The following is a 461373-nucleotide window of genomic DNA, read 5'->3' on the forward strand; positions in this document are numbered from 1 at the left end:
AGCCGAGGAGGTCGGCGGAGGCGGGGTGGTCGTGCTGGAGGAGGGCGGGGTGCTGCTGGTCGACGGCGAGGGAGTCACGCTGGAGACCGGGGGAGCCTGCAAGGCGAGCGCGGCACTGGCCGCTTCGACCTCAGGGGAACCCGCAGTGGTCAGCCACATCGACGCCGGGAGCGCCGTGGCGACCGCCGCCGCGATACCCGCGGGGAGCTTCCACTGCGGAACCTTGTTCTTGCGATGTCTGCCGGCCATTTCGCTGATCACTCACCACTTCGGGGACGGGAACTCGCGTCGGGGGCCGCGAGCTCCGGCAACATTACGAAAAGGACACGGCAATGTCACGTCCGAGTGTGCTCGCCCACAGTTACCTTGATCGGTGAACCAACAAGGGCTCACAGCCGTACCGCCCTGAAAGTGCTTTTCTGTGACCACCGTGAGTGACGAAGTCAGTCCGCCTTACAAAACGGGAAGTACCCCTTCCCGTCCACGGAGGTCACGTTCACTCCCGGGGTGATCGGCGCCCGGGTGGTCGCCGTCGAGGCCGCGATCGTGGTGCAGACCAGCTGGCTGATGGCCTGATCGGACAGTTTTCGCATCCCGACCGGCACCACGATGGTGGTCGGGTCGCCCGGGTGCACGTCGACCCGGTCCAACTCCGTCGGGACGAACGTGGTGAGCCCCTGCGCGGCTTCCCGCTCCGTCGGTCCCTTCAACAGCAACGTGAGCGCGCCTTCGGGGGAGATGAACCCTTCGGTGGGCCGTGTCACCGGGACGACCCGGCCGTCGGAAACGAAGTACAGCGTCAGACCGCCGGCGACGTTGGATCCCGCGGTGGCGCGAATCGACGGACCCGGCCCGGCCAGGACGACGCCGGTCGGCTGGACGCCGCAGGCCGTCACCAGCGCCGCGGCCGCGAGAACGGGCAGCACCCGGATCGTCCTCATCGCGTCCTTCCTTCGAACCGGTGCGGCAGGCGCAGGACGAACCGGGCGCCGCGCCCGGTGTTGGCGGCGGTCAGGTCACCGCCGTGCAGGCGGGCGTTCTCCAGCGCGATCGCCAGTCCCAGCCCGCTGCCCTCGGAGCGCGCACGGGCGGTGTCGGCCTTGGTGAACCGGTCGAACACATGCGGCAGGAGCTCGGGATCGATTCCCGGCCCGTGGTCGTCGACCTCCAGGGTGACGGCGTCGTCACCGGCGCGCAGGCGGACTTCGACCGGTACCGCGCCGTGCCGGAACGCGTTGCCGACGAGGTTGGCCACGATCAGGTCGAGCCGCCGCCGGTCGACGCGGGCGAGAACGCCTTCCGGCAGGTCGGTGTCGAGATCCTCGCCGTCGCGCCAGCCGCGGGCGTCGAGGCTGTCCCGGATCGCCGTCGCGAGATCCCATTCGTCGAGTACGAGTTCGGCCCGGCCCGCGTCGAACCGGGAAATCTCCACCAGGTCCTGGACGAGCCGGGTCAGCCTGCGGGTCTCGCCCGAGACCAGCCGCGCCGCGACGGCGGTGTCCGGCGGCAGCGTTTCCGCGTCCTCGTCCAGTACGTCGGTGACCGCGTTCATCGCCGCGAGCGGCGTGCGGAGTTCGTGCGAGACGTCGGCCACGAACCGGCGGGCGTCGGCCTCCATGGCTTTCAGCTCGCCGACCGTGCGTTCCAGTTCGGCGGCGGTGTGGTTGAAGGTGGTGACCAGTTCGGCCAGTTCGTCGGACCCCTTGGCGGGCAGCCGGACATCGAGTCTGCCTTCGCCGAGCTGGGCGGCGGCGGTGTTGAGCGCCCGGACCGGCCGCAGCACCTGTCTCGCCGCGAGCAGGGCGAGCGCGGCGGCCAGCGGCAGCGCGAGCGCGGCCATCTGCCAGGCGGATCTCGCGAGTTCTTCGATGGCCTGTTGCTGCTGGACGAGTGAGGTCAGCGAGTACACCTCGACGCCGCTGGGCCTGAGCACCCCGTCCGGCGCTCGCACCAGCACCGGCAGGCCGACCAGGAGTTTGGGGAGGGGGTCGCGGTCCACCCGCTGGAACTGGATCCGGGTGTCGTTCGCGATGCTCTGCCGCAGCTCGGGGGAGAAGGTGGCCAGATCAGGGCCGTTGACCGACCGCAGATGCCGGTAGACCGCGACCGCGTTGAGCCGCAGGCTTCCCGCGAAGTCGTTGAGCTGCTCCTGGGTCGGCGGCGTGGACAGCGGGCGGCTGTAGGCGCTGACCCGGTCCCTCAGCTGGTCCATCGCCGCGTCCTGGACGGATTTGAGGATCGCGTTCCTGGCCGAGACGTAACTGGCCCCCGCCGCAGCCGCCGCCCCGATGATCGTCATCGCCGCGAAGGCCAGGATGAGCCGCGGCCGCAGCCCGGAGAGCAGCCTCATGAACGGCCGAATCGGTACCCGAAGCCACGGACGGTCTGGACGTGTTCGGGTTTCGCGGGCACGTCTTCGATCTTCGCGCGCAGCCGCTGGACGCAGGCGTCGACCAGCCGCGAGTCACCGAGATAGTCGTGATCCCAGACGGCGGAGAGGATCTGCTGACGGCTGTAGACCTGTCCGGGCGTGCGCGAGAGCTGCAGCAGCAGTTTCAGCTCGGTCGGGGTCAGCGAGACCGGCTCACCGTCCTTCATGACCACCAGCCCGGCCCGGTCGATGACCAGACGGCCGTGCCGTTCCCCACCGGGTTCGTCCTCGTTCGCGTGTTTCTCGCTCACCGCCCGCCGCAGCACCGCCCGGATCCGGGCGTCGAGCACACGGGGTTCGATCGGCTTGGTCACGTAGTCGTCGGCGCCCGCCTCCAGACCGGCCACGATGTCGAAGTCGTCGCTGCGGGCGGTGAGCATGATGATCGGCACCTCGCCCGCCGAGCGGATGCGGCGGCAGGTCTCGAACCCGTCGATTCCGGGCAGCATCAGGTCCAGCACGACGATGTCGGGCTGGAACACCCGCAGCTTCTCCAGCCCGAGCTCACCGCTCCCGGCGGTGTGGACGGTATGCGCCTGCCGGCGCAGCGCGAGTTCCAGTCCCTCCCGCACGGACGCGTCGTCTTCGATCACAAGGACACTTGCCACGCCGCCATTATTCGGATGTCGTCGCGCGTGTGCGACTCGGCTCGATCTTGTAGCAGAACCATGACATTGTCCGGACCTCCCGGCTAAACGGCGTCGGGACAGTGAGACGTATGGCCCTACTCACCCACGAAGCGAAGCCGACCTCCGCCCACCGCCCGCTGCCGGGACGGCACGCCGAGAGCGGGCGCACCCTGTCCAGGGCCGTGTTCCAGCTCACCACCGGACTGGGCCTGGCCGCGGCGTTCGTCGTGACCTACGTGCTCTTCGTGCACACGTCGGCCGGGCAGCTCGCGGAGAACGGCGTCGTCCGCAGCGCACAGTCCGGTCGATGGTCCACAATGGACTGGGCCGGACCGCTGCGCGACCAGGACATGGTGCTCGTCGTCGGTGCCGCCGGGATCGTGCTCGTCGTACTGGCGCTGCTCCGGCGCAAACCCGGCCTCCTGATCCCCGCGCTGAGCGTGCTCGTGGTCCCGCTCGTCGCCGCGCAGGTGCTCAAGCTCTACGTCCTCGTCCGTCCCGAACTGCCCGACGGCGGCCGCGGGCCGGGGCACAACAGCTTCCCGAGCGGACACGTCAGCGCCGCCACGGCCATCCTGATGGCCCTCGCCTTCGTGCTGCCCCCACGGTTCCGCCCGGTGATCGTCGGGATCGGCGGGGTCGCCGTCGCCTGGGTCGCGTCGTCGACCATCGCCCTGGGCTGGCACCGGCTCAGTGACACGGCGGGTGCCTGCCTGCTGGGCGCGTCGTTCGCCTGCCTCCTCGCCGCTTGTATGACCGCCCGGCGCCGGGACCTGCGCCGTACCCCCGCCGCGCTGGTGGCGCTGGCCACGGTGCTGCCCACCGGGATCGTCCTGATCGGCTTCGCGGTGCTCGACACGGCGACCGACGGCGCCGCCCAGTTCGTCGCCGCGCTGGTGCTGGCCGCCCTCGCCGCGGTGGGTGTCGTGCTGGTCGCGCTGTGGCCGTTGCACGGATCCGCGTTCGAACGGCGGACCGGCGTGCAGACCCGCGTGGTCGACGACCTGCTCGAGACTCGCCTCGTGACCCGCCGCTGACGCGGCTCCCCGGGGCGCTCCCGAATGTCACGTATGGGGCCGGAGTCGGTCCCATACGTGGCATCGGCGCGGGACTCGCGTGCCGGAAAGGCGAACACGCGTGCTCCGTCAGTCCCCGCGCGAGTCTCCGGCCCGGCTCAAGGGTGACGTCGGCGCCCGCGGCGCGGGAGGGAGCACGGAGGGCGCCAGGACCACGCGGTTCCGCCCGTTCCGTTTCGCCTGGTACATCGCCGAGTCGGCCGCGCGGAAGAGCTCGCCGTAGTCCGTCGAGTGCTCGGGCGAGAGCCCGACACCGATCGACACGGTGCAGCCGAGGATCGGTCCCACCGCGCGGGGTTCGTTGGTGGCGTGCCCGCTGGCGAGTTCGGTCAGGCCGGTGATGGCGGTCTTCGCGACGGCTTCCCGGATCCGCTCGGCGATCCGCATCGCCTCCTCGCGGGTGGTGTCCGGCAGCAGGACCGCGAACTCCTCGCCGCCCCAGCGCCCGACGAGGTCGGTGGCACGGGTGCTCTGCCGCAACACGGCGCTGACGCAGCCGAGCACGATGTCGCCGCCGGAATGCCCGTACTTGTCGTTCCACTGCTTGAAGTGGTCGAGGTCCAGCATCAGGAACGCGGTCGGCCGCCGTTCCGTCTGGTCTTCGAGCAGCCGCAGGGCGGCCGGGGCGTGGAAGGAGTCCTCGGTCAGCAGGCCGGTCTTCCGGTCACGCTGGCTGCGCGCGATCGTGTCCGCCAGCGCCTGCGAGAGCCGGGTCGAGCGCAGTGCGACCCCGATCATCACCAGCGGCACCAGTGCGATGTTGACCGCACCGAGGATCGTGGTGCACGCGGCGAGTTGCAGCGCGTAGACGAAGTCCGCGTTGTCGGCCCAGCTGCCGATCAGCTTCTGCCGCCGCCAGCCGCCCCACGCCAGGCCGCGCGCGATGCTGATCAGGAGGGTTTGCGACGCGAAGTACCAGAGCGCGGCGCACACCAGCGAGACGGCGGCCATCGCGATGTCCTCGGTCCGCTGGGGGAGCGTGCCCGACTCGAGCCAGGCGTGCGGGGACGTCAGTTCGGTGATCGTGCGCACGCCGAGGATGGACACGGCGTGCGCGGCGGTGGTGAAGAGGAACGTCGTCATCGCCTTGTGCGCGATGGAGTAGCGCTGCACGCGCACCATCAGCAGCAACAAAAGCGACAGCGTGGGCGGCAGCAGGACGGCCGCGCTGCCCAGCCAGACGGCGGTCTGGTCGATGTGCTCGCCGCGCCGGTCGTCGGCGCGGCGCTGTTCCTCGGGATGCTGCGTCTGGACGAGATACCAGATCGTGCAGCCCGCGATCACGCCGAAACGGACGAGGTCCGTGGTGGTGACGGAGTCCTTGAACCCGCTGTACAGGGCCCAGACGGCGACCGCGACCTCGGTGCCAAGCATCCAGAAGACCGCCGCGGGCGGCAGACGCCACAGTTCCCACCCGGCCGGATGCCGCAAGGTGTTCGAGGCGCGACCGCGCAGCCGCCAGACGCGGGCGGCGGCGAGGCCGACGGTGTCGGCGCACCCCCGCAGCGAACCGCGTGGGCGCTCCGGGACCGGGTCACGGTCGTACTCGGCGAACTCGCTGACGAGGGTCACCTCCATCCGTCACACACCGCACCCGCTCGATCTTGCTGGGTCACCACGACGGGGTGACAGGGGGACCGCGTTGACGATCGCGTGAGACAGGCCGATACCCGCGTTCGCCGGACGCGTCACCGCCGCAAGCTGGCATGGTGACTCGTATGCCTGACGCCGCATACGACGACGCCGCGGTCCCCGTGCTGTTCGGCCCGGAATTCGACAGGGACCCCTCGCCCGCCTACGAATGGCTCCGGGCGAACGCCCCGGCGTTCCGGCTGCCGCTTCCCGGCGACACCTGGACCTGGCTGCTGACCCGGCACGCGGACGTCGTTTCCGCGATGGCCGATCCCCGGTTGTCCAAATGCCCGTCCGTCGCGGCGGACCACTGGCGCCAGGCGAATCTGGGCCTGCCCGCCGACCATCGGCCGTCGCTCGTCCGGCATATGAACAACTTCGAGGGCGAGGAGCACGCCCGGCTGCGCAAGGCCTGCGCCGGCGCGTTCGGCCCGCGGCGGCTCCAGCACCTGCGTGACCGCACGCATCAGCTCGCGAACGAACTGCTGGACCCGATCCTGGAGCGGGGCGAGGGCGACCTCGTCGAGGATTTCGCGTACCCGTTGGGGATCCGGTCGATCTGCGAACTGATCGGCATCCCGGACACCCTGCTGGACGAGGTCCGCCCGCCGGCGCTGGTGGTCGCCGCCGGGGACGTCACCGACATGGCGTCGATGCTCAAGGCGACCGACGAGCTGGACGCGTTGCTCGCCGACGTCGTCGCCCGCAAACGCGCCGAACCCGGGGCGGACCTGATCAGCGACCTGCTCACCCAGGAAGCCGCCGGGAAGCTGACCGAGGAAGAGGTCGCCGCGACGGCGTTCCTCTCCTTGATCGCCGGGCACGAGACGACGATCAGCCTCATCGCGTCCACCGCGCTGACCCTCATCACCCATCCGGAGGAGGCGACCCGCGCCCGCGCGGACGGCTCGTATCTGACGCTCGTCATCGAGGAGGTCCTGCGCCGCGACACCCCGCTGCAGAACACCAGCTGGCGTTTCGTCACCGAGCCGATGGACCTCGCCGGACAGCGGATGGAAGCGGGCGACCCGATCCTGTTGTCGTTGCTGGCGGCCAACCGCGATCCGGAGGTCCACCCCGAACCGCTCGCCTTCCGCCCTGGCGAGCGGCCGGTGCGGCACGTGGCCTTCGGCGTCGGCCCGCACATCTGCATCGGCGCCGCGCTCGCACGCATGCAGGCGTCCGCGGCGTTGGAGACGTTGTTCGGCCGCGCGCCCTCGATGACGCTGACCGTGCCGGAAGACCGGCTCGTGTGGTGGCCGAGCGCCATCACCCGCGGCCTGCACCACCTGCCGGTGGAGCTCTGAACCGGGTAAGGGTTTTCGCCGGCTTCGAGAGGGGGAGACCTTCGTGGCGGTGTTCTGGAGCCGCTACGGCTTGGGTGTCCACAAAGGACCGGTAAGTCGTGAGGGGTACTGACTCCTGTGCCCGCTAGGCCGCCGCCGTGGTTCTCTCGTGGGGCCTTGAGGCACCAGGCGGCGAAACCCGACCCTCACCCTGTCGAAGTAGGTGGAGGGTTCCTTCCCTGCCTTCAGACGGCCCCTTCGAGGCGGCCTCGTAGCACGTTCGCCTTCCGGTCGTCGAGATCCATGACGAGCTGGAGCGCGTCGCGCCAGGCGGCCACGGCCTCGTCGGTCCGCCCCCGCGCGGCCAGCGCGCAGCCGCGTTCGTCCAGCGCGTCGGCCTGCCCCCAGACGTCACCGCAGTTCCGGTAGGCGGCCAGCGCCCGCTCGCAGTACGCGAGTGCCTGGTCGAGCTCGCCGAACCGGCGGCTGGTCCTGGCGAGCGGTACCAGCGCGAAACCCATGCCGTGCTGGTCCGCGTCTTTCGCGTACGCCTCGAAGGCGCGGAGGCCGTGTTCGAGGGCCGGTTCCCGCTCGCCGAGATCGCGGTACGCACGGCCGAGGTGGACGCGCGCGGTCGCTTCGCCGAGCCGGTAGCCGATCCGCGCGTTCACCGCCACGCTCTGTTCGGCCAGCCGCACGGCTTCGGCGTAGTCCTCCCGCTCGTGCGCGATGTTCCCGAGCCCGACCAGCGCCCAGCCCAGGCTCGGGTTCTCGCCGATCTCAGCGGAGATCTCGACGGCCTGGCCGAACAATTCGTGCGCGCGGTCGAGGTCGCCGCGACGCCGGTGCGCCTCGGCGAGGTTGATCGCCGACCACGCCAGCCCGCCGAGGTCGTCGCCCGCCTTCGCGGCCTCGATCGCCACCTCGTGGCTGGAGATCCACGTCTGCCACGGCCTGCCGAGCAGGTGGTAGTCGAACAGTTCCACCGGCAGCCGCCAGCCGATCTCGTACAACCCGTGGTCCAGCGCCAGCCGGGCGACGCCGGTGATGCTCGGCATCTCCGACGCGCACCAGATGTAGGCCTCGTCGAACGAGGCGAACCGGAGCGGCTCGACACCTTCGGGCGCGGGACCCAGGTCGATGTGGTGGTCACGGGCCGGGGTCAGCGTCCAGCTCGCCGCGTTGGCCGCGTGGAGATACCAGTGGGTCAGCCGGGAGACCGCGGCCTGCCGCTCGTCCCGCCACCGCGCGGCGGCGGCCTCTTCGGCGGCGTAGACGCGGAGCAGGTCATGGAACCGGTAGTACCGCGCGCCGATCTGCTGGATGAGATGGGCCTGCGTGAGTTTGTCGAGAAGCCTTCGCGCGTCGTGTTCGGGCAGCCCGACGAGGGCGGCCGCCGCACCCGCGGTGAACCGCGGGCCGGGATGGAGGCCGAGCAACCGGAACATGCGGGCGGTGTCGGCCTCCAGCGCGCGGTAGGACCAGCTGAACGCGGCCCGGACGCCGACCGCGTCGTCGTCGACCGCGAGCAGTTCCAGTCGCCGCCCTTCGGCGACGAGTTCGCGGGCGAGATCGCCGACACTCTGATGCGGATGGGTGGCGACCCGTTCGGCGGCGATGTTCACCGCGAGCGGCAGCGCCGCGCACAACCGGACGAGCCTGCCGACACCTTCGGGATCGCCCGCCGCGCGTTCGTCGCCGATGAGGTCGGCCATGAGCCGCGTCGCTTCGACTTCTTCCAGTGGCTCCAAGGAAACCTGAACCGCGCCGCTGCCGACGACCAGTCCGGACAGCCGCCGTCTGCTGGTGATCAGCACGGTGGTGTCCGGCGTGCCGGGCAATACCAGCCGCACCTGGTGCGAATCGAGGGCGTTGTCCAGGACGACGAGCGTGCGCTGGCCGCGCAACAGGCCGCGCAGCAGCGCGAGCCGCATGTGCTCCTCGGCGGGGATGCGGTCGGGGCGGACACCGAGACAGCGCAGGAGGTCGTCGAGGATGTCCGCGGGTTGCGCGGGGGAGCCCGCCGCGTAACCGCGCAGATCCGACCAGAGGACGCTGTCGAACTCCTCCTGGCGCCGATTCGCCCAATGCAGGACGAGCGCGGTCTTCCCGACGCCCGGCGGCCCGGCCACGAAGACCACTTTGGCGGCTTCGGTGAACACTTTCTGGTCGAGCAGGGTGAAATGTTCTTCGCGGCCGACGAAATGACCAGGCGGCGGGGGGAGGTGCACATACGGTTCCGCGCGGGCGGCTTCGGCGAGCACGATCAGCGTTCCGCCCGCCCCCAGCGCGCGATCGCAAGCCTCGGCGAATTCCGCGCTCGGCGGGGTGAGACCGCGTTCGACCCGGCTGATCAGGCTTTTGTCGACATAGGCGAGTTTCTGGAGATCGCGCAACGCCAGGCCACCGGCCTGCCTCCGCTCCCGCAACGCGCGGCCGAACGTCAGCGCGGCCGTCGAGACCGGCCTCGGTTCCGCGCGTGCTTTCCCGGTCTCACCGGATCTGGCGGAGCCGGAACTTTCGGTCACCAGAAGCACCTTTCTCCCCGCTTCGCGGCAGATCGTGCCACAACCTTCCCACTGCCTGGGTCACAACACGGACACCGGGTGCGCGGAGAGGGGAAGACAGCCCGCAAACTGAGCGAGAACGCGCCCGTCCCCACCGGTGCGCCAGGCGAAAGGGAGGTGGATCATGCGCGACCGTGAAATGTGAGCAGGCCCTGTTCCGCCCTGCGAACAACCGGGCGAGTACTGATCTCCTCGGAAACCGGGCGTGGCCGCCTTTCCCGGCGGCCACGACCGGGACCCCTCGAAACATGCAGGAACGCTTAATGGCGGTATAGATCTTTTCACTTGTCCTGACGAGTCGCCCGAGGCAGCTTGGAGAGGTGTCCAGCGGCCCGGCGAAAGGAACCAAGTGAGCATCGGCGCGCCGGGAACCCTGATCCGGATGGGCGTTCTCGCCTTGTTGTGGGGATCGGGCTTCCTGGGGATCAAACTCGCGCTGACCGGGTTCACGCCCGTTCAGATCACCGTCATCCGCTGCGCCCTGGGCGCGGCCGTCCTTCTCGTGCTGAGCCGCTGGGCCGGGCAACGCCTCCCGCGTGGCCGCCGGATCTGGGGCAGGCTCCTCGTCGCCGCCTTCTTCTGCAACGTCCTGCCGTTCGCGTTGTTCGGCATCGGTGAACTGACCGTCGACTCCGGTGTCGCGGGGGTGATGAACGCGACGACCCCGTTGTGGTCGTTGCTGATCGGCATCGGGATCGGCACCGAACGCCGGATCAGTGTGCCCCGGGTGGGCGGGCTGATCCTCGGCTTCGGCGGCATCCTGCTGATCTTCGCGCCCTGGCAGAGAAGCGGCCCGCTCGGCTGGGGGACACCGGCCCTGCTCGGAGCCGGCATCAGCTACGCCATCGCTTTCGCCTACATGGGAAGGAAACTCGTCGGCGAAGGCGGCCCGATCGCGATCTCCGCCGCGCAAGTGCTGACCGCCACCGGGTTGAGCGCGCTCGCCCTGCCGTTCGACGCGGCACCGGCCGGATCGCTGAACCCGACCGCGTTGATCGCCGTCGTCGTCCTCGGGATCTTCGGCACCGGCGTCACCTTCTACCTCAACTACCGGCTCATCGCCGACGAAGGCGCGACGTCCGCGGCGACCGTCGGCTACCTCCTGCCGGTCGTCTCGGTCGTGCTCGGCGCGCTCGTGCTCGGCGAAGACCTCGGCCCGCGGGTGCTCGCCGGGATGGCGGTGGTGCTGCTCGGAGTCGCCCTGACGCGCTACCTGAGGTCTTCGGCGAGCAAATCCATCAGCAGCCCGTCATGCCAGCCGTCGCCGTCGGTGTCGCGCTCGTAACCGCGCATCACCCCCACCTCACGGAAGCCGACGGCCTTGTAGCAGCGGATGGCGGCGTCGTTGTCCACGGCGGGATCGATCACCAGCCGGTGGTGCCCGCGGTCGTGCAGGAGGTGGCGGGCCATCGTACGGACGGTGTCCGTGCCCAGCCCGCGGCCGTGCGCGGCCGGATCCAGGAAGAGGTCGACCGAGGCGTGCCGGTACATCGGGTCGTCCTCCTCGCCGTACTGGGCGAAACCGCGGACGACGCCGTCCTCCAGCACGGTGAAGCGGGCCGTGGTGGGGTCGTCGAACGGCCAGGTGGGAGAGTCGTCGACCGAACCCCAGCGAGCCCTGACCTCGGCCGTGCCGCGGATCCGCCGCAACGCGGCGACATGGGCTTCGGTGACCGGGGTCAGCGTCACGATCTCCCCGCGCAACTCGGTTCTCAGTTCCCGCTCCGTCCGCTCGTACGAGTGGCGCCAGTCTAGGGAGAAATCGGTGGAGTCGCCGCCGGGACAGCACGGAGTGAGGGTGTCTTCCCGGTCAGGATCAGGTATCAACGAAAGGGAAGGTGGAGGTGGGTCATGGGGAACCCGATCGAGGGACTTCGTCCGGTGGAAGAACTGGTCGACGGCGGCCCGACGGCCGTGCGGGCCGCGGTACTGCGCAAGGCGACCGAAGCGGTCGTCAGGAACGCCCGCGACGCGACGGATTGCCGGATGCTGCTGGAGATGCTGGGGCTGCATTCCGAGCCGTCGGCCCGGGCGGGCGAACAGGCCGCTTGAGCCTGCGGGCTCGTGGGTGGTGACGACGGGTCGGCCGTCCCGGTTTCCGGCGAAGGGAGATCGGCGATGGACGATTCGAGACGTCGAGTGTCCGCGGCCGACGAGCGGAGTGGGAAAGATTCAGGACGTTCGACGGCTTGAATCTTCCCCCTTCGCGCGCACCAGCACTCAGCCGAGGCTTCGGGACTCCTGCGCCGTGGCGCTGCTCAACGCCGCGGCAGCACACAGAATTCGTTGTCCTCCGGGTCGGCCATGACCACCCAGGGATCCGATTCGGGGTCCTCGACGATCCTGGCACCGAGTGACACGAGCCGCGCGACCTCGTCGCGTTGGTCGAGTTCGGTGGGGGCGAGGTCGAGGTGCAGCCGGTTCTTGCCCGACTTTCCCTCAGGGACCGGCTGGAAGAGCAGGCTCGGCACGTCCGGACTCTTCAGTTCGACGTAGGTCACGCCGTGACCGTCGGTCCACCGTGCGGTTTCGGGATAGCCGAGTGCTTCCTTCCAGAACGCGGCCAGTGCTTCGGCCTCACGACAGTCGACGGCGACGGCGAGTATCCGGGTTCGCATGATGCCCACGGTGGCACGGAAGGGTGAGGTTTGCCGGATGCGCGGACGGGCACCCCGCGGGGAACAGATCCACTCGCCGAAGGGAGCACCATGAAGGCCGTCACCTGGCATGGGAAACGCGATGTCCGGGTGGACACCGTCCCGGATCCGAAGCTGATCGAGCCGACCGACGCGATCGTGCGTATCACCTCGACCGGTATCTGCGGCTCTGACCTGCACCTTTACGAGGTCCTCGGCGCTTTCATCGACGAAGGCGACATTCTCGGGCACGAGCCGATGGGCATCGTCGAAGAGGTCGGCTCCGGGGTGACGAACCTGAAACCCGGCGACCGGGTCGTTGTCCCCTTCAACATCTCCTGCGGGCACTGCTTCATGTGCGACCGCGGCCTGCAGTCGCAGTGCGAGACCACGCAGGTCACCGACCGCGGCAAGGGCGCGGCACTGCTCGGCTACACCAAGCTCTACGGCCAGGTCCCCGGTGGCCAGGCCGAATACCTGCGAGTGCCGCAGGCTCACTACGGCCCGATCAAGGTGCCGGACGGCCCGCCGGACGAGCGGTTCGTGTACCTCTCCGACGTCGTGCCCACCGCTTGGCAGGCCGTCGACTACGCGAACGTCCCCGAAGGCGGCACCGTCGTGGTCTTCGGGCTGGGCCCGATCGGCCAGTTCTGCTGCCGGATCGCGAAACACCGGGGTGCGGGCAAGGTGATCGGCATCGATCTGGTGCCCGAACGGCTCGCGAAGGCCGCCGCGTCCGGCATCGTCACCTACGACACGCGCGAGCACAAGCATCTCGGCGACCTCATCCGGGAGGTCACCGGCGGCCGGGGCGCGGATTCGGTGATCGACGCCGTCGGGATGGAGGCGCACGGTGCCCCGATCGGGCGGCTGGCGCAGAATCTCGTCGGTCTCTTGCCCGATCCGATCGGCGCGAAGCTCACCGAGAAGGCCGCGATCGACCGGCTCAGCGTGGTGTACGCGGCCATCGACTGTGTCCGGCGCGGTGGCACGATCTCGCTGAGCGGGGTCTACGGCGGCATGGTCGACCCGCTGCCGATGATGGAACTGTTCGACAAGCAGATCACCTTGCGGATGGGGCAGGCCAACGTCCGGCGCTGGCTCGACGACATCATGCCGCTGATCACCGACTCCGCCGACCCGCTCGGTGTCGAAGGCTTCGCGACGCACAAGCTGCCGCTGGCGCAGGCGCCGCACGCCTACGAGATCTTCCAGAAGAAGCAGGAGGGCGCGGTCAAGATCCTCCTCGAACCGTCGGCGGCCTGAGGTGTCGGCTCTCGGATGGCGGGTATTCGAAGTACGAATCCAGACGAAAGGAGCGAAGGAATGACCACGGCACGAGACATCATGACCGCCGGTGTGACCTGTGTGTCCGCGTCCGACACCGTGCTCGACGCGGCGAAGAAGATGGCCGCCGAGTCGGTCGGCGCGATGCCGATCTGCGGTGAGGACGGCAAGCTCGAAGGCATGCTGACCGACCGCGACATCGTGGTGAAGGTGCTCGCCGAAGGCAAGGACCCCAGGGCGTTGCACGCCTCGGAACTCGCCCAGGGCGAGGCGGTGACGATCGGCGCGGACGACGACGCCGAGAAGATCATGCGCACCATGGCGAACCACCGGGTGCGGCGCCTGCCGGTGATCGACGGCCACCAGCTCGTCGGCATCGTGGCACAGGCTGACGTGGCGAGGGCGCTGCCCAATCCGGCCAGCGGTGAACTACTGGAAGCGCTGTCCTACGACTGACTTGCCATACTCCTTCGGTGGCGTTCTTCGGCATCGAAGGCTATTCCCCCGTGTGGCTCTCCGGACTCGAGACGATCCGGAGAGCGCACGGGGATCGTTTGCGCGCGTTGGTGGGCGGACGACTCCAGCGCGTCCACCTCACTTGGTTCGTCGAGTACGCCGAGTGGCTTTCGGACGCGCCCGTGATAGTGGACTTCGGTGCCGAACGGCTCGAGATCACGCACTGGAAATTCGACGAGCTTTCCCTGACCTGGAACACGATCGACCCGTACGGCAAGCCGGCCTGGGACTGGGGTGACCCGGCCGAGCCCAGCCCGCTCCGGTGGCGGCAGGACGTCTGCCCGGAACTGTCCGCTTTGGAGGGGCAGGTGCTCCAGGACGTCGAACTCCTGCGATCCGTGAGCCCGGACATGGCCGAGGGCATGGTGGCGCTCGGTTTCGTCTTCCCGCGGGGCCGCTTCACCGTCTTCAACGCGCTCGACGAGAACGGCATCGAGTTCGTCGAGCCGGACTCCTCCTGGCGAAGGCACTCCTGACGGGGGCATTCCCGCCGCACAGTGGCGTTCCCGACACCCCGCACGCGGTCGAAGCATGGGCGGACCTGATCGACTCTGTGCCAAGGTGAAAACCGGAACAACCCAAGAGCCCAGGTGGTGACCCCGGATGGCACTGAAGATCGGTTACAAGGCGTCGGCCGAGCAATTCGGCCCGCGCGACCTCGTCGAGTACTCCGTACTCGCCGAGCAGGTCGGGCTGGACAGCGTGATGGTCAGCGACCATTTCCAGCCCTGGCGGCACCAGGGCGGGCACGCGCCGTTCTCGTTCGCGTGGATGGCGGCGGTCGGCGAGCGCACCGAGCGGGTCGTGCTCGGCACCAGTGTGCTGACGGCGACCTTCCGCTACAACCCGGCCGTGGTGGCGCAGGCGTTCGGCACCCTCGGCAGCCTGTATCCGGGCCGCGTCCTGCTGGGAGTCGGCAGCGGCGAGGCCCTCAACGAGGTCGCGGTCGCCCGCATCGAGTGGCCCGCCTTCAAGGAGCGGTTCGCGCGGCTGCGCGAGGCGATCGAGCTGATGCGCAAACTGTGGACGGAGGAGCGCGTCACGTTCGAGGGCGAGTACTTCCAGACCACCGACGCCACCGTCTACGACCGTCCCGACGGCGGCGTGCCGATCTACATCGCGGCCGGCGGCCCGGTCATGGCGAAGTACGTCGGCAAGCAGGGTGACGGCTTCATCTGCACCAGCGGCAAGGGGATGGAGCTGTACACCGAGAAGCTGCTGCCCGCGGTCGCGGAAGGCGCGGAGCAGGTCGGCCGCGGCACCGGCGACATCGACAAGATGATCGAGATCAAGCTGTCCTATGACCCGGATCCGGCGCAGGCGCTGGAGAACACCCGGTTCTGGGCGCCGCTCTCGCTGACACCCGAGCAGAAGGCGGGCATCGAAGACCCGGCCGAGATGGAGAAGGCCGCGGACGCGCTGCCGATCGAGCAGGTCGCCCGCCGCTGGATCGTCGCCTCCGAACCCGCCGACGCCGTCGAGCAGATCAAGCCCTACGTCGAGGCGGGCTTCGACCACCTCGTCTTCCACGGCCCCGGCCACGATCAGGAGCGGTTCCTGCGCTCGTTCTCCGAGCAGGTCGTCCCGGGTCTCCGCGAACTCGGCTGACCCGGCGCGGGTGGTGGCACCGCGCGACGGTGCCACCACCCGGCTCCAGGGTGGCGGGACCTTGGCGGCCGCTCCCGCCCCCCGCCGGTTTTCCTTGGCCTTTTCCTCGGCGACGTCCTCGGGATTGGCCGCGGTCACGAAGCACTTCGGGGTCACCTAGGAGCTGTGAACATCCTTTGCGGCGGCGCGGGCCGGTGTGGGACGACTACGAGGGCGAGACCTTGCGGGAAGGCATCTGCGAACCAGGCCAGGTGTGGCTGCGCGACGACCACCCTGGCGCTGCGTGCCGCCGCGTTCGCGGGCGGCACGCCGGTGATCAGGACTCGGTGACGAGTTTGCCGATCTCCTGGTCGAAGTCGAACCATTCCGGCTCGGAGCCCGCGGGCACGGCGTCGTAGGTGCGGTCGAGGAACTCGGCCAGTTCCTGTGCCTGAGCTTCGAGGACCGCACAGCCGTCAGGCGCGCTGAGGGCGAAAATCACGATCGAGGTGTCGTCGGCCGGGCTGATGATCACGTCGCCTTCGCCCGATGGGGTGAGGAGCCCGTCCGCGAGCAGGTCACGGCCGAACATCCACCGGACCGTCCCTCCGCCCGAGTGGTAGGCCACCACGACGGCGTAGGGATCCTCCGGGTCGTATTCGAGATCGGCCTGGACCGGCAGCGGGTCCGCACCGAAAGTGCGCAGGCCGAAGACGATCGTCCCCCGGATGAGGTCATTTTCCTTGTCCAACGCTTCAGCCCCTTACGTTCGGTTGCTGTTGATCTTCAGCTATTGATAACCCAATGTGAAGCCTTTTCGTGACCCGAGTTGACAAGGTTCACACGTTCGGCTGAGAGCTGCGTCTCAAGTGCTCACGGACGGTTCCTGCCGGGCACTCGGGGTGAGCGAGTGTGGAATGGCGATCATTCGTGCACAAGAAAGAGATCCGCACGTGCATATTCCGGTGAAGGAAAATAGCCAACCGTTCGGCGGAGTGCATCGTTATTTGTTCTGGCTAACCTCATTGTACGTCGTTCGCGTATTCCAGGAGATCGGCGTGACTCCGTCCTGGACCTCGACGAGCTTGGTCGTTGTGGATCGGGAGGAAGCGACAATGGGCGCACGAGTGACCATCGCCATTCCGGTACGCGAGCCAGGAGCGTCGCCGTGACCGACCGGCTGCCGCTGCGCGTCGGGCAATCCGACATCGACCGGCTGGAGGGCGTCATCGCCGCGCTCCGGGCGCGCGACTATCGGGAAGGCGGCGGGTCCTGCCGGGACCTGCTGCGGGTGCTCGAGCCCTACGGCGCGGCGCTGCGCCGGGGAATGATGTCCGAAGCGCTGGCCCGGCGCCTGGCCGGAGTGGTGGCGGATCTGCACAATCTGCGGGGGTGGACGGAATTCGACTCCGGCCGCCCTGTCCGGGCGGAACGGCACTTCCGGCGCGCGCTCGAACTCGCGGCGGAGGCGGGCAACGACGACCTCGTCGCCAACGTCCGATACCGGATCGGCCGGATGTACCTGCATCACCGCACTCCGGTGGAGGCGCTCGAGCAGTTCGGGCAGGGGCAGGTGGCGGCGCGCCGGGCGGGAAGGACGCTGTCGCAGGCGATCCTGTCGGCGAATGAGGCTTGGGCCTACGCGCTGCTCGGTGATGTGCGCGCGGCGCTGGACAAGCTTTCCCTTGCCCCGGAACAGTTCGCGGATTCCGTCGGTGACGTGAGCCCGTCGTGGTCCGCCTTCTTCACGGCCAACGACCTCGCCGCGATGATCGGCACCGTGCGCACCGAACTCGCCAGGCTCGTCGACGTCCGGCACAGCCGGGAGGCCATTCCCGCGCTCACCGAGGCCATCGACGGCTACGGCCCGGACATGGTGCGCAGCCGGTCGCTGACGATGATCTGGCTCGCGGTCGATCACGCGCTGGAAGGCGACCTCGACCGGGCGGCGGCGGTCGGCCTCGCCGCGATGGAGATCGCGGGCCGAATCCGTTCCGCTCGTACGCGGGACCGTTTGCGGCCGCTGTCGGAAAGTGTGCGCAGACGGGTGGGCGATATCAATGCGCGAGATCTTCTTGACCGGATCGCCACATTTCGGGCCGGCGCCTGAGCACCGCAGAATGGGTGGAGGAATGACCGGATCAATTTCGCCGGGCGTAGGCTCGCGGACATGAAACGGACTTCGTTCGCGCAGTGGCCGTGTTCGATCGCGCGCACCATGGACCTGCTCGGCGACTGGTGGACGCCGCTGGTCCTGCGGGAGGCGTTTTACGGGATCCGCCGGTTCGACGAGTTCCAGCAGGAACTCGGTATCGCGCGGAACACCCTCGCCGACCGCCTGCGCCGCCTGGTCGGGGAGGGGCTGCTGGAGAAGCGCGCGTACCAGGCCGACCCGGTCCGTTACGACTACGTGCTCACCGAGAAGGGCGCGGATTTCTACGGTGTGCTCGCCGCCATGTCGCGCTGGGGCGACCGCTGGCTCGCCGAGGGGGCCGGGCCGCCCGTCGTCCTCCACCACGAGACCTGTGGGCGCGATACGCACGCCGAGGTCGTCTGCGCGCACTGCGCCGCGCCGCTCACCGCCGAGAACACGCGGGCGCGGCTCGGGCCCGGCTACCCGCCGAGGCTCGCGAACCGGCCTGACGCGGTGCGCCGCTTCGCCACGCAGGAAGGTTTGACAACGTAAGTCCATTTACGCAACTATCGAGGTCGCGAGCAGGGGAGGCGACCACGATGGAGTGGACCGGCGCCAAGTACGCCGACAAGCCGACGGTCGGGGCAGGGGTCTGGGTCGACGCCGAGCCGGAGCGGGTCTGGTCGATCGTCTCGAACGTGCGGCTGATGCCGGAGATGAGCCAGGAGGTCCGCTCGGTCGAATGGTGCGACGGCGCGGCCGGTGAAGCCGCGATCGGCAGGCGGTTCGTCGGCCGCAGCGAGCACGCCTCGTTCGGCGAATGGGAGACGACCTCGTACGTCGTCGAATGCGAAGCGCCGCGTGTCTTCGCCTGGGCGGTGCAGGACCCCGAGACGCCGACCGCCGTGTGGCGCTTCACGCTGGAACCCGAGAACGGGGGCACCCGGCTCCGGCAGTGGATGCAGATGGGACCGGGGCGGTCGGGTCTCTCGCTGGCCATCGACCAGATGCCGGACAAAGAGCAGAAAATTGTCTTCGTGCGGCTGCGCGAATTCGAGACCGCGATGACCGGGACCCTCGCCGCGATCAAGGAGCGGGCAGAGGCCGGCGGCGCCTGATGCGCACGGCGACCACGGTCGAGGCCTCGCGCGGCTGGCGGGAAACGCTGGAGTTCGTGCTGGAGGCGGAAAAGCTCGGTCTCGACGACTGCTGGGTCGCCGAGGCGTGGGGTTCGGACGCGCCGTCCGTACTCGGTTACCTCGCCGCGCGGACCGAGCGGATCCGGCTCGGCTCGGGGATCATCCAGCTCGGCACGCGGACCCCGGTGGCGATCGCGCAGGCCGCGCTGACGCTCTCGGACCTGTCCGATGGCCGGTTCGCCCTCGGGCTCGGCGCTTCGGGACCGCAGGTGATCGAGGGGCTCCACGGCATTTCGTTCGCCCGGCCGCTGACGCGGATGCGGGAAACGGTCGCGATCATCCGCCAGGCGTTCGCGGGGGAGAAGATCTCGTTTTCCGGCAAGGAGTTCGAGATCCCGCTGCCGGGGGAGAGCAGGCCGATGCGGCTGTCGTCGGCGCCGAATCCACACATTCCGGTCCACCTGGCCACGCTCTCGCCGAAATTGCTGGAACTGACCGGCGAGATCGCGGACGGCTGGCTGGGCACCAGTTTCGTCCCGGAAGGGGCGGAGGCCTACTTCTCCCATCTCGACGCCGGACTCGCGAAGTCGGGCCGGACGCGGCCGGACCTCGAGGTCTGCCAAGGTGCCGAGGTCGCCTTCGCCGCGGACGAGGACGAGTTGCGCGGAATGGTCGCCGGCCGCAAGGCCGAACTCGCGTTCAGTCTCGGTGGGATGGGCTCGGCGAAGACGAACTTCTACCACAACGCCTACAGCAGGCAGGGCTGGGCCGAGGTCGCCTCGGCGGTGCGGGAGCGGTGGCAGTCGGGAGACCGGGAAGGCGCGGCCGCGCTGGTGACCGACGAGATGGTGCTCGGCACGACGCTCATCGGTACCGAACCGATGGTGACGCGCCGGTTGCGCGTCTGGCGTGACGCCGGGGTCGATACGGTCCGGCTGTACCCGGCGGGGGACACGGTCGCCGACCGGCTCACCACCCTCGGCCGCGCGCTGGACCTGGTCCGCGCATTGGCTTGAGGAATTCGCCCGAATGTCCGCGCCGGTCGAGGTGACCGGCCGAGCGCAGCCGCTCCCGGCTGCGCCAAGCGAGTAGAACTTGTTTCATTTTTCCTCCGGTGGAGAACATGACCTCGCTCGATCCCCGCGTGACATGAAGTCGCTCGGTAGCGCAATCGGTGGTGACCTTCGGCTACGTCGCGGCGAACGACCTCGCCGATCGGCCCGGGGGTCGAGCCGGACCGCGGTGAGGGCGCCGAACACCGTTCGAGGACGGTGACGACACTCTCGCCGAAAGCGTGCCGCGGCTCTGTGGTGCGCACGGCCGGCCCCCCGACCGGTTAAGGTGGCGCCGTTCGCGTGGCATCAAGGGCTGGGGGGTCCGCCATGACCATCAAACGTGCCTATATCACCACGGGGATCTCCGTCGCGCGCTCGTCCTCGCCGCACGGGAACTCCTCGTCGAGCGAGGTCCCGAGGGGGTGAGCCTGCGCGGCGCGGTCGCGAAAGCGGGCGCGTCCACCGCGGCACCGTACCGGCATTTCCGCGACAAGGACGCGCTGCTGGCGGCGGTCGTACTGGAGGGGCACGCCGAATCGCGGGGCCGCCTGCGGGGCGGTGGCGCCGGGACGGTGACCGTGCTCGGGCATTCCTACCTCGGCTTCGCGCTGGAGAATCCGGCGTTGTACCGCCTGATGGCCGGCGCCGGAATCGGCGACCGCGCCGCATATCCGGCATTGGCCGAGGCGCACCGGACGACCCGTGCGGTGCTGGCCGAACGGGTGGGGGAACGGCGCCACCCGGGCGGGATCGCGGTCACGCTGTGGTGCCTGCTCCACGGGCTGGCCACGCTCGTGATCGACGGGCACGTCGAGCGGGGCACCGCCGTCGCGGAAGCCGAGCGCAGTCTGGCGCTTTTGAACCGCTGAGACCTTCGTGAGTTGTGACGCTGCTTTGTCTTCCCGAAAGAGCATGAAACGAGCGACGCCTCACTGACCGGCGCTGAACGAGCGTGCGGCGCCCGCCGGTCCGGGGACCGCGGGAACCGGGTCGCGGCGGGCGGTAAGGACGGCGGCGAGGGCCGCGCCGACCCGGCCGTCCGGAGTCCGGTTCGGTGAGCGCGGCGTGGTGCGCGGCGAGGAGCCGTCCGGCGGCGTCCCGGGCGGCAGCGGGCTGCCCGGCCGCACGGGTACCTCGTCGGCGGGATGCGAACGCGTCTTCGAGCACGCCGCGACCGCCGATGGTCTCCCGCATCGCCGCCCTTCCCCGAAAACAGGCCACACCGGAGAAGTGAAGTGGCCCCGCGGCGGGACGGGATACGCACTTCCGGGCAGCCGATGGGGCGGGGTCGCGCCGAACGGCCCAGCAGGCGGCGTGACCGACACCGCCCCGGAAAACCACCCTGCCGGGTCCTGCGTCCCGGTGCGTTCCTGGCATGCTGGCAAGGTTCGCGCGAACACCACAGCTCCAGGGGGACGTCGACAATGGAGGAGATCCGCCGCCTCGCCGACCGGTTCGATCTCATCGAGCCCGTCGGCGGTGGCTCCATGGGCACGGTATGGCGGGCACGCGACGACGACCTGGAACGCATGGTCGCGATCAAGGAACTCCTCCTGCCGCACGGCGCCGGTGAGCAGAAGGCCGACGAAGCCAAGAACCGGGCGCTGCGCGAGGCCAGGATCGCCGCGCGGCTGGTGCATCCGCACGCCATCACCGTCTTCGGCGTGATCGACGAGCAGGATCGCCCGTGGATCATCATGGAGTACCTGCCCTCGAGGAGTCTCGCGGACAAACTGCGCGACGGGCCGATGGAGGTCGAAGACGTCATCCGCCTCGGGATCCAGTTGTGCTCGGCGCTGGCCGCCGCGCACCGGGCGGGCATCGTCCACCGCGACATCAAGCCCGGCAACGTCCTGCTCGGTGAGGACGACACCGTCAAGATCACCGACTTCGGGATTTCGCGGGCGATGGGCGACGTCCAGCTCACCGCGACCGGCGAGATCTCCGGCACGCCGGCGTTCCTCGCGCCCGAGGTGGCCCGCGGCGAAGACGCCACGTCCGCTTCCGACGTGTTCTCGCTCGGCGCGACGCTGTACACCGCGCTCGAAGGCGGGACGCCCTACGGCACGGCGGAGAACCCGATCGCGTTGCTGTACCGCGCGTCGAGCGGCGAGATCACTCCGCCGGTCAGGTCGGGGATCCTGACGCCGCTGCTGAACCGGCTCCTCGACGTCCGGCCGGACAGCAGGCCGACGATGACCGAGACCGAGCGGGAACTGCGGGCGCTGGCGGCGGGGGAGCCGACGACACTCGCCGCCGAAGAGCCGCCACCGAAAGCACGCAAGGGGATGCTGATCGGCGTGATCGCCGTGTTCCTCGTGCTCGCCGCGGTGGCCGCCGCGGCCGTGGTCGTGGTGCTCAACCGCGAGGAAGACACTCCTTCGGCCCAGGTTCCGCCGTCGGCTTCTCAGTCGCAGCCGGTCATGCCGCCCACTTCGGAACCGGTCGCGCCACCGCCTTCGCCATCCTCCGTGCCTTCGTCGACGCCGACCCCTCCTCCGTCCTCGTCGTCCTCGGCCGCGCCGCCTCCCGCGCAGACGCCGGGGCAGGCGCTCGCGGCCTACTACGCCCTCATCCCGGGAAATCTCCAGGCGGGGTTCGCGACGCTGAGCGACAACTTCAAGCGCAGCAGGAACCAGAGCTTCGAGCGGTATTCGAACTACTGGAAGGACTACCGGTCGGTGACCGTGTCGAACGTGACCGAATCCGGGAACAAGGTGACGGCGACGCTCACCTACGTCAGGGCTTCCGGCGGCACCACGACCGGGCGGGAGACCTTCGTCCTGGTCCAGCAGGACGGCCGGTACCTCATCGACTCGCAGCAGGCAGGCTGAGTTTCCCGGCGAGGCGATGAAGCCAGGCTTCGACCTCGTCGGGGGAGCGGTCCGGGAGGCCGAAGACGGTCTCGGTGACCCCGGCCGCTTCCGGCTCGGCCAGGTTCCCCGGATCGGGCCGGACGCCGAGCGCCGAGATCTCCGGTTCGCCGGCGCGACCCGCTTCGTGCCAGATCTCGCGCAGCCGCCGCGCTTTGTCCTCGATGTCCGTGTCGCCGGGAGTGGTGAGCCAGCCGTCGGCCGACTTCGCGATCCAGCGGAACGTCTTGTCCGTCCCGCCCGCGCCGACCATCACCGGGATGCGTGCTTGAGCCGGTTTCGGCCACGCCCAGCTCGCGCCGAACGAGACGAACTCGCCCGCGTACGAAGCTTCGTCCTGCGTCCAGAGCGCGCGCATCGCTTCCGGGTGGTCGCGCAGGGCCGTCCGCCGTTCGCCGGCTGGGACGCCGGTGATCGGCCAGTTCGTCGACGTTCCAGCCGAAGCCGACGCCGAGGGTGACCCGTCCGCCCGAGAGGTGATCGAGACTGGCGATCGTCTTGGCCGGCGTGATCGGATCGCTCTCGACCGGAAGGGCCACCGCCGTCGCGAGCCGGATCCGGGTGGTCACCGAGGCCGCCGTGGCCGGCGCGACCCACGGGTGCACTGTGGGCGGGTAGCGGTCGTCGGGGAGCGACGAATCGCCGGTGCGCGGGTGGGGGCGCCTCCCGTTCGACCGGGATGTGCGTGTGTTCGGGTACGTGGAAGGCGTCGAAGCCCGGCGGCTTCCGCTGCCCGTGCGGCGGCCGCCGGGGTGATGCCCCGGTCGCTGGTGAACAGCACTGTCCCGTGGCGCACAGCCGCTCACGCTATTAGAACTCGTTTCAGTTCACCGCCGTCGCGTGCAGCTTGACCGGCAGGGCGTTCAGCCGCCAGGTGCCCGGGTCCGGGATCCGCAGCACGCCGTCGGCAAGCGCGAGGTCGGGGAACCGGCGCAACAGGGCGGTGAGCGCGACTTCGGTTTGCACTCGGGCCAGTGAAGCGCCGAGACAGAAATGCGGCCCGTGGGCGAACGCCAGATGCCAGGCCGGTCCGGCCGTACGGCGGATGTCGAAGACGTCCGGATCGGGGAACGCCCGCGGGTCCCGGTTCGCCGCGGCGACCGCGACGGTAACCGGTTCTCCCTCTGGGATCAGGATGTCGCCGATCCGGACCTCCGTGGTGGTGAACCGGGGGATCGTCAGCAACTGCGGGCTCTGCCAGCGCATCACTTCCTCGACGGCACCGGGCATGAGTGCCGGGTCTTCACGGAGCTCGGCCAGCCGATCGGGGCGGGAGAGCAGGATCTCGACGGCGTTGGCGATGACGTTGCCGGGCACCTGGCCCCCCAGGACGAGCTGCCAGACCAGGGCGACCAGCTCGGTTTCGCTGAGCCTGTCGCCGTCTTCGGCCTGGATGTGGAGCAGTTGGGAGATGACGTCCTCGGCGGGGTGGAGCTTCCGGTCTTCGATGGCGGCGAGCGCCCCCTTGACGATCCCGGGGACCGCCTTCGCGAGTCCGGCGCCGTCGCCGGCCGAGATCAAGGCGCCGTACTCGCGCCAGCGGGGACGGTCTTCGGCGGGGATGCCGACCAGCGCGCAGATCACGTCGACCGGCAGCGGGCGCGCGAAGGCCGTGACCAGGTCGATCTCGGTTTCACCGTCGAGGTCGTCGAGGAGGTCGTTCGCGAGCCGCTCGATTCCCGGCCGGAGCGCGGTGGCCTTGCGCGGGGTGAACGCGGGGGCGACCAGCCGTCGAAGCCGGAGGTGTTCCGGCCCTTCGGCCTCCTGCATCGTCCGCATGTAGGGGCGGCAGTGATCGGGGATGTCCATGCGCTGGTAGCTGTTCGGGCTCAGAGCGAAACGGGGGTCGCTCAGCATCTTCCGCGCCTCTTCGTGGCGCAGGACCGCCCACATCGCGAAGCCCGGTGCGACCAGTTTGGCGACCGGGGAGCGCTCACGGACCGGTCCGTAGGTGGTGAACGGGTCTCGCAGGACCTCGGGGTCGGTCAAGGCGATTTCGGGAACGTCGGGCATGGAAAGTCTCCCAGTTCGAATGTTAACGGCATCTGGATGCTGACGGTATCCGAATTCGAGGATGAGAGCAATCATGCCGAAGGTCGTGGGGGTGATGGCCCGACCGGGCCGTGCTTGTCCTGGTGAACGCCAGTCGATCAGGGCGCGGGCCGCTTCGGAGGCGTATCGATCCGTGGCCGGACGGAGGGCGCGCGTGACTCAGCGGACGACACGCGTGACTGGACGGACGACACACTTGATCAGTTGGACGACACGGCGCAATTCCGGCGGCGGAGTGTGTCGTCTGTTCGATCACGCGTGTCGTCCGACTGATCGCGTCTGTCGTCCTTCTGGTCACGGAAAGTCCTGATCGCTTGCTGGAAAAGGGTTTCTAGTGGAGGCTTTCTTGACCGATCGGTCCAGATGTGACTAAGCTTGCCTCGTGTCCCGGGTGAAGGAATTCGACGTCGACGCGGCCTGCGATGCCGCACTGGAGTTGTTCTGGCGACAGGGGTACGAGGCCACCTCGGTCAGTGACCTCGTCGCCGAACTCGGCATCGGCAAGGCGAGTCTCTATGCGACGTTCGGCACCAAGCACGAGCTGTACCTGACCGCCCTGAACCGCTACATCGCGAGGGGTAACGAACGGTTCGTCGAGGACTTCGCGGGGCCGGGGCCCGCGCTCGCGGGGGTGCGACGGCTCATTGAGCGCTACCTTGCCGAAATCCTCGGCGAAGCGGGACGCAAAGGCTGTTTCGTGGTCAACGCCGCCATGGAGATGATGCCGAGGGATCCCGAGGTCGCGAGAGTGGTGGAACGCAGCTGGTACGCGCTCGAACTCGCCTTGCGGATGGCGTTGAGCCGGGCCAAGGCTCAAGGCGAGCTCGACGCCGCCGCCGATCCCGAAGCTTTGGCCGGCTTCCTGCTCACCGTCCTGCAGGGCATGCGGGTGCTGGGCAAGGGGCCGGATCCCGCGGCGCGGGCACGTGCCACGGCGAAGCAGGCCATCGCGGTTCTCGAAACCGCTCGCCGACACTGATAATAGAACGATCGGACCAGAAAGTGGTTAATGTGTCTACTGCGGGGGAACGTTTCAACGGCAAGGTCGTCCTGGTCACCGGGGGAGGTTCCGGGATCGGCCGCGCCACGGCGGCCGCGTTCGCGCGTGAAGGCGCTCAAGTCGTCGTTTCGGGCCGGGACGGCGAGAAACTGCGACAGACCGTGAAGGAGATCAAGGGAGAGGGCGGCGCCGCCGACAGGGTGATCGCGGATGTGAGCGTCAGCGCCGACGTCGAGCGTCTCGTCGCCGAAACCGTGCGGCGGCACGGCAAACTCGACATAGCGTTCAACAACGCCGGTGTCCTCGGCAGTCCCGCGCCGACGGCGGATCTCGACGAGGACGGCTTCGACGCCGTCGTGCGGACGAACCTCACGGGCACCTGGCTGTCCATGAAGCACGAGATCGCCCAGATGCGGGCGAACGGCGGGGGCGCCATCGTCAACATGTCGTCCAACATCGGCTCGCACCACCGCCTGCCGGGAATGGCCGCCTATGCCGCTTCGAAGGCCGCCGTGGACGTGCTGACCCGCACCGCCGCCCGCGACCACATCGCCGAGGGCATCCGGATCAACGCGGTCAGCCCCGGCGCCACCGACACCGGCATGTCGTTCCGGCCCGGCGAGACCGAGACCGGCCGCGCCGAACGGCTCGGCGCGGTCATCCCGCTCGGCCGGATCGGCGCGGTCGAAGAGATCGCCGCGGCGGTCCTGTGGCTGGCCTCCGACGAGTCCGCGTACGTCGTGGGACACGACATCGTCCTGGACGGCGGCGCGAGCGCCTGAGGTTCAGCGGCGCGAAGGCAGCAGTTCCTGCATCTTCGTCTTGATTCCCTGGGTCACCAAGTGCCAGGCGTCGGGTTCGCCCTTGAGGACCGCTTCGGTCATCGACTTCATCTGCTCGAGGGTGGCGTGGGGCGGGATCGGCGGTACTTCGGGATCGCAGCGGACGTCGAGCACGGTCGGCACGTCGGCCGACAGCGCGACGTCCCACGCTTCGCCGAGCATGGCGGGATCGTCGACGGCGATCCCGCCAAGGCCGACTTGCAGGGCGAAGTCCGAATAGGACACTTCCGGCAGGCTCTGCGAGGGTTCGAACCTCGGCGAGCCGCCCATGGCACGCAGTTCCCAGGTGACCTGGTTCAGATCACCGTTGTGGAACACGCAGATGACACATCGCTGATCGGACCACGATTCGCGGTACCGGGCGATCGTCAGCAGTTCCGCCATCCCGTTCATCTGCATCGCGTCGTCGCCGACCAAGGCGATCACCGGCCGGTCGGGATGGGCGAACTTCGCACCGATCGCGTAGGGAACCCCGGATCCCATCGTCGCCAGCGTCCCGGAGAGCGTGCCCCGCATCCGGCCGCGCAGGCGGAGATTCCTGGCATACCAGTTGGTGGCCGAGCCGGAGTCGGCGGTGACGATGGCGTCTTCGGGGATCCGCTCGGACAGTTCGTGCACGATCCGCATCGGGTTCACCGGTTTCGCGTCCAGCATCGCCTGCCGGGTCACCGTCTCGTGCCAGCCGTCGACGTTCTTCTCGATCTTTTCCCGCCAGCTACGGTCGGGTTTGCGTTCCAGTAAGGGAATCAACCGGCGCAACGTGCTTTTCGCGTCGCCGAGCAGGTTGACCTCGGCCGGATAGCGCAGACCGAGGAACCGGGCATCGATGTCGATCTGGACGGCGCGTGCCTGGCCGAATTCCGGCAGGAACTGGGCGTACGGCATGTTCGAGCCGACGATCAGCAACGTGTCGCAGTCCCGCATCATCTCGTACGTCGGCCGCGTGCCGAGCAGACCGATCGAGCCGGTGACGTACGGCAGGTCGTCGGACAGGACATCCTTGCCCAGCAACGCTTTCGCCACACCGGCGCCGGTGAGTTCGGCGACCTCGCGCAATTCGGTGACGGCACCGCGCCCGCCCTGTCCGACCAGGATCGCGACCTTCTCACCCGCGTTCAGCACCTCCGCGGCGCGAGTGACCTCCTCCGAAGGCGGGACGACACTGGCCCTCGGGTGGTCGGGCGGGGAGGACGGCACGTGTTTGAACTCGTGCCGCGGCGGATGGTAGGTCTCCTCCTGCACATCCGCCGGGATGATCAGCGCCGTGGGCGCGCGCTGCGCGATGGCCGTGCGAAAGGCGCGGTCGAGCGCGTTCGGCAACTGTTCGGGGACGTTCACCTCGACGAGGTACTCACTCGCGACGTCCTTGAACAGTGCCTGGAGATCCACCTCCTGCTGGTAACTGCCGCCCATCGCGCTGCGCGCCGTCTGCCCGACGATCGCCACCACCGGCACGTGGTCGAGTTTGGCGTCGTAAAGACCGTTGAGCAGGTGGATCGCCCCCGGACCGGACGTCGCCATGCAGACACCGGGTCGTCCGCTGAGTTTCGCGTATCCGACGGCCGCGAACGCCGCCATCTCTTCGTGCCGCGTCTGCACGAAGCGGGGTTCGTTCTCCGCCGCGCCGAACGCGCTCACCAGCCCGTTGATCCCGTCCCCGGGATAGGCGAAGACCTGCTCCACGTTCCATTCGCGCAGCCTGGCCAGCACATGGTCCGCAACGGTTTCGCTCATGGCCGCCGGATACCGCCACCTTTCGGCGGCTAAACGTCCTCGAGGATCTTGGTGATCCCCGCGACCACGTCCGGGTGCCCGAGGGGCAGCGGTGGCGGGATCCGGTTGTACGGCTCGCCGGTACTGTGGGGGAGGACGTCCACCGCGGTCCCGCCGGATCGCACCCGCCCGGCCAGTTCGGAGGACTCGTCCGGCACCGGGTCGACCAACAGGACGTGGGACGCGACGCCCGGGTGTCGTTCGGCGAGCCTCAACGCGTCTCCGGCCGACTCGCCGGCGGCCACCACGTCGATCGGCGGGCCGCCGGGTTCCGCGTCGCCGAGCACGTCTTCGGCCTGGCTGAGGGCACCGTCGACCGGCAGCCTGCACCAGATCACCTGACGCTGGGCGGTGAGCGGCCGCCAGGTCGCCGGGAGTTCGCCGTGTTTGCCCTCGCCCGCGGGGTCGAGTACCAGCAGCTTCGCCCCGCTGTCACCGTCGGTGACCACCGCGGGGCCTTCGGCGCGGACGGGATCGGGTTCGGCGGTCATGGGTGTCTCTCCTCTAGCAGTTCGTGCGGGGGAGTTCGGGGGAATCGGTGTCCAGCGGCACCGATCTCGAGCGGACGAGTCCTAATTGGACCGTCTGCCGCTTCGTCACCGTTTCGAGTGCCCAGTCGGTGGCGGTACGCAGCCGGTTGCCCGGCATGGCCAGCAGATGGTAGCCGCGGGTGACCGCCTTGGCGGCGAAGCCGGAAAGCGGGATGTGCAAGGGATTCGCCGCGGCCTGGCGGGCGCCGAGATCCACGACGAAGCCGAGATCGTGGTGCCGGTAGGTGCCGTGCGAACCGTGCCCGAGCGACGCGGCCACGTTCCGCCCGGCGAGTTTGCCCTGCCGCTCGGCGTGCTGGGCCGTCATCGGTGTGTATTCGCCCGGCCTGGTCAGATCGGGGACGGCGGCCGCGTCCCCGCACGCGTAGACGTCACGCCGTCCGGGGACGTTCAGCTGCGCTGTCACGACGAGCCTGCCCTTGGCCGTCTTCATCCCCAGGGCTTCGATCAACGGGTCCGGCCGGACACCGACGCACCACACGAGGGTGTGCGTGGGCACGGATTCGCCGGAGGTCAGCGTGACCCCTTTCGCGTCGGCGTTGTCGATCGACGTCTTCATCAGCACCTCGACGTCGCGCTTCCGCAACACCTCGTCGGCGGTGTCGCCGAGCCGCCGGTCGAGTTCCGGCAGGACGCGTTCGGCCAGGTCCAGCAGCAGCCAGCGGATCTTCTGATCCTTCAGCTCGGGATGCCGGGCGGCGAGCGCGGTGGTGAACGCCGGCCCCTGCGCGGCGACCTCCGTACCGGTGTAGCCGGCACCGACCACGACGAACGTGCAACGCGCGTCGCGTTCCGCCTGATCCTCCGCGGAGGCGGCCAGTTCTATCTGGCGGGTGACGTGGTCCCGCAGATAGAGGGCCTCGGGCAGGCCGCGGAAGCCGTGGGCGTACTCGGGCACGCCGGGGATCGGCAGCAGCTTGTTGACGCTGCCCGCGGCGAGCACGAGGCGGTCGTAACCGAGGGAACGTTCGCGGTCCTCGGGATCGACGTAGCTCACGCTGCGGGCGTCGAAGTCGACGGATCTGGCGGTGCCGAGCACCAGCCGCACCCCACGCAACGTGCCGGGGATGGACACCGAAATCCGCCGTGGCTCGAGGATCCCGGCGGCGACTTCGGGCAGCAGGGGGAGGTAGAGAAAATAGTCGGTCGGGTTCAGCACGACGATCTCCGTGTCGTCGCCGACCGACTTGAGGAGGGTCTTGGCCGCGTTGTAGCCGGCGAACCCGCCTCCGACGATCACCACGCGCATGGGATCAGTCCTCGGTGGGCCAGTCGCCGGTCGCCTTGCGGTAGCCGACCGCACCCGCCCGTGCCGTGGCGGCCTTGACCGCGCCGAAGATCGCGCCCTGTGCGGCGGCGGCGACGATCACCTGTGTCCAGGTGAAGTCGCGGTCCGTGGCGTCCGGCGCGTCCTCTTCGCCGCTCACTCGTTTCCAGATCTGCTTGAACGCCATCCCGGCGAGTATCCCGCCCGCGGCACTGACGACCATGTTCAGCGGCTTGTAGAGAACCTTGTTCACGAGGAAGACCTCTTTCGCATGATCAGCCGGATCACCACGAGCAGGGCGAGAACACCGGCGAAGAACGGCAGGGGATTGGCGCGGACGACTTCGGTGCCCTGGCGGAACTTCTCCGCCGCGGGCTCGGAAACCTTCTCGGAGATCTTGGCGCTCGCCTCGTCGACCTTGGCGTCGAGGTTGTCGTTCACCCTCGACTTGACGTCCAGCTTCCGGCCGAGCGCGTCGAGCGTCTCGGTGAGCTCCTCGCGGGTCACGTCGCGATCCGCGCGGGCTTCTTCCGCGTTCTTGGGGAAATCGTTCATGAGCGCACTCCTTGCTTGACGGTCTCGACGTCCTTGCGGACACCCGCGATGGCCTCTTCCGGCACCGGCGGGGTCCCGCTAGAGACCTCCTTCTTGCCGACGAGGGCGGCAAGGCCGCCGATCAGGAGCAGCGCCGCGCCGGTCACCACGGCCGCCAGCCAGGCGGGCATGACCAGGGCGAGCGCGAGGACCACCGCGGTGATCAGGGTGGCGAGGCCGAAGAGCGCGAAAACGCCCGCGGCACCGAACAATCCGGCGCCGACGCCCAGCTTCTTCCCCTTGTCCTGCAACTCGGCCACGGCGAGCCGCATTTCGTCGCGGACCAGGTGTTTGACCTCGTCGCTGAGGTCGGAGACCAGTTCGCCGACCGACTTTTCCGCGGACGGCTTCCGGTGGGCTTCTTCGATCATGGGGCACCTCCTCGGAGCGTTCTGTCCGCCGGGTACCCGGCCTATCGGCCGGTCAATCACGGCGTGTTTCACCCGGCTGAGCGTCGGGTAGCCGAGAAGTGCCGGCTCGAAAAGACCGAACCGACAGGAAGATGTATGAGCACGATCACCGAAATGGTGGACGTCGAAGTCCCGGTGAAGACCGCGTACGACCAGTGGACCCAGTTCGAGAGCTTCCCCCAGTTCATGGAAGGTGTCGAAGAGATCCGCCAGATCGACGCGACCCGCACGCACTGGGTGACCAAGTTCGGTGGAGTGAGCCGGGAATTCGACGCGACGATCACCGGACAACATCCCGATGAGCGCGTCGCGTGGACGTCCGAGTCCGGTCCCGACCACGCGGGCGTGATCACGTTCCATCGCCTCGACGACAACAAGACCCGGATCACGGCGCAGATGGACATCGACCCGGAGGGTTTCGCCGAGAACGTCGCCGATAAACTCGGTGTGCTCGATCGCCGGATCAAGGGCGACATGAAGCGGTTCAAGGAGTTCATCGAGAGCCGTGGCCGCGGGTCCGGCGCGTGGCGCGGCGACGTGGACCGTCCCGGCAGCTGACCATGACCCGGAATCTTCCCTGGAAGACGGCGTTTTCCTGGGGGAGGTTCCGGGTATCTCCGGGAGTGAGGTCCACTACGAAGGGAGCGTTCCGGCATGACTACCAACGCATATGTGGCCTTCCTCGTCATCGGGGTGGCGCTGGTCATGCTCGACGGTCTGATCATCTACCAGAGCGGTAAGCGCTACCTGCAGGGTTCCCAGGGCGACCCGGCCGCGGGCGCGTCGATGACGTGGCTCGTGACGGTGTTGTTCCATCTCGCGACGCTGGGTGTCCTGGCGCTGCTGTCGACCGTCGACATCGGGGGCAGCGACCTTCCGGGTGTGGTGGGCAGGCTGGGCGTTCTGCTGCTGGTCCTGGCCGTCGCGCACGCGATCACCCTGAGCGTGCTTTCGCGCATCCGTGGTGAGCAGGAGGCCGAAGCGGTGATCAACCGGCCCAGGCGTGTCGAGCCCGAGCAGCAGGGCACGACGGTGACGCCGGTGCCCGGTCAGGACGGTCGGTACCCGGCCGCGAGCCCGTCCATCGAACAGCGGGCTCCGTACACGACGTAGGAAGGCGAGTGCCGGCAGGAGATTCCGCCGTGCACGAGAGCGAAGACCGACGGTGGGACGGGCGAGCGCCGTGACGATCCGGAACCGGTCGCGGGTGAGGCGCACGGGCGGCACGAGCCGATGTCCAGGGGACACGATCCACTCGAACCCGCTCGACCGTTGAGTACGGGAAGACCCCTTTCATGGCGTTAAGCGCGGTGAAAGGGGCCTTCGCGTGTCAACGGCGTACCCGATAGCTCAGGTGAAGCACCCGGTCGCCTGGGATCACCACGGCAGGATCCTCCAGGAGGCGCCGCGCGTCGACCGGCCCGAAGTAGCGTTTGCCGGATCCGAACACCACGGGTACGACGTCCATGCGCACCTCGTCGACCAGGCCCGCGGCAAGGATCTGGCCACCGACGTCGCCGGCCGCGACCTCGACCACCCGGTCACCCGCGAGCTCCTGCGCCTTGGCCACGGCCGCTTCGACGCCGTCAACGAAGTGAAACGGCGCTTCCGGGTCCCAGCTTTCGGGCGCGGGCCGATGTGTCACGACGACCACGTGGTCGATCCCGCTCGGAGGCTTGCCGTCCCAGCCGTCCGTGAGGTCGAAAACGTGCCGGCCGGCGATGGTCACCCCGATTTCGTCCCAGTACGGCCGGGTGTGGTCGTAGGACCGCTGCGACACCTTCAGCATGCCGCTCTCGTCCAAGGGGACGTCACCGGCGGACAACCAGTCGAACAGTGGTCCGGGCTGGTCGTTCTCGTCCGCGACGAAGCCGTCCACCGACACCGAGCCGTACATGACCACCTTGCCCACGGGCGCTCCTCTGCTGGGGGAGCCCTCAAATTAGCGTGTCGTGAGCTGTCGCTCTTGTAAGAAATCAATCGGCGGGCAGTGGCCAGCCGTCCAGCGCGTGTCCGGGGTGTTCGCGCAGGAACCGCCGCCGGACTTCGAGGTACCGGGTCGGGGTGAGCCCGGTGAACGCCCGGAACTCGTGGCCGAAGTGGGCCTGGTCGAAGTAACCCGCGCCACCGGCGAGGTCGCCCCAGTCGACCGGTCCGGTGGGGTCGATGGCGAACACGGTGGCGGTGAACCGGTAGGTGCGGGCCAGCCGCTTCGGCGTGACACCGATGAACTCCTTGAATCGCTGTGCCAGATGAGTGGTGCTGACACCGGCCGCCGCGCTCAGGTCACCGATCGCCACCGTCCCGCCGGTCGCCGCGATGAGGCCGCTCATGTGGCGAACCAGCCCCAGTCCGTCGGCTTCGCGCAGCCGTCGCATCAGCTCTTCCTCGAGCAGCGTCAGCATCTCCCGCGGTTCGTCCGCCGTGGCCAGGCGGTCTCGCAGCCCGGCGATGGCGGACCTGCCCCAAACCTGCTCCAGCGTCACCGGGCGGTCACACAGTTCGGCCGCGGGCATCGGCAGGAACGGGGCCGGCCCCCACGGCTTGAAGTGCACTCCGACGGACCGGGTTCCGGGCGGGTACCCGAACTCCCACGCGCGCGTGGGAGTGGTGATCACGCAGCCGTCGGCGTACTCGGCCGTGCCGACATCGGTGCCGGCACGGATGCGGAACGGCGGTCCGAGGTTGACGATGAGCAACGCGGACGGCGACGGCGGCAACGTCAGCCGGGCGTACGGCGGCGCACCCTCCAGGTAGTAGAGGTCGTCGATCAGCCCGTCCAGCGGCGGTCGCGGCACTTTGGACACGTACTGCACGCCTACAGCATCGCCGACGCCTCACGCGAGTGTCGTGAAGGGCCCCTTGAGACGTCAAAGGGGCCCTTCACGACACGAGAGTTCTCAGGGGAAGAAGCCTTACTCCGAAAGCTTGCCCCGCAACTGGTCCAGCGTCTGCGAGAGAAGCCGCGAAACGTGCATCTGCGAGATGCCGATCCGTTCCGCGATCTGCGTCTGCGTGTAGCCGCCGAAGAAGCGCATCACGAGGATGGCGCGTTCGCGTTTCGGGAGCTCCCGCAGCAACGGTTGCAGCGCCTCGTGGTTCTCCACCAGAGTCATCTCGTGGTCCTCTTCGCCGATCGTGTCGGCGAGCGAAAGGGCCTCGGTGGCGTTGTCATGGACCGGCTTGTCGACCGACAAGGTCTGGTACGCCTGGCCGGCAAGCAGCCCTTCGCGCACCTCGTCGACTTCGAGCCCGAGGTATTCGGCGAGTTCGGTCGGAGTCGGCGCGCGGCCGAGCCGCTGCGCCAACGCGGCAGTGCCCTGGCTGAGGGAGACGTGGAGTTCCTTGAGCCGCCGCGGCACCCGGACCGACCAGCCGGTGTCCCGGAAATGCCGCCGGACTTCGCCCATGATGGTCGGGACGGCGAAGGAGAGGAAATCGTGCCCGCGACCGGGATCGAACCGGTCGACCGCGTTGATCAGGCCGATCCGCGCCACCTGCACCAGATCCTCACGGGGCTCACCCCGGCCGGAGAACCTGGTGGCGATGTGCTCGGCGAGCGGCAGCAGTTCGGTGACGAGGCGGGCACGCAGATCCTGGCGACGGCGGGAGTCCTCCGGCAACGAGGACATCTCGTCGAAGAGGGCTTCGCAGTGAGCGTAGTCGTCCGCCTGCCGCGTGAGGGTCTTGCGCTCGCCGCTCACCCGTCGCTCGTTCCCGGGGCCAGGACGAGGTCGATCGTCGTCGTACCCCCCATTTCGCCGGGAATCGGCTCGCATCGTGCGGCCACCGAACCGGCCAAGGTCGTCAAGACGTGCCAGCCGAACGTCGTCTCGCTCGGCAGGAAGGGCGTGGTCGTCCGTGTCGAGATCGAAACGGCGATTCCTTCCGGTACCTCGTGGAACACACAAAGAAGAACGGCTCCCAGTGCAGCGGGCTGAACAAGTTGGGAACAGGCTTCGTCGACTGCCATCTTCGCGTCCGAAATGGCGTCCAAGCCGAATTCCGCACGGGACACCACACCATGGGTGAGCGTGCGGACCAAGGGAATTTGCTCCGCTTCGGCAGGAAGGCGGAGTTCGACCCGATCGGACAATCCGTCCGACTGGGGCCGGGTTTGGGGAGTCAGGCCGCCCCGTCCGTGTGCATCCATTACGAAACCCATCCGTCCGTGGCCTTGGGGTGATCGCGGCGGGGACCCGCCGCGTGACGCGTGATCAACGGCCCAAGGCGCGCTGAAGCTCCTTTTTGGACATCTTCGACCTGCCCTCGACGTTGCGTCGCTTCGCTTCGTTGTAGAGCTGATCCTTCGTCGGGCCGTTCGGGCCCAAGCGGTTCCCGGACCGTTTGCCGCCCCGCCGCTGGGGTGACATGTCCTGGAGGGATGTCCGGCTCGCTTCGCGCGATTCACCCGCCTGCGCGCGATTCTTGTTGACCGTGCGCGCGGCGATCTCCTCGGCCCGGTCGGTGCTCGCGCCCCGGTCCTTCGCCGAATCCTTGATGTGTTCGTACTGACGTTCTCGTTTGTCACTCCAGGCCTGCTGCGGCATCTGGCCTCCTCTCTTCCCCCGGTCGGGTACCCCGTTCGATTCACCGGATAAACGTCCGGTTGACCCCGGCGGCGGGTGGGTACGCGGAGGTCGGACGCGAAGGAGGCTTCGATGCGCATCGGCTACACACTCATGACCGAACAGGCGGGCCCGAAGGATCTGGTGGCATATGCCGCCGGGGCCGAGAAGGCGGGCTTCGACTTCGAGGTGATGAGCGACCACTATTCGCCTTGGCTGGACGAGCAGGGACATTCGCCGTACGCGTGGAGCGTGCTGGGAGCGGTCACCCAGAGCACCGAACGGGTCGAACTCATGACCTTCGTGACGTGCCCGACCATGCGCTATCACCCGGCGGTGGTGGCGCAGAAGGCGGCGACCGTGCAGGCGTTGTCGGACGGCCGGTTCACCCTCGGGCTCGGCGCGGGGGAGAACCTCAACGAGCACGTCGTCGGACGCGGCTGGCCACCGGCGAACGTCCGCCACGAGATGCTCGCCGAGGCGATCCAGATCATCGGCGGGCTGTTCGACGGCGGGTACTTCAACTACGCGGGTGACCACTTCCGGGTGGACTCGGCGAAGCTCTGGGACCTTCCGGAACAACGCGTCCCGATCGCCGTCGCGGTGTCCGGATCGCAGTCCGTGACGCGGTTCGCGCCGATCGCCGACGCGATGATCGCGGTGGAGCCGGACGAAGCGCTGAGCCGGGAATGGGACGCCACCAGACCCGGCCCGCCCACCAGGAAGATCGCCCAGCTCCCGGTGTCCTGGGGGGAGGACCGCGACGCCGCCATCCAGCGGGCGCACGAGCAGTTCCGCTGGTTCGCCGGCGGCTGGAAGGTCAACGCCGAACTGCCGGGACCCGCGGGATTCGCCGGGGCCACCCAGTTCGTCACCCCGGAGGACGTCGCCGCGGCCATCCCGTGCGGCTCCGACGTCGACCGGATCGTGAAGCAGGTGGGCGAATTCGAAGCGGCCGGGTTCACCGATCTCGCCTTGATCCAGATCGGTGGCGATCAGCAGGAAGGCTTCCTGCGGTTCGCCGAGGACACCCTGCTCCCGGCATTGCGGGGGTGATCACCTGGAACGAGTAAGGCGCCGGTGTTTCCGCGCATCCGAAGGGGAACACCGGTGTGCAAGCCCGCGGACGCGGGTACCAGTGCGACACGGCGTCCTTCACCCAAGGGGGGAACTGATGAACAACGAACTCGGATTGCATTCGGTGCCGGACCTGTTGCCGGAAGGCCGGGTCACCCCGGAGCAGCAGGCGATCCGCCGCAAGGCGGCCCTCGCCGTGGCTTCACGGGCGAGGAGTGCCGAAGACTGCGCGGCCTTGCTGGACATGCTCGGCCTGCACAATGGCGGCCGCAGGAGCTCCGAAGTGGCTTGATTCAGCGACCGCGCGCCGTGACGAGGTCCGCGACGAAGGCCCGATAGGCCTCGTCGCGGTCCGGCGCGCGCAGCACCGCGGACGGGTGCACGGTGGCGAAGGCGGTCGTGTCGAACTCCGCCAGTTCGATGCGTTCCCCGCGGCTTCGGGTGATGCGGAAGTCGTCGCCCAGTAGTGCCTTCGCCGCCGTCGCGCCGAGGAAGATCAGCAGCTTCGGCCGGACCGCCGCCAGTTCGGCGTGCAGCCACGGACGGCACGCGACGACCTCGGTCTTCGACGGTGTCTTGTGGATACGCCGCTTGCCGCGTTCGTCGCGCTGGAACTTGAAGTGCTTGACCGCGTTCGTGACGTAGATCTTTTGGCGGTCGAAGCCCGCTTCCTCCAGCGCACGATCGAGCAGCCGCCCGGCGGGGCCGACGAACGGGGCGCCCGCCCGGTCCTCCTGGTCGCCGGGTTGTTCGCCGACCACCATGATCTCCGCTGTGCGCGGGCCTTCGCCGAAGACGGTCTGGGTCGCGTCGCGGTAGAGGTCGCACCCGCGGCAATCGGACGCCGCCGAACGGAGCTTGCCGAGATCGGCGGTCTCGGGCGGGTTCGCCCCGGGTGCCTTGGTCGCCATGGGGCCCGGATTCCCCGCCCGGCCGTGGGACAAACGGGTTACCCGAACGCCGCGATGGGTAGCCCGCCGATATGTCGATCAAGATCGAACCCGCCGTCGCCTCCCTCCAGGACACCGTGCGTGTCGCGCTGCGGGTCGTGCTGCCCATGCTCGCGGGCGGCGTGATCAAACGACGGCCGCGGGTGATGGCCGCGGCCCAACGACTCCAGCTGGACCGCTCCGCCGTGCACTTGTTGTCCGAGCTTCGCTCCCGGTACGGTCCGGGGCCGCTGCGCCTGCGGGTACCCGGCCGTACGTTCGATCTGGCGTTGTCCGGAGAGGACGTCGGTGAGGTGCTCGCCGCCGCTCCGGTGCCGTTCAATCCGTCGACCAAGGAGAAGCGGGCGGCGCTGGGACATTTCCAGCCACACGGCGTGCTGATCTCGGGCGCGGTGGACCGGCCGCCGCGCCGCGAGTTCACCGAGGAAGTCCTCGAACCGGGCAGGCCCTTGCACCACCTCGCCTTTCCCTTCGCCACGGCGATCGCCGAGGAAGCGGCATCGCTCCGGGACGGCGGCACCCTCGATTGGGACACCTTCACCGTGGCCTGGTGGCGGATGGTCCGCCGGGTCACCCTCGGCGACTCGGCGGCGGACGACGACGCCCTCACCGACGCGCTCGCCCGCCTGCGGAAGGACGCGAACTGGGCGTACGCGCACCCGCGGCGCGACCGGCTCCACGACCGGTTCCGTACCCGGCTCATCGGCCACCTGGAGCGCGCGGAGACGGGAAGTCTCGCCGAAGCCGTCGCCTCGGCGGGCCCGGCAGGCGAGCGGACGATGGAGGTCGTCGCCGACCAGGTCGCCCACTGGCTCTTCGCGTACGACGCCGCCGGGATCGTCACCTTCCGCGCACTCGCGTTGCTGGCCACCCACCCTGCCGCGCTGGAACGCGCCGGTGAAGAGGTCGCCGCCGCCGACCTGACCGTGCCGAACCAGTTCACCTACCTGCGCGCGTGCGCGCTCGAATCGGTGCGGTTGTGGCCGACCACCCCGGCCCTGTTGCGCGAGAGCACGGCCGAAACCCCGTGGGGACCCGCGGGGACGACGATCCTGATCTTCACCCCGTTCTTCCACCGTGACCCCGGATCCCTGCCCTACGCCGACCGGTTCGAACCCGGGATCTGGCTCGACGGCAGCGCGGCGGCCAACCCCGCGCTGGTCCCGTTCAGCGCCGGACCGGCCATCTGCCCCGGCCGGGATCTGGTGTTGTTCTGCGCGAGCACGATGCTGGCGCACCTGATCCGGGACCGCCGCTTCGAGCTGACCTCGGGCGCCGTGCTCGGGCCGGAGCGGCCACTGCCCGCGACACTGGACAATTTCCACCTGAAGTTCTCGACGTTCTCGGACTAGGACTCGTCCTCGACCCATTCGAGCAGATCACCGGGCTGACAGTCGAGCACCCGGCACATCGCTTCGAGAGTGCTGAACCGGACGGCCTTGGCGCGGCCGTTCTTCAGCACCGCCACGTTCGCCGGGGTGAGCCCGACGAGTTCGGCGAACTCGCCGACGCTCAGCTTGCGCTTGGCCAGTTCGACGTCGATGCGGACGACGATCGGCATCAGATCACCTGTTCCAGATCGGACCGCAGGGTGGTGGCCTGGCGCAGCAGCGTGCGCAGCACGGCCATCAGGAGACCCAGCACGGCGACGCCGACCAAGGCCAGGAACAACAGCAGTGGCAGACCAGGGTCTTGGGCGTTGAAGCCGATGTAGAGGAACACGCCCGCCAGCACCACCCAACCGGCGAGGATCGCCCCCACGATGGCGTCCACCCAGCGCAAGGACGCCTCGGTGAAGATCCGGTCCTTCTTGACCAGGGTGAGCAGCTGCCACGTGGCGACGACCACGACCTGCACACACAGCACCCAGAAAACGGAGACCGCCGTCGCCGGCCAGCGCAGATACGCCATCTCCGGGTCCTGCCGCGCCATATGCGCGAACTGCCCCGGCAGGGACATGGTCTGGAAGAGGACCAGGATCCCGAACAGCAACACGAGGAACACTCGGAGAGGCGCGACGGCACGTTGACCTGTGATCATGCATCGAGTTTCGCGTTTTATCTATCGAAAGTCAATCGGTAGTTATCGAGGTTCGGTGTTGGGGGCTGTCACGTCGGTCGAATCCGGGGGATCGACGGTGGGGGCGAGCTCGACGGATCGACGGTGGGGGCGGGCTCGGTGGGTCCGGCGGATCGACGGTGGGGGATTGGGGACACTCGACGTCCCGAACCCTCCATCGTCGCGAGGTCGTGCCGCACCGTGCGGCTGAGCAGGGGAGATTTCGAGGCATGCAACATCCTCTTCTTCCCCGCACCGCCCTGTCGGTCAGCCTCAGCGGAGATGACGGGAAGGAATTGCACGGATACTGGGAGAAACTGTCCGCCGGCGGTACGGTTTCCGTCCCGTTCGAGAAGCAGATGTGGAGTGACGAGTTCGGCATTTCGTGGATGGTGAACGTCATCCGGGCCTAGGGCTTTTCGGCCCGGTCCGATCCTGCCGAAGCTCCCGCTTCGCGGGGACTTACGGCCTCGATCACGCGATTCTTGTCCTATCCCCGGGGAAATCACCGTTCTCCTCTGGAGAGGATTCAGCGGTTCCATCGGGAGGCGAGGATATGAACAGAATGATCGCGGTAGTGCTGGTTTCGGCGGGTGCCGCCGTTTCCGTCGCGGGACTGGGCGGTTGCGGAACACCGACCGTCGGTACACCGGTCACCGTGGTGCGCGAGCTCGTGCCTCCGTCGACGACCACTGCCGTCGTCGTCGCGCCGCCCCCGCCCACTTCGGTGGTCGTGGTGGAGCCGCCGACGACGGTCACGCGGGCACCTGTGGCCCAGCGCCTCACTTCGTGCCAGCGGCTTTTCGCCGAGGGTTACTCCTTCGAGTACGCGTTCGGCGCCTGGGTGACCGCGGGCCGTCCGCTGGGCTGGGACGCCGACCGTGACGGATACCCGTGCGAGCAGTCCTACGGGAACCGGAACTAGAACGTCGATCGAGCAAGTCGTAATCGCTGATAACGGTACCCCCACCCACGTCACCGCCTCGATCACCGCAAGTCCGTGAAGGCCTCCTTGAGGGACTTGCGGATCGGGCGTCCACGAGTTCAGTCAGCGTCAAAGGATTTCGCGATGTGCGGGCTGTGACAGGTCGATCGCGGACCGCGTTTCGCCAGGAGTCGCCATGAGGGGTAGGCATTCGTGCGGCCGTTGCGCACTTCGGTGGCCCGCCCGAGTCCGGCGAGCGTCGGCGGAGCGTCAAACACGGGCGAACGCCGGTCGGTCCCGCCAAGGGGGTGAATTTTCCGCGTCCATCTATCGGACTTTGTACATTGAGTCACCTATTTGTATCTGCTGTACGGCTAATTGGTCCTTTAGGGTTGTGACCAGGAAGGCCACGGGGGTGTCGGTCACGCAGCGCGATTGCGTTACCCCATCCAGGGGAGGAGAGGGCATGGGCAGACCCGAGCGACCGTTGGACGGCACAACCGGTCCGATCGCCGCATTCGCTCACGATCTGCGCGTTTTGCGGAACCGAGCGGGAAACCCGAGCTACCGGGAACTCGCGAGGACGGCACTGTTCGCGCCTTCCGTGCTGTCCAGTGCGGCCAGCGGCCACCGTCTGCCCACGCTCGCCGTGACCTTGGCGTTCGTCTCCGCCTGCGGTGGGGATCGTGCGGCGTGGGAACGACGTTGGCGGAGTGTGGCCGGGAGCGGCGTCGAGCTCAAGGAGGACCGTGCGCCCACGCCACCGCAGGCGGAAGCCCGGCCGGATGGCACGCACGCGTCGGCATCCGGCGTCATCCGCCTCGCCCGTCCGGCCCAGCTGCCCATGGGATCGAGGACTTTCGTCGGCAGGGAGAAGGATCTCGCCGACGCCACGGCAATGATCGGGGCGACCGGCCCGGTCAAGGTGCCGTTGCTCGTCAGCGGGCCGATCGGGGTGGGGAAGATGGCTTTCGCCCTGCGGCTGGCCGAAGAGGTGGCGGCGGACTTCCCGGACGGACAGCTCTACGCCGATCTGGGAGCCAGTGGCACCGGTGGCCCGTCGGCGAACGGGATCGTGCGCGGTTTCCTGCGGGCGCTCGGCGTTCCGGCGCATCTCGTGCCCGACGACCCGATGCAGCGGATCGGGCTGTACCGATCCTTGCTCGCGGAACGCAGATTGTTCGTGCTCCTCGCGGGCGTCAGCGACGAAGGTCAGGTGCGGCCGCTGCTGGGCCGGGCCCCGCACAGCCAGGTCGTGGTGACCAGCCGCGCCCGGCTGCTCGGCCTGGAGGACACGAACCGGATCGAGCTGGACACGTTCTCCCGCGAGGAATCGCTGGCCTTGATCGACAGGATCGCCGGCCAGGGGCGGGTGCGCGCGGAACGCGGCGCCACCGACACGATCGCCGAGTTGTGCGGCGATCTGCCGTTGGCGGTCAACATCGTCGGCCGCAAGATCGCCGCGCGCCCGGAATGGGCGATCGCGTACACGGCGGGCCAGCTCGCCGATCGCGAGCGGCTCATGGACGGTCTCGCCGTGGGAGACGTCAGGGTCCGGGACCGGTTCACCGCCGCGTATGAACGGCTGTCGGCCGCCGAGCGGGAGGCCATCCACCATTTCGGGCAGAGCGGAGCGGGCTGGACGACGTCGATCGGCATCGCCGCGGCGATGGGCATCATGATCGAAACCGCCGACGAACTCCTCGAATCCGTGGTGGACGCCGGACTTCTCCAGCGTGCCCACGTCGCCGGCCGTTACGCGGTCTCCCGGTTGGTCAGCGCGTTCGCCGCCGAGCGGCAACGGGAACCGAGCCCGTTCGCCGCCGCCGTCCCGATGGTGGGCCGCAGGTCGAGAAAGACCGTGTTCGCATCGTCGCGCCGCGAGGCCGTGCGTACCCTGCCGGGTCGTTCGTCCGAGGGGTGATTCGTTCTCCCCGTGTGGCATTTCCGTCAAGGGAACGGGTGAGTCGGCGAAGGCAGCCGAGCGAAACGCGGTCACCAGGCAAGTCGCTGTTCGAGATCGCGGCCCTTCGGGTAAACGCCGGGGAAAGCGGCGACTCCGGGATCGGCCGCGCGGTCGCCATCGCCTTCGCGAAGAAAGGGGCCGACGTGGCGATCGCGTACCTCAACGAGCACGGGGACGCGAAGTACACCGAGGAAGGTGTACGAGCCGAAGGGCGCGAGTGCCTCCTTCGGTCTTCAGGTACCGTTCGAGCGCGCCGCTCACCCCGACGACCTCGCGCCGTCATACGTCTTCTTGGCGTCCAACCGGCTTTCGTCGTACTACAGCGGTGAGGTCATCGCCGCGCCGGGCGGTGAGACGACCGCCGGCTGAGGCGCGCGACCGCGTCGACGACGGCTTCGGGCGCGATACCGTCCAAGCACGGATGGCCGGGCACGGGGCAGAGCCGGGCCCGGCTGTCCTTGCAGGCCGCGTGCTGGTCGCCGAGCAGCGCGGAAGGCACTCCATAGGGCGCCCAGCGCGAGGACGGCACGACAGGGGCGAACAGGGAGACCACCGGCGTACCGACCGCGGCCGCGAGATGGGCGGGGCCGGTGTTGGGCGCCACCACGACGTCGGCCCCGGCGAGCACGGCCGCCAATTCGGACAGTCCGGTGCGGCCGCCCAGATCGAGCGCGTCTCCGGCGACTTCCTTGGTCAGCGTGCTTTCCGACGGGGATCCGGTCACGACGACGTGGTGCCCGGCGTCCAGCAGCGCCCGCACGATCGCGGCCGACCGCTCGGCCGACGGTTGCCTGGCCGGGACCGACGCCGCCGGATGGACGACCACGTAGCGCTCGTCGCCGACGAGCCCGGCCACCGGGGGCAGCGGTTCGCGGATCGCGAGACCTCCGTCGTCGCCTGGGGGCAACGAGAATCCCGCTTCTTCGGCCAGGGAAAGCATCCGGACCGGCTCCGGTGGGTCACCGGCGACACGATGGCGCAGATCCAGCAGTGATCCGGGGTAGTCCTCGCTGATCGCGCCGATCCACGGCACGCCCGCCAGCCGCAGCAGCAGCGCGAGCGGTAACGGGGACTGATGGAACGACGTCAGGATCAGGGCCGAGTCGAGGGAGAGCCCGCGCAGTTGCCGGACGAGCGCGTCGGTGTCCTCCGGGGTGACGGGCGGCGGTTCGGGGTCGATCCACGGCGCGCACCACGTGATGACCTCGTCCACGCCGGGCAGGAGTTCGCCCGCGGCACGGCCCCGCGGCCCGGCCAGCAGGACCACTCGTTCCGCGCCGGCCGCGACCGCGCGGACGCACGGGCCCGCGAGCAGGACGTCGCCGAGGTTGTCCATCCTCGCGACCAGGACGTTTCCCCTCATCGAGAACCCGCGACGGCCAGATGGACGGCTTCGGCCAGATCGCGGGCGACGGTCGCGCGGCGGCGGGCGCGATCGACCTCTTCCGGCAGGGTCCGCGCGGTCGGGATGAGGATTCCCCTGGCCCCGGCCGCCAGGGCGGCGTCGACGTCGGCACCGGTGTCGCCGATGACCACGCAGCGGCGGACGTCCACACCGAGCGCCTCCGCGGCCTGCCGCACGAGCCCGGGCGCGGGTTTGCGGCAGCCGCAGCCGTCGCCGTCGTCGTGCACGCAGACCTGCCACGTGCCGAACGGGCCGAGGATCTTCTCGACGCGGGCGTTCACCGCGGCCAGCCGCTCCGGGGTGATCAGGCCCTTCGCCACCCCGGACTGGTTGCTGACCACACCGATCCTGATCCCCGCCGCCCGCAAACCGTGCAGGAGTTCCTTGGCGCCGGGAACGGGACGGACACCGTCGGGATCGTCGAGGTAGGGCACGTCGATGATGAGGGTGTCGTCCCGGTCGAACAGCAGCGCCTGCGGCCGCCGGGACAGCCGGTGCCGCAGTTCCCCGCGCAGCCGGTGGTAGCAGGCCGCGGGCGGGATGAGCACGCTGGTCAGGAGCATCCGTGACACTTCGCCCGGGGTGAGCGGCCCCGAAGCGATCCGGCGCGCGGCGAACTCGGCGGTCAGCCCCGCCCACACCCCGGCCGCCGCGGTCGCGGCCTTTCGCCTGCCCAGCGCGAACAGCGCCACCGCGCCCGCCGCGCTCACGGTGGCCAGCGCGTGCCGGTCGAGCCGTCCGTGACCGGCTCCGGTCTGCTGCCGCCAGAGCACACCGTGCTTGTGCCGCATGAGCGCGTCGTCGGCGTTGCCCCGCTGGGCACGCAGGCTGGCGAGCGGACCCGACCGTTTGGGCGGATGGACGGTGACGCGTTCGCCCCGTGCGATGAGATAGCCCGCCTTGGCGACCTGCAGGGCAAGATCCGAGTCTTCCCGGTAGGCACGGGGAAAGCGCTCGTCGAAGCCACCGACCTCGGCGAGCACCTCCCGCCGGTAGGCCATGTCGGCGGTGATCCACCGGGCCGTCTCCAGCCCGGCGGTCCCGCGTTCGTCGTCGGTCGGACGGCGGTCCGGTGGCAGCGGTACGACCAGCCGTGCCTGCGACGCCGCCGTCTCCGGACCGAGGGAGAGGAGGTCGGCGGCGAGTTTCCGCGGCCAGTCCGAGCCGATCACCACGTCGTCGTCGAGGAAGGCGATCCACTCGGTCTCGGCACGCCGCCAGCCGGCGTTGCGGGCCGCGGCCGGACCGCGTCCGCCGGCGCGGACCACTTCGATTTCCGTGCTGGACGGGGGAAGCCGCAGTGCGTCGCCGCCGGGCCGGTCGTCGACGACGACGATCCGCGCGGGCCGGGGTTCGGCGGCGGCTTCGATCGCGGCCAAGAGGGTATGGAGGTTCTCCCGGCCGGTCGTCGGAATCACGATCGTGTAGTCGAGGTCGCTCACCCCCTTCCGGTACCCGGGAGCCACGGCCGCAAACGCCGGTCAGGCCGGGATCGCGTCGGTCTTCCGCTGCCACGCGCGATGTTCGCCCAATTGCGCGAGGAACGCGGCGAGGAAGCCGTCGGGCAGGGTCGCCTCGGCCGCGGTGGTGGTCACCACGCCCTCGTCGATGAGGGTCTCGGTGTCGTCGGCCAGCTTCGACGGCACCCCGGCCCGGCGCAGCAGATCCAGACCGGAGCCGAAGGCGGCCACCGGCTTGCCGTGCTTGTAGGCCTCGGCGACGAAATGCACCGCGTAACCGTCACGTTCGAGGAGATTGATCGCTCCCGGGCCACACGGGACGACAACGGCGTCGTAGAGCACCGAAGCCATCGTGTTGAGCTGCCTGTCGGGCCGCAGGGGATCTCCTTCGCCACCCGGCCGGAGTTCGGCCTCGGTCGGGGCGAGGACCTCGACGATCGCGCCCTGGCCGGTCAACGCCTCGACCACGCGGCCGACGCCGATCGTGTCCACGCCGTCCGCGGCGAGCACGGCGATCTTGCGGCCGGTCGGGGGCGCGGGGGGCTGGTTGAGCTGGGAAAGCGCGGGGGAGGAGCGGTCGTGGTGGGGCGTGGCCGGAGCGGCGGGCACGCTCATCCCGATCCCTTCGGCCACCTGCGCCGCCAGGCCGTGGTCGACGTTGGTGAGTTCGGCGATCGTCCGCGCCCGGACCTCCCGGTCCTCGACCTTGCCGAGTTCGAACCGGAACGCGGCGACGATGTGCTCGCGTTCGACCGGGGACATGCTGTTCCAGAACAACGTCGCCTGACTGTAGAAGTCCTTGAAGCTTTCGCTGCGCTCCCGGATCTTGTGGCCCGCCACGGCTTCGGTGTAGTGGCGGAAGACACCGGAATCGGCGATCGCCGGGCAGCCGCCGCCCAGCGAGTTCGGGAAGTAGCTCGTCCGTCCCTTGTGGACGTTCTGCTGCCCGTACCCGTCACGCTGGTTCGTGTGCACCTTCGCGATCGGCCGGTTCACCGGGAGCTGGGAGAAGTTCGGGCCACCGAGCCGGATCAACTGCGTGTCGAGGTATGAGAAGTTCCGCGCCTGCAACAGCGGGTCGTTGGTGAAGTCGATGCCGGGGACGATGTTCGCGGTGTGAAAGGCGATCTGCTCGGTCTCGGCGAAGAAGTCGTCGGGGTTGCGGTCCAGGACCATCCGCCCGACCGGCCGCACGGGCACCTGTTCCTCGGGGCTGATCTTCGTGGCGTCCAGCAGGTCGAAGTCGAAGTCGTGCTCGGATTCCTCGTCCACCAGCTGGACGCCCAGTTCCCACTCCGGGTACTGCCCGGAGTCGATCGCGTCCCACAGATCACGCCGGTTGAAGTCGGGATCCTTGCCCGCGATCTTCTGGCATTCGTCCCACACCAGGGAATGCGTGCCGAGCACGGGCTTCCAGTGGAACTTCACGAAGGTGCCCTTGCCGTCGGCGTTGACCAGCCGGAACGTGTGGACGCCGAAACCCTGCATCATCCGGTAGCTGCGCGGCAACGCGCGGTCGGACATCAGCCAGAGCACCATGTGCAGGCTCTCCGGTTGCAGGGACACGAAATCCCAGAACGTGTCGTGGGCGGACTGCGCCTGCGGGATCTCGTTGTGCGGTTCCGGTTTCACCGCGTGGACGAAGTCGGGGAACTTGATGCCGTCCTGGATGAAGAACACCGGCATGTTGTTGCCCACCAGGTCGTAATTGCCCTGCCGGGTGTAGAACTTGGTCGCGAAGCCGCGGACGTCGCGCACGGTGTCGGCCGAGCCGCGTGAACCCGCGACGGTGGAGAACCGCACGAACACGGGGATCTTCTCACCGCTGGTGAGGAATTCGGCGACCGTGTAGTCGGACAACGCGTCGTCGTAGGCCTCGAAGAAGCCGTAGGCGCCCGCGCCGCGCGCGTGTACGACCCGTTCGGGAATGCGCTCGTGGTCGAAATGCGTGATCTTCTCGCGGGCGTGGAAATCCTCGAGGAGCGTCGGGCCGCGAACACCCGCCGTCAGTGAATCGTTCGTGTGATCGACTCGAACACCCTGCTGCGTCGTCAGCGCGGAACCTTCCGGATCGACACGGTTGCCGTCCAGTTGGTCGTCCTTCGCGTCCTCTCGATGCTGTGCCACAGATCTCGCCCTTCGTGGTGGTGGATTCACTCGCGGCTACCCCCGCGCGGTTTCCGCGAAACGGCGACGTGTGCGAGGCGGCGGCACCGGGTAACCGGCGGGCGGGGACTTCGAGGAGGTGCGAATGACGACGGTGGACCGGCTTGCCGTACTGGAAATCCGCGACCCCGCCGACGACAGTGTCGTCGGCAGCGTCAAGACAGCTACACCCGATGGTGTGATGACGGCGATCGCCGCGGCGAAACGGCTGGCCCCGGGCTGGGCCGCCACCCCGGCCGCCGAACGCGGGGTCGCGCTGAAGGACGCGGCGAGGTCGCTGCGGGCACGGGCGGGTGAGCTGGCCGTCCTCATCGAGAGCGAGACGGGGAAACCCCGCGACGAGGCCGAAGAAGGGGTCCTGGCCGGAGCCGGGACCTTGGAGCAGTACGCCGAGCTCGGGCCGGTGCACCGGGGACGCTCACTGCTGGGTGCTCACTCGGCCACCGACCTGATGGTGCCCGAACCCCGGGGCGTGGTCGTCGCGTTGACACCGTGGAACGACCCCGTCGCCGTGGCCTGCGGGCTGCTCGGCGCCGCCCTGGTCACCGGCAACACGGTCGTGCACAAGCCGAGTGAACGCTGTCCGCACACCGGCGCCTGGCTGGGCAATGTGCTTGCGGAGGCGTTCCCCGAGAACGTGCTGCAAACCGTGCAAGGCGACGGGAGTGTCGGCGCCGAACTCGCGGCCCACCCGGACGTCGACGTCGTCGCGCACGTCGGCAGCACCGCCGCCGGCCGCTCGATCGCCGCGAGCGCGGCACGGACGGGGGCGAAGGTACTGCTGGAGAACGGCGGCAACGACCCGCTCGTCGTCGACGCGGGCGTGGATCCCGTCTGGGCGGCCCGGCAGGCGGCCACCGGGGCCTTCGCCAACTCCGGGCAGATCTGCGTCTCGGTCGAACGGATCCATGTGCACCAGGACGTCGCGGACGCCTTCCTCGCCGCACTGGTCGCCGAGGCGGGCAATCGCGACCTGGCCCCGCTGGTCGACCGGCGCCACCGCCAGGGCGTGCACGCCCAGGTCACGGAGGCGATCGCCCAGGGCGCCGATCCGCTGGTGGGCGGGGTTCTGCCGGACGGTCCCGGCGCCTTCTACCCGGCGACCGTCCTCACCGGATGCACCACGGGCATGCGCGTCCTCACCGAGGAGACCTTCGGCCCGGTCGCGCCGGTGACGGTGGCCGCGGACTTCGAGCAGGCACTCGAACAGGCCGCCGCCGGCGAGTACGGTCTCGCGGCCACGGTGCTCACCCCCTCGATGGCGCACGCGCAGCGGGCCTGGCGTGAACTCCCGGTCGGCACGGTGAAGATCAACAACGTCTTCGGTGGCGCTCCCGGCGGGGCCGCCCAGCCGCGCGGAGCCAGCGGCAGCGGCTACGGCTACGGGCCGGAACTGCTGGACGAGATGACCCAGACCAAGGTCGTCCACCTGGCGCCGCCGGGGGCGTGATGGACCACCGGAGTCGATGGGCGGCGCCGTTCGCCTGGGTCGCCCGTGCGTTCCGGGTGCCGGGAGAGGAACGCCGAAGTCTCGTCCAGACCGCCAAAGCCGCCGCCGCGGCGATGATCGCGTGGATCATCGCGACGTCGGTGCTGCGGCTGCCCCAGCCCTTCCTGGCGCCGTACGCGGCGGTGTTCCTGGTGCAGGCCACCGTTTACCGCTCGTTGCGCGGCTGGGCGGAGCAGGTCGGCGCGGTCGGCGTGGGAGTACTGCTCGCGGCGGGCGCCGGTCAGCTCATCCCCTCGGTGACGGTGGCGCTCGGGCTGGTCGTCTTCATCGGGTTGCTGATCGGCGCCTGGCGGGGTTTCGGCGACTCGGGGGTCTGGGTCGGGATCACCGGCATGCTGCTGATCTCCTACGGCAACGCGACCGAACCGATCCTGCTCGCCGACCGGCTGCTGGAGACCGCCCTCGGCGCGGGGATCGGCGCGGTGCTGAACGCGGTGATCCTTCCCCCGCTGCACGGTGAGCGCCTGCGGGCGGCGACTTCTCGGCTGGCTTCGGCGATCGCCGATCTCCTCGACGAGACCGCGGCACTGGTCCGTGACGGTGAGCCGCCCGAGGCGACCGAAGCACTGTACGACCGGGTGGACGACGTCCGCAGCCTGGTCGCGGAGGCGGAGGACGCGATCGGCTGGACCAGGGAAGGCCGCTACCTGAACCTCCGCGGGCGGCGTGAGCAGGGGGAGGGGTCCTTGCCGAACCTCATCTCCCTGTGGCAGCCCCTCGCCCAGCTGATCGACGCGGTGAGCGAAGCCGCCCGGAGCGAGGAGCCGTTCCGGCATCCCGGCGAACACGCGCGCGGGGTGGTCGGCGATCTGCTCGAAGCACTCGCCGAGGTGGCCCGGTCCGGTGACGCGGACGAGCTCGACCGATGCCGCGAGCTGGTCGACGAGATCGACCAGCTACTCCTCACGCCGACGGACGAAGTCACCACGTCCCTCGGGCTGGGGACGATGGCGCTGCCCGCCCGCCGTCTCGTTCAGCGCCTCCGCGCCGATTAAGCCGGGGCGTCGGCGGGTAACCGTACCCATGACCAGCAGTGGTAAGCGGATCGTGGTCACCGGCGCCACCGGTAACGTCGGGACGGCGGTGGTACGCGCACTGGGCTCGGATCCCGAAGTCGGATCGATCGTCGGCGTGGCGAGGCGCCCCAGTCGCTGGGAGAGCCCGAAAACCGAGTTCGTCACCGCCGACGTCGCGCGTGACGACCTGCGCGCCGTGTTCGACGGGGCCGACGTGGTGATCCACCTGGCCTGGCTCTTCCAGCCCACGCACCGGCCCGAGATCACCTGGCGCTCCAACGTGCTCGGCTCGATCCGGGTCTTCGAAGCCGTCCAGGCGATGCGGGTGCCGGCGCTGGTGTACGCGTCGTCCATCGGGGCGTATTCGCCGAGGGACGACGACCACCCGGTGGCCGAGGACTGGCCGACCCACGGTTCGCCGAACGCGGCGTACACCCGTGAAAAGGCTTATGTGGAAAGGGTTCTGGAGGCATTCGATCGGAGCCATCCGCGGCTGCGGGTGGTGCGGCTTCGACCGGGATTCCTCTTCCAGAAGGCCGCCGCACCCGAACAGCGCCGTCTCTTCGGTGGGCCGTTGGTGCCGGGCAAGCTCGTGCGGCCGTCGTTGATCCCGGTGCTCCCGGACATCCCGCAGCTGAGGATTCAGACCGCGCACACCGACGACGTGGCCGACGCGTACCGGCGCTGTGCGCTCCAGGACGTCAAAGGCGCCTTCAACATCGCAGCCGATCCGGTGCTGGACACCCGTGCGCTCGCGCGGATCTTCGGCGCCAAGCCGGTGAAGGTCCCGGCGGTCTTCGTCCGGCGCGCGCTCGCCGCGGCCTGGTCACTGCATCTGATCCCGGCCACGCCAGGGCTTTTCGACGCCGTCCTGCACCTTCCGGTGATGGACTGCACACGTGCCAGGGAAGAACTGGGCTGGACGCCGCGATACTCCTCCGAGGACGCGATCGCGGCTTTCCTCGAGGGACTGCGGGAAGGTGAGGGATTCCCGACCGAACCGCTGAAAGCTGACGTCGGAAGAGGCCACGAACTGGCCACCGGAGTGGGGGAGCGGCCATGAACGAAAAGGAACTGCTGCACACGCTGACCAAGGTAGTGTCCATTTTGGACAAGACGTCGGTGCGGTTCGCCGTCGCGGGCGGTCTCGCCGTGTACGCCCGCGGCGGGCCGCCGTCCGACCACGACGTCGACCTCTTCCTCAAGCAGGAGGACATCCCCGAAGCGACGGAAGCCCTCGAAGCCGCGGGGCTGAGACGGGTGCGTCCGCCCGAGGACTGGCTCACCAAGGTCTACGACGGGGACTGCCTCGTCGACCTGATCTTCCAGCCCAACCATCGCCCGGTCACCGACGAGATGCTCGACCGCGCTTCGCTGATGCGGGTCGGGCCGACCGCCGCGCCCGTGCTCAACGGGACCGATCTGCTCGTCGACAAGGTGCTCGTCCTCAGTCCGCACCGGTGCGATTTCGGGCCGCTGCTGCGGATCGCCCGCGACCTCCGCGAGCAGGTCGACTGGCACCGGGTGGCGGAGGAGACCGCCGGATCCCCGTACGCGTGGTCGTTCCTGACCCTGCTCGCGGCACTGTCCATCATCGACGGAAAGGAGCTCCCGATGCCCGCGGAAGCACCCCAGTACCTGGTCGCCAGGCTGAGCAAGGCGCTGGCCGAAGACCCGAGGACCGCCGAACTCGGCGTGCACGTCACCGTGCGCGGCGACCAGGTCCGGCTCGGTGGCGAGGTGGCATGCGCCAACCGCAAGGCCGACATCGAGGCGGTCGTCTGCGAACACATCGCGGCCGAACTGGTGCACAACGACGTCCGGCTGGCCGACGTCCGCGAGCCGGCGCGTGCCGAGGAGATCCGGTGATCCGGGTCGCCGCGGTCGGGGACGTCCACCTCGGGGAGGACAACCGAGGCCTGCTGCGGCCGGCACTGGACAACATCGCCGAACACGCCGACGTGCTCCTGCTGGCGGGTGACCTGACCCGGCACGGCAGCATCGAGGAAGCCAGGGTGGTGGCCGACGAGTTCGCCGGGCTCGACGTTCCCGTGGTGTCGGTACTGGGCAACCACGACTACCACTCGGACGCGGCCGAGACGGTCAGCGGATTGCTGGAGGAAAGCGGGATCACTGTCCTCGAAGGCTCGGCCACCACGGTGGAGCTGGAAGGCGGGAAGCTCGGTATCGCCGGGGTGAAGGGTTTCGGCGGCGGGTTCGCGGGCAAATGCGCGAGCCGGTTCGGCGAGCGCGAGATGAAGGACTTCGTCGAACACACCATGGCGGCCGCCAACCGGCTGCGCACCGCGCTGGAAGGGCTCGAACAAGAGCGACCCGACGTGATCGTCGCGTTGACGCACTACTCGCCGATCCCCGGCACACTGCACGGCGAACCGCCGGAGATCCACCCGTTCCTGGGTTCGTATCTGCTGTGCGAGCCGATCGACGACGCCCAGGTGGCGCTCGCGGTGCACGGGCACGCGCACTACGGCAGCGAACAGGGGGTCAGCCCCGGCGGGGTCCCGGTGCGCAACGTCGCTCAACCGGTGATTCGCGCCGCGTATGCGACGTACGTGCTCGAACCCGCGAAGGTACCGGCGTGAGAGAGCGTTCCACGGTCAAGTGAGCGGCCTCGGCGATCGCCTGTCGAGTATGTGCGGCATGGTGTGGGAAGAACTGCCGCCGGCCGACGGGTCTTCCTTGACCGGGACGCCGAGGCCGCCGTCGAACTGGCGACGGCCCGAATTGAGCACCTTGCGTAGCCGGTGCCGGGGTCGTGCTCGGCGGCGACGGGTTTTCGTCGGCTGCGCCGGTGCGCCTGGGGTGACCGTGGGATACATGAAGGCCCCCTTCCTTACGCCAGGCGCAAGGAAGGGGGCCTTCATGTACGAACTATGGCGGCGGCCTAGCGGGTACAGGTGTCGTGGGTGGTAAGTGTCGTCGAGGCGATCATTACCACTTACGACCCCAGGCGAAGCCTCAAAGCGAGCGCACGAGGAAGCTTGATGTCCCTTGTGGACAGTGGAGGCCGGGATCGGCCGGTGTCCGGCTCGCGTCCCGCGAACCCTTCCAGGGGGTCATGGAGACAACCGGTGCGGCAGGGCTCGCGACACGACACGTTTGCCCCACCCTTCGATAAACCGTGTGCCCCGGCTCGGACCTGCGGTCAGGAGGCCGGGTACTGGCTCTCCCGCAACAGGTTCGCCAGGTGGGCGGCGTTGCGCGCCAGGGTCGCGTTGGTCGATTCGACCGCCTCCGGTGTCTCGTCGAGGTCGTTGTAGTCGCCGCCCTTCATCGCCTCGCCGTTCCAGTACGTCCCGCCCTGGGCGGGCACGGTGAAGCCGACGTCGTTGAGGGCCTGGAACAGATCGGCGGTGATCTTGTGCGCGCCGTCCTCGTTGCCGACGACGGCGGTGACCCCGACCTTGCCGAACATCGCGGGCCTGCCCTCGTCGTCCGTTTCGGACAGTGCGGCGTCGAGCCGTTCCAGCACCCGCTGGGCCACACTGGACATGTGGCCGACCCAGGTCGGCGTGGAGATCAGCAAAATGTCGGCGGCCTCGATCTTGCGGCGGATCTCCGGCCAGGCGTCGCCGTCGCCCATGTCGGCCTCCACGCCCGGTTTGACGTCGTGGTCGACCACGCGCACGAGTTCACCGGTGGCACCGTGTTCGGCCAGCTTGTCGAGAAGCTGCTGGGCGATCAGTGCGCTGCTCGACGGCGCGGGCGACGGCTTGAGCGAGCACACCAGTGCGAGGGCCTTCAACGGCTGGGTCATCCTGTTCTCCTGTTCGGGTCGGTTCCGAGCCCCGTATGGGTGAAGCCCGCTTCGGCCAGGGTCGCCGGGTCCAGGAGGTTCCTGGCGTCGACGACGACGGCGCGTTCGGTGGCAGCGGCGAGCCGCTCCCAATCGAGCTCGCGGAACTCGGGCCACTCGGTGAGCACGACCAGCGCCGCCGCGTCCTTCGCCACCAGGTACGGGTCGTCGACGACCTGCACGGTGTCCTGGTCCACGGTTTCGACTCCGGGGTCGTACGCGGTCAGCACCGCGCCGCTCCTGGCGAGTTCGTGGGCGACGGCGAGTGCGGGCGAATCCCGCAGGTCCCCGGTCCCCGCCTTGAACGCCAGCCCGAGCAACCCGATCCGGATGCCCGAGAGCGAACCGTCCGAAACACCCGTGATCGCGCGGCGGATCTTCCGCACCACGGCCGCTCTCTGGCGCGCGTTGGCCTTCATGGCGTCACGAAGGATGCCGAAGTCGACGCCCGCGTGTTCGGCGGTCCGCAGCAGCGCGGCGGTGTCCTTGGGCAGGCACGAGCCGCCCCAGCCGGGGCCGGGGACGAGGAAGGCGGGACCGATCCGGGAGTCGAGTCCCATGAGCCGTCCGACGTCGCGGATGTCGGCGCCGTAGTGCTCGCAGAGTTCCGCGAGAATGTTCACATAGGACACTTTCAGTGCCAGGAAGGCGTTGCTGGCGTACTTCGCGAGTTCGGCGCTCGCCGGATCGGTGAACCACACCGGCGCGTTCGTCTCCCCGTACAAGTCCGCCACCCGTTCGGCCGCCGCCCGGCTCTCCGGCACCGAGCCGATCACGATCCGGTCGGGCTTCAGGAAGTCTTCGACGGCGTGACCCTCCCGGAGGAACTCGGGATTGCTCACCACGGGCAGATCCGGCCGCCCGAGCAACTCCGCGAGCCGGGTCCCGGTGCCGACCGGGACGGTGGACTTGGTGACGACGACGCAGCCGGGAGCCAGCAGGCCGGGCAGAGTGGTCACGACCTCCTCCAGCACCCGGACGTCGGCGTCGCCGTCCTTCCCTTTCGGGGTGGGCAGGCAGAGCAGCACGACGTCCACGCCGGACAGCTCCCGTGTGTCGGTGGTGAACCGGAGCCGTCCACAGCCCAGCCCGTCTTGGACGAGTTCCGTGAGCCCCGGCTCGGCAATGGTGACCTCGCCCCGGTCCAGCTCGTCCACTTTGGACTGGTCGTTGTCGACGCAGACCACTTGATGCCCGAGATGGGTGAAGCACGCGGCGCTCGTGAGCCCGACGTAGCCGGCACCGATCACGCCCACCCGCTCAGTCACGGGAAACCCCCGTCCGAAGCAGGTCTTCGGCCGCCGTGAGGACGCGTTCCTCGTGTAACAGCAGCAGTCCCGGATCGGGGTCGTCACCGTGCGGGTCGCCGACGTCGCCCACCCAGAGGACCGTGTGCTGCCGGGCTTCGGGAGGCGGTCCCCAAAGCCGCGGCGGGGTCGGGCCGAACAGCAGGACGGACGGTGTGCCGTAGGCGGTGGCGAGATGCCCGACCCCGGTGTCACCGCAGATCACCAGCCGCGCCTCCGCCACCGTCGCGGCCAGTTCGGCGAGACCGGCGTCACCGGCGAGCATCGCCTCGTCGGGCAGGCCCGCCGCCTCGGCGACTTCGCGGGCGATCGGCACTTCCGCCGCATTGCCCGTGACGACCACCCGATGCCGTCCGGCGAGGGCGCGCGCCACCCGCGCGTACCGGTCCGGCGGCCAGCGCCGGGCGCCGGACGCGGCACCGGGATGGATCACCACCGCGTCCGTCGCCGGGCTGGGGCCGGGCGGCGGCGGCAGCGCGAGGTCGGTGCGGTCGGCCGGGATGCGGGCAGCCTCGAGCAGGCGGCACCAGCGGTCGACCTCGTGTACCTCGGCAGGCCAGTCCGGACCTTCGACGCCGGGGACGTCCGGATGCCGGTGAGTGATCAGTTCGAGCGGGTCCTGGGCGAGCAGATCGTGGATGCTCTCCGGGCCGCGGCCGTGCAGGTTCACCGCCAGCCGCGGCGGCTCGCCGGGCCAGGACAGGTCACCGAGTCCGGCAATCGGGAGCAGTTCGTCCACCGCGTCGATCAATTCGACGATGTCGCGCAGGTTTTCGCGGGTGGCGAGCACCAGTCGCTCGCCGTCGAAGGCCCGCCGCAACGCCCGCAGCGCGGGAACCGTGGTGAGCAGGTCCCCCAGGCCGAGGGCGCGCAGCACGAGAATGCCGCCGGTCACGGCCAGGACCCTTCTTCCGAAGCGCACACCACGAGTTCGCGGACCTCACAGCCGGGCGGCTGGGAGAGGGCGAACACCACCGACGCCGCGACGTGCTCGGGCTGGTTGAGCTTCGCGTCCGGCGGCGGCTTGTACTGCTCGGCCCGGTCGTCGAAGAACGCCGTGTGCATGCCGCCGGGGACGAGCAGCGTCACCCCGACGCGGCCCGCGAGTTCCATGGCGAGTGCCCTGGTGAAACCGACGACACCGAATTTCGAGGCGCAGTAGGCGCTCGCGTCCCCGGCCACGCGCAGCCCGAGTGTCGACGCGCAGGTCACCACCGTGCCGTGGCTGAGCCGCAGGTGGGGCAGGGCCGCGCGGACGACCGCGGCGGTGCCGAACAGATTGACCCGGACCACCCGCTCCCAGTCCTCTGTGGACACTTCGTCGAGCGCGCCGCACGCGTCCGTCCCCGCCGCGGTGAAGACGCCGTCGATACCACCCGCTCGTTCGGCGAGCTCGTCCACGGCGCTCGCGGCCTCGGCGGAATCGGCCAGATCGGCCCGGACGAAGGCGACGTCGCCTGCCGGTTCGGCGCGGTCGATGACCAGGGGGGTGCCGCCCGCCTCGCGGACGGCCTCGACGGTCGCGGCGCCGAGTCCGGAGGCGCCGCCGGTGATCAGAATGTTGCCGAGAGGACGCATCATGCTCCTTCCGCCGCGGCCACCAGCCGAGAGGTGGAATAACCGCGGATGGTCGGGATCAGGACGATCTCGCCGCCGTGCCTGCGCACCACGGCGCTTTCGGGAAGTTCCGTGTCCGCGTAGTCGCCGCCCTTGACCCAGACGTCGGGGCGCAGGCGGTCCAGCACGGCGGCGGGATCGGGTTCGTCGAACACCACGACGGCGTCGACGGAGGTCAGTTCGGTGAGCAGCCTGGCGCGGTCGCGGGCGGTCACGATCGGCCGGCCCGGTCCCTTCAGGCCGCGCACCGACGCGTCGGAATTGAGACAGACGACCAGTGCGTCACCCAGGGCACGTGCCTGCCGGAGCAGGCTGGCGTGACCGGGGTGCAGCAGGTCGAAACAGCCACCGGTGGCGACCAGCCTGCCGCCTCGCGCGCGGACCCGTGCCGCCACGTCGAACGCGGAAACACCGTGGTGGCCGCTGTCCGGCACCGGTGCGTTGTCCACCGTGGACAAGGTGGCGGCACCGCCGGTCGCCACGAACCGGGCCGCCGTCTCGACCCCGGTGGCCACCGCGTCGGCGGTGGACGCCCCGTCGAGTAGCGCGGCGGCGACCGCGGAGGCGAAGCGATCACCCGCGCCGCAGGTGTCCTTGGCGACGATGCCCGACGGGGGCCGGAACGTCGTGCACGCCCCGCCCTCGGTCAGGACCGCGCCGCGCGAACCGGTGGTGACGCTGACCGCGTCGGCCTTCCAGAGCGCGTGCACCTGCTTCGCCAGGTCTTCGGCGTCGGCGCGGGATTCGGTGAACTGTTCGGCTTCGGCGAGATTCGGGGTGGCCACCCGGACCCCCGCCACGGGCTCCGTTCCGCGCGGGTGCGGATCCCAGACGATCGGGACGGTGGCCGCCAGTTCGGCGAGCAGCGCACGGATCTCCGGATGACCGGTCACCCCCCGGCCGTAGTCGGCGACGAGGATCGCGCCCGCCGAACGCAGCGTCTCGCGGACCTCCGACGTGAGCGCAGAGAGTTCCGCTCTGCCGTCGCCGCTGTCGAGCCGCACCAGCGATTGCCCACCCGCGCGCACCCGCGTCTTGGTGACCGTGGTGCCGCACAAGGGCATCGGCACCACCCGGAGTTCACGTTCCAGCAGCCCGGCCAGGGTCCGGCCCGCCGGATCGCCGCCCAGCGGGGCGACGAGGATCACCTCGGCGGTGGACCGGGCGGCGAGCAACGCGGCCAGCCCGGCGCCGCCCGGCCGCCGCCATTCGCGGGCGAGATCGACCACGGGGACCGGCGCGTCCGGGCAGAGCCGGTCCGAGGTGCCGTCGACGTCGACGTCCAGCAGGGCGTCGCCCAGAACGACCAGCGGCCTCACGTCGGCACCCCGAGCGCGTCGTCCAGCGCCGTGCACAGGGCATGCACCAGCGCGAGGTGGACCTCCTGCACGGTGGCCGTCGACGGTGCCTCCACCGGGATCGCGTCGGCACACAACGCGGCGAGCGGGTTGGGGGAGGGGCCGGTGATCGCCCAGGTGGTGATGCCGAGTTCGTGGGCGGCCTTCGCGGCCGCGACCACGTTCTGGCTTCCCCCGCTGGTCGAAAGGCAGACGAGGATGTCGCCCGGACGGCCGTGCGCGCGCACCTGCCGGGCGAACACCTCGTGCTCGCCGTAGTCGTTGACGATGGCCGTCACGGCGGAGGTGTCCGCGTGCAGGGCGATCGCCGAGAACGGCCGCCGGTCGTTGCGGAACCGGCCCACCAGTTCTCCGGTGAGGTGCTGCGCTTCGGCGGCGCTGCCGCCGTTGCCGCAAGCGAGCAGCCGTCCGCCGGAGGACAGCATGGTGGCCAGATGGTCTCCCCAGTCACGGATCTTCGGCGCCCAGGAAACGGACTTCCCGGCTGCCTCGCTCAACGCTGTGAAGTGTTCTTCGATCACGACACACCTCCAAAAGGTCAAGGGCGGCGGACCACGAAAGGTCCGATGGCGAGCAGGTCGATGGGGGCCGAGCCGAAGCACTCCAGCGCGTCCCGCGGGGAGTCGACCATCGGCCTCCCCGCGGTGTTGAGGCTGGTGTTGACCACGGTGGGCAGTCCGGTGCGGCGTTCGAACGCGCCGAGCATGCGGGCGACGAGCGGTGCCTCGCCCGCCTCGACCGTCTGCACGCGGGCGGTGCCGTCGACGTGGGTGACGGCCGGGATGCGGTCCCGCCACTCCGGCGCGACGTCGTGCACGAAGAGCATGTACGGACTGGGAAGCGGGCCGCGGGAGAACATCTCGCCCGCGCGTTCGGCGAGCACCATCGGGGCGACCGGGCGGAACTGTTCGCGCCCCTTGACGTCGTTCAGCCGCTCCAGGTTGGCCTCGTGCCCGGGATGCGCCAGCAGCGATCGGTGGCCGAGCGCGCGCGGGCCGAACTCCGACCGGCCCTGGAACCAGGCCACGATCTTGTTCTCCGCCAGCGCTTCGGCGACGGCTTCGGCGACGTCGTCCGGCCGCTCGTGACGTACGTTCGCGGTCCGGAGCGTGCTTTCGATCTGCTCGTCGGTCCAGCCGCGGCTGAGGTCGGCGCCGGTCATCGGGGCACCGCGCTCACCGAAGTCGGCAGCGAGTTGCAGAGCCGCGCCCAGCGCGGTGCCGGCGTCACCGGCGGCGGGCTGGACCCAGATCCGGTCGAACGGACCCTCGGCGTGGAGCCGGGTGTTGGCGACGCAGTTGAGCGCGATGCCGCCCGCCATCGCCAGGTCGGTGTGCCCGGTGTGCTCGTGGAGCCCGGCCGCCAGTTCGAGCAGCACGTCCTCCAGGCATCGCTGCACGCTCGCGGTCAAATCGGCGTGGACCCGTCCCGGTTCCTGCCCCGGCTCGACCGCGGGCGCGAACGACGCCCAGTCGATCTCGTCGGTGCGGAACCCCGTCCCGTGGGTGTGCACGCTTTCGGCGATCTGGTCGAGGAACCGCGGCTTCCCGTACGACGCCAGCGCCATGACCTTGTACTCGTCGCTCGACCGGGCGAAACCGAGATGTTCGGTCAGATCTTCGTACATCAGCCCGAGTGAATGGGGGAGCCGTTGCTGGGCGAATTCCTCGAACTTCCCGTCGCGGTACTCGCCCGCCAGGTAGGACGTGCTCTCCCCGCGGCCGTCGGCGACCAGCACCGCGCAGTCCCCGAAGGGTGCGGCGAGCGCGGCCGAGGCGGCGTGGGCGACGTGGTGCCGGACGAACCGGACGATCTCGGGATCGAGCCCGGGCAAGGCCGCTTTCAGGAGCGCGGGAGCGCGGCGGGCGAAATCGGTGCGGAGATCCTCGTTCTTCCCGTCGTGCCCCGCCAGCCCCGGCTCGACGAGCGCCGGGTCGTAGGAATACCCGACCGCGTCGAGGTCCCGGGCGGTGATCCCGGCCTCGGCCAGGCACCACGCGGCCGCCTCGGCGGGCTGCTCCCAAGCGGAGAACGGCACCGGCCGTTTGCCGTGTTTACGCCGGCTGAACCGTTCTTCCTCCGCCGCCGCCACGATTTCGCCGTCGACGACCAGGGCCGCGGCCGGGTCGTGGAAGACGGCGTTGACACCGAGTATGCGCACCGGGCCACCTCTCCGGTCGGGGGGTGCGGGCCGTGACCCGCGCTTACTCCCATAGCGCTACCCGGTGCAGTCGTGGATAAACGACACGACGGGAAAGCCCAGGACGTCGCTACTCAGCGAAGCGTCTCTCCGGGGATCCGGCGCCTCGGCGGCATTCGCGTGTCCGGAGACGGAACTCGCGTGATCGGGGACGTGACTCGCGTGATGGGCGGCGTAACACGACGGGAACCGGGCCGCGCCGTGTCTTCCGGCCGGAGACACGCGTGATCCGGCTTCGGGCACGCGTCTTGCGGCCGGACGCAGGTGAATCGCGGGTTCAGAAACCGGCGGCCGGGTACCGTCCGGACCGCTGCCGCGAGAACCACGCGATCGTGCGCGGGAGGCCTTCGGCCATCGGGACCTCCGGAGCCCAGCCGAGTTCACGGCGGGCACGGGAGATGTCCGGGCAGCGGCGGGCCGGGTCGTCGACGGCGGCCTCGACGTACTCGATCCGGGACGAGCTGCCGGTGACGGCCAAGACCTCTTCCGCGATCCGCAGCACGGTGAGCTCGTGCGGATTACCGAGGTTCACCGGGCCGGGCACGTCGGAGCCGGCCAGCGCGATCAGACCGCGGACGGTGTCGTCGACGTAGCAGAGCGAGCGGGTCTGGCTGCCGGTGCCGGTCACGGTGAGCGGTTCACCCGCCAGCGCCTGGCCGATGAACGTCGGGATCATGCGGCCGTCGTCCGGGCGCATGCGCGGGCCGTAGGTGTTGAAGATCCGCGCGATGCCGGTGTTCACGTCCCGTTCCCGGCGCATCGCGAAGGTGAGCGCTTCGGCGTACCGCTTGGCCTCGTCGTAGACGCTGCGCGGGCCGATCGGGTTCACATGTCCCCAGTATTCCTCGCGCTGCGGGTGCTCCCGAGGATCGCCGTAGACCTCGCTCGTCGACGCGAGGACGAACCGGGCACCGTCGCGTTCGGCGATGTCCAGCGCCTGTTCGGTGCCGTACGAACCCGCGCGCAGCGTCTCGAGCGGGAGACGGAAGTAGTCACGGGGCGAGGCGGCCGACGCCAGGTGGAAGACGGCGTCGAAGGGGCCCGGCGCGTTCATCGGCACGGTGACGTCACGGGACAGGAGGCGGAATCCCGGGCGGTCGAGGAGGGGCGCAACGTTGGCCGGGCCGGCGGTGGCGAAGTTGTCGGCCGCGACGACCTCCGTGCCCGCCTCCAGCAGTCGTTCGCACAGATGCGAGCCGACGAAACCCGCACCTCCGGTCACCAGCGCTCTGTTCATGGCGACGGACTACCCGGTGCGGGCGCCGGAAAAACAGTGTGAACCTGGAGATGCCGGGTAAGCCTTCGGTATGCGTGCATTGGTGATCGGCTGGGCGAGCTTCCGCCACGGCGAGGCGACCGCGGGGGACGTTCTCAGTATGCGAAGGGTCGACGAGGCGTTGTCCACCATGGGATTGCCGCATGATGTGGCCTGGAGTCCGGTCTACCGGCCGGACGACGTGGATTACGAGAAGGTGGATCCGGCGCGGTACAGCCATGTGGTGTTCGTCTGCGGGCCCGCGCACGGATGGCAGGTACGGGAGGTGCATCGCAGGTTCGCGCATTGCCACCGGATCGCGGTGGGGGTCTCGGTGATCGACCCCGAGGACGACACGGTCACGGGCTTCGACCAGGTGTTCGCGAGGGATCACGACGGGCTCGGAACGCCGGATCTCTCCCTCGGCATGCCGACCGGCGAAGTGCTGGTGACCGGGGTGATCCTGGCGCCACCGCAACCGGAGTACGGCGACTCCGGCCACCATGCGGAAGTGCACACCGCGGTGCAGAAGTGGATCGCCGGGGTCGACTGCGCCAGGGTGCCCCTCGACACCCGGCTGGCCTCTTCGGACTGGGAGCGTTGTGAAACGCCGGATCAGTTCATGTCGATCCTGTCGCATCTGGACGTCGTGATCACGACGCGGCTGCACGGGCTGGTGCTGAGTCTCCAGGCGGGTGTACCCGCGTTGGCGATCGACCCGGTCGAGGGCGGCGGCAAGGTCACCGCCCAGGCCGACGCGCTCGGCTGGCCCGCCCTCGTCCGGGCCGAAGAGGCGGGGGACCGAGAGGTGCTCGACTCCTGGTGGCGCTGGTGTTCTTCGGTGCAGGGGCGGGCGGTGGCCGCGCTCCGCGCGCTGCCCGCCGACGACGGGCTGATGCGGGACATGGTGAAGGCGCTCAAATCCCGGCCGGTGCGATGAGCGAGGCCAGGACGACGGTGGTGATCGCGACGCGCGACCGGGCCCCGGAACTGGAACGTACCCTGCGGCAACTCACGGCGCTGCGGCCGCCGCCGCCGATCGTGGTGGTGGACAACGGCTCTTCCGACGGCACGGCCGAGCGGGCGACCGCGTACCCCGGTGTCCACGTGGTCCGGTTGCCGCGCAACATCGGGATGGCGGCCCGCAACCTCGGCGTCGCGGTGGCGCGGACACCGTACGTCGCCTTCAGCGACGACGACTCGTGGTGGGCCGACGACGCGCTCGCCGAGGCCGAGCGCATCCTCGACACCCACGACGACATCGGTCTCGTGGCGGCGAAAACCCTGGTGGGCAAGGAAGAACGCGAGGATCCGGTCGTCGCGCTGATGGCCGACAGCCCGCTGGGCAGGCCCGACGGGTTTCCCGGACCGGCGGTGCTCGGCTTCCTCGCGTGCTCCGCAGTCGTCCGCCGGGCGGCGTATCTCCAGGCCGCGGGGTTCCATCCCCTGTTGCATTTCGGTGCCGAGGAGAAATTGCTGTCCTACGACCTGGCGGCACGCGGGTGGTGGCTCTGTTACGCGGAGGAGGTGCGGGCTCACCATCATCCTTCGCCGGTGCGGCCATCGCCGTCCTGGCGTGAGCGTGCCGAACTCCGCAACCGGATGCTGATCACGGTGATGAGACGGCCGCTGCGCCGTTGCCTCGCCGAAGGGTTCCGGGCGATGGCGAGAGTTCCGCGGGAACCCCACGTCCTCGGCGCGATCGCCGGCGTGTTCCGGCGGTTGCCCCGGGCGCTCGCCGACAGACAGCGGCTGCCCGCCTCGGTGGAGCGCCGGATCCGTGTCCTGGAACACGCACATGGAGGCTGAAGTGCAAGACCGGATCACGGTCGTGGTGATCACGTACAACCGGCGTGCGCAGCTGCTGGAGACACTCGCCTCGATGACGGCACTGCCCGACGCGGCGCCGATCGTGCTGGTGGACAACGCTTCCACCGACGGCACCGCGGACGCCGTCGAAGAACGGTTTCCCGCGATCCGGGTGATCCGGTCACCGCGGAACCTGGGCGCCGTCGCGCGCAATTTGGCCGTCCGCGAGATCGACACCCCTTATGTCGCTTTCTGTGACGACGACACCCGATGGCAGCCGGGCTCCCTGCGGCGCGCCGCCGACCAGCTCGACGCCCATCCCGGGCTGGGGGTGGTGACCGGACGGTGCCTGGTGGAGCCGGCGCTGACCGAGGACCCGCTCACCCCGGAACTGCGGTATTCCCCGGTCCCCGGCCCGGACTGGCTCCCCGGCCCGGCCCTGCTGGGCGTGATGGCGGGCCTGTCGGCCGTCCGGGTCCGCGCGTTCCACGACGTCGGCGGCTTCTCCGAGCGGATGTGGCTCGGGGGAGAGGAGGAGCTGTTCGCCCTCGACCTCGCGGCCAAGGGCTGGTGGATGTGCTGGGACGAGGAGATGGTGATCCACCATGCCCCCTCGACCGTCCGGGATCCGCGGCGGCGCCGCCAGCTCGGCATCCGCAATACCCTGTGGACGTTGTGGCTGCGACGTCCGCCCAGCAGCGTCCTGCGCCGGATGATCGCGGTACTGCGTTCGGCGCCCTTCGACCGGGCGACGGTCGCGGCGGTGGCCGAAGCGGTGCGGGGGATCCCGTGGGTGTGGCGCGAACGCGAGGTGGTCCCGGCGGGCGTCGAACGCGGCCTGGTGCTGCTGGAAGAGTCACAGCGGAACTCGGTCGCCCGGCGCTACGTCGGGTGAGCCCGGTCCAGCGGGGCAAGTAGGTGTCATTCGCGTGTCTGGAGGCGTAACTCACGAGTTACGCCTCCAGACACGTGAGTTACGTTCTCAGGCACGCGAGTTACGCCTCCAGACACGTGAGTTACGTCCTCAGGCACGCGAGTTACGCCTTCAAGCACGCGAGTGCCGACGAAGTGAAGGCCTCCTTGAGGGACCCAGAGTCCCTCAAGGAGGCCTTCACGGACCTATCGCCCGACGCGAACGTCAGGAAGGCGAGGCGGCTGTCGCCACTTTCGTGTCCTCGGTCAGAACGCGGCCGTAGGCGCGCGAGGTGTCCGCTGCCACCCGATCCCACGAGTACCGCGCTCGCACTCTGTCGGCGCCGGCGATCCCGAACGATTCACACGCCGAAGGGTCGCTGAGGAGCCGCCGCAGCGCTGTCGCCAGTTCCTTCGGATTTCGCGGCGGGACCAGCAATCCCGTCACACCGTCGACGACGGTGTCGGTCAGCCCGCCGACGGCGGTCGCCACGACCGGCGCTCCGCACGCCATCGCTTCCAGTGGCACGATGCCGAACGGTTCGTACCAGGGCGTGCAGACCACCACGTCGGCGGAGCGCAGGAGCGCGGGCATCTGCTCCCGCGACACCAGTCCCGGCAGGCGTACCCGGTCGGTGACACCCAGCCGGTCGGCGATCCCGAGCAACCGTCGTACCTCCGGGGCCTCGGTGAGCGGGCCCGAATCCGGACCGCCCGCGATGACCAGTTCCGTGTCCGGTAGCGAGGCCAGCGCGGCGATGGCGAGGTCGAAACCCTTACGCGGAACCAGCCTGCCGACAGTCACGATCCGGTGCGCGGCCGTGCGGGGGGCACGCTCGCCGTCCGGGGTGAACCGGGCCGGGTCGACTCCACAAGGGACGACGGAGGCGCGTGAGCGCGGCAGGCCCATCCGCACGAGTTCGAACACCTCGTCCGAGCATGTCGCGATCACCCGGTCGACCTGTTTGGCGATCATGCGTTCGAGCCGGATCCGCTCGGGCGGGCTCGTGTCGTTCTTGCCCTGATAGCGCTGTTTCACCACGCCCAGCGCGTGAAAGGTCTGGGTCACCGGGATGCCCAGATCCTTCGCCGCGAGGACCGAAGCCAGGCCGGACATCCAGAAATGCGCGTGGACGACGTCCGGCCGGTCCTTGGTCCAGCGAGACCGCAACACGCGGCCGAACTCGCCCATATGCGGCAGCAGTTCGTCCTTCGGCAGTTTCCGCGCAGGCCCCGCCGCAACGTGGACGACGCGGTAGCCGTCGGGCGTTTCGACCGTCGCCGGGACACGCCGGTTCTCGCGGCGCGTGTAGACGGTGACGTCGTGTCCCTGTTTACTCAACGCGGCGGAAAGCTCGGCCACGTGGACGTTCTGTCCGCCCGCGTCGGCTCCGCCGAGGGCGGCGAGAGGGCTGGCGTGCTCGGAAACCATCGCGATCCTCATCGGACTCCTTCCCGCCGCGGTCGGCGAAGTCAAGCGGTCACCTCTGCCAGCAGGGCGTCCCAGCGCTCGAGGAACGCGTCGAGCCCGTAGTGGCTCAAGGCGAACTCGCGCGCGGATTTTCCCGCCAGCACGGCGAAATCGGGTTCGTGGATCAGCTCGCGGTAGGCCTTCACCAATACTTCGACGTCCGTCGAAACGGCGCCGGCGTCGGCCGGGACCGCGAGTACCGCTTCGGTGGTCGCCAGTGCGACGACCGGCATGCCGAGGTGCATCGCCTCGAGCAACGACAGGCCCAGCGACGTCCATCGCGCGGTGTGCAGGTAGACGCGCCGCCGGGCGACCTCGGCGTGCAGTTCCCGGCTGCGCAGGTCGCCACCGGGACGCAGTGCGGGATGACGGCCGTCGAAGTCCTCGCTGCCGATCCCGTACAGGTCGACCGGCGCGATGTCCGCGAAAGTGGTCAGGAGATCGCTCCCGGTGATCCGTCCTCGCCGCGCCGGTTCGTTGATCAGCGCCACGCCGTGGGGCAGCTCTCCGGTGTACCGTTCACCCGGATCGGGGATCCCGTGCGGGACGACCAACGTGGGGGCAAGGCCGGAGTCCCACATCAGGTCGTTGAAGTGGGTCACGTGGACCAGCCGGATGTCGTCACGGTCGGCGAGCGGATGCCGGGTGGTGGCCGCGTGCTCCCGGGGCGTGTTGTGCTCGACGTAGACGGCGGGTACTTCCTTGCCGGGGCGGCGGCGCAGCCATCGCGCGGCCAGCTGGACCTCCTCAGGCCGCTGAAGGATCACGACGTCGATGTCGAGATCCTTCAGTTCGTCGACCGGCACCTCTTCGGCGGAGGGCCATTCGCGGCCGCTGAGCCCCCGTCCCCACGGTCCGCCTTCGGCGAGCAGCGGGAGGTAGCAGCGATGGCCACCGCGCACGAAGGATTCGGTCCAGGAACCGTGGACGTGCCACAGAAGGATCCGGAGCGGGGCCACTTTCGTCATACCCGCAAGTTGCCCGTAGCGGGCGGGCTAAACGTTCTCCGCAGTCTTACTTTGCTTACGGCCGGAAGATCGGGTGGCCGCGATACCGACTCCGAGCGCCACGAGCGCGGTCAGGGCGTGCAGGATGTTGTCGGCCCAGCCGACGTTGACCGCGTCACCGGACAGGTCGGTACCCGCCGAGAGAATGCCGAACGCGGTCAACCCCGTGAACGCCACGAAAGCCAGCCAGCTGTAGGCCAGCATCGTGGACGGCCTGAGCACCGCCGCCAAACCGAGGACGCCGAGCATGGCGCGGATGACATTGAGCATTCCGGTCGCGCTGAAGATCCACAAGGTGTTCTCGCCGGCCTGGTTCGCCTCGGGAAGGAAGAAGAAGCCGAGGACACCCAGTACCAGGTGGACCAGTGCGATGACCAGGACCACCGCTCGCAGCGGGGAGCCTGCCGTACGTCGGTTCATCGGGAACGCCTCCATTTTCGCGCCAGTCCGTGGGATACCCCGGGAAGACGTCGTGAAACGCCCCCGGCCGGTGGAAGCCGGAGGCGATTTCACCCGGTTGGTCAGCCCGATTGCGGGTCGGTGTCGTCGTGGGGGTCACCGGACGACGTGCCTTGTTCTCCTCGGACCTCTTCGCGGTCTTCTTCGTCCTGTTTGTCTTCGCCGCCGGGCTTGTGCTGGTCGTCCATGGCGTTTCTCCTTCGATCGCTTTCCTTGCGGCTACCCGTTTCACGTCGTTTCAACCAGGGCTCGATCAAACGAGCGTGCCCTGGATGTCACTGGCGCGCCAGACCTTTGTGGACGTTTGGCACCACACGATCGGGGTAGTCCTGGGCAACGATGGTGAACCGGAGGGGACATGACCGCGATCTCCAGCGCAGCGATTCCACCTGTCCGAACGCGGCCGTGGCTGCTGCGGCCACCGGGCGTTTATCGCCCGCAAGACGACACCTGGCTACTGGCGAACGCGTTGAGCGCGTCCGGGATGCCCACCGGAGCGAGCGTTCTCGATCTCTGTACCGGCACCGGGGCGCTCGCGCTGACGGCCGCGGCGCACGGCGCGGGGTCCGTGACCGCCGTCGACATCTCCCGGCGGGCGCTGGCCGCGGTCTGGGTCAACTCGCGGCTGCGCCGCCTGCCGGTCCGGCCCCTGCGCGGTGGCCTGGCCGAAGCGGCTAACGGTGGCCCGTTCGACGTCGTGCTGACGAATCCGCCCTATGTGCCTTCCCCGGTCCCGGCGGTCGGGCCCGCGCGGGCGTGGGACGCCGGGCCGGACGGCCGGATCGTGCTCGACCAGGTCTGCGCCCAGGCGCCGTCGTTGGTGGCCCCCGGCGGATACCTGCTGATGGTCCACTCCGCGGTCGCGGGACCGGACAAGTCACTGGAGCAGCTACGGGCGGCGGGATTGACACCGGCGGTGGTCGCCACCCGGGCGATCCCGTTCGGTCCGGTGATGCGGCAGCGCGCGGCCTTCCTCGAAGCGGCGGGCCTGATCGTCGCCGAGCAGCGGCACGAAGAACTGGTGGTGATCCGTGCCGACCGCCCGTAGAACCCGCGTCCGGCTCGACCCCGGCGGGCCCCTCCTGGTGGAGGGGCCGGTCGAGATCGTCATGGACGATGGCGAGACGGTGACCTCGGATCGCTTCCTGGTCGCGCTCTGCGCCTGCCGCCGCAGCAAGCGTTACCCGTTCTGTGACACCAGCCACCGCCGCCGCTCACGGCAAGGGGTGCAGCGGCCTGAGGAGTGAGGTCTTCCCGGCTGACCAGGCGCCGAGCAGATGCTCGGTCAGCCGGTTCTCCAGCAGGTCGGTGGCCTGGATGCCCAGCGCGATGTCCGCCGCCAGTTCCGGTTCCCGGTCGAGCAGGTCCCCGACGACGTCGTGCCGCAGGACTTGTTCGTGCACCGCGTCGGCCTCGATGTGCTCGGTATAGAAGTACCGGCATTCGCCGGGCGCGCCGAGGCGCTCCAGCGCCTGGTCCATTCGCCGGGCGGCGGGCGCGGTGGTGATCTCGGCGGCGGCGAAGTGTCCGACGAGCGCGCCGCGCAGACTCCGGTGCAGACCGAACAGCGACATCATGTTCACCGTCGCGAGCGTCTGGGCCGGGGCGTGGTCGAGGTAGGCGAGATAGTCGCCGGACAGGCCCGCCGCGGTCAGCAGATCCGCGAACAGGCGGGAATGCGCCTGGTCGGCCCGGCCGCCCCCGAACTCGTCGAACTCCACGGCGACCAGCGCCGCCTTGGCCCTGCCCCGCAGGCGCGGGATCACCCAAGCATGGGGGTCGGCCTCTTTGAGGTGGTAGATCGACCGATGCGCGAAGTACTCCTCGACGTGCCACAACTCGCCCTGGTCGCGCAGGAAGTGCGAAACCCCGGCACCGTCGACCGGCTCGACCAGCAGCTCGTCCAACAGGCCCTGGACGTCGTCCCCGCCGGGAACGGCGGCGCGGAGGCCGCCGAGGAAGGCGTGTTCCAGAACGGACCGGAAGCCGAGCAGGCGGGCATCCCATTCCCATTCGGCGTCGACGCCGTCGAACCCTTGGTAGTGCAGCTCGTAGCAGACGTACAGCGCCAGCTGCAGGTCCTCGCCGAACGGATCGGCGTCGGTCGCCGCCTCGAGGTCGAAGTCGTCTCGGCGCCCGCCTGCCAGGGTGTCCACCACTGCGGCCGAGAGCGGGCCGCGGATTTCGGGCAGCCTCGCGGCCACCTCACGGTCGATCGTCGTCATGCCCGGGGAGTACCCGATCTAGCCGTGCGGAACCGTCTCTTCGGTCAGCATCCGCAACACCGCGACCTCCCCGTCGGCGGCGGCCCGGCGCTGCCGTTCGGCACCGGTGCCTTCCTGCTCCAGGCGGCCGAGGAGAGCGCGCACGAGTTCGCGGTCGCCGGTGTCCTCCAGCGCGTGCTCGACATGAGTGAGCAGCGCGGCGACCCGGTCGCCCGCCGGAACCGGCTTTCCGGCCACCGGGTCCACGGCCGGCCCGGAGAGGCCGTGACGCGCGGACGACCACACCGCGGCGGCGGCGATCTGCGGATCCAGCGGCGCGGCCTCCCGCCCGTGATCCAGGTCGGCGAGTGCGGTGCGCACCAGCGCGCGGGTCAGCAGTCCCTGGAGGACGGCCTCGTCCACCGTCGAAGCGGTGTCGGCGACGCGGACCTCGACGGTCGGCCAGCGCGTGGACGGCCTCGCGAGCCAGAAGGTCTGGTTCTCGTCCACCAGGACCCCGCAGTCCACCAGCTTCCCGACCTGTTCCTCGTATCCTGCGGCGTCGGCGAAGTACGGGGCGATGCCGGAGCCGGGGAAACGGCTCTGCTCCACCATCCGCCAGCTCTCGTACCCGGTGTCGCGGCCGCCTTCGAACGGCGAATTGCCCGACAACGCCAGCAGGGTGGGCAGCCATTCGCCCAGGTGGTTCACGACGGCGACCGCGGTCTCGCGGTCCGGCACACCGACGTGCACGTGGCACCCGCACGCCTCGTACGCCTTGACCACGCCGGCGTAGAGCGCGTCGACCTTGCCGAACCGGTCGTCGGAGCCGTAGCCGCGGTCGGGTGAGGGACGCAGGGGAGTGCCGGAGGCGATGATGGCGCAGTCTTCGCCTGCCGCCGCTTCGGCGAGCGAGCGGCGCCCGGCGGTCAAGTGTTCGTACAGCTCGTCGGCGGTTTCGCAGATGCCGGTGGCGGCCTCGATCTGCGTCGGCCGCAGTTCCCGGTGGACCGCCGCGCCGTCCGGTAGCGGACAGCAGATTCGGTGCCGTTCGAGCACGGCCTCGGCCCGGGGGCAGCTCACCCCGGTCCTGGGGTCGACCAGGAGGAATTCTTCTTCGACGCCGATGCCGGTCATCCCCGCTCCCGCTTTCTGGGCAGCGCCCGCACGGCGGGTCCCTGGATCACCGACCCGTCCAGGTCGAACCGCGAACCGTGGCAGGGGCAGTCCCAGGTCTTCTCCGCGTTGTTGAACGCGACGAGGCAGCCCAGATGGGTGCAGTGGGCGCCGACGGCGTGCAGTTCACCGCCCGGGTCGCGGTAGGCCGCGACGAGTTCCCCACCGTCACGGGTCACCTTGGCCTCACCGAGGGCGAGTTCGTCCAGGGAGGCGGGTTTGCGCAACGCGCTGAGGTGGTCGCCGACCAGGAACTTCGCCACCGTGGCGTTGTTCTCCACGGTCGAGATCGCGGACCGGAGGTCGAAACGGTTCGGGTCGTACAGGCTCGCCGACGGGTTGTCGCGTCCGGTCAGCAGATCCGCGAGCAGCAGCCCGGCCGCGGTGCCGCCCGTCATTCCCCATTGGCCGAAGCCGGTGGCGACCCACAGGTGACGACTCGCCGGATGGTAGCGCCCGACGTAGGGGACGGAGTCCAAAGTGGACAAATCGTGGGCCGACCACCGGTGGGTGACCCGGTGCACGGCCGCGTGCTCGCCCGCCCAGCTCGCCAGCCGCTCGTAGCGGCTCTCGACGTCGACGGAGTCGCCGACGCGGTAGTGCTCGCCGCCCACGATCGCGTACGGGACGCCGTCTTCGCGGTAGCTTCGCACGGAGTGGTGCGTGTCGGCGTCCAGGTACATCCCTTCCGGCGGGTCGCCTTCGACCGGCCCGGCGACCACGAGGTCGCGGACCGGGTCGAGCCGGGCGAAGAACAGGCCGCGGTCGAAGACGGGGTAGTGGGTCGTCACCACGACCTCGCTCGCCTTCACCTCGCCGGAACTGGTGCGCACCTTCACGCCCCCGAGTTCGTCGACGCCTTCCGCCCGAACGCCTTCGACGATGGTCCCGCCCGCGCGTTCGATCTCGTCGGCGAGGGCGAGCAGCCACCGGCGCGGGTGGAAGTGCGCCTGTGCCGCGAACTTCACCGCGCCGAGGGCGGGCACGTCGAGATCGACATCGGGGACATAGGAAGCGGGAAGTCCGGCCGTGGCCGCGGCTTCCGCTTCGCGCTCCAGGCTTTCGACCGTGCCGGGATGGGTCGTGTAGACGAAACTGTCGGCGCGGGTGAATCCGCAGTCGATGCCGAGTTCGGCGGTGGCGGCGGCGATCCAGTCCAGCGCGGCCGCCTGGGTGTGGGCGTAGGTCGCGGCGGCCTCCGCGCCTTTGGTCTTGGCCAGCGTGGCGTACTTCAGCCCATGCTGGGTACTGACCTTCGCTGTGGTGTGGCCGGACACCCCCGCCGCGAGGCGGTCGGCCTCCAGGACCAGCACCGAGCGCCCGGCCCTCGCCAGCTCGTAGGCGGTGGTGAGCCCCGCGATCCCGCCCCCGAGCACGGCGACCTCGACCTCGGCGGGCAACGGCGTCCCGGTGCGGTCGGGAGCGGGAGCGGTGTCGAGCCACAGTGAACGCGTTCCGGGCAACTCCGTCATGGCGCCCGGATTCCCGCGTGACGACGCGGGCAAACCAGGGTTTTCCGGAACGCCGGAGCGGGTAGGACTGCCCCATGACCACCTCCTCCAGTCCCCTAGAGGAAAAGAACGTTTTTGTCATCGGTCTCGACGACAGCAACGAGGAGGTACTGAGCCGGATTCCCGGCGCCGATCGGTATCGCTTCCACGGCTTGCTGTCGCCGGAAGAGCTCCAGCACGGGGATATCCCGATCGACGACCTCATGGCGAAGGCGCAGGCGCGGTTGGACGCCTTCGACGGGTCCATCGACGCGATCGTCAGCTATTGGGACTTCCCGTCTTCGACGATGGTGGCCATGCTGTGCGAGAAGTACGGCCTTCCCGGCAACGCGCTGAAGGCGGTGCTCAAGTGCGAAGACAAGTACTGGAGCCGCATCGAACAGGCGAAGGTGATCGACGAGGTGCCGTCGTTCGGCATCGTCGACCTGGAGAAGGACACCCCTCGCCCGCCCGAGGGTGTCGACTACCCCATGTGGCTCAAACCGGTGAAGTCGTTCTCCTCGGAGCTCGCCTTCCACGTGACCGACGAAGCCGAATTCGACAAGGCCGTCGCCGAGATCCGTGCGGGTGTCGACAGGGTCGGCCGGCCCTTCGACCGCATCCTCGGCATGGTCGACCTCCCCGCGGAGGTGGCCGAAGTCGGTGGAGCGGCATGCCTGGCGGAGGGCGAACTCAGCGGTGTGCAGGCGGCGGCCGAAGGCTATGTCTACAAAGGACAGGTCACGGTCTACGGTGTCCTGGACTCGATCAACTACCCCGGCACCACTTCTTTCCTGCGGCATCAGTACCCCTCGCAGCTGCCCGAGGACACCGTCGAACGGATGAAGGAGATCTCCGTCCGGGTGATGGAGCAGATCGGCTTCGACAACGCCACGTTCAGCATCGAGTTCTTCTGTCACCCCGAATCCGGTCAGGCCTGCTTGCTGGAGATCAACCCGCGGCACTCGCAGTCCCACGCGGAACTGTTCGAGTACGTCGACGGGGTGGCCAACCACCAGATCATGGTCGAGCTGGGCCTCGGCCAGGATCCCGGCCGACGCCGGAACCAGGGCGACTACCGGATCGCGGGCAAGTGGTACCACCGCCGCTTCCGTGACGCGCTGGTCACCAGGGTACCCACCCGCGGCGAGATCGCGGACCTGCAGGCGGAGATCCCCGGGGTGAAGATCGAATTGGTGGCCGAGAAGGGGATCCGGCTCTCGGAACTGCCCGAACAGGACAGCTACAGCTACGAACTCGCGCATGTCTTCGTCGCGGCGCAGACCGAACGGGAGATGGAGAGCAAGTACCGCCGGTGCATCGAAGCGCTGCGGTTCGACTTCGAGGAGGGATAGCCCATGCGGACGGTGGCCTCGCTGCCGTACGAGATCACGGAGGAGGACCACGTCTGGATCCCGGTCTCCGACGGCGTCCGGCTGTCGGCGCGGATCTGGCGGCCGATCGCTTCGGACGGCGAACCGGTCCCGGCCATCCTGGAGTACATCCCGTACCGGCACCGTGACCTGACCTCGGTGCGGGACTCGGTGCACCACCCGTACCTCGCGAGGCACGGTTACGCCTGTGTCCGCGTGGACATCCGCGGTTCGGGGGAGTCGGAGGGCGTGCTCGCCGACGAGTACCTCGAACGGGAGCAACTCGACGCCGAGGACGTCCTGGAGTGGATCGCCGCGCAGCCCTGGTGCTCGGGCCGGACGGGGATGATGGGGATCTCCTGGGGCGGGTTCGCCGCCCTCCAGGTGGCGGCGCGCAAACCGCCGAGCCTGACCGCGATCGCGATCTCGTCGTTCACCGACGACCGATACTCCGACGACATGCACTACATGGGCGGCTGCCTGCTTTCGGACAACGTCGCCGAGGCCTCCACGATGTTCGCCTACGCGACGTTGCCACCCGATCCCGCGCTGGCGGGTGAGCGGTGGCGGGACCGGTGGCACGAACGCCTGGAGAACTGCGGCCTCTGGGCCGGCGAATGGCTGAGCCACCAGCGCCGGGACGACTATTGGCGGCACGCGTCGGTCTGCGAGAACTACAGCGACGTCCAGGTGCCCGTCCTCGCCTCCAGCGGCTGGGCGGACGGGTACTCGAACGCGGTCTCCCGGCTGCTGGCCAATCTCGACGTGCCGCGGCGCGGCCTGATCGGGCCGTGGTCGCACAAGTATCCGCATCTCGGCAGGCCAGGGCCCGCCATCGGCTACCTCCAGGAGCTGGTCCGCTGGTGGGATCACTGGCTCAAGGACGTGGAGAACGGCGTCATGGACGGGCCGATGCTCCAGACCTGGATGCAGGACAGCGTGCCGCCGTCGACCTCGTACGAGGACCGCCCCGGCCGCTGGGTGGGGGAGCCGTCCTGGCCTTCGCCGCATGTGCACCCCTCCGAGCACCGGCTTGCCCGGCACCGGATCGCCCGCCCGGGCGAGGAGGTGCCGGAGGAGAACCTGTCGGTGGAGTCGCCGCTTTCGGTCGGTCAGTTCGCCGGCAAGTGGGCCTCTTACAGTGCTCCGCCCGACCTGCCGTACGACCAGCGGGAGGAGGACGGCGGTTCGCTCGTCTTCGACACCGACGAACTCACCGAGCCGTGTGAAATCCTCGGTTCACCGGTGGTGGAGCTGGAGGTCTCGGCGGACAAGCCGGTCGCGCAGGTCGCCGTCCGGCTGTCCGACGTCTCACCGGACGGCAGGGCCACGCGCGTGACCTACGGGCTGCTGAACCTGACCCACCGGGACGGGCACGAGCACCCGGAGCCGCTGGAACCGGGCAAGCGGTACCGGGTGCGCGTCGAGCTCAACGCCGTCGCGCAGGCCTTCCCCGCCGGGCACCGGATCCGGTTGTCCCTCTCGTCGTCGTACTGGCCGCTGGCGTGGCCGCCGCCGGAGCCGGCGATGGTGACCATCCACACCGGACAGAGCACCCTCACGCTGCCGGTACGGCCGATGGCGGAAGCGGACGAGGTCCCGGCGCGGCCGTTCGGCGAACCGGAAGGCACGGAACCGCTGCCCGCGACCCAGGTCGAACCCGGTGAACAGCGCTGGACCGTCTCCCGTGACCTGATCGACTACCGGTCCACGCTCGACATCGTGAAGAACGAGGGCAAGGTCCGCTTCGAAGACATCGATCTCGACGTCACCAGGAACGTGTTCGAGCGTTATTCGTGGCTGGCCGACGACTTCTGTTCCCCGGTGGCGGAGACGTCCTGGTCGATGACGTTCGCCCGCGGCGACTGGGAAGCCCGGTCCGAGACCCGCACCCGGGTGTCCTGCACTCCCACCGAGTTCGTGATCGACGCACAACTCGACGCCTACGAAGGGGAGCGAAGGACGTTCTCCCGCAACTGGCATCGGACGGTTCCCCGTGATCAGGTCTAGGAGGAATCTTTCCGCGAAGTCGCTGCTCGCGTGGATGCGTCTCACCAACCGGAAGCGCGTCTATGCCGAGCTCGACCGCTTCCGCCGGAGCATGCGAAAGCAGCCGGGCGAAGGGTGAGCAGGAGCTGTACTTCCACGGCGGCGCCTACGTGCACCGGATCCGGCACGACCACTGGCACTTCTTCGGGCGGCTGATCGGCCGCACCGGCTGCTCGGTGAGCCTGCCGAGTACCTCGCGCTCGCCGGACTGAACGAGGCGGCCGGACTCGGGGCGCTGACTGTCTACAGAGGAGATCGCACAGCTCGTGAATCATCGCCGGTGAAAACGGTGTAGCTCTCTCGGGAGTGGGTAACCGGAAAAGCAACGGCCGGCGTAGCGAGGTTGTACGTCCGCCGGCCGTGAGGTGGACCGGCGTGGGCAGCCCCGGCGGAGCAGGAGCGCCGGCGCGCCGGTCACCGTGTCCATTTTTCGCACAGGAGCGCTCGATGCAACAGTTGGAGTCCTTGGCGGAACTCGCCGCGCTGGTCCGGCGACGCAAAGGCCTGTACGTCCGCTGGGCCCCGTCTCCCGAACATCGCCCCGGTACGAGCCGGGACGAACTCACCGGCATGGAACTGCCGGGGCTTTCGGTGAACTCCCTCGACCCCGAACCTTGGTGGCGGGGCCAGTCGCTCGAACTCTGGCTGGCCCGGCGGCTTTACGACTACTGCCACCTCAGGCACGACCGGCGCCGGGACACCAAACCCTGGGTGCTGGCGGGCCGGGTGATCGGTTCGGGGCCGGACAACGAGCCGTTGCTGACCGACCCCGAACCCGTGGGGCGAATCTCCACCGCGGTCCTCGACGAGGCTCACGGCCTGTTGCGTGAACATGCGCGGCACGACGCGGACTGGGGTCCGCTGCGCCGGCCCTCGCAACTCGGCCGGAACTGACCGCCTCGCCGGATCACGCGAGTTCACCGTCCCAGCACGGGAAGGACGCCGAACCCACCCGTTATCCCGGCCGGACGGCCAACAGGTCCACGACGTCCTCCGCGCGCTGACGCTTCTCGAACCGTGCGCGCTGCCGGTCGGCCCCGCCGCCTTCGGTGACCAGCCTGGCCAGACCGTCGCGGACGAAGTCGAGGTCTCCGGTCTCCTCGAGCGCACCGGCGGCGAAGGTGACGACGTCGTCGAGCACCTCGTTCGCCGGGGCGAGGTCGCCGGTCCGGAAATGTGGGCAGCGACCCGAAAGTCCTTCTCGCGACGCACGCCAGATCTGGCCACGCAGGACTTCGTTGGACAGGTTCACGGGACGGTCCTCCGTGCCGAGGACCGTGCCGACCAGCCCGCGGATCAGCACCCCGAGCAACGCCGCTTCGCCGGGGGTGGCCGCGACGTCGGCAAACCGGAATTCCAGCGTCGGCTGCTTCTCGGAAAGCCTTACGTCCCAATAGACCATCGCGCGATCGAGGATGGCGCCCGCGCGGAGCCAGGCGTCGACGATGCTTTCGTAGTGGTCCAGCGAGGCGAACAGCGGCGGCGAACCGGCCGAAGGCCAGCGATTCCACTGCTGGTAACGCCAGCTGGCGTACCCGGTGTCGTATCCGTCGCAGATCGCGGAATTGGCGGTCACGGTCAGCAGCACGGGCAGGAAGGGCCGGACGAGGTTGATCACCCGGATCCCGGTTTCCCGGTCGGGGATGGCGATGTGGACGTGACAGCCGCAGGTGTGCGACGTCCGCGCGGTCGCCCCGAAATGTTCGGATATCCGCTCGTAGCGCGGGTTCGGGGTGATGGCGGGCAAGGTCGTTTCCGCCAGCGGCGCGCTGCCGCTGGGCAGCAGGCGGCAGTGCCGCCGGGCGGCCCCCTCGGCCAGCTCCGTCCGTAACGCTGTCAGTTGCCGTTCGGCTTCTTCGTGTGTCGTGCAGATACCGGTGGCCGATTCGGCCTGGGAGCGGGTGAGTTCCTGCTGGAGCTCGCCTTGTTCTTCGTTCGCGGCGTCCACGACGGCGTCACCCGCCGGGGAAAGGCGGCCGTCCCGGCCGACCACGAAGAACTCTTCCTCAACGCCGAAGGTCAGTACGTTGTCGTTCACAACCGCTGATACCCCTGGCCGTCTCGGGACAAACTTTGTTTTCCCAGGTCGAGCTCGGGGTATGTCAGGGCAATGAATCCCGAGTCGGCGGAGCCGCCATATCTGCTGGCCGCACAGGCCGGCACCGTCGTGCGTCACCTCTACGGCCGGTTGCAGACCGGAGAACAGGCCTCGCCCGCCGATCTCTGCCGCACCATCGGGGCGTTGCAGCGGCTCGCCGACGACCTCGCCAACGTCTTGCCGGGCTTGCAGGCCCAACTCGAAGAAAGCCTCCTGTCCGGTCAGATCGGCTCGACCGACACGGCGGCGGAGGCCTGGAACAAGGTCGCCGACGTCGGCTACGCGCTCGCCCAGGCTCGTACGGGCGGTCTGCTGTTGGCCGCGGAACTGCGTGCTTCGCAGCGGACGCTCGGCGAACTCGCTTCCTCGTGACGAGGCGCGCTCAGCCCGCCGGCTGAGCGCGGACCACCGCCACCGGGCAGTGGGCGTGGCGCAACGCCTCGTCGCTGACCGACCCCAGCAGCAACCGCCGGAGATCGCCGTGCTCGCTCCGGCCGAGTACCAGCAGCGCGGCCTCGCTGGACTGCACGGTCAACGCCTGCGCGGCGGGTCCCACCCCGTGCACGAGCTCCACGGAGACATCCGGATAGCGCTCGCGCCACGGCTCGAGCTGCCGGGCGACGAGTTCGTCGGCCACCTCCGGCGGGATGCCGGGTGCCGGATCCAGTACCGGTCCGCCGAGCAGCGGCTCGCTCGCGGGACCTCGAAGCGGCATCCGCGTGACGTGGACCGCGTGCACGGTGAGCCCGTGGCGGGCCGCGAAGTCGAACGCGAAGCCCGCGGCCTGCGCGCTCTGCTCCGAGCCGTCGGTCCCGAGGACGACCGGCCCGCCCGGAGGCGGCTCGTCCCCGCGCACGACCACGACAGGCCGTTCGGCGCTCTTGGTCACGTGGGATTCCGTCGAGCCGAGGACGGCCCTGGTGAACAGCCCGGTGTGGGATTCGCCCAGCACGATCATCGCCGCGTCCGTTTCGTCGGCGACCGAGATCAGGACCTGCTCCGGAGTACCACCGTGCGGACGTCGAGATCGGACTCGGAGCGCTCCAGGGCTTCCGCCATCGAAGCGAGCTGCCGTCGAGCAGGCTCGACGTCGGCTTCGTCGGCGGCTTGAGGGACCGCTTCGTTCAGCGGTGTCGCGACAGGGTTCGAGCCGGGTGGGGGGAGGCGGTCGTGGGTGCAGTACACGAGGACGAGGCCGCGCGTTTTCGCCTCGGCGGCCGCCCAGCGGACGGCGCGGCGCGCCTCCGGCGAGCCGTCGAAACCGGTCACCACCGGCCCCGTACCGGTTTGTCGAGCGGACATGGGACATCACCTCCGACGTGGGCGGTGGTACCCGATTTCGGCGGTTCTCAAGCGGCCGGACGGTCCCGGTCGGTTTCACCGGGCCCGGTGCCCGGGTACTTCCACACATGACCTCTCTGTCGACGCGCCGCGTGCTTGACAAGAAGCACGCCGTCTCGACGCCTTCCGAGCCGCGAGCACGCGGCGGACCGCGAGGACGCCTTCGCCTGCACGTGAGCAGACCGGCCAAAGGGACCGCCGTCGTCCAGGCGAACGGCGAGGTCGATCTCGGCACCGCGCCGCGCCTTTGGGAGATGCTGAGCCAACGGCTCCACGGCAGCGGCACCAAGCTGATCCTGGACCTGTCCGAACTGGAGTTCTTCGGCGTACCGGGTGTCCGGGTGCTCGAACGAGCGCAGTTGCTCGCGCAGGAGACGGGCACACTGCTCTTCGTCTTTCCCGGGGAATGCCGGTCCGCTCGCCGCCTGCTCGATCTTCGTGAAGGTCTTCACGTCCTGTGAGCGCCGCTCGTGAGACGTCACAGGGGCTTGGCGGCCGCACGGGCCGTGAGGGCCGCGTGCAGCAGGGCCACGTGCTCCAGCCGGGTGGGATCCAGCCCGGTGAGTTCGGCGATCCGGCGCAGCCGGTAGTCGACGGTGTTGGGATGGACGTGCAGTGCGGCGGCGGTCTGCCGTCGTCCTCCGCGGCGGAGAAAGGTCTCCAACGTCTGCAGGAGCTCCTCGTTGCCGTCCAGCGGTGCCAGCCGGGTGGCCAGGCGGTCGAGCGCCGGGCCGGGGCGCGAAAGCTGATATTCGAGGAGGACGTCGTCGAGCCGGTACAGCCCGGGCGGCCGCCCGGATCCGGTGGCGACCGCGAGCACGTCTTGCGCGAGCCGCACCGCCGCGGGCACTCCGGACGGTTCGGCCGCGGCGGTGCCGGCGATGACTTCGGCTCCCGCCGTGCGGGCGACGTCGGCGAGGACCCGCTCCAGCCGCGTCCAGTCGCGTGTGGACAGTTCCCCGGCAGCTTTCTCTTGTGGCACCAAAGCGATTCCGCCTTCGGGGGTGAGCGAGGTGAGCACCGTGCCCCGGACCTGCCGCTCCAGTTCGACCCGCAGCCGCCGGAGTTTGCGGCGTCCGGCGACCAGCGGGTCGACCCCGGTGGTGGCCTCGTCCGGATGTGCGCCGACCGACGCGGCGAGCACGATGTAGCACGGCGGCAGGCGCAGCCCGGCCTGTCCCGCCGCGACCTCCGCGGGTGCACCGTCGAGCAGGGTGGAAAGCACGGCGTACCGCGCCGAACGCTCGTCGTCGAACATGGTCCGGCGTTCGTCGAGATACCCCGCGCCGACCGCGGGAGTGACCACTTCCAGATAACGCAGGGTGAGCGCGTTGACCGCGAGGACGTCGGTGACCTCGTCCGGCCGCGCGTCCGGCGTCAGCGACGCCCAAACCACCTGGATTCCGATGTGGTACGCGGTGAGCACGATGTCGACGGGGATGCCCTCCTCCGCGCGCCGGGCCGCCGATTCGCGGAGGAAATCGAGCTCCTCCCGGGTCGGCGTGGACCCGGTGCGCAGAGTGTCGATGAACGAACGCAGGTTCTGCTCGATCACATGCGTGATGTCGCCACTGAGTTCTTCGGCGGGCAACAGGCCGTACTGCGGGATCCGGGAGACGATCTCGGCGAGGACCGTCTTCGCGAGCGACGGCAGGACCTCGGTCAGCCGCTCCGTCAGCGGACGTCCGCCGATGCGGAACCCTGCATCCTGCTCACCCGTCACAACCGCCCATCATGACACCTGGTCAGCGAACGAGCGCGTCCCGTGCCGAATCGAGAGTGGGGTGCACGGTGAAGACGGCGTCGAGGCCGAGCAGCGACATCGGTCGCAGCAGGGCTCGCTCCCGGGTGACGATGATGAACGGGACGCCCGCTTCCTCGGCCTTCGCTCGAATCTGGACAAGGGCGGTGAAACCGGACGAATCGCAGAAGGTCACCGCGGACAGGTCCGCGATCAGCGCCGCCGGGGAGAACAGGAGCTCCTCTTCCATCGCACGGCGCAGGCCGGCGGAGACGGCAAGATCGATTTCGCCCGACACGGTGACGACCGTGTCGGTGCCGGACGTGGTGACCGAGATGTCGAGAGGAGACACGAATCTCCGTGCCGACCGTGGGGGATCGGAAGCGGTAGCGCGATAGTCGGTCAAGTTGACTCCTTGCCGGTACGGGGGGACCGGCGATTGCCCGATGGGCATGCCGGACCCAGAGGAAAGGACCCGGCGGCTGGTGTCTGAACCGCGACTGGCCAACCGTAGCAGCCTTGTGGGCCGACCCGCCGGATGAGCGGTGTCCGGCTCCTCACCCGGGACGCCTCGTAGGCTGAATGCCACAAGCGGCGGATGGGAGGTCGGGGTGACCGGGACGACAACGGCCGAGGTGTCGGCCGAACTGGCCGCGCTCGACGACCCGCGCGCACGTCAGGTGAACGAGAAGCACGGTGACGACCACGGGGTCAACCTCGGCAAGCTGCGCGCGCTCGCGAAGCGGCTGAAGATTCGACAGGAGCTCGCGCTGGAGCTCTGGGAAACGGACGACACCGCGGCGAGACTCCTCGCGCTGCTGATCTGCCGCCCGAAAGCATTCGAGCGTGACGACCTGGATCGCATGGTGCGTGAAGCACGAACCCCGAAGGTGCACGACTGGCTCGTGAACCACGTGGTCAAGAAGAACCCGCACGCCGAGGAGCTGCGCCTGGCCTGGTCCGCCGATCCCGATCCCGTGGTCGCGAGCGCCGGTTGGGCGTTGACCACCGAACGGGTGGCGAAGACGCCCGAGGGCCTCGACCTCGCCCGGCTGCTCGACGTCATCGAGGCGGAGCTGAAGACCGCGCCGGATCGCCTGCAGTGGGCGATGAACCACTGCCTGGCACAGATCGGGATCGACCACACGGAGCACCGTGCCCGGGCGATCGGCATCGGGGAGCGCCTGGAGGTGCTCAAGGACTATCCGACCCCGCCGAACTGCACGTCACCGTTCGCGCCGGTCTGGATCGCCGAGATCGTACGGCGGCGGGAGGAGCGGGTTCAGCCGATCAGGCAAGCGTCGTCGAACAGCGACGGCGTCCGAACAAACGGCTCTTCTCCCTGACCGACGCCGGCGCGGGTCGAGGCGGGTCACGCGCCTCGTGTCGGCCCTTGTCTGACCCTTGCTCACGGTATGACGTTCGAACAGGGAGAGCATTCGCTGGTGTGCCGGGTTCTCGCCGTTCTCGATCGGCGTGCGACCACGAACGACGAAGGAGATCGGCTTGACCGAGCGGAAAACGGGTCCGAAATTCCGTCAGGTGGTGCTGGACTGCACCGACGTCCGCGCGCTGGCGGAGTTCTACCGGCGTCTGCTGGTGTGGGACTACCGCCCCGGGGACGAACCGCCCGCACCCGGCACCGACGACAAGGACTGGCTGGTGCTGAGAAACCCGGACGGCGGCGCGCAACTCGCCTTCCAGCAGGTCGACCGGCTGCCGGAGGCGAGCTGGCCGGACGCCGGACCGGTACCCCAGCAACTGCACCTGGATCTGACCGTGGACTCGGTCGAGGAGCTGCAGGAGCAGCACGCCCGCGTCCTCGAACTCGGCGGGCGGCTCCGGAGCGACCGGAGCGAAGATCCGGAAGAACCGCTGCGCGTCTACGTGGATCCGGCGGGGCATCCGTTCTGCGTCTTCGTCGGCTGAAGGAGCGCGCCGGGTCGGTGTCCGGTAGGCGATCTCGACGGCGTGGTGGAGTGCCGGAGCACGCCCGCTGGAGGCCGACCAGTCGTCTGAAGACATTCAGGTCGCTGTTGATAGCTTCCCGGCATGACGACCGCGCTGATCATCGGTGATCTCCAACGAGGCATCACGGGCGACTACCCGTTCGCCGAGCAAGTCCTGCCGCCGGTCGCGGCCCTGCTGCCTCGTGCCCGCGCGGCCGGCGCGCTGGTCGTGTTCGTACGCTTCGCGCTCCGGGGCAACGGCGCTGATCTGCCCGCGGGGAACGCGATGTTCAAGGCGTTCCACGAGGCGGGGGACACCTTTCACGAGGGTTCGGCCGGGACCGGGCTCGCCCTGCCGGTCGCCGACGAGGACGTGGTCGTGCTGAAACGCCGTGCCAGCGCGTTCGCGGGCACGGATCTCGATCTGGTGCTTCGCGCCCGCGGCGTCGACACCGTCGTGCTCGCCGGAGTCGCGACCAGCGCGATGGTGGCCGCGACCTCCTACGACGCGGCCGATCGCGGCTACCGTGTGACCGTGCTGCGCGACGGTTGCGCCGACGGCGACCCGGCGATGCACGACTTCTTCGTGGACGCGGTCTTCCCGAGCCGGGGGTTCGAGGTCGTGACGTGCGCGGACTGGCTCGTCGACGGCGAATAATCAGGAGACCGGGTCGCCCGGGTATGGCACCGTGGTCGCCGAACCGATCAAGGGGGACGGGATGGACACGAGACGACTCGGGCGCACCGAGGTCGAGGTGACGCGGCTCGGGTTCGGTGGCGGCCCGCTGGGTGGGCTGTTCGCGCCGCTGGACGACGACACCGGGGCGGGAGCGCTGGCCGCGGCCTGGGACGCCGGGATCCGGTACTACGACACGTCTCCGCACTACGGGATCGGGCATTCCGAGCGCCGGATCGGCGAGTTCCTGCGCTCGCGGCCGCGTGATTCCTTCGTGCTGTCCACGAAGGTCGGCCGCCTGCTGGTCCCGCGGGAGCCGGACGGGCGAAGGGATCCCGCGGGCTTCCACGTCCCCGCGACGCACGATCGCGTACGCGACTTCACCCGCGACGGGATCCGGCGCAGCGTCGAAGAGTCCCTGGAGCGGATGGGCCTGGACCGGATCGACGTGCTGTACCTGCACGACGCCGAGGAGTTCTTCGACGACGCGCTGCGCGAGGGCTATCCGGCCCTGGCGGAACTGCGATCGGAAGGGATCGTCGGCGCGATCGGCGCCGGCATGTACGACACGGACATGCTGACCACCTTGGTCGAGGAGACCGATGCCGACGTGGTCATGCAGTCCGGCCGCCACACCCTGCTCGATCACCGCGCGCTCGACACGTTCCTGCCCGCGTGCGAGGAACGCGGTGTCTCGGTGATCGCCGCGTCGGTCTTCAACTCCGGGTTGCTCGCCGTGCCGAGGCCCGTCGCCGGAGCGCACTTCGACTACGAGGTCGCCACGCCGGAGGTCGTGAAGCGGGCGAACGACATCGCCGACGTGTGCGAGGCGCACGGCGTGACGCTTCCGCAGGCGGCCATGGCGTTCCCCCTCCAGCATCCGGCCGTCGCCGGTATCGCGGTGGGAATGCGGTCCGCCGAAGAGGCACAACGCAACGTGGAAGCGTTCGCCGCGGAGGTTCCCGCGCAGGTCTGGACCGAACTGTGTGCCGCGGGCTTGATCCGTCCGGCAGCGATCAGGGTGCTCTGATGGCGTCGGTGAAACAGGTCCAGGTCACCTTCGACTGCGCGGAACCCGAGCGCCTCGCCCGCTTCTGGTGCGAGGTACTGGGGTATGCCGTGCCCTCGCCACCGGACGGGTTCGCCACCTGGGACGACTACAACCGCACGCTGGCGCCCGAGAAACAGGACGCGAGCTTCGCCTGCGGGGACCCGACCGGAGTGGGGCCGCGGCTCTACTTCCAGCGCGTTCCCGAAGGCAAGGTCGTCAAGAACCGGGTGCATCTCTGTGTGCGGGCAGGCCTCGGGCTCGTGGGCGAAGAGCGCCTCGCCGCGCTCCAGGCCGAACGCGCCCGCCTGACAGCGCTCGGCGCGGTCTGCGAGCGGGTCATGCTCGCCGACGGGGAGAACGAGTCCTGCATCGTCATGCAGGACATCGAGGGCAACGAGTTCTGCCTCGACTGAGGTCGGGTTTCGTCGGCTGCGCCGGTGCGCCTGGGGTGGCCCACGAGAGAGAACCACGGCGGCGGCCTAGGGGACCGGTGAAGCCACACCGGCTCCTTTCAGGGATTCCGCGCCTGCCTTCGACTTCAGTACGCCAAGTGTGCCTCACCCCTCAAAATGAGAGACCGGAAATGGTCGGCGGCAAAGGTCGCGGGAACCGTGGTGGCCTGGCCACAGGACGGCGGACATCGGGTGGGGTATCGGTACGGAAGGAATTCCGGGTAGGAGGTGTCGGATCGGCCCGGATGCCGGAGAAAGGCGGTTTCCGGCTACTGTCCGCAAAGGACGGTACGCAGGCGCGGCTCGTCCTCGACGAATGCTCCGCCGAGCGACCGTGTCCCGGCCGCGAAAAGCGACCGGGACACGGAAGACGACGGGTCAGCAGGGCTGCAACAGCCAGCAGAGCCGGTAGTTCGCCCGGTACGTCGCGGCCGTGCCCGGCGCGACGATGTTCTGTGTCCGCGCGCCGCCGTGCGCCCAGCTGGTGAAGGCGTACTTCAGGTTGGCCGGGGGCAGATTCTGCGGGCTGTCCGCGCTGATCGAGTTGGTGGATCCGGCGATCACCGTCCGGGAGAACGGCGTGCGCTGCTGTGTGCCGCCGACGGTGAGCGTCGCTTGGCTGGGATTGGAAGTGAAGCTCAAGGAGACCGTTTTCGGCTGCAGGTCGATGGTCTTGGTACCGGTGCGGCCACCCGAGTCGGTCGCCGTGAGGGTCAGCTGCAGATAGGACGGGTAGTCGTGGTCCGGTGCGACGAACGAGCCGGACGCGACGCCGGGGAAGTCCTGGACGTTGTGCGTATGGCAGGTGCCGTTGGTCGCGCAGTGCCGGATCGCGAGCCGCCAGGTCAGCGCCGACGCCGGAAGCTGGCCGTCCTGGGCGTCGACAGCGCGGCCGGAGAACGAGACGGTCTGCCCGACCGACCAGGTCAGCGAGGTCGCCGGGCTGTCGATGACCGGTACCGGATCGAGGCCTTGCGGGTTCCCGACGGTGACCCGCACGGTCGTGGTCGCGGCGGCGCCGTGAGAGTCCGTCACCCGCAGTGCCGCGTCGACGGCGGTGGCCGAGGTGTAGGTCCAGGTGGGGCTGGTGGCCGACGAGTCGTCGTACGCGCCGTCGGCGTCGAGGTCCCAGGCGTGGGTCAGCGTGTCCCCGGTGTCCGGGTCGGTGGAAGCCGTGCCGTCGAACTGGACCGTCAGCGGCGCGGGCCCGCTCGCCGGGGTCGCTGTGGCCACCGCGGAGGGCGGCCGGTTGGTGCCGCCGGGATGGCTCACGCGGCGGAGTTCGCCGCTGCCCAGCGCGACGTAGAACAGGTCGCCGCCCGGTCCGGTGAGTACCTGCACCGGCGTGTTGACACCGGTCACGAACGGTACGAGCCGACTCGCGTTCGGCTGGCCGTCGACGGCCTGCATGGCCCAGATGCAGCCACGGGAAGAGTCGGAGAAGAACAACGCGCCGGAGTATTCGGCGGGGTAGTTGCTCCCGGACTCGAAGGCGATGCCGCTGATCGAAGAGCCGCCGGTGGGACACGGATCGCTCGCCACCACCTTGGCACGGTGGTTGTAGGCGTAGTACGGCGTGGAGTGCCCGCCGGAGGTGTAGAGGGACTCGCACCGGTCGAGGTTGGCGCCGTCGTATCCGGCCTGTCTGGCGCCGCCCTCGAAACAGGGCCAGCCGAAGTTCTCCGCCACACCGTCGCCGACATCGGCGACGCGGTTGATCTCCTCCCAGGTGTCCCAGCCGACGTCACCCGCCCAGAGCTCACGGGTCCCCGGCCGGAACCCGAACCGGAACTGGTTCCGCGCACCGTAGGCGATCACCCGCCGGGCGTTGGCGTCGGCGCTGTTCGCGAAGGGGTTTCCGGGCACGCCTTCGCCGGTGTCGGGATCGATGCGCAGCACCGTGCCGTTGAGCAGGACCGGCTGCCCGGCAGGGCGTCGCGGCGACTGCGAACGCAGCGCGCCGCCTTCGGCCGCCGGTGGCGTCAGGTTCGTCCCGGCGGGCGAGGGCGGATCGGCACAGGGGTTCCCGACCTGGCCGTAGTCGGTGAAGGTGAAGCTGGCACCGTCGCCGCCGCCCGCGTACAGGGCGCCGTCCGGTCCGAAGGCGAGCGCCCCGACGGAGTGGCTGGGGAATTGCTGGCACCATCCGGTGACCAGCGGCTTCTCGCTGACGGCCGTACCTGCCGAACCCATGGTCAGCTGGGAGACGCGGCCGGTGACGACGCACCCTTTGTCGGTCGCGCCCGGTGGAGTCGGGCAGGTGTCACCCCACCTCGGCGCGGTACCGCCGGGCTCGGCGTCGAGGGTGTAGGAGACATAGACGTACGGCCTGGCGGGAAAAGCGGGGTCGACGGCCAGTCCGAGCAGGCCGCGATCCCAGAAATCCTGGGTCTGCGGACGGAGATCGGCGAAAACCGTCGCCGTCGTGTCGGCGAGCGAAGCGAAGACCTTGACCAGGCCGCTCTTCTCCGCGACGAACACCCGGCCGTCCGGCGCGAACGCGGTGGCGGTCGGTGAGCTGAGCCCGCCGATCGCCACCGTGTCGGTGAAACCGGCGGGCACGGCGGCTCCGGCGGGCGCCACGGTGACGAGCCCGGCGGCGAGCGCGCCGATCAGCGGGCCGACCACACCCACCGCCAACGCACGTCGTGATCTTCGAGTGAACAAGGAACGATGAGAACTCATCACAAGAACTCCTCCTGCGCAGGGACCGAACAGAACGAGGCAGCTGTCGGGTATGGCGTGCCGGCACCGAAAGTTGTTACGTGCCGGAGAAAAATGCGCACAAGTCGCTAAAAGACGGCCGAGCCGGACAGGTACCACCGAAGAAGCCAGGTGGAGAGGTTGGAAACTGAATCACCACGACGACGGAGTGTTCGTCATTCGACAGTTCTTTCGAAGACGATTCCGCTTGCGCGTTTCTCGACGCAGGACATCGCTTCTTGCGGAGAAAGGGGAATCGTGGCTGCCGGCTCTACGATCCCGTGCATGACAAGCCGGTCAACCGGGTGAGCGCGTCGAAGCCGTCGTCGGAGCCGGGCCAGTGCGCGCGGACGGCCTGGAGCCCGGCGCGACGGACGACACCGCGCAGGACGAGGATGACGATGATGGCGTCGTCGGCATAGCCGAGTACGGGAACGAAATCCGGGACGAGATCGAGGGGGAGGACGAGGTAGGCCAGCAGCAGGCCGAGCCTGATCCGGACGCCGCGGGGCAGGGTCTTGTCCGCGGCCAGCCGCCGGATGAGCCGCAGCACGTCGGGCAGCAACCGCAGCGCTTCGCGGAGCAGCCCGCCGCGCGGCCGGGCGAGGACCAGCGCCACGACGAGCGCGAGCCAGGCCACCAGCAGCGCACCGGCGAGGCCGAGCAGCAGATCCCACCAGAACGACCCGGTCGTCACGGTTTCACCGCGCGGAGCCGGGATGTGGTGTGGCCGGGTGCTCCGGCGCGCAGCGCGGCTTCCTCGACGACGTCGCGGGCCTCCCGGCCATCGGGTGCGGCGGAGTAGTCGCGGACGGCGATCTTGTCCAGGCCACTACGGAACCGGGGATTTCCCGCGATACTGTCACGACGGGGAGTGCCTCGGCAGTCGCGGCTCCGCCTCAGCTTCCGTCCACTGTGGATCATCGGTAGGCGCGCAGGAAGACGTCCACCCCGTCGGTGAGGAGCGCGCGGATCTCCGACTCGCCCACCGTGCCCGCCAGGTCGTCGTTGCTCACGTCGAGGGCCAGGCGCATCGTCAGTGCGACGAAGTGCTGCATGGCGCGTCTCGGGTCGGTCAGCCGGAGTCTGCCGTCCGCCGCCAACTTCGCGAACCGTGCCTCCATCATCCGTTCGGGCTGATCGCGCGCCGCTTCCGGCAGCCGCGGCGCCACCGGCGCCTGCGCGCTCAGCCGCCGGAAGGTCGCGTAGTCCGAGGTGGGGAACATCCCTGTCGTCACCCGCTGCGCGAAGCCGAGCAGGGCGTCACGGAGGTCCCTGTCGTCGGTGAGTTCTTCGTCGATCGCCTTGCGCACGGTCGCGACCACGGCGTCGTTGGCGCGGCCGAGGACGCTGCGGAAGAGGGTCTGCTTGTCACCGAAGTGGTCGTAGACGGTGCGTTTGGACACCCCGGCCCGTGCCGAAATCGCGTCGACGCTGGTGAGCTCGTATCCCTCCGACACGAACAACGCCACGGCCGCGTCGAGGATGGCCGCCTGCTTGGCCTGGGCCTGTAACCGCCTGCCCGGTGTCCGCGCGGTCGCTCTCGGAGTCGCCATGTTCTCATCGTATTCTCGGTCGGAGAAAACTGCACCGTGTAGTGCAGTTCCAAGGCGGGTTCGCCGCTTTTCCCTCGTGTACCCCACGAGAGAGAATCAGAGTGGCGGCATAACGCGCGCTGGGGTCGTGGTGTCCCTTGACTTGTTGAAGCCACGCCCGGCTCTTCAGCGATTCGCGCCTGTGCCGACTTCGGTACGCCAAGTTCGCTCGAAACGGGTGTCGAGATCCGTTCCGGAGTCCCTGGTGGACGATCAGGCGCGCCGGACCCCGGCGATCGGGCCATGCACGGCTTTGGCGTCCTGACACCTTTGCTCCATCTCTCAACAGAACCGAGCAGATAGTGGATGTCCGTGACCGGATGGACACCACGCGTGACGGGAGACGTCTCGCGGCGTAACTCTGGCCACACCCGTGTCGTCCGTCCGGCCACGGGAAACGCCGGTGCCGGACCTCGCGCGTGCCAAGGGCGGCGGGTGGTCGAGATCGCAGGCCCGTGTAAGTGGTGAGACAGCCGGAACGACCCGGATCACTCGGCGGGTCAACAAGGTGGCGAGGCCCCAGTCTCGCCGCCCTGGGGTTGTCCGCGCGCCGCATGACAGTGACTTTCCCCCGGCCCGTGAGTAGCGCCGACGCCGACGGTGGACGCGGGGTATCCCGTCGGTGAGCACGGGGAGTCATACGCGTGAATTCACGCCACGCAGTCGATTCCTCGTGAAAACACTTCATGTACGCCGTGCTGCGGTGAGAGACCGACTTCCCGTGCGGTAGAATCCGGGCCCTGGGTGATGATCATCGATTCGGCCTTGTGCCGGCGAATCATCCAGTGGGAAACATGGGGTTTCTCGAGCAATCCGTGTGCTGAGATGAGCTGGACGCTGCGGGTCCGTGGCTCCGTTGTCGGATTCTCGGACCAAGCGTGGGGAGTGACACGTGGGTAGCGTTCAACTGACCGATCCGCCGTCGGTGGCGGATCCGGACCGCGCCGGGGAAAGGCCGACGAGTGAGGGCCGGGTGTCCTCGCGCTGGGGGCTTCTGGGAGGCTCCCTCTCGGTCCTCGTCGGCACCGCGCTGATTGCCGTCCACGCGAGCTTCTACGGCAACTGGATGATCGACGACGCGGCCATCACGTTCGCGTACTCCCGGAACCTCGCCGATGGTTTCGGGCCGGTGCTCCAGCCGGGAGTGGAGCCCGTCGAGGGCTTCTCGAACCCGGTGTGGATGGTGCTGCTGGCCCTCGGCAAGCTGGTCGGCCTGTTCGACCACGGCACGATCTTCGGCGTCCCCGATTACGTCCTGTTCCCCAAGGGACTGGCGCTGCTCTGCTGCATGGCCATCCTGGTACTGGCGTACGCCGGGGCGAAGCGCCTGACGCCTCGTCCGGCCTTGGTCACCCTGATCGCCGGGGCGGCGCTCGCGGCCAACCCCTCGTTCGTCATCTGGTGCTTCTCCGGTCTGGAGAACTCGGTCTACGCCCTCACGGTCACCGCTCTCGCCGTGGTCACCCTGTGCGGCGTCAACTCCGGAACACTCCTGTCGACGAAAATCGCCATGTCGACAGGAGTGTTCGCCGCTCTCGCCGGGCTGAGCCGTCCGGACGGCGTCATCTACGCGGCCGCGTTCCCGATCGTGGTCGCGCTGTTCACCCGCCGCGGCGGCGTGCCCCAGGCCATCCGGGCGGTGCTGCTGTCCGCGGCCGGGTTCGTCGTCCCCTTCGGCGGCTACCTGCTGTTCCGCTGGATCGAGTACGGGCGGCTGCTGCCCAACACCGCGGTCGCCAAGGCGCAACCGCTCCCGACCATCACGGACGTCGCCAAGGCCGGGACGGTCCTCCAGTACGCGGGCTGGCTGCTGGTCGCGGTCGCGATCGTCTGCCTCGCACTGGTCATGCAGAAACCGTCCAAGCTCCGCGCGGGCGTCGTCGCGCTCCTGGTCCCCTTCGCGTTGTCGGTGATCGCCTTTTGCATCCTCCAGGCCGACTGGATGGGGCAGTTCCGGTTCGCGACCCCGATCTGGGCGCTGGGCGCGCTCGGCGGTGCGATCGTGGTCGTCGAGACACTGCGGAACGCGCGTATCCGAGGCCGGATCCTGCTGACGGTCACGCTCGTCGTCGCGACGACCGCGTCGATCAGCGGGTTCTACACCCAGGGCGAAAGCTATCGGGCCGTCCCGAAAACGCCCTTCTGCAGCGTGGTCGAGCGCGACGCCAGGGTCACCAACGGCGTGGCGGACCTGCTCAAACTGCCCGACTCCGCGAAGATCGGCGTGATCGACCTCGGCGGAATGGCGCTGGTCAGCAGGCTCCAGGTGGTCGACCTCGCCGGTCTCGCCGACCGCGTCATCGCCGACTACCTCAGCACCGCCGATTTCGCCGGAGAGCGTCGCTACGTCTTCGACGACCTCCGGCCGGAGCTGATCTCGTTCATCGGCACCTGGGACACCACGCTCGGCTTCGCCCAGGACGAACGGTTCGGGCAGGAGTACGAGGTGCTCTACCGCAGCCCTCGTAACCCGGCCGCGTTCGGCGACGTCGGGGTGTGGGTGCGCAAGGATCTCGTGCGCGACCCCGCCCTTCTCGCCGCGGCACAGCGCTACGTCACCACCGAGACCCAGAAGGTCGTCGCGGCCAATGCGGTCGCGCATCTGCGGTCGTGCGGGGACACCCTCCGCCCCGGCCAGACACCCCGGCCCTGACGCTCACTCGGGCGCGCACCGGTCGACGGCGACCGGTGCGCGCCCGTGCTGTTCGCGTCGAAGCCGATCGACACCGACGCGCTCGGCTCTGGTTCCGGGACCACTACGCGGCGGTCCCCGGCTCGCCGTCGTTCCCGCTGCCGGCCACACCGAAGGGCGCGATGGTGTCGGTTGTCAGGCGAGTCTCGTCCTCTTCGCCGCGCGCTGGGGGAGTTCACGACCTGAGGCTTCACCGCCCTGGCCGCCATCTGATCACGTGTGGTCGGAGTTGGTGTACTGCTCGTAGTGGAGCACGGCGCTGAGCGGGAGACGTTCCCGCCAGCCGTGCCGTTCCAGATCGGGGATCGGCGGCAGGTCGCGCACCGGGCCGACGCACAACCACGCCACCGGGCGGACGTTTTCCGGCAGGCCGACCAGGTCGCGCAGGAACTCTTCCCGGTAGAAGCTGACCCAGCCGAGCCCGAGCCCCTCGGCGGTCGCGGCCAGCCAGAGGTTTTGGATGGCCAGGCACACCGAGTACAGGCCGGCGTCGGCGATGGCGTGCCTGCCCAGCACCGCGGGCGCCCCGCGTGACGGATCGTAGCCGACCACGATGCCGGCGGAAGCCTCCACGATGCCCTCGATCTTGATCCGCGCGAAGGTACGGGCACGCTCGGCGTCCAGTTGACCCGCGAACACCTCGCGTTCGGTTCGCACGTGCTCCCGGAACTTCTCCCTGGCGTCCACATTGGACACGACAATGAAGTCCCAGGGCTGCGACAGACCGACACTCGGTGCCGCGTGAGCCGCGCTCAAGACGCGATGCAGCACGTCGTCCGGAATCGGGGCCCCGGTGAACTCGGCCCTGGTGTCCCGCCGTCGAAAGATCGTCTCGTACAGCGAGCGCGCGTCCGTGTCCTGCCTCATGGGCTAGATCGTGCCTGTTCGGATCGGACCCGCTTCGGCCAGGGCGGTCCGCGACGGCAACGCAGAGCAGGGCAAGGCCTCTGGGGCACACTGATCGCTTCAGCGCCGGCTCGCGGGGTGTCAGTCAGAGAGACGAGCCCAGGCGCGATGTCCGTGTCCGCCGCGATTGTCAGGGATAGCCGGGCGTCGAAGTGGGTAGTCCCTTGGTGACGGTTCACTCGTGGACATGGGGGAAATGAGGTCATGGGGCATCAGTGGTGGTGGGGCGCGTTGGGCGCCGCGATAGCTGTCGGCTGTTCAATGGTGCGGTCGCCGGCGGACCGGAAGTGGCAAGCGTACGTTCTCGAGATCGTCGGCACGGCGGGCTGGATGCTGGTCGTGATGTTCTTGATCAAGCCGTTGGTACCGGCGAACGTTTTCGGAATGGTGATTCTGGTCCTGGCCGTTTCGGGCATACTGGCGGTTCCGCTGGTCACTCGATACAAGGCCAGGCGTAACGACGCTCACGAGAGATCGACGGGAAATTAGGCGAACGGGCAATTCGGGTTTGCTGCGGTCGGTGTCCGGGTCACTGGGGTCGATATTGCCTCATCTGGAAATCGCGGGCTGTGGGCATACTTCAGGGGCGTGTGACGCCGGCGCCGGGTCTCGAAGTCCGTGAAAGCCTCCATGATGGACTCTGGTTCCCTCAAGGAGGCCTTCACGGACTTGTTGCCCACACGCCACACTTGCCTTACCCATTGACGAAGCACCCAGGGAAGGGCTCGCTCAGTCGCGCCGCCCAGGACGCGTCAGCAACGCTAGGAAAGTAAGAGTTCAAGATCAACTCCGGCTAAGTGGCATAGCGTTTTGACGCTCTTTGCAACTTGTGGCACCCCGCGGAACCGTCCTCAAGCCACGCCACATTTCCCTCTCTTCGCACTACGACCGCTCGATCGCGAAGTGGTCCGCCCTGTGCGGCGCCGTCGACGCGATGAACGCTGCTGTCAACCGATCCGGTATCCGGCCTTGGGGACCGTGGTGATCAGGGGAGGGGTCAGCAGCTTCCGTCGCAGACCGGTCAGCAGGACGTCGAGGACGTTCGAGGTGGGATCCGCGTTGATGTCCCAGCCCGCTTTCATGAGCTCTTTCCTGGCTACCGGCCGCCCCGCGTTTTCCAGGAGACAGCGCACCACGGCGAATTCGGTGCGCGTCAGGCTCAGGAGTACTCCGCCGCGCCGGACCTCGTGTCGTCCGGTGTCGAGTTCGAGGTCGCCCGCTCGGAGTACCGGTGGTGGCGCTATCCGGCCACGGCGGCAGAGACTCCGGACTCGCGCCACCATCTCGGCGATGACGAAGGGCTTTTCGAGATAGTCGTCGCCACCGCGCCGCAGGCCGGCGACCCGCTGGTCGGGATCGCCGAGCGCGGTGAGGAAGAGGACGGGGACCGCCCAGCCTTCGGCACGCTTCCGTTCGACGTAGTCCAGCGCGTCGCCACCCGGCAGCAGACGGTCGAAGACGGCGCAGTCGTAGCCGTTGACGAACAGGGCCTCGTCGGCCGGGGCGAGATCGCCGACGGAGTCGACGGCGAATCCGGCGGTGCGCAGAGTGGAATGCACCGCCGTTCTCAGGGTTTCGTCGTCTTCGATGACCAGGATCCGCACTCGACCACGGTAGCCAATTCGGTGGCGCGTGTCCTGTTCCTGCCGATTCGCGCGATCGTCCGCCCCATCCTGGCGCGGACGCTAACCTCCATGGAATGAACGCGAGGGTGCTTCTCGTCGAGGACGACGCGGACATCCGGCTGGCCGTGTCCGCCGAGCTGCGGACCGCGGCGTTCACGGTGGAGGCCGTGGGATCGATCGCCGCGGCGGCCGATGTGCTCGCTTCGGCCGCGGAGCCGCACGCCTGCGCGGTGTTCGACCGGATGCTGCCCGACGGTGACGCCGTCCGGTTCGTCGACGCGCGCAGGCGAGCGGGCTGGACCGTGCCGGTCCTGTTCCTGACCGCGCTGGATTCGGGCAGTGCCCGGGTCGAGGGCTTCGAGCACGGCGGGGACGACTATCTGGTCAAGCCGTTCGTGATGGCGGAACTGCTCGCGCGGGTCGGGAACCTGTGCCGTCGCGGTGAGGGCAGGCCGCCGGTGCTGCGCCACGCCGACCTCGAGGTCGATTTCGCGCGCTGCGAGGTGCGGCGCGACGGCGTCCTGCTTTCGCTGAGCAATCGGGAGTTCGCCATTCTCGAATATCTCGCGACCCGGCCGGGAATGGTGATCTCGCGCGCGGACCTCGTCGAACACTGCTGGGACCTGGAGAGTGAGCCGGTGGCGAACGTCGTCGACGCCGTGGTCAAACGATTGCGCCGCAAGCTGGGGGAGCCGGACCCGGTGGAGACGGTGCGCGGGATCGGGTACCGGCTCTCGTGACCGAGTCCTCGACCGGCCGGTTGCGCCGGCTCCGCCGCCTGCTGACGGTGCTGTTCACCGCGATGAACGCGCTGGGGCTGGTGGTGCTGGCGTGGCTGGTGATCGAGGCGGACGCCGATCAGGGCAGGCAACGGCTCGACAGCGAGGTGCGTCAGGTCGCCGCGACGCTGGCCAGGATCGTCGCCGTGGACGGCGGTGCGATCGTCTTCGCCTACGTCGGCACCGACACCGTCGACGAGCAGTGCCCGCAGTTCGCCGTCCTCCCGGGCGGCGCGCCGGGATTCGTCCCCTATCGCAGCAAACGCGAATGCGTGACCGTGGACGACGCCTTGCTGAACCGGCTGGCGGCCGAGGCGACCGGTGCGAACGAGTCCAAGACCGGCTACGAGACCACGGCCGAAGGACGGCCGGTGTACGTCTCGGCCGACCCGGTCCAGGACCGGGGCGGGCAAGTCGCGGGCGCGTTCGTGGTGGTGGCCGACGCCGAGGGGGTGCAACGGGAGCACGACCGATGGGTGCTGCTGGTGGTCGGCGGGTGTGCGCTCCTCGTGCTCGGGCTCGGCGCGGCAGGTTACGTCATCGCCGGACGGGCCATCCGGCCGGCGGCCGCCGCACTCGAACAGCAGAAGTCCTTGCTGGACGGGGTTTCCCAATTGCTGGACGGGGTCGTACACGATCTCAAGACCCCGGTCGCGGGGTTGCGCGCGCTGGCGGAGACGGCGATGCGGAATCCCGCCGAACAGGCCGAGATGCTGCCCAGGACGATCCGCCTGGCCTCCATGATGGGTGACATCATCGATCTGTGGCCGAAGCGAGCACGGGTCACCGCGGGGGTCGACGAATTGTCGATCGGGCCACTGATGCTCGATCAGCTGGTCGAGATGGTCGTCGAGGACCTGCCTGCCGGTGGTGCGCGGATCTCGGTCACCTCGGTGCCGACTCGGGTCGACGGTGACGCGACATTGCTGAGGCGCGCGGTCGCGAACCTCGTCGGGAACGCGCTCAGCCACGGGCGCGCGCCGGACGAGGAGGCCGAAATCCAGATCACCGTGCTCGACGGCAGGGTGATCATCGCCGACCGTGGACCGGGAATCGATCCGGACGAGGCCGCGGAATTGTTCGAACGATTCGTCAGTGGTGGCGGATCCACCGGGATCGGTCTGGCCGTCGTCAAATGGGTGGCCGACGTCCACGGCGGAACGCTGCGGGTCTACAACCGGGACGAGGGCGGAGCGATCTTCGAACTCGCGTTGCCCGCGGGGAAGGGGGTCGGGACGCGATGAAGAACGCCGAGATCGCCCGTTCGGAGCAACCGGACGCCTGTGGTGGACGCGCTACTCTGCGTCGAACCCACCGAATCACAGCACGATCGGGAAACGACCGTTACGGGACCGGTCCCTGGCGGCATGCGGGACGATCCTGACCGCGACACAGGTGCGAGGGGACACGATGAACCAACCGATGGCGACCGGGGTCTATCGGGCGATCGCCGAGAACGTGCAGCGGGTGCTGCGCGGGAAGCCGGACGTCGTGCGGCTCGCGACCGCCGCGCTGTTGTCCGAGGGGCATCTGCTGATCGAGGACGTTCCCGGGCTGGGGAAGACGACACTGGCCCGTTGCCTGGCCCGCAGCATCGGCGGAAGCTGGCACCGGATCCAGTTCACGCCCGATCTGCTGCCGGGCGACGTGACCGGCGTGATGGTCTACCACCAGAACAACGAGAAGTTCGAGTTCCACCCCGGCGGCATCTTCGCCAACATCGTGCTCGCCGACGAGATCAACCGCGGGACCCCGAAGACGCAGTCGGCGCTGCTCGAGGTGATGTCCGAGCGGCGTGCCACGGTCGATTCGGTACCGCACGACGTCCCGCATCCGTTCCTGGTGGTCGCCACCCAGAACCCGATCGAGATGGAGGGGACCTACCGGTTGCCCGAGGCCCAGCTCGACCGGTTCATGATGCGGATTTCCGTCGGTTACCCCGATCACGACGCCGAGGTGCGGGTGATCATGAGCGACTGCGCGCGGGTCAGCCCGGACGAACTTTCCGCCGTGGTGGACCTGGAGACCCTGCGCCGTGCCATCGACCAGGTGCGCGAGGCCTATCTGGACCCGGCCATCTGTTCCTACGCGGTCCGTTTGGCCGCGGCGACCAGGGAACACGCGGCGGTCCGCTACGGGGCCAGCCCGCGCGGCAGCATCGCGCTGGTCCGCGCCGCGCAGGGGATCGCGGCCACCGACGGCCGCAACTACGTCACCCCGGACGACATCAAGACCATCGCCGGACCGGTGCTCGCCCACCGCCTGGTGCTCACCGCCGACGCCGAACTGAACCAGCGATCGGCCTCCGACATCGTCGGCGAGGCGCTGGCGGCGACGCCTGCTCCCGCCATCAACGCGGTCTGAGCCGTGAGCCGGTCGGGAGGGTTGCGCGCACGGGCACCGATCGCCGCGATCGTGGCCGGTTGCGTGGCACTGGTGGGCGTCGCGATCACCGGCGGGGCGAAACCGATGCCCGGTCTCGATCTGGCGCAGACCGGGCATTGGATCTACAGCTCCGTGCTGGGCTCCGCGTTCCACATCGACGGCTCCGGCAAGCAGGCCGACGCCCAGGTGCCGGTGCCGGGCCTCGAACCCGGCAGCCGGGTCGCGCAGGGCCCCACACACGGCTACGTGCTTCCGCCGTCGAGCGTCGTGGAATTCGGGAAGTCGACGCTCTCGGTGGAGAAGACCACGCCGTCGCCCGCGAACGAATGGCCGGTGGCGGTGGAGACCAAGGGCGGGCCCTACGGCGTGTACCGCCAGGCGGGTGTCGTGATCCGGCTCGGGGACGCCGCCGCGAGGATCGTGGTCGGGGGCAGGCTCGGCGACCCGGTCGCGACCGCCGACGGGCGGTTGTGGCTGCATCGGGTCGACGACGGGCTGCTGTGCGAACTCGTGCCCGGCGCCGTCCGCGTCTCGTGTCCGATCGCGATCCCTGGCAGGCACAAGGGTTCCCTGGCGCTCACCGCGGACGGGCCGGTCTTCGTCGACAGCGACGACGACACGGTGCGGAAGGTTTCGGACGCCGGGCTCGGCGATCCGGTCCGGCTCGGCGTGGACCTGCCGGACACCGCCATCGTGGCGGCCAACGACGTCGAAGGGAAACTGGCGGTCCTGGACCGTCCCGGCGCGAAGCTGCATCTCGTCGGGCCGGCCGTGGCGCCGGTGAGTGTTCCGCTGCCACCCGGTGACTACGTGGGGCTCGCCTCCTCCGGCTCCGTGGTCGCCTTGGTGGACAAGGGGAACCGGGCGCTGACCACCTACGACGGCTCCGGCCGCAAGCGGGACACCAGGCCGATTCCCGGCGGCGCGGAGCAGCCGCCGGTCCGGGGCCAGGATTCCCGGGTGTACGTCGACGGTGCGGACGGTGCGCACGTCCTCGTGGTCGATCCCGGCGGGCAGGTGAACGACGTCGCGGTGACCGGGGACCGGAAACCGGTCGAGACTCCCGTACCGGTGAATCCTCCGTCGCAGGACAAGCCGGCCGACCGCCCGGAAACCGGTACGCTCCCGCCGGTTCCGGCGCAGAACGAGCCTGCCGGCAGGCCGGTCGCACCGGTCAAGCCGAAACCTCAGCCGCAGCCGCCGGTACCCGTTCCCGCGAGTCCGCCGGGTGCGCCGCGTTCGGTCAGCGCGACGCCGGGCGACGCCTCGGTGTCGGTGAAGTGGGGTGCGGCCGCGGCCAACGGCGCCGCGCTCACCGGATACCGGATCACATGGGCCGGTGGGGAAAAGACGGTCGGCGGAACGGTGCTGGCCACGTCGATCACCGGTCTGACCAACGGGACGGCCTACACGTTCACCGTGTCGGCGCTCAACCGCGCGGGGCGGGGCCCCGCCGCCACCTCGAGCCCGGTGACCCCGCAGGCGAGCATCAAGGTCCCCGGCGCGCCGGTGGGCCTCCACATCAGGATCAAGACCGGCGACACCGACGCCAACGTCACCTGGCGGGCCGCGGCGGCGAACGGCTCACCGGTCACCGCCTACCACGTGTCGTGGCGGCGGGCCGATGGATCGGGTGCCGGCTCCCAGCGTCTCGCGGGATCGGCCAGGGCCCACCTCATCGAAGACATCGGGATCGAGCAGCCGCTCACCGTCACCGTGGTCGCCGAGAACTCCGCGGGCCGGGGCAGGGCCGCGACGGTCACGAAACCGCGAGGCGACGAATCCTCGGACCGGAGCATCACCATTTCCCGAGGCGCCGACACGACAGCCACCGGCTGCGCTCCACCCGCTTGTGCCTTCGTGCACATCGTGATGTCCGGCTTCACCCCCGGCAAGACGCTGACCATCTCCTGCCACACCGACGAAGGCGTCCACGGCAGCGAGACGAGGCAGGTCGGCCCGGACGGGAAACTGTCGTTCGACGAATTCCCGCAGGGCACCATCGGGCGCACGATCTGGGTCAGCGCCGAGAGTGTCCAATCGAAGAAGCTGGTCTGGAAGTAGCGGATGCGACTCACAGGACGCGGCACCGGACTGGCGGCCGCCGCGGTGCTGCTGTACGGCGTGGGCGAGCTCGCCGGGTACCCGCTGCTGCGCGCCGTGGCCGGGGCCGCGGTGGGCGCGTTGCTCGCCGGGGTGGCGCTGGCCGTTCGGCGACCGCGGGTCGAGGTACGGCGCGAGGTGTTCCCGGACCGGGTGGAGCGGGGGCGGCCGGCGCTGGCCCGGCTGCTGGTCGGTAATCCGGGGACACGGCGACAGCCGGGGTTCACCGCGCGGGAACACGGTGAGCACGGAGCCGAACTGGCCGTGTCGGTGCGGCCGCTGGCACCGGGCGGCGAGGCGACCTACCACTACGAACTGCCGACGCGGCGGCGCGGCCGGTTCGTCGTGGGGCCGCTGGTCCTCGAACGCGCGGACCCGCTCGGCCTCGTGCGGCGGCCACTTCCGGCCGGGGACACCGCGACCCTGTGGGTCCATCCGAAACTGCATCCGATGCGGGCGCCCGCCACCGGGCACCCCCGCCATCATCACGAAGGGCCGACCACCGACGATTCGCTGCACGGTTCGGCGGATCTGCGTGACGTGCGCGAATACGTCGTCGGCGACGAGGTCCGGCACCTGCATTGGAAAGCGACCGCCAGGACCGGGCAACTGATGGTGCGGGACTACGTCGATCCCGATCACCCGCGGTTCACGCTGCTGCTGGACACCCGGTCGAAGGTGTTGTCCGGGGACGCTTTCGAAGAAGCCGCCGAGCTGGCGGCCTCGCTGGTGAACGCCGCCGCGGCGGCGGGCCATCGGTGCCGCCTGATCACCTCGACGGGCGAGGATCTGACCACCTTCGGCGGAGCGCAGGCCGCGCGGCGCTTGCTGGACGTGTTGTCCGGAGTCCGTCAGGACCCGGCCGCTGACCGGCCGATGATCCCCGTGGCGTTGTCCCGCAAGGGAGTGCGGGGTGGTTGCCTGGTGGTCGTGACCGGCAGGGCCGGTCCGGAACTGCGCGGGCTCGCGGTCGTACGGCCGCATTTCTCGTCGATGTTCGTACTCGGCGTGGGCACCCACGGGCTGGGCATGGACGGTCTCGGCGTGCACGGTGTCGAGGGGGTGCCGCGAGCGCGCCGGATCAGTGCGGCGGACGCGGCCGAGGCGGTGAGCCGGTGGAACGACCTGGTGTGGTGACCCCGCGCAGCGGCGACGTCGCCGTGCTCGGCGCGGCGGCGCTCGGCGGGCTGCTGTTCGGGCCGGTCTTCGGTCTTCTCCCGTTGCTGGTGCCGATCGGGGCGGTGGTCCTGGTGACCTTCGGGGTCACCGAGCTCGGCAGGCGGAGACCGGGCCTCATCCCGTGGCGGCCGGTGTTCGCCGTGGTGGCCGGCCTGCTCGCGGTCGTCGAGACGGTGCTGCCCGCGACGACGGCGGCCGGAATCCCGACGGGGGAGTCGGTGGCGGTGCTCGCCGAGGGGGCGGTCCACGGCTGGCAGCTGACACTGCAGTCGACCTGGCCCGCCCGGCCGGAACCCCGGCTGCTCGCGTTCGTTCCGCTGGCCGTCCTGCTCGCCGCCGTGCTCGGGATCGAGGTACTGCACCGGCTCCGGCGTCCACTGCTCGCACTGGTGCCGGGGCTGCTCGTTCTGGTGCTGAGTCAGGCCTATGTCGCGGTGACCGGCGTCGCCGCGGTCGCGACCGGTCTCGGCTACGCGGCGATCGCCGGTCTGGCGCTGGCGGGCGGCGGAGGCGCCGGGTGGCCGCGCCTGCTCAAGCTGAGCTTGCCCGCCGTCGTGCTCGGTGTCGCCGGCGCGCTCGCGCTCACCGTCGCCGATCCACTGGCGAAACCGGCGTACTCGTTGAAGGACGACGAATCCGTGCCGCTGACGGAGGACGCGGTCGTGAGCCCGCTCTCCGAAGTGGCGTACCGGAGCAAGAACCCGGCGCCGCAGGTCTTTCGCCACACCGGGGACACTCCGGCGTCGAACCGCTGGCCGCTGGCCGTGCTGGACGGCTTCGACGGCTCGAACTGGTTCCCGGGCGGGGGTTTCCGGCGGATGGGCGCGGAGATCGCGCCGGGTTCGGACATCGAGGTCCCGGTGACGCGGCGTCAGGCGGCCATCGAGGTGACCGGTTCGCCCGGCCCGTGGCTGCCCGGACAGGCGTCGCCCGCGTCCGTCACCGGGATCGACGTGCTCGTGGACGAGGCGAGAGGGACCCTCGTCGCCGGTCGGCCGGTGCCGTCGATCCGCTACACCCTCGCCTGGTGGGAGCCCGAAGTCGGTGCGGCCGCGTTGCTGGGCGCGGGGATGGCACGTGGACCGCACGGTGGGCTGGGCGGCCTCGGGACCGTGCCCCCGGCCATCGACGAACTCGCCGACCGGGTCCTGCCGACGTTGCGGCCGTCGTTCCAGACCGCCGTCGCGCTGGAACGCCACCTCGCCGAGAACTACCGGTTGGCCACCGGCGACGACCTGCCGACCGGGCACGGCTGGCCGCAGCTGAGCCGTTTCCTGCTGGAGGACAAACGAGGCACGAGTGAGCAGTTCGCCGCCGCGTACGTGGTTCTCGCGAGGCTCAAGGGAATTCCCGCCCGGCTCGTCGTCGGCTATCGCGTGCCGGAACGCGCCGAGGCGGAGGGCGTGCGCGTGGTCCGCAACGCCGACATCCTCGCGTGGCCGGAGGTCGCGGTGGACAAGGTCGGCTGGATACCGCTGGACCCGGCCGGTGCCGCGAAGCAGAGCGGGACCGGCTCCGCGAGCGGAATCGCCGCCGCCGTGGCGGAGGTCCGGACGCAGCTTCCGCCGGAGCAGAAGTTGCAGAACCCAGAGCTTCCGCCGGGTGAGTCCGAAGAGGACGAACCGGAGGCCGGGGCCGAATGGGGGACGGCCGCCATCGTAGTGGCGATCGGGCTCGCCGGTCTCGTGGTGCTCTGGGGTGCGGGTGTGCCCGCCGTGACCGGGGTTCGTGCTTGGCGACGGCGGCGCCGGCTCGGCCGGGCCGGGGTGATCGCCGCTTGGGCGGAAGCGAGGGACCGGTTGCGGGCACACGGTGTTCCGGTGACCGCCGGTATGACGGTGCGCGATCTGGCCACGTCCGCCGCCGTCTTCGGTCAGCAGTCCACAGTGGACGGCCTGGGGGCACTGGCGCGATCGGTGGACGCCGCTCTGTGGTCCGGGGCCGCGCCGGACGTCGCCGGCGAGGCATGGGCGTCGGTCGCCGAGGTCCGCACCGGACTCAAGCGACGGCCGTGGCGCGCGCGCCTGCGTGCCGCGGTCGACGGCAGGGTCCTGTTCCCGCCGCGTGGCGGCTGAGTCACGGAGTACAGACGGCGCCGCGAATCGGTTGAGGACGGCTTTCGTAGGTGCCTTGGGGATTCATGCCCTGGATCAGGAAGCAGTAGCGCAGCCCTGGCCGCACCTCGACCCGCCGCTGCTCGCTCCGGTGCACCATGATCACCAGCGGTTCCCGACGGCCTTCTTCGGCGAGCACGACCGCGTAGTCCAGCACGGCGTTCGATGTCCACGACAGCTCGACGAAGGTTTCGTGGTCGACGGGTGGGGAAAGGGTGATCTCGACCGGCGCCGCCGGGGGAAGCCGAGAGCCTGGCACCACGGCGTCGTTGTCCGCGGTGGTGAGCGACCAAGGCACGGCGACGGCCGCACAGATCCCGGCGATGACGCCTGTCGCCACGCCGTATTTCCGTTTCCCGCTCGCGGTCTCCGGTGGTGGCTGCTCCGGCCGGGGCGGCTCCAGCACGAGGATCGGCTCGGCGGGCAGATCGAGCGGGATGGCGGGCGGAGCCGCGTCGAGGAGACGGCTCAGCTGAACGTCGGCGTCGGCCGGGCGTCGTTCCGGATCCTTGGCCAGCAGGCCGGCGACGAGCGCCGCGAGTTCGCCGGGGACATCGGGCCGCGTGATCGGCGGAACCGGTTCGGTGAGCACCCGGTGGATCCGCACGGCGGGCTGTTCGCCGACGACCGCGTGGTGCGGAGGCTCGCCGGTCAAGGTCAGGTGGAGAACGGCGCCGAGTCCGTAGCGGTCGGTGCGCTCGTCCATCGTCTGGTCCCGCACGGTCTCCGGAGCGGCGAACTCCAGGTCGTGGAGCGGGTCGTGAGGGAACCTTCTCCGCAGTGTCACCCCGAAGTCGGCCACGACCGGCTCACCCGTGTACCGGAGCAGGACGTTGCCGGGCGTCACCGAGCCGTGCACGACGCCCGCCGCGTGCGCGGCGGCGAGGGCTCGTGCGACGGCTTCGCCGACGAGGAGCGCGTCACGGATGGGCAGGGGTTCGGCCAAGCCCGCGAGGGATCGGTCGCAGCGCGGCATCCGCAAGGCGATCCGGCCCTCGGCCGGCGTGCAGATCTCGTCCACCCGCAGGATCGCCGGGACGTGTGCGGCGGCGGAGAGAGCGGCCTGTTCACGGTCCAGTGCCGCCCTGGTCCGGCGGTCCAGCGAACCCGGGTACACCTTGAGGACCGTGTCGCCGGGGCCCGCCACGATGGTGGCGACCGGGCCGGGCCTGGAGGCGCTGCTCATGGGGCGGCCCCACCCTCTCTTCACCGCGCGGCCGAGACGGCGTTCACGCTACAACAGGCGGCGGGTCACTTCCGGCAGACAGCGCCTCGGATGGGGTAGGCGGCGCTTTCCGCGATCCCGCGTCCGTCGGTCACCTGAACCACGAAACAGTACTTCCGGCCAGGTTCGACGGGAACGTTCGCCGTCCGCAGGCGCCGGACCAGCGTGGTCCGCGCCTCGCCGGTCTCGCTCGTGACGACCACGGCGGAGTCCATCCCGTGCGGCGCGCGCCAGGACAGCTCCACGACGGAGCCGCGATCGATCGGCGGGACCAGCTCCACCCGGGACGCGGGCTCGCTGACCGCCCGCGGAGGTACGGAGTGCGGGGCGGGTCGAGCGAGTGCCGGGGGTGTCTGGTCGGTCAAACCCGGCAGGAGGAGCCACCCGGCGACGGCGAGCACGGACGCGGTGCCGATGGCGAGTACCGGCCGGACGGACTTCCGCGGACGCGCGTTCGCCACGATCATCGGCGGCACGGCCACGGGCGGCCGCTCCGCTGCGCTGTGCTCGTCCACCAGCCCGGCCAGAACCTCCGCCACCAAGGCCGCGCCGGGCGGCCGCGCGGCCGGATCGTCCGCGAGCAGGTTCTCGATGAGGGCGAGGAGGTCGATCGGCGCGTCCTCCCGGTGCAGCGGCGGGCGGTCCGGCCGCGGCAGCACCCCGGTCAACGCCAGGTACAGCACGACGCCGAGCCCGTGCAGATCCGCGCTTTCCGTTGCCGCTCGTTCCGGTGCGAGCAGGTGACTTCCGTGCTGCGGATCTCGGATGAACACCGGGCGCAGGGTGTGTTCGAAGTCGTTGACCACGGGCTCGCCCGACGCGCGGAACAGTACGTTGGCCGGGGTCAGCCTGCCGTGGACGACCCCCGATTCGTGTGCCGTGGCCAGTGTCGAAGCGAGCGCGGAACCGAGCACGAGCGTGTCCGATACCGGCAAGCGCCCGGCGGAACCGACGAGCTGCAGCAGCGATCCCGTGCAGAGTTCGCTCCGCAGCGCGCAACGGCCGCCGGGCAGGTCTTCGATGGCATCCGGGACGAGAAATTGCCCGTCCAGCGACGAAAGCCGCTCGAGTTCTCGTTCGACGAGCAACCGGGTGCGATCGTCCAGCCTGCCGGGGAACACCTTGAGCGCGACGGGCCCGAGCGCGAACACGTCCCCGGCCGAACCCCCGCCGAGCGCTTCCCCGTCCTCCGGTCGCATCGGTTCAGGATAGGCACGGCGACCGCGCGGGCGGGGCGTTGGCAGCTTCCTGCCACGAATGAATCGCCGATGTACCGCCACTGAACCGGGGCGTCCCACGCTGCCTTTCAGCAGCGCACCGGATCAACGAGGTGGGACGGATGAAACAGAAGAACAATCTCCGCCGGGCCGCCGTGTACGGCATCGCCGGACTCGCCACCGCGGCCATCGGCGCTTCCACCGCGAGCGCGCTGGTGGACGACGGTTCCGAGGACAAGGCGGCACAGGACACCGCTCAGGCCGCGAAACCGCAGCAGGCGCAAGTCCCGCCGCCACCGGAGAAGAAGGCGCCCCCGGCGCCGCAAACCCGGGCGGCCACACCGTGGACGGCACCTGCCGCGCCGGTCGCGCCGAAACACGTGGCTCCGCAGGCGGTCGTGAAACCGGTGCTGCCTGCCAGGGCACCGGTCGCGCCCGCCGGCGAACGGACGGCACCGGTGAAGCGGCCGGTGAAGGTCACCCCGGCGGTCAAGAAGCCGTCCACTTCGGTGCCGGTGGTCAAGAAGGCCGCGGCGATCAAACCACGCTTGACGAAGACGGTCACGTCGAAAGCGCTCGCGCCCAGCCCGTTCCTGCGCACCGTCCTTGTCGTTCCGTCACCCGCACCCGCACCGGTGCCGAATCGGATCCAGCAGCAGGTGCGCGACGCGGCCAAGGCGGTCGAGCGGGCGGAAAAGGCACTGGAGAAGACCAAGGCCGACCTGAAGAAGGCCAAGGGGGAACTCGAGAAGCTGCGCAAGAGCGCCGAGAAGCGAGACCACGACAAGAAACGCGAAGACCACGACAAGCCGATCAAGATCATGAACGGCGACCGGGATCGAGCGCGATGACCATCACTCTCGCTGAACGCCCGAAGCTGTCGGCCCGCATCGCCTTCCGCAAGTTCATCACACCGCGGCGCCCGGCCATCCCGCAGCCCCGCTATCTCGTCATCCCGGAAGGGGCGTGGCTCGGCCAAGCTCCGTCCTTTCCGGACAGTGACCCCGTCGAACAGGTCGAGTACGACTACTACCTGCGGCACGAAGACAAACCGCTCGCGAAGAGCGCGGTCACGGGACTCGGGGGCGGAGCCGCGTCGCTCGTCTTCGGGGTGACGACCGGGATGGTGATCGCGAGTCCGCTCGGAATCGCCGTCGGCGTGGCCGCGGGAATTTTCGGTGGCCTGATGGGGCGTTCACTGGCCGAAGAGTTCTGCGAACGCCGCCACGAAGAAGAAACGCAGCCGTGACGGTCACGGCGCCAACACGAAACCGAGGTAATTCCATGAACATCAAGCGAGCAGGTGTGCTCGGCGTGGCCGGCCTGACGACCGCGGCCGTCGGCGCGTGGACCTTCGGTGCCTTCGACGGCACCGAGCAACCGGCCGCCGCCGCGCCCGCCGGGCAGGTCGCGGCCGCCGCACAGAAGCCCACCGCGGTCCCGAAGACGCTGGTCGCGCCGACGACACCGCTCGTCCAGAACGTGGCGCCACCCGCCAAGGTCCCTGTCGTTCCCGCGGCGCGAGTGGTCCCTGTCAAGAAGGTCGCCAAGGTCGCCAAGGTCGCGTCCACCGCCCCGCCGAAGAAGAAGGTGTCTCGTCCGGCGGTACGGACGCCCGTGGTGAAGACCGCCGTCGTCGAACCGGCCGTCACCACGGACAGCCGCGAACTCCGGCTCCTTCCGCTCCCGCCGCGCGTCGGTGTCGTCGGCGGACCCGCCGCGGCGGTACCGGAGAACCTGAAGAAGATCACCGAGTCCGTCGACAAGGCCACCGGCTCACTCGACAAGGCCAAGAAACTCGTCGACCAGGCGAACGCCGAGGTGAAGAAGGCCAAGGGAGAAGTCGACAAGGTCAAGGGCGAGCTGAAGAAGCTCAAATCCGGCAAGCACAAGCACCACCCGGAGAAGGCTGGGAAGAAGGACGGTGGGAAGCGGTCCGAGGCCGGGCACGTATCGGTGAACAGCAAAGGGATGAAGCCCGGTCAGACCCGCACCGTTACGACGTCGAGCCCGGACGGCTCCTCCTGGTCGAGTGCCACGGTCACGGTGAAATGACAGAATGGCCGCCCGGCGAGTACGCCGGGCGGCCACCGGTCTCAGCAGAACTGCGGAACGCCGCTGAAGGCCGGCTCGCCCTGAAGAACAGCACGGTGGGCGCCGGAGAGGACCACGCCCGGTTCGACACCGAGTTCGCCGACGATGATCTCCCGCGCCCTGCGATAGGCGGCCAAGGCTTCGCCTCGCCGGCCGGTTTCGTTCAGTACCAGCATCAGGCGAGCCCAGATGTGTTCGCGTAGGGGGTCTTCGTCGAGCAGGCTGTGCAGTTGGACGAGCGCGTCGAGATCTCTGCCGAGCACACGCCAGCTCTCGGCCAGATCTTCCCGCATCCGCGTCCGGAGACGTTCCAAACGAGTGACCTCGGTGACGGCCGCGGAGCAAGGCATCCCCTCGAAAGGGGTGCCGCGCCACAGGTTCAGCGCGCGCGTCAGCAACTCGGACGCACGTTCCGCCTCCCCGCGGCGCAGGGCCGAGCGAGCTTGGACGGCATCGTGCTCGACCACGTCGACATCCACCTCACCTCGGTCGACGACGATCCGGTAGGCCCCTTGCCTGCTTTCGATCCGTACGCGGTTCGCCACCGGCGACAGGGCGGTACGCAAACCGCAGATGTAGGACTTCAGGTTCCCCCAAGCCGAGGCCGGGGGAGGCCGTCCCTCCCAGGTCACGTCGATCAGCCTGTCCACGCTCACCCACTTCCCGCGATCGAGCAGCAGGGCGGTCATCACGGTGGTCGGTTTGCCCGGTCTGATCGCGAGGTCGGAGCCTGCCGGTGTCCTGGCTTCGAGTGGTCCGAGGACCTGGAACAACATCGGTCGCCCCCTTGCTGGCTTCTTCCGTGACGTGCGGAACCAGGATGCCGGGAGCGCTATGAGGATCCGATGACAGTCACGGACGCAGCGTCGTCGTCGGTAACCCGAGACAAGGCGTCGATATCCCCTGTGTGGCCGGTCGGAGGGACCGGCGGAAGCGGAAGGCCGCGCCCTACGGGAGCGCGCTGATCACGGCCGTCAGGGCGGCGCTTCGCCGTTCCGGGGACGCTCAGTCGTCTAGGCGCCGTCACGGTCCTTCAGTCCGACTTCTTGCCACGTTGCCCGCGCCGGCGGCGTCGAAGCGCGTAGAACACCACGCCCAGCAGGCAGGCGATCCCCGCCGCGGCGAAGACCACGCCGTTTCCCGGGCCCGTTCCGAAGAAACCGATAACGGTCCAAATCGTCCCCGGAACCGTCCAGAACGCCAGCTGTGGATAGGTGGGCGTGGTGTCGTCTTCCACCGCACTCTTCCGTCCGTCAGCCGCTTTCTTCGTCTCCATGACCTGGTTCGGGGGGATCTTACAGTCTTCGTGAAGGCCGTTTACGGCTGTCATCGACCCGCTCCCTTCCCCACATTCGACCTTTCTCCGGGCCTGTCCCGTGATCGGTGTTTCCGGCGTTGTCGATCAGTAGGTCTCGGCTCCCGGCCAGCGGTCACCGAATGTGATGGCGAAAGCGTTGATCACTGGCTTCCAACGCATCGTCCATCGAGCGCGGCCTGTCCCGGTCGGGTCCAGGCTGCGGGTCACAAGGTACAGGCACTTCATCGCGGCCTGCTCGGTCGGGAAATGTCCACGTGCACGGATCGCCCGCCGATAACGGGCGTTCAGCGACTCGATCGCGTTCGTGGAGCAGATCATCGTCCGGATCTCGACGTCGTAGTCGAGGAACGGCGTGAACTCATCCCAAGCGTTGCGCCATAAACGAATCACCGCTGCATGCTTCGCGCCCCATTTCTCTTCGAATTCGTCCAGAGCGGCCGCCGCAGCGTGCGGGCTGGGTGCGGTGTAGATGGGTTTGATGTCGCGTTTCACCGCGTCCCAGCCCCGGCGGGACACGAGCCGGAAGGTGTTGCGGATCAGGTGGACGATACAGGTTTGCACAATGGCCTGCGGCCAGACGTTCGCCACGACGTCGGGCAGGCCTTTGAGTCCGTCGCAGACGAGGAAGAACACATCCCGGATGCCGCGGTTCTTCAGGTCGATCAGCACGCTCATCCAGAACTTCGCGCCCTCGCCGCCGACGCCCATCCACAGGCCCAGGACGTCCTTGCGGCCGTCCACGGTGACGCCGATGGCGGCGTAGACGGGCCGGTTGGCGACCTGCCCGTCGCGGACCTTGACGTGGATCGCGTCGATGAACACAGCGACGTACACCGGGTCGAGCGGGCGGCTGGCCCAGTCGTTCATTTCGGCGACGACCTTGTCGGTGATCCGCGAGATCGTTTCCTTGCTGACCGAGGACCCGTAGATTTCGGCGAAATGCGCCGAGATATCCCCCGTCGTCATTCCCTTCGCATATAGCGACAGCACAATCTCGTCCACCTCGGTCAGCCGACGCTGCCGCTTCTTCACGATCTGCGGTTCGAACGTGCTCTCCCGGTCCCGCGGAACGTTGATCCCGACCTCGCCCGCCGCATCCGAGACCACCGTTTTCGGCCGGGAGCCGTTGCGCACGTTCGTCGACTCACGATCCGGGTCGGCCTGGTTCTTCTCATGCCCCAGATGCTCGGTCATTTCCTCGTTCAGTGCCGTTTCCAGCACGTTCTTGGTGAACAGCTTCAGCAACCCGTCCGGGCCGGTCAGCGCCAGCCCGCGAGCCTTCGCCTCAGCCACCATCGCCGCCGCGGCGGCCTGCTCCGGCGACAGCTCCCGCGCCGGCTTGGACTCACGCTTACGTGGACTCACAAGCTCCGATGTCATCACTCACAGTGCCCATCCCGCCGGACCTCAGCCCGGCGTGTCGGGCCGAAAACACCGATCTTGGAACAGTCCCCCTTCTCCTCGCGATCTGGCTCTGGACTGGTGACCGCGTGGGTCGCAAGGCGCGAAGTTGCGCTGTTCGCCGGTCCCGCCGGCACGGTGATTCCCGTTTACTGCTCGGTAGCCGCACCGTGCGGATCTTGACGGGGGAGGAAGCGAACGTGGTCGTTGAGCGGCGGATCACCCGGCTGGGCCTGGGGTGGACGACGGTCGTGGTGGTGTTGCTCGCTTCGGTGGCCGGTTGTGCGCTTCCCCGCGCCACCACGGGGCCTCCGAGCGGCAGTTCGGTCGCCGGTACGTCGCCCGCGGTTCCGGTGTCCGAGGCACGGAAACTGCTGGGGGAGTTGCAGGTCGCGGTCCGCGGGGTGCTGGACGGGTACGACCGGGACAAGTTCCCGCACTGGAAGACCGTCTCCGGCGGCTGCAACGTCCGGGAGGAAGTGCTGAAGCGCGACGGCGTGCAGGTCGAGGTCGACGAGCAGTGTGCCCCGGTGGCCGGATCCTGGCGTAGTCCCTACGACGGTGAGATGTGGCGGAAACCTTCCGAAGTGGACGTGGATCATGTGGTGCCGCTGGCGCACGCGTGGGTCAGCGGCGCGAAATCGTGGGACCGGGCCCGGCGGGAGCAGTTCGCCAACGATCTGACCCGGCCGCAGCTGCGGGTGGTGACCGACAACGTCAACCAGGAGAAGAGTGACAAGGCGCCGGAGGAGTGGAAGCCCCCGCTGGTGTCGTTCTGGTGCACCTACGCGACCGACTGGATCGTGGTCAAAGCCGGGTACGGCCTGACGATCACCGTCCCGGAACGGTCGGCGTTGTCGAGCATGCTCGACCGTTGCGGATGACACGGTCCTGGTGGCCCGGCGGAACCGCCGTGCTCTGGGGGACCCCTTGCCGGTGGTGAGTGTCCTCGACACCGGCTTCGGCGGCAGGCCCCGCCAGCCCGCTGCTGGACTGGCAGGGCGTGGCCGCTCACCCCAGGCGAACGTCCGACCGACGAGTACCTCCGGAGAGCCAACCTAAACATGCTGATAGTGACAAAGTCGGCTCCGCGACGTTTCGGCGCCGTCCGGCCTGCTGAGGACGAGCAAATCCCGGCGCCGGGGCAGGAGTGTCGGATGCGGCCTTCGAACCCGCGGCGGGTGCTGACGCGCAGATCCGTCCAGGTCGGCCGCTCTCGTGCCGGATTGCGGTATCCGCTCTACGACCGCATCACCGGTATGCGGATGACCAGCCACTGCGTGGACGTCCGGGCGAACGCGGTGCGGCCGACCACGTGCGCCCGGTGCCGTGATGCGAAGGGGGCCAGGAGCGCGACTCGGGGCCCGTCCGAGCCACAGTCGTTTCGACACGCTCCATCAGCAGCGCGAACGACATGACCAGCAACGGGATCACCAGCACCATCCACATGCTTCCTTGGATACCCGGATCTGTCACCGGGCAATCGGTCCCCTCGGTGGTTCCGCCCGGAAGGCCGGCGAAGAGAACACGCCTGAGGGGTGGTTCGGCGCCCTCACCGCAGCGCCTCCCGCCCGGGGGACGGCACGCTAGTCGACCGCGGGCGGCGTTGCTTCATCCGGCCGGTGGTCGTCCCGCGTCTTCTTGCCGAGAGATTTGCCGACGTAGATCAATCCGCCGGCCAGCACCAGGATGTCGTCGACGTAGACCGGGTCGGGCAGCAGATCGAGCGGGAACACCGTGTAGACCAGGGAGAGCCAGTAGGCGACCTTGGTCGGCACCGGCGTGTCCGGCCGATGGACCTGACGGTGTTTCCGAACCAGTTTGACCACGAGGAACAGCGCGAACAGCACGAAGACGATGGCCAGTACCACGGCCACGACACCGAGCGTCGTCCACAGGGACTCCACGCGATCTCCTCTCACCACGACGACAATCGGAGCACGGCACCACCGCCACGGTAGCCCACCGGCTCACCCGGCCGCAGACCGCCGCGATAGTGCGGCGGCAACCGATGACGACCGTCTTGGGAGCCCCGCGGGAGCCGGTCGCGGACGGTGTAGCGGGTCACGCCGTACGACCGGCGCGGTGCTCGGCAAGCGACCGTGGAGGCCGAGGCGCTACGGGCTCCACGGTCGCGGCGAGGGCGTGCTCCCGTGAGCACGCCCTCGCCGGTTCGGATCTCAGCGGACGGTGAGGGTGTAGTCCGTTGTTCCGGTGTTGCCGGTGCTGTCCGTCGCGGTGATGGTGACCTTGTAGGTGCCGCGCTGGTACGGCCCCATGACGGTCATCCGCGCAGTGCCGCCGGGGTTGACGGTCGGCGGGGAGAAGGTCGGCGGATGGGGGAGACCGGTGCCACTGAGCCGGATGGGACCCGTGCCACCGGTGACCGTGATCGTCGCGTTGGCGTAGCCCCCGGGCGGGACGATGCCGGAATTCGACGAGAGGGACGGTTTCGGACCGGTGGTGTTGCCGTTGCCGACCGTGAGCGTGAACTCGGCGGTCTTGGCTCCGGAGGTGCCCTTGGCCGTGATGGCGATCTTGTACGTGCCCGCCGGGGTGCTCGTCGACGGCTGCAAGGTCAGCTTGGCCACGTCACCGGAGTCGATGCTCGCCGAGGGCTGGAAAGTGGCGGTCGTGCCGGCGGGCAGGGCCGACGCGCTCAGGTCCAGTTTTTCCGGTCCTTGGTCGCCTGCCTTGGTGGTGACGCTGGTGGAGACGTGGCTGCCCGGTGCGGCCTTGCCGGAGGCCGGAGACAGCGCCATCGTGAACTTGCCGTCGCCGGGCTGGGTCCCGCCGATCTCGGCGCGGGCCCAGTCACCCATCGCGTTGGTCAGGCGGGCCATGATGCTGTAGCGGTCGCAAGCGCTGGAGCCCCACGACGAGACGCCGACGACCACACCGTCGACGATGAACGGTCCGCCGCTGTCACCCGAGCAGTTGGCGGTGCGCCCGTCGTTGTAGCCGGTGCACACCATCAGGTCGCCGTTGACCCGGATGTCGAAGACCTGGCAGCCGGAGGGATCGTTGACCGGCATGGTGGTCTTGCGGAGTTCGCCGGAGCCGCCGCCCGACGACGTCTTGCCGTAGCCGAGGGAGGTGCCTGACTTGCCCGGCTGGGTGAGCGCGCCGTCGCCGGAGCCCGCCACCTTGGCCCACTGGCTCTCGGGCACCGGGATGTCGTCGACGGTGGTGACCACCGCGACGTCGTAGCCGGTTCGCCAGCCGCCGGAGCCGGTGTAGCCGGGGTGGGTCTTGAACGAGGCGACGGCCGTGCGGAACGTCTCGTCACCCGGGGTGTTCAGGTCGTCGTCGCCGTAGAAGTAGCTCTTGGCCCCGGTGGCGTCGACCATGCAGTGCGCCGCGGTGAGTATCTTGCGCTTGCCGACGACGGAGGCGGTGCAGGACTGTCCCTGCGGGCCACCGCCCCCGACCCGCATGCCCGCGATGACGAACGGGTATTCCTTGACGGTGGTGCGTTCCCCGTTGACGATCCGGGTTCCCCAGTCTCCCGTCCGGAGCTGGTCGGTCGGGGTCGCGGCGACACTGACCTCGTCGGGCGGCGCGGCGGCGGCGGTGGTGGTGGTGTTCACGGCCGGCAGGGCCACCGTGGCCAGTGCCGCGGCAAGTGCTACGGCCAAGCGTGATGTTCTCATCATTCTCCTTCGAAGGAAAGGGAACGGGGATGTCCGTCCACTTCGGTCAGAACGTGATGGACCAGCCCGTGAGCGTGCCGGCATCGAAGCGGTAGGTGTCGCGCACCGAAAGCCGCCACGTGCCGTTCGCGTCCTCGCGTGACGCATCCACCGTGAAGCTCTGGTGCACACCGCCGGATTCACCGACGCCACCCGCGCGCTTGAGCGGGTAGGACGCCCCACTCGGCCCGATCAGGTCGATGTCGAGGTCCGCGGTGTAGGCGTGGTCGATGTCGACCCGGACCGCCAACGATGCCGAAGCCTTGCCCGGGCAGGAGTCCTGGCTCACGGAGGTGTCCACTGCCGTACCCGCGTCGGGGATGGCCACGTCCTGGTCGTTGCTCTTCACCCCGCATTCGGACGGCGTGCCACCGCCGATGTCGCCGACGTAGAGCACCTTGTTGGGCGAATCCGTCCCGGGGTTGGTGATCAGGTCCGGGCTGGCGCTTCGCACCAGCGCGTCGCCGACCTGCTGCGGGGTCGCCCCCGGGTTCGCCGCCAGATACAGCGCCGCCGCGCCCGCGACATGCGGGGAGGCCATGGACGTACCGCTCCCGGTGCGGAACTTCCCGGTGTGATCACTGGAATAGATGTTGCCGCCCGGAGCGAAGAGATCGACACAGCGACCGTAGTTCCCGCCGCGGGTGCGGTCTTTGTTGAACCAGCCGACGGTGAGCGCCTCGGGAACACGCGCGGGGCTGACGCCGCACGCGTCCTGGCCGTTGTTCCCGGCGGAGACCGCCACCACGATCCCCTTGGCCACCAAGGCTTTGACCTGCTCGTCACCGACGCCGAGGACGTCCATGCCCAGGCTCATGTTCACCACCGCGGGCCCCACGGCGTTCTTGGCCACCCACTCCATGGCGCCGACCGTGGCGGAATCCGGACCGGATCCCTTGCAGTCCAGCGAACGCACGGCCACGATCTTGGCCTTCTTCGCCACCCCGACCGTCGCACCGGCGATCGTTCCCGCCACATGCGAGCCGTGCCAGTAACAATCGCTCGCGTCGGTGTCGTTGTCGAGCACGTCGTAGCCGTGGCTCGCCCTGCCCCCGAATTCGGGGTGCTGGGCGTTGACCCCGGAATCGATGACGTAGGCGGTCACCCCCTCACCCGAGTTCGGGAAGGTGTACTTCTTGTCCAGGGTGGCGGTCCGCTGGTCGATCTGGTCCAGGCCCCACGAAGGCGGGTTCGGCTGCTCGCCCGCAGCCCTGGTCGTGCCGTCCTGGTGGACCGATTCGACCGACGGATCGGCGGCGAGACGCCGCGCTTGCCGCTCGGTCAGGTTGCGGACCGCGAAGCCGTTCAGGGTGACCGAGTAGGTGTCGGTCACCTCGCCGCCGTAGCGCCGGGCGAGGGTCGCGGCCTGGCCCTCGGCCGCGGCGCGGGCGCCGTTTTCGAGGAGCACGATGTACTGTCCGGGGTAAGGGTGGCCGGCCTGCGCGACGGCCGCTTCCGCTTGCTGCGCCACGGCTTCGCCCGCGGTGGCCGCCACCGCGGCGGCGGCGACCGCCGCGGCGAACAAGCCCGGGAACGATCGTTTCCTGCGCTCTTGCATCGCTTCCTCCATCATGCGTTCGAGCGGTCATCGGCAGGGGCTGGGACATCAGGCCGCTCGGGAAGCCACTTTTCGGCGTGGGCGACGGGGAAACAAGCGTGGTCGAGACCCGTATGAGTACGGAATCGTGCGTGCGCGCCGAATGCGCGTACTCACGGGGTTACGCCGCCCCGGTGGCCGACTTACCCTGTAGGACAGTCCATTTCGCACGATCACCGGCAGGAGCGAGCATGGGTCATGGTGGCGCGAGACCGCTTCCCCTCCGGTCCGGTTCGGTGCCGATGGTGGGCCGGGACGCGGAACTGGCCGCCCTGCTCGGCGCGGTGGAACACGCGCCGTCGGTCGTGTTCGTGGAGGGACAGGCCGGGGTGGGCAAGACCAGATTGGTCGCCGAGTTCGCCGCGACCGTCCGGGCCAGGGGAGTGCGCGTGGTCGTGGGCGTGTGCCAGCCCTTGCCCGAGCCGTTCCCGTACGGAGTGCTCTTCGACTGTCTCAGCCAGTGCGGTGACCGCCTGGACGACCCCGGCCCGGTGACCGGCGCCCTGCGCGACCACCTGCCCGAACTCGCCGGGCTCCTGCCGCCCGCTCCGCGTGCTCTCGGCGACCCCGGGGCCGAGCGGCATCGGATCTTCCGCGCCGTGCGCGAACTGCTCCGCTCCCTGGGAACCACCGTGCTCGTGCTCGAAGACCTGCACTGGGCGGACGAGGAGACCCGCTGGGTACTGCGGTTCGTGCTGGCGAGCCCACCGCCGGGGTTGTCGATCGTGGGGACCTACCGCCGCGAAGACCTGCCCACCGTGGCCCCGCTCGGCCGTCCCTCACCCGCCCCGCACGGGGTCACCGGCGTCAACCTGGTCTTGCGGCCCCTCGGCGCGGCCGAGGTGCGCGCGATGATCGACGCACTCGTGGCGAAGGAGGTGACCTCGGACCGGTTCGCCGAGGCTGTGCTGCGTGAGACGGCCGGGATCCCGTTCGTGATCGAGGAAACCGTCCGGGCACTACGCGACCCGCTGGTGGACGTACGCGCGGAAGGCGACCTCGCTCAGCGGGCTCTGGACGGGATCGACGTGCCGGTCCTGGTGTCGGACGCGATCAGGGAGCGGATGGGGAGCCTGCCCGACGCCGCGCGGTCCGTCGCCGAGGCCGCCGCGGTGCTGGGCGTACCGGAGACGACCGATGTCCTGAGCGCCGTGGCGGACGAACCGGAGGTGGCGCACCTCGTCGCGCTGACGAAGTCCGGTGTGCTCGTGGAGGAGACGGCGAACAGGTTCGGTTTCCGGGACAACGTCGCCCGGCGGGCGGTCTGTGCTTCGCTGCCCGGCCCCCGGCGACGTGAGTTGCACGAACGTGCCCTGGCGGTTCTGTCGGCCCTTGGCCGGGTACCTGCCGGGCGCCTGTCCGTGCACGCCAAAGCGGCAGGCAGGAAGAGCGAATGGCTGCGGTACAGCGAACTGGCCGCCGAGGCCGCGGAGGAGGTCAAGGACGTGACCGCCGCGGTCGACCTGCTGTCCGAGGTGCTGACCGATCCGGAGATCGGCGTCGAGGACACCAACCGGCTGGCCGCCAAGCTGTGCGGCTACGCCCTGATGGGGCTGCCCGGCGGGGCGGTGACGGCACGGGTCGAGAGGCTGCTGTCGGATCCGAGGCTGGCCCCGGACGTCCGGGGCGAGGTGCACCTGTGGTTCGGGCTGCTGCTGCAGCGCGAGACCGGGGAGGTGGACCGCGGCGCCGACCAGCTCGCCCGCGCCCTCGACCTGCTCGCCGACCAGCCGGAACGCACCGTGCGCGGACTGGCGGCCATGGCGGGCCCGTACCTGGGGAGCGCCTCCATCGCCGAGCACCAGAGCGCGCTCGGCCGGGTGGAGACGATCATCGACCACCTGCCCACCCAAGCCCTGCGGACGGTCCTGCTGGCCACGACGCTCGGCGGGCGGCTCATCGTCGGCGACTCCAGCACCTGGGAGGGCGTCGCCCAGCTGCCGTCCCCTTCCGACGTGCGCGAACCCGACGAGATCCACCACCTGGCCCGGGCGCACTGCAACCTGGCGGACGCGTGCTCGTGGATCGGGCACTACGCGCGAGCTCGGGAGTTCTTGCGCAGCGGCATCACCTTGGCCGAGCGGGCCGCTGCCTTTTACGTCGTCGGTACCGCCGAAGCCACGGCCGTCCGGCTCGACTGGCTCGACGGGCGGTGGGCGGGCCTCGAAGAGCGGATCGACCGCTTGATCGAAACCTACGCGAACCTGTTGCTGACCACCGACCTGAACCTCACGCGAGGCTGGCTGGCGGCCGCACGCGGTGAATGGGTGCGGGCCGAGCAGGCTTTCGCGGCGGCGGGTTCGTACCCACTCGCTCAGGTGTTCCCGGTGGGCGTGTCGGCGGCCGGGGGGATGGCGGGCATGCTGCTCAGCCAGGGCAAGGTCGCCGCGGCGGAGGAACATGTGGAACGCGGCGTGGCGATGCTGCGGAACAAGGGCGCGTGGGTGTGGTCGGGCGACTTGTTGCCGCAGGCCGTGGACTTCTACCTGGCCGTGGACCGCGTCGACGCCGCGCGTCAGCTCGTCGCCGAGACCATGGTCGGCTTGAGGGGTGTCGACGCCCCGCTGGCCAGCGCGGCGCTGATCGGCTGCCGCGCCAGGCTGGCCGCGGTGACGGGCGACCGCGAGGAGGCGGACAGGCGCTACCGGGAGGCGATCGGCCTGCATCACGACCTGGGCCTGCCCTACCGGGCCATCCAGCTCGCGGAGCAAGCCGAAGGGGGCGCCCTCGCCGACGTCACAGTGCTCGAGGTGCTCGCGCGGTCCTACGAATCACTCGGGGCGACGGTCGACGCCGCCACCGCATCCGCAGCACCGGGGTGGCCACGCCTTCGCGACGCGGGAGGCGCGGCTACGGCGACGAACTGTCCCCGCGTGAGCAGGATGTCGCCCGTCTCCTCGCCGGCGGCCACACCAACCGGGAGATCGCCCAAGCCCTGTTCCTGTCCCGCCGCACCGTCGAGGACTACGTCGTCAAGGTTCGCCGTAAATTGAACGCGCCTTCCCGCCACGACGTCCGGCTCTGAACGGCATCGCGAATTCAGGACCGGCTTACTTCGCTGATGCGCCGCGCCGCCTCAACGAATACATCGATGACGCCGAGAAACGACGGCGGTGCGATCCGTGGTGTCGGCGAGGAACTCAGCGTGAACCCGGCCATCGGCACCGGCTCGCTGACCGTCCCGCTGGAGCCGAGCCCCCGGCTGGAACGAGTTAGGCTCCAGCGCTCGAATTATCGAGAGGTAAAGCAAAATTGGCGTACTGAAGTCGGAGGCTGACGCGAACTCGCCGAAGGGCCCTGGCGTGGCTTCACCAGTCCACAAGTGATCCCAGTGCCCGCTATGCCGCCGCCGTGGTTCTCTCTCGTGGGGTACATGAAGGCCCCTTCCTTGCATCTAGCGCAAGGAAGGGGCCTTCATGTACCTCATGGTCACCCCGGGCGCATCGAGTACGTGGTCGTCCGTACCCGGTTCTTCTGCAGTGCCTTCCGGTCGCATGTGCCCCTTTGGCAGCTCTTTGTTCCCTCTTGCCCGTCGCCCCGAACGTTCCGCGGGCGGCGGCGCTGCGACAAGGTCGTGGGGCAGCATCCAGCTCAGGTCGTTCTCGGGGGCATCGATGGTGGTGGGTACCGGCCGCCTTGCTTCACCGCGTGACGGCAGGGAAACGCCGGGTTCGTCGCCACCTGCCGCGGGCGGACGGCGGATCGCCTCCGTGGTCCGAAGAGTCCGCGCGATGGCCAGGTGCTGACGGCGAAGACGGCCGGCCGAGACGTTCGACCCCGCCGGCCCACGCACCGGGCGCGGTCGCTCGAGCCCGCCGAATCTCGATCCCATCGAACTGAGGAGACTTCATGGCCTGGTGTCCCTTCGCGGTGCACAAGCCGCTTTCGGAGAAACCACACCCAAGGGGCCATCACGCCACGCGCGGTCATCCTGCACACCGCCGTCAGCGCCTCGGACTCGCTGTTCGACTTCTTCCAGAACCACTCCGACCTCGAAAGCCACTTCTATGACCGAGAACGGGGGGATCGAACAGTACATGGACACCCGGATCCGGGCTGACGCGAACAAGAACGCCAACAGCTTCGCGGTGTCCATCGAGACCGAGGACGGCCGCGAAATCCGGCCGTGGTCCCAGGCCCAGCTCGCCGCGCTCGTGCGGCTGGTCGCTCGGATCTGCGACACGCACGGCATTCCGAAGGTACAGATCCCGCGTGCCGATGGTGCGGGGATCGGTTGGCACAGTCCGGTTCGGCGCCCCCGGTCCGTGGACGCCGGTGGCCAAGTCCTGTCCCGGTATGCCGCGGATCGGGCAGACCCGCGACGTGCTCATTCCCGCTGTAGCCAGGAACATCCCGATCGAGGAGGAAGAAATGGCGTTCGGTGCCAACGATTTCAAGTACCTGATGTACCAGGAGAAGATCCAGGACAAGGGCAACCTGTCCCAACTCTTCGCCGAGATCAAGGACAACATCCGCGGCCTGATCGCCACGGTCGACGCGCTCACGAAGATGGTGGTCGACAACGAGGCCGACGACATCACCGACGAAGGTCTCGCGGCCGCGCTGAAGGGTCTGCTTCAGGCGGAAATCGGCCCGGTCGTCCGCGAAGAGGTCGCCGAAGCACTCGGTAAGGACAACGCGCAGCAGGCGGAGGAGATCGCCACGCTGGTACTGGCGAAGGTCGCCGAAAAGCTGAAGGTGAACGCGGCTGCCTGACCCAGCGGCTCGGTGGCGTGACCGGCGCCTTGAGTGTGGGAGGTCTGCCGCCTCCCGGCGATACCGACTCGAACTATCTATCGCGCCCGGTAGGCAAAGCCGATGAGGCTTTCGCCTGGCCTGGGAACTCACGCGAGCGGAGTGTGGTCCAGGTTTTTCGTGAGGTCGGCGGGGGTGTCGTAGAGGGCGACGGCGCCGGCTTCGAGGAGTTCGTCGTCACCGAAGCCCCCGGACCGGACGACGATCGCCGGCATCCCGGCTTTGCGCGCGGCTTTGACGTCCCAGACCGAGTCGCCGATCATGACGGCGGGCGCGTCGCGTGGTGCGCCGATTTTCTGTAGCGCGGTGTGCAGCAGGTCGGGCGCGGGTTTCGAGGCATCGACGTCGGCGCTGGTGGTCCAGTCGTCGACGATGTCGCGGGCGTCGAGTTTGTCGAGGTAGACGTCGACGTGGCGCTGCCGGCCGGAGCTGGCCAGGACGAGCCGATGACCGCGCTCTTTGATCGTGCGCAGCAGGTCGCGGGCGCCGGGCAGGAGTGCCATCTCTTCGAGGAGCTTGTCGGTTTCCTCGCCTTGCAGTTCCCGTGCGCGGTCACCGACCCGGCGCTCCAGGTCCTCACCGCCGAGGGCCGTGACGAGTTGATCACCGCCCATGCCGATCAGCCGGTGCAGCCGCCATATCGGGTAGGTCTCTCCGACTCGGCGCAGGGCCCGGTACCAGGCGAGCGCGTGCTGATAGTTGGAGTCGACGAGCGTTCCGTCGATGTCGACAACGGCGATAGGAGAGTCAGCCACAGGCGATGGCTACCCGTGGTCACCGTGCTCTAATCGCGGTTCGTCGGTGGATTCACCCGGTGTGACGGCACTCTCCGCCTGCACGATCACCTCGCGATCTTCGCCATCACCCCTCCCGGCGGACCTTGATCGCCGTATGTCCCCGGCCAGCACGGTGACCGGTCGCACCCGGACGGGTGGACTCGACAGACTGCGCCGTGTGGCGGTGACACGGCAGTTTCGCCCGTATCCCGGCGTCGGCGGACTACCTGGATCCGGCCTACCGGGATCATCCGGACACGATCTTCGAACACCCCGTCACCGCTCTGGAGCTCGATCAGGTCGCCGAGGTCACGGAGGCCTTTCGTGCTCTCATTCCTGGGAACGTGCACGCCGTCGTGCCCGTGGGACGAGACGACGCGGTGGCCGCGTCAGGTGCCCTCGTGCGAGAGGTGACCGGTGATTTCGCCACGTTGCTCTCCGAGCGACACGCCATCCTGCGTGACTTCTACGATGAAGCCGCATGCCGCCGACTCGCCGTGGTCATGTGGTGGGACTGAGCCGACACGACCTCGATACCACCATGATCGGCGGAAACGACTCCGCGACCGGGGGTGGAGGGCTCGTCCGCTGGAGTCGTCGACGGTCTCGGCGTCGAAGGAAGCAAATTCCGGCACTCACTCCTGTCCTGGTCCCGACCCGGCAGCTCGAGATCTCCGAACGGCCGATCCGAGCGCAAGCCCGGACGTGACTTCACCGGCTCCTGCGCGGCACTGGCCAGCCGTACGGAGCCAGCTCCCGTGGGGCGTGGTACGAGACCACCACCCGCGCCGAGGCGTCGACAGGCGAGGACTCACGGCGGGGGCAAGCGGTCGGCGACGGACCTCGCCAAGCCGATGGCCAGGTCGCAGCGCCTTTCCGCAGGGATTTGCGCTTTGGTCTCCACGGTCACGTCGGCCGCTTCGATCCAGTCACCGTCGTCGGGATCAGGGGCGCGATATCGCCGATGGGTGATCGTGATCTCGCAGCCGATGTCGTCGTCGCCGGCGATTTGGCCCGGTTCGACGTAGGCCTCGCGAGAACCCACTGTGATCTTCGTGCCGTCAGGCCCCTCGATCTGTGGCCGTTTGCGGTGGAAGTCGACGATCACTTGGAGCGGGGCCTGTTCCCAATAGCAGGTCCACTGCCCGAAGTCCGGTTCCGGTTTCACCCCGGCGACCCCGAGTACGGCCGTGACGTCCGCCGGCTCGAGCAGTTCACAGGCGTTCAGATTGCGTAGCGAGTTGCCCGGCGCCGCGGCCCTCCGCGGGACTTCACCGGCGGCGAGGACCGTGATCGCACCGCTCGCCACGGCCTCGGCCATCCCACACAGGTCAGCAGGCCGGTTTCCTTCGTGCCGGGCGAACACGCCGATCTCGTGGCCGTCGGGCATCCAGATGTACCGCGGACACTCGCCTTTCCGCGCGGCCGGCCGCTGGATGGGCCCGAGGCGGCCTCGACGGTAGTCCGGCGGCGGCGGATCCAGCACACCCCGGAGCTCCACCCGGACTACGGCGACGTCGGCCTCGTCCTGGCTGAGTCTCACCCGGACGAAGCAGTTGTAGAACGGGCCGAAGTCGGCGTCCGGTTCGACGTCCCCGAACCGGGCGAGGGACGCCACTTCGATCAGGGAACAGGGATCCGCGGTGCGCTCGTCGCCCATGACCCCGATCGCGGAGGGTTCTTGAACCGTGCGCACTTCGGTGACCGGAGAACGCCAGGCGAACCCGGTCACGAACCCCGCCACCAACGCCGCCGCGACGCCGAGAGAGACCGGCACCGATCGATTCCGGATCCACCTGCGGCCGGGGGCGGGTGCGGGCAGTGGGGTGAGTGGTGTGGCCTCGCCGGTGATGTCCTCGAGCATGCGGTTGACCATGCGAGCGGTGGGACGCCGCGCGGGCACGGTCTCCAGCAGTGCTGTCAGCACCGGAGTCAAAGCGCCGACGTCGGGTAAGGAACTCAACTCTCCGGACACGGCGCGGCGCAACTGTGTCCTCGGACCCTGGTCGTTCGCACCCCACGGCGAGCAGCCCACCAGCGCGGCGAACAGCGTGGCGCCGAGGGCGAACATGTCGGCGGGCGGCCGGACTTCCCGGCCTTCGGCGACTTCCGGAGCGAGATAGCCCGGCGTTCCCGCGAACTGAGCACCGCCGGTCTGAGTCAGCTCGGCCCACCGAGCGATGCCGAAGTCTGTCAGCTTCGCGGTGCCGTCTTCGGCGATCAGCACGTTCCCCGGCTTGATGTCGCCGTGCACCATGCCCCGGTCGTGGATGGCGGCCAGGGCGTTGGCCAGTTGGGCGCCGATCCGGGCCGCCGCGGCCGCGGACAAGGGGCCGTCCGCCTCGACGGTCTCCGACAAGCTGCGCGACGGCAGATACTCCATGACGAGCCAGCGGACGTCGGCGTCGAGCACCACGTCGAACACGGAGACGACGTTCGGATGGTGCAGGCCGGCACCTATCCGGGCTTCCCGGCGGAGCTGCCCGTCGTCACCGGCCTGGGACTGCTTCAGCGCCACCACCCGGCGGAGTTCGAGATCCGTGGCGCGCCATACGACGCCCATGCCTCCGCTGCCGATCCGCTTGTCCAGCCGGTAACGTCCAGCGATGACCTGATCACGCACGTGGTCGAGCCTGACAGCATGATTCCGGGAAACGACCGGTCGAAATGACCGCATCCGCACCCTCGCTGTGAGACGACTCCACGAGGCCGCGGACTCGGCGGCCCCTTGGCCGACGGCCTTCGGCGACCCGGGCTTGAGGTGGAATCGGCCGCGTCCGCATCGATGAAGCCGGGATCGCCGATAATGGGGTGATCCCGGTTGGAGGCCTCATGGGAGACGGGCCTTTCCGCGAAGATGTTGTCGCGGAGAATGCCGGTGCCCTCGAAGTCGCCGCCGTGAAAGGCGAGGGAGCCTTCGATCCTGAGCGCCTCGTGATCCGCGGGCGTTCGTTCGCTGGATTACACAGTGGCCCACCACGACATCTGCCATGTCCGGCAAGACCAGCCCGCCGTCCTGCGAGCTGTTGATTCCGAAGTCTTGGAAGACCAGGTCGTGCGCTTCGTCGGCGTAGGCGCCGAATCCCCGGGACCCGGAGGAAGTCAGGCTGCTGAACCGAAGCCAAGAATGGCCACCCATCGCGAACAGGCTTTCGGGCCCTCCACCGCTTCGGGTCGGGGGAGACGTGGAACGAGGGAGGGTGTGCTGCCCCGGCTCTGGGGCGGCACACCCTCCCTCGCAGTTGCCGATACGGGTGCTCAGCGCACGCTCTTGGTCGCGGCGATGTACTCGTTGGACGGGGTGGTGAACGACAGCACCACCCCGACGACGGCGGCGAGGACGCTGAGGTAGCCGACAAGGGAGTTGGTGCTGAAGATGATGGAGAACAATTGAAGTGCGGTGAGGACGGTGAGGACGATCCGCGCCCAGTTCCGGCCGGCGCGGAGCTTGACCGCGAACAACAGGTACAGCAGGGCGAACGCGGCCGAGATCACCAGTCCGACGACGATGACCAAGGTGGCGGCCTGATCGAGCTGGGCTTCGGAGAGCTGGGCTCCGCCCTGTCTGTTCGTTTCTCTGGCGGCTTCGATCAAGGCGTCCTTGTTCGCGAACGCCAGAACAGCACCGAGCAGTCCGATGACCGCGGAGGCCAGGAACGCCCAGAAGGCACCGTTGATCGTGCCGGGGCGCTCCCGGCCGACCGCGGTGGAGGTCTCGGTAGAAGCGGGATGGCTTGGATAATCGCTCATGGTCCAAACCTGGCACGACGGCGTGGCTGTCGCGCGCTGAGCGCCCGTTTTCGTTCCGACAAGAGTGTTCCGGGACGGCGTGGGGCCGGAAGTCCTTTGCTGCCTTGACCATCGGGAGCGGTGATGTCCGAGACGCGCCGTTCGCGGCGACCGTCCAAGCCCGACCGTGAGCCGGCCGTCGCTCCCGCTTGCGGAAGACGTGGACATGACGGACGTCACAAGCGCCGTGGCGACTGGAGTCGGGCTGCGGGCCGACACGGGCTCCCGGGGTCACGTCCGCGGCAAAGCCCTGCGAGATCGGTGAACCCGGCGTGCGCCAGGATGATCCGTGCGCCGGGGACCCGGTGGAATATGCCGAGCAGGGTCTCGCCGGACGGGTCGATCTCCGGACCCGCGTGCACCACGACCGGCGGTGGAGTTCAACGGCGAGGGCGAAAACGCCGGTGAGCCGGTCGTCGCCGAGTCCGAATCGTCACTGGCGGGATGAAGCTCCATCCCTGCCGCGCCGGCCATGACACATCGACGCGCTTCGCCCACCGGGTCGTCCGCCGGGTCGACCCGGCAGAACGCGACGAGCACCGCGTCGTCGGCGGCCGGGTAACCGTCCGGTTCGGTGAGTGGGAAGACCACCGCTCGCGTCCACCGAGGACAGTGCCGGCCGCAGATCGTCCACCGTGGCCGGGAACCCGCTGAGATCCCTGTGTCTCACGGGTGTGGACAGCGAACAACGGGCCTTCGGCGCGAAGCGCGTCCGGCCGGTCGTACCAGATCGTCCGCGTACATCGGGCACGCCGCCACCCGCTCTTCGGTCCAGGGCAGGTGCCCGGCGAGTTCGTGATGAACCCTCGGTTACCTTTGTGGAGTGTCCGCGGTGTGAACCCGGTTTCGTCGTACGACGGCCGTCGCTCGGCGAAGTGAGAGTTCGTACAGGAGACTGAGGCAATGACCGAACGGTTGGCTCGTGCGGTGACGACCCCCTTGCTCTACCTGTTCATCGTGGGTGACGTGCTCGGCGCCGGGATCTACGTGCTCATCGGACAGATCGCCGGTGTGTCCGGGAGCGCGGTGTGGGTGCCGCTGGTGGTCGCGCTGGTGCTGGCCATGCTCACCGCGGCGTCCTACGCCGAGCTGGCGACGAAGTATCCCCGTGCCGGTGGCGCCGCGCACTACACCCAGCGTGCGTTCGGGCCGTTCGCCGGATTCGTGGTCGGCTTCTGCATGCTGGCCGCGGGGGTGGTGTCGGTGGCCGCGCTCGCTCGCGGTTTCGGGGGCGACTACCTGGGGGAGTTCGTCGACTTGCCGCCCGTGCTGGTGATCGCCGTGTTCCTGGTGATGCTGGCCGCGCTGAACGCTCGCGGCATCAAGGATTCACTGCGGGCCAACGTGGTCGCGACCTTGATCGAGGCCGGTGGGCTGGTGCTGGTGATCGGGCTGGGTTTCTGGGTCATCGGACGCGGGGACGCCGAACCCGCCCGGCTGGTCGAACTCGGTACCGCGGAAAAGGGGCCGATCGCCGGGGTGCTGGCCGGTGTCGTGCTGGCGTACTACTCGTTCGTCGGCTTCGAGACGTCGGTGAACGTCGCGGAGGAGACGAAAGACCCGCGCCGGTCCTATCCGCGGGCGTTGTTCGGCGCGATGGCCACCGCCGGCCTGTTGTACCTGCTGGTGGGGGTGGTCGCCAGTGCGGTCGTGCCCGCGTCCCGGTTGGCCGGGTCGAGCGGGCCGCTGCTGGAAGTGGTGCGCGTGGCCGGTGGGGTGCCGACGTGGGTGTTCGGGGTGATCGCGCTGGTGGCGGTGGCCAACGGCGCGCTGCTCACGGGCATCATGTCTTCCCGGTTGGCATATGGCATGGCTCGTGACCGGCTCCTGCCGGCGGTGCTGACGAAAGTACTGCCGCGCCGGCGCACGCCGTGGGTGGCCATCGTCGTGACCACCGGCATTTCCTTGGGGTTGGCGCTCACCGGGGACATCGCCGTTCTCGCCTCCACGCTCGTCCTGTTGCTGCTCATCGTCTTCGCGGCGGTGAACACCGCGGTGCTGGTGCTGCGCAAGGACAAGTCGGCGCCTTCGCATTTCCGTGCGCCTTCGGCGATTCCCGTTCTGGGCCTGGTTTCGTGTGTCTTGCTGGCGACTCAGGTCGAGCCCGCGGTCTGGCTGCGTGGCGGCGCGCTGGTCGCGATCGCCGTGCTGTTCGCGGTGGTGCACGCCGTGGCGACCCGTCGACGTGCCGGCCACCACGACGAAGCACCAGCCCGTGCGCAGGAAGGCCTCGATCGGTTCGAGACCTCCCTGGGAAGCCGGGACGGCGACGAAACCGGGGCGTAGCCGACAAGCGACGCGACGTCGCTTCTGTTTCGGCTCGACGCCACGCTCGGTACACGCACTCAGGGCACGGGAACGACTTCGATGGCGATGACGCAGGTGTCGTCGTCGGTGTCCGCGGTACTGAAGGTGAGAAGCGCGTCGAGCTGTTGTTCCAGGGTGCCGTTGTGCCCCTCGACGAGGCCGACCAGGTGCGAGATGGAGTCCTGGACGGGACGGTCGCGGCGTTCGATGAGTCCGTCGGTGTAGAGAAGCAGGACGTCGCCGTCGTCGAGCCGGAGCCGCTCCTCGTGGTACGTCGCGTCGGGGAGCGCGCCGAGGAGTGTTCCCTGGATGAGCGGAAGGGTGGTGGTACGGCCCTGTTTCCGCAGGATGGGTGGCAGGTGCCCGGCGCGTGCCCAGCGCAAGGTCCGGCTGGACGGGTGATAGAGCGCGGCGACCGCGGTGGCGGTCACCTGGTTGGTGAGGTTGTAGGCGACCACATTGAGCCAGGTGAGCAGTTGGGCGGGCCCGGCGCCGGTGGCGGCGAGGCCGCGCAGTGCGTTGCGGAGGTTGACCATGCCGGTGGCCGCCTCGATGCCGTGCCCTGCGATGTCGCCGACGCACAGAAGGATCTCGCCACTGGGCAGGGCGACGGCGTCGTACCAGTCGCCCCCTACGAGATTCTCCTTCTCCGCAGGCCGGTAACGGACAGCGGCACGCAGCCCGGGCACGTCGAGGGGCGCCCGCGCGGGCGGCATGATCGCGTGCTGCAGTTGCAGGGTGAGCCGGTTGTGTTCGATCGCCTGCTGTTCGGTCGCGGCCAGCCGGTCGTGAGTGGCCGCGAGCGCGACTTCGGCCCAGTGCTGGGCGGAGACGTCCTGGTAGGCGCCGCGAATGGTGATGAGCTTGTTCCGGCTGTCGACGACCGGCTCGGCGACGACCCGGATGTATCGGGAGACGCCGTCGGATCGCTGTAGCCGGAACGCGGTCGACGCCGAACGCCGATGGTGCAGCAGGGCGCGGAGAAAGCGGCCGATCGAGTGGGAATCGTCGGGGTGCGCGTAGTCGGCGAGGCGGGCGAGGGGAGGCGGCGCCGCGGTGGGCGGGAGTCCGTAGAGGGCGAACAGTTCCGAGTTCCACAGCACCACACCCGAAACGACGTTCTCCTCGAAACCGCCGATCCGGCCGAGCCGTTGGGCGTGCTGCAGCAACATGGTCAGCTTCTCGGCGTCGTCCTGCAGGCGGAGGCCGACCAGGATGGTGTCGGCGATCCGGCTGATGGTGATGTCGGCGAGTACGGGCAAGGGAACCTGGTCCACCGAAGTGGCGAGCGTCATGTTCCGGTCCCTGAACGGCTCACCCGTGGCGTAGACCCGGTGGATCGTGTCCAACAGACCGTTTTCCTCTGCCGCCAGCGGATAGACCTCGAGCAGTCGGGAACCGGCGATCCGGTTGCCCGGACGTCCTGCCGGGTCGACGAAGCGAGAATTGACGTGGTGGATCCGGAAGTCGTCGAGCCGGTCGGCCTCGTCGACGCACGGGCACAGGAGAAGGGCGGGATCGGGTAACCGGTCCACGAGATCGACCAGCTCGCCGAGCATCTGCGCGGCCGGGCGGATGGGGGAGCCGGGCACGCCGTCCGTCGCGTTGTCGAGGGTGTGCGCGCACAGTTCCGCCAGTGCCTCCAACTGCCGCCGCAGCCGGTCGGGCTCGAGGTCCGACTTGCCGGGCCAGCAGATCTCGACGACGCCGACCATGCGTCCGCCGGTACCGGTCGGGATGGTGGCTCGGCCCCCCTCGGCCAGGGTGTGCTGCCCGATCGAGGGGAGGCCGGAGTCGCGCAAGGTCGGGAACCACACCAGGTCGCGTTCGACCAGCGCGGAATGCGCGGGTGTCGGCACCCCTGGGGGGACGTAGCACCAGCGGGCCGCTTCCTCGGCGGAGAACCCCGCTGAGCCGGCCAGGGTGAGCGAGCCGTCCGGTCCCGCGAGCCAGACCGCGACCGCCGTCGCCCCGATGGGATGCAGCGCGTGCTCGAGAATCGCTTCGGCGACACGCTGGGTGTCATCCGTTGCCAGGACACCACTTTCCGCGGTCCGCAACCGTACGGCGACCGAACTTCCGTCTTCGTGGTCGTCCGCGTGAGCCAGGAATTCCGCTGCCACGTCGCTGAGCCGGTCTTTCGCGGCCTTGCCGACGACGTCGGCGGCGAACGCCAAGCGCGTCGTTCCGGCGCGTTCGGCAAGCGTCGCGAGCTGCCGTGCGGCGTCTCCAGGACCGCACCGCAGCCGTTCCATCAGCACGCCCTTGGCGAGCTCGATCAGAGCGCGGCCGTCGGCGACGGCGTGCGCGTGGTCGACCTCGCTGCGCAGCCGGGCGACCGTGGCGGCCAGGCGTGCCACGTTGGGCGCGAGGTCGGCGGAATGCTCCTGTGCGGTGTCATCGACGGGCATGTGTCGTTCCCGTCAGGCCGTCAGGTGCCGTTTGAGGCAGGCGATCAGCTCGTCCGTGTCGACCGGTTTGGTGACGTAGTCGTTCGCGCCCGAGGCGATGCTCTTCTCCCGGTCGCCGGGCATCGCCTTCGCCGTGACGGCGACGATGGGCAGATCCGCGTGTTCGGGCATGGCCCGGATCGTCGCGGTGGCCGTGTATCCGTCCATCTCGGGCATCATGATGTCCATCAGGACCAGATCGATGCCCGGCTGGGTGGCCACACGTTCGACACCTTTGCGCCCGTCTTCGGCGTGGAGCACGTGCAGTCCGTGCAACTCGAGGATCCCGGTGAGGGCGTAGACGTTGCGGGGGTCGTCGTCGACGATCAGCACGGTGCGGCCGTGCAGGGTGTTGTCGATGTTCCGGGGGTGGACGGCCGACGCTTCGTCGCCGGGCTGGACCAGTGGCAGGACGGCTCCCGGCTTCTCCGCCGACAAGTGCAGCGCGAGCCGTTCCCGGAGTTCGTCCAGGCCGGAAAGCACCTCCAGCGACAAGGTCTCGACCCGCGCCTGCAGCAACTGTTCCTGGTCGTGGTCCAGCCGCCTGGTGTTGTGCACCAGGATGGGGACGGTTCTCAGGGCATGGTCGCCCTGCACGGCGTCGAGGAAGGTGAACGCGGTCCCGTCCGGGAGATCGAGGTCCAGCACGACGCAGTGGTAGGCGTCGGTGGCGAGGGCGGCGGCCGCCTGTTGTGTCCCGGCCGCGGTGACCACTTCGACGTCGGCGGTCACGACACCGAAGTCCCGGCTGTCGGCCAGGTCTTCGGCCGCGCTCTCGGCGACGAGGGTCAGCAAACCACGCTGGCGTCCTTCGATGACGAGCAACCGCCGGTGGGCCGGAGCGGCGGGTTCCGACGCCGGCTCGGTGTCCGGCTTGTGCGCCGGTTCCCGCCCGATCGCGGGCCGTGCCGCGAAGTCCGGCCGTGCGATCGGCAGGTAGAAGGTGAAGGTGCTGCCCTCGCCGAGGGTGCTCTCCGCGGTGAGGTGCCCTCCGAGCAACTGCGCGATTTCCCGGCTGATCGACAGGCCGAGACCGGTGCCCCCGTATTTGCGGCTGGTCGTGCCGTCGGCCTGCTGGAACGCGCCGAAGATCGATTCGAGCTGGTGTTCGGCGATCCCGATACCCGTGTCGACGACCCGGAAGGCGACCGCCGGGCCGTTCGCGTGGAGGGCGGGAGGCAGCTCTTCGGTCCCGGCCGGGGTGATGTGCAGTTCGATTCCGCCCGTGCTGGTGAACTTCACGGCGTTGGAGAGAAGATTCCGCAAGACCTGGCGCAGCCGGGCATCGTCGGTCAGCAGCTGCGCGGGGGAGTCCTGGCCGACGACGATCCGGAAGTCGAGATGCCGTTGGGAGGTCATCGGGCGGAAGGTCGCTTCGACGTAGTCCAGCAGCTGCCGCAGCGGCACCTGCTCCGGGGTGACGTCCATCTTCCCGGCCTCGACCTTGGACAGGTCCAGGATGTCGTTGATCAGCTGCAGGAGATCCGAACCGGCCGAATGGATGATGCTCGCGTACTCCACCTGCTTGGAGGTGAGGTTTCGGGTCGGGTTCTGGGCGAGCAGCTGCGCGAGGATCAACAGGCTGTTGAGCGGGGTTCGCAGTTCGTGGCTCATGTTGGCCAGGAACTCCGACTTGTACTTCGACGCCAGGGTCAGCTGGTGGGCGCGGGTCTCGAGTTCTTGCCGCGCTTGCTCGATTTCGAGGTTCTTCGTCTCGATGTCGTGGTTCTGGGTCGCCAGTAGCGCGGCCTTCTCCTCCAGCTCGGCGTTGGAACGCTGCAGTTCTTCTTGCTGTGACTGCAATTCCTGCGAACGTGTCTGGAGTTCGGCGGTCAGCCGCTGCGACTCGCCGAGTAGCTCGTCGGTGCGCGCGTTGGCGACGATGCTGTTGACGTTGACGCCGATCTGTTCCATCAGCAGTTCGAGGAAGGCACGGTGCACCGCGGTGAACCCGTGGACCGAAGCGAGTTCGATGACGCCGAGGACCTGGTCCTCCACCACGATCGGGAGCACGATCAGGTTCGCCGGTCTCGTCCTTCCCAGACCGGACGAGATCGCCACGTAGTCTTCCGGGACGTCGTCGACGTTGATCGGGCGCCGGCTGCGCGCTGCCTGCCCGACCAGCGACTGGCCGATCCGGAAGCGCACCACCGGGCCTTCTTCGCCTTCGGGATGCCCGTAGGCGCCGACGAGGCGCAGTTCCGGCATCTCCGTCGTGTCGTCGGCGAGGTAGAACGCGCCGTACTGTGCGGCGACCAGCGGAACCAGCTCGTCCATCACCGCGGCCGCGACGACGGCGAGATCACGGCGGCCCTGCATCAGGCCGGTGATGGTGGCCAGGTTGGACTTCAGCCAGTCCTGTTCCTGGTTCGCCCGGGTGGTCTCGCGCAGCGATTCCACCATCGAGTTGATGTTGTCCTTGAGTTCGGCGACCTCGCCGGAGGCGTCCACGGTGATCGAGCGGGTGAGGTCGCCTTCCGCGACCGCGCTGGTGACCTTGGCGATCGCGCGCACCTGGCGGGTGAGGTTTCCGGCGAGTTCGTTGACGTTCTCGGTGAGCCGTTTCCAGGTGCCGGACACGCCTTCGACCTCGGCCTGGCCGCCGAGCCGTCCTTCACTGCCGACTTCGCGGGCGACGCGGGTGACCTCCGCGGCGAACGCGGAGAGCTGGTCGACCATCGTGTTGATGGTGGTCTTGAGTTCCAGGATCTCGCCGCGCGCGTCGACGTCGATCTTGCGGGTGAGGTCGCCGCGGGCGACGGCGGTGGTGACCTGGGCGATGTTGCGGACCTGGCCGGTGAGGTTGTTCGCCATCGAGTTGACGTTGTCGGTGAGGTCCTTCCACGTCCCGGCGACGTTCGGCACCCTGGCCTGCCCGCCGAGGATGCCCTCGGTGCCGACCTCCCGCGCCACGCGGGTGACCTCGTCGGCGAACGCGGACAGCGTGTCGACCATCGTGTTGATGACGTCGGCCAGGGCGGCGACCTCGCCCTTGGCCTCGACGGTGATCTTGCGGGACAGGTCACCGCGGGCGACCGCGGTGGCGACCTGGGCGATCGAGCGAACCTGACCGGTCAGGTTGGACGCCATCACGTTGACGTTGTCGGTCAGGTCCTTCCAGGTGCCCGAGACACCCCGCACCGTCGCTTGCCCGCCGAGGTTGCCTTCCGTGCCGACTTCGCGCGCGACGCGGGTGACCTCGTCGGCGAAGGCGGAGAGCTGGTCGACCATCGTGTTGATGGTGTCCTTGAGTTCCAGGATCTCGCCGCGCGCGTCGACCCTGATCTTCTGGGAGAGGTCACCGCGGGCGACCGCGGTGGTGACCTGGGCGATGGACCGGACTTGCGCGGTGAGGTTGTCCGCCATGAAGTTCACGGAGTCGGTGAGGTCGCGCCAGGTGCCGGAGACGCCCTTGACGTCGGCTTGGCCGCCGAGGCGGCCTTCGGTGCCGACTTCGCGCGCGACGCGGGTGACTTCGTCGGCGAAGGCGGACAGCTGTCCCACCATGGTGTTCAGCGTGTCCTTCAGCTCCAGGACCTCGCCGCGGGCCGTCACGTTGATCTTCTGCGACAGGTCTCCCTTGGCGACCGCGGTGGCGACCTGGGCGATGTTGCGGACCTGGTCGGTGAGGTTGCCCGCCATGAAGTTCACCGAGTCGGTGAGGTCACGCCAGGTGCCGGAGACGCCCTTGACGTCGGCTTGGCCGCCGAGGCGGCCTTCGGTGCCGACTTCGCGCGCGACACGGGTGACCTCGTCGGCGAACGAGGACAGCTGATCGACCATCGTGTTGATGGTGTTCTTCAGTTCGAGGATCTCGCCGCGCGCGTCCACCGTGATCTTCTGCGACAGGTCTCCCTTGGCGACCGCCGTCGTCACCTGCGCGACATTCCGGACCTGATCGGTCAGGTTGCCCGCCATGAAGTTCACCGAGTCGGTGAGGTCACGCCAGACACCGCCGACGCCCGGCACCTCCGCCTGTCCGCCCAGCCGTCCTTCGCTGCCGACCTCACGGGCGACGCGGGTGACTTCGTCGGCGAACGAGGACAACTGGTCCACCATCGTGTTGACGGTGTCCTTGAGTTCGAGGATCTCGCCGCGGGCATCGACGTCGATCTTCTGCGACAGGTCTCCCTTGGCGACGGCGGTGGCGACCTGGGCGATGTCACGCACCTGGGTGGTGAGGTTGCCCGCCATCGCGTTCACCGAGTCGGTGAGGTCCTTCCAGGTGCCGGAGACACCCGGGACCTTCGCCTGGCCGCCGAGCTGTCCTTCGCTGCCGACTTCACGGGCGACACGGGTGACCTCGGAAGTGAACAGGGACAGCTGGTCCGCCATCCCGTTGAACACCGTCGCGATGTCACCCAGCAGACCGCCGTCCCCGTCCGGCAGCCGAATGCCGAAGTCGCCGTCCCGCACCGCCGTGAGGCCGGCGAGAAGCTGCCGCAGCTCCTCTTCCCCAGTGCGACTCATCGTCGAAACCGACGACCCACTCATCCGCCACCACGTCTCTTCATTCATAGCGTCGAGGAAAGAACCGACTGCCGGTCGAGGAAGTGTTCGGGCGAGAAGGAACGGCCCGCACGGTTACCGATCATAGCGAAGCCGTACTACTCTCCGTCGTGACGGTTGAGACACCAGCCGAGGCCCGCCCGGCGGCGTACCGTACTCGACCTTCTTCGAATCGCTTCGATATGAACGTATTCCGGTGGAACGCCGTGCGGAACTCGTCCATGTCGCCTAGCGCCGTGGACTATTTCGGTGTACCCGTTTCCGGGCCGTACTTCGCTCATTGATTTCGAACTGTGCGAAGAAAGAGTTACATGGTGACATCGGATCGGTGGCAGGCGCCGCGTGCCGGCTCACAGCCGTGGTGCCGTCCACGCCAGGAATCCCCGCGTTCCGCCGGCTCCGAGCCGACGGCCCGCTTTCACTCCGGATCGGGGGACGAAGTGATCCGGCGTGACCGTGTACCCGCACCGTCTTCGGACCTCAGTCCCGATCAGCCTCGAGAGCGGCGGTCTGGTCGGGGTACACGGTGAACAGCTCCAGCATCCCGATCAGCTCCAGCGTTCGCCGCAGAGCCCCGGCGTCGTCGAGTACCAGCCTCAGCGGGACGCCGGCGTCGGCGGCGCGGGTGCGGATCTTGACCAGTTCGCTCAGCCCGGTGCTGGAGCAGAAGGTCACCGTCGACAGGTTCAGCACGACGGCGACGGTGCCCGGAGCGGGTTCACCGTCCAGGACGTCCCCGAGGATCCCGGCGGTGGCCAGGTCGATTTCTCCGGCGGCGCCGATGACGACTTGGCCGTCGTCGTGCCGGGACACCGTGACTTTCAGCGGGCGATCGCCCGTGTCGGCGCCGTCGGGGTGCTGGATGGTCACCGTCGTGCTCCTCGGCAGGTGGGCGGCCCCGCTCACCGATGTCCGGCCGAGCGAGCCATCGGCTTAGGCTGTCAGAGAATAGACCCGCTCGCCCGGCAGGCGCTCCCGCGGAGGGCGCCGAAGGCGCGAGAAGGCCGTGACCGGTTTAGGGTTCTTCACGTGTACGGTTTTCGCTTTCCGGCGGGCGGCCGGTGGTCGTAGCTGGAGGTTTGTGCTCATGGAAACGCAAGACTCACCGTCGGGCTCCGGCGACGGTGGCCCGGGCCTCCTTGACGTCGTGGGTGGGGTGCCGGTCGTCGTGTGGCAGGCCGATGCCCGGAGCGGTGCTTATTCCTTCGTGTCCGAGGAATGCCGGCGCCTGCTCGGGCATCCTGCCGCCGCCTGGCTGGCAGATCCGGCCTTCGCGGTGTCCTTGGTGCATCCGCAGGATCGCGAGCGCTACCTCCGGACGCGCGCCGAAGGCTGGAGCCGCCACGACTACGACCTCACCTACCGTGCGATCGCGGCGGACGGGCGGGTCGTCCGGCTCCAGGAGCTGGGGCGGGTACTGCCCGAAGGCGTCGTCAGCGGTGTCCTGCTCGACGTGTCCGGGCGGCGGCCGGAGACCGAGCGGCAACAGTTCCTCGCCGAGTTCGAGCGAGGGCTCCAGGAACTGGAAGACGCCGAGCAGGTCATGGCGTACGCGGCCCGGCGTCTCGGCGAGTATCTGGGCGCCGATCGCTGTGCCTACGCGGAGGCCGAAGACGACGAAGACCACTTCCTGATGAGCGGCGACCATGCCACGGGTCTTCCGCCGTTGCCCGGCCGGTTCGCGATGTCGGCGTTCGGGAACGGGTGCATGCGCGCGATGCGGGCCGGTACCCCGTGGGTCGTCGCCGACAGTTCGGCGGACGACCGCCTCGAAGCCTCGGACCTGAACGCGTATCAGGTCACCGGCATCCGGGCCGTCATCTGCGTGCCGCTGCTGCGCAGCGGCCGGTTCGTCGCCGCGATGGCCGTCCACCAGGCGACCGTCCGGCACTGGACGGATGCCGAGGTCGACCTGGTGGAGATGATCGTGAACCGCTGCTGGGAATCCATCCAGCGCACCCACGCCGGCCGGGCGCTGCGGGACAGCGAGCAGCGTCACCGGCTGCTCGTGGAACGGGCCACCGACGCGATCTGGATACTCGACCGCGACCTCAGGTTCGACGAGATCAATCCGGCGGCCTGCGAATTGCTCGGCTACTCCCGCGACGAGCTCATCGGCACCCCGATCACCGGCTTGCTCGAGAACGACGGGAGCGACCGCTGGCGAGAGTTCGTCGCGGATCTGGGGAAGGTCTGGGAGACCAGCGACGTCCACCACTTCCGCCGGGCCGACGGGACCGGCGTCGCCCTCGAACTGAACATCCAGGCCACCCCGTCGGGAGTGCAGGCGATCGGCCGTGACGTCACCGAACGACGTCGCCGTGAAGCCGAGCGCGACCTGATGCTGCAACGGGAACGCGACATCGCGGAGACCCTGCAGCGGAGCCTGCTGCCCCGTGAACTCCCCGCACTGCCTCGCATCGCCGCCGCGGCCCGGTATCTGCCCGTCGCCGCCCACGCGCAGACGGGTGGAGACTGGTACGAGTTGATCGCGCTGCGTGGCTCCGTCGTGGCGCTCTCGGTCGGCGACGTCGTCGGCAAGGGACCGCAGGCCGCGGCGGTCATGGGCCAGCTGCGCAGCGCACTGGCCGCCGGCCTCCTGGACGGTCATGGGCCCGCCGCGGCGTTGCACCGTCTCGACGAGTTCGCCGCCCGCATCGAGGGAGCGTCGGGCACCACGTGCGCGTGCTTGACCCTCGACTGGGAGACCGGCGAACTGCGGTGGGCCCTCGCCGGGCATCCGCCGCCAGTGGTCGTCGACGGCTCCACCGCGACACTCCTTCCCGGCGGAGGCAGCGTGCTGGGTGGGCCGCGACGCTCGCACTACCGAGAGGAAACCGCGACCCTGAAGCCCGGAGCTTCGGTGCTGCTGTACACCGACGGCTTGATCGAACGGCGCGACGAGCACATCGACGACGGTCTGCGGCGGCTGTGCAAGGCCGTGGCGGACAACCAGTCCCTGCCTCCGGAACCGCTGGTCGCGACGATCATCGACAGCCTGCTCCACACCGGGCAGGACGACGACGTGGCCTTGCTCGGGCTCAGGCTGACCCCACCGCCGTTGCGACGGAGCCGGCCCGCGGAACCCGGCATCCTCCGGGAGCTGCGCGCGGAGGTCGTTCGCTGGTCACAGCTCGCCGGTATCCCCGCCGAGCTGTACCAAGACCTGAACCTCGCCCTCGTCGAAGCCGTCGCGAACTCCATCGAGCACGCCTACCCGCAGACCGCCGGCGAGGTCGCCTATTCCGTGACCAGGACCGCGGCGGGCAAGATCGAGGTCGACGTGCGCGATCGCGGCACCTGGCGGCCCGAACCGGCCGACAACGGACACCGCGGTCGTGGTATCCAGCTCATCAAGGCGCTGGCCGAAGAAGCGACCATCGAGCAGGACGAGCACGGCACCACGGTCCGGTTCCAGATCGCCCCGCGGACGACCTCGGCCACCGGTACGGTGCCCTCCGTCCTGGCCGCCGGAACATCCGGGAACGTCGCGGTGGACGACACGCCCGACGAACCCGTCGTGCGCTTGGCGGGCGATCTCGACCTGACGACCATCACCGACGCGAGACAGGTTCTGCTCCACCGGATCGAAGCCACCGACGTGCCGGAACTGACGATCGATCTGACCGGAGTGCGGTACCTCAGCAGCTGCGGCATCGCGCTCTTGCTCGACGCCGCGGCACTGGCATCAGGACTGGACACGGCGCTGACGGTGCTGGCGACGGCGGGTTCCATGCCACTGCGGATCCTGGAGCTCGCCGGGTTGACCGGGTCCGACAGCGACCCGCTCACCATCGAGACCGTGCCGGCTCCTTCGGCGAACTGACTCAGGGCCCCGTGCCGGAGTCAGCGCGGGAGGCATGGGCTCCCCGCTCCGGCACGAGGTCACCCAGCGGTGTCCCGGCTCAGGCGATCCGGGGGACCAGGTCGGTCCAGGAGCGTTTCCGGGTGGTGCGGCGCACCCTCGGTGGTGAAGAGCGGGGCGCCCCAGGCGGTCCCATTCCGTCCATGAACGGGATGTCGTCGCTGCCGGGATGAGTCGCCGGACGGCTAAGACCGTCGGGGGATCATCGCGGCACCCATCTGCATCTCGGGGTCGCGCACCTTCCAGCGCCCGTCGGTCCGGACCGCCAAGACCGTCGTCCGCCCGGCGGGGCCGCCGTCGCCGGTTCCCGACACATCGACCACCGCCCTGCCGTCCTCGGCCGCGCCGCGCACCGACTCGATCTTCAGCCGTACCCGCTGGGCCATGCCGTCCTGCAAGGTCCGGGCGAAGTAGTCGTGGCCGGCGGGGCACACGTACTCGTCGAGCGGAAGCCCCGAAGGGTCTGCGGCCTCGACCGCGCTGTTGTATGCCTGAACGAACGCTTCGGCGGCCGCGGAGGGGGTGACGCCACCGTGGTCGTCCTCGTCCCGGCTCAGGACGAGTGCGGTGATACCGCCGCCCATGAGGCCGAGCATGCCGACGAGCAGGCCGACATCGGTCTTCTTCGGTGATGGTCGCTGCTGCCACAGTGGTTCGGTCACCGTCCGAACGGTAGAAGTCTCCGATGAAATTCCGATGACACCGGGTCAGCGTGAGGCAGACCCCCGCGCCCGCCACCGGCCCGAACGAGGTCCGGCTCGAAGCGCTCACGCGATGCTTCGGTGAAACCGCCCGAGGAGAACTTCTTGCTCGCCCGGCCGCCTGGTTGTAGTTGTAAAGGCGTCGTGCTCGCGGTTGCCCGTGGGCTGACGGCTCGCGGTGCGACACCGACCGCATCGATTCGGGGAGGCTGCAATTCCGACCGACACGAACCATCGCCGGCGACCGTGCCCGGAAAACGTGCCTGGGACCGGGCTCTGGTCCGCTCCGGTGAGCAGGCGGACGGGAGTGTCGTGGTGACCCGCGGTTCGGTGACGATGACGCTCCCCGTCCTTCCCGCGCTCGTCTTCGACGTGGTGTGGGAACGGCTTGGCCTCGGGCCTATGCCGTCCCCTCTCGGGGTGCGCCGCCACGGCCGTGATGACGCGGAGCGAGAAGAGCGTCGTGCTCGCGCCAACCGATGGCTGACGTCCAACGGTCTCGGGGACGCGGGCACCCTCGACGACGATCTGCGGGATGCCTTCCGGGCGATGGACGACCGCGGTCTCTCGCTGTCCCTGCGCTACAGCGACTCCGCCGGGGAGGTGGCGATCGGCTGTTTTCCGCAGCTCACCGGCCGTGCGCTGCGTGTGATAGTGCGGGACGAAACCGTCGAACTGGGATGGTTGAACGCGAAGAGGATGGCGGAAGGCATGCTCGAGGCACTGCCCGATGGCAGGCCGGGCAGCGGACGACCCGTCCGGGTAGGCGAACTCGCCGTTGTCCGGTCGGGCCGGGCGTGGCGGCGATCGGGGCTGCTCAGCGCTGGGAAGCGATCTTTGATCGAGCACGGAGTGGACCCTGAGGGCGCCGAGTGGTTCCTGCGGGTTCTGTCGAGGGCGAGGGCGATCGGTCAGGCGAGTGCGGAACGCCTTGGAACTGCGGGAAAAGTACTGAGCTGCGCCCGCCCGCTGTCCTTTGTGGACAGTGTCGATGGCCGGTATGTCGTGCTGCGGAGCTATGGATCGGTCACACTCATGCCTGCCGGTGGTGCTTCGTTGGCGGCCCGGATCAAAGGCCTCGCACACGACGACTTCCTCGAAAGCCGTCCCCTACGCGATAGAGGTGCCTTCAGCCACCTCTGGTGATCCGCGCGGCGTGACTTCCCTCAGCGGCCGGGGCGGGCGTGGGCGACGTGTCTCCTGGACCTCCGCCGGGGCTGGTGGAAGTCCGGAGCCCCACTGCCTTCACGTCAGACCAGGGGCAGTTCCGCCACGGCGTCCGCCAACTGCCCGGCAGTGTCCCCGGCGGCCCATACGTGCCCGTCCGGGCGCACCAGCACGGCGGACGTGGGCCAGGGCAGCTCGGTCTCGTACAGCCGGAGGTCCGCGTTCGTGGCCAGGTCCTTCAACGCCGGGCCGGTTTCGTGGGCCAGCAGCACCGGGCGGCCCGCACGCAACAGGTGCAACTGCTCGCGGGTGGCCGGGAGGCGCCGGCCGGCCAGGGGATGACTGCCCGGATAACGTACGTCCAGCGCCGTCAGCGTGGTGGCCAGCGCGGTGGCCACGTCGGGATGGGTGCGCAGCAGGTCGGCCATGAACCGACGCAGGGACTGTCCCTCCTCGGTGGTGGCGGTGATCAGGGCGGTCTGGGCCTTGGTGTGTTCACCCAGGGCCACGCCGACAGGATGGCGTTCCCGGTGATAGGTGTCCAGCAGGGCCGCGCTCGCCCGGCCTCGCTGGACCGCGGCCAGCTTCCAGCCCAGGTTCATCGCGTCCTGCAGGCCCACGTTCAGCCCGACGCCGCCTGCCGGGAAGTGCATGTGCGCGGCGTCGCCTGCCAGGAACACCCGCCCTTTCCGGTACTCGGCCGCGAGCCGGGTGGCGTTGCCGAAGCGGGACAGCCACACCGGGGAGTGCAGGCCGAAGTCCGTGCCCGCGATCCGGTTCGCCGTCTCCCGCAGGAATTCCAGGGTCGGGGCGGGGGCCGACGGGGCGTACCCGGTGACGCGGTAGCGCCCGCCAGGGATCGGGACCACGATCAGCGCGCCGTGTTCGTTGTGCCAGAAGCCCAGCCGCTCCGGCGGATCGACCAACTCGACGTCCCCGAGGAAACCGAAGACGGTCGAGTCGGTGCCGGGGAAGTCGATGCCCGCCGCCCGGCGCACGGTGCTGCCCGCCCCGTCCGCGCCGACCACGTGGCCGGCGGTGATCTCGTACTCGCCATCCGGCCCGCTGACCCGCAGGGTCACGCCCTGTTCGTCCTGGTGCAGCCCGGACACCTGATGACCGCGCCGGATCACCACCCCGAGGGCCAGGGCGTACCGTTCGAGCAGTTCCTCGGTGCGCAGCTGCGGATGCGCGAGCATGAAGGGGAACGGCGTGGTCAGCCCGCGGAAGTCCAGACGGGCGGGAAGCATGCCGAAGTGCCCGTCCGGCACCGGCAGCCCGCCGTCGAGGAAGGCTTGTTCCTGCCCGCGCATCGCCAGTACCTCGATCGTGCGCGGGTGAATGGCCAGCGCCTTCGAGTGCGGGCTGCGCTGCTCGGCCCGTTCCAGGACCAGCGGCCGCCCGCCGCCCAAGGCCAGCTCCGCCGCCATCCACAGCCCGACCGGGCCCGCTCCGGCCACGATGGTGTCATGTGCCTGCAAAGTGATCACTCTCCCTGGGATCGAGGTGTGCCGCGTGCGGTGAGAGCGCGGTGGACGACCTTGCCGTTCCCGGCCTTCGCGCTCCGGTGAGCCGAGCGCGGGTCGAAGTCGTGGTTCGGTGCGTGGCCCGCCACGCGGGCGTTACATACTGGTGGTGCGGTCGCACCCTGACGAGAGGTGATCGAGATGGCCTCAGCGCGACAGACCAGTGGGCCGTGCCAGGCATGGCCGGAGGACAGCGCCTTCATCCGTGAGGTGCTCGACCGCATCGGCGACAAGTGGACGGTGCTGACCATCGGCACCCTGCGCACCGGCTCGCTGCGCTACTCCGCCTTGCGGGCGAGCATCCCGGGGATCTCCCAGCGGATGCTGACCCAGACGCTCAAACATCTCGAGCGCGACGGCCTGATCACCCGGACCGCATACGCCGAGGTCCCTCCGCGCGTGGAGTACGACCTGACCGACCTGGGCCGATCGCTGATCGACGCGGTGACGGCGATGGCCGAGTGGGCCGCCACCCACCACCGAGAGATCGCCGGCCACCGGGCCACCAGTGAACTGACCGGAGTCGGCCGAGCCAAAGCCGTGGTCCGCGCGTCGGCGGGCTGAGGCGCCGGTGGGGCTCGTCGGTCCGTGGCGTCGGGCACGTCGCCCTCGGCATCCTCGGTGTTCGACTCAGCGCTCGCCGCCTCGTCGATGTCGAAGTGGCACCCGGCGTCGGGATCACCCGCCGCGGGAGCCGCGCTCCGAAGTCCGTCCTTCGCCCTGCTCCTGACACACGTTCATTCGGCTTCCCCACCTCACCGGTAGTGCGTGACACCATCATGAGCGAGTGGGAGGAGGTCTGCAAAAGGCACTTTCAAGTGCGTGGGCAACGACGAGGCCGTCCGGCCGGCCAAATCCACTTCGTGGTCACCGGTCACTACACCTGGCTCGAACCGGGTGACGGCGGGTCGCGACCGGAGCCCCGATCGGGATTCCGGTGCTGCCGACGGATGGACCCGGTGCCCCGAGCACGAAGACCGAGAGTGGTTCCAGTACCTGCCAGGGTGTGGGCGCTGCATAACGGCGACGCCGAAACAACATGCTTTCGGGCGTTCTGACGCGTTCGACAGAGAACCACACTTTACGGTGACGGCCGCGTTCTTCCTGTATTTCCTTGGCGTCGCCGCTGGCATAGTCACGATCGAGCAATTCGCCGTTACCCCTTTTTCGATCCGAGTAAAGGACGGTTCCTTGATGCAGACGGATGCCCTCGAGCGGGTCAGGCTCATCTTCACTTTGTTCGACCGCAACGGAAACGGGCACCTCGAAGCCGAAGACTTCGAAATCATGGCCGCCGACGTCGTCGAGGCGGCTCCCGAATCCGGTGCGGCGGCCAAAGACGCGATGAGGTCGGCGTTCCGGCAATACTGGCGGACCCTGGTCGAAGAATTGGACGTCGATCGCGACGGCGAGATCACCTTCGACGAGTACACCGCCGTCGTCCTGTCACCGGAACGCTTCGACGCCACCATCGGCGCTTTCGCCGAGGCGCTGGCGACGCTGGGCGACCCGGACGGGGATGGTCTCATCGAGCGACACGTCTTCCATGCGCTCATGGCGGCGATCGGTTTCGAACGGGCGAACATCGATGCGCTCTTCGACGCTTTCGGCCCGTCCGTCGCGGACCAGATCACCGTCTCGACCTGGGTGGCCGGGATCAAGGACTACTACAACCCGAAGAAGACGGACATCGCCGGCGATCACCTGGTCACCGGCGCGCCCACGGCCTGAATCCGATATCCGAGCAGCGAAAGGAGCACGGTGGTCCCGACCATCGGGTTGGCCGTCGGCCGCGGTACCGGGCCGGAACTCGCGAACGTCTTCGAACGTGTCCTGACCACCCTCGGGACGGCTGCTTCGACGACCATGCGCATCGTGCGTTCACCCAGGCTGTACCACTCGTACTTCTCCCTCAAGGCCGAAGGAAGCGGATTCGAAGACATCGGCGGACTGACCCGGCAGGACGCCGACCACTACGAACGGTTCTGCCGCGCCCAAGCGAGTGCGGGCGTCACCGCCGTCTTCCGCACTGCGATCAACGCCCAGTCGTTGTACCTGGTCCGCGAGCGGTTGCAGGCGGTGAAGATCGACCTCATCGAGAACGAGGACTCGTCACTGCTGATGGTGCGCGACGAAGCCCAGGGCTTTTACACCGGCGAGAACAGTCACAGCCCCGGTGTCGTCCACCGCACCCTGATGTTCAGCAAGGAGATCACCGAGAAGGTGGTCGCCGCCGCACTGGCGCAGGCGCGGCGGCAGTGGCCCGACGAGCCGGTGGAACGGGTGGTGATGGCCTACAAGTTCCACCTCCTCGACGGCGCTCTCGGTGCCTGGGTGGCGGAGATCGCCGCGCGGCACGGCGTCGAGATCGCCCTCGCCCAGCCGGACACGGTCAACCGCAACCTCATCGAGCACGGTCTGCCGCGGCGCACCGTCGTCATCGGGGCCAACGAATGGGCCGACATCATGCACGTGGTCCTGCTGGACAGGCTGGGTTCCGAAAAGCAGGAAAACCGCTACACCGAGAACATCCACCTGCATCCCGACGTCGCCGGCCTGGTCGAGTACCAGACCGTGCATGGTTCCGCCGACGACCTGGCCGGTCTGGACATCGTCAATCCCGTGGCGACCATCCGGGCCGCGGCGGCGATCGCGGAACGGCATGCCGGCTGCGCGGGCGCGATCAAGAGGACCGAGGACGCTCTCGAGTCCGCAGGGAGCCGGGGAATCACCACACCGGATCTGGGCGGGCACCACTCCACCACGGAGGTGACGGAAGCCGTACTGGACCTGCTGAAACAGCCCGGTCGGCCCGCAGACGCCCTGTCGGCAGTGGAAGGGTGACCGGCACCGCGCTGATCGTCATGGACCTGCAGAACGACTTCTGCACCGGACCGGTCGTGGCGGCCAGGTACGCGGGCAGTCTGTCCACACTGGACGCCGCAGCGGCCGGTGCCGCGCGGGCGGTGGACGTGGCGAGGGCTCGCGGTACCGAGGTCGTCTTCGTCCGTTTCCACGGCGACGTCGAGCATCAGGGTCCGAGCTGGCGACACCGGGACCTGTTGCTCGGCAAGCGGCCCAAATGCCGGGCAGGCACCTGGGGAGCGGAGCTCCACCGGGTCGAGCCGGTACCGGGCGAACGTGTCTTCACCAAGAACGCGCGCTTCGACGCCTTCCTCACCGACGGTTTCGAAGAACACCTCACCCGCAACGGTGTCGGACACCTGGTGTTCGCGGGTCTCTACACCGACGTCTGCGTGGACTCCACCGCACGGACGGCGTTCCAGCTGGGTTTCCACGTGACCGTCCTCACCGACTGCACGACGAGTCTCCACCTGCCCGACGACACGATCCTGCGGTTCATGAGCACCGTCTACGGCGCCTGCCTGACGACCCTCGACGATCCGGAAGCGTGGGCACCGCCCGAAAGGCAGGAATCTTGGCCGGTACGAAGCACGACAGCGGCACCATAGAACACGGTGTCGGCCGGACCGCGCTCATGGTCGCCGCCGCCCGAGCGATCGAAACCCACCGTCCGGACTCGCTCGTCCAAGACGGCTATGCGGAGTATTTCGTGCGTGCCACCCGGGTCTGCGAAGACTGGCCGCTGCGCAACGAACAGGTGCCCGGAGGCGATGCCGACCCGTTGTGGGGCAGGCTCGGGCGCTACTTCGGCCTGCGAACCCGGGTCTTGGACGACTTCGTCCTCCGGGCGACGAGGGCCGGAGGACGTCAGGTCGTGCTTCTCGGCGCGGGCCTGGACTCACGGGCCTTCCGCCTCGACCTGCCCGAGGACTGTGTGCTGTTCGAGATCGACCGCGAGCCGGTGCTGCATTTCAAACAGGACGTCCTCGACACCCTCGGCGCCACAACGAAAACCCGGCGCGTACCGATCGCGGGCGACCTGCGCGGCGACTGGGCGGCCACCCTGATCGACGCCGGATTCGATCCGGCGGAGCCGTGTGTCTGGCTGGCCGAAGGCCTGTTGCTCTACCTGTCCGCTGACGCTGAGCGGAGCCTCATCCACACCGTGGACAGCCTGAGCGCCGAAGGCAGTTCACTGGCGTTCGAAGTCAAACTCGGCGTCGAACGGCCCGAAATCCGCGCGAACGCCGTCTACACCGCGGCGAAACAACGAATCGGGGTCGACCTGCTCACCTTGTTCGACCGGGGATCACGCCCGGACTCCATCGGGGACCTCGAGCGCAAAGGATGGACCGCCGACGTCAAGACGCCCTTCGACTTCACCCGCGAGTTCGGGCGAGGCCCCCGGCCCGAGCCGGACGACGCGCTGGCGAGCAATAGGTGGGTCTTCGCGGGCAAGCCTCGACAATGACGGTGCAAGGCCCTGGTCACATGTCGCGCCTGCCGCAGCAGGGGAGCCGCGTCCGTGTTCCGATGAGAACCGGGGCGGTTCCTCCGGTGGCGGGCATATCGCGGCCTGGCGGCCGAAGACCGAGCGCGATGTCCTGCTACGCCCCGATGTCGTCGTACAGCCGGATGAAAAGCCGGCGGGATGGTCCTTCCGATCGCCGACACCGCTACACCGTCCGTCCACAGTGTCGCGATCGATGGTTCGTGCAGCGGTGTGCGTGGCAGCGCACCAAGGTCCGACGGCGGCTCATGCCCATCCTCATTTCCGGGAAAACCTGCACGCCTGGGATACCTCCTTTGCTGAGGCTCTCCGCGATAGCCGCGGCGGGTAAGGCGCCCGCTCCAGACCAAGTCCGCCGGTCAGGAGCGGGCATCCCGGTCAGGAGCGGTCGAATGCTTCGGCGACCGTGAGACTGTCTTCGTACATGTGGTGCCGGGTGATCAGACCGTCCTCGACGGTGAGGTGCAGCGCGAACGTCATGACGAAACGTTCGCCGGTCGAGGCGACCACCTGCGAGCTCGTGCCCGTCACTGCGGCGTCGATCCCGTCGACCATGATGTGGTCGATGGACACGTGACTCTCGGCGGGTGGGCAGTGCTCGCCGAAGGTCTGGAAGTGGTCGGCGACGTCGGCTCGGGTGGACCGGGGCCGGATCCAGGGCACGGCAGGATGGTTCTCGACCGGCCAGCCGACTCGCCAGTCGATGTTCTGTGCGTACAGTTCCGCGATGTGCCCGGGGTTTCCCTGTCCGCTTCGGCGCAGAAGTTCTTCCACGACCGCCCTGGTTCCTGGCGGATTCCCTTTGGCCACTCCGGCGGCCGGTGCGTCGCCGAACTGATATTCCTGCCGGATCCGCCCGTCTTCGTCCAGCCGGACGAAGATGAATCCGGTCCAGGCGATCTCCCCGCCGCTGGCGGGCACCATGTACGTGGTGAAGCGGATCGCGTCGTGGTGGCCGACGGTGTCCCCCGCGGCCCGGAAGACGAACCCGCCCTGCTCGACCAGTTGCCGGTGGGCCTCGGTGACCCGCGCCTGCAGGGCCGAGTGGCTTCGATACTCGCCGGCGTCGGTGAACTGCACGCCGTCCTCCGCCCACAGCCCGGCAATGGCCGAGCGGCGCCGCTCGGAGTCGGCCTCGTTCCACACGGCGACGTAGCGTCCGACGAATTCATCGACATCGATTCTCATGGGCGGGACCTTAAAACCGGTCCACTGACATCGAATGTCAGTGGAGTTTGGAAGAATCCCCGGTGTGCGCGCGAGCCGTCTGATGTCGCTTCTCCTGCTGCTGCAGAGTCGGGAACGGGCGACCGCTCGCGACCTGGCCGCCCATCTCGACGTCTCCGAGCGCACCGTCTATCGCGATATCCAGGCGTTGAGCGCGGCGGGTGTACCGGTGTACGGCGAGGCGGGCCACGAGGGCGGATACCGGCTGGTCGACGGCTACCGGACCCGGTTGACCGGACTGACCCCCGCCGAGGCCGATTCGCTGTTCCTCACCGGGTTGCCCGTCGTCGCCGCCGACCTCGGTCTCGGCCGGGCCGCCGAGGACGCACGACTCAAGCTGACAGCGGCGCTTCCCCTTGAGCTGAGCGAACGCGCCGCCCGCCTACGGGACCGGTTTCACCTCGATGCCCTGGCCTGGTACCAGGCAGCCGACCACATCCCTCACCTGACCGAGGTGGCCGCCGCGGTGTGGCACCAGCGACGGGTGCACATGCGGTACTCGAGGTGGGAGAGCCCTCATGAGGTGTCGCGGACGATCGAACCGCACGGTCTGGTGTCCAAGGGCGGTCAATGGTATCTCGTGGCCCGCCGGGACGAGCGGTTCCGCACCTACCGGATCTCTCGCCTTCGTGACGTACACGTCCTGGACGAGAGCTTCGACCGCGCCACCGGTTTCGAGCTGGCCGCATACTGGCAGACGTATCTCGATGACTTCGACGCTCGCCGCCACCAGACCCGAGCCGTGCTGCGCCTGTCGCCCACGGGAATGCACCGACTGCCGTACCTGGCCGAGCCCGCGGTCATCCACGCCGCCCACGAAAGCGCCACGACCGAGTCGGACGGCTGGACACGCGTCACGGTCCCGGTCGAAACCGAAGACCAAGCCGTGCGGGACATCCTGCGCCTGGGGCCCGACGCCGAGGTGCTGGCCCCGGCGTCTTTGCGCACCCGCGTCGCCCACACCCTGGCTGCGATGGCTCGCCATTACGAAGGAGAAGGTTCTCCGGCTTCCGGACCTTTCTTCGAATCGAGGAGCAGCGAACCCCAGGATTAGGTTCCTTCGCCAGTGATCATGCAAGCAGAAACGCCGCCGCCCGATGCAAGGCTGAAGCGGCCCACGGTGCGCCGGCGCAAGCGGGAACGTGCGAAGACGGTGCGGCTTTCCCCGTGCAGAGTGACCGAAGGTCTCTTCCGGAGTGATTTCGTCCGGAAGAGACCTTCGGTCGGTCATGACTCTTTGAAGAGACTCGGCGCCTGGTTCTTCACTTTCTTGGCCTTGTTCTCAGCGGTCCTACCGCAGTTCGAATCGGAGCGCAGGTGCCGAAAAGTGAGAGAGGACGCCGATGACCCGGACCGGTCAGATGTTGAGGTACCAGCGCTGGTTGACCCGGTCCCAGTCGCAGGTGTGCAGGCTCAGCTGGTCGTCGTGGCCCTCGTAGGTGGCGCACAGCCCGGTCTCGTCGTTCTTGAGCTGCTTCTGGTTGTGGTCGCCGCGGATCCTCCACCGCTGTGCCGGGTCGTCACCGTTGCAGTCCGAGCCGATGACGCGGCCGTGGTGGGCGGTGGCGCACAGGTCGGTTCCGGTGTTCTGGATGGTGCGGTTGCTCCAGAAGATCCAGTGCTGGTTGTCGCCACCGTGGAAGTCCCCGGTGATGGTGGGCTCGCCGTCCCACCACGTCTGCTGCCACACCCGCTCCGTGCCGTTCGCGGACTCGATCACGTAATCGGCCGGGTCGGCCTCGGCAGCGGCGGCGGCCGGCGCGATCAGCGCTCCGGCGGCCGTGGCGGCGAACAAGGCGGTCAACGCGGTACGCATCAGCATGGTGCTCTCCTCGTTTGCTGGTTTCGGGACCTCCAGTACAGCCCGACCGGCCACGCGTGCGTACTCGATGCACACCATCGGGACGACGGACCACTCACCCTCCGGGCGAACATCGATGGCCATCACTCTCTGTGATCATCGTGGCCGTCCACTCTGGACTCATCAGCACAACGACCGTTCCGAAACCGGGGTGACCCGCGCCCTTCGGGCTGCCCGATAACTCCTCCGTGCCCGGATTTGGCTGCGGTCTATTCGACCGCGAGGAGGGAGATCTCCGCATCGGGTCCGTTCTCTCACCCACAGTTCGGTTCGGGGGGAACCTCGTGTCGAGCACGATGGCCGACCGCGGTACGGCACCGCCGCCGATGGGCTGGCAGCCGATGGACTCCGATCGGCCAGGAGCGGAAGTCGGGTGGCTCGCGGCGGAAGTCCCGAGCAGTTCACAAAGGACGGTGATCGGCGAAACGCTTCGGGCCGGCCCAGTTCGCTGTCTCCGGGGCGTCACTCGCCCCGGAGACAGTCGCTGGTCGACGACGACGTGGAACGGGTCGCCGTCGATCCCGGGAACCTTCACTTCAGGATTGTCGACAACCACCGCGTTCTGGTGATGGCCCATCCGGCGCAGGTGTCGGCGTAGCCGTGTCGCGGCGCGCCGGTAACGCGCCTCGCACGGCTCGGGATCTCGTTCGGCGAAGTAAGCCTCGGCTGAATCGCGTGGGCTGGCCGGGGAGTGCCCGGTGACGGTCACCGCCTCCGGCGTCCGCCCATTCGTTGTGGTGGATCAGCTCGTCAGCCGCGATCGTGAGCCAGAGCCGGCGAGTCGATGGCGCCGAGCGCGGAGCGCAGGGGTGACCGTTCCGATTCCCATCGATCGAAGATGTACCGGGCAAGCGCGTAATCGAGTCCGGTGCCGGCGGAGGCGCCGAAAAGTATGTCGTCGACGAGTTCGGGTTCCTGTGCGGCAAGGCCACCGGCCATGTCGTTGAGCGCGATGACGTCGTGCACGGAGTCGGCGATGACGTGTTCGTCGAAGAAGCGGGTGGCGATCGGATCGAACCCGAGGCGGCGAAGACCGTCGGCCTGGCGTTTGTTCGACAGGGCCGAGGTCATTTCGGCGATGGCGAGGTGTCCGACCGCTGCCGCGCGGAACCGCCGGTGCAGCCCGAACAACGACATGACGTTGACGGTCGCGAGCGCGATGCCCGGTACCAGGTCGAGGTAGGCGCCGTAGCGCGCGTCCAGTCCCATGGCGTTCATGCTGTCCCGGTAGAGGACCGCGTGAATCTGGTCCGCTCGGCCGGAACCGAACTCGTCGTACTCGATCTCGACCAGTGCGGCCTTGGCTTTGTTCTCCAGTCGCGGGATGGCGAACGAGTGCGGATCGGACTCCTTCAACCGGTAGGCCGAGCGGAGCACGATCACCTCGAGGAACTGTTCCTTCGTCGCCTTGTCACGCAGGTACGGGGACAGCGCCGGTCCCGGGAGATCGGCGATCCGGAGCAGCCCGGCCCGGACGTCTTCTCCACCGCGAAGGGAGTCGACGGGGTAGGCCGCGCGAAGTGCGGACTCGAAGGGCGCCTCGAGTTGTCCGCGGACGGCGAGCAGCGCCGGATTCCACTCCCAGCGCGGGTCGACACCCGCGAAACCGCGGTAATGGAGCTCGTAACAGCTGTACAGCGCCAAATGCAGATCGTCATCCGAGAGGGGATCGCCGGTGGGCGCAGGGATGGCGGCCAGGTCACCCGGGTCACGGGACAGGGCGGTGAGCACGACCTCGCTGATCGGTCCTCGGGGTTGTGGCAGCGGCGGCTCCCAGCGCTCCGGGGACAGCGGTGTCGACGAGTCGGCCGTGATGGACATGACTGCGCTCTCAATCGGTCGAGGTGCTCGGGGAAGCCGTCCTGCGGGACTGCCGGACGAGTTTGTGCGAGCTGTCGCACCACGGTTTCTGCCCGGACCGGCCGCAGCGGCAGAGTGCCACGGTCCGGCGAGTGGTGGGAATCTCCTGGCCGTCGGCATCGAGCAACCGGAAGTCGCCCCGGACGAGCAGTGGCCCGTTCCGGTACTCGGTGATCACCACCGGCGAGTCGGGTTTGCGCATGGCCGCGCTCCTTTCGTCACGGTGCGGCGGTCTGCCGCACGAGAAGGTCGGTGACGTCGGCGAAGGTGCCGCCCGCGGCGAGCACCGCGCGCTGCCGATCGGCCGAGGTGCCGTCGATCTTCTTGCGCGCGAGGAGTTTAGCCACCTCGTCGTGGTCACCAGCGTGTTCGAGAGCCGGTCCGACCATGCGCAGCAGGCGGTCGATCAGCTCCCCGGCGGGTACCAGTTCACCGGAGACGGGATCGAGGAGATCGGCGGAAAGCCCGTACCGTGCCGCCCGCCATTTGGCCGCACGAAGCAGCTCGGGCCACGGATCGGGGCCGTCGGAATTCCGCTGGAGCTCGTCGAGCGCGTGCTTCACCAGGGCGCGGCAGAGACCTGCCTGCAGGACGGTGTCGTCGACCGTCGTACAGGAGTCGGCCGGCCGGAACTCGACGGTGCGGTAGTTCGTGCCCGGCCGGACGTCCCAGTAGAGCTGCCCGACGTCGTTGATGGTGTCGTTGCGCGTCAGGGCGGCCATCCGTTCGACGTACTCCTCGTAGGAGGAGAAGACCGGCGGTATGCCGCCCATCGGCCAGCTCTCCCAGACGGTGCCGCGGTAGCTGGCGAAACCGGTGTCCTCGCCCATCCAGAACGGAGAGCTGGCCGACAGCGCGTTGAGCAGGGGCAGCCACGGCCGGACGCGGTTGACCACCTGGATCGCGGTGTCTCGGTCGGGGACACCGACGTGCACCTGACAGGCGCACATCACGTGGGTACGCGCCATCCACGCATAGCGGTCGACGATGAAGTGGGTCCGCGACTGGTCGAGGAACTCCTGCGTCCGCCAGTCCGTCAGGGCCAGCGTGCCGGCCGCGACGATCCGGCCACCCGTCTCCTGCGCGGCGTGGCCGAGCCCGGCGCGCAGTTCGCGGAGCTCGGCACGGACCTGGTCGAGGGTCCGGCAGATTCCGGTCTTGCTCTCGAGCATGCAGGTCCGCAGCTCGGCGCTGTAGCTTTCACGGCCACCGGGAAGCCGATGGGCGAACTCCAGCAGCGCCGTGGTGTCGTTCAGCGGGCGTCGCTCCTGCGGGTCGACCGCGAAGAACTCTTCTTCGACCCCGACGGTAAGCGGCTCTGGCACAGGTGGGATGCCCTTCTGCTGGTGGGTTCAGGGATGGTGGCGAGCGATGTCGTCGCCGAGTACCACCACGCGCAACGGAAGCGTGGTGGCGGCGGCGGAATCGTCGAGCGCTTCCAACCGGTTCGTCGTGGACGCACAGGCGCGCTGGAGGAGCGCCAGTACTTCGTCCGGGGTGACGACGTACTCGGCCGGGCCTCGGATCCGGCGGCAGGACAGGCCGAGGACCAGGTAGTGAGTGACACCGGCCACCTCGATCAACGGTCCGTCCCCGCGGTCAGCCAGTTGCCGGACCAGTCGCCGGTTGGCCACCGTGTGGTCGCCGAGCGGCAGTACCCCGAGTGTCAGCCGGGCTATGCGGTAGCCGGAGTCGTGCAACAACGCGGTCATCGCGCGCGGCGAGGTGTAGCTGCCGATCGTGATCGCCAGTTCGGCGCCCAAGGCGGAGGCGTGGCGAACGACGTGACGGACGAGGCGCAGCCCGTCGCGTCCACCGTCGATCGAAACCTTGCCGGTGCCGTCGGGAGGTACGGGAAGGGGAACGTAGGGCGGGTTGCTGGTGACGATGGTGGGCGCGGATCGGAACGGGCAGCCGGCGAGCAGGTCACTTGTGGTCGCGACGCTGTAATCCGCGACGGAGAAGGTGACGCGTGGGTCGCCCTCCCGCGCGTAGTGCTCGGACGCCCAGGAGACGCTGCCGGCGGCGATGTCCACGCCGTGGACGTGACCGGCGCCCGCGCGCGCGACGGCCAGTGCCGCCGCACCGCTCCCGGAACCGAGATCGAGAACGGCGCAACCGGGTTCGAGGAGGTCGGTGGTGGCCCAGATCCCGATCTCGGTGTCGATCGGGTCGAAGAACACGTCGCGCCGCCGCGGTGGTCGCAGATCGGCCGGGGTGAGGTGGTGGAACCGGGTGACCCGGGGAACGATTTCCGCGGTCTTGCTCATCCTGGACCTCCATTCGTCACCGAAAGTCCGGCTCGGCCGCCGGTCGCGCAGAACTCCAGCACCGCCATCGCGCTGCTGAGCTTCATGGCTGCCTGGCTCCAGGCGATCGATCGGGGTCCGTCGAGCACGGCACCCGACACTTCGTCGCCGCGACACGCAGGCAGATCGTGCATGAACAGCGCGGACGGAAATCGATCCATGAACGCCTGGTCGATGTGGAAGGGGCGGAACGCTTCCCGCCAGTCGGGATCGCTCTTGGCTGTGCCGGTCGTCTGCCAGCGGGTGGTGTAGACGACGTCGACGTCGGTGGGGAGGTCGGCCATCGAGGTGGTCGTCACCACGGTGGCGCCGACAGACGCGCCTGCCGTTCGCGCCGCGGTCAGTTCCTCGCCGGGAATTCCGTAACCCTCGGGCGTTGCGATGATCAATGTGCTGGACGGGACCTTCGCCAGGCCGTGTGCCAGCGCTGTCGTGGTGTTGTTGCCCTCGCCGACGTAAAGGACCGTCACGCCGCTGAGGTCTCCGCGATGCAGCCGGATCGTGGCCAGGTCGCAGATTCCCTGGGTCGGGTGTTCCTCGGTGGCCATGGCGTTCACCACCGGAATTCCGCTTTCCCGGGAGATGGCCCGCAGATCGCGAAGCGGCCCGGCGGTTCTGGCCACCAGTCCGTCGAGCATGGCCCCCAGGACGCGGGCGGTGTCGGTGAGTGACTCGCCGGTGTTGACCTGCAGGTCAGCCGGACCATAGGCCAGGACGTGGGCACCCAGCCGATGGGCTCCGACGGAAAAGGCGGTCCGCGTCCGCGTGGATGTTTTCGTGAACAGCACCCCGATCGCTTTCCCGGCCAGCGGACGGTCGTGCGCCAGCGGGTTCTCGTACAGGTCGACAGCCCTCACGGCAATGCGGTCGAGTTCGTTCTCGTCGAGATCACGCAACGACAGCAAGCCGGACTCGGGACAAACCTGCGGAGCACCTTGGACCGGTCTCATGGGCAGTGCGCCTCACCGTAGTCGGAACGTCACCGGCCTCCAGCTTTCCAGTTCAGTCGTCCGAGCGCATCCGCGAGACGGGCTACTAGGACACGCCGCGCACCCGGACGAAGCCTCGTCGAACGTGCCCGGCATGGACGACTTGATCATGAGCCCTCGCCGGAAGATCGGAAGAGAACCGGTGGCGACGACCTCACGCGGCAGACGGGTTGCCCGCAACCGCGGCGAACCCCGCCCTCGCGCGGCCGACAAGCGGGACGAGCCACTCTCGGCGCGCGAGCTGCATCGGTATCGCGACCGGGGCGGGTCGAGTGCCGACGCGGTGTTTCTCCGATCAGTCCCCTTTCCGGGGGATTTGCTGCTGTGCGCAGGACCGCCTGGTCGAGTACGCAGTTTCGCGGTGAGCCGGGCGATGGCGTCAGCCTCGGCTGTCCGGCGGCCGACCCGGGCCACCACGGCGTCGCCCTCGCGGGAAAAGGTGTGCCGGTGTGTGCACGTGCCACCACCACCTGGCTGTCCACCACCACCGGATAGCGGTATTCATCAGCCTGTCCATAGCGCGCTCCCTGTCGACTCGCACTTCACCGATTTCCCGGAAGCCGGCCTCGTTCGTGTCGTCCCGACTCGGCTGCCGAGCACTTGTGGCCCGTGGCAGGGCAAGCCGCGAACATGTCGATCACCGCCGCGCCGAGACATCGGCCGGACCGCGGCGGCTGGGCGGGTTCGGTCTGCACAACGCATCCGGCTCCGCTGATCAGTGGTGTGCATCGATCAGTCGTTCCGCCCGTTTCAACGTCTGCCGCACGACGATGTTGCCGCGATGGGGATGCAGTCGTCGCTTGATCGAGTGCAGCGCGGAGTGCACGCGTCCGGAGCGGACCCACGAGCACTCGTCCAGGAACCACTGCCAAGTCGCACACGCCCGTTCGGCATCACCCTGGCGTAGCTGCAATGTGGCCAGCTGATGCGTGGTCAGCAGGCGCGCACGTCGCTCGCCGTCCGGCCGGTGTCTCAGCGATTCCCGCAGTGCGTGCTCGGCGCGCCCGTGGTCGCGCAGCAAGATCAGCGCCAGGCCCACGAGGTGCTCGATGTCGGCCCGGTCGGTGCACCCCTTCGGCTCCTGTGGGTCGTCAGCCCCGTCTAGGTACTTCTCGGCCGCCGCCAATCGGCTCAGCGCGGTCTTGCGGTCGTCCAGGGCGGCGTGGGAGACGGCGGCCTGGCCCAGGAGCGCCGCGCGGGTGCCGGGACGCTGGACCAGGCCGATCCGATCCACGGCGGCGTCCGCCAGTCGCGCCGCGCGGCGGTTGTGGCCGAGAAAGCATGCCTGCGTACTCATCCCTCGGAGAACCAGGGCATGGCCGGCGCTGTCGCCCGCCTCGTCGGCCAAGCGGAGCGCTACCCGGTAGTAGCGCTGAGCCAGATGGTGCTGGAGATCGTCGAAACACATGAAGCCGACCAGATCGGTGAGCCCGGCCATGCTGCTGACCAGCTGTCCGCCGGTACGTTCGGCTGTGGCCGAGCGCGCCAATCCCATGATGTCGGTCTCCAGATAAGCGACGAGCGCCAAGCGCGCGTGGCCACCACCGAACGCCCGGTCGGCGGCGGCGAAGGCGGCGGTCATCGCCGTGACCGCGGCCAGAAGTCCGGACTGGTGGTCACCGTCGAGGACCGAACGAGCATGAGGTTTCTCCGGGCGTCCGTACCGCCGGGGCGCCGATGCCCAGTCGACCCGGAACGGCTGCTCGCGCAAGGCGGTCCGCCGGCGTGATTCCAAATCCGATCGCAGCAGCCGGTGCAGTGCCGTGAAACCGGATTCTCGTATCGCGAAGGCGGGATCGACCTCATCCGCCGTGGGGTCCGCCATACCCGTTTCCGTCGCGGAGACCGGGCGGCCGAGCCGGCGGGACAGTGCTTCGGCGGCGAACGAAGGTACCGGCGGGCGCGGACGTGTGCCGGACAGCCAATGCGAGACGCTGGTGCGGTCGTAATGCAGGGTGATGCCGGCCTCCGCGGCCACGCGATTCACCGCGAAGGCGAAATTGTGATTGGTCCACCGCGCTTCGGTCAGCAGGCCGCGGAGTAGGTCGTTGTAGGTGCGCTTTCGCGGTGTCACGGCTCTCCTGGTCGGATGCATGTCACCGGCGCGGCAGGGACACCGCCGCGCCGGTGAGGTGATCGGGGCAGGTGGGCGGGATCGCTCGGTTTCCCGCTCGTGACTTCGGTTTCAGTCAACTGGCAGTGCCGGACGGTTGGCCATCGGACGGTGGGGTGAGCCCGGTTGTGAGCACTCGCCGTCAGGGTGAGTGACCTCGGCCGACCGAGAGGCACACAACGTGCGGATCACCTTCGTGTCGTGCACCGGATGGGGTGGGGTGCCTCGCGGTCGTCGGCACACCTGGTTCCGGGTTCGCACAGCGTGTGCGGCTCATATGGCGTTTGTTCTGCTCCTTTTGGCGGCGGTGAATCCGGTCGCGACGGTATGGACTTGCCGACGAAGCGGGCCACGGAAACGAATTCCGAAAAAGCCCCGGCGCGGTGCCACGATTTCAGGACGGAGCTTTCCCGGCCGGAAATGACGCCGTCGAGGCGGATCGACCGCGTTGGGCCCGGTGAACTCCGCATGAACACAACGCCACGTAGCTTGAGTTGATCATGAGAATTTGCTTTCTGGCGTTGCTGACGCGGCCTGGCGGCGTGACTGAGCGCGAGCCTTCCCTGGGTGCTTCGAGGCGACGCGGGCGGCCGGAGGTGACCGGTGTGACCGGCGTGGCGTCGGTGCGGGGGTCGTGAGTGGCGGTCAAACGTGTCGTGTTTTCGGGACGCGAGCCGATCTCGGCTTACCTGTCTGCAAAGGACATAACGACCCTTGTGCCCGCTGGGCCGCCACGGTGATTCTCTCTCGTGGGGTACATGAAGGCCCCCTTCCTTGCGTCTAGCGCAAGGAAGGGGGCCTTCATGTACCACGTCCGCCCTGCGGTGGGTATCCAAGATGCTCTTGGCTCCACGCTCATGACTCTGCGAGGCGAAGTGCTCAGATCGGGCGCTGAAGCCCGTTTCGAAGCCCGTGGGCGCCGGATCCCCGTGGCGATCACGCCATTCAAGGCTTCGGCGCCCGGACACGTTCGCCTCACCCTCAATGGAACGCGAATCGCCACTCGCGACCCCCTGTATCGACATCCCGCGTATCCCTGGCGCCACACCGGTAACAGTCCGTAATGGACAGAATCAGCCAAGGTGCGCGAACTGTCGTCACCGACGATAAACGAGGTAGACCAACTCGGGATACGTGGCATCGCGCATGAACGGGAATGAACGCACTCGACAATTCCGTCACTCTGGAAGTCGAATGGGCGTAATGTCGAGTCGACCGTGGGTGTCCGCGATTTCGCACCGCGAGCGGCCGCGCGGCCGGACCGTCAGCCGCTCGCCGCTTTGTGCCCGTCCTCAGATGGTGGTGCCGATGTCGTGGGTGGTGATGTGGTCGAGGCAGCGCTCGGCGAGGGCGGTGATGGTCCAGGACGGATTGCAGCAGGCGGTGGAGCCGGGAATGAGGGCGCCGTCGGTGACGTAGAGGCCGGGGTTGTCGTGAACGCGGCCGTGGGGGTCGCAGACGGGACCGATGACGGCGCCGCCGAGGGGATGGAAAGTGGTGGGGTCGGCGGCGTTGCCAGGGGCGAACACTCCGCCACTGGTGAGGGTCATGCGGAGGGTGGCGGCGGCGAGGGCGGCTTCGACGTTGAGGTCGGCGGTGGGTGGCCAGATCAGCTGGGCGTTGTCGGTGACCGGGTCGTAGACGAACTTGCCGTGTCCCTCCGGGATACCCATGCCCACGACGTAGGCCGAGAACGTCTCGGTCTCGAACGGGGCGGGCGTGTGGAACAAGGTGACCGGTCCGGTGGCGGCGTCCCAATCCAGCATCGCGACGGGGGACGGTCCGCCTTGGCGGGGGAGGGTGGGGCGAAGCGGGTTGGTGCGCAGGTAGAGGCGGTCGCCGTTGTTGCCCCAGTACTGGCCGACGTCGGGTGGGAGATCCGGCAGGGCTCCCGTGCCGCGGGCGCGGACCAGGAGTTTCGAGGTGTTGGCGGAGCCGGCGTTGAGGAACAGGGCGTCGGTTTCGACGATGACGTTCTCCCGGACCGCGCCATCGGTGTCGATGTGCCGGCAGTGCAGGACGTAGCGGCGATCGGTGCCGGTGGTGATGTCGCTGACCACATGGAGAGGGGCGATGGTGACCAGCCCGGTGGCCAGGGCCTGGGAGAGGTAGGTCCTGTCGGTGGAGTGGCGGGCACCGTTGTTGACACCGTAGAGCACGTCGCCGTGTGCCGACCACGGCGGAAGCTCGCCGCGCAGTTCGGCGCGCACCACGTCCCAGTCCATCGGTTGGCCCACCCTGACCGGCTGTCCTCCGGCGAGGGCGGCGTCGGCCAGGAACTGCCTGCTGGAGGTGTACCGGGTGTGGTTGAGCACGTCGTCCGGGATCGGCGAGTAGCCCAGCATGGCGGCGACCCGCGGGTAATAGACCGCGGCCATCTCGTCGTAGTCCACGCTCGAGGGCATCACCCTGGTGAACAACTCTTCCGACGGCTGCAACGAGATACCCTCGTAGTGCAAGGAACCGCCGCCGACACCGGTGCCGCACAGCACGCTGAGGCCGACCCCGCGGACCCGCTCGACCAGACCGGTGTAGGGCTGGAACACCGCCGGCGGCGACGTGGGCATCACCGGCGTCGGCTCCAGCCAGCTCACCCTGCGGTCGGGGTGGAAGAACCGCGGGAACGTGTTGTCGTGAGGCTGGCTGTTCCACCACCGGCCGCGCTCCAGCACCAACGTCCGTACCCCGGCCTGCGCCAGGCGCAACGCCGCCACCGAACCACCGAAGCCACTGCCCACCACCACCGCCCGGTACGTTTCTTCCCGCGACGGCAAGGCGGCCGGCGCGGCCGAGGCCGTGGACACGGGCAGCACGGCCGCGGTGGCCGCGGCACCGACACCGGCCAGCAGAGTACGCCGGGACAGGCCACTCGCCTCGTTCATACCGATTCCTTTCACCCGCCTTGTCGTGTACTCAACATCACGGGCCCGCCGTGGTGGCGGCAATGGTGCGCTCGGCCCCGGCCACACGATCCGGATCATGTGGTGGCGACGCTCCCACCACGTCCCTTCGCTCCGATGTGCGGCGGTCCACGTGCGTCGCGGTGGTTCATCACGCTTCCGGGCCAGCACGATGAGGCGGCTTATGCGTTCCATCGCGGGGAAGCAGACTCGGTCAGGTGGCTCCGCACCGATGTGCGGTGGGGACGCGGAAGGGGGATGGTGGATGTCAGCCGGTTCCGGAATGCGTTCCCAGGTGTGGAGCGAACAGCTCCGAGACGCGGTGTCGGAACGGGTGGTTTTCGACGCGACAGGACTGGCCGCGGCGGCGGCACGTGTCCGTGAGCCGACCCATGTGATGATGGCCGGTGGTCACTCCGGGGTGGCGTTCGGTCCGACGACCGGTGCGGTGGCGACGCCCTTCGGGGATGCTCACCATGTCGGCACGCTGCCCCCGCTCTACCCCGAGTGGTTGGGCGACCTCACGTTCTGCCGCGACCACGGGACACGCTTTCCGTACGTGGTGGGGGAGATGGCCAACGGAATCGCCACGGTCGGCATGGTGGTCGCCGCGGCGCGGAGCGGCCTGCTCGCCTTCTTCGGAGCGGCAGGTCTGCCTGTGTCCACGGTGGACATCGCGGTGAGCGAGCTGGCCTCCGCTCTGTCCGGACGGGACAACTGGGGGGTGAACCTCATCCACTCGCCCAGCGAGCCGTCGGTGGAGCGCCACTTGGCCGATCTGTTGCTGCGCCGGGGTGTCCGCCGGATCTCCGTGTCCGCGTTCACCGAGCCCACCGCTGCCGTCGTGCGTTGTGCGGCCACTGGGCTCCGGCGTGGACCGCATGGTGTGCGCCGTTCCGTTCACCTGTTCGCGAAGGTTTCGCATCCGGGGGTCGCCGAGCGTTTCATGTCCCCCGCTCCGGCGAATCTGTTGCGGGCGCTGGTCGAGGAGGGCGCATTGACACCGGAGGAGGCCCAGCTCGCCGCTGAGGTCCCCTTGGCCGAGGACATCACGGTGGAGGGGGACAGTGGTGGGCACACGGACAACCGGCCCCTCACGGCTCTGCTGCCCGCGGTCATGTCCGTGCGCGACGAAGTGGTGCGGCGCCACGGTTACCGCGGTTCCCTCCGCGTCGGCGCGGCAGGCGGGCTGGGCACACCGGCCGCCGTGGCGGCGGCGTTCTCGCTGGGTGCCTCGTACGTGTTGACCGGCTCGGTCAATCAATCCGCGGTGGAGTCCGGCTTGTCCGACGAAGCCAAGGCGATGCTGGCCCAAGCGGACATCGCGGACGTCGCGATGGCGCCGTCCGCCGATCTGTTCGAGTTCGGCGGCAAAGTCCAGGTTCTGCGGCGCGGCACGCTGTACGCCTCACGAGCGGCGAAGCTTTACGAGGTTTACCTGGACCACCCTTCGCTGGAAGCGATACCCGAGTCGTTGCGCGTGAAGCTGGAACGCGAAGTCCTGCACGCCACGTTCGCCGAGGTGTGGGCGGAGACCCGCCAATTCTGGCGGGCGACCGACCCCGGTGAGGTCCGCCGCGCCGAGACCGAACCCAAACACCGCATGGCCTTGGTGTTCCGCTGGTACCTGGGCAAGGCCAGCCGATGGGCCATCGCGGGTGATTCCGGCCGCCGCACCGATTACCAGGTCTGGTGCGGTCCGGCGATGGGTGCGTTCAACCGGTGGACCGCCGGCAGCCACCTCGCCGAGCCTGCCAACCGGTCGGTCGCGCAGATCGCGTTGAACCTGCTCGAAGGGGCCGCCTCGGTGACGAGGGCGCAGCAACTGCGCGGCCACGGTGTCCCCGTTCCCCCTACCGCGTTCACCCCCGCCCCGCGCCGATTGGCCTGACCTACCCGGAGTCGCATGTGGACACGATGACCGATCCGTCCAACCCGCGCCAGGTCCCGATCGCCGTCGTCGGAGTCAGTGCGCTGCTGCCCGGCTGCGACACGATCGAGGATTTCTGGCGGGCGGTCCTCACCGGACGGGACCTGATCACCGAGATTCCTCCGACGCATTGGCTGGCGGAGGACTACTACGACCCCGATCCGTCCGCTGTGGACAAGACCTACAGCCGACGTGGTGCCTTCCTGGGGCCGACCGATTTCGACACCCTGTCGTTCGGGATCCCGCCCAAGGCGCTGGCCGCCACCGACACCACCCAGCTTCTCACGCTGGTCGCGGTCGAGAAGGTGCTCGCCGACGCTTTCGGCGGCCGGACACCGCCCGACGGGGAGAACGTCGGTGTCGTGCTCGGCACGGCCGCGGTGGAACTGCTGTACACCATGGCCGCGCGGATGCAGCGTCCCGTGTGGCTCAAGGCGCTGCGCGAGTCGGGCGTCGCCGAACCCGAGGCACAGCGGATCTGCGACCGCATCGCCGCTCACTATCCCGAGTGGCAGGAGGAGACCTTCCCCGGGCTGCTCGACAACGTCGTCGCCGGCCGCGTCGCCAACCGGTTCGACTTCCACGGCACCAACTTCACCACCGACGCCGCCTGCGCGAGCTCGTTGGCCGCCCTGTCGGCGGCCGTGGACCAATTGTCGCTCGGCCGGGCCGACGTGATGATCACCGGCGGGTCGGACACCGCCAACGACATCCTCATGTACATGTGCTTTTCCAAGACACCCGCCATGTCGCCGTCGGGCGATTGCCGTCCGTTCTCCGACCGCGCCGACGGTACCGTGCTGGGAGAGGGCCTGGTGGTGTACGCGCTCAAGCGCCTCGCCGACGCCGAACGCGACGGCGACCGCGTCTACGGCGTGCTCAAAGGGCTGGGCAGCTCGTCGGACGGACGAGGCTCCGCCGTCTACACCCCCGTGCCGCAGGGGCAGGCCCGTGCCCTGCGCCGGGCGTACCGGGCGGCCGGGTATGGCCCGGAGACCGTGGAGCTGATCGAGGCCCACGGCACGGGCACCAAGGCGGGGGACGCCGCCGAGGCCGCCGGGCTGCTCGAGGTCTTCGGCTCCGGTGACGGCAGGCCCCGATGCGCGGTCGGCTCCGTCAAGTCGCAGTTGGGGCACCTGAAGTCGGCGGCGGGCGCGGTCGGCCTGCTCAAGGCACTGTTGGCGGTGAACCACGGCGTGCTCCCCGCGACCGCGAAGGTGGACCGGCCCAACCCGGACCTCCACTGGGACGAGAGCGCCCTCTACCTCAACACCGCGCCCCGTCCGTGGGTTCGCGACGGTTCTCACCCGCGCCGTGCCGCGGTGTCGAGCTTCGGGTTCGGTGGCAGCAACTTCCACGTGACGGTCGAGGAATACCGGCCGGGGGAAGGCTCGACCGCGCGCCGCGCGCCCCGTTTCCGCGCCTTGCCCGCCGAACTGGTCCCGCTCAGCGCGTCTTCTCCGGCAGAGTTGCTCGAGCGGCTGGACGGGCTCGCCGAGAGCGGCCCGTCGACGACGACGGCTCGTACGGCACAACGCGCCTTCCGGTGCGAAGACGCCCACCGTGTCGCCTTCGTGGCGGGCGACCGGGACGAGTTGCTGCGTGAAGTGGACCGGGTGCGGCGACAGATCGAGGCACGGCCGGAGGAACCGTTCTCGACCCCGGCCGGCTCCCACTACGCGGCCGGGGAGACCGAGTCCGGCGGGCTGTGCCTGCTGTTCCCCGGCCAGGGCAGCCAGTACCCCGGTATGGGCGGGGACGTGGCGATGCATCTGCCGAAGGCACTGGCGGCGTGGGATCTGGCCGCTTCGGTCGACATGGGCGAGCACGCCCTGCACGAGGTGGCGCATCCGGTGCCCGTCTTCACCGACGCCGAGCGCGAAGCCCAGCGGGAAACGCTGACCAGCACGGAATGGGCCCAACCCGCCCTCGCCGTGCACAGCCTGGCGCTGCTGGAGGTGCTGCGGTCGCTGGGCATCCGTCCGGACTTCACCGGCGGGCACAGCCTCGGCGAGCTGGTCGCCCTGCACGCCGCCGACGTCATGGACGCGCCGACTCTGGTGCGCCTCGCGCGTGAGCGCGGCGAGCTGATGGTGAAGGTGAACGCGGAGCCGGGGACGATGCTCGCGGTCAGCGCTCCGGCGGCACGGATCCGGGAACTGCTCCAGACCCTCGGTGACGACGGGCTGTGGGTGGCGAACCACAACGGTCCGGACCAGGTGGTCGTCTCGGGCCGGGTCGGCGAGGTCGAGCGTCTGGAGCGCCTCCTGGACGGCGAAGGCATCCGATCGCGACGCCTGGCCGTGTCACACGCCTTCCACAGTCCGCTGGTCGCCGAGGCAGGCGAGCCGCTGCTCGACTTCCTCTCTTCCGTGCCGGTGCACCGGCCGAGCGTGCCGGTGCTGGGCAACCAGGACGCGGCCCCGTATCCGGACGACCCGGACGACATCCGGCGCGTGCTGGCAGGCCAGCTCAGCGCGCCGGTCCGGTTCCTCGAGCAGGTCGAGGCCCTGTACCGCAACGGTGCCCGCACCTTCGTCGAGGTGGGGGCGGGTTCGGTGTTGACCGGCCTGGTGAACGCGGTGCTCGGTGACCGGCCCCACCGGGCGATCAGCACCGACTCCCGGCGCGGCAACGGGGTCGCGAGCCTGTTCGACGCGCTGGGACAGTTGGCCGTCGCCGGGGTGCGGATGGACTTCGACGCCCTGTGGGAGTCCTACGATCGTCCCGAGCCGGAACCGAAGCCGGCGGTGGGCCGGGCGACCGTGCCCATCTTGGGCGCCAACTACGGCAAGCACTACCCACCGGAGGGCGGTGCTGCGGTACTCCCGCCACCGGTGCCCGCGCACCCCGCGTCCCCGACGAACGGCACGGCCACCCGGCCTTCCGTTCCCGCGGCACCGAGTCGGCCCGCACCGGACCCGGCCTGGCTCGCCGCGATGACGGACACACAGCGGGAGACGGCCGCGGCGCACACCGCGTACCAGAAGGCCATGGGAGACAGCCATACCGCGTTCCTGAAGCTGGCCGAGGTTTCGCTCGCCGGCATGGCGGCGGTGATCGGCGACGGCACGGTACCGACAGCGGACACCCCCCGTGCGCCCGAGGTTCCGCCTGCACCCGCGCCCCCGCCGGAGGCGGTTCTTCCCGCCGCACCCGTGCAGTTGCCCGAAGCCCCGGCGAATTTGCCACCGCCGCCCGGGGCCACACCGGACACCGTGCCCGCACCCCTGCCCGCACCCCCGCCCGCTCCGTCCGCCGGGCCGGAACAGGATCTGGAGTCCGTGCTGCTGGCCGTAGTGGCGGACAAGACGGGTTACCCGGTCGAGATGCTCAACGGGGAGATGGATCTGGAGGCCGACCTCGGCATCGACTCCATCAAGCGGGTGGAGGTGCTTTCCGCACTGCGGCAGCAGGTCGACGGATTGCCGGAAGTGAACGCGGCGCGGCTCGGCGCCCTGCGTTCGCTACGCGAGATCACCGACGTGTTCGGCGAGGTGCTGGCGGGAGGAGAAGCAGCCGCCATGACGGCACCCGCACCGGGGCCGTCGGTGGGACTCGACGCGCCGCCGGGCGAGACGTCGAACGGGGCGGGCCGAGCCGCGGTCCCGCCGGAGCGACCCGATCGCCTTCCCCTCGTCCGGCTGGTCAGGCGCGCGGTCCCCGCGCCGCTGCCCGGTCTGCGCGCGACCGGTCTGTCCGCGGGCCCGGTCACCATCACCGCGGACGGGGGCGGGGTCGCCGAAGCCCTGGCCGCCGAACTCGCCGGCCGGGGGATACCGGCGGAGGTGGTGACCGACATTCCCGCCGACACCCCGTCCCTCGTGCACCTCGGGGGACTGCGGCAGGTGGGATCGGGGGGCGACGCGCTCGTGGTCGAGCGTGCGGTGTTCCGCGACCTGCGCCGGGTGGCTCCGCGCTTCCGACGCGAAGGTGGCCTGCTGGTCACCGTGCAGGACACGGGTGGCGACTTCGGTGCGAGCGGCAGGCAGCCGGAACGCGCGTGGCTGGGCGGTGTCGCGGCGGCCGCGCGCACCGCCGCCACCGAGTGGCCGGACGCCACGGTGAAGGCCCTCGACTGCGAACGCGGCGACCGTGGACCCCAGGAGATCGCCCGCGTCCTGGCGGCGGAACTGCTGGAGGGTGGACCGGCATCCGACATCGGGTTGCCGGCCGATGGCTCGCGCACGGCACTCGTCCGGTGCCCCGCCGCACCCGTCGAGCGGGACGACCGAATCGGTCCCGGAACCGTCCTGGTCGTCAGCGGCGGAGCCCGCGGTATCACCGCACAGGCCTTGCGCGGGCTGGCCGAGCACGCCCGCCCGCGGCTCGTGCTGCTGGGGCGCACCCCGCTCGCGGACGAACCGATCGACCTGCGCGACTGTCCCGACGAGCAATCCCTCGTCCGCGTGCTGGTCGAACGCGAACGCGAGCACACCGGAGAAGTGCTCACGCCGGTGGAAGCGGGCGCCCGGGCACGGGACGTCTTGGCGGGTCGTGAGCTGCGGCGTGCCGTGGCCGAGCTGCGCGCCGCCGGCAGCGAGGTCCGCTACCTCGAAGTCGACGTGCGCGACGCGGCGGCCGTGGCCGCCGCGCTCACGTCCGTGCGGACCGAGTGGGGCCCGGTCAGCGGGATCGTGCACGCGGCAGGCGTGCTGGCCGACCAAGCACTCGCCGACAAGACCGACGAGCACTTCGACCGCGTTTTCGGCACCAAGGTCGACGGCCTGCGGTCGCTGCTGGACGCCACCGCCACCGACCCGCTCGAGCTGATCTGCGTTTTCTCGTCGGTGGCCGCCGAGTTCGGCAACGCCGGGCAGGTCGACTACGCGATGGGCAATGAGGTGCTCACTCAGGTCGCGCTGGCCGAACAGGCCGGACGTCCCGGTTGCCGGGTCCGGTCGATCGCGTGGGGGCCATGGCGGGGCGGGATGGTGACCAGGGCGCTGGCCGAGCGATTCGACGAGCGCGGCGTACCGCTGGTCGCCCCCGGCGCGGGGGTCGCGGCGTTCGTCGCCGAGGTGACCGGCGCTCATCCGGACGTCCACGTCGTCGTCGCCGCGGAGGGCACGAGGACCCTGCACGGCGAGCGCCATCTGAAGGCCGACGTGGTGGTCAGCGAGGCCACTCACGGGTACCTGGCCGACCACAGCGTGGCGGGCACACCGGTGCTGCCCGTGGCCTTGACGCTCGAATGGTTCCTGGCGCTGGCCGCGGTGTGGCGCCCCGATGGTCCGGTCACGGTGGGCGACGTGCGGGTGCTGCGCAAAGCCGTGCTGCCCGACCTGGCCAGGGGCGGGCACCGGTTCACCGTCCGGGGCCGCGAGCGGGTGATCGCGGGGGAGGTCGTGCTGGAGGTGGAACTGCTCGGCGAGTCCGGCGCGGCGCACTACCACGCGACCATCTCCGCGAGCGCGGGAGCACCACGGACCTGGTCTCCGCCGTCGAGCGGTGAACCGTTCGACGATGCCCGGGTCTACGACGGCGTCGTGCTGTTCCACGGCCCGCGATTCCAGGTCCTGGACGGCCCGCCCGTGCGCACGGCCGACGGCGCCACCGGTGTCGTGCTCGGCCTGCGGGCGGTCGGCTGGCCGGACGGTCCGTGGCACACCGACCCGGCCGCGGTGGACGGAGCGCTCCAGTTGGCGGGGCTGTGGGCCGCCAAGCGGTCGGGTGGCGCGTGGCTGCCGATGTCGGTGGGGCGGTTACTGCTCGGGCGGGAGGGACCGGTGTCCGCCCCGGTGCGGTGCGTCGTCCGCGTCGGGGACACCGAGCGGGATGTCGTCACCTGCGACGCCAAGCTCGTGGACCAGGCGGGTGAGCTGGTGGTGGAGCTGGCTGACGTGGTGTTCGTGCGGCGGCCCGACGTGCCGGTCGAGGAGCAGGCGGGGGAGAGGGCTGCCCGGTGGGCTCTGAACAGGTAGCGGTCGTGGCGGTGACCGTCCGGACCACGGACGGTCGGACGGTGGACGACCTGCGCCACTGCCTGCTCGACGGTGTGCCGTGGCAGCCCGGTCCGGGGAACGGGACGGACCTGGTGCCGGACGTCGCTCGGGAGGCCGCGCGAGCCGCCGGCTCGTCCTGGGCAGGAGACATCGTCGAGGATCTGCACGAGGCGGTCCGGGCGGTGGCCGAACGCCGGCTCGACACCGCCGTGGTCGCGTCCGCAGGGACCGGCTGCGCGGTCGCGATCGTGCTCAAACGGCACACCGCCGCGCTGCGGGAGGGGAACCGGTCGTTGGCGCTGGTCGAGGACGGCAGTGCCGACCCGGCCGTCGAAGGGCCGCGACTCGACGGGTCGTCGCAGTCCGGCGGGGACCTGCTGCGCGTGGCGTGCGCCGTGCTGGCGATCGCCCATCGGGCCATGCCGAGGCCGAACGCGCCCGCCCGGTTGCTGATCGGCACGCGGGACACCGAGGTGGCCACCTCGGCCGGACCGGTCCGGGTGCGGGTCGGCGACGCGGTGCCGTGGGTGGTGGGGGCCCCGGTGTCGTGGCGCGTCTACTCCGGTGCCGACCGCGGTGAGGTGCTCGAAGCCTTGAGAACCGGACGACCGGGGGACGGCGGACCCGCGAGGCTGGTCGTGTGGTCGGCCGGTGGTGAGCCGCCGCTCGGTGCCGAGTCCGCCGCCGAACAGTGGCTGCGCAGCGGCGGTCCGCGCCCCGACGGGGTGGCGTACCGGGACCGGCCGTTACCGGGGCAGGTCGCCTTTCTCTTCGGCAACGGCGCGGCCTCCTACCCCGGCATGGGCACGCAGTTGCTGCTGGCGTTCCCGGACTTGGTGGCGGGCCTCGAACAGCGCTACGGACCGATCGATGACCTCCTCGGCGCCACCGACGGCTCCGCGTTGCCGAGGGCGTTGCGGCAGATCTGGGGTTCGGGAGTACTGGCGGGGGTGCACCACGGGGTGATGGCGGACCTGCTCGGCATCCGGCCGGACGCCGTGGTCGGCTACTCCTCGGGTGAGATGACCGCACTGGTCGCCACCGGTGCGTGGCGCGACCCGGACGAGGTGGTCCGGCGGGTTCGGGACTCCTGGCTCTACACCGACGGGGTGGTCGGCCGGTTCGACGTGTGGCGCCAGGCGCGCCGTCGCGACGGCGCGGCCGGTGGCGAGTGGTCCTGCCACCTGGTCGGCGCCCCGGCCGACCGGGTGAGACGGGCGATCGAGGGGGAGGCAACCGCGTACCTGATGCTCGTCAACTCGCCGGAGTCGTGCGTGGTGGGCGGTGATCCGGCCGCGTGCGCCCGCGTGGTGAGCCGGCTCGGCGGGCCCTCGTGGGAGGTCGACTACCCGATCGTCGCGCACGTGCCGGAACTGGCCGAGGTGCGGGACCAGCTGTGGCGGCTGTACCACCACCCCACGGTCGACGTCGGGACCACGAGGTACTACTCGTGCGCCACCACCGGCTGGTACTCGCCGACACCGGACGCCGTGGCGGATGCGCTCGCCGCCCAGCTGGTCGGGACGGCCGATTTCGCCGGCACCGTGAGGCGTGCGTGGGAGGACGGGGTCCGGGTGTTCGTGGAACTCGGCCCCAAGGGGTTGTGCGCCAACTGGACGCGTCAGGTGCTCGGTGCACGAGAGCACCTGGCCGTGGCACTCGACGTGCCGGGGGCGGGGGGTGTCCGCCAGCTGCTGCGGGCCGTGGCCGAAGTGACGGCGGCGGGCGTGCGGATGGACGTGCCGGCGCTACTGGGCCGGCTCGTGCGGCCCCCGCTGCACCCCGTACGGCCGGTGCCGCTGGTCGCCCACCACCGGCGTGTGGCCCGGCTGCACCGGGAGTTCGTCGAGCGGGAGGCGGTGGTGCACGACAGGTTTCTCGGCCTGCGCGCCGAGATGGCCGCCCTGTTGCGCGCTGCGGGCGCCACCGTGGGGACCGCTTCGCCTGCGGCCGTCTTGGCTGCCACCGCTTCACCTGTCACTGTCCCGCCTGCCACCCCGCCGGTCACCCGCCCGGCTCCGCTGTTCGGGCGTGCCGAGCTGGAGCGCCATGCCGAAGGCCGGGTCGCGGAGGTCTTCGGGCCACGGTTCGCCGGGTCGCACGGTTCCCGCCGGCGAACCCGGCTGCCCAAGCCGCCGGTGCTGCTCGTGGACCGGGTCGTCGCACTGGACGCGGAGCCCGCGTCCATGACCGGCGGGGTGATCCGCACGCAGACCGACGTCCGTGCAGGTGACTGGTACCTCGACCCGACCGGACGCGTGGCGCCTGCCCTGCTCGCGGAGTTCGGCCAGGGCAACATCCTGCTGCTGAGCTGGCTCGGCGTGGATTCACACACCAGCAAGGAACAGGTCTACCGAATGCTCGACTGCGAGGTCACCCACCACGGCAGTCCGCCGGGTGCCGGCGACACGGTGGACTTCGAGACCACCGTCGAGGGGGTCGCCGAACACGGCGGCGTGCTGCTGGCGTCCTTCCGCGCCGACTGCCACGTGAACGGTGAGCCCCGCTTGACCGTGCGTCACGCCCGCGCGGGCTTCTTCGACCAGCACGAACTCGACGGTGGGACAGGGATCAGGTGGCGGCCGGAGGGCGAACCCTTACCGCAGGGACCGCTGGACCTGCCTCCGCGTCGTGCCACGCGGTCGGCATTCGGCCCGCCCCAGCTGCGAGCGCTGCTCGAAGGCCGACCGGCCGACTGCTTCGGCGACGAGTGGGGACCGACCAGGTCGCATGTGCGCACCCCCCGCATCGCGGGCGGCCGGCTGCGGGCACTGGACGAGGTCACCGCGCTCGACTGGACCGGTGGACCGTGGGGGCGCGGCCATCTGCGTGCGGAGAGCGCCATCGCGCCCGACGAGTGGTATTTCGCGGCTCACTTCGAAAACGACCCGTGCATGCCGGGGTCACTGATGCTCCAGGGCTGCCACCAGGCGATGGCGTTCTACCTCAGCGCCACCGGCTGCACCGTCGAGCGGGACGGGTGGCGCTTCGAGCCGGTGCCCGACCGTCCCGTCCGGCTGACCTGCCGGGCTCAGGCGACTCCTCGCACCCGGCGGATCGTCTACGAGGTGTTCGTCCGGGAGCTGTCGACCGGGACTCGGCCGACGTTGGTCGCCGACGTGCTGTGCTCGGTCGACGGGGTGGGCGCACTGCACGCACGGGAGCTGGCGGTGCGCCTCGTACCGGACTGGCCGCTGGACCAGTGGCGTTCGGGCCCGGTGGTACCGCGCGGGACCGCACCCGCGCTGCCGTCCGCCGAACTGGGCGGGCTGGGTGGTCACCGGGAACCGCGGATGGTCGCGGAAGCCGACGGATTCCGCTTCGACTACGCCTCGTTGCTGGCGTGCGCGTGGGGGCGGCCCAGCGAGGGATTCGGTCCGGCCGCGGCCTCGCTGGACGACGCGAAGCACATCGCGCCGCGCTGCCCCGGGCCGCCGTACCACTTCATGAGCCGGATCGCGGAGGTGACCGGCCCGATGGGCGGCATGCGCGCGGGCACGGTGGCCGAGGTCGAGTACGACGTTCCGGAGCGGGCGTGGTTCTTCGAGCACGAAGATCGCCCGGTGATGCCGTTCGCCGTGCTGCTGGAGGCGGCCCTGCAACCGTGCGGCTGGCTCGCCGCGTACAGCCACGGGTTCGACCAGAACCGCAAATTCCGCAACCTGGACGGCGTCGTGACGGTGCTGGCGGAGGTCGGGCCGGGCGCGGGCGTCCTGTGCACCCGCGCCCTGCTGCGGGAGTCCGCCACCAGCGGGGGCACCACGATCCTGCGATTCGTCGTCGAGTGCCGCCTCGGGGACACCCCGGTGCTGACCCTTTCGACCACCTTCGGCTTCTTCCCGCCCGAGGCGTTCGTCGGGCAGGGCGGCCTGCTCGCCGACCCGGCGCATCGCGCGGCTTTGACGGAGCCGTCGGAGTGGCGCGAGCAGTCGGGCGGCGACCGGCGCCCGGGTACCGGCCTGCCATCGGGTGACATGCTGCGGGTGCTCGACCGGATCACCGGGTACTGGCCTGACGGTGGACGGGCGGGACTGGGACGGGTGCGGGGCGAGAAGGAGGTCGACGGAAGCGAGTGGTTCTTCCGCGCGCACTTCTTCCAGGATCCGGTGCAACCGGGTTCCCTTGGCCTGGAGGCGATGTGCCTGCTCCTGCGGTGGTACGCCTGGCAAGAGGGGCTCGGCCGTGGCGTGGCAGGCGCGCGCTTCGAGCCGGTGGCACTCGGGCGGCCGGTCACGTGGAAGTACCGCGGGCAAGTGTTGCCGGCGAATCGGATGGTGATCGTCACCGCGGACGTCCTCGAGGTGGTCGAGGAAGAGCACGGGTACCTGGTCGTCGCCCTAGCGGAACTGTGGGTCGACGGGAAGTGGATCCACCAGGCGGATTTCGGTCTCCGCGTGGTGGCGGACTGAGAATGGGGCCGGAGCGTGACACGGCGTCGGCCGCATCCGCAATGGGAATTTCCCCAGCGTTAATTGAAGGCCTCCCCGTGCGGATGGGCTGGGCCGAACGTGCCTTCGAATGCGCAATCCGACGGCGGGCAAGCCGCCTGAATGGCCGCTATTGTCTCTCGTGAATGATCGCTACTTTGAGCACTGTCATGGCAGCACCCGTACTTGTCAGCGAAGTGCAGAGGAGTCGTCGGTGTGCCGAGGGACATCCGAGGGTCAAACCGGCGAAGACCTTGCGCTGGAAGAGTTGATCCGACTCGCGCGCACGCACCAGGACATCGCGCATACGTTTTTGAGCCGGGCGGAGAAGATGTGTCGCGAGTCCTCCGCCATCGGTCCGGTCGAAGGCAGTTCCTATTCGCGATGGAATTTCACGGGACGCGAGGACGAAGTTGCGAAACTCCTCGTCGAGGGGCTCTCCAACCGCAGAATAGCCCGCGCGTTGGGTATCTCGGAACGCACGGTGAAGAACCACTTGCACTCCATCTTCTACAAGCTCCGGGTGAGTGACCGCACCCAGGCGGTGATCAGGCTGATGCGCCGCACCTGACAAACGGGCGGTCAGCGCTTCAGCCGTTGCCACAGCCAGGCCCCGCCCACCCCCGTCAGCGTGCCGTAGAAGATCTTGCTCGCCGTCAGTTCCTGGTTCGAGGCGCTCTTCGAGTTCACCGGGATCTGCAGGTCACGATTGGACACGTCCCGCAGGATCCCGCGCGCGTGGTTGTAGCTGCCGTTCGCCGCCAACAGCAGCTCCACGACGCCGCGGGCCAGGTGGGACTCCGAAAAGGTCTCGCAGGCCAGGTCGAGCACGATGTCGGCCAGCTCCGCTTGCAGTACTTCGGCGGCCGACAGCTCGGGCGCCAGGCAGCGAATCGACCCCTCCATGTTGGCGAAGGACTTGCCCAGCATGGGGATCACCGGGCCGATCTTGATGCCCCGGTTGGTCGAGTGGCGCAGAACCCTGGTCAGGGTCATGCCGAAGTCGAGCTCCTCCAGCGACGCCGTCGCGGCCTTGGGTACCAGGGCGGCGACGTCGCCGGTGAACCCGCCGATGTCCGCCCACTGCGTCGGCTTGCCCATCTCCACCCAGGCCCTCGCCGCACCGTCCCCGTCGTTCTGCACGATGTTGATCAGCGTGAGGGCGAGTTTGAGGCTCATCGGGCGGTCCAGTCTGCCGACCATGCCCCAGTCGATCAGGGACGCGCCCCGTCCTGGCTCGACGAAGATGTTGCCGGGGTGGGGATCGGCGTGGAAGAGACGGCCGACGAAGTAGCTGCGGTACATGAACGCCAGCAGGTCGTGAGCGATGGCCATGCGCTCGTCCTCGGCCAGTTCCCCGCGGGCGATCTCGCGGATGGACCGCCCTCCGGCGAGGTCCTGCACCAGCACCCGAGGCGTCACCAGCAGGACCTCGGGCACGGTGAGGAGGTCGAATTCCTCCGCCTGCGCGCGACCCAGGTCCATGTGCCCGGCCTCGGTGGTGAAGTCCAGTTCGTTGTCCACCGATTCGAAGATCAGGTCCACCATGGCGTCGACGTCGACCACGGCGTTGAACTTCGGCCGGGTGGTGGCCAGCAGCTTGCCGGCGCTGCGCAGCACCGCCATGTCCGTGTGCACGATCGAGCGGATACCGGGGCGCTGGACCTTCAGCGCCCCGGTCCTGCCGTCGGCCAGCCGCACCCGGTACACCTGGGCCAGCGACGCCGACCCGAGCGGGTGTTCGGTGTCGATGTGCCGGAAGGTGCGCCGCCACCCGGAGCCCAGTTCCGCCTCCAGGACCGGCTCGAACTCCGAGAACGGTGCGGCAGGCACTCGGTCGTGCAGCTTGCCGAGTTCGTCGATGGTGGCCGCGGAGACGAAGTCCGGCCGGGTGGACAGCATCTGCCCGACCTTGATGTACAACGGCCCCAGCCGCTCGAACGCGGCCCGGATCGCCTGTGCCCGTTCGCGACGGCGATGTTCGGGTTCACCCCCGCTCGAGCTCGTCACCTCGCGCACGGCCAGGCGGGCGAGCGTGGCCGCGAGCAGGCGCACCCTGTGCTCAGCCACAGCCGGCCGTCCCGGTCGGCCCCTCCACGGGGTGCAGTGGCACCACGGTGTCACCGGGTCGCGCGACCGGGGCGGGCCTCGCCGGTGGTCGTGGGGCCAGCAGCGCGAGCAGTCCCGGAGCGGGCAAGCCGGCGTGCTGCCCCGTCAAGGCGTCATCGAACATTTGGACCAGTACCTCCACGGTGCAGTCGGCGCCGTTGCGGCGGTGTGCGCGGAAGCGGCGGCCCGCTTTGACCTCGTCCAGCAACTCGACGAGGTCGACCACACGGTTCGTCTCGATGTCGAAGAGCGTGCCGTCCGGTTCGCGTAGCAGCGCCCGCCGCTTCCGTGTCCGGGCGCCGGCGGCCCGATCCCGAGTCATGACGGCCCTGGTGTGCGTGCCGTCCGGCGCCGGCCCGTCACCTGCTCTTCGACGGCTGGCTGTGGCTGGAGTCGGCGGAGCTCAGCTTCCGTACGGTCTTGGACAGTTCTTCCAGCTGTTCGCGCAGATCCGCGAGGTCTTCGGGGCTGTCCTTCTCCTCGTCCGGGCGCAGCACCCGGCGGGCGGTCCGGCGGTTGTCGTCGTCGACCTCACGGCCGCGGTCGAGCACGTCGTCCACGAACTCCTTGGTGTCGTCGACGATGTTGCCCACGTAGTCGAACAATCCGGTGCGCTTCCGGCTGGTCCTGCTCGTCGTCATGGTCGCTCTCCTCGCGTGATGGTGTCCGGGCCGATTCGGTGAGGTCCGGTTTTTCGACGGACTCGTCCGTGCACGCCGGGCGACGTGGGACCGTCCGGGCCTCTATCGGCACCGGTCGAAAGGCTCTAAGCAGCCACGCCCAGTCTCCGGGCAAGGGGAGAGCGGGCCAATGGTCTTCTCGAACTAGTACCAATGTCACGGGTGAACGGTCTCCCTTTTCAACACGTTCAACAATATGCGTGAGAATGACCGTTGTGCGGCCAATTCTTCCGAGTAGCGTGAGCTGTCAGAGGAATCGACCGAAATGGGCGGCGGTGACGTCGAGTCGAATCCGATGTGGATTTTCGTCAATGTCCATTATCGACGGCGAAAGCGGGTACGACATGAACTCGAGTCCGTTCCGGCACCTCTCGAACTCGGTGTCCTGGGGTGCGGTGCGGGAGATGAACGCGGTGGAGACCATGTTCTGGCGGGTCGACAGCAGCGCGGGGGTGGAGGCCAATCTGCTCGGTCTTCTGCTGCTGGACCGTGCTCCCGATTGGGAGCGTCTCGTGGACCGGCACCAGTGGGTCGTCCGGGCCGCGCCGCTGCTGCGCAAGCGGCTCGTGGAACCGCCCCTGCACTGGGGAAGGCCTTTCTGGGCCGACGATCCGGCGTTCGACGTGACCCACCACCTGCGCCGGGTCCGGCTGCCTTCACCCGGTTCGCGCAGACAATTGCTCGACTTCGCCCAAACGCTGAGCATGTCGCCCTTCAGTCCCGCTCGACCACTGTGGGAAGCCGTTCTGGTCGAGGGGGTCGACGGGCACGGCGCGGCGTATCTGCTCAAGATCCACCACAGCCTCACGGACGGGACGGGTGCCTCCCAACTGGTGTACCTGCTCGTCGATGCCGAGGCCGAACCGGCCGAGGAGAAACTCCTGCCGCCGATGCCGCCGAACCGGCGAGCGGACAACCGCACCCTGCTCGTCGCCGGACGATTCGCGAGGATGCTGGGTCGTCTGCGTCCGCCGCGGGCTCCGTGGAAGGTCCGGCACCGTGCCGCGCCCGCGGTGACCGTCTTGAGCAGTGCCCGGCGCAACGGCGCCGCCCCACGGAGCAGGCGTCCGCCGGATGTGGCGGCGTTGCTCGGGATGGCGAAGTCGTTCGCCCACGCCACCGTGCTCCCGTCGGCACCACCGGCACCCTTGCTGGCGGGACGCAGCCGGTACGCCCACTTCGAAATGGTGGACGTGCCGTTCGCCGCGCTGAGGGCCGCCGGCAAAGCCTGCGGCGGAACCTTCAACGACGCCTACCTCGCCGGGTTGGCGGGTGCGTTCGACCGCTACCACCGGCGCTTCGGCCTGGCACTGGACATCCTGCCCGCCCTGTTGCCGATCAGCGTGCGCCGTCCCGGCGCGGTCGCGGGCGGAAACCATCTGGCCAGTACCCGCCTGGTGCTCCCGGTCGGTGGTCGCACGCCCGCCGAGCGGGTGGGGCTGATCCACGACGCCGTCACCGCCGTGCGGGAGGGGCCCACCCTGCACGCGCTCGGCCTCCTTTCCCGCCCGATCACCCCGCTGCCGCCGTCGGTGGTGGGCCGGATCACCAAGGAGATGTTCCGCGACAACGACCTGCTGGCCAGCAACTTCGCGGGTATCCCGCAGCCGGTGTACCTGGCGGGGGTCAAGGTGGTCGCGATCCAGCCGTACGCACCGCTGCTCCGCGGTGCGGTGAGCGTCGCGCTGGTCTCCTATGTGGACCAGGCGCAGATGGGCGTCAACCTGGACACGGGTGCGATCACCGAACCCGAGGTCTTCGTTCGCTGCCTGCGCGAAAGCTTCGAGGAGGTCATCGGGCTCGCCTCCCGCCAGGAGCCGGCGCGCGGCGAACCCACGGCACAACGCGGTCGCTGAACACCCTTCCGCCGACCACTTCGAGGAGACCTCAGTGACGACAACCGGTGCACACGTGCTCACCATGCCGACGAGAGGCCAAGGACGGAACCAGGACGACGACACCACCGAACTGGTCGAGCACGCCCTTCTCTGCGTCCGGCAAGCCGTCGACTCGTTGGCGCTGGCCACCCGGTTGCTGTCCGATCGGGACGGTTCCGGCACCGATACCGGCGGACCGCGAGTGCCGGCGGAGCCGTCCCGCGGTGACAGATCCGGCGACCTGCGGCTGAGCAACCAGGAGAATCGGGTGCTCACGCTGGTGACGGCGGGATTGTCCAACCGGAAGATCGCGGAGCTGCTCGACATCTCCGACAAGACCGCCAAGAACTACGTGCACACCGTTCTGCTCAAACTCGGCGCCGCCACCAGGACGGAGGCCGCGTTCACCGCTCTGTGCGAGCGCCTCGTCGACCCGGAGGAATGCCGTCGCGCCAGGACGCTCGCCTCGGGTGGGGCGGCCCCTCCACACCTGCTCGTCCCACCGACGCACTGATCGCCGGCAGGACCCGGAATGCCTTCGGCGTCGGAACAGGGCGCGTTCCCGCCGACTGCCCAGGTGCCCGGAACCTCACCCGGAAGCCGCCCCGAATCCCCCAGAGGACATCGATGACAGCACGCAACGCCTTTCTCTTTCCCGGCCAAGGCAGCTACCTGCCCGGGGTGTTCCGCGACCTGGTCGACCGTCACCCGCTGGTCGACGCGACCCTGGCCACCATCGACGACGTAGCAGCCGAGCTGGGACGCGAGCCGGTCTCACCGATGCTCCTCGACGCGGACTCGCCGACGTTGCATGATCTCGTGGACCACGACCCACCCGCCTTGCATCTGGCGATCTTCGCCGCTTCCGTGACCGCCTTCCGGCTGTTGGTCGAGGACTGCGGTGTGCGTCCGGACATCCTGCTGGGACACAGTTTCGGCGAACTGGTGGCGCTGACCGCCGCCGGGGCCCTCTCCCTGGAGGACGGCGCGCACCTGGTGGGCAGGCGGGACGAGTCGCTGCGGCGGTCCAGCGCGCCACCCGGTGGCCTCGTGGCCTTGAACTGCGGCGCGCGCCGCGCACGGCACTTGCTGGACGCGTTGGACGAGTGGAACCTGGCGGTCGCCGCGGACAACAGCCCCGACCAGGTCGCCGTATCCGGACCGGACACCGACCTCCAGCGGCTGGAGGAGGTCGCCGAAGTTCTCGGCATCAACGCGACACGCCTGCGCATCCCTTATCCGTTCCACAACCGTCTCATGGCGGACGCGGCGGAGGACTTCGGCGCACGGGTGGCCGACGTGCCCAAGCGGGCACCGCGGCTGCGCGTCTACTCGTCCCTGCTGGGCCGGTACGTCGAGGACATCGCGGACGTGGAGCGGGTGATCAGCGGTCACCTGGTCCTGCGTGTGCGGTTCCTCGACGCGGTGCGCGCGGTCCACGCGGACGGTGCACGGCGGTTCGTGGAAGCCGGCCCGAAGGGCGTCCTGGCCGACCTCGTGGCAGGCATCGTCCCTGGCGTGACGACCGTGGCGCCGTTCCGCAAGCGCACGGACACCCGGTCGCTGCGGTCCGATGTGGAGGAACTGGCGTCGCAGCAGGAGACTGGCAGGCAGGCGCCCCGTCCGGCGGACGCCCCCGTCGCACCGGTGCGGGTGTCGCGGCGAACCACCGCGCGGGATGACGTCGCACCCACTCCGCCGCGGATTCCCGCGTCCCGCCAACGCCCGGAACCCCGGACTCCCCCCGTGGTGAACGGCGACGGCGACCGCGAGGCCGTGCTCGAGGTGGTACGGGAGCTGTACGCCGATTTGCTGGGGTACCCCCCGGACGCCCTCGAATCGGATGCCGACCTGGAAGGGGACCTCGGCATCGACTCGATCAAACAGACCGAGGCGTTCGCGCGGGCCTCGGAGCACTTCGACCTGCCCGTCGCGGAATCGAAGGTGCGCCTGACCAATTACACGACCCTCGACGCCATCGTCGACCTCCTTCTGAAGCTGCGTGAAGGACGGCGGCCAGTGGGGGCGCGCACGTGAGCCGGTCACCGGGAAAGGCGAAGACGATGCCGAACGAGTTCGCGGGCAAGGTGGTGCTCGTCACCGGCGGCGGCAAGGGGGTGGGACGGGCGATCGTGCGAGAGTTCGCCTCGCTCGGCGCTCACGTCGTCGTCAACTACTTCCACTCCGAGCAGGCCGCTCGGCGCGTCGCGGCGGAGATCGCCGAAGCGGGCGGGTCGAGCGAGCTGATCCGGGCCAGTGTCGCCAAGGCAGCCGATGTCACGGCGATGTTCGAGACCGTGCGCGAGCGCTCCGGCCGCTTGGACGTGCTGGTGAACAACGCGGCGCGCGGCGTGCTGGCGGCCGCCGACACCCTCACCGACGCGGAGTGGCTGAAGGTCTTCGACGTCAACGTGCACGGTGCGCGACGGTGCGCGCGGGCCGCCCTGCCGCTGCTGGCCGAGACCGGCGGGTCGGTGGTCAACGTGTCGTCCATCGGGGCGGGGATGGTGGTGGACAACTACGCCGCGATCGGGGTCGGAAAGGCGGCACTGGAAGCGCTGAGCCGTTATCTCGCCGTCGAGTTCGCGGCATCCGGCGTGCGGGTGAACGTCGCGTCGGCCGGTCTGCTGGACAATCCGACCGCCGAACTGTTCCCTGGCAACGCCGCCATGCGCGAGACCTCCGTCGCGAGTGCCCCCCTGGGCCGGCTGGGGACGGAAGAGGAACTGGCCCGGCTGGTCACCGCGCTGGCTTCCCCGCGCATGTCCTGGGTCACCGGGCAGAGTGTGCTGGCCGACGGCGGATTGTCCCTGGGGCACGCCATGTTGCGGCCGAACTCCCCGGCGGCGGGTGTGGCGTCCGCCCCGCCGGTCACCTCGGCCCCCGACCCGGAACCGGCACCGCCGGCGGAATCGCCACGAGCGCGTACCCCCGAAGGGCCCGCGAGTTCCGGGCCGGAGCCCGGAACGGCTGCGCGCCCGCCTTCTCCGGTGGCAGCGCGCGCCGATGCGCCGCGGACGCGGCTCCCCGCTCGTCCGGCGCCGCGCGCCGCGAACCCCGGCGACGACTCGAACGTGGTGGCGGTGGTCGGCATGGGCCTGGTCCTGCCCGGCGCGAACGGCCCCGAGGAATTCTGGGAACTGCTGCGTGGCGGTGAGCCGGTGTTCGACGAGCCGGGGGAGCGCTTCCGCCGGGATGCCTTCCTGTCGGACGAGCCGGGCGCGGAAGACCGCGCGTACACCTTCCGCGGCGGTTACCTGCACGAGCCGCGCCTGCACAAAGAGGCCAAGGCGCGATCCTGCGCCCAGGACGTTTCGGCGCAGTGGCTGCGGCACAGCATCGCCCAGGCGTACGAGAACGTCACCCGGAGGCCCGAAGACCGCGTCGAGTGCTTCGTCGGTACCACGGTGGAGGGCAACCAGCACCTGGAGGAGTCGCTGTTGGTCGAGCTCTCCGCGCGGCGTCTGCCCGCCCACTGGCCGGACCCGCGAGCCGACCGTGACGCGTTGCCCGAACGCCTGCGCGCGCTGCTGCGCCGGCACTACCCGTTCGCCACCGGCCACGGGCCCGACCACCTGCCCGACCGCGTCGTCGATGCCGCGATCGCCGAACTGCTGCCGCCGGGTTCGCCGTACACCACGGTGGACACCGCCTGTTCGTCCAGCCTCTACGCCGTGGACCTCGGCACGAAGATCCTGATGGCCGAAGGGTGCGACGTCGCCGTGTGCGCGGGCGTGTTCACCAACACCCCGCGGTTCTCGATCATGTTCAGCGCACTGCGTGGGCTGAGCGGCAGCGGTGGCGTGCACGCGTTCGACCGGGCCGCGGACGGCACCCTGTTCTCCGACGGCGCCGGTGCCGTCGTGCTGAAGACCTTGCGCCGGGCACGCGAGGACGGCGACGAGGTGCTGGCCTTGCTCGGCGGGCTCGGCGCGGCGTCGGACGGCCGGGGCAAGGCCGTCTACGCCCCCAACCGCAGCGGACAGGAACGAGCGGTCCGGCGCGCCAGGCAGGTCAACGACCTGGCCGCCGAGGACGTCGACTGGATCGTCGCCCACGGCACCGGCACGTCGGTGGGGGATCGGGTCGAGCTGGACACCCTGGAGGCTCTCGCGCCACCGGCCGGTTACCCGTGCACGTCGAACAAGTCCCTCGTCGGGCACACGGGGTGGCCCGCCGGCGTGGTGTCGCTGATCCACGCCGTCCTCGGGCTGCGTCACGGGCTGATCCCGGCGCAGCGTCCGCTGACCGACCTCTCGGAGGATCTGCGGGAGAAGCGGGTGCGCGTCCCCGCCGCGGACGTGCCGCTGCCCCGGCGGGACGACCGGGCGCGAACCGTGGGGGTGTCCGCGTTCGGGTTCGGCGGCACCGACGCCCACCTGCTCGTGCAGGACGTGCCGCCGGCCGGTCACCCGTTGCCCCGCTCGGTCCCGTGCCCGGACCTCGACGACGTGGTGCTGGTCGGGTGGAGCGCTCACCTGCCCGGCGACCCCTCGCCGGAACAGGTGCGCGCGAGGTTGGCCGCCGGCGAGCCACCGGCGCCGCTCGCCGCGTTCCCGAAGCCTTACCCCGCGCCGTCTGCCCGTGAGCTGCGGATGGCCCCGCGCACGGTACGGACGGTCGACCACACCCAGCTCATGGCCCTCGCCGTCGCCGCGCGGTTCGCCGAGGAACACGGGACGCTCTGGGAAGGGGTGGAGGAGCGCACCGGCGTGCTGGCCGCCCACACCGGTCCGCTCACCGCCGCGATCGCCACCGCGGTGCGCTGCTACGCCGACGATCTGGGAGATCTCCGCGCGCGTCCCGAGGACGGGGTATCCGCGGCCGCTCTGGAGTCGGCCCTGCGCGACTGCCTGGACGAGGTTCGCCGGGAACGCGAGGTCACCAACGAGGACACCCTCCCCGGGATCGGGCCCAACATCATCCCGGCGCGGTTGGCCAACCGCCTGGACCTGCACGGCCCCGCGCTCACGCTCGACACGGGCGCCTCGTCGGCCCTCACCGCCGTGCGGACCGCCTCCCACTACCTGACCGCCGGCGAGATCGACCTGGCACTGGTACTGGCGGTGAACGGCAACAGCACCCCCGAGTTGGCGGCGCTGCTGGACGAGCCGGCGGACCGCTTGGCCGAGGGCGCCTTCCTGCTGGCGCTGGCGAAGAGGTCCGACGCCGAGGCGAAAGGCTGGCCGGTGCTGTGCGCGCTGACCACCGACCCCCGGCCCGACCGGTGCTCAGCGCCCGATGGCACGGCCCGCGCCCGCACCTACCTCGCCGCGGACGGAGCCATCGACCTGCTCGCCGCACTGGCGGGCCATCCGGAGCGGCCGGTGACGGTCACCGGCGCCTTCCCCGGCCCGGCGGTCACCGTCCACCCGGCCATCGAGATCGATGACGCGTCGCGACGCGCGAGTCACGTCGTGCCCGTGCCACCGCGAGATACCGTCACCACGAGACACGTCCCCCGGCTGGAACCGCTGCCACCGCTGCCCGACGCCGGTGGCGCCATACCGGCGGGCTGTCTGGTACTGACCGACGAGGCGAGCGCACCGGCCGTCACGGCCCCGGCCCGCGCGGCGTCCGCGACCGTCGTCGTGGTGCGCCCCGGTGACGATCCCGAGGCTGCGGTGGAGCCGGTGCTCGGAACCTCCGACCGGCGATACCGGCACCTGCGTGTCTACGCGTCTTGTCAGGACGAGCCCGGTCCGGCGGTTCTCCCTCTCGCCCTGCACGAGGCCCTGTTCCTCGCGGCACAGCGCTGCGCCGACGACCTGGAGGAGGGATCGCTCGGTGTACTCCTGGCCGACCCGATGCGGCAGGGGGTGCCAGGGGCGGTCACCGGGATGTTCACCGGCTTCGTCAAGAGCCTGAGCTGGGAACTGCCGGGATGCGCGTGCCGTGTGCTGATCTGCGACGAACCGGTCGAGATGGCCTGGCGGGGGCTGGAAGCAGAGCTGCGCCACGGTGGCGGACTGCCACTGACTTTCCGGCGGTCGGGTACCCGGTACCGGCAGCGACTGCGGCCGGTACCGCCGAGGACGGGACCGCTCCCGCTGCGACCCGGTGACGTCGTGGTGGCCACCGGGGGCGCGCGCGGTATCACCGCCGCCACGGTGGAAGGCCTGCTCGACCACGTGCCGGTGAAAGTGTGGCTGCTCGGGTCGTCGGCGCTGCCGGACGTCCCGGCGGACCTGCTGGCCGCCGCGCAGCAGGATCTGCCACGCCACCGCGCCCGGTTCATCGCCGAGGGCAGGAACTCCGGCGACGGTGCCTCGGTCGCCGAACTCAACCGCGGGTTCGAGCGGCTACTGCGCGCCAGGGAGAGTCTGCTGACGCTGCAACGCCTGCGGCGGCGTCACGGACAGGACTCGGTGCACTACCTGACTTGCGACGTGACCGATCCCGCCGCGGTGCGTGCGGCCGTCGGCACGGTGCTGGCGCAGGACGGCAGGGTCGACCTGCTGATCAACGGGGCCGGTGTCCACCACGCCGGCGACCTGGCCCGCAAGACCCTACGGGAATTCCGCCGCGTCAGGGACGTCAAGCTCGACGGATACCGGAACCTCAAGGACGCGTTCACCGCTTCGCCGCCGCGGTTGTGGTGCAACTTCGGCTCGGTCACCGGGTTGGTGGGCCTGCCCGGCGAGGTCGAGTACTCCTCGGGCAACGACTTCCTCGCCGCCGCCGCACGCCACGAGCGGGTGGTGGGGCAACGCGACGAATACACCATCGCTTGGACGGTGTGGGACGAGGTCGGCCTCGGTGGCAACGCGGTCACCCAGTCTCTGCTGACACGCGTCCAGCGGCTCACCTCGATGAGCAAGGCCGAGGGCGTCGCGCACTTCGTCACCGAGCTGGCCCAGCCCGGTCCCCGCGACTCCGTGGTCTCGTTCATCGGGGCCGCTGAGCGCGAATCGTTCGAACGGCAATTCCCCGGTTACCTCGCCATCCCGCCGTCCGCCGCGCCGACGAGCGGATTCCTCGGCGTGGCGGACAGCCACGACGAGCGGTCGGCCACCTGGCGGCTGGTGCTCGACGAGCACCGGGCCGGCTACCTCGGCGGACACCTCGTCGACGGCAAACCGACCCTGCCCGGCACGATGCTGATGGGCATCGCGGTCGAGGCGGCCCGGGCCCTCCTGCCCGGTGAGCCCATCCACGCGCTGCGCGACCTGTCCTTCTCCCAGTGGGTCCGGGCCACGGCCCGGACCGCGGAGTACCGGATCACCGCGGTGGTCAATCACGGCCGGTCGACGGCCCGGCCCTCGGTGCTGGTGCGCGTCACTTCGGACGTCACCACACCCGGCGGGCGGGTGCTCCGGCGAGACCGCGAGCACTTCCGCGCGACGGTGCTGATCGGCCCGCCGAGGCGGGTGACGACCCCCGTGCCGGGGGAGGACATCGACCAGCCGGTCGGGTCGCCCTACTACGACCCGCGGTCCCCGGTCTTGTTGTCCGGTGGCTTCCGCACCACCAGCGAGTGGCGAGCCGGGCGCTCGGGGGCATCGGCGCTGTGGCGGCCGGACCCCGGCTCGCTGCCGGAGGTGTGCGCGGTGCTGGCGTTGCCGACTCTGCTGCTGGACGGCCTGGCCCGCACCCGTCCGTTGTGCCCGGTGGCCGAGGGCGTGCAGGAGCTGCAGGTGCCCCGCTACGTCCGCCGCGTCGAGTGGTTCACCAACGACACCGACGTCGACCTGGCCGGGCGCCACCCGGCGGGCATCCGCCTGCACTGGGACACCGCGACCGGCGTGTTCTCCGCCGTCGCTCCGGACGGGAAACCGCTCACCGTGATGGAGGGAGTCCAGACCACTCCCAAAGGGCGGGTCGGGATCACCGGTGCCGCGGTGTCGGTCTGAACGCAGCACCCGAGCGAGGAGGAGACGAAGTGGAACTGGACGGCAAGGTCGCCGTGGTCACCGGCGGCACCCGGGGAATCGGCAGGCGGATCGTGGAGCGCTACCTCGAAGAGGGGGCGTCGGTGGTTTTCAGCGGGCGTGACGAGGCCAAGGGGGCGCAAGCGCTCAAAGAGCTCGAAGTGGGCGATCGGGCGACGTTCGTCCAAGGCGACGTCACGCGCAGAAAGGACGCCGAGCGCATGGTCGACGCCGGGGTCGAGCGCTACGGCCGGTTGGACGTGCTGGTCAACAACGCGGGTGGGATGCCGGGCTTCGCGGTGGTCGGCGAGACGGACGACGCCCTTTGGCACGACACCCTCGCGGTCAATCTGCACGCGGTCTTCTACGCCACCCGACGTGCGCTGGCACACCTGGTGCCCCAGGGGTCCGGCCGGATCATCACCCTGTCGTCCATCGAGGGCAAGCAGGCCGATCCGGGGCTCGGGGCCTACGCCACGGCCAAGCACGCGGTGATCGGGCTGATGCGGGCGGTGGCACGTGAAGTCGGCCCGCTGGGTGTCACGGCCAACTGCATCTGCCCCGGCATCGTGCTGACCGACATGATCCGCGAGCAGGGCCCGCTCGCCGCCCGGACTCTCGGTACGACCTACGACCAGCTCGTCGGCTCGTTCACCGGCAAGGCCGCGACCGGTCGCGCGACGACCGTCGACGAGGTCGCCGCGGTCGCCGTCCTGCTCGCGGCCGAGGCGGGCGCCGGGATCACCGGCGCCGCTCTGCCCGTCGACGGCGGCGCGACCTGCTCCTGAGCGCCGGTGTTCGGGCCAGGGGATCGATCGGGATCCCCTGGCCCGAACACTGTCGGCACGGATCAGCGGACCACGGCCGCCGTGATCGCTTCGACCAGGTCCAAGCCGTAGTCGCCGGCCTGGAAGGCCGGGTGCGCCAGCACCCGCTGATGGACCCCGGTGTTGGTCGACACGCCCGCGCAGTCGAACTCGGCCAGCGCCCGGCCCAACCGGCGCAGGCTCTCCGGCCGGTCGTCCCCTCGCACGATCACCTTCGCCAGCAGGGAGTCGTAGAACGGCGGGACCCGGTAGCCGGGATGGGCATGGGTGTCCACCCGCACCCCCACACCGCCCGGCAGGACCAGGTCGGTGATCCGGCCCGTCGACGGCAGCCATCCCTTATCCGGGTCCTCGGCATTGATCCGCGCCTCGAACGCGTGCCCTCGGCTCACCACGCCGTCCTGGTCGAAGGCCAGCCGCTCTCCCGCGGCGACGCGCAACATCCACTCGACCAGGTCGATGCCCGTGATCGCTTCGGTGACCGGGTGCTCCACCTGCAACCTGGGGTTGGCCTCGATGAAGAAGAACTCCTCCGGTCCGGTGACCAGGAATTCGAACGTGGCGACACTCGTGAGACCGATCGCCTCGGCGCCGCGCACGGCCGCGCGATGCAGCTCCCTGCGCAACCGGCTTGGCAGGCCGGGGGCGGGCGCCTCCTCCAGAAGTTTCTGGTAACGGCGCTGCACCGAACAGCAGCGGTCACCGAGGTGGACGATGTTGCCGTGCTGATCGGCGAGCAACTGCACCTCGATGTGGCGAGCTGACGGCACGTACCGCTCCAGGAAGAGCCGCCCGTCGGTGAACAGCCGATCCGCGTTGCGCGTCATCCGCGGGAACGCCGCGATCAGCTCGTCCGGCCCCGGCACCGGGTGCACGCCGGTGCCACCGCCGCCCGCCGCCGCCTTGAGTACGACCGGGTAGCCGATGCGCCCGGCCTGGTCCAGGGCGTCGTCGATGCCGCACAGCGGACCGGTCGAGCCCGGCAGCACCGGTATGCCGGTGCCGGCGAACGCCTGGCGCGTGGCGATCTTGTCGCCCAACAGCGCCAGATGTTCGGCGGACGGGCCGACGAAGACCACACCGGCGTCCGCGCACGCGCGTGCCAGCAACGGGTCTTCGGACAGGAAGCCGTAACCGGGGTGCACGGAGTCGGCGCCGGTCTTGGCACAGCCGTACAGCACGGCGGGGATGTTGAGATAGCTGTGGGTGGCCTGCGCGGGACCGAGGCAGAAGCTGTCGTCAGCCAGCCGTACGGGCAGGCTGTCGGCGTCCTCGGCAGAGTGTCCGACGACCGACCGCAGGCCGAGGTCACGGCAGGCGCGGACGATGCGCAGCGCGACCTCACCCCGATTGGGGACGAAGACCGTCTCAAAGCGCGTCATCGGACACTTCCCCGGCGGGTTCCAGCCGCAGCAGCGGTTGCCGGAATTCCACCACGTCGCAGTCGCGGACGCACACCTCACGGATGATCCCCGCGTGGCCCGCCCGCACGGGTGTGGTCATCTTCATGGCCTCGATCTGCGCGACCTGGTCGTCGGGACCGACGACGGCGCCCACCGCCGGCTCGGCCGAGCCGTTGTCGCCCCGGCCGAGCCGGACCACGCCCACCGCGGGCGCCAAGACCTCCACCAGCCCCGCTTCGCGCGCCGGTTCATCGCCTGGTGGCGACTGTCGCGGCGAGGTGGACGCCGGTTGCGGCTCGACCTCGATTTCGATCTCGACGTCCGGGGTGCGCACGAGCAGGTGGCGCACCGAGTTCTGGTTTGCCGCCGCCATGAGCTGCCGCACCACGTCGACCGGGACACCCGGAGAACCCGTCGGTGGTGCGGGGGCATGGTTGCGCTTTTCGGAGGGCACCGGGGACACGTGCGTCGACACGTAACTACCGCCTCACTGTTCTGCTCGGACCGCGTCCGCGGAGGCTCCCCGGGTACGCAGTCGGTGGTCTCGCCGGGTCAACAGGGCCTCGGGCCGCAGGGTGCCGAACTCCGCCAGGCAAGCGCGCAGTGCCGCCTTGACCAGCCGCACCGCGGCCGGTGGGTCGGTCTGCGCGCCGCCTGCGGGTTCAGGGACCAGCCGGTCGACCAGACCTGCCGCGTGCAGGTCCGTCGCGCGCAACCGCAGCGCTTCCGCGGCTTCGGGGGCACGGCTCGCGTCACCGTGGAGGATGGCGGCGCAGCCCTCGGGACTGATGACGGAGAAGTAGGAGTTGTTCATGGCCAGCAGTGCGTCCCCGGCGGCCAGGGCGAGCGCGCCGCCGCTACCGCCCTCGCCGATGACGACCGACACCAGCGGAACCGGGACGCCGGAAGCGGTCAGCAGAGTCTCGGCGATGGCGCCGCTCTGGTTGCCTTCCTCGGCACGGCGGCCCGCGTAGGCACCGGGTGTGTCCACGAAGGTGACCACGGGCAGGCCCAAGCGCCCGGCCAGCCGGAGCAGCCGGGTGGCCTTGCGGAAGCCGGAGGGATGAGGCATGCCGAAGTTCCGCTCGCCTGCTCTGACCGGGTCGTGCTCCTTCGCGTGTCCGAGGACCACGAACCCGACCTCACCCCACCGTGCCAGCCCTCCGGCCACCGCGGGGTCGTCCCCGGTGTGCCGGTCGCCGTGCAGTTCCACGAAGTCGTCGAAGATCCCGGCTACGTGGTCGAACACGTTGGGCCTCGCCGGATGCCTCGCCAGCCGCACGGCGTCCCACGCGCTGCCGCCTTGCCGGTCCGGCGTCGCGACGGCAGGCGCTTCGGGGAGACCGGTGACCTCCGGCAGGGGCATCGAGCCCGGCACCGGCCGCCCGGTCAGGCAGGTGAGCACCCGGTTGAGCACCCCCGGCAACGCCGGGCGCGGCACGACCAGGTCCACGTGCCCGTGAGTGTGCAGGAACTCGGCGGTCTGGAAGTCGGCGGGCAGCCGCTCGCCCAGCGCCTGGGCGATCACGCGCGGACCGGCGAACCCGGATCTGGTGGCCGCCTCGGCGAGGATGACGTCACCCAAGGAGGCGAAGGACGCGGCGACACCGCCGTAGACCGGGTCGGTGAGGACGCTGACGTAAGGCACGTTCGCGTCGTTCAGTCGCCGGATGGCGTCGCACGCGCGGGTGACCTGGAGCAGGGAGTACATGCCCTCCTGCATCCGCGCGCCACCCGAGCAGGACACCGCCACCAAGGGTTCGCCCCGCTCCACGGCGAGGTCGGCCGCCGCCACCACCTTCTCCCCGACGACGACCCCCATGCTGCCGCCCAGGAAGCCGAAATCCATCACCAGGAGCACCACCGGCCTGCCACCGACGCGCGCGGTGCCGATGACCACGGCCTCCGAGGCGTCCGTGGCGGTGCGGGCCTTGCGTAGCCGTGCCTTGTACGGCACCGAGTCGGTGAACTCCAGCGGGTCGGTGGACCGCAGCCCCGCCAAGTGCTCGGTGAAGCTGTCCGCGTCGGCGAGCTGGGCGATGCGCTCGGCGGCGCTCAGCCGACGGGTCTTTTCGCAAGCCGGGCAGACGCCGTGCGACCGCGCCCAGGTGGTGCGGTGGAGCACGCACTGACAGGACGAGCACCGCTGCCAGTCGCCGGCGGGCCAGTCGCGGAGTCGGTCGAGCACAGCGCGGTCGCTGTCGGGCCGCTCGGCCGGCTGCGGTTCGCCAGTGCCGTCCCCGTTCGTGTCGGCCAGGTCGTGCAGGCCCATTCGTCGCTCCCCGGTGGTCGTCAACTGGTGCGCCTTCACCGACAAGTCTGGAGCGGCAGGGGAATGTCGGCCATGGTCCGTCGGTGCGGGGGATTACGATCCCGGCCGATCAGCCCGTCCACAAAGGACCTGGCTCGAGAACGATCACGCCATCACGACGAGTCGGTCTCTTCTTCGGCGAAGCGGCGTTTCGGCACATGCGGTTCGGCGGCGCTGTCGATGACGTACCGCGTCACCACCTGAAGTCTGATCCCGAATCCCCGGTGCCGGCAATGGGTCGCACGCACAGGGGATTCGGACTCCGGTGGTGCGGTCCCTCCGTTCCGGACGCTCGGTACCCGCGAGTGGAGGAGACGCCGGTGGAGCGCGCATGGTCCGCCGCCGGTGGTGGTCCGCGTGGAGCCGGTCGGGCTGTGAACATCGGGCAACACCCTTGTCCACACGGAGGTCACGGGGTGAACCTCATGGTCATGTCCACCGACGGAAGAGGACGACATGCCGCAGTCGCGGGTACGCGGGAGAACGCGCCGGAAGCTGTTCGCCGGTGTGTTGGTCGCGGGGTTGACGGGGATGGCGGTCCTGGTGACCGGTCTGTCGCAGGGTGCCCTGGCGGCATCGTTCGCCGTCTCGGGAACGAGTTTCAAGATCTCGGCGGATAGATTGCAGGGAACGGGATTCGTCCAGTTCGGAGGGGTGGACAGCGGGGGCGGCGCGGCTCATCCGGTGGCCACCAGCGCTTTCCGTACCGTCGTCCTCGACAACTTCTGCCAGTCGGTCTCACTGCGCTCACTCCCGCTGGTGGGGGACGTGACCCTGCGGATCGCCTCCACCGGCGAAGAGGGCATGGCCGCGACGAACATCGTGCTCGGCGTGGCCGCACTCAGCGGTGACCTCACCCTGGAGAACCCGCAGATCGGTGTGGACGCCGGGCAGGTGTCGAAAGGGCCGGCGGGCGTGGTCGGCCGACCGGGTGGGTTCGCCCAGCAGGCCGACCGTGCCGCCATCGCCATGCCGCGGATGGCGGCTTGGAGTGCCGCCGCCTACACCCTGCGCCTGAAGAACTCCAAGCTGACCCTGCACACCGATTCCGGCGAATGCTACTGACGTCGGTGACGCGGGGGAGGCGCTGATGGGTACGGCACCGGAGCGGGCACGTCAGGCCTGGCGCGACTTCGGACACTGGCGCCGCAGCAGGCCGTTCACCGCGGGCCTGTTCCTGGTGCTGTCCAGCGTCGCGATGATGCTCCCGCCATACGCCACTTTCCGTTGGGGAGACGTGCTCGTTTCGATCACGACGATCGGAGGGGTGTCGGCGCTGCTGATCGGCACGCTGCTCGCGATCTGCGGCCTGTCGCTGTGGTTTCGACCGCAGTTCCGGTTCGCCGCGGCCTTGACGGCGATGCTCTTGTCGCTCGTGGCCCTTGGCGTGACCAATCTGGGCGGCTTCCTGGTCGGCACCCTGACCGGAGTGATCGGCGCGGCGTTGGCACTGGCCTGGACCGACCAGCCACCGGCACCCCGCGGCAAACGCCGATCGGTGCTCCGCTGCCTGATGGTGATCGGCCTCGTCGCGGTCGCGCTCGAGGTGCTGCCGGTAGCGGCGCGCGACGAGGTCACGCCCGCGCGGAGCTGGACCCTCTCGGCGAGCACTCTCCGCCTCTACGGCGTCGTCTACCACGGCATCGAACGGATTCTGGTCGACGGCTCGCCGACCATGACGATGAAGTTCACCGTCAAGCGGATCGAGGCGATCGATCCGGTCCAGGTCGGCGAACTGGGTAACGGCCACGAGGTCGTCACGGCCGCACGGCGCGGCTTCTCCACGGCATCCAGCACGATCGAGCTGTTCACACTGAGGGTGACCGGGGTCGTGAGCCTGCTGGGCCTGGTGGGAATTCCGGTCGACTTCACTCCCGATCGCCCACCGCCCTTGGTACCGCCGTCCGTGGTCCTGACCGAGGTGACCACGATCAACGCCCAGGTGCGTGGCGGAACGATCGTGATACCGAATGCACGACTGACGATCCGGTGAACACGGTGGCGCCCGGTGTTCTGAGAACAGCGACCGCGCGTACGGCGCTTCACGACCAGAGCCCATCGGCTGGTCGAGGTGCAGCTGAAACAGTCAGGGGGAGGACCGATCCCGGCCGCATCGCCAGCGTCGAGAAACCCGCTCCCTCCGGACCTGGTTCAGATGGGTCGGCTGGATCGATGCCGCAGGTGATTTTTTGCTGTCGTTGCGTAGCCGCTGATGACACCGCAGCCTCCGAAGTGGCCCCCGGCCGCCGCTGCAAAGATCCTATCCCGGCCCGTGTTCGGCAGCGATCATGAGGAATCTGGCGATCGACGGCGACCGGCTCCCCGGTCGCCAGAGTGCCAGGGTCCGGTACGGCGTCACGTCGCCGACCGGCCGGTAGACGACGTCGGGGCGGATGTTCACGGCGGCCAGCGAGGCGGGCACCAGAGCCACGGCCTGTCCGAAGGAGACCACGTCCAGTAGCTGGGCGGTGTCACGCACGAGCGGGCCGTCGGCCCGGCGATCGGGGTGGCCCAGCCAGTGGCCGCGGCCGGCGACGCGCGAGTCCTCCCAGCGCGGAGCGGGCTCGGTGAGCAGATCGGCGGCGGTGAGCACTTCGCGTCCAGCGAGCTCGTGATCGGCGGCGAGCGCGGCGACGCGCGGTTCGGTCGTCAGGAGTTCGGTTTCGAGGCCTTCGCCGTTCACACAGGCAGCGATCGCCAGGTCCGCGCGTCCGTCGCGAACCAACTCGGCCTGCGCACCGAAATCGCTCACCACCATGCGGATCTCCGGCGCGGCCGGGTCCGCCCGGAAGCGTTCACGGACACGGTGCAGCAACCGAATGGCCACACCGGGTTTGGCGGTCACCACGAGCGCGTGCCCGACCCGCCGCGTCCGGCGCACGGCGGCGTCCAGGGAAGCGAGCACCCTGGCCGACTCGGCGAAAAGGGTCTCCCCGGCAGGTGTCAGCGCCAGCCGGTGCCCGGTGCGATCGAAGAGTTCCGCGCCGATCCGGCGTTCGAGCCCGCGAATGGCCCGTGACAGCGGCGGTTGCGCGATACCGAGACGCCGGGCCGCGCGGGTGATGTTCAGATCCTCGGCGACGGCGCGGAAATAGCGCAGTTCGCGGATCTCCGGCTCCGGCATACCGCCAGGGTAGGGCAATACACCGAATCGGTATTTCTGTTCGAGCGGGATGTCGGCTGGGGTGGTGGCATGCACCTTCACGAAGTCGCTCTCGTCACCGGCGGCAACAAAGGCATCGGCAAGGAGATCGTTCGGCGGTTGGCCGTGCGAGGACTCACCGTCTACCTCGGCGCGCGGAATCCGGAACGGGGTGGCGCGGCCGGATCGGACATCCGGCCCCTGCGGCTCGACGTCACCGACGAAGCGTCCGTGGCGGCGGCGCTGGAGACGATCGAGGCCGAGACCGGCAGGCTCGACGTCCTGGTCAACAACGCCGGCATCACCAGCGACTGGGGGCTCCGCACCTCCGACTTCACCGCGGCGCACCTGCGCGAAGTGTACGAGGTCAACGTTTTCGGTGTCGTCACGATGATGTCAGCCTGTGTGCCCCTGCTCCGCCGCTCGCCCAACCCGCGCGTCGTCAACCTGTCCAGCGGGCTCGCCTCCCTCACCATGCTGAGCGATCCGGGGATTCCCCTGCCCACCGAAGGACTGCTCGCATACAGCTCGTCCAAAGCCGCGCTCAACGCCTTGACCTTGCTCTACGCCGAAACCCTTCGCGCCGACGGCATCAAGGTCAACGCCGTCAGCCCCGGCATGGTGCCGACCGACCAGAACGCCGGGGCTCCTTTTCCGCGCGGGCACCGCACCGTCGCCGAGGGTGCGGCCGTTCCGGTCCTGCTCGCGACGCTTCCCGCGGACGGCCCGTCTGGTGTCTTCCGCGGCCCGGATTCCCTCGAGGACGTCATTCCCTGGTGAGCCACGTCTTGATCACCGGCCGTGTCGTGCTCACCCCGGTGGCCGATCAGCCAGGAGAGGGCGCGGTTGCCAGAGCGGACAAGGGTGACGTATCCTTTGTATACATTGCATACAAGGAGGTCGATTGGACAAGGTTTACGACGACATCCACGGCCTGATCGTGCTCGGGACGTATGCGGCCGGGCAGCCGATCAGCGAGCAGGAGCTGTGCTCTCGGCTCGGTGTCAGCCGCACACCGGTGCGGGAAGCGTTGCGGCGGCTGCAAAGCGACGGCCTGGTTCGCGCCGCCCGCCGGGGGGTGACCGTCGTCGAACTCGACGCCAAGGCATTGCGTGACGCCTACCTGGTGCGCGCCTCGCTCGAGGCGCTGACCGCGGAACAGGCCGCGCGCCGCCAGCAGGCGGGCGAGCTGTCCCCGGCATCACTGCGCCGCCTCACCGAGTATGCCGACCTGGCCGACGAGGCCACCCGCCTGGGTGATCTGCTCAACGGCGTGGCCCGCAACCGGGCATTTCACCGGTGCGTCGCCGAGCTCGCCGACCTCCCGATGGCGCTGGACGTCCTGGACCGGATCTGGGACCAGATCATCGTTTCGACGCGCGCTTCGTTGACCGCGTCCGCCCGGCCGGCCCGCGTGGACGACGAGCATCGCCGTCTCATCTCGGCCATTGCCGAGGGCGAACCGGACGAAACCGCCGCCCGTGCCCGCGAACACGTCATGGCCACCATGTCCACAGTAGACGAAACGACGAAAGGAAGGCCCACATGAGCAGGGAACACGACTACCGGGTCACGGTGCGCTGGACCGGGAACAGCGGCTCCGGCACCTCCGGCTACCGCGACTACGCGCGCGACCACGACGTCGTCGCCGAGGGCAAGGAACCGCTCAAGGGCACGGCGGATCCGGCGTTCCGCGGTACGGCGGACCGCTGGAACCCCGAAGAACTGCTGGTCGCCGCCCTGTCGCAATGCCACATGCTCAGCTACTTCGCGCTATGCGCCCGCGCCGGGGTGATCGTGACCGAGTATGTCGACTCCGCGAGCGGCGTCATGCGGGAGGAGCCCGGCACAGGTGGCCGGTTCACCGAGGTCGTGCTGCATCCCGAGGTGACCGTCGCCGAACCTGGCATGCGCGACAAGGCGTTGGCCCTGCACGAGCAGGCGCACGAGATCTGCTTCATCGCCAACTCGGTCAACTTCCCGGTACGGCACGAACCCGTGGTGCGGTGACGGACATGCTGCGCGGGTGGCGATCGACCCGCGCGGTCCGCTCCATGCGGTCACCGCGTCCTCGTCGGGGACGGGCAGCCTGTCGTTCTACACCGCTGACCGGCGGTAGGGGATTCGCAGCCGAACGTCGTGGCTGCTGACCCTGTCCGATGTGGATCGACGACCTCCGCCGATCCGACCGAGGCCGGGGCCGCCGATGAAAGGATCGACATCCCCTGCCCCGGTCAGGTCGCCAGGAGCTTGCCCTTGACCTTCGGTACTGTCCGACCGTCGTGCCTCACTCGGCGCAGAGGCGATCACGGTGTCGCGATCGAATCGCGTCCTGACACCCGAATGCTGTCGAGGGTTCAACTCGGGAGAAGTTTCCCGACCCTATGAGGGCAGTTCGTATTTGAAGACGTAGCTGTGCTCACCATTCGGTGCACGAGTGATCTCCATCGTGGCCCGGAGTCCTGTCAGGCCGTCGCTGGCCGAATCCGTGACGACTTCGATGCTGGCGGATCCGCCCTCAGCGTTTCCCTGGGCAGAATGACGCAATACGAAATCGCCTTCTCGGCCATCGATCCGGGCGTGTACCCGCTCCATGCCGACATACGATGCCGAGTCATTGTGGGCCAACACCTGGAGCAGGTTCGCTTCGCTGGTACCCTGGATGCCTCCTTCGAAGGTCTTGGTATTGCGAACGCGGAGAAGGCGAACGCCGCCTCGCTCGTCGTACACGTCTTCATTCCAGCTGTCCAGGGTGAATCGGCCGGTCACTTCGTTCATGAACTCTCATCGATTCCGTGAGTGTGGACACCATTGAGGTGGTGCGTTGTCCACCAGTGGGAGATGGCACTACTTTGCAGTCAAGACTTCTCAGTGGACAAGATACAGGTCATGCAATTCCGGTCGTGATCCATATCCCCGTGGTTATCCGCGGAGCATCGCGCTACCGGCCGCTATGGATCAGACACGCAAATGTTCGAGCTGTGACCCTGAGTCGTGACCCGTGAGCGGGCGGGCACCGTCACCTGGCGTGGCTCCGACAGTCCACAGGGGACATCACGACCCCTGTGCCCGCTCTTGTCGCCGCCGTGATTCTCTCTCGCGGGGGTACGTGAAGGCCCCTTTCTTGCGCTAGGCGCAAGGAAGGGGCCTTCACGTACCCCAAGGCCGCCCCAGGCGCACCGGCACGGCCGACGAACCCCGACCCATACTCTGCCGAAGTGCTCACCGACCTGCGATCGGCCGAAGCCGGAAGGCAGCAGGAACTCAAGACGTTCTGCTCACCACGGCACGGTCTGTTCGACCGAGCCAGTGGGCCCACCGCGAAACTCTCCTGTGGGTCCGGTGTCATCGAGGAGTGCGAGTTCGACGGGGACGGCGGCTGCCTCTGCGACGGTCTGGTGTCCACGACTGAAGGGGGATTCGACATTGAGGTCGGTGGCGACGAGGCCGGGGTTGGCGGCGTTGACGTGGATTCCTTTCGCGCGCAGGGCGTTGGCGTAGAGCACGGTGATCGAATTCAGCGCGGCTTTGGAGGAGCTGTAAGCGAGCAGGCCGCGGGTGGAGATGGGGTGGTGAGGGTCGCTCAGCAGGGCCATCGATCCCAGCGGGCTGGACAGGTTCACCACTCGGGCCCGGGAAGAGCGCTGCAGCAGCGGAAGGCAGGCGTGGATCAGGGCTATCGGGCCGAACACGTTGACTTCGTACGCTTGCCGGACTTGTGCCGCGGTGATCTGCTCGACAGGCGTTCCCCACTCGGTCACGATGCCCGCGTTGTTGACCAGGACATCGAGTTTCCCGCATTCGTTCTCGATCCGGGCGATCGCGGCGTCGACCTGTTCCGCTGCGGTGACGTCCAACTGGAGGAAGCGTACGTCGGTGTCGGCGCCGCCGAGCTCGAGCTCGGCGCTCTTGCCGCGTTCCGGGTCGCGAGCGCCCAGGTACACAGTCATCCCTTCGGCTGCGAGTCGCCGGGTGATTTCCCGTCCGATGCCCTTGTTCGCCCCGGTCACCAGCGCTATCTCGCCCTGGTGTCGGCTCCTCGTCATCGCGGATCCGCCTCTCGGCCGGGCTGCGTGTCGACGAGCGCTATCCAGTTTCCGTCGGGGTCGGCGACATATGAGCGTCGGTGTCCGCCGAGGTGGCGATAGGGCTCGATGAGTATCCGGGTGCCGCCGTCCCGGAGCCGTGCGGTCTCGCGGTCGACGTCCTCGCAGGAGACGACCAGTTCGAAGGTGGAACCACTGGCGGGTTTCAGCCCGGTCGACTTCACCGCGGCCGGGTGGGAGACAGCGAGCAACGAGGTGCCGAGTCGAAGCACGACGTGCTCGGGAGTGTCCTGGTTCGGCCAGCAGGACGACACCGCGAACCCGAGGCGGTCACGGTAGAACTCGAGCGCGGCGAGGGGGTTCTCGGTGAAGATGTTGAGCATGCTGGACGTGGTCGCGGCACTCGGCCGCGGTCCGTCGGAGGAGGTGGCACCGCCACCGGCGAATTCGTCGGCCGCGAAGGTGGCGACAGAGCGGGCGGGGCGGCCGGTGACGACCTCGACGTCGCCACTGACCTCGTCGTAGTCGCCGGCGGCGATGACCTCGTACTGTGTGGTCAGGTCTCGGGCGAGCCACCGGGGGAGCCCGGCGCCGGCCATCGCCTCGACGAGTGCCGCAGGGGGCACCCGGACATGGGTGATCGTCCGTCCGGCGGCTGCGCTCAGGATCGCGGCGGCCTCGTCGTAGGTGTGGGCCTGCGGCCCTGTCAGGGTGTAGGTCCTGCCCTCGTGCCCGTCCTCGGTCAGCGCGACGGCCGCGACAGCGGCGATGTCGTTCGCGTCCACGAGCGCGGTCCGGCCGTCCTGGGCACAGGTATAGATCGCGTCATCGGTTCCGATGCGGTGGAAGTTCTGCAAGTAACCCCCCGGCCGCAAAATCGTGTAGGCGAGTCCGGAAGCCTTCAGTTCACGCTCAGACTCCCAATGCTCTCGCACGAACCCGATCGGCGACCGCTCGTGGGCACCGTGGGCGGATAGCTTGACCACGTGGCGCACCCCGACCGTACGTGCCGCTGTGATGACGTTGTGTTCCTGTGCACGCTGACCGTCGGGTACCGCGGCGGCGGTGGTCAGCAGGAAGAGGCGGTCTGCCCCGGACAACGCGGGTGCGAGCGAGCCCGGATCGGCCAGGTCGACCGGGAAGGTTTCGACCCGGTCCCCGAAGAGGGTCTGCGCCCGGCGCCTGTCCCGGCATAACACCCGAACCTGCTCACCGCGCTCCACGAGGAGACGCACCAGCCGACTGCCGACCGTTCCGGTCCCGCCGGTCACGACGATCATGAGTACTCATTTCTCGAGATGTATTATGGTGGTAAACCACCATAATACATCTTCGTTAGCATCGTCCAGTGACCCCTTCGATGCCCGTCGAGCCGCCCACTCCGTTGTCCTATGAGGTCATCCAGCTGCTGGTCGAGATGAGTGCACGACTGAGCCGGAATTTCGCCGCGCGAGCGGCGGAGCTGAACCTCACGGCCGCCGAGGGGAAGGTCCTGCTCGCCCTGGAGCCGAAGGCCACCTTGTCCATGCGTGGACTGGCTCGAAAACTCGGTTACGACGCGTCGAACCTCACGGGCATCATCGACAAGCTCGAGGACCACGGCCTGGTCGGGAGGCATACGGACCGTGCCGACCGGCGGATCAAGAACATCATGGCCACCGACGAGGGGGCGCGCGTCCGAGACGGTCTCGCACAGCGGCTCCGGGAGGACGCGGGCCCGGTCAGTGCGCTCACTGAACCCGAACTACACGAGCTCCGTGCCTTGCTTGTGCGCGCGATGGACAGCAACGCACCCTGAGGTGGCGAGCGGCAGTACCGGCGGCAGGAGAGCATCCGACGGCCGCGTGGACGCTTTCGAGCGAACTTCCCACTCGCCGCAGGGACCTCGCCGACAGTCACGGTGTCAGCATTTCGCACCGCTGTCGAAGAGAGTGCGGCACCCGCGCCGGCACGGCTGATCCGCCGTCTTCCGGACTGGACGTCGGCACGCTTGCCCGGTGGTGAACCTTCTCAGGTTGTCGGCGACCGGAGCGATTCGCCGAGTTGGTGACCTCCTGTGCGGCAGGACCGGCCTCACGGCCGTGCACGCCGGATAGGGGTTCCCGGATTCATGAGCGCCGCTTGGTCGGCCTCGCCGCCAAGACCCCATCGGCGGTACCGCCAGGTGCCGACCGTCTCGCTCATCGTTCAATATCGATTGCTGTCTCACTCCCTCCGGCTCGTGGTGGCTCGTTGAGGCCTCAAGTAGGCCCATTGCCACAGGAGTTCGACCGGCCCTCGAGAGAACCACTTCAGCCACAGCGTGCTCAAGGCCATGATCAGCGCACTCACGCCCAGGTAGAGAACGATGACCCCCCACGGTCGCGTGCCGGCGAAAGTGCTCGACAATCCGAATCCCCATTCGTAGCAGAGTATTCCGGCGATCAGGTTCTGCAGGATGTAACTGGACAGGGCCACACGCCCGACCGATATGAGCCCCCGTCGTAGTGGGCCTGGCTCGCCCCGCAGCCGGTGCACCAGTGTCGTTACGAGGCCAAGCAGGCCGATCGAAACGAATCCCGCGGTCACATATCGGTCAGCGAAGAACCACGACGCGCCCGAGAACGTCGTGATCAGATTGAGCGGAACACCCACGCCGAGTCCGACCTGCATCAACCTGTCACGCAGCCGCTGACCCTGCCGGGAGTCCGCCAGTACCCCCCGGCGCATCAAGCGCGAACCGAGCAAGAACAGGAACATGCCCAGGGGGATGACGAGCACGGCCTCCGCGCGATAGGTACCCGCCATGACGATCCGATCCGCGACCGCGGCCGGCCAGCTGGTGGTACTCGGCCCGGTGCCGTCGATGGTCAGCGGGACGTGGCGGTAGTGCTGCGCGAGGGTGAGCAATCCGATCACGGTGACGAAAAGCAAACCTTGGAACCAAAGCCAAATGCTGATCACGCGTTCGGAGCGGCCGATCACGAACGCGACCAACGCGGACACGACGGCGTAGTACATCAGCACGTCGAATTCGAAAATCAGCGTGTAATGAACAACTCCTTCAAGGAACAGAAGGGCGGCACGCCACAGGTACCAACCCGGCCAGCGGGCACCACGTTTCTTTGCCGAGCGGTACTGCAGCTCCATGCCGATGCCGAACATCAGTGAAAGCAGGGCAAGAAACTTGCCATTGCTGAGAAAGCGTAACAGCAGCTCGGTCACTCCGGTCACCGAATCCGGCGTCGGCAGATCGAGAAAACCGGCCGCGCCACGCTGATCGGCGAAAATCCAAATGTTCGTGCCCAGTGTGCCGAGAATCGCGACGCCGCGTAAGACATCCAACGCTTCTATCCGGTCGGTTCCCACCTTGCTCCCTTCGTGCTTTCATCAGGTTACGAGTGGAATGCGGGGGCGTCTTCGTGTGCCAGTGGCAGATGTGCGTGGCGGCCCGGGCGCGGACAGGGTGGAAGCCATGCACAAAATCCGGGACGGGTAGCCGAAATCGTTCCGCATGACGCAGCCGGGCGTGGCATCCATCATGGCACACGAGCACGAACAGCGTCGATCGACGCGCTGGCGCCGGACGCTGAAACGGCTGAAGCGCCGCTCGACGTAGTTGAGCTTCAGCCATCTCGATCCGGGTTGGGCCCGGCGCATCTACTACGCACGAAGCGATCCAGCAGTCCGAACCGACGGGCGCGCTCGCCACACTCGTGGTCGACCGCTGCTTCGAGGCATGGGGAGGGCGGACCGGCCTTCGCTCAAGAGGGGGTGTGTCCCCACTGCTCGGGCGGCTCGATCTCGATCACGGTCTGCAAAATGTCGAAATCAGCAGAAACCGGCCACCCGGACTTCTATACTCAGTGATCATCCGGTCAGGCGAGTTCGTGCGAGCACGCACCAAACCGTGTACCGGACCGCTCAGAAGGGAGTCCGGACCATTTCAGACAGTAGAGGCCGTCAGGGCCGTAGGCGGATGAAAAGCAGGAGAGCTGCAGCGGTACTGATCGCGGCGGTGCTCGGGACGTCGGTCGCGGGTACGGCGCACGCCGCCGAACTGGGGCCGTGGGAGCTCAGCGGTCCGTTCCCGAACGAACCGTCGTGCGCCGCGGGAATCACGTCGCTCGCCGTGGCGGGTTACCAGGTGGTGCCGCACTCGCCGCGCCCACCCGCCCACCGGACCGTGACCAAGTCCTGCTTCCCCACCACGTGGGGTCACTACGGATTCCACTTCTACCGGTAAGCAGTGTGCGGGCCCGGTCTCCCGGCCGGTTGCCCGGTCGACTCGTGGCCGGGCGGGCCGTGGGGACGGTTCCCGTTGCCTGGTCGGATGGTCACGACCGTGCGCCGTCGATCATCCGACCAGGCAAACCGGACGAAAACGGAGGGGTCGTCGTGCTCGCGGACGATGGCGATCCTGGCGGGAAGGGCGCCACGTCGGCACAGTGTGGGACGTCTGCCGCGATCGCGGCACTGCCACACGCGGAAAGTCCAGAATCCCGGAACACCGACGACGTCACCTTCCACCGGCATCGCGATGCCGCGGCTTCCCGGTCACATCGTGCAGGAAGGGAAGCAGCGCATCGGGACGCTGCCCCAACGGAAAATCCCGCCGCAACGTCCACACCGTACTGTTGGCCGTCCGCAGCTTCTTCCTGGACCTGCTGCCGCAGACTCTGGAGGATCTGTCTCGGCCGGCACGCCGTCCGCGGGATCGCGCCGGCCGTTGTGAGGTGCGCTGAACTGTTCCGGGGTGTCGCCTTTTCCTCGACGTGATCCAGCCCGCGGACGGTCCCGCTCAGCTCTGACCACGGTAACGTTCGTACTCGGCAGCGGCCTCCGCGATATCACCGTCCAAGATCATGGTCAGCGCGTAAGAGATGGCCTGGACCCACTCTTCCAGTCGAGTCACCTCCGCGTCCGCGATCAAGTCATTCCGGCGAAGCATCCCTTCGGGCGCTACACCCCAGACTCGGCCGAAGTGGCAGATTCCGACCACAGTGGAAACCACCTCACGCGACACCAGGTCAGCCTGCAGTGGTTCGGCAAGAGTCAGCAACGCCGACATGACCTCGTGGAAGTTCTCCTCGCGCAATCCGGTGAACGGCCGCAGAGACCCCAGGAAACCCTGTTGCCAGCGCGGATTCTCGACATCTGGATGCGTGCACGAGTGGAACAGCAGGGCTTCACGGGCATCAGCCGGGGTCACGCGAATACAGTAGCGCCAACCCTTCGCGGCCGAAGACGGCAGTCCACACCGGCCACGATGGTGCGTTGCCCTCGACCGACGGCTGTCGTCGGAGTTGCGTCTGACAGTTCTGCTCAGCGTGGCCGGTCACCTCGTCGGCGATCGTCGAGGCTGGTGGCGAGGTGGCGATGGACGACCTGGCTGATCCGACACGGCGGCGGCTCGGTACTCCCGGCTCCGGCACACTGCGCCGGCGGATCCGTCGGCGTACCGCGAGGACGACCATGACCGCGACGGGCATCCGGTCGATCCGAGGTGGCCGTGCCTGAACATGCGGGTGAACAGCATGCCGTAGGGGTGATGCAATCTCGTCACCGACCAATGTTGTTTCATGTATTGTTCCAGCCGCTTGATCACTTGAGTGCGCGATCAGAAGAGACCGGATTCACGCCTGGCTGGGGCAAGATATGCCCTGGTCAGGCCCTGTCTTGAGGCCTTCGGCCTGATCCAGGCCCGCTTCCATGCAGAGCGTGGGGATCTCACTCGGCCGTGTGGCAGGCGCTACCGCGCCGTTCGGAGGATCGACGTGCTGTGAGAGAACTGGTCAAGTTCCGTCCTGGCAGTCGGATTTCCTTTATCTTGTTGCTGTGCGGTTTCTGGTGGTTGGCCCGTCGGCTGTCTCCCGTGCTGGATCGATCACAACGAAGCTTCACGTCATGCCGTCACATCGCTGCACCGTTCTCTCGCGAGCTCCAGGAGTGATACATGTCCACGATGCTTGTAACGCTTGCCGACCGCATGGTGACGCTTGTCGTCCCGAAGGTTCGCGCGGGAGCGGATTCTCCTTCTCGTCTCGACCTTGCTTCTGCTCCCGCGTAAGAACTTCGTCATAGTGACCGTCGGGGGCGACAGCATGCGGTCGACCGATGCTCCAGTCGCCTTCCCCTGGTGCGGTGGTGCCGAACCGCGGCGAGGGCCGGGTGTCCTGAAGGTGTACCCGACCGTCGACGCCGAAGTGCCTCCGCGTCGACTGCTCTTACTCGGGGCCGATACCGCGCACAGTTTCGACTCACGCCGTACTGGCTGCTTTCCGGCGACGGATCGACACTCAGATTCATAGGCAAAAGGTTATGGGTGCCGCGATAAGTACATGAACGCACTCTTGCTTCGAAGGTTTACCGATGCCAGTCTGGGATGACTGGGTATCGTGATCGCACTTCCAGATGTGCTCACGACAACTGGGGAATTCATATGGAGGTTTCTTCTCGAATGTTCACATTCCGATCGATCGGGCGAGCCAGAGGGTTTGCCGCAGTCGGAACGCTGGTAGCCGGAATAGGCCTGGTGTCAGTCCCGATGGCGGACGCGGCCACACCTGCGTCAATCGACACCACCGGTGGCGCGTACTTCGCCGTACTCGTTCCGAAAGCAGCGCCGCTCGACCCGGCGGAGATGGCGGTGATCGCCAATGAGGGTTCCATCGTTCAGAAATGGCCGCAGATCGGTGTGGTGATCGCCCGCTCCAGGCAAGCCGATTTCGCCGCGCGGGTGCGCCGGCAGGGCGGTATCGCCGGTGTGGGTGCCACGAGGAACCTGGCCGAACTGGGGACGAGGAGCCGAGAGGCGTCGCCTGTACTTCGGGCAGCGACTGCCGAAGACCGTGGTGACATCGGATCGCGGGCATCGGCATCCGGTGAGCCGTTGGCTGCCAATCAGTGGAACATGAAGCTGATCGGTGCCGATCAAGCCAACGACATCAATCCGGGCAGCAGGAACGTACTCGTCGGAGTCATGGACAGCGGTATCGACTCGACGCATCCTGACCTCCGTGCCAACATCGATCACGCCGCTTCGGTCAATTGCGGGACCGACGGGGTCCCGGACAGGACAGAAGCCTCCTGGCAGGACCGGAACGGACACGGCACGCACGTCGCCGGTATCGTGGCGGCGGCCAGGAACGGAATCGGTGTCGCAGGCGTCGCGCCTGACGTGCGCATCGCCTCGATCAAGGTCGGCGCCGCCGACGACTACATCTACCCCGAATCGGCCGTCTGCGGATACATTTGGGCCGCCGAACACGGCGTTGACATCGTCAACAGCTCATTTTCCGTCGACCCCTGGTATCTGTGGTGCAAATCCGATCCGGACCAGGCCGCGGTCGCCGAGGCCGTCCGCCGGTCCATCGCCTACGCCACATCGAGGCAGGTCACGACGGTCAGTTCGCTGGGTAACAACAACTGGGACCTCGCGCACGACATCGTCGACACGTTGAGCCCGAACAATGGAACGCTCTTGACTCGGAACACCGACTCGTCGTGCGTGACCCTTCCGGCCGAGATTCCAGGAGTCGTCGGTGTATCCGCGGTAGGCGCGGCGAAGAGCCGCTATTACGCATCGAATTACGGTACCGGTGTCGCAGATCTCACGGCGCCGGGAGGTGACTGGAGGTTCCAGACCCCGTCGACGCCGGATGCGAACGGGCGAGTGCTGTCCACGGTCCCGGGTGGCCAGTACGGCTACCTGCAGGGAACTTCCATGGCAGCACCCCATGTCACCGGTGTGCTGGCACTTCTGAAGAGCCGCTACCCGATGCTGTCCGGGGATTCGCTCAAAGCCGCTGCCGAAGCCGGCGCGGAGGTTCTGCCGTGCCCCGCCGGTGGCGTCCACGATCCAGGAGGCACTGGCCAGTTCCGCGCCGTCTGTGAAGGAGGCGTGAGTGGAGCGGGCTTCTACGGGAAGGGTTTGGTGAACGCGCTCCGAGCGGTCAGCTGATCGGCTCGAACCACCATAACGTCAGCTGACAACAGAAAAACACTGTTCTGAAAGTACAGGCCGGCCGATGGCGCTCCTCGCGAGTGGCGCCATCGGCCGGCCTGCGTTCGCGCACATTTCGTAATCGCGCCGAGAGTGCCGGCCGCGGTCCTCGGGGCCGACCGCGAGCGCTGCGGTCAAAAGGCCGACGGTGATGCGACGTGAACTTCGCCGTTGTCGAAGTCGGAGTCGCAAATGCAGGACTGGCGGTAGTAGTGTCTGCTGTGAAGTTGTGCACTGGGGGTTCGATGGAAATCAGAATACTGGGTCCTGTATCAGTCTTGACGGATGAGGGACCGCTTGCACTGGGTGGTCCGAAACCACGCACACTGCTGGCTCGGCTGGCGGTGTCGGCTGGCGCTGTCGTGTCAGTGGAACAGCTTATCGACGCGGTATGGGGTGCGGACGCGCTGAAACGCTCCAGAGCGTCGGTGCACACCTATGTGTCCACTCTGCGAAAGGTCATTGTCCAAGGCGGCGGCCAAGATGTGATCACGCGTGGGCCTGGTGGTTATCGGCTCGCGCCCGACGTCGCGTCGATCGACCTCGACGGCTTCTTGCTTTCCGTACGGGACGGGAGGCGAGCGCTACGTGAGCATCGGTTCGCAGCCGCCGCGAAGTCACTCGGCGAGGGGCTCGACCAGTGGCATGGTACCGCATTGGACGGTGCGGACGGTGACTGGACGAGCGCCGAACGGGACCGGCTTTCGGAAATGCGGCTGGCGGCCGTGGAAGACTGGTCAGCGGCCAGGTTGTTCCTCGACGACGGACCGGACGTGCTCGAGAAGCTCGCCGTCCTGGTGCGACAGCATCCTTTGCGCGAAAGAATGCGAGCTCAGCTGATGACCGCGCTGTTCCTCGCCGGCCGGCAGGATGATGCGCTCAGGTGCTTCCAGCAAGGCAGGCAGGCGCTCGCCGAGGAACTGGGCGTCGAGCCCGGGCCCGAACTGCGACAAGTGCACGCGCAGCTCCTGCGTGGTGAGATCAGCTTGCCGAGCGGGCCGACTCTGTCCAGGAGAATCATTCCCCGTCAATTGCCACCGGACATCGCCGACTTCACCGGTCGGGAAACCGAACTGCGCCAGATCAAAGACTTCTGTATGGCGAGCAGCGAGCAAAACGTGATGCGCCTGACGGTGTTGTCGGGCAAACCCGGCGCAGGGAAGACAACGCTCGCCACCCACGCCGCGCACCGGTTCCTGGCACACTTCGACGGCGGCCAACTCTATGCCAACCTCCGCGGGGCCCAAGCGGCACCGGTCGACCCCGCCGACATCCTGGCTCGTTTCTTGCGTGCGCTCGGAACCCCTGACCTGGCCATGCCAACCGACATCGAGGGCCGAACGGCGCTGTACCGAACCCTGATAGCAGACCGCCGGGTACTTGTCGTACTCGACGATGCCGCCGACGAGCAGCAGGTCCGGCCTTTGTTACCCGGTGGAGGTGGCTGTGCTGTGCTGGTGACCAGTCGAAACCGGATGTCGACGTTGGAGGGAGCAGCCTACGTCCATGTCGGCGTGCTCGCCGAGCAGGAAGCTCTCGCGATGCTGGGCAGACTGATCGGCCGGCGCCGTCTGGCCGCACAACAGGCGCCGGCCTTGGACATCGTACGGCTCTGCGGGGCACTGCCGTTGGCCGTTCGCATCGCGGGAGCGCGATTGGCCGCACGCTCCGGGTGGTCCTTGGACGATCTCGCTCGACGGCTGCGGAACCAACATCGGATTCTGCATGAACTCACCGCAGGAGACCTCGAGGTCCGCGGAAGCCTCGTCCTCAGCTACGCCGGGCTTGACGACACCGGTCGTCGCGCACTACGCAGGATGGGCTGGCTTCGTACCGACGTACCCGAATGGCTTGTCGCGGCCTTGCTCGGTTTGCCGGGGCCCGAGACCGCGAAGGTTCTCGAGCGCCTGCTAGACGTGCAGCTGCTCGACGGTGCGGAAGACGATCGCTACCGACTTCACGACCTGGTCCGCGCGTTCGCGATGGAACGTGCGACCGAGGAGGAGACAGCGGGGGACATGCTGGAGGTGGCCAGGCAAGTGGCCGAGCGTTCCCTGCAGCTGGCCGAATACGCCGTCGCGCGACTTCCCGGTGGTGGATCCGCCCGTCGAGTGGTGCCGGCCGACATCGATACCGCCGCGATCGAGGAACAGCCGACAGTTTGGCTGAGGAGGGAACTGCCGGCTCTGATCGATGTGATCGAGTGGTGTTCGCGTCTCGGCGAGGTCGCGCTGTCCGCACGGCTGACGACCGCGCTGACCCCCGCGTTCGCCATGCAGAATTGGTTCGACGAGTGGTGGCACACGCATTCGGTCGTGCTGTCGGCTTCGCGTCGGTCGGATGATCGAGAGCACGAAGCTCACTTGTCGGCGGGCCTTGGCTGGCTCCGTTCGGAACAGGACCGCTACAGCGAATCCGCGGACTTCTATCGTGCCGCGCTCACCATCTACAGCGCGTTGGACGATCGAGTGGGTCAGGGCAAGGTTCTGCTGGAGCTCAGCCTGGTGCGGCGCGACCAAGCCTTCCTGGCGGAGGCCCGGGCTCACCTCGACACCGCGGTCCCGCTACTCGAGGAAGCCGCGGACCGCCGCGGTCTGGCCCGCGCGGAGCACACCCGCGGCGCAATCCTCACGGAGCTGGGCGAACTACCTGCGGCATTGCAAGCCTGCGAACGAGCGGTACGGGCCTATCGGGAACTCGGTGATCAGCGTGCGGTGGCGCTCGCCCTCAGAACCTCGAGTATCGCGCATCGCGCTGCCGGGAATCTCCGGGAGGCTGCCGCGCAAGCCGAGGAAGCACTGGCCTCACTCCGCGTCGAGGACGATCCCACCATGGTCGCCTATGCGGTTCAGTCCCTGGCGAAAGTCAGAATTCGGCAAGGGCTCGGCACCACGGTACGCGACTCGTTACAGGACTGTCTGGCCGACAGACAACTGATGCGAGATGGTTTCGGGGAAGCCTTGCTGTTGAGAACTTTAGGAGAACTCGAACTCGCTGAAGGTGATGCCGTTCAGGCAAAGACTCTGTTGACCCGTGCCCTGGATTCATGGCGCACGCTGGCCGTGCCGCTGTGGGAGGCGAGGACGCTGCGCGACCTCGCGATGGCGCTGCGGGCTCTCGGCGATACTGCTGAAGCGGAGCGGGTGGCGGGACAGGCCCTGGAGATCTTCGTGTGTTACGGCAGCAGAGAAAGCCGCGAACTCCAGATTCATGCGGGTACATAGCGCCTCCTGAAATTCGGCACACCGCGCATGAAATGTGAAGCGCGGCCCCCGGAAAGCCCGGAGGCCGCGCTTCACGGAGAAGCTAGCCGATCTGGATCATGCGGTCGTGGTTTTGGATGTGCTGGACGTCGCCGCTTCCGGTCATGGTGATCCAGGGTGCGTCGAGGCCGTTTTTGACCAGGAAGTTGCCGTTGACGAGTGCGCCGATGTTCGTGCCTTCCAGTTGCCATTCGGTGGCGCGGTTTCCGGAGTTGAGTGTGTGCCATGCGCCGTTTGTGTCGTCTTTGGCGTAGATGATTCCGGCGCTGTTGCTGAAGGCGATCCGGTTGCCGTTCAGTTGGATTTGCCGGACGTCGCCGCCGCCGGCCATGGTCAGCCATGGTGCGTGGATGTTGTCCTTGAAGAGGAAGTCTCCGTTGACGAGTGCGCCGATCCGGTTGCCTTCGAGGGTCCACTGTGCGGCGTGGCCGCCGGGGTTCATGGTGTGCCAGCCGCCATCACGGTCGTCCTTGGCGTAGATGATCCCGGCACCGTTGCTGAACGCGATCCGGCTGCCCTTCAGTTGAATTCGCCGGACGTCACCACCGCCCGCCATCAGCAGCCACGGCTCATCCAAGTTCTCCTTGATGTGGAAGTTGCCGTCGAGGATGGCGCCGATCCGGTTGCCCTCCAACAGCCACTGCCCTGTTCGGCCGTCCGGGTTGAGCACATGCCACGGTCCGTCGAGCTGGTCCTTGGCGTGGATGATCCCGGCACCGTTGCTGAACGCGATCCTGCCGTTGTGCAGACCGATGGTCTTGACGTCGCCGCCGCCTGCCATCACGCGCCATCCGCCGAACAGCCCGTCCTTCAGCAGGAAGTCGCCGCCGATGATCGCGCCGATCCGATCACCGTCGAACACCCAGTGCGACGCCCCGCCACCGTTCAGCGTCTGCCAGGACCCGTCCCGCTCGTCCTTCGCGAAAATGACCCCCGCGGTGTTGCTGAACCCATACCGCGTCACCATCTTGTACTGCGGTGGTACCGAGCCTGCCACCTCACTGAGTAACGACGTAGCCTTGACCTGCGCGTCGTTGTATCGGCCGCGGAGATCGGCACGTGGTCGTTGGACATCCGCCGCGATGTCACCGGCTCGATACGCTGGATGTGTCCGCTCGACATTCATGGCAGCTTGGAAATACCGCACAGCGGCATGATTCACGTTCATGATCTCAGCAGGCGTACCCCACCCTTGGCTGGGGCGCTGCTGGAAGACGCCAAGAGAATCGGCGTCACCACAGCCGAGATTGTTCATATGGGATTCGACCCAACCGGCTTCGAATCCGGACAGCAGCACCCGCTGTGACACTCCGAGCCCGACACCGACCTGATACACGGCGCGGCTGACGTTCAGATCCCGGGTTGCCGGAACCGCGCAAGCGCTGGCCGTGGGGACGGCGCCCGCAACCGGTGTGGCAGTAAGAACCCCGCCCATGATCAGCGCGGCGAGCGCGAATGCCTTTTTAGATATGGACAACACAGAATTCTCCTTACGGCACAAAGCTTCGTCAGCCGATCTGGATCATGCGGTCGTGGTTTTGGATGTGCTGGACGTCGCCGCTTCCGGTCATGGTGATCCAGGGTGCGTCGAGGCCGTTTTTGACCAGGAAGTTGCCGTTGACGAGTGCGCCGATGTTCGTGCCTTCCAGTTGCCATTCGGTGGCGCGGTTTCCGGAGTTGAGTGTGTGCCATGCGCCGTTTGTGTCGTCTTTGGCGTAGATGATTCCGGCGCTGTTGCTGAAGGCGATCCGGTTGCCGTTCAGTTGGATTTGCCGGACGTCGCCGCCGCCGGCCATGGTCAGCCATGGTGCGTGGATGTTGTCCTTGAAGAGGAAGTCTCCGTTGACGAGTGCGCCGATCCGGTTGCCTTCGAGGGTCCACTGTGCGGCGTGGCCGCCGGGGTTCATGGTGTGCCAGCCGCCATCACGGTCGTCCTTGGCGTAGATGATCCCGGCACCGTTGCTGAACGCGATCCGGCCGTTGTGCAAGCCGATCATCTTCACGTCGCCGCCGCCGGCCATGGCGAGCCACGGGTCGTCCAGGCCCTCCTTCATGAGGAAGTTGCCGTCGAGGATGGCGCCGATCCGGTCGTGGTCCAGGATCCATTGCCCTGCTCGGCCGTCCGGGTTGAGCACGTGCCATTGTCCGTCGAGCTGGTCCTTGGCGTGGATGATCCCGGCACCGTTGCTGAACGCGACACGTCCGCCACTCAAGGCGATCTTCTTGACGTCGCCGCCGCCTGCCATCACGCGCCATCCGCCGAACAGCCCGTCCTTCAGCAGGAAGTCGCCGCCGATGATCGCGCCGATCCGATCACCGTCGAACACCCAGTGCGACGCTCCGCCACCGTTCAGCGTCTGCCAGGACCCGTCCCGCTCGTCCTTCGCGAGAATGACCCCCGCGGTGTTGCTGAACCCATACCGCGTCACCTTCATGGAATTCGGCGGAGTGGGGCCGTCTTCCACGATTTTGTTGTATCGCACGGGGCTGAACGTGTTCGTGTAGCTTGCCGACCACGCCCGCTCGACGGCGTTGTGGCCGTAGTCGTATTCCTCACGTACTACGGGGCTCGTCCGTGCGGCATCGTTCCAGCGCACGAACAGGGCGATATGACCTTGGCGCCACAGCGCGTCACCGGGCCGTAGGTCGGCTTTCGCGATGGAGTGCATGACGGCGGGAAGGGTCGCGGTGGAGCGGCTGAACCCCAGATGCCATGCCATCGACACATAGCCCGAGCAGTCCTGTCGGTAGGTCCCGTACTGGTTGGTCCAGGAAACCGACTGGCTGTAGGGGACCCGCTGATCGATCCAGGATTGCGACCGGACGAGTACTTCGCTGCGGGAGATCTGGCCATCGACCACGGAGTTCGCCGCAGGCGCGGCGATCGCCGGGTCCGCGGCCATCACCGGCCCTGCGACTGCGAGACCACCGAGCGCGACCGCGAGAGTGAATGCCGTCAATACAGAGCGACGGCGGTGTGAGCGGGATGGAGACGGATGCATGTCCGCACCCTTTCGACTGGGAGAGTGTCACGTACCAACCTGGCCGACACACCTTCAAAGGAACTCAAACCGCAGGTCGGATGAGCCGCGGGGGGTCGGCGAGGGCGCGGCCCAGGGAGTGCGGCAAGCTTCGGTCATCACCGTGGCGTCCAGGCCGTGGCTGGTGCCGGTGACGGCAGTTCTTCGTCGCCTGCCGAACCGGTCGGACTGATCGGCCCGGCTGAAGTTGTCTTCGGGCAAGATGGTCCCGTCCCTGAGTTCACCTCATCGACGTGCTTGGCCGTGCGCCGTCGCGTCCAGGGATCGCCGGTGGCGAACGCGCATCGCCGGCAGTCGGCGGATCAGATCCTCGGATACGGCAGCTCGGCCGCGGATTACCGGCCCATCGTCGGTTCACCCACGCTGCGGTCAGGCCGAAGGGAGACTTCCGGGTGGCGGGACGAAGTAGCGAAGGGCGGTGATCTCGGCATCTACATACATGCTGTACGTATGTTACGGTGAGGCTCACGCGCCGTTGCACCGCCGCGATCCGGTGGTTGCACCGCCGCGATCCGGTGGGGGAACCCGAGAGCGGCACGCTGAGATGTGCTCTCGTGACCGAGGACTCGGTCACGAGAAGCTTCTGATCCATCGATCGTCCTCTTCGTGACCCTTTGCCGCAGGCGACCTGAAAGGTCTTCGTGTTGCTCGATAAAGTGCCGACCGCTGCGGCGGGTGCTTCTCCAGACGGCCTCGCGGCGGCTTTCGTCGATGCTTTCGCGCAGGGGTGGAGAGCGCCTGCCGATGCCGATGAGCTGGCCGACCACTTCGACCCCTGGCTCCATGCCGACTACCGGTTCACGCAACCGCTGATCCGGGCTCCCGGCTCCGGGCGCAGCGCGTTCCGGGAGAGGTTCGCGCGTCCGATCTTTTCGCTGTGCTCCGATATACGTGGATCGGTGGAGTCCTGGGCGCACCGAGATGGGATGCTTTTCATCGCGTTTCGTCTCGACGTCACCGTCGGCCGCCGCAGGGTACGGTTGCGTGTCTGTGACGAAGTGCTCCTTGACGATGGCCTCGTCGCCGAACGACACACCCATTTGGATGTGGTGCCGTTGCTGGGTGCCATCCTGCGCAGTCCACGTCTATGGTGGCGTGTGGCGAGGTGGCAGTGTGACGACATGATCGCCAAGCGGAGGAAACCGAGAACACGGCGAGCTGGTGGGCGGCTGTTCTCCGGATATCCGGGCTGGAAATGATCGGTGAGAGGAGCGGTCGTGTGCACAGTATCGATCCTGGTCGAGTTGTTTCGAAACCAAGCTGAGTACGAGTCATGAATGCCGGAATCGGTTTACGGTCACATGGCCATTCGAAATTCGGCGACCTGCAGCAGGGCTCCGGGCTCGCGCGCTTTGCCCGGGCTCTGACTGCCTCATCGTCCGAAGAGCCGGATCCGGCAAGGTCGTGTACGGTCTCGTCTCGGGAGGACCAGCTCAAGCCGATATAACGCGGCCCCGGAACTCCTGGGGAGAGCTGCCGGGGCCGCCGCATGAAACGGTCGTCTTCTGGGGGAGAGGTTGGCGACCGTTCCGAAATCAACGCAGTCAGCATTCCCTCAACTGCTGGTTGGCCACTTTAGTGGGACAGGATGGCTAAGATCAAGTCTGCTTGCTCGCGCGGGTAAGCGAGGAGTTCGCAATATCGCGTTACCGGTGCTCAGAACCCTGGGGAACGAATCATGCAAAAATCTGTCGGTCGATATCTTCTTGTCTATATCCGCAGCGTACGTCGGCTTCTGTGGTTTCGTTCGTCGCGGGAATGGCGGGGGATTCGGCACCGTGGCAAGCCGACCGCTTGTGGGCACGAAGCAGTGAGACCACTTCAACGGGTAGATCGGCCACTCGCGCCGTAGGTGCCGACCGGCACTCAGGCTGGAGACCCGCGCGTCGTGCGATTCGTGGCGTATCGTCGGCTATCGTGACCGATCGCGCAGCTCGCCTCGACGGTCGTGCTGTGCCAAGGGGAAGCCGTTGCTCACGACGTCGTCCGGGGCGCGGTCCCGGCTCGTCCGCCGGTCGATCGGGCACCTCCATGTGATCGGGCCGGTCAGGGTCTGCTCGTCTCCGGTTCCTGGACGGCTGCCCGCATGGCTCGGGCCGGCTTCGAGTCCGGCGTCCAAGGCGGGGTCGTACCGCGGTGAACCAGGTGAACGGTCGGTTCAAGCCTGCCGGAATCGATCCGCTGAGCGAGCGACCACCGGCGCGTGAAGAACGGGTCCACGCTGTATCGATTCGGCACGGGCCCATCGAGGCCTCCATCTGCTGCACATGGTCTCCAGGCGGGTGTTACCGCTGGACAAGTAGTATGCGAACGCTTACAGTAAACAGGTGCATATGGAAATGTCTCACGCCGAGACGCGATCAGTGTCCATCAAGGCGTCCCCGGAAATCGTCCTCGACCTGGTGTCCGATCCGCATAACCTCCCTCTGTGGGCCCCGGGAGCGGCATCCGCGGTGCGTCCTGCTGGTGACGCGTGGTTGGTCGAGAGTGGCGGAACCGAAACCCGTATGTTCGTGCGCGTTTCGCGGGAGCACGGGACCGTCGACCTCTTGGTTGCCGAGGATCCTCCTCAGGGAGTGTTCACGCGTGTCCTGCCCAGCGGTGAGGGTGCCGAGTACCAGTTCACCCTTCTGTTCCCCGAGGGGACGCCCGAACAGGCCGTCGCGCAGCAGATGACCATTGTCGAAGAAGAACTGCGGGCGGTGCGTAGACTGTCCGAAGAGCGTCAAAGCAGTAAGTAGCAGTTCGGGCTTGGCCCGACTTTCTCTCGCGCCGAAAATCGTACGGAGTTCATTCCATGTCTGGCCCCGACGCTGAGACAGAGCCCTCGAGCGTGGTACAGCTGCTACGTGGCAGCCGGCCTTTGCGAGCGCTCTTCTCGGCACGAGTGATCTCCTATACTGGGGATTCGCTCAGCCTTGTCACGTTGATGCTTCATGTGGCCAATTCCACCGGCCAGGGTCTGGCGGTGGCCTTGCTGCTTCTGGTCGGCGACTTCGTGCCCTCACTGCTCGGCCCGCTCGCCGGAGCCATCAGTGATCGGTTCGATCTGCGTAAAGTAATGATCACCTGCGAGATCGTGCAGGGCGTGCTGATGCTGCTCATCGCACTCACGCTGCCGCCGCTTCCCATCCTGCTCGCTTTGGTCGGTGTTCGCGCCGTCGCCTCGCAGGTGTTTCAGCCCGCCTCCCGGTCGGCCGTTCCGGCCATGGTCGGCGGCCGGGATCTGGAGGTCGCGAACTCGGCTGTCGGCTTCGGCTCGAACTGCGCCGAAGCGTTCGGTCCTCTTCTGGCCGCCGCCATGCTGCCGTTCCTGGGTATCCGCGGCGTTCTGCTGATCGATGCCGCGTCGTTCTTGCTGTCCGCTGCGATTCTGACGGCCACCAAGCCGATGTCACCCGAGCCGGATCCGGACAATCTGGCGTTGTCGGCCCAGGCACGGGCCGGTCTCGGCTACATTCTGCGCACGCCCGCTGTTCGGATCCTGTCCCTGGGCTTCTGTGCGGTGGTGGCCTTCAACGGGATCGATGATGTGGCATTGGTGCTGCTGGCCAAAGAAGAACTGAAGTCAGGCGACAGCTCCGTGGGCCTTCTGCTTGGAGCAGTCGGTATAGGCCTCCTTATCGGCTACGCACTATTGAGCCGGTTCAGTGCCAGGGCCTCGATGCCTGCGCTGCTGATCGCCGGGTTCTTCGTGAGCAGTGCGGGGAACTTCCTCACGGGTCTTGCCTGGTCCGTCGTCGCCGCGTTCACCGTGCAAGCCACGAGAGGACTCGGTCTTGCCGGCATGGACGTGGCTTCCTCGACCATCCTGCAACGAATCGTGCCGCCGAAGCTGCTGGGCAGGGTGTTCGGCAATCTTTACGGTGCGATCGGGGTGGCGGCCGCACTGTCCTATCTCGGCGGCGGCCTGTTGCTCGACCTCGCCGGCGCTCGGGTCACGTTTCTCGTTGCGGGAGTCAGTGGAACTGTGTGCACCCTGTTGGTGGCACTGGTGCTGCCACGGGCCATACGCAAGCATCGCTGAGTCTGCAGTTCGATGACGCGTACTGAAAGAACACTATGGCGACTCCCGAAGGAGGAAGGTGCGGCGCATACATCATCGAGTGAAGATCTGCTGCGGAAAGCGCCGGCATCACGTGCGGGTCATCGAAGGAGTCAAGCCGGACGGTTGATCGACGCCGAAGACTCGAAATCAGTTGTTCGACGTGTAAAGCCTGGCAGTGCGATCGCTGCCAGGCGCTTGACCGTTCCGACCCGTGAGGCGAGAAGCCGGTGGGTCAACTGCTGCCCGCGCTGTATTCAGCTTCACCTTGAGCCGCGGAATCACGGTGCGGGTGGTATGTTGGTGAACGATTCCCGACAGTGAATCAACGGGTGGGAAGTTCCAGCACCTTCTCCACCAGGGCAGAGTTGCAGTATTCGACGACTTCGATGATTCGATCGTCCGCCAGGCGAAAGATGAAACAGTATGTTTGCTCGTAAGTATCCCCATGTTTCGTCGTGGCATGGCCGCGTGCTTGTACGACCACGCGATCCTCGGCTGCGAGGATCATGTCCGCCTCGCTGCGATAGTCGTCGGAAAACTGCGCCATCAGGGGGCGAAGTAACTTGTGCACCACTTCCGTCTTCGGCTCCCAGACGCCGCCCCATGACCAATCTCCCGGAAAAATCCATCGGCACTCGTCGGCCATGACATCGGTCAGGGCACGAGCGTTTCCCGCTGCCAACTGATCGAACACCGTCGCGAGGAGTTTTCTGTTGTTTTCCGTACTCATGATCCTGACGCTACGCTGGCGCGAGTAATGCGACAAGTGACATCTGCGCATGACTGCTATGCTTGTTCGGCATGAGCGGCTTCACGATTTTGGGTTTACGCGTGGTCCGGGCGGCGGTACGCTATGGCTCGTTTTCCACGGCGGCGGAGAACCTGGGGTATACGCAATCCGCTGTTTCCCGGCAGATAGCCTTGATGGAGAAAGCCGCCGGCGTCGCGCTGTTCGATCGGCAGGCTCGCGGCGTTCAGCCCACGGAAGCGGGACGAATTGTCGCGCAACACGCAGAAACGGTTCTCAATGAATTGAACACGACTGAACAGTCGCTTCGTGAACTGGGCTCCCCGTCCTCTCGTCGGTTACGTGTCGGCGCCTACTCGACGGCGATGGCGGCTCTGGTGCCGGTCGCCATCGCGGAGTATGCGACCCGCGAACCGTCGACCCGCATCAAACTGCGAGAAGGGCTCTCGGCAGCGCTGTTGGCGTCAGTGGTTTCCGGACGGCTCGACATGGCGATAGTCACAGAACCCCAACGTGAACCGGCGGGAATCGACCTCACTCCTCTGCTTGAAGACGAGTTGTATCTGGCCATGCCCGTCAACCACCGGCTTGCCGGCAGGCGTAGCGTCACCGGCGAGGAGTTGCGCGGGGAACGCTGGATTTCAGGAGCCGCCAACCCGGCCGATGGGCTGCTGGGTATCTGGAATCAGTCGACCGAACAGCTCAACATAGACTTCATCGTCCGTGACTGGGTCTCGAAGATCGGCCTGGTGATGGCGGGGCTGGGGCTGGCCGTCGTTCCTGGGCTGATGGTTCCATCATTACCCGAAGGGGTAGCAGTGGCTCAGATCGGAGAAACAAGCGCGAAGCGAGTCACGCTCGCGGCCACGCCGGCAACTGCCGAAGGAGAAGAGCGTTGCCGTGAATTCCTGATCACGTTGCGCGAGTCGGCGATCGAAGTCGGACTCGGAGCGGCTCGACGACTGCGAAACACTCGTTATTCTAGGAGGATGTAGATGAACCGTTGGAATGCGCCGACAATACATCAGTTGAGAGCTTTTCTCGTTTTGGCTGAGGAACTGCATTTCGGTCGCGCTGCTGCACGGCTCTTCATGAGCCAGCCGGCGTTGAGCCGGCAGTTCAACGTCTTGGAACAACGTCTTGGAATCCAGCTCCTTGATCGAAACCAGCGGTCCGTCAAGCTGACGCAGGCAGGTGAGGTCATCCTCCCCAAAGTGGCGGCGGTTCTCGCGGCGACGGACGAGCTCCACCGGGTTTCGATCGAATACTCCGAAACGGTGACCGCGAACTTGATCGTGGGAACGGTCGGCGCCGAGGCGGCTATGGAGCACACACGCCTGGTGATGGCCGAAGTAGTACGCCGGTATCCGAACCTGCACATCGACGTCCGGTTGCTCAACGCCACAGAACAGTTTCGCAGTCTCTACACCGGAGACGTGGACGTCGTCTTCTGTCGCCCCCCTGTTCCGGAGCAGATTCAGACCCATCATCTCGCGACCGAACCCCGGGTGGTCTGCGTGCCGGCCGACGACACGCTCGCGTCGAGAAAGGAAGTGTCCCTTGCGGAACTCGACGGGCGCGTGATGATCGATTACCCGCCCGAGTGCCCGCGGGTTTGGAGGGACTTCTGGGCGGTGGACCCACGCCCAGACGGTTCCCCGGTCAAGTACGGACCGATTGTGAGAGACGTCGAATCGCTGCTGGCCACTGTGGCGCAAGGCAGGGCAATCGCGTTCCAGCCCGCGGCGGCAAAGTACTTCTTTCCGCGTCCGGGCATCGCGTTTCTCGATGTCACCGGTATCGATCCATGCACCTCGGCGCTGGCTTGGCACGCCGAGAGCGCACAACGGCCCGTGGTCAAGGCCATCAGGCTGGCAGCCGAGGAATTGTTCCCTTCTCACAGCTGAGAACCGCGACCTCGCAGCTTCGGCCGGCTACGCGAACAGGGCGGAATGCCTGTGTGGTAGGTCGCGGTAGTGATGGACGTAGAGATGGGCCTGACAAGTCATCCCGCGTACCGAAACCAGCGCAGAGAGAAGCGACGGATCTGCGGCTGGTCGAAGAATGCGAACACTGGGGCGATGATCTTATCGCGGGAGAGCTGAAGCGCAGGCAATTCGGGTATGCATTCTAGTGAGATAAAAATAGCATGTTGTACATGAGACGTGCTCAGGGCTCCTTCAACTGCATCTTCAAGGCTGCCTGATGAAGTTGTCCGCAGGAAATCTTCACTTTTGCTTTTGGCTTTCCCTCATTTCCAATTTATAGCGCATAGGAGAGCTTGCGGCAAGCCCCGGTCGGTTCGGCAGAACCATCGGGGTAACCCAGACGTCAAGGAAGTCGGAATGGAATCATGAGCCTGCCCCCACCGTCCGCTCCACGGCCGGCCAGGATGTGCGGTCCGAAGTCGATGTCGTCATCGTGGGCACCGGCCCGGCCGGGCTGATGCTGGCCTGTGAACTGCGGCTCGCCGGCGTTCGATCCATGGTTCTCGAGCGGCAGCCACAGTTGCGCGAAATTCCGAAGGCCAACGGGCTCGGCGGGCAGGTCCTGGAACTACTTCGTTACCGGGGCTTGCTCGAAAGGTTCGAGGCGGCCTGTGACGCGCCGAGTCATCCCGCTCCTCGCTACCCGTTTTGCGAAGTACATGTCGACTTCTCGCCGCTGTCCGAACCGCCGCTCCGGGGCCTCACCCTTGCCCAACCGATCCTCGAACGTCTCCTGGACGAACGGGCACGCGAAGTGGGTGCGGTCGTGCGCCGCGGACACGAGGTGGTCGGGATCGTCGACGACGGTTCCACAGTGACTGCCGAAGTAGAGGGACGTGACGGACGCTACCTGGTGACCTCTCGATACCTGGTCGGGTGCGACGGCGGACACAGCAGGATTCGCGATCTGGCCGGCATTGAATTCCCGGTAACCGCGTATCCCGAGGTTCATCGGCTCGGACAGGTCACGTGGCCCGATTTGATGGCCAGACCCGAAACCGGCGAAGTCCTCGACTTGCCCGGTGGGGGCAGGGTGAAAGCCGGCTTCACGCGCACAGAACGAGGCGTATTCGGATACGGGGCATTGACTCCGGAGGTGCTGCTCGTCTCCACCACGGAGAAGGAGGCGGTCGACACCGACGACAACGCACCGATGAGCCTGGCGGAGTTCCAGGACAGTGTCCGCCGCGTCCTCGGTGTAGAGATACCTGTCAAGGAGGTGATCCGGCTTTCGCTTTGTCAGTTGCACGCCCGGCAGGCCGATCGATACCGCAGCGGACGAATTCTGCTGGCGGCGACGCGGCACACCTCCTTCCCGCCACGGGCGTGGGCTTGAACACCGGCATGCTCGATGCGGTCGACCTTGCCTGGAAGCTGGGCGGCGGACATCGACGGCTGGGCGCCGACGGGACTGCTGGACACCTATCACGACGAACTTCGGATGGCCGGTATGAGGACCATGCTCCACACGCGGGCCCAGGTGGCTCTACGACGCGGTCAGGACTCCGCCGCCGACGCGCTGCGGACGATTTTCCTGGAGCTGTTCCCTGATGAGCAACCGCTACGCCGTATCGGAGGTATGCTCGCCGGTACAGACGTCCGTTCCCCGCTGCACGCCTATGACTCTCACGTCCTGACCGGAACTTTCGTTCCCGATCTCGTGCTTCATACCGGAAATGACACTACGACGAACATCGCGGCTCTGATGCGGGGCGCGACCGATCTTGCTCGATCTGGCCGATCGAGCGGATCTACGCGACACTGCTCGCCAATGGGAAACTCGCGTCGTCATTCAGGTCGCGAAGACCAGTGACCGGCCGGCCGATGCCCTTCCGATCCTGCCGGATGCCCACGTTGCGTGGACCGCAGGCATCGACGAATCGACGGACACAGCCGTGCTCGCGCTGCGGCAAGCCCTTACCGCATGGTTCGGCACACCTTCGGATACGCGGCCGGAAACCGCTCCCGGTGGAGTGCCGCGGACTCAGGAAGCGGAGACGGCACGAGAGTGAACTAGGTCGAGGCCGGCAGTGCTGAAGGCTGCGCGTCGAGTTCATTGAGAGATAAGGAAACCTCGGCGTAGCGAAGTCGGAGGCAGGCGCGGATCGCTGAAGGGTCTGGCGTGGCTTCGACAGTCCACAAGGAACATCACGACCCCTGTGTGCGCTATGCCCGCTGCTGTGGTTCTCTCTTGTGGGTACATGAAGGCCCCCCTTCCTTGCGTCTAGCGCAAGGAAGGGGGGCCTTCATGTACCCGCGCCCGCCCCAGGCGCACTGGCGCAACCGACGAAACCCGACTTCGCCTCTGCCGAAGTGCGTAAAGGCATCTTTCCGTGCATCAGTGCAGGAGGGAGGCTTCACGGACCTGCGATCAGTCGAAGCCGGAATGCGGTAGGTATTTAAGAAACTCTTGGTGCTGACTGTCGTCATTCAAGACCCGGCGCGAGGCTGCACAAAGTGCAAATCGGGCACTTAAGGGGAGGCGGGATGTCCCTCGTGGACGGTCGAGGCCGAGATCGGCCTGTGTTCGGCTCGCGTCCCGCATACCCTTTTCATGGAGTCAACGCGGGCAACCGGTGCGGCAGGACTCGCAACATGACACGTTTGTCCTACCCTCAATAGTTCGGCGTAGCGGTAGCATCAAGGCGCGATGTTGTTGAAGGGTGGCGAGGTCCAGAAGCCGGTAGGATCCGCAAGGCTCGCCGCCGTCGGACGTTCGCAGCGGTGACGGAGCGGCTGCATCGAAGCGGACGCTCGAACCTGTGGCCGAGGTGCGCAAGAGAAGGAGTGGACACCATTTGCGAATAGTCATCATCGGCGGCAGCGGACACGTCGGCACCTTCCTCGTCCCGCGGCTGATACGCGCCGGCCACGATGTGGTCAACATCAGCCGCGGGACACGAGCTGCCTATGCCGAGGCTTCGGAGTGGCAGCAGGTACGTCGAGTCACCGCCGACCGGCATCGCGAGGACGAGCAGGGAACCTTCGGCGAACGAGTGGCCGGGCTGGCGCCGGATGTCGTGATCGATATGGTGTGCTTCACCCTGGAGTCGGCGAGCGCGCTGGTCGCGGCTCTGCGCGGAAGAACCGGTCATCTGCTGCATTGCGGTTCGATGTGGCGCTACGGGCCCAGTCACAAACTGCCGATCTCGGAGGCCACCGGCTCGGCACCGATCGGTGAGTACGGCATCCAAAAGGACAAGATCGCGCGGATGCTGAAAGCGGAGACTGCCGCCGGAGGGCTGGAAACGACCTCTCTGCATCCCGGGCACCTCGTGGGTCCGGGCTGGCATCCGGTGAACCCGGTGGGCAACTTCGATCCGGTCACCTGGTTCACGCTCTCCTCTGGCGCACCTCTGCAAGTTCCGGGAAGTGGCGCCGAACTGATGCATCACGTGCATGCCGACGACGTCGCACACGCCTTCGAGCAGGCGATCGAACACCGCACCGCCGCGGCGGGAGAGGATTTCAACGTCGTCGCGCCCACCGCCTTGACCGTCCGCGGCTATGCGGCGGCGGCGGCCGGTTGGTTCGGTCAGACCATCGCGCTTGAGCCCGTCACCTGGGAGCAGTTCCGGCGGGCCACACCCCCCGACCAAGCCCAGCACAGCTGGAACCACCTGCACCGGAGCCAGTGCTTGACCATCGAGAAGGCCCGAACGCTTCTCGGCTACGCCCCCCGATACGAACCCGAAGAGGCGGTACTCGAGGCCGTTCGCCGGCTGGTCGAGCACGACGAACTCAAGGTCGCCGCCCCTCTCGTCGTCTGACCACGGGGTGCGACACAGGGGGCCCTTCGCTATGAGGTCCGCCGGGCACGCGAAGAAGCGGGGATGCCGGGACCCTGTGTCTTACCGAACACAGCCGGGCCTCGAGTGTGTGCCTTGCGTCACGCCGTCGAGACGATCGCGTCGGCCGTCGTCGGCCTGACCACCCCCAGCACGTTCATGCAGCGATGCCGCGCCGGGCGACCTGGTCGCTGATCTTCGGACACTGGCAGCGCCGGGCGCCGCTGTGAGAGCGTGACGCGCGCGGTGATGTCTGATAGTGCATCGTGAGTCGAGCAGATCGCATCGCGGGGTCATTGCTTTTCCTGCGGTGCAGGACAAGGCTGAATTCCGCGGACGTCCTCGGATCGAGCGATCGCCCCTGCGGTGATCTGGGTGGCCACGGGCGTCAGATCGAGGGTTTCCTCGCCGGTGCCTCGGCACCACACCTGAATGAAGCGCTCTGCGCGATCGGTGTCGTCGCGTCGGGGGAGTGGGTGGCTTCACCGACGTACTCGGTACTTCTGGAGGCGCTTGCTTTTGCCATGCTCGCATCGCTACCGCCAGGCGAGAATGGCGCAACGATCTTCGCCTGGACGTGAACCGCAGAGGTCTCCGCGCTGGATCAAGTGAAAGGAAAACAGATGTCGTTCTTCAAGAGAGGTCTTGGCATCGTGGTGGTCGCTTTGGCCGGTTTGCTGGTCACCGTGCCTTCGGCGGACGCCGCGACGGGATATGACCGCTGTACGGCGGGGTATATGTGCCTGTTCGCGGGAGATGACGGACAAGGTGCCATGGCACTCTTCCAGATTGGTTCACCGGACTTGTCCCTGCAGAATTTCGATGATCGTACGAGGAGTTGGAACAACAGGAGTTCCAGCTCGTTCTGCATGTATGTCAACAAGAACTACGACAACAGTGCGGGGGCCGGTACCTTTCATGCGGGTACCAGGGGGAACGTTGCCGAATTCAATCGGTATAGCTCACTTCGCCGTTGCTGACGAAGTCCCGTCTCTGCGTGGGCTGAACTTCGTCCCTGGTGTTGCACTTTCTCCCCAGGAACCGCGGAGCTGATCGTGTGGCCGGCCGTGTCTCCGGCCGAGATTCGTGCTGGTTCGCCGGCGTTGATCGAGGACCGGAGAATGGCAGCTTCGATGTGCTTGTGGCCCAGGGTCGGCTGTGCCCGCGTCGTGGCTGAGGGCGGTTGCGTGGTCGCAGATCGCCGAAGATGCTGGTGCGCCGGTCACGCAAGGACGAGTGACGGGATGGACTGCAGAACAGGTCGTGGTCACGGGTCGGCCAACGCAGAGTGCGGGCCTCGGCCGGTTCGTGCGGTAATGCCGCCCACGCCGGCGGGAATCGGTCGTCGTGTCCGATATCGCCAGCGACCCGTTCTGGAAGGCTTTCCAGGCCGGCTTGGCAAGCCAAGCCGGCCTGGACGCCTGCTGGCCGACGCCGATCCTGGCTCATGACAGGGCTTGTCAGGAACCATCGCGACCCGCAGGACTCCGCCCTCGCCCGACTCTTGGCCGGCACCGCGACCCTGGTTGTCGAACGCCACTACAACGAGCTGGCAGGACAAACGCGGAGGGCGAGCCGTCCGGTACTCCAGCTCGGCCGTTCTCGAAGGACCGAGACCGTTTCCGGGGTAGTCATGTGTCAGTGCCATGTGCGTGAGTAACGTCGACCTGTTGGTTCGCACCGATGGCAAGCCCAAAGCCAAGGTGACAGACAGGAGCGCGGGTGTCTCTGGGATTCAGCCAGCTGACATGTCGCCTGGGCGAGAAGTGAAAGGATGGCACCCGTGAAAGGTCAGCCAGAAGCTGTCGGGACTCCGCTGATTCGCACGGATTTCTCCGATCCGGCCGGCTGGGAGGCCTTGCGAACGGCGGTGGAGACACCGAACGAGGACGACTTCCTGGCGCACGTGCACGTCGTGGACGACCAAGCCTATCGTGACATGACCGCCGAGCAGCTCCTGCCGTCGATCGGTCCACATTCGCTCTTCATCGTCGCCGACAGGCGGGCGATGTCTCGATCCGGCTGGCCGTTACTGTGCATCTACCGAGGTGGACAGCGAACTGAACAGCTAAGAGTCATCGCTGGAGAGTTGTGGTCAATCGAGAACAATATTTCCCTGGGGAACATGGACTGGGACGAGTTCACCCGCGCGGCAGACGACGACGGCGTCTTTCGAGGGTTCTGAGCTGTAAATCTCACCGGAATAGATGTGGTGCTTCGCGGTAAGCCTGCTTCCGTTGGGCAGCGACGTCGACACGAACACGATCGCGGGGAACGCCACACGGTCGTCTACCGGCCGGGCTCCGCTGACGTGGCTCAATTCTGGGATCAACGCCTACAGCTCATCCGGATCCAAGCGCGGCGATAAAGCTCTGCCCCGCCCTCAGCACGATCTGTGAAGCCGGAGAAAGCGTGTGGTCACCGGCCAAGGCTGCCTTGACCGACATCCGGTCCCGCATCGGACCGATGAGCCTTGACTTGACTGATACGACGCAGGAGTCAGCACTGCTCCGGCCGAGCTCAGCTCCTGGTAAGCCCGAGGTGCTCAGTCAGGAACTCAGCCCGGTCGGCATACGCGGCCACGTCGTTGATCACGTGCCCCGAGTCGTACCATCGCTGCTGCTTGGGCTGCGGCGCCATTGCGTAGAATTCCTCGGATTCCGCCGCGGTGACACCGATGTCGAACCGCGCGAACTGGTAAAGCACCGGGACCCGCACGTCACCGATGAAATGTTCCGCGTCGTACGGCGCCATCTCGGCCAGAGTCCGCTCGAACAGTTCCGGTGGCAACGACGCCCGCATCCGTGCGACCTCGGGATGGTGGGTGTTGCGCCAGTGATGCGTCAGGCCCGCCATCGGCACCTCCAGTACGAAGCACGCGAACCGCTGGTCGAGCCCGGCAACCACCGCCATCATCATCGCGCCACCGCTGTGCCCGACACCTGCGATCCGATCTGTCCGGCCCAGCAGCAGATCCGCGCCCCGGCGCAGGGCCAGCACCGACCGGCGGATTGCTGCCACCTGGTCGTCATCGACGTACTGGAACTGCAAGCACAATCCGATCCCGCCCGATTTGGCCAGCGCGATCGCCTCCGGCAGGAACCCCTCCGTTCCACTGGTGGTGTGCATGTACAGCACGCCCGCCCTGGGCGTGCCGTTCGGCTCGACCAAATATCCGGTGACGCGGCCACCCTCGGCGTTCTCGAACGAGCAACGGGAAATCGTCACGCCGGGACGGACGGCGAGTCGTTCGGAAGTTTCGTGCAGCGGGGCAGTCGGATCACAGTGCAAGTCGGTCATGGATTCAGTCTATACACGTTCGGCAGCAACCGACCCGCTGTTTTCCGTCTTTCAAAAGCTGGACCTGCTGTTTGCCGAACAGGTGGCGCCTTGCCGCCGGCGTTTCCAGCGGACGCTTCGATTTCATCGTTGCACGGCGTTGCCTGCAGTTCGGGATGAACAACCGGATCGCGCTGAGTTCCTTCGGACCAGTGAACACTCAGTCCATTTCCTGGCGGTGTTCGTGGCGATGATGACGATTTCGTCGTCTGCGGCCGGCTTCAGCCCTGCTCGACAGTTCCCGGACAGCTCCATTCACATCTGGAGGCCTTCACCTGTCAACACGGCAGGCCGAACCACTCCAACCCCGAATTACACCTCAAGTGTTCATTGATGCGAAATATGGCACTTCGATGCTTGTCTGGTCATCGATGCGTGAACAGTGAGGTGGCAGGTATCGGCGTCGAGGCTGGGCTGCCTATACGCGTGAATCTCGGGGCAGCAACCCTGTAGGACCGTGCGGTGTTGACACAGCGAAGACTGTCCCCTCGTCGTACTACTGTGGTTGGGCAGACGGCATCACCGTGAGCTGGGAGAGGCAGGTCCCCACCGGACGGCTCACCGCGTAAGCGATCGCGTCGGCGACGGTAGCCGGATCGAGCAGTTTCCCGCTACGGACCGCCGAGGCGAGCCGATCGCGGATACCGGGATGAGTGGTGTGTGCGAACAGTTCGGTGGCAACGCCGCCGGGTTTGACGTCGGTGACTCTGAGCCCGGTGGCGGCGAGTTCCACGCGCAGGGCTCGGGACAGATAGGACAGTGCGGCCTTCGTCGCGCCGTAGACGGCAAATGCGGAGACGGGGACGTCAGCGCCGGTACTGGAGACGTTGACGACGTCCGCGGCCCTCCCGGCGCTGGCGGCGGCTTGGAGACTGGGGAGCAGTGTGCGAGTCGTGTGGAGCACCGCGCTCACGTTCAGGTCGAGCATCCGCCGCCATTCTTCGTCGCGACCTTCGGTCAGTGGATTGGGGAGCATGACGGCGGCGTTGTTGACCAGGAGATCGACGGTCTTGAGGTCGACACGGTCGGCGAGTGCTTCGACAGCGTGCCGATCGGTGAGATCCGCCGGTATCGCTACGGCCTGGTCGCCGATCTCGTCGGCGAGGGCCTTCAAGCGGTCGGCGCGACGCGCGACGAGAATGACACGAGCACCGTCTTCGGCGAGACGACGGGCGGTGGCGGCACCGATTCCGGACGCGGCGCCGGTGATCAGTGCTCGCCGCCCGGCAAGTGGTGCGGTAGGGGTTGTCGACATGGTCGGAAGTCTGGCCCGCCTCGGATGAGGTATCCAGGGCTGATTTCGACTAGGTCGAATCGACCCATGTTACGGTCTGATCGATCATGGATGATGGAAGCATGGGTTCGGAACTAGGCGGCTTTCTCCGGTCCCGGCGCGCTCGCATCCAGCCGGCCGACGTAGGGCTCAGCCCACAGGGCCGGCGTCGGGTGCCCGGATTGCGTCGCGATGAGGTGGCGGTAGCGGCCGGGGTGAGCACCGACTACTACACCCGCGTCGAACAGGGGAGAGCGACACCGTCGTGGCAGGTGCTGGACGCGGTGGCCGCCGTGCTGCGGCTGGACGACGTCGAGCGTGAACATCTGCTTCGCCTGACCGGTCCGCGGTCGTGGCCACGGCGAGGTGAACAGCACGCGGCGGAGGGTGTGCAAGCCGGAATGCGGGAGATCCTGGTTCGGCTAGTGGATCTACCCGCCGTCGTTCTGGGTGGGACTCTGGACCTGCTTGCGTGGACGCCTCTCGCGGCCGAGCTTCTCGGTCTGCGCCCCGGCGGTGAGCGCAATATGGCGCGCAGGCTTTTCCTGCAGCCGGAGAGCCGCCTTCTTTATCCCGAGTGGAACACCGTGGCCGCGGAAACAGTGAGTCACCTGCGCCGGATTTCGGTAGAACGGCCGTCAGATGCCGAGCTCGTGCACCTCGTGCGGGAACTCTCTGTCACATCCGCCGAATTCGCCCGGTTATGGCGCAAGCACGATGTGGCAGCCGGAACCAGCCGTCGTAAGGTCTTCCACCATCCTCAGGCAGGCTGCTTCGAGCTCGAACCCGAAGTACTGGCCTCTGCCCGTGACCGGCAAACACTGTGCATCTATCGGGCGGAGCCGGGAACCGTCGGCGCGGATGCGCTGGTATCGCTCAAGACGCTGGGTCTCGCAGGCTCGGACGACCGGCTTCGGGAGGGTGTCCTCGCCTCAAGCGGAGCCACTGCTCGCGCCGTCGGCTTGTCCGAACTCGGTGCCCACGAGGTGAGGTTCGGGCCTGAGGCGTCGATCGGTGAGTCAAGCTCATCGTCGACACCGTGGGCGGGCTGTAGCTAGCAGCAGACGGCGGTGTGCGGAACGTCGCCCGGGTGCGCGACGAGCCCGCCGCGTTGGGGCCGTCCTCGTTGTCCTTCTCTGGTCAGACCAAGAAGAGTGCTACCCGCGAGGTGGATCGGACTTCGCTCCCTTGCTGGACTTCGCGGCGGCTGGAAGGTGCGCCCGCGGTCAACCCAGGCACTTTTGGATCGTCGCATCATCGGTAAGGGTGTGCTGTACGCGGATCTTGTGACCGATGGACAGTGTTACGGCGCGAGGCGTCGTCGCACTCGACCAGGCACGGGTGCCGATGGGTTGGGTACAAGAAAGGTACTGGGCGTGACCATCGCCGACCCGCCGGTCAGATATCGACCCGCTGGCCACCCGGTGTGTCGAGGTTGTCTCTGTCTTGTGCCAGCAGGCCAGAGGTAGGCGCCGACGTGATGGTGTGGACGGCTGTCGTTTCTACAGAGTCCACCGTACGGCTCTGGAATTGCCTTGCTGCGTCAGGGCACTTCCCGCGGCGAAGGTTTTTGCGGCGATGGAAACCGCGTGGCTGCTGGTTCCGCCGGGGAGTGTTCCGAGAGGGGTGACGTTGCCGTCGGCGTCCCAGGTGACGGCGTGCGCCTGGTTTCCGCTGAACGAGGCGCCTGAGCTGGTGTCACTGGCGTCTATGCCCCACGCGTAGCTCGCCGAATCGCCGGGGAGGACGCCAAGGTCGGTGACGGCCCCGGTGGCGCTCCAGCGGACGGCATGATTCTGACCGTTCACGGTGGTGGAGTTTCCGACCACGACGCCGTTGTCGTTGATACCCCAGGCCACGGTTATCGACCCGCCGAGGCCGGGAAGTTCGGTAGCGGTTCCGTCCACAGCCCATCGGACAGCTCTGCTCTGGGCCGGCTGTGTCGATACGCCGACGACCACACCGTGATTGTTGACTCGGCGTGCTTCGCTGGCACTATCGCCGGGGAGCGTCCCCAGGTCGGTCACGCCACCGGCGGCGCCCCAGCGCACAGCGTGCCGCTGGCCGGCGCTGGTCGTCGCGTAACCGCTGGCAATACCGCTGTCGTTGATTCCGTAGGCGTAGCTGCTGGTTCCACCGATGCCGGACAGGGCGGTGACGGCACCGGACGCAGACCAGCGGACGGCACGCGGATTGGTTTGTGAGCTGAGCGACGCGCCGGCGGCCGTTCCCGCGGTGTTGACCGCCCAGCTGTAACTGCTCGGATCACCGGGCAGTGCGCTGAGGGCGGTCGCTGTGCCGTCGGCCGCCCATCGGACGGCACGAACGCGGCCGTTGGTATGCGAAGCGCCGACGACCACCCCCTGAGCGTTCACACTCTGGCCCTCGCTCCACAAGTCTCCTGGCAACGTGCCCAGGTCCGTGATCGCGGCGAGTGCCGGAGATGCCGGATCCGGCGTGGCGGAGGCGGTTCCGCCCCCCAACGCGAGCGCGGCTGTCGTCAAAGCCACGACACCGACTCTTCCCCAGAACTTCGACATGGTTTCCTTTCGACGAGGGAGGTCTGTTCCCTTGCTGATCATCGACACGATCCGATCAAAGCGCGTTCTCCGGGCGGAACTGTTGTCGACCGGCAGCATCAAGGCGTGACACGGCCGGCGACTGTTTCTCCTGGGAGTGCAGACAGACGACGCAGGTGCATTTCCACCCGGCTCCCGCATACCCGCAAGCGTCGACCACGCCGCTGACCTCTGGCGTGTTGGCGAAGCTCGCTCCTGACGGCACATAGGTCACATAACAGTTGACCGGTTCTCCGGGACAACCACTTCCGGTGAGCATCAGTTGGTCCGGCCATTTCGCGTTGGTGATTTCCCCGTGGAACCTGCCGTTCTCGGTATTGCGCCAGAGTTTGACGTGGCGGCCTTGCGTCTCGATCTCTTGCACGAGGGTGTACCCGGCGAAGGATGCCGAGTGCGCTCCCGGAGCGAACAAGATCGACGCCAGAGTCATGATTCCCATTACCATACTGATGACAAGCCGTTGGTTTTTTGTCGAACGGTGCATGGAGTACGTCCTTCTTCGAAGGAGTCTCAGGGCGCAGACCCGGCGCCCCGAGTGAATGAGCCGGCGATGAAGCCGGAAAGTTCACTGTAACCACGTGAACTGGGCGGGACCAGGTGCTCGGTAATGCGAAAAAACCGTGACTCGATACCCGCTTGGTTGTCGCCACAGGCCATCGTCCTCAGCTGAACATTCCCGCAAAGGAGACCGCGTCCCGTATGCACATTGATCGCCGCCTTCGTGCGTTCGTCATAGTTTTCAGCAAAGCATGGTGGAAAATACGAAAAAAGCTGAATTACGATGCAGGCGATGCTGAATCAATGCTTTTGCCCGCGCGGTGTGACGAGATGCGATCCGCGCCGGGTAGCGGGCGCACTGGACGGGCCGGCCCCGTGGCGGGCTTGGTCTCAACCGAGGAACTCAAGGTGAAAAAGCAAACGCTTCCCGCCCGACAGGTGAGACGAACAAGGCTATCCGGACCCGATCCCACAGCAAGACACGGCACTACGGTCGCACTGGCGGCCATCGCTACGAAGGCCGTGGTCAACCTTGGTCAGCAGGACACTGAGCGCTCCGACGGCACCGCGGAGGGCCAAATCCGGCCTCGATCACTCCGTCCACGCGGGAGGACTCCGTCGGATCGCCCGTCGTGAAAGTGTCGTGAACGTGCTTGGCTCCATTCGGGTGGCGAGTTGTGGCGGATGGCAACGCGGCCGGGGGTGTGAGGCGTGGTGGGAGTGGCGGGCTCGGGTTACCCGACCGCGGACCACGAGGAGGACGAATGAGGATCACTCGACGAACGACCTTGGCCGGAGGATGTGCAGCCGGTTCTGCTTCCGGGAAGAGTGTCGTGCCTGTGCTGAATCGGCATGGTCGGGGCGGCGCGATGGTGACGACGCTCGCGGTGCTGGGGCTGCTGGCGGGTCCGGTGACCACGGCCTCGGCCGCCGGCCGCGTGGTCGAATGCCCTGGCCGTAACCAGATCTGTGTGAACAGCTTCTACCACGGCGTGACCGGCACGGTCTCTGTCGATGCCGACGTCTACGGGTCCAGCAGCACCAAGTACCGCTGGGAACTGATCCGCCCGAACGGCACCGCGCAATGCTACGGCGAGATGACCGGCGTCGACCCGCCCCGAAGCTGGATCTGCACCGGGGTCGGTGTCGGGCAGTACCAATTGCGGATGTACACCGGCACCAACGGCGGGAAACTCGGCTTCCGCTTCTGACACCGCTCCGCCTCGACACCGTGCGTCGCCGGGCACGGGTGCGGTCCGGCGACCGCGGCATGAGTCGGCTCAGCACCCTCAGCACCCTCCGCACCCTGCCGTGAACGCATGCAGGCATCCGGGGCGTTGCCCTGGATGCCTGCATCGTGCGGTACTCGAGAAGGTGACCTTCCTCGCCCGGCGAACGTCAGCCGGCCAGGATGGCGGCGATGTTCCCGACCGTGCAGATCAGGGAGAGCGCGATCAGCAGTCCCCGCGGGGTCCGGAGTTGCCGGGCGAAGCGGACGGGATCCGGTCGTTGCCGTCGACGGCACCGCAGGACCGGCCCAGAGTCGCTGGAGCGACCGGATCGATCCGCTGCGCGAAGGGAGTTCACCGGCTGGTGACGCGCCGATACCGATTGACGGACAGGGCCATGAACAGCGAGATGAGCCCCAACGACCAAAATGCCGTATAGAGCGCGGCGTGCTGGGCGGGCCAGGCGTCGGGCTGGGGGAGCGCGGCCGGGATCGGATTCGCGAACAGGGTTCGGGCCGCGTTGGCCAGCGCGGTGATGGGGTTCCATTCCGCGATCGTGGCCAGCGGTTCGGGCATGGCTGCCACTGAAACGAAGCCGGAGGAGATGAAGGTGGCGGGGAAGAGCCAGATCAGCCCGAGGCTCTGGGCGACCTCGACGCTGCGGGCGACCAGGCCGATGAAGGCGCCGACCCAGGACATCGCGAAGGCGAACAGCAGGATCAGCAGATAGGCCAGGACGGCGTCGAGGACACTGCCGCGGATGCGCCAGCCGATGGCGAGTCCGCAAAGGCTGGTGACGAGCAGGCTGACGACACTGGTGGTGAGGTCGGAGGTGGTCCGGCCGAGCATCACCGCGACGCGGGACATCGGCAGGGAGCGGAACCGGTCGACGATGCCCTTCTGCAGGTCGTTGGCGAGGCCGATGGTGGTGAACGAGGCGTTGAAGGTGACGGTCTGAGCGAAGATGCCACCCATGATGAACTCGCGATAGGCGTCGCCGCCGAGGCTGCCGCCGAAGACGTAGCCCAGCAGCAGCACGAACATGATCGGCTGCAGGATGCCGGCGAAGATCGAGCCGGGTGTGCGCCGGATGGTGAGCAGGTTGCGCCAAGCGAGGGAGCCGCTGTCGCGGGCGACCCTGGTCAGGACGGTCACGCGCGTACCTCTTTCCGGTCGAGGTCGCCCGAATTCGGCGGCCAGTCGGTGACCCGCGGCAGCACGGCGGTGTCACCGTCCGTCGCCTGCCGGGTCAGCGCCAGGAAGACATCGTCGAGCGTGGCGCGGCGCAGACCGAGGTCGAGCACGTGGATTCCTTCGCCGGTGAGTCCGGCGGCCACGGTGGCGAGGGCGTGCTGGCCGTTCTGCCCGGAGCCGACGGTGACTTCGAGTCTCCGGGCCCGGCGGTCCAGGGCCGGTGGAGTACCGCTGACGGCGGCGAGGACACGGTGTGCCGCGGCGAGATCGCGAGCGTCGGCGGTGATCAGTTCGATCCGCTCCCCGCCCGTGGCGCTCTTGAGTTCGTCGCTGGTGCCTTCGGCGACCACCCTGCCTTCGGCGATGACCGCGATCCGGTCGGCCAGCTGATCGGCCTCTTCGAGGTATTGCGTGGTGAGCAGGACGGTGGTGCCTTCCCGGACGAGATCGCCCACGATGTCCCAGGTGTCGAGGCGGCTTTGCGGGTCCAGGCCGGTTGTGGGTTCGTCGAGCACCACGACCGGGGGAGCGGCGACGAGCGCGCCCGCCAGGTCGAGGCGTCGGCGCATCCCCCCGGAGTAGGTGGCGGCGGGGCGGTCGGCGGCGTCGTCGAGGTGAAAACGGCTCAGCAGGTCGCGTGCGGTCGCGGTGGCCGTGCGCCGTCGCATGCCGTAGAGCTTCGCCACGAGGTAGAGGTTTTCGAAGCCGGTGAGCTTGTCGTCGACGGCGGCGTACTGCCCGGACACCCCGATGGACCGCCGTACCCGGTCCGGTTCACGGACGACGTCGGCCCCGGCCACGAGGGCGCGGCCGCTGTCCGGGCGCAGCAGGGTGGTGATGATCCGGACCGCGGTGGTCTTCCCGGCACCGTTGGGGCCCAGGAGGCCGAACACCGCGCCGGCCGGCATGTCCAGGTCGATTCCGTCGAGTGCGGTCTTGGGTCCGAAGGTCTTCCTCAGTTCTTCGAGCCGGATCGCGGGCTCCGCGGCCATCAGGGTTTCTCCTCGCGCAGCAGGCTTCGCGGGGTGATGTCGGTCCAGTTCCGTTCGACGAAGTCGAGGCACGCCTGGCGGCCGTCGGGACCGAAGGCCGTCGTCCAACCGGGCGGGACGTCGGCGAAACCGGGCCACAGCGAATGCTGGTTCTCGTGGTTGGTCAACACGAGGTACTGCTCATCGGTGGCGTCGAAGGGGTTGGTCATCGTTCATTTCCCTGTCTTGGCTCGTGGCTGGTCGGGGCGGGGTTGCCGGTCGGCGAGGCGCTCGGCGAGGATCGGCCCGATCCGGGCCAGTGCCTCCGGCTGGGTGAGCTGGGCGTGGACGACGTCGACGTCGTGGTTCTCGACGTCGCCGCTGAGATAAGGCATCCAGTCCGCGAGGACCGGGCCGTGCGGGTCACGATCGCGGGTGGCGGTGAAGAACAGCACGTCCGCGTCCACCGGGTGCGGCACGAAATCGCCCATCAGCCGGGCTTGGCTGACGAAGGCGCCGATCATGCCGCCGAGGGCGTCTTCGGTCAGGCTGCCCAGCGGGTTGCCGATCTGACGGTAGTGTTCGAGCACGCTCGCCCGGTCGAGCCGCACCCCGGCGGGCACCGGATGACCTTGGTTGTGCAAGAGCGCCGCGAACATCTCCGCTTCGTCCGCCGTGTCCAGGCCGTCTTGCGGCGCCTGTGGGTAGGCGTCCAGCACGGTCAGCAGTCCGATTTCCTCACCGGCGGCCTCCAACTGCGCGACGACTTCGTGGGCGAGATTGCCGCCGAAGGACCAGCCGAGGACGTGATACGGCCCGTGGGGCTGGATCGAGCGGATGTGCTCGACGTAGCCGGCCGCGATCTCGGAGATGCTCGCCGGGGCGTACCCGGGATCGGTGAGCTTGCGGGATTGCAGCCCGTACAACGGCTGTTCGGGGTCGAGGTGGTTGAGCAGCCCTGAGTAGCTCCAGGACAGTCCACTGGCCGGGTGCACGCAGAACAACGGCGGACGGTTTCCGGTGGTACGCAACGGCAGCAGGACGTCGAGGTCACCGCCGTCGGCGCCCGCGTCCAGCCGAGCCGCGAGACCGGCCACGGTCGGATGTTCGAACAGCCGCCGGATCGGCAGGTCGACCCCGAAGGCCGCGCGGACGCGGGTGATCAGCCCGCTGGCCAGCAGCGAGTGTCCGCCGAGTTCGAAGAAGCCGTCGTCGATGCCGACCCGCGGCAGGCCGAGAGCCTCCGCGAAGAGCTTGCAGAGCAAGTCTTCACGGGGTGACCGCGGCCCGCGTGAGCCGGTGCCGGGGTCCACCGGCTCGGGCAGGGCCCGCTGATCCAGCTTCCCGTTCGAGGTGAGCGGGAGCCGGTCGATCCGGACGAACGCCGAGGGCACCATGTACTCCGGTACCTGTCCGGCCAGGCGGTCACGCAGCCGGTCCGGGCTCGGCACCGTGGCGGCCGGAACGATGTAGGCGACCAGTCGCCGGGTCGCCGGTTCGGCGCCCTTGAGCACGACGGCCGCCTCGGCGACCGCCGGATCCGCTTCCAGCAGCGCGGCGATCTCGCCCGGCTCGATCCGGAACCCGCGGAGTTTGACCTGGTCGTCGGCGCGGCCCAGGAATTCCAGGGTCGCGTCGTCGCTCCAGCGAGCGAGGTCGCCGGTGCGGTACATCCGGGCACCGGTGCCGCCGTAGGGGTCGGCGACGAACCGTTCCGCGGTCAGCCGGGTCTGGTTCAGGTAACCGCGGGCGACACCGGTTCCGGAGAGGTACAGTTCGCCCGGCACCCCGGCGGGTACCGGCCGGAGCCGGGTGTCGAGGACGTAGGCGCGGGTGTTGTGCACCGGCTTGCCGATCCCCGGCCGGTCCCGCTCGCCCATCGCCGCGACGATGGAATCCACAGTGGACTCGGTGGGACCGTAGAAGTTGTAGGCGGTCAGACCGGGTTCGGCGCGTAGCCGGGTCCACAGCCCGTCGTCGACCGCTTCCCCACCGAGGGCCACCACCGCCGGCCGGTGACCGCCTTCGAACAGCCCGGCGGCCATCAGTTGCCGGAGGTAGGACGGTGTCGTCTCGATGGCGTCGATCCGCTCGTCACGCAGGTACTCGACAAGGGCCCCGGCGTCACGGCGGATGTCGTCGTCGACGATGTGGAGTTCATGGCCGGCGATCATCCACAGCACCGGATCCCAGGACGCGTCGAAGGCGACCGCCGCGGTCAGCGCGACCCGCAATCGCCGGTCCCCGAGTCGGTTCGCGGCGGGGGCGAAAACCATCTCTTCGTGGTGGCGCAGAAGGTTGGTCAGCGACCGGTGTTCGACGACGACGCCCTTCGGCCGTCCGGTCGAGCCCGAAGTGTAGATGACGTAGGCCGGTTGCCGGGCGGAGAGCGGGCGAAGGCGTTCGGCGTCGGAGAGATCCTCATCCCGGAATCCGGTCAGCGCCGCCCGGGTCCGGGGCGCGTCGAGCACCAGTCGTTCGCCGACGGACGGCAGACCGTCCACATCGGACATGGTGAGCACCACGGTGGGGGCGGAGTCGGCGAGCATGTACGCGATCCGGTCCGCCGGATAGGTCAGGTCGATCGGCAGGTACGCGGCGCCGGACTTGAGGACCCCCAGCAACGCGACCATGGTGGCGACCGAGCGCGGCACCGCGACGGCCACGGTGTGCCCGGCGCCGATGCCGCGCTGCCGCAGTAACCTCGCGAGCCGGTTCGCGTCGGCGCTGAGCTCGGACGTCGTCAAGGTGCCGTCGGCCGCGACCACCGCGGTGGACTCTCCGGCTCGGCGTTCGAAGGCCGTGGTGATGGTCTCCGGTGGAAGTGCGCGCCGGGTGTCGTTCCACGTTTCAAGGACGGCTTCGACCTCGCCCGTGCTCAGCAGGTCCAGTTCGGCGACCGGCCGGGCCGGATCGTCGAGGGCGGCTTCGAGCAGTTTCCGCAGCCACCCGCCGATGCGGACGGCTGTCTCACGGTCGAACAGATCGGCGCTGTACTCGATCGTCCCCGAGAGCCCGGCCGGATTCCCGGCGTCGTCTCGCCGCTCGGCCAGTGACAACGAGAGATCGAACTTCGCCGCCGCGACTTCGGCGTGCTCGGCGACCGACACTTCGAGACCCGGTAGTTCGAGCCGCACCGGCGCGGTGTTCTGCAGCGTGAACATCACCTGGAACAGCGGGTGCCGGTTGAGGGTGCGGGCGGGCGCGACCTCCTCGACGACTCGCTCGAACGGGACGTCCTGGTGGTCGAACACGGCGAGGTCCGCCGTGCGGACCCGGCGCACCAACTCGGTGAAGCCGGGTGTGCCGGACAAGTCGGTCCGCAACACCAGGGTGTTGACGAAGAAGCCGACGAGGTCGTCCAGTTGTTCGTCCGTCCGGCCCGCGACCGGAGTGCCGATCGGGACATCGGTTCCGCCGCCCAGCCTCGACAGCAGCGTCGCCAGGCCCGCGTGCAGCACCATGAACAGGCTCGCGCCCTCGGTGGCGGCGAAGTCGGCCAGCCGGGCGTGGATCTCGGCGGGTACGTCGAGCCGGACGATGCCGCCGGTATAGCTCGACTCGGCCGGACGAGGCCGGTCGTGGGGCAGCGTCAGTTCTTCGGGCAACCCGGACAACGTGTCGCGCCAGTATGCGAGCTGCCGCCGCAACGGGCTCTCGGTGTCCTCCTCGGACCCGAGCGATTCCTGTTGCCACAACGCGTAATCCGCATACTGGACCGGCAACGGCGACAGGTCCGCGCGGAGACCGTCCAGCCGCGCGGTGTAGGCGGCGGCCAGATCCGCGGCCAGCGGAGCGGTCGACCAGCCGTCGCTGGCGATGTGGTGCGCGACGAGCACGAGCAGGTGCTCGTCCTCCGCGACCGGCATCAGCGCCGCGCGGAGCGGCAGGTCGGTTTCCAGCGTGAACGGCGTAGCGGCGTATGCGGCGATCGTTTCGGTGAGTCCGGTGGTCCCGGGCCGAAGCAGGGGCAGATCCGCGGGAATCTCCGCCATCGGCACGAGCCGCTGGTGCGGGACACCGTCCGCCACGGGGAAGACGGTCCGCAGGCTCTCGTGCCGCTCGACGACGTCACGCAGCGCGGCGGCCAGCGCCGCTCGGTCGAGTGTGCCGCGCAAGCGCAGCACCATGGGGATGTGGTAGCCGGCGCCGGTGCCTTCGAAGCTGTCGAGGAACCACATTCGCCGCTGTGCGAACGACAGCGGGACACGGTCCGGGCGTTCCCGGCGCCGAAGCCTGGCGCGAGGAGCGGGGCCGTCGCCGATCCGGGAGGCGAGGGTGGCGGGAGTGGCGGCTTCGAACACCGTCCGGATGGCCACCTCCCGGCCGAACCGCGACCGCAACCGGCTGACCAGCCGGGTCACCAGCAGCGAATGCCCGCCCAGCGCGAAGAAATCGTCGTCGGGGCCGACCTCGGCCACTCCGAGCACGTTGGCGAACACCTCGCACAGTTCGGCTTCGAGCCCAGTGCTCGTGCGCCGCGCGGGGACGCCGATGCCGAGTCCGGGGTCGGGAAGCTTCGCTTTGGCGAGTTTTCCGTTGGGAGTCAACGGAAGCTCGGGCAGCGCGACGATCACCTGCGGAACCATGTAGCCGGGCAGTGCGTCGGCCGCCAGACGGCGCAACTCGGCGACGTCGGCGGTACCGGGTGTCACATAGCCGACCAGGCGTTCGGCGCCCGCCGGAGTCCGGTCGACGATCACCGCGGCGGCCGATGCCGCGCCGGTCCCGGTCAGGAAGGCCTCGATCTCGCCGGGTTCGACCCGGAAACCGCGGATCTTGACCTGGTCGTCGGCGCGGCCGGCGAATTCCAGGTCGCCGTCGGCGGTCCACCGCACGCGATCACCCGTCCGGTACATCCGGGCGCCGTCACCGGAGAACGGGTTGGCGACGAACCGTTCCGCGGTGAGCGCGGGACGGCCTCGGTAGCCGCGGGCCAGGCCCGTGCCGTCGAGATACAGCTCGCCGGTGACTCCGGCCGGAACCGGCCGGAGTGCGGCGTCGAGCACGTAGGTACCGACGTTGGCGATGCCGGTCCCGATCACCGGCGCCCGGCTGCCGGTGATCCTGGTGACCACCGAGTCCACAGTGGACTCGGTGGGGCCGTAGAAGTTGAAGGCCAATACTCCCGGGTGGCCGGCGAGGTCCCGCCACAGTGCCGCGTCGACGGCCTCACCACCGAGGGCCAGCACGGTCGGCCGGTGTACCGCGGTCAGCAGCCCCATCGCCAGCAACTGCCGCGCGTAGGACGGCGTGGTCTCCATCGCGTCGATCCGCTCCCGGTCGAAATAGCCGAGAAGGGCTTCGGGGTCGCGGCGGGTGTCGTCGTCGAGCACGTGGAGCTCATGCCCGTCGGCGAGCCAGAGGATGGGATCCCAGGAAGCGTCGAAGGCCACCCCGGCGGTGTGTGCCACTCGCAGGACGCCGCGGCCCGCCGCGGCGGTGGCCGGGCCGAACACCCCCGTGCGGTGGCTCTCCAGCAGGTTGACCAGGCTGCGGTGCGCCACCTCGACGCCCTTGGGAAGCCCGGTGGATCCCGAGGTGTAGAGCAGGTAGGCGGCGTCCTCCGGCATCGGCGCGACCGGCGGCCGCTTCTCGCCGTTCAGCATGTCCTCGTCATCGAGAAGCACGGTGGCCCCGGCACCGGGAACCCTGGCCGTCGTGTCGGAGGTGCCGATCAGGAGGGCGGGCTGGGCGTCCGCGAGCAGGTAGGCGATCCGGTCGGCCGGGTATTCGATGTCGATCGGGAGATAGACGGCGCCGGCGCGCAGCACGGCCAGCAGCGCCACGACGGTGTCGGCCGAGCGGGGAAGGGCCACCGCGACGACCTGACCGGGGCCCGCGCCGCGGGCGGTCAGTACCCCGGCGAGCCGGGTCGCGCGCTCGTCGAGGTCGGCGAAGGTCAGTCGCCGGTCGGTGCCGACCACCGCGATCCGCTCCGGATGCCGTGTGGCGGCGGCCCCGAGCAGTTCGGGCAGCGTGCCGGCGGGTACCGGACGCCGGTGTCCGGCCGATCGGGCGAGCAACCGGGCTTGCTCGTCGTCGGCGAGCACCGGTGCGGTGCGCAGCGAGGCGTCCGGCCGGGTCACCATGTTCTCCAGCAAGGTCACCAGTCCGCGCGTCAGGCGTTCGGCGGTCGCCCGGTCGAACAGATCGGTGCCGAACTCGAGTTCACCGCTGATCCCCGCCGGGGCGCCGTCGGTGTCGTGGTGCTCGGTGAGGGTCAGCGACAGGTCGAACTTCGCGGTCGTCGTGGTCGCCGCCTGCCCCGCCTCGATCCGGAGTCCGGCCAACTCGACCACCGGGGCCGGATTGTTCTGGAGCGTGAACAGGACTTGGAACAGCGGGTTCCGGCCAGGGATCCGCTCGGGTGCCAGTTCCTCCACGACGCGGTCGAAGGGCAGGTCCTGGTGCTCGAAGGCGGCCAGATCGGCGTCGCGCGCCCGCCGGATCAGCTCGGTGAAGGTGGGGTCGCCGGAGAGGTCGGTCCGCAGCACGAGAGTGTTGACGAAGAACCCGATCAAGTCTTCGAGAGCGGGTTCGGTGCGGCCCGCGACCGGGGTTCCGATGACGATGTCGTCGCCGGCGCCGAACTTCGCCAGCGTCGCGGCGAAACCGGCGTGCAGGGCCATGAACAGGCTCGCGTTCTGCTGTACCGCGATGTCGGTGAGCGCGGTGTGCACGCGCCGGGGCAGCCGGACCGGCACGGTCGCGCCGGTGCCGGTCGGCGCGGTGGGACGCGGCCGGTCAGCGGGCAAAGGCAGCTCCGCGGGCAGGTCACTCAGTGTGGTGGTCCAGTGGGCCAGCTGTTCGGACACCAGCTTCTCGTCACCGAGCAGTGCTCGCTGCCAGCGGGCGTAGTCGGCGTATTGCACGGCGAGCGGCGGCAGCCCCGTGCCTTCGCCCGCAGACCTTCGCTGGTAGGAGACGGCGAGGTCATGAGCCAGCGGCCCGAAGGACCAGCCGTCACCGGCGATGTGGTGCACCACCAGCAGCAGTACGTGCTCGATCGCCGACTGGCGCAGCAACGTCGCACGCAGCGACGTTTCGATGGCGAGGTCGAATCCTCGGACAGCTTCTTCGGCGAGCCTGTCGTCGAGCGACCCGGCCGTGACGTTCTCGGTGTCCAGGGTGATTCCGGCCGCCTCGGGAGGCAGGATGCGTTGGTAGGGCTCACCATCGTGCTCGCCGAAGATCGTCCGCAGGCTTTCGTGCCGGGTGACGACGTCGCTCAGTGCGAGTCGGAGCGCGGTGACGTCGACGGTGCCGGTGAGCCGCAGGGCGATGGGCATGAGGTAGTCGGCCGCGCCAGGGTTCAGCCGGTCGAGGAACCAAAGTCGTTGCTGGGCATAGGAAAGCGGTTCGCGTGCGACGCGTGCCCCGGAGGCGAGAACGGGTCGGTGCGCGACGTCCCGCGCGCTCAACCGATCGGCCAACCGCGCCGGCGTGCTCGCCTCGAACAGGTCTCGGATCGCCACCTCGACGCCGAGTTCGGCGCGAATCCGGCCGACCGCGCGGGTGGCGAGCAGCGAGTGTCCGCCGAGGTCGAAGAAATCGTCGTCGACGCCGACTTCGATGACATCCAGGCTGCCGGCGAAGATCGCGCAGAGTTGTTTCTCGGCGTCGGTGGCCGGTGCGCGGCCGGAGGTCACCGCCGACGGCTCGGGGAGCTGTGCCTTGTCGAGTTTTCCGTTGGGCGTCAACGGCAGCGTCGGGACCGGGACGACGGTCTGGGGGACAAGGTGGCTCGGTAACCGTTCGGCCAGCCGGAACCGCAAGCTCGCGGGATCGGTGTCCGAGACGACGTAGGCGGTCAACCGGGTGGTGTCCCCGCAACCGTGGACGACCACGGCCGCCTGCGTGACGTCCGGGTATCCGGTGAGCGCGGCCTGGACTTCGCCGGGCTCGATTCGGAAACCGCGGATCTTGACCTGGTCGTCGGTGCGGCCGAGGAACTCCAGCGCACCCTGACGGGACCAGCGCACCAGGTCACCGGTTCGGTACAGCCGCTCGCCGGAACCGCCGAAGGGGTCGGCCACGAAACGTTCGGCGGTGAGCGCGGTCCGCTCGTGGTAGCCGCGTGCGAGCCCGGCTCCGGCGAGGTACAACTCGCCGGGCACGCCGGGTGCCACGGGTCGCAGGGCCGAGTCGAGAACGTAGGCGCGCACGTTGTCCACCGGGGTTCCGATCACCGGTTCCCGATGGGCTTGAACAGCCGCCATCACACTGTCCACAGTGGCTTCCGTCGGTCCGTACAGGTTGACGGCCAGCAACCTGGTCCCCGCGGACAGTTCCGCCCACAGCGCCGGGTCGACGGGTTCCCCGCCGAGGGCGAGCAGTCTGGGATGACGGCCGGACCGGGCCAGCAGGCCGGAAGCGAGCAATTGCCGCACATAGGACGGCGTCGTTTCGATGGCGTCGATGGCTTCGTCGGCCAGGTAGCGGGCGCACGCTTCGGGGTCGAGGCGGACGGAATCGGGCACCATCCGCAGTTCGTGACCATCGAGCAGCCAGAGCACGGGATCCCAGGCGGCGTCGAAGGCCACTCCGGACAGATGAGCCACGCGCAGCACGTCCTTGCCGGCGGCGGCGCGGCCCGCCGGGAACAGTCGGCGCCGGTGACTCCCGAAGAGGTTGACCAGCGCCCGATGCTCGACGGCGACCGCCTTCGGCTTGCCGGTCGAACCGGAGGTGTGGATCAGGTAGGCGAGATCGGCAGGCCGGAGAGCCTGCGGATCGGCGCCGGTTTCACTTGCCAGGTCAAGGCGATCGAGGACCAGATCGGCCCGGGGGAGCAGGGCTTCGGTCTCACTGTGGGCGATGACGAGAGCCGGGTTCGCGTCCACCAGCAGTGCGGCGAGCCGCTCGGGCGGATGGGTCACGTCCAACGGCAGATAAACCCCACCGGCCCGAGTGACTGCCAGCAGCGCGGTGATCGTGTCCGCGGACCGGGGCAGGGCCACGGCGACGATCCGGCCCGCTTCGGTGCCGAGGTGAGCGAGGACGCGGGCGAGTTGCCCGACCCGGGCATCGAGTTCGGCGAAGGTGTAGGTGTTCGTGCCGTCGCTCACGGCGACCTGGCCGGAGGACCGTGTCACCTGCTGGGCGAACAACTCGGGCAGGGTCGTCGGTGCTGTTCCCGTCGAGGTGGCGTTCCACCGGTTCAGCACGAGGTCGCGTTCGTCGTCGGTGAGCAGTTCGATCCGCGCCAGCGGCGTTGCGGGGTCCGCGATGGCCGCTCGCAGCAGGCGGAGGAATCGCTCATGGTGACCGGCGAGGGTGGCCTGGTCGTAGCGGCGAGGGTTCGCGTCGAAGGTGACCTGGAGACCGTGCTCGGGGGAGATGCCTTGGCACACGATCGACAGGTCGTCGACCGGGCCGACCGAGAGGTTGTGCAGCGCCGCACCGTGCGAGCCGAATTCGATTCGCGGATCGAACGGGAGGATGTTGACCGTCGGACCGTGCAGCCGTTGGTCTCGAGGCAAGCCGAGGTTACGACGCAGGTCTTCGGAGCGATGGCGCTGGTGCTTGAGCGCGTTTCTCACTTCGCGTGAAGTCTGCTTGACCAGGTCGGCCATCGTGGTCGACGGGGTCACGCGCAGGCGCAGCGGAACCACGTTCGACACCATCGCCGGAGTCGTGCGCAGCAACGGTGTACGGCGGGCGGTCACCGGCAGGCCCAGCACCACATCGCGCTCGCCGGTCGTCCGGTGCAGGAACGCGGCGGCGGCCGCGATGACGAAGGGTGCCCAGTCGGTGCGGGACTCTCGCGCGGCGGCGCGCAGATTCTCCGCCTCCGCGACGTCGAGCCGGCCGCGATGCTGGAGGAAACCACTGTCCATCGGGGCGGTCGAGTCGGTGAGCACAGTGGCTTCCGGGCGATCGGCGAACCGTTCCTGCCAGTACCGCGCGTCCGCACGGTTTCGTTCGGACGTCGAGTAGGCGCTGTCTTCGGCCAGCAGATCTTCCAGAGAACCGAAACCGGCCGGCTCCAGGCGATCGCCACGCTGGTGCGCGCGGTAGCCGTCGGCGATCCGGGTGAGCACCAGCGCCGCTCCGTAGCCGTCCACCAAGAGATGGTGGACCCGCTGGTACAGGAAACAACGTGCGGGACCGAGGCGCAGCAACGTCGCGGCGAAAAGGTGCTCCCCGAACACCTCCGGCGATACCGCGAGGTCCGTGCGCAACCACTCCTGAGCGGCGCCCTCAGGATCCGCCTCGGCGCTCAGATCGACGACGGGAAGCGACCATTCGCCCAGTGGCGCGAGGAACTGCCGAGGCTCTCCGTCCACTTCGGTGAATCTCAGCCGCAGGGCCTCGGTTTCTCGTAGTACGTGGCGGATCGCCGCGGTCAGGGCGGGGTGGACGACCGCACCGTCGATATCGAGATATTGCGCGATGGTGAACATCGGGTTACCCGGGGAGAGTCGTTGAGCGAACCAGATTCCCCGCTGTGCGGCGGACAATTCCAGTGTGTTTTCGCGCCTGACTGCCACGAGACCCCGCTTCCGATAGAAGATGACCCCATCCGGCACTTGACGCCGGTGAACATCTCTCTGAGTGCACGGGAAATTCGTCGCCACTCGACCGGGTGGACTGGTCCGGGTGACATGTAGCACCAATGGATGACCGAAGATCGATCTTCCTGTACGGCGTGTATCACCTTGTCGCCAGACAGGAAAGCCGTGACCTGCCCGAAGGGCGGGTCACGGCTCGGAGCTGTCGGCGCGCGGCTTCGCGTCGACCGATCAGAAGATGCTGATGTTTCCGACCGAGATGATCAGGTTCACGATCGACTGCATGAAGTTCATGAGGATTCCATTCCTTGGTCGGGATGTGGCGATCTCCGTCGGACCGTCACCGATCCGGCGTCGGTCGAGCTGTTTTCGTCACGCGCACATCGATGGCTTGCCCGGCGTGAGATGTCCCACGTGGCACCGAGCTGAGCGCATTTCGACGAATCCACCGCGCGCACCGGGTCTGGTGGAAACGAAGAGCGCCGGTGCGAACCGCGTTGTCGGCTCCGCCCCACAAGTGCGCGTTCCGGCCCAGAGCGCCGGCCGCGCTCGACGAGAAGGTCGACGGTGTGGCGGACGTGTTCGCCGTGGTCCTCGGTGTGTCCGGTGGTACGGGCCGGTCACACGCGACCCGTACCACCGGAAGGCCGACGGACTCAGCCGTTGGGATCGCTGGTGTTGACGTCTCCGTTGACGCCCTTGGGGAAGAATCCGCCGGAGGTGACGGCCTTCGGGTTGAGGTAGACGATGTTGAGGACCTGGCCCGGTGTGCGGCTGTAGGCGATGCCGTTGCTGTCGGCCGGCACGATGTTCGCCCGGCCGTTCTTGTCGACGACGCCCTGGTCGAGGTCGGTGGTGCCGTCGAGGCTGTCGCGGGCGTTGGAGAGTTTGACGCTGGCTTCCCGGAGGTCGCGTCCGAGCAGGCCGAGCCCGAGGATGCCGCCGCTGTGCTGGTAGAGCGCGGTGCGGATGTTGGCGGCGTGGTAGGCCTCGACCGCGAGGATCCCGGCTGCGGCTTCGAGGTAGGCCTTGTTGGTGATCAGTGGTGCGGCGCCCTTGTAGGCCGTGACACCGACGTCTTCGAAGAGGTAGGCGGCGAGGAGGAAGTTCTCCTCGCAGGCGAACGCGTCGAAGCTCTGGCCTTTGCGGACCAGTCCTGCCGCCTGTGCGGCGGCGGTGAAGCTGGCCTGGAGGTCGATCGCCGGGCGGCTGACCGCGGCTGAGCCCAGCGCGGTGCGCAGGAACTCCACGTGCGCTTTTTCGTCGCCGGCGATCTCTTGGGCGTACTGCTTCGCCGCCTTGGTCTTGAACCGGACGGCGCGGCCACCGGCGACGCCGCCGTGGGTGCCGGTCCCGGTGGTGAGCGAGTCGGGGAGTCCCCGGCCGGTGACGGCGTGCAGGTAGAACTCGGCTTCGAGGTATTCGAGGTTGAGGGCGAAGTTGAGCACCGCGCCGTCACTGACTCCTTCGGCGGCTGCCGCTTCCCCGGCGGCCTGCCGGACGGTTCCGGCCGACGCGACGGGCCCGGCCAGGCCGCCGAAGGCCCCCGCTCCGACCACCCCCAGGCCCGTTACCCCGGCCGCACGCAGAAAGCGACGGCGGTCTTGCTCGTTCTCCGCACTCCGGTTGATCATCGACGCGGCATAGCGCTTGCCAAACACGAGTGATCTCCTTCCCATCCGCCCGTCATACGACGTATCGGATGTGTCCCGCGTGTCATGACGGCTCGTCCCGGCACGCGGGCGTGGGTCTACGTTGACCTTCACTTTCGAGGCCGTCGAGCTATCGGATTGGTCGATATCGTCCAAGGGGGTGAACACGACTTCCCAGCACACCGAGAACGCGCGAACACCGGCCACGCCGCGGGCAGGCTCCGGACCGGCTGCTGACGGCGACGACCGAGCACTTCGCCATGACCTGGAACATCCAGTTCCTCGCCCCGGGTGGCTGGGAGACGGACCGGGTGCTGCTGGGGCGCCGCCCGGCTCGCCGTCCGCGCCACCGACCGCGCGGCCAGGTACTTCCCGCTCGGCAGTCCATCGAGCGCGGATCAGCGGCCGCCGCCACCGACTGGGGCGCCCTCGCTGCCCCTGTGAGAAACCGACATCGGCCGCTTCGTCGTCGACGGGCACACCTGCGGCGAAAGCCCGGCTGACTCCCGCCTGCCGAGGGCCGGCCGCCGCCGAGGCCATGGAGTGAACCAGCGACGACGGCGACCGGCGGAACGCCGCCGCTACAGCGTTCCCCGCCGGCGGGTGGTCCGAGTCCCGCCGCGCGGCTGAAACCACAGTGTCCTTGTCGGGCACTGTGGACGTGGAAGCGGCCGCCGCGGCTCCGGAGGTCATGGAAGCCGCGACGGCCGCTGAATCCGGGTCACCCGCAAGGGGGTGTCCGTGGTGGCCCGGACGGTACCTAGTTCTTGTTGGTGCCGGGGGTGAGGACCTTGTCGATGACGAAGACGGTGGCGTTCTTGGTGGGGATGTTGCCGCACAGGATCTTGGCGCCGTTGACGGTCATGTTGTCGCCGGAGCCCTCGATCTTGACCGGGCCGCCCGCGGTGTTGAGGCTTTCCAGGGACTTGGCCGACTCCAGGCCCTTGGCGTCGTAGCGCTTGCCCACGACGTGGTACTGCAGGATCGGGGCCAGCTGGTCGGGCTTGCCCGCCAGCTCGGCGAACTTGGCGTCACCGAGGGCGGCGAAGGCCGGGTCCGCCGGGGCGAACACGGTGATGGCCTGCTGGCTGTTGAGGGTGTCCACCAGGTTGGTGGCCTTGACCGCGGCGACCAGCTTGGTCAGCAGCGGGTTGGTCGAGGCGGCGCTGGCCACGGGCTGCGGGCCCATGGAGTCCAGCGAACCCGGGGCACTGCCCTGCGGCAGCTGCGAACAGGCCGGGCCGAACACGTCGGCGTTGGTGGTGACGCCCTCACCCGAGGCGGCACTGGACATCGGGGCCGACATCGAGGAGGACGGGGCAGGCGCCGGGGCACTGCTCGAACCGCCGGACGAGGCGCTGTCGCTGCCATTGCACGCGGTCAGGGCCAGTGCGGCCACCGCGGTGAAACCGATTCCTGCGACGCGAAGCTTGCTCATGTGATTCCACTCCAGTGAAAGGCGGCTGGCTTGTCCTTTGTGGACGAACCGGTTGTTGTTTCTTGTAGGGGATTCGGTACTGCCGGGGTCTCGGATTGGTCGTCCGGGAAAATTTCTCAGGCGGCGGTGAAAGTGACGTTGTGCCAGCCGGTCGCGCCGTCGGGCACGGTTCCCGCGCGCTGGCCGGTCTGGGGGTAGCCGGACTTGTCGGTGGCACGGCAGAACACCTGACGGACACCGGCGGGCAGGCCGACCTCGGCCCACCACCTGCGCCAGGTGTTCAGGTTGACCTCGGTGGAGAGGTCGGCCACCTGCCAGGGGCCCTGCTCGACCCGGACTTCGACCTCGTCGATTCCCGTGTGCTGGGCCCCGGCCACCCTCGGCGACGCGGGCCGTTCCTTTTCGGACGTTCGCGAGGCCGCGGTGCGAATCGATGCGGGACTCGGTCTTGATCGGCGCTTCTCGAGCCCAGCTTCGTTCCGGGGGTGACCAGCCGGGCCGGGAACCCGTGCTCCAGCGGCAGGGGTTCGCCGTTCAGCAGGACCAGCTTGTCGTAGCCGCCGAAGGTGTGGACCGCGAAGTTCTTCGGTGCGACCGGTGTGAGGTCGATGGCACCGTTGCCGACAGCCAGATAGGGCGAGGACATCGGTGAACGCCGCCGCGAAGAACCGCAGCCGAGGTCGCCGCGGAGGCGCGGTGCTCTCGGCCGGGGGCAGTTCGGATGCGGACATGTCCCTGGTTCGGCGCGCGCACCGTGAAGGTTTGGCCTGCCGGCCGGATCGACGCCGGATACCACCCGATCGTGGTCGCGGCGGAGCGTCCGGAGATCCATGCCATACGGACGGCTCCTGCTCCCACGAGCGCGGCACGGGGTCAGCGGCGTACCCGCGTTAGCCCCCAAGGTCGTCGGGGACCTCCAATACGGCCTGGATCGCCTGCTCGTGCGTCGCCACGTCATGCTTGGTCACTTCGCGTGCCCCCATCGGCCAGGCGGTACCCCCGAATTCCTCCGGCGACACGTCGGCTCCCTGTGGGATGACCCGCCACCGCGTACAGGATGAAACGGGTTTCCGCGTCAGTGAAAACGGTTATGTCCCTTATACCGGCCGTGACCGCGGCCGACAGTTCGTCGAGGAGGTTTGTGATGGGCGCTGTTGCGCATTACGTGGAGGTCGATGCCCCAGCTCAGGCCTGTTATGACTGGTGGCGATCGTTGACCCGGCTGCCGCAGGTGTTCTCCGACGTCAAGTCCGTCGAGGCCGTGGACGGCGACGCGACCCGGACCCGATGGAAGGTCGACGGCCCGCTGGGCTCGACGGTGGAGTGGGAAGCACGGATCGTCGAGGATGCCGCACCCCACAAGATCGCCTGGACCACCGCCGAGGACGCTGACCCGGATGTGAAGAACTCCGGTGTCGTACGGTTCGACGACAAGGGAAACGGCCGCACCGGCGTCGAGATCTCCCTTGAGTACGAGCCCCCGGCGGGAAAGCTCGGCGAAGCGGTCGCCTCGCTGCTGGCCGACCCGCAGAACAAGGTCGAGCGCGCCGCGGCGGAATTCAAGACTGTCATCGAGGCCCGCTAGTTCTTTCCCCGGGTGACGGGAAGCACCTCAGCACCTCAGCAACGATTTCGAGAACTCTGGTCCACGGCAGCTCCCTCGCCCTTGCTGCCGTGGACCAGCTCGTCGTCGTTGACCTGGTCAATGGGGTGTCTCGCAGGCCGCGGGCACCGGGCGTACGGGATTCCGCGACGAACTGCAGGCGAAAATGTCGCGGATTCTCGGGATCGCCCGGCGTCCGGGATGCCGTGAGGGCATCCGCCGCTCCTGCTCAAGGGAAAGCGGCGATTCACGGGGTGAGGGCGTCGCTCAACCGTGTGCGCGCGGCGTCGATCATCGCCCGCGAACGCGGGAAGTCGTGCAGTTCGGCGCGCAGGAGGTCCAGCGCGGACAACAGGGAAACGGCCGGAACCTGGCGGGCCGACAGGATCTCCGCGGTCCAGGAGAGGAACGCGGTGAACAGTTCCTCGTCCCCCACGTACAGCGAGACCGTCAGGTATTCGACGATGTGGGCGAGGTCCTCCGCGGTGTGCTGCCGCTGGCGGCTCGTGTACTCGCGCATCGCCGGGACACGGTCCTCGAGACCGGCCAGGATCGCCTTCACCAACGCGCCCGAGGTGCGGGACACGAGGGTGTACTCCTGATCGGCCAGATGCGGCAGGTCGTCGAAGGGCTGATGCCCGGCACGGGGCCGGGGCAGGGGAGAGGCCAGCAGATCGGCCGCCGCCCGCGCTTCCGGCGCCCAGGCGTCCGCGCCGAGCAGCCGCGCGTACCTGCCGTCGGAGCCGAACGCCGCCCCGCCCGCGATGACCGGGGTCGCGGCGGCCTGACAGGCGGTGATCGTCGCGTGCGCGGCGGGCAGGCGGGTGGCCAGCGAAGCCGACAGCGCCACCGCGTCGGGCCCGGTGCGGTGCAGGTGCGCGACCAGATGCGGCGCGGGCACCTGGGCGCCGAGATAGTCGACCCGGAAGCCGCGGACCTTCAGCACTTCGGCGAGCAGCCGCGCGGGCATGGCGTGCCATTCGCCGTCGACGCACGCCACCGTGATGCGGCCCCGGTGCTCCTTCGGCCTGGGGAGCACGTAGCCGAAGCCGGCGAGCACCCGGTCGTTGATCGCGGTCGCCGCGTGTTCCTGCGCCACGGTGAGCCGGTTCGCCGCCCACTCGTGGCCGACCTTGCGCTGGACGGCGCCGACCACGTCCAGCAGCACGGTCTCCGCGTCGAGCCCCGCGCCGAGTGCCTGGACCACGGCCTCCCCGGCCGCGTACTCGTCGCCGGCGGTCACCGCCTGCCACAGTCGTTCGAAGTACTCGGCCGTCACGGGGTCGCGGGCCTCAGCGGTGTACGCGGCGCGGTGATCACCAGCACCGCCATGTCGTCGTGCGGTCGGTGGCCGATCCACTGCGCGGCCAGCATCTTCAGGGGCGGGCCGGACGGTGGGAGCCACTCGTGCGGCTCGACCGGGCCGGATGAGCCGCTGCGCTACCGCGTCCGGCCCAGGGACACCCGGATTCGACGGCATCAAGGCGCGGCGTCGTCCTCCGGTCGAGCGTGAGGGCCTCGAAAGCGAACCTGCCGTTATGAGGTGATCGTCTGTTTTGGCCGGCTCACGCCCTCCGACGCAGTGTTCTCCGGCAGCCTCCGCGTGGCGCGAAGATCACCGGCGAGCAGACCGTCTCGCTCGCGGGGATCTTCGCGGCGAAGTGCGGATCGCCGGTTACCGGATGACCCACGTCGCGCTGTTCCACTCAGTCTGCGTGGCCGTAGGCGGACGCGCGGAACCAGGCGAACATCGAGTGCGGCGACCCCACCGTCGTGCGGGCATCACCATTCACCGTGACACGGCAGGTGGCCGGCGACATTCGACGACCCTCGTGCCACGGGGACGTCCGGAAGGGTCATCGGTTCAGGTGCGTGGTGAGTTCGTGGTCGCTCGGTTCGACCAGGTGGGTGCCGTCCGGCCAGACGATGGTCGGGATCCGGCGTTCACCGTTTTGCAGCGCTCGTACGGTTTTCTCGGCGGTGGTGTTCGCTTCGACGTCGATGTAGTCGTACTCGATGCCTTTCGCGTCCAGCAGGGCACGGCTGCGTTCGACGTCGGGGCACCAGCCGGCGCCGTAGACGGTGAGGTCGCTCATGGTTCACAGCATGCCAGGTCGTTGCCCGGCGACGTGTTCGGCGAGCGTCCGACGCCGGGCCCTTGTGGTGTGGTCAACCCTTCTTCAGGGCTCGGGCGAACATGCGGACGTCGTCCAGGAACAGGTCCGGCTCCTCCATCGCGGGATAGTGCCCGCCGCGGTCGTATTCGGTCCAGTGGATGATCGACGGGAAGTCGCGTTCGGCGAAGCGGCGGATGGCCACGAAGGCGGCGTGGGGGAACACCGCGACGCCGAGCGGGACAGGCAGTGGCGGGAACCTGCCGATCTGCGCGTTGATCGGGAGCTGCTCGACGCTTTCGTAGTACGTCTGTGCCGACGAGCCCGCGGTCGCCGTCAGCCAGTAGATCGTGACGATGGTCAGTAACAGGTCCTTGTCGACCGCGTCCTCGGGCGCTTCGGCCGAATCGGTCCAGTCCTTGAACTTCTCGGCGATGTAGGCGAGTTGCCCGACCGGCGAGTCGGTGAGGGCGTAGGAGACGGTGTTCGGCCGTGTCGAATGCAGCTTCATCGTTCCCGACAGGTCGTCGTAGAAGCGTTGCGACTGCGCCAAGCGGGCCTGGTCCTGCTCGCTCAGACCGTCGAGTTCCCCCGGCTCCCCGCTGGGGGTGGTGGGGAGCATGTTGACGTGGACCCCGGCGACGTGCTCGGCGTCCAGCATACCGGTCATCAGTGAGATCGGGACGCCGAAGTCGCCGCCCTGCGTGACGTACCGCTCGTATCCGAGCCGCCGCATCAGTTCGACCCACGCGCCGGCGATCCGGAGCAGACTCCAGCCCGCGCCCGGGGTCGAGCCCGAGAAGCCGTAGCCGGGAATGGACGGAATGACCAGGTGAAAGGCGTCGGCGGGGTCGCCGCCGTTGGCTCGCGGATCGGTCAGCGGCTCGATGACGTCGAGGAACTCGGCGACGGAGCCGGGCCAGCCGTGGGTGATGAGCAGCGGTGTCGCGTCGGGCTCGGGTGAGCGGACGTGCAGGAAGTGCACGTTCGCTCCGTCGATCTCGGTGATGTACTGCGGGAATCGGTTCAGCCGGGCCTCCGCCGCACGCCAGTCGTACGAGGTGCGCCAGTACTCGGACAGTTCCTTGAGGTAGGCCGTCGGCACACCCCTGCTCCAGCCTTCACCTGGCAGGTCCTCAGGCCAGCGTGTGGTGCTGATCCGGCGGTTCAGGTCGTCCAGGTCCGCCTGGGGGATTTCGACGCGGAAAGGCTTCATGTCGGCTCCATGTCGCTGAATACCCGGAAAAAGAAAAGGAGGTCGCGGTCTGTTCATCTTCTCATCGGAGTGGCAGGAAACGCGTATCAAGAAATGCCGGAATTCACTGAGACCTTCCGCGTGACGTCATGTGGCGGTGCGTGTTCGTATTGGTGGTCAGGTGGTCAGGTGGTGCGGTCGTGTTCGTGGTGGGGCAAGATCAGTGCTGCGGCGGTGATGTCGCCGAGGCGTCGGGGGCGCTGTGGAGGACGCTGTGGGAGGCGTTGCAGGCCTGCTGGTCGGCGGTGAGTTCCGCGTTTTTGGCTTTCTGCAACGGGTTCGTGAAGGTTTCGGGTTCGCCTTCGTAGCCCAGGTCGGCCGACGCTGGTGTCGTGTTCACGGCCGGGCCGCACCCCGGAGGTCCACAGTGGCCACCCATCTCGGGCGGAGACGACTTGGATGTTTCCGCCATGATGGCGATGCTTGCCGTGCCAGTCCACCCCACGGGTCGGCCCTGGGGTGGAGATCCGGTCGGGTAGATCAGTGTGCCGTCCACGAGCACATGCGGATGACCGGCAGCCTTGGCCGCCGGTGGTGCCCCGCGTAACGACGGCCGACGTGCCGCGAGTACCGCGATGCTCATACGCGGTAGACAAGGCGATGCCGTTGTTCCTTGCCAGGGCCGAGATCCGAGTGTCATCAGACCGGACAGGAACAGGACGCTGCCCTCGGAAACCTCCGGAACAGCGGTGTAGGCGACGCTCATCCAGCGTGGAACCCTCTATCAAGTCGATCTGCGGTAGGACCACCTTCATCTCGGAGTTCTGCGCCCTTCTGTTGTGTGGCAACAAGTTCGGCGTGTCGCCACTGCCACGCGGAAGCGCTCGCTGTCCTATTTGATGGCGATCGGGTTGATCGGCGACCCGATGGCGTGCGTGATCTTGAGCGGCGGAGCCGCGAAGAAGAAATCCCAGACGCCGTCGCGGTGACAGTCTTCGGCGAGTTCTTCGAAGTCGAGGATTTCCCCGAGGGACATACCCATGTCGCGGATCAGGATCAGGTGCACGGCGAGGAACGCGTCCGGTGACTCGCCCGGCAGCACCTCTATCGCCCAGTTGTCCGAACCGACGGCCGCCACCTCACGTTCGTGCAGCCAGGCGCAGCATGCCTGCCCGAGACCGGGTTCGCCTGCCATGAACGCCGCCGCATCGCCCTCGCTGAGGAATTTCCGGCGCCACCCGGTACGGATCAGAAGGATGTCGCCCGTGCCGACTTCGACGCCGCCCTGTTTCTCGCACGCCTCATCGAGGTCTTCCGGCTCGATGACGGTGCCCGCTTCCAGCCAGTCGACGCCTTTGAGCGCGGCGATGTCGAGAAGCACGCCGCGTCCGGCGATTCCTTTGGCCTGCTTCTCGATGGAGCAGTGCTCGGCGCCCTTCGTGGTGATGCTGTCGGCGGGAAAGCCGTTGTACAGCAGGCCGTCGTAGTGAACGTGGGCCAAGGCGTCCCACTGTGAGGCGCACTGCAGCGGCATGAGGACGTAGTCGTCCGCGAATCTTAAGCCACCGGGGAAGTCCTGTCCGGCGCCGGTCTCCGTCATCAGGTGCTGGGGGTTGCTCCGGAAGGCACCGTCCTGCGGGCCGCTCTTGTCGAACGGGATACCGAGGTCGAAGATCACTCCTCGGCGGATGAGGCGTCCGGCGGCCACCAGCCGCTCCGGGGTGATGAAGTTGATGGTGCCGCGTTCGTCTTCGGGGCCCCAGCGCCCCCAGTTGCGGAGCCGCTCGCCGACGACCCGGAAGTCTTCGAGTCGGGTGTGCTGTCGAGTCATTGCCGCCTCCGGCGAGGATTCAGGTACTGGTCGGTTTCCGAGGGGTGAAAGGAAAGCCGGCGTCGAAACGTGCCAGTCGCTGCAGCGCAAGGCTAAGTCATGTGCCGTTGTCGCTCAAGCAATTGTCCGTGGAACAGCTCCGCGATGAACAGGTGGGCATTTTGTGAGGAGGCCGGGGTACTGTCCGTATCGGCTGCTTCGGGCGTCCGGCCGGAAGCGCGGGAGGTCGTGAGGGGCGGCTCGCGCGAGTAGCGGGCGGCTGGCCGTGACGAATCCGCCGGGAGGGTGGCTGATGATCACTGTGGGTGACCTCGGCGAGGGGGTTGACCACCGTCGAGGTGACATTCGGCGGATCCGGCGAAATACTTGGCCGGGGATGTCCTCCCGGGCGGGTTCCGTTCGTCGTAGTGGTGAGATGTCCCCGAAGAACGGAGAGACCGTGAAGTACATGCTCCTTATCTGTGTCGGTGACGAGGTCGAGGTGCCCCCGGGCACGCCGAACATCGAGCAGTGGCTGGAGAAGGTGGGCAGCCGTCGTCTGCACGGGTCGGAGATGCGGCCGATCAGCGACGCGACGACCGTCCGGACACGCGGTGGCGACGTCCTGCTGTCCAGCGGGCCGTTCGCCGAGACCGCCGAGCACATCGCCGGCTACGACCTGATCGAGTGCGCCGACCTGGACGAAGCGACCGAGATCGCGGCCGCGCACCCCGTCGCACACTTCGGGTCGGTCGAAGTACGGCCGCTTCACGAGTGAGTTTCGAAGCTGAGATCGCCGCTGTCTTCCGCACGGAGCGGGGTCCCATCGTGGCGACCTTGATCCGGCTGACCGGTGACTGGGATCTGGCCGAGGAGTGTGTGCAGGACGCCTTCGCGCGAGCGCTCGAGCGCTGGCCGCGCGAAGGCGTCCCGCGCCGGCCGGGGGCCTGGCTCACCACGGCCGCGCGGAACAACGCGTTCGATCGGTTGCGGCGCAGGGCCAATGAAGCCACGGTGGTGCGAGAGGCGGCGATTCGTTCCTTGACCGACGAACCGATGGATTTCGACGACAGCGGTATCCGGGACGATCAGCTACGGCTGATCTTCACCTGTTGCCATCCGGCGTTGCCGCCGGAGGCCAGGGTCGCGCTCACTCTTCGTGTCATCGTCGGCCTCACCACCGCCGAGATCGCGAGCGCGTTCATGGTGAGCGAAGCGACGATGACCAAACGGCTCGTGCGCGCCAAGCAGAAGATCCGCAACGCGGGCATTCCCTACCGGGTCCCGCCCGCTCACCTGTTGCCGGAACGCACCGGCGCGGTACTCGCCGTGCTGTACCTGCTCTTCAGCGAAGGCTATGCCGCGTCGGCGGGTGCGGAACTGATCCGGCAGCAACTCTGCGCCGACGCGATCCACCTGGCCACGACCCTCACCCAGCTGATGCCCGACGAACCGGAGGCGCTCGGCCTGCTCGCGCTCATGCTGCTGCACGACGCGCGGCGAGAAGGCCGTGTGGACGACTCCGGTGAGCTGGTGCCGTTGGAACAGCAGGACCGCACTCGCTGGGACACCGGGAAGATCGACCACGGCGTCGGACTCCTCGAGACCGCCCTGCGCAGAGGAAATCCCGGGCCCTACCAGATCCAGGCGGCGATCGCGGCCTGCCATGCCACGGCCGCGGAGACCTCGGCCATCGACTGGGCGCAGATCGCGCAGCTCTACGGTCAGCTGGTGAGCATGAACCGTTCGGCGGTGGTCGAGCTGAACCGTGCCGTGGCGGTGGCCATGGCCGACGGTCCGGCCGAAGGGCTCGCGCTGGTGGACGCGCTGACGGACGCGGGCGAGCTGGACGGCTACCACCTCCTGCCCGCCACCCGCGCCGATCTGCTCCGGCGGATGGACCGGCGAGGCGAGGCCGCGGTCGCCTACCACCAGGCACTCGTGCTGGCGCCGACGGACACCGAACGGCGCTACCTCGCCAAACGGCTCAGCGAGGTCACGCTCTGACCATCGCGGTCCCGTGGTGATGGGCGGCTGACCCGCCCATCACCGGAATGCTTTTCACGGCGACCCGATCGTCCTGCTCGAAGACAGGAACCCTCGACCGTCGAAGGAGGGCTGCGGCCGCTCCAGCCGCCGCAGCCACACCGGCAGGGTCACCAACCCCAGAACGATCATCCCCAGCAAACCGCCGAGGGACGCGACCAAGTTTCCGGACGGGGTGGTCTGCAAGGCCACGTCTCCCTCCATTCGCTGCACCGGGTCGTACAACGCGAGCGCCGAATGTGCCACCACGGCGACCGCGATCGCCCTCGGCAGGAGGGTCCCGGTGCGCCAGGCGGCGAAAGTCAGCCACGCCAACGCCGGCACCAGCCAGATGGCGTGGTGCGGCCAAGTCACCGGCGAAACCAGCAAGGCCGTGAACCCCACCACCAGCATGCCCACCATGGCCTGTCCTCGCCGGGCCGCCCAGACCGCGGCCGCCAGACCCAGCAGGCCGACAGGCACCGTGACGAACGGTGCCCAGCCCGGTACGGCCGAAGTCCCGGACAGCCGGGAGAACAACCCGGACAGCGAATGATTCACCAATGCCGGGAAGTCGGAGACCAGACGCTCGGAACTGGCGAACAATCCACCGAACCAATATCGCCGGGAATCCCCGGGCAGCACCGCGAACGCGATGGCGATCGTGAGCAGCATCCCCGCCACGGCTCGCAGCGCATCCCGCCCCCGGCCGATGCAGACCAGGTAAATCACGAAAATCAACGGCGTCAGCTTGATTCCGGCCGCTACTCCGATCGCGAAGCCGCGCCATCGGTCGGGCAGTGACCGCGAGAAGTCGGTGAGGACCAGCGCCACCACCACCATGTTGATCTGCCCGAGATCGAAATTCACCAGTACCGGGTCGAGCAGAAAATAACACGGCAACATCGCCGTCACTACCAGCGTCATGCGTGCTTTCCGGTTCATCACGCCTGCCATGCCGAAGGACATCCACAGTATGGCGCCCAGCAGTACCGCGGTCGTGAAATTCCAGAGCACCTCGGCGACGGCGCGATCGAACAGGGAGAACGGCACGATGAGCAGTGCCGCGAACGTCGGATAGGCGAACTGCGAGTCCGCGACGATGCCGGCATGTGCTTTGACGTCGTACATCGAGAGACCGTTCAGCACCGCTTCCCCGGCGGCGTGGTAGACCGCGAAGTCGTTCATCCACCAGGGTCTCAGCGGTTTGATCACCGTCGCCAGCAGCACGGTCAATGCCACCGACATGGCCACTACGGCACCCACGGTGAATAGGCGATTCCGTGGCTGCTCGCGATCCTTCTCGAGATCGTGTGTGGTGACCTCGGGCTCCGGCATGACCAAACCCCCATCCACGAAAGGCGTCGCGCGAGTCACGACGCACTCGCCGCGGCGACGCTCTGAGGTCTTCACGGGAGCGGCCTCAGGTGCCGGAAACGTTAACAAGGTCGTTGTTCTCGCGTCAACAAATGGCGTTCCCGGACAGGGCACATCACAAGGTGGCACCGGCGGCGCGATGGTGCACACTAAATGGAGCGGCGGCCCGAGCCGGAAATCGGCGTGACTTATTCGCCACTGGCCGAACAATGTGTTCCGCCGCTTTCAATGGGGTGCGTCAACGCGCGACATCGGATCGAAAGGCGTATCAATGACTCACGTCGACACCGGGTTCACAGGTGCTCCGCCCGAGCCGCTGGACGCCGCGATGATCGAGCGATATCGCCGCGACGGCTTTCTGCTGCTCCCGCCGGAATACCTGACACAGACCGTTTTCGACACGATCACCGCCGCGGTGCCACGACTGCTGGCGGAGGACAGCCCCCGGCGGATCCTGGAGCGCGACGAGCTCACCGTGCGCTCCGTCTACGGGGTGCACCAGACCGATTCGGTCATGGCCGAGCTGCCGAGGCTGCCCGCGCTGCTCGGCGCCGCCCGGCAGATCCTGGACGACGACGTGTACGTCCACCAGTCGAAGATCAACCTGAAGGCGCCCTTCGCCGGTGACCAGTGGGAATGGCATCAGGACTACATCTACTGGTTGCAGAGCGACGGGTTGCGCAAGCCGGATCTGGTCAACGTCGCGATTTTCCTCGACGAGGTGACCGAGTTCAACGGGCCGCTCACCTTCGTGAAGGCCTCGCACCGGAGCGGTCTGCTCACCAGGATCGGGGCCGACGGCATGCCGCTCGGCTATGAGGACGCGCCTGCCTGGGTGGCCACGTTGACAGCCGACGAGAAGTTCCAGGTGGGCACCGCGGTCGTCGAGGAGATGGCCCGTGCCAACGGGCTCGTCAGCCCGAAGGGACCGGCCGGCTCGATGCTGTTCTTCGACCCGAACATCCTGCACGCGTCGGCTCCCAACATCTCGCCGTTCCGGCGGGCCATGTTGATGTACGTGTTCAACGGTGTCCGCAATGTCCCTCGTGGCGTGTCGGAGCCGAGGCCGTCCTTCCTGGCCGAACCGGACACGACCCCGCTTCAGCCGCTGTTCTCCGTCTCCGACTCGAAATAGGGGTGTTGGCAATGCCGGGAGTGATCGAACTCGTTATCCCGAATCAGGCCGAATACTTTCTGCGGAATCCCGCGCTGCACCTCACGGGTGAACAACGGGAAGAGGTGATCCGGTTCGGCGGCACCTACGAATGCGAGCATTCGGTGTTCTGGAGCTCGAACCCGCGGATCCTGCTTCTCCCCGCGGGCTACGACGCCGAGTGGTTCGACGATGTCCACGGCGCGCTCGGTCTGCAGCCGCCGCCGGTGGTGTCCCCGGACGCCCGGTCGGGCCTGCTCGTCCGGGATCTGCTGCAGGACGGCGCCGCGCAGGCCGTACTGCGCAAGCACCTGTCCGGATGCGTCCAGGTGAACGTGACGATGACCGGCCCGACCCCCGACATCTACCTGCTGGCCGCGATGCTGCGGGGCTGGGGGCTGACGGTCGAACTCGACGGGGTGACCGAAGAACACTACTGGAGCAGCCTGTACCTCGACTCCAAGGTGAGCTGTCTCGACCTCGCGCGGCAGCTGCCGGGAGTGCTGGTTTCGGACGGGTTGATCGTGGACAACTGGACGGAGCTGGAGGGTGCCGTGGGCGTCATGACGGCGCGCCACGGCCGGGCCATCGTCCGGAGCCTGCACGGTGTGGCGGGGAACGGAACCCTCGTCGTCAAGGGCGGCGGCTCGCTGGACACCGTGGCCAAGGACTCGTTCTTCACCTTCCCGCTCGTCGTCCAGGAGTTCATCGAGCACGCCGGGGATGTCGGCTGCCCCGCGGTCGACGTGCTGGTCGGGGAAGACGGCGTCGAGGACGTCGTGCTCTGCTCGCTGACGGTCGAGGACGGGCACCTGTTCCGCAGTGTCAACGTCGGTCAGGACGCGTTGCCCGCCGTGTGGGCCGAGCGGGTGGACCAGGTCGCTCACGACCTGGGCACGGCGGCCCGCGACCTGGGCTACCGGGGCTGGATGTGCGTGGACTGCGTCGCGGGGGCCGACGAGAAGCTGTACGTGACGGAGATCAACGCGAGGCGAAGCGGGTCCACCCACGCCGGCGGCCTGCTGCGGCTGTGGGGTGCCGAGCGGGACCTCACCCTGTCCGCGCACTTCATGGTGCCGGTCCCGGAGGGGACGACCTACCGGGAGCACATCAAGCCCGTCTTCGAGCGGTTGTGGGCGTCCGGCGTGCGTGCGTACCCGACCACCGTGCGGGGTGTCGCCTGGCCCGACCCGATCATCGCGGTGATCGCGGCCGCCCCCACCGCGGACGAGGCGGAACGCATCGTCGCCGGAATCAGGGAGGCGGTCAGCTCGCATGCCGCCCCGGGGAACGCGTCCTAGCCGCCAAGACGAACCCTCTGGAGAGGAAAGGCATGTGAACGGATCCCCTGACGTGTTCGACGCGTTGCGAGCCGAAGGCGACGCGGTGGACGGGATGGTCGCCGGGCTCGACGCGGAGCAGTGGCGGTCACCCACTCCCGCTCCCGGCTGGACGGTCGCGCACCAGATCGCCCATCTGACGGCGACCTTCCGGATGGCGGGCCTCGCGGCGTCGGCCCCCGACAGGTTCGTGGCGGTCATGTCCGAACTCGACGACGACTTCACGAAGAACGTGGCCAACGCACTCGCCGAGTACCTGGCGGAACCAGTGGACGTGCTGCTCGACCGCTGGCGGCTCGAACGCGAAAGCGCGGCGAAGGCACTCGAGGCGGTTCCGGTCGGCACACTCGTCCCGTGGCTGGTGAACCCGTTGCCCGCCCCGGTGCTGGCGAGCGCCGGGATCATGGAGTTGTTCGCCCACGGGCAGGACATCGCCGACGCGCTCGGCGTCGACCGTGAACACGATGATCTGCTGCTCGGTCACCTGACCGCGTTCGGCGCGCGGACCTGGACCTTCGGCTACCTCTCCCGCGGTTTGCCGGTACCGGACACCGAGTTCAGGTTCGAGCTGACCGGTGTGTCCGGGACGACCTGGGTGTACGGGCCGGAGAACGCGCCGCAGCGCATCTCCGGTCAGGCGCGGGACTTCTGTCTCCTGGTGACCCGACGGAGACATCGCGACGACCTCGTGCTCACCGCGAGTGGCGACGAAGCCGAGCATTGGCTGGACATCGCGCAGGCCTATCGCGGCCCGGCGGGGGAAGGGCGCGAACCGGGCCAGCACGGCCCAGGGCGTCGCCCGAACCGGAAGGCATGACGATCATCGTCTCCGGCGAGGAAGCCGGTTCAGCCGCGGCGATCTCGGCTGAGCGCTCCTCGTTCGCGGCGCTCCCGCTCGCGGTCACGGTGCCTCCCGGCGCCGTGACCGCGAGCGGGAGCGCGTGGTGCGCTTCCGATGACCGCGGTGGCTCCCGGTGCCGGGACCACGTCCGGAACATCCGGATCCGCTGCTTCCCCGGCAGCGGCGAACACACCCTTCTGGACGGTGTCGCCGTCCACGGCCCGAACCGGTGAAGCCGATGCGGGAACAAGAGAACGACACAGGCGAGACGCAAACCGGCCTCGGCTCGATGGCCGAGGCCGGTGACGCGGCAGCCGCGGTCGACTTCCGGGCCGAAGCCGGTCGCCGTCCCGTCATCGTCTCCACCGGCGGCCTGATCCTCGACGTCGCCATCCCGGTCTGCAACGAGGAAACCGACCTCGAGCCGTGCGTCCGCGGGCTGCGCGCCCACCTCGTGGAGCAGTTCCCGTACCCGTTCCGGATCACGATCGCCGACAACGGCAGTACCGACGGCACCCTGCGGATCGCCGAACGGCTGAGCCGTGAATTCGACGACGTCGAAGTCCGCCACCTCGAAGAAAAAGGAAAGGGCCGCGCGCTGCACGCCGTCTGGTCCGCTTCGGACGCTCCGGTGCTGGCCTACATGGACGTCGACCTCTCGACCGATCTGGCCGCGTTCGGGCCGCTCGTGGCGCCCTTGCTGTCCGGGCACTCCGACCTCGCCATCGGCAGCAGGCTCGCCCACGGCGCGCGGGTGGTGCGCGGACCGAAACGGGAGTTCATCTCCCGTTGCTACAACCTCCTCTTGCGCGGCACACTGGCCGCCAGGTTCAGCGACGCGCAATGCGGCTTCAAGGCCATCCGCGCCGACGTCGCCGAGCGGCTGCTCCCGCACATCCACGACACCGGCTGGTTCTTCGACACCGAATTGCTCGTGCTGGCGCAAAAGGCCCGGCTGCGGATCCACGAGGTCCCGGTCGACTGGATCGACGACCCCCACTCGTCGGTGGACATCATCGCCACCGCCACCGCCGACCTCAAAGGCATCGCACGCCTGACCAAGGCGACGCTGACCGGTCGGGTACCGATCAGCGGCCTGCGCGAACAGCTCGGCCGCGCACCCATCCAGGTCCGGGCGCCGGGCGTGGCACCGAGCCTGGTGCGGCAACTGGTGCGGTTCGCCGCCGTCGGTGTCGCCAGCACCATCGCCTACCTCGTGCTTTTCCTGCTACTGCGGACGGTCACCGGCGCCCAGCCGGCGAACCTCGTCGCACTGCTGGTGACGGCGATCGGGAACACCGCGCTCAACCGGCGCCTGACCTTCGGCATCCGCGGCCGGAAAGGCGCCGGGCGGCACCAGTTCCAAGGCCTCGTCGTGTTCGGCCTCGGGCTCGCGCTCACCAGTGGCGCGCTCGCCCTCGTGCATTCGATGTCGGCCACGGGGCTGCCGCTCGAGATCACCGCACTGGTGCTCGCGAACCTCGCGGCCACCGTCCTGCGCTTCCTGCTGCTGCGCGGCTGGGTGTTCCGCTCCCGTCGCCGACGCTCCACCGAGCGGGAGAGCTGACCCCGGCACCGTGCGCCGAGCGCACCGGGCCCGTTGCCCGCAGGGTCGTGAGTGGTGAAGACACCTCATCGAGGGCCGAGCCGACCAAGGCGTGCTCGTCCGCCGGAACCGGGAAGGGGCGGTCAACGCCAAGAAGGCGCTCGCTCCGTCTCCTGAGCGAGCGCCTTTCGTCCAGCGGGCCGGTCTTCACCTGGAGCGGACCGATCACCAGGCGACCGAGCCGATGCGGCGTACCGCCTCTTCGATCGCGTCCATTCCGGTACAAACCGTCAAGCGGACGTAGCCTTCCCCGCCAGGGCCGAACCCGGTGGCGGGGATCCCGAGTACACCGGCGTCTTCCAGCAGGCGCTTCGCGAAGCCGCTGCTGTCGAGGCCCGGCGGGTTCCGCACGAGGCAGTAGAAGGTCGCCTTGGGGCGCAGGACCTCGAAGCCGGCGGCCTCCAGACCGTCGCACAAGGTGTGCATACGGGTCCGATAGGTCTCGCGCAGTCGGCGGGGGTAGTCGGAGGTGTCGTTGAGAGCGGCGGCGGCCGCGTGCTGAACCGCGGCGAACGTGCCGGAGTCGGTGTTGGTCTTCACCATCCGCAAGGCGGACACGATCTCCGCGTTGCCGGCGGCGAACCCGACTCGCCACCCCGGCATGTTGTAGGTCTTGGACAGCGAGTGGAACTCGATCCCGCAGTCCATGGCCCCCGGCGACGCCAGGAAGGAAGGAGGCGGTTCGGTGTCGTAGTAGATCTCCGTGTAGGCCGCGTCGGAAGCCACCACAAGGTCGTGGGTGCGGGCGAAGCGCGCCAGTTCGTCGAAGAACTCACTGCTGGCGAGAGCGGCCGTCGGGTTGTTCGGGTAACACACCCAGAACAGCTTCGCGCGGGCCAGGATGTCGGGGGGAATCTCATCGAGGGCGGGCAGGAAACCGCGCTCGGGCCGCAACGGCACCCGGTACACCTCGCCACCGCAGAAGCGTGCCCAGGTTTCGTAAACCGGGTACGCCGGGTCGGGCACCAGCACCACGTCGCCGGGCTCGACGTAGGCCAAGGTCAGATGCGCCATCGCTTCCTTGTTCCCCAGCGTCACCAGGACCTCGGTGTCCGGATCCGTCGTCACCCCGAACCTCCGGTCCAGGAAGTTCTTGGCCGCTGTACGCAGATCGCTGGTGCCGGCGTACGGGGGATAGCGGTGCGACGTGGGGTCCATGACGGCCTGCTGGATGGCGGCCACCACCGGGGGCGGGGTGGGCAGGTCGCTGTCCCCGACCCCGAGCGGTACGGGCGCCACACCTGAAGATTCGGCCAGCGCTCGGGTGTCGTCGATGAAGGAGAACAGGTAGTCCTCCACCTCGAGCAACCGCTTGGCAGGGCTTGGCATCGAAGTACCTCCGGATCGCCTAGGAATTTTTCGCCGAAGCCGCTCTCCGCGCCACGGCAGGGATCAAGCCGGTGCGGGAACGTCCCGGGGGCTGTTCTGATAGGCGGCGAGCAGCCATTCCCCGCCGGTCTTCACCGCCACCCAGGTGGCCCTGATGGCGCGTTCGGGTGCGGGTTCGGTCTCGCCGGAGGCGAGCACGCCGCCCTGGGTGACCAGTACGGCCAGCGCTCCGTCGATACGCAGGTCGACCGGCTGCCCGGTGACTCGGGTGCCCTTCAGTTCGCGCGCGAACGAATTCTCCATATGGGCGCGGATCGCCTCGGTTCCCTTGCAGTAGACGCCGGGCAGGATCATCGTGCCGTCGGTGGTGAAAAGCCGGGCGAAGGCGGCTGCGTCGTGTGCCGCCCACGCCGCGACCAGCCGCTGGGGGATGCCCGTGATCGCGGCCTGGTCCGCGGCAAGATCAGTGGTCGTCATCGTTGACTCGCTTTCTCGAATCCGGAGCTGTCGCGAAACCCGGCGCGGAAGGCCGGGCGGGGAGAGGGCGCCGCCCCGTCCGGGACAGCGCCCTCGTTCACCGGGCCTCGGCAGGGGCCAGCAGCCGCACGGGCAGCGTCTTCCAGCCGTTCATGATGAACGTGCCCTGCGGTTGCAGCTCCTCCGCGTCGAGGGCCAGCGACAGGCCAGGGAACCGCTCGAACAACGCGGGCAACGCGACCTGGGCTTCGAGCCGGGCGAGCGGCGCGCCGAAGCAGAAATGCGTGCCGTAGCCGAAACTGAGGTGTTCCTTGTCCGTCCGGGTGATGTCCCATTCGGCGGCGTTCTCGCCGTGCACTTCCGGGTCACGCCCGATCGCGGCGTACCCCATCAGAATCGGATCGCCCTTGGGAATCGTCACCCCGTCGAGTTCGATGTCCTCGACGGCGAACCGCAGCGGCAACATGTTGATGGGCGATTCGGCGCGAAGCGTCTCCTCGATCACGTCGTCCCAGGACGCCCGCCCGTCCTCGATCATCGCCCGCTGGTCGGGATGGGTGAGCAGCTTGTGGACGGCGTGCGTCACCAGGTTCATCACCGTTTCCGAACCGGCGCCGAGCGCGACGAACAACGTGCCGATCAGCTCGTTGTCCGTCATGCCCTCCTCGCCGTCTTCCTCGGCGGAGGCGATCAGGTCGGTGGTGAGGTCGTCACCGGGATGCCGGCGCTTGGCTTCGAGAAGCTGCTGGAACTGTGCGGTCCAGTCACGGACGTTCGCCTCCGCCTCTTCCGGGGTGATGGAGGAGTCGGTGGTCATCTCCCCGCCGCGCAGGATGGCGGCACGGGACTCTTCGGGGATCCCGAACAGGTCGCAGATGATCGACGCGGGCAGCCGGTAGCAGAACATCCGCTTCAGGTCCACGACCTCGCCGGGCGGGACCGCGGCCAGGTCGTCCAGCAGCTTCGTCACGGTCTTCTCGATGTAGGGCTGCATGGCCCGGACCCGGCGCGGCGTGAACGCCTTGACGACCGGACGCCGCAACCGGGTGTGGTCCGCGCCGTAGGTGGTGGTCATGTTATCCATGGCCGTCCAGCTCGCCAGCGGCCAGTCAGAGCGGATCTCGCCGTTGATGTAGGCGTCCCAGTGCTGGCGGGGATTCTTGGAGACGCGCGGGTCGGTCAGCAGCTTCATGGCGAGATCGTGACCGACGACCGTCCAGGCCCGAATTCCCTGTGGAAGCTCGACCTGCGCTATCGGACCTTGTTCGCGGAGGTGCGCGCCCTCGGCGTGCACGTCCTTTCCGGTGGTGTCCAGAATGACGGGACAACGGCTTTCCATGGAAACCTCTCCAAGGGGGCGTTCGGCGATGAGGTCGAAACCGACATTACGCATTCAGTATCCTTGTGCCACCTCACGATGTGCCTCATCGAGTTCGGTTCCCCGAGTTGCTTGAGCGGTGGCGGGCGGAGGGCGTAACGTCGTTCAGCGACACATTTCCCGGAACTGAAAAGTCTCCGGTCGCGATCGATTCCGGTCGACCGAAAGGCAGGAACCCTTCGTGGATCCCTTCCGTATCGATATTCCCCGGATGGAACTCGACGATCTGCGGCGCCGGCTCGCCGCCACCCGATGGCCGTCGGGGTCCGCCGTGCAGGACTGGTCCCGCGGAGTTCCGCTCCGCTACCTCAAGGAACTCGCCGACTACTGGCGTACTGATTACGACTGGCGCGCCGCCGAAGCGCGGATCAACGCTTTCTCCCAGTACCGCACCGAAATCGACGGCGCGAACGTGCATCTGCTGCATGTGCGCTCGCCGGAGCCACACGCCATGCCGCTGATCCTCACCCACGGCTGGCCGAGTTCGGTCGTCGAGTTCCTCGACGTCATCGGGCCGCTGACGGACCCGGCGGCGTACGGCGGAGATCCGGCCGACGCCTTCGATCTGGTCATTCCCTCCATTCCGGGATACGGGTTCTCGGGACCGGACCTGGCGCCCGGCTGGGATATCCACCGGGTGGGCCGCGCCTGGGCGGAATTGATGGACAGGCTCGGTTACCGGCGTTATGGGGCGCAGGGCGGTGATTTCGGCTCGCTGATTTCGCTGGAACTCGGCCGGATCGATCCCGAGCACGTCGTCGGCGTGCATACGAGCATGCTGATCGCACTGCCATCCGGTGATCCGGAAGAAGTGGCGGGATTGAGCCCGGCCGACCAGGTGAAGCTGGATCGGCACGTTCTGTTCGAAACGGAACTCTCGGGTTATTTCAAGCTGCAGGCGACCAGGCCGCAGACGGTTTCGTACGGCTTGACGGATTCCCCGGTCGGACAGCTCGCGTGGATCATCGAGAAATTCTGGGAATGGACGGACTCGGCGGAAAGCCCGGAGGACGCCGTCAGCCGCGACACCCTGCTCACGAACGCCATGATCTACTGGCTGACCGGGACCGGCGGTTCCTCGGCCCAGCTCTACTACGAGTACCGCCGTCAGCTGACCGGCGGGCCGCCCGATCCGCCGATCACCGTGCCGGTCGGGGTGGCCGTGTTCCAGCACGACATGGTCCTGCCGATCCGGCGGCTCGCCGACCGGGACATCAAGACCATCACCCACTGGTCCGAGTTCGAGCGCGGTGGCCACTTCAGCGCGCTGGAGCAGCCTGAGGCGTACGTGGAAGACCTGCGGAAGTTCTTCCGCGGCCTCCGGAACTGACGGACGGGCGAGCGGCTGCCCGGCGACATCGTCGCCGGGCAGCCGCTCGCGGTCAGCCGGGATGGGTCGCGGCCACGCCGGACGACGGCTCGCGTTCGAGCCAGGACGTCCCGGGGGCCGGCCGCCGCACGGCGTGCCGAAGCACCCGGGCGAGCATCCGCGGCCGCATGAGCGCCTGCGGTGGGTCGAGGAGCCCGGCCACCCGCATGAAGCCTTCGGTGACCTTCGGGTCCTTCGTCGCGGCGTACTGCAGCCGGGCCATGTAGGCGTTCCCCACCTTGACCTTGACCGAGCGGTGGCCCTCGACGCCGGGGAAGTCCAGATCGCCGTTGACGGACACCTCCCAGGGCATGTCGATGATCCGACCGACCTCGGTGAAGAATTCGGCGGGCCGTGGACCGCCGCCCCGGCGCAGGTGCCGCCGGAGCGCGGCCGCCTCCATCGCGGCGACGGTCATGCCCTGCCCGTACACCGGGTTGAAGCTGCACACCGCGTCTCCCAGCACGAGCAGCCCGTCCGGGAACGCGGGCAGCCGCTCGTAACGCCGTCGCACACTGGCCGGGAAGCGGAAGGTCACCGGGTCGTTCACCGGTTTGGCGCCGATGATCGCTTCGTAGACGTCCGGAATGGGCAGGGACCGGACGAACTCGAGGAATCCCGCCTCGTCCGTGGGCGGGTGGTCACCGAGAATTCCGGTCAGGGAGAGGTTGACCAGGTCAGGACCGCTCCTGCCGAAGAACGCGCCCCTGGGGTGGGCGGGGGACGCGATCGGGTTGATGGACGGGACACCGCCGAGCATGTCGTCGGTGAGTTCGTACTGCCGGGTGGTGTAAGCGAGCCCGATCCTCACCCTGTCTTCGTCCGGCCTGCGGTAACCGAACTCCTCCAGCCAGGCGGGGGTGCGGGAACCCCGCCCGGTGGTGTCGACCACCAGGTCCGCCGTCAGTGTCTCTTCACCGGTGCCGCCGTCGCGTGCCTCGATCTTGACCCCGACGATGCGGGTGCGGTCCCGGTCGGGTACCAGTTCCCGGATGTCGTGACGCTCACGGAAGGTCACGTTGGGCAGCGCGGCGACCTGTCGCCGGACGTGCTCCTCGAGCATCGGCCGGGGCGCGAGCACGGAGATCAGCCCGGTTCGCGCCGGCTTCAGCCGTCGCGCGTTCAGGTACCAGTGCATCTCGCCCAGATCGCAGCTGGGCACCCCGGCCGCGGTCAGGCCGTCGGTGAGGCCGGGGAACAACTCCTCCAGGATCAGGTGCCCGCGCGCGTGCAGCGCGTGCGCGTGGATCGTGTGCGGGGCACCACGCCGGGGCTCGGTCACGCCGACCACCTCGTCCCGGTCGACGACCAGGACCTCGGCGTACGACTCCGCCAGCACCCGTGCCGCCAGGATCCCGGCCATGCTGCCGCCCAGCACCACGGCCCGCTTTCCGGTCTGGTTGTTGGTCATGGCTCGTCTCTCCGTCTCGTTCGGTCCTTCTGCGACGCCCGAAGGCATTGGACGTCGACGGCAAACACAGGTCGGGCTGCTCCGCCGCGGCGAAAGGCGGTCCGATTCCCTCGAACGGGCACGCGGATCGGCACGATCGAATCGCCGGGTCCTTCTCGGCGAGGATCGGGAATGGGAACAAAGGCCGGAGCGGTTCCCTCGACCATCTCATCGGACCGACCGGGGTCACGTATCACGAAGTGCCGTGTGCCGGTGCGGTTCGCCGTCCGGCGGGTGATACCTGCCGGTGGGCACTATTTGAGGTGCACCGGGTTCTCGGTCACGACGACAATCGGCGGTATGCCCAGGTCGGCGGAATGGTGGCATCGGCCGGACTTCGGCTGCCGAAATCCTGCCGGGTGACGCCCCGGCACCGGTGAATCCTGGAGGGTTCAGGCTTATGGCCGATTATCAGTCAGAACCGATCTCGTCAACCTTCGGTGCCCGGATCTCGGGGCTGGACCTCGCCGCGCCGATCGATCGGGAAACGGTGGACAGCCTGGTCGAAGACCTGATCAGGTATCGGGTACTCGTGGTTCCCGGGCAGAAGCTGGAGCATGCCGACCACATTCGCGTCAGTCGCCTGTTCGGGCCGCTCGACGTCTACCCGGTGTCGAAGTACGTGGTTCCGGAATATCCCGAGGTGCTGACCATCAGCAATATCTTCGAGAACGGCAGCCCCATCGGCCTTTATGACGGCGACGAACAGGAAGAGTGGCATACCGATTATTCCTTCAAGAAAGTGATGAGCAAGGCTTCGATGCTTTATTCGGTGATCGCGCCCGAGGTGGGCGGCGATACGCTCTTCGCTGACACGACGGCGGCCTACGACGAGCTTTCCGACGACCTCAAGGACCGCATCAAGGGATTGCGCGCCGTGCATTCCATGGCGCATCTGGTGGCCGAGGAACTGAAGACCAATCCGCACAAGAAGCCGCTGACGCCGGAAGAACTCGAGCGGACGCCCGACATCGAGCAGCCGCTGGTCCGGGCGCACCCGGTCACCGGTCGTGAATCACTGCTGCTCGGCAGCATGATCATCAGCGAGATCGTCGGGCTGGACCCGGCGGAGAGCACCGCCCTGCTGGACGAACTCCACGCCCACGCGACCGCGGACCGGTACGTCTACCGCCACCACTGGGAGGTGGGCGACCTGGTCATCTGGGACAACCAGGCCACGATGCACACCCGGACCCCGTGCGACAGCAAGCGTCACCAGCGGCTCCTGTACCGGACCACGGTGATGTAGCGCGGTCCCGGTCATGACGAGTGCGAGTCCCTCACCGGGAACCCCGGCAGGTCTGGAAAGGAACTTCTGATGGGTGCGAACGTGGCGGACACCGACGGCCCGAGCGCCGGGCGGCGGGAGTGGATCGGTCTCGTCGTCCTCGCACTGCCGACCCTGCTGCTGTCGCTGGACTTCAGCGTGATCTACCTGGCCGTTCCGGATTTGAGCGTCGACCTCGGGGCCGACAGCACCCAGCAGTTGTGGATCGCCGACATCTACGGCTTCATGATGGCCGGATTCCTGGTGACCATGGGCACCGTCGGCGACCGCATCGGGCGTCGCAAGCTGTTGCTGATCGGCGCGGCGCTGTTCGGTGTCGCGTCGATCCTCGCCGCGTTCTCCACCAGCGCCGGGATGCTGATCGCGGCCAGGGCGCTGATGGGGATCAGCGGCGCGACCTTGATGCCTTCGACGCTGGCCCTGATCAGCACGATGTTCAAGAACCCCCGGCAGATGGGGGTCGCGATCGCCGCGTGGATGGCGTGTTTCATGGGCGGCATGGCGCTGGGGCCGGTGGTCGGCGGCGCGATGCTGGACAATTTCTGGTGGGGCTCGGTGTTCCTGCTCGGCGTGCCGGTGATGGTGGTGCTCCTCGCGGTCGCTCCCGTGCTGCTGCCGGAGTCCCGTGACCCGGACGCCGGGAAACTGGACCTGGTCAGCGTGGCGCTGTCCCTGCTCGCCGTCCTCCCGATCGTGTACGGCCTCAAGGAACTCCTCAAAGCGGGCTTCGCCGTCCTCCCGGTCGCGTCGCTCTTGGCGGGCGCCGTCTTCGCGGTCGCTTTCGTGAGCAGGCAGCGGAAACTCACGGACCCGCTGATGGACCTGAGCCTGTTCCGCGACCGCGCGTTCAGCACCGCGCTGCTGGTCGGCTCGATGATCCCGGCACTGCAGGGTGGCACGTACTTCCTGATCGCCCAGCACCTGCAGGACGTCGAGGGCCTTTCGCCGATCTCGGCGGGGCTTTGGCTGGCGCCTTCGTCGGCGATCATGATCGGGACCATCCTCGTCGCCCCCGTGCTCGCCCGCCGCGTCCGGCCCGCCTACTTGTTCTGCGCCGGCCTGCTGATCGCGGCGGCGGGTTTCGTGGTGCTCACCCGGATCGACGGGCCGGGACAACTGCTGGAACTCTGGATCGGGTACGCGATCATGGCCCTCGGTGTCGGGCTCCCGGCCGGGCTGGGGACCGCGCTCGTCCTGGCGGCCGCTCCGCCGGAGAAGGCGGGTTCGGCCTCGGCCGTGTCCGAGGCGGGCAACGACCTGGGGGTGGCGATGGGGGTGGCCGTGCTCGGCAGCATCTGCACTTTCGTCTACCGGAGCCAGTTCGCCGGGCAGGTTCCGGGCGGGTTGCCGCCGTCGGCGACGGCCGCCGCGGACAACCTCGCGGCCGCGGTACCGGTGGCCGGGCGGCTGCCGTCACCGCAGGGCCCGGAGTTGCTCGCGGCCGCCCGCGCCGCGTTCACCAGCGGCCTCAACACCGTGGCGATCATCTGCGGTGCGCTTTTCGTCGCGCTCGCGGTGCTCAGTGTGGCCGCGCTCCGGCACGTCCCGGCGTCCGGTGCCGAGGTGCCGGACACCGAGCTCGCCGATACCGAAGCGGAGCGATCGTCGCGGCAGTAGCAGGTCCGGACGAACAAAGGGCCCCGGCGGGGAAAGGCCGATCCCGCCGGGGCCGTTCGTTCGCCGGGCTCACGTCGTGGGCACGAGCCACGACCCGGTCCGGCGGGCGGCGGTGAAGCTCGCCCACGACGTCAGTTCCAGCAGGGAGCGGCCGTCCCCGCCACCCACCAGGTAAGCCCGGACGAGCTCGTCGCCGACCTGATGGGGGGAGAGCGCGGTCAGCAGGGCAAGGAGCCCCGCCGTCCGGTCGCCACTGTCCAGACCGGACGTCCGCTCCGTCGCCCACGCCCGGCCGAGACCCGGCGGTTCACCGTCCCACTGCCCGGTCAGGTCGAGCACGAGTGCCCGGACCCGGCCGGGGACCGAGCGCTCCCCGGCGGTTTCGTACGCCCGGGCCGCACGGGCGTAGGCGGACGAGATCGTGGTGTTGCCCGCCGCCCACCCCAGGTCGCCGGGCAACTCGGCTTCGGGCAGTAGGGCGAGCGAAGCACCTGGCTGGACGGTGACGCTCGCCGCGGTCCCCATCATCGTGCCGAGCAGCTTCAGCGCGCCGGCGCGGGCGATGCCCGGCACCCCCGGCGGGAGCGGGCTGTCCCGCAGGAACAGGGTCGCCATCCGGTTGATGTACTGGAAGGCGACCGCGGTCCCCGCGTACTCCGCGAGCGCGGCCGCCGGGAACGGCGCGGGCCGTGAGGCCGCGCCGTCCCGCGTCGCCACGGCGCGCGCCCAGTCCTCGAGCGAAGCCGGCTCCCTGGCGCCGTCGGGCGCCAGGCCCGCCAGCGTCGCTTGGTGCACGCTGACGCAGTAGGGACATTCGTTGCCCGCCGACACGGCGGCGGCCACGGTCTCCTTGCCCGCCCGGCTCGCCACTCCGTCCGCGACGAGTACCTCGCGCAGCAGGATCCAGGTCGCCGCGAGCAGGTCCGGGGCGGGGGAGTGCAGTGAGACGGGCGGGGCGATCAGGCCGAAGTCGCGTTCGCACTGGGCGTAGATCGTCCGCACCCGGCCCGTGGCGGCACCGGGGCGCACGGCGTCGAGATGCCGGATGTGGGCGATGGATCGCCGTCCGGCGATCTTCAGCGGCGTGCCCGCCATCGCTAACGCACCGCCAGATCCGACACCAGCGGCAGCGTGCCGCGGCGGCCCGCGATCTCACCGAGGGGCGAGGGCGCGCCGTACTTCACCGAGACGCCGCGATCCTTCGCGGCTTGGACGATCCCGGGCATGGCGCGTTCGGCGAGTGCCGCGATGGTCAGCGCGGGATTGACCGTCAGCGCGCCGGGCACCGCCGAGCCGTCGGTGACGAAGATACCGGGGTGCCCGCGCAACTCGTGCCGGTCGTCCAGCGCCGACGTGGCGGGGTCGTCGCCGATCCGGCAGGAAGCCAGTGGGTGCACGGTGTACGCGCCGACGACGTCGTTGGTCCACGGCATGACCTTGGCCAGCCCGTCGCGTTCCATCACCGCCTTGACGGCCGCGTCCGAGATCTCCCAGCCGTGCCGGGTGTTCGCGGTCGGCTCGTAGCTGATCGTGCCGCGGCCGAGCATCTGCTGCGAGATCCGGTGGGCGTTACCGGTCGGTGGTGGCGGGCCGAACACGCCTTCGTTGTCGTCCTCGCTCATGGTGAACGTGGTCAGCCACGACTGCCACTTGCCGACGATCTCCTTCTTCTCCCGCCCGAACCAGCTCGGCGCGGCCGCGCCGGGGACCTGAGCCAGGATCGTGCCGAACCCCGGCGGGAAGTACAGCTGTTCCAACGAGAACCGCGAATACTCGGGCAGGCTGGCGTCGAGGTCGTCCCAGCTGGCCACACACGGGCCCTTGCCGATCTGGTTGGCTTCGTAGGCCCGGCCGTCGCCCCGGTCGAGGCCGAACAGCTCACGGGCCCTGTCCTCGTCGACGATCGCGGTGTTGAGCCGTTCCCCGTTGCCGGAGAAGTAGCGGCCGACCGCGTCCGGCATTCCGCCGAGCGCGGCGGCGGACCGTTGCAGGATCACCGGCGTCGCGCCCGCGCCCGCCGCCATGATCACGATCTTGGCGTCGATGACGCCCTCGTCGTGGAGGATCCGGTAGTCCTCCGCGTCGACGGTCGAATAGTGCACCCGGTAGCCGCGGTCGGTGCGCGAGAGCCGCTGTACCTCGTGCAGGGGCCGGATCTCGGCACCGCACGCGACCGCGGCGGGCAGGTAGTTGAGCAGCAGCGAGCGTTTGGCGTCGAACCGGCAGCCGGACATCATCCAGTTGCAGTTGGTGCAGCGGTCGACGTCGATGGCGACGGGTACCGGATTGGCCGTGCGGCCCGAGTGGTTGCACGCGGCGGCGAACAAGCCACCGGCGTAGGTCACCTGGTTCCAGTCCGACATGGACACCGGCAGGGCCTCCGACACGCGGTCGTACCACGGCTCGAGGGTGTCGCGGGAGATCGACGACGGCCACATGCGGCGCCCGATCGAGCCTTGGCGGTCGAAGACGAACTTCGGCGCGCGGGGCATGGCCGCGAAATAGACGACGCTGCCGCCGCCGACACAGTTGCCGCCCAGCAGGCTCATTCCGTCACCGACGACGAAGTCGAAGATCCGGGTATAGGAAGAGCCGAGCAGGAAGTCGTGCTCGAACTCCTCGCTGCGCACCCACGGCCCGCGTTCGAGCATGACGACCTTGGCGCCGCCGGCGGCCAGGTGGTAGGCGGCGACGGCGCCGCCGAAACCCGTGCCGATCACGAGGACGTCGGTGGATTCCGTGCTGTTCACGCGGGGCTCCCCGAGGCAGTGGTGTGCGGGTGGAGTTCGGCGAACTTCCGCCGGTAGGAGTACGCGGGAAAGCGCCAGAGGCCGTCGGCGTCCGGAGGCGCGAACCCGGTGGCGGCCAGTCCCGGATGCCCGGCGGCGAGCGCGTCCACGGTGTGCATGTGCGCGGCCGTGTCGAAGGCCATGTTGCTGAAGAGGGCCAACCCGACCCATGCCTCCTTCTCGGGGTGCCCCGGCGCGAGCAGTTCGCCGACCAGCTCGGTCCGGTCGTCGAAGGAAAGCGCGACGAACGGGGGGATCCCGGAGTCCAAAGTGGTCCCGAGTCTCGCGGCACGGGCCGTCGCGTGTCCATTGAGGACGGTGGTCAACCCGTCCAGCAGGTCGACCAGGCCGGCCGCGGGCGTCTCCAGGAGTTCGATCGCACCCGCCGCCACGGCGCCCTGCCCGGTGGACGCGCCCGCGATCGCCCGGTCGTCCGGCGAGCGCTTCTCCCCGGGGATGATGGTGTCCGCGAACGCTTCGAGCGTCATCGTCCGCCTGCGGCGTTCGGCGTTGTCTGGTGGCATGACTCTGTCTCCTTCTTGGCGGATGTCGGGATGCCGGGATCAGGCGCGGCGGACCGACATCGGGAGCCGGTCGCGGATGCGCAGGGAGAGCATCGCTTCCGGAACGACGCGATAACCGGGGGTTTTGACCAGCTTGAGCGCGCGGGTGACACTCGCGATGACGAAGACCGCTTCGAGCATGCCCAGGCTGTTTCCGACGCAGAACCGCGGACCGGCGCCGAACGGGATGTAGGCGTACCGCGGCCGGTCGGTCGGGTTCGCCGGATCGAACCGGTCCGGGTCGAACTCCGACGGCGCGTCCCAGAACGCCGGATGGCGGTGCAGCGTGTACGGACTGACGATCACGTCGGCGCCGGCGGGCACGGCGTAGCCACCGATCACGTCGGCCTCCTGCGCGATCCTGGGCAGCAGCCACACCGGCGGGTAGAGGCGCATGACCTCTTCCACCACCGCCGCGGTGTAGGTCAACCGGTGCAGGTCCGCGTGGACCGGCGGCCGGTCACCCAGTACGTCGACCGCTTCGGCGTGCAGCCGCTCCCACACTTCAGGATGGCGGTCGAGCAGGGCGAACGCCCAGCCCAGTGTGCTCGCCGTCGTCTCGTGTCCCGCCAGCAGCAAGGTGATCAGCTCGTCGCGCGCCCGCCGACCGGCGGCCAGGGGGTCGTCGTCTTCGGCGGCGGAGGCGATCAGCCGGGTCAGGACGTCGTCGGCGTCCGGGACCGGGCTCTGCCGACGTTCCGCCAGCAGTCTGTCGGCGACTCCGCGCAGGTTGGCACGGGCCGCGCGGAACCGGCGCTGCTTGGCCAGTGGCAGCCAGGACGGCACCAGGTTCATCGTCACGGCTTCGAACATCGCCTGGTCCTGCACGGCTTCGAACGAATGCCCCACCGCGTCGAAGCGGCCGAGGTCGGCGTCCAGCAGGGTCCGGCCGAGTACCCCGAGGGTCAGCCGGGTCATCTCCTGCAGAACGTCGACGGGCTCGCCGTGTTCGTGTTCGCTGAGCCTGGCCACCAGTTTCCCGGCCTCGTCGGCGACGATGTCCGCCTGCCGGGCGATGCGCTTGTGCTGGAAGACCGGTTGGATGGTCTTGCGCTGCTTGCGCCACAGGTCGCCTTCGCTGGTCAGCAGGCCGTCACCGAGTGCCCGTCGTGATTCCGCCAGACCGATGCCCTTGTGGTAGTTCGCGCTGTTGTCCGCGAGCACGTGCTTGGCGTAGTCCGGGTGGTTGAACAGGTACATCGCCTTCGGCCCGATGGCGATCCGCACGGCGTCACCGTGCCGCTGCGCCGCCGACGTCATCAGTCCGAGCCGGTCGGTGAACAGCATCCTCAGCAGGTTGAGCGTGGCCCGGCGCGGTGGGCCTGGGGGTACCTCGCGCCGGACCACGAGCCGGGTGGTCATGTGCGCACAGCCGCGGAGTCGTCCTTCGGCCGCGCACCGGGGTATCCGTTGCCGTTGCTGCTGCCGTTGCCGTTGCCGTTGCCGGGCAGGGTCACGGTCTCGCCCTCTCCCGCTTCACGCAGGTCCGCTTCTCGCTGGGCCCTGGCCTTGTCGACGAAGTACAGCGACCAGAAGAACAAACCGCGGATCAGGCACACCGCCGCCGTGGCGAAGAAGAGACCGTAGGCCACGTGGGCGACCATGAAGAAGCCGTAGAGCAGGGCGATGCCGGAGCCGAACGCCACCTGCGACGCCGGTTTGGCGGGAGTGGTGCCCGGGTCGGTGACCATGTAGTTGGTGAAGAGGACGAAGGCGACCCCGGTCATCATGCCGAGCGCCGCCGGGATGGAGGTGTCGAACAGCCACCCCCGCACGATCGCCTGCAGGGCGAACGTGGCCAACCAGGCCCCGATCAGCCACATCCGGCCGGTCAGCTTCGCGTTGAGGATGGTCCCGGAGATCAGGATGATCGCCACGATCAGCCAGCCGATCCAGGTGTCCACGTTCTCGGTGAAGTGGTAGGGCGGGGCGATGCTCGCCCACGGGAACAGCAACAGGATGACGCAGATCCCGAGATTCGACGGGTTCATGTAGTGCCGCAGCCGACCGCGTACCGGCGCCCGCAGGATCCATTTCGCGCTGACCGCGACCACGACACCGAACACCATCACCTCGATGTGGTCGTTGACGTAGGTCAGCATGTTGAGTGCGAGGCCGGTGATATGGGCGGGGAACAGGAATTCCATCATTCCCTTGGCGCCCCCGCCGGCGAAGCGGGCCGCCCGCCCCTCCATCCTCGCACCGACCAGCTCCAGGATGATTTCGGTGGCGTAGGCGGTGGCCAGCGCGACCAGCGGCCACGACCAGGGTTGTTCGAAACCCAGCACGGTGTAGCCGAGGATGTTGAAGATCGTGATCGAGATGGCGAATCGGCGCAGGGCCGTGATCACCTTGGGATCGTGCCGCGGAGCGGTGTTCTTGCCGTTCTGGACGCCGTCCTTCGGCTGGGCGTCGATCGCGTGCTCGGTCATGTCGGTCACCTCATTTCTTCAGGGGTTCGGCTTGCCCGCCGAGCCGCAGGTCGTGCCAGCCCGCGTTCAGGGAGAGGTCCTGCTGCCGCACCTGACCGGTGCGGTCGCGCCATTGCAGATGGACCTGTACCGGTCCGGACACCTCTTCGCCGAGGCCGATGTGCAGCTCGTGGCTGCGTTTGCCGGAGTGACCGCTGCCGCCGTCCACCCGGCCGATGAGCTTGCGCCCGTCCGCGGTGGTGACGGTCGCCTCGGCGCCGATCACCGGCGAGCCGGTGGCGGCGGAAGGCCCGGCCGAGGACGGTGCGTCGTGGGAAAGCCGCAAGCCGAGGAAGGAGCCCGTGTCCGGACTGTCGTTGTGGTAGAACACCGGCGCTTCCCACTGCCGGGCGACGGCGAGGTCGAGGCGGCCGTCACCGTCGGCGTCGCCGGTGGCGATACCCCGGGTCGGCACCGGTACGGCCAGCCCGAGCTTCGGCGCGAGGTCGGTGTAGCGGCCATCGGAACCCTTGACGAAGAAGTGCAGCGTCTGGTCGCCGGCGAGGTCGTCGCCCGCCTTGAGATTGGGCCACCACAGCGGATTGTCGAGCAGTCCGTCGTTCGCCGTCGCGAGTTCCTGAAGCTGCGGCCAGCGGTTGACCGCGCCCTTGACGAAGCCGGTGGCCTGTGCGATCACCGGGTCACCGCTGTTGTCGAAGTCGGCGATCTTGACGTCCCAGCCCCAGCCGGACCAGGCGGTCCCCGCTTCCGTGCTGCGGTCGGCGTAGGGCGCCACGCCCTTGCTCATCTCGGCCCGCATCCCGGCGTGGTCCTTGGCGTCGGCCAGGAAATGGAAGTTGCTTTCCTGGATGCCGAACGTGGTGGTGATGTTGCTGACGAACGCGTCGTTGAGGCCGTCGTGATTCAGGTCGCCGAAGTCCACGCCCATGCCCTTGAACGAGTCGTTGCCGAGCCGTTTGGACTTGGGCACCCCTGGGGTGTGCGCCCCGATCACGTCGGTGAAGGCGAACTGGCCGGGCTTGGACTGGTTGTACAGCAAATGATCCGGACCGAAGTCGTTTCCGACGTAGAGTTCCGGCAACAGATCGCCGTCGAGGTCGGTCGCGCTGGCCGCGAGCGACCAGCCGGTGTTCGCCAGCCCTGGCAGCGCGTTGTCGAAGCTCTTGAAAGTGGCGCTCGGCCGGTCGCCGCCGCTCGCCCCGGTCCAGCGGAACAGGTACTTGCCGCCGCTGTTGTGGGCGTGTGACATCGAGTGGTTCATCTCGACCCCGGTGCGCACGCGGTCGTCGAGCACCGGACCGTCGGGGAAGTAGTTGCCGATGAAGATGTCCTGGTGCCCGTCACCGTCGAAGTCGCCGACCGTGGCGGCGTTGGTGTTCCACAGTGGACCCGTGTAACGCCCGGCGTCGGAGTTGTCGCCGGGCACCAGTTCGGTTGCCTGGTAGGTGGAGGCGTCGAGCCGGGTGGCGGTGGGCTCGGTGAGGTAGAGGATCGGCGTGCGGCCCCAGTAGTAGGCCAGCAGGTCCATCCGGCCGTCCTCGTCGAAGTCGCCGGGCACGCAGCCCATGGGCGCCATGATGTCGCTCGTCGGCAGCGGTGCCGGGTCCAGTGCGAACGGGGCGTAGCGGTCGCTGCCCGCGCCCGGCGTCGGGGTGATCACGATCTGGTCGCTGCGTGGGTCGACCAGGCACAGATCGTTGGCGCGGCGGTCACCGTCGAGGTCGTTCATCGCGACCGCCGCGCCGACCGAGGAGATCCACGCGCGAATGTGCTCGTAGTCCTTATTCACCTTGCGGATGCTCTGGTGCTTGGCCGCGGCGGGCAGCGCGATCGTCATCGGGGTGAACGCGTACTTGCTCGCCATGCGGTCCTGATCGGCGGAGGCGGCGACCGGGAGGCGCACCAGCAGGTATCCGATCACCAGCAGCACCACCGCGAGGATGCCGGGTAGCTGCTTGCGCAGCGGGCCGAACGTCGTGGTCATCGGTCAACACCTTCCGAGAGAGACGAATTGGTCGGCTGTCTGCCGGCGCCAGATCTCGTAGGCGGCGACTCCGGCCTGCGGCTCGGCCGAGCCCGGGCGGGCGCGGACGGTGAGTTCGGCGGCCTCGTGCGGGCTCATGCCGCAGAGGATCTCGGTGGCGACGCCGGTGTGCGGGACCACCAGTCCCGCCCGAACGCGTGCTTCGGCGGCGAAGGCGCTGGCCTGCGCGACGAGTGGCCAGTGCTCGCCAGACCGCTTTCGCAGCAGTTGGAGTTCTTCCCTGTCCACGCCGCCCGCGTAGGTGGCCGCGAGGGCCGCTCCGCTGTAGAGGTCTTCGTGCCGCCGTGGCGCGAACCCTTCGATCTGGGTGCAGACCCGTTCGGCGTCCGTGCCGCAGACGAACCACAAAGCCCGCCCGATGCCCTGGTCGAGTACCCGGTCGGCATATGAGGCCGGTTCGTCCGGCCAGGAGAACGCACTGTCGACGAACTGTTCCCCGACGTACTTGGCGGTGTGGAAGTAGGCCTGGTGGAACCCGTAGCCGTCGAGGAGGAGCCAGCGAAGCAACGGGTCGTACGCGGTGATGTCGGGCCAGAGGAACCGGGGGAGCCTCGCCAGCGCCCACCCCACGCCGATGTAGGCCATGTAGACGTGTTGTGAGCTTCGGGCGGCCAGCGCGTCGCGGACCCGGCGTCCGCTGGTCAGGGGCAACGCGTCCATGACGGCGAAGCCCATCGCCGCGCCTTCGTAGGCGAAGCCGCGGAAGCGTGACGGCACCTGTTCCAGTTCGGCCTCCGCCTCGGCGACCGTACGAGCCTCCGCGGCGAATCCGTACCCGGTGAGGAATGTTCTTCCCACGGTTTCCAGCAAGTCCTTGCTTGCCGTTGTCTTCACGTGGAACCCGCGTGTTTCGACCTGCGTCGCCTTGACACCGGGTGTCAGGATCTGTCGCCTGAGTGCTCTCAACATGGCGGCCAATGGCTTCTCCGCTCGTGGGCTGGGGTGCGTTTCGTTTTCGGGCAGCACGCCGACTCCGGTGCTGCGGGCACCGGATCGGCGTCACCGGGTTTTCGCGTTTTCTACGTTCTGGATCGGGACGGCTTTTCCCGTGGCGTGGCCGGTTCCGCGAACCTGTCACGGATCCCGCGGCGCCAGAGTTCGTAGGCGGGCAGGCCGTTTTCGCCGGTGGTGACAGCGGTGGCGGCCGCCACTTCGAGCAGTTCGCCGGGACCGCGGCCGGTCAAGGCCTTGGCGGCGACTTCGGTGTGCGGCGGGCTGTATCCCGCCAGCGTGCGAGCACTCACCGCGAAGACCGAACCGACCGCCACCGACGCCGCATGGACACCGGAGGCTCTTCTCAGTGTGGTCAATCCGGGTTCGTCGCACCCGCCGGCGAAAGTGGCGGCCAGGCCCACCCCCGACCAGAGATCGGCGTGGCGTGGTTCGGGAAACCCGGTGACGGCGGCGGCCACCGCGGCCGGGGCACCACCGTGCATGAACCACAGCGCCCGGCCGAGACCCTGGTCCACCGCGCGGGTGAAGTAGTCCGGCGTCCCCTGCCAGGGATAGGGCTTGGGTACCTCCTGGCGATCCACCCAGCGCTTCTTGTCGAAGTAGGCGAGATCGAACCCGTAACCGTCGACCGCCAGCCAGCTCATGGCCGGGTGGAACAGCGAGTCGTCCAGTGACGGCAGCACCTTCTTCCACAGCATCCTCGGCAGTCTCGCCATGGCGAAACCGATCCCGATGTAGGCGAGCAGAAGATGCGGTGCCCCCGGCCCCCGGAGCAGGTCGCGGGTGCGGTGCCCGCCGCCCATCGCGTCGAGCACGGTGAACGCCATGGTGGCGCCCTCGTAGGCGAAGCCACGCATTTCCGGTTCGATCAACTCGAGTTTGCGTTCGAGTTCCCACAGGCTTCGCGTGTCCATACCCCATTCGAATCCGCAGACGACCGCCTGTGGTATCGCTTCCAGTCTGCGGACGGCGTCGGAATCCGCCACGTCGAAACCGCGGGTGGCGAAGGAGACTTCACCGAGCGCGGGGGTCAGGACGAGTCTGCGCAGTGAACCTGATGTGGTGGGCATGGTTCCTCCTGATAAGCGATCGTGGCTCAAGCGGTCGGCCACGTCATCTCAAGCCATGCCCGCTTCTTCGTTTTGATTCAATTGTCAGGAGTGTGTGTCACGGACATGAACATGCCGTGCCATAAGGTGTTCCAGGAGAGAGTGGAACCGAGAGAAATGTCCCTCGAGTTTCGACGCGGCCGCCCCACTTCGCGCAGCCGATTGGGCCATGTTACCGACTTCCGCATTTGTTTCGAATGGTCGTCGCGAACAAGGGCAGACGTGAAGTCGTCGAGCAGGCGAACGGCCCAGCGGGGTCGCTTTCGGTGCACGTCGACTGATCGGGCACTCCACCGAACGGAATGCCGTTGCGACGATCGGGTGGCGTCGCCCGAGAAGCGGGTAGGCAGCGCGTCCTTGCGTGACGTCCCTCACTCGTCCGAGGAGATCGATCCGAAGGGGTCCAAAGCGGTTGCCGATCATGTCATGGCGGGTTCCGTGATTGATTCGATGACATTGTCGTGTCTTGTCCGTCGTTTCGGTGGGCACGGCTGAAGGCGGAGGTTTCGCCCGCCTGGGGCAGACTGTGGGAATCAAGGGTGCACGCCGCCGGTGAGTGTCGATCCGCCGTCGCCGCGTGCCGAATGGAATTCTCCGTACCGAGTAAGGGGATCCATGTTCTGCGTTCCATCGCGATTAACCGAAAGGCGGCCGACCGGATCGATGGCGGTGGAACCGGCCGGTCAACGGGCAATCACCGTGGAGGTGGTGAAAGCGTGAGCAGCACCAGGATCGCGATCGTCGGTATCGGGCTGTGCTACCCGGACGCGGGCTCGCCCCGCGAACTCTGGGAGAACGTGCTGGCAGGACGCCGAGCCTTCCGGCGGTTGCCGGACGAGCGGATGAACCACGCGGACTACTACTCACCGGACCCGGCGGCGCCGGACCGGTTCTATTCGGCGAAAGCCGCCGTGCTGCGCGACTTCGAGTTCGACCGGGCACGCTACAAGGTGTCCGGTGGAACCTACCGCGCGACGGATCTGACCCACTGGCTCGCACTGCACGTCGCCTCGCAGGCGCTGGCCGACGCGGGTTACGCCGACGGTGAAGGGCTTCCGCTGCGGTCGACGGGCGTCGTTCTCGGCAACAGCCTCACCGGGGAGTTCTCCCGCGCCAACATCATGCGACTCCGCTGGCCGTATGTCCGCCGGACGCTCGCGGCGGCCCTGGCCGAGAAGGGATGGACCCCGGAGGAGTCGGGCGAGTTCCTCCGCGAGTTCGAAACCCGCTACAAGGAACCGTTTCCGCCGATCAACGAGGACTCCCTGGCCGGAGGTCTGGCGAACACCATCGCCGGCCGGATCTGCAACCACTTCGATCTGCGCGGCGGCGGCTACACGGTCGACGGCGCGTGCTCGTCCTCACTGCTGTCCGTCGCCACGGCGGCGAAGGCGCTGGAGGATGGTGACCTCGACGTCGTGCTGGCCGGTGGGGTAGACCTGTCCATCGACCCCTTCGAGGTGATCGGGTTCGCCAAGACCGGTGCGCTCGCCAAGGGCGAGATGAAGGTCTATTCCAAGGACTCCAACGGTTTCTGGCCGGGGGAGGGGTCGGGACAGCTGGTGCTGATGCGCGAGTCCGACGCCATCGGGCAAGGGAAGCGGATCTACGCCACGATCACCGGCTGGGGTGTCTCCTCCGACGGCAAAGGCGGGATCACCCGGCCCGAGGCGGACGGCCACCGGCTCGCGCTTACCCGCGCCTACCGCCGGGCCGGCTACGGCTTGGAGTCGGTCTCCTACTTCGAGGGGCACGGCACCGGGACCGCTCTCGGCGACGCCACGGAGATCGACGCGCTGTCTTCGGCACGCCGGGACGCGGGGCCGTCGGCCCGCCCGGCCGCGCTCAGCACCGTGAAGGGCAACCTCGGGCACACCAAGGCCGCCGCCGGGGTCGCCGGGCTGATCAAGGCATCCCTCGCGGTGTACCACCAGGTCATCCCGCCGGGTACCGGGTTCGGCGAACCGCATCCGAAGCTGCTCGACGATTCGGCCGCGCTGTACCTGCCGCACAGCCCCGAACTGTGGCCCACGAGCGAGCCGGTACGGGCCGGGGTCTCGGCGATGGGCTTCGGCGGGATCAACACCCACATCGCGGTCGAGGAGCCGCGTGGTGTCACGCGCCGCGCCGTGCTGGACGGCTGGACCGCGAACGCCGCGGCCGGACGCCAGGACGCCGAGGTCTGGCTGTTCGACGCGGCCGGCACCGCGGAACTGCGAGAGCGGATCGCGAGGGCCGCCGCGGTGGCGGGCAAACTCGCGTTCGCCGAACTGGCCGACGTCGCCGCCGTGCTGGCCGGTGAGCTCACCGGGGCCGCCGTCCGCGCCGCCGTGGTGGCGGCGAACCCCGAAGAAGCGGAGAAGCGCCTCACCGGTCTGCTCGACCGGATCGACGCGGGGGCGGACACCGTCTTCGAACCGGGCGAAGGAACCTTCCTCGGACAGCCGGCCCGCACACCGGCGATCGCGTTCCTGTTCCCGGGGCAAGGTTCGGGCAAGGGCACCGCCGGTGCTCTCCGGCGGCGCTTCGAAGAGGCCGACGAACCCTTCGTGACGGCGGGATTGTCCGGGAACGGCGACCAGGTGGCGACGCAGGTCGCCCAGCCGAGGATCGTGGCGGGAGCGGTCGGCGCACTGCAGGTGTTGCGGCGCCTCGGAATCGAGGGTGTGGTCGCGGCGGGGCACAGCCTCGGCGAACTGAGCGCGCTGCATTGGGGCGGCGCGTTGGACACCGCGCAGGTGCTGCGGCTGGCCGCGGTGCGCGGTGAAGTCATGGCCGCGGCCGGCCGCGGTGGCGGCACGATGGCGGGTCTCGCGACTGGTCCGGAGGACGCCGCACGGCTTGCCGAAGGCGAGGACGTCGTCATCGCCGGGTTCAACGGGCCCTCCCAGACCGTGCTGTCCGGCGCGGTCGCGGCGATCGAGCGGGTGTGCGCCCGAGCGGCCGCGGCCGGGGTCACGGCCACCCGGATCGCGGTCTCCCACGCGTTCCACTCACCGCTCGTCGCGCCCGCGGCCGAGGCGATGACCGAGCGTCTCGCCGAGTTCGACTTCGCGCCGTTGACCGGCCGGGTGATCTCCACCGTGACCGGCACCGCCCTCGCCGCGGGAACCGACCTGCGGGCGCTGCTGCGCGAGCAGGTCCTGGCCCCGGTGCGGTTCCACCAGGCGGCCGCCGAGGCCGCGGGGCAGGCCGACCTGGTGCTCGAACTGGGACCCGGCCGGGTACTGGGCGGCCTGCTGGCCGAGATCGCGCCGGGCAAACCGGTGCTGTCCCTCGACACGGACAACCCGTCACTCGTCCCGCTGCTGCGGATCGTCGCGGCGGCGTTCACCGCGGGCGCGCCGGTGAACACCGAGGCGCTCTTCGAGGGCCGGGTCGTCCGGCCGTTCCCGCTCGACGGCGGGTTCACCTTCCTGGCCAGCCCCTGCGAGGAGGCCCCGGAGAGCTCGATCGGGCAGAGCATGCTCCCGGAAGCCGTGTCCGCCGAGCCGATCGTCCCGGCGACCGACACCGGCGGGTCGACGCTCGACCTGCTGTGCAAACTGGTGGCCGACCGGCTGGAACTCCCGCCCGACGTCGTCGGCCCGGACACCCATCCGCTCGACGACCTGCATCTGAGCTCGATCACGGTCGGCCAGCTGATCAACGACGTGACCAGGGAGCTGGGCCGTCCGGCGCTGGCGGCGACGACGAACTTCGCCACGGTCAGCATCGGTGAGCTCGCGAAGATGATCGACGAGCTGGCCTCGACCGCGCAGGCGGACGAGGCGCCGGACAACGCGGAGCCGCCCGGTGTCGCGACCTGGGTGCGAGCCTTCTCGGTCGGCGAAGTCGCCGAACCCGTCCCCGCGGCCGATGGCGCGACGAGCGCCGGCCCCGGCTCCTGGTCCGTGCACACGGTGGCGGGTCATCCTCTCGCCGAACCCGTGCGCAGGGCGCTCGAGGCCGCGGCCGTCGGCGAGGGGGTGCTGCTGTGCCTGCCGCCCGAGTGCGACGAGTCGCATTCGGGACTGTTCCTGGAAGCGGCACGAGCGGCGCTGGCCGCGCCCGCCGGCAGCCGGTTCGCGGTGGTCCAGCACGGGCTGGGCGCGGACGGGCTGGCCAGGACGCTGTTCCTGGAGTCGGGCGCCACGCCCACGACCGTGATCACCTTCGACGACCCGGCGATCCCGGCCGAAACGGCGGCGGTGCTGGTGGCCACCGAGGTCACCGCGACCACGGAATACACCGCGGCTCGCTACGCGGCGGACGGCACCAGGACGGTACCGGCGCTCACCGCGACGCTGCCGGATCGGGCCGGACCGTCCCCTTTGGACGCCACCGACGTGGTGCTGGCGACCGGGGGCGGCAAGGGCATCACCGCGGAGTGCGCGCTGGCCATCGCACTGGACAGCGGCGCGAAGCTGGCCCTGTTCGGCAGGGCGGCGGTGCACCAGGACCCCGAGCTCGCCGCGAACCTGTCCAGAATGGACGCCGCGGGAGTCGAGTACCAGTACGAACAGGTCGACGTCACCTCGGCGGAGGAGGTCGAGGCCGGGGTGGCCCGGATCCAAGCGGGCCTGGGTGCCGTCACGGCGGTTCTGCACGGTGCCGGGCGCAACCTGCCCGCCGCGATCGGCTCGTTGACGCCGGAGGAGTTCAGCGCGACCTTGGCGCCGAAGGTCTCGGGGCTGCGGAACGTGCTGGCCGCGGTCGACCGGGACCGGCTCAAGCTGCTGCTGACTTTCGGCAGCATCATCGGCCGTGCCGGTCTGCGCGGGGAAGCGCACTACGCCACGGCCAACGACTGGATGTCCGAGCTGACCGTACGGTTCCAGCGGGAGCATCCACGGGCCAGGGCACTCGCGCTCGAGTGGTCGGTGTGGTCCGGCGCGGGCATGGGGGAGCGGCTGGGCGTGGTGGAGGCGCTGATGCGTGACGGGATCACGCCGATCTCGACCGAAGAGGGAATCGCCGTGCTGCGCCAGGCGCTCGGCGACCCGTCGGCAGGACCGGTGCTGGTGGTCTCGGGCAGGCTCGGCGGGCAGCCGACGCTGAACCTGTCCCGCCCCGAACTCCCGCTGCGCCGGTTCACCGACCGGGTTCTCGTGCACTACCCGGATGTCGAGCTCGTCACCGAAGCCGACCTCAGCGTGGGCAGCGACCCGTACCTCGCCGATCATCTGCTCGACGGCGACTACTTGTTCCCGGCGGTGCTGGGCATGGAGGCGATGGCCCAGGTCGGCGGTGCGGCTGCCGGGCACCAGGGCTCGCCCCTGCTCGAAAACGCCGAGTTCCTGCGTCCGATCGTCGTACGCCCCGGCGGTGTCACGACCGTCCGGTTCGCGGCACTCGTACGGGACGCCTCGACGGTGGACGTGGTCATCCGCAGTGCCGAGACGGGCTTCAGCGCCGACCACTTCCGGGCCACCCTGCGCTATCCGCGCCCCCGGCTGGTGGCGGCGGTCGACGGAGCCGAACCTGCGCTGCCGCTGGTCCCGGTGGAACCGGTCAGCGACCTCTACGGCGGCGTGCTGTTCCAGGGCAAGCGGTTCCAACGGCTGCGGGCCTACCGGCGCGTCGGAGCGCGGCGTGCCGTCGCCGAAGTCTCGACGAGTCCGACGTCGGCGTGGTTCGCGCCGTTCCTGCCGCAGGAACTCGTCCTGGCCGATCCGGGTACCCGGGACACGATGATGCACGCGTTGCAGTGCTGCGTCCCCGACGCCACGTTGCTGCCCGAACGCGTCGACCGGCTCCATCTGTCCGAAGTGGAGGAACAGAACACGGCGTACGTCGTGCTCGACGCGCGTGAGCGGTCGCAGGACGGGGACAGCTACCTCTATGACATCGACGTCCGCGACCAGACCGGGATCCTGGTCGAACGCTGGGAAGGTCTCAGGCTCAGGGCGGTCCGCAAACGCGACGGCGCCGGCCCGTGGGTGCCGTCGCTGCTGGGGCCGTATCTCGAACGCTCCCTCGAAGACGTGCTCGGGGGCGGGCGCACGGTGGTGGTCGAACCCGAGCCGGTCCGGACGGACGCGGGTCCGCCCGTCGAGCGGCGGGCGCAGACGAAGCTCGCCGTGAGCCGGGCGCTGGGCCGCTCCGTCCAGGTGCGGTACCGGCCTGATGGGCGCCCCGAGACCGAAGGCGCGGTCATCTCTGCTTCGCACACCGCCGGGCTGACCCTGGCGGTGGCGGGCGAAGGACGGCTGGGTTGCGACATCGAAACGGTCCGGCCCCGCACCGAAGCCGATTGGGCGGGCTTGCTGGGGCCGGACGGCATCGCGGTCCGCGACCTGCTGAGCGCCGTGTCGGCGGACGACGCGGCGGTGGCGGGCACCCGCGTCTGGAGCGCGCTCGAGTGCGTGCGCAAAGCGGGTTCGGCCAGTCAGGCGCTGACGGTGGACCGGGTGCTGCCCCGGGGCTGGACGGTGCTTTCCGCCGGTGACACCCGCATCGCCACCTGGGTGACGACGATCTCCGGGGTGGGCGAGCCGGTGGTGTTCGCCGTGCTGGTGGGAAAGGAGTGGTGACATGTCCGGGTACTACGAGATCCGTCACATCGTCGGGTTCGAGGAGACGAACCTGGTCGGCAACGTCTACTACGTGAATTATCTGCGCTGGCAAGGACGATGCCGGGAGATGTTCCTCAAGGACAGGGCGCCGACGGTGCTGGAGGAGGTGCGCGACGACCTCAAGCTCTTCACCCTCAAGGTCGATTGCGAGTTCTTCGCGGAGATCACCGCCTTCGACGAACTGGCGGTGCGGATGCGGCTCGAAGAGCTGACACAGACGCAGATCCAGTTCACGTTCGACTACGTGCTGCTGGGGCGGGACGGGGAAGAGACGCTGGTCGCCCGAGGCCGTCAACGCATCGCCTGCATGCGAGGACCCAACACCGCGACTGTCCCGGCCAGAGTTCCTGAAGCCCTCCGCGACGCGCTCGTGCCTTATGCGTCATCGTCGGCGGTGGGGAGCTCCTGATGGGCGGAAACGTCATACCGGGGCCGGGGCGCGGGTCCCCGGTACTCGCCAGGGACCCGGTGCCCACCCGGTTCCGCGAGACGATGGCCCGGTTCGCCACCGGGGTCACGGTCCTCACCACCGGTGGCGAACGGGTGCACGGGATGACCGCCAACGCGTTCACGTCGGTGTCGCTCGAACCGCCGCTGGTGCTGTGCTGCGTGTCCCGCGCGGCGATGATGCACGAGGCGATCACCGTCACCGGGTCGTTCGGCGTCTCCGTGCTGGGTGCCCGGCAACAAGATCTGGCGAAGTACTTCGCCGGCCGGTCGCGGCCCTTGGGTGCCGCCCAGTTCGACTCCGTCGAGTGGGTACCGGGCCCGCGTACCGGCGCCCCGCTGCTGACCGGCGCACTGGCCTGGCTCGAATGCGAGCTGGTCGACGGGCACCAGGGTGGGGACCACTCCATCTTCGTCGGGTCGGTCTTGGCGTCCACCGTGGGCGCCGGGCACGACGCACTCGTCTTTTTCGGCGGAGCCTTCGGGCGGACGGACCAAGGGCAGGGCGTGACCCGGCTCGACCGAGGGGGAACCTGATGACGGCCACCGGATCGCCGGGCGCCGCCCGGGAAGGGATCGAAGTGGACAGGACGTCGCGTCCGGTGATCTCGTCTTGAGCACCTTCGAGCGGGAAGCCGGCCCGAGGATGCCGCTCGAAGAGCGTGTCGCCTCGGTGGTGTCGATGCGCGAGCTGCGCGAACGGCGGGACGACCTGCACCGGAACACGCTCGCCGGCAGCCACGCGGCCGTGGAACGGCAGCGCGCGAGCGGGAAGCGCACCGCACGGGAGCGCCTGGACCTCCTGCTCGACGAGGGATCGTTCGTCGAGCTCGGCCTGCATCGTCGGCAGCTGCCGACCGGTCCGCTGAGTCCCCGCGAGCGGCCGCGAACCGATGGCGTGGTCGTGGGCTCCGGGACCGTCGAAGGCCGCAAGGTCTTCGTCTACGCCCAGGACTTCTCTCTCTTCGGCGGCTCCTTGGGTGAAGCGCACGCGGCGAAGATCCACCAGGTGATGGATCTGGCGCTGGAGACCGGTTCGCCGTTGATCGGGCTGAACGACAGCGGCGGGGCGCGGATCCAGGAAGGGGTGATGGCGTTGCACGGCTACGGCGGGATCTTCCGTCGTCAGGTCGCCGCCTCGGGCATCATCCCGCAGATCAGCGTGGTGCTCGGCCCCTGCGCGGGCGGCGCCAGCTACTCACCCGCGCTGGCCGACTTCACCTTCATGGTCCGTGACATCGCGAAGATGTACCTGACCGGCCCCGCGGTCGTGAAGGCCGTCACCGGCGAGCACGTCAGTCACGAAGATCTCGGCGGGGCCGCGGTGCACGGCGAGTCCTCGGGGGTGGCGACCTTCGTGTACGACGACGAACCGAGTTGCCTGGAAGATGTCCGTCACCTGGTCTCGCTGCTGCCGTCCAACAACATGGAGCTGCCGCCACGCTCCGCCGCGTCGGGCGCGGACACGGACGTGTGCCCCCGGCTGGCCGAGATCGTGCCGGCGGATCCGGCCAAGCCCTACGACGTCCGGGACGTGATCGCGGAACTGACCGACGACGGCGCGTACTTCGAACTGCACGCGGGCTGGGCGGCCAACATCGTGTGCGCGTTCGCCCACATCGGCGGCGACGTGGTGGGGATCGTCGGCAACCAGCCGATCGTGCTGGCCGGAGTGCTGGACGCCGACGCGGCCCAAAAGGCGGCACGGTTCGTGCGCTTCTGTGACGCCTTCGGCATTCCTCTGGTCACACTGGTGGACGTACCGGGCTTCCTGCCAGGTAGCGACCAGGAACGCGGGGGCATCATCCGCCACGGAGCGAAGCTCCTCTACGCCTATTGCGAGGCGACCGTGCCACGTATCCAGGTGATCTTGCGAAAGGCCTACGGCGGCGCCTACATCGTCATGGACTCTCGGTCGGTGGGCAACGACCTGTCCCTGGCCTGGCCCACCAACGAGATCGCCGTCATGGGCGCCGAGGGGGCGGTGGACATCCTGTTCCGCCGCGAGCTCGCCGCCGTCGACGACCCGCGGGAGCTGCGCGCCGAGCTGCTGGCGCACTACACCGAACAGCTGGTCCATCCGTACTACGCGGCCGAGCGGGGACTGGTGGACGACGTGATCGACCCGGCGGAGACCCGGTCCCTGATCGCCAAGGGGCTGGCCATGTTGCGGGACAAGAGAAGGCAGCCCTTCCGGCGGAAGCACGGAAACGTGCCGCTGTAGGCACGGATGCGCTCGCGGCGGGGGAGATGCGAGGTGCCGAAACACAAGAGAGGCCCGGAGCGAAATCCGGGCAGTTCTTGTGGCCGATGCCGAATTCGAGAGAAGCCGAAACCGGAAGATCAGCCGACTTCCGTGAGTATCGACGACCTGATTTTCAGCAGGGCGAGCACTACCGGTGGATCGATCGTTCGCTTGGGCTTGAGGGTCAGATCCACCGGCCCGCAGGAAACGCCGGCGCCTACGGTCACGGGGCCGCAGGCACCGACCGACAGCCCGAGGTCGCCATCGAGCGGGACACGTAAAACCTCATTGCGATCTTTGGACAACGAGTGCGACAGCACGTACCATTCCCCGCTCGGTACGTCGTCGATGCGGAAGTGGCCCGGCCTGTCGAGCACGGTGCACTTGATCGGACGCCCTTGGGGGATGCGGCCCGGGAACACCCCTACGAACACCATGCCGAGTTCGTCCGGGTGTTGTGCCGTGATCCTCCCGTGCACTGTTCCCACAGTGTGGATACTCCTGCTGATCATGCCTTGGCAGCGCAGCTGGGCCACCCCGCCGCCGCTCCGGTACTCGGTCGGCGAGACCCCGACGGCCTTGCTGAACGTCGTGCTGAAGGTGCCGACGCTGGAGTAGCCGACCAAATGGCTCACTTCGATCACGTTGATGGAGGTGGTCAGCAGCAGCCGTTTGGCCTCTTGCAGCCTGATCGCGGTGAGGAAACGGCCAGGGGAAATTCCGGTCACGCGCTGGAACATTCTGGTGAAATAGAACTTGCTGAACATGGCGACCTGCGCCAGATCTTCGACCGTCACCTTTTCGTTGAAATTATCGAACATGTACCGGACTGCACGCTCAACTGCACGCTCGGAAGAAGTCATGCTTGCCCCAGTCCCCTTGTGACAACCGAACTTGTAATTACTTCAATGTCACTTGAAAACAGTACCAAGTGATTCGAAGGTCGTCAAAGGAAGCCCCCTGCTTATCATGGTGACCGAACCGCGCACTAGTGACCACGGACTTGTTCACCGCAACGGCTCATACCGCAATTCGCAGAGTGATACCTTCTGGGTCGAGTGTCTGACACACGGAAATGGGTGCGGTCCCGAGGAGGCGTGAGACCGGGGTGGGCGTGACCTACGGTGACCTCGGCCGGGGCATGCCCCGCGGCCCCCGGGAGACAAGGGCAAGGTGGAAGACGCGAGCGTACCGCGGTCACCTGCTAAGGGTCGCCTCACGCGGGAGCAGCGGAAACGGGCACGTCCGTGTCGGCGCGCTCGACGAAAAGGAAGCCGGGCGAACGCGCTCGCAAGCCCATTCGCTTTCGCGCCTCCCGGCCGAGGCCGGATCTTGTCGCGCCCCGGATGGCCTGGGCGTCATTTCCGGGCCTTGTCCTCCAGGAGCCAGTCGAGCGCGTCGACGGCGGAGCCGAGGACCGAAATGTGCCCCTCGTCCGGCCGCAGCCAGAGCTCCGCCGAATCGCACCGGCGCGCCAGCCATTCGGCGTGCGCGCTCGGCGCGATCCGGTCCTGGCCGCCGTGGATCAGCAGCACCGGCTGGCGCACCTGCCCGAGGTCGCAACCCCACTCCGCGACATAGGCCAACTCGTCGTCCACCATGCCTCCGGGGTCACCCTGGATGGCCTTTTCCGCGACTTCGCCCAGCCATGACCACTCACCCGAGAGCGCGTCATGGTCGGCCGGGGTGAAGTCGTCCGAGTCGAACTCGCTCTCGGCGAAGAACTTTTCCAGCTGGTCCCGCCCTGCCGATGCGGCGCGAAGCCTCTCTTCGCCGGAGGGGGTCATCCCCGCGAACCAGTCGAGCCCCTCGACTCCCGCAGGGGCGAGCCCCGAAATGCAGACGACACCCGAAACGCGCTCGGGAAGCCGTGCGGCGCACGCCAGCGCGTGCGACCCGCCGCCGGAATGCCCCATCACCGCGAACTTCTCGACGCACAGCGCGTCGGCGATGGCGGTCACGTCGGCTGCCACCGACGAGATGGCCCGGCCGCGGTGCGGCGTCGATCCGCCGTAGCCAGGCCGATCGTGCGACACCCATCGCACACCTCGTTCAGCCGCGGCGGCGAGCAGGGGCTCGGGTGGCGTACCGACGTTCGGGGTGCCGTGATGCCAAAACACGAGAAGGCTCGTTTCGGTGTCGCCCGGGCCGGTGTCGTAGACGCGCAGCGTGCGGCCGTCATCCAGTGCCAGGTCTGTTTCCGTCACCATACGAGGAGCCTAGTACCCCATGAGTTCGCCCTGTCGTCCGGTGACTACTCGGCGTCAGTCCGCGTCCTGGAATCGGGGACAGCGCGTCCGGCCACCGCCGAGAGAGTTGATCTTTTCCGTGTCCGGTCGGTTGCTGACGTCCTTCCTTCGGGTGAAATGGAGAAAATCATGTGAAACTCACTTCTTCGATGTCAAACTCAATGCCGCGTAGCTTATTGATGAATTCGTAAAAAGGTCGATACTCGCCGGGCGATTCCCCGGCTTCGGGTGGCTGGGGTGATGATTCTTGTGTGCGTGACAAGGATGGCCGGAAGTAGGAGCACAAGCCTCTCGAGGCGCTGCGGATGCGGGCGATCGAGCAGGTCGCCGCGGGTGCCCATCCGGAACAAGTCGCGGTCATGCCGGGGTTTCACACGGGTGGCTGGTCAAGGCACGTGAGGGCGGCAAGGCCGCCTTGAAGGCCAAAGCGGTGCCGGACCGCACGCCCAGGCTGCCCGCGACACAGATCTCCCGGTTCTACGGTTCATCGCAGGCGTCGAACCGCGGCAGTTGCCGTTCGAGTTCGCTTCGTGGATAAGGGAAGTGATCGCCCACGAGTTCCGCGAGAAGCTGAGCGTGGTCAGCGTTGGCCGACTGCTGCGCATCATGGGCATGTCTCCGCAGTGTCCCCTGCACCGCGCCTACCAGCAGGACCGGACGCCGTGAAGGCATGGAAGACCGAGCGGTTCCCGGCCATCCGCGCCGAGGCCGACGCGACAGTATTTCGCCGACGAGGCCGGAATCCGCTCGGACATCACGCCGGCACCACGTGGGCGCCGGTCGGGCAGACCCCGGTCGTGGCGAACACCGGAGCCCGCTTCCCGGCGAACGACCAGAATTCGTCAGACACGCCCGGGGCGAGTCACCTGCCGCTTCGAAGGCCGCAAGCGGCTCCCCGCGTGGCCACGTCTCATCCGGAAGTGAAGATCTCTTTGCGTTGCCGCTGGCGCTGTCGTCAGGAATGCACCTCGGGATTGCCCCAGCCCAGCTCCGGCAGGTTGTTGGAGAGGCCGCCCGCCATCCGCGCGCCGGTCAGCAACGGGCTTTCGGTCGTGCCGGGCCGGTAGGACTGCAGCTCCAGGCGCAGCACGTCGGTGACATCCACCCTGAACACTCGTGATCGCCCGAGCCGGACGGTCTTTTCATCCCGCAGCACTCCGTCCAGGAAGACCTGGAAGACCCCCTCTTGGCTCGCGTCGGTCGCGTCGTCGAGGACGCCGACAGTAGACTCGAACCGGCGGTAGCTCCTGCCCAGATTGAAGCTGATCGAGCCTCGCGGGCTCCGCGCGAAGTCAGTGCAGCGGTGGATGACGCTGTCGCCGAAAAGGCGGTTGTCGATTCTGACCGGACCGATCCGCACGTCGGACGAGCGGCTGATGGGCGGGAGACGGGTCAGCCGCATTGAGTCCGGTACTCCGGGGTTCGGGATGCCGTTCGACGTCCCGAGGTGGTCCCGAATCGAGTCGACGAGGTGCTTCAAGTCGTATACCGCCGAGCGGTGGTGAATCCGGAGGTACTGGCGGCGGGTCAGGTCCGCGATCGACGCGGGGAGCTCGGTGACCTCGGGCATCTTGTGGTCGCCGACCAGCACGGGGATGACGGGCCTCCCGCTCGCGATCGCCAGCTCAATCTCGGTGCGCACCCAGTCGGCAGGCGCGTCGATCCGCCGGCCGCCTTCCTTGTCCCGGTCGAGCCAATGCGGCCCGATCACCGCCAGGAAGACCGAGCAGTTCGACGCCGCCTGGATCAGGGCCGGATCGAAGACCACTCCCTTGGGGATCGCCCGGCTCGAGCGGAAGACGTTGTCCTCGCCGAACACCAGGCACAGCTTCTGATCGATCAGCACAGCGGTGTCCTGCGCGTCGCCGTTGCGGAAGTTGATGAAAATCTCGGCCATGGGTTATTCCTTTGCTTCTTCGCAGGTCAGCTTCCGGACGCGACGACGTACGGCGATCCCCAAACCGCGTTACCGCTCCTGCAGGGTTTTCCGGGGGCGGTGGTGAACGACGTCCTGAGCTTCACCGCGAAGACGCCGGCGGGGAGTTCGGCCGACAGCGGCTTGGCTTCTCCCGGATTCACCAACACGGTCTGTATGGCGTTCACCGCGTCGTCGTTGACGAAAACCTCGAACTTCACCCCGAGCTCAGGTGAGGAGGTCGAGTCCGTTCCTACCGCCTTCACCTCCAGCCGAGTGAAGTTCTTGAGGCGAAACTGCTGTTCACGACTGTAGGAACTACTGTTGCACGTCGCCAACGTGTTCCACAGTGAGTTCGGGTACGGCGTCAGCTGCACGTCGTGATCCCCTCGCGAGAAGTTCCATTCGTCGTCGGGGCGCGGCAGATCGAGCAGGAAGACAGGTGACCCCTTGGGTGCGCTCGCACCGTCTCCGGGAACGGCAGGAACCGCCGAGCCGGTGGAGGACTTCGTGGTCGACGTCGGCGGGGCCGTCGTACTCACCGCCGAAGACAGGCTCGTTGGCGGTACGACATTGATCGTCGTGGGCGCGGCTGTGACCTGCGCCGGTCGCGATGTGGTTACACGGCCGACGACGAAGGTTCCTACCAGCAGCAATATGACGGCGACTCCCGCCAGAATCAAGCGGGTCCGCCGTCGTGGGCTCCGCAACCTGCTCACCTTCCGGCCGGCGAGAGCTGACGTCAGCTCCCGAGCGAAATCAGCGTCCCGCGTGACCACTTCGCGAACGTGGAGCTGCAGCGTCTCCGATTCGACGGTTCCCGAAGGTCGCTCGACGAACCGTTCGAAGACCTCGGCGAGGAACGGCTCAGAAAGTCGGGCTTGCACCCGGCTGAGCAGATCCTCCAACGGACCGTTGTACGCGCCGGGCCCCTCTGCCGACTTCCGTATGAGGTAGTGCGACAGCACAGCCACCACCGTACGAGCCAGCTTGTCTTCACTCATTTGAATCTCCGACTTTCCGCTCGCGATTCACTGACCGACGAGCATACGCAAGAGAAACGATCTTCGACACGCAGGTATGGATGTTCAAGTCAGCCGAGATCATTTCGTGAGAATGAACTCGAAGGCCTGATGATTGACCTGAAAATGTCCACTTTTTGCCCACATTCAGCAGTTCTGGACACAGCCTCGTCGACGCATTTCGAAATAGTTTCCAGTTTTCGATATCGATAAGATGCTTTGGCGAAGGTGTTCGATCCTGACGGAGACGAGGTCGGCGCCGTCGACGCGTTTGCCGATGTCGGCCTGTGTTGCCGAACAACATCTGAAGGAGCGGCCCTGGGGCAGCCACTCGATCACTCGGCAGGTGGCCACCTCGAAGCCCACACAGGAGGGCACGTCGGCGTCGGATCCGGTCGCGGCGTACTCGAGACGGAACCGTCCTCCTGAGAACCGGCTGTTCAGCGCATAGTGGGTCTGGGCAGATCCTTCGTGGACGGCCAACAAGAGATCCGCCCCAGCAAGTCACAACCTCCGTCACTCACGGAAGACCACCAGCGCCGACCACGGCACCGCCACGAAGGTAACGAGCCAGGCTCGGATTACTCGTCGACGATGCGGACCATGTGCGGCTGGGCCAAGCAGTAGGCTCAACAACTAAAGAAGCCGTCAAAACGATGATCACCGCGGGTAGACAAAGCAAATGTCCGAGGGGTCCGTCTGCGGATGCTCGTAATCGATGAGCCAGCCGCCGAAGTAGTGCGCCGGATCTTTGCCGAGTACCTGGATAGGCAGGGTGATCGAGCGATAGCGAACGGGCTCAATCGGGATGGGGTCCCTTGCCCTTCGGCTCGGCGGCCGGAGCAGAACCGGCATCGGCTCGCCGATGGCTGGCAGGGCAGCACAACGCGATCGATCCTGGAGAACCCGCGCTATACGGGCTATGCGGTCTTTGGACGGTCGGCTCGGCAGGAAATGCTGTTCGACCCCGATGACGTCGCTGCCGGCAACGTCGTGCGGTTCCGGCGAGCCAAACCGGATCGGGTGGTTCGGTCACGTAAGCCCGCACACCCGAAGATCGTCTCGGTCGAGGACTTCACGCAGGCACAGTCGATCCGGCGAGCTAAAGCGGCCGGCGGGCTCCGGACGGTTCGCAAGGCCGAACGCGCGGGTCGCCCGGTGAAGCACGTGCACCTGTTCCGCGGTCTCATCCGGTGTGCCGGCCTGCTCACGCATCCGCCGCCCACGATCTATCTTCGGAAGGAGCCGCTGCGGGACGCGGTGAACGGCTGGATCGGTGGGTTGTTCGACCGGCAGAGCATCGGGCGAACCGTCAGCCAGCTTGTGGGCGCTCAGCCAGCGCCCCGAGCCGAGGGCGATGGAGCCGCGAGCAAACAGCTGGTGGAGGCGGAGGCCAAGCTCAGGCGCTTCCGGGACGCCATCGCCGCTGGCGTCGACCCGACGGCGCTGGTCGAGAGCATCCAACGAGGCTCAAGCGGACCGAGCGGCGGCGCAGGGAGCATTAGCGGCCGCGGGCGAGCCTGCGGGAATCACCGATGCCGAGGTCTACGCGATGATCGACTCGCTCGGCGACATCGGGGCCGCGCTCGCCGACAGCCAGCCGGGCAAGCTGGCGAGGCTCTACGGGATTTGAGGCTTGACCTGCGGTACGACAACGAAAAAGAGGCCGTCTACGCGACGACCTCTTTGGGTGTGAATAATGCGGGTGTCCGAGGGGGGAATCGAACACCTGTCCGTTGCATCCATGCGCGGGATGCGTGTTCATGGGACCGACCATAGCTGGTACTGGCGGGTTCCTGCCAGCCGGTCGTTTTGATCGCAAAAGCTTTTGAACAGCAACTTTGCGGCTTCTGATAGCTGTGTTGGGCCGGATGTGAGCTCGTGATCTCCTGCGACGCCGTCATGGCGAGAATGAGGGGCCAGGGGGCACCTCGATGTTGTTCGCGGTAGGAGCTGGCTTGGCCTGTCGATCGTCCCTGGTCTCGTCGTCGGTACGCCTGCCAAGTTAAGCCGTTATGGTGCCTCGTTCAGCGGCGCAGCCGAGTCGGCTACGAACATCAGTGAGCTGCGGCGACCCACGGTGGGCCTTCGTGACCAGCTTCCGCCGATGGGTCCTGGCTGCGCGAGTGATCAGTCACCACCCCCCTGCATGGTCACCGGCGGTCAAACAGACCCAGTGGCTAGCTAGTGCCTCATCAAGGAAGGTTGGTGTGGTAACCGTGTTGTGTGGACGTCTGGGTTGTTGATGGCGAGGCTGGTCGGTGGAGGTGAGCCGTGGCGCGTCGGCCGGAGGTGTTCGCGCGGTCGTTGGAGCCGGGGGAAGCGCAGCGGCTGGTCAAGATCACGTGGTCTGCCCGGGATCGGGTGCGGCTGCGGCGGTCGGGGATTGTGCCGGCCTCGGTGCAGGGCCGGTCCGCGGGTGAGATCGCGGTGATGTTCGCCGCGACCGAAGGCTATGTGCGGGAGGTGATCCACGCGTTCGACGATTCCGGGTTCGCGGCGTTGTCCCCAAAATGGAGGGGCGGCCGACCAGCTAAATTCGGGCCGGCCGCCCGTAACCAGATCTGCCGCATCGCCGCCTGCAAACCGGCTGAGCTGGGGTTGCCGTTCACGACCTGGAGCCTGAGCAAGCTGGTCGGCTACCTTGCCGGGCACGCCTGGATCAGGGCCAGTACCGAAACCGTCCGGCAGATCCTGCGCAAGGCGGGCGTGTCGTGGCAGGCAACGAAGACCTGGAAAGCCGGCAAAGATCCGGACTTCGTGGCCAAGAAGATCCGCATCCTCGACCTCTGCGATCATCCGCCTGCCGACGGACGGGTGATCTGTGTCGATGAGTTCGGGCCGCTGAACCTGCAACCCCGCCCCGGCCGCGGCTGGTTCCCCCGCGGTCGCCCGGCCCGGTCGCGCGCCACCTACACCCGCACCAAAGGCATTCGGCACATGTTCGGCGCGCTCGACCTGGCTACCGGGCAGATGTCCTACCGGTTCCGTGACCGCAAACGCTGGCCGCAGTTCCTCGACTTCTGCAAACAACACCGCCGCCGCTTCCCCGCCGGGAAGCTCTACCTCGTCTGCGACAACTACGGACCCCACGCCAAAGCCGAGGTCGCCGCGTGGTGCGCGGCCAACGACATCGAGCTGGTCTACACGCCCACCCACGCGTCGTGGCTGAACTGGATCGAGTGCGAGTTCACCGCGGTCCGCTACTTCACCCTCGACGGCAGCGACTACCCCAGCCACGCCACCCAAGAGACAGCGATCACCGGCTACCTCCGCCGACGCAACCGCCACAGCCACCCCAAACACCACTCCGCCGTCAACTCCAAAATCCGCCGCCCGGATTACCTACCCAACGTTGCTTGATGCGGCACTAGTGGGCGCCGATGACCGGTGGCCCGATCTCGGGGTCATCGCGGAGGCCAACTTCTGGCGATTCTTCGGCAACCACGGGCAAGGCGCGGCAGAAGTCGCACTGAACACCGCCGCCCGCAACCGTAACTACGTCCTCCGGATCGGGTCCCTGCCAGGCGAATGGGGCGACATCGGGCCCGCACTTCTTTACGACGCCGCCAAGGTCCACGTGCACGAATGGCACGGTGACCCCCGTGACGCAGGGTTCCTCGGACGTAACCGCAACCTCGCGGTCATCTCACCGCGAGACCTGCCGGACCAGAAGATGGACCTGTTCGCCACACACGGGCACCCGAACGGGGATCTCAGGCTCCAAGACGTCCACCGGTTCAGGCCCTACGGCCGCCGCACAGTCCGCCCCGCTGCGGTACTCGCCGACTGGTTCGGTCATCCCTCCGGCCCAGAGTTCGAGCCGGACACCTACGCCGAACATTTCGACGAAGTCGCGCACTACGCGCCTCGGATGCTGTTTCCCGACGGAATCCCGGTGCCCGGCGACCATTCCTTCGACTGCAGGGCACTGGACTACCTGTGTGGACGGTGGGTGAAGGACCGCCGTATCGGTGGAGTCGGCTTTCATCACGTCGGTGAGCTTGCCCGGGTCTACACTCCTACGAACTTTCCTGCCCCGAATGGTCGCCCGCCGACGCAGATCGACGGCGCCGTGCTCAACCCCCGGGCCGCGGAGATGCTCGTGCCCGGCAGCGTCCAGGTTCATGAGCCAGTCGAACCCAACGAGATGCGGCCTGGCCGTAGGTGGCGGAGAAACGACCATAAACGGTCCTCGTTCGCACTCAGCTTCACCGCTGACGATACGAGTGGGGCGTGAGCCGAATTTACTGCGTGCATGCGCCTCCGCTTCGGCGAACTCGGATGGCTGTACATCCCGACATCCGCGCGGAATCGGGGTCACGGACACACCGATGCTGCGGTGTTGGGTGTCGGTCACTCGTTAGGTTGGAGATCTGGTGACCCGCCTCCACAATGGATCGAAAACCCCATGGTGACGGCACGATGGCCGGATGCCTGACAAGATCGCGATCGTGGGTGTGGCCTGCCGGCTGCCCGGTGGAATTGACGACCTGGACAGCCTGTGGTCCCTACTGTGCGATAGCCGCGACGTGGTGGGCGCCCCGCCCGCGGACCGGTTCGACCTGGACCGCTATCACGACACCAACCAGATGCGGCCGGGCAAGTCCTACACGTTCGACGGTGGCTACCTGGACGACGTGGCCGGGTTCGACGCGGAGTTCTTCGGGATCAGCCCGCGTGAGGCGCTGAGCATCGATCCGCAGCAGCGGCTGGTGCTGGAGCTGGGCATCGAGGCGCTCGACGACGCCGGAATCGCGCCGGACTCGCTCAGGGGCTCGGACGGCGCGGTGTTCGTCGGCGCGTCGGTGATGGACTATGCGGGCCAGAACATGGTGACGCCGGAGGCGATCGGCCCCTACACGAACTCCGGCGCGGCGCTGTCCAACACCGCGAACCGGCTGTCCTACCACCTCGATCTGCACGGGCCGAGCCTGAAGGTGGACACCGCGTGCGCGTCGGCGCTCAACGCCGTGCACCTGGCGTGTGAGCATCTGCGCCACGGCGGGGGCGGGGTCGCGTTCGCGGCCGGGGTGAACCTCCTGCTCAACCCGATGAGTTACGTCGGCTTCGCCAAGGCGGGTTTCCTGTCGCCGACCGGCCGCTGCAGCCCGTTCTCCGCCGACGCCGACGGGTACGTGCGCGGCGAGGGCGCGGGGGTGGTGGTACTCAAGCGGCTGGCCGACGCGCTGGCCGACGGCGACCGGGTGCACGCGGTGATCGAGGGGTCCGGCACCAACAGTGACGGGCACACGATCGGGCTGGTGCTGCCCAGCGAACAGGCCCAGGAAAGCCTGCTGCACCAGGTGTACCAGCGCTTCGCCCTCGATCCGGATGAGCTGGTCTACCTGGAGGCGCACGGCACCGGAACGCCGATCGGCGACCCCGCGGAGTGCACGGCGATCGGGAACGCGCTGGGCAAGCGCCGCTCCGGCGAGCCGCTGCCGATCGGGTCGGTGAAGGCCAACGTCGGGCACCTCGAACCGGCCTCGGGCATGGCCGGGTTGTGCAAGGCGATCCTGGTGCTGCGGCACCGGCAGATCCCGCCGACGCCGAACGCGAGCCCGCGCAACCCCGACATCGACTTCGACGGGCTGGCGCTGACCCCGGTACCGCGGGCGCGGCCGACCGGCGCGGGAAGCATGGTCGGGGTCAACTCCTTCGGCTTCGGCGGCACGAACGTGCACGTCGTACTCGGCGCGCCGCCCGTCGTACCGCCTGATTTGGCGTCGATTCCCCGCCGGCATGGGAAAGTACTGCCGGTCGTGGTGTCCGGCCACACCGAGGCCTCGGTGGGCGAAGCACTGTCTCTGCTGGATGAACGACTGGCCGGCTGCACGGATTTCCCCGATCTCGCCTACACGGCTTGGTGCCGGCGTGGTCAGCACGCCTACCGACGGGTGGTTCTCGCCGACTCGGCGGAGCAGGCGAGGCGCCGGCTGGCCGAGCCGGGCAGCACCCAGCGCGCGACCGAGCGGGGCAAGGTGGCGTTCGCCTTCTCCGGGCACGGTTCGACCTGGCCGGGCATGGCCGTCGACCTGCTCGACACCGATCCGGTGTTCGTCCGGACCATCGCCGAGATCGACGCCGTGCTGGAACCGCTGGTGGGCTGGGGGGTCGGCGACGAACTGCGTGCGACCGAGCCACGCCTAGGCGACACGAGCGTGGTGCAACCGGTGCTGTTCGCGGTGCAGGCCGGCATCGCCGCGGTGCTGGCGCAGCACGGACTGCGCCCGCAGGCGGTGTACGGGCACAGCGCCGGCGAGGTCGCGGCCGCGTTCGTCGCCGGGGTGTACGACACGACCCAGGCCGTGGAACTGGTGGTGGCCCGCAGCCAGGCACAGGCGAAGACGGCGGGCACCGGCACCATGGCCGCGGTCAACCTCTCTGTCGGGGACACCGAGGCCCTGCTCACGGCTTATGACGGGCGCGTGGAGATCGCCGGGGTCAACAGCGGCACCGACGTCACCCTCGCCGGTCCGCGCGAGGACTTGCGCGACCTGGCCGGGCGGCTCGCCGAGCGCGAGGTCTTCTGCCGGCTGCTGGACATCGACTACCCGTTCCACAGCGCGGCGATGGACCCGCTGCGGCCCGGGGTGCTGGCGGCGCTGGCCGATCTCGCGCCGAAACCGGCGGCCACCGAGTTCGTCTCCACTGTGTCCGGCGGTCCGCTGGCCGGGGAGTCGTTGGACGCGGAGTACTGGTGGCGCAACATTCGCGAGCCCGTCCGGTTCGACACGGCCACCGATCATTTGGTCGCTGCCGGGTTCGACACGATCATCGAGATCGGCCCGCGACCGGTGCTGCAAACCTATCTCAAGCGGGCGGCCAAGGACGGCGTGCTCGCGGTGCTGCCGACCCTGACCATGGCCCACCCGGGGCCGCGCGCCCTGCTGGCCGCGGTCGAGGCCGCGCTGGCCTCCGGAGCGGAGACCCCGCAGGAGCAGTACTTCCCGCGGCCGGGCAGGGTCGTACCGTTGCCCCGCTACCCGTGGCAGCACGAACGGTTCTTCGTCGGCAGCAAGTACGCCTGGAGCGGCGTCCCGGCAGCACCCGACCACGTGCTGCTCGGGGACCGGGCCGCGGTCGCCGACCCGACCTGGCAGTCCACAGTGGATCCGGCGCGGCTGCCGTGGCTGAGCGGGCACCAGGCGAGCGGCACGGCGATCATGCCCGCCGCCGGATACCTGGAGATGTGCTGGGCGGCCGGGCAACTGGCGCTGGAGGCGCCGGCCGAGGCGTGCGATCTGCACATCACCAGGCCCATGGCCGCCCCCGAGGACGAGTCGGTACTGCCGCGCATGCAGGTGTCACTGTCCGAAGAGGACGGTGTGTTCCGGGTGGCCACCCGGAACGGGGAAAACCAGCAGTGGCAGACCCACGCGCGGGGCCGGGCACGTCGGCGGGTGGCCACCGCGCCGCCCCCGCTGGAGCTGGCGGCGATGCGCGTCCGGTTCGCCGGACGCGCTCAGCACGTCGAGCAGGCGGCGCATTACGCCGACGCCGAGCGCCTCGGGGTCGGCTACGGGCCCGACTTCGTGGTGATCTCCCAGCTCTGGGTGGACGGCATGGAGGTGCTGGCCGACTACGATTGCGCACACCTGGACTTCACCGGGTTCCACGCGCACCCGGCGTGGACCGATGCCGGCCTGCAGGCCGCGGTGCACTTCGGCCGGATGCTGCATGGCATCGTCACCAGCGACGACTCCTATCTGCCCGTGGCGATCGGCACCGCGCGGCTGTGGGGCACGCCGACGGCGACCGGCGCGGTGCATCTGCGCTGCCGGGCGATCTCCAGTACCTCCGCCACCGCCGACATCACGATGACCGACGAGTCGGGCAACGTCCTGCTCGAACTGTTGCAGTGCCGTTTCGTGCGAGTGGTCCTGCCCGCCAAGCACGCGGTCCGGCGCCAGCACATCGTCTTGCGCGCGGCACCGCGCGGCCCGGCACCCACCACCGAGGTGCTGTGCCCGCTCTCGATGAGCACGGAGACGCCGGAGGCCAAGTACGACGAGTACCGGCCACGATGGCTCGACTACTCGGCCGCGTTCACCGTGCGGGCCGTGCGCGGCCTGCTCGACGGCGCCGAGAGTTTCTTCACCGAAGACCTGTTCGCCGCCGGCGTCAAGCCCGAGTACGCACGCCTGCTCGACCTGCTGACGTCGGTGGCCGCCGAACAGGGCTTCCTCGAATGGCTCGGTGAGTTCCAGGGCCGCTCCCGGTGGCGGATCACCTCCGCCACCGTCGCTCCGACCGCCGACGCGGTCGCCGCGCTCCCCGAGTACATCTCCAACCTCACCCTGGCCGGGCGGTGCGGGCTGCACCTGGCCGACCTGCTGCGCGGCGAACGCGATGTGCTGGACATCCTGTTCCCCACACAGGGCAGTGACACCCTCGCCCACTACTACGACCTGATGCCGACGCTGAGCCCGTTCCACCGGGCCGCGGCCGAGGCGATGCGGGCACTGGTCGAAGCGTGGCCGCCGGATCGCCCACTGCGGATCCTCGAGGTCGGCGGTGGCACCGGTGCGCTGGCCGCGGCGCTGCTGCCGGTCCTGCCACCGGACCGCACGCACTACGTGTTCACCGACGTCACCCCGTTCTTCCTCGCCCCGGCGGCCGCCCGGTTCGCGCACTACGACTTCGTCGAGTACCGCACGCTGGATCTGAACGAACCCGATGCCGAGCCCGGCACGTTCGACGTGGTGGTGGCCGGCAACGCCCTGCACACGGCCAAGGACGTACGAGCGGCGCTGCGCTCGGTCTCGGATCTGCTGTCCGACCACGGACGACTGCTGTTCATCGAATCGCACGATCCACAGGTGCTGGTCCTGCCGTTCGGCCTGGCACCGGGCTTCTGGGCGATGACCGACCTCGACCTGCGGCGCCACTCACCGCTCCTGCCCGCCCAGGTGTGGCGGGATCTTCTGCCCGACAGCAACTTCAGCGCGGTGATGACCTTGCTGGAGGCAAGGCCGTGCTCGCTGACGATCGCGAGCAGGACACCGCGGACCACACCCCTGCCGCAGGTGCTGCCCACCGTCTCGGGCACGCGCGTGGTCGTCGTCGCCGAGGACGACACCGAGGCCGAGCTGGCGGACGCGCTCACCGCGCGACTGGGCGAGCAGGGCGCGACCGCGACCCGGGCAGCCGTGGGCACCGACCCCGGCAGCTGGTTGCGTGGGCCGTCGACGGACGTGGTGCTGCTCTTGGCCACCACCGGCACGGCCCCCGACGAGGCCGTGAACGCCACCGCTCGCCGGTTCGCGCTGCTGGTCGCGATCGCGACCAGCGTGAGCGACCTGCCTGCCGAAGAGGTGGCCCGGCTGTGGCTGGTCAGCAGGCCGGCGGGCGTCAACCCGGCACCCGAAGCGACGAGCGCCCCGGTCGACGCCGCGTTGTGGGGTGCGACCCGCACCCTCGCCGCCGAATACACCACGATGCCGGTCCGGCGGATCTCTTTCGACCGCCGCGCCCCACTCGATCATCTCGCCCGCGAGGTGCTGGACCCCACCGACGACGACGAGGTGGTGTTCACCGAGGGGGGCCGGTTCGTCCCCCGGCTCCGCGACCTGCCTCCGGCCCCCGCGCTCGACCCTGCCACCCCCTACCGGATGGTCACGCGGAATCCGGGGCACTCGTACCGGCTGGCATGGGTGGCCATGGAACGGCCCGAACCCGGTGCGGGTCAGGTCGTCGTCGAGGTCCACGTGACCGGGCTGAACTACCGCGACGCGCTGATCACGGTGGGCATGCTGCCGGACTGGGTGGTGGAGGACGGGATGGCCGGCGCCAACCTCGGCTACGAGTGGTCCGGTGTGGTCAGCGCCGTGGGCCCGGATGTGACGCGGTTCCGGCCCGGTGACCAGGTCGCGGGGTTCGGCGGGGGCGGGTTCGCCTCGCACGTGCTGGTCGAGCAGGATCTGATCGGCCCCATACCCGCCGGATTCGACCTGACCTCGGCCGGCGGGGCGCCGGTGGCGTTCTTGACCGCCGAGTACGGACTTCGGCACCTGGCGAAGCTGAGCGCGGGCGAAACCGTCCTGGTGCACGGCGCGGCGGGCGGTGTCGGACTGGCCGCCATCCAGGTCGCCCACGCGGCGGGCGCCACGGTGATCGCCACCGCGGGCACCGAAGAGAAGCGGGACGTCCTCCGGCTCCTGGGCATCGAACACGTGTTCGACTCGCGTAATCTCAGCTTCGCCGCCGACGTGCTCGACGCCACCGGCGGCCAGGGCGTCGACGTGGTGCTCAACTCCCTGGGCGGGGAGTTCATCAGCCGCAGCCTCGACGTGCTGCGGTTCGGCGGGCGGTTTGTGGAACTGGGCAAACGCGACCTCTACAGCGGCCGGAACGTCTCACTACGCCTGTTCCTCGACAACATCAGCTACTTCGCCGTCGACATCGACCAGCTGGGCAAGCACCGCATGAAGGAGATCAGCGCGGTCTACGACGAGGTCACGGCCCGGGCCGGGGAGCGTGCCTATCGGCCCATCCCCCACCGGGTCTTCCCCGTCGCCCAGACGGCCGAAGCGCTACGGTCGATCCAGCACTCCCGCCACATCGGCAAGCTGATGGTCACCTTCAACCGGCGCCCGCCGGTGGAGCAGTCCGCGCCCCCGGCGATCACTCTCGATCCCGCGGCCAGTTACCTCATCACCGGTGGCGCGAGCGGCTTCGGCGCGGAAACGGCCCGCTGGCTGGTCGATCGCGGAGCCCGTCAGCTCGTCCTGGTCAACCGGCGCGGTATGGCCGTGCCCGGTGCGGAAGACCTCGTCACCGCACTGGCCGCCCAGGGCGTCGCGGTGTCCGTGCACGCCGTCGACGTCACCGACGAGTCCGCGATGCGGGAGCTGGTCGCGGCCATCGACCGCGGCGGCGCCCCGCTGCGCGGGGTGGTGCACGCGGCGATGGTGCTCGACGACGCACTGGCCGGTGACCTGACCGCCGAGCGGTTCCGGGCCGTGCTGGCCCCGAAAATGGCGGGCGCGTTGGTGCTGGACCGCGTGACCGAGGGCCACGACCTCGATCTGTTCCTGATGTTCTCCTCGGCGGCGGGCGTGGTCGGCAACGCCGGGCAGGCCGCTTATTGCGCGGGCAACCTGTTCCTGGAGGCACTTGCCCGGGCCCGGCGTACCCGTGGACTGGTCGGGCAGACGATCGTCTGGGGCGCGCTGGGCGAGGTCGGCTACGTGGCCCGCAACGAGACCACCGCGAATGCGGTCACCAGAGCGGGCGTCGTGCTGCTGTCGTTGCACCAGGTCCGCCAGGCACTGGACGAGCTGGTCGGCGGCCCCGAAGTCGCGGTGGTGTGGAGCCACGACGGGGAGTTCGTGCGCAGGCTCTATTCGCACCTGACCACCCCGCGTCTCGGCGAACTCACCGGTGGCGACCGGGGCGACGACGACGAGTACGACGACCTGGCCGACAGGCTGCGGGCGGCGTCCCAGGAGGACGCGATCGCCCTGGCTGCCGACACCATCGTCGCCACGCTCGCCGACGTGCTCGGCGTCGACCCCGAGCGTCTCGACCGCAACCGGCCACTGGACCAGCTCGGCGTGGACTCCCTGATGGGCGCCGAGCTGATCGCCAAGATGCGCCGCCGCTTCGGCCGGGAAATCCCGCTGATGCGCCTGGTCGCCAGCAGCGGCATCGACGACCTGGCCAGGTCACTGATCACCTACTTCAAGTCAGAGGAAGCACGATGACCCAGACCCAGACCGCGGTTCGCCACTTCCCTCTCTACATCGGGGGTGAGCGTGTCGACACCGACGAGCGGGCCTACGGCATGGGGGTCCGCGCGGTGCTGGACCCCTCGGGGCCCGAGACGGCGACGCTGTTCCGGCTGCTGCGCGAGGGCAGCGAGGAGGAGCTGCACGCGCACCCGCACGTGTTGTGCTCGGCCGCACTGGCCACCCCGGAACAGGGGCAGGCCGCGCTACGCGCCGCGGCGGCAGCGGTGCCGCGGCTGCGGGCCGTACCACTGGCCGACCGGCTCGGGTACGCCCAGGACCTGCACGAGAATTTCCTGGCGCACCGAGAGGAACTGTCCCGCATCCTGCGCATGGAAGGCTGCCCCGGACGCCTGGTCGAAGCGCAGTTCGACGTGATCCTCGACCTCGTGCGGCCGGAGAGCCTCGATCTCGCCCGTGTTCTGCTACGGCAGGAGATCACCACCGCCGGACACAAGATCGTGCTGCAGCGTCAACCCGACGGCGTGGTCTGCGTCGACCCACCGGCCAACGCGCCGATCTTCGGGCTGATCGCCTCACTGGTGGTGTTGGCGGGCAACGCCGTCGTCGTTCGCGTGCCACGAAGCTGCGCCAGCTCACTGAGCTACGCGCTGCACGAGATCATCATCCCGATCCTGGAATCGCGGGGCGCACCGGCGGGCACGTTCAACGTGCTGTGCGCCGACTACGAGATCACCATGCAGCAGTGGCTGGACAGCCCGCTGGTCGACACCGTCTACTACTTCGGCTCCAGCGAGCACGGGCTCGCGTTGGAACGCAAGTGCGTCGAGCGCGGCAAGCGGGCAATCCTGGAACTGTCCGGCAACGACGGCGTCCTGGTATGGCGCGACGCCGACCTCGAGCACGCCACCGCGGCCCTGATCGAGGCGTTCTACGCCTCCGGCCAGACATGCTTCAGCCCCAAATACGTCATCGCCCACCCCGCCATCGCCGACGAACTACTCAGCCGGCTCGCCGCGGCCGCGTCCGCGCTGCGTCCCGGCGACCCTGAGGACTCCGACACCGTACTCAGCCCCGTCCTGCGCGCCACCGCGTTCCACCGTTGCCTGAACGACGCGCTCGATGCGGGGGCCACCAAGATCTGCGGCGGCGACCAGGTGAACTTGAAGGGCGAGCCCAATCCGCACGGGTTGTTCATCGAGCCGACCGTGCTGCGCGTAGACGGCTTCGCGCTGGCCGAAACCGTCGCCGCGGTCCGCGAGGAGACCTTCTTCCCCCTGCTGTCGGTCGTGGTCCCCGAGGACGGCCCCGACCTGCTCGCGCGCTGCATCGAGTTCCTCAACGGCAACGCCTACGGCCTGCGCAACTCGCTGTGGGCGGAGGACCAGGAGGTGATCGAACTGTTCATCACCATGGTGTCCAACGGCGGCCTGCTCAAGGTCAACGACTCGCACATGGGGCACGCCCCCCACCTGCCCGGTCTCGGTGGAACCGGGCACAGCGGCGGCACCCACGGCGAGGCCGCCTACCCGTTCCTGCGCGCCAGCCGCCTGCAAGCCGTCGCCATCGCGACCACCAGGACCCACCCCCGAGACGCCGTACTCGGCCGATAGGGGCCGCGCGGGAGGGAAACGTCAGCCAGCGGGCTGGGAGGGCAACGGCCACGCGTTGCCCTGGGCTGACGCGGTGAACACCGTGTCCTTGGTGGTGAACAACGCGGTGCCGAACGCCTTGCTGAAGGCATCCAGACCTTCCTGGGTCGGTGTCACCGAAATACCACTACCTTGCACCGCGGTGGGCTGTCCCGGAGCGCCCGTCTTCAGACTCAGCCGGACCTTGCTCGGGTCCGCGGTGTAGAGAGGCAACTCTCCCAGCCACTCGTCGCCGACCTTCAGGAAGGCGAACACCCGGCTGTCGGGCAGCCCACCCCTGAGCCCACTGATCTCCATACGGGCCTTGTCGTTGACCAGCACCACACCACCGAACACCCGCCCCCTGCCCGTACCCGGCTGCCCGGTCGGCTTCACAGTGCCGGTGGTGTACTCCGGGGTCAGCTTGACGCCCTGGACAGTCCGGCCGTCGCTGCCCATGATCGCCGTGGCCGGGGCCACCGCCTGCATCCGGATACCCTGAGTCGCGAGCTGCTTGAGAGCGAGGTCGGTGAGCTGTAGTTCGGCCAGCCCGTTCAACACGGTCAGGTTCTGGTCGCCGGGCTGCGCGGTGGCAACCGCCGACCCGGAACCCCCCAACTGCGCGACCAAGGGTGCCGCAACCGCGCCGCTGACAAAAATACGTCGAGTGATGGCCATAGCACCCAGTGTCGAGCATCCGGGTGGTCCTGTCTTGACGAATGACTCGAAGGTGGGATCCAGCCGGGGGCGCGTCGAGTTCCGGTGACAACGCGCTTGAGGCCCGGTCACGGCGACGGCGGCGGGCTGGTTGGGACTGGTCGCCGCAGGCCCACTGGGCGCCGAGGGCGCTTCCTCCGCCGACCCCAACGCGCACCGGAACTACACGGCCCGGCTGAACAACGCCGCGAACAACAGCAATCGCCTCACCAATACCTGACCAGCGGGTGGAGAAGCTGAATGCCCCTCCCTGTATTTCTGATCCGCCAGGAGGCGGCACACGGACATCCCCGAGATACTGATCGCCGGGCACCAACGTGAACTGATTACCTACATGATCAAGTACGAGCGCAGCCACCCACAGCCCGAGCACATCCCGACGACCTTCCAGCGTGACCCCGATCGCCGCGTAGATCGGCCGGTTCGCGACCTGACCATCCCGGATCTTCACATGCACCGCGTCAATGAACACCGCCGCATATACCGAATCCAACGGCCGCGACTGCCACTCGGCCATCGCCCCGATCACCTAATCGGCAATCCGGGACACCGTCTCCTTCAACACCGACACGCCATAGATCCACGTAAAGTGCGCCGAAGATCTCACCTGTCGTCAACCCTTTCGCATACAACGACAACACGATCTCATCGACACCGCCCAGCCGACGATGCCGCTTTTCACGATCACCGGCTCGAAATCCGAATCTCGATCCCGCGGCACCGCGATCTCCACCTCGCCCACCGCGTCCGAGACCACCGTTTTCGACCGCGTGCCATTGCGCACGTTCGCGCTAGCACGGCCCGGTTCGGCCTGTGCTTCTCGTGACCGAAGGGCTCGGTCATCTCCGCATTCAACGCCGGCTCGAGGACCGTCCTGGTCAGCTGCTTGAGCAACCCGCCCGGGCCGGTCAAGGCCAGCCCCTGCGCCTGAGCCTGCGCGACCATCGAGGCCGCCAGCTCCTCCTGCGCCGACCGCGGCTTCACCGCCTTCCTCTTACCCCCTGATCGTGACGTCACAACGTCCAGTGTCATCACACCGTGCCCAAGCCCGGCGTGTCGGGCCGGAAACACCGTTACTGGGGCAGTCGCGCGTCCCGCTGGAGACATCTCGCTGGCCGCAGCGGGTTCGGTGTCGTGGGACTGTTCCAAGATCGGTGTTTTCGGCCCGACACGCCGGGCTGAGGTCCGGCGGGATGGGCACTGTGAGTGATGACATCGGAGCTTGTGAGTCCACGTAAGCGTGAGTCCAAGCCGGCGCGGGAGCTGTCGCCGGAGCAGGCCGCCGCCGCGGTGATGGTGGCTGAGGCGAAGGCTCGCGGGCTGGCGCTGACCGGCCCGGACGGGTTGCTGAAGCTGTTCACCAAGAACGTGCTGGAAACGGCACTGAACGAGGAAATGACCGAGCATCTGGGGCATGAGAAGAACCAGGCCGACCCGGATCGTGAGTCGACGAACGTGCGCAACGGCTCCCGGCCGAAAACGGTGGTCTCGGATGCGGCGGGCGAGGTCGGGATCAACGTTCCGCGGGACCGGGAGAGCACGTTCGAACCGCAGATCGTGAAGAAGCGGCAGCGTCGGCTGACCGAGGTGGACGAGATTGTGCTGTCGCTATATGCGAAGGGAATGACGACGGGGGATATCTCGGCGCATTTCGCCGAAATCTACGGGTCCTCGGTCAGCAAGGAAACGATCTCGCGGATCACCGACAAGGTCGTCGCCGAAATGAACGACTGGGCCAGCCGCCCGCTCGACCCGGTGTACGTCGCTGTGTTCATCGACGCGATCCACGTCAAGGTCCGCGACGGGCAGGTCGCCAACCGGCCCGTCTACGCCGCCATCGGCGTCACCGTGGACGGCCACAAGGACGTCCTGGGCCTGTGGATGGGCATCGGCGGCGAGGGCGCGAAGTTCTGGATGAGCGTGCTGATCGACCTGAAGAACCGCGGCATCCGGGATGTGTTCTTCCTCGTCTGCGACGGACTCAAAGGCCTGCCCGACGTCGTGACGAACGTCTGGCCGCAGACCATTGTGCAAACCTGTATCGTCCACCTGATCCGCAACACCTTCCGGCTCGTGTCCCGCCGGGACTGGGACGCGGTGAAACGCGACATCAAACCCATCTACACCGCACCCAGCCCGCACGCTGCGGCGGCCGCTCTGGACGAATTCGAAGAGAAATGGGGCGCGAAGCATGCAGCGGTGATTCGTTTATGGCGCAACGCTTGGGATGAGTTCACGCCGTTCCTCGACTACGACGTCGAGATCCGGACGATGATCTGCTCCACGAACGCGATCGAGTCGCTGAACGCCCGTTATCGGCGGGCGATCCGTGCACGTGGACATTTCCCGACCGAGCAGGCCGCGATGAAGTGCCTGTACCTTGTGACCCGCAGCCTGGACCCGACCGGGACAGGCCGCGCTCGATGGACGATGCGTTGGAAGCCAGTGATCAACGCTTTCGCCATCACATTCGGTGACCGCTGGCCGGGAGCCGAGACCTACTGATCGACAACGCCGGAAACACCGATCACGGGACAGGCCCGGTGTCGTTCTCGGTTGTCAGCGGGTGAGGATGTAGCCGTCGTGGGCGCGGTGGTCGCGGGAGCGGCGTAGGTCGGTGAGGGCGAAGGTGCGTTGGAGCCAGCGGTCGGTGCCGTCGTAGCGGGGGTGGAAGGCGGTGCGGCCGTGGGCGGTGACGCGGTTGTCGATCAGTGCCAGGTCGCCGGGGGCGAGGCGGGTGGTGTGCGCGGCGTGGTCGAAGGCGTGAAGGAGTTCGGTCAGTGCGGCGGTGGCGCGTGGAGTGAGGGCTCTGGTGGCGATGTGGGCCATGCGCATATCGGGGTCTTCGGGGGCGCCGGTGAGGATCGGGCTGGGTTCGGGGTCCGGGTTGTCGGTGCCGAAGGAGGGTGGTGGTGCGGTGATGAACTCCGGTGCGGACAGGGTCTGCCGGGTTTCGGGACTCAGCAGTGGGAGCACTTCGCGTAGGCAGGCGGTGCGCAGCCCGGCGACGCGGTCGTGGTCGGGGCGCAGGCACAGCAGCAGGACGTGGTCGGGTTCGTGGGGGTGGAAGGCGTTCTCGTTGTGGAATGTCAGCAGGGCCGAGCCGGTGTTGCCGGAGAACGCCTCGCTGCCGGGGACGGGGACGACGTCCTGCACGAGTGCCCCGGATTTCTCGGCCTGGTAGGCGGTGGGGTCGCCGAGTCCGCAGGCGATCATGGTGAGCACCGCGGCGGAGACGGTGGCCTCGCGTTGGACCGAGTCCGCGACGGCGGGGGTGGGCGGTAGGGCGTCGTGGTCGACCGGCAGGCCGTGGATCACCAGGACCCCTCGGCGGCCGGAGTGGCGTCGGAAGCGTCGGATGCCGCGTCGCAGCACAGGCGGCAGTTCGTCCCAGGCGTCGCGGGCGCGGTCCACCCATTCCGGTGCGTCGACCAGGTCGTGCTCGCCGGAGCACAGGGCGCGGGCGACGCGGTCGATCTCGGCGGTGTCGGTCGGGCTCAGCTCCAGGTCCGCAGCGGCCTCGGTGGCGGCGGATTTCAGCACGGCTTGTCCCTTCTCGGTCCCTGGCGCGGGGATGGTCAGTGCCGCAGGGAGGCGACGGTGTCGGCGATGTAGTGGTCTCCGAAGCGGATCAGCGGCGCGTACTGCGCTGCCCGCCGGTGGCGCATCAGGCGCAGCTCGCCGACGGCGTTGTCCGGGCCCTGGGGAGACTGGGCGATGGAACGCCGCAGGCGCACCATCGAGTAGGCCAGCGCGATGTGGCGTTCGCTGTCGATGAGGTCCGCTTCGAGCAGGGCGTCGCGTGCCCCGGCCAGTTCCGGGTCACTGGCGGCCAACCGCTCGTAGGGATCGGGGATCACGCCCAGGAGTTCTTTCATCGCGGCCCGGAATACCTTGTAGGCGCTGTGCTGCCGCCCGCTCAACGCCTTGTCCACGTTCGGTGGCTGCATGGAAGGGCGCACCGAGGTCGCGTAGTACTCGACCGGGATCGTGCCCGCGTGGGCCATCGCTGCGGGGAACCCGCGCACGAATACGGTCGCGTGCTCCAACCGCTCCAACGCCGCCCGCCGCGACCCCGAGCGCAGGTGGCCCACAGCGTCGGTCACGGCCACCGCCGCGCACAGGTTGAACAGCACATGTACGTGGTGGCCGATGATCCACCGTGCGGTCCACACTCGCTCCAACGATTCCTCGCCACCGGAGTCCGCCACACACAAGGCCGGTGGTGGCGGATCACCAGCGGTGGGCGCACCGGTCAGGTCCAGCACGGCCTGGCGCATGGCCGCGAGCTCCACCGCCAGATCCGCGCCCGAGATCGGGGCGTCGCACAGATCGCGCAGACCCCGGTGCACCACTGAGACACCATGCAGAGCGGCCTGCCGATCGGACAATTCCACCTCACGAACCCGGAAGAACGACTCACTCGTAGACCGCGGCGGCAACTCCTCACCGACGACCGCCCGACCGTCAGCGGATAACGCGCCCACCAACGCGTTCGCGGCGGCTGCGGCCTGCCGCAAAGCCTCGGTGCGCGCCACCGGACCGGCGTGAGTTGGCACCCTGGCCAAAACCTCGGCCGCCTGCTGAGCCTCGGCCCGCACCTCTGCGCCCAGTTCTGCGGACGTCCCGTCGATCCCATCGGCCCGCAACACCGCGACCGGCGGATACCGTGCCGTGCCTGACACATCCATACCCGGGAAGTATTCCGAGGGCGCACACCCACCAACGCCACTGAACGGGTACAGCCGACCCCGTACAGTCGTGCCCTTGCTCACACACGGTGGCGTCCGGACCATCAAAAATGATCCGGCCGGCGGTAAGAAGGGTCATGCGGCGCCGGATTGCCGTGAGCCTGGCCCATTCCGGTGTGCGCAAGCCGGGTGGTGCGAGTTTCGCGACGTGGTGCATATGTCGCCGCGCTGGCCGCGGAGTTCGCACATGCTCCGCTGGAGCCGAGTGATGATCTCCTTGCGAGCAACTAAAGACACCGGACTGCGTAACCTCCCCTTCCGTGACGCCACCCAAAACCAGGTGTGGCTGGACATCTGTGCGCTGGCCCAGGACCTGATCGCCTCACCCAGTGCCTCGCGCTGACCGGCTCGGCCTGCATCATCGAGCCCACACGCGTGCGGCCACGCCTCTTCAGCGTCGCCGGCTACCTTGTGCGCACCGCCGCCGCCTCACCCTCAAAAGTCCCGCCAGTTGACCCTGGGCCGACACCGTGATCACCGCCCACCACCGACTCGCCGCCCTGACCAAGCAGGCCCCGAGCAGCAGCATCCGACGTACCCGCAGAACCAGCCGAGTGGGGCTATACACACTCGCGCCCCGACAGACACAGCACAACAAAGATCAACACCAGCGAACCGGGATCATCTCAGCAAGATCATGAAAGATCGAGGCCTGGCGCGTTACCAATTTTTGACGGGAATCGCCCGAATTAGTGATACCTCTTGAGGCAATCTGTTAATCCCCGTTAGCGTCGGATACTGCACGTTGATGGCATTCACCCATTCGGCCGACCGATGCAGAGGGTTTAAATATGGTGCAGGAAGCCAGGGTCGACGTCAAGACCACCGCCCCGGAGAACGTCCAGGAATTGTCCAATGCGGATCTGGCCGCGATCGCCGAATCGGTAACACCGGGACCGTGGTACGCCACCGAGTTCAGGACCGGCGAGACGCGCAGGGAAGCCAACGATACCTGGGAATTGCTCAGTACCACGCCAAAGACACCTGGCGGCACCGCAGCCGTGTACTACGCCGATGGTCACTCCCGACTGAGCAGGCCGATGATTTTCGCGGACGGTTTCAACTATGGCCCCAGCGATCTTCCCGGCCTTTTCGAGCATCTCAACTCGCCCTACAACGCCGACGGGAAGCGTTTCCTCAGTCAGGTTCTGGCCGCCGGCATCGACGTCGTCCTGCTCGGGTTCGACCAACGTCACGCCGACATCCGAACCAACGCGGGCGTGGCGGTCAACTGCATTCGGCGGGCGATCGCGCAATGTGACGACGATGATGTCTCGCTGATCGTGGGCGGCGTCAGCATGGGCGGCATGGTGACCCGCTACGCGCTCGCCTCGATGGGGGCCAACGAGGAGGACCATCACACCGGCACCTACCTGTCCTACGACACCCCGCACAACGGGGCTTGGATTCCCCTGATCCTCCAGCAACTCGCCTACTTCTTCGAGGAACTGCCCGTCGGCGATCCCGACGCGCCGACGCAGGCGGCACTGATCCGCAGCGCCGCCGCGCAGCAGTTGCTGTGGTCCTGGGTGCCGAACGCCCTGTACTCCGGTCCGACCGCCACCGCGAGCCCGATGCGCACCGAGTTCCTCAACGATCTGCGCAAGATCGGCTGGTTCCCGAAGCGGCCGCGCACACTAGGTGTCGCCAACGGCGCCGGCGACGGCATCGGCCGAGACCTGCCGCCCGGTACGATCGCGTTCGACTGGAAAGCCGGCGTTCTCGCCAGCGCGACCGCGCGGTTCCAACCGGACAACGGCGCGGAGCAGGCGATCGGCGGAATGAACTTCGGGACCGCGATCCGCCGTCCGTTCACGAGCGCCGTGCCCGCTATGGATGGGGCACCTGGGGGGATTCTGGAATCCTTCGGCCTGGTCGCCGACAAGCTGAACATCACGATCGGCGAGGAATACCGCAGCAGTTGTTTCGTCCCCGTCGTGAGCTCGCTGGCACTGGACTTCGACCCGGTGAAATGGGACATCGACCCGTACATGCCGCTCCAGGAGATGCGGGCGGAGCGAAGCCAGCTCGACGAGTTCCAGTGGGACAACGGCAACACCCCGCACGGTGTGATCACCGAACCGCTGGCCCGGTGGATCCTGCCGCGCATCACCGGCTGACCCGAACCGGCCTTGGCCGGTACCTGGCCGGAGGAATCGCCAGGTACCGGACCTTGGGCTGCCGCATCCCGAAAGCCGATGTCCGTCCCCTGTGGACTTTGGGAAGGCGGCGTCACTCTGATCGAGTCCGGGCATCATCTTTCGGCCGCTTCGAGTATCCGATCAGCCGCATTGAGCAGATTTCACCGAAGGGGTGTTCCCCGGACTGTGAAAGTCGAGTTGACCGAGCGGTATAACGACACCAAAGGCAACGGCGAACCCCGCGCGAGTCTTCGATACTCATGGAACATCCTGTGATGCCGCCGAGCGGTCGAGGAGCACTGAGGTGCATGAGCAACCATTGGGCGTGACGCTCTGACACGTGCGGAGCCCTGTCTGAGCACTGCCACATCCCCAACCGTTCGTCGGGAGATGGCACTGTCGAGGGCATGTCTACGACGCAGATGCACTGTTCACGCGAGTATTTCTGCGGCGAGCTGGGGATAATCCCGGTGACCGCGATCAACAACGACACCAGCACCATCTCAGCCTGGGCCGGCAGTGTCTTCCCCTAACACCTCACGGACAAGGTCTGTGAGTACCTCGTCACCGGCGGAAGGTTCTGTCGATTTGAAGGGTCGAGACTGTCTCATTCAGGGCCATCAAGCGCTATGTCCCGGGCGGCCACTGGCTGCTCGATGTAGTCGAATCGGGGCAACACAAGACGTCCTTGAACCGGATGATCGCCCTTCGGAACCTCGCCGCCCACGAAATCCCGCCGGCAAGCGCGAGGGAATTACGGAAATCGGACAACAGCAGATCGGCAGCGCGGGCTCCTGGATCACACGTCAGAACCGATCGCAGCCACGATCGGCACACTGACCAAGCCGGCGGACGAGATCGCCAAGAGAGCACCGTACTGACCGGAACGTCGCTGCCGGGCAAGCACACACCGTCGTTTACCCGCTGGACTGGCGACAGTTGGATATGCGACTTTGGCAGTCGGCGACCCCGTCCTGGCGTTGATTGACAACCGCGTCACCGCCCACGGCCGCGCCGCCTTCCGCCCCGCTACGACGGCGCCGACCGTTGGCTTGCACGTACCTTCGTCCTGGCCGACGTGCGTCGCTCCTGCGATCACCGCCCGCGCGACGGCCACGTTCTCATCCTCTGGCAACCGAGGATGTCACGGCGGAGGTCGATCGGTGTGGCGGACGGCCCGCATACCTGAAATGGCCTCTTGATTCCCTTCGTCTCCTCCGTGGAGAGGTTCGAGGTTCACCCGGACAGCTCACCGGTGCCTGTGCGGAACACTGAGACGAATTTCCCGGCCGCCGATCGCGGCGCAAAGGTGGATCTTCCTGTGTCATTGGGGTGACAGCGGCGAAAGCCGGGTTTCGGACAGCCCGCCGCTGCTACGGTCGAAGTGGCCGGAGAACAAGGCCACGGGGGCTTGTGAGTAGACAGTCGCATTTGTGCTCGAGCCTCATTTATCTGCTTTCTGCACGTATTCGATACTGTGTGAAAGGTGTCAGCAGTGGCTCATTGGAAGAACATCACGGGTGGTCTTTCGGCGATAGCGGTCGGATCGCGGACTGTCGTGTGGGGTGTCAACAGCGGTAGCCAGATCTACCACTACACCAACCACGACAACAATCCGTGGACCGGCATTCCGGGCGGGCTGGCGGATATCGGGGCGGGTGTTGACGGCACTGTATGGGGTGTCAATTCCGGTGGAAGCATCTACCGCTACACCGGGGACACTGAGGACAACGCGTGGCTCCACGTGCCCGGGAAGTTGTCGCGCATCTCGGTGGGGTCGAGGACCAACGTGTGGGGCGTCGACTCGATCGGCGGGATTTTCCGCTACACCGGCGACGACGCCGATCCGTGGGACCGGATCCCCGGTGGTCTGGTCGACATCGGGGCCGCGGCGGACGGCACCGTCTGGGGGGTCAACTCGTCCCAGCAGATCTATCGCTACACCTGGACGGCCAACCACTGGGTCGGCATTTCAGGCGGCCTGAGCAGGATCGACGTCGGCTCCAGAACCAGCGTGTGGGGCGTGAACTCCAGCGGCCAGATCTACCGCTACACCAACGACGACGAGAACCCGTGGGTGGGCGTCCACGGCACCCTGTCAGACATCGGCGCCGGCGCCGACGGCACCGTGTGGGGCGTCAATTCCGGCGGTAGCGTCTTCCGCTACACCGGGGACTCGCCGAACTGATCGCGCAGTCCGCTGATCCGCTCACCGCGGCGGCGAAAGCCGACGCGGTGAGCGGACCCGCAGGCTCGATCTCGCGGCTCCATCGGACGGTCGCGAGATCGGGTCGGCCAGACGGTCCATCGACACCGCAGTGGGCGCACGGTCAGCAAGACATCGTCTTGCTGACCGTGCGAGAAGCGTCCCGACCTCGCACTGGCGCGGGTGTCGGGGTGCGAGGAACATCGTGGCCTAGAGCTACCTCGCTCGGACAAGTGCCAGCTTCACTCAGGCCGTGTGCGTCGCACTCGGTTTGGCGGCCCTTCACCAGGTCATCGAAGTCTGTCCGGTCCGGCTGTCTTCTTCGCCGGCTGTCCGTCCGTCCCGGATCTGAGGACTGGCGGGGGCGTGGGGGTGAGGCTATGGCGGATGGCGGTGGCGAGTGGGGTCAGGTGGGGTTGTTGGAGGAGGGTGAAGTGGTTTCCCGGTATCGGGACGGTGGTGAGGTTGGGCAGGAGTCGGGGGTTCCAGCCGTTGTGGGGGTCGTCCAGGGGCAGGTTGATGTGCCGGTCGCCCCGTAAGACCGGGGGGAAGCCGTCGGTTGCTTTGAAGAGGGTGACTGGCAGGTCGGAGGGCGGCGGCTGGTAGCGCACGTATGCTTCCAGGCTGGCCTGGTAGATGCGGAGCATGGCGAGGATGAAGCTCTCGTCGGGCAGCATTCCGGTGGCGCCGAGGAGGCGGGCGAGTTGTTCTCGCCTGCGTTCGGGGGAGGCGTCGGTATCGAGGGCCGGCCGCTCCGCGGTGCCGGCGGGATCGATGATCCTGTTCATGGTCGCCAGTTCCTCGATGGCCGCTGCCTCGTCGGGAGGCGGCGGGGTCTGTTCCGGGATCGGGACGTAGGTGTCCAGGACGAGGACGTTGGCGATCTCCTCACCGGCGGCTTGCAGGTGCAGCCCGGTCTCGTAGGCCACCAGGCCGCCGAATGAGTGTCCGCCCAGCAGGTAGGGGCCGCGTGGTTGCGCCTGCCGGATTTCCTCGGCGTAGCGCGCGGCCAGTTCTTCGACGTCGGTGTACGGTTCCTCGCTGCCGTCGTGGCCGGGTGCTTGGAGCGCGCTGAACGGGTGCTGGGGGCCGAGTTCCCTGGCCAGGGAGCGCAGATACTGGACGGTTCCGACCGCGCCGCCCGCGCAGAACAGCGGGTGTGCGGTGGTCATGGGGAGCAGCAGCGGGGATCGCCTGGGGGCCGGCATCGTGTTGCGGCCGGCTGTGAGGTGGCGGGCGATAGCGCCGATCGTGGGCTGGTTGACCAGGTCGATGGAGGCCACGTGGGTGCCGAGCAGGTCCGACAGGGCGGCTTGGAGCGAGGCAAAGCTGATGGAGTCGAAGGGGTAGTCGTACAGCGGCGCGTCCAGGTCGATGTCCTGGGGCGGGATGTCCAGTTCGGTGGCGATGGCGGTCGAGAGCCAGGCGCCGAGTTCGGCCTCGTCCAGCCGTGTGGTCCGGGACGTCGGCGTCATCTGTGGCGCGACGGTGTGCGCGGTGGGTGCGGGGAAGAAGCGCCGCGCGAGGTCCTGGGCGTAGCCCATGGTGCATTCGATCAGTTCGAACGCGGGCAGGCTGCCCGCGTGATAGGTGCGCCGTTGGCCCTGTATGTCCTCCAGCCGGTCGAGGATTCCGTCCCGCAGGTCGTCGCTGCCGAAGTGCGGCATGAACTCCCAGCGGCGCTGCAACGTCACCGACCGCACCCTGCCGCCGAGCTGCTTCATGTCCTCACAGAGCAGATCCGCGGTTCTTCCCTCGGAGAAGTCGGGACTGCCGTACACGTAGCCGGTGTACACGTCGCGGTCGTGGTGGCGGTGGTGGAACGACACGCAGCGCCCGGCCGCCGAGCTGCTCCCGGTCCGTTCCGGCAGCAGGTAGAACCCGGATTGTGGCAAGTCCTCGGCAGTGAACACGAGGGTGCGGTAGTCGATGTGGCGTACTTTCGCGGCGATCTCCCGTTCCTCCGGGGTGGCGTCCAGTACCGGCAGGACCCTGCTGAGTGGGACGGTCAGGATCAGGTCGTCGGCCTCCACGACGCCGCCCGTGGTGGTGATCGTGACGCCTTGGCCACCGCGGTCGATGCGTCGGATACGAGCTGCGAGCCGTAGGTCGGGCAGGGTGTCGGCGATCCGCTGCCACAGCCGGCCGAAGCCGCCCGCGACGGTGAACGCCCCCGCGGTCGCCATCAGCTCGGGGTGGTCCGCCACCAGCCCGGTGAGTTCCGCGTACTTGACGAAGTACAGCGCGGGTACGCCGGAGTGCAGCTGCCCGTAGCCGGCCGCGGTGTATCCGGTGCCCAATGCGGCGGCGAGTGGCCCGAGGCGGTTGTCGGCCAGCCACTGGTCCACCGGGGCGGCCAGGGCGCGTGCGGAATGAGAGAGACCGGGTGAGGCGATGTCGGGGAATCGCGCGGCGCGCAGGTCCGTGTAGCGGCGGTGGGCGTCGGAGTTGACCAGGGGTGAGAGATCGGGCGGCGCCCAGGTGCGGGTGGCAGGGTCGGGCACGAGGGTCGGTGTCGCCTGTTCGGTGGGGACGTCCAGCTGGGAGGCGAGCTGGGCCAGGGCGGTGTACCGGGGGGTGCAGATGTGTCCGCCGAGGTCGTAGCTGCGGCCGTCCAGGTCGATGGAGGCGCATTTGCCGCCGAGCGCGTCGGCGGCTTCCAGGACGATGGGGTGGTGGCCTGTGCGGTGCAGTTCGCGGGCGAGGGTCAGGCCGGTGGGACCGGCCCCGACAATGCACACGGTGCGGGCGGGGGTCATGGTGAGGACTCCTGTCCGGACGCGGCGGGCTGCTCGTCGACGGCGAGAGTGGTGGAGGCGCGGTGAACCGCACCGGAGAGGAAGGCTTGCCGGCAAGCGCCGCGGCGGACCTTGCCGCTGGTGGTCTTGGTGACGGTGCCGGGACCGCCGAGGACCACGGCGTGGCACACCAGGCTGTGATCCATGCGGACGTGGTGGCGCACCGCCTGAATCAACTCCTGCCGCTGCTCGGGGCCGAGCCGGGTTTGGCGGGTCTCGACGAAGACCACGACCCGCTCCGTGTCCCCGCCTGGTACCGGTTCCAGGACGAACGCGGCCACTCCGCCCGGCCGGATCAGCGGGTGTGCCTGGGCCGCGCTCGCCTCGACGTCCTGCGGGTAGACGTTCCGGCCGTGCACGATGATCAAGTCCTTGAGGCGCCCGGTGACGAAGAGCTCCGCCTGGTGGAAGAACCCGAGATCCCCGGTGCGCAGATACCTTCGGGGATCGTCATCGTCGGTGACCTTCGCTTGGAACAGTTCCCGGTTTTCCTCGCCGAACCCGTAGTAGCCGGCGGCCTTGGTCGGGGAGTCCACCCAGATTTCCCCGACCTGATCCTCGGGGCAGGGTCTGTGTGTCTGCGGATCGACGATCCGGACCCGGGAATCCGCCTTGGTGACCCGGCCGCTGCCCACGAGAGTGATGCCCTCGGCCGTTCCGGCGCTGTCCGACCCGGCCAGCGGCACGACGCGCCCTTCGGCCAGCGCGGCCCGGTCCACGTGCAGCACCGCGCGGCCGCCCATGGTGACGCTCAATGTGCATTCGGCCAGACCGTACGCGGGATAGAAGGCGCCCTCGGCGAGTCCCGCAGGAGCGCAGGCGTCGAGGAAGCGGCGGACGGTCTCCGGACGTACCGGCTCGCCACCGGAGCACACCACCCGCAGCGACCTCAGATCCCAGCGGGCGCGCTGCTCCCGGGTGCTCTTGCGCACCACGAGGTCGTAGGCGAAGTTCGGTGCTGCGGTGTGCGTGGCACGGACGCGGTCCATGGTCTCCATCCACAGCGCGGGACGGCGCAGGAAGGACATCGGGGACATCAGATAGGTGCTGGAGTTCCCGACGACGGTGGACAGGACGAAGCTGATCAGCCCCAGGTCGTGAAAGTGCGGCACCCAGCACACCCCGCGGGTGTCCGGCCCCAGGCCCAGGGCCTCGGTGTTGGCCTCCACCTCGGCCTGCATGTTGCCGTGTGTGACCACCACACCGCGCGGGGCGCTGGTCGAACCCGAGGTGTACTGCAGGAAGGCGGGCTGCGCCGGGTCCCCGGGCACCCGCCAATCGAGCCGCAGGGGTCTGCTGGGCCGGGCACGGTCGGTGCGCCGCCAGGTCAGGTCCGGCCAGCGCATCCGGTGACGGGCCAAGAGCGACGTGAAGTTCCCGGCCGTTCTGGCCAGCTCGTAGGCGCTGTTCGTCAGCACGGTCCCCGCCCCGCAGTCGGTGGCGATCTGGGTGAAGGCGGCCACGTCGTGGCGCAGCCGCAGCGGGTCGGGCGGGCACACCGGAACCGGCAGCACACCAGCGGCCAGGCAACCCAGGAAAGCCCCGACGAAGTCCAGGGAGGGGGGATACACCAGCAGCGCCCGGTCACCCGGGACCAGGCCCCACCGCGGCAGGGCACACGCCACCGCGTCGGCCTGGCTCGCCAGGTCCGCGACGGTGAGCCGCTGACGGTCTACCCCCTTGTCATCGACGAAGGTGAACAGGATCCGGCCGGGATCCTGCTCGTACAGGTTCAGGAAAGAGGTGAGCAGACTCCGCGTCATCGAAGGGCCAGCGGTCACGCAGAACCTCACAAGGGATCGTCACACTGGTGGCGAATGAACACCCATTACACCCGTTGCAAGGTCCCTGCGGGGATCCTCTAAAAGGAGTTTCCCGGGTGGCCGCAATAGCAGACTCTGTAGTCAGACCGTGCCCTCTCGGCGGTCGGGAGCCTCGCGAGTCGCGGGATCACCCGGCGCCCGTCACGGGGCGGTGGACCGATGAGGCGACCATCGGCCAGGACTGTCAAAACCGTAGGCGTGTGTCCCGACTCGGTGATGGTGGCGAGACGCGAAGTCCGCTGACCTGCAGCTCGCCAAATTGGCTGCGCCGCTTGAGTTGTTCGCTGGCTCGGTCATGGTGGCGAAAGTTCCCTCCAGTTGAGTCGATCACGGGCGTCCTCGGCGGGCGAAGCGGCTGATGCCCAGCTGCGATACCTGGCGCTACAACTGGGAAAGCCCGGAGGTACGGCACCTCGGGCCGATGGCCCAGGACTGGAAAGCGGCATTCGACCTGGGCGACATCGACACCGTGATCGCCGGTGTCGATGCCAACGGAGTCGCCATGGTCTCCATCCAGGCCCTCTACCGGCTCGTGCAGGAACTGCAGACACAGGTCGCGGACCTGCGCGCACAGCTCGACGCCCGCTGACCCCCGGACGCGCCCAGGGAGCAGCAGACCCCGCGCGCACGTCATCCACGTCGAGCACACCATGCTCGATCCCGGTTGAGCAGTGCCGGGCACCGGGACCAGCTGGAAGTACTGAACGCCCGCTCAAACGCCGCTCGCCTTTGGCGGACTCCGCTTCGGCGAGGGCGCGGTAGAGCGAGGCCACCGACGGGCAACGGCCGACGTTCTTGCCAGTCTTGATGGTCAGCTTCCTCGCGATCTCCGGCACCGGGGTGCCCTTGTCCTTCAACGCGAGGGCGAAGGTCAGCATGTCCTCGTCGATCACCTTCGGCCGGCCGCCGTGGTTTCCCTTCGCCGCGGCGGCTTGCTGGCCTTCGAGGGTCTTCTCGCGGATGTAATTGCGGTCCAGCTGCGCGGCGACGGCGAGCACCGCGAACAACATCGCGCCCATGGCCCGTTGGGGTCGTGGATCCCGGCCAGCGGGCCGGTGAGCAACTCCAGTTGAATGCCGCGGACCTCGAGGTCGCCCGCGAGCGCCATCAGCTCGGCGGCGTTACGCGCGGGGCGTTTCAGCTCGTGCACGGTCGAAATCACCGGCTGCTCGGGCGCGGCGTGCTTGATCTAGCTGGCCAGCACGAGCGCCTGATCGAACTCGGGCCGGACCTTGATCCGGCTGGAAATCTTCTCCGTGAACAACCTTGTCGGCATCCGGCCGCGTGCAGCGCGTCGAGCTGGATCTGCAGGTCCTGCTGCGCGGTCGAGCAGCGCGCGTAGCCGATGCAACGAGACGACCCGCCGCTACCAAAACATCCACTGGACGTAGCCGGACCTCCGGGCCAGGGATCTCGCCACTGACGCGGTCCCCGGTCCGGGCCCCCATCGCCTACTTTGCGGCTCGGGACAGCTTCGGGAGTTCCGACCGAGAAGCCCATGCGAGCTAGTGCCGCATCAAGCAACGTTGGGTAGGTAATCCGGGCGGCGGATTTTGGAGTTGACGGCGGAGTGGTGTTTGGGGTGGCTGTGGCGGTTGCGTCGGCGGAGGTAGCCGGTGATCGCTGTCTCTTGGGTGGCGTGGCTGGGGTAGTCGCTGCCGTCGAGGGTGAAGTAGCGGACCGCGGTGAACTCGCACTCGATCCAGTTCAGCCACGACGCGTGGGTGGGCGTGTAGACCAGCTCGATGTCGTTGGCCGCGCACCACGCGGCGACCTCGGCTTTGGCGTGGGGTCCGTAGTTGTCGCAGACGAGGTAGAGCTTCCCGGCGGGGAAGCGGCGGCGGTGTTGTTTGCAGAAGTCGAGGAACTGCGGCCAGCGTTTGCGGTCACGGAACCGGTAGGACATCTGCCCGGTAGCCAGGTCGAGCGCGCCGAACATGTGCCGAATGCCTTTGGTGCGGGTGTAGGTGGCGCGCGACCGGGCCGGGCGACCGCGGGGGAACCAGCCGCGGCCGGGGCGGGGTTGCAGGTTCAGCGGCCCGAACTCATCGACACAGATCACCCGTCCGTCGGCAGGCGGATGATCGCAGAGGTCGAGGATGCGGATCTTCTTGGCCACGAAGTCCGGATCTTTGCCGGCTTTCCAGGTCTTCGTTGCCTGCCACGACACGCCCGCCTTGCGCAGGATCTGCCGGACGGTTTCGGTACTGGCCCTGATCCAGGCGTGCCCGGCAAGGTAGCCGACCAGCTTGCTCAGGCTCCAGGTCGTGAACGGCAACCCCAGCTCAGCCGGTTTGCAGGCGGCGATGCGGCAGATCTGGTTACGGGCGGCCGGCCCGAATTTAGCTGGTCGGCCGCCCCTCCATTTTGGGGACAACGCCGCGAACCCGGAATCGTCGAACGCGTGGATCACCTCCCGCACATAGCCTTCGGTCGCGGCGAACATCACCGCGATCTCACCCGCGGACCGGCCCTGCACCGAGGCCGGCACAATCCCCGACCGCCGCAGCCGCACCCGATCCCGGGCAGACCACGTGATCTTGACCAGCCGCTGCGCTTCCCCCGGCTCCAACGACCGCGCGAACACCTCCGGCCGACGCGCCACGGCTCACCTCCACCGACCAGCCTCGCCATCAACAACCCAGACGTCCACACAACACGGCTACCACACCAACCTTCCTTGATGAGGCACTAGGTATAGATCCACGCGGCGCGCCGCCGCCAGCAAGAAGGGCACTTACGACGTGGTAAACGATAGGGAGGATGGCTAATCGACGGGGCGAAGATCGGTGATGAGGCGGAAGCGTTGCAGAACCGCCAGCGTCGCGTCGTCCACGGCGAACTCGGGGTCTTCCAACGCCGCACGCGTCTCCTCACTGTGCCAGAACCGCTCGTGGCTCGCCCGCCACTCGGCCACGCTGGTGTACCCCTCTCCCTCGTCTACGACGTGAGCGAGATCCACCTGCGCCAGCGGGACGACGCGTACGCCGGTCACCTCGATGACCGCGACTGGACGGTCGTCTGAGTCAATGACCACTGAACGGCTCCCGACTTCCGGCAGCGGCTCGCCCTCATGCTCGTAGTCGACGACGAGGCCGGTGGTGGAGGTCTTGGAACCGTTGACGATTGCCGCGACAAGCTGGTCACGCAGTGGGCCGGGGAAAGCGAACTCAACCTTGTTCATCGACGCGAGGTCTGCAGGCGGGATGGCGTCATTCGTCATGCGGTCACAGTAATGACCCAGTCCACGCAAGCGAGCAGCACGTAGAGGACAGCCTTCTATACCTCGGCGTTGGCCGCGCATCACGCGCCTGACCCTTCCTCAAGGTGGTCTCGGACCCAGGTCAGCTTCTGCACCTGATCGCCGAGCGAGCCCACGGTCTTGCTCAGCCTGCGATCCGCCAAGCCGATGGCGTGTCCGGGGAAGCGCAGGCCCCAGCCGTTGACCAACGCGACGGCAGCACCGTCTCTCGCGATCACATCCGGAAGCAGGCGCTGGATGCATCGTGGTGGGCGACCTTGTCGGCGACTGAAGACCGCCCTGCGGCGTCGCCCGCACGCGGGCGGTTGTCGGGCGCGAGGTTGCCCTCTCGTGGCAATGTCAGATGCTGGTCGAAGAACCTACCGCGGGGGCGGTTCTCAACTCGTGGCCGCGGTCACCTCGGCTGGCGTCCGGTCCATGTCTCTGTTCTGGACTGGATCGAGAAGGGCCTCGACTAGGAGAAATCGAGACCCTGTCGGCGCAGGACCGGCGGAGAGCACTGATCGACCCGGATCAGCGCTCTCCGCGTGGTCACGAAATCAGTGCGTGAAAGTCAGCGTACTTGGGCGTTGGGCTCGAGAAAGGTCCACCCGAGGCCACACTGCACGGTGGCGTTGCCGGGATCTCCCTGCCGTTCCCAGCCGCTGTAGAAGTTCGAGTAGTCCCAGCTGCCGGTAGGAGTCTGGTACTTGCAGCGGGCCACCGCCCGGTACTGCGTGCCGGAAGCAGACGCGTAACAGTAGGCCTTCGCCCCGTTTCCCTCCGGTGATGCAGTGCAATAGCGAGGGGCCGCGGACGCCGGCGACGCCACGGCGATGGACAGTCCGACACTCGTCAGTGTCGCGGCGAGCATGATTTTCGCGGTCCGAGATTTCATCGAAGCCCCCATGTCGAGTTTGTGCCCGGGTGTCCGGCAGGTGTTGCGGACGACCTAGAGTGTGACACATTATTTGTAGATGTCACAATCCTTGGTCGTGAAACCTGCCCGAAGTGGGGGAGCGGTATTCGGGGTCTCTTCGAGCAGTCGTGCCGCGCTCTGGCTTGATGCATAGCGGTAAGCGCCACCGTTGAGGGCTCGCCGCCGCAGCAAGGGCGACTGGTTCGTGCCTGTCCGGGGCGGCGGGCAAGGTGTGGAGCAAGTTCGGCGGGGGCAACGGTGGCTTTGCTGTGTTGGTGGCCGCCCGTCGAACCACTGTGGGCCTGCGAGTGCCTCTCATCAGAACTATGCGAACTGGCTACGACGCAGAGCTCCGCGCCGTGATCTTGCATCCTCAGGGCGGACCGCTGACCGTCGATCTCATCCGACAATGTGCCGGAACTGAATGGCAGTGGCAGGGCTTCCGGCTACCCAAGGTTGTTCAGGCTAGTGCTCCCGCGCCGGCTACGACGTGATCGACAGCTGGTTGGAACGGGCCGGCCAGCTGTCGCCGGGAAGTGCGAGTCTGGGAGGAACACGAGGGGCCCCGAATACATGAGCCCGCCGGCGACTCGGGCAGGCTCGATGTTCACTGTCTTCTCTTCTGCGCGCTGACTTCAACCTTCAGTGTCGGTGGTGTCCGCTCCGGATGCCATAGTCATGAGGTGACCGGGTACTCGTGGCCGGATGCCCAGCGTCTCGGGCAACGGGCTCGTGATGCGTGGGCCGCGACGCTGGCGGTCTTGCCTGTGGGGATGCTCGTTACGGGCGAGGTGATCGGGCGGCAACGGTTCGGTGTCGTCGTGCGTATCGAGGGCGTGCCCGACGCGGTCGGTCTGGTCGAAGTCACGACTGTGCCGCGTGAGGCTTCACTGCCGTCGATAGGGGACACGATCGCCGGCAAGGTGATCGGCCACGTCGAGCACAACCACCAGGTGCACCTCCGATGGCAGGCATCCTCTCCTGAAGATCGCCGTCAACCGTAAGCCAGGACTGACGCCACGGTCGGGTCATGCGAACACGGCCGAAGGTTGTGCTCTGGCGCTGGTGTTAGCTTCTTGACCGTGAATCTTGATCTCGATGGTGGCGTCGAGCAGCGTCCATCCGATTCTCCGTATGTGGAGCGGGTTTATCGCGCTGGGAAGGCCGCCGTGGTGGTGCCGGCGCGGATGCGGTCCCTCGCGAACTCGAATTGGGAGCTCGTGGTGTGGCGTGACCGGGGCGAGACGCAGGTGACTGTGCGCGGCCCTGAGACGGGTCCCACTGTGCTGGACCTAGACCCAAGCCTGGGGGAGGGGCAGACGATCGGGATCATCTTCCAGCACGGCGCCTTCCTGCCGCCGATGCCGGTGCCCCGGCTGGTCGACACCGCCGTGTCGAGTCCGCACACCACGGCCCACTCGTTCATTCTGCAGGGCGAGGAATGGGAAACGCCGACCTACGACAACGCCGACGTCTTCGTGAACCGCCTGGTCCGTGCCGGACTGCTGGTGCGCGATCCGCTGGTCGCCGATGTGCTCCGCGGGGACACGGCCACTCTGGTCACACCGCGGTCGGTGCAGCGGCGGGTGGCCGCGGCGACCGGGTTGACTCAGGGCGCGATCCGGCAGATCGAGCGAGCGAGGCAGGCCGTGATGTTGTTGGGTCAGGGGATGGCCGCGATCGACGTCGTGCAGCAGGTCGGATATCACGACCAGCCACACCTGGCGCGCTCACTGACCCGGTTCACCGGACGCACGGCATCCCAGCTGAGGCAGGCCGGCGGCGAGGAGATGTTGTCGCTCCTGTACAAGACCGAGGTCGCGGTACGCCCCTAGATTTCGTGGTGACACCGGGAGCGCCCGGCACACCGACATCCTGGAGGGCATGTCATGGCAATCACGCAGATTTACGTCAATCTGCCGGTCACCGATTTGGAAGCGAGCACGAAGGTCTATCTGGCGTTGGGGGGAGCGGTCAATCCGGAGTTCAGCGGTGACACCTCTGTCCAGGTGGTGTTCGCTGACGCGATCGTGGTGCAGCTGATGACACGCGGGACCTTCGCGACGTTCACCAAGCGAACCACAGCGGATGGCCCGATCGAGGTGATCAACGCACTGGCCGCCGGGTCGCGCGAAGAAGTGGACCGCCTGGCCGACGCGGCGCTCGCCGCGGGTGCCACCGAGCCACGTGCGGCCCAGGACATGGGCTGGCTGTACAACCGGGCCGTCGACGACCCGGACGGACACTCCTGGGAGCTGCTGGCCTACAACGCGCACGCCCTGGGCGACGACACGCAGAATTGACGCCGGCGCGGTCACCCGCGCCGCTCTGCTCGGCATGGAGTGCGCCTTCGACCTGAAGAACCGCAGCTCCTTTGTCGCCATGATCGGTTTCTTCACGATCTGCCCCCGGTCGTTGAGACGGGTGTCGGTGCCTCGCCCGTTGTCCGACACCGACACCGAGCCGTCGGGATGCAGAGCGACGGTGGCTCGTCCGCCCGCGTTGCTCTCGGCTTCCTCGGCCGCGTAGGCGATGACCTCAAGAATCAGGTGTGCGACACCGCCAGGCGCGAATTCAGCGGACTTTCGCCGATGCGGTCCAGGTGATCGGCATCTACAGAGCCCGCCCAATCGTGTGACGCGTTCCGCCCAGAACTCTCTGCTGCACTCAGCCCGGAATCATCCCAGCCAGGCGGAAGAACGATGGAGGTGACACTCTCGGACGTCCTCAGGGCGTGCGCCGACAGATGGCTTCTACGGTCAGGCTTTCTCGTCACGGTTAACCCACCGACTTCTGTGCCACATCGAGGTTGTCGAGTTGTCGCTGGACGCGTTCGGCGTCGGTGTCGCGGCCCAACCGCAGGTACAGACCCTCCCCCCGGAGACCGACCCGCATCATCGGCTGGTCGTCTTCGATGTGGTGACTCCACAGGTCCCACACGATGCCCAGAGTCTCGCCGTTGTCCGGATCGACAGCGGTCGTGGATCGGAGCAGGCCGACCACATCGGGGATCGCGCGCAAGGTGGCGACCGTTGCCGTGTTGTCACGCCGGACCGCGTCCAGCTCGGGCGGTGTGGTGGTCACGTGACGGACCTTCTTCGCGTCAACCACCTGCGGATCGTCCTTCCTGCCGCCCGACATGATCGGTGGTCCCGCCTCTCCCGAGACCGCCGCCGCACCTTCGCGACGAGTCATTCCGCCCCGGTCCGGCGGCCCCGCGCGCTCGCATGCCTCGTGGGCACCTCACCAAGCGCCACCTGCAGTCGCGGCTGCAGGCAGGACTGGCCGCCCTCGGCCCACTCGGCCGGCCAACAGGGCGAGACCCGTGCCGCGGGCTGATGGATCAGGCGTTGGTGCGGACCCGCTGCCGCCGCGCCTGGGCGGCCGCCTCGGTCGCCACGTCGGCGAAGGCGGTCAGCAGCGCCGTCTCCGCGCCCGCGCGCCACACCAGGGCGACCTCCGAGTGCGGCATGTCCCGGATCGGCACCAGCGACACGTCCGGCCGCGCGTAGTAGCGCGAGACCGATTCCACCACGGGGGATACACCCGAGCCCGCACCGATCTGCGCGAGCAACTCCTGGAACGTGGCGACCGCGGGCCCGCGTGGGATCCGCCTGCCACTGGGGGTGCGTGCCGGGGCGTGGAACTCCCACCAGTACTCCGGCGCTGGGCCCGCGACGTCGACCAGGGTCTCCTCGGCCAGATCTTCGACGCTGATGGATACCCTGCGGGAGAAGCGGTGCCCGGGCGGCACAGCCAGCACCCGGCGCTCCGACAGGAGGATCGGCCCCACGGTCAGGTCGTCCTCGTGCACCGGCAACCGGGTGATCAGCACGTCCACGTCGTCGGAGCGGAGCGGACCCAGCGGGTCGGCGCAGTGGACTTCGCTCATGGTGACCTGGCAACCCGGGTAGCGGTCACGGAAGCGGCCGAGGATGTCGGCGGTCAGCTCGTTGGCCGCCGAGCCGAGAAACCCCAGCCGAAGCACACCGTCGACCTCACGGGCGGCCGCGGTCACCCGGTCGAACACCCGGTGCAACTCCTGGAACACGGGACGCACCTCCTGGTGAAAACTTTTCCCGAGGGCCGTGAGCCGGACCCGCCTGCTGGTCCGCTCGAAGAGCGTCGCGCCCACCCGCCGCTCCAGCAGCCGGATGGTCTGACTCACCCGGGCAGGTGACAGGTGCAGCCGCTCAGCCGTGCGCCGGAAGTGCATTTCCTCGGCCAGTACGAGGAAGCACTCGATCTCGCGAAGTTCCACCCGGACCCCGATCACCTCAATCGTTAAGCCCAGCTTACCGCTTGTTGCCGAGACGAGGATTGTTCACCCGCGCCGCCCTCAGCAGGATCGACGGGAGAGTTCCGACCGCGTCCCGAAAGGTGCCTTACCGATGTCCGCGTCCCAGACCACGACCCCCGGCGTGGGGTCGGACCAGGTCGAGCCGAGGGGGCTGACCGGTCGCCGGCGACTGATGCTGGTGGCAGTCATGACCGGCACGTTCCTGTCCATGCTCAACGACTTCATCGTCAACGTGGCCACCCCCGCCATCCGCACCGATCTCAACACCAGCTTCTCCGAAATCCAGCTGATCATCGGTGGGTATGTGCTGGTCTACGGGCTGCTGCTCGTGCTCGCGGGCCGTCTCGGCGACATCCACGGCCACCGCAAGCTGTTCCTGATCGGTTCCGCGCTGTTCAGCGTGGCTTCGCTGGCCTGCGGTCTGGCGCCGAATCCGTCGATGCTGGTCGTGTTCCGGGTGGCGCAGGCCGTTGGCGCCGCCCTGCTGTACCCGCAGGTGCTGTCGATTTTGCAGCTCAGCTTCACCGGCAAGCAGCGGGCCACCGTGTTCGCCGTATACGGCACCACCATCTCGCTGGCTTCGATAGCCGGGCAGCTCATCGGTGGTGTGCTGGTGGAGGCGAACCTGTTCGACCTGGGCTGGCGCACGGTGTTCCTGATCAACGTGCCGGTCGGTCTGGCCACCTTGGCCATCGCCGCGGTGTCGCTGCCCAGAACCGAGACCACGGCGCGGCCCAAGCTGGACCTGCCCGGCCTCGGCCTGCTGACGCTCACCCTGGCGCTGCTGACCTTCCCGCTGATCCAGGGTAGGGAGTTCGGCTGGCCCGCGTGGCTGATCGCGATGCTGGTGCTGACGGCCCCGGCGTTGGCCGCGTTCCTGGCCTACGAGCAGCGCCGCACCACGCAGGGCCGATTCGCGCTGGTACCGCCCGCATTGTTCCGCATCCGCACCTTCAGCGCGGGCAACGCCATCGCGTTGATCTTCTTCGCGGGCAACAGCGGTCTGTTCTTCCTGCTGCCGCTGCAACTGCAGAACGGTCTGGGCCACTCAGCGCTCTACGCGGGTCTGACGTTCAGCCCGCTGGCCGTCGCGTTCGGCCTCGGATCGATGCTGGCCCTGCGGATCCAGACCAGGGTGGGCAACCACGTGCTGAGCATCGGATACGCGATCAACGTCGTCGGTAACGTCATCCTGCTGGTCTGCGTGATCGCCGCGGGCCCCGACATGACCGGGCTGCTGCTGGCGCCCGCTCTGTTCGTCGTCGGCCTCGGGCAGGGCTTGGGCGTCAGCCCGCTCATCGGCGCCGCACTGAAGGACGTTCCCGAGGGCGACGCCGGGTCAGCCTCCGGTGTCATCCAGACCCTGATGCAGGTGGGAGTCGCGTTCGGTGTGGCGGTGATCGGCCTGATCTTCTTCTCCGTCCTCGGCTCGGCCACCGACCCGCAGAGCTACAGCACGGCGTTCACCTGGGCACTGGTCGCCAGCCCGCTGCTGTCGCTGCTGTCGCTGCTGCTGGTACCTGCCCTGATCGGCAAGAAGCGCAACACCGCCTGACGAAGTCCAGACCGAACCGATCACCCCGTCACCTTCAAACGACGATAGGACGGCGGAAGCGGGATACCGAGCGTACGCTCCGCGGCCTGTATTGTCAGTTCATCGCAACCCTGTGCATGGTTCGCCAGGTCCGGGTTGGCGCGCACCAGATCGATCGGCCGCTCACTCGCTTCGACAGCGTTCATCCAGGCGCTTGGCTCAGCTGATCCGTATCGGCGTTCTCCCTGTGATCCACGAGGCACATACTGTCATCACAATCGCCATGAGAAGTTCCCCGGCCCCGAAAATGGCGGCAGCGATGACCACGTCGCCGGTGATCTTCCCGAGCGCCCGGTCGCCGCGGCCGGCCGCCCAGTCGGCCCAGGCGACCATCACCTTGAGGGTGTCGACCGGGTGGGTGACATCGGGGGCCATCGCGGCGACCGTGCCGCCGGGGTCGCTGACCGCGCCCCACAGTCCTTCGAGCAGGCCTTGGGCGCTGTCGAGCATGCCGCCGTAGAAGTTCGCGTCGGCTTGCTTTGCGGGAGTCCTGCGGTGCCGGCGCCGCTTCGGCTTTCAGCGCCTCGGCGCACCGGTCGCCCTCGCCACGGAGTTGCCGGCGGGCTCGGGACACAATGTCGCGAGCCGCCTGCCGTTTCGCCTCACCGGACCGGTGAAGGACGGCGGCTGCACGACGGCGGGGGCGCCGCGCTCGCTGTTCGCCCGGTTCCGCACGTCGGCCTCCGCCGCTGCGCGGCCGTGGGCCTCGACCGCCCGCTGAGTCTCGCCTCACCCTGCTTTCCCTTGGGCGATCGCTTGCGTGACCCGGGCTTGTGTCCAGGCCAGGCAGTCGGCGAGATCGCGTCAGCGCGAGCGCGGCGTTGTCCAGCGAGTCCCCGGCGGTGCCGTCGTGGACAAGTAGTCACATTGACCGGCGTACGCGGCGAGTCGATCCAGCGACGAGAACACCACCGTCCATCGCCCCCGGTCTTTTAATTCGGTTACTGCAGACCTTAAGAATTCAGGTTCCTGGAGCTTGTGTCTGAGTCCCGTCGGTTCGGAGCGGGAGTGGGTGACGTCGGAAATCCGCCACCCCTTCCGGCCCATGATCGCCTAGGGTTGCGGGCATGTCTCAGCAGAGCCGTGACATCGTCCAGAACGCCTGGAAGGCGTTCGCCAGCCACGACGCGGACCAGATCTCCGCGGTCTTCACCGAGGACGCCGAATGGCTGGCGCCCCCGGGAAACGCCACCGCCGTCGCACTGGAGGGCCCGGCTCATATGGTCGGCAGGAAAGCGATCGTGCAGTTCCTCGCCGAGGACTTCCCGCGCTTTTTCGTGAGTGACGTCACCGTGACCTTCCACGGGCTCTATGCCGACGGCGAGCGCGTGATTGTGGAGGAGACCATGACGGCGACGCTGGCCAACGGCAACCACTACGCCAACGACTACTGCATCGTCTTCGAACTCCGCGACGGACTTGTCCACCGGGTCCGCGAGTACATGGACACCGCTCGCGGGCGCCGCATGGTCTTCGGCGAGGTACCGTAGCGAGTCAGGCGCGGGTTGAGCCGGAACTGCAGAAACACATGACAGATTCCAAAGCGGCTGGATTACGGCGGTTCTGGCTCGAGGTCGAGTCCGGTGTGGGTTTAAGTCAGGTGGCGCCGCCGGATATTGGCGCAACGCCAATGACCATAGCCACAGTTTGCCGAGGTGATGACAAGGCGTCGTCTGATAGTGGAGCAGACGGCGAATCAATCCACTGTAGACGGTTCGGAGTGCGCTCGGAATGTCGACGGGCCAGGTGATCGTCGGCGGAGGGTGCACCGCTGGTTTCCGTGAACGAGAGCGCAGTCGGCGTGGGGTGGCTCAAGCGGTACCAGCACAAACTTGAGGACATCTTCGGAGGAGTGCTGGTCGGCCTGGAGATCAGACTCGGGCTCGACAGGGGCCCTGAGTGCCACCGAAAGCTTTCTGGCCACCAAGTGTCTGGACGTGGACCAAACTGACATCCTCGCCACCCAAGGCGTTGCCGGGCGCCCAGCGCGCCGCAGGCGCACTCATCGACGAGCCTTCTGGTACAGCAAATATATCTCGACGGCAAGTACTACCATCGTGAGGACGGTGACAATTCCCACGCCCCACCAGTTGATCTCCGCGGAGCCGAAAGCGAAATACAAGTCCAAGGTCAGCAGAGCGATCAGAATGAAGTTGGCTGTCCAAACGATCTTCCCGTTTTTCATCAGCATAGACCCCTTCGCGCATCTTTGATCATCGATCGCGCCTGCTTGCACCGGGCTGACGCGGCACCCGGTCACCAGTGTGACAACCCCCGGTGCGGTCCAGCCCGAACAGCAGGACGCGGTTTCCCACGCGTGGTTTGGCCGTGGCTGGCATGAGCCCATAACCAGTGATTCGACCTCACAGTCCACCCGGGAGTGATTCCCAGACCGGGCTTCTCGTTCGTCACAGCCCGGCCCATGCTGCCGGCCCAGGTGCCGGCGGATCCCGATCAGCATTCAGCCGCCGGTGTAGCTTCTCGAAGCTAACCTCAGCTGGTGATCATTCGATGTCTCGTCGGCGCGAACAACTGACACTCACCGATCACCACCGGAACCAGGAGCACGAGCTGACCTGCCTGACCAACCAGCACGACCCGGAGATCCACTCACCAGACTGTACCTGTCGGCTAATCTCGGCACCACCCCGGACGCGGGCTGCGCCGGGACCGAACGTCTGCACGCGGTCACATCCGCGTTCAGCAAGCCCTACGGCTTCGACGTCGTCTGCGCCACCCGCTGCTTGCACCTGCGACACCGGCCAGTCGTTCCTGCATCGGCTCTGCCCCGCCGAGCTGGAGGCAGCCTTCGCCCGCCACGCCGCTTACCGTGTCGCTTTCGTCCGTCCGCGTCGCAGGCGCCATTGGGGTTCCGGCCGGGTGTGGAGCGACAGCACCGGCTCAGTCGTTGGCATGGACACCGTCCACGCAGTTGTCGCAGATCTCGCTTTGTTCGGCGATGATGCCGTGGTCGTGGACCCAGCGTCGGAGCGCGAGTTGGTCGTAGGCCTTGTCGGCGTGCAGCTTGGCGGGCTTGCGTCGTCGCCAGCCGCGGTGGGATTTGACCGCGGGGGATCGCCATCACCGGGGGTTTGAGCGCGAGCGAGTCAGGGGTGTTCGCGGCGGAGATCGCGACCGTGAACGGCAGTCCGGCACGGTCGGACAGTACGTGGATTTTCGAGCCGGGCTTCCCTCGATCGACAGGGCTGGGACCGGTCAGAGATCCCCTTTTTCGCGCGGACGGAGGCATCGTCCACGATCGCACGACTCCAGTCGAGCAGGCCATGGCTGCCGAGTTCATCGGGTAGAACACGATGGAGCTCGCGCCACAGCCCGGCCTCGGTCCAGAGCGTGAAGCGACGGTGCGCGGTCTGGAACGGCACCCCGAACGACAGTGGCAGGTCCCGCCAGGCACATCCACTGGTCAGCACATACACGATCGCGGTGAACACCTGCCGCGGATCCAACGGCGCAGTCCCGCCACCCTGCGGACGCGGCGTGAACACTGGGATCAAGGACTCCACCAGCTCCCACAACTCATCCGGCACGAGACACAACGACAATCGATCAACCACGACCAACATCATGGCGCATTAGCCACCGATCGCCACGTAAGACACACTCTAGAATCAACGTGCCGCGAGATCGGAAGAGCACGTTCGAACCGCAGATCGTGAAGAAGCGGCAACGGCGACTCGCCGAAGTGGACGAGATCGTGCTGCTGTTGTATGCGAAGGGAATGACGACCGGGGAGATCTCGGCGCATTTCGCCGAGATCTACGGGTCCTCGGTCAGGAAGGAAACGATCTCACGGATCACCGACAAGGTCGTCGCCGAGATGAACGACTGGGCCAGCCGCCCTCTCGACGCCGTGTACGTGGCCGTATTCATCGACGCGACCACGTCGAGGTCCGCGACGGCCAGGTCGCAAACCGGCCCGTCTACGCTGCCGTCGGCGTCACCATCGAGGGCCACAAGGACGTCCTGGGGCTATGGATGGGCACCGGCGGCGAGGGCGCGAAGTTCTGGATGAGCGTGCTGATCGACCTGAAGAACCGCGGTGTTCGGGACGTTTTCTTCCTTGTCTGCGACGGACTCAAAGGTCTGCCCGACGTCGTGACGAACGTGTGGCCGCAAACTACTGTTCAGACCTGCGTTGTGCACTTGATCCGCAACACCTTCCGGCTCGTGTCCCGCCGGGATTGGGACGCGGTGAAACGCGACATCAAACCCATTTATACCGCACCCAGCCGGGACGCCGCCGCGGCCGCTCTCGACGAATTCGAAGAGAAATGGGGCGCGAAGCATTCAGCGGTGATTCGTCTATGGCGCAATGCTTGGGACGAATTCACGCCGTTCCTTGACTACGACGTCGAGATCAGGACGATGATCTGCTCCACGAACGCGATCGAATCGTTGAACGCCCGCTACCGGCGGGCGATCCGCGCACGCGGGCATTTCCCGACCGAGCAGGCCGCGATGAAGTGCCTGTATCTTGTGACCCGAGGCTTGGACCCCACCGGCACAGGCCGCGCCCGGTGGACGATGTGCTGGAACCCGTGATCAACGCCTTCGCCACCACCTTCGGTGACCGCCGGCCGGGAGCCGAAGCTACTGATCAACAACGCCGGAAACACCGATCATCCGCGAGCCGCTGGCAGTAGTCGAAGCCGATCCACGGCACGCCATCGGCCGAGGCGCTACCGGTGGTTACCGCAGGCAGGTGATCCAGTAGCTTCCCTCGAGATCCCGGTTGACGCCATGGGTTTCGCTGGGGAAACCGGGGAATTCCCGGTCGAACGTTTCCAGCGCGCGCAGATAACGCAACACGGGACCGTCCGCGTCGCCGGTGCTCTCGCCGGGCATGAGCACCGGGATTCCCGGTGGGGTGGTGACGACCTGCGTCGCGACGGTACGTCCGGCGATGTCGGCGAGGCGCACGGGTTCCGTTCCACCGCGGATGAGGCGTTGGTAGGTCTGCGCCGGGGTGAGCACGGCCGGGGTCGGATGGGTGAACGCCTCGTCGAGCAACGCGGTCAGCTCGCTCTTGCTGAGCTGTGTGTGCATCTGTGCGCAGAGCCCGGACAGCGTGAGGTCCTGATACCGGTCGGGATGGGCTTTCACGAGGTCCGGCAGGACGTCGGTGACGGTCGCCTCCGAATCGTACAGACTCTTGAAGTCCAGCAACGCGTCGAGCAGGGTGCCCCACTTGCCCTTGGTGATGCCCATCGAAAACAGGATCAGGCAGGTGTACGCGTCGGTCTTTTCCACGACGATCCCGCGTGTCTCCAGGTACATCGTGAGAATACGGGCCGGGATGCCCATATCGGAGACGTTGCCCCGCGCGTCCACACCCGGGCAGGTGATCGACACCTTGATGGGGTCGAGCAGGCAGTAGCCGTCCTCCATGCCTTCGAAGCCATGCCAAGGCGCGCCGGGAGCCAGGGTCCAGCAGCCGGGCACGGTGCGCAGCAGCTCGAGTGGGGCGTCGGCGAAGGCGTACAGCCGCCCGGTGGCGGGGTCGGTGACCTCGGTCGGCTGCCAGGTGCCGAAGAACCAGCCGGGCCGGTCACCGGCCTCGCGGATGCGCGCGCCGAGCCGGTCGACCGCCTGGCGGAAACGGATGGCCTCGGTGATCGCCTCGTCGGTGAGCCACCGGCCGCCCGCGCCGTCCATCATGGCGGCGGCCACGTCGAGCCCGGCGATCATGGGATACATCGGCGAGGTGGTGGCGTGCATCATGAACGTCTCGTTGAGCTGCCGGTGCTCGACCGGTGATCTCGGCGAGTTCTTGACATGCACCATCGAGCTCTGCGACATGGCGGCAAGCAGCTTGTGTGTCGACTGGGTGGAGAAGACCGTCGGTCGCACGTCGTCGGGCAGCGCGTCTGCGTCGACAGACATGCCGTAGCGACGGGCGTAGAGCGGATTGAACCGGGCGTAGGCGAACCACGCTTCATCCAAGTGCAGCCGCGGCACGGAAGCGCCTAGCAACTCGGCGACGCGGACGGCGTCGTAGCACAACCCGTCGTAAGTCGAGTTGGTGATCACCGCGTACACGGGGTTCGCGCCGGCGGACCCCTCGGTGAACGGGCTGCGACGGATCTGGGCCGCGACCGCTTCGGCTGCCATGACCGACGGCGGGATCGGTCCCATGAGCCCGTATCCGTTGCGTGTGGGCACGAGGTAGACCGGTCTGCCTCCGGTGAGCGTCAAGCCGTGGTAGATGGCTTTGTGGCAGTTGCGGTCGACGAGCACCAGCTCGTCGGTGGCGATGCTGGCGTGGCAGGCGATCCGGTCCGCGGTGGAATCACCGTGCAGCACGAAGTACGTCAAGTCCGCGCCGAAGATCCGCGCGGCGTTGCGCTCGGCGTCACCGATCGGGCCGGTGTGTTCGAACAGCGACCCGAGTTCGGCGACGGAGATCGACAGGTCGGTGCGGAACAACCGTTCGCCGTAGTAGTCGAAGAACGCCCGGCCGACCGGTGATTTCAGGAACGCCACGCCACCCGCGTGCGCCGGGGTGTGCCAAGAGTACTCGTGCGTGTCCTCGAACCGGAGCAGCTCGCGGAAGAACGGCGGAAGCACGCCGTCGAGGTACCTCTGAGCGGCGACCCCTATCCGGCCGGCGATGAACGCCGGCGTGTCCTCCAGCAGCCAGACGTAGCCGGACACCACCTCCGAAACCCACAACGGAAGATCGTCGACCGAGGCCGCCGTGGTCACCAGGAAGACCGGGAGCTTGGTGTACCTCCCCATGAGCGCCTTCAGCACGGTCTCCGGCGTATCGAGGTCCCAAGACACCAACGCCGCTGAGAGATCCGCCCGGCTTTGCGTCAGTGCCAGCGCGTCCTCGGCCGTGTCCGCCCACGCGACCGCATGCCCCTCGTCGCTCAGGCAGGCGCAGATCCGGTCCAGCTGATCACGCGTCACCGCGCCACTCGAAGGGCGATCCAGCGCTACCAATACCGTTGAGCGAGACACGTTGACTCATTCCGCCGGGCGACAGGTTCTTCAAGCAGTCTTGGGCCGAATGGCCTATCTGTCGATGCCGCGAACGCGTGAGGAATTCGCCCCGGACGGATCAACACCCGCGCGGTTGTTCCTTCCTCACCCGTCCCTGAGCCGCCATACGAGCGATCGAACTGTGCGCAAGAGTGACACGACAGCAGCCGAAGCGAAGCGCGTCCGGTTCGCCCCGCGATGGCCGTTGATGCCCTCCACCTGAAGACCGCCGGGCGGTGAACTGGTTTACAGGTTGCGCCGTGAGCCCGCCGACAAGAAGAACCGCGGCAACAGCTGGACCCAATGTGGACTTCCCCTAACCGATGGTCCGGCGATCGCGGGACCGTCCCGGGTGCTAGTACCAGGTCGATCCCGCGCGGCACCTCGTGCTCGGTCTCATAGCCGGAACGAACGTCACGCAGTTCCACTCAGTGCCCCTGTGGCGACCGGTTGCGCGGGTTGCGGGGGTCGCTACCACGCTCCGCGCTGCCGGGCACATTCGACGGTCGCGGTCGCGCCAGGGTGAACCACAGAGCACTCGCCACGTGAGCACTGGAGCGAACTTGACGGGCGCACCCTGGACGAGGGACAGCGGACCTCCGCAGCGGCGCCTGAAAAGAAGTACCAGAGCGAGCGCGGGGGAGGGGCAGCTGGCTGCAACGATACGAGCTGGCTCCCCGTCCTTGCCGTGTTCACGCCGCGACCGCGGCTGAATGCCGGATCGGGGACGGCTCGACGCGGTCATGCTGTGCCAGGGGGTAGCCGGAGACCGCGCGGGTCGTAGATCCCGGTCAGTGGGCCGGTCGGCAGTTCCAGCTGCGCTCCGCCGCCTGGCAGGTGCGCGGAGAGCGTTATCAGCTCGGCGGCGTTGCGGGCGAGCCGTTTCATCTCGTGCACGGTGAGGATGACCGGCTGGTCCGATGCGGCGGTCTTGATCTCATGGGCGAGCGTGAGCGCAAATGCGCCCGATTTGCTCCAGGTCGGCGAACAGGTAGCCGGGTTCGCCGCCCTGGTCGGGCAGGTCGGGCGTGGTGGACGTCAACTGGGCGGTGCGAAGTTTGGTGGTGCGAAAGCGAGCACATCGGGAAGGGTGCCGTCGTAGGGTTCGACGTCGACCAGTGCGCTGTTGGCGCTTGGCCCTTGGGACAGGCGCGAGCACGGTCGATCCGCGGTGAGGGCGTTTGGGTTGCCGTGGCGGTCCAGTGTTCCGCTCAGGCCCGGCTGGACCGGATCCCACCACGCTCCCGTGGATAGTTGCACGACGCCGGGCATGACGTCGTCCGACAGGACCGCGCCGGCGAGACAGCTGCCCCGGTCGTTGTGGACGCGCACGATCATGCCGCTCTCGATGCCGCGTGCCGCGGCGTCCGAGGGGTTGATCGTCACGGGCTCACGATTGCGGATTTTCGAAGCGCGGCTGTGGCCGCCGTTGTCGTACTGGCTGTGCAGGCGTGAGGCGGGCTGATTCGAGATCAGGTGCAGGGGGAACCGGTCCGACAGATCGGCACGTAGCCACTCCACCGGTTCGAACCACTTCGGGTGCCCGGCGCAGTCGTCGTAGCCGAACGAGTCGATCTCCTCGGAGAAGATCTCGATTCGGCCCGACGGCGTCGGCAGGGGGAAACGCTGCGGATCCGAGCGGAGGGCCTCGAAGTTGCCGGGAAACGGTCCAGTCGAGGCCGGGAGCGCGGCGGTGGAGCTTCGCCAGAAGTCGTCGAAGGCCGGTAAGGCAGCGGTGTCTCCGAGGTGGGCCCTGGTCTGCTCGTAGAGGTGGCGGACCCATTCGATCTCGCTGCGCGACTCGGTGAACTCCTTCTCGTATCCGAGCTGGGAGGCCAAGGCGGTGAAGATGTGGTGATCGGTGCGCGATTCGCCTGCCGGCTCGCGGACTTTCGGCATCGCGACGAGGTGGGGGTCGGAGAATCCGGCGGCGAAGTCGTCGCGCTCGAGGCTGGTGGCGACGGGCAGGACGATGTCCGCGAGCTTGGCCGTCGTGTTCCACCAGGCTTCGTGCACCACCACTGTGTCGGGGATCTGCCAGGCGCGGGTTAACCGATGCAGATCCTGGTGATGGTGGAACGGGTTTCCCCCGCACCAGTAGATCAGGCGAAGCTCGGGCATGGTGAGCCGGCTGCCGTCGTAGTCGATGACTTCACCTGGGTGTAGCAGGGTGTCGGCGATCCTCGCGACAGGGATGAAGTCGGGAACGGGGTTGGGGACCGCGGGTATGGTCGCCACGAAAGGGCGGTCCGGGGCGACGCCTGTGGCGTCCATCGTCGCGTGACCCGCGCCCCAGCCGCAGCCGGGCCGACCGATCGAGCCCGCCATGGCGGCGAGTACTACGGACATCCAGATAGGTTGTTCGCCGTGGTCTGCCCGTTGCACGGCGTAGTTGACCATGATGAGTGACCGTTGGGTGGTGAGGCGGCGGGCGAGGTCGGTGATCGCGTCGCGACCGATGCCCGAGATCTTCGCCGCCCAGGCAGCGTCCTTCCGGATGCCGTCGAGCTCGCCGACCAGATAGGAGGCGAAGCGGTCGAATCCGACGCAGCACCGGCTCAGGAAATCCTCGTCGTGCCACCCGTTGACCAGTATCGTGTGTGCGATGCCGAGCATCGCGGCGGTGTCGGTGTTGGGAATGACGGGCAGCCACTCGGCGTCGAGGAAGCCGGCGGTATCGCTGCGGATAGGGCTGATGTTCACGAACCGCACCCCGGCCTCACGGCACCGGCGTTGCAGGTCCCGTGTCTGGTGCCTGGCCAACCCGCCGGGGTTGATCTGGCTGTTCTTGAGGGCCAGCCCGCCGAACGCCACCACGAGCTCACAGTTCCCGGCGATCTCGTCCCACATCGGCATCCGGCTCTGGTAGCTCCACGGATGGCCGCCGATCACATGGGGGAGGATGACCTCCAGAGCCGCGGTGCTGTAGGTGTTGCGGGAGTCGGTGTATCCCCCGCCCAGCGCCAGGAACCGGTGGAGTTGTCCCTGCGCGTGGTGGAACCTGCCCGCACTCGCCCAACCGTAGGATCCGCCGAACACCGCGCTGTCCCCGTGCTGTGACCGAACCCGGCGGAGTTCATCGCTCACCAGTGTGATCGCCTGGTCCCAGCTCACCTCCACGAAGGCGTCGGTGCCCCTGGCCGTGCCGTGGGCGCGAGGCTCGCCGTTCAGCCAGCCCTTGCGCACCGCGGGACGTAACACGCGAGCGCTGTCGTCGGCGGCCGTCACCATTCCGGGACCGATGGGCGACGGAGCGGGGTCATCGGGCCTCGGCTCGATGCGTATCAACCGGCCGGAATCGACCACGGCGACAAAACTGCCCCAGTGCGTCGCGACCGACATGCGTCGTTCCATCCTGCATCACCTCTGCCGCTGAAGTTTCCCGACCTCGGACAATGGTTGCTCATGCGGCCGGGAGGTGATGTAGTGCAAAAGAGGCCCACGCCGTCCGGCTAGCGAAAAAGAGTCGGTGTCGATCTGCGCGAGCGAGGACGCCTCCGCAAGGGGTCGCTCATCGACGGAGTCTCCGTCCCTGCCCTGCGGTGGGCCAGCGCTGTGTCACCCACGCTAGAGCCGACCGGCACGAAGGACGATGAATCGGGCAGGTCGTCCGGCAGCGACCGCCGTCCTCGTCCGTGACGATCTGCGTCGTCACGGCGACTCTTCCGCCCGACCAGATCCGCAGGTCGAGGGTTTCCCTACGGGGCTCGGATGCGGTGGTGCACAGGCAAGCCCTCAGCCGATGGTCCCAGGCACTCGCGCGCCTTCGCCGTGCGACCCGGTGTCCGGTCCGCTGCCCCGACCTCGGGTGCAGCGGGCCGGACGACACCGTGCGGCCGGTTACGCGGTGATCCTGCCGAACAGGTGGACCGCAGGTGCGTCCGGATCGTCGCCGAAGAAGAATTCCGCGACCGCCCGGTGGTACTCGGCGCGATCCAGTCCGCCCGAGCCGTCCAGGTCCAATGCGTTGAAGACCGCGGCACAGTCCTGCGAGGAGACGTTGCCCGTCAGGCCGAAGATCTCCGTGAATTCCTTCAGGTCGACCTTGTCGTCCCCGTCGAGGTCGATCAGGTCGAAGTAGCAGTCGGCCACGGGCCCGACCTGCTGCGGGTACAGGGCGGGATCGGCCAGCGCCCGCTGGAACCCCTCGGTCATCTCCCGGAGATCGACCTTCCCGTCTCCATCCTGATCCATCGGTGCGATCACATTGGTCCAGAACGCCTCCAGCCCCTCGACGAGCCGGCGGGCGGTCGCCGGCTGCTGCGCGGCATCACGGGCCGCGACGTAACGCTCACCCATCAGCCGGACGTCCTGACAGGTGATGACTCCGTCGCCGTCGACGTCGGCGCCCCTGAACCACTGGCGGTACTTGAGATCACGAATTCCAGTCACGACCACGCAACGTAGGCAGTCCGTTATGCGATTGTCTAGCGGCGCGGCCGCCAGGCAGGGGCGAATCATCCACCCGGATGACGGCCTCTCGCCCACCGGATCTGCCCGCCGCGTGCTGCCGAGTCCGATCGGGGAAGCAGGACCTATCGCCGTTCAGAGGACGCCGCTCCACTTGCTCCGGTCACCACCGCTTCCCGGTTCGGGACTGACCCTGAACATCGCCGAGCAACGACGCCGTGAACGCCGCTGCTGCGCCAGGTTCTGCGGGAGGTCGAGGACGCCGGTGACAACCTGGCGATGCGGGAGCCCGAGCTGCGGCTGCTCGCCGCTGGCGGTCACCGGCATCCGCAGTAACGCCGTGCTCGCCACAGGTGGCCGACCTGCACTACAACGGCGGCCGCCGGCGCCTGCGGTTTCGGAGTCGAGAGATCGTTCACGATGGGCTGGCGAGCATTCCTCTGCGCGGCGAACTGGTATCCACACCCACGGTCGAGTCTGCCATGCCCATTCGCGATGCGACGCACCTGAATGCATGAAGTCATGAGCGCATTACCTCATGCGTCCGACTGTAAGCGCTACCACCATTTTCGCAATTTTATCGGCGAGCCGATGCCGGTATCGCCGTCGCGGCTGTGTTGAGATGCGGTTTCCAGTCCGTGCATACAGAGTCCCGCATGAGCGGCGAGGTCGTGCCGGCTCGCGCAAGGCTGGCCTGTTGTGCTAGGCGCGGTGCAGTATGAGAGCCGGTGCCTGGAGCAGCACGGGCGCAGATGATCAGATCGAGGAGGTAGGCGTGTCGAAATTTTCGTACCGTGTCGCCAGAGTGATGACGGTGATGGCCGGCTGTGTAGTGATGGTTATGGGATTGACGAGCGTCGCCAGTGCCGCACCGGCAGCTCGAAATGGACGTTGCGAGGACGGCGAGTTCTGTCTGAACTACAACCTGAACTTGTCGGGTGCTGTTTCTGATTTCGTCACCTCCATTCGCAATTACGGTTCGACGCAGCCGACGTGCTACGAGTTCATAGGGCCCGGAGCTGGGGCGGGTCAATGCTTGAAGAACAAAGCGAAGTCGGCGCAGAATCGTTCCAGTAGGCCGGTGACCGTGTACTTCAACAGCGATTACGGTGGCGATTCCGAAGGGTTCGCACCAGGCGCAGCGCGTAACTTGAAGCCTGCACTCAGAAACAACGTGGCCAGCCACAGATTCGGCTGACAAGCCGGACGACCGGGGCGGTGTCGCCGCGGCCGAGTATCAGGTGGCGGAACAGGTGCGAGCGGATCGAGCTCGCATTGATGTCCGGTCCGAGGCATGCGCGCTCGTCGACGACACGTCCCGCGACCTCCCTCCGGTTGAAGCTTTCGGCATGGCCAGAGTCCTGTTCTGGAGGTTCAGCAGCAGTCCGCCGTCGCGGTGGTGTCGTGGCCCTGCCGGGCCGGGGGCGGGTCGATTCTGGCGAGGGTGTGGTCGAGTTCGGTGGCGGCGCCCAGGCGGTGGAAGGCCTGGGCGCAGTCACGGAACAGCCGTGCCGCTTCGGCGGGCTGACTGTGCTGGACGAGGTTGGCCCGGTGGTATTCGGCGCGCCAGGCGATCCGTTCTTCGCCGGTGTTCAGTGCGGCGGCGCGCAGGGTGGTGTAGGTGTCGATGAGCTGGTCGATGTCGAAGGTGGGTTCGATGAGCGGGAGAACGAAGTCGGTCATGGCCGCGGCACGGCGGACCCAGCCGTAGCGGCATGCCCATTTCACCGTGATCATGATCTGGCGCCGTTCCGCGGACGCGCAGGCGCCCACGGTTCGCTCGACCCGGTCGGCAGGGTCGTTCATCGTCGAGCACTTACGTTCCAAAAGACGAGCCCAGCACGGATCTTCGGGCCTCGGCCAGCACCACCCGTACCGTTTCGCGATCGAGCCGGGGCGGCTCGACGTAGCCGCCTGCGGCGACGATCACCGTCGCGACGTCGTGCAGCTTGACATTCGTATGCTGGGAGATCGTCTTCAATGCCGCGAACGCCTGCTCCGCAGACCAGCCCCGTAACAACATCAACATCCCCTTGGCCTGTTCGATCACCGGCAAGGTCTCCAGCGCCCGGCGCAGCTGGTCCCGCTCGACCGAAGGATCCTTCGTCTCCTCGTGTGCACTCACGATTTTCCACTACATCCGTTTTCGGTCTACTGCCGCGTTAGGCGTCAGTTTCGACGGGCTATCCCCTCGCGACGAAGTGGGCGTTCCAGACCAGCGCGCGACCGAGGTTGATCAGGCGGACTCGCTTCCGTTGATCCCAGGCCGTTTGCGGCGGCGAGCGTGGGAGGGCGGGGATACGCCTGTTGCATTGTGTCGAGTGCGGCGCTGATGTCGTGTCCATGTCCCACGGCTCCACCGGGCGCCCCGCAGCGGACCTGGCATGGTGCTGCTACGTCGCCACTTCGGTCCAGGTCGGCATGCCGCGCAGTGTGGAGGAGGCGGCGAGGGCGGGTCGGGGCGTGCCGTCGAAGGGCTCGTAATAGGTAGTGTCGTCGGGCAGGACGTACCAGCGGCTGCCGCCCAGGGACGGTTTCTCGGCGACTTCGTACATGGTCGCCGGTCAGGTCGGGCTCGTCCACTGCGCCTCCAGATCACTCATACGGCCTAGTGTGTCATCAGGTCGAGTCAATCATGTCACTACCTGCCGGGGGTCACTGGTCGGCCGTGGCGGGTTCACTACCTGGTGTTATGTCAGCCACTCGGCTTGACGGCAGACCGCCCGAGGGGTCAGGATCATCGACAAAGTTCGTGCGTATGTTCGAGTGATTTGTCGCTGGCTTCCCCCACGGCAGAGCGTGGGTGGTGTGGAGCTGGTGTGGCGTTCAACAATCCTGCTGTCCCGTGGTCGGAGATCGCCCGTGTGGCCTCCGGCCAGCCGGATGTCCACGGTGACGGGAGCGATTCGCCCGCCTGGTCGCGTAAGCGCGAGGGCTATGCCGGGGCGCCGGCGGATCTGCGGGCAGCGTGGTGACAGCCCGCAGTTCATTCCGGTCCTGGCCGGGATTCGGGTGCCTCGGCCGGCCGGTGGCCGGCCGCGCACGCGTCCTGATCGGGTGCTGGCGGATAAGGCCTACACCTCGAAGGCCAACCGAGCGCACCCGCGCAAGCGTGGGATCCGGGCGACCATTCCGAGCAAGGCCGATCAGGACGCGCACCGCAAGACGAAGGGGTCGAAGGGCGGGCGGCCACCGGCTTTCGACCCCGAGATCTACACACAGCGCCACGCCGTGGAATGCGGCATCAACCGGCTCAAACGCCACCGCGCCGTGGCCACCCGCTACGACAAACTCACCGTCCGCTACGAAGCCACGGTCCAGCTCGCCGCGATCAACGAATGGCTCTGACAGACTTCGATACAGGCCCTAGGCGCGGCATGAGCGAGTCGGAGCGGCAGCACGTTCAGGCTCGGGTGAGGGCGGCGATGGACGCGCAGGTCCTCAACGAGGGGCGGCACCAGGGCGGCCGCGCGCCGTACGGCTACGTGGTCGTGGATGGCGGCCCTCATCCGAATCCCAGGAAGGCTGCGGAGGGTTTCCGGCTGCGGGTGCTCGCGATCGATGAGCCTGCTGCCGAGGTCGTGCGGCGGATCTTCGCCGAGTACCTCGACGGGAAGGGTGATCGCGCGATCGCGAACGGGCTCAATCTCGATGGGATTCCGTGCCCTTCTGCTCGGCGGCCGGAGCAGAACCGGCATCGGCTTGCCGACGGATGGCAGGGCAGCACGACGCGATCGATTTTGGAGAATCCGCGCTACACCGGGTACGCCATCTTCGGCCGGTGGGCCAAGCACGAGACGCTCCTGAATCCTGACGACGTCGGTGCCGGGCATGTGGTCCGGTTCCGGCGCGCGGCACCTGACCGCATTGTGCGCTCACGGCAGTCGGCGCATCCGAAGATCGTTTCTCTTGAGGACTTCACGCAGGCCCAGCTCATGCGCCGGTCGCGGGCTGCCGGTGGACTGCGCGGCATCGCGAAGCTGGAGCGCGACCGGCCCGCTGTCAAGCACACGTACCTGCTGAAAGGGCTAGTGCGCTGTGACATCTGCGCTCGGAGGATGCAGGGTGCGGTGATTCGTAAGGGCATCTACTACCGGTGCATCGCGCGGACGATGGCGCCAGGGTCGCCGGTGCTGGCCGATCATCCGAAGACGGTGAACCTTCGCGAGGACGTCGTGATCCCGCCGCTCAATGCCTGGCTGTGCCAAGTGTTCGACCCGGACAACCGCGACGGGACTGTGGCCGCGATGGTCGGAGCCCAGCCGGGTGGGTCGGGAACGGGACGCGAGGCTGTTGAGAAGCGGTTGAAGGACGCAGAGGCACGGTTGCGACGGCATCAGGCGGCGATTGAGGCCGGTGTGGATCCGGCGGCGCTCGTGGACGCGATGAACCTTGCTCAGGCGGAGCGCCAAGCGGCACGAGAGGAACTGGAGAACCTACCTGAGTTCGCGAGAATCGACGCGGCAGAGGTGTACGCCATGTTGGACTCGCTGGGTGATGTCGAGCGGGCGCTCAACTCGCGGAAGCCGGACCGCATCACGCAGGTCTACCGGGATCTCGGGCTGCAAGTGCTCTACGACAACAAAAAAGAGGCGGTCGTAGTGACCGCCTCTCCACGTGTGGATAACGTGTGTGTCCGAGGGGGGACTTGAACCCCCACGTCCGTTAAGGACACTAGCACCTCAAGCTAGCGCGTCTGCCATTCCGCCACTCGGACTTGCTGATGTGAGAAGAGTATACGTCGCTGGGGAGGCCTCGATCAGGGGGGTCCGTATCGTCACGCAGACCTACATTGAGACGATGATCGGTTACCCTCTGACAGCTTTCGCAGCTCCGACGCAGGACAAAGGCCTGAAGTGCGAAGCGTGACGGCTGGTAGCGCGGAGCGACTGGCCGAGGTGGGCGGCAGGGGAATCAAACCTCCTCACCAGGCGCTACAGGTGCTGTGAAAAAGATTGGTTTCCTGTCCTTCGGCCACTGGTCGGAGAGTGCGCATTCCGAGACCCGGTCCGCCGCCGACTTCCTGCATCAGTCGATCGACCTGGCGGTGGCGGCCGAGGAGCTCGGCGTGGACGGCGCGTACTTCCGTGTGCATCACTTCGCGCGGCAGGCGGGCAGTCCGTTTCCGTTGCTGTCGGCGATCGGCGCGAAGACTTCGAAGATCGAGATCGGGACCGGCGTGATCGACATGCGCTACGAGAACCCGATGTACATGGCCGAGGAGGCGGGCGCGACCGACCTCATTGCCGGGGGCAGGCTCCAGCTGGGGGTCAGCCGGGGATCCCCGGAGCAGGTGATCGACGGGTGGCGGTATTTCGGTTACGGGCCCGCGGAGGGGCAGACCGCCGCGGACATGGCCCGGCAGCGCACCGAGGTCTTCCTCAAGCTGCTCGACGGCGAGGGCTTCGCCCAGCCGAATCCGCGGCCGATGTTCCCCAACCCGCCGGGGCTGCTGCGGCTCGAGCCGTACTCGGCGGGGTTGCGCGAGCGGATCTGGTGGGGTTCCGGTTCGAACGCGACCGCGGTGTGGGCGGCCGAGCAGGGGATGAACCTGCAGAGTTCCACGCTCAAGGACGACGAGACGGGCGAGCCGCTGCACGTTCAGCAGCGCAAGCAGATCGAGGCCTACCGCCAAGCCTGGAGGGAGGCCGGTCACGCGCGGGAGCCGCGGGTGTCGGTCAGCCGCAGTGTCTTCGCGTTGACCAACGACCTCGACCGCGCCTACTTCGGCCGCGATCGGAATTCGCGGGACCAGGTTGGCATGATCGACGAGACGACCAGGGCCATCTTCGGGCGGTCCTATGCCGCGGAGCCGGATGAGCTGGTGCGGGCGCTCAAGGAGGACGAGGCGATCGAGGCCGCGGACACCTTGTTGCTGACCATTCCGAATCAGCTCGGTGTCGAGTACAACGCGCACGTGCTGGAGAGCATCCTCACCCACGTGGCGCCGGAGCTCGGCTGGCGCTGAGAATGCGCGGTTCGGCGGATGGGCCGGGGCGCCTCGCTCGTTACGATCGGGGGATCCCCGGCCATCGGAGGGTCCCATGAGACTGCCCCGATTCCCCTTCCTTTCCGGCCTCGCCCTGGTCTTCTGCCTGGCCCTGCCGCCGACGGCGCAAGCGAGCGCGCCGGCCCCGCTCGGTGGCGGGAGCGTGTTGCAGACCGGTGCCTCGTCCCGGTGCACGGCGGGATTCGCCGCCGTCTCCGGGAACACCGGCTACCTGATCGCGAGTTCCGTCTGCGGCAGGCCCGGCGACACCGTCCGCAGCGCGGGCCGCGTCGTCGGGGTGGTCGCGGCGGCCCAGTCTCCGCCGACGGGCGCGATCGTCATCCGGATCACCAACACGACCGACTGGCGGCTGGTGGGCTCGATCCCGCCCACCGACAGCCGGGTGACGATCACCGGATCGGTCGAAGCGCCGGTTGGCGCGTCGGTGTGCAGGTATGGCACGACCACCGGCTGGCGCTGCGGGATCATCCAGGCGAAGAACGTGTCGATCACTTCCCCCGAGGGAACGCTGACCGGCCTGACCCGCACTTCCGTCTGCGCCGAGCCGGGTGACAACGGCGGGCCGTTCGTCAGCGGGACGCAGGCGCAGGGGGTACTGGTCGGCGGCAGCGGGAACTGCTCCAGCGGCGGCACCAGCTACTTCTTCCCCGTCAACCGCGTCCTGGCGGCCTATGGGCTGACGATTCTCACCGGAACCTAGGACAGCAGGGGAGAGGGTAGTGCCGCGTGAACGCCGGCGTGATCGTCACCTGGGCTTTCCCGGCGGCGGCGAAGATCGTCTGGTGTCCGGGGGCGAGTTCGCCGGCTTCGGCGTTCAGCGCGGCGTAGGCGTGGTCAGCGCCGGGAACGGCGGGCGTCCTGGCGGCAACGTGAATCGCGCCAGGTATCCGGCCGGGACAGGGGCGACGTGTGGCGCCCTCGCCGGCTTGTCCAAGCCTGGCTGGTGCGGGCTCGAGTCCGAAGTGGACGCCGAAGACCGCCTTCGCCACAGGACACCGTTGGTCCGACATGCTCGCCGTCTGGCAGACCGCCGACGAGATCGAACTGTTCGAATCCGGTTGGGCTTTCGATCACTTTTCTCGGATTCGACCGGTCGTGCCTCGAAGGGTGGGTGGCCCTCACCGCGCTCGCGCAGGCCATGAAACGGCTTCGCCTTGGCACGCTGGTCAGCGGGATCCACTACCGGCACCCCGCGCTTCTCGCGAACATGGCCGCGACACCGGACATCGTTTCCGGCGGCCGCTTGGAGATCGGCGCGGGCTGGAACGAGGAGGAATCCGGCGCGTACGGCATGCTGGCCTGGGAGACCACCACATTCCGGGATGAGCACTACCAGCTGACCGACGCCCGGTGTGAACCCAAGGGCGTGCAGAAGCCGCATCCGCCGATCTGCATCGGCGGCAGCGGCGAGAAGCGGACCTTGCGCACGGCCGCGAGGTACTGCACCGGCACTGCGCGGACATCGGCCGGGAGCCGAGCGAGATCACCTTGTCCTCGCACGTCCGCCTCGGCAAGGACGGCGACTACGCCCAGGTCGCCGCCGACGTCGAGGCACTCGGCGAAGCGGGTCTCGACCTGGCGATCACCTACCTGCCGCCGCCGCACACGCCCGCCGTGCCGGAGCCGCTCGCGAAGGTGCTCAAGCCGCTGCGCTGAGGTCTCGAAGGCCGGCCGGGGAACGGCGGCCCGTTGCGGAACCGGCAGGTCCCGCTATACGATGACAGAACTAGAACAGGTTGCAGTTCTGTCCGGTGGGCGGACCGAGGAGCGGACATGGCGAACAGGGCTGCGCGCGGCGACGAGGCCGACTACGTGGTCGTCGGGTCGGGCAGCTCGGGTGCCGCGATCGCGGGCAGGTTGGCGGAGTCCGGGGCCAGCGTGATCGTGCTCGAAGCGGGGAAGAGCGACGACAGGATGCTCGTCAAGAAGCCGGGGCTGGTCGGCCCGATGCACGCCGTGCCCCGGCTCAAGAAACCCTTCGACTGGGGCTACTACTCGGTGCCGCAGAAACATGTTCTCGATCGGCGGATGCCGGTACCGCGCGGCAAGGTGGTCGGCGGCTCCAGTTCCATCAACGGCATGGTCTACGTGCGCGGCAACCGCGCGAACTTCGACTTCTGGGCCGCCGAGGGCAACAAGGGCTGGGACGCCGACAGCGTCAATGCCGCGTACAAGCGGATGGAGGACTTCGAGGACGGCGAGACCGAGTTCCGGGGCTCGGGCGGTCCGATCCGGGTCACCCGCAACAAGACCCCGCAGGAGGGCACGCTCCAGTTCCTCCAGGCGACCGCCGAGGCGATCGGCTGCGAGATCCTCGACGACTACAACGCCGAATCCCAAGAGGGCGTCAGCCTGATGCAGCAGAACACCGCCGACGGCCTGCGCTACAGCGCCTCGCGCGGCTACATCCACCATCTCGCGCCCGCCACGCTGCGGGTCCAGTCCGGCGTGCTGGCGAAGAAGGTGCTCATCGAGAACGGCCGTGCCGTCGGTGTCGAGGTCGTCGACGCGAACAGGGGACAGCGAACGCTGCGCGCGGGCAAGGAGGTCGTCCTCTCGGCAGGTTTCGTCGGGACCGCACACCTGCTGATGTTGTCCGGGATCGGCCACGCCGAGCACCTCAAGGAGCACGGTATCGACGTCGTCGCGGATCTGCCGGTCGGCGACAACCTGCACGACCACATGTTCCACGCGCTGACCTTCCGCGCGTCGTCGAGCAAGAACAGGGGCACGCCACCGTACTTCGCGCGCGGCCTCGTCAGCGAGCTGATGCGGCCCGGCACGACGTTCCTGGCGAACTCGGTCTTCGAGGCGGTCGCCTTTCTCAAGACCTCCCAGGCCGCCGAGGTGCCCGACCTCCAGCTGCACCTCCTTCCGTGGGCCTACGTGACGCCCAACCAGGACGCGCCGATCCGGCACGACGTCGACAAGCGGCCCGCGCTCACCGTGCTGACCACGCTGATCTACCCGAAGAGCCGCGGCACGCTGCGGCTCGCCTCGGCCGATCCCACGGTGGCGCCGCTCATCGACCCCCGGTACCTGTCCGATCCGGCCGATCTCGAAGTGCTCGGCGAGGGCTCGGAGATGGTCCGCGAGATCTTCGGCTCGAAGGCCTTCAACGGCTCGATCAAGGAAGAACTCCACCCCGGCACGGGGCTGCGTGGCCAGGAGCTGCGCGACGCGATCCTGAATCGCGCGACGTCGGTCTACCACGGCGTCGGCACCTGCCGGATGGGTGTCGACGAACTCGCGGTCGTCGGTCCCGACCTCAAGGTCCGCGGGGTCGACGGCCTGCGGGTCTGCGACGCCTCGATCATGCCGTCGATCACCGGCGGCAACACCAACGCGCCCGCCATCATGATCGGCGAAATGGGCGCGCAGCTCGTTCTTTCGGACAACTGACGGAAAGAGGGTCATGACCGTCACACCGCTCGCGCTCACCCGTCCGGCGTCGGTGACCGACGCGTTCCTGCGGCGGCTGGCCGCCCGAGTGCCGGGCTCGTCCGGCGCGACCTGGAAGCTCACCGAGGTCTACACCGGCGACGTGCTCGTCGAGCTGCCCCAGTCGACACCCTCGGACATCGAGCAGGCGTTCGTCACGGCGCGCGCCGCGCAGGAGAAGTGGGCCGCCACCCCGGTCAAACGGCGGCTGGAGGTGTTCAACCGGGCGCACACGCTCATCGTCGACAACGCGCCGGCCGTCGCCGACCTCATCCAGGTCGAGAGCGGAAAGAACCGGCGGATGGCGATCGAGGAGACCTGTGATCCGGCGATGGTGATGAGCCATTACCTGACGCGGGCCGCCAAACTGCTGACGCCGGCCCACCGCGGCGGACCGATCCCGTTTCTGACGACGTCGACCGAGATCCGGCGGCCCAAGGGCGTGGTCGGGATCATCGCGCCGTGGAACTTCCCATTCGCCACCGGCATCTCCGACGCCGTCCCGGCGTTGATGGCCGGAAACGCGGTGGTGCTGAAACCCGACAACAAGACCGCGCTCTCCCCGCTCTACGGCGTGGAGCTGCTGGAGCAGGCCGGACTGCCGAAGGGCTTGTTCCAGGTGGTGTGCGGTGAGGGTCCGGACGTCGGCCCCACTCTGGTCGATCAGGCGAACTACGTGATGTTCACCGGTTCCACCGCCACCGGCCGGGTGATCGGCGAACGGGCGGGCCGCAACCTCATCGGCTGCTGTCTCGAACTCGGCGGCAAGAATCCGATGATCGTGCTCGAGGACGCCGACCTGGCCGAGGCCGTGCGGGGCGCGATCTTCGGCGCTTTCGGCAACACCGGGCAGATCTGCATGCACATCGAGCGGATCTACCTGCCGGAGTCCCGGTACGAAGAGTTCAAGAACGCGTACGTGGCCAAGACCAAGGCGCTCGACGTCCGCGCCGCCTACGACTTCGGGCCCGACATGGGCTCCCTCGTCTCCGCCGACCACCTGAGCCGGGTCAAGGCGCACGTCGACGACGCCGTCGCGAAGGGCGCGACCGTCCTTTGTGGAGGAAAGCCGCGACCCGACCTCGGCCCGGCGTTCTTCGAACCGACGATTCTCGAAGGCGTCACGAAGGACATGCTCTGCGGCGTCACCGAAACCTTCGGACCCGTGGTGGCACTGCACGAGTACCGCACGATCGACGAGGCTGTCGCGTTCGCCAACGACACCGAGTACGGCCTCAACGCCTCCGTCTGGGGCGGTGACGTCGGCGCCGCGCGTGCCGTGGCCGCGCGGATCGAATCCGGCAACGTCAACATCAACGACATCCTCGCCACCGCGTACGCCGCGAAGGGGACACCGTCCGGCGGCGTCAAGAATTCTGGCGTCGGCGCCCGCCACGGGGACCAGGGCCTGCTCAAGTACACCGACGTGAAGAACGTGGCGGTGCTCAAGAAACAGGTCATGGGTCCCCGCGGCGGCCAGACCTACGAGAAGTACGTCGAGGGGATGCTGTCGGGGCTGAAACTCCTGCGGCGCCTGCGTATCCGCTAGACCGTGGCCGGGGAGTCGGTGTGCTGCGGCGCGGCCAGCACACAGGCGATGCTGAGCACGCACATGCCGATCAGCAGGCCGATCGCCGGCCAGACACTGCCCGTCGCCTGGAACAACAGGGTCGACACCAACGGCGACAAGCCGCCGAAAAGCGCGCCTGCCAGTTGGTAGGACAGCGAGATGCTGGTGTACCGCGCCCGCGGGAGGAACATCTGCGACAGGATGGCGGCGATCGGGCTGTAGGTCGCCGTCATCGCGAGGCGCATCGCCACGAACGCCGCGATGATCAGCGCCGCGTTCCTGGTCGAGAGCACCAGGAACTGCGGGGCCGCGAGCACGGCGACGCCGACCAGGCCGAACACGACCACCCGCACCCGGCCGAAGCGATCGCCGAGCCAGGCCGCGCCGAAGGTGACGACCAGTTCGACGAACGCGGCGATGGTCAGCGCGTTGAGCACGAGCGATTCCGAGACGCCGACGGCCGGATCGGTCGCGTACGCCGTCGCGAAGGTGGTGACGAGGTAATAGCCGCCGACAGCGACCGGCAGCACGCAGATGCCCAGCAGGATCGGCCTCCAATTCGTCCGGACGGCGTACAGGACGGGGACGCCGGGTTCTTCGGCGGTTTCCTCGAAGACCGGTGACTCCTCGACCTTCAGCCGCACGACGAGGCCGACGCCGATGAGCAGCACGGACGCGAAGAACGGGATCCGCCAGCCCCACGTGGTGAGCCATTCGGTGCCGCCGATGCTCAGGAGACCGAACAGTCCGGTGGCCAGCAGCGCGCCCGCCGGGTTTCCCGCCTGGGCGAAGGCGCCGTAGAAGGTCTTCTTGCCCGGCGGCGCGTGTTCGACGGCCATGAGCACGGCGCCGCCCCACTCGCCGCCGACGGCCAGCCCTTGGACGAACCTGAGCACCACGAGCAGAATGGGCGCCCACGTGCCGATCTGGGCGTAGCCGGGCAGGCAGCCGACGAGGAACGTCGCCGCGCCCATCATGGTCAGCGTCACCACGAGCGCGGTCTTGCGGCCGACCCGGTCACCGACGTGCCCGAACACGATGCCGCCGAGCGGCCGGGCGAAGAACCCGACCGCGTAGGTGGCGAAGGCCGCCGCGACCCCGGTCAGCCGGTCGCCGGTTTCGGGGAAGAACACGGTGCCGAAGACCAGGCTCGCCGCCGTGGCGTAGATGTAGAAGTCGTACCACTCGATCGTGGTACCGACGAAGGCCGCGAGCCCGGCCCGGCGGGCTCGGCGGAGCGACGGGGTGCCGGTCTGGACGGTCATCGGGCCACCTCGCCGTCGATCCAGGTTTCCAGCACGCGGACACCGGCGATCCTGTCGGGATCGCAGGTGAGGGGATTCTCGCCGAGCAGCACGAAATCGGCGCGTTTGCCGGGGGTGATGGAGCCGAGGTCGCGCTCACGGCCGAGCACCCTGGCACCGGCGATCGTGTGGGCGGCGACGGCCGACCGGACGTCGATCAGCAGTTCGTCGCCGCCGAGCCGGTGACCGCGGCGGGTCGTCCTGGTCACCGCGGTCTGGATGGCTTCGAGCGGGTTCGGTTCCGCGACCGGGGCGTCCGAGCTCAGCGTGATCGGGACACCCGCCGCCTGGAACTCGCCGAGGGGGTTGAAGCGCTCGCCGGGGGTGCCCACGGCGTCCGTGACGCCTTCGCCCCAGTTGTAGTAGTGCTGTGGTTGATTGACCGGATGGACGCCGAGCGTGGCCATTCGCCGGATCTGCTCCGGTGACGGCAGCCCGCAATGCTCGATGCGGTGACGGGCGTCGGGCCGGGGATTTCGCCGCTGCGCGTCCTCGATGGCGTCGAGCACCATGACGATCGCGTCGGGGGACTGGGCGTGGGTCGCGGTCTGGAGCCCGGCCTCGTGTGCCTTGCCGATCAGCGCGGCGTAGTCCTTCGGGTCGTGGTAGAGCTGCCCGGTGCGGCACGGGTCGCCGACGTAGCCGTCCGGGAAGTACGCGGTCCAGCCGCCGAGCGTGCCGTCGGCGTAGAACTTGATCCCCGCGAACGCGAGGCGCGGGGTGCCGAAAGCGCCGTGCAGCCCCATTTCCAAAGCCTGGTCCAGCAGATGCGACAGCAGGTACAGGTGCACCCGGGTCTTGAGCTGCCCGGCTTCGTCCAGCCGCAGGTACAGGTCGAATTCGCGGCGCGTCACCTGGGCGTCGCCGATCGCGGTCACGCCCGCGGCGAGGAACTTCTCCTGCGCGGCGGCCAGCTGCCTCGCGTGCTCCTCCGGCTCGTCCTCGAGATGGAAGTTCGGCCCGTGCCGCCCGACCTTCACCCCGGTGACACCGGTGAGGATGTTGCACGCCGCGTCCGAGAGCTCGCCGGTGAGCTCGCCGCGCTGGTCACGGAAGAACACCCCGCCGTCGGGATCCGGGGTGTCGCGGGTGACACCGTTGCGCCGCAACGTGAAGCCGTTGACCACGCCGCCGTGCCCACTGGCGTTCATGAGATAGACCTCGCGGTCTTCGGCGACCGCGTCGAGTTCCTCCTTGCGGGGATGCCGTTTTTCGGCGAGGTTGCGGTGTTCGTAGCCGTAACCGCGGACGGGCTTGCCCGACGGGGTGTTTTCGGCCGCTTCGCGCAGCAGCGCGACGATCTCGGAAATGGTCGACGCGCGCTCGGGGCCGCAGTCCACCCAGGTCATCATCTGCCCGTACATCAGGGGATGCGCGTGCGGGTCGATGAAACCCGGAAGGAGCGTTCCCGGCAGCCGTCGCACTTCCGGCTCCGGACGGCCGAGGCTCGCGGCGCGGGCCCGGCACTCGTTCACGGAGCCGACCGCGGCGATCTCCTCGCCGAACACGAGCACCGCTTCGGCGCCTTCGGTGGCGTCGTCGACGGTCACCAGCTCATCCGGAAGCAGGATCGTCGCTCTCGCGTCGAGGACTGAACGATCGAGGGGCAACAGACGCATCGCGCGGACTCCAGGGGTTCGTCGGTGAAGTGGGGCGAAGGTAAGCGACGAAAACCTCGAACGCAATCAGATCGGTCGTGCACGGACGGTGTTCACGATCGATACGTCGGTGATGGGGTGCAGAACGTGCAATCCTTGTCGTCCGTAAGCGGTTTTTGTCGATGATATGGTGCTGCGGCTCGGCGGAAATTCAGCAGAGGAGAAATCGTCGTGGACGACGCGTTGATCGCGGCTTTGCGCGCGGACGGCCGGATGAGCGTGGCCGAGCTGGCCCATCGCGTCGGTGCGTCGCGGTCGGCCGTGTCGGCGCGGCTGGAGCAGCTGAAGGCAGACGGTTCACTCAGCGTCGTCGCGGCGGTCCATCCCGAGTTCCTCGGCCTGACCGCGTACGCGCATCTGGCGATCCGTACGTCCGGCCGGTCGCAGGCGACGACGGACGCCATCGCGGCGCTGCCGGCCGCGGCGTTCGTCTCCGCGGTGAGCGGGGAGTACCAGACCGTCGCCGAGCTGCGGCTGCCTGATCCCTCGGAGCTCTACCGCACGGTGGCGGACATCCGGGGCCTGCCGGAGGTGGAACAGGTCAACACGCTCGTCTACGTGGACGTGGTCAAGGGCCTGTTCATGCCCGGCCGTCCATTGCCGCCCTGGTTGCGGCTCGACGACCGCGACCTCGCGATCCTGCTGCGGTTGCAGGCCGATGGGCGAGAAAGCTACGCGCGCATCGCCGAACACGTCGGGCTGTCACCGTCGGCCACGCGCACCCGGGTGCGCTTCCTCGTGGAACACGACGTCATGCGGATCGCGCCGGTGCTCAGCCGCGCCCGGCCGGACGCCGGTCTGGTCTGCGGGCTCGGCCTGAACGTGCGTGGCGCCGGGGAGTCCGTGACGGCGGCGCTCGCCGCACGCGACGACACCGAATTCCTCGCCAGGACCATCGGCCGGTTCGACGTCGTCGCCACCATCGCGGCGCAGTCCGCCCGCGACCTCGACCGGGCGCTGGAGGAGATCAGCGGCAGACCCGACGTCGTGTCCGCGGAGACGTGGGTCCACCTGCGCATTGCCAAGGAACGCTACGAGTGGCCGCTGCCGACGGCGGAAGAACTCGCGCGGCGTTAGTCGTCGTCCCGCAAGGCTTTCGGATTTCGGTCTTGAGCACCTTGCCGATGTGAAACTGTCCCACGACGACCTCGCCGCGTTCGCCGGGCGGCAGCAATCCACCCCTCTCGGACATGATCGCGACCTGGTGCCGTCGGCATCTACGACTACGGTCCGATGAAAAGGCAAAGTGCGCCGGCGCTCAAGTGCTTCACCGGCATCCTGCTACGCGTCATCAGGCGCCAAAACCGGTCTACAGAATAGCCGCGACGTCCGGAACGCTCTTGTCGCATCACGCGAACTGGCGATGTCTTCAGTGGGGCGCCGCGGGGCAAGGGCGGAAGCGAGCTTGCTCTGCCGGGAACGTTTCATTCTTGCTCGGCCTTTATGCCTCTCGATGGCGTGGAGTGCTGTGCCAGACCACCCGGAAGAGGTAAATCTGCGGATTCGCGGTCACATAAAATTACGAACACTTGTTCGATTGATTTGGGGTATTATCGAGGGGTGTCCGAGACCGTTCTTCCCGAGTTGCCGCAGGAGTTGTGGCGTGCCGGCAAGCTGGAGCTTGCTCGTGGTGTGCAGCAGTCTTTGCGGGTGATTCGGATGGCTACCGCTGGGTTGGGGCGGTATTTGGCGGAGATCGAGTCTCGGGGTGTCAAAGACTTGTACGGGTATGGCTGCACGGCCAGGTGGTTCGCTGATGTGGCTGGGTTGTCGGTGGGTGAGGCTAGGCCGGTGGTGAACCGGGCGATCGCGTTGCACCCGACCCGTACTTTGGATGGCAGTGAGGTTCCCGCTGTCGCACCGGCTACTGCTGCGGTGGCTGCGGAGGGGTTGGTCGGGGATGAGCGGATCGAGCAGATCCTGGACATCTTGAAGAAGCTCCCGGCCGAAACCTCCACTGAGGATCGGGCGAGTGCGGAGAAAATCCTTGCCGACCTTGCCCGTGACGCGGGTCCGCGGCAGCTCGTGGACGCCGCGGCGAAACTGCTCGCGTGGCTCGACCCGGACGGGAACGAGCCGAAGGATCCCGAACCTGCTCAGCCGCGCCGGGAAATCACGCTCGAACGCCGGAAAGACGGGTTCTGGAAGCTGACTGGCTTGCTTGATGACGAGACCGGTGCCCGCACCGCCGCTGCTCTTGAGGCGTATGCGGCGCCGCGGCCGGTGGACGAGTTCGGGCAGGCGGATCTGCGCATAAAGTGCGAGCGCATGGGCGACGCCTGGGTCGACATCCTCGACCTCGCGATCGCCTGCCCCGACCAGCCCGGCACCAGCGGGTATCGCACCCTGGTGCACGTCACCATCGGACTCGACGAGCTCAAGACCGGTCTCGGGACCGCGTGCCTGGACTTCATCGGGACCATGACCGCCCGCGACGCCCGCCTCGCCGCCTGCGACTGCCTGATGCTGCCGGTCGTCATGAGTGTGGCCGGGGAGCCGCTGGACGTAGGGCGGCTCAGGCGATTCGTCACACCTGGCCAACGCCGCGCCTTAAACCTCCGCGACGGCGGCTGTGCCTTCCCCGGATGCCACCGCAAGCCCAAGAATTGTCATGCTCACCACATTCACCACTGGGCAGATGGCGGTCCCACGGATCTCCGGAATCTGGTACTGCTGTGCGGTTTTCATCACCGGCTGATCCACCACGGTGACTGGCAAGTCCGCATGGCCGCCGACGGGCTACCGGAGTTCATCCCGCCGCAGTATCTGGATCCGTTACGACGATCCCGCCGCAACACCCTCCACCACGTCTGACCCCGAAGAGCCCGCCAGCCACACCGGCGACGGGCCCTTCGGCATGCCCCCAGGTAAGTCGCTCTCTCGCCAACGGTGCTGAGGCCGTGTCCGGTAAGTCATGTTCGCGGTCTTCGCGCCTTGGCGGCACGGGCGGATGCGGCCGAGCACGGATCCGGCACGAGGCCGATCGGCCGGCACCGTCAGGAACCACCTGGATCACGAAGCCCATCGAACAGAATGAACCCGACCTCCATCCCCTCCCCTTCCAGAAGCGGTCCGATGTTCCAGTGAGCCTTCCACCCTCACTCCGAACGGGTTGGGAGGAGTGCTCATGGCGTTCCCGGACAATGCTCTGAGCGGAGCAGACCGTAGACGAGCACATCGACATACTCGCCGTGTTGGAAGGACCTGCCGTGCATGACACCTTCCCGGCGGAACCCCAGGCGTTCGAGGGCTTTCTGCTCGCCGAGGTTACCGCCATTGGTGAGGGCTTCGATTCTGTTCGCAGTCGTGCGGCCGAACAGGTAGTCCACGAGCAGCCTCTGCGCCACCGTGCCCACCCCCTGTCCACGATGCTCGGGTAGCACTCCCACGCCGATCTCGTAGGTGACACCCGAGGGGAAGCCGCGGGGGCTTCCAGGTCGCGATGCCGATAACCGTGTCGTCGGCCCGCGCGATCGCAACCGCCGCGGACTCGGCGGAGATGTACCCGTCGATCTCCCATCGCTTGCGGCGTGCCCTCGGATCACCGAATCCGGGCCACTCGAACTCGCCGAGCGCATCGGGATCCGTGCAGAGGCGGTCGAGAAAGGCGAGGTCGGCCTCGGTGAACGCCCTCAAGCGGACTTCGTCTGGGCGGTTCGCTGGAGTCATGAAGGCCAGTATCACGCCCGGAACATCATCCGTCAGGCAGTGAGCACTTCCCGACCTTGTGGTGACAGGCTGGGGTTCGTCGGTCCCCAGGCGCTGAATGTGGCGAAGCACCCGATAGAGGAGTTCACGACCAAGATCACTCGCTCGACCAGGAGCTTTCGCCATGCTTGTCTCCCCATCCGCGATCGACCTGTCCGGTTCGCACCTGCGGTTCCTCGCCGGGCACCTGCAACGGCGTCGCCGCGAACGAGGCACTCGGTGGCGCAGGCTACCGGTGCACCGCCAGGCACTGCTCGTGCTCGCGCACCCGCGCTGCGGGGATACCTACGCACGCCTCGCCGCCAATTTCGGGAGAACAAGCGGCCGCACCACCGGTTCCGGCTCGGCGGCCTGGACCTCGCGTTCTGGCACGTCCGTTCGCCCGAGCGCGCGGCGCTTCCGCTGATCCTGACCCCACGGCCGGCCGGGCTCGATTGTCGAGTTCGAGAAGGTGATCGGGCCGCTCAGCCGGTGACCGTCCCCACCGCAGTCTCGCTGTTCCCCGCCGATCCCTGGCTCACCGCGCGACGCTGGGCGGAGCGGCGCTACCGCGACTCGCGTCAGTGGAACGCGGCGGCCACTTCCCAGGGCTGAAGCAATTGAAGCTGCTGGTTTCGGAAATCAGGGACGCGTTCCGCAACGTCCGGCAAAACGGTTAAAAGCGCCAGACCTTCGAAGGGATACGGCGGGAGCCGGCGCTCCTATCGTCGGGTGGCGAACCGGAATCCCGTTGAGGAGCGCCTGATGAAGATCGTGCGCATGATCGGACTGGCCGTCGTGACGGCCTCCGCGCTGGTGCTGTCCATGACGGCGGCGTCCGCACACGACCCCGAGACGGCGGAGGGACAGGCGGCGGCGAGGACCTTCCTGGCCGACCACGTGCCGGCCGAGCGGCACGCCGTCACCGGTACCGCGGCGGGTGTTCCGTGCGTCAACGGCATGGCCGACAAATACCCGTGCAAGAACGTCGATCTGCTCAGCGTGCTTCCGTTGTCCGGTCTCGGCGGCGGGAACGGCAACGACATCTGGGGCTGGACCGATCCTTCCTCCGGCAAGGAATACGCGATCGTCGGCCGGACCAACGGCACCGCGTTCGTCGACCTGAGCGTCCCGACCTCGCCGAAGTTCCTCGGCAACCTGCCGTCCAACGGCGGCAGCAGTTCGTGGCGGGACATGAAGGTGTACAAGAACCACGCGTTCATCGTGGCCGACTTCATCACCGGGCACGGTATGCAGGTGTTCGACCTGACCAGACTGCGCACGGTCACCACTCCGCAGACCTTCACCGCCGACGCGCTGTACCGGGAATTCGGTCCGGCGCACAACATCGCGATCAACGAGGAGACCGGTTTCGCCTACGCGATCGGCTCCAACACGTGCAGCGGCGGTCCGCACATCGTCGACATCCAGAACCCGAAGGCGCCGTCCAAGGCGGGCTGTGTTTCGCAGGACGGCTACACCCACGACACGCAGTGCGTCGTCTACCGGGGACCGGACGCGGCGTACCGCGGCAAGGAAATCTGCTTCAACGCCAACGAGGACACGCTGACCATCGTCGACGTCACCGACAAGGCGAGGCCGGTCCAGATCTCCCGCAAGGGCTACTCGGGCGCGCAGTACTCGCACCAGGGCTGGCTGACCGGCGACCAGCGGTACTTCCTGCTGGACGACGAACTGGACGAGTCGCGCGGCACCGACAAGCGCACCAAGACCTACGTCTGGGATTTGGCGAAGCTGTCCGCCCCGGTGCACACCGGCGTCTACAGTTCACCGGCCACCGCGATCGACCACAACCAGTACATCAAGGGCCAGTACTCCTACCAGGCGAACTACCAGGCGGGGCTGCGCATCCTCGACGTCAGCGGGGTCGCTTCGGCGAAGCTGTCCGAAGTCGGCTACTTCGACATCTACCCTTCGGGCAACTCCGCGAACTTCAACGGGGCGTGGAGCAATTACCCGTACTTCTCCAGCGGCATCGTCATCGTCAACGGCATCGAGCAGGGCCTGGTCGTGGTGAAGCCGAACCTCGGCGGGCAGTGACCGGGGGCGATCGTGCGCAAACCCCGGCTCACGGACTGGTTGTTCCTGGCATTGGCCTTGGTGCTCGGTGTGGCCGCGGTGTTCGTCGCGCTCCGGCCGACACCCGGCTCCGCGCATTCTGCTCACCAGCGGTCCGCCGAGACCGTGACGGCGGACCTGCTTCCCGCCGCGCACAGTGACGGGCTGTCGGAGGCCGAAAGCGGCTACCGGTTCGAGCGGATCACCACGCCCTCCGTCCGGGGCCCCGAGGTGCCGGTCGCTTTCCGGATCCTCGGGCCCGACGGACGGCCGGTCACTCGTTTCCTGGACAACCAAACCAGACAACTGCATTTCTTCGCCGTGCGCGACGACATGAACGTCTTCCAGCACGTGCATCCGACTTTGGACGGCGACGTCTGGCGCACGAGCCTCACCCTGACCGACGGCGGCGCGTACCGGATGTTCGCCGAGTTCGTCCCGCTCGACACCAAGGATCCGAAACATCCGGTGGTGCTCGGCGTCCCGTTCACCGTGCCCGGCGACACCACGTTCGTGCCGGTGCCCGCACCCGCCGCGGACACCGTGACGGCCACGGGTTACCGGGTGACGCGGGTGGACGGGGCGGCCCGGATCCCGTCGCTGCGGGCACAGGTTCTCCGCTTCGCCCTCCGCGGCCCCGACGGCGCGTTCGTCACCGCGGTCGATCCGCATCTGGGTGCGAACGGCCATATGACCGGATTTCACACCATGCTGCTGTCGGCCACGCATCTGCATCCGGTCCAGCCGCTCGGCGCGGCGCTGGCCGGCGGCGAGCTCACCTTCCATTCCCTGTTCTCGGAACGCGGGGAGTACCGGCTGTTCCTCGAGTTCTCCCACGGTGGACGGGTGCACACGGCCGCGATCACGGTCGCGGTCGACTAGATCGGAGGTCGGCCAGGAGGGGAGCCCCGTGGTCCCGGTGTCCGCGCTGGAGGCGAAGCTCGCACGGACGGTCCGGCGTCGAGGCGAAACCTTCCCGCGCGGACGCTGAATCCGACAGAATGACCCCGTGCGAATACTTCGTGTCGTGGTGACGCTCGTCCTGCTCGGTCTCGCCGGTTGCCAAGGCGGGGTCTCCGGTCAAGCCGAGTCCGAGGGCGACAGCTTCACGATCAAGGACGGGTCGCGGCTCGGTTCCGGCCGGTCCTGGCCGAGTTCCCGCCGGGTCCGGCGACAGGTTCGGCGACCGACCGGCAGAGCACCGATCCCGCCGGGCAACAGGCCGCCGCGGCGGCGCTGGACTGCTCGGCGGGTCCGGATCCGCTGGACGGCCGGGACGATCCGGCGCTCCCGCTGGTCAGCTGCGACCGCGTGGAGGGCAGGAGATACCTGCTCGGCCCGGCGTTCCTCACCGGAGCCGACCTCAGCCGCGCGAACGCCCGGCTCGACACGCGGTCGGGAGGCCCGTTCGTCGGGCTCAGCTTCACCGACGCGGGCGCGCGGACGTGGGCCGACTGGACCGCCGGGAACGTCGGCAAGCAGGTCGCGATGGTGCTGAAGAGCCGCGTGCTGACCGCGCCGATGATCCAGTCCGCCATCACCGGCGGGGAAACCCAGATCACCGGCAAGTTCACCATGAACGATGCCCGCCAACTGGCACGCGACATCGCCGGCGCCTGAGCCCGGACCGAACGGCCCCTGTCCCTTCAGTGGCCATGCCGGAGACTCGGGTCGCCGCGGAATACGATCACCGAACCCGACGTTTGAGCGTTCAACTACTTGAGGAGTTGGACAATGGGTTACGAGATCCTGGGCACCCGGCAAGAGCCGACCTTCGGCCTGGACACGTTCGGCGACGTCGAGAACGGCAGGGACGGCCAGCCGGTGAGCCAGGCCGAAGCCATCCGTCAGGTCGTGGCCGAGGGCGTCCTCGCCGACCAGGTGGGCGTGGACTACTTCGGCGTCGGCGAACATCACCGCGCGGAGATGGCGGTGTCCTCGCCGGACGTCGTGCTGGCCGCGATCGCGGGGCGGACCGAACGGCTCCGGCTGGGCACGGCCGTCACGGTGCTCAGCTCGGACGACCCGGTGCGGGTGTACGAGCGATTCGCCACGCTGGACGCCGTTTCCCGTGGCCGCGCCGAAGTCACGCTCGGCCGGGGCTCGTTCACCGAGTCGTTCCCGCTGTTCGGCTATTCGCTGGACGACTACGAAGTGCTCTTCGCCGAGAAACTCGACCTGTTCACCCGGTTGCAGGGGGAGAAGCCGGTCGACTGGTCCGGGACCGTCCGTCCCGCGCTGGAAGGCGCGCAGGCGTTCCCGGTCACCGAAGCGGGCGGTCTGCCCGCCTGGGTCGGCGTCGGCGGGACCCCGCAGTCCGTGGTCCGCGCGGCCGCGTACGGCCTGCCGCTGGTGATGGCCGTGATCGGCGGGTCGCCGGAGCGGTTCACCCCGCTCGCGGACCTGTACCGGCGTGCGGTGAAGGAGGCCGGTCATCAGGAGCTGCCGATCTCGATGCACAGCCCTGGACATGTCGCCGAGACCGACGAGCTGGCCGTCGCCCAGCATTTCGCGCATCACCAGGCCGCTTTCGCCAAGATCGGCGCCGAACGGGGCTGGGGCCCGATGTCCCGTGCCGACTACGACGCCATGGCCGGGTCGCGCGGCGCGCTGTTCGTCGGCTCGCCGGATACCGTCGCGCAAAAGATCGCGTGGGCGGTGCGGACCCTTGGCCTGTCGCGATTCCAGCTCAAATACAGCGTCGGCGCGCTTCCGCACGAGCAGCGCCTGAACTCGATCCGGCTCTACGGCGAACAGGTCGTCCCGCGCGTGAGGGAACTGCTCGGCTAGCCTCGAAGTCGTGGTGTTCGATTCCGAGCGATTCGACCTTCAGCCCTACACCGGTTTCGACATGTCCCGTTACGTCCGGCGGACCTCGTGCAGTTGGGAGGATTCCGGTTGGAAGTCGCTGCTCGTCCAGCGGTTCGAGCACGTTCCGGTCGCCGACGACCTGCGGCTGCCCGCCGTCGCGGATCTCCATCTCGTCCTGCCGCTTTCGGGACGGGCGGTGATGGAGACCCGCGGCGAAGGCCGGTGGATTCGCCACCAGTGGGGGCCGGGACGGCTCGAACTCGCCGTTCCCGGCAAGCCGGTGCTGCGCCGCTACCGCGGGGACGCCTCGATGCGCAGCCTGCAGGTGCACATCCCGGGTCCCTCGGTGGAGGCGGTCGCCGCGCGGCTGGGCGGCCGTGCGGTGGACCACGAAGCGATGGCGGCGTCCGTGGCCGGGGGAGATCCGTTGCTCGACGAACTGGTGCGGGCGGTCGGGAACGCGAGGGAGAACGACGACCTCTACGCCGAATCCGCGGCCGCCTTCCTCACCGTGCACCTGCTCACGCGCCACGCGCGGAAACCGGACCCCCCGAGCGGCGGCCGGGAGGACGAACGGGTCCGCGCCGCCGTCGCGATGATGCGTGACCGGCTGGGTGACCCGCTCAGCGTCGCCGAAATCGCCGATGAGGTACATCTGAGCGTCTACCACTTCATCCGGGTCTTCAAAGAGAAGACCGGTGAGACACCGCATCGTTTCCTCGGCGGGCTCCGCATCGAGGAGGCGCGCAGACTGCTGCGCGGCACCGACCTCCCGATCGCGCGGATCGCGGAAAGGTGCGGGTTCACCACTCCCGGCGCCTTGTCGGCCGCTTTCCTGCGGCACACCGGAGCGCGGCCCTCCGACTACCGCAATTCCTGATCACGGCTCCGCAATTCCGCAGCTGGTGACCCTGGCCGCCCGTTCCTAGGGTGAGCCGGGTGAATAGTTCCGGATTGCAGTCGTACGACGTCACCGCCGAATCGACGGCACCGCCCGCCGCGGTGTGGGCGCTGTTGCTGGACGCCCGCAGCTGGCCGGTCTGGTCGCGGGTGGGTTCCCTGGAAATCGCCGCGTCGCGAGGACTTTCCGCCGACGGGCGAGACGAGGTCGGTGCCGTCCGTGCCTTCCGCACCGGCAAGACGGTCACCAAGGAGCGGATCACCGCCCTCGAACCCGGACGCCGGTTCGCCTACGAGGGGGTGGACGTCCCGGTGATGGTCGATTACCAGGCCTCGGTCGATCTGATGGGAACGCCCGCTGGAGGAACGCAGATCCGTTGGCACGGAACATATCGCGTGGGCAAGGGTAAAGCGTGGATCTTCCGGTGGTATCTCCGCCGCTTCATGCGGGACATGGCGACCGGGCTCGCCGACCACGCCGGCGGCCCGGTCAAGCGGCCATGACGAGGAATCAGTGCCGATGAGCGGTTTCGCGGTGGAAGCCCGCGATCATCGCTTCGGTGCTCGGCGGGTTGAAGGGCTGCCCGAGCGTGCGCATCAGTGAGTTCACGCTGGGACGGTACATCCCGGTCTTGCAGTAGCGGGACCCTTCGAAGGCGCCGACGGTGCCGCCGTCGGGGGAGGGCTTGCCGAGCCAGGTGTACCACTTGGCTCGGCGGTCCCGCATCTGCGCGGCCGTGAGCGCGGAAGCGTTGGGCTCCCGGGGTTCGCGGGCATCGCAAGTGCCGTAATCGTACTCGTCGGCGAGCCCGCCGACGGAGTGCCCGAGTTCGTGGGCGACGATCTGGCTGGCCTGGATGTTGCCGCCCGAGGAGGTCGCGACCCCGCCACCGGCGCCACCGTACTTCGTCGTGTTCGCCAGCATGATGACCTGATCGACGTCCGGCGCGGCCGCGGCGTACTGGTTCGCCTTGGTCTCGTTGACGCACAACAGCCGTTCGATACCGCCGCACCAGAAGTACGAGCCCAGCGCGGTGGTGCGCCGTATCCCCTGGGTCGGATCGTTGGTGATGCCGGACTGCGGTGACACCACGTCGACCTGCCACAGGTTGAACTGTTTGCGGTAGCTCTTGTACGGCTCGATGGCGAACAGCGCCGCGATGCTGGAGCGGACGTGCTGCGAGTACGTGCCCAACTGGGTGGAGGTGTAGCCGTCACCGACGAAGACCAGGTCGAAGGTGGTCTCGCTCGGGCCGTTGGTTTCGATCGGGGTCACCGCGGCGGCGCTCGCGATCTGCCGCGGCGCGGCGGTTCTGTCCGAGGCGGGCCGGGTGACGTCCACCCGGGTGATGGTCCCTCCTGGTTCGAAGGCCTCCATCGATGTCGTGAACCGGGGAGCCGCCGACGCCGTCGCGGGAACGAGTGCGGCGACGAGGGTGGCGGTCAGCGCGACCATGAGACAGGCGCGTCGCATGCGTACTCCTTGCGGGGAGGGTGGGGGAGCAGGAAAAACGATCCCGACTTTCGACGGCTTCCGGCACATCCCAAGTGGCCATAAGGTCCGCGTGATGGACGTCGAGTTACGTCACCTGCGCGTGGTGTGCGCCGTCGCCGACGCGGGCAGCATCACGCGCGCGGCGATCGCCCTCGGGAGCACCCAGCCCGCGCTGACCGCCGCCGTGCAACGGATCGAGCGCGCGTTCGGCGGCACCCTGTTCGTCCGCGGCCGGGACGGCGTCTTCCCGACGGCGTTCGGCGAATGCGTGCTCCGCCGCGCGCGGGCCGTTCTCGCCGCGGCGGACACGATGCACCGGGACGCGGCACGCTGGCTCGCGGAAGGCGATGGACGTCCTGTCGCGTTGGGTGGGATCGGCGGTTCGATGGTCGTGGAACTGGCGGACCGGCTCGGTGATGCCGGCCGCGGGCAAGCGGTTTCGGTGACCACCGAGTTCTCGCCGTCGCGGCTACTGGATCTCGTGGCCGGTGGACAGCTCGACGCCGCCGTCGTCGCCGACTATCCCGGGCACCGCCTGCCGTCCGCGCCGGGGGTGAGGTCACGGCCGCTGGCCACGCAACCGGTGTTCGTGGCGATCGCCGCGGACCATCCGGCCGCCCGTCACGGCGAGCTGGGCCTCGCCGATCTCGCCGGGGAACGGTGGGTGCTCGGACCGTCCGACGGGGCAGGCTGGCCGGAGTGTTTCGAGGAAGCCTGTGCGCGGGCCGGATTCCGGCCGAAGGTCGCGCACCGGAGCACGGAACTGCGGCCACTGCAACGCCTGATCGCGGCGGGCCGGGCGATTTCCCCTTGCCAGGTCACCTTTCCCGCTTCGCCGGGCATCGCGATCCGCGCGCTGGCGGGAGATCCGTTGTGGATGCGGTATCTGATCGTCTGGAGCCTCGAAGGCGCCTTCGGCGGGGACAGCGACGCCTTGGTCGCCGCGGCCGAGGCGGCTTACCGGTCCGACACCGAAAGCAGCCTCACCTATCGCCACTGGCTCGCCCGCCGCGGTGAACCGCTCGCGGCCCGGCGTGCCATCGGGTGACACCTGGTCAGGGAATACCCCTTGTCGGCCGGTGGGTCCTAGCCTCGGATCAGCTCATCGACGAAGGGTAAGAAATTGCGTCTGCGCGCCCTGCTGGCCGCCGCTGTCCTGACCATCTCCACCGCTCCGGCCGCGCTCGCCGCGCCGGACGTCGCCCACGGCACCGACGTCCCACTGGGACGGTTCGGGTTCGTCGCGAAGATCGCGATGACGAAGATCCCCCGCCCGGACGGCTCGACCTACACCAGCTACTGCACGGGTGCGCTGGTCGCGCCCGGCTGGGTCGCCACGACCGGGCACTGCTTCCACGACGCGCACCGCAAGCGGGTCGCGGGCAAGGTGCCGTATCCGACGATGGTGACGCTGGGCCTGGTCGACGAAGCGATCGAATCGGGTGTGGCCCGCAGGGCGACCGAAGTGCTGCAGGCGAAGGAGAACGACGTCGCCCTCATCAAGCTGGACACCCCCGTGACCACGGTGACCCCGCTGTCGGTGCACCGCGCGCTGCCGAAGGCCGGCCAGCAGTTGACGCTGGCGGGCTGGGGCAGTTTGACCGTCACGAATCCCACCCCGGCGACCCGGATGCAGCAAGGCACCGTCCAGGTGGCGACGGTGGCCCCGACGACGCTCGGGGTGCGCGGTGCCGCGCCGTCGACCACGACCAGCGCCTGCACCTACGACTCGGGCGCGCCGTACTTCGTTCCGGAAGGCAAGGGCGGCGCGCTGGTCTCCCTGGAAACGACCGGACCGAATTGCCCGCACGCCGGAATCGAGACGACCTCCCGCGTGGACGTCGTCGCGGACTGGATCGCCACCCATACGGGCTAGCGGACCGCTTCGGCCGGTGGTGGGCCGGGTGGGCGCCTGAGCAGGAGGTCAGTGCGACGACGAAGGCCCGGATGACCGCGCCTCCGGCGCCGTCGGAGCCCCTGTCACCGGATACCGGGGTCCCGGTCCCGGGTGCCCGAGCGGGTCTCCGGGCCAGGACCGGACCGCCCGTTGCCGGAGCCCTCGGAGCCCACTGGGTCCGAGCCCGGGCCGGCCTGGCTCAGAGCGTGAACGCGAGCCAGAGCGCGAGCCAGGCGCAGGCCGCGAAGGCCACGACGACCGCGAACACCCGCAGCCCGGCGGTGGCGATGCGGAGCGACGCGGTGCCGTCGTGCTGACGGTGCGGTCGGTGCTGTCGGTGATTGCCCATGGTGCCGCCCTCCTTCAAAATCAGCTTCCGCCGTCCACGCGTTCTCCGCAGCGGGGATGAGCTGCCCGGGTGACCCCAACCGGGTGAGACCCTCTCGTGATCACTGAGAGGCGAGGTGGCGTGGCCCGGGCCAGCCGACGACGCCGATCAAGCGCGCGAGCGTTCACCACCCCTACGTTGAAGGCAGGGAAAGGAGGCCGTCACGTATTTCGGCAGGGGCGAGGTCGGGTTTCGCGCCTGCCACTCACGACCCCTCGGGTGAAACTCCGCAATGACGCGAAACCGGCAACATCGTAGTAAGAGTGTCCCTGTGGACTGGCAAGGAAAAGGGCTGGAGCTTTTCGGCGAGTTCACTTCCGCCTTCGGCTCCGGCGGCACGTTCGACTGCTCCTCGATTGGTCCGTCGGCTTCCGCATTCAAAGGGCCGGCTGCGGCCTGTCAGAGCCAGCCGTTGTGGGCGGCGAACACCCCGAGCTGGAACCTGCTGGAGACGCCCGCGCGGTCCATCAGGCTTTCCAGGTAGCGGAACAGGGTGCGCCTGCTGACGCCGAGCGCGGCGGCGATCTCGTCGTCCTTGCGCCCGGCGGCGAGCAGGATGAGCAGCTCCCGTTCGACCGGCCGGATCGGTTGCTCGGCCGTCCGTCCTTGCCGGTCGAGGGGGAGCGCCGCGGCCCAGGACGTTTCGAACAGTCCTTCCAGTGCGGAGAAGAGGCTGCACGGACGCACCACGACGATGGACTGGTTGCGATCGGCTTCGCGGATGGTCAGCGCGATGGTGGCCGCACGGTCGTCGAAGAGCGTCAATTTCACCGGGAGTTCCGGAAGCAGCCGGGCCCGTTCGCCCGCCCGCAGGCATGGCAGGATGTTCTCGGCGAGATAGCCGGGATCACCGAACGACGCTCCACTGTAGACACAGCGATAGCCGATCCCGCGCCGCAGTTGTTCCTCCTCCAGTGGGTTCCGGCGGCCGCCGGTGAAGTAGGGCGGGGAATCGAGACGGCGCACCTGATGCCGCACCGAGGTCGCGAGCTGCCGCAGCCGGGGGATGATGGCGTCGCCGGTGACCACTTCGAGCAGGTCCTGCGCGTTCGGCATTCCCGAATGTGCCCGCCGGAAGGCGCGATACGCGGTCTGGACCGCGAGTCGCGCCTCGTGCAGTTCGGCCTGCCGCCGGGTGGTCAGCGCCGTCAGTGCTTCGCTGGGGTTCGCGGGGAGGAACTCTGCGCCGTCCACTCCGGACGGTACCGCGAGTCCGGCGTCGGCCAGTTCTTTCAGTGCCAGCTGCACCGTCTCCGCGTCGTCCTCCCGCCAGGCCAATCCCTCGGCGGTGACGGGGGCGGACTCCAGCATCCGGAGGTAGGTCCGGGCGGCGGTCTCGCCGACGCCCAGTCTGCGCAACTGCGCGCCGAGCCCGTCCGAGGACACGCTTAGACGCCCGAAGTGTCGCGGATCCAGGTGCGGTGCGCCGAGATCGCGGTATGCGTCGAACTGTCCACCTTGTTCCCGGCGATGTGCACGCCGACCTGCTTGCCGCCGACGAAAACCGGCCCGCCCGAGTCACCGCCGTTGGTGAGTCCGTTGCCTCGGCCGGCCTTGATCAGTCCACTCCCGACACTGGTCACCGCCATCCGGGCGACCTTGAGGTACCGCTGCAGGTCGCCGTCTTCGTTGTAGCCCCAGCCATAGACGTATTCGGTGTCGCCGACGGCGACGGAAGTGCCGAGGGGCGCATAGGTCGTGCTCACCGAGCGGTCGAGCCGCAGCAGTGCGATGTCGGCGCCATTGGAGGGCGTGTAGATGCCGGCCACGGCGGCGTACGTCCCGGCTTGGTGGTCGACATCGCCCACCCGGACGGAGTACTCGGCGCCGGGTTCGTCGATGCAGTGCTGGGCGGTGAGCACCCAGCGTGCGCTGATGATCGAACCGGAGCACCACTGCTCGCCGTTCTGTTCGATCATGGCCGCCCACGGGCCGGACCGGGCGTATTCGCCGTCGATGATGGGGGCCGCGCCGACTGCCGGAGCGACCGTCGTGAGCCCCGCCGCGCACAGCAGAGCGGTGAGGAGACCTCGGATACGCATGGGGTGCCTTCCAACGCAGGGGAATCGGGAGAAGGAACGGGAAATCGACGGATCACCCGTTCACGGCCTCGGCGGATCACCATGGATCGCCCGGCCGGACCCGTTACCGGTTTTCCCATGCTAGGCAGGTGGATACGGCGGTCGATAGCGACTAAAGACGGGAGAAGGCCGTTCCGGACCTGGCCTTTCGGCACCACAGTGCCGATGGCACCGATGTGTCAGGGAAAGCGGCGGACGTGGCGGTCCGGCGCCCGGGTGGGGACTTCGTGGCCCGAGGAAGGTCCCTTCAGGACAGAAAGGTTTTCGAAGCCGGGCGCACCACCCGGGTCATTCCGGAATTGCGCTCTGTCTCGTGCTCATCGACGACGGCGCTTCCGGGACGGTGTGGGATCGAGCAGTTCCTCGGCGAGGAGAATGGCCCGGTCCGACAGCGTGCTGGACAGCCGTTCCACCGACTCTCCGATTCGGCCCGCTTCCCGGCGCACGCCCTCGCCCACCGGCTTGCTGTGCCGATCGGCGAGTCCGGCGAGCCTGCTCCCGGAGGCCAGCACCAGATCGGCGAGGCGCTCGCCGAGTTCGGTCAGCCGGTTCGCCGTCCTGCCCGCCCGCCGGGCCACGAGGTCCTCGGTCTCCCGCCGCAGCTCCCGGACTGCGGACCTCGACTCGGTTGTCGTCCCGGTGAGCGCGGACTTCAAGGTTTTTGTCACGTCCATCAGGAATCGACCTCCATGCGGCTTGCCTGGTTCGAGTGTACAGACGTACTCCGAATATGCGGAATACGTGGTTCGCATGCTGTTGCCGCAGAAAAGAGGAACGGAGAGTCGGTGAACAGTCGTAACCGGAAGCGCAGAGCTGACGGGCGGGTCCGTTCCGTCGCGCCGGGGAAGGCTGCCGAACGTGGTCGACCAGTCACACTACGTGCGAGAACTCTCCACCTGGAAGTCGCTCGCGTGACCTGCCCGAGGTTTGACAAAGCGGAACAATGCTCCGTATGTTTGCGGAGCAGCGCTCCGCTTAGCGTGGCGCCGTCACACGAAAGGAAAACCCGACATGAGCACCACGCCTGTCCTTTCGCTCGCTCCGGTGGTCCTGCCGACGCCGGATCGCGCCGTGGACCTGCAACTTCGGATCTCCGCACCGACGAGCGGAAACGAGCTGCCGGTCGTCCTGCTGTCCCACGGCCAAGGCCCGTCGAACCATCTCTCGTCGCTGAACGGCTACGCCCCGCTCGTGAACTACTGGGCGGCGCACGGCTTCGTCGTCATCCAGCCCACGCATCTGAGCTCGCGGACACTGAACCTGCCCTCCGGCGATCCGGAAGCACCGCTGTACCAACGGTCCAGGGCCGTGGACATGAGCCGGATCCTCGATCGGCTCGACGAGATCGAGGGCGCCGTTCCCTCGCTGCGCGGCCGGCTGGACCGGGACAGGATCGCCGTGGCCGGGCATTCGATGGGCGGGCACACCGCGAGCCTTCTGCTGGGCGCCCGCTACACCGACCCCCACAGCGGTACGGAGGTCGACGTCGCCGAACCCCGGATCTCGGCAGGCGTCCTGCTCGCCGCGCCCGGCCGCGGTGGTGACGCCGTCACCGAATTCGTGGCCGAGAACCATCCCTTCTTCCTCAGCGCCGACTTCTCCGCGATGACGACGCCCGCGCTCGTCGTCGCCGGGGACAAGGACGCCTCCACCCACCTGACGGTTCGCGGTCCGGACTGGCACACCGACCCGTACTTCCTCGCGCCGGGCCGCAAGACGCTGCTCACCTTGTTCGACGCGGAGCACGGGCTCGGTGGGGTGTCCGGCTACGACGTCGCCGAGACGACGGACGAGAACCTCGATCGCGTGGCCGCGGTGCAGCGCCTCACCTGGGCGTACTTGCGCTCCGAGCTCTACCCGGGAGAGGGCGCCTGGCAAGTGGCGTGCGAGGAGCTGGCCGCGGTGCCGGATCCGCTCGGCCGGGTCGAGGCGAAGGAGGTCGACACACCGCCGGCCCGACGGTGAGGGTTTCCGTCCTCGCGCTCAGGAAAGCGGCCGGTCCGCGGACACCTTAGTGTGAGGTGACGGGCGGCGATGCTGAAGCCGATCACCGGTTTCGGATCGGCGCGGGCGAACGTGATCACCCGGCACCGACGCGATCAGAGCACGATGTGCGGTGCGCGGCGAACTTGCCACCACAGGATCGTGTCAGAGCACCGGGATCTCCGCCCACACCGTTTTGTATCCGGCGCCGGTGTTCACGCCCCACCGGCTGCTGATCGCCTCGACCAGCGCCAGCCCTCGCCCGTGGGGGCTGGCCGGATCCTGTTTGGCCACGCGGTGCGGCCGCAGGAGCGGGCGGTGGTCATCGACCTCCACGCGCACGACGTCCCTGTTCGAGGGCAGGGAGACCCTGAGTTCGCGGACGCCGTTCGCGTGTTCGTGCGCGTTGGTGACCAGTTCGGTGGTCAGCAGTTCGGTGTCCGCGATGGTCGAGCGACCGACCCCGCCGAGCTGCTCTCGCAGCCAGGCCCGCACCTTTCCCAAAGGCGGGGCGATACCGGCGGGGAATTCGTAAGCCTGCCTTGTTCCCGTGATACCCACGCGTGTCTCCTTAGCGGGTTTCCCAGCTTGGCCAAGAGCATGGGTGCAGTGTGGGAGTACCCAAGGAGAGTGACGTTCACACGCGGGACCGTCCGGCGACCGCGGTGACCCTGATCTCGACCCGCATTCCCGGCGCACCGAGAGCGGGGACGCCGATCGCCGTCCAGATCGGTGCGCGGTCGCCCAGGTGCTCGCGGAACTGCTCGACCATCACGCGGTTGTGGACCTCGCCGAGGAAACCCGGCGTCTCCGGGACGTGGTACGAGTGCACGGCGATCACCTCATGCCAGGTGGCGCCCGCGGTGGCGAGGGTCCGTCCGACGTTCCCGAAGGCCCGGACGATCTCCTCTTCCAGGTCCTCGGGAAAGTTCAGGTCGTCGTCCCAGCCGCCTTGTCCCGAGATCTCGATGCGATCGCCGACGCGCACCGCCTGGCTGTAGCGCATCTCGGCGAGTTGCCGGTCACCGTATCCGGGAGTGGCGAAGAACTCCGGCTGGGGCATGGCGGATCCTCTCGTTGACTTCATGCTTGAAGTCAACGTAGCACGATTTGACTTCACGTGTGAAGTCGGCAGGTGCTGGGTAAGGTTTCGCCATGGCCACCCCGGACCCGGACGAAGCACTGTGGCTGACCCCTGCCGAAAAGGAGGCATGGACCGGACTGGTCTCTTTGGTCCTCCTGCTGCCGGGACGGCTGGAGTCACCGTTGCAGCACGACGCCGGGCTGACCTTGTTCGAATATCTGACCCTCAGCCATATTTCCGAGGCCCCGGAGCGGCGCCTGCGGATGAGCGAACTGGCCTACCTCGCGAACGGCTCGCTCTCGCGCCTGTCCAATGTGGTCAAACGCTTCGAACAACGAGGCTGGGTGAACCGGACCCCTGACCCGAGTGACGGCCGGTACACCCTCGCCGTGCTCACGGACGACGGCTACGACGTCGTGGCCGCGGCGGCGCCCACGCACGTCCGTTCGGTGCGGGATCTCGTCCTCGACCCCTTGACCCCGGAGGATCAGCAGGCGCTTGCCCGGATCGCCGCCAAACTACGGACGCGGCCGGTCGATCTCGCTTAGGCCGGCCCGTCGAGACGGTCGAATGTATCTTGTGCTCGTGTTCCGCGCCCCTGATCCGCTGACGGGGTTCATTCCACGCGAAGAGGGAAACTGTCGTGTTCGAGAAAATTTTCGTCGTTCTGTAGGTGTTTTCGATGTCGCGGGAACCGCGCACGCCAGGTCATGCAGTGGCTCGACGGTGACGAATCGGATCCCCATCGCGTACGGGAATGGGGAATTCGGGGCGGCGAAGGGGATTCCTTGTTCGACATCGGCATGGGAGTGGGCGCGGACCGGCAACAACAACGACTGGCTCTTCGCGGACAACGGCCGACGGCGAAGCGAACATCGGCCTCGCTATTCGGAATCCCCATGACAGGCGGAAAATCTCCCACACGGTGACCGGGCGCCACGGCGGATCCCGATGTCTCACCGCGGTGTCGATCGACGGGGCGACGTTACGACATTCGGTGAATATTCGCCGATGAGTACCGGATGGATTCGGGTTTCGAACGACGAGGCGATCACGGAAAACACGACAATCTTCGGCGCTTTCGTGCAGTAGAGTGAATCGTGCCGAAGATCCTTGGGCTGGACGGCGTAACGCGGACATGGTCTGCGTAGCCCGGATTCCCGGTAACAGCCCGTTGAGCGTCTTGACATGGAGCGTTCGGGGCGCGCGTTAACGAAACGCGGAGATTTCCGTCTTCACAGGAAGCCCACAGGAATTCCGGCTCCGGCCGGGTCTCGAAAGGGAAATCCATGTCACGAAGACCATTGTCAGTCGTTCTGACCGCCGTCACGGCGATGCTCGCGTCCACCGCGGTCGCCGCCGCGGCCCCGCCGGGAGTCGATCCGGCCACGGTCGACCTCACCCTCGACGCGGGGCAGAGCACGACCGTGACCAAGAACGTGACGACCTCGGCGGTACCGCCGAATCCTGATCTGGTCCTGCTCGCGGACACCACGGGCAGCATGGGCGGGCCGATCGGCAACGTGCGGGCGAACGCCGGTGCCATCACCGGCGACGTGCTCGCCGCACAGCCGACCGCGCAGTTCGGCGTCGCCGAGTACAAGGACTTCACTGATTCGGTGCCCTTCAAGGTCAACCAGGGCATCACCGGGGACACGACCGCGGTGCAGGCGGGGATCAACCAGTGGGTGGCCTCGGGCGGCGGGGACACCCCGGAGGCGAACCTGAACGCCCTCTACCAGCTGGCCACCGGCGCGGTCGCCTTCCGGCCGGACGGCACCCGCATCGTCGCCTGGTTCGGTGACGCGCCCTCGCACGATCCGAGCGGCGGGCACACGCTGGCCCAGACCATCGCGGCGCTCCAGGCGGCGAAGATCCGCGTGGTCGCCGTCAACGTCGGCAACCTCGACGCCACGGGACAGGCCACCGCCATCACCTCGGCCACGGGCGGTGTCCTGCTGAACAACGTCCCGGCCGGTCAGGTCTCCCAGGCCATCCTGGACGGCATCAAGTCCATCGAGGTCACCGTGACCCCGAAGGTGACCAGTTGCGACCCGCAGCTCACGGTCACCAACGATCCCGGTAGCGTCACGGTGGCCAGCGGCGAGGTCGCCACGTTCACCGAGACGATCGCGGCCTCGGCCGGAGCCGCTCCCGGCACCTACCAGTGTGTCGTCGACTACCAGGTCGACGGCGTTTCGCGGGGGTACGTCGAGACCACGACCGTGCGCGTGCTCGGGTTGAGCATCGACGACGTGACGGTCGCCGAGGGCTCCGGGGGAGCGCAGGTGCCGGCGACGTTCACGGTGTCCCTGCTCGGCGGTCCCAGCCCGAATCCGGTGACGGTCCAGTACGCGACGGCGAACGGCACCGCGACGGCGCCCGCCGACTACGCGGCGGCGAACGGGACGGTCACGTTCGCACCGGGACAGACGGCCAGACCGGTGACGGTCCTGGTCGACCCGGACACCGTCGACGAACCGAACGAGACGTTCACGGTGCACCTCTCGGCCCCGTCGGGCGCCGGTCTCCTCGACGCGACCGGGGTCGGCACGATCGTCGACGACGACCGTGACGGCGTCTTCTCCTGCACGGGTACCGCGGCGAACGTCCTCGGCGTGACCGCGGCCCAGGCCAATCCGGCGAACCTGCCCTGCGCCGACGACAGCAGCACCGTCGCCGCCGCGACGCTGAACGCCGGCCTGATCAAGGTGGAGACCAAGGTGCTGACCGCGTCGACCGACCTCACGCCGGACGACCAGTCGGCGGCTCCGGCCGCGGGCGATCGCGCGCTGGCGTCGGCCAGGATCGACAAGACGGTGATCAGCACGCTCGGGCTGACCGTCGAACTCGGCGTGATCCAGTCGCAGGCCACGGCGACCTGTCAGCCTTCGCCGGGAGGGCTCGCCCCGGTCCTGGCGGGCAGTTCGAACGTCGCCTCGCTGAAGATCAACGGCGAGTCGATCACGGTGGGCTCGGCACCGCTGACCATTCCGCTGGTCATCGGGTCGCTGAAGCTCAACGGCCAGACCATGGCCAACGGTGTCGTGAAGCAGCAGGCCGTCGCGCTGGACACCGTGCTGACGAAGATCGTGCTCGCGGAGTCGCAGGCCGACCTGCACGGAACCTCGGCGCATCCGGCGGGAAACCCCTGCCGCCGCTGAGCCGGTGAATCCCCGCCGGGGCGGACGGATCCTCGTCCGCTCCGGCGGGACAGGCCGTTCGGTGGCTCAGGAGAGAGCTTCGACCACGGCCGCGGTGGCTTGCGCGAGGAGCTTGTTGTCGATCTTCGCGTCCTTGTCGGCCCGGTCGGTCAGGATCGAGATGACGATCGGCGCCCGGTTCGGCGGCCAGACGACGCCGATGTCGTTGCGCGTCCCGTAGGAAGCCGTACCGGTCTTGTCGGCGACCGGCCAGCCGGGGACGCCTGCCCGGATGTTCTGGTCGCCGGTGGTGCTGGCCCGCATCATGTCGACCAGGATCTTGCGCTTGTCCTCGGGGAGCGCGTCGCCGAGGGCGAAGGCGCGCAGGCTCACGGCCAGAGCGCGGGGTGTGCTGGTGTCCCGCGGGTCGCCGGGCGCGGTGTCGTTGAGCTCGGGTTCGATCCGGTCGGCGTGGCTCGTGGTGTCGCCGATGCCGCGCAACACCGCGTTGAGACCTTCGGGGCCGCCGAGTTCGCGGAAGAGCAGATTGCCGCCGGTGTTGTCGCTGTACCGGAGGGTCGCGTCCATGACGGCGCGCAGCGGCATGCCCGTCGCCACGTGTTTTTCCGTGACCGGCGAATTGACGACCAGATCCTCGGGGTCGTAGGTCACCGTGCGATCGAGATCGGCGATCGACGTCCGCTGAAGGACGCCGCCTGCGCTGAACACCTTGTGCGTCGAGGCATAGGCGAACCGTTCGTCGGCGCGGAAGGCGACCTCGCGGCCGTTCGCGGTGTCCACCGCGTACACCCCGAGTCGGGCCCCGAAGCCACGTTCGAGCTGCTCGAACTCGGCTCGGTCGGCCGGACTGACCGGACTGACCGGACTGACCGCAGGGGCCGACGGAGCCGGAGTGGCGGCGGGCGGCTGCGCGGGAGCGGAACACGCGGCGAGGGACACGACCGAAAGCGCCAGTAGCGCGGCCCAGCGGCGAGAAGTGACGGACACGGTGATTCCTTTCAAGATCGTTCGATGCCCGCAGTCTGTCCAGCCCCGGTCATACTGTCCAAGACACGAATGGTCTTTTTCATGCTTGATTCGCATAGTATGTGGTCGTGGACCTGATCGGCAGTTGCCGGGCGTTCGTGAGCGTGAGTGAGGCCGGGACCTTCACCGCCGGAGCCGCGATCGCCCGCATCCCCCAGCCGGTGGCGAGCCGCCGGATCGCCGCGCTGGAACGGCATTTCGGCGAGCGGCTGTTCGACCGCTCCACCCGGCGCGCCCGGCTCACCCCGTTCGGCCGGGACATGCTGCCCTCGGCGAAACGGCTGGTGACCCTGGCCGACGCCATGGAGCACGACGCGCGGCGCGCCAAACTGCGGCCGCTGCGGCTGGCGATGCCGGAGACCTGCACCGTCCGCGAACTCGCCGAACTCGACGCCGCGGCGCGAGCGCTCGACGTCTTCCTGGAGTTCCGGCAGGCCCCGCCGAGGGAACGGGCGGAACTCGTGCGTACCCAGGAGGTGCGCGCGGCGCTCACGGTCGTCCCCGCCGAAGAGGGCGTGTGGAAGGTGCCGCTCGGCCTGGCGGGCAGAGGCAGGCCGCGGGCGGGGGCCCTGTATCTGGAAACACTGCGGGTCGGCCGGTCCGGCCGCGCGCCTCGCCGGGTGTGGCTCCAGCCCGAGGACGACGTGCCGCCCATCCGCGACCGCCTGTTCCGGATCCGCGACTCGGTGGGGCTGCGGCCCGCGCAGGTGTCCGTCGCCGATTCGCTCACCGCGGCCGCGGCGGCCGCGTTCGGTTCGGACGATCTGCTGCTGTGCTCGCCCGCGCAGGCCGCCGACTCGGCTTGGCCTGGCAGCCGCTCGGGGAGATCCGGCTCGCGCGCGGATTCGAGATCACGGCGGGGCTCGGCGAGGACGCGCAGCGGATCCGGGCACGCTTGTGGTCGGACATCGCCCGATGTCTCGGCGCGGAGGAGACGACGTGAACACCGAAACGCTGCGCACCGAACTGGACGACGGCGGCCTGCGAGGTTCGTTCCTGGTGCGCGATCTCCGGACCGGACACGAGATCGGCATCGATCCCGACCTGGAGTTCCCGAGCGCGTCGCTGGTGAAGATCCCGCTCGCCGCGGCGACCCTGGAGCGGATCCGCCGGGGCGAACTGGACGGTGCGGCGCGGATCGACGTCCAGCCGGGACGGGCCACCGCACCGGGGCCGACCGGCCTGGCCCGGTTCCGGCATCCGGCCACGGTGGCGATCGACGACCTGCTCTATCTGGCCATGGCCATCAGCGACGAGACCGCGGCGGACACCCTCTTCGCGCTGACACCGCCCGCCGAGGTCACCAGGATGACGCGCGAATGGGGCGTTTCCGGGATCACCGCGCGGCATCCGGCCGCGGACTTCAGCGACACCCCCGCCGAACGGTTCGACCCCACGGACGTGCACCTCGCGCACGCGCTCGCGATCAACGCGGGCACCGCCGGGCAGGGTCATCCCGTTCCGCAGCTCGACGTCACGCGCGCGAGTTCCGGTTCGGCCCGCGCGTTCGTGCACCTGCTCGAAGCGTTGTGGAAACCGTCCGAAGTGGACGCCGAGGTGGCGGCACGGGTGCGCGAACTCATGGGGCTCAACCTGCTGCGACAGCGGCTGAGCCCCGATTTCGTCTCCGACGCCACGAGATGGTCGTCGAAGACGGGCACGGTGCTGAACCTGCGGCACGAGGTCGGCGTGGTCGAACACGCCGCCGGCGGGATGTACGCGATCGCCGCACTGACCGCGTCCCGGGTGCCGGCGGCGATCCAGCCGGAGGCCGAAGTGCTGATGGCCCGCGTGGCGCGGGCCCTGCGCGACCACTTGCGGGAAGGGTGACACGGTGCGGTGGCCGACGCGCTCCGTTTACGCAACGGCCGGCGTGGGTATCAGCGGCGCGTGCTCGACCACTCGCACTTCCCGGAACTGAGAGACCAGCGGCTCGTCGTCGACTACGAAGATGCCGACGATCCGGTCCTGCTCCGCCCCGACGGATCGCCGATCGACACCTGGCGGGAGAACTACCCGTACACGACGCGAATGTCGCGCGAGGAATACGAGGTCGTGAAGCGGTCGCTGCAGATCGAGCTGCTGAAACTGCAGTACTGGATCAAGGACACCGGCGGGCGCATGGCGATCCTGTTCGAAGGACGCGACGCGGCGGGCAAGGGTGGCACCATCAAACGGTTCACCGAACACCTCAACCCGCGCGGCGCGAGAGTGGTGGCGCTGAGCAAGCCCACCGAGCGCGAGCAGGGGGAATGGTACTTCCAGCGCTACGTCAACCACCTGCCCACCGAGGGTGAGATCGTGCTGTTCGACCGATCCTGGTACAACCGCGCCGGCGTCGAACGGGTGATGGGCTACTGCACGGACGAACAGTACGAACGCTTCATGCGGCAGGCGCCGACGTTCGAGCAGATGCTCGTCGACGACGGGATCATTCTCGTCAAATTCTGGTTCTCGGTGTCGAAATCCGAGCAGCGCACCCGGTTCCTCATCCGGCAGGTCGACCCGGTCCGGCAGTGGAAACTGAGTCCCAACGACATCAAGTCGCTCGACCGCTGGGACGGCTACACCGAAGCGAAGGTCGCGATGTTCCGCTCCACCGACACGGAGGTCGCACCGTGGACGGTGGTCAAGAGCAACGACAAGAAACGAGCGCGTGTCGAGGCGATGCGCAGCGTCCTCGCCCGGGTGGCCTACGCGGACAAGGACGAGGAGGCCGTCGGCGAGCCGGATCTGAAGGTGGTCGGCGCCGCGGCGACCCTGCTGGAGGAGGGTGAGGACGAGACGTCGCTCAGCCCGACCCCGATCGCGCCGTCGCCGGAGCCCGATCACGGCCCGGGCCTGCATCCGGAAGTGAGTCGTGAGGAGTAGCTGACACCTGGACCGAGCCGGCGTTTTCGCGTGATCGATCGGACGGTACGGGTGATCCTGCGGACGACACGCGTGTCTGAATGGACGACACGCGTGCCGGCAGGCTTAATTTGGTCCTGGCTGACCGCGTGATGTCGAGATCCCGCCATGTCGGGTATCCGCCATCCTCCGGCCGTGTGGGAAACCTGATCGCCCGTCTTCGCTTCGAGTACGGACGTCGGGGGCTTTGTCGAAAGGATCATGGTGATCGGTAGTACGAAAGAGCCGCGGAGAGCCGCCGTGGCCGTGGCCGCCGGTGCGCTCCTGGCCTCGGGCCTGGTGCCGGTTCCCGCCGCGGGTGCGGCTCCCGCGGCCAAGGCCGACCCGGACACCGCGGCGCTCGCCGGCGCGCTGAGCAAGCAGGCCGTGGCCTGGGGTGAGTGCTCGTTCCCCTCCGTCGCGCCGGCGACGGAAGCCGCGCTCAAGAAGGTCAAGGGCCTCGCGTGCGCCACCATCCAGGTGCCGCGTGACTGGCACGACCCGCAGGACGGCAACACCATCGGCGTCCGCGTCTCCAAGACCGCGACCGCCTACCCCGGCACCGGCAGACAGGGCATCGCGCTGGTCAACCCCGGCGGCCCCGGTGGCAAGGGCCTGCCGTGGGGCGCCGCGATGGCGTTGCGCAGCCCCGTGCTGGCCTCGCAGTACGACTTCGTCGGTTTCGATCCCCGCGGCGTCGGCCTGAGCACCCCGTTGAGCTGTAGCTACACCGTCCCGGACAGCACGGATCAGAACGTGATCAGCCGGGCGAAGGTCGAAAGCTGCCTGAAGAACCCGCTGACGAAGTTCATCACCACCGAGCAGACCGCGTACGACATGGACTTCATCCGGGTGCTGCTCGGGGAGAAGAAGACCAGCTACATCGGCTACTCGTACGGCACGTGGCTGGGCACCTGGTACGCCACCACGTTCCCGTCCAAGGCGCACCGGTTCCTGCTCGACTCCTCGACCGACGCGAGCCGCTCGACGCTGGAGAAGACCTGGGACCTCCAGCCGCGCAGCCGGGACCGCCAGTTCCAGGAGGCGCTGCTGCCGTACATGGCGCGGAACGACGCCAAGTACAAGACGGGCACCGACCCGCTCGAGATCCGCCGCGACTGGGAGAAGGCGGGCGGCACCAGGGAATTCGCCGGCCTGCTCAACGCCGCGTGGTTCATCATCCCGGCGATGTACGACACCTCCCAGTACCCGTCGGCGGCGTCCATGGTGGCCGCGCTGGTGAAGGGGCCGGCGCCCACCGGGACCGACGCGGAGAAGCTCGAGCAGGTTGTCGCCAAGGCGCTGACCACCCCGGGTCTGACCGACGCGAACAAGGCGTTCTTGACCAAGGCGAAGGGCAACGCGCTGGAGGCCATCGCGAAGAAGGACTCGGTCGAGCGCAAGGCTTCCTACCAGGGCGGCGCCGAGGTCGAGACCTGGGACGCGGCGTTCGAGGCGATCCGTTGCCAGGACGGCCAGTGGAACCAGAACCTGCACTACTGGAACCGCTGGCAGGCCGACCTGACCGTGAACGCGCCGTTCATCGCGCCGCTCATGGCCCTCTCGGGCGCGCCGCTGTGCGCGTTCTGGCCCACCACCAACGCCAAGCCCGCGCCGGACGCCACGACGTTCCCCGATCTGCTGATCGCGCAGGCCGAACTCGACGCGGCCACGCCGTACGAAGGCGCGCTCGCCACCGCGAACGGCCTGCCGGGCGCCAAGATGATCAGTGTCGACAACGAAGGCAGCCACGGGATCTTCCCGTACGACACAGACTGCGTCGACGACCCGATCGTCGCCTACTTCCAGACCGGGCTCACGCCGAAGAAGAAGTTCACCGGCTGCCAGGGGCTGCCCCTGCCGGGTGAGGACAAGACGGCCGAGATCGGCGGTCACCTCGGGCACGACGGGAAGATCAAGATCAAGATGATCACCGCCGAGGTGCGCAAGGCGAACGAGATCGTCCGTGAGCTGCTCGAAGGCACCGCGACCCTGGCGGCCGACGAAACGGGGATGCCCGCCAACACGTAGTCCTCGAAAGCGTCGAACAGAGGCTTCCGCGAGCACGACACAGCTCGCGGAAGCCTCTTCGGCTGCTGTAATCGCGTTTCCGTGGCACGGGCACAAAGGCCGAGGGCGGAAATTGTCACGTGCGAACGGGGTCGCTTTCCGTGGGTGGTAAGGGTGGTCGGTACGCGACTGCGATTTCGCGTGTCGTCCGCCGGATCACGCGTGTCGTCCACTCGGTCACGCGAGACGGCCGGTCGGGCGGGGTTGGCGTCACGGTCGTCCCTGGGGGACTCGCCTTCACGGACCGGTGAGATCTCCCCGGGAGGAGGGAAAATGGGCCCGACGCTCCTCATGATCGCGTTAGGGGCGTTCGTCACCACCCTCGACAACACGATCGTCGCGGCGGGCGCGCCGTCGATCGCCCGCGATCTCGGCCTCGATCTGCCCACGCTGCAATGGGTGAGCATCGGGTACATGCTCCCGTTCGCCGGGCTGCTGCCGGTGGCGGGCACGGTGGTGGACCGCTGGGGTCAGGCCGCGACGCTGCGGGCCGGGCTGCTCGCGTTCGGGGTCGGCGCGGTGGCCGGTGGACTGGCCACGACGGCGTGGCTCGTCCTCTCCGCGCGGGTTCTGCAGGGTGCCGCCGCGGCGTTCCTGGTCCCGGCCCTGCTCAGCCTCCTGCGGACCAATCTCGACGCGCGAGGGCGGGCGGTCGGGGCGACGGTGTGGACCGCCTCTCTCGCGGCCGCGCTCGCGCTCGGTCCGACATTCGGCGGTGTGCTGAGCGAATACTGGGGCTGGGGCTGGATCTTCTTCGTCAACCTCCCGTTCGTGGCGGCGATGCTGCTGCTCTCGCGGACGGTCGCCCTCGTGGGCCGCGATCCGGCGGCCGGGCGGCCTGCCGTGCTGTCCATGCTGGTGGTGACCGCGGGGATGGTCCTGATCACCGCCGCCGTGGTGGAGTTGGGTGACGGGCGAGCGCTGCTGCCCGCGGTGTTCGGCGCCGCGGGAACGGGGTGCGCGATCTGGTTCGTGGTCAGGGAAAGACGCGGGCGCGAACGGCTGGTACCGGCGGGGCTGACCGGTCAGCGGGTCTTCGCCGGCGCGCTGACCGTGCAGTTGCTGTGGGGACTGGGCGTTTCCGGCGTCTTCTTCTTCACGCCGTTGCTGCACCAGGAATTCCTCGGACTCGGACCGCTGCACGCCGGGTTGCCGCTGGTCGTGGTGGCGGTGGCGGTCGTCGCCGCGACGCCGCTGGTGCCGTGGGCCGTGCCCCGGTTCGGTCCACATCGGACTGTCGCGGTGGGGCTGGCGACGGTGGCCGCGGGACTGCTGGCGATCGCCGCGGTCGACCACGTGCCGCAAGTGCTTCCGCGGCTGCCCGGATTGGTGCTGATCGGTGCCGGGTCGGCGCTGACCACACCGTTGACCTCGTACGCGCTGGAGATCGTGGCGGAGCGGCACGCGGGCACCGCCTCCGGACTGCTCACCGCGTCCCGTGAACTGTCGAGCGCGCTGGGCGTCGCGCTGATCGGCGCCGTGCTGGCGATGGTCCGCACGGCCCGGCTCGACGAGGGCGCCGCGTCCGCGCTGGCGAGTGGCTACACGGCTGGTCTGCTCACGGCGGCGGGACTGCAACTCGCCGGCGCGCTCCTCGCGCTCCGGTTGCTGAACCCCCGGCCGCGCCGAAGTTCGTCCCGAAGTGACAAGCGGGGTGCCCCCTTTCTCACTTCCCGGTGAGCACGTCGGCATCACCGTCGGCGTTTCACCGTCCTTTCATTGACACTCTTCCTGCGGTATCCATACAGTTCCGGACAGACAAAGAACGGTCTCCGGAATGGAATCCGCTTTCGGCAACGGTGCCGTTCCGAATTCACCCGCTCCTGCTCACGTCGTCAACCGAGGGGCCATGGAAACCATTTCGGATTCGGTCGTCGCCGCCTACGAGCCGGACGACGCGCGCGGCGGGGAATCGTTCGCGACACTGCTGAGGTACTGGGCGTGGCGGCTCGGCGACGAGGTCGCCGTGACCTATCTCGACCATCGCACCGGAGCGGACGGCCGGGCGGTCACCCTGTCCTGGCGCGAACTCGACGACCGGGTCGACGTCCTCGCCACCCGGCTGACCTCCTTCACCGCCCCCGGCGACAGGGCGGCGATCCTGGCTCGGCAGTCCGTCGACTACGTCGTCGCCTTCCTCGGCGCGATCCGTGCCGGGCTGGTGGCGGTCCCGCTGTTCGCCCCGGACCTGCCGGGGCACGCGGGAAGGCTGGCCGCCGTGCTGGCCGACTGCGCGCCGCGGGTCGTGCTCACGACCGCCGACGGGCTCGACACCGCCGCCGCTTTCCTCGCCTCGACGGACATCGAGCGCCCCGCCGTGCTCGCCGTCGACACCCCGACTCCGGTCGCGGCCGGTGATCGTTCCTGGCCGCGACCGGAACCAGACGGACTGGCGTACCTGCAGTACACGTCCGGTTCCACGCGGACGCCGGCAGGGGTGATGCTGACCCATCGCAACGCGCTCACCAACGCCCGCCAGGCCTGCGACGCCTACTCGATCGAAACCGGGACGACCTCCACCGTCAGCTGGCTGCCGCTCTTCCACGACATGGGCCTGATCCTCGGGATCGGCGCGCCGATGGCGGCGGGCGTGGCGTCGGTCCTGATGGATCCGCTCGCTTTCCTCGAACGGCCGTCACGCTGGTTGCGCGCCCTCTCCGCCAGCCCCGGCGCGATCAGCGCGGCGCCCAATTTCGCCTACGCCTACAGCGCTTCCCGGGTGACCGAGGACGAAAAGAGCTACCTCGAACTGAGCCGGGTCGTCTCGTTGATCAACGGCAGCGAGCCGGTCCTGCCCGCGACCATCGCGAAGTTCCACGGCGCTTTCGCGGAGTGCGGGCTGCGGCCCGAGGTGCATCGTTCCTCCTACGGGCTGGCCGAAGCCACCGTGTTCGTCTCCGTCACCGAAGCGGGCAAGGCCCCGCGACAGGTCGCTTTCGACCGCGAGCGGCTCGCCGCCGGGCTGGCGGCGCCCGCCCTCCCCGGCGCGGTGTCCACCACGCTCGTCTCCTGCGGGTGTCCGGTGGGACAACGAGTCCGCATCGCCGACCCGGTCACCGGGGCGCTCGTCGAGCCGGGACGGGTGGGGGAGATCCAGGTCAACGGCCCGAACGTCGGCGTGGGCTACTGGGGAAGGCCCGCCGCGTCCGACGATGTCTTCGGCCTGCCGCCGATCGATCCGGAGTCCGGTGCGGGCTGGCTCGCGACCGGGGACCTCGGTGTGCGTTACGACGGCGAACTGTTCATGACAGGAAGGCTCAAAGACCTCGTCATCGTCGACGGCCGTAACCACTATCCGCAGGACATCGAACAGACCGTGGAGACGCATCCCGCGGTCCGGCCGCATTCCGCCGCGGCGTTCGCGATCGAGCACGAAGACGGTGAAGCAGCGGTCGTGGTGGTGGAACGAGTCAAGGGCGCGGACGTCGACATCGCCGTGGTGACCGCGGAGATCCGGAGGGCGGTCTCGGCCGCGCATGGTCTGCGACCCCACGACGTCGTCTTCCTGGCCCCCGGTGAAGTCCCGCGCACCTCCAGCGGCAAGATCAGCCGAGCCCTCTGCCGGAAGTCCTTTCTGGACGGTTCGCTGACCGCGCGGCGGCTCGGGTGACCGCGGAGATCCGCGCCTGGCTCGTCGCGCGGGTCGCGGAACGGACCGGGCTGCCCGCCGGCCAGGTCGACCCGGACCGCCCGTTGCACGAGAGCGGCCTTTCCTCCCGGGAGTCGATGGAACTGGCGGGGGAGCTGGGCCGCCACCTCGGCCGTCCGCTGCCGCCGACCCTGGTGTGGCAGTACCCGACGATCGCCGCTCTCGCCGCCCGTCTGTCCACAGTGGAAAGCTCCCCGATCGAGAGCGGTGAAGTCCGCGAGGAGGAGCCGATCGCGATCGTCGGTGTCGGCTGCCGCCTGCCGGGCGGGGCGGACTCCCCGGAGCGATACTGGCGGCTCCTGGACGACGGCCGTGACGGCATCCGCGAGGTCCCGGAAGATCGCCGGGACACCGCCGCGCGTGGCGGTTTTCTCGACGACATCGCCGGTTTCGACGCCGCGTTCTTCGGCATCACCCCGGGTGAGGCCGAAACCATGGATCCCCAGCAGCGGATGCTGCTCGAAGTCGCCTGGGCGGCGCTGGAACACGCCGGGATCCCGCCGTCCACCTTGCGGGGCACCCGGACCGGGGTGTTCGTCGGGTTGTCGGCGGGCGAGTACGGCCACCTGACGATGGCCGACCCCGCGACCGTCGACGTCTGGTCCGCCACCGGGGCCGCGACGAGCATCGCCGCCAACCGGCTTTCGTACCTGTTCGACCTGCGCGGGCCCAGTCTCACCCTCGACACCGCCTGCTCGTCCTCGCTGGTGGCGGTGCATCAGGCGGTGCAGAGCCTGCGCCGCGGCGAGTGTGGGACCGCGCTCGCCGCCGGGGTGAATGTGCTGCTCTCGCCCGCCGTCACCGCGTCCTTCGAGCGTGCCGGGGTGCTGGCCCCGGATGGACACTGCAAGCCGTTCGACGCCGACGCGGACGGCATCGCCCGCGGTGAGGGCTGCGGCGTGGTCGTGCTCAGGCCGCTGAAGGCCGCCCGCCGCGCGGGCGACCGGGTCCTCGCCGTGATCCGCGGCAGTGCGGTCAATTCCGACGGCCGGTCCAACGGTCTCGTCGCGCCCAGCCCCGGCGCGCAGGCCGACCTGTTGCGTGACGCGTACGCGGCGGCCGGCGTCGAACCGTCCTCCGTGGACTACGTGGAGGCGCACGGGACCGGGACCGCGGTGGGGGACCCGATCGAGGCCGTCGCGCTCGGCGAGGTGCTCGGAGCGGGCCGCGAACCCGGACGGCCGCTCCTGATCGGCTCGGTGAAGGGGAATCTGGGCCATCTCGAGGGCGCGGCGGGGATGGCGGGGCTGATCAAGGTGGTCCTCGCGATGGTCCACCGGCGGCTGCCGCCGACCCCGCATCATCACGCGCCCAGCCCGCATGTCGATTTCGCCGGTCTCGGCCTCCGGGTGGTCGGTGCCGGAACGGACTGGCCGCGGTACGCCGAAGTCGTGCGGGCCGGGGTCTCCGCGTTCGGCTTCGGGGGCACCAACGCCCACGTCGTCCTCGAAGAGTGGCCCGCCGCGTCGTTCCCCGCTCGCGGGACGCACACCGAAGACCCTCGGGTGGTGGCGCTGTCGGCCCGGTCGCCCGAAGTGCTCCGGGCGCGTGCCGCCGATCTGGCCGATTGGCTCGAAGACCCCGCCCATCGCGCGGTGTCGCTGGACGCGGTCGCCGCGACGCTGGCCAGGGGCCGGGACCATCTGCCGGTCCGCGGCGCGGTGGTGGCCGGGGAACGCGGCCGGGCGGCCGCCGCACTGCGGGAACTGGCCGCCGGCCGCGACGGCGGGGACGTCGTCGTCGGCGAGGCCGGTCCCGCGTCCGACGTCGTGTTCGTCTTCTCCGGTTACGGTTCCCAGTGGCCCGGGATGGGCCGTCTTCTGCTGCGCACCGAATCCGCGTTCCGCGCCGAGGTGGAGGCGCTCGATCCGGTGTTCCTCGCCGAAGCGGGATTCTCCCTGCGCGCGGTCCTCTCCGGGGAGCGGGACCTGCCGGACCTCGCCGCGACGCAGCTCGCGTTGTTCGGTATGCACCTCGCCCTCGCCGGGCTCTGGCGTGCGCATGGCGTCGTCCCGGCCGCGGTCGTCGGCCATTCGATGGGCGAGGTCGCGGCCGCCGTCGTCGCGGGGGCACTGGACGTCGCCGAGGGCCTGCGGGTGATGACCACGCGCGCCCGGTTGCTCGCCGAGGTCGACGCGTCCGGCGACGGTGCGATGGCGGTGGTCGAACTGTCCCCGGCCGAGCTCGCCGAGCTGGAAGCGGAGTTCCCCGGCGTCACCGTGGCGGTGTACGCCTCGCCGGTCCAGTGCACCGTCAGTGGCGGCGCCGGGCAGGTCGAGGCGCTGGTGTCGCACGTGGAGAGTCTCGGCAGGCTGGCGAAGCGGCTGCCGGTCGGAGGTGCCGGCCATTCGGAGGCCGTCGACGCCGTCCTCGGCCGGTTCCGCGCCGAGCTCGACGGGCTCTCCCCGCGACCGGCGGTGATTCCCTGTTACAGCAGCGTTCTCGAGAATCCACAGTGGTCACCGGTGTTCGACGTCGAATACTGGGCGGCGAATCTGCGCCGTCCGGTGCGGTTCAGCCAGGCGCTGGCAGCGGCGACCGCGGACGGGTACGGCGTGTTCGTCGAGATCTCGCCGCATCCGATGGCGCTGGCCGCGATCGAACAGAGCACCGGCGCGCTCGCGCTGCCGTCGGCGAGCCGCAGGATCGACGAACGGACGGCGTTCCTGACCACGCTCGCCCGGCTCCACACCCTCGGGCTGCCCGGGGTGCTCGACCGCGGTGGCCCCCGCCCGCTCCCGGTCGAGCTGCCCGGACCGCGCTGGCGGCATGAACGGTTCTGGCCGCGGCGCCCCGCCCCCCGGCCCCGATCCGATGGCGAGCACCCGTTGCTGGGCGTGCACATCGAACAGCCGACCGGCGACGGGCACCTGTGGCGCGCGGACGTCGGGACGACGGCACAGCCGTGGCTGGCCGACCACGCGGCGATGGGTGTCCCGCTGTTCCCCGCCGCCGGTTTCCTGGAACTGGCGCTCGCGGCGGCGAAGACCACGCTGCGGCCGGGCGGGCGACTACGCATCAGCGGTCTCGAACTGCACCGCGTGCTCCCGCTCGCCGCGCACACCGAGGTGACGACCAGTCTGCGCACGGGATCCGGACTGTCCGAAGTGGACATCTACGCGCGGTCCGCGGACGGGGGCTGGGTCCGGCACGCCGCCGCCCGCGTCGGCGACGGGAACACCGCGGTCGTGCCGTTCGGCGCGGTCGGTGACGACGCCCGGCCGGTCGACCTCTACCCGGTGCTGGCCGCGGCCGGACAGAGCTACGGCCCCGCTTTCCGCGGGCTCCGGGAGGTTCTGGCGGCGCAGGGCCGCGCTTCGGCGAGAATCACGCTGCCCACCGACCATCCCGCGTACGTCCTGCACCCGGTGATCGCCGACGCCTGCCTGCACGCGCTGGCCGCGGCCGCCGGGGACGCGCTGCGCGAGGCCGACGGCGTCTTCCTGCCGCTGACCTTGGGCGAGATCGTCCTCGCCGGTGATCCCCGGCGCGGTGTCCGGGTCGACGCCGTGCTGGACTCGCTCGATCCGGCCGGTGACGGCCTGGTCGGCGGCGTCCAGCTGGTCGACGCCGACGACGTCGTCCTGGTCGAGTTCCGCGACGTCTACTGCCGCCGGTTCCAGCGTTCGGCACTGCCGGTGCCGATGGCGGACCTGCTGTTCGAGACGGTCTGGCGGCAGGCCGGGCCCCCGGCGGCGAAACCGGGGCCGCGCAGCTGGGTGGTCCTGGAGGACGGTTCGCCGTGGGGGCCGGCGTTGCGCGAACGACTCGCCGGGGACGAACTGGTGACGGTTCCGCTCGGGGATCGGGCCGCGCTCGCGGAGATTCTGCGTTCCCGCGACGTGACCGGAGTCCTCGCGTGGGTCCCCACCGCGGCCGTGTCCGACCCGATGCGAGCCGCGCGGGGTGTCGCCATGCTCTCCGGCGTCGTCGCCGAGCTGGCCGACGCGGCGTCCGCACCACGGTTGTGGCTGATCAGCGCCGGTGCCTCGGCCGTCGAGCCCGGCGAACGCGGTGATCCGGGGCAGGGGTGGCTGCGAGGGCTGGTCCGTGTGCTCGCTTTCGAACACCCCGAGCTGCGAGCGAGCCAGGTCGACTTCGACGCCGGGCCGGACCCGGCGCGGTCGTGGGTCGCCGGGCTGGCGGCGGAGCTCCGCGCGGACGCGCCGGACGACGAGATCGCCTGGCGGGAGGGCGTCCGGTACACGCGGCTGCTGGCCCGTCCGGAACTCGGGGAAGCCGGCCGCGAAACCGTGGTGCGCGACGGCGCCTACGTGATCACCGGTGGTCTCGGCGGCCTCGGACTCGTCGCGGCGGAGTGGCTGGCCGGGCGCGGCGCGACCAGGCTGGTCCTTTCCGGGCGCCGTGGCGCGAGCCCCGCCGTCTTGGCGGACCTGCGTGAAGTGGGCGTGGACGTCCGCGTGGTGACGGGTGACATCGCCGAGCCGGGGACGGCCGAAGCGCTGGTCGCCGCCGCCACCGAAGGCGGTATGCCGTTGCGTGGCGTACTGCACGCGGCCGGTGTGCTGGCCGACGGTGCCGCCATCGCCGTCGACGAGGATGCCGTCGAGGCCGTCTGGCGCGGGAAGGCGCTGGGAGCGTGGCGATTGCACGAGGCCACGACCGGACACGAACTCGACTGGTGGCTGACGTACTCCTCGGCGGCCGCGTTGTTCGGCTCGCCGGGGCAGGCCGCCTACGCGACCGCGAACGCCTGGGTGGACGCCCTCGTCGAGTGGCGCCGGGCCGGCGGATCACCGGCGGCGACCATCGGCTGGGGAGCCTGGGGCGAGGCGGGAGCGGCGGTCGGGACCCGGAACCCGGTACTCGAACCGCTCGGCACGGACGAGGCGCTGGCGGCGATGGACGCCGTGCTGAGCCGTGACCGCGGATCGACCGGCATCGCCCGCGTCGACGCCGGGACCGTGCTGGCGCTGTTCCCGCGTCTGGCCGCAAGGCCGTTCTTCGAGATCCTGGTGCCGAAGGAAGAATCGGATACCGCTCCGTCCACCTGGGACGGATTGGACGCGCTGCGGGCGGTCCTGCCGGAAGCGGCCCGCGAGATGCTGGCCGACTATCTCGCCGGCCTCGTCGCCGGGATGCTCGGCCTCGCCGCGGACGAGATCGACCGGCACGTCCCGCTCACCCGGCTCGGCCTGGACTCCCTCACCGCCATGCGCGCCAGGGGTGTCGTCGACCGCGATTTCGGCCTGCCGCTGCCCATTCCGTTGCTGTTGCGCGGTGCCAGCCTCGGCGAGCTCGCCGACCACCTCGCGGAACAGGCCGGGTTCGGCGAGGGAGTCTCGCGGCCCGCCCGGCCGGACGTGACCGTCGGACCGCGCGATCCGGCCGAACGCTGGATCGCCCGGCACTGGCAGACGGAACTCGACGGTGCGGAACCCGGCGTCCACGACGACTTCTTCGCCGCGGGCGGCGACCACGAGGCGGCGAGCCGGCTGCGTGCGGTGTTCGCCGGGCAGCTCGGCGCGATCCCCGACGCCGACCGGCTCTTCGCCACGCCGACGATCGCCGCGATGGCCGATCTGCTGCGTGACCGGATCGAGGGCCGCGGGGACTGTCCCGTCCGGCCGCTGCGCGAAGGCGGCGTGGATCCGGTGTTCCTGTTCCATCCGGCGGGCGGTCCGACGAGCGTCTACGAGGGGCTCGTCCGCCTGTTGCCGGAGGGCAGGCCCGTCTACGGGCTCGAACGGATCGACGAAGAGGACACCGTCGAAGACAAGGCCGAGTGCTATCTCGAGCTGATCCGGGAGATCCAGCCGCAGGGCCCGTATCGGCTGGGCGGGTGGTCGTTCGGCGGCTGCCTCGCCTACGAGACCGCCCGCAGGCTGACCGCGGTGGGGGAGCGGGTCGATCTCGTGTTCCTGATCGACAGCATCCTTCCCTTGCCCGCGCCGGGGAGGCCGGCGGACGAGATCCTGCTGGACCGGTTCGACCGGTTCGCCGAGCACGTCGAACGGACCTACGGTGTCCCGCTGGACATCCCGCGCGAGGACCTCGTCCGGCTCGGTGACGACGAACAGATCCGGCTCGTGATCAGCAGGCTGGCCGCCCAGGTCCCGGAGATGGGACAGGGCGTGCTGCGGCACCAGTACGAATCCTATGTGGACGCCCGGGTCGCGGAACGCTACCAGCCGGGACCCTATGCGGGGCCGGTGCTCCTGGTGCGTGCGCAGGAGCCGCATCCGCTGACCACCGCCCTCGATCCGCGATACCTGCGGACCGACGACGCCCTCGGCTGGGACGTGTTCTGCCCGGATCTGGAAGTGGTGCGGGTGCCGGGTGATCACCTGTCGATGATCGACCCGCCACACGTCGAAGTGGTCGCCGCCGAGCTGTCCGCCCGGCTCTCGGCGCCGAGGGCGGCGAGACCATGACCGATATCCCGTTCGCGCCGACGACGGCGTTCCGGATCGCCGATCTCGCCGCCCGTCAGGACGAAGCCGTCCGGATCGCCGAGAAGCGGGCCGTCGACCGGCAGCACGCCAAGGGCAAGCTGACCGCGCGGGAGCGTGTCGAGCTGTTGCTGGACCCGGGTTCCTTCGTCGAACTCGACCAGTTCGCCCGGCACCGGTGCGCCGAGTTCGGGATGGACGCCAACCGGCCGTACGGCGACGGTGTGGTGACCGGGCACGGCACCGTCGACGGCAGGCAGATCTGCGTGTTCTCCCAGGACTTCACGGTCTTCGGCGGCAGCATGGGCGAAGTGTTCGGCGAGAAGGTCCTCAAGGTGATGGACCTGGCGATGACGCTGGGCTGCCCCGTCGTCGGGATCAACGACTCCGGCGGCGCCCGGATCCAGGAAGGCGTCGTCTCGCTGGCCTACTACGCCGAGCTCGGCAGGCGCAACGCGCTGGCCTCCGGCGTGATCCCGCAGCTCTCGCTGATCATGGGGCCCTGCGCCGGTGGGGCGGTCTACTCGCCGGCGATCACCGACTTCACCGTGATGGTCGACGAGACCGCGCACATGTTCGTCACCGGGCCGGACGTCGTGCACGCCGTCAGCGGCGAGCGGGTCACCGCCCAGCAGCTCGGCGGTGCCGCGGTGAACAGCGAGGTCTCGGGCAACGCCCACCACCGGGCGGCCGGCGAAGAGGACGCGATCGACTGGGTGCGAACGTTGCTCGGCTACCTGCCGTCCAACAACCTCGACGCCGTCCCGCAGTACGCCGACGAAACCGATCCCGGACTCACCGCCGCCGACCTCGAACTCGACCGGCTGGTGCCCGATTCGCTGAACCAGGTCTACGACATGACCGAGGTGATCGTCCGGCTCGTCGACGACGGCGACTTCCTGGAGGTGCACAGCGGCTTCGCGCCGAACATGATCTGCGCGTTCGGCCGGGTGCGGGGCCGCACCGTCGGTGTCGTGGCCAACCAGCCGCGGCATCAGGCCGGCGTGATCGACATCGACGCCTCGGAGAAGGCCGCACGGTTCGTGCGGTTCTGTGACGCCTTCACCATCCCGATCCTCACCCTCGCCGACGTCCCCGGCTACCTGCCCGGCGAGGCGCAGGAACGGCACGGGATCATCCGCCGTGGCGCCAAACTGATCTATGCCTACGCCGAAGCGACCGTGCCGAAGGTGACCGTGGTGATCCGCAAGGCCTACGGCGGCGGCTACGCGGTCATGGGGTCGAAGCACCTCGGCGCGGACGTCAACCTGGCCTGGCCCACCGCGGAGATCGCGGTGATGGGCGCCGAGGGCGCGGTGCGGGTGCTGCACCGGCACGAACTGGCCGCGCTGCCGCCGGAACAGCGCTCCGCCGAACAGCGGCGGCTCACCGAGGCGTACCGCGAACGGCATTCGAATCCCTACGTGGCAGCGGAACGCGGCTACGTCGACCAGGTCATCGCGCCGTCGCAGACCCGCCTGCAGGTGGCGCGGGCGCTGCACGCGCTGCGGACCAAACGGCAGACCCTCCCGGCCAAGAAGCACGGGAACATCCCCTTGTGAGCGAGGAGAAACGATGAAGCGAACGTGGCGGTGGGGTGCGCTGGCGCTGTGCTTGGCCGCCCTGCTCGGGAGCTCGGTCCCGGCGAGCGCGGCACCCACACCGGTCACCGCCGACAACGGCGCGAAGGTCGTCGAGGAGACGTGGCTGGACGCGCGCACCGTCGACCTCAAGATCAGTTCCCCCTCGCTCGGTACCACCGGGATGGTCCGCCTGCTCGTGCCCGCCGGCTGGGCCGCGCAACCCACGCGGACCTGGCCGGCGCTGTACCTGCTGCACGGCTGCTGTGAACCGGTGGACTACCGCTCCTGGGACCAGTTCACCGACGTCAAGGCGTTCACCGCGGACAAGGACGCCCTCGTGGTCATGCCGACCGGCGGGCCCGCGGGGATGTACACGAAGTGGTGGAACTTCGGGCTCAAGAGCACGCCGGACTGGGACACCTTCCACACCCTGGAAGTGCGGCAGATCGTCGAACGCGGCTACCGGGCGGGCACCCGCCGGGTGATCGCCGGGCTGTCGATCGGCGGATACGGCGCGCTCGCGTATTCGTACAAGCACCAGGGGATGTTCGCCGCGGCGGCGTCCTACAGCGGCGTGCCGAACACGCTCAGCCAGGGAGCCCCGCTGTTCATCCAAGGAATCCTCGCCCGTGCGGGGATCTTCAACTACCTCGAACTCTGGGGGGACAGCTGGGGCATGCGGCCGCTCTGGACGGCGAACAACCCGTTCGACCACGTCGGCGACCTGCGCGGCACGGCGCTCTACATCTCCTGCGGGAACGGGAAAACCGGCCCGCTCGATCCGCCGGGGCGGTCCGACATCTTCGAACCTCAGGCGCTGGCCTCCTCGGTGAGCTTCACGGACCGGTTGAAGGCCAAGGGGATCCCGGTGACCGTCGACTACTACGGCGACGGCACGCACAGCTGGCCGTACTGGCAGCGTGCGCTGCGCAACTCCTGGCCGGTACTGGCAGGTGGACTCGGCCTTTGACCGGGTCGTGAGCGGCGATTTGGGTTCGGCCCGAGGTGTCTTCGATATCTACCCGATCGCGTGTCCGTGAAGGCCTCCCAAGGGGGTCACGATCGGTGACTGTTTGCTTGCTGTTCGCTGTACGCTTGTGTGCATGGTCGAGGGGGATATCGGAGGCCACGAGGCTGTCGTGGCGGCGTGTGCCCAGGCGGTCCGATCTGGGAGACGAACACCGAGGAGTTCGAGCTGGTCTTCGCCCGGGCCACGGTGTGTGGTCGTCGGCCTGCTCGGCCAGGTGTCGAGGTAGTCGAGGTCGAAGGACGCGGGACGTGGACGTTCGTGTTCTCCACACCGCAACGGCTCGCCGCGCACTACGGAGACTGCGACCTGTACGCGACCACCGGTGCTGATCTTCTCGAACAGTTGCCGGTCGGCATCGGGGTGATGCTGGACCCGGACGACGACCACCGGATGCCCATTCTGAATCGAATGGTGCCACCCAAGGTTCTCGCAGCGGTCCGCCGCCGACATGAGCACCACTCCGGCAAAACCGGCGGCTTGGACGCCGTCTCGCACCTTGAACGGCGAGAGCGCGTGCGGTGAGCTGGGACGGACCAGGGTTCCATGTTGACATAGAGGTGCTGGAGGGCGCTGCGAAGGGAATCGCCCAAAGCGTCCATGACCAGCAATCCTTCGCACTGCGAGGTCTGTGTGGCGACGCCGCTCTCTATGGGCACTCCGGCGTGCACAGCGCTCTCGCGGACTACTGCGCGCGATGGAGTCAAGGACTCGGCACGCTGACCGAGGACGCCGAGGTCGTCGGCGAGTTCCTGGAGCACGTCGCCAAGGCCTACCGCGGCACCGATGCGGCCGCGGCAGAAAACTGCGCCTGGACCCCGGCGAGGCGGTGGTCGAGGACTGATGGCCGAGCTTGGTGAGACATCGGATCCGCGTACCCTGGTGCCGGGCGATCCGGAAGCGATCGAAGAGAACGCCCGCGTACTGCATGGCCGACGCCAGGCAACCGGTCAAGTCGGTGACAGCCTCCGCCGGATCGATACCGGCTCATGGACCGGTCCAGCCGCAACGAAGTTCCATGACAAATTCAGCTATGAGCCGCCTAAATGGCTCGCTGCGTCCGATTCGTTCGAGGCGGTGGCCGAAGGGCTGTCCGCCTATGCCCAGACCCTGCGGTGGGCACAGGGGCAGGCCAGCGACGCTGTCCGCGTGTAGGACCAGGGGCAGACAGCGACTGCCCGCGCGAAGGCTCACCATGACCGCAACGTCGCCAACGCGGACGCTCAGAACCGGCAACGTGCGGCGAATGGCGACCCGACACGCGTCGCCGTCGCACCGTTCTCCGACCCTGGCGAAGCAACCCGGCAAGCGGCGCGCGACATCCTCGGCCGCGCGCGCCAGCAACTCACCGAAGCCGGAGATCGCGCTGCCGCGATCATCTCCGACGAGGCCGGCGGTGCGCCAACGGCCTCGGACTGGCTCGACGACGTCGGCGGTTTCGTCGCCGACTTCGGCGAAGGCGCCTGGAATGCCTTCTCAAGTTCCGCAGAGGGGATATGGAATCTCGTTTACCCCATCGGGGACCCAGGTAACCCCGATCATGACGGGATCACTGATATCGCCTCGGCGGCATGGCACGACGTCACGCACCCGGTGGAGTTCGGCAAGCAACTCATCGGCTGGAACGACTGGGCCGATCACCCCGGCAGGGCAAGCGGTCAGATCGTCGGTGGCCTGCTCCTTGGCGGGGCAGCGGCCAAATTCCTCAAGAATGCCCGCGCCGGGGAGAAACCGGACGCAGGTGGGGCGCCTCCGGTCAAGGCGAAGCTGTCCGAATACTTCGACCCGAACGGTGCGCCGCCGAAGGCGTCCGATCTGACACGCTATGCCGATGCGCAGGGGTGGCAGAAGCAGCAAACCCCGACCGGACCGGCGAAGTATGTCGATGACAACGGCGTGGTCCGAATGACCATCAAGGAGGGCAGTGGCCGGACTCCGGGCAGCGAGAACCCCCACGTCGAGCTGCGCAACGAGGACGGGGTCCGCACCGACCCACACGGCAATCCGGTGAGCAGGAAGAGCCCCGGTAACCACACACCGATCACCTGGGACCAATGAGCGCATGAAGAACTACACCGACTTCGCCGATCTCGCGCACGTCTTCCTCGAAGACAGCTACGTCCTCGCGATCGACGAAACTTCCGTCTCCCTGGCCTTCGAGCTGGACCTTGTTCTCACTCCCTCGCATCCGCGCTACCACGAGCCGCGGTCCGGCGAGCAGCACTGCTACGTGGACGCCGTGCTCACCGTCTCCGGTGCAACGAAGACCGACTGGGTCACGCGGTCAACCCAGACCTTCCACGACGCCACCGGCGAGGAAGACCTCGGCAACATCGACAGCTTCCGTTACCAGGATGGCTATTACGAAATCACTGGCGACTGGGGCCGCGTTCGGGTCTTCTCCACGGCCGAACCTAAGCTCAACATTAATGAATGACGAGTCGCACTGCGCGACTACGGGTTGCAGGAAGGACCCTCGGCGTGATCATGGACGAGCCGTTGTGCATGGTCGCCGAGACCAGAACGGCGACCGTGCACGCGCGCTCCGCTTTCGGCCACGTGGCCTGCTTGAGAAATCGATGGACGACGCGTGAGTCGCGTCGAGGCCGGACTGGGTGTGGTGTTCCGACGGACGTGCCGGCCGCCGACGCTGGGCGACGACCCCCATCCCGTTCGGGAATCCGGATACGACGAGTGCGTGAAGATCAGCGAAACCCGTCCCGCGCCGCACTGGAAGGACGCGAAACGCCGCACCGGCGACTTCCTGCCGCTGGCTGCTCTGCGCGAGGAGACGCTGGAAGCGCGCAACGACCCGGCGCGGGAATACAGCTTCGCCGGCACCGGCTGAACCAGGGGTGTCGCAGTCCCTGCGGTGGGCGCCCAGGCACCTCCACGCCACGCGCACCGGAACCCAATTCGCCGGAATGGCGCGGCTGTGGAAGCTTGTCGTTCGCCGTGAAGGAGGCCTTCACGAACTTTCGGAGCCCTTGAATATTACCGCAATCAGGTGACGAATTGCGGGTGGTTACCCGGCCGCGATCAGTTCGGCGAAGCGTTCCGGGCTGACGTTCCCGCCGCTGATGATCACGCCGACCCGCCCGGGACCGGGGATCCGCCCGCTGAGCAGCGCCGCGAGACCGGTGGCCCCGCTCGGCTCGATGACGAGCTTCAGCCGTTCGAACGCGAACCGCATGGCCTCGCGGATCTGGTCGTCGGTGACCAGCGCGATGTCGTCGACGAGGTTCCGGTTGATCGAGAAGGTCAATGCGCCGGGGATCTCGGCGGCCTGGCCGTCGGCGATGGTCCGCGGCACCGGGATCGACACGCGTTCTCCGGCCTCCAGCGAGCGTTTGGTGTCGTCGCCCGCGGCGGGTTCGACGCCGACGACCCGGATGCCGGGCCGCACGGCCTTCGCGGCGGTCGAGCTGCCCGCGATCAGGCCGCCACCGCCGACCGGGACGACGAGGGTGTCGAGAAATTCGGCGTCCTCCAGCAGTTCCAGCGCCGCCGTGCCCTGTCCGGCGATCACGTGCGGGTGTTCGTACGGCGGGATGAGCGCGAGGCCGCGTTCGGCGGCCAGCGCTTCACCGATCGCGACGCGGTCGCCGGTGTACCGGTCGTAGGTGACGATCTCGGCGCCGTAGCCCGCGGTGGCGTCCTTTTTGGACTGCGGGGCGTCCTCCGGGATCAGGATGACCGCGCTGCTCCCGAGTTCCCGCGCGGCGAGCGCGACAGCCTGGGCGTGGTTGCCCGAGGAATAGGCCGCGATGCCCTTGGCCAGCTGCTCCGGCGAGAGCCGCGAGGCGGCGTTGTACGCGCCACGGAACTTGAAGGCACCGACGCGCTGAAGGTTCTCGCACTTGACGAAGACCTCGGCGCCGACGAGGTCGTCGAGGGTCCGGGACCGCACGATCGGGGTCCGGTGCGCGACACCGGCCAGCCGGGTGGCGGCGTCACGGATGTCGTCGATGGTCACAGGGGCGGTCATGATGCTCCTTGCTCGCGGATTTCGGCGAGATAGTTGTAAGCGGAGGCGCGGGAGATCCCGATGCGGGCGGCGACCCGGGGCACGGCCCGCCGCATGGCGAAGACGCCCCGCGCGTGAAGACCGCGGAACAGGTCGAGCCGTTCTTCACGGCTGAGCGCGGCCCAGGGTTTGTTCAGCCGGAGCTGGTGTTCGTCGACGATCGCGTCCACCACCGCGTCGACGTCGTCGCCGAAGGTGGTGGTCGGTGTTTCGGTGGCGGCACCGACATCGGCGAGCTCACCGACCAGGGTCTTGAGCCGGCCCAGCGCGGTGACGTCGAGGTTCACGCACAGCGCGCCGAACACCGAACCGCCGCTGTCGCGCAGCAGCATGGTCGAAGACTTCACCAGCTTCCCGGACGCCGTCCGCGTGACGTAGTTCAGCTGGTCTTCGGCGTCGTCGCCGCGGGCGAGCAGGCCCATGCCGATCTCGCTCATCGATCCGCCCACCCGGCGGTCGGTGACCGAGCCGGCGATCGCGACCACGGATTTCTCCGGACGGCGGAAGTCGTGCACCACGACCTCGCAGAACGAGCCGAGCGTCGCCGCGATGCCGTCGGCGACCGGGGCGAGCGCGTCGAGGATCGTGTCCTGCTCAGACATCGCGTACTCGGGCGAGAGCCTCGACCTCGACGGCGCCGCCATAGGGCAGGGACGCGGCGCCGACACAGGTCCGGGCGGGCCGGGGTTCGGCGAAGAATTCTTCGTAGACACGGTTGAGGCCGTCGCGGTCGGCGATGTCGGTCAGGTACACGACGACCCTCACCACGTCGGCCCGCGTCGCGCCCGCCGAACGCAGCGCGGCGTCGAGGTTGGCGAAGGCCTGCGGGCATTCGGCGTCGAAGCCGCCGGATACCAGTGCCCCGGTCCCGGTCACGCCCAGCCGTCCGGACACGGAGACCAGGTCGCCACTGCGGAAGGCGGGCGGATACGGATGCTCGGCGGTCACGAGACTGACTGTATAAGCCTTGGATGAAAAGTCCAAGCGGCTATCGAGTGACGTACCGCTCACGGCGAGGAGGGCGGTGTGCCGCCTGCGCGCACTCCGATCGCCGCCCGCCGATCTCGCTGCCGTCCGGTTGATCGTGAGTGGCGTTTCAGGTGCCAGAGAGCCGAAGGGCGACCGCGCTCGCGGCCTGGGCTGAGCCTTCCCGGCATCGCTCAGACCACCTCGAAGTTCGCCATCATCGCCATGTCCTCGTGTTCGGCGTTGTGGCAATGGAAGACGTAGCGGCCGCGGTAGCCGTCGAAGCGGGCGATGACCTCGACCGACTCGCCGGGGCCGAGGTCCACGGTGTCCTTGACACCGCCGTCGAACGGCCCTGGCGGTCGCCCGCCCCGCGAGAGGATCCGGAAACCCACCAGGTGCAGATGCACGGGATGGTGGATGTCGGCCACGAATCGCCAGATCTCCACGTCCCCGAGGCGGGGGCTCGCCGACATCAGGTCCGGCGAGAACGGTTCCCCGCCGATCACCCAGCCCGCGCGACCGTGGACGGTGCCGGCACGGAACGAGAACTCGCGCGTGGTCGTGGCCTGTTCGCGAGTGAGCGGCGGAATCTCGCCGAGCTTCGCCGGGATCCGGCTGTCGTCCGGTGCGCGGCGCGCGACGACGAACCGCATGACCCGGGCGGTCGAGCCGGTGCCGAGCCGGTTCACCAGGGTGACCTCGGTGCCGACCGGATACCGGCCGAAGTCGACGACGAGGTCGTACCGTTCCGCCGGCGCGAGGGGAAGGTGGTCGTGTTCGCGCGGCGCGTCGAGGAGGCCCTGGTCGCCACCGATCTGGACGAAGCCACCTCCGCCGGGTGGTGGCGGATCCAGCGCCAGGTCGTAGCGCCGGGCGTTGGAGCCGTTGAGGACACGCAGGCGGTAGTTGACGGCCGCCACCTCGTGTGTCGGCCACGGTGCGCCGTTGACCAGGATGACGTCACCGAAAACGCCCTCCACATAAGCGCTTTCCACACCCGGCGTGGTCCGCAGGGACCGGTCGAGAGAGGGATACGCGAAGGCGCCGTGCTCGTCGAAAGAGCGGTCGGCGATCATCAGCGGCAGTTCACGGTCCCCGGCCGGGAGCCCCAGCGAGTCTTCCTCGTCGTCGCGGACCAGATGGAAACCGGCCAGGCCCCGGTACACGGCCGGACCGGTGAAGTCCATGCGGTGGTCGTGGTACCACAGGGTCGCGGCGCGTTGCCGCAGTGGGAAGACGTAGTCGCGTTCGCCGGTCGTGATCTTGGCGCGCGAGTCGGCCATGCCGTGTCCGGTGTGCCCGGTGAGCCAGCCGGAGCGCGGCAGGACGAGGTCGGTCGGATAGCCGTCGGACTCGGCGGGCGTGTGCCCGCCGTGCAGGTGGACCACGGTCGGGACGGGAAGTTCGTTGCGATGGTGCGCCACCACCGTCCGGTCCCGCCGTGATTCGATCGTCGGACCCGGGAAGATGCCGTCGTAGCCCCAGATCGGCGTCCGGACACCGGGCAGGATCTCGGCCGTCGCGGCCCGCTGGGTGATCGTGTAGTGGTCGGCGTCGGCGGTCCTTTGTGGACGCAGGACCGGCGGGATCGGCAGCGGTACCCGGAACGGCTCCGGCAGCGGGAGTGCGCTGCGCAGCAGCTCGCCCGTTCCCGGCGTGCCCTGCGCGAGCAGGCGGGGAGCGGTGATCCCCGCGGCGACGAGGACGCCGGCCCCACCGGCGAGCCCGAGGAAGGTCCGGCGGGGGAGACGGCGGCTCATCGGCCCGCCCGCGAGGGCTGCGGCCGCCAGACGGCGATGGTGGTCAGCATCGTTCCGGTGACCAGGGCGACGCCGAGCGGGACGTGCAGATCGAGCGCGCCCGCCATTCCGGCGAGGTACTGCGCGGACTCGCCCGCCGCGAGCAGCAGGCTGATCCAGAACAGCCAGCGTGGTCCGCGCGCCAGCCACAGGACCAGCGCGGCCAGGAGCTGCGCGTACGCCAGGTAGGACACCGCGTCGGCGCCCCAGCGATGCAGCCAGAGCATGTCGTAGTCGCCGCCGAGATAGCCACCGGCGAACACGGGCTGGCCGATGATCGCGACGGCGTGGGCGGTCACCAGCACCCGGTTCAGCACCAGCGTGCCGTTCGCCCTCCGGTTCGGGCCGGTCAGGGTTTCACTCACGTGGTCGAACGTAAGAGCCGTCGCCTTATGCTGTCCAAGACAAGATCGGTCATCTGCTCATAACAGGCGAGGTATCAGCAGTGGATCTTCTAGCGCTCCGATACTTCCAGACCGTCGCCCGGCTCGAACACGTCGGCCGCGCCGCCGAGAAGCTGCGTGTCGCGCAACCCTCGCTCAGCCGGACCCTGGCCAGACTGGAAAACGACCTGGGGGTGCCGCTGTTCGACCGCCACGGCCGCCGGATCCGGCTCAACCGGTTCGGCACCGCGTTCCTCCGCCGCGTCGATCGGGCACTCGGCGAACTCGACGACGCCCGGCAGGAACTCGACGACGCCGCCGGACTGGACCGCGGGGCGGTCACCGTCGCGGCCGAGAGTCTGCTCGTGCTCACCGAACCGCTGCGTACCTTCGTCCCCGGTCATCCGCTGGTGGACGTGCGGCTGTCCCAGTCGTCGGGGGAGGGGATGGCGGAGAAGCTGCTCTCCGGTGACGCCGACCTGTGCGTCACGTCGCAACCGTTGTCCGGCACCGACATCCACAGTCGCGTGCTGCTCGACGAGAAGGTGATGCTCTGCGTGCCGTCCGGTCACCGGCTCGCCGGACGCGGTCACGTCGGGCTCGCGGATCTCGAGGGGGAGCCGTTCCTCACCACGCGGCCCGGTTACTGGCAGCGTGCGCTCGTCGACCGTCTTTTCGCGAAGGCCGGTCTTGAGCTGCACGTCGTGTGCGAGGGCGACGAAGCCGCGGTGCTCTTCCAGCTCGTCGACGCCGGACTCGGCATCGCGCTGGTGCCCTCACTGGGACTGCGGGCGGGCACCAGCCCGACGGTGGTCTGGCTCGACGTCGACGATCCGGACTGTCGCCGGGTGCTCAGCGTCGCGTGGCGCGAAACCACCTATCTTTCCGTTGCCGCCCAGCGTTTTCGTGACCACATCATCGACTGTTTCCACGCACGGGCCGAGCCCCGGTCACGGTGACCAGGGCCCGGCCTTCGGACGTGCTTACGGGTTGAGCGTGACGCTGTAGGCGCTCAGTGCTTCCCCGATGGGCTGGTAGTACGAGGTGCCGCTGCCCTTGCCGGAGGTGATGCCGAGCCCGACGCTGCCGGAGAAGAGGCAGCCGCCGGAGTCACCGGGGTTGGCCAGCGCGTTGGTCTGGATCAGCTGGTGCACCGCGCCTTCTGCGTAGTTCACCGTGACGTTCAGCCGCTGCACCGAACCGGACGTGAGCCGGGTGGTGCTGCCGCTCTTGCTGATCCGCTGCCCGACGGTGGCGGTACCGGCGGAGGCGATCCGCTGGGTGGAGCCGTTCCACAGGGTGACGGCCCCGGGCGCGCTGCCGGTGGTGTTGCGGATCAGGCCGTAGTCGTTGGTCGGGAAGCTGGCGCCCTGCGACGGTCCGACGTTCCACTGCGACACCGCGCGGGTGCAGTGCCCGGCGTCGAGGATGTAGTTCTGGCCGCCGCGGTTGGTGTTGAACCCGACCGAGCAGCGGGTGCCGCCGCCGGTGATGGCCTCGCCGTTGTAGATCGCGGTGTGCATCTCGCCGGTGGTCCGCTCCACCCGCACCCGGTCACCGAGCGCTTCGGCGGCCTTCACGAGAGCCTCGGTGCCCTTCGCCGCGTCGGAGATGGTCAGCACGACCTGGTTGCTCTTCGGGTCGAGGCCGATCGACGTGTGCGCGACGGCGGGGAGCGCCTGCAAGGCGTTCTGTGCCCCCGCCAGCGCCGCGCTGGAGTGCTTGACCACGCGGGCCCGGGCCCCCGTCGCGGTCACCTGGTCCGCGGCGGCCTGGTCCAGCACGTTCACCACCGGCTTGGCGGCGTCGTCGAGGTAGCCGTCGGCGGCACGGGCACCGAGCGACGCGGTGACCTTCCGCAGCGTTTCGACACTGGCCGTCTGCGTCCGGAGGAACTCGACGGCGGCGGCCTTGCTGATCCCGGCTTCCGAGGCGAGAGACGTCACGGCTTCGTGCTGCACCGTGGGGGAGTAACCCGCGATGGTGGTGGCAGTGGCCGTGGACGGGGCGAGAAAGCCGATGACCGCGGCTGCGGCCACCAGTGTGGTGGCGGTACGAGCCAGGGGGTTTGTGCGCATACCGGTTGCTCACTTTCGCGAGGGAGGATCCAGCGCGAGGGGTGGCCGCACTGGACGCGGTGGGTAGCCGGGCACGGTCGAGCCTGCCCGGCACCGGTGATCCGGTGCCGATCATGGTGAGCGCGTCCCCGGCGGGCGGGTACCGACTTTCGTTGGACAGGAAGAAAGATAGGTACCGCGAAAGCGGGCTACCGACGTATACGCGCACAGTAAACGCGGTCGCCTCGGGAGCAGGGGAGAGGGCGGGTGCTCGTCGGCCCGGAACGGCGATGGATCCCGGAGTTCTCAGGTCCGGTACGGCCCATGGTCGCCGATGTCCGGACTCACGTGCGGATGCTGGCCCTCTTGTCCGGGCACCGGCGTGACGGTCGGCTGCCAGACCGCGTCCTTCGGCGTCTGCCTGGTCGTGCGATCGGCGTCGAGCCTGTTCGGAGACTGGAAGCGGTCGGCCTCGCGCTCGTGGAAGTGGGCCTCGACGACGTCGTCCTGTCGCTGGCGGGCGAGCACGGACAGGGTGAGTACGTGCGCCACGGCCATCAGCAACAGGAAGACGCCCAACCTGCCCACCAGCGCGGCCAGCGAACCGGACCACCCTGGTCCCACGACCGAAAGCAGGGCCAGCACGCCGATGGCGACCAGGTGGAAGACGGTGACCACCATCCACGCCGCCGATCCGGTCCCCTCGCCGCCCTCTCGTGGCCGCAGATAGCGCCGAGCGCCCCGGTAAAGGATCTGGCCGTCCGCGACGATGAAGATCAAACCGATGATCAGGAACCCCGGAAGCTCGTTGTCGGGCATCTCTTCCTCCTTCGTTCGCTGTCGGATACCCGGGGACGGGAGTGTGCCGAGCTTTCGGGCCGGGTCTTACCGGATCGGGTGACCCGAGCCTGGTCGACGGAGTGACGCTGCTCGCTCTCCGTGCTGAACAGCGCCGGAAGATCCCGGCAAGACCGCGCCATGCCTCAGCTCAGCCGAGAAAACCGGACCCTCACACCTTCGGGGTGCCTCCCGGCATCAGTCGAGGACACGTCGCAGGTACTTCGCGAAGCGCTCCCCGATGAGCCGGTGCGTGGCCGCGTCCGGATGCAAGCGATCGGGCAGCGGAAGCTCGGCATGGTCGGCCTCGCCGTACAGTGCCTGGCCGTCGACGTAGCGCAGATTCGGCTCGGTCGTGCTCCGCTCCTCGACGATCCGGGCGAGTTCCCTGCGGATCACGGTGAGGGTCAATTTCCCCGCGGCGGTTTCCGCGGGATCACCGGTGGCCCTGAACCGCACTTTTCCTTCCCGCAGGCCGTCGGGGTCGAACTGGCCGGGCCCCGGGGTGTGCTCGTGGATGGGGCAATGGATCGGTGAGACGACCAGCACCGGCGTGGTGGGATGCCCTTCCCGGATGGTGTCCAGGAAACCGTGCACCGCCGGGCCGAACGCGCGCAGCCGCATCAGGTCGGCGTTGACGACGTTGATGCCGATCTTGACGCTGATCAGGTCCGCGGCCGTGTCCCGCAGCGCGCGGGCGGTGAACGGATCGAGCAGCGCACTGCCACCGAAGCCCAGATTGACCAGTTCGACGTTGGCGAGAGCCGCGGCCGTGGCGGGCCAGATCCCGGTCGGGGTCGCCGCGTTGGAGCCTTGGCTGATGGAACTGCCGTGGTGCAGCCAGGTCTTGCGGCCGCTCGACGGTGCGCTGTGGACGGCCGCGTCGGTGCGCAGGGCGACCAGCCGGGTCGTTTCGTTGTGCGGCAACCAGATTTCGACGTTCTTCTCGTCGGCGGGCAGGCCGGTGAAGCGCACGGTGCGCACGGGTCCGAGCCGGTGCGTTCTGGCGCCGGTGGCCATGTCGACGCTGATCGTGTCGCCTTCGGTCACGCTCGCTCGTCCCGCGAGCCTGCCGTCGGCGAGCAGCTCGAACACGCCGTCGGGCCGGGGTGGCACGCCGGCGAGGACCCGTTTGGTGGCGATGACGTCCAGTTCGACGATCGTGGCCGCGGTGCGGAGGACCAGCCGCACGCCGGACGGTTGCGATTCCGCCGTGGCCAGCTGATCGTCGGGGATCTGCCGCCTGGCGCGTGCGGGCAGCCGGTGGGGGAGGACACCGCGTTCGGTGTACTCGAGGTCCAGTGCGCCGCGGACGAGGGCGGCGGTGATCGGGGTCGTGCGCATGTCTCCGGTCATTTCGTTCGGGGCCAGGCGCGCAGCAGGAGGTCGAGCGCGTCGAGGATCTCGGTCCAGCTCTCCTGCGAGCCGGGGGAGCTGTGGCTGAAGCCTCCGGCGGCCTCCAAGCCGACGTAACCGCTGAAGACGCTGCCCAGCAGGCGGACGGCGTGCGTCTGCTGCGGTTCGGCCAGGTCGTAACCACGGAGCATCGCCCGCATCAGCTCGGCGTGCCGGACGCCGGCACTGGTGACGGCCTTCTCCGGGGCGAGCCGGAACCTGGCGGCGGTGAACCTGCCGGGATGTTCGAGGGCGTAGTCGCGGTGGACGTTCGCCAGGGCGAGCAACGCGTCCTTGCCCGCCAGGCCCGCCACCGCGGTGGCGGCGCGGTCGGCGAGTTCGGTCAAGGCCAGCAGGGCGATCTCGGTCTTCAGCTCGTGGGCGTTCCTGACGTGCGAATACAGACTCGCCGTCTTGACGCCGCATCGCTTCGCGAGCGCTGTGGGAGTCACCTGCTCGAAGCCGATCTCGTCGGCCATCTCCGCGCCCGCCCGGACCACGCGTTCCGTGGTCAGTCCCGCTCTCACCATGCTTGCCAGTCTACCATAATACATTCGGAAATTGCCTAACACAATTAGGAACGGGAAAGTTGGGTTCGGTAGCGCCGGGTGCGACGAAGACTGGGTGCGACCGAACGAAGGCGAGCGTGACGAACACAGTGGACCCGGCCCATGCCCGGGACGGGCGCCTGAGCGGTCACCCTCGACCGAGGTTCCGTGACCGGCCCGAAGTGCCGGCGCTCTGGTGCCACCCCGCCTCGGTGACCGGCTGCCCGCGGACCGAGCGCCGCCCGGAAATCTGGAGTCATCTTGACGCCACTCGCCCTTGTCCGCGGTTTCCTGGCCGGGATCGTCTTCGGGACGACCCTGTGCGCGTTCGTCGTGGGCATCGTCATCGAGTACGTTCCGCTGATCGTCGCCGGCCTCGGACTCCCCGTCGGTTACGGGATCCTGCGCTACCTCGCCGGGGTGCCGCGCCGCGCCCGCGAGGCGGCGACCGTCCCGGTCATCGCGCTGGCCAAGATCGAGAGCCTCCGGGCGGGCGGCACCGAGACCGGCGACATCCCGGTCGACTTCGTGCTGACCGTGGCCCCCGACGGCGAGACGTCGTACCGTTTGAAGGTCACCCACGGCATCAACCTGGTCGACATCCCGAATCACCGGCCGGGCAACGTCCTCGTCGTCCAGTACCCGCCGGACCGGCCGTGGAAGGCGCGGATCGTGGAGCGGCCGTCACCGGAGTGGGAGCGTCGCGTGGCCGCGGCCGCGATCGAGTCCGCTCCGGAGTCCACTCTGGTGCAGGAACCGCCGGAGGGCTGCGCTCACGGCGCGTTCACGATCCTCGGGGTGCTGCTCGGCGCCGCGCTCGTGCTGTTCCTGTTCCGCGCGGAGTTGTTCACCCCGGAAGCACCGGCGCCGACGGAAGAGACCGAGTCCAGCGTGACCACGTCGTCCTCGGGATCCGCGACCGTGGACGTCGACAGATCCCTGCTGGGAGAAGGGGAATTGCGCCGGGCGATCGACGCGCTGGCGCAGGCCGCGGACGTTTCCCGGGTGCTCACCGCGGTCGTCGAGGACCGGCGGCTGACCGTGGTCTTCGCGCCGACGGAGGCCCGGGTACCGCGGTTCGACCTCCGCGAACTGGCGGCCGACCGCGTGCCCGCCCTGGTCAGGAGGGCGACGGCGACGATCGAGGTCGGTTCGCCGCAGACCTGGCAGGTCACGATCGTCCCGTTCGGGACCGCCGTGAGCAGCAGGGTGATCGTGACCGGCCCCGGCGGCAGCGGCTCACTCGCGGACGGTGGCTGAAGCCGCGGCCCTCCCTGGTCGGCTCGTCGTCGTAGCGGCGCTGGTGCGGTTCGGCGATCTTCGCGCCCACTGTTGGCCAGTGGAAGCCTTTTCTCGGCACGTCACGTCAATCTCGCAGCGGAGGCAGGAGTTCGCGTCGGTGAAAATCGCGCTTGGACATGCCCGGACTCGGTAGCGTGCGGGTATGACCGCCGAGATCTTGCCCGCCATCGCCGGAGAGATCCTCACCGGAGAAGCGGAGCTGTCCGTCGTGAGCCGGGACTGGGGAAACCTCGTCCACGCCAGGCCTGGCCTGGTGGTGAGGCCCGCTTCGGTGACCGATGTGGCCGTGGTGCTCAGGTTCGCCGCCGCGCGCGGGCTGCCGGTCGCCGCCCGCGGTGCCGGGCATTCGCCGTACGGTCAGGGACAGGTCGAGGGCGGGATCCTGCTGGACATGACCGCGCTGCCGCCGCGCCGGGTGGTCACCGGCGAGCTGGTTTCCGTGGACGCGGGTGCTCGCTGGCGTGAGGTGCTGGAAACGACTCTGCCGCACGGGCTGACCCCTCCGGCGCTCACCGACTACCTCGAGCTGACCGTCGCGGGCACGCTGGTGGTCGGCGGGATCGGCGGTGCCGCCCACCACCACGGCACCCAGACCGACAGCGTGGTGGAACTGGAGGTGGTCACCGGCGCCGGCGAGGTGGTCACCTGCTCGCGCGAGAGAGACAAGGACCTGTTCGACGCCGTCCTCGCCGGTCTCGGGCAATGCGGGGTCGTCACCCGCGCGACCCTGCGCCTGATCCCGGCCCCGGTGCGGGCTCGCCGGTGGAAGCTCTACTACGACTCCCTTCCGGTGTTCCTGGCCGATCAGCGCGCCGTCGTCCGCGATGGACGTTTCGACTACGTGGAGGGCCAGCTGATCCCCGTCGACGGCGGTTGGCGGTACATGCTGGAGGCGGTCGCCTACTCCACGCCGCCCGGCGAGCCGGACGAAGACGCGCTGCTGCACTCGCTCGATTTCGGCGAATCCGAAGACGAGGACACGACGTACTTCGACTTCCTGAACCGGATGGCCGACGGCGAGGCGGCCTTGCGTGCGGAGGGAAGCTGGTTTCATCCCCACCCCTGGCTGAACGTGTTCCTCACCGACGACACGGTCGAGCACTTCGTGGCCGAAACCCTCGCCGTCACCGGCGAACCCGAACTGGGTGCCACGGGACTGATCCTGCTTTATCCGGTGCGGAACGACCGGTTGAATACCCCGCTGTTCAGCGTGCCCCCGGGTGAGCTCTCGTGGCTCTTCTGCCCGCTGCGCGCCGGTTCCCCCCACGACCCGCTGCACAACGCGCGTTTGCTGGAACTCAACGTGGAGCTCTACCGGAAGGCACGGGATCTGGGCGGTAAGGCATACCCGACCAACGCGCTGCCGATGTCCACAGAGGACTGGCGCGTGCACTTCGGCCCCGCCTGGCCGAAGCTCGCCGAGGCGAAGGCCCGGTACGCGCCGGGCAACCTGCTCAACCCGGGGCAGCGGCTCCGGGTGCCTTGAGGACCGCGGCCACGACCGGACATCCCGGACACTGTAGAAAGGTCCGATGCGGGATTTCTTCAAGGGTTTCCGGATGTTCGGGCAAGGGCTCGGCATCCTGGCGCGATCGCCGAAGCTGCTCCTGATCGGGGCGTTGCCCGCGGTGCTGACCACGCTGCTGCTGATCGGCGGGATCGTCGCGCTGGCGTTCTGGATCGACGATCTCTCCCTGCTGATCACCCCGTTCGCCGACGACTGGTCGCCGGGCTGGCAGACGACGGTCCGGGTGGCGGTCGGGGTCGCGGTGTTCGGGGCGGTGCTGGCCATCGCCATGATCGGGTTCACCGCGCTCACCCTCGCCGTCGGCGGGCCGTTCTACGAGCACATCGCGGAGCAGGTCGAGGACGACCTCGGCGGGGTGCCGGGCGCGGTGGACCTCTCGTGGTGGCGGTTGCTGGTGATGGGCCTCAAAGACGGGCTGTCCCTGGTGCTGCGCTCGCTGATGTTCACGATCCCGCTCCTGCTCGCGGGCTTCATCCCTGTGGTGGGGCAAACCGTCGTGCCGGTCCTGCTGGCCTTGGTCACGGCGTGGTTCCTGGCGCTGGAACTGATCGCCGTGCCGTTCTACCGGCGCGGGATGGATCTGAAGCGGCGGCGGACGCTGTTGCGCCGCCATCGCGCGCTCGCCCTCGGACTGGGGCTTCCCGTGTCACTGCTGTGCCTGATCCCGTTCGCCGCGCTGATCGTGATGCCGATGGGCTTCGTCGGCGGCGTACTCGTCGCCCGCGAGGTCCTCGCGGCGGAAGCGGCCTGAGCTTTTCCGATGCTTCCCCGGTGGTCCGTGAAGGCCTCCTTGAGGGACCCAGGGTCTCTCAAGGAGGCCTTCACGGACCGTCGAGCATCCGGCCGTGTACTAGCCGACGGGTTCGATCCAGATGGTGCGGAATCGCGGAGATCGTGTTCGACCGGCTTTCACGGGCAGCGCTTCGGGTTGCTCGCGACATCCGCCGGCCGCCCGTCACGCGTCACCGACCGGCCTCGCCACGACTCTCGGATAGAGTCGCGACCGGTACGAGGGGAGGTCGGTTGACGACGGAATCGGGCGGGCCCCGGCTGCGTTCGGCCGTCCTCACCCAGGCCTGGCAACGCATCGACGGTGTCGAGATCCTGTCGTCGGCCGACGGCGGACCGCTGACCCGGACGATCAAGAAGATCATCGACCCGCTGGTGATCCGCACGGCGGCGCGTCCTCGGCTGGGGCGTCCCGTGCTGGACCAGGTCGCGGCGGCGGAGGTGACGGAGCTGCTGCTGGCCGACGCCGATCGGTTGCGTGCGACGGCCGCGTGGTTCACCCACCTCAAACGCCGGCGCCGTGCCCTGCGCATCACGGCGGGCAACGTCCAGGACGTCTGTTTCCCCCTGGCGTACGAGTTGGCCACGGGCTTCGGCACACCCGGTCCGGACGCGGCGGAGACGGCCGCGGCGGCGCTGCGGGAGCTGCACGGCGAGAGCGGCGCGGCGGGTGTCGACCAGCTCACCGCGTATCTCGCGGATCCCCGGCGTTCCGCGGAGCTGACCGAGGAGTTGCATCACCGCTGGTACGCCGAATCCCCCTTGCCGCACGACCTTTCCGCCCTCCGGACGTTCGTCCACGAGCTTTCCGACACCGCCTGGCGTGCCCTCGCCGATTCGGCCGCCGGGCACGCCCTCGGACTCGGGCTGCGACGGCCGGGCGGGGCCCGGTCCCTGACCGAAGCCGTCCGAGAGATTTCCGGGCTCCCGGCTCCGGATCTTGGACTCCAGCGCGGGGAACGCACCGCCGTCCCACCTCTCGACCGACGCGACGAAACCGGGGCCGGACTCCTCGAACGCAGTGTCGAACGACGGGTACGCGCGACCTTGCGCCGTCTTCCTCCGGACGAGCGGGCTCCCGTCGCCGACCTCGTCGACGACGAACTCGCCAGGGTCGCCGCCGGATTCGGGCTCGGCCAGCCGGCGTTGGCCGTCTGCTTCGCGCTCGGTGTCGTCCTCGCGCCCGCGTTGCGACCGCTCGACGGCGCGGCGCCCGCGGGTGTCCCGGAATTCGCGCGGCGACTCAACGCCCAGGTGGCGCGGGAGGGCTACGTCCTGCACGCCCGCCGCGCCCTCGCCGGGACCACGCCGCTCACGCCGCGGCCCGACGCCGAACTCCTGCGCGATCTTCGCGAGTTCGCCAAGCAGTTCCTCAGCCGGTTGTGGGTCCGGCTGCACGGTTTCGACGTCCGGGGTGACCTGCCGGCCGACGCCGCGGACGTACGCGATCTCGTCACCGGTGTGGTCCGTTCGACGTCGCTGGATCTGCGGACGAAGGTGCGCCGCTCGCTCACGGCCCGTCTGCCGGATCTGGAGGCCGTCTCGTGACACATCCGGTGCACACACCCGTACTCGCGGCCGACGGCGGCCTCATCCACTTTCCCCTCGCCGATCTCCTCGCCGGCCGGACGACCACGATGCACCTCGAACTCACCGACGCCGGGGCGGCCGAGCCGTGGCTGACCCGGCTCGCGGGCGCGGAAGCCGGTCTCGCCGCGCTCGGCCAAGGCCAGGCGGACCTCGCCGCCACGCCGGAACTGGGCCGACTCGCTTTGCTGCTCTGGCTGCGTCGCTGGTGGCCCGCCGGTCCGTCGCTCGGCATTCCCTCGCTGAATCCGGCGTTGCTGGACCTCGAAACGGCGGTCGCGACGGCGGACGTGGAGGACGTGGCCGAAGGCATCCTCGACGGTTTCGAAGCCACCCCGGCCGAGCTGTTCGACACGGCGATCGCGGACGACGGCCTTCTCGTCGCCGCGGCGCCGGTCGCCGCCGAAGTCCGGGCGCTGTGCACTCGCCTCGCGGCTTGGTTCGATGACCAGGACGACGCCGTACGCGCCGAAGCGGCGGCGGAAGTGCCGGCTCGCTTGGAAAGGGCGGTACCTGGCCAACGTGCGTACGCGCTGGCCGCGGGTGTCGATCCGGCCACACCCGGCGAAGGCGTACTCGCGAGCGGACGAGCGAGCGTCGACTGGGCACGAGTGCCGCCGGGCATCCTGGACGCCGCGGAGGACACGGTGACGTGGCGGATCGTCGCCGGCGCGGCCGCCACCCGGCTCGAAGTCGCTGTCGCGGGCGCGTTCGCCGACGCGGCGATCACCGCGTTCGCGACGCACGAGGGCGAGCCGTTCGCGGAAGTGCCGTTGTCGCTGGGCGCCGGGCGGTTCACCGGCACGGCCGGCCTGGACGAGGCCGCGGCCAGGCTCGCCGCTCGTGTCCTACCCGGACAGATCACCCTTGTCGTCGGCGTGACGGACGAAGGGGTCGCCGAGACCACGGCGGAAGACCGGGCGGAAGTGGTCGCGCTCGTGCGAGCCCGCCCACCGGAGACCAGGACGCTCGCCGAGCGGGCGGCGGCCGCTTCCGCCGACGAGGAGTTCTGACGTGCTCGTCGGCATGCCACCGCCCCGGAATCCGCCGGACCGGCCGCTCCCGCCCGGACTGGGTCCGGCCACCTCACACGGGTACAACTGCCGTTGTGTCGCACGGCATTTCGGGCTCGATCCGGAGCCGTACGGCGAACTGCCCGCGTGCTCGCTGTCCGAACGCCAGTACCGGAAACTGCTCGTCGACGCGGTCAAGCTCCAGGACAAGGCCAAACGGTTCGCCGTCACCCGGGACGTCGTCGGCGCGCACCGGACGTACGGCAAGATGCGGGAGATCGCGCAGCGGCTGGACCGGACGGATCTCGATCTCGCCGCGGTCAGCGATCTGGCCACCGTCTGCTATTCCGCCGGTGACCTGCGCAACGCTCGCCAGTGCGCCGAAGCCGTGCTCCAGGTCTTCGAGGTCAGTACCACCGCGATAGTCCATTATGGACAATACGCCGAACTCCGGATGATCGAAGGCTCCCGGGAGGTCGCCGAGCGCGTGCTGATCTCCTTGAGCACGGAGGAAGGCGATGTCGTGAAGGCACGCGAGCTGATCGCCGGGCAACGGCGCCGGGCGGCGCTGCGCAAGGAAGAGGGGCCGGAACAGTATCCGCCCGAGTTGCTCGACGTGCATGGCGCGGACGAGCTGGAACTGCGGATCTTCGACGTGCGTGTCCAGATCGCCGCCGGGGACATGGCGGGCGCACGTGCCGCGCTCGAAGAGATCCTGGCGGCGTTGGCCGCGATCGCGGAGATCGACGAGGTGCGAGGGCAGGTGGCGGCGCTGCAGGCGATGGCGCGAGCCGAACGGGCCCGCGTCCGCCAGGCGGGCGGCGAAGACGCCGACGCGCGCGCGGATCTGCTTCGGCTGAGCGCCCAGGAGGAAGGCCGTCCCCTGGCCGCGCGGGCGAGCATCGAACTGGCGGCCGGCCGGGCCTTCGGCGGCGACCTTCCCGGAGCGGTCGCCGCGATCGTCGCCGCCCGTGACGAACTCGCGGACGCGGGTCTGAACGGTGATGTCGCGGAGGCGAGCCACGCGTTGGGCACGCTGCTGCTCTACACGGGTGACGTCGCGCAGGCGAGGGAACAGTTCGAGCACGCGGGAAAGCTCTGGACGGCCAACGCCGACGTTCCGGGCCTTCGGCGGCTCGACGTGGCGCTGGCCCGCTGTGCCACGGCCGAAGGCGACTGGGCGACGGCGGGGGAGCACGTGACCCGCGCCCGGGAGTCGGCGCGGACGTCGGGGGACTGGCCGGATCGCCTGCACACGGATTTCGTGGCGGCCACGGTCGGCTTCGCCCACGGCGAGCACCTCCGCTCGGTGCTGGATCTGCTGCTCCCCCTGGCGCTGGCGGCGGCGGAATATCGCTTCGAGTTCACCGCGCCGCAGGCACGAACGGCCTGGGCCCGCGACGTCGCCGGCCCGGCGACGGAGATGCTGATGGCGCTGCTGGCCAGGCTCCAGGAGCCGAGGCTGGCGGCGGAACTGATCGAGCGCACCTGCGCTGCCGGGGCGTACACGGGCGTCGAGGGGCGTTCGCTGGACCTCACCGGCGCGCCGCCCACCCTCGAAGTGGAGCCGGTGGCCGAGGGACTTCCGTTGGCGGCGCTGGGTTCCGTCACGTCGTCGCTTCCGTTGCGGCTCGCCCCGCCGCCCGCGCTGCGCTGGTCGCCTTCGTCGCCCATGGAGCTGGACCCGTGGCTCCGCCTCGCCGCCGAGCGATATCAGCTGCCCCGTCCGGTCGCCGAAACCGTCGAGACCTGGCCCGCCGCCAAGCCCGGGCGCGAGACGTTCCTCCTGCGCTTCGCCGACGCCGGGCACACCTTCCTGACCTGGCGGACCACGGAGGATCTCGACACCGTCCACACGCATCCGATCGACTTCGCCCTGGTCGCGACCGCTCGTCAGGTTCTGGACGCCGCGTCCCCCACGCCCCGCGAAGGCGAGAGCGTCGCCGACGCCGTCCGGCGCTCGCTGAGCGAAGACGCGTTCGGCAGCTTCGCCGGGGAACAACGTCTCGCCCGCGTCCTCGCCCTCGATCTCCTCCCCGCCGACCTGGTCGCACGGCTCCGGCGTGCCGCCGACGGCGGAAACCGCCCGCTCCTGCGCGTCCAGCCGTCCCCGAGCCTCGCCGGTGTCCCGTGGGGACTGCTCGCCCTGCCCGACCGGCGGGCAGGCCACGTGCTCGGGATCGACGAGATCGGCACCTGTTTCGACGGTGACGAGCGCGTTCTGGACGTCGCCGACGTCTCACTGCTCGCCCCGGCCGCGATCCCACGCCGCCCGTCCGCCGCCGAAGGCCCGCCCGGCTATCTGCTCGACCCGCGTATCCCCGGCCAGAGTGCCTTCGGCGAGCTGGGTTCCGTGCTCGGCAAGCAGGAGGCGACGTCGCCGCTGATCCGCCATCTCGACGCGCGGATCGCCGAAGGTCCGGTCCTGCCCGCCGCCGGACGCGGGCTCGAGCTGGTCCGCCGTACCGACACCGACCGCCGGCTGCTCGCCGAATTCTTGTCGCGGCCCTGTTCGCGCCTGGTGTTCGTGGGACACGTCAGCCGGGTCCGCGACGAGTACGGCGCGCAGACCGCGGTGCATCTGTCCTGTTCGGCCGAGCTCCCCGGCACGGCCGCCCCGATCGGCACGCACCGGCCGTTCACCGCCGCCGACCTCGTGTTGTCCGGAATGGACACCATGCCCGCGAGGGTGGCGTTGATCGGCTGCGCCAGCGCGAGCGATTTCGGCCTGGCCGAACCGTTCGGTGTGCTGCTCGCCGCCGTCGCGGCCGGCGCGAGGCTGGTCGCCGCGACGGTCTGGGCCTTGCCGACTTCCGCCGCCGTGCCCGGTGCGGACCCGATGTCCGAACTCGTGATCGCCGTCGACACCGCGCTCGCCGGGGAGGATCCGGTGACCGAGCTGTGCGCCTGGCAGCGGTCACGGCTCGCCCGCTGGCGCGAGAAGCCCGAACCGGCCGGCTCGCCGGTCTTCTGGGCGCCGCTGACCTGCCTCGACGCGACCGACGACGGCAAAACCTGGGTTCGGTAGCAAGCCGGTCCGCCCAAGCTGTGTCCAACACGAACGACACGGCGAAAGGCGGGACTGATGTTCAAGAAGATCCGCGACAAGATCAACGACGCGACACAGCAGGGCATGGCGCGTGGTGAGCAGGACTTCCACCGCCACGCGGAACAGTTCCGGCAGGCCGCCGCCGCGCAGGGTCACGACATCACCCCGCGGCTGCCGACTCCGCAGCTGGCCGCGCAGGCCTTCCGGAGCCTTGGCTCCGACCCGGACATGGCGGCGTTCATGGCGCTGCCGATGGACGAGCAACTGCGCCAGCAGCGGGAACTCCAGGCGTACGGCACCGAACTGCGGCGACTCTACGACACCTGCGAGCCCGCCACCCTGGTGATCCGCGCGTTGGAGCCGACCGGCCGGAAGATCGCCGGACAGGCGCAGTACACCGCGACGCTCGAGGTCACCCGTGCCGACGGCGCCACCTACCGGACGGTGACGCAGCTGATCGCGCCGTTGGCGACGATCCAGCAATACGCGCCCGGAACCCGCCACGAGGCCCGCGTCGACCCCGCCGACCCGGCGAAGGTCGCCGTGTTCGGCCCGATCGCATAGCGCGGAGCAAGTCGAACCAAGAGTGTCTGGGATACCTACTGCATTCAGGCTTCGACTGATCGCAGGTCCGTGACGGCCTCGTTTCCTTCGCTGATGGCAGGAAAGGGCGTCACGTACTTCGGCAGGGGTGTGGATCAGGTTTCGTCGGCTGCGCCGGTGCGCCTGGGGCGGACGCGGGGAAGAACCACGGCGGCGACAATAGCGGGCACTGAGATCAAGGTTTCCTTTGTGGACAGTTGCAGTCACACCAGGCTTCTTGAGCGATTTCGCGCCTGTCTCTGATTTCAGCACGCCACGGTCGACTTGCCTCTCACTAGTGCTGGTAGCGACGCCGCGACTGGCCCGGAGAAGTGACCATACGCATGAACCCCTACCGAAGGCTCGCGAGCGCGGTCGCGGGTTCACCACCAACAGAGAGGCGACGGCTATGTTCGCGTCCTTCGAGTTCGGCCTGCCGGGAGACCCTCGGCGGACTCGCCGTCCCGGCCTGCGCCTGTGGCTGCTCGGCGTGCCCACGACGCTCGCCTGGGCGGCCGTGGGCTGGTCGGGTGCACTCGGGCTGCTGGACGGCCTCCGGCTGATGTCACTGAACCGCGTCGACGCGTGGGGGCCCGACGCGGGCCCGGCGGTTTCGCTCGTCCTGTTCTTCAGCGTCTCGATCACGGTGGCTTCGTCGCTCGGGTTCGCGATGCTGTGGGGCGGCGGGATGTCACTGCGGGGAATGGGCGTCGGCTTCCGGGCGAGCAGCCTCGCCGCGTCCCTCGGGGTCGCGCTGGGCAGCGGCGTCGCGATCCCGTCCTGGACGCCGCCCGAGTCGGTGGGGCACCGGCTGCCGTCCGACCCCTGGACCGAGGCGGACTGGATCGTCTACTACGAGCCGTATCTCGTGCCGGCGGTGGCCGGGGTGACGGCGCTGGTCATGATCATGGTGCTGGGGCGGGCTTTCGTCGCCAAGGCCGAGGCGGACGACCGTGCGCAGGCGCTGGCCCGGACCGGTCGCCGGGTGATCGGGCACGTGCTCGGTGTCGAGTTCACGAACGTCTGGGTGCTGGGGAGTCCGCGGTTCCGTGTCCAGGTCCGGTTTCCTGCGGACGGCGGTGAGCGGACCGTCGTCGCGACGATGATCACCTCGCCGACGCAGGCCCCGGCCCGCGGTTCGACGGTGCGGGTCACCTACGACCCGCGGAACCCCGATTCGGTCCAGGTGGATCCGGACCCGGCCGATCGGGCCGCCGGCGGAGACTTCGGTGCGTTCCTGCCTCCGCTGTTCTGATCGCCCTCTACACTCGCGCGGATGGACGAACAGACGGCAGAGGTGTCCACCGCGTCAGCGGTGCGCAAGGCGATGATCCGGCTGGTCCCGTTACTCGGGCTGCTCTATCTGCTCAACTATCTCGACCGGGTCAACGTCGGGTTCGCGGCGCTCACCATGAACGCCGACCTCGGCATCAGCTCGACCGCCTACGGGCTCGGCGCGGGCCTGTTCTTCGTCGGGTACTTCTTCTTCGAGGTGCCCAGCAACGTCATCCTGCACAAGGTCGGCGCCCGGATCTGGATCGCGCGGATCATGGTCACCTGGGGCATCGTCGCCTCGGCCACCGCGTTCATCCAGGGCGAGGTCAGCTTCTACATCGTCCGCGTGCTGCTCGGAATCGCCGAGGCCGGGTTCTTCCCCGGCATCATCCTGTACCTGACCTATTGGTTCCCGCGTAAACAGCGGGCCAAGATCGTCGCGCTGTTCTTCCTCGCGGTGCCGCTTTCGTCGGTCATCGGGAGTCCTGTTTCGTCCCTGCTCATCAAGCACGGCGACGGTGTCCTGGGCTTCGACGCCGGCTGGCGCTTCATGTTCTTCGCCGAAGGGGTGCCGTCGATTCTGCTCGGGGTGGCGGTGTTCTTCCTGCTACCGAGCAAACCGAAGGACGCGAAGTGGCTGACCACGGGGGAGCGCACGGCGTTGCAGACGGCCATCGACGCGGAAGACTCCCGTGCGGTCGGCAAGGAGGTGAGCACCCGATCGGCGCTGACCGATCCGCGGGTGCTCGCCCTGAGCGCCGTCTACTTCGGGATCATCTTCGGCCTCTACGTGCTCGCGTTCTTCCTTCCGCAGGTGATCAAGGGCTTCCAGCAACAGTTCCAGACCGACTACAGCATCGTGGAGATCGGGCTCATCACGGCGATCCCGTACGCGGTGGCCGCCGTGGCCATGGTGCTGTGGGCCCGCCATTCGGACCGCACCGGCGAACGGGCGGGGCACGTCGCCATCGCCGCGTTCGTCGGCGCGGTCGCGATCGCCGGCGCGCTGTATCTCGGCTCGCCGCTGTGGGTGATGATCGCGGTGACCCTCTGCGCGGTCGGTGTGTTCACCGCGATCCCGGTGTTCTGGCAGCTCCCCAACGCCTTCCTGACCGGAGTCGGCGCCGCCGCCGGAATCGGCCTGATCAACTCCTTCGGCAACCTTTCGGGTTTTGTCGGCCCCTACCTCACCGGCTGGTTGCAGGGATTGACCGGGAGCTTCCGCGCCGGGATGTGGGTTGTCGCGTTCTTCATGGCGATGGCGGGGGCCATCGCGTTGACTTTCCGCAACAAGGACAAGACCGCGATCAAGTGAGGTGGTCGAAGTCGCCGTTCACCCACCGGATGTGGGTTTCGGCGCTGCGGCGCACCACGGCGGCCGACAGCGGGATGTGCTGGGAAAATCGCGCTGGAACGACATCCAGTCCGGCGCGAGCCCACCCGATATCGTGTCCCGGTCAGGATGCCGCCGTCCGGCGTCCTGACCACGGCGTTGCCGCGCATATGCCCGCCGAGCCGGACGAGTTCGAGGCCCGGCAAGGGTTCCACCCGCTCGTCCCGGAACTCGAACGCCGGATTCGGCGCGGGCAGCCACTCGCGATTGCGTTCGTCGACCAGAACGGCGGATCCCGGAGCAGGGTGCCCGCCGGGGTCACCGCGACGAACGACCAGTGCCCGATCGCGAACGCACCGGGGAGGCTCGGGAGTGGCGGGGTGTTCGAGACCGCACCTGCCGCAAATCCACCTGATCGACAGCTTGCGACCTCCAGCGCACTGGAGGTCGAGACGCGTCTTCCCCCGGCTCGCCGAGCCGGGGGAAGACGGGGGTTCAGCTGACGGTCGTCTTGCCGAGGACGGCGTCCTGGCCGGGCGGGTCGAGCGCGAGCTGGACGTCGAACTCGCCGAGGGAGCTGTCGGTGACGATGTGCGAGGTCGCCGCGGCGTCCACGCTGCTGGTGGCCTCACCGGCGGGGGTCCCCGCGGGGACGGTGAAGTCGACCTTGCCCGCCGCGGTGAACTTCAGCGGTCCTTCGGCGGGCACCTCGGTGTCGGGGATCGGCAATTCGATGGGGATCGCGATCTTCTGCTCGCCGAGGGCGATGTTCACCTTCGAGCTGATCGTGCCGGAGAGCTTCTTGGCACCGACGAGCCGCAGCCCGTCGCCCGCGGCCTGACCGGCGTCGACGTCGAGCGTGAAGGGCACGGAAACCGGTTCCCCGGCCTTCGCCGCCGCCGGGATTTCCGCCTTCACGACCACCGCCACCTGCTGGTCGCCGATGAGGGGGAAGCCGCCCTTGTACGTGAGATTCTTTTCGACGGCGGCAGCGGTTCCCGCCGCGGCGAACATGACCGTGCCGGCGACCGCGGCCGCGATCCCGGCCGCGCAGAACCGCCGAACACCCTTCCGTACGAGGGTTTCCGTCATGTCAGGTCCTTTCGTCGTTGAATGGGCTCGCAGCCGAATGTAGGTGGAAAGTCACCAACGAGGAAGGGAAAGATATCTTGCTTTTTCTTTACGCGCCGATCTTGTCACGCGTAGGTGGAATGACGTTTTCGTGAATTGTCACGCAAGAGCGGAAAAGGGAAATGCGCGCCATGTTCTTGTCATCCCGGTGACAGGTGAGCTTGGTGACGGGAGCCGAGGACGGGCTCCTAAGGGGACCTACGCGTGAACCCACGCCGCTATCGCGGTGGCCGGACGCCATGACCGCCCACGGGACGTGTTCTGCCGGGTCGCGTCCTGCCGGCGTCGATCGCGGGGTGGGTTCACCACCAGGCACTAAGGTCTTGATCGTGACCGAACGACCCGAGCCTTGGCATCGCCGGACCCGCACGTTCCTGCGTGCGACGGACCAGCGTGGCGAACTGGTGCGCGGGGCGCGGTTCCTCCGCGGGCTCGTCCCGGGGGACGGCACGCCCGGTGACCCGTTGGCGCCGTCGACGGGCCGCTCGTCCGACCGGCTCGCCCGCCTGCTCACCGAGGCGGGTGCGGACCGGCCCAGCGCCACCCGTGAGCTGGGACTGGCCGCCGTGCAGGCCTGGCAGGCCGTCCGCCGGACCGGGGCGCCGCCGATGTCCGCGGACGGGATCACGGTGCTGTTCACCGATCTGGTCGGCTTCTCGACCTGGGCCTTGCAGGCGGGCGACGAGCGCGTGCTGGAGTTGCTGCGTTCGGTCGCCGAGGTGACCGAATCGGTCGTCGCCGGGCATCGCGGCAGTATCGTGAAGGGGCTCGGCGACGGCGTGATGGCCGTGTTCGCCGACCCGGGTGAGGCGGTGAAAGCCGCGTACGAGACATGCTCCGCCGTGAGCGTGATCCAGGCCGAGGGCTACCTGCCCCATCTGCGCGCGGGGCTTCACCGGGGCAACCCGCGCCGCGTCGGCAACGACTACCTCGGCGTCGACGTGAACATCGCCGCCCGGATCATGGCCGCCGCCGACGGCGACGAGGTGCTGGCCAGCGGAAGCGTCGTCGACGAGCTGGACCCCGGCGCGGTGCTCGTGCGCCCGCGCCGGAATTTCCGTGCCAAGGGCACCCCGAAGGATCTCCGTGTCTACCGCGTCGTGCCCCGTTATTCCTCCTGAGTCGTCGAAGGTGGTGACACGAGCACCAGCCAGGAAAGACCGTGAAGGCCTCCTTTCCCGCGTCGAGCAGGGAAGGAGGCCTTCACGGATCGCACGTCAGCCGGGCATGTCCGAAGGCTGCGAATCCAGTCCCGCCCGGGGCTTCGGCCAGCCGCCGCGCGTGAAGTCCGGCACCGCGACCGGCTTCCCTCCGCGCTCGAGGGAGACCACGCTCAACGGAACGGGGGAGCACCAGGCCGCCGAGTCGTAGACGTCGATGTCCGGCACCAGCCCGGCGCGCATCTGCTGCACGATCCGCCACTGCAGCACGTAGTCCATGCCGCCGTGCCCGCCGAGGTTCGGATCGTCCTTGAGCTTCTTCCACAACCAGTGGTCGTGGCGTTCACGGTACGGCCCGAAGTCCTTCCACGCGTGCCCGCTGTGGTCGGGCTCGACGTAGACGCGGGCGGGGTAGTCCTCCACGATGCCGCGGCTGCCGGCGAGGCTGTTGATGCGGCTGTACGGCCGCGGCGAGCTGACGTCGTGTTCGGCGCGGATGATCCGCCCCTGCTCGGTCTCGATCAGGCAGGTCACCAGGTCGCCGTTGACGTAGGTCTCCTTCCACGACGGATGACCCGGCGGCATGTGGCGTTTCCGGTAGTCGGCGAGCCCCTTCGGTTCGGTCGCCGTGGCGCGCAACGTGGCGAACCGGTCGCCGCGGTTGACGTCCATACAGGCGGCGATCGGCGCGAGGCCGTGCATCGGATAGAAACTCGCCGTGCTGCGGGTGTGCCACTTCCGGCGCCACGCGTCGGTGTAATACGTGTCGGAGAACAGCAGTTCGCGCAGGTCGTGCAGATAGCCGCCGTGCCCGTTGGTGACCTCGCCGAAGACGCCCTCGTGCGCCATCTTGAGGATGGCCAGTTCGTTGCGGCCGTAACTGCAGTTCTCGGCGAGGAACAGGTGTTTGCGCGTCTGCTCGCTGGTGTCGACGAGGTCCCACAGGTGGTGGAGTTCGGTGGCGATGGGCAGTTCGACGCCGACGTGCTTGCCGGCCAGCAGGGCGGCCTTGCCCTGCGGGTAGTGGAACTCCCACGGCGTGGCGATGTAGACGAGATCGATGTCGTCGCGGGCGAGCATCTTCTTGTAGGCGTCGGAGGATCCGCCGTACTCGGCCGGGCGCGGGCGCCCGTCGGCGGCGAGCTTGTCCGCGGCGGCCTTCGCACGCTCGGCGCGGATGTCGCAGACCGCGGTGACCGCGGCACCCGGTACGGCGCTCCACCCGCCGATCATGGACATCCCGCGATTGCCGAGACCGATCATCCCGATCCGGACGGTCCGGTGCCGTGCGAACGGCACCCCGATCATGCTGCGCTGACCAGGACGGCGAGGCGCGCTTTCCGCCTCTTCGGCTGCGGTCGCGTTCGTCGGGATCGCGGCGAGCGCCCCGGCGGCGAGCGCGCCACCGAACAGTGTCCGCCGGGAGACAGAGGGCAGGTCGGCCATGAAGAACACTCCTTCGTGTCACCTTCGGTGCCCAGACCTTGTCCAATCGCCAATGGACATGTCAAGAGATGCGTCAAAGTAAGCATTAAACTGCACTAATGTGCAGTTTGACTGTTCGTTCGCGGGTGCTTCGCGCAACCCGGGTGCGCGCACACCCGGGTCACGCTCGCGCTCAGCGGCGGATCAGCACCTGGTCGATCGACTTGCGCACCAGGTTCGGCACCACACAGTCGTCGGCCGGATAACCGACCGGGATGACGGCGAACGCCTTCTCGTTTTGGGGCCGTTCGAGCAGTTCGCCGAGGAATCGCATCGGCGACGGCGTATGCGTCAGCGCGGCCAGCCCGGACAGATGCAACGCCGTGATCAGCATGCCGACCGCGATGCCCACCGACTCGTCGACGTAGTAGTGCTTGTGCTTGGTGCCGTCCTCGTCGAGGAAGTAGCGCTGCTGGAAGACCACGATGAGGTACGGGGCGTCGGTGAGGTGGGTCTTGACGGAATCGGTACCCAGGGGGCGCAAGGCGGAAAGCCACTCTTCGCCGAGCCTGCCCTCGTAGGAGACGCGCTCCTCCTCTTCGGCCGCCTCACGAATCCGTTGTTTGGTCGCGGCGTCCTCGATGAGCACGAAGGTCCACGGTTGCTGATGAGCGCCACTGGGGGCGGTGGCGGCCACCGCGATGGCGTCCACCAGCACCTGCTCGGGTACCGGATCGGCCGAGAACATCCGCACGGTGCGGCGGGTGTCCATGCGGCGGCGCAGATCGGCGGCGGTGGCCAGCGATTCTGCCGCGGGCATGCGGGCCGGACGGTAGGGCACCGGCTCGAAGGGGTCGCCGTAGGTCGGGGTCCACTGTGCTGTGGTCATGATCCCGATTGTGGTGGCGGACCCGGTTTTCGGGAAGCCCCGGAGCGGGGTTATGTCCCTGGGGTTATGCCGCCATCCGTCTCAAGTGGACGGACGCCGGTCGTCGTAACGAGCGGGTCGTTCCGCTACCTAGAGGGCCACTTAGCGGTGGTCGCGGCGGACAGATAGGTACCTGTTGCACGACTTTCGTCGGTGTCAGATTTCTCTTGCCGCGCCCCAGAATCAGCACACTCGTCCCCATCGCGCGACCGAACCCGGGTCGCAGAAATGAGTCGGAACCATGCGACTGCGCTCCTTCGCCCTGATCGCCGGCACCGCCTTCGCGGCGCTGCTCGGCGTCACCGCCCCCGTGGCGTCCGCCGCGGAACCGTCCTCCGATGTCCAGCCGATGATCATCGGCGGCCAGAACGCGTCGAGCGGCCCCTGGGCGGCCAGGCTCTTCGCCAACGGCAGGCAGACCTGTACCTCGACGATCATCGCGCCGCAGTACATCCTGACCGCGAAGCACTGCGTGGCCGGCAGCGGCACGTTCACCTTCCGGATCGGCAGCCTCGACCAGCAGAGCGGCGGCACCATGGCCACCGGCTCGACCGTCACCCGGCACCCGAGCGCGGACCTCGCCATCGTGCGCCTCACCGCCCCGGTGAACGCCACGTACTCGCCGCTGGGCACCACCGCCAACGTCTCCGTCGGGCAGACCGTCCAGGTCTACGGCTGGGGCGCGACCAGCCAGTGCGGCTCGGAGATCAACTGCCAGTCGCGCTACCTGAAGGTCGCCAACGTCTCGGTCACCTCGGTCTCCTGCCGTGACTACAACGGTGGCATCGCGGTCTGCGCGCGCCGCGGCGACGGCATCACCGCCGGCGGGGACTCGGGCGGCCCGATGTTCGCCTCCGGCCGTCAGGTCGGCGTCGCGTCGACGAGTGACCGGCAGACCACGACCGCGTACACGAACATCACGCGGTACCGGCCCTGGATCCAGCAGATCGCCGGCGTCTGACGGCTGACTGTGGCGGAGCCCTCCCCGGCGCTTGCCGGGGAGGGCTCCGTGCCGGCTATTTCGTCGTGTCGGCGGGCCGTGGGTTCGAAGGTCGGCGGGCCGTGGCCGATCGCGCTCACGGCTTCGGTTCGGGGAGCGTGGCCGTCCGCCGCGCAGCCTCAGGCCGGCGCGGCGGACGGCATACCCGCTGCGACCTCTCGGTCGCCTGGCGGTGGACAGGGCCTTGCTCTAGTCGGGACGGCCGACCTGGGTGTTCGACAGGTCGAGACCGATCGCGAAGTCCGCCGCGTAGCCGTTCCCGGCCTGCTGTGGACGCAGCAGCATCTGGGCTCCGCCACTGCGGTAGATCGCGTCCCGGCTGTTGGTCGTGTCGGCCGGGCCTTTCCGCCGGTACGGCTCGGTGCGCAGATAGGCCGCACCGAATTCGGGGGTGAAGTAAAGCTGTGAGGTGAATTCGTACGGCCGGCCGTTGGTTCCGACGGTGCGTATTTTGAGGTGGATGTGCAGTGTGCGTCCCGTATACCAGCCCGGCAGAATGGTCGTGAACCGGGCCGCTCCCGATTGGTCGGTGTTCTGGTAACCGCGCAGGAAACGGCGGCCGCGACTGCCCTGGGACGGAATGTCGGAGTACAGCCCGAACGCGTCGCACTGCCAGAGGTCGACCATGGCGTCCGGAAGTGGCGTGCACACCTGCTGGCGAATCTGCTGAACGGTGAAATTGAGTGCCAGCGGAGTACCGGCGACCAATTGCCCGGTGGATGGCTCGCTGCGGATGTCGGAGCGGTTGAGCCGTTCGTCGACGAAGTACGGACCTTCCATTTGTTCCGGCTTGACCACGCAGTCCAGCGTGCAGACCTCGGGTGTGCCGGTGCCGGAGGTGGTGGCACTCGCGGTGGCGGCTCCGGCGACGGTGAGCGTCGCACCGGCTGCGCCGAGGAGAATCAACGCCTGCCGCCTGCCGAGTACCCGGCCTACAGGTTCATCATCGTCATGCATGGGTTTCCTTTTCGCCGAATGATGGGAGCGAGGGAACTGAGCGCGGCAAGGGCCTGGTTCAGGGTTGCCGCGCGCATTCGATTGTCCACCACGGCTCGTTCACTGTCGACAAATTTCACTCTCGCGCATCATACTTCGAAGTAGGCAGCTTTTTTTGATGGGGCCATATTCTCGAACCGCTATTACGGCATTTCGCCTACGAAGCCTCGAATTCCGATTGGAAAAGTCCACAGTGGCGGATATTTCGCTCATCGTCGGACAAACTCGTAGTCCTCGGGCAGTTCAAGCGCGGTGAAGCTCGGGCGTGGATATGGAGGCCCTGCGTGCCCGGTGGTTGGCCACGTTGACGCGATTTCCGCACAATCCCGGCATGCAATAGCGCCGCCGTCCGGGACGCGTCGTGTCGATGAACGCACCTCGGCAAGCGGGTGCGCCACAGGCGCGGAACCGTGCCACGCCGAGGGTCTGGACGACGCCGAGTATTCCGACGCCACAGCTCAGGGAAAGCGCGTCGAAGACGGTCGCGCCCGGCCGGAGCGAGACGGCCCATCGAGCGCGGCCGGAGGAGGTGTCGAGGGTGACGTCACCGAGCGAAGAGGTGAGCGCGGTGGCGCCGGTGATGAGCCGGGCCCGGTCCGGATGGTCGATCAGCTCCCGCACCGTGTCGCGTAGCCGGTGAACGGCACGCACCTCACCGGTCCGGGTGGGCTCAGGCAGTGAGTGAAGCTCGGCGAAGGTGGCGAGAGATGTCAGGTCGGGCAACTTGTCTTCACCGTGCCAAACCTCTGCGGCGGTGTTGACCAGCTCAGTAGCGATGCCCGCCGCCCGGACGTAATCGTCTAACGCTACTTGCATCCCTTACCGGCCTCTCGTACGTTCACGGTCAACCGCTACTTTAACCCTTACTCGGAGGTGCTCCGTGGAGATCGACGCCTTGGTGTTCGACATACTCGGCACGCTCGTCGACGAACCGGCGGGAATTCGCGCGGCCGTCCACCGAGCCGCGCCGGATGCCGACGCGGACGAGCTGGTCGGCCGATGGCTGAGTCACGTCGAGACCGAGCAGCGGCGCATCGTCGAAGGGGTGCGGCCGTACGTCCCGAGTGACGTTCTCGATCGCGAAGCAGCCCAGTCGGTCACCAAGACGGACGTGACACCGAAGCTCCCGACATGGCCGGACACCGTCGAAGGACTGACGAGGCTTGCCGAGCACTACCCGATCATCGGCCTTTCCAACGCCGGCCGGACGGCCCTGCTCCGGATGAACGCCCACGCCGGCCTCCGCTGGCATCAAGCCCTCTCCGCCGAGGAGGCGCGGACCTACAAACCGGACCCGGCCGTCTACGAACTGGCCGTCGAGCTGACCAAGACGAAGCCGGAGCGGTTGCTGATGGTCGCCACCCACTCGTGGGACCTGAGGGGAGCGCAGAGCGTCGGTCTGCGGACCGCTTACGTCGCCAGGCCCGTCGGCGACCCGCCCTCGGCGGCGGATCGCTTCGACTTCCATGCCGAGAGCCTCGCCGATCTGGCCGCTCAGCTCGGGAAAAGTCGGATGTGAGCAAAACTGTCGGTGTCTCCCGCTAGGTTCTTCCCAGTCCCCACCGAGGCACCCCGCAAGGAGAAGATGCGTTGTCAGACTGGGAAAGAGCGAGCACGGCCCGAGTGTTGCCACCTGCCCGCCCGCGCAAACTCGCGAAGGTCCCGTTCGTCGAACTGGCCGACGGACGGGTGCAGGGTGTGGTGTCCAGCGGATCGGACATCGGGCGCGTGTACGTGTCGTCGGTCGCGGCGAGCACGTACGAGTTCGCCTGTAGTACCAACAACAATCGGCCTTGCGGCGGGGCGCGGGGCATGTTCTGCAACCACATTCTCGCCTTGCTCGACGAAGCCGCTCTCCAGTACGGCGCCGAGCGTGTCGCGAGACATCTGCGCGTAGAGCCTCCCGAGCCGACCGCGCGGGCCATTTCGCAGACCATGGGCGCGACGCGGCCGTCGCAGGGCGACAACACCGCCGCCGCGTCCGTGTTCAGCCAGTTTCTGCGGCACCTGGCCTATCTGGAGTTCGAAGCGTCGACGGCGCCGGTGCCGGAACTGCACTGGTTCCCGCCGACCAGGGCGGTGGGATGATGCGCACCGATCTGCTCTCCGACCCCATCACCGGGCTCGACGAGGCACTGGCGGTGGCCGACGCCTTCGACGACGTACTCGTCGCCGGGCTGCTTCGTCCGCAGAGGATCGGCGGTTTGACCGAGCTGGCTGAGGCTCTCGCAGGGTCGCCGCTGGCAGCGAGAGTCGCCGAAGCGGTCGAGAAGACGGCGGCCGGGGCGGCGGGGGAGGACCACTTCGTTTCCCTCGCCGCGGCAAGGATCGCGGTGTTCGGTTCCGTGCACGACGCTGTCCTCGCGCGCCTCGCCGAGGCGACCGGCAGGCCAGGGGAAGAGGAGGCCGTCCGGCGAGTGTCCGCTTCGGACTCGCCGAACCTGCTGGCCGCCGCTCGTTCCTGGCTGTCCGATCTGGCCCGTGCCGGCTGGCAGGGTATCGACCACGACCTGATTTCGGCGTCGGCGCCGATGATTTCCGCACTGCTCGCCGAGCCGAGCCTGCGCCGGCCGGCCGTGCTGCTCGACGGCTTCGCGGCGGAGCTCGCCGCGTCCTGTCCCGGTGCGGCGTCGGAGCGCGTTCCGGCTCGGCGCTGGGGTGACCTGTGGTCGCGCGGAATGCTGCTGACCTTGCCCGCGGCCACGCCCGCGCACGGCACGGTCACCGGCCGCCTGCTGCCGCTCGGGGTCGACTTGATGGAACATTCGACGGCCGCGCAAGCTCAGGTCCACGCCGTGTTCGAGCCCGAAGACGGCAGCACGCCGCGGCTCGTGCGGGCGAGCGTGACAGTGCCGAAGCCGGACACGATCGTCGGCGCCGGGATCTGGCAGTTGCTGCGCCCGCGGCTTTCCCTGCTGACGGCGATCGGCGAGGGCCGCTCGATGGAGCTCACCGGGATGCCGGTCACCGCCGAGGGCGACCTGCTCTGGCAGGACGGGCATGCTCGCGTCGGTGAGCCCGCGGATGCCTTCTCGACCGCGCGTGTCGCATTGCCGAAGGCCGCCATGCCGTCGGTCGCGCCACTCGACAGGCATCCGGTCCGGATCGCCGTTCCCGTCTTCCTCGAGGGGTACGGCATCGAGGGTGAAGAAGACGCGCTCACGTTCACGTTCGCGGGAAACCACCTCGCCGTCGAGACCGACCGCATCCCGGTCGCCGGTCCGTTGACCCCGAAAGCGGTCGCGAGTTCCAGCGCGTGCATCGGCCTGATCCGGTGGGACGGCGGATTCCGGCTCCAGCCGCTCGCGGTGGAGACCACGGTGCGCAAGAAGACCACCGCCGTGCACGCCGGAGCCTGGGCCGGGGGCACCACGGACAAGGCCGGCGTGAAAGCCGAGAAGGCGGCCACCGAGGCCGCGGCCGTACTGCGTGAACGCGCCGGAAGGCTGTTGCGGAAATGACCGAATCCGAGGACAACCGCCGTCAGGTCCTGTACTGGCGGCTGCTCGCCCGGCTTTTCGACACCGAGGAACAGGCCGCGCTCGAAGCGGCGAGTGTGGCCGTGGTCGAGGACATCGGCCTGCCGTCCGCTCTGCTGGATCCGCACGTCGCGGTCGACTCGGTCGTCCAGCGTCATCCGGAGCTGGCCGCCGAGTTCGACGGGCTGATGGTCCCCGGAGCCGAAGACGATCGTGACAAGGCCGCGGAGGTGCGGCGCGCCGCGCTGGTGTCGAAGGTGCTGTTCAACGTCTTCGCCGCGGCACCCGCCACGGTGACAGCCGGGCAGCTGTCCGGCTGGCAGGCCGACGCGGGCTGGTTCGAGCGTGCGCTGGGATGCCGGCCGGGTGAGCTCCGCGGCGGTCGTCCCGGTGGTGCTCCGACCGGGCTCGGCGGCACGGGAGGGGGCGGCGCTCCCGACTTGAGCACCCTGCTTCCGGGGATCGGGCCGGAACTCGGCGCCATCGAGGCCGACCTCGTCAAGCGGATGCACCTGCGCGAGGTCCTCGCCGATCCCGCGCTCGCGGCGAAGCTGAGCCCCAGCATGTCCCTCATCGAACAGTTGCTGCGGGACAAGGACAACCTGTCCGGAGTGGCCCTGGCCAACGCGAAGTCGCTGATCCGCCGCTACGTCGACGAGATCGCGGAGGTCCTGCGGACCCAGGTCGAGAAGGCCTCGACAGGCAAGGTGGACCGCTCGGTCCCGCCGAAGCGCGTGTTCCGCAACCTCGACCTCGATCGCACCATCTGGAAGAACCTCACCAACTGGAGCCCGGAAGAGGAACGGCTCTACGTCGATCGCCTCTACTACAAGCAGACCGCGAAGAAGACCACTCCGCAGCGGCTCATCGCGGTCGTCGACCAGTCCGGTTCCATGGTGGACTCGATGGTCAACTGCGCCGTGCTGGCCTCGATCTTCGCCGGACTGCCCAAAGTGGACGTTCACCTGATCGCCTACGACACCCAGGCGCTCGACCTCACGCCGTGGGTGCATGATCCGTTCGAAACCCTGCTGCGCACCAATCTCGGCGGCGGCAACGACGGCATGGTCGCGATGGCGCTGACCCGGCCGAAGATCGCCGAGCCCGCCAACACCGTGGTGGTGTGGATCTCCGACTTCTACGAGACCCGCGTCGAGCAGCTCTTCGAGAGCATGGCCGCGATCCACCGGTCCGGGGCGAAGTTCATCCCGGTCGGCTCGGTCACCAGCGCCGGCCGGGGCAGCGTGAACCCCTGGTTCCGCGAGCGCTTCAAGGATCTCGGCACGCCGGTGATCTCCGGCCACATCACCAAGCTCGTCCACGAACTCAAGACCTTCCTCACCTCCTGAACCGTTCCGAAAGGCAAGACATGTCCGACGTCCTGCGTGCCCCCGCCGAACTCAAGTACGCCGAAGAGCTGGATTGGCTGGAGTCGATCGACGACAGCCCCAAACCGTTCGCCTGGCGCCTGTCCCCGAAAATGGTGCGCCTGTTCGTCCTCGGCGCCGAGCGCGCCGACGGCCTCGACCGCGAAATCTCGCAGAAATGGTTCGGCGACCGGAGCATCGTCGAACGGGCCATCGTCACGCTCGCCTCCGATCGCGGGCTGCTGCTGATCGGCGACCCCGGCACCGGCAAGAGCTGGCTCGCGGAACTGCTGGCCGCGGCGATCTCCCGCAACTCGACGCTCGTCGTGCAGGGGACCGCCGGCACCACCGAGGACCACATCAAGTACTCGTGGAACGTCTCCATGGTCATCGCCAAAGGCCAGTCCCGGGAGTCGATGATCCCGTCGCCGATCATGACCGCGATGGAGGCGGGCTCGATCGGCCGGTTCGAGGAGCTGACCCGGTCCACCAGCGACGTGCAGGACGCGCTGATCTCGATCCTGTCCGAGAAGTACATCTCGGTACCGGAACTCGACAGTGACGGCATCGTCTTCGCCAAACCCGGCTTCTCCGTGATCGCCACCGCCAACAGCCGCGACCGCGGCGTCAACGACCTGTCCTCCGCGCTCAAGCGCCGCTTCAACTTCGTCCGCATCCCGGTGGTGACGAACAAGAAGAGCGAGGCGGAGATCGTCCGTTTCCGCACCGAGGAGCTGCTGCGCCGTCACCAGATCGAGCTGGACGTGCCGCCGACCCTGCTCGACGTGCTGCTGCGCAGCTTCGGTGACCTGCGTGCCGCGGCGACGTCGGCGGGCAGCGACGACGAGAAGCTGGAGTCCGCGTTGTCCACCGCCGAACAGATCGGCGTGCTCGAAGACGCGGTGCTGCACAGCAACTTCTTCGGCGAGCGGGCACTGACCGCCCGGACGCTCGCGTCGTCGCTGGTCGGCTCGCTCGCCCGTCGTGAGCCGGAGGATCTGGCGATCCTCAACAAGTACCTGCACGGCGTCGTCGAGCCGCGCAGCAAGGACGAGGGCGGGGACTGGCCGGAGTTCCTCGACGGCGGCCGCGACGCGATCGCCACCCTCTCGTGAGCGGCGCCTTCGAGGCGCTGCGCGGCCAGCTGCAGGAGGCCGCGGCCGCCTTCGCCGACGGGCCAGGCGCGCTGGAGGGCATCCTGCTCGGGCTCGTCGACGACGTCGACCGCGCGGTGCGGGAGCCGCTGGAGATCTTCCCGGTCTGCCACCATTCCCCGGCTTCGGCCGTGGCGATGGCCCGGAGGTTGCGCGAGAAGCAGCCGAAGGTGGTGTACCTCGAATTGTGTGAAGACATGGCACCGTTGCTGACCGAGTTGCGCAACTGCCGTCTTCCCGTGGCGGTGCAGGCTTTCGCGACGGAGGTGAAGGGGTTCCCCGCCGAGTGGGCGCCCCTGTCCGTCGTCGCTCCGATCACCGAGGCTTCGGCCGAGTACCAGGCGATCGCATACGCCCTCGACACCCCCGGCGTCGAACTCGTCCTCGTCGACCGGTCGGCCGACCACGTCTTCCAGTGGAGCGAAGGCGAATCCTCCCCGGAGCCGGACGCGCCGCCCGCGGAGGAAGAGGCCGCACTGCACGGTGACGCGGTCGGCGTCGAGATCGGCGACCTGCGGCCGCGGTTCGCCGAACTCGAGGAACACCTCCTGCGACACGGACGCGTGCGGCACTGGTCGGAGTGGTGGCACCAGTACGTCGAGCTGCCGCTCGGCGACAGCGACCATGACACCTACCGCCAGGTCATGTTCCTGATCGGCAGCCTGTTCCGCCGCCTCGCGCCCGGCGACACCCGGCGCGTGCGGGTGGACGAAGACCGAGAGCGCTACATGTGGACCCGCATGCGCGAGCACCTCGCCAGCTCGGGCGCCGATCCCGCGGACTGCCTCTACCTCTGCGGCGCGTTCCACGCCGCCAGCCGGGTCGCGGAGTTCGGCGTCGAAGGCACGGACGGATTCGTGATCAGCCCACGCAGCGCGAGCACCTGGCAGTACGGGCTGATCCCGTCGAGCCACGCCTCGATCGAGGCGCAGTTCGGGCTCGCCGGCGGATCGGTGTCGATCGCCGCGACGGAGTGGGCGAAGAACCTCAAGCGCACCAAGGTGAAGCAGTTCCGGCTGGCCGGGCAGGTGGGCGTCCCGAAGCGAAAGAAGGCCGCGGAACTGCCGGCCCAGACCCCGGATCCGGTGGCGTCGGATCGGCTTTCCGGGTTCCTGCGACGGCCTCCGGTGCTCGACCGGCTGGACGAGACGGAGCTGCTGGGCTGGTCGGTCGAGATCGTGCGGGCGGCGCGGCGCAACGGGTACCTGTCCTCGACGGCCGACGCCATCGCGGTGTTCGAGACGTCGATCCTGCTGGCGGGCTTGCGTGACCGAGCCAAGCCGACGCCGTACGACTTCCAGGACGCGGCGGTCACCTGTATCGAGAAGGACGTCGTACCCGGCAGGCGCGACGTGCGCCGGCTCGTCGAGATCATGATGGGCGGCGACCGGATCGGCCAGGTCGGCTACGACGCGTTGCCGCCGCTGGCTCGCGACGTGCACGACAGGCTCGAACCTCTCAACCTCAAGCTGCAGCAACGAGGGGTACAGCGAGCGCTGCTGGACATCGCTTCGAAGCCGGAGCTGGAGCCCTGCTCCGATCTGCTGTGGATGCTGCGGTACCTGATGCCGCACGGCGCGGCGCGGCCGATCATGGGGGAGCGGCGGCTCGGTGAGCGGCCGATCCAGGAGTCGTGGGATCTGGCGCTGGGCACTCACCAGCGGGCCCTCATCGAGCTGGGTTACGAGGGCGTCAGCATCGAACAAGTGCTGGAGCAACGGCTTCGGCGTGCCGCCTACCACCCGCAGGCCACCGCGGCGAAGGTGCTCGGAGCGGTCGAGGACGCGACGCTCTACCTGCGCGGCGCCCGGCTGGCAGGGGAGCTGGGCACGCGTGCGCTGGAGGTGCTGGCCACCGAACGCACGGTCGACGGCGCTCCGGAAGTGCTGCGGCGAGTGCGGAGGCTGCTGGCGCATTACCGGACCGGCGAGCCGGTGCTGCCCCGGTGGATCGAGGACTTCGTCAGGACGGGGTACGCGCACTACTGCACCCTGCTCCCGGCGGCCTTCGCCGACGAAGAGGCCGGTGTCGAGCAGGTCGCCGCCATGCTGGGCTTCCTGTTCAGCATGGAGGCGCTCGCCTTGTCGCTGGGGTGCGACCGTACGCAGCTGGAGCTGGCGATCGCCGGATCGCATCCGGAGGAGCCGTCGAAGGTGGCGTTGCTGTGGGCGGCTCAGGTCCAACTCGGCGGCCTCTCGCGGGCGGAACTGCGTGAGCGGTGTGCCGGATTGCTGGCGAACCCGTTGGTGCTGCCCGCTTACCCGCGCTATCTGAGCGGCTTCGTCCACGCGTTGGAACCGGCGCCGGGATTGGCCGACTTCGTCGTCGAGGCGGTGTCGAACGCCTTCGCCGAGCTTCCGGACAGGTTGCTGTTGCCGTGGCTGCCGACGTTGATCACCACGCTGCGGTCCCGGGGTGCGGAGCTGGTGCCGCTGCTCGTGCGGGAGGCCGGGCGGATTTTCCCTGGTCGTCTCGCGACTCTCGACGCATGGGTCCCGCCCTGGAAGAACCAGCCGGAACCACTTGCCTTACCGAGGAAATCAGGTGGGAGCGGGCTCGCGCTGCTGGCCGCGCACCCGGCGGCCTGTGACGCCGTGGCGGGGCTTCTGGGGTGCGACGAGCCCTGGGGCAGCGCCGCACCCGGCGGTTTGGTGCTGCTCGAGCGCTATCCCGATTCCGCCGCCGCGCTGGAGGAGGTACTCAGCGGGTCGTGAACAGAGCGGGCGGTCGCCGGGTGTCCGGCGACCGCCCTGACGGTCAGTCGGCGATCCAGCTTCCGTGGAAGCCCAGCGGCACCGGCCTCGGCAGATGGATGCGCGCCAAGGGCTTCGCGGTGAAGTCCTGTGCCGACAGGATCACCAGATCCGAAGCGTTGCGGTCGGGGTCGTTCACGTAGGCGAGGGCGTAACCGTCGTCTTCTGCCTTACCGCGGGACGACGGCACGAACACCGCTTCGCTCGCGTCGGCGCCCCGGCCGAAGCGATGCACCTCCGAGTGTCCGTTGCGCAGGTCGTGCTTGATCAGCGCGTTGCCGAAGGTGTCGGCGGGCTTGTCCAGGTAGACGTCGAACAGTTCGCCGGGGGAGGCCGAGTAACCGTACCGGTGCCGTCGTGACACCAGGTTTTCGTTGACCCGGGGGAACTCCTGTGGCCGATCGTCGAGCACACGGCGCCGCACGCGACCCTTCGCGAGGTCGATCGTCCAGCGCTCCAGCACGGGTGGCCCCGACGCCGAAGGGCCGCCGAAGCCCTGCTTGCCGGACACCTCGAACGGTGCCGGCATCGTCGTCAGGTCGACCACCACCGTGGAGCCGTGGTCGTAGGCGTTGAGCGTGTGCGAGTAGAACACCGGGTCCACCCCGAACCAGCGGACCGGACCACCGTCGCGGTTCAGCACGCCGACCCTGGCCGGATGTTCCCTGTTCCACTTGTAGGGCACGATCTTGCCCGGTTGCGGATCGAAGGTGACCGGCACGTCGAAGACGACCACGTAGTTCTCCGTGAGCCCGAAGTCGTGCATCATCGGGCTGTCGGTGACCGGGATTCGGGTGGTCCGCACGACGCGGCCGGTCCGATCGATCAGCAGGTGCCGTACGTGGTCCCAGGTCGGGTGATAGGTCACCGCATGGAGTTCGTCGGCGCGCGCGTCGAACTTCGTGTGCGCGGTGTAGGAACCCGCCAGCGAGCCGCCGAAATCGAAGGGCCCCAACGTGTTCAGCTCGCCGTCGAGTTCGTACGGCGGTGCTCCGGATTCCTGCAGGGCGAGGATTCGGCCGTGATGGCCGATCACATGGGTGTTCGGCGCGAAATCCTCGGGTGGCACCGGCCACGGGTACCGCTCACCCAGTTTCGCCGCGACACCGGACGAACGTACCCAGCGGTTGCGGTACCACTCGGCCTTCCCGTCGCGCAGCCGGACGCCGTGCACCATCCCCTCACCCAGCATCCAGTGGTGAGCGCGCGGATCTTCGAGCCCGAGGACGTTCGGCCCGGTGCGCAGGTACCGCCCGCAGAGGTCCTTCGGAACGCGGCCGGTGACCGGCAGGCCGAACGCGGTCACCTCCTCCTTCACCGGCGCGAACGCGCCTTCGACGAACGGGTGACGCGGCTTCGCCGGAGTCGGCGCGGCGTAGGCGGCCCCGGTGCTCCCGGAGGTCGCGGCGGCTCCTCCGATGACGAGCGCGGCCGCGCCACGGAGCACGTTCCGCCTGGTCGGTTCGGTCATGATCATCCCCAGTCCGTGAAGTAATTGTGTACGACATGAACAGTACATGCCTTTACCGGTTGTGGGTGCGACAATGCCCCGATGGACGACGTCGAGATCGACTTGCTGCCGCCGGGTACCGCGCTGGCCTGGGGGCACACCCCGGCACCACGGCGCGGACCGAAGCCGGGTTACAGCCTCGCGCAGATCGTCGACGCGGCCATCGCGCAGGCCGACGCGGAGGGTTACGCGGCACTGTCCATGCCGTCGATCGCCAAACGGCTCGGCGTCACCGCGAACGCGCTCTACCGGTACCTGAGCTCCAAGGAGGAGTTGCTCGTCCTTGTCGCCGAAGCGGCTTGGGGGCCCCCGCCGGAACCGTCGTCCGGCGACTGGCGCGCTGCCGTCACGGCGTGGGCCCGTGCGCTTCTCCTGCGCTGCCGCCGGCACCCGTGGCTGATCGACCTGCCGGTGCGAAGGGCGCCGAGCACGCCGAACCTGCTGGGATGGCTGGAGAACTTCCTGGAGGGGATGGCAGGCTCGGGCCTGAGCGTCCAGGACGTGACCGGGTGCGCCGTCCTCGTGGACGGATGGGTGCGCAGCACCGCTTCCCTCCTCCGAGACGTGAACGCGCACCCTTCGGATCAGGTCCGGGCGCTGAGCGCGTTCCTGGGACCGCGTCTCGAGGGGCGAGGTTATCTGCGTACCGCCGCCGTGATCTCCGAGGCGTACGGCGCGGAAGGCATGGAGGAGGCCGACGTCGAGTTCGGTCTCGGTCGCATCCTGGACGGCATCGAGGCGCTCATCGAGCGCCGCTGAACACCTCGTCGAGCCGGTAGTCGACGATCTCCGCCGCGCGATCCGAGGTGTAGGCGTCGACCATGATCGCGGTCACGAGGCCGGCGGACATCGTCGCGAGCGCGTCGGCCTCCAGCGTGGGGTCGACGCGGGCGGGGACGCTGCCCTTCGCCTGCGCGCTTCGGAGCAGCTCGGTGAGCGCGCGGGTCAGGTGCGGCAGAAGCGGTTCCTGGCCGGGGTCCTGACTTCCGCGGATGACATCGACGGCGAAGTAGGCGATCTGGACCGCGGCCAGCATGCGGCGGCGTTCGCCGTCCGGCAGGACGGCGGTCAGTAGGCGCGCACGATGGTGCGTTCGTCCCCGGTCGCCATCTCGTCGAGGGGGTGCTCGAGGGAACCGGCCACGAAAAGGTCCACCTTGCCGGTGTCTCGCGAGGCGGCCGGCTCGCTTTGAACCTCGCCACCCGGACGACCGACCGGCTGGCCGGAGTCGTCACCTTCGAAGCCGCGGGGTTCGGCGCGATCGGCCGGAGCTTCCTCTGGTGGAGCTTCGGCGAGATCGTCCGCTGGTTCTTGCCGAAGTGGCTGCTCCGGCTGGTGGCGTCCGGCGATCCCGCGGTGCGGCACACCGTGCGGCCTCTGCTTTTCGCTGCCCTCAAATACGAACAGCATCTTCCTGAGATGCACCTGTTCGGCGACGAAGAGTTGTCCGCGATCGACGTACCCACCCGGATCGTGGTCGCCGAACGCAGCGTCATCCTCCGTGCTCGCGAGGTGGTGGCCCGGCTCGGGTCACTGAGCCCGCACATCGATGCCGAGGTCGTGCCCGACACCACGCACGGGCTGTCCCTGGAGAGACCGGAGCTGGTCACCGCCCGGATTCTCGAGGCTGCGCAGCACGCCGGCGCGGTGTCGTGACCTGCGCGGAGGCGTGACGACCGGGATGCGGCCGTCACGCCCGCGGTGCGGTCAGGCCGCGACCGCCGTGGCGGACCACGACGGTGAGCGGCCGAGCAGGGCGACGATCGTGTCCAGGCCGGACGGCCCCTTCTCGTCGACGGCCGGGCCGAACGCGGCGCCCGGTGCTTTCCGGTTCTTCCCGTCCGGGATCGCCTCGGCGAAGCGCAGTCCGGCTTCGAGCACCTCTCGCTGGAACTTGAGCGGCAGGCCGAGGGTTCGGGCCACGTCCCAGGAGTGCGCCAGGTAGTCGACGAAGTGGAAGCCCAGAGCCTGCTCCGCGGTGAAGGTGATTTCGGTGGAGAACTCGGGAAGGGCGAATTTCCGGTCGGCGAGGTCGTGGGGGACGAAGGCGTTCAGCACTCGCTTGACCGAGGCGCGGTAGGTCTCCACGGGGTCGTCGCCCAACGGGAGCAGCCGCCAGTGGTCGAGGCCGGTCTCGCCCTCGGCCGCGGCGGCGAAGCCGTGGTGCTGAGTGGCCATGTGCGCCAGCAGGCCGTGCAGGGTCCAGGCGCTGCACGGCGTCGGTTTGGTCAGGTCGGCGGGCGTGATCTTGGTGACCAGGTCCAGGCTGGCACGGGTCACGATGGCGTCGAGAATGCGGAGCTCGTCGATAGGCATAAGCACATCATCTACATATGCACACGAGTTAGTCAACCGGTTTCACCGATCAGGTCGGTATGGTCTGCGCATGGCGGAGCAAAGGAGGCCGGACCTCGCGGCGATGCTCGGCGGGCTGATGCGACGGCTGATGAACGCCGAGACGCCAGTGCTGGCCGAGCACGGGTTGACCATGTGGGGCTACGTGGTGCTGAGCGCGCTCGACGACGGGCCCGTCCGCACGCAGGCCGCCCTCGCGAAGGCGATCGGCGCGGACAAGACGCGGATCATCGGCACCCTCGACCGGCTTCAGGAGGACGGGCTGATCACCCGCGAGCCGGATCCGAAGGACCGCCGGGTCCGGCTGCTGGGGATCACCGAAACCGGCCGCGCCGCGCGGAGGTCGGCCCAGGCGAAGATCCAGGAGGAGGAAGAACTGCTGCTCGCGCAGCTTTCCGCCGCCGATCGCGAAGCCTTCCTTCGCGCCGCGCAGGTGCTGTCCGAGACGCGGTGACCGTGACCGGTCGTCAGCCGAGTTCCTCCACGACCATGCCCGCCGGACGGCCCGGCGGCGACCGGCGCCACCAGGCGCCGAAAGCCTGTGCCAGCCGCCGTGGCACCTCGACCTGCGCGCCGCCTCCGTGGAAGTCGATCGTCACCGGCACACCGCCGATTTCCGTGAAGCCCCCAACGGATTCGGCGGACCAACTTCGCGTAGTCGGCGCTGGCGGAGACGAACGTGACCACCTTCGCCGCCCCGATCCGGCGTGCTTCCCCGAGGACGGCGTCTTCGAGCACGCCGGACGGCCAGTCGCCGAGTCCGAGTTTCCGGTCGTAGTAGGAGATCGGCTCATCGGCACGCAGGAGCCCGTAGCCGCGGCTGAGGATCAGTGTCCGGCCGGACGCGGCGGCCTCGCCCAGGGCGCCGCCGACGTTCCGGTAGAAGCTCCCGCTGTAGCGGAGCCACGCGGGCCGCAGCCCCCCGTCGTCGACCTTGGACCTCGCCAGGACATCGGCCCGCGCGCGAAGCATCGCCTCCGGCCAGACCGCGCCGGTTTCCTCGGCCTGCCCGCCCCGGTTCTTGGCCTTGGAAGGGCCGAGAACGATCAGCGCCTCGCGCGGATCGATCGCGTCGAGTACGCCCGTCGCCTCCATCGAAAGGATCCTATCGGCGACGCGCCGACCGGACGCCGATCGGTCCCGGGCATGCTGGAGGGAGCAGACCGCGGAAGGGGGACCATGCCACCACTCGTCGTGCACGGCCTGTGGTCCCCTGGTCGCGGCCTCCTGCTTTGGGGCGAACACGGCGACCGTCCGGCGACGACGTCGATGCGGCCGTCGAGCGCGGCCCGGCCGCATCCGTTCGCCGCGTCGGTCGCGGATCTGACCACCCTGCATCCCGGCAAGCCCGCGTCGGCCGTCCTGCTGCTGCCGTCGCGGCGAAGCGGCCCGGTCGCCTCGCCCGAACTGGGCGTGCGGGGTCGTCCGCCGCAGGAACTGACGCTGTCACCCTGGTCGGTGCCGGCGCTCCTGATCGACCCGTCCGAACTGGGGGACCCGGCCGACACGGTCAGCTACGGCACCTCCGTCCGCCATCTTCGTGCCGTCGTACGGCTGGCGGACGACCTGGTGCGCCGCGGCCGGGTGCTTCCCACGCTCGTGCGGAACCAGATCGTGGCGCGGGCGCGCTGGCGGCCGGTGGCCCGGGGCGGCGACGCGGTCGCGGTCCGGGCGCTGATCGCGGCCACCCCGCCGGTCGGCCGGGCCGAGCACCCCGGACCGGATCCGGCGGCGCTCGTCACCGACGCGCTCCACACCCTGGTCGACGCCGCGGTCCGCGATCGGCTGGCCGCCGCCGGACACGCCACGGAAAGCGACGGGCGCGAAGGCCCCTTCGGGTCGTGGCTCCACGCGCTGAAGAGCGCCGACGACCGGATCGGCCAGTCGCCGGGGCGGATGGGGATCGTCGCCGAGGGCATCGCCGCCTGGGACGCCGTCGGCGACACGGACCTCACCGAGGGCACCGTCTGCGTCCGTCTCGACGAAGTTCCCACGCTGCACGGCCCGGCCGACGATCCGGACGACCAGACCGGCGACGGCACCAAGTGGCAACTGCGCTTCCTCCTGCGTTCCGCGGCCGATCCCAGTCTCCTGCTCCCGGCCGAGGACGTCTGGTCCGGTAAGGCGGGCGCGAAGTTCACCGACCCCGAAGGTCTCTTCGCCGCCGAGTTGGAGCGGGCCGCCGAGGTGCTGCCGCTGCTGCGTCCCGCGGTCGAAGCCGAGAAGCCGGGCATCCACGACCTCACCGTCGCCGAAACCGTGGAATTCCTAGACGGTGGTGCGGACCAGCTGGTCGCCGCCGGGTTCGACGTCCAGCTCCCGGCGAGCTGGGGCGGCAGGCGGAAACTCGCGCTCAAGCTGTCCGTCCGCGGCGCGCCCGTCGACCAGGCCGCCGTGCACCGGCTCGGCCGCCACCAGCTCGCCTCCTACCGGTGGGCGCTCGCCGTCGGGGAGGACGCGCTGACCGACGAGGAACTCGCCGGGCTCGCCGCCGCGAAGTCGTCGCTGGTGCGGCTGCGCGGCCGGTGGGTGAGCGTGGACCCCGAACTGCTGCGCGCCGGTCTCGAGTACCTCCGCCGCGACCCGGACCGCGAGAAACCGCCACTGCCCACGCCGGCGGACCTGCTGGCCCTGCTCCACGGCTTCGACGACACGCCGCTCCCGGTCACCGAGGTCACGACCGACGGCTGGATCGACGACTTCCTCGCCGGCCGGGTCCAGCGCACCATCGAACCGGTCGAGCCGCCGCCGGCGTTCCTGGCGACGTTGCGGCCCTACCAGAGCCGCGGCGTCGCCTGGCTCTCGTTCATGGCGTCGATCGGGCTCGGGGCCTGCCTCGCCGACGACATGGGGCTCGGCAAGACCGTGCAGCTGCTCGCGCTCGAAGCCATCGAGCGGACACAGGACGACCGGGGACCGACGCTGCTCGTCTGCCCGATGTCGCTGCTCGGGACGTGGCAGCGCGAAGCGGCCAAGTTCGCGCCGGAGCTGCGTGTCCACCTCCATCACGGTGCCGATCGCGAGCACGGCGCACGGTTGACCGCGCGCGCCGGCGGGGCGGATCTGTTCGTCACCACCTACTCGACCGCCGCCCGCGACGCCGACGAACTCGCGGGCATCCGGTGGCACCGGCTCGTGCTCGACGAGGCGCAGGCGGTCAAGAACCAGAACACCGCACCCGCGCGGGCCCTGCGCCGGATTCCCGCCCGGCACCGGATCGCGCTGACCGGGACGCCGGTGGAGAACCGGCTCGCCGACCTGTGGTCGCTTTCGGATCTGCTCAACCCCGGCGTCCTCGGTGGCAGGCAGGAGTTCCGCGAGCGGTTCGAGGTGCCCATCGAACGCCGGGGCGACCTTCCCGCGGCCACCGAGCTGCGGCGGCTGACCCGGCCGTTCCTCTTGCGGCGCCTCAAAACCGACCCCACCGTGCTCGCCGACCTGCCCGAGAAGATCGAAATCCTCCAGGAATACCGCCTCACCCGCGAACAAGTGACGCTGTACCGCGCCACCGTGGACGAGATGATGACCAAGATCGCCGACAGCGCCGGGGTCAAACGGCGCGGCAACATCCTCGCCGCGATCACCAAACTCAAGCAGATCTGCAACCACCCCGCGCAGCTGCTGCACGACGGCTCGCCGATCGGGCACCGCTCCGGCAAGGTCGACCGCCTCGAAGAGCTCCTGGCGGAGATCCTCGACTCCGGCGATCGCGCGTTGTGCTTCACCCAGTTCGCCGAGTTCGGTCATCTGCTCGTGCCGCATCTTTCGAGCAGGCTGAACGTTAAGATCGCCTTCCTGCACGGCGGGTTGTCGCAGCGGCGCCGCGACTCGATCGTCGAGCACTTCCAATCGGGCGAGGGCCCGTCGATCCTGCTCGCGTCGTTGAAGACCGGTGGAGCGGGACTGACGCTCACCGCCGCCACCCACGTCCTGCATCTCGACCGATGGTGGAATCCCGCGGTGGAGGAACAGGCCACCGACCGCGCCTTCCGCATCGGCCAGCGGCGCAGCGTCCAGGTACGGAAGTTCGTCTGCCCCGGCACCATCGAGGAGCGGATCGACGCCGTCATCGCCAAGAAGGAAGCGCTGGCCGGCCTCGTCGTCACCGACGGGGAGGACTGGCTCACGGAACTGTCCACCGCTTCGCTGCGCGAAGTCTTCGCGCTGGGCCGGGAGGCAGCCGATGACTGAGGGATTCCGCCGGGCACTGGACGAGCTGGACGTCCACAAAGGACTGGTGCCGCCCTGTCGCGTCGACACCCTCACGGTCGGTCCCGGTGCCGCCGTCGCCCGGGTGCGTGTGACCCGGCAGCGGTTCCACGAGGTCCGTATCGGCCTGCCGACGTTCGGTAAACAGGTGTGGACGGCGGTCATCGCGGCCGTCGCCGCGGACGAGGCCACGAGAACGGCCCTGCTCGACGGCCGGATCCCCGACGACATCGATCGCTTCTTCGCCACGGAGCAGGTGCCGCTCTTCCCCGAGGCGGGGTGGGAACTGTCGCTGGACTGCACCTGCCCCGGCACCCGCGTCCCGTGCGATCACCTCGTCGCGGGACTCATCGCGCTGGAGGCAGAGGCCGACCCGTTCGCGATCTTCGCCCTGCGCGGCCGCGATCGCGCGACTCTGCTCGAAGAGATCAGGCGGCAGGCGGGTGCTCGCGTGACGGCTCCGTCTGCGGACGACAAGACGCCCGGCCTCGACGAGGTGATGGACGACTTCTTCGGCTGGGGCCCGGCCGGGGACGTCACGAACACACGACGACCGGCGGCCGGTGACCCGCCGGGGCTGCTCGACGAGGTACCGCCGCTCAAGGCCACCGTGGACGGAAACTCGGTCACCGCCTTGCTGCGCCCGCTCTACCGGTCGCTCACCGGTCCGGAGTGAAGAGAAAACCGCCAGCGAAGAACGGGTCCGGTCTGGTAGTCATCGAGGATGAGCGATCAGCCGACAGCGGCGGAGCTGGCCGACGAACTCCTCGACGTACTAGCGACCGAGATGCCGTTGATGGCGACCTTCGACAGCATCCCCGGACACGATCACGAATTACGCGACGTCTCGGAGGCCGGTGACGCCCGGCTGAGGGAGCGAGCCGTCCGGATCGCCGGGCTCGCCGCGCGGTCCACGGATCCGGACCGGATCACGCTCGGCGTCGTCGCCCACCACGCGGAATCGCTCCTGACCAGGCTGGACTTGCGGAAGATCGAGTTCACCCTGGCGGATCAGATGGCGGCCGAGGGCACCGGGGTGCTGTCCTGGCTGCCCCAGCTGGAGCCGTCGGGGGAGCAGGCCGAAGAGGACTACCTGGCCAGGCTGGCCGCTTTCCCGGAGTTCTTCGCGGCGTTGGCCGACCGTCACCGCGCCGGGGTCGCGGCGGGCCGGACCCCGGTGGACCGCGCGGTGCGCGGCGCCGTCGACCACATCGACCGGTTCTTGGCCACCGAACCCAACGCGCTGCTCGTCCCGCCGCTGACCGGTGACCGGGTCGCGCGACGGGAACGGCTGTTCGTCGAGAAGGTGCGCCCGGCGCTGGTCGCCTACCGCGAGACACTCGCCCGCGAGATCGCCGGACGCGGCCGTCCCGACGCCCAGCCGGGCCTCTGCTGGCTGGAAGGCGGCAAGGAGAGCTACGCGGGCCTGGTCAAGACACACACCACCACCGGGATCTCACCGGAGGAACTGCACGAGACCGGCCTCGAAATCGGCCGGGCGCTGGACGAGGAATACCGGCGGCTCGGTTCGGCGGTGTTCGGCGAGGACGACCCCGTCGCGGTCCGGCGGCGGCTGCGCACCGACCCTTCGCTGCGCTGGCGGGACGCGGACGAGATGATCACGACCGCGACGGAAGCGGTCGCGCGCGGGCCACGGCCGCCGCGCCCGGCTGGTTCCGCCGGGTGCCGTCCGCCGAATGCGTCGTGCGCGCGGTACCGGAAGCAGACGGGCCTTCGGCCGCGCAGGCGTACTACATGCCGCCGTCGGCCGACGGCGGCCGTCCGGGCGTCTACTCCACCAACGCCTACCGGGTGACCGAGCGGTTCCGGTTCATCGCCGAGTCGGTCGCCTTCCACGAAGCCGTTCCCGGACACCATTTCCAGGCTTGCGTCTCCTACGAGCTCGACGGCGTGCCACGGCTGCGCAAGCTCGTCCCGCTTTCGGCGTTCGACGAGGGCTGGGCGCTCTACACCGAACGGCTCGCCGACGAGATGGGCTTGTACTCCGACGACGTGATGCGCCTGGGCATGGTCGCCGAAGACTCCCTGCGCGCGGCCCGGCTCGTCGTCGACACCGGACTGCACGCGTTGGGCTGGACCCGGCAGCAGTGCGTGGACTACCTCGTCCAGCATTGCGTGCTGAGCGACGTCGAGGTGCGGTCCGAGACCGACCGGTACATCGAATGGCCCGGTCAGGCGCTGTCGTACATGACGGGCAGGCTGGAGATCCAGCGGCTGCGCGCCTTCGCCGAGGAGCGGCTGGGCGAGGCCTTCGACATCCGCGACTTCCACGACGTCGTGCTGCGACAAGGACAGGTGCCGTTGCCCGTGCTCGGCGACATCGTGCGGGAGTGGGTGACGAGCACGCGCGGCGCCGCGTGAGCGGGCTCAGTCGCGTTTCGCGAGCGTCGCGACTTCGGCGTCGGCCGCCGGCCGATCGGCAAAAGCGGCTTAGGCTTCTCGGTGACCACATCACGAGCGAAGCGGGAGACACCGTGGCGATCCCTGCACAACTGGTCTCGAAAGCACGGGAGCACGTCGACTCGGGTGCGTTCTTCGCCGAGCTCGCGGACCTCGTCCGGTATCCGACCGTGAGCGATCGACCGAGCGGCCGCGTCGCCATCGAGGCCTACCTGGACGAGGTGCTGACCCCGGCACTGACCGCGCTCGGCTGCTCGGTGGCGATCCATCCCAATCCGGACCCCGGCGGCGGCCCGTTCCTGCTCGGTACCCGCGTCGAGTCGCCGGAGTTGCCGACACTGCTGTGTTACGGCCACGCCGACGTCGTCGACGGGCACGAGGGCCGGTGGAGCGAAGGCCGGGATCCGTGGACGCTGACCGCCGACGGGGAGCGCTGGTACGGCCGCGGCTCGGCGGACAACAAGGGGCAGCATCTGCTCACCCTGACCGCCCTCAGGCTGCTCGTCGCCGAGACGGGCGCGCTCGGGTTCAACCTCAAGTTCCTGTTCGAGACGGGGGAGGAGATCGGTTCGCCCGGTCTCGACGAGTTCGTCGCGGCGAACCGGGAAACGCTGAGTGCCGACGTCCTCATCGCGTCCGACGGCCCGCGCCTGGACGCGGCGACCCCGACGTTGTTCCTCGGGGCGCGGGGCAGTGTCCGGATCACCCTCGACGTGGACCTGCGTCCCGACGCCTACCATTCCGGGAACTGGGGCGGCGTGCTGCGCAACCCCGCCACCACGCTCGCCGGGGCGATCGCCTGCCTCGTCGACGGGCACGGCCGCGTCCAGGTGCCGGAACTCCTGCCGCCCGGACTCCCGGACAGTGTCCGCGCCGCGCTCACCGGGCTCGAGATCGGGAACAAGCCCGGCGATCCCGCGCTGGACGAACACTGGGGCGATACCGGGCTGACCGCGGCCGAGCGGCTGTACGGCTGGAACACCCTCGAAGTCCTCTCGCTGGGCGCGGCCGACATCGAGCGGCCGGTCAACGCCATTCCCGGGCGCGCACGCGCGATGCTGCAATTGCGCTACGTCGCGGGCACCGATGTCGGCGGAGTGGGCGAGGCCATCACGAAACACCTTGCCGCGCAGGGGTTCTCGATGGTCGACGTCATCGCCGAAGGTAGCTTTCGCGCCAGCCGCACCCCTGTCGACGATCCGTGGGTCGGCTGGGCGAAGGGCGTCCTCGACGAGGTTTCCGAGCGTCCGGTGGTGATCCTGCCGAGCTTCGGCGGGGGACTGCCGAACCACGTCTTCACCGATGTTCTCGGCCTTCCGACGCTGTGGCTGCCGCACTCCCACCCCGGATGCCTGCAGCACGCGCCCGACGAACACCTGCTCGCGTCGATCGCCCGCGAAGGGCTCGTGCTCGCCACGGCGTTGTTCCACGCGCTCGGGCGGCGCGGCGAACTCGCGTGATTCCCCGGTCTCGTGGCAGGTAGCGCTGAAAGTCCTCCGCTCGCGTTGCATGGCAAGGCGTCGACGAACCGCACGCGGCGCGGGTACTGGCACGGTGCCGCGGTCGCTTTCGCGTGTTTGCAGTGCAAGCGTCGAGAAGGCGCGATGAAACTCAGGGAACGAGGTCGGCCACGGCTCGGCGCAAAGTGGTGCGCACGGTCTCGGCGTCGTCGAGGTTTCCGCCGTGAAGCGCGCCGTCGCGGAGGAGGACGAGAGTGCGGGCGGCGTGGTCCGGGTCGGCATGACCCGCATCGCGAGCCAAGTCGCGAAGGACGCCGAAGAACCAGTCCCGGTGGTCGCCGATGACCTGGCGGACCTGATGTGCGGGATCGGGATACTCGGCCGCGGCGTTGAGGAACGGGCAGCCGCGGAAGTCGTCGTCGAGTGTCCGGTCACCGATGATGCCCAGTGCGGCGAGCAGCGCTTCGCGGGCGGGTCTCTCCTCGGTCGCCGCCTCCACACCCGCCCGGATTCGCTCGCTCGTGGTGCTCAGGTAGGCGGCGACGAGGTCGTCCTTCGTGGGGTAGTGGCGGTAGAAGGTCGCCCTGGTCACGGCCGCCTCGGAGACCAGGCGCTCCACGCCGACGGCGTGGATGCCTTCGGCGTAGAACAGCCGTGACGCTGTCTCGAGCAGCCGGATCTTCGGATGGACGTCCCGGTCGACAGTCGGCATCACTCGATCTTAGAGAAAGAACGGTCATTCCACCAGGACGCCTTCGTCACGTTGCGGAAGGTCGAACGGACGAGCATTCTGCAAGCAGAAAGACCGATCGTTCTTCTTGCTTCGAAGGAGTCGTCCATGACCAATCAGAAGCCCACCATCGTCCTGGTCCACGGTGCTTTCGCCGATTCGTCCAGCTGGAACGGCGTCGTTCCCAAGCTGCGTGAGCAGGGCTATGCGGTGCTGGCCGCGTCGAACCCGCTGCGCGACATCGAGTCCGACGCGGACTACGTCGCCGACGTCGTCAACGGCGTGGACGGCCCCGTGGTGCTGGCCGGGCATTCCTACGGCGGTGTGGTGATCAGCCGCGCGGCCACCACCGCGCCGAACGTCAAGGCGCTCGTCTACATCGCCGCCTTCCAGCCGGAGGCGGGGGAGAGCGTGTTCGAGCTGTCCGGCCGGTTCGAAGGCGGCAAGCTGGGCCCGGACACCACCAACGTCCTCGCCTCCCAAGGTGAGCTGTCGATCAAGCCCGAGAACTTCTCGGACGTGTTCGCGGCCGATGTCCCCGCGGAGACCGCCGGCGTCATGGCAGTCACCCAGCGTCCGGTCACCGAACGCGCGCTCGGCACGCCGTTCGACGGCGAGCCCGCCTGGAAGAGCCTGCCGTCGTGGGCGCTGATCGCCGAGCGGGACCACGCGATCCCCGCCGCCGCGCAGGCGTTCATGGCCGAGCGCGCCGGTTCGGAGGTCACCAGGACCGACGCTTCGCACGCCGTCTCGGTCTCGCGGCCGGACGTCGTCGCGGAGGTCATCCTCGCGGCGGCCGCCAAGGTCGCTTGACAGGCGAAACCCCCACCGGAGAGACTGCTAAAACGCTTTGGCAGTCTCTCCGGGGAGAACCACGTGAAGGTTTTGGTGCTCGATTCGAGCCCGCGTCGTGAAGGCAATTCCTGGGCTCTCGCCCAAGCACTGACCAAGGGAGCGGAGGAAGCGGGACACACGGTCGGCTTCGCCCGCCTTTCCGATTTCGTCGAGTCGCCATTGGGAGACTGCCGCGCGTGCCGGCTGAGCGATCGGTCCTGTGGCATCGCCGACGGCTACGAGCGACTGCTGTTCGACCACGTCCTCCCGGCGGACGCGCTCGTCTACGCGACCCCGCTGCACTGGTACGGCATGACCGGCAGGCTGAAATCCTTCTTCGACCGGCTTTTCTGCTACACGTCCGGAAGTTCGCCGCACACCGCCGAAGTCGTGCCCGGGCTGATGAACAAACGCGCCGCCGTGCTGATCTCCTGTGAGGAGAGCTACCGCGGCGCGACACTCGGGCTCGAAGCCCAGTTCCAGGAACTCACCCGATACCTGCGTCAGGATCTCGCCGGGATCGTGGTCGGCGTCGGTAACAGCCGGGGCGAAGTGGAGCGCGATCCCGCCCGGCCGCTGGCCGCCGCGGCGGACCTCGGACGTAGGCTGGGCGACGCCCACGTCACCGACTATCGGCTGGACACCGACCGGCCGAACCGCGTTTGGGGACCACCCGTGGAGGCCTGAGTGTCGCCGACCATCCGTGACGTCGCCGCGGTCGCGGGGGTCTCGATCACCACCGTCTCGCACGTGCTGAGCGGGCAGGGCCGGATCTCCGAAGAGACCCGGCAGCGCGTCGCGCGGGCGGCGGCCGAACTCGGTTACCAGGCCAGCGTGCACGCACAGCAACTGGTCACCCGGCGCAGCCGCACCTTGGCCATTCAGCTCGCGAACTCCGTCGACGCGGGCAGCGCCTGCGCGCTCGTGCCCAATTCGGATTACTTCCTCGAAGTCCTCAACGGGGCGGCCGAGGTCGCGTCGCGACGGTCGTACGCCTTGCTTCTGACGCCGAAGGAAGCCGACCTCGATCGGCTGAACGCCTTCGCCGTCGATGGCGCGATCCTGGTGGATCCCCGCGGGGACGAGCCGTTCTTCGCGACCGGCTGGTGCCGTGACCGGCCGCTGGTGACCGTCGGGCGTCCGATGGCGGCACCGTGCCCGGTGCCGGTCGTCGTCGACAACGACCTGGTCGCGGCCGCTCGGCTGATGCTGGATCACTTGGCGGACAACGGTTACCAGCGTCCGGCGATGATCACCACCGACACCCGCCGCTCTTACGCGGCGGACCTGGTCGCGGGATACCGGGACTGGATGAAGGCACGGGGGCTGGAGCCGGTGGTGGCCGAGATCGACGAACCGCCGACCACCGAAGGCACGGCGGAGGCGCTGGGCAGGCTGCTCGACCGGCGGGTGTGCCCGGACGCCGTCTTCACGACGTCGGAGAACCTCGCCCTCGGTGTCCTCCACGAGGTTCGTCGCCGTCGGCTCGCGGTGCCCGGCGGGCTCGGGATCTGCAGTGCGGTGGACAGCGGATCGCTCCGGCTCACCTCACCACAGGTGACCGGCATGTTCGTGCACCCGCGCGAGGTGGGCGGCCGCGCGGCCACGGCGTTGATGGACCTCATCGAGGGAACGGCGTCCGACGGCGAGCCGCGCCGGATCGAAGTTCCCGTTCGCCTGAACGCGCGGGAATCCACGGCTCGCTGAGTGTTCCATCGAGGGGCAAACTGGCGTACTGAAGTCGAAGGCAGGCGCGATTGGCTGATGGGGCTTGGCGTGGTTCCAAGTCCACAAGGGACACCTCGACCACAGTGCCCGCCATGCCGCCGCCGTGGTCCTCTCCCGTGGGTCGCCCCAAGCGCACCGGCGCAGCTGACGAAACCCGACCCTTGCCCCTGCCGAAGTACGTGACGGCATCCTTCCCTGCCTTGAGAAGGGAAGGATGCCGTCACAGACCTGAGAGCAGCCGAACCCCTCATCACACGCGCAAACCAGGCACGCTTGTGCCGTCACCTGCAGCCGCGCCGGCTGTGTCCGCTAGGGGGACGCGGCCTCCTCGACCGGCGAACCGGCCGCCGAGAGCCAGGCTTCGGCGAGCAGGCGGTGGCCGAGCGGGCTGGGGTGGACGCCGTCCGGGGCCAGCGTCGCCGCCCCGTGTTCGGCCGCCGCGCGCGGCATGAACAGATCAGCGCGGACCAGTCGGGCGGCGAATTCGGTCGCCACGTCGATCGCGGTTTCGACGCGGGGTGCCAGATCGTCGAGCCATTCCCGCTGTTCCGGCTTCACCGGCAGCAGGAACGGCGTGATCACGTACAACTCGGCCGGCAGGTGCTGCCGCGCGTCGGCCAGCAGCCGGGTGTAGGCGGCGCGGAACTTGGCGATCGGGCTCGGGAGGCCGCGGTCGAAGGTCCGCCAGGTGTCGTTGATGCCGATCTTCACCGTCAGCACCGTGGGGCGCGCCGCGAGGACGTCGGTGGTCCAGCGGGCCTCGAGATCGTAGATCCGGTTGCCGTTGACGCCCCGGTTGAGCACCTCCGGCCCTTCGCCGAGAAGGTCGGCGATCTGCCGGACGTACCCCTTGCCCAGCGACGCGGGATCGGCGCGGTCGCGGCTGGAGTCGGTGATGGAGTCGCCCGCGAAGAGCAGCCTGTCGGCTTCGGTGAACCTCACGCGCCCGCCTCGATCAGCTTCCGCAGGGAGTCGGCCTCGCCGGGGATCAGGTCCGGATCGTTGTCCGGGACGAACTCCAGCAGCGCGTCGAGCGGCCGTCCGGTCTTCGCGAGCAGGCCGAACGCCCGCGTCCACAGCTCCGCCCTGGCGCTCAGCGGATGCCGTTCGTTGCTGGGCCACCACGAGAACACGTGCACCGCGCGAACCCGGTCGAGGACCAGCTCCAGCCCCGCCAGCGCCTGGTGGTCCGGCAGGTCCTGGGGCGGTTGCCAATAGGTGCCGAGGTTGTCGCGGCCGACTTCTTCGAGCAGCCGGACGGTCGATGCGGCGGTGTCGGTCAGTGTTCCGCCGTGGAACTCCAGCGCGACCTCCAGACCGTGGTCGCCGGCGACGTCGGCGGCCTCGCGGAGACCGGTGACGACCTGCGCGCGTTCGTCGGGATCGACGTCCTCGGAACCGGCCTTGCCCGCCCACACGCGGATCCGCGAGGCGCCGAGCCGGTCCGCGGTGGCGGCGATGTCGCCGAACTTCCCGGCCTCCATCGGCGTGGCACGGAAGTAGGAGCCGTAGGAATCGCAGGTCAGACCGTGGCGTGTCATGGCTTCGCACGCGCGCCCGGCCGCCCAGTCGTCGCCGGGGCGGACGTGGACGTCGGCGCCCCATTCGATCACTGGCAGCCCCGCTTCCTCGGCACGGCGCGCGACCTCGTCGGCGTCCAGCCGCCGCAGCGTCACCGAACACAGTCCCGGGCGGATCATTTTCCCTCCAACACTTGAGTGCTTTCGCGCAGCACGACCTCACCGGTGATCGGCTTGACCCGAGGTCCGGCCGCGCGGTCGTCGAGGATGAAGTCGAGCGCCTGTTCGCCCATGCGCTCGATCGGCACGCGCACGGTCGACAGCGAAGGCCTTATGTCGCGCAAGGTGATGATGTCGTCGAAGCCCGCGATCGCGATCTGCGCGGGGACCAGCAACCCGTGGTCGCGGCAGGCGGCCATCGCGCCGACGGCCATCACGTCGTTGACCGCGAAGACGCAGCCCCGGAAACCGTTCTCGATCGCTCGTACCATCGCCGCGTAGCCGCCGTCGCGGGTGAATTCCGCACGCAGCACGTGGTTCTCGGGCAACGGCAAGTGGTGCCGGGCGAGCCCGTCGCGGAAGCCCAGGACACGATCCCGCGAGGTCAGCAGGCCGGGAGGCCCGGCGAGTACGAGGAAGTCCCGATGCCCGAGTGCGGCGAGGTTGTCCGCCAGATCCGCCGCCCCGGCGCGGTTTTCGAGCATGACGGTGTCGAACGGCAGTTTCCGCTGCCCGATCACCACGACCTGCCCGTCGGCGGCCTCGAACGCCTTGAGTTCCTTGGTCAAATTCCGTTGCAGGGCACTGTCCTCGTTACGCGATCCGGCCAGGATGACCGCTCGCGCCCGCTGCCCGCGCAACGTGGTGACGTACTCGAGTTCCTTCTCCGGACGGTGTTCCGTGCTCGCGATGGTGACGGCCAGCCCGTGCCGGGCGGCCACCCGCATCACACCGGACGCGATCGAGGAGAAGTACGGGTCGACGATGTCGTGCACCAGCAGCCCGATGACGTTGCCGCGGCCACGGGCCATCGCCTGCGCGGGCACGTTCGCCGTGTACTGCAACCGTTCCGCGGCCCGCAGTACCGATGCGCGCAGTGTCCCGCTGACCTGTCTGGTGCCGCCGTTGAGCGCCCTCGACGCCGTCGCGAGCGACACTCCCGCCTCACGGGCGACGTCGGCCAGGGTGGCCGAACCCGCGGCGCGCTGCGGCATGGTTCCTCCTCGGAGTCTGGCGGTGGGCTCACGCCGGCGTGGGCTGACGCCGGCGTGAGCCCGGTTCGCTACGGAGCGCCGGGGCCGACGTCCGCGGGGGTGAGCGGCCGGTTGGCGATGGCGGCCGTCGAGTACTCGTCGGCGCCGACGTCACGCGAGCTGCCGCGAGCCTGACCGTCGATGTCCAGTGTGACCGGTGCGGTCGACAGCGTCGCCGCGTTGATCGCCGGGCTGCCCGCGGCGAGCCGCGAGATCCCGTCGCTGCCCTGTACGAGCTTCGGGTCGATCCGGCGGAAGGTGCCGGCCGGGATGTTCCCGTTCCCGCCCGCACCCCACAGGATGTTGCCCGACCAGGTGAAGTCGCCCGTGGTGCTCATCGCGACCAGGTCGCCGTTGCCGCCGACGAAGAGGTTGTCCGAGATCGTGCAGTCGCGCGGTTCGATCGTCCGTTTCGTCTCGCCGGACAGTGTGCCGCTGTTGTTCAGCAGCGTGTTGTGCGCGATGAGCACGCGGTCCGCCGCGTCGTTGCCGCGCCGGGATTCCTTCGATTCACCCGGGAAGTGATCCCGGACGGAGCCGCTGCCGACGACCAGCGCGCTGCCGGACACTCCGGCGATGTAGTTGTTGAGGATCTTGTGGTCGTTGCCGTAGATCCGGATGCCTTCCTTGCCGCCGAGGATGAAGTTGGAGTCGACGACGGACTTGTTCCCGTGGCGCAGCACGATGCCGCCGAGGCTGTTCCGGATGGTGTTGTTGCGGATGAAGTTGCCCGACGACTTGACCGAAATCGCCTCCGGGTCGCCGTTGGCGCGTTCGAAGAGGTTGAACTCGACCTTGGCGCCGGCGGTGCTCAGCGCACGCGGGCTGACGCCGAGCCGGATCGGCTCGCCGCCGTTGTCACCGGGGAAGGTGTGATCGGAGAAGTAGTTCCGGAAGACCTCGACGCCCACGGCCATCTTGTCTTCGTCCGCGCCCTCGATGCAGAGCATGACGCCGAGTGTCGTCTTGTGGTGGAAGTGGTTGCGGTCGATCTTGCTGTTGTCGGCGCGGACCATCACCCAGTGCAGGTCGGCGATGTCGGCGAACTGGAGATCGTTGCGGGTCAGCCGGATCCGCGAGCAGTTCGCCGGGATCTCCAGCGTGGTGCTCTGGCGGAACTTGAACCCGCTGATCGTGACGCCGGTGGAGTCGTCGAAGACGAAGCTCTGCTCACCGTTGAACGTCACCCCGCCGCGGGACTGGGCGACGATGGTGATCGGCTGGTCCTTCGTGCCGCGGCGGCCCTTGACGCTGATCGGCTTGCCCGCGGGCACGGTGTAGGTGCCGTTGTTCACGGTGACGACCGTGCCGGGACCCGCCGAGTCGAGCGCGTTCTGCAATTCGGTCAGCGAACTGACGTTCAGGGCGCACAGCCTCTTCGGTGTGGCCGCCGCCGTCCCGGCGGTGACCCAGGGGACGGTGATCAGCGCGGCGCCGAGGGTGGCGCCGCTGAGGAACCTTCTGCGATCCATGATGCCTCCGTGCTCAATCGGTGGGGAGGGTTTCGGCGGCGGGGCTCTCTGTGCTCAGGAACAGTTCGATGACCGGGACCGGGGTGTCCGGTTTCCGGATGGGGAGCTTGAGGGTGAGCGTGCCCTCCGGCTGCCCGCCCATCTGGGTGTTCTGCGCGGTCTGTCCTGGTTCGGTGTGCACTTGCCGGATCTCCGAGGCGTCGTCGAGCAGCTGGGCGTAGCGCACCCGCCCGGCCAGCCCCGGCAGGTGGACGTGGTTCATCGGCCAGCTGAACAGGTGCAGGTACAGCCGGTCACCGCGCCGGGTGTAGCGGCCGTCGGCGGGCGCGGTGAACTCGGCCGGGCCGCAGCCGCGGATGGCGCGTTCGTGCCGGTCCATCCAGCGGCCGAGTTCGCCGAGCACCTCGAGCGCCCGCGGGTCGATCTCGCCCCGGCCGTTCGGCCCGACGTTGAGCAGCAGGTTGCCGTCCTTGGACACGCCGTCGACCAGCATCCGGATCAGCAGCTCCGGGCTCTTGTAGTCGAGGTTGTCACGGTCGTACCCCCAGCTCCCGTTCAGCGTCTGGCACGCCTCCCACACCACCGGGACGCCGTCGCGGGTCATCGGACCGGACGGCTGGTACTGCTCCGGGGTGATGAAGTCGCCCGGGATTCCCGTGCGGTCGTTGACCAGGATGCCGGGCTGGAGTTCGCGGACCAGCGCGAGCAGGCCGGGGGAGTCCCAGTCGTCCGGGCCTTTGCCACCCCACCATTCCTTGCGGCCCTTGTAGGAGAAGTCGAAGAAAAGGTAGTCGATGGTGCCGAAGCGGGTGAGCAGTTCGCGCACCTGACCGTGCAGGTAGAGCCGGTACTCGGTGATGTCGGCGTACTGGTGCGCCGCGATGTACTCCGCGTCGTCCCGGCGGGGATGGGTGCCGTCGACGGGGAAAGCGGGGTGATGCCAGTCGATCAGCGAGTGGTAGAAGCCGACCTTCAAGCCTTCTTCGCGGCAGGCGTCGACGAACGGGCCGAGCAGATCCTTGCCGTAGGGCGTATTCGTCACCTTGAAGTCGGTGAGGTCGCTGTCCCACAGGCAGAAACCGTCGTGGTGCTTGGTGGTCAGCACGACGTAGGTCATGCCCGCGGCCTTCGCGGCCCGCGCCCAGGAACGCGGGTCGTACTTGTCCGGTTCGAAGTGGTCGAAATAGACGCGGTACTGCTCGTCGGTCAGCTTTTCGCGGTTCTGCACCCATTCGTGCCGGGCGGCCAGCGAATACAGTCCCCAGTGGACGAACATCCCGAACCGGGCGTGGGTGAACCAGGCGGTGGAACTCACTTCAGGATCGCTCCTTGATCATCGGTCAGCCCTTGAGCGCGCCGGAGGCGAGGCCGCGGACGAACGAACGCTGGAAGAACAGGAACGCGGCGACCGAGGGGAGCAGCGCCAGCAGCGACGCGGCCATGATCACGCCCGGCGTGACGTTCGTGTCGATCCGCAGGGTCCGCAGGGCCAGCGGCAGGGTGTAGGTCGAGGCGTCGGTCGACACGAGCAGGGGCAGCAAGTACTGGTCCCAGATCATCGTGAAGCCGAAGACGCCGATCACGCCGAGCGCGGGCTTGCACATCGGAAGGATGATCTGCGCGAAGATCCGCAGATCGCCGGCGCCGTCGATCCGCGCGGCCTCTTCGAGTTCGCGGGGAACGTCCTTCATGAACTCGGTCATCACCAGGATCGAAAAGGCCCACGCGCCCAGCGGCACGATCATCCCGGCGAGGCTGCCGATCAGGTTGAGGTGCACCACCGGCAGATCCGAAAGGATCAGCGACAGCGGGATCGCGAGGATCTCCTCCGGCAGCATCAGCGTCGCCAGGATGGCGACCAGCACGAAGGTCATGAACCGGAACTTCTTGCGTGCCAGCGCGTAGCCGGCCAGCACGGAGACGATGACCTGCAACAGCAGGCCGAAGCCGACCACCAGGAACGAGTTGAGCAGGTACATCCCGACGCCCAGATCGAAGGCGATGCCGAAGTTGTCCAGGGTGGGGCTCGACGGGACGACGCTCAATGCCGTCGGATCGGACACGTTGTTGAACGCGCTGACCAGCAGCGCCAGCAGCGGCCCGGCGAACACCAGGAGCAGCAGGGTGTACAGGACGAACTTCAGGATCCGTCCGCCCGGCGACTTCACGGCGTCGAGGCCGAGTGCCGAATCGTTGGCCGCGGTCATGCGTCTCGCCTCCGTCGGAGCACCTGGACGAACAGCGTCAGCACGAGCGTCGCGAGGAACAGCAGGACCGCACCCGCCGCGCCGACGCCCAGCCGGTTCTGTTCCAGGCCGAGTTTGTAGATCAGGGTCATCGCCACCTCGGTCGAGCCGTTCGGCCCGCCGTTGGTCAGCAGGAACACCTCGGTGAACACCCGCAGGCCGCGGATCGCCGCGAGCACGAACAGGATGGAGAACACCGACCGCAGGCCCGGCAGCGTCACGTGGAGGATCTTGCGCCAGCGGGAGGCACCGTCCACGGTGGCCGCTTCGTAGAGACCGCGGTCGATCCCGGCCAGCCCGGCGAGGAAGATCATCATGTCGTACGGCGCGCCGCGCCAGATGCCGGTGACGATCACCGAGACCATCGACGTGTCGGGATCGTTGATGAAGCCCGACGGCCCCAGCCCGGCCAGGCCGAGGATGGAGTTCAGCATCCCGTCCTCGGTCGGGTGGTACATGATCCGCCAGAGTTCGGCGACCACCGCGATCGGCACGACCACCGGCAGGAACGCCGCCGACCGCAGGAACTTCAGCCGTTTGCTCTGGCCCTCCATCAGCAGCGCGAGCGCGAGGCCGATGACCATCGAGCCGACCGTCTGCCCGACCGCGATGATCACGGTGTGCCAGATGGCGGAGTGGAACGCCTCGTCACCGAGGACGGTGCCGTAGTTCTGCCCGCCGACCCACTGGTTGCCCAGGTACGGCTGGACGTCCTGGAAGGACATCGTCACCGCGGTGATCATCGGGATGAACTTGAAGTACACGAACAGGATCAGGGCGGGGGCCAGGAACAGCCACGGCGTCCACCACTTCCCGTCGCGGTCGCTGCGCCTGCGGGCCTTCGGCGCGGGCGCCCGCTCGGTGGCGGGACGGTCCGCGCCGACGGCCGCCGGCTTGGCGTGATCTACGGTCATGACGCGCTGATCCCCTGTTGCTGCAAGGTCGCGGTGAGCTTGGTGTCGAGTTTGGCCAGTTCCGCCTTGGTGTCGAGCTTGCAGTCGGCGATGAGCGCGCTGACCGTGTCGGCGGTGTCCTGGCGGACGGGCGTCCAGTTCGGGATGGACGGCGCGTAGTGGCCGGACTTGGCGTAGATCTCGGCGTAGGTCTTCCACCGCGGGTCCGGGCGGACCTGGGCGATGTCGACGTTCTTGTTCACCGGGAGCTGGACGATGAAGGCGGTCTCGCCCTCCATCCCGATCTTCTGGCCGTCGGCCGAGATCGCGAAGTCACCGAAGGCGTCCTGTCCGGCCTGGTTCGGCGAACCGGCCATCATGTAGATCGACAGCCCTTCGGCGAGCACGTCCGCGTTCTTGGCGCCTTTGGGCATCGGGACGACCTCGTACTTGTCCTTGCCGAGCGCCTTGTCGAAACGCGGCAGCAGGTACGGGCCGACGACGTACATCCCGGCCTTGCCCGCTTCGAAGGTCTCGTTGGTCGCCGGGGTCGGCATGGTGACCGAACCGGGCTGGATCACGTTGTCCTTGCAGCCGAGGTCGCGGAACCACTGCACCGCGGCGGCGGATTCCGGCGTGCTCATCGACGGCTTGTACTTGCCGCCTCCGGCCTCGGTGATGAAGTCGCCACCCGCGGCCCACAGGAAGTTGGAGAAGTACCACGAGGCGTAGCCCCGCTTGGTCGACAGCGTCGCGTTCAGGCCCGCGGTGTCGTTCTTGCCGTTGCCGTCGGGGTCGCCGGTGGTGAACGCCTTGGCGAGGTCGACGAGCTCCGGCCAGCTCTGCGGCACGCTCTTGCCGAGCTTCTCGCGCCAGTCCTTGCGGATCAGCAGCGCCGAAGCTTGTGCGCTGTAGGGCAGGCCGTACAACTTGCCGTCCGGGGTCTGGTTGGACTTCAGCGCCTGCTCGGTCAGCTCGGCGGCGTGCTTGATCTTGCCCTGTTCGATCTCGCGCACGAGCCCCTGGCTCTTCAGCGTGCCGACCTGCGTGACGTCGTTCATCACGATGTCCGGCAGGTCGCGCTGGGCGGCGCGCTGGGCCAGCTTCGTCTCGAAGTCGTCGAAGATCGCGGTGACCTGCACCTTGAACCCCGAGGCCTTCTCGAAGGCTTCCGCGAGCCGTTTGGTGGCCTGCTCACCCGCGCCGCCGGGGGTCGTCCGGGTCCACAGTTCCAAGGGCGCCTTGGTGTCCTGCGCGACGTTCGTTCCGGCGGGGCCTGCCGAGCAGCCCGAAAGGACCAGCGCCGAGACAGTGAGTCCCACGCCGATCCACCGCGATTTCCGCATCGCTTCTCCTGTTCACTGTGGACCACGCTGTCTACTTCGGTGGGGACGGTAAGCGCTTTCCCGACTCGAGGTCAATGGTCCGATGATTACGAATTTCAATCGGCCGGGTCTGCTTCTGCGTGGGTCTTGCCACGCGTGGACCGGGGAAAGCATCCGATGTATGGTCGCCGACGGAGGTAGGGATGACCGAGCTGCAACACCGGCCGACGGCACTTCTCGTGATGGAGGAACGCCGCCGCGACGACGTTTACCCCGAGGCGGTGCTGAAGGAGATCGGCACGCTGGTGGACCTGCGTGAGCCGCTCACGCGCGAGCGACT

At 68.5% G+C, this 461373-nt stretch carries 376 protein-coding genes, 1 tRNA gene and 14 pseudogenes (2 of these 391 running past the window's edge); 200 read left to right on the forward strand and 191 right to left on the reverse strand.

All coding sequences use genetic code 11. From position 1 onward, the window contains the following. From P3102_RS14450 to P3102_RS14465, 4 genes are all read right to left on the reverse strand, one after another. Nucleotides 1–249 carry the 5' end (the start) of a hypothetical protein gene (locus P3102_RS14450; RefSeq protein WP_276369680.1) on the reverse strand. The gene continues 423 nt to the left of window position 1, outside the view, so only the first 249 of its 672 coding nucleotides appear in the window; it begins with the start codon at nucleotides 247–249; its stop codon lies off the left edge, out of view. Between the two features lie 194 nt (nucleotides 250–443). Further along, nucleotides 444–941, reverse strand: a complete 498-nt coding sequence (locus tag P3102_RS14455) for a hypothetical protein (protein WP_276369682.1) — start codon at nucleotides 939–941, stop codon at nucleotides 444–446. Then, complete coding sequence (locus tag P3102_RS14460; RefSeq protein ID WP_276369683.1) at nucleotides 938–2350, reverse strand: HAMP domain-containing sensor histidine kinase; 1413 nt, start codon at nucleotides 2348–2350, stop codon at nucleotides 938–940. The genes P3102_RS14455 and P3102_RS14460 overlap by 4 nt, the downstream gene beginning before the upstream one ends. Continuing rightward, a complete protein-coding gene (locus P3102_RS14465; protein ID WP_276369685.1) occupies nucleotides 2347–3039 on the reverse strand; it encodes a response regulator transcription factor in 693 nt (230 codons plus the stop codon). Before P3102_RS14465 ends, P3102_RS14460 begins: the two co-directional genes overlap by 4 nt. Nucleotides 3040–3149: 110 nt before the next feature. Here P3102_RS14465 and P3102_RS14470 point away from each other — a divergent pair, with 110 nt between their 5' ends. Next, on the forward strand, nucleotides 3150–4097 hold the full coding sequence (locus P3102_RS14470; RefSeq protein ID WP_276369686.1) for a phosphatase PAP2 family protein: 948 nt from the start codon (nucleotides 3150–3152) through the stop codon (nucleotides 4095–4097). Nucleotides 4098–4205: 108 nt separating this feature from the next. Here P3102_RS14470 and P3102_RS14475 read toward each other — a convergent pair whose 3' ends face one another. Continuing rightward, nucleotides 4206–5714, reverse strand: coding sequence for a GGDEF domain-containing protein (locus P3102_RS14475; protein ID WP_276369688.1), 1509 nt, complete (start codon nucleotides 5712–5714; stop codon nucleotides 4206–4208). A gap of 140 nt (nucleotides 5715–5854) precedes the next feature. On the opposite strand from P3102_RS14475, the gene P3102_RS14480 reads away from it, so the two are divergent. Then, nucleotides 5855–7075 (forward strand): cytochrome P450, encoded by a 1221-nt coding sequence (locus P3102_RS14480; protein WP_276369690.1) that lies wholly within the window; start codon nucleotides 5855–5857, stop codon nucleotides 7073–7075. Nucleotides 7076–7299: 224 nt separating this feature from the next. On the opposite strand, the gene P3102_RS14485 is transcribed toward P3102_RS14480, so the two are convergent. Further along, nucleotides 7300–9582: a helix-turn-helix domain-containing protein gene (locus P3102_RS14485; RefSeq protein ID WP_276369692.1), complete on the reverse strand. Its 2283-nt coding sequence runs from the start codon at nucleotides 9580–9582 to the stop codon at nucleotides 7300–7302. Nucleotides 9583–9970: 388 nt separating this feature from the next. Here P3102_RS14485 and P3102_RS14490 point away from each other — a divergent pair, with 388 nt between their 5' ends. Next, nucleotides 9971–10906, forward strand: coding sequence for a DMT family transporter (locus P3102_RS14490; protein WP_276369693.1), 936 nt, complete (start codon nucleotides 9971–9973; stop codon nucleotides 10904–10906). On the opposite strand, the gene P3102_RS14495 is transcribed toward P3102_RS14490, so the two are convergent. Then, complete coding sequence (locus P3102_RS14495; protein WP_276369695.1) at nucleotides 10831–11448, reverse strand: GNAT family protein; 618 nt, start codon at nucleotides 11446–11448, stop codon at nucleotides 10831–10833. The genes P3102_RS14490 and P3102_RS14495 overlap by 76 nt on opposite strands. 24 nt (nucleotides 11449–11472) lie before the next feature. On the opposite strand from P3102_RS14495, the gene P3102_RS14500 reads away from it, so the two are divergent. Continuing rightward, nucleotides 11473–11673 carry a hypothetical protein gene (locus tag P3102_RS14500; protein ID WP_276369696.1) on the forward strand — a complete coding sequence of 67 codons (201 nt, stop codon included), beginning with the start codon at nucleotides 11473–11475 and terminating at the stop codon, nucleotides 11671–11673. A 206-nt stretch (nucleotides 11674–11879) separates the two neighbouring features. On the opposite strand, the gene P3102_RS14505 is transcribed toward P3102_RS14500, so the two are convergent. Next, the gene (locus tag P3102_RS14505) at nucleotides 11880–12239 is read right to left on the reverse strand and encodes a VOC family protein (protein ID WP_276369698.1); all 360 of its coding nucleotides are present in this window, start codon (nucleotides 12237–12239) and stop codon (nucleotides 11880–11882) included. A gap of 90 nt (nucleotides 12240–12329) precedes the next feature. Between P3102_RS14505 and P3102_RS14510 the strand changes: the two genes are divergently transcribed. From P3102_RS14510 to fgd, 4 genes are all read left to right on the forward strand, one after another. Beyond that, the gene (locus P3102_RS14510) at nucleotides 12330–13523 is read left to right on the forward strand and encodes a zinc-dependent alcohol dehydrogenase (RefSeq protein WP_276369699.1); all 1194 of its coding nucleotides are present in this window, start codon (nucleotides 12330–12332) and stop codon (nucleotides 13521–13523) included. 60 nt (nucleotides 13524–13583) lie between these two features. After that, nucleotides 13584–14000 (forward strand): CBS domain-containing protein, encoded by a 417-nt coding sequence (locus P3102_RS14515; RefSeq protein WP_276369701.1) that lies wholly within the window; start codon nucleotides 13584–13586, stop codon nucleotides 13998–14000. Nucleotides 14001–14017: 17 nt separating this feature from the next. Further along, the gene (locus tag P3102_RS14520; protein ID WP_276369702.1) at nucleotides 14018–14536 is read left to right on the forward strand and encodes a hypothetical protein; all 519 of its coding nucleotides are present in this window, start codon (nucleotides 14018–14020) and stop codon (nucleotides 14534–14536) included. Between the two features lie 127 nt (nucleotides 14537–14663). Next, the gene (fgd, locus tag P3102_RS14525) at nucleotides 14664–15668 is read left to right on the forward strand and encodes a glucose-6-phosphate dehydrogenase (coenzyme-F420) (protein ID WP_276369704.1); all 1005 of its coding nucleotides are present in this window, start codon (nucleotides 14664–14666) and stop codon (nucleotides 15666–15668) included. A 316-nt stretch (nucleotides 15669–15984) separates the two neighbouring features. Here fgd and P3102_RS14530 read toward each other — a convergent pair whose 3' ends face one another. Beyond that, nucleotides 15985–16398 (reverse strand): SsgA family sporulation/cell division regulator, encoded by a 414-nt coding sequence (locus P3102_RS14530; protein WP_276369706.1) that lies wholly within the window; start codon nucleotides 16396–16398, stop codon nucleotides 15985–15987. A 166-nt stretch (nucleotides 16399–16564) separates the two neighbouring features. On the opposite strand from P3102_RS14530, the gene P3102_RS14535 reads away from it, so the two are divergent. From P3102_RS14535 to P3102_RS14560, 6 genes are all read left to right on the forward strand, one after another. Then, nucleotides 16565–16819: a hypothetical protein gene (locus P3102_RS14535; RefSeq protein WP_276369707.1), complete on the forward strand. Its 255-nt coding sequence runs from the start codon at nucleotides 16565–16567 to the stop codon at nucleotides 16817–16819. Between the two features lie 14 nt (nucleotides 16820–16833). Beyond that, nucleotides 16834–17757 (forward strand): hypothetical protein, encoded by a 924-nt coding sequence (locus tag P3102_RS14540; protein WP_276371172.1) that lies wholly within the window; start codon nucleotides 16834–16836, stop codon nucleotides 17755–17757. Between the two features lie 60 nt (nucleotides 17758–17817). Further along, nucleotides 17818–18333, forward strand: coding sequence for a helix-turn-helix domain-containing protein (locus P3102_RS14545; protein WP_276369709.1), 516 nt, complete (start codon nucleotides 17818–17820; stop codon nucleotides 18331–18333). A 47-nt stretch (nucleotides 18334–18380) separates the two neighbouring features. Next, a complete protein-coding gene (locus tag P3102_RS14550) occupies nucleotides 18381–18899 on the forward strand; it encodes an SRPBCC family protein (protein WP_276369711.1) in 519 nt (172 codons plus the stop codon). Beyond that, nucleotides 18899–19936, forward strand: a complete 1038-nt coding sequence (locus P3102_RS14555; RefSeq protein ID WP_276369713.1) for an LLM class flavin-dependent oxidoreductase — start codon at nucleotides 18899–18901, stop codon at nucleotides 19934–19936. Before P3102_RS14550 ends, P3102_RS14555 begins: the two co-directional genes overlap by 1 nt. Nucleotides 19937–20397: 461 nt before the next feature. Beyond that, a complete protein-coding gene (locus P3102_RS14560) occupies nucleotides 20398–20844 on the forward strand; it encodes a TetR-like C-terminal domain-containing protein (protein WP_276369715.1) in 447 nt (148 codons plus the stop codon). Between the two features lie 60 nt (nucleotides 20845–20904). On the opposite strand, the gene P3102_RS14565 is transcribed toward P3102_RS14560, so the two are convergent. Beyond that, nucleotides 20905–21198 carry a hypothetical protein gene (locus tag P3102_RS14565; protein WP_276369716.1) on the reverse strand — a complete coding sequence of 98 codons (294 nt, stop codon included), beginning with the start codon at nucleotides 21196–21198 and terminating at the stop codon, nucleotides 20905–20907. Nucleotides 21199–21399: 201 nt separating this feature from the next. Between P3102_RS14565 and P3102_RS14570 the strand changes: the two genes are divergently transcribed. Beyond that, nucleotides 21400–22809, forward strand: coding sequence for a serine/threonine-protein kinase (locus P3102_RS14570; RefSeq protein ID WP_276369718.1), 1410 nt, complete (start codon nucleotides 21400–21402; stop codon nucleotides 22807–22809). Here P3102_RS14570 and P3102_RS14575 read toward each other — a convergent pair. Then, nucleotides 22784–23644 (reverse strand): annotated as a pseudogene (locus tag P3102_RS14575) (TIGR03619 family F420-dependent LLM class oxidoreductase). The gene P3102_RS14570 and the pseudogene P3102_RS14575 sit on opposite strands and share 26 nt — an antisense overlap. A 26-nt stretch (nucleotides 23645–23670) precedes the next feature. Continuing rightward, nucleotides 23671–24861, reverse strand: a complete 1191-nt coding sequence (locus P3102_RS14580; protein ID WP_276369719.1) for a cytochrome P450 — start codon at nucleotides 24859–24861, stop codon at nucleotides 23671–23673. A gap of 421 nt (nucleotides 24862–25282) precedes the next feature. Here P3102_RS14580 and P3102_RS14585 point away from each other — a divergent pair, with 421 nt between their 5' ends. Both P3102_RS14585 and P3102_RS14590 read left to right on the forward strand, forming a co-directional pair. Next, complete coding sequence (locus P3102_RS14585) at nucleotides 25283–25879, forward strand: TetR/AcrR family transcriptional regulator (protein ID WP_276369720.1); 597 nt, start codon at nucleotides 25283–25285, stop codon at nucleotides 25877–25879. A 32-nt stretch (nucleotides 25880–25911) separates the two neighbouring features. Beyond that, entirely contained in the window at nucleotides 25912–26682 is a 771-nt protein-coding gene (locus tag P3102_RS14590; protein ID WP_276369722.1) for a glucose 1-dehydrogenase, read from the forward strand. Between the two features lie 3 nt (nucleotides 26683–26685). On the opposite strand, the gene P3102_RS14595 is transcribed toward P3102_RS14590, so the two are convergent. The 6 genes from P3102_RS14595 to P3102_RS14620 are packed head-to-tail and all read right to left on the reverse strand — an operon-like array spanning nucleotide 26686 to nucleotide 31298. Continuing rightward, a complete protein-coding gene (locus tag P3102_RS14595; protein ID WP_276369723.1) occupies nucleotides 26686–28476 on the reverse strand; it encodes a thiamine pyrophosphate-requiring protein in 1791 nt (596 codons plus the stop codon). Between the two features lie 29 nt (nucleotides 28477–28505). Beyond that, on the reverse strand, nucleotides 28506–29006 hold the full coding sequence (locus P3102_RS14600; protein WP_276369725.1) for a hypothetical protein: 501 nt from the start codon (nucleotides 29004–29006) through the stop codon (nucleotides 28506–28508). A gap of 13 nt (nucleotides 29007–29019) precedes the next feature. Then, nucleotides 29020–30315 (reverse strand): NAD(P)/FAD-dependent oxidoreductase, encoded by a 1296-nt coding sequence (locus P3102_RS14605; RefSeq protein ID WP_276369726.1) that lies wholly within the window; start codon nucleotides 30313–30315, stop codon nucleotides 29020–29022. Between the two features lie 4 nt (nucleotides 30316–30319). Beyond that, nucleotides 30320–30586, reverse strand: a complete 267-nt coding sequence (locus tag P3102_RS14610; protein WP_276369728.1) for a DUF4235 domain-containing protein — start codon at nucleotides 30584–30586, stop codon at nucleotides 30320–30322. Continuing rightward, nucleotides 30583–30888 carry a DUF3618 domain-containing protein gene (locus P3102_RS14615; RefSeq protein ID WP_276369729.1) on the reverse strand — a complete coding sequence of 102 codons (306 nt, stop codon included), beginning with the start codon at nucleotides 30886–30888 and terminating at the stop codon, nucleotides 30583–30585. Before P3102_RS14615 ends, P3102_RS14610 begins: the two co-directional genes overlap by 4 nt. Next, complete coding sequence (locus P3102_RS14620) at nucleotides 30885–31298, reverse strand: phage holin family protein (protein ID WP_276369731.1); 414 nt, start codon at nucleotides 31296–31298, stop codon at nucleotides 30885–30887. The genes P3102_RS14615 and P3102_RS14620 overlap by 4 nt, the downstream gene beginning before the upstream one ends. 135 nt (nucleotides 31299–31433) lie before the next feature. Here P3102_RS14620 and P3102_RS14625 point away from each other — a divergent pair, with 135 nt between their 5' ends. After that, the gene (locus P3102_RS14625) at nucleotides 31434–31895 is read left to right on the forward strand and encodes an SRPBCC family protein (protein ID WP_276369732.1); all 462 of its coding nucleotides are present in this window, start codon (nucleotides 31434–31436) and stop codon (nucleotides 31893–31895) included. Between the two features lie 96 nt (nucleotides 31896–31991). Continuing rightward, nucleotides 31992–32450: a hypothetical protein gene (locus P3102_RS14630; RefSeq protein ID WP_276369734.1), complete on the forward strand. Its 459-nt coding sequence runs from the start codon at nucleotides 31992–31994 to the stop codon at nucleotides 32448–32450. 217 nt (nucleotides 32451–32667) lie between these two features. Here P3102_RS14630 and P3102_RS14635 read toward each other — a convergent pair whose 3' ends face one another. From P3102_RS14635 to P3102_RS14655, 5 genes are all read right to left on the reverse strand, one after another. Then, a complete protein-coding gene (locus P3102_RS14635; protein WP_276369736.1) occupies nucleotides 32668–33249 on the reverse strand; it encodes a dihydrofolate reductase family protein in 582 nt (193 codons plus the stop codon). A gap of 64 nt (nucleotides 33250–33313) precedes the next feature. Then, a complete protein-coding gene (locus P3102_RS14640; RefSeq protein ID WP_276371174.1) occupies nucleotides 33314–34135 on the reverse strand; it encodes a helix-turn-helix domain-containing protein in 822 nt (273 codons plus the stop codon). 117 nt (nucleotides 34136–34252) lie between these two features. Next, nucleotides 34253–35041: a SigB/SigF/SigG family RNA polymerase sigma factor gene (locus P3102_RS14645; RefSeq protein WP_276369737.1), complete on the reverse strand. Its 789-nt coding sequence runs from the start codon at nucleotides 35039–35041 to the stop codon at nucleotides 34253–34255. Next, nucleotides 35038–35382, reverse strand: coding sequence for an anti-sigma factor (locus tag P3102_RS14650; RefSeq protein ID WP_276369739.1), 345 nt, complete (start codon nucleotides 35380–35382; stop codon nucleotides 35038–35040). The genes P3102_RS14645 and P3102_RS14650 overlap by 4 nt, the downstream gene beginning before the upstream one ends. 172 nt (nucleotides 35383–35554) lie before the next feature. Next, a complete protein-coding gene (locus tag P3102_RS14655; protein ID WP_276369740.1) occupies nucleotides 35555–35887 on the reverse strand; it encodes a plasmid stabilization protein in 333 nt (110 codons plus the stop codon). 111 nt (nucleotides 35888–35998) lie between these two features. On the opposite strand from P3102_RS14655, the gene P3102_RS14660 reads away from it, so the two are divergent. Together P3102_RS14660 and P3102_RS14665 are read left to right on the forward strand one after the other, a co-directional pair. Next, nucleotides 35999–36961, forward strand: coding sequence for a TIGR03557 family F420-dependent LLM class oxidoreductase (locus P3102_RS14660; protein ID WP_276369742.1), 963 nt, complete (start codon nucleotides 35999–36001; stop codon nucleotides 36959–36961). Between the two features lie 118 nt (nucleotides 36962–37079). After that, entirely contained in the window at nucleotides 37080–37274 is a 195-nt protein-coding gene (locus P3102_RS14665) for a hypothetical protein (RefSeq protein ID WP_276369743.1), read from the forward strand. Between the two features lies 1 nt (nucleotide 37275). Here the strand turns inward: P3102_RS14665 and P3102_RS14670 are convergent, their stop codons facing one another. Then, nucleotides 37276–37893 carry a UdgX family uracil-DNA binding protein gene (locus P3102_RS14670; protein WP_276369745.1) on the reverse strand — a complete coding sequence of 206 codons (618 nt, stop codon included), beginning with the start codon at nucleotides 37891–37893 and terminating at the stop codon, nucleotides 37276–37278. Nucleotides 37894–37964: 71 nt separating this feature from the next. On the opposite strand from P3102_RS14670, the gene P3102_RS14675 reads away from it, so the two are divergent. Then, the gene (locus P3102_RS14675; RefSeq protein ID WP_276369746.1) at nucleotides 37965–39284 is read left to right on the forward strand and encodes a cytochrome P450; all 1320 of its coding nucleotides are present in this window, start codon (nucleotides 37965–37967) and stop codon (nucleotides 39282–39284) included. Here the strand turns inward: P3102_RS14675 and P3102_RS14680 are convergent. Then, a complete protein-coding gene (locus tag P3102_RS14680) occupies nucleotides 39281–39493 on the reverse strand; it encodes a helix-turn-helix transcriptional regulator (RefSeq protein ID WP_276369748.1) in 213 nt (70 codons plus the stop codon). The genes P3102_RS14675 and P3102_RS14680 overlap by 4 nt on opposite strands. Beyond that, nucleotides 39493–39972 carry a DUF2975 domain-containing protein gene (locus P3102_RS14685; protein ID WP_276369749.1) on the reverse strand — a complete coding sequence of 160 codons (480 nt, stop codon included), beginning with the start codon at nucleotides 39970–39972 and terminating at the stop codon, nucleotides 39493–39495. The genes P3102_RS14680 and P3102_RS14685 overlap by 1 nt, the downstream gene beginning before the upstream one ends. A 245-nt stretch (nucleotides 39973–40217) precedes the next feature. Between P3102_RS14685 and P3102_RS14690 the strand changes: the two are divergent. From P3102_RS14690 to P3102_RS14705, 4 genes and pseudogenes are all read left to right on the forward strand, one after another. Further along, nucleotides 40218–40403: pseudogene (locus P3102_RS14690) on the forward strand (VOC family protein); the annotation flags it as partial. A 152-nt stretch (nucleotides 40404–40555) separates the two neighbouring features. Beyond that, nucleotides 40556–40915, forward strand: a complete 360-nt coding sequence (locus tag P3102_RS14695; RefSeq protein ID WP_276369751.1) for a hypothetical protein — start codon at nucleotides 40556–40558, stop codon at nucleotides 40913–40915. A 466-nt stretch (nucleotides 40916–41381) separates the two neighbouring features. Beyond that, entirely contained in the window at nucleotides 41382–42839 is a 1458-nt protein-coding gene (locus tag P3102_RS14700) for an NB-ARC domain-containing protein (protein WP_276369753.1), read from the forward strand. Nucleotides 42840–42967: 128 nt separating this feature from the next. After that, nucleotides 42968–43250 (forward strand): annotated as a pseudogene (locus P3102_RS14705) (hypothetical protein); the annotation flags it as partial. Here the strand turns inward: P3102_RS14705 and P3102_RS14710 are convergent. From P3102_RS14710 to P3102_RS14720, 3 genes are read right to left on the reverse strand one after another with little or no spacing between them, the layout of a single operon-like run. After that, complete coding sequence (locus P3102_RS14710) at nucleotides 43213–44244, reverse strand: glycosyltransferase family 9 protein (protein WP_276369754.1); 1032 nt, start codon at nucleotides 44242–44244, stop codon at nucleotides 43213–43215. The pseudogene P3102_RS14705 and the gene P3102_RS14710 sit on opposite strands and share 38 nt — an antisense overlap. Further along, nucleotides 44241–45728, reverse strand: a complete 1488-nt coding sequence (locus tag P3102_RS14715) for an HAD-IIIA family hydrolase (RefSeq protein WP_276369756.1) — start codon at nucleotides 45726–45728, stop codon at nucleotides 44241–44243. Before P3102_RS14715 ends, P3102_RS14710 begins: the two co-directional genes overlap by 4 nt. Before the next feature lie 39 nt (nucleotides 45729–45767). Beyond that, the gene (locus P3102_RS14720; RefSeq protein ID WP_276369757.1) at nucleotides 45768–47873 is read right to left on the reverse strand and encodes a catalase; all 2106 of its coding nucleotides are present in this window, start codon (nucleotides 47871–47873) and stop codon (nucleotides 45768–45770) included. 124 nt (nucleotides 47874–47997) lie between these two features. On the opposite strand from P3102_RS14720, the gene P3102_RS14725 reads away from it, so the two are divergent. The 5 genes from P3102_RS14725 to P3102_RS14745 are packed head-to-tail and all read left to right on the forward strand — an operon-like array spanning nucleotide 47998 to nucleotide 53041. After that, on the forward strand, nucleotides 47998–49362 hold the full coding sequence (locus tag P3102_RS14725) for an aldehyde dehydrogenase family protein (RefSeq protein ID WP_276369759.1): 1365 nt from the start codon (nucleotides 47998–48000) through the stop codon (nucleotides 49360–49362). After that, nucleotides 49362–50417 carry an aromatic acid exporter family protein gene (locus tag P3102_RS14730; RefSeq protein WP_276369760.1) on the forward strand — a complete coding sequence of 352 codons (1056 nt, stop codon included), beginning with the start codon at nucleotides 49362–49364 and terminating at the stop codon, nucleotides 50415–50417. The genes P3102_RS14725 and P3102_RS14730 overlap by 1 nt, the downstream gene beginning before the upstream one ends. Nucleotides 50418–50445: 28 nt before the next feature. Then, nucleotides 50446–51501, forward strand: coding sequence for an NAD-dependent epimerase/dehydratase family protein (locus P3102_RS14735; RefSeq protein ID WP_276369762.1), 1056 nt, complete (start codon nucleotides 50446–50448; stop codon nucleotides 51499–51501). Continuing rightward, nucleotides 51498–52307, forward strand: a complete 810-nt coding sequence (locus P3102_RS14740; protein WP_276369764.1) for a hypothetical protein — start codon at nucleotides 51498–51500, stop codon at nucleotides 52305–52307. The genes P3102_RS14735 and P3102_RS14740 overlap by 4 nt, the downstream gene beginning before the upstream one ends. Continuing rightward, nucleotides 52304–53041, forward strand: coding sequence for a metallophosphoesterase (locus tag P3102_RS14745; protein ID WP_276369765.1), 738 nt, complete (start codon nucleotides 52304–52306; stop codon nucleotides 53039–53041). Before P3102_RS14740 ends, P3102_RS14745 begins: the two co-directional genes overlap by 4 nt. Before the next feature lie 563 nt (nucleotides 53042–53604). On the opposite strand, the gene P3102_RS14750 is transcribed toward P3102_RS14745, so the two are convergent. The 8 genes from P3102_RS14750 to P3102_RS14785 form a co-directional block, all read right to left on the reverse strand. Further along, on the reverse strand, nucleotides 53605–54216 hold the full coding sequence (locus P3102_RS14750) for an NAD(P)H-dependent oxidoreductase (RefSeq protein WP_276369767.1): 612 nt from the start codon (nucleotides 54214–54216) through the stop codon (nucleotides 53605–53607). After that, entirely contained in the window at nucleotides 54213–55523 is a 1311-nt protein-coding gene (locus P3102_RS14755) for a UDP-glucose/GDP-mannose dehydrogenase family protein (protein ID WP_276369768.1), read from the reverse strand. Before P3102_RS14755 ends, P3102_RS14750 begins: the two co-directional genes overlap by 4 nt. Beyond that, nucleotides 55516–56463, reverse strand: coding sequence for a glycosyltransferase family 9 protein (locus P3102_RS14760; RefSeq protein WP_276371176.1), 948 nt, complete (start codon nucleotides 56461–56463; stop codon nucleotides 55516–55518). The genes P3102_RS14755 and P3102_RS14760 overlap by 8 nt, the downstream gene beginning before the upstream one ends. Next, entirely contained in the window at nucleotides 56454–57140 is a 687-nt protein-coding gene (locus tag P3102_RS14765; RefSeq protein WP_276371178.1) for an SDR family oxidoreductase, read from the reverse strand. The genes P3102_RS14760 and P3102_RS14765 overlap by 10 nt, the downstream gene beginning before the upstream one ends. Continuing rightward, nucleotides 57140–58498: a PfkB family carbohydrate kinase gene (locus tag P3102_RS14770; protein WP_276369770.1), complete on the reverse strand. Its 1359-nt coding sequence runs from the start codon at nucleotides 58496–58498 to the stop codon at nucleotides 57140–57142. Before P3102_RS14770 ends, P3102_RS14765 begins: the two co-directional genes overlap by 1 nt. Continuing rightward, nucleotides 58495–59058 (reverse strand): SIS domain-containing protein, encoded by a 564-nt coding sequence (locus P3102_RS14775; RefSeq protein ID WP_276369772.1) that lies wholly within the window; start codon nucleotides 59056–59058, stop codon nucleotides 58495–58497. The genes P3102_RS14770 and P3102_RS14775 overlap by 4 nt, the downstream gene beginning before the upstream one ends. A gap of 17 nt (nucleotides 59059–59075) precedes the next feature. Next, the gene (locus P3102_RS14780) at nucleotides 59076–60698 is read right to left on the reverse strand and encodes a carbamoyltransferase C-terminal domain-containing protein (RefSeq protein WP_276369774.1); all 1623 of its coding nucleotides are present in this window, start codon (nucleotides 60696–60698) and stop codon (nucleotides 59076–59078) included. Between the two features lie 316 nt (nucleotides 60699–61014). Further along, a complete protein-coding gene (locus P3102_RS14785) occupies nucleotides 61015–61974 on the reverse strand; it encodes an NAD-dependent epimerase/dehydratase family protein (protein ID WP_276369775.1) in 960 nt (319 codons plus the stop codon). 70 nt (nucleotides 61975–62044) lie between these two features. Between P3102_RS14785 and P3102_RS14790 the strand changes: the two genes are divergently transcribed. The 3 genes from P3102_RS14790 to P3102_RS14800 are packed head-to-tail and all read left to right on the forward strand — an operon-like array spanning nucleotide 62045 to nucleotide 64696. Next, complete coding sequence (locus tag P3102_RS14790) at nucleotides 62045–62932, forward strand: polysaccharide pyruvyl transferase family protein (protein WP_276369777.1); 888 nt, start codon at nucleotides 62045–62047, stop codon at nucleotides 62930–62932. Further along, complete coding sequence (locus P3102_RS14795; protein WP_276369778.1) at nucleotides 62929–63801, forward strand: glycosyltransferase; 873 nt, start codon at nucleotides 62929–62931, stop codon at nucleotides 63799–63801. Before P3102_RS14790 ends, P3102_RS14795 begins: the two co-directional genes overlap by 4 nt. Continuing rightward, a complete protein-coding gene (locus P3102_RS14800; RefSeq protein WP_276369780.1) occupies nucleotides 63791–64696 on the forward strand; it encodes a glycosyltransferase in 906 nt (301 codons plus the stop codon). The genes P3102_RS14795 and P3102_RS14800 overlap by 11 nt, the downstream gene beginning before the upstream one ends. Nucleotides 64697–64939: 243 nt before the next feature. On the opposite strand, the gene P3102_RS14805 is transcribed toward P3102_RS14800, so the two are convergent. The 4 genes from P3102_RS14805 to P3102_RS14820 form a co-directional block, all read right to left on the reverse strand. After that, complete coding sequence (locus P3102_RS14805; RefSeq protein WP_276369782.1) at nucleotides 64940–66157, reverse strand: glycosyltransferase; 1218 nt, start codon at nucleotides 66155–66157, stop codon at nucleotides 64940–64942. Between the two features lie 29 nt (nucleotides 66158–66186). Continuing rightward, a complete protein-coding gene (locus P3102_RS14810) occupies nucleotides 66187–67152 on the reverse strand; it encodes a glycosyltransferase (protein ID WP_276369784.1) in 966 nt (321 codons plus the stop codon). Between the two features lie 27 nt (nucleotides 67153–67179). Next, nucleotides 67180–67611: a DUF4383 domain-containing protein gene (locus P3102_RS14815; protein ID WP_276369786.1), complete on the reverse strand. Its 432-nt coding sequence runs from the start codon at nucleotides 67609–67611 to the stop codon at nucleotides 67180–67182. Nucleotides 67612–67712: 101 nt separating this feature from the next. Further along, a complete protein-coding gene (locus P3102_RS14820; protein ID WP_276369788.1) occupies nucleotides 67713–67838 on the reverse strand; it encodes a hypothetical protein in 126 nt (41 codons plus the stop codon). A 170-nt stretch (nucleotides 67839–68008) separates the two neighbouring features. Here P3102_RS14820 and P3102_RS14825 point away from each other — a divergent pair, with 170 nt between their 5' ends. Beyond that, on the forward strand, nucleotides 68009–68698 hold the full coding sequence (locus P3102_RS14825) for a methyltransferase (RefSeq protein ID WP_276369790.1): 690 nt from the start codon (nucleotides 68009–68011) through the stop codon (nucleotides 68696–68698). Further along, nucleotides 68682–68897 (forward strand): CDGSH iron-sulfur domain-containing protein, encoded by a 216-nt coding sequence (locus P3102_RS14830; protein WP_276369791.1) that lies wholly within the window; start codon nucleotides 68682–68684, stop codon nucleotides 68895–68897. The genes P3102_RS14825 and P3102_RS14830 overlap by 17 nt, the downstream gene beginning before the upstream one ends. Here the strand turns inward: P3102_RS14830 and P3102_RS14835 are convergent. From P3102_RS14835 to P3102_RS14845, 3 genes are read right to left on the reverse strand one after another with little or no spacing between them, the layout of a single operon-like run. Beyond that, the gene (locus P3102_RS14835; RefSeq protein WP_276369794.1) at nucleotides 68865–69875 is read right to left on the reverse strand and encodes an iron-containing redox enzyme family protein; all 1011 of its coding nucleotides are present in this window, start codon (nucleotides 69873–69875) and stop codon (nucleotides 68865–68867) included. The two genes, P3102_RS14830 and P3102_RS14835, sit on opposite strands and share 33 nt — an antisense overlap. A gap of 18 nt (nucleotides 69876–69893) precedes the next feature. Continuing rightward, a complete protein-coding gene (locus P3102_RS14840; RefSeq protein ID WP_276369796.1) occupies nucleotides 69894–70991 on the reverse strand; it encodes a glutamate--cysteine ligase in 1098 nt (365 codons plus the stop codon). Beyond that, entirely contained in the window at nucleotides 70988–72502 is a 1515-nt protein-coding gene (locus P3102_RS14845; RefSeq protein ID WP_276369797.1) for an FAD-dependent oxidoreductase, read from the reverse strand. The genes P3102_RS14840 and P3102_RS14845 overlap by 4 nt, the downstream gene beginning before the upstream one ends. 74 nt (nucleotides 72503–72576) lie before the next feature. On the opposite strand from P3102_RS14845, the gene P3102_RS14850 reads away from it, so the two are divergent. The 4 genes from P3102_RS14850 to P3102_RS14865 all read left to right on the forward strand — a co-directional run bounded on the left by P3102_RS14850 (nucleotide 72577) and on the right by P3102_RS14865 (nucleotide 76836). Further along, complete coding sequence (locus P3102_RS14850; protein ID WP_276369799.1) at nucleotides 72577–73875, forward strand: ATP-grasp domain-containing protein; 1299 nt, start codon at nucleotides 72577–72579, stop codon at nucleotides 73873–73875. A gap of 3 nt (nucleotides 73876–73878) precedes the next feature. Continuing rightward, nucleotides 73879–75903 (forward strand): CocE/NonD family hydrolase, encoded by a 2025-nt coding sequence (locus P3102_RS14855; RefSeq protein WP_276369801.1) that lies wholly within the window; start codon nucleotides 73879–73881, stop codon nucleotides 75901–75903. Between the two features lie 62 nt (nucleotides 75904–75965). Beyond that, a complete protein-coding gene (locus P3102_RS14860) occupies nucleotides 75966–76154 on the forward strand; it encodes a hypothetical protein (RefSeq protein ID WP_276369804.1) in 189 nt (62 codons plus the stop codon). Between the two features lie 235 nt (nucleotides 76155–76389). Then, the gene (locus P3102_RS14865) at nucleotides 76390–76836 is read left to right on the forward strand and encodes a DUF6098 family protein (protein ID WP_276369806.1); all 447 of its coding nucleotides are present in this window, start codon (nucleotides 76390–76392) and stop codon (nucleotides 76834–76836) included. A 61-nt stretch (nucleotides 76837–76897) separates the two neighbouring features. On the opposite strand, the gene P3102_RS14870 is transcribed toward P3102_RS14865, so the two are convergent. Next, a complete protein-coding gene (locus P3102_RS14870; protein ID WP_276369808.1) occupies nucleotides 76898–77980 on the reverse strand; it encodes a glutamate--cysteine ligase in 1083 nt (360 codons plus the stop codon). A 72-nt stretch (nucleotides 77981–78052) separates the two neighbouring features. Here P3102_RS14870 and P3102_RS14875 point away from each other — a divergent pair, with 72 nt between their 5' ends. Next, entirely contained in the window at nucleotides 78053–78412 is a 360-nt protein-coding gene (locus P3102_RS14875) for a hypothetical protein (protein WP_276369810.1), read from the forward strand. Between the two features lie 10 nt (nucleotides 78413–78422). On the opposite strand, the gene P3102_RS14880 is transcribed toward P3102_RS14875, so the two are convergent. Further along, complete coding sequence (locus tag P3102_RS14880) at nucleotides 78423–79031, reverse strand: universal stress protein (RefSeq protein WP_346660192.1); 609 nt, start codon at nucleotides 79029–79031, stop codon at nucleotides 78423–78425. Further along, nucleotides 79028–79342, reverse strand: coding sequence for a universal stress protein (locus tag P3102_RS14885; RefSeq protein ID WP_276369814.1), 315 nt, complete (start codon nucleotides 79340–79342; stop codon nucleotides 79028–79030). The genes P3102_RS14880 and P3102_RS14885 overlap by 4 nt, the downstream gene beginning before the upstream one ends. Nucleotides 79343–79554: 212 nt before the next feature. Here P3102_RS14885 and P3102_RS14890 point away from each other — a divergent pair, with 212 nt between their 5' ends. Beyond that, nucleotides 79555–79842: an STAS domain-containing protein gene (locus P3102_RS14890; protein ID WP_276369816.1), complete on the forward strand. Its 288-nt coding sequence runs from the start codon at nucleotides 79555–79557 to the stop codon at nucleotides 79840–79842. Between the two features lie 17 nt (nucleotides 79843–79859). Here the strand turns inward: P3102_RS14890 and P3102_RS14895 are convergent, their stop codons facing one another. Both P3102_RS14895 and P3102_RS14900 read right to left on the reverse strand, forming a co-directional pair. Beyond that, nucleotides 79860–81104, reverse strand: coding sequence for a helix-turn-helix domain-containing protein (locus tag P3102_RS14895; protein ID WP_276369818.1), 1245 nt, complete (start codon nucleotides 81102–81104; stop codon nucleotides 79860–79862). A gap of 22 nt (nucleotides 81105–81126) precedes the next feature. Next, a complete protein-coding gene (locus tag P3102_RS14900) occupies nucleotides 81127–81474 on the reverse strand; it encodes an STAS domain-containing protein (RefSeq protein ID WP_276369820.1) in 348 nt (115 codons plus the stop codon). Nucleotides 81475–81733: 259 nt separating this feature from the next. Between P3102_RS14900 and P3102_RS14905 the strand changes: the two genes are divergently transcribed. The 5 genes from P3102_RS14905 (at nucleotide 81734) to P3102_RS14925 (ending at nucleotide 85211) form a co-directional block, all read left to right on the forward strand. Then, nucleotides 81734–82468, forward strand: coding sequence for a DNA alkylation repair protein (locus P3102_RS14905; protein ID WP_276369822.1), 735 nt, complete (start codon nucleotides 81734–81736; stop codon nucleotides 82466–82468). Between the two features lie 160 nt (nucleotides 82469–82628). Beyond that, nucleotides 82629–83051: a VOC family protein gene (locus P3102_RS14910; RefSeq protein WP_276369824.1), complete on the forward strand. Its 423-nt coding sequence runs from the start codon at nucleotides 82629–82631 to the stop codon at nucleotides 83049–83051. Between the two features lie 123 nt (nucleotides 83052–83174). Continuing rightward, nucleotides 83175–83729, forward strand: a complete 555-nt coding sequence (locus P3102_RS14915; protein WP_276369825.1) for an isochorismatase family cysteine hydrolase — start codon at nucleotides 83175–83177, stop codon at nucleotides 83727–83729. Between the two features lie 61 nt (nucleotides 83730–83790). Next, nucleotides 83791–84777: an aldo/keto reductase gene (locus P3102_RS14920; protein WP_276369827.1), complete on the forward strand. Its 987-nt coding sequence runs from the start codon at nucleotides 83791–83793 to the stop codon at nucleotides 84775–84777. Next, nucleotides 84777–85211 carry a VOC family protein gene (locus P3102_RS14925; protein WP_276369829.1) on the forward strand — a complete coding sequence of 145 codons (435 nt, stop codon included), beginning with the start codon at nucleotides 84777–84779 and terminating at the stop codon, nucleotides 85209–85211. Before P3102_RS14920 ends, P3102_RS14925 begins: the two co-directional genes overlap by 1 nt. 417 nt (nucleotides 85212–85628) lie before the next feature. On the opposite strand, the gene P3102_RS14930 is transcribed toward P3102_RS14925, so the two are convergent. The 4 genes from P3102_RS14930 to P3102_RS14945 all read right to left on the reverse strand — a co-directional run bounded on the left by P3102_RS14930 (nucleotide 85629) and on the right by P3102_RS14945 (nucleotide 89509). Next, nucleotides 85629–87935 carry a PQQ-dependent sugar dehydrogenase gene (locus P3102_RS14930; RefSeq protein ID WP_276369830.1) on the reverse strand — a complete coding sequence of 769 codons (2307 nt, stop codon included), beginning with the start codon at nucleotides 87933–87935 and terminating at the stop codon, nucleotides 85629–85631. Nucleotides 87936–88224: 289 nt separating this feature from the next. Next, nucleotides 88225–88650 (reverse strand): YkvA family protein, encoded by a 426-nt coding sequence (locus P3102_RS14935; protein ID WP_276369832.1) that lies wholly within the window; start codon nucleotides 88648–88650, stop codon nucleotides 88225–88227. After that, nucleotides 88647–88877, reverse strand: a complete 231-nt coding sequence (locus P3102_RS14940) for a hypothetical protein (RefSeq protein WP_276369834.1) — start codon at nucleotides 88875–88877, stop codon at nucleotides 88647–88649. The genes P3102_RS14935 and P3102_RS14940 overlap by 4 nt, the downstream gene beginning before the upstream one ends. Beyond that, a complete protein-coding gene (locus P3102_RS14945) occupies nucleotides 88874–89509 on the reverse strand; it encodes a TetR/AcrR family transcriptional regulator (RefSeq protein ID WP_276369835.1) in 636 nt (211 codons plus the stop codon). The genes P3102_RS14940 and P3102_RS14945 overlap by 4 nt, the downstream gene beginning before the upstream one ends. A 931-nt stretch (nucleotides 89510–90440) precedes the next feature. Here P3102_RS14945 and P3102_RS14950 point away from each other — a divergent pair. After that, the gene (locus tag P3102_RS14950) at nucleotides 90441–92201 is read left to right on the forward strand and encodes a hypothetical protein (protein ID WP_276369837.1); all 1761 of its coding nucleotides are present in this window, start codon (nucleotides 90441–90443) and stop codon (nucleotides 92199–92201) included. Between the two features lie 252 nt (nucleotides 92202–92453). Here the strand turns inward: P3102_RS14950 and bluB are convergent, their stop codons facing one another. The 3 genes from bluB to P3102_RS14965 all read right to left on the reverse strand — a co-directional run bounded on the left by bluB (nucleotide 92454) and on the right by P3102_RS14965 (nucleotide 94750). After that, on the reverse strand, nucleotides 92454–93107 hold the full coding sequence (bluB, locus tag P3102_RS14955) for a 5,6-dimethylbenzimidazole synthase (protein WP_276369839.1): 654 nt from the start codon (nucleotides 93105–93107) through the stop codon (nucleotides 92454–92456). A gap of 251 nt (nucleotides 93108–93358) precedes the next feature. After that, nucleotides 93359–93562: a hypothetical protein gene (locus P3102_RS14960; protein WP_276369841.1), complete on the reverse strand. Its 204-nt coding sequence runs from the start codon at nucleotides 93560–93562 to the stop codon at nucleotides 93359–93361. A gap of 531 nt (nucleotides 93563–94093) precedes the next feature. Then, on the reverse strand, nucleotides 94094–94750 hold the full coding sequence (locus tag P3102_RS14965; RefSeq protein ID WP_276369842.1) for a response regulator transcription factor: 657 nt from the start codon (nucleotides 94748–94750) through the stop codon (nucleotides 94094–94096). A gap of 95 nt (nucleotides 94751–94845) precedes the next feature. Between P3102_RS14965 and P3102_RS14970 the strand changes: the two genes are divergently transcribed. The 6 genes from P3102_RS14970 (at nucleotide 94846) to P3102_RS14995 (ending at nucleotide 103292) form a co-directional block, all read left to right on the forward strand. After that, nucleotides 94846–95511: a response regulator transcription factor gene (locus P3102_RS14970; RefSeq protein ID WP_276369844.1), complete on the forward strand. Its 666-nt coding sequence runs from the start codon at nucleotides 94846–94848 to the stop codon at nucleotides 95509–95511. Continuing rightward, nucleotides 95508–96794 carry a HAMP domain-containing sensor histidine kinase gene (locus tag P3102_RS14975; RefSeq protein WP_276369846.1) on the forward strand — a complete coding sequence of 429 codons (1287 nt, stop codon included), beginning with the start codon at nucleotides 95508–95510 and terminating at the stop codon, nucleotides 96792–96794. The genes P3102_RS14970 and P3102_RS14975 overlap by 4 nt, the downstream gene beginning before the upstream one ends. Before the next feature lie 166 nt (nucleotides 96795–96960). Next, entirely contained in the window at nucleotides 96961–97914 is a 954-nt protein-coding gene (locus P3102_RS14980) for a MoxR family ATPase (protein ID WP_276369848.1), read from the forward strand. Between the two features lie 3 nt (nucleotides 97915–97917). Beyond that, nucleotides 97918–99999 carry a fibronectin type III domain-containing protein gene (locus tag P3102_RS14985; RefSeq protein ID WP_276369850.1) on the forward strand — a complete coding sequence of 694 codons (2082 nt, stop codon included), beginning with the start codon at nucleotides 97918–97920 and terminating at the stop codon, nucleotides 99997–99999. Nucleotides 100000–100002: 3 nt separating this feature from the next. Continuing rightward, nucleotides 100003–101175 carry a DUF58 domain-containing protein gene (locus P3102_RS14990; RefSeq protein WP_276369852.1) on the forward strand — a complete coding sequence of 391 codons (1173 nt, stop codon included), beginning with the start codon at nucleotides 100003–100005 and terminating at the stop codon, nucleotides 101173–101175. Further along, a complete protein-coding gene (locus P3102_RS14995) occupies nucleotides 101154–103292 on the forward strand; it encodes a transglutaminase domain-containing protein (protein WP_276369853.1) in 2139 nt (712 codons plus the stop codon). Before P3102_RS14990 ends, P3102_RS14995 begins: the two co-directional genes overlap by 22 nt. A gap of 1 nt (nucleotide 103293) precedes the next feature. Here the strand turns inward: P3102_RS14995 and P3102_RS15000 are convergent, their stop codons facing one another. Then, complete coding sequence (locus P3102_RS15000) at nucleotides 103294–104517, reverse strand: protein kinase (RefSeq protein WP_276369855.1); 1224 nt, start codon at nucleotides 104515–104517, stop codon at nucleotides 103294–103296. A gap of 65 nt (nucleotides 104518–104582) precedes the next feature. Continuing rightward, nucleotides 104583–105755 carry a protein kinase gene (locus P3102_RS15005; protein WP_276369857.1) on the reverse strand — a complete coding sequence of 391 codons (1173 nt, stop codon included), beginning with the start codon at nucleotides 105753–105755 and terminating at the stop codon, nucleotides 104583–104585. A 140-nt stretch (nucleotides 105756–105895) separates the two neighbouring features. Here P3102_RS15005 and P3102_RS15010 point away from each other — a divergent pair, with 140 nt between their 5' ends. Genes P3102_RS15010 through P3102_RS15020 form a run of 3 tightly spaced genes read left to right on the forward strand, consistent with a single transcriptional unit; the run spans nucleotide 105896 to nucleotide 107828 of the window. Next, complete coding sequence (locus tag P3102_RS15010; RefSeq protein ID WP_276369859.1) at nucleotides 105896–106624, forward strand: hypothetical protein; 729 nt, start codon at nucleotides 105896–105898, stop codon at nucleotides 106622–106624. After that, nucleotides 106621–107022 carry a hypothetical protein gene (locus tag P3102_RS15015; RefSeq protein ID WP_276369861.1) on the forward strand — a complete coding sequence of 134 codons (402 nt, stop codon included), beginning with the start codon at nucleotides 106621–106623 and terminating at the stop codon, nucleotides 107020–107022. The genes P3102_RS15010 and P3102_RS15015 overlap by 4 nt, the downstream gene beginning before the upstream one ends. A 35-nt stretch (nucleotides 107023–107057) precedes the next feature. Beyond that, a complete protein-coding gene (locus tag P3102_RS15020; RefSeq protein WP_276369863.1) occupies nucleotides 107058–107828 on the forward strand; it encodes a hypothetical protein in 771 nt (256 codons plus the stop codon). A gap of 41 nt (nucleotides 107829–107869) precedes the next feature. Here P3102_RS15020 and P3102_RS15025 read toward each other — a convergent pair whose 3' ends face one another. The 3 genes from P3102_RS15025 to P3102_RS15035 form a co-directional block, all read right to left on the reverse strand. After that, on the reverse strand, nucleotides 107870–108643 hold the full coding sequence (locus P3102_RS15025; protein ID WP_276369864.1) for an AfsR/SARP family transcriptional regulator: 774 nt from the start codon (nucleotides 108641–108643) through the stop codon (nucleotides 107870–107872). Nucleotides 108644–108900: 257 nt separating this feature from the next. After that, nucleotides 108901–109104 carry an LPXTG cell wall anchor domain-containing protein gene (locus tag P3102_RS15030; protein WP_276369866.1) on the reverse strand — a complete coding sequence of 68 codons (204 nt, stop codon included), beginning with the start codon at nucleotides 109102–109104 and terminating at the stop codon, nucleotides 108901–108903. A gap of 165 nt (nucleotides 109105–109269) precedes the next feature. Next, nucleotides 109270–110565 (reverse strand): IS256 family transposase, encoded by a 1296-nt coding sequence (locus tag P3102_RS15035; protein ID WP_346660167.1) that lies wholly within the window; start codon nucleotides 110563–110565, stop codon nucleotides 109270–109272. 293 nt (nucleotides 110566–110858) lie between these two features. Between P3102_RS15035 and P3102_RS15040 the strand changes: the two genes are divergently transcribed. Next, nucleotides 110859–111470: a DUF1524 domain-containing protein gene (locus tag P3102_RS15040; protein ID WP_276371180.1), complete on the forward strand. Its 612-nt coding sequence runs from the start codon at nucleotides 110859–110861 to the stop codon at nucleotides 111468–111470. Nucleotides 111471–112172: 702 nt separating this feature from the next. On the opposite strand, the gene P3102_RS15045 is transcribed toward P3102_RS15040, so the two are convergent. From P3102_RS15045 to P3102_RS15055, 3 genes are all read right to left on the reverse strand, one after another. After that, nucleotides 112173–112493 (reverse strand): DUF1232 domain-containing protein, encoded by a 321-nt coding sequence (locus P3102_RS15045; RefSeq protein ID WP_276369868.1) that lies wholly within the window; start codon nucleotides 112491–112493, stop codon nucleotides 112173–112175. A gap of 273 nt (nucleotides 112494–112766) precedes the next feature. Beyond that, a complete protein-coding gene (locus tag P3102_RS15050) occupies nucleotides 112767–114239 on the reverse strand; it encodes a trypsin-like serine protease (protein WP_276369869.1) in 1473 nt (490 codons plus the stop codon). Between the two features lie 46 nt (nucleotides 114240–114285). After that, nucleotides 114286–115836 carry a S8 family serine peptidase gene (locus P3102_RS15055; protein WP_276369871.1) on the reverse strand — a complete coding sequence of 517 codons (1551 nt, stop codon included), beginning with the start codon at nucleotides 115834–115836 and terminating at the stop codon, nucleotides 114286–114288. 281 nt (nucleotides 115837–116117) lie between these two features. Between P3102_RS15055 and P3102_RS15060 the strand changes: the two are divergent. The 3 genes and pseudogenes from P3102_RS15060 to P3102_RS15070 all read left to right on the forward strand — a co-directional run. Beyond that, nucleotides 116118–116528 (forward strand): annotated as a pseudogene (locus P3102_RS15060) (ATP-binding protein); the annotation flags it as partial. A gap of 1610 nt (nucleotides 116529–118138) precedes the next feature. Then, nucleotides 118139–118900 (forward strand): helix-turn-helix transcriptional regulator, encoded by a 762-nt coding sequence (locus P3102_RS15065; RefSeq protein WP_276371182.1) that lies wholly within the window; start codon nucleotides 118139–118141, stop codon nucleotides 118898–118900. A gap of 1187 nt (nucleotides 118901–120087) precedes the next feature. Then, nucleotides 120088–120591 carry a hypothetical protein gene (locus P3102_RS15070; RefSeq protein WP_276369873.1) on the forward strand — a complete coding sequence of 168 codons (504 nt, stop codon included), beginning with the start codon at nucleotides 120088–120090 and terminating at the stop codon, nucleotides 120589–120591. A gap of 128 nt (nucleotides 120592–120719) precedes the next feature. Here the strand turns inward: P3102_RS15070 and P3102_RS15075 are convergent, their stop codons facing one another. The 3 genes from P3102_RS15075 to P3102_RS15085 all read right to left on the reverse strand — a co-directional run bounded on the left by P3102_RS15075 (nucleotide 120720) and on the right by P3102_RS15085 (nucleotide 125156). After that, nucleotides 120720–121385: an HAD family hydrolase gene (locus P3102_RS15075; RefSeq protein WP_276369875.1), complete on the reverse strand. Its 666-nt coding sequence runs from the start codon at nucleotides 121383–121385 to the stop codon at nucleotides 120720–120722. Between the two features lie 832 nt (nucleotides 121386–122217). Continuing rightward, a complete protein-coding gene (locus P3102_RS15080; RefSeq protein ID WP_276369877.1) occupies nucleotides 122218–124029 on the reverse strand; it encodes a serine/threonine-protein kinase in 1812 nt (603 codons plus the stop codon). A 635-nt stretch (nucleotides 124030–124664) separates the two neighbouring features. Next, nucleotides 124665–125156 (reverse strand): hypothetical protein, encoded by a 492-nt coding sequence (locus tag P3102_RS15085; protein ID WP_276369878.1) that lies wholly within the window; start codon nucleotides 125154–125156, stop codon nucleotides 124665–124667. Between the two features lie 942 nt (nucleotides 125157–126098). Here P3102_RS15085 and P3102_RS15090 point away from each other — a divergent pair. Further along, the gene (locus P3102_RS15090) at nucleotides 126099–127481 is read left to right on the forward strand and encodes an APC family permease (protein WP_276369880.1); all 1383 of its coding nucleotides are present in this window, start codon (nucleotides 126099–126101) and stop codon (nucleotides 127479–127481) included. A 59-nt stretch (nucleotides 127482–127540) separates the two neighbouring features. Here P3102_RS15090 and P3102_RS15095 read toward each other — a convergent pair whose 3' ends face one another. The 3 genes from P3102_RS15095 to P3102_RS15105 all read right to left on the reverse strand — a co-directional run bounded on the left by P3102_RS15095 (nucleotide 127541) and on the right by P3102_RS15105 (nucleotide 135331). Continuing rightward, on the reverse strand, nucleotides 127541–129913 hold the full coding sequence (locus P3102_RS15095) for a SpoIIE family protein phosphatase (RefSeq protein ID WP_276369882.1): 2373 nt from the start codon (nucleotides 129911–129913) through the stop codon (nucleotides 127541–127543). Between the two features lie 12 nt (nucleotides 129914–129925). Then, nucleotides 129926–134422 carry a HAMP domain-containing protein gene (locus tag P3102_RS15100; protein WP_276369884.1) on the reverse strand — a complete coding sequence of 1499 codons (4497 nt, stop codon included), beginning with the start codon at nucleotides 134420–134422 and terminating at the stop codon, nucleotides 129926–129928. A 519-nt stretch (nucleotides 134423–134941) separates the two neighbouring features. Next, on the reverse strand, nucleotides 134942–135331 hold the full coding sequence (locus P3102_RS15105) for an STAS domain-containing protein (protein WP_276369886.1): 390 nt from the start codon (nucleotides 135329–135331) through the stop codon (nucleotides 134942–134944). 217 nt (nucleotides 135332–135548) lie between these two features. Here P3102_RS15105 and P3102_RS15110 point away from each other — a divergent pair, with 217 nt between their 5' ends. Further along, nucleotides 135549–138287: a SpoIIE family protein phosphatase gene (locus P3102_RS15110; protein ID WP_276369887.1), complete on the forward strand. Its 2739-nt coding sequence runs from the start codon at nucleotides 135549–135551 to the stop codon at nucleotides 138285–138287. 224 nt (nucleotides 138288–138511) lie between these two features. On the opposite strand, the gene P3102_RS15115 is transcribed toward P3102_RS15110, so the two are convergent. After that, nucleotides 138512–138988 carry a hypothetical protein gene (locus P3102_RS15115; protein WP_276369888.1) on the reverse strand — a complete coding sequence of 159 codons (477 nt, stop codon included), beginning with the start codon at nucleotides 138986–138988 and terminating at the stop codon, nucleotides 138512–138514. Nucleotides 138989–139273: 285 nt separating this feature from the next. Here P3102_RS15115 and P3102_RS15120 point away from each other — a divergent pair, with 285 nt between their 5' ends. Beyond that, complete coding sequence (locus P3102_RS15120) at nucleotides 139274–140173, forward strand: ESX secretion-associated protein EspG (protein ID WP_276369890.1); 900 nt, start codon at nucleotides 139274–139276, stop codon at nucleotides 140171–140173. A 104-nt stretch (nucleotides 140174–140277) separates the two neighbouring features. On the opposite strand, the gene P3102_RS15125 is transcribed toward P3102_RS15120, so the two are convergent. After that, a complete protein-coding gene (locus tag P3102_RS15125; protein ID WP_276369891.1) occupies nucleotides 140278–141684 on the reverse strand; it encodes an FAD-dependent monooxygenase in 1407 nt (468 codons plus the stop codon). A 177-nt stretch (nucleotides 141685–141861) separates the two neighbouring features. On the opposite strand from P3102_RS15125, the gene P3102_RS15130 reads away from it, so the two are divergent. The 5 genes from P3102_RS15130 to P3102_RS15150 all read left to right on the forward strand — a co-directional run bounded on the left by P3102_RS15130 (nucleotide 141862) and on the right by P3102_RS15150 (nucleotide 146056). After that, nucleotides 141862–142284, forward strand: a complete 423-nt coding sequence (locus tag P3102_RS15130) for a helix-turn-helix domain-containing protein (protein ID WP_276369893.1) — start codon at nucleotides 141862–141864, stop codon at nucleotides 142282–142284. A gap of 630 nt (nucleotides 142285–142914) precedes the next feature. Further along, nucleotides 142915–143451, forward strand: coding sequence for an EF-hand domain-containing protein (locus P3102_RS15135; RefSeq protein ID WP_276369895.1), 537 nt, complete (start codon nucleotides 142915–142917; stop codon nucleotides 143449–143451). Between the two features lie 30 nt (nucleotides 143452–143481). Next, nucleotides 143482–144564, forward strand: a complete 1083-nt coding sequence (locus tag P3102_RS15140) for an isocitrate/isopropylmalate family dehydrogenase (RefSeq protein ID WP_276369897.1) — start codon at nucleotides 143482–143484, stop codon at nucleotides 144562–144564. Next, complete coding sequence (locus P3102_RS15145) at nucleotides 144561–145193, forward strand: isochorismatase family cysteine hydrolase (protein WP_276369899.1); 633 nt, start codon at nucleotides 144561–144563, stop codon at nucleotides 145191–145193. Before P3102_RS15140 ends, P3102_RS15145 begins: the two co-directional genes overlap by 4 nt. Then, nucleotides 145160–146056 (forward strand): SAM-dependent methyltransferase, encoded by an 897-nt coding sequence (locus tag P3102_RS15150; protein ID WP_276369901.1) that lies wholly within the window; start codon nucleotides 145160–145162, stop codon nucleotides 146054–146056. The genes P3102_RS15145 and P3102_RS15150 overlap by 34 nt, the downstream gene beginning before the upstream one ends. A gap of 417 nt (nucleotides 146057–146473) precedes the next feature. On the opposite strand, the gene P3102_RS15155 is transcribed toward P3102_RS15150, so the two are convergent. After that, nucleotides 146474–147283, reverse strand: coding sequence for a nuclear transport factor 2 family protein (locus tag P3102_RS15155; protein ID WP_276369903.1), 810 nt, complete (start codon nucleotides 147281–147283; stop codon nucleotides 146474–146476). Nucleotides 147284–147347: 64 nt separating this feature from the next. On the opposite strand from P3102_RS15155, the gene P3102_RS15160 reads away from it, so the two are divergent. After that, nucleotides 147348–148376: a YafY family protein gene (locus P3102_RS15160; RefSeq protein WP_276369904.1), complete on the forward strand. Its 1029-nt coding sequence runs from the start codon at nucleotides 147348–147350 to the stop codon at nucleotides 148374–148376. A 303-nt stretch (nucleotides 148377–148679) separates the two neighbouring features. Here the strand turns inward: P3102_RS15160 and P3102_RS15165 are convergent, their stop codons facing one another. The 8 genes from P3102_RS15165 to P3102_RS15200 all read right to left on the reverse strand — a co-directional run bounded on the left by P3102_RS15165 (nucleotide 148680) and on the right by P3102_RS15200 (nucleotide 159336). Further along, complete coding sequence (locus P3102_RS15165; RefSeq protein ID WP_276369905.1) at nucleotides 148680–149144, reverse strand: ricin-type beta-trefoil lectin domain protein; 465 nt, start codon at nucleotides 149142–149144, stop codon at nucleotides 148680–148682. A gap of 789 nt (nucleotides 149145–149933) precedes the next feature. Further along, nucleotides 149934–151004, reverse strand: a complete 1071-nt coding sequence (locus tag P3102_RS15170; protein WP_276369907.1) for an iron-containing redox enzyme family protein — start codon at nucleotides 151002–151004, stop codon at nucleotides 149934–149936. 10 nt (nucleotides 151005–151014) lie between these two features. Beyond that, complete coding sequence (locus tag P3102_RS15175; protein ID WP_276369908.1) at nucleotides 151015–151245, reverse strand: CDGSH iron-sulfur domain-containing protein; 231 nt, start codon at nucleotides 151243–151245, stop codon at nucleotides 151015–151017. A gap of 16 nt (nucleotides 151246–151261) precedes the next feature. Further along, entirely contained in the window at nucleotides 151262–152368 is a 1107-nt protein-coding gene (locus P3102_RS15180; protein ID WP_276369910.1) for a glutamate--cysteine ligase, read from the reverse strand. Between the two features lie 27 nt (nucleotides 152369–152395). Then, complete coding sequence (locus P3102_RS15185; RefSeq protein WP_276369912.1) at nucleotides 152396–153313, reverse strand: methyltransferase domain-containing protein; 918 nt, start codon at nucleotides 153311–153313, stop codon at nucleotides 152396–152398. Continuing rightward, nucleotides 153310–154302, reverse strand: a complete 993-nt coding sequence (locus P3102_RS15190; protein ID WP_276369913.1) for an ornithine carbamoyltransferase — start codon at nucleotides 154300–154302, stop codon at nucleotides 153310–153312. The genes P3102_RS15185 and P3102_RS15190 overlap by 4 nt, the downstream gene beginning before the upstream one ends. A 754-nt stretch (nucleotides 154303–155056) precedes the next feature. Further along, nucleotides 155057–156415, reverse strand: a complete 1359-nt coding sequence (locus P3102_RS15195; protein ID WP_276369915.1) for a hypothetical protein — start codon at nucleotides 156413–156415, stop codon at nucleotides 155057–155059. 1331 nt (nucleotides 156416–157746) lie between these two features. Next, on the reverse strand, nucleotides 157747–159336 hold the full coding sequence (locus tag P3102_RS15200; protein WP_276369917.1) for a GMC oxidoreductase: 1590 nt from the start codon (nucleotides 159334–159336) through the stop codon (nucleotides 157747–157749). A 283-nt stretch (nucleotides 159337–159619) separates the two neighbouring features. On the opposite strand from P3102_RS15200, the gene P3102_RS15205 reads away from it, so the two are divergent. From P3102_RS15205 to P3102_RS15220, 4 genes are all read left to right on the forward strand, one after another. After that, the gene (locus tag P3102_RS15205) at nucleotides 159620–161245 is read left to right on the forward strand and encodes a PfaD family polyunsaturated fatty acid/polyketide biosynthesis protein (protein ID WP_276369918.1); all 1626 of its coding nucleotides are present in this window, start codon (nucleotides 159620–159622) and stop codon (nucleotides 161243–161245) included. Nucleotides 161246–161271: 26 nt separating this feature from the next. Continuing rightward, nucleotides 161272–167208, forward strand: a complete 5937-nt coding sequence (locus P3102_RS15210; protein WP_276369920.1) for a type I polyketide synthase — start codon at nucleotides 161272–161274, stop codon at nucleotides 167206–167208. After that, nucleotides 167190–171638, forward strand: a complete 4449-nt coding sequence (locus P3102_RS15215; protein WP_276369921.1) for an acyltransferase domain-containing protein — start codon at nucleotides 167190–167192, stop codon at nucleotides 171636–171638. Before P3102_RS15210 ends, P3102_RS15215 begins: the two co-directional genes overlap by 19 nt. 109 nt (nucleotides 171639–171747) lie before the next feature. After that, complete coding sequence (locus P3102_RS15220) at nucleotides 171748–172227, forward strand: response regulator transcription factor (RefSeq protein WP_276369923.1); 480 nt, start codon at nucleotides 171748–171750, stop codon at nucleotides 172225–172227. A gap of 11 nt (nucleotides 172228–172238) precedes the next feature. Here the strand turns inward: P3102_RS15220 and P3102_RS15225 are convergent, their stop codons facing one another. The 3 genes from P3102_RS15225 to P3102_RS15235 are packed head-to-tail and all read right to left on the reverse strand — an operon-like array spanning nucleotide 172239 to nucleotide 174406. Continuing rightward, nucleotides 172239–173726, reverse strand: coding sequence for an AarF/UbiB family protein (locus P3102_RS15225; RefSeq protein ID WP_276369925.1), 1488 nt, complete (start codon nucleotides 173724–173726; stop codon nucleotides 172239–172241). Next, nucleotides 173719–174087, reverse strand: coding sequence for a hypothetical protein (locus P3102_RS15230; protein WP_276369926.1), 369 nt, complete (start codon nucleotides 174085–174087; stop codon nucleotides 173719–173721). Before P3102_RS15230 ends, P3102_RS15225 begins: the two co-directional genes overlap by 8 nt. Nucleotides 174088–174124: 37 nt before the next feature. Next, the gene (locus P3102_RS15235; protein WP_276369928.1) at nucleotides 174125–174406 is read right to left on the reverse strand and encodes a hypothetical protein; all 282 of its coding nucleotides are present in this window, start codon (nucleotides 174404–174406) and stop codon (nucleotides 174125–174127) included. A gap of 350 nt (nucleotides 174407–174756) precedes the next feature. On the opposite strand from P3102_RS15235, the gene P3102_RS15240 reads away from it, so the two are divergent. The 5 genes from P3102_RS15240 (at nucleotide 174757) to P3102_RS15260 (ending at nucleotide 184981) form a co-directional block, all read left to right on the forward strand. Further along, a complete protein-coding gene (locus tag P3102_RS15240; protein ID WP_276369930.1) occupies nucleotides 174757–176301 on the forward strand; it encodes a wax ester/triacylglycerol synthase domain-containing protein in 1545 nt (514 codons plus the stop codon). Nucleotides 176302–176335: 34 nt separating this feature from the next. Continuing rightward, nucleotides 176336–176836, forward strand: coding sequence for a LuxR C-terminal-related transcriptional regulator (locus P3102_RS15245; protein ID WP_276369931.1), 501 nt, complete (start codon nucleotides 176336–176338; stop codon nucleotides 176834–176836). A 113-nt stretch (nucleotides 176837–176949) separates the two neighbouring features. Continuing rightward, complete coding sequence (locus tag P3102_RS15250; RefSeq protein WP_276369933.1) at nucleotides 176950–178359, forward strand: acyltransferase domain-containing protein; 1410 nt, start codon at nucleotides 176950–176952, stop codon at nucleotides 178357–178359. A gap of 26 nt (nucleotides 178360–178385) precedes the next feature. Beyond that, a complete protein-coding gene (locus P3102_RS15255; RefSeq protein WP_276369934.1) occupies nucleotides 178386–184175 on the forward strand; it encodes an SDR family oxidoreductase in 5790 nt (1929 codons plus the stop codon). Nucleotides 184176–184204: 29 nt separating this feature from the next. Continuing rightward, nucleotides 184205–184981 carry an SDR family NAD(P)-dependent oxidoreductase gene (locus tag P3102_RS15260; RefSeq protein WP_276369936.1) on the forward strand — a complete coding sequence of 259 codons (777 nt, stop codon included), beginning with the start codon at nucleotides 184205–184207 and terminating at the stop codon, nucleotides 184979–184981. A gap of 62 nt (nucleotides 184982–185043) precedes the next feature. On the opposite strand, the gene P3102_RS15265 is transcribed toward P3102_RS15260, so the two are convergent. Genes P3102_RS15265 through P3102_RS15275 form a run of 3 tightly spaced genes read right to left on the reverse strand, consistent with a single transcriptional unit; the run spans nucleotide 185044 to nucleotide 188695 of the window. Next, nucleotides 185044–186402: a biotin carboxylase N-terminal domain-containing protein gene (locus P3102_RS15265; protein ID WP_276369937.1), complete on the reverse strand. Its 1359-nt coding sequence runs from the start codon at nucleotides 186400–186402 to the stop codon at nucleotides 185044–185046. Further along, a complete protein-coding gene (locus P3102_RS15270) occupies nucleotides 186389–186898 on the reverse strand; it encodes an acetyl-CoA carboxylase biotin carboxyl carrier protein subunit (RefSeq protein WP_276369939.1) in 510 nt (169 codons plus the stop codon). Before P3102_RS15270 ends, P3102_RS15265 begins: the two co-directional genes overlap by 14 nt. 12 nt (nucleotides 186899–186910) lie before the next feature. Then, nucleotides 186911–188695 (reverse strand): acetyl-CoA carboxylase carboxyltransferase subunit alpha/beta, encoded by a 1785-nt coding sequence (locus tag P3102_RS15275; RefSeq protein WP_276369940.1) that lies wholly within the window; start codon nucleotides 188693–188695, stop codon nucleotides 186911–186913. A gap of 495 nt (nucleotides 188696–189190) precedes the next feature. On the opposite strand from P3102_RS15275, the gene P3102_RS15280 reads away from it, so the two are divergent. Together P3102_RS15280 and P3102_RS15285 are read left to right on the forward strand one after the other, a co-directional pair. Then, nucleotides 189191–189799, forward strand: a complete 609-nt coding sequence (locus tag P3102_RS15280) for a DUF6230 family protein (protein WP_276369942.1) — start codon at nucleotides 189191–189193, stop codon at nucleotides 189797–189799. 25 nt (nucleotides 189800–189824) lie between these two features. Further along, nucleotides 189825–190727: a DUF6114 domain-containing protein gene (locus P3102_RS15285; RefSeq protein ID WP_276369943.1), complete on the forward strand. Its 903-nt coding sequence runs from the start codon at nucleotides 189825–189827 to the stop codon at nucleotides 190725–190727. Nucleotides 190728–190994: 267 nt separating this feature from the next. On the opposite strand, the gene P3102_RS15290 is transcribed toward P3102_RS15285, so the two are convergent. Then, nucleotides 190995–191858 carry a LysR family transcriptional regulator gene (locus P3102_RS15290; RefSeq protein ID WP_276369945.1) on the reverse strand — a complete coding sequence of 288 codons (864 nt, stop codon included), beginning with the start codon at nucleotides 191856–191858 and terminating at the stop codon, nucleotides 190995–190997. 69 nt (nucleotides 191859–191927) lie between these two features. Here P3102_RS15290 and P3102_RS15295 point away from each other — a divergent pair, with 69 nt between their 5' ends. The 3 genes from P3102_RS15295 (at nucleotide 191928) to P3102_RS15305 (ending at nucleotide 193886) form a co-directional block, all read left to right on the forward strand. Next, nucleotides 191928–192656 carry an SDR family oxidoreductase gene (locus tag P3102_RS15295; protein ID WP_276369946.1) on the forward strand — a complete coding sequence of 243 codons (729 nt, stop codon included), beginning with the start codon at nucleotides 191928–191930 and terminating at the stop codon, nucleotides 192654–192656. A gap of 124 nt (nucleotides 192657–192780) precedes the next feature. Next, the gene (locus tag P3102_RS15300) at nucleotides 192781–193425 is read left to right on the forward strand and encodes a GntR family transcriptional regulator (protein ID WP_276369948.1); all 645 of its coding nucleotides are present in this window, start codon (nucleotides 192781–192783) and stop codon (nucleotides 193423–193425) included. Then, nucleotides 193422–193886 carry an OsmC family protein gene (locus P3102_RS15305; RefSeq protein ID WP_276369950.1) on the forward strand — a complete coding sequence of 155 codons (465 nt, stop codon included), beginning with the start codon at nucleotides 193422–193424 and terminating at the stop codon, nucleotides 193884–193886. Before P3102_RS15300 ends, P3102_RS15305 begins: the two co-directional genes overlap by 4 nt. Nucleotides 193887–194258: 372 nt before the next feature. Here the strand turns inward: P3102_RS15305 and P3102_RS15310 are convergent, their stop codons facing one another. The 3 genes from P3102_RS15310 to P3102_RS15320 form a co-directional block, all read right to left on the reverse strand. Beyond that, the gene (locus P3102_RS15310; RefSeq protein WP_276369951.1) at nucleotides 194259–194654 is read right to left on the reverse strand and encodes a DUF3224 domain-containing protein; all 396 of its coding nucleotides are present in this window, start codon (nucleotides 194652–194654) and stop codon (nucleotides 194259–194261) included. 500 nt (nucleotides 194655–195154) lie between these two features. After that, complete coding sequence (locus P3102_RS15315; protein WP_276369953.1) at nucleotides 195155–195886, reverse strand: SDR family NAD(P)-dependent oxidoreductase; 732 nt, start codon at nucleotides 195884–195886, stop codon at nucleotides 195155–195157. Nucleotides 195887–195918: 32 nt separating this feature from the next. Beyond that, nucleotides 195919–197202 (reverse strand): NAD(P)H-binding protein, encoded by a 1284-nt coding sequence (locus tag P3102_RS15320; protein WP_276369955.1) that lies wholly within the window; start codon nucleotides 197200–197202, stop codon nucleotides 195919–195921. Nucleotides 197203–197270: 68 nt separating this feature from the next. Here P3102_RS15320 and P3102_RS15325 point away from each other — a divergent pair, with 68 nt between their 5' ends. Beyond that, on the forward strand, nucleotides 197271–197720 hold the full coding sequence (locus P3102_RS15325) for a MarR family transcriptional regulator (protein ID WP_276369956.1): 450 nt from the start codon (nucleotides 197271–197273) through the stop codon (nucleotides 197718–197720). Nucleotides 197721–198127: 407 nt separating this feature from the next. Here P3102_RS15325 and P3102_RS15330 read toward each other — a convergent pair whose 3' ends face one another. Then, nucleotides 198128–199270 carry a DUF418 domain-containing protein gene (locus P3102_RS15330; RefSeq protein ID WP_276369958.1) on the reverse strand — a complete coding sequence of 381 codons (1143 nt, stop codon included), beginning with the start codon at nucleotides 199268–199270 and terminating at the stop codon, nucleotides 198128–198130. A gap of 610 nt (nucleotides 199271–199880) precedes the next feature. Here P3102_RS15330 and P3102_RS15335 point away from each other — a divergent pair. Continuing rightward, nucleotides 199881–200147 (forward strand): hypothetical protein, encoded by a 267-nt coding sequence (locus P3102_RS15335; RefSeq protein WP_276369959.1) that lies wholly within the window; start codon nucleotides 199881–199883, stop codon nucleotides 200145–200147. 555 nt (nucleotides 200148–200702) lie between these two features. Here the strand turns inward: P3102_RS15335 and P3102_RS15340 are convergent. Further along, nucleotides 200703–201113, reverse strand: a complete 411-nt coding sequence (locus P3102_RS15340) for a hypothetical protein (RefSeq protein WP_276369961.1) — start codon at nucleotides 201111–201113, stop codon at nucleotides 200703–200705. Nucleotides 201114–202448: 1335 nt separating this feature from the next. Here P3102_RS15340 and P3102_RS15345 point away from each other — a divergent pair. Together P3102_RS15345 and P3102_RS15350 are read left to right on the forward strand one after the other, a co-directional pair. Next, nucleotides 202449–203864 carry a S8 family serine peptidase gene (locus tag P3102_RS15345; protein ID WP_276369962.1) on the forward strand — a complete coding sequence of 472 codons (1416 nt, stop codon included), beginning with the start codon at nucleotides 202449–202451 and terminating at the stop codon, nucleotides 203862–203864. 287 nt (nucleotides 203865–204151) lie between these two features. Beyond that, nucleotides 204152–207130, forward strand: a complete 2979-nt coding sequence (locus P3102_RS15350) for a BTAD domain-containing putative transcriptional regulator (RefSeq protein WP_276369963.1) — start codon at nucleotides 204152–204154, stop codon at nucleotides 207128–207130. Nucleotides 207131–207212: 82 nt separating this feature from the next. Here P3102_RS15350 and P3102_RS15355 read toward each other — a convergent pair whose 3' ends face one another. Together P3102_RS15355 and P3102_RS15360 are read right to left on the reverse strand one after the other, a co-directional pair. Further along, a complete protein-coding gene (locus tag P3102_RS15355; protein ID WP_276369964.1) occupies nucleotides 207213–208649 on the reverse strand; it encodes a hypothetical protein in 1437 nt (478 codons plus the stop codon). A gap of 28 nt (nucleotides 208650–208677) precedes the next feature. Then, entirely contained in the window at nucleotides 208678–210171 is a 1494-nt protein-coding gene (locus P3102_RS15360; protein WP_276369966.1) for a hypothetical protein, read from the reverse strand. A 683-nt stretch (nucleotides 210172–210854) separates the two neighbouring features. Between P3102_RS15360 and P3102_RS15365 the strand changes: the two genes are divergently transcribed. From P3102_RS15365 to P3102_RS15375, 3 genes are all read left to right on the forward strand, one after another. Then, complete coding sequence (locus P3102_RS15365; RefSeq protein WP_276369967.1) at nucleotides 210855–211409, forward strand: nuclear transport factor 2 family protein; 555 nt, start codon at nucleotides 210855–210857, stop codon at nucleotides 211407–211409. Between the two features lie 1134 nt (nucleotides 211410–212543). After that, entirely contained in the window at nucleotides 212544–212951 is a 408-nt protein-coding gene (locus P3102_RS15370) for an SRPBCC family protein (RefSeq protein ID WP_276371184.1), read from the forward strand. 56 nt (nucleotides 212952–213007) lie between these two features. Then, the gene (locus P3102_RS15375) at nucleotides 213008–214237 is read left to right on the forward strand and encodes an MFS transporter (protein WP_276369968.1); all 1230 of its coding nucleotides are present in this window, start codon (nucleotides 213008–213010) and stop codon (nucleotides 214235–214237) included. A gap of 343 nt (nucleotides 214238–214580) precedes the next feature. On the opposite strand, the gene P3102_RS15380 is transcribed toward P3102_RS15375, so the two are convergent. Further along, on the reverse strand, nucleotides 214581–214988 hold the full coding sequence (locus P3102_RS15380; RefSeq protein ID WP_276369970.1) for a nuclear transport factor 2 family protein: 408 nt from the start codon (nucleotides 214986–214988) through the stop codon (nucleotides 214581–214583). 71 nt (nucleotides 214989–215059) lie between these two features. Between P3102_RS15380 and P3102_RS15385 the strand changes: the two genes are divergently transcribed. The 7 genes and pseudogenes from P3102_RS15385 to P3102_RS15415 all read left to right on the forward strand — a co-directional run bounded on the left by P3102_RS15385 (nucleotide 215060) and on the right by P3102_RS15415 (nucleotide 222967). Then, nucleotides 215060–216001, forward strand: coding sequence for a LysR family transcriptional regulator (locus P3102_RS15385; RefSeq protein ID WP_276369971.1), 942 nt, complete (start codon nucleotides 215060–215062; stop codon nucleotides 215999–216001). After that, nucleotides 216002–216913, forward strand: coding sequence for a LysR family transcriptional regulator (locus P3102_RS15390; protein WP_276369973.1), 912 nt, complete (start codon nucleotides 216002–216004; stop codon nucleotides 216911–216913). A 538-nt stretch (nucleotides 216914–217451) separates the two neighbouring features. Further along, nucleotides 217452–218545, forward strand: a pseudogene (locus P3102_RS15395) (FAD-dependent monooxygenase). A gap of 173 nt (nucleotides 218546–218718) precedes the next feature. Then, nucleotides 218719–219006, forward strand: a complete 288-nt coding sequence (locus tag P3102_RS15400; RefSeq protein WP_276369974.1) for a hypothetical protein — start codon at nucleotides 218719–218721, stop codon at nucleotides 219004–219006. Between the two features lie 750 nt (nucleotides 219007–219756). Further along, the gene (locus P3102_RS15405; RefSeq protein WP_276369976.1) at nucleotides 219757–220764 is read left to right on the forward strand and encodes an NAD-dependent epimerase/dehydratase family protein; all 1008 of its coding nucleotides are present in this window, start codon (nucleotides 219757–219759) and stop codon (nucleotides 220762–220764) included. A 641-nt stretch (nucleotides 220765–221405) separates the two neighbouring features. Next, nucleotides 221406–221762, forward strand: coding sequence for a peptidase inhibitor family I36 protein (locus P3102_RS15410; RefSeq protein WP_276369978.1), 357 nt, complete (start codon nucleotides 221406–221408; stop codon nucleotides 221760–221762). An 803-nt stretch (nucleotides 221763–222565) separates the two neighbouring features. After that, nucleotides 222566–222967, forward strand: a complete 402-nt coding sequence (locus P3102_RS15415; protein ID WP_276369980.1) for a hypothetical protein — start codon at nucleotides 222566–222568, stop codon at nucleotides 222965–222967. Between the two features lie 335 nt (nucleotides 222968–223302). On the opposite strand, the gene P3102_RS15420 is transcribed toward P3102_RS15415, so the two are convergent. After that, a complete protein-coding gene (locus P3102_RS15420; protein WP_276369981.1) occupies nucleotides 223303–224082 on the reverse strand; it encodes a prolyl oligopeptidase family serine peptidase in 780 nt (259 codons plus the stop codon). 535 nt (nucleotides 224083–224617) lie between these two features. Then, nucleotides 224618–225376, reverse strand: a complete 759-nt coding sequence (locus tag P3102_RS15425) for an SDR family oxidoreductase (protein WP_276369983.1) — start codon at nucleotides 225374–225376, stop codon at nucleotides 224618–224620. 101 nt (nucleotides 225377–225477) lie between these two features. On the opposite strand from P3102_RS15425, the gene P3102_RS15430 reads away from it, so the two are divergent. Further along, a complete protein-coding gene (locus P3102_RS15430) occupies nucleotides 225478–226452 on the forward strand; it encodes a helix-turn-helix transcriptional regulator (protein WP_276369984.1) in 975 nt (324 codons plus the stop codon). A 444-nt stretch (nucleotides 226453–226896) separates the two neighbouring features. Here the strand turns inward: P3102_RS15430 and P3102_RS15435 are convergent, their stop codons facing one another. After that, nucleotides 226897–227976, reverse strand: coding sequence for a hypothetical protein (locus tag P3102_RS15435; protein WP_276371186.1), 1080 nt, complete (start codon nucleotides 227974–227976; stop codon nucleotides 226897–226899). Nucleotides 227977–227989: 13 nt separating this feature from the next. Further along, nucleotides 227990–228457, reverse strand: coding sequence for a hypothetical protein (locus P3102_RS15440; protein WP_276369986.1), 468 nt, complete (start codon nucleotides 228455–228457; stop codon nucleotides 227990–227992). Nucleotides 228458–229340: 883 nt separating this feature from the next. Between P3102_RS15440 and P3102_RS15445 the strand changes: the two genes are divergently transcribed. Beyond that, nucleotides 229341–229682: a hypothetical protein gene (locus P3102_RS15445; RefSeq protein ID WP_276369987.1), complete on the forward strand. Its 342-nt coding sequence runs from the start codon at nucleotides 229341–229343 to the stop codon at nucleotides 229680–229682. A gap of 372 nt (nucleotides 229683–230054) precedes the next feature. Here the strand turns inward: P3102_RS15445 and P3102_RS15450 are convergent, their stop codons facing one another. From P3102_RS15450 to P3102_RS15480, 7 genes and pseudogenes are all read right to left on the reverse strand, one after another. After that, nucleotides 230055–230855, reverse strand: coding sequence for an ABC transporter permease (locus tag P3102_RS15450; RefSeq protein WP_276369989.1), 801 nt, complete (start codon nucleotides 230853–230855; stop codon nucleotides 230055–230057). Next, a complete protein-coding gene (locus P3102_RS15455) occupies nucleotides 230852–231886 on the reverse strand; it encodes an ATP-binding cassette domain-containing protein (protein ID WP_276369990.1) in 1035 nt (344 codons plus the stop codon). The genes P3102_RS15450 and P3102_RS15455 overlap by 4 nt, the downstream gene beginning before the upstream one ends. After that, the gene (locus P3102_RS15460; RefSeq protein ID WP_276369992.1) at nucleotides 231886–232095 is read right to left on the reverse strand and encodes an MbtH family protein; all 210 of its coding nucleotides are present in this window, start codon (nucleotides 232093–232095) and stop codon (nucleotides 231886–231888) included. The genes P3102_RS15455 and P3102_RS15460 overlap by 1 nt, the downstream gene beginning before the upstream one ends. A gap of 3 nt (nucleotides 232096–232098) precedes the next feature. Further along, nucleotides 232099–242484, reverse strand: coding sequence for an amino acid adenylation domain-containing protein (locus P3102_RS15465; RefSeq protein WP_346660193.1), 10386 nt, complete (start codon nucleotides 242482–242484; stop codon nucleotides 232099–232101). 554 nt (nucleotides 242485–243038) lie between these two features. Beyond that, on the reverse strand, nucleotides 243039–244043 hold the full coding sequence (locus P3102_RS15470; RefSeq protein ID WP_276369995.1) for a ferritin-like domain-containing protein: 1005 nt from the start codon (nucleotides 244041–244043) through the stop codon (nucleotides 243039–243041). Between the two features lie 751 nt (nucleotides 244044–244794). Continuing rightward, the gene (locus P3102_RS15475) at nucleotides 244795–245472 is read right to left on the reverse strand and encodes a fasciclin domain-containing protein (protein WP_276368542.1); all 678 of its coding nucleotides are present in this window, start codon (nucleotides 245470–245472) and stop codon (nucleotides 244795–244797) included. A gap of 116 nt (nucleotides 245473–245588) precedes the next feature. Next, nucleotides 245589–246016, reverse strand: a pseudogene (locus P3102_RS15480) (molybdopterin-binding protein); the annotation flags it as partial. 564 nt (nucleotides 246017–246580) lie between these two features. Between P3102_RS15480 and P3102_RS15485 the strand changes: the two are divergent. Beyond that, nucleotides 246581–247057, forward strand: coding sequence for an SRPBCC family protein (locus P3102_RS15485; protein WP_276369997.1), 477 nt, complete (start codon nucleotides 246581–246583; stop codon nucleotides 247055–247057). A 265-nt stretch (nucleotides 247058–247322) separates the two neighbouring features. Here the strand turns inward: P3102_RS15485 and P3102_RS15490 are convergent, their stop codons facing one another. From P3102_RS15490 to P3102_RS15510, 5 genes and pseudogenes are all read right to left on the reverse strand, one after another. Then, entirely contained in the window at nucleotides 247323–248354 is a 1032-nt protein-coding gene (locus P3102_RS15490) for a cobalamin-dependent protein (protein WP_276369998.1), read from the reverse strand. A gap of 577 nt (nucleotides 248355–248931) precedes the next feature. Further along, on the reverse strand, nucleotides 248932–249171 hold the full coding sequence (locus tag P3102_RS15495; RefSeq protein ID WP_276370000.1) for a glutaredoxin domain-containing protein: 240 nt from the start codon (nucleotides 249169–249171) through the stop codon (nucleotides 248932–248934). A 73-nt stretch (nucleotides 249172–249244) separates the two neighbouring features. Continuing rightward, nucleotides 249245–250405, reverse strand: a complete 1161-nt coding sequence (locus tag P3102_RS15500) for an epoxide hydrolase family protein (RefSeq protein WP_276370001.1) — start codon at nucleotides 250403–250405, stop codon at nucleotides 249245–249247. A gap of 164 nt (nucleotides 250406–250569) precedes the next feature. After that, nucleotides 250570–251150: pseudogene (locus P3102_RS15505) on the reverse strand (transposase family protein). A 126-nt stretch (nucleotides 251151–251276) separates the two neighbouring features. Continuing rightward, complete coding sequence (locus tag P3102_RS15510; protein WP_276370003.1) at nucleotides 251277–252215, reverse strand: cyclase family protein; 939 nt, start codon at nucleotides 252213–252215, stop codon at nucleotides 251277–251279. A 448-nt stretch (nucleotides 252216–252663) separates the two neighbouring features. Here P3102_RS15510 and P3102_RS15515 point away from each other — a divergent pair, with 448 nt between their 5' ends. Together P3102_RS15515 and P3102_RS15520 are read left to right on the forward strand one after the other, a co-directional pair. Continuing rightward, the gene (locus P3102_RS15515; protein WP_276371188.1) at nucleotides 252664–252972 is read left to right on the forward strand and encodes a YciI family protein; all 309 of its coding nucleotides are present in this window, start codon (nucleotides 252664–252666) and stop codon (nucleotides 252970–252972) included. Beyond that, nucleotides 252969–254201 carry an RNA polymerase sigma factor gene (locus P3102_RS15520; RefSeq protein ID WP_276370005.1) on the forward strand — a complete coding sequence of 411 codons (1233 nt, stop codon included), beginning with the start codon at nucleotides 252969–252971 and terminating at the stop codon, nucleotides 254199–254201. The genes P3102_RS15515 and P3102_RS15520 overlap by 4 nt, the downstream gene beginning before the upstream one ends. 54 nt (nucleotides 254202–254255) lie before the next feature. Here the strand turns inward: P3102_RS15520 and P3102_RS15525 are convergent, their stop codons facing one another. Beyond that, on the reverse strand, nucleotides 254256–255746 hold the full coding sequence (locus P3102_RS15525; RefSeq protein WP_276370006.1) for a glycosyltransferase 87 family protein: 1491 nt from the start codon (nucleotides 255744–255746) through the stop codon (nucleotides 254256–254258). A gap of 121 nt (nucleotides 255747–255867) precedes the next feature. Here P3102_RS15525 and P3102_RS15530 point away from each other — a divergent pair, with 121 nt between their 5' ends. Genes P3102_RS15530 through P3102_RS15550 form a run of 5 tightly spaced genes read left to right on the forward strand, consistent with a single transcriptional unit; the run spans nucleotide 255868 to nucleotide 260497 of the window. After that, nucleotides 255868–256731 (forward strand): phytanoyl-CoA dioxygenase family protein, encoded by an 864-nt coding sequence (locus P3102_RS15530; protein ID WP_276370008.1) that lies wholly within the window; start codon nucleotides 255868–255870, stop codon nucleotides 256729–256731. An 11-nt stretch (nucleotides 256732–256742) separates the two neighbouring features. Beyond that, nucleotides 256743–258050: a hypothetical protein gene (locus P3102_RS15535; protein ID WP_276370009.1), complete on the forward strand. Its 1308-nt coding sequence runs from the start codon at nucleotides 256743–256745 to the stop codon at nucleotides 258048–258050. Between the two features lie 34 nt (nucleotides 258051–258084). Next, nucleotides 258085–258906 (forward strand): TIGR03084 family metal-binding protein, encoded by an 822-nt coding sequence (locus tag P3102_RS15540; RefSeq protein ID WP_276370011.1) that lies wholly within the window; start codon nucleotides 258085–258087, stop codon nucleotides 258904–258906. Next, the gene (locus P3102_RS15545) at nucleotides 258903–259163 is read left to right on the forward strand and encodes a hypothetical protein (protein ID WP_276370013.1); all 261 of its coding nucleotides are present in this window, start codon (nucleotides 258903–258905) and stop codon (nucleotides 259161–259163) included. The genes P3102_RS15540 and P3102_RS15545 overlap by 4 nt, the downstream gene beginning before the upstream one ends. Nucleotides 259164–259219: 56 nt before the next feature. Further along, entirely contained in the window at nucleotides 259220–260497 is a 1278-nt protein-coding gene (locus P3102_RS15550; RefSeq protein WP_276371190.1) for a bifunctional glycosyltransferase family 2/GtrA family protein, read from the forward strand. A 204-nt stretch (nucleotides 260498–260701) separates the two neighbouring features. Here the strand turns inward: P3102_RS15550 and P3102_RS15555 are convergent, their stop codons facing one another. The 3 genes from P3102_RS15555 to P3102_RS15565 form a co-directional block, all read right to left on the reverse strand. Next, on the reverse strand, nucleotides 260702–261865 hold the full coding sequence (locus P3102_RS15555; RefSeq protein WP_276370014.1) for an aminotransferase class I/II-fold pyridoxal phosphate-dependent enzyme: 1164 nt from the start codon (nucleotides 261863–261865) through the stop codon (nucleotides 260702–260704). Between the two features lie 63 nt (nucleotides 261866–261928). Next, entirely contained in the window at nucleotides 261929–262342 is a 414-nt protein-coding gene (locus tag P3102_RS15560; protein WP_276370016.1) for an SgcJ/EcaC family oxidoreductase, read from the reverse strand. Nucleotides 262343–262439: 97 nt separating this feature from the next. Further along, nucleotides 262440–263735, reverse strand: coding sequence for a cytochrome P450 (locus tag P3102_RS15565; RefSeq protein WP_276370018.1), 1296 nt, complete (start codon nucleotides 263733–263735; stop codon nucleotides 262440–262442). Between the two features lie 166 nt (nucleotides 263736–263901). On the opposite strand from P3102_RS15565, the gene P3102_RS15570 reads away from it, so the two are divergent. Further along, nucleotides 263902–265050 carry an epoxide hydrolase family protein gene (locus P3102_RS15570; RefSeq protein ID WP_276370019.1) on the forward strand — a complete coding sequence of 383 codons (1149 nt, stop codon included), beginning with the start codon at nucleotides 263902–263904 and terminating at the stop codon, nucleotides 265048–265050. 52 nt (nucleotides 265051–265102) lie between these two features. Here P3102_RS15570 and P3102_RS15575 read toward each other — a convergent pair whose 3' ends face one another. After that, nucleotides 265103–266500: an FAD-dependent monooxygenase gene (locus P3102_RS15575; protein WP_276370021.1), complete on the reverse strand. Its 1398-nt coding sequence runs from the start codon at nucleotides 266498–266500 to the stop codon at nucleotides 265103–265105. Nucleotides 266501–266939: 439 nt separating this feature from the next. On the opposite strand from P3102_RS15575, the gene P3102_RS15580 reads away from it, so the two are divergent. Both P3102_RS15580 and P3102_RS15585 read left to right on the forward strand, forming a co-directional pair. Further along, nucleotides 266940–267788, forward strand: a complete 849-nt coding sequence (locus P3102_RS15580; RefSeq protein ID WP_276371192.1) for a TauD/TfdA family dioxygenase — start codon at nucleotides 266940–266942, stop codon at nucleotides 267786–267788. Between the two features lie 69 nt (nucleotides 267789–267857). Further along, nucleotides 267858–269444 carry an MFS transporter gene (locus P3102_RS15585; RefSeq protein WP_276370022.1) on the forward strand — a complete coding sequence of 529 codons (1587 nt, stop codon included), beginning with the start codon at nucleotides 267858–267860 and terminating at the stop codon, nucleotides 269442–269444. Between the two features lie 69 nt (nucleotides 269445–269513). Here the strand turns inward: P3102_RS15585 and P3102_RS15590 are convergent, their stop codons facing one another. From P3102_RS15590 to P3102_RS15625, 8 genes are all read right to left on the reverse strand, one after another. Continuing rightward, the gene (locus P3102_RS15590) at nucleotides 269514–270539 is read right to left on the reverse strand and encodes a carboxymuconolactone decarboxylase family protein (RefSeq protein ID WP_276370024.1); all 1026 of its coding nucleotides are present in this window, start codon (nucleotides 270537–270539) and stop codon (nucleotides 269514–269516) included. Nucleotides 270540–270541: 2 nt separating this feature from the next. Continuing rightward, nucleotides 270542–272194 (reverse strand): GMC family oxidoreductase, encoded by a 1653-nt coding sequence (locus tag P3102_RS15595; protein ID WP_276370025.1) that lies wholly within the window; start codon nucleotides 272192–272194, stop codon nucleotides 270542–270544. Then, on the reverse strand, nucleotides 272191–272757 hold the full coding sequence (locus P3102_RS15600) for a DUF5987 family protein (protein ID WP_276370027.1): 567 nt from the start codon (nucleotides 272755–272757) through the stop codon (nucleotides 272191–272193). Before P3102_RS15600 ends, P3102_RS15595 begins: the two co-directional genes overlap by 4 nt. 39 nt (nucleotides 272758–272796) lie before the next feature. Further along, entirely contained in the window at nucleotides 272797–274158 is a 1362-nt protein-coding gene (locus P3102_RS15605) for a cytochrome P450 (RefSeq protein WP_276370028.1), read from the reverse strand. Next, nucleotides 274155–275228, reverse strand: coding sequence for an enediyne biosynthesis protein (locus P3102_RS15610; protein ID WP_276370030.1), 1074 nt, complete (start codon nucleotides 275226–275228; stop codon nucleotides 274155–274157). The genes P3102_RS15605 and P3102_RS15610 overlap by 4 nt, the downstream gene beginning before the upstream one ends. A gap of 10 nt (nucleotides 275229–275238) precedes the next feature. Beyond that, on the reverse strand, nucleotides 275239–277212 hold the full coding sequence (locus P3102_RS15615; RefSeq protein ID WP_276370031.1) for a CRTAC1 family protein: 1974 nt from the start codon (nucleotides 277210–277212) through the stop codon (nucleotides 275239–275241). Nucleotides 277213–277215: 3 nt separating this feature from the next. Continuing rightward, on the reverse strand, nucleotides 277216–278181 hold the full coding sequence (locus P3102_RS15620; RefSeq protein WP_276370033.1) for a DUF1702 family protein: 966 nt from the start codon (nucleotides 278179–278181) through the stop codon (nucleotides 277216–277218). Nucleotides 278182–278291: 110 nt separating this feature from the next. Continuing rightward, nucleotides 278292–279296, reverse strand: a complete 1005-nt coding sequence (locus P3102_RS15625) for a DUF1702 family protein (RefSeq protein WP_276370034.1) — start codon at nucleotides 279294–279296, stop codon at nucleotides 278292–278294. A gap of 755 nt (nucleotides 279297–280051) precedes the next feature. On the opposite strand from P3102_RS15625, the gene P3102_RS15630 reads away from it, so the two are divergent. The 4 genes from P3102_RS15630 (at nucleotide 280052) to P3102_RS15645 (ending at nucleotide 288563) form a co-directional block, all read left to right on the forward strand. Further along, on the forward strand, nucleotides 280052–285850 hold the full coding sequence (locus P3102_RS15630; protein ID WP_276370035.1) for a type I polyketide synthase: 5799 nt from the start codon (nucleotides 280052–280054) through the stop codon (nucleotides 285848–285850). 1 nt (nucleotide 285851) lies between these two features. Continuing rightward, on the forward strand, nucleotides 285852–286301 hold the full coding sequence (locus tag P3102_RS15635) for an acyl-CoA thioesterase (RefSeq protein ID WP_276370037.1): 450 nt from the start codon (nucleotides 285852–285854) through the stop codon (nucleotides 286299–286301). After that, nucleotides 286301–286876: a flavin reductase family protein gene (locus tag P3102_RS15640; RefSeq protein WP_276370039.1), complete on the forward strand. Its 576-nt coding sequence runs from the start codon at nucleotides 286301–286303 to the stop codon at nucleotides 286874–286876. Before P3102_RS15635 ends, P3102_RS15640 begins: the two co-directional genes overlap by 1 nt. 145 nt (nucleotides 286877–287021) lie before the next feature. Then, nucleotides 287022–288563: an acyl-CoA carboxylase subunit beta gene (locus P3102_RS15645; protein WP_276371194.1), complete on the forward strand. Its 1542-nt coding sequence runs from the start codon at nucleotides 287022–287024 to the stop codon at nucleotides 288561–288563. A gap of 119 nt (nucleotides 288564–288682) precedes the next feature. On the opposite strand, the gene P3102_RS15650 is transcribed toward P3102_RS15645, so the two are convergent. Beyond that, on the reverse strand, nucleotides 288683–289447 hold the full coding sequence (locus P3102_RS15650; protein ID WP_276370040.1) for an AraC family transcriptional regulator: 765 nt from the start codon (nucleotides 289445–289447) through the stop codon (nucleotides 288683–288685). Nucleotides 289448–289942: 495 nt separating this feature from the next. Beyond that, nucleotides 289943–290794 (reverse strand): alpha/beta hydrolase, encoded by an 852-nt coding sequence (locus P3102_RS15655; protein WP_276370041.1) that lies wholly within the window; start codon nucleotides 290792–290794, stop codon nucleotides 289943–289945. A gap of 582 nt (nucleotides 290795–291376) precedes the next feature. On the opposite strand from P3102_RS15655, the gene P3102_RS15660 reads away from it, so the two are divergent. Beyond that, entirely contained in the window at nucleotides 291377–291499 is a 123-nt protein-coding gene (locus P3102_RS15660) for a winged helix-turn-helix domain-containing protein (protein ID WP_276370043.1), read from the forward strand. Nucleotides 291500–291788: 289 nt separating this feature from the next. Here the strand turns inward: P3102_RS15660 and P3102_RS15665 are convergent, their stop codons facing one another. Then, the gene (locus P3102_RS15665) at nucleotides 291789–292730 is read right to left on the reverse strand and encodes a TIR domain-containing protein (protein WP_276370044.1); all 942 of its coding nucleotides are present in this window, start codon (nucleotides 292728–292730) and stop codon (nucleotides 291789–291791) included. Nucleotides 292731–292756: 26 nt separating this feature from the next. Continuing rightward, on the reverse strand, nucleotides 292757–293752 hold the full coding sequence (locus P3102_RS15670) for a hypothetical protein (RefSeq protein WP_276370046.1): 996 nt from the start codon (nucleotides 293750–293752) through the stop codon (nucleotides 292757–292759). 723 nt (nucleotides 293753–294475) lie between these two features. Between P3102_RS15670 and P3102_RS15675 the strand changes: the two genes are divergently transcribed. The 5 genes from P3102_RS15675 to P3102_RS15695 all read left to right on the forward strand — a co-directional run bounded on the left by P3102_RS15675 (nucleotide 294476) and on the right by P3102_RS15695 (nucleotide 307079). Beyond that, nucleotides 294476–295549, forward strand: coding sequence for a recombinase family protein (locus P3102_RS15675; protein WP_276370047.1), 1074 nt, complete (start codon nucleotides 294476–294478; stop codon nucleotides 295547–295549). Nucleotides 295550–296077: 528 nt separating this feature from the next. Then, a complete protein-coding gene (locus P3102_RS15680) occupies nucleotides 296078–297133 on the forward strand; it encodes an IS630 family transposase (protein ID WP_276370049.1) in 1056 nt (351 codons plus the stop codon). Next, complete coding sequence (locus P3102_RS15685; protein ID WP_276370051.1) at nucleotides 297126–298010, forward strand: hypothetical protein; 885 nt, start codon at nucleotides 297126–297128, stop codon at nucleotides 298008–298010. The genes P3102_RS15680 and P3102_RS15685 overlap by 8 nt, the downstream gene beginning before the upstream one ends. A gap of 193 nt (nucleotides 298011–298203) precedes the next feature. Then, nucleotides 298204–305481: a type I polyketide synthase gene (locus tag P3102_RS15690; protein ID WP_276370052.1), complete on the forward strand. Its 7278-nt coding sequence runs from the start codon at nucleotides 298204–298206 to the stop codon at nucleotides 305479–305481. Continuing rightward, nucleotides 305478–307079 (forward strand): aldehyde dehydrogenase, encoded by a 1602-nt coding sequence (locus tag P3102_RS15695; protein ID WP_276370054.1) that lies wholly within the window; start codon nucleotides 305478–305480, stop codon nucleotides 307077–307079. Before P3102_RS15690 ends, P3102_RS15695 begins: the two co-directional genes overlap by 4 nt. Before the next feature lie 21 nt (nucleotides 307080–307100). Here the strand turns inward: P3102_RS15695 and P3102_RS15700 are convergent, their stop codons facing one another. Both P3102_RS15700 and P3102_RS15705 read right to left on the reverse strand, forming a co-directional pair. Then, complete coding sequence (locus tag P3102_RS15700; RefSeq protein ID WP_276371661.1) at nucleotides 307101–307775, reverse strand: hypothetical protein; 675 nt, start codon at nucleotides 307773–307775, stop codon at nucleotides 307101–307103. A 397-nt stretch (nucleotides 307776–308172) separates the two neighbouring features. After that, nucleotides 308173–308846: pseudogene (locus P3102_RS15705) on the reverse strand (transposase); the annotation flags it as partial. Between the two features lie 177 nt (nucleotides 308847–309023). On the opposite strand from P3102_RS15705, the gene P3102_RS15710 reads away from it, so the two are divergent. Then, entirely contained in the window at nucleotides 309024–310319 is a 1296-nt protein-coding gene (locus P3102_RS15710; protein WP_346660170.1) for an IS256 family transposase, read from the forward strand. Between the two features lie 54 nt (nucleotides 310320–310373). On the opposite strand, the gene P3102_RS15715 is transcribed toward P3102_RS15710, so the two are convergent. Both P3102_RS15715 and P3102_RS15720 read right to left on the reverse strand, forming a co-directional pair. Continuing rightward, nucleotides 310374–311357 carry a TauD/TfdA family dioxygenase gene (locus P3102_RS15715; protein WP_276370056.1) on the reverse strand — a complete coding sequence of 328 codons (984 nt, stop codon included), beginning with the start codon at nucleotides 311355–311357 and terminating at the stop codon, nucleotides 310374–310376. Between the two features lie 35 nt (nucleotides 311358–311392). Next, nucleotides 311393–312352, reverse strand: a complete 960-nt coding sequence (locus tag P3102_RS15720; protein WP_276370058.1) for a hypothetical protein — start codon at nucleotides 312350–312352, stop codon at nucleotides 311393–311395. Between the two features lie 1004 nt (nucleotides 312353–313356). Here P3102_RS15720 and P3102_RS15725 point away from each other — a divergent pair. Both P3102_RS15725 and P3102_RS15730 read left to right on the forward strand, forming a co-directional pair. Continuing rightward, a complete protein-coding gene (locus tag P3102_RS15725; RefSeq protein WP_276370059.1) occupies nucleotides 313357–314685 on the forward strand; it encodes a hypothetical protein in 1329 nt (442 codons plus the stop codon). 1516 nt (nucleotides 314686–316201) lie between these two features. Next, nucleotides 316202–316894: a tectonin domain-containing protein gene (locus P3102_RS15730; RefSeq protein ID WP_276370061.1), complete on the forward strand. Its 693-nt coding sequence runs from the start codon at nucleotides 316202–316204 to the stop codon at nucleotides 316892–316894. Nucleotides 316895–317202: 308 nt separating this feature from the next. Here P3102_RS15730 and P3102_RS15735 read toward each other — a convergent pair whose 3' ends face one another. Both P3102_RS15735 and P3102_RS15740 read right to left on the reverse strand, forming a co-directional pair. Continuing rightward, nucleotides 317203–319671 carry an alpha/beta fold hydrolase gene (locus P3102_RS15735; RefSeq protein WP_276370063.1) on the reverse strand — a complete coding sequence of 823 codons (2469 nt, stop codon included), beginning with the start codon at nucleotides 319669–319671 and terminating at the stop codon, nucleotides 317203–317205. Further along, a complete protein-coding gene (locus P3102_RS15740; protein WP_276370065.1) occupies nucleotides 319668–321491 on the reverse strand; it encodes a fatty acyl-AMP ligase in 1824 nt (607 codons plus the stop codon). Before P3102_RS15740 ends, P3102_RS15735 begins: the two co-directional genes overlap by 4 nt. 400 nt (nucleotides 321492–321891) lie before the next feature. Between P3102_RS15740 and P3102_RS15745 the strand changes: the two genes are divergently transcribed. Together P3102_RS15745 and P3102_RS15750 are read left to right on the forward strand one after the other, a co-directional pair. Continuing rightward, a complete protein-coding gene (locus tag P3102_RS15745; RefSeq protein ID WP_276370066.1) occupies nucleotides 321892–322122 on the forward strand; it encodes a hypothetical protein in 231 nt (76 codons plus the stop codon). Nucleotides 322123–322566: 444 nt separating this feature from the next. Beyond that, nucleotides 322567–322875 carry a hypothetical protein gene (locus P3102_RS15750; RefSeq protein ID WP_276370068.1) on the forward strand — a complete coding sequence of 103 codons (309 nt, stop codon included), beginning with the start codon at nucleotides 322567–322569 and terminating at the stop codon, nucleotides 322873–322875. 174 nt (nucleotides 322876–323049) lie between these two features. Here the strand turns inward: P3102_RS15750 and P3102_RS15755 are convergent, their stop codons facing one another. The 4 genes from P3102_RS15755 to P3102_RS15770 all read right to left on the reverse strand — a co-directional run bounded on the left by P3102_RS15755 (nucleotide 323050) and on the right by P3102_RS15770 (nucleotide 325672). After that, on the reverse strand, nucleotides 323050–324105 hold the full coding sequence (locus P3102_RS15755) for an IS630 family transposase (protein ID WP_276370049.1): 1056 nt from the start codon (nucleotides 324103–324105) through the stop codon (nucleotides 323050–323052). Nucleotides 324106–324300: 195 nt separating this feature from the next. Then, nucleotides 324301–324756: an ASCH domain-containing protein gene (locus P3102_RS15760; protein WP_276370069.1), complete on the reverse strand. Its 456-nt coding sequence runs from the start codon at nucleotides 324754–324756 to the stop codon at nucleotides 324301–324303. 80 nt (nucleotides 324757–324836) lie between these two features. Beyond that, nucleotides 324837–325013 (reverse strand): hypothetical protein, encoded by a 177-nt coding sequence (locus P3102_RS15765; RefSeq protein WP_276370071.1) that lies wholly within the window; start codon nucleotides 325011–325013, stop codon nucleotides 324837–324839. A 335-nt stretch (nucleotides 325014–325348) separates the two neighbouring features. Next, on the reverse strand, nucleotides 325349–325672 hold the full coding sequence (locus tag P3102_RS15770; RefSeq protein WP_276370072.1) for a hypothetical protein: 324 nt from the start codon (nucleotides 325670–325672) through the stop codon (nucleotides 325349–325351). Between the two features lie 794 nt (nucleotides 325673–326466). Between P3102_RS15770 and P3102_RS15775 the strand changes: the two genes are divergently transcribed. The 3 genes from P3102_RS15775 to P3102_RS15785 all read left to right on the forward strand — a co-directional run bounded on the left by P3102_RS15775 (nucleotide 326467) and on the right by P3102_RS15785 (nucleotide 327996). Beyond that, a complete protein-coding gene (locus tag P3102_RS15775; RefSeq protein WP_276370073.1) occupies nucleotides 326467–326697 on the forward strand; it encodes a hypothetical protein in 231 nt (76 codons plus the stop codon). A gap of 78 nt (nucleotides 326698–326775) precedes the next feature. Next, on the forward strand, nucleotides 326776–327528 hold the full coding sequence (locus P3102_RS15780; RefSeq protein WP_276370075.1) for a helix-turn-helix domain-containing protein: 753 nt from the start codon (nucleotides 326776–326778) through the stop codon (nucleotides 327526–327528). A gap of 54 nt (nucleotides 327529–327582) precedes the next feature. Continuing rightward, nucleotides 327583–327996 carry a VOC family protein gene (locus P3102_RS15785; protein ID WP_276360487.1) on the forward strand — a complete coding sequence of 138 codons (414 nt, stop codon included), beginning with the start codon at nucleotides 327583–327585 and terminating at the stop codon, nucleotides 327994–327996. Nucleotides 327997–328471: 475 nt separating this feature from the next. Here P3102_RS15785 and P3102_RS15790 read toward each other — a convergent pair whose 3' ends face one another. Then, the gene (locus P3102_RS15790) at nucleotides 328472–328777 is read right to left on the reverse strand and encodes a hypothetical protein (protein WP_276370076.1); all 306 of its coding nucleotides are present in this window, start codon (nucleotides 328775–328777) and stop codon (nucleotides 328472–328474) included. A 259-nt stretch (nucleotides 328778–329036) separates the two neighbouring features. Next, nucleotides 329037–329954 (reverse strand): LysR family transcriptional regulator, encoded by a 918-nt coding sequence (locus P3102_RS15795; protein ID WP_276370078.1) that lies wholly within the window; start codon nucleotides 329952–329954, stop codon nucleotides 329037–329039. A gap of 130 nt (nucleotides 329955–330084) precedes the next feature. Between P3102_RS15795 and P3102_RS15800 the strand changes: the two genes are divergently transcribed. Further along, nucleotides 330085–331548, forward strand: a complete 1464-nt coding sequence (locus P3102_RS15800; protein ID WP_276370079.1) for an MFS transporter — start codon at nucleotides 330085–330087, stop codon at nucleotides 331546–331548. 198 nt (nucleotides 331549–331746) lie between these two features. Here P3102_RS15800 and P3102_RS15805 read toward each other — a convergent pair whose 3' ends face one another. Further along, nucleotides 331747–332037 carry a hypothetical protein gene (locus tag P3102_RS15805; RefSeq protein ID WP_276370081.1) on the reverse strand — a complete coding sequence of 97 codons (291 nt, stop codon included), beginning with the start codon at nucleotides 332035–332037 and terminating at the stop codon, nucleotides 331747–331749. Between the two features lie 617 nt (nucleotides 332038–332654). Between P3102_RS15805 and P3102_RS15810 the strand changes: the two genes are divergently transcribed. Further along, complete coding sequence (locus P3102_RS15810; RefSeq protein WP_276370082.1) at nucleotides 332655–333077, forward strand: nuclear transport factor 2 family protein; 423 nt, start codon at nucleotides 332655–332657, stop codon at nucleotides 333075–333077. Between the two features lie 512 nt (nucleotides 333078–333589). Here P3102_RS15810 and P3102_RS15815 read toward each other — a convergent pair. Together P3102_RS15815 and P3102_RS15820 are read right to left on the reverse strand one after the other, a co-directional pair. Continuing rightward, the gene (locus tag P3102_RS15815; RefSeq protein ID WP_276370083.1) at nucleotides 333590–333778 is read right to left on the reverse strand and encodes a hypothetical protein; all 189 of its coding nucleotides are present in this window, start codon (nucleotides 333776–333778) and stop codon (nucleotides 333590–333592) included. 785 nt (nucleotides 333779–334563) lie between these two features. Next, nucleotides 334564–335162, reverse strand: a pseudogene (locus tag P3102_RS15820) (IS5 family transposase); the annotation flags it as partial. Between the two features lie 53 nt (nucleotides 335163–335215). Between P3102_RS15820 and P3102_RS15825 the strand changes: the two are divergent. Further along, nucleotides 335216–336251, forward strand: a pseudogene (locus P3102_RS15825) (IS256 family transposase); the annotation flags it as partial. Nucleotides 336252–336297: 46 nt separating this feature from the next. Here the strand turns inward: P3102_RS15825 and P3102_RS15830 are convergent. The 5 genes from P3102_RS15830 to P3102_RS15850 all read right to left on the reverse strand — a co-directional run bounded on the left by P3102_RS15830 (nucleotide 336298) and on the right by P3102_RS15850 (nucleotide 343353). After that, entirely contained in the window at nucleotides 336298–338520 is a 2223-nt protein-coding gene (locus P3102_RS15830) for an Orn/Lys/Arg decarboxylase N-terminal domain-containing protein (RefSeq protein ID WP_276370084.1), read from the reverse strand. 813 nt (nucleotides 338521–339333) lie between these two features. After that, the gene (locus tag P3102_RS15835) at nucleotides 339334–339480 is read right to left on the reverse strand and encodes a hypothetical protein (RefSeq protein ID WP_276370087.1); all 147 of its coding nucleotides are present in this window, start codon (nucleotides 339478–339480) and stop codon (nucleotides 339334–339336) included. 150 nt (nucleotides 339481–339630) lie between these two features. Then, nucleotides 339631–341946: a molybdopterin-dependent oxidoreductase gene (locus P3102_RS15840; RefSeq protein WP_276370088.1), complete on the reverse strand. Its 2316-nt coding sequence runs from the start codon at nucleotides 341944–341946 to the stop codon at nucleotides 339631–339633. A 486-nt stretch (nucleotides 341947–342432) separates the two neighbouring features. Beyond that, nucleotides 342433–342984 carry an EF-hand domain-containing protein gene (locus P3102_RS15845; RefSeq protein ID WP_276370090.1) on the reverse strand — a complete coding sequence of 184 codons (552 nt, stop codon included), beginning with the start codon at nucleotides 342982–342984 and terminating at the stop codon, nucleotides 342433–342435. A 153-nt stretch (nucleotides 342985–343137) separates the two neighbouring features. After that, on the reverse strand, nucleotides 343138–343353 hold the full coding sequence (locus P3102_RS15850; protein ID WP_276370092.1) for a hypothetical protein: 216 nt from the start codon (nucleotides 343351–343353) through the stop codon (nucleotides 343138–343140). 424 nt (nucleotides 343354–343777) lie between these two features. Between P3102_RS15850 and P3102_RS15855 the strand changes: the two genes are divergently transcribed. Then, nucleotides 343778–344200, forward strand: coding sequence for a peptidase inhibitor family I36 protein (locus P3102_RS15855; protein ID WP_276370093.1), 423 nt, complete (start codon nucleotides 343778–343780; stop codon nucleotides 344198–344200). Between the two features lie 176 nt (nucleotides 344201–344376). Here P3102_RS15855 and P3102_RS15860 read toward each other — a convergent pair whose 3' ends face one another. The 3 genes from P3102_RS15860 to P3102_RS15870 form a co-directional block, all read right to left on the reverse strand. After that, on the reverse strand, nucleotides 344377–344808 hold the full coding sequence (locus tag P3102_RS15860) for a hypothetical protein (RefSeq protein ID WP_276370095.1): 432 nt from the start codon (nucleotides 344806–344808) through the stop codon (nucleotides 344377–344379). Between the two features lie 10 nt (nucleotides 344809–344818). Beyond that, a complete protein-coding gene (locus tag P3102_RS15865; RefSeq protein ID WP_276370097.1) occupies nucleotides 344819–345127 on the reverse strand; it encodes an ANTAR domain-containing protein in 309 nt (102 codons plus the stop codon). 268 nt (nucleotides 345128–345395) lie between these two features. Then, nucleotides 345396–345557 carry a hypothetical protein gene (locus P3102_RS15870; RefSeq protein WP_276370098.1) on the reverse strand — a complete coding sequence of 54 codons (162 nt, stop codon included), beginning with the start codon at nucleotides 345555–345557 and terminating at the stop codon, nucleotides 345396–345398. A gap of 406 nt (nucleotides 345558–345963) precedes the next feature. On the opposite strand from P3102_RS15870, the pseudogene P3102_RS15875 reads away from it, so the two are divergent. Together P3102_RS15875 and P3102_RS15880 are read left to right on the forward strand one after the other, a co-directional pair. Further along, nucleotides 345964–346350 (forward strand): annotated as a pseudogene (locus P3102_RS15875) (transposase); the annotation flags it as partial. Between the two features lie 77 nt (nucleotides 346351–346427). Beyond that, the gene (locus P3102_RS15880; RefSeq protein ID WP_276370100.1) at nucleotides 346428–347654 is read left to right on the forward strand and encodes a recombinase family protein; all 1227 of its coding nucleotides are present in this window, start codon (nucleotides 346428–346430) and stop codon (nucleotides 347652–347654) included. Here P3102_RS15880 and P3102_RS15885 read toward each other — a convergent pair. Continuing rightward, nucleotides 347636–347719, reverse strand: a tRNA-Leu gene (locus P3102_RS15885). The two genes, P3102_RS15880 and P3102_RS15885, sit on opposite strands and share 19 nt — an antisense overlap. A 228-nt stretch (nucleotides 347720–347947) precedes the next feature. Between P3102_RS15885 and P3102_RS15890 the strand changes: the two genes are divergently transcribed. The 5 genes and pseudogenes from P3102_RS15890 to P3102_RS15915 all read left to right on the forward strand — a co-directional run bounded on the left by P3102_RS15890 (nucleotide 347948) and on the right by P3102_RS15915 (nucleotide 354002). Further along, a complete protein-coding gene (locus P3102_RS15890) occupies nucleotides 347948–348970 on the forward strand; it encodes an LLM class flavin-dependent oxidoreductase (protein ID WP_276370101.1) in 1023 nt (340 codons plus the stop codon). Between the two features lie 76 nt (nucleotides 348971–349046). After that, nucleotides 349047–349712, forward strand: coding sequence for a S1 family peptidase (locus tag P3102_RS15895; protein WP_276370103.1), 666 nt, complete (start codon nucleotides 349047–349049; stop codon nucleotides 349710–349712). Between the two features lie 308 nt (nucleotides 349713–350020). Beyond that, nucleotides 350021–350668: pseudogene (locus P3102_RS37825) on the forward strand (LLM class flavin-dependent oxidoreductase). 117 nt (nucleotides 350669–350785) lie between these two features. Next, the gene (locus tag P3102_RS15910; RefSeq protein WP_276370104.1) at nucleotides 350786–352414 is read left to right on the forward strand and encodes a GMC family oxidoreductase N-terminal domain-containing protein; all 1629 of its coding nucleotides are present in this window, start codon (nucleotides 350786–350788) and stop codon (nucleotides 352412–352414) included. Nucleotides 352415–352427: 13 nt separating this feature from the next. Next, entirely contained in the window at nucleotides 352428–354002 is a 1575-nt protein-coding gene (locus tag P3102_RS15915) for a succinic semialdehyde dehydrogenase (protein ID WP_276370106.1), read from the forward strand. Here the strand turns inward: P3102_RS15915 and P3102_RS15920 are convergent. Both P3102_RS15920 and P3102_RS15925 read right to left on the reverse strand, forming a co-directional pair. Next, a complete protein-coding gene (locus P3102_RS15920; RefSeq protein ID WP_276370107.1) occupies nucleotides 353999–355288 on the reverse strand; it encodes an MFS transporter in 1290 nt (429 codons plus the stop codon). The genes P3102_RS15915 and P3102_RS15920 overlap by 4 nt on opposite strands. Next, nucleotides 355285–356946 (reverse strand): amidohydrolase, encoded by a 1662-nt coding sequence (locus P3102_RS15925; protein WP_276370109.1) that lies wholly within the window; start codon nucleotides 356944–356946, stop codon nucleotides 355285–355287. The genes P3102_RS15920 and P3102_RS15925 overlap by 4 nt, the downstream gene beginning before the upstream one ends. A 210-nt stretch (nucleotides 356947–357156) precedes the next feature. Between P3102_RS15925 and P3102_RS15930 the strand changes: the two genes are divergently transcribed. Both P3102_RS15930 and P3102_RS15935 read left to right on the forward strand, forming a co-directional pair. Further along, a complete protein-coding gene (locus tag P3102_RS15930; protein WP_276370111.1) occupies nucleotides 357157–358062 on the forward strand; it encodes an Lrp/AsnC family transcriptional regulator in 906 nt (301 codons plus the stop codon). Nucleotides 358063–358545: 483 nt separating this feature from the next. Then, nucleotides 358546–359799, forward strand: coding sequence for an HNH endonuclease signature motif containing protein (locus P3102_RS15935; RefSeq protein ID WP_276370112.1), 1254 nt, complete (start codon nucleotides 358546–358548; stop codon nucleotides 359797–359799). A gap of 311 nt (nucleotides 359800–360110) precedes the next feature. Here the strand turns inward: P3102_RS15935 and P3102_RS15940 are convergent, their stop codons facing one another. Then, on the reverse strand, nucleotides 360111–360563 hold the full coding sequence (locus P3102_RS15940) for a GNAT family protein (RefSeq protein WP_276370113.1): 453 nt from the start codon (nucleotides 360561–360563) through the stop codon (nucleotides 360111–360113). A gap of 254 nt (nucleotides 360564–360817) precedes the next feature. Here P3102_RS15940 and P3102_RS15945 point away from each other — a divergent pair. The 8 genes and pseudogenes from P3102_RS15945 to P3102_RS15980 form a co-directional block, all read left to right on the forward strand. Then, a pseudogene (locus P3102_RS15945) lies at nucleotides 360818–361006 on the forward strand (IS5/IS1182 family transposase); the annotation flags it as partial. Between the two features lie 158 nt (nucleotides 361007–361164). Then, the gene (locus tag P3102_RS15950) at nucleotides 361165–361287 is read left to right on the forward strand and encodes a hypothetical protein (RefSeq protein ID WP_276370115.1); all 123 of its coding nucleotides are present in this window, start codon (nucleotides 361165–361167) and stop codon (nucleotides 361285–361287) included. Between the two features lie 150 nt (nucleotides 361288–361437). After that, nucleotides 361438–362733, forward strand: a complete 1296-nt coding sequence (locus tag P3102_RS15955) for a choice-of-anchor B family protein (RefSeq protein WP_276370116.1) — start codon at nucleotides 361438–361440, stop codon at nucleotides 362731–362733. Nucleotides 362734–362745: 12 nt separating this feature from the next. Next, on the forward strand, nucleotides 362746–363633 hold the full coding sequence (locus tag P3102_RS15960) for a hypothetical protein (protein ID WP_276370117.1): 888 nt from the start codon (nucleotides 362746–362748) through the stop codon (nucleotides 363631–363633). A gap of 177 nt (nucleotides 363634–363810) precedes the next feature. Further along, nucleotides 363811–364371, forward strand: coding sequence for a precorrin-3B C(17)-methyltransferase (locus tag P3102_RS15965; RefSeq protein ID WP_276370119.1), 561 nt, complete (start codon nucleotides 363811–363813; stop codon nucleotides 364369–364371). A 114-nt stretch (nucleotides 364372–364485) separates the two neighbouring features. Beyond that, entirely contained in the window at nucleotides 364486–365541 is a 1056-nt protein-coding gene (locus P3102_RS15970; RefSeq protein WP_276370120.1) for an LLM class flavin-dependent oxidoreductase, read from the forward strand. Between the two features lie 10 nt (nucleotides 365542–365551). Further along, complete coding sequence (locus P3102_RS15975; protein ID WP_276370122.1) at nucleotides 365552–366442, forward strand: AraC family transcriptional regulator; 891 nt, start codon at nucleotides 365552–365554, stop codon at nucleotides 366440–366442. A 74-nt stretch (nucleotides 366443–366516) separates the two neighbouring features. Beyond that, entirely contained in the window at nucleotides 366517–366966 is a 450-nt protein-coding gene (locus tag P3102_RS15980; protein WP_276371196.1) for an SRPBCC family protein, read from the forward strand. A gap of 7 nt (nucleotides 366967–366973) precedes the next feature. On the opposite strand, the gene P3102_RS15985 is transcribed toward P3102_RS15980, so the two are convergent. After that, complete coding sequence (locus tag P3102_RS15985) at nucleotides 366974–367936, reverse strand: M64 family metallopeptidase (protein ID WP_276370123.1); 963 nt, start codon at nucleotides 367934–367936, stop codon at nucleotides 366974–366976. A gap of 94 nt (nucleotides 367937–368030) precedes the next feature. Between P3102_RS15985 and P3102_RS15990 the strand changes: the two genes are divergently transcribed. Then, complete coding sequence (locus tag P3102_RS15990; RefSeq protein ID WP_276370125.1) at nucleotides 368031–369005, forward strand: LysR family transcriptional regulator; 975 nt, start codon at nucleotides 368031–368033, stop codon at nucleotides 369003–369005. Between the two features lie 75 nt (nucleotides 369006–369080). Beyond that, nucleotides 369081–369833, forward strand: a complete 753-nt coding sequence (locus P3102_RS15995) for a trypsin-like serine protease (RefSeq protein WP_276370127.1) — start codon at nucleotides 369081–369083, stop codon at nucleotides 369831–369833. Between the two features lie 220 nt (nucleotides 369834–370053). Here the strand turns inward: P3102_RS15995 and P3102_RS16000 are convergent, their stop codons facing one another. The 4 genes from P3102_RS16000 to P3102_RS16015 all read right to left on the reverse strand — a co-directional run bounded on the left by P3102_RS16000 (nucleotide 370054) and on the right by P3102_RS16015 (nucleotide 372997). Further along, a complete protein-coding gene (locus P3102_RS16000) occupies nucleotides 370054–370203 on the reverse strand; it encodes a hypothetical protein (protein WP_276370128.1) in 150 nt (49 codons plus the stop codon). 438 nt (nucleotides 370204–370641) lie between these two features. Further along, nucleotides 370642–371628 (reverse strand): helix-turn-helix domain-containing protein, encoded by a 987-nt coding sequence (locus P3102_RS16005; RefSeq protein ID WP_276370130.1) that lies wholly within the window; start codon nucleotides 371626–371628, stop codon nucleotides 370642–370644. Nucleotides 371629–371630: 2 nt separating this feature from the next. Next, nucleotides 371631–372284, reverse strand: coding sequence for a trypsin-like serine protease (locus P3102_RS16010; RefSeq protein ID WP_276370131.1), 654 nt, complete (start codon nucleotides 372282–372284; stop codon nucleotides 371631–371633). Between the two features lie 356 nt (nucleotides 372285–372640). Next, nucleotides 372641–372997 (reverse strand): hypothetical protein, encoded by a 357-nt coding sequence (locus P3102_RS16015; RefSeq protein ID WP_276370133.1) that lies wholly within the window; start codon nucleotides 372995–372997, stop codon nucleotides 372641–372643. 337 nt (nucleotides 372998–373334) lie between these two features. Between P3102_RS16015 and P3102_RS16020 the strand changes: the two genes are divergently transcribed. Beyond that, the gene (locus P3102_RS16020; RefSeq protein ID WP_276370134.1) at nucleotides 373335–374288 is read left to right on the forward strand and encodes a chlorophyllase; all 954 of its coding nucleotides are present in this window, start codon (nucleotides 373335–373337) and stop codon (nucleotides 374286–374288) included. Between the two features lie 183 nt (nucleotides 374289–374471). On the opposite strand, the gene P3102_RS16025 is transcribed toward P3102_RS16020, so the two are convergent. After that, nucleotides 374472–374867 (reverse strand): ATP-binding protein, encoded by a 396-nt coding sequence (locus tag P3102_RS16025; protein ID WP_276370136.1) that lies wholly within the window; start codon nucleotides 374865–374867, stop codon nucleotides 374472–374474. A 76-nt stretch (nucleotides 374868–374943) separates the two neighbouring features. Further along, on the reverse strand, nucleotides 374944–375369 hold the full coding sequence (locus tag P3102_RS16030; RefSeq protein ID WP_276370137.1) for a Rid family hydrolase: 426 nt from the start codon (nucleotides 375367–375369) through the stop codon (nucleotides 374944–374946). Between the two features lie 92 nt (nucleotides 375370–375461). Between P3102_RS16030 and P3102_RS16035 the strand changes: the two genes are divergently transcribed. Together P3102_RS16035 and P3102_RS16040 are read left to right on the forward strand one after the other, a co-directional pair. Continuing rightward, complete coding sequence (locus P3102_RS16035) at nucleotides 375462–375938, forward strand: MarR family transcriptional regulator (protein ID WP_276370139.1); 477 nt, start codon at nucleotides 375462–375464, stop codon at nucleotides 375936–375938. Nucleotides 375939–376679: 741 nt separating this feature from the next. Continuing rightward, nucleotides 376680–378554 (forward strand): Calx-beta domain-containing protein, encoded by a 1875-nt coding sequence (locus P3102_RS16040; RefSeq protein ID WP_346660183.1) that lies wholly within the window; start codon nucleotides 376680–376682, stop codon nucleotides 378552–378554. Nucleotides 378555–378620: 66 nt separating this feature from the next. Here P3102_RS16040 and bla read toward each other — a convergent pair whose 3' ends face one another. After that, entirely contained in the window at nucleotides 378621–379541 is a 921-nt protein-coding gene (gene bla / locus P3102_RS16045) for a class A beta-lactamase (protein WP_276370142.1), read from the reverse strand. 101 nt (nucleotides 379542–379642) lie between these two features. On the opposite strand from bla, the pseudogene P3102_RS16050 reads away from it, so the two are divergent. The 15 genes and pseudogenes from P3102_RS16050 to P3102_RS16120 all read left to right on the forward strand — a co-directional run bounded on the left by P3102_RS16050 (nucleotide 379643) and on the right by P3102_RS16120 (nucleotide 400059). Further along, nucleotides 379643–380523: pseudogene (locus P3102_RS16050) on the forward strand (LysR family transcriptional regulator). Then, nucleotides 380496–381410 (forward strand): serine hydrolase, encoded by a 915-nt coding sequence (locus P3102_RS16055; RefSeq protein WP_276370144.1) that lies wholly within the window; start codon nucleotides 380496–380498, stop codon nucleotides 381408–381410. The pseudogene P3102_RS16050 and the gene P3102_RS16055 overlap by 28 nt, the downstream one beginning before the upstream one ends. Before the next feature lie 87 nt (nucleotides 381411–381497). Further along, entirely contained in the window at nucleotides 381498–382451 is a 954-nt protein-coding gene (gene ppk2 / locus P3102_RS16060; protein ID WP_276371198.1) for a polyphosphate kinase 2, read from the forward strand. Nucleotides 382452–382691: 240 nt separating this feature from the next. After that, complete coding sequence (locus tag P3102_RS16065; protein WP_276370145.1) at nucleotides 382692–384500, forward strand: alpha/beta hydrolase; 1809 nt, start codon at nucleotides 382692–382694, stop codon at nucleotides 384498–384500. Nucleotides 384501–384812: 312 nt separating this feature from the next. Then, on the forward strand, nucleotides 384813–386219 hold the full coding sequence (locus P3102_RS16070) for an MFS transporter (protein WP_276370147.1): 1407 nt from the start codon (nucleotides 384813–384815) through the stop codon (nucleotides 386217–386219). 169 nt (nucleotides 386220–386388) lie between these two features. Beyond that, a complete protein-coding gene (locus P3102_RS16075; protein ID WP_276370148.1) occupies nucleotides 386389–388149 on the forward strand; it encodes a fatty acyl-AMP ligase in 1761 nt (586 codons plus the stop codon). Next, nucleotides 388146–394583 (forward strand): type I polyketide synthase, encoded by a 6438-nt coding sequence (locus P3102_RS16080; RefSeq protein ID WP_276370150.1) that lies wholly within the window; start codon nucleotides 388146–388148, stop codon nucleotides 394581–394583. The genes P3102_RS16075 and P3102_RS16080 overlap by 4 nt, the downstream gene beginning before the upstream one ends. Continuing rightward, nucleotides 394580–396163, forward strand: a complete 1584-nt coding sequence (locus P3102_RS16085; RefSeq protein WP_276370152.1) for an acyl-CoA carboxylase subunit beta — start codon at nucleotides 394580–394582, stop codon at nucleotides 396161–396163. The genes P3102_RS16080 and P3102_RS16085 overlap by 4 nt, the downstream gene beginning before the upstream one ends. 13 nt (nucleotides 396164–396176) lie before the next feature. Further along, nucleotides 396177–397154: an alpha/beta hydrolase family protein gene (locus P3102_RS16090; protein WP_276370153.1), complete on the forward strand. Its 978-nt coding sequence runs from the start codon at nucleotides 396177–396179 to the stop codon at nucleotides 397152–397154. 318 nt (nucleotides 397155–397472) lie between these two features. Beyond that, nucleotides 397473–397736: a hypothetical protein gene (locus P3102_RS16095; protein WP_276370155.1), complete on the forward strand. Its 264-nt coding sequence runs from the start codon at nucleotides 397473–397475 to the stop codon at nucleotides 397734–397736. Nucleotides 397737–397876: 140 nt separating this feature from the next. Continuing rightward, on the forward strand, nucleotides 397877–398071 hold the full coding sequence (locus tag P3102_RS16100) for a hypothetical protein (protein WP_276370157.1): 195 nt from the start codon (nucleotides 397877–397879) through the stop codon (nucleotides 398069–398071). Continuing rightward, nucleotides 398055–398366, forward strand: a complete 312-nt coding sequence (locus tag P3102_RS16105) for a putative T7SS-secreted protein (protein WP_276370158.1) — start codon at nucleotides 398055–398057, stop codon at nucleotides 398364–398366. The genes P3102_RS16100 and P3102_RS16105 overlap by 17 nt, the downstream gene beginning before the upstream one ends. A gap of 438 nt (nucleotides 398367–398804) precedes the next feature. Further along, complete coding sequence (locus P3102_RS16110; RefSeq protein WP_276370160.1) at nucleotides 398805–399269, forward strand: hypothetical protein; 465 nt, start codon at nucleotides 398805–398807, stop codon at nucleotides 399267–399269. 4 nt (nucleotides 399270–399273) lie between these two features. Continuing rightward, entirely contained in the window at nucleotides 399274–399648 is a 375-nt protein-coding gene (locus P3102_RS16115; RefSeq protein WP_276370162.1) for a hypothetical protein, read from the forward strand. Between the two features lie 153 nt (nucleotides 399649–399801). Continuing rightward, nucleotides 399802–400059 carry a hypothetical protein gene (locus tag P3102_RS16120; RefSeq protein ID WP_276370164.1) on the forward strand — a complete coding sequence of 86 codons (258 nt, stop codon included), beginning with the start codon at nucleotides 399802–399804 and terminating at the stop codon, nucleotides 400057–400059. A 177-nt stretch (nucleotides 400060–400236) separates the two neighbouring features. Here P3102_RS16120 and P3102_RS16125 read toward each other — a convergent pair whose 3' ends face one another. The 5 genes from P3102_RS16125 to P3102_RS16145 all read right to left on the reverse strand — a co-directional run bounded on the left by P3102_RS16125 (nucleotide 400237) and on the right by P3102_RS16145 (nucleotide 404371). Next, nucleotides 400237–401199 (reverse strand): pyridoxal-phosphate dependent enzyme, encoded by a 963-nt coding sequence (locus tag P3102_RS16125; protein WP_276370166.1) that lies wholly within the window; start codon nucleotides 401197–401199, stop codon nucleotides 400237–400239. Continuing rightward, nucleotides 401196–401840 carry a PAS domain-containing protein gene (locus tag P3102_RS16130; RefSeq protein WP_276370168.1) on the reverse strand — a complete coding sequence of 215 codons (645 nt, stop codon included), beginning with the start codon at nucleotides 401838–401840 and terminating at the stop codon, nucleotides 401196–401198. The genes P3102_RS16125 and P3102_RS16130 overlap by 4 nt, the downstream gene beginning before the upstream one ends. Beyond that, on the reverse strand, nucleotides 401833–402186 hold the full coding sequence (locus tag P3102_RS16135; RefSeq protein ID WP_276370169.1) for a RidA family protein: 354 nt from the start codon (nucleotides 402184–402186) through the stop codon (nucleotides 401833–401835). Before P3102_RS16135 ends, P3102_RS16130 begins: the two co-directional genes overlap by 8 nt. 212 nt (nucleotides 402187–402398) lie before the next feature. Beyond that, the gene (locus P3102_RS16140) at nucleotides 402399–403967 is read right to left on the reverse strand and encodes a multicopper oxidase family protein (protein WP_276370171.1); all 1569 of its coding nucleotides are present in this window, start codon (nucleotides 403965–403967) and stop codon (nucleotides 402399–402401) included. Next, the gene (locus P3102_RS16145; protein ID WP_276370173.1) at nucleotides 403964–404371 is read right to left on the reverse strand and encodes a hypothetical protein; all 408 of its coding nucleotides are present in this window, start codon (nucleotides 404369–404371) and stop codon (nucleotides 403964–403966) included. The genes P3102_RS16140 and P3102_RS16145 overlap by 4 nt, the downstream gene beginning before the upstream one ends. Nucleotides 404372–404451: 80 nt before the next feature. Here P3102_RS16145 and P3102_RS16150 point away from each other — a divergent pair, with 80 nt between their 5' ends. Beyond that, nucleotides 404452–405348 (forward strand): LysR substrate-binding domain-containing protein, encoded by an 897-nt coding sequence (locus P3102_RS16150; RefSeq protein WP_276370175.1) that lies wholly within the window; start codon nucleotides 404452–404454, stop codon nucleotides 405346–405348. 24 nt (nucleotides 405349–405372) lie between these two features. Here P3102_RS16150 and P3102_RS16155 read toward each other — a convergent pair whose 3' ends face one another. The 4 genes from P3102_RS16155 to P3102_RS16170 form a co-directional block, all read right to left on the reverse strand. Continuing rightward, nucleotides 405373–406467 carry a S1 family peptidase gene (locus tag P3102_RS16155; protein ID WP_276370176.1) on the reverse strand — a complete coding sequence of 365 codons (1095 nt, stop codon included), beginning with the start codon at nucleotides 406465–406467 and terminating at the stop codon, nucleotides 405373–405375. 285 nt (nucleotides 406468–406752) lie between these two features. Then, nucleotides 406753–407265, reverse strand: coding sequence for a hypothetical protein (locus tag P3102_RS16160; protein ID WP_276370178.1), 513 nt, complete (start codon nucleotides 407263–407265; stop codon nucleotides 406753–406755). A gap of 216 nt (nucleotides 407266–407481) precedes the next feature. After that, on the reverse strand, nucleotides 407482–408627 hold the full coding sequence (locus tag P3102_RS16165; RefSeq protein WP_276370179.1) for a GDSL-type esterase/lipase family protein: 1146 nt from the start codon (nucleotides 408625–408627) through the stop codon (nucleotides 407482–407484). An 8-nt stretch (nucleotides 408628–408635) separates the two neighbouring features. Further along, the gene (locus P3102_RS16170) at nucleotides 408636–409208 is read right to left on the reverse strand and encodes a TetR/AcrR family transcriptional regulator (protein ID WP_276370181.1); all 573 of its coding nucleotides are present in this window, start codon (nucleotides 409206–409208) and stop codon (nucleotides 408636–408638) included. A 279-nt stretch (nucleotides 409209–409487) separates the two neighbouring features. Here P3102_RS16170 and P3102_RS16175 point away from each other — a divergent pair, with 279 nt between their 5' ends. The 9 genes from P3102_RS16175 (at nucleotide 409488) to P3102_RS16215 (ending at nucleotide 421666) form a co-directional block, all read left to right on the forward strand. Then, entirely contained in the window at nucleotides 409488–410486 is a 999-nt protein-coding gene (locus P3102_RS16175; RefSeq protein WP_276370183.1) for a hypothetical protein, read from the forward strand. Nucleotides 410487–410670: 184 nt separating this feature from the next. Continuing rightward, complete coding sequence (locus tag P3102_RS16180) at nucleotides 410671–412014, forward strand: FAD-binding protein (protein WP_276370185.1); 1344 nt, start codon at nucleotides 410671–410673, stop codon at nucleotides 412012–412014. A gap of 46 nt (nucleotides 412015–412060) precedes the next feature. After that, nucleotides 412061–412807 (forward strand): EI24 domain-containing protein, encoded by a 747-nt coding sequence (locus tag P3102_RS16185; RefSeq protein WP_276370187.1) that lies wholly within the window; start codon nucleotides 412061–412063, stop codon nucleotides 412805–412807. A gap of 272 nt (nucleotides 412808–413079) precedes the next feature. Continuing rightward, on the forward strand, nucleotides 413080–414393 hold the full coding sequence (locus P3102_RS16190) for a hypothetical protein (protein WP_276370189.1): 1314 nt from the start codon (nucleotides 413080–413082) through the stop codon (nucleotides 414391–414393). Next, complete coding sequence (locus P3102_RS16195) at nucleotides 414390–415445, forward strand: hypothetical protein (RefSeq protein ID WP_276370190.1); 1056 nt, start codon at nucleotides 414390–414392, stop codon at nucleotides 415443–415445. Before P3102_RS16190 ends, P3102_RS16195 begins: the two co-directional genes overlap by 4 nt. 1 nt (nucleotide 415446) lies before the next feature. Further along, nucleotides 415447–418473 (forward strand): hypothetical protein, encoded by a 3027-nt coding sequence (locus tag P3102_RS16200; protein ID WP_276370192.1) that lies wholly within the window; start codon nucleotides 415447–415449, stop codon nucleotides 418471–418473. A 57-nt stretch (nucleotides 418474–418530) separates the two neighbouring features. Then, nucleotides 418531–419058, forward strand: a complete 528-nt coding sequence (locus P3102_RS16205; RefSeq protein WP_276370194.1) for a hypothetical protein — start codon at nucleotides 418531–418533, stop codon at nucleotides 419056–419058. Between the two features lie 427 nt (nucleotides 419059–419485). Further along, on the forward strand, nucleotides 419486–420331 hold the full coding sequence (locus tag P3102_RS16210) for a DUF3592 domain-containing protein (RefSeq protein ID WP_276370196.1): 846 nt from the start codon (nucleotides 419486–419488) through the stop codon (nucleotides 420329–420331). 21 nt (nucleotides 420332–420352) lie between these two features. After that, nucleotides 420353–421666, forward strand: a complete 1314-nt coding sequence (locus P3102_RS16215) for an MFS transporter (RefSeq protein ID WP_276370198.1) — start codon at nucleotides 420353–420355, stop codon at nucleotides 421664–421666. 513 nt (nucleotides 421667–422179) lie between these two features. On the opposite strand, the gene P3102_RS16220 is transcribed toward P3102_RS16215, so the two are convergent. Further along, the gene (locus tag P3102_RS16220; protein ID WP_276370200.1) at nucleotides 422180–422776 is read right to left on the reverse strand and encodes a DUF6801 domain-containing protein; all 597 of its coding nucleotides are present in this window, start codon (nucleotides 422774–422776) and stop codon (nucleotides 422180–422182) included. 368 nt (nucleotides 422777–423144) lie between these two features. Here P3102_RS16220 and P3102_RS16225 point away from each other — a divergent pair, with 368 nt between their 5' ends. Next, a complete protein-coding gene (locus P3102_RS16225) occupies nucleotides 423145–423936 on the forward strand; it encodes an adenylate/guanylate cyclase domain-containing protein (protein WP_276370202.1) in 792 nt (263 codons plus the stop codon). A gap of 96 nt (nucleotides 423937–424032) precedes the next feature. On the opposite strand, the gene P3102_RS16230 is transcribed toward P3102_RS16225, so the two are convergent. Then, complete coding sequence (locus tag P3102_RS16230) at nucleotides 424033–425421, reverse strand: Gfo/Idh/MocA family oxidoreductase (RefSeq protein ID WP_276370204.1); 1389 nt, start codon at nucleotides 425419–425421, stop codon at nucleotides 424033–424035. A gap of 172 nt (nucleotides 425422–425593) precedes the next feature. After that, a complete protein-coding gene (locus P3102_RS16235) occupies nucleotides 425594–426289 on the reverse strand; it encodes a nitroreductase family protein (RefSeq protein ID WP_276370206.1) in 696 nt (231 codons plus the stop codon). Between the two features lie 280 nt (nucleotides 426290–426569). Here P3102_RS16235 and P3102_RS16240 point away from each other — a divergent pair, with 280 nt between their 5' ends. After that, a complete protein-coding gene (locus tag P3102_RS16240) occupies nucleotides 426570–427289 on the forward strand; it encodes a trypsin-like serine protease (RefSeq protein ID WP_276370208.1) in 720 nt (239 codons plus the stop codon). 228 nt (nucleotides 427290–427517) lie between these two features. Here P3102_RS16240 and P3102_RS16245 read toward each other — a convergent pair whose 3' ends face one another. Further along, a complete protein-coding gene (locus P3102_RS16245) occupies nucleotides 427518–428126 on the reverse strand; it encodes a twin-arginine translocation pathway signal protein (RefSeq protein ID WP_276370210.1) in 609 nt (202 codons plus the stop codon). Between the two features lie 441 nt (nucleotides 428127–428567). Further along, entirely contained in the window at nucleotides 428568–429140 is a 573-nt protein-coding gene (locus P3102_RS16250) for a CGNR zinc finger domain-containing protein (RefSeq protein WP_276370212.1), read from the reverse strand. A 64-nt stretch (nucleotides 429141–429204) separates the two neighbouring features. Here P3102_RS16250 and P3102_RS16255 point away from each other — a divergent pair, with 64 nt between their 5' ends. From P3102_RS16255 to P3102_RS16280, 6 genes are all read left to right on the forward strand, one after another. Then, nucleotides 429205–429843, forward strand: a complete 639-nt coding sequence (locus P3102_RS16255; protein WP_276370214.1) for a haloacid dehalogenase type II — start codon at nucleotides 429205–429207, stop codon at nucleotides 429841–429843. Nucleotides 429844–429914: 71 nt separating this feature from the next. Next, nucleotides 429915–430412, forward strand: a complete 498-nt coding sequence (locus tag P3102_RS16260; RefSeq protein WP_276370216.1) for a hypothetical protein — start codon at nucleotides 429915–429917, stop codon at nucleotides 430410–430412. Continuing rightward, the gene (locus P3102_RS16265) at nucleotides 430412–431785 is read left to right on the forward strand and encodes a hypothetical protein (RefSeq protein WP_276370218.1); all 1374 of its coding nucleotides are present in this window, start codon (nucleotides 430412–430414) and stop codon (nucleotides 431783–431785) included. The genes P3102_RS16260 and P3102_RS16265 overlap by 1 nt, the downstream gene beginning before the upstream one ends. Continuing rightward, nucleotides 431782–433152, forward strand: coding sequence for a VWA domain-containing protein (locus tag P3102_RS16270; protein ID WP_276370219.1), 1371 nt, complete (start codon nucleotides 431782–431784; stop codon nucleotides 433150–433152). The genes P3102_RS16265 and P3102_RS16270 overlap by 4 nt, the downstream gene beginning before the upstream one ends. Nucleotides 433153–433172: 20 nt before the next feature. Next, a complete protein-coding gene (locus P3102_RS16275; protein ID WP_276370221.1) occupies nucleotides 433173–434285 on the forward strand; it encodes an AAA family ATPase in 1113 nt (370 codons plus the stop codon). After that, entirely contained in the window at nucleotides 434282–437038 is a 2757-nt protein-coding gene (locus P3102_RS16280; RefSeq protein ID WP_276370223.1) for a DUF5682 family protein, read from the forward strand. The genes P3102_RS16275 and P3102_RS16280 overlap by 4 nt, the downstream gene beginning before the upstream one ends. Before the next feature lie 43 nt (nucleotides 437039–437081). On the opposite strand, the gene P3102_RS16285 is transcribed toward P3102_RS16280, so the two are convergent. Continuing rightward, entirely contained in the window at nucleotides 437082–438548 is a 1467-nt protein-coding gene (locus tag P3102_RS16285) for a carotenoid oxygenase family protein (RefSeq protein ID WP_276370225.1), read from the reverse strand. A gap of 81 nt (nucleotides 438549–438629) precedes the next feature. On the opposite strand from P3102_RS16285, the gene P3102_RS16290 reads away from it, so the two are divergent. Then, nucleotides 438630–439346 carry a TetR/AcrR family transcriptional regulator gene (locus P3102_RS16290; RefSeq protein ID WP_276370227.1) on the forward strand — a complete coding sequence of 239 codons (717 nt, stop codon included), beginning with the start codon at nucleotides 438630–438632 and terminating at the stop codon, nucleotides 439344–439346. Here the strand turns inward: P3102_RS16290 and P3102_RS16295 are convergent. Beyond that, complete coding sequence (locus tag P3102_RS16295; protein ID WP_276370230.1) at nucleotides 439330–439623, reverse strand: TetR family transcriptional regulator C-terminal domain-containing protein; 294 nt, start codon at nucleotides 439621–439623, stop codon at nucleotides 439330–439332. The two genes, P3102_RS16290 and P3102_RS16295, sit on opposite strands and share 17 nt — an antisense overlap. 86 nt (nucleotides 439624–439709) lie before the next feature. On the opposite strand from P3102_RS16295, the gene P3102_RS16300 reads away from it, so the two are divergent. Beyond that, nucleotides 439710–440243: an alpha/beta hydrolase gene (locus P3102_RS16300; RefSeq protein WP_276370231.1), complete on the forward strand. Its 534-nt coding sequence runs from the start codon at nucleotides 439710–439712 to the stop codon at nucleotides 440241–440243. A 51-nt stretch (nucleotides 440244–440294) separates the two neighbouring features. Here P3102_RS16300 and P3102_RS16305 read toward each other — a convergent pair whose 3' ends face one another. Further along, entirely contained in the window at nucleotides 440295–440903 is a 609-nt protein-coding gene (locus P3102_RS16305; protein ID WP_276370233.1) for a TIGR03086 family metal-binding protein, read from the reverse strand. Between the two features lie 70 nt (nucleotides 440904–440973). Between P3102_RS16305 and P3102_RS16310 the strand changes: the two genes are divergently transcribed. After that, nucleotides 440974–441396: a MarR family transcriptional regulator gene (locus tag P3102_RS16310; RefSeq protein WP_276370235.1), complete on the forward strand. Its 423-nt coding sequence runs from the start codon at nucleotides 440974–440976 to the stop codon at nucleotides 441394–441396. A 13-nt stretch (nucleotides 441397–441409) separates the two neighbouring features. On the opposite strand, the gene P3102_RS16315 is transcribed toward P3102_RS16310, so the two are convergent. Then, nucleotides 441410–441541, reverse strand: a complete 132-nt coding sequence (locus P3102_RS16315; RefSeq protein WP_276370237.1) for a hypothetical protein — start codon at nucleotides 441539–441541, stop codon at nucleotides 441410–441412. 580 nt (nucleotides 441542–442121) lie between these two features. Between P3102_RS16315 and P3102_RS16320 the strand changes: the two genes are divergently transcribed. The 5 genes from P3102_RS16320 (at nucleotide 442122) to P3102_RS16340 (ending at nucleotide 449032) form a co-directional block, all read left to right on the forward strand. After that, a complete protein-coding gene (locus P3102_RS16320; protein WP_276370239.1) occupies nucleotides 442122–445133 on the forward strand; it encodes a DEAD/DEAH box helicase in 3012 nt (1003 codons plus the stop codon). Beyond that, complete coding sequence (locus P3102_RS16325; protein ID WP_276370241.1) at nucleotides 445126–445827, forward strand: hypothetical protein; 702 nt, start codon at nucleotides 445126–445128, stop codon at nucleotides 445825–445827. Before P3102_RS16320 ends, P3102_RS16325 begins: the two co-directional genes overlap by 8 nt. 48 nt (nucleotides 445828–445875) lie before the next feature. Then, nucleotides 445876–446967 (forward strand): DUF885 family protein, encoded by a 1092-nt coding sequence (locus P3102_RS16330; protein ID WP_276370243.1) that lies wholly within the window; start codon nucleotides 445876–445878, stop codon nucleotides 446965–446967. Then, on the forward strand, nucleotides 446856–447533 hold the full coding sequence (locus tag P3102_RS16335) for a DUF885 domain-containing protein (protein WP_276370245.1): 678 nt from the start codon (nucleotides 446856–446858) through the stop codon (nucleotides 447531–447533). Before P3102_RS16330 ends, P3102_RS16335 begins: the two co-directional genes overlap by 112 nt. Before the next feature lie 113 nt (nucleotides 447534–447646). Then, complete coding sequence (locus tag P3102_RS16340) at nucleotides 447647–449032, forward strand: M20 family metallopeptidase (protein WP_276370248.1); 1386 nt, start codon at nucleotides 447647–447649, stop codon at nucleotides 449030–449032. A gap of 151 nt (nucleotides 449033–449183) precedes the next feature. Here the strand turns inward: P3102_RS16340 and P3102_RS16345 are convergent, their stop codons facing one another. Next, nucleotides 449184–449744, reverse strand: coding sequence for a TetR/AcrR family transcriptional regulator (locus P3102_RS16345; RefSeq protein ID WP_276370250.1), 561 nt, complete (start codon nucleotides 449742–449744; stop codon nucleotides 449184–449186). Nucleotides 449745–449870: 126 nt separating this feature from the next. Here P3102_RS16345 and P3102_RS16350 point away from each other — a divergent pair, with 126 nt between their 5' ends. The 3 genes from P3102_RS16350 to P3102_RS16360 all read left to right on the forward strand — a co-directional run bounded on the left by P3102_RS16350 (nucleotide 449871) and on the right by P3102_RS16360 (nucleotide 452303). Next, nucleotides 449871–450575 carry an alpha/beta hydrolase gene (locus P3102_RS16350; protein ID WP_276370252.1) on the forward strand — a complete coding sequence of 235 codons (705 nt, stop codon included), beginning with the start codon at nucleotides 449871–449873 and terminating at the stop codon, nucleotides 450573–450575. Nucleotides 450576–450638: 63 nt separating this feature from the next. Next, nucleotides 450639–451283: an NAD(P)H-dependent oxidoreductase gene (locus tag P3102_RS16355; RefSeq protein ID WP_276370255.1), complete on the forward strand. Its 645-nt coding sequence runs from the start codon at nucleotides 450639–450641 to the stop codon at nucleotides 451281–451283. Beyond that, nucleotides 451284–452303, forward strand: coding sequence for a LacI family DNA-binding transcriptional regulator (locus P3102_RS16360; protein ID WP_276370257.1), 1020 nt, complete (start codon nucleotides 451284–451286; stop codon nucleotides 452301–452303). A 330-nt stretch (nucleotides 452304–452633) separates the two neighbouring features. On the opposite strand, the gene P3102_RS16365 is transcribed toward P3102_RS16360, so the two are convergent. The 8 genes from P3102_RS16365 to P3102_RS16400 all read right to left on the reverse strand — a co-directional run bounded on the left by P3102_RS16365 (nucleotide 452634) and on the right by P3102_RS16400 (nucleotide 461054). Next, nucleotides 452634–453266, reverse strand: coding sequence for an SGNH/GDSL hydrolase family protein (locus tag P3102_RS16365; RefSeq protein ID WP_276370258.1), 633 nt, complete (start codon nucleotides 453264–453266; stop codon nucleotides 452634–452636). Further along, the gene (locus P3102_RS16370; protein ID WP_276370260.1) at nucleotides 453263–454024 is read right to left on the reverse strand and encodes a TIM barrel protein; all 762 of its coding nucleotides are present in this window, start codon (nucleotides 454022–454024) and stop codon (nucleotides 453263–453265) included. The genes P3102_RS16365 and P3102_RS16370 overlap by 4 nt, the downstream gene beginning before the upstream one ends. Further along, on the reverse strand, nucleotides 454021–455058 hold the full coding sequence (locus P3102_RS16375; RefSeq protein ID WP_276370262.1) for a LacI family DNA-binding transcriptional regulator: 1038 nt from the start codon (nucleotides 455056–455058) through the stop codon (nucleotides 454021–454023). Before P3102_RS16375 ends, P3102_RS16370 begins: the two co-directional genes overlap by 4 nt. 68 nt (nucleotides 455059–455126) lie before the next feature. Next, nucleotides 455127–456569 (reverse strand): polysaccharide lyase 6 family protein, encoded by a 1443-nt coding sequence (locus P3102_RS16380; protein WP_276370263.1) that lies wholly within the window; start codon nucleotides 456567–456569, stop codon nucleotides 455127–455129. Nucleotides 456570–456582: 13 nt separating this feature from the next. Continuing rightward, nucleotides 456583–457884: an alpha-L-fucosidase gene (locus tag P3102_RS16385; protein WP_276370265.1), complete on the reverse strand. Its 1302-nt coding sequence runs from the start codon at nucleotides 457882–457884 to the stop codon at nucleotides 456583–456585. Nucleotides 457885–457909: 25 nt separating this feature from the next. Continuing rightward, on the reverse strand, nucleotides 457910–458776 hold the full coding sequence (locus tag P3102_RS16390; protein ID WP_276370266.1) for a carbohydrate ABC transporter permease: 867 nt from the start codon (nucleotides 458774–458776) through the stop codon (nucleotides 457910–457912). Continuing rightward, the gene (locus tag P3102_RS16395) at nucleotides 458773–459729 is read right to left on the reverse strand and encodes a sugar ABC transporter permease (RefSeq protein ID WP_276370268.1); all 957 of its coding nucleotides are present in this window, start codon (nucleotides 459727–459729) and stop codon (nucleotides 458773–458775) included. The genes P3102_RS16390 and P3102_RS16395 overlap by 4 nt, the downstream gene beginning before the upstream one ends. Further along, a complete protein-coding gene (locus tag P3102_RS16400) occupies nucleotides 459726–461054 on the reverse strand; it encodes a sugar ABC transporter substrate-binding protein (RefSeq protein WP_276370269.1) in 1329 nt (442 codons plus the stop codon). The genes P3102_RS16395 and P3102_RS16400 overlap by 4 nt, the downstream gene beginning before the upstream one ends. A 182-nt stretch (nucleotides 461055–461236) precedes the next feature. On the opposite strand from P3102_RS16400, the gene P3102_RS16405 reads away from it, so the two are divergent. Further along, nucleotides 461237–461373, forward strand: partial view of a hydroxyacid dehydrogenase gene (locus P3102_RS16405; RefSeq protein ID WP_276370271.1) — the 5' portion only. The gene runs 871 nt beyond the window's last position; the window shows 137 of its 1008 coding nt (coding positions 1–137); the start codon lies at nucleotides 461237–461239; its stop codon lies beyond the right edge, outside the window.

The organism is Amycolatopsis sp. QT-25 (assembly GCF_029369745.1).
Classification (GTDB): domain Bacteria; phylum Actinomycetota; class Actinomycetes; order Mycobacteriales; family Pseudonocardiaceae; genus Amycolatopsis.

What these genes read in the sequence shown, in the direction of transcription:
- P3102_RS15350 (WP_276369963.1), top strand. Translation starts at nt 204,152, where the DNA reads ATGGAAATCAGAATACTGGGTCCTGTATCAGTCTTGACGGATGAGGGA.
- P3102_RS14605 (WP_276369726.1), bottom strand. Translation starts at nt 30,315, where the DNA reads ATGCGCGTGGTGATCGTCGGAGGCGGGTTCGCCGGCTACAACGCGGCC.
- P3102_RS14615 (WP_276369729.1), bottom strand. Translation starts at nt 30,888, where the DNA reads ATGAACGATTTCCCCAAGAACGCGGAAGAAGCCCGCGCGGATCGCGAC.
- P3102_RS15435 (WP_276371186.1), bottom strand. Translation starts at nt 227,976, where the DNA reads ATGATCAGCAAGGGAACAGACCTCCCTCGTCGAAAGGAAACCATGTCG.
- P3102_RS14750 (WP_276369767.1), bottom strand. Translation starts at nt 54,216, where the DNA reads ATGACCCAGCCGTTGAAGGCCCTCGCACTGGTGTGCTCGCTCAAGCCG.
- P3102_RS15005 (WP_276369857.1), bottom strand. Translation starts at nt 105,755, where the DNA reads ATGCGACCGGAGGACGGGGAAGCGCTCGGCGGGGGTTCGGCCGGGGAC.
- P3102_RS15690 (WP_276370052.1), top strand. Translation starts at nt 298,204, where the DNA reads ATGCCTGACAAGATCGCGATCGTGGGTGTGGCCTGCCGGCTGCCCGGT.
- P3102_RS16000 (WP_276370128.1), bottom strand. Translation starts at nt 370,203, where the DNA reads ATGGGCAATCACCGACAGCACCGACCGCACCGTCAGCACGACGGCACC.
- P3102_RS14730 (WP_276369760.1), top strand. Translation starts at nt 49,362, where the DNA reads ATGGACCACCGGAGTCGATGGGCGGCGCCGTTCGCCTGGGTCGCCCGT.
- P3102_RS15430 (WP_276369984.1), top strand. Translation starts at nt 225,478, where the DNA reads ATGGGTTCGGAACTAGGCGGCTTTCTCCGGTCCCGGCGCGCTCGCATC.
- P3102_RS16210 (WP_276370196.1), top strand. Translation starts at nt 419,486, where the DNA reads ATGTTCGCGTCCTTCGAGTTCGGCCTGCCGGGAGACCCTCGGCGGACT.
- P3102_RS14700 (WP_276369753.1), top strand. Translation starts at nt 41,382, where the DNA reads ATGGGCAGACCCGAGCGACCGTTGGACGGCACAACCGGTCCGATCGCC.
- P3102_RS15275 (WP_276369940.1), bottom strand. Translation starts at nt 188,695, where the DNA reads ATGGGCCTGCACGACCTGGCCGACACGAACGGGGACGGCACTGGCGAA.
- P3102_RS15590 (WP_276370024.1), bottom strand. Translation starts at nt 270,539, where the DNA reads ATGGCGGGCACGCCGCTGAAGATCGCCGGACGGCGATCCATCGCCCAC.
- P3102_RS15770 (WP_276370072.1), bottom strand. Translation starts at nt 325,672, where the DNA reads ATGAAATCTCGGACCGCGAAAATCATGCTCGCCGCGACACTGACGAGT.
- P3102_RS16215 (WP_276370198.1), top strand. Translation starts at nt 420,353, where the DNA reads ATGGACGAACAGACGGCAGAGGTGTCCACCGCGTCAGCGGTGCGCAAG.
- P3102_RS15985 (WP_276370123.1), bottom strand. Translation starts at nt 367,936, where the DNA reads ATGCGACGCGCCTGTCTCATGGTCGCGCTGACCGCCACCCTCGTCGCC.
- P3102_RS15200 (WP_276369917.1), bottom strand. Translation starts at nt 159,336, where the DNA reads ATGAACGAGGCGAGTGGCCTGTCCCGGCGTACTCTGCTGGCCGGTGTC.
- P3102_RS15805 (WP_276370081.1), bottom strand. Translation starts at nt 332,037, where the DNA reads ATGCTCGACAGCGCCCAAGGCCTGCTCGAAGGACTGTGGGGCGCGGTC.
- P3102_RS14915 (WP_276369825.1), top strand. Translation starts at nt 83,175, where the DNA reads ATGACGACCGCGCTGATCATCGGTGATCTCCAACGAGGCATCACGGGC.
- P3102_RS14555 (WP_276369713.1), top strand. Translation starts at nt 18,899, where the DNA reads ATGCGCACGGCGACCACGGTCGAGGCCTCGCGCGGCTGGCGGGAAACG.
- P3102_RS15710 (WP_346660170.1), top strand. Translation starts at nt 309,024, where the DNA reads ATGACATCGGAGCTTGTGAGTCCACGTAAGCGTGAGTCCAAGCCGGCG.
- P3102_RS16130 (WP_276370168.1), bottom strand. Translation starts at nt 401,840, where the DNA reads ATGTCTGAGCAGGACACGATCCTCGACGCGCTCGCCCCGGTCGCCGAC.
- P3102_RS15860 (WP_276370095.1), bottom strand. Translation starts at nt 344,808, where the DNA reads ATGAACGACCCTGCCGACCGGGTCGAGCGAACCGTGGGCGCCTGCGCG.
- P3102_RS14725 (WP_276369759.1), top strand. Translation starts at nt 47,998, where the DNA reads ATGACGACGGTGGACCGGCTTGCCGTACTGGAAATCCGCGACCCCGCC.
- P3102_RS14625 (WP_276369732.1), top strand. Translation starts at nt 31,434, where the DNA reads ATGAGCACGATCACCGAAATGGTGGACGTCGAAGTCCCGGTGAAGACC.
- P3102_RS14945 (WP_276369835.1), bottom strand. Translation starts at nt 89,509, where the DNA reads ATGGCGACTCCGAGAGCGACCGCGCGGACACCGGGCAGGCGGTTACAG.
- P3102_RS15425 (WP_276369983.1), bottom strand. Translation starts at nt 225,376, where the DNA reads ATGTCGACAACCCCTACCGCACCACTTGCCGGGCGGCGAGCACTGATC.
- P3102_RS14735 (WP_276369762.1), top strand. Translation starts at nt 50,446, where the DNA reads ATGACCAGCAGTGGTAAGCGGATCGTGGTCACCGGCGCCACCGGTAAC.
- P3102_RS15635 (WP_276370037.1), top strand. Translation starts at nt 285,852, where the DNA reads ATGTCCGGGTACTACGAGATCCGTCACATCGTCGGGTTCGAGGAGACG.
- P3102_RS14835 (WP_276369794.1), bottom strand. Translation starts at nt 69,875, where the DNA reads ATGACGACGATCGACCGTGAGGTGGCCGCGAGGCTGCCCGAAATCCGC.
- P3102_RS15420 (WP_276369981.1), bottom strand. Translation starts at nt 224,082, where the DNA reads ATGACCGACTTGCACTGTGATCCGACTGCCCCGCTGCACGAAACTTCC.
- P3102_RS15000 (WP_276369855.1), bottom strand. Translation starts at nt 104,517, where the DNA reads ATGAGCAGCGCCTCCAGGCCCGGCCCGGTCGCCACCATCGTGGCGGGC.
- P3102_RS15495 (WP_276370000.1), bottom strand. Translation starts at nt 249,171, where the DNA reads ATGAGCGACCTCACCGTCTACGGCGCCGGCTGGTGCCCCGACGTCGAA.
- P3102_RS16290 (WP_276370227.1), top strand. Translation starts at nt 438,630, where the DNA reads ATGGACGACGTCGAGATCGACTTGCTGCCGCCGGGTACCGCGCTGGCC.
- P3102_RS14680 (WP_276369748.1), bottom strand. Translation starts at nt 39,493, where the DNA reads ATGCCGATCGTCGTCCGCATCGACGTCGAACTGGCCAAGCGCAAGCTG.
- P3102_RS16160 (WP_276370178.1), bottom strand. Translation starts at nt 407,265, where the DNA reads ATGCCCGACAACGAGCTTCCGGGGTTCCTGATCATCGGTTTGATCTTC.
- P3102_RS16040 (WP_346660183.1), top strand. Translation starts at nt 376,680, where the DNA reads ATGTCACGAAGACCATTGTCAGTCGTTCTGACCGCCGTCACGGCGATG.
- P3102_RS14695 (WP_276369751.1), top strand. Translation starts at nt 40,556, where the DNA reads ATGATCGCGGTAGTGCTGGTTTCGGCGGGTGCCGCCGTTTCCGTCGCG.
- P3102_RS15440 (WP_276369986.1), bottom strand. Translation starts at nt 228,457, where the DNA reads ATGCACCGTTCGACAAAAAACCAACGGCTTGTCATCAGTATGGTAATG.
- P3102_RS16275 (WP_276370221.1), top strand. Translation starts at nt 433,173, where the DNA reads ATGTCCGACGTCCTGCGTGCCCCCGCCGAACTCAAGTACGCCGAAGAG.
- P3102_RS16075 (WP_276370148.1), top strand. Translation starts at nt 386,389, where the DNA reads ATGGAAACCATTTCGGATTCGGTCGTCGCCGCCTACGAGCCGGACGAC.
- P3102_RS15840 (WP_276370088.1), bottom strand. Translation starts at nt 341,946, where the DNA reads ATGGAACGACGCATGTCGGTCGCGACGCACTGGGGCAGTTTTGTCGCC.
- P3102_RS16140 (WP_276370171.1), bottom strand. Translation starts at nt 403,967, where the DNA reads ATGAGCCGCCGTCTCCCCCGCCGGACCTTCCTCGGGCTCGCCGGTGGG.
- P3102_RS16105 (WP_276370158.1), top strand. Translation starts at nt 398,055, where the DNA reads ATGGCCGAGCTTGGTGAGACATCGGATCCGCGTACCCTGGTGCCGGGC.
- P3102_RS16345 (WP_276370250.1), bottom strand. Translation starts at nt 449,744, where the DNA reads ATGCCGACTGTCGACCGGGACGTCCATCCGAAGATCCGGCTGCTCGAG.
- P3102_RS14850 (WP_276369799.1), top strand. Translation starts at nt 72,577, where the DNA reads ATGACCACCTCCTCCAGTCCCCTAGAGGAAAAGAACGTTTTTGTCATC.
- P3102_RS14510 (WP_276369699.1), top strand. Translation starts at nt 12,330, where the DNA reads ATGAAGGCCGTCACCTGGCATGGGAAACGCGATGTCCGGGTGGACACC.
- P3102_RS15510 (WP_276370003.1), bottom strand. Translation starts at nt 252,215, where the DNA reads ATGACTCGACAGCACACCCGACTCGAAGACTTCCGGGTCGTCGGCGAG.
- P3102_RS15910 (WP_276370104.1), top strand. Translation starts at nt 350,786, where the DNA reads ATGGCGAACAGGGCTGCGCGCGGCGACGAGGCCGACTACGTGGTCGTC.
- P3102_RS15100 (WP_276369884.1), bottom strand. Translation starts at nt 134,422, where the DNA reads ATGAGTCGCACTGGGGAAGAGGAGCTGCGGCAGCTTCTCGCCGGCCTC.
- P3102_RS15675 (WP_276370047.1), top strand. Translation starts at nt 294,476, where the DNA reads ATGCTCGTAATCGATGAGCCAGCCGCCGAAGTAGTGCGCCGGATCTTT.
- P3102_RS15110 (WP_276369887.1), top strand. Translation starts at nt 135,549, where the DNA reads ATGGAAACGCAAGACTCACCGTCGGGCTCCGGCGACGGTGGCCCGGGC.
- P3102_RS14570 (WP_276369718.1), top strand. Translation starts at nt 21,400, where the DNA reads ATGGAGGAGATCCGCCGCCTCGCCGACCGGTTCGATCTCATCGAGCCC.
- P3102_RS16285 (WP_276370225.1), bottom strand. Translation starts at nt 438,548, where the DNA reads ATGACCGAACCGACCAGGCGGAACGTGCTCCGTGGCGCGGCCGCGCTC.
- P3102_RS15250 (WP_276369933.1), top strand. Translation starts at nt 176,950, where the DNA reads ATGACAGCACGCAACGCCTTTCTCTTTCCCGGCCAAGGCAGCTACCTG.
- P3102_RS15240 (WP_276369930.1), top strand. Translation starts at nt 174,757, where the DNA reads ATGTCCATTATCGACGGCGAAAGCGGGTACGACATGAACTCGAGTCCG.
- P3102_RS15455 (WP_276369990.1), bottom strand. Translation starts at nt 231,886, where the DNA reads ATGGCCGCGGAGCCCGCGATCCGGCTCGAAGAACTGAGGAAGACCTTC.
- P3102_RS15360 (WP_276369966.1), bottom strand. Translation starts at nt 210,171, where the DNA reads ATGCATCCGTCTCCATCCCGCTCACACCGCCGTCGCTCTGTATTGACG.
- P3102_RS14545 (WP_276369709.1), top strand. Translation starts at nt 17,818, where the DNA reads ATGAAACGGACTTCGTTCGCGCAGTGGCCGTGTTCGATCGCGCGCACC.
- P3102_RS14535 (WP_276369707.1), top strand. Translation starts at nt 16,565, where the DNA reads ATGGCGATCATTCGTGCACAAGAAAGAGATCCGCACGTGCATATTCCG.
- P3102_RS15015 (WP_276369861.1), top strand. Translation starts at nt 106,621, where the DNA reads ATGACCATCACTCTCGCTGAACGCCCGAAGCTGTCGGCCCGCATCGCC.
- P3102_RS15940 (WP_276370113.1), bottom strand. Translation starts at nt 360,563, where the DNA reads ATGCGCTCGGCGAGTTCGAGTGGCCCGGATTCGGTGATCCGAGGGCAC.
- P3102_RS14920 (WP_276369827.1), top strand. Translation starts at nt 83,791, where the DNA reads ATGGACACGAGACGACTCGGGCGCACCGAGGTCGAGGTGACGCGGCTC.
- P3102_RS14660 (WP_276369742.1), top strand. Translation starts at nt 35,999, where the DNA reads ATGCGCATCGGCTACACACTCATGACCGAACAGGCGGGCCCGAAGGAT.
- P3102_RS14505 (WP_276369698.1), bottom strand. Translation starts at nt 12,239, where the DNA reads ATGCGAACCCGGATACTCGCCGTCGCCGTCGACTGTCGTGAGGCCGAA.
- P3102_RS15380 (WP_276369970.1), bottom strand. Translation starts at nt 214,988, where the DNA reads ATGAGTACGGAAAACAACAGAAAACTCCTCGCGACGGTGTTCGATCAG.
- P3102_RS14685 (WP_276369749.1), bottom strand. Translation starts at nt 39,972, where the DNA reads ATGATCACAGGTCAACGTGCCGTCGCGCCTCTCCGAGTGTTCCTCGTG.
- P3102_RS15545 (WP_276370013.1), top strand. Translation starts at nt 258,903, where the DNA reads ATGACGATCATCGTCTCCGGCGAGGAAGCCGGTTCAGCCGCGGCGATC.
- P3102_RS16185 (WP_276370187.1), top strand. Translation starts at nt 412,061, where the DNA reads ATGCGGGATTTCTTCAAGGGTTTCCGGATGTTCGGGCAAGGGCTCGGC.
- P3102_RS16035 (WP_276370139.1), top strand. Translation starts at nt 375,462, where the DNA reads ATGGCCACCCCGGACCCGGACGAAGCACTGTGGCTGACCCCTGCCGAA.
- P3102_RS16065 (WP_276370145.1), top strand. Translation starts at nt 382,692, where the DNA reads ATGGTGATCGGTAGTACGAAAGAGCCGCGGAGAGCCGCCGTGGCCGTG.
- P3102_RS15650 (WP_276370040.1), bottom strand. Translation starts at nt 289,447, where the DNA reads ATGACTTCTTCCGAGCGTGCAGTTGAGCGTGCAGTCCGGTACATGTTC.
- P3102_RS15530 (WP_276370008.1), top strand. Translation starts at nt 255,868, where the DNA reads ATGACTCACGTCGACACCGGGTTCACAGGTGCTCCGCCCGAGCCGCTG.
- P3102_RS14785 (WP_276369775.1), bottom strand. Translation starts at nt 61,974, where the DNA reads ATGAACAGAGCGCTGGTGACCGGAGGTGCGGGTTTCGTCGGCTCGCAT.
- P3102_RS15050 (WP_276369869.1), bottom strand. Translation starts at nt 114,239, where the DNA reads ATGAGAACATCACGCTTGGCCGTAGCACTTGCCGCGGCACTGGCCACG.
- P3102_RS15055 (WP_276369871.1), bottom strand. Translation starts at nt 115,836, where the DNA reads ATGCAAGAGCGCAGGAAACGATCGTTCCCGGGCTTGTTCGCCGCGGCG.
- P3102_RS15190 (WP_276369913.1), bottom strand. Translation starts at nt 154,302, where the DNA reads ATGAGACCGGTCCAAGGTGCTCCGCAGGTTTGTCCCGAGTCCGGCTTG.
- P3102_RS15065 (WP_276371182.1), top strand. Translation starts at nt 118,139, where the DNA reads ATGGGTGCGGGCCGAGCAGGCTTTCGCGGCGGCGGGTTCGTACCCACT.
- P3102_RS15320 (WP_276369955.1), bottom strand. Translation starts at nt 197,202, where the DNA reads ATGATCGTCGTGACCGGCGGGACCGGAACGGTCGGCAGTCGGCTGGTG.
- P3102_RS14500 (WP_276369696.1), top strand. Translation starts at nt 11,473, where the DNA reads ATGGGGAACCCGATCGAGGGACTTCGTCCGGTGGAAGAACTGGTCGAC.
- P3102_RS14805 (WP_276369782.1), bottom strand. Translation starts at nt 66,157, where the DNA reads ATGAGGATCGCGATGGTTTCCGAGCACGCCAGCCCTCTCGCCGCCCTC.
- P3102_RS15665 (WP_276370044.1), bottom strand. Translation starts at nt 292,730, where the DNA reads ATGGCCGAGATTTTCATCAACTTCCGCAACGGCGACGCGCAGGACACC.
- P3102_RS14580 (WP_276369719.1), bottom strand. Translation starts at nt 24,861, where the DNA reads ATGCCCGACGTTCCCGAAATCGCCTTGACCGACCCCGAGGTCCTGCGA.
- P3102_RS16115 (WP_276370162.1), top strand. Translation starts at nt 399,274, where the DNA reads ATGAAGAACTACACCGACTTCGCCGATCTCGCGCACGTCTTCCTCGAA.
- P3102_RS15155 (WP_276369903.1), bottom strand. Translation starts at nt 147,283, where the DNA reads ATGAGAATCGATGTCGATGAATTCGTCGGACGCTACGTCGCCGTGTGG.
- P3102_RS15870 (WP_276370098.1), bottom strand. Translation starts at nt 345,557, where the DNA reads ATGTACGAAGTCGCCGAGAAACCGTCCCTGGGCGGCAGCCGCTGGTAC.
- P3102_RS14970 (WP_276369844.1), top strand. Translation starts at nt 94,846, where the DNA reads ATGAACGCGAGGGTGCTTCTCGTCGAGGACGACGCGGACATCCGGCTG.
- P3102_RS15175 (WP_276369908.1), bottom strand. Translation starts at nt 151,245, where the DNA reads ATGCGCAAACCCGACTCGCCGGTGGTGATCACCGAGTACCGGAACGGG.
- P3102_RS15610 (WP_276370030.1), bottom strand. Translation starts at nt 275,228, where the DNA reads ATGACCGAGCACGCGATCGACGCCCAGCCGAAGGACGGCGTCCAGAAC.
- P3102_RS15280 (WP_276369942.1), top strand. Translation starts at nt 189,191, where the DNA reads ATGCCGCAGTCGCGGGTACGCGGGAGAACGCGCCGGAAGCTGTTCGCC.
- fgd (WP_276369704.1), top strand. Translation starts at nt 14,664, where the DNA reads ATGGCACTGAAGATCGGTTACAAGGCGTCGGCCGAGCAATTCGGCCCG.
- P3102_RS15020 (WP_276369863.1), top strand. Translation starts at nt 107,058, where the DNA reads ATGAACATCAAGCGAGCAGGTGTGCTCGGCGTGGCCGGCCTGACGACC.
- P3102_RS15640 (WP_276370039.1), top strand. Translation starts at nt 286,301, where the DNA reads ATGGGCGGAAACGTCATACCGGGGCCGGGGCGCGGGTCCCCGGTACTC.
- P3102_RS15285 (WP_276369943.1), top strand. Translation starts at nt 189,825, where the DNA reads ATGGGTACGGCACCGGAGCGGGCACGTCAGGCCTGGCGCGACTTCGGA.
- P3102_RS15645 (WP_276371194.1), top strand. Translation starts at nt 287,022, where the DNA reads ATGCGCGAGCTGCGCGAACGGCGGGACGACCTGCACCGGAACACGCTC.
- P3102_RS15025 (WP_276369864.1), bottom strand. Translation starts at nt 108,643, where the DNA reads ATGTTGTTCCAGGTCCTCGGACCACTCGAAGCCAGGACACCGGCAGGC.
- P3102_RS15555 (WP_276370014.1), bottom strand. Translation starts at nt 261,865, where the DNA reads ATGCCAAGCCCTGCCAAGCGGTTGCTCGAGGTGGAGGACTACCTGTTC.
- P3102_RS14865 (WP_276369806.1), top strand. Translation starts at nt 76,390, where the DNA reads ATGCAACAGTTGGAGTCCTTGGCGGAACTCGCCGCGCTGGTCCGGCGA.
- P3102_RS14960 (WP_276369841.1), bottom strand. Translation starts at nt 93,562, where the DNA reads ATGCCCGAAACGGCCAGGACCAGAATCACCATTCCGAAAACGTTCGCC.
- P3102_RS15010 (WP_276369859.1), top strand. Translation starts at nt 105,896, where the DNA reads ATGAAACAGAAGAACAATCTCCGCCGGGCCGCCGTGTACGGCATCGCC.
- P3102_RS15235 (WP_276369928.1), bottom strand. Translation starts at nt 174,406, where the DNA reads ATGACGACGAGCAGGACCAGCCGGAAGCGCACCGGATTGTTCGACTAC.
- P3102_RS16400 (WP_276370269.1), bottom strand. Translation starts at nt 461,054, where the DNA reads ATGCGGAAATCGCGGTGGATCGGCGTGGGACTCACTGTCTCGGCGCTG.
- P3102_RS15210 (WP_276369920.1), top strand. Translation starts at nt 161,272, where the DNA reads ATGACCGATCCGTCCAACCCGCGCCAGGTCCCGATCGCCGTCGTCGGA.
- P3102_RS14840 (WP_276369796.1), bottom strand. Translation starts at nt 70,991, where the DNA reads ATGACCGGCATCGGCGTCGAAGAAGAATTCCTCCTGGTCGACCCCAGG.
- P3102_RS16250 (WP_276370212.1), bottom strand. Translation starts at nt 429,140, where the DNA reads ATGCAAGTAGCGTTAGACGATTACGTCCGGGCGGCGGGCATCGCTACT.
- P3102_RS15515 (WP_276371188.1), top strand. Translation starts at nt 252,664, where the DNA reads ATGCTCCTTATCTGTGTCGGTGACGAGGTCGAGGTGCCCCCGGGCACG.
- P3102_RS15390 (WP_276369973.1), top strand. Translation starts at nt 216,002, where the DNA reads ATGAACCGTTGGAATGCGCCGACAATACATCAGTTGAGAGCTTTTCTC.
- P3102_RS15915 (WP_276370106.1), top strand. Translation starts at nt 352,428, where the DNA reads ATGACCGTCACACCGCTCGCGCTCACCCGTCCGGCGTCGGTGACCGAC.
- P3102_RS14800 (WP_276369780.1), top strand. Translation starts at nt 63,791, where the DNA reads ATGGAGGCTGAAGTGCAAGACCGGATCACGGTCGTGGTGATCACGTAC.
- P3102_RS14515 (WP_276369701.1), top strand. Translation starts at nt 13,584, where the DNA reads ATGACCACGGCACGAGACATCATGACCGCCGGTGTGACCTGTGTGTCC.
- P3102_RS14990 (WP_276369852.1), top strand. Translation starts at nt 100,003, where the DNA reads ATGCGACTCACAGGACGCGGCACCGGACTGGCGGCCGCCGCGGTGCTG.
- P3102_RS15345 (WP_276369962.1), top strand. Translation starts at nt 202,449, where the DNA reads ATGGCGGACGCGGCCACACCTGCGTCAATCGACACCACCGGTGGCGCG.
- P3102_RS15500 (WP_276370001.1), bottom strand. Translation starts at nt 250,405, where the DNA reads ATGAAGCCTTTCCGCGTCGAAATCCCCCAGGCGGACCTGGACGACCTG.
- P3102_RS15785 (WP_276360487.1), top strand. Translation starts at nt 327,583, where the DNA reads ATGGCAATCACGCAGATTTACGTCAATCTGCCGGTCACCGATTTGGAA.
- P3102_RS15575 (WP_276370021.1), bottom strand. Translation starts at nt 266,500, where the DNA reads ATGACCAACAACCAGACCGGAAAGCGGGCCGTGGTGCTGGGCGGCAGC.
- P3102_RS15880 (WP_276370100.1), top strand. Translation starts at nt 346,428, where the DNA reads ATGGACGCGCAGGTCCTCAACGAGGGGCGGCACCAGGGCGGCCGCGCG.
- P3102_RS15735 (WP_276370063.1), bottom strand. Translation starts at nt 319,671, where the DNA reads ATGACCCCCGCCCGCACCGTGTGCATTGTCGGGGCCGGTCCCACCGGC.
- P3102_RS16125 (WP_276370166.1), bottom strand. Translation starts at nt 401,199, where the DNA reads ATGACCGCCCCTGTGACCATCGACGACATCCGTGACGCCGCCACCCGG.
- P3102_RS15920 (WP_276370107.1), bottom strand. Translation starts at nt 355,288, where the DNA reads ATGACCGTCCAGACCGGCACCCCGTCGCTCCGCCGAGCCCGCCGGGCC.
- P3102_RS16155 (WP_276370176.1), bottom strand. Translation starts at nt 406,467, where the DNA reads ATGCGCACAAACCCCCTGGCTCGTACCGCCACCACACTGGTGGCCGCA.
- P3102_RS14815 (WP_276369786.1), bottom strand. Translation starts at nt 67,611, where the DNA reads ATGAACCGACGTACGGCAGGCTCCCCGCTGCGAGCGGTGGTCCTGGTC.
- P3102_RS16070 (WP_276370147.1), top strand. Translation starts at nt 384,813, where the DNA reads ATGGGCCCGACGCTCCTCATGATCGCGTTAGGGGCGTTCGTCACCACC.
- P3102_RS15745 (WP_276370066.1), top strand. Translation starts at nt 321,892, where the DNA reads ATGCCCAGCTGCGATACCTGGCGCTACAACTGGGAAAGCCCGGAGGTA.
- P3102_RS15220 (WP_276369923.1), top strand. Translation starts at nt 171,748, where the DNA reads ATGCGCAATCCGACGGCGGGCAAGCCGCCTGAATGGCCGCTATTGTCT.
- bluB (WP_276369839.1), bottom strand. Translation starts at nt 93,107, where the DNA reads ATGAGGCAGGACACGGACGCGCGCTCGCTGTACGAGACGATCTTTCGA.
- P3102_RS15255 (WP_276369934.1), top strand. Translation starts at nt 178,386, where the DNA reads ATGCCGAACGAGTTCGCGGGCAAGGTGGTGCTCGTCACCGGCGGCGGC.
- P3102_RS15620 (WP_276370033.1), bottom strand. Translation starts at nt 278,181, where the DNA reads ATGTTGAGAGCACTCAGGCGACAGATCCTGACACCCGGTGTCAAGGCG.
- P3102_RS16380 (WP_276370263.1), bottom strand. Translation starts at nt 456,569, where the DNA reads ATGGATCGCAGAAGGTTCCTCAGCGGCGCCACCCTCGGCGCCGCGCTG.
- P3102_RS16330 (WP_276370243.1), top strand. Translation starts at nt 445,876, where the DNA reads ATGAGCGATCAGCCGACAGCGGCGGAGCTGGCCGACGAACTCCTCGAC.
- P3102_RS15475 (WP_276368542.1), bottom strand. Translation starts at nt 245,472, where the DNA reads ATGAGCAAGCTTCGCGTCGCAGGAATCGGTTTCACCGCGGTGGCCGCA.
- P3102_RS15655 (WP_276370041.1), bottom strand. Translation starts at nt 290,794, where the DNA reads ATGGTGACGGAAACAGACCTGGCACTGGATGACGGCCGCACGCTGCGC.
- P3102_RS15565 (WP_276370018.1), bottom strand. Translation starts at nt 263,735, where the DNA reads ATGCGTAATGTCGGTTTCGACCTCATCGCCGAACGCCCCCTTGGAGAG.
- P3102_RS15035 (WP_346660167.1), bottom strand. Translation starts at nt 110,565, where the DNA reads ATGACATCGGAGCTTGTGAGTCCACGTAAGCGTGAGTCCAAGCCGGCG.
- P3102_RS15095 (WP_276369882.1), bottom strand. Translation starts at nt 129,913, where the DNA reads ATGCCCGTCGATGACACCGCACAGGAGCATTCCGCCGACCTCGCGCCC.
- P3102_RS15165 (WP_276369905.1), bottom strand. Translation starts at nt 149,144, where the DNA reads ATGCTGATGCGTACCGCGTTGACCGCCTTGTTCGCCGCCACGGCCGCC.
- P3102_RS16265 (WP_276370218.1), top strand. Translation starts at nt 430,412, where the DNA reads ATGCGCACCGATCTGCTCTCCGACCCCATCACCGGGCTCGACGAGGCA.
- P3102_RS15310 (WP_276369951.1), bottom strand. Translation starts at nt 194,654, where the DNA reads ATGAACGAAGTGACCGGCCGATTCACCCTGGACAGCTGGAATGAAGAC.
- P3102_RS15925 (WP_276370109.1), bottom strand. Translation starts at nt 356,946, where the DNA reads ATGCGTCTGTTGCCCCTCGATCGTTCAGTCCTCGACGCGAGAGCGACG.
- P3102_RS16270 (WP_276370219.1), top strand. Translation starts at nt 431,782, where the DNA reads ATGACCGAATCCGAGGACAACCGCCGTCAGGTCCTGTACTGGCGGCTG.
- P3102_RS15815 (WP_276370083.1), bottom strand. Translation starts at nt 333,778, where the DNA reads ATGCTGATGAAAAACGGGAAGATCGTTTGGACAGCCAACTTCATTCTG.
- P3102_RS15295 (WP_276369946.1), top strand. Translation starts at nt 191,928, where the DNA reads ATGCACCTTCACGAAGTCGCTCTCGTCACCGGCGGCAACAAAGGCATC.
- P3102_RS15205 (WP_276369918.1), top strand. Translation starts at nt 159,620, where the DNA reads ATGTCAGCCGGTTCCGGAATGCGTTCCCAGGTGTGGAGCGAACAGCTC.
- P3102_RS15445 (WP_276369987.1), top strand. Translation starts at nt 229,341, where the DNA reads ATGGTGACGACGCTCGCGGTGCTGGGGCTGCTGGCGGGTCCGGTGACC.
- P3102_RS16325 (WP_276370241.1), top strand. Translation starts at nt 445,126, where the DNA reads ATGACTGAGGGATTCCGCCGGGCACTGGACGAGCTGGACGTCCACAAA.
- P3102_RS15335 (WP_276369959.1), top strand. Translation starts at nt 199,881, where the DNA reads ATGAAAAGCAGGAGAGCTGCAGCGGTACTGATCGCGGCGGTGCTCGGG.
- P3102_RS15810 (WP_276370082.1), top strand. Translation starts at nt 332,655, where the DNA reads ATGTCTCAGCAGAGCCGTGACATCGTCCAGAACGCCTGGAAGGCGTTC.
- P3102_RS16370 (WP_276370260.1), bottom strand. Translation starts at nt 454,024, where the DNA reads ATGATCCGCCCGGGACTGTGTTCGGTGACGCTGCGGCGGCTGGACGCC.
- P3102_RS15085 (WP_276369878.1), bottom strand. Translation starts at nt 125,156, where the DNA reads ATGAGCGATTATCCAAGCCATCCCGCTTCTACCGAGACCTCCACCGCG.
- P3102_RS16235 (WP_276370206.1), bottom strand. Translation starts at nt 426,289, where the DNA reads ATGACCACAGCACAGTGGACCCCGACCTACGGCGACCCCTTCGAGCCG.
- P3102_RS15290 (WP_276369945.1), bottom strand. Translation starts at nt 191,858, where the DNA reads ATGCCGGAGCCGGAGATCCGCGAACTGCGCTATTTCCGCGCCGTCGCC.
- P3102_RS14600 (WP_276369725.1), bottom strand. Translation starts at nt 29,006, where the DNA reads ATGACCGCCGAACCCGATCCCGTCCGCGCCGAAGGCCCCGCGGTGGTC.
- P3102_RS16305 (WP_276370233.1), bottom strand. Translation starts at nt 440,903, where the DNA reads ATGCCTATCGACGAGCTCCGCATTCTCGACGCCATCGTGACCCGTGCC.
- P3102_RS14885 (WP_276369814.1), bottom strand. Translation starts at nt 79,342, where the DNA reads ATGTCCGCTCGACAAACCGGTACGGGGCCGGTGGTGACCGGTTTCGAC.
- P3102_RS15265 (WP_276369937.1), bottom strand. Translation starts at nt 186,402, where the DNA reads ATGACGCGCTTTGAGACGGTCTTCGTCCCCAATCGGGGTGAGGTCGCG.
- P3102_RS15990 (WP_276370125.1), top strand. Translation starts at nt 368,031, where the DNA reads ATGGACGTCGAGTTACGTCACCTGCGCGTGGTGTGCGCCGTCGCCGAC.
- P3102_RS16240 (WP_276370208.1), top strand. Translation starts at nt 426,570, where the DNA reads ATGCGACTGCGCTCCTTCGCCCTGATCGCCGGCACCGCCTTCGCGGCG.
- P3102_RS15550 (WP_276371190.1), top strand. Translation starts at nt 259,220, where the DNA reads ATGGCCGAGGCCGGTGACGCGGCAGCCGCGGTCGACTTCCGGGCCGAA.
- P3102_RS16230 (WP_276370204.1), bottom strand. Translation starts at nt 425,421, where the DNA reads ATGGCCGACCTGCCCTCTGTCTCCCGGCGGACACTGTTCGGTGGCGCG.
- P3102_RS16085 (WP_276370152.1), top strand. Translation starts at nt 394,580, where the DNA reads ATGACCGATATCCCGTTCGCGCCGACGACGGCGTTCCGGATCGCCGAT.
- P3102_RS15955 (WP_276370116.1), top strand. Translation starts at nt 361,438, where the DNA reads ATGAAGATCGTGCGCATGATCGGACTGGCCGTCGTGACGGCCTCCGCG.
- P3102_RS15895 (WP_276370103.1), top strand. Translation starts at nt 349,047, where the DNA reads ATGAGACTGCCCCGATTCCCCTTCCTTTCCGGCCTCGCCCTGGTCTTC.
- P3102_RS16220 (WP_276370200.1), bottom strand. Translation starts at nt 422,776, where the DNA reads ATGACGGAAACCCTCGTACGGAAGGGTGTTCGGCGGTTCTGCGCGGCC.
- P3102_RS15760 (WP_276370069.1), bottom strand. Translation starts at nt 324,756, where the DNA reads ATGACGAATGACGCCATCCCGCCTGCAGACCTCGCGTCGATGAACAAG.
- P3102_RS14845 (WP_276369797.1), bottom strand. Translation starts at nt 72,502, where the DNA reads ATGACGGAGTTGCCCGGAACGCGTTCACTGTGGCTCGACACCGCTCCC.
- P3102_RS15385 (WP_276369971.1), top strand. Translation starts at nt 215,060, where the DNA reads ATGAGCGGCTTCACGATTTTGGGTTTACGCGTGGTCCGGGCGGCGGTA.
- P3102_RS14855 (WP_276369801.1), top strand. Translation starts at nt 73,879, where the DNA reads ATGCGGACGGTGGCCTCGCTGCCGTACGAGATCACGGAGGAGGACCAC.
- P3102_RS15695 (WP_276370054.1), top strand. Translation starts at nt 305,478, where the DNA reads ATGACCCAGACCCAGACCGCGGTTCGCCACTTCCCTCTCTACATCGGG.
- P3102_RS14790 (WP_276369777.1), top strand. Translation starts at nt 62,045, where the DNA reads ATGCGTGCATTGGTGATCGGCTGGGCGAGCTTCCGCCACGGCGAGGCG.
- P3102_RS14710 (WP_276369754.1), bottom strand. Translation starts at nt 44,244, where the DNA reads ATGAGGGGAAACGTCCTGGTCGCGAGGATGGACAACCTCGGCGACGTC.
- P3102_RS14460 (WP_276369683.1), bottom strand. Translation starts at nt 2,350, where the DNA reads ATGAGGCTGCTCTCCGGGCTGCGGCCGCGGCTCATCCTGGCCTTCGCG.
- P3102_RS16390 (WP_276370266.1), bottom strand. Translation starts at nt 458,776, where the DNA reads ATGACCGCGGCCAACGATTCGGCACTCGGCCTCGACGCCGTGAAGTCG.
- P3102_RS15625 (WP_276370034.1), bottom strand. Translation starts at nt 279,296, where the DNA reads ATGCCCACCACATCAGGTTCACTGCGCAGACTCGTCCTGACCCCCGCG.
- P3102_RS14630 (WP_276369734.1), top strand. Translation starts at nt 31,992, where the DNA reads ATGACTACCAACGCATATGTGGCCTTCCTCGTCATCGGGGTGGCGCTG.
- P3102_RS16375 (WP_276370262.1), bottom strand. Translation starts at nt 455,058, where the DNA reads ATGCCGCAGCGCGCCGCGGGTTCGGCCACCCTGGCCGACGTCGCCCGT.
- P3102_RS16395 (WP_276370268.1), bottom strand. Translation starts at nt 459,729, where the DNA reads ATGACCGTAGATCACGCCAAGCCGGCGGCCGTCGGCGCGGACCGTCCC.
- P3102_RS15725 (WP_276370059.1), top strand. Translation starts at nt 313,357, where the DNA reads ATGGTGCAGGAAGCCAGGGTCGACGTCAAGACCACCGCCCCGGAGAAC.
- P3102_RS15135 (WP_276369895.1), top strand. Translation starts at nt 142,915, where the DNA reads ATGCAGACGGATGCCCTCGAGCGGGTCAGGCTCATCTTCACTTTGTTC.
- P3102_RS16055 (WP_276370144.1), top strand. Translation starts at nt 380,496, where the DNA reads ATGTCTCGGCGCGGAGGAGACGACGTGAACACCGAAACGCTGCGCACC.
- P3102_RS14675 (WP_276369746.1), top strand. Translation starts at nt 37,965, where the DNA reads ATGTCGATCAAGATCGAACCCGCCGTCGCCTCCCTCCAGGACACCGTG.
- P3102_RS14655 (WP_276369740.1), bottom strand. Translation starts at nt 35,887, where the DNA reads ATGCCGCAGCAGGCCTGGAGTGACAAACGAGAACGTCAGTACGAACAC.
- P3102_RS14825 (WP_276369790.1), top strand. Translation starts at nt 68,009, where the DNA reads ATGACCGCGATCTCCAGCGCAGCGATTCCACCTGTCCGAACGCGGCCG.
- P3102_RS14475 (WP_276369688.1), bottom strand. Translation starts at nt 5,714, where the DNA reads ATGGAGGTGACCCTCGTCAGCGAGTTCGCCGAGTACGACCGTGACCCG.
- P3102_RS14550 (WP_276369711.1), top strand. Translation starts at nt 18,381, where the DNA reads ATGGAGTGGACCGGCGCCAAGTACGCCGACAAGCCGACGGTCGGGGCA.
- P3102_RS15410 (WP_276369978.1), top strand. Translation starts at nt 221,406, where the DNA reads ATGTCGTTCTTCAAGAGAGGTCTTGGCATCGTGGTGGTCGCTTTGGCC.
- P3102_RS14665 (WP_276369743.1), top strand. Translation starts at nt 37,080, where the DNA reads ATGAACAACGAACTCGGATTGCATTCGGTGCCGGACCTGTTGCCGGAA.
- P3102_RS16310 (WP_276370235.1), top strand. Translation starts at nt 440,974, where the DNA reads ATGGCGGAGCAAAGGAGGCCGGACCTCGCGGCGATGCTCGGCGGGCTG.
- P3102_RS16170 (WP_276370181.1), bottom strand. Translation starts at nt 409,208, where the DNA reads ATGGTGAGAGCGGGACTGACCACGGAACGCGTGGTCCGGGCGGGCGCG.
- P3102_RS14480 (WP_276369690.1), top strand. Translation starts at nt 5,855, where the DNA reads ATGCCTGACGCCGCATACGACGACGCCGCGGTCCCCGTGCTGTTCGGC.
- P3102_RS16165 (WP_276370179.1), bottom strand. Translation starts at nt 408,627, where the DNA reads ATGCGCACGACCCCGATCACCGCCGCCCTCGTCCGCGGCGCACTGGAC.
- P3102_RS15130 (WP_276369893.1), top strand. Translation starts at nt 141,862, where the DNA reads ATGGCCTCAGCGCGACAGACCAGTGGGCCGTGCCAGGCATGGCCGGAG.
- P3102_RS15800 (WP_276370079.1), top strand. Translation starts at nt 330,085, where the DNA reads ATGTCCGCGTCCCAGACCACGACCCCCGGCGTGGGGTCGGACCAGGTC.
- P3102_RS16320 (WP_276370239.1), top strand. Translation starts at nt 442,122, where the DNA reads ATGCCACCACTCGTCGTGCACGGCCTGTGGTCCCCTGGTCGCGGCCTC.
- P3102_RS15600 (WP_276370027.1), bottom strand. Translation starts at nt 272,757, where the DNA reads ATGCCACCAGACAACGCCGAACGCCGCAGGCGGACGATGACGCTCGAA.
- P3102_RS14740 (WP_276369764.1), top strand. Translation starts at nt 51,498, where the DNA reads ATGAACGAAAAGGAACTGCTGCACACGCTGACCAAGGTAGTGTCCATT.
- P3102_RS16010 (WP_276370131.1), bottom strand. Translation starts at nt 372,284, where the DNA reads ATGCGTATCCGAGGTCTCCTCACCGCTCTGCTGTGCGCGGCGGGGCTC.
- P3102_RS16015 (WP_276370133.1), bottom strand. Translation starts at nt 372,997, where the DNA reads ATGGACGTGACAAAAACCTTGAAGTCCGCGCTCACCGGGACGACAACC.
- P3102_RS14595 (WP_276369723.1), bottom strand. Translation starts at nt 28,476, where the DNA reads ATGAGCGAAACCGTTGCGGACCATGTGCTGGCCAGGCTGCGCGAATGG.
- P3102_RS16180 (WP_276370185.1), top strand. Translation starts at nt 410,671, where the DNA reads ATGACCGCCGAGATCTTGCCCGCCATCGCCGGAGAGATCCTCACCGGA.
- P3102_RS16030 (WP_276370137.1), bottom strand. Translation starts at nt 375,369, where the DNA reads ATGCCCCAGCCGGAGTTCTTCGCCACTCCCGGATACGGTGACCGGCAA.
- P3102_RS16020 (WP_276370134.1), top strand. Translation starts at nt 373,335, where the DNA reads ATGAGCACCACGCCTGTCCTTTCGCTCGCTCCGGTGGTCCTGCCGACG.
- P3102_RS15970 (WP_276370120.1), top strand. Translation starts at nt 364,486, where the DNA reads ATGGGTTACGAGATCCTGGGCACCCGGCAAGAGCCGACCTTCGGCCTG.
- P3102_RS15560 (WP_276370016.1), bottom strand. Translation starts at nt 262,342, where the DNA reads ATGACGACCACTGATCTTGCCGCGGACCAGGCCGCGATCACGGGCATC.
- P3102_RS15370 (WP_276371184.1), top strand. Translation starts at nt 212,544, where the DNA reads ATGGAAATGTCTCACGCCGAGACGCGATCAGTGTCCATCAAGGCGTCC.
- P3102_RS15670 (WP_276370046.1), bottom strand. Translation starts at nt 293,752, where the DNA reads ATGAGTGAAGACAAGCTGGCTCGTACGGTGGTGGCTGTGCTGTCGCAC.
- P3102_RS15185 (WP_276369912.1), bottom strand. Translation starts at nt 153,313, where the DNA reads ATGAGCAAGACCGCGGAAATCGTTCCCCGGGTCACCCGGTTCCACCAC.
- P3102_RS16295 (WP_276370230.1), bottom strand. Translation starts at nt 439,623, where the DNA reads ATGCTGGCCGCGGTCCAGATCGCCTACTTCGCCGTCGATGTCATCCGC.
- P3102_RS14620 (WP_276369731.1), bottom strand. Translation starts at nt 31,298, where the DNA reads ATGATCGAAGAAGCCCACCGGAAGCCGTCCGCGGAAAAGTCGGTCGGC.
- P3102_RS15700 (WP_276371661.1), bottom strand. Translation starts at nt 307,775, where the DNA reads ATGGCCATCACTCGACGTATTTTTGTCAGCGGCGCGGTTGCGGCACCC.
- P3102_RS15605 (WP_276370028.1), bottom strand. Translation starts at nt 274,158, where the DNA reads ATGACCACCCGGCTCGTGGTCCGGCGCGAGGTACCCCCAGGCCCACCG.
- P3102_RS15170 (WP_276369907.1), bottom strand. Translation starts at nt 151,004, where the DNA reads ATGTCCATCACGGCCGACTCGTCGACACCGCTGTCCCCGGAGCGCTGG.
- P3102_RS14940 (WP_276369834.1), bottom strand. Translation starts at nt 88,877, where the DNA reads ATGATCCACAGTGGACGGAAGCTGAGGCGGAGCCGCGACTGCCGAGGC.
- P3102_RS14930 (WP_276369830.1), bottom strand. Translation starts at nt 87,935, where the DNA reads ATGAGTTCTCATCGTTCCTTGTTCACTCGAAGATCACGACGTGCGTTG.
- P3102_RS14980 (WP_276369848.1), top strand. Translation starts at nt 96,961, where the DNA reads ATGAACCAACCGATGGCGACCGGGGTCTATCGGGCGATCGCCGAGAAC.
- P3102_RS14670 (WP_276369745.1), bottom strand. Translation starts at nt 37,893, where the DNA reads ATGGCGACCAAGGCACCCGGGGCGAACCCGCCCGAGACCGCCGATCTC.
- P3102_RS15835 (WP_276370087.1), bottom strand. Translation starts at nt 339,480, where the DNA reads ATGAAACGGCTCGCCCGCAACGCCGCCGAGCTGATAACGCTCTCCGCG.
- P3102_RS15230 (WP_276369926.1), bottom strand. Translation starts at nt 174,087, where the DNA reads ATGACTCGGGATCGGGCCGCCGGCGCCCGGACACGGAAGCGGCGGGCG.
- P3102_RS16090 (WP_276370153.1), top strand. Translation starts at nt 396,177, where the DNA reads ATGAAGCGAACGTGGCGGTGGGGTGCGCTGGCGCTGTGCTTGGCCGCC.
- P3102_RS15585 (WP_276370022.1), top strand. Translation starts at nt 267,858, where the DNA reads ATGGGTGCGAACGTGGCGGACACCGACGGCCCGAGCGCCGGGCGGCGG.
- P3102_RS15535 (WP_276370009.1), top strand. Translation starts at nt 256,743, where the DNA reads ATGCCGGGAGTGATCGAACTCGTTATCCCGAATCAGGCCGAATACTTT.
- P3102_RS15375 (WP_276369968.1), top strand. Translation starts at nt 213,008, where the DNA reads ATGTCTGGCCCCGACGCTGAGACAGAGCCCTCGAGCGTGGTACAGCTG.
- P3102_RS15615 (WP_276370031.1), bottom strand. Translation starts at nt 277,212, where the DNA reads ATGACCACGACGTTCGGCCCGCTGCGCAAGCAGCTACCCGGCATCCTC.
- P3102_RS14925 (WP_276369829.1), top strand. Translation starts at nt 84,777, where the DNA reads ATGGCGTCGGTGAAACAGGTCCAGGTCACCTTCGACTGCGCGGAACCC.
- P3102_RS15460 (WP_276369992.1), bottom strand. Translation starts at nt 232,095, where the DNA reads ATGACCAACCCCTTCGACGCCACCGATGAGCAGTACCTCGTGTTGACC.
- P3102_RS15305 (WP_276369950.1), top strand. Translation starts at nt 193,422, where the DNA reads ATGAGCAGGGAACACGACTACCGGGTCACGGTGCGCTGGACCGGGAAC.
- P3102_RS15775 (WP_276370073.1), top strand. Translation starts at nt 326,467, where the DNA reads ATGCTCGTTACGGGCGAGGTGATCGGGCGGCAACGGTTCGGTGTCGTC.
- P3102_RS14765 (WP_276371178.1), bottom strand. Translation starts at nt 57,140, where the DNA reads ATGCGTCCTCTCGGCAACATTCTGATCACCGGCGGCGCCTCCGGACTC.
- P3102_RS14470 (WP_276369686.1), top strand. Translation starts at nt 3,150, where the DNA reads ATGGCCCTACTCACCCACGAAGCGAAGCCGACCTCCGCCCACCGCCCG.
- P3102_RS16205 (WP_276370194.1), top strand. Translation starts at nt 418,531, where the DNA reads ATGTTCAAGAAGATCCGCGACAAGATCAACGACGCGACACAGCAGGGC.
- P3102_RS14795 (WP_276369778.1), top strand. Translation starts at nt 62,929, where the DNA reads ATGAGCGAGGCCAGGACGACGGTGGTGATCGCGACGCGCGACCGGGCC.
- P3102_RS14860 (WP_276369804.1), top strand. Translation starts at nt 75,966, where the DNA reads ATGCCGAGCTCGACCGCTTCCGCCGGAGCATGCGAAAGCAGCCGGGCG.
- P3102_RS15580 (WP_276371192.1), top strand. Translation starts at nt 266,940, where the DNA reads ATGGCCGATTATCAGTCAGAACCGATCTCGTCAACCTTCGGTGCCCGG.
- P3102_RS14455 (WP_276369682.1), bottom strand. Translation starts at nt 941, where the DNA reads ATGAGGACGATCCGGGTGCTGCCCGTTCTCGCGGCCGCGGCGCTGGTG.
- P3102_RS16350 (WP_276370252.1), top strand. Translation starts at nt 449,871, where the DNA reads ATGACCAATCAGAAGCCCACCATCGTCCTGGTCCACGGTGCTTTCGCC.
- P3102_RS15090 (WP_276369880.1), top strand. Translation starts at nt 126,099, where the DNA reads ATGACCGAACGGTTGGCTCGTGCGGTGACGACCCCCTTGCTCTACCTG.
- P3102_RS14875 (WP_276369810.1), top strand. Translation starts at nt 78,053, where the DNA reads ATGAATCCCGAGTCGGCGGAGCCGCCATATCTGCTGGCCGCACAGGCC.
- P3102_RS14820 (WP_276369788.1), bottom strand. Translation starts at nt 67,838, where the DNA reads ATGGACGACCAGCACAAGCCCGGCGGCGAAGACAAACAGGACGAAGAA.
- P3102_RS14810 (WP_276369784.1), bottom strand. Translation starts at nt 67,152, where the DNA reads ATGACGAAAGTGGCCCCGCTCCGGATCCTTCTGTGGCACGTCCACGGT.